Raw genomic sequence first — 461,373 nt, 5'->3', positions numbered from 1 at the left:
TTTCGGCGGTCAGAGCGACCTCAACAAAAATCAGTGGCTCATCTGGCATCGAAGGATGGAAGAACGCAAAACAACGACGGTCTGGCGGGTAGAGCCTTCGACGCAAATCGTCCAGATCGTTGATTTGGTGCACCGCTTCGTAGGCGACGATCTTATCCAGAACGCGGGCTGGGGTGTCCCAGCTGATTTGTTTGAGGACCAGAAAGCCCCGGTTGAACCAGCTGCGCAGTAAATGGACGAAATCTATATCCGTTCGCTTGAGTTCCGGTTTGGATTTGAGAAAGCGCAGCAGATCAACGCGCATGGCCACAAGTTCCTGCGTCGCACCAGACGGCTGGTTCAGCCGTCGCAACAACTCTTGCCGCCGTGGCTCTGAGACTTTACTAAGTCTTTGATAAAGATTGACACTTTGGTCACTGGCGTAGAGGCGGGCTGCTTCGGAAAGCTGAATTGCGTCCAACTCAAGTTGATCATTCAAATAGACAAAAAAGTCTAGTTTCTCCGCATCATTCAGGGTGTGGTAGCGCTCAAGGATCGTAGACGCGAGCGTGAAGCCTGATACTTCACCTTCGGCAGATAAAAGCGCCTCACATAGTTCGGCAATTGACCGTTTGTCATCCTTGCCGCGCCTTTTTTCGGGACGGTCCAGCAATTGGTTTAGTAGATCACCCAGAAACCAATTCCGCTGCATTTCAGGGCTCCATCCGACTGCTCAGGTACTCACCTGTTCGACGGTAGTGATCGATCAAATGCCGAGTTGCGCTGTCTGCATCGTGATTTAATGCGGCGTCCAGGATTTGCTGATGTTCGGCGGCGATGTCTCGCTTTTTGTAGCTCGACCCGCCGGCCGCCAGATAGCGGTATCGAATGTTCAGGTCATAAAGCTGCGAGCAATACCGCAGCAGCAAGGGCAGTTTCGAATTGTCCAACAAGGCCATGTGAAACGCCTTATGAGCGTCCTCAAAGTCGCGCGCTCCGTTCTGGCTGGCCTTTTTCATATGATGGTGACGCAAGACAAGCCGATCTTCCCAGGCCGCATCCGCATTGCTGATGGAAGCACGCAACGCGGTTTCTTCAAGGTTGCATCGAAGCAGAAGGATTTCCTCAAAGTTACACTTGCTGACTGGCGCTGCCCGAAATCCGCGCTGATCAATCCGTTCGACCAACATGTCTGAAGTCAAAAGGCTAAGCGCTTCACGAACCGGACTAGCGCCAGTGTCCAAAAGCCCACGAAGCTGTTCGATCTTGAGTTTTTGACCCGGAGGTAATTCTCCGGTCAGGATCATTTCGCGCAGCCTTCGATACGCTCCATGAGTGGCTGATGTCTCTTTGCCCTCAGTATCAAGCATGGCGTCCATATCCGACTGTTCCTATTTCGCGGCAAATACTCTTGAGTGCACTTAACTGAAGGCACTCGTTCCAGTCGATAGACCAACTGAAAGGTTCAGCGAGCCTTCGTTGATCAACCAGCGCCGAAGTACAAAGCTACGCGCCCCGCTTTTGTGCATAGGATCGTCTTCGGCCAGCTTCCGGGCGGTTTCAAGGCTGTCAGCGCGATAGATGATCAGCCCCATCCCCTGCATATGCTCGCCGGTTTCATCCGACATGGGGCCTGCAAAAGCCAGCTGCCCCAAACGTTCAAGCTGCGTCTGATAAGCCAAGTGATTTGGCAGTGACGCCTTTACGTCTTCGGGCGCTTTGGCTGGCGTGCTCAGCGCGACGTAAAGCTCCAAAGCAAGCGCACCGCGGCTTTTTGCTTCTGATTTGTAGTCTGCCCAAGCAACCATTTGCTGTCTCCAAAAATATCGATATTATTTGACATATGGCAAAATAGTCGGCAAAAATCAAGCGAGCTGACATGGATGGTGAAAATGAAATACCTGGTGGGAGAGACTTCGGAAGGCACAGCGGTTTTTGCTGTAAACGGCGAAAACGCAGTGAATCTAACGGCTTTGGACCCTGCCGTCGGTTCGGATTTGATGGGTTTGATAGCCAAGCCTGAACTGGCCGACTCACTTGCCAGCAAAATTGACGCCGCAAACACTGTGCCCGTGTCTTCCATCACTCCGGCATTGCCCGTTGCCGCTCCCGGAACGATCATTTGCATGGGGTTGAACTACACGGACCACATCAAGGAAGGCGGGTATGACATCCCGGAATATCCAACGCTGTTCATGCGCGGGAAGAACTCGATCATGGCGGCAGGGCAACCTATGGTGCGGCCTGCCTGTTCCGAGAAGCTCGACTACGAAGCCGAACTTATGTTGATCGTTGGAAAACGCGGCCGCCATGTCTCGGAGCAGGATGCACTGGATTATGTCTTTGGCTACACTGTATTCAACGATGGTTCGCTGCGGGACTATCAGCGCAAAACCGTTCAGTGGACGCCCGGCAAAAACTTTGATGACACGGGCGCGATTGGTCCTTTCACCGTGACGCCTGATGAGTTGCCCGAAGGGGCATCAGGTCTGAAGATTGAAAGCCGTGTGGGTGACGAAATCCTGCAAAGTTCGAACACGGCCAATATGATCTGGGGCGTTCGTCAGGTCATCGCGACGATCTCGGAATATACTACTCTGGAGCCGGGGGATCTTATTGCGCTGGGTACGCCGCCTGGCGTCGGACACGCCAAAAAGCCCAATCCCCGTTGGTTGAAGCCCGGCGAAACCGTTGAGGTCGAGATTGAAGGCATCGGAATTTGCACCAGCCCAATCATTGACGAAAAAGACGCCAAGTCCAAGGTGGCCGCAGCATGAGCGCACCAACCGGAGCAGAGCTGGAGGCACTTCGTGCCAAGGCGCAGCAAGATCACCGCGATCTGCGCGAGCGCATTCCACGCTTGTCGGATGACGCGATCGCCCTGATCCTGCGCGAATCCAGATCGCACTACGCGTGGACCAACAAGCCTGTTTCTGACGACCTACTTGAAGAGATCTACGACATCACGATCAACGGTGCGACCAGCATGAATACGTTGCCCGCGCGCTTCGTTTTCGTAAAAAGTCCCGAAGGGAAAGAGCTGCTTGCAAAGTCTTTAAAGCCCAAGAATTTGCCAAAGATGATGGATGCTCCGGTCACGGCGATCATTGCCTATGACATGGACTTCTGGAAGGAACTGCCCTTTCTTTTCCCGCACGAAGACCGTCGGCCATTGTTCGAAAACAAGCCCGACTACGTGGCAGACACGGCCTTTCGAAATGGCACGCTTCAGGGCGCCTACTTCATGATTGCGGCCCGGGCGGTCGGGTTGGACGTCGGCGCCATGTCAGGTTTTTCGAACAAGATCGTCGACGAGGAGTTCTTCGCGGGCACGACGCTCAAGTCCAATTTTCTTTGCAATCTGGGCTACGCGGACGAGACCGGATTGTTCCAGAAGCTTCCACGTTTTCCATTCGAAAAGGTTTGCTCTTATGCATGAGGAGGTGACGCTGTGGCTATGAAAGTGAAACCCGTCGTGACGTACCGCACGACAGCTCAATGCCCGACTCATGCGCGGACTGAAATACCAATTCGCGATCTTGATGTTGTTGTCGATGAACCCGTCGAACGCGGCGGGACAAATCTTGGTCCGTCTCCGACCGAAACCGCAATGGCAGCGCTGATCGCCTGTACGAATGTCATCGGGCACAAGAACGCATATCGGTTGGGAGTTGACCTCGGCACGGTGACAATCGACGCGAAATGCAGGCTGGATCGGCGCGGTGTCCTTATGGAGGAAGAGATCGATGTTCCGTTTCCGGAAATCGAACTCACCGTGAATTGTGAGACGCACGCCAGTCAGGAGGAGCTGACACGCGTGGGCGAGGAGACAGCTAAGTATTGCGCGATCGCAAAACTGTTTGAAGCGGCAGGCACGGACCTGACCGTCAACTGGGTCAAAACAAACAATTAAAGACAAAAGACCCGACTTTCTGGGAGGAGAGAAATGAAAAACTGGACCAAACGCAGCCTAGTGGGCGCTGCTCTGGCAGGCATCATGGCGATGCCCCTCGCGGCAGAAGAGACCATCTCTGCCGTCGTAATTGATGGCTATCCCGACCGCGCGTTGTGGGTCAAAGAGTTCACCAACTTCTTCATTCCAGAAGTGGACAAACGGTTGGGCGATTCCGGCAACTATAAGATGAACTGGCAAGAGAACTACGGCGGTTCAATCGTTAAGCCGAAAGGCGTTCTGGAAGGGATTCAGCTTGGCCTTGGCGACATTGGTATCGTCACAACCATCTTTCATTCTTCTAAGCTGCCCAGCCAGGGTATTTCGGGATCGACACCCTTCGTGGCATCGGACTCCCGTGCCGTGGCCAAGGCAGTTGATGAAATCGCGCGCGAATACCCAGCGATGCAGAACGAATTTGCTGCGCAGAACCAAGTTTACCTTGCCACGGGCGTTGTGCTCGACACCTATCAAATTTTCTGCACAGAACCTGTTTCGTCGGTCGCCGACCTTGAGGGCCGCAAAATCGCGGGAGCAGGCCTGAACCTGCGTTATCTTGAAGGGATCAAGGATGCCGCCGGTGTACGCGGGGGACTAACCGATTTCTACAACATGCTTCAAACCGGACTCGTCGATTGCGGCATGCTTTGGCCCGAAGCCGCAAAGACGTTTAAGATCGCGGAAGTAGCACCTTACATGCTCAAGGCTGATCTGGGAGCGGTGAATTCCAAGACCATCACCGTCAATGCCGACTACTGGGCTAGCCTCCCGGACGAAGTAAAAGACGTGTTGAAGGCCGTCGCCATCGACTACCGTGACCATGTCGCCGGCATCGCGATGGACCGCGCCGCTGCTTCGCGGGATGCGTATGTTGAAGCGGGTGGCACAATCGTTGAGGTTTCGGACGAAGACCGTGCCGCTTGGGCAAACGCCATGCCGAATGTCGCGCAGGAATGGGCCGCGACGCTCAACGATAATGGTGAGCAGGGCACAGAGATGCTGGCCGCTTACCTCGGCAAGCTTCAGGATGCCGGATTCACCGGCGTGCGTGACTGGACGGCTGAGTAACTGTCTGGCGATCCACGAAAGGGGCCTTTCATGCTGAAGACCGCAGTTGCTGGCCTGTCGCGGGTCGCCAATTCGCTCGCAATCGTCGCCAACGCCTTGGGTACGCTCGTCGTCCTTGCGTTGGTGGTCATTCTGAATGTTGACGTCATTGCGCGTGGTCTGTTTTCAGCTCCTCTGCGCGGGACCTACGAGATGGTACAATTCTCGGTCGTGATGATCGTTTTCCTGCAATTGGCCGACGTCGTCAGAGTGGATCGGCTGACGCGCTCAGACGGGTTCCTGAACCTGCTGCACCATCGCCGCCCGGGTCTGACAGCCAGCCTGAGGCGCATCATCAACGCCATATCTGCAATCTTTATGGCTTTGATTGCGTATGTAACCTTCCCAGAATTTCTTCATATGTGGGAGACACAGGACTACTTCGGAGTACCCGGTCTTTTCACATTGCCATGGTGGCCGGTCAAACTGGTCATCGCGTGCGGTACTGCGCTTGCCTGCGTGATCTTCCTGCTTAAGGTCGTCACGGCGCAGGACCGTCCGCAGCTTGTCCGCACCCCTGAACATGACGAGGCCGCAGAATGACGCCGATTGAGATTGGCCTGATCTCGGTCGTTGCCATCGTCTTTTTGATCTACGCAGGCGTCTACATTCCGATTGCTTTGGGCGTGGTCTCCTTCGTGTCGATCTGGCTGATGCGGGATAACTTCACGCTCGCGCTCAACCTGCTGAAGGTTGCGGTGGGCGACAGCGCGATGGAATACAGTTTCGCGACAATCCCGCTGTTTACCTTTATGGGGCTCATCGTTTCAAAAGCGGGACTAGGCAGGGACATTTACGAAGTCATGACCATGCGGTTCCGCAAGGTCAAAGGCGGTATCGGAATGGCGACCGTCGGAGCAAATGCTGTGTTTGCGGCCGTTACCGGGTCGTCCATTGCGTCCGCATCAGTGTTCACCAAGGTCTCGGTCCCGCAGATGATGGCGCAGGCATATAATCCACGTTTTGCGGTTGGGGTTGTGGCCGGGTCTTCGGTTTTGGGGATGATTATTCCACCCTCGGCGATGCTGATCATCTATTCCTTTGTCGCCGAGCAGTCCGTAGGGGACATGTTTCTGGCGGGAGTAATACCCGGTATCATGCTGGCAATAGCTTATGTAGGCGCGATCTGGTTGATGGGCCGTTTTACACCTGCATTTGTGGGCGGCCGGGTCGTCGAAGACACCGAATGGATGTCCGGGCGCGAGATCGCATCCAAGACCCTGCCCACATTGTTCATTATCACGGTAGTGCTCGGTGGCATTTACACAGGATGGCTAACCGCTGTCGAGGCGGGTGCCGCTGGGGCACTGGTTGCGCTCGTGATCGCAGTCGTACGCAAGTCCATGACACCAAGAGCGTTCTGGGACGCGTTGCTGGAAACCGGTCACATTACAGCGGCGATCTTGTTCCTGATTACGGCGGCTTCGATCTATAGTCGCATGCTGGGGCTGGCCGGGCTGCCCAATCAGTTGCAGGACCTGCTTGCAGGGAACTCGGCGTCCTTCTGGTCGATAATGTTGCTCTACGTTTTGTTGATGCTTTTTCTAGGGACTTTGCTGGATACTGCATCGATCATCCTGATCGTCGTCCCGTTGTTCTTGCCCATGGCCGAAGCCCTGGACATGTCGCTGATCTGGTTCGGGATCATCACCGTGGTCGGCGCCGAAATCGGACTTTTGACCCCGCCGCTAGGTATATCCTGTTTCGTCATCAAATCGACGATCAACGATGACCGAATATCGCTCAAGGATGTGTTCATGGGCGCACTTCCCTTTGCGTTCGTGATGCTGATCGTCCTGTTCATTTTGATCGAGTTCCCGATCCTCAGCCTTGCCCTGATTTAAGGAGGCCAAGATGCGCTCTGTCACCAAAGACAATATCACCGACGTGTTCATGGGATACCTGTCCAAGGACACCGATCCGCGGATGAGAGAAATCATGGGGTCTCTGGTCAAACACATCCATGATTTCGCGCGGGAAACCAACCTGACGCATGAAGAATGGCGCGCTGGGATTGCGTTTCTGGAGGGCTGCGCTGCGGTGGAAACTGAGGACAGGCATGAATTCGTGCTCGCCTCTGATGTGCTGGGCCTTTCGTCATTGGTGGACATGCTACATTCCAGTCCGGAAGCAACAAGTTCATCTGTACTTGGACCTTTTCACGTATCCGGCGCGCCCGCTCTGCCAGTCGGTGGGGATATGAAGCGCCACTACGGTGGACCTGTGCTGCTTGCTGAAGGCGTGATCCGGGATATCGATGGTAATCCGATTTCCGGTGCAGAGTTGGATATCTGGCAAACCGCACCGAATGGAATGTATGCAAGTCAGGACGAAGAACAGGATACCTATTCTTTTCACGGCCTGATGACTACCGGTGACGACGGTAAGTATGCATTCACGACCGTCAAGCCAGTTGAATACACAGTACCGTCAGACGGGCCTGTCGGGGACATCCTGCGCGCCTGCGGCCGCCATCCCTGGCGACCTTCGCACCTGCACTATATCGTCAAAGCTCCTGGTTATCGATCTTTGGTGACTGAGATTTTCCCCGACGACGATCCTTATTTGGATCAAGATACGGTCTTTGGTGTTCGGGATGATCTGGTGATGACCTATGTTGAAAGGCCAGTTTCGGAATTTCCGGATGGCATGGAGCTTTCTGGTAAGATCACTGAACCTTTCTTGCACGTGAAATTCGATGTGAAGCTTGCCAGATCCTGAACGATATTGAGGAGGCTTGAGGTGCTGAAACATATCTTCATTTTAGGTGCCGCGCTGTTTTGCAGTACCGCCATCGCAGAACAGCGCCCGATCTTTGACGCGCACATTCATTACAGCCACGATGCCGTCAAACTGGTTCCTCCTGAACAGGTGGCCAAAATCCTTCGGGATGCGGGCGTGCGGAAAGCACTAGTTTCCAGCTCGGATGACAATGGTACTCAGCTGTTGTTGGCCGCAGCACCAGATATCGTTGTTCCGGCACTGCGCCCTTACCGGCGTCGCGGTGAAATCAACACCTGGATGCACGATGAAACCGTAATCGACTATTTGGAAGAAAATCTGACCAAGAACGACTACGAAGCCATCGGCGAGTTTCACGCTTACGGAGACGACATTAAGACGCCGGTTATCCAGCGCATGATTGCACTGGCGAAAGAGCGGAACCTCATTCTACACCACCACGGCGATCGAGAGGCAGTTGACCTGATCTTCGAAACCTGGCCTGAAGCTCGGGTACTGTGGGCCCATTCTGGCTTTGACGACCCGGCGAGTGTTGTTGACGCGCTGGACACCTATCCCAGGCTTTGGGCCGATTTGGCATTTCGTTCGGACATGGTCTCACGAGGCAGTATCGACCCGAATTGGAAGGCTGCGTTCGAAGCCCATCCCGATCGGTTTATGGTCGGTACGGATACATTTGCGCCGGAACGTTGGTACTATGTCGGCCCCCACGCAGATTTTTCGCGTGAATGGTTGGATTTGCTGCCGGACCAGATTGCGGACAACATTGCCTATGCCAACGCCGAACGTTTGCTGGCATCACAATGATCCGCTGCGCTGTCTGGTGTATGATTTGGTCCAGCACGGCTTTTGCTTGTGACGTAACTGGGCAACGTATGAATTCGGAAGTTCAAAACGCACCCGAGGTTTATCTGTCCGTCGATGAGATTCCGTTGGCTCAACCGTTTTCCGTATTGGTTTCTATTTGTAGTGAAACTGCCGTGGGCCAAATGGGTGTGGATGCAATCATGCCCGCTCATCGACACGGTTTGAACTATACCCCCAAAGTTACCGCCTTGGGCGGCGGAGCGTTCCGTGTTGATGATATGCTGTTTCACATGCCGGGTTTGTGGGAGCTGCAGGTGAATGTCGACATCAATGGCCAATCAATTTTCTACTCGTCAGAAATTACGCTGAAATGAAGCTGTGGTTTACAGCTGCGCTAATCGCCTTGGCAGGTGCAGTGCGTGCAGAGGTATTGCTGTCTGCAGACGAAATTGAACAAACGCTTTCCTTTGGGCCTTGGCCGCCATCCTTCCATTCGGACCCAAGCAATAGGGTTTCGAACAATGCCAGAGCGATCGCGCTTGGAGAGGCCTTATTCAACGATCCGGTGTTGTCCGTCGACGGTGCATTTTCTTGTGCAAGTTGTCATGATCCTGAACAGGCATTTACAACGCCAGAGGCCCGGGCGCTCGGCCGTGTACTGTTAGATCGAAACACTCCATCGTTGCAGAACCTAGCCGGACTCCGCTGGTATGGGTGGGGTGGCAAAAGCGATAATCTTTGGGCAGCCAGCCTGCATCCGATCATCGAAGAACAAGAGATGGCCCACAATGCCGATAGCCTAAAAACCGCTATCTCAGAAAGTACCTACATTGATGAATTTGAAGTCTTGTTTGGCGACATTCAGGTTCAAGATTCAGAGCTTGTGCTGGTGAACATTGCCAAAACTCTATCCGCCTACTTGGAAACTTTGGCTACGGACCAGACACAGTTTGACGCATTCCGCGATGCATTGGAGAACCAAGATTTAGCAGCGGCTGTGAGCTACCCCGAAGCTGCGCAGCGAGGTCTTCAGCTGTTCATAGGGCGTGGAAACTGTGTGTTGTGCCACAATGGTCCGAGATTTTCCAACAACGAGTTCCACGACGCTGGTGTGCCATATTTTCTGAATGAAACCGAGGTCGACGAAGGGCGGTTCGGTGGGCTGAACTTTTTACTCTCAAGCCCCTACACACTGGACGGCAACTGGAATGATGATCCGAACAGGCAAGGTGCTTGGGCGGTTCGAAATGTACGAAGGAACCATTCAGATTTTGGAACCTTCCGCACGCCCAGCTTGCGGGGAGTGTCTGAAACCGCTCCGTACATGCATAACGGCAGCCTAAGTGATCTGAACGCAGTGATCCGGCATTACAGTAAGATTGATACGGAAAGACTGCACGCCGACGGTGAAGCCATTCTCTCGGAATTGAATTTGTCGGAGCAGGAGATTGCAGACTTGGTTGCATTTTTGGTGACGTTGTCGAAGGAGCTTTACTAGAGCGTCTTTGTTCACAGCTCGGGAATAGGCTATTTGGCTTGGTCAAATTCCGCGGGCTCACAAAAATAAATGCGGCGAGACTGGCTATACCGTCACCTTAAGTCGACAAGTCAATTTCATCGGACGAAGTTAAGGGTGGGAAGCCGCCATTCGCTGCGACTACGACTAAGTCTCCGGTCACTGAAAAAGCTGACTCTGTAGTAGTTGTAGGAGGCAGGGGCTCCCAAGGACGCCCCTCCGTTCCAGTCAATTTGCGCTACGGTTTCAGTTGGTCGCTGATTGCAGCAATACCTGCTTCGGCGCAGATATCGTCGAATTCCTTTCCATTTGCATCCTCGCCGGGAGACCCAGCAATTCCGATGCCACCGATGACGGCACCTTCGTAAATGATCGGGATGCCCCCGGAAAGTGTAATCAGACCGATTTCATTGAAGACAGCACCCAACGTGGGCTCATGCTCGTTTTCGGCCTCAATCACCGAAGTCGCTTCGCGTCGTGACGCAGCCGTGATTGCTTTTCGGCTACTGGTGTGGATGGTGTGCGGAAATGCGCCTTCGCGCATGAGTTGGACGCGGGGCTGAGCACGCTGATCCACAACTGTGACCGTTGTCGCAAATCCCATATCAGCGCAAGTTTGAGATGCGACGGTGGCGGCGGTTTGCGCCCACTCGAGAGGGATGCTCATTTCCACGTGCGGTTCGGCGTACGCGGAGCTGGCCAGTAAAGCGGAAGAAGCGCAAAACGCTTTGGTAAACATTTTCATTTTGGTTTCCTTTTTCAGGGAGGTAGGAGGAATTGCAGGTGCATCGCACAGGGGACTGGCCGTTGTTGACCAGTTTGCGATACGCGTCGTCTTCGTTGATAGGGTGAGCCCTTGTGGGCATTCGGACTTTAACCGTCCGGATCTTCATCGTCTGTTTCACCGGGGTCATTACTGGGGTCGTCATCGGTCCAGGTAGAAAGAATCTCACCACTCTCCGGATCGAGGTGGAATTCGATTTCGTCTCCGTCGTCGTTGATAACTTCGATATCGATCACAACTTTATCATTGGAGTGCTCCAACGCGATTTCTGCGATTGTGCCAGGTTGCTCTTCAAGCGCGATTGCAATCGCTTTGTTGAATGTCAGCGAAGACCTCAGAGATGGTTGGCCAGCCGCCAATTGTGCGCTGCTTGCCGTGCACAGCAGGGCAAACGTCATTGCGCTTGCCGTTAATACCGCTAAATTATTCACGCGTGGTTTCCCTTTTCATCTGCGAAGCGGTTCATTCCGCCTGCAACACTAATTAGGGAAGACGTGCTCTCCACGACTTTGCCTGCAGATGACAGATTGTTCAGGTTTGAGAATCTCCAACAGCTCTGCTTGGCCGCAGGAAAAAACGTTTGAAGGTATCACGTCAGGTCACTTCAACTAGCTTTGGCCTCTCTCTGTTCGGAGGCGACGCCCTTTTGGCATGTTTCGCTTGAACCCGTGGCCTACTCTCTGGAGGAACGTAGTCGTCGCGACACATGCGCAGCGATCTGCGCCTTCCAAACACCAAACCGGTCAACACCAGAGGGAGTTCCTCGACCGAAAGCGCAAGCCGTTTCAGCTTGGCGCCAATCCAGGATTTGTTGCTAAAAACCTTGGTAGTCCGGTGTCCCGTGTCTTGCTCACCAAAGCTGGCATTTGGATCGAAGACATCAAGCTGCACAGCCTGACAGGGTTCAATCTGAAATTGTCGCATCCAGTGTCTCGTCCACAGAAAGGCTTCCATCATGTGATAGCCATTTGCTTCTCGCAGCAACCTCTGAGCGGCCTTTGGTCCCAGAACATAGGCCGCCGCGCCGCGTTTGTTTTTGTAGATGCGATGCGCAGCGACCTTTAAGCCGGCGTTTCGCCAAACCGGAGTTCGACTGAGTTTGTGCTTTAAGACTGCAAACTCAAGATCATAAACACAGCTCCAACTATCACGACGTCTCTCGATATAGTCGAGAACGTCTTTGAAATTCTCAGAGAGCAATACATCGTCTTCAAGGACGCAAACCTGTTCAGCCTGCTCCGCAATGACCTCCCAAGCGCGCCAATGAGAGAAGGTGCACGCCACATCTTGTGCCCGGATCGCTCTGGTCCATTCGTTGGCTGCGTTCTGCAATACGCGCGTCGGCAGATCGTCGACAGAAACGGCATTGATAAATTCCAGATCCAAGCCCAACCGCTTTGCTTGAGCCTGTTGAAAGGCCCGCCGAGAGGCTTTGTTTGGCGTATTGATTACGAGTATTCGCATATTGGGTTTTCCCTGTGGATCTTAGCGGCGAACGTGCGATTGCCGTCAGACCTACCGCAGGATTGCAACAAGACGGCGAAAGGCGGGCAAAGTCTGTTCTTGGTACAAATGTCAGCCAACCGTGAACTGCCCCATCATCCCGCAATCCTCGTGTTCCAGAATGTGGCAGTGGTACATGTACGGGGCGTCGTTCGTTGCGGGATGGTCGAACCGGACCAGCACCTCGGACCATTCGTTTTCGACATGCACCATGTCCTTCCAACCCTGTGCGTAGGCGGTTGGTTCCGCGCCATTCTGCGACAGGATGCGGAATGAACATCCGTGAATGTGAAAGGGATGCAGCTGGTCGTCCGAGGCGATCCTCCAGATTTCTGTGTCTCCTTTGCGGACACGTTCATCAATGCGATCCATGTTCATGGGTTGGCCATTAATTCCCATTCCGCCGTCGCCACAAACGTTGCCCCAAAGGGTGGCAAGGGTCGCAAGTTCTTCGCTTCCACCCATATTCAGTTGAAAGGATCTGGTGATCGTTGCTGCGGTTCGATCTGCAGGGGAAAGGTTGGCCAGCCTGTCGGGTAACGACCCTGTAAACCCCGTTTCTGTGCGTCGGTTAAGAACCAAGGCAGGGAAGCTATTGCTGCCGCCGCCAAACAAGGAACCCATGAATGCCATGAGCCCTTCGGCCTCACCAAAACTCACCATCAGTGCATTGGTGTCAGTCGTTCTCGTGTCGATCAGAACTTCATAGCGTTCACCCGGCGACATCAGGATGCTGTCGGTTTGTACCGCCGATGCCAGAAAGCCGCCATCTGATGCGATCACGGTCAGCGGCCCGGTTTGCAAGGACAAGGTCAGAAATCGCGCGTTGCAAGCGTTCAGAATACGTAGGCGAACCAAACCCTGCGGAACTGACTGAGCGACTGGAGCGATTGCTCCGTTCACCACGAGGGTGTCGCCGGTGAAACCTTCTTCGAACACTTCGCCTGTCAGGACATAGTCCATCTGACCAGAGCCGTTGAACATCTTGTCCTGCAGAACCAGCGTAAAGTCATCAACGCCATAGGTATTGGGAATATCCGCAGACTGGCTGGCGTCATCCTCGATCAACAGAACTCCTGCCAAACCAGTGTAGGTCTGCCTCGCCGTTTTGCCGTGCATGTGCGAATGGAGCCAATTCATCGAGGCGTGCTGCACGATGGGCACATCCGGTGACCAGGTCTGTCCGGGTTCGATTTCCTGATGCGGGCCGCCATCGACTACGCCCGGTATGTGCAACCCGTGCCAATGCAAAGTCGTAACTTCGCCGATCCGGTTCGTGACCTCGAAGGGGAGCGTCTGCCCCTGTTTCACCCGCAGCACCGGCCCGAGGTAGGAGTGGTTGATACCGAACGTGGCGCTGCCAGTACCGGTGCCAAAGTCATGAGTACCAGACCGCAGGTCCAACTTGATCCGGCCGTCGATTCCGCCTGTCACATCGGTGATCGGGATGATCGGCAAAGGACGAGGCGCGGCCTGCCCCCAAGCTGTGCCCGACAAAGGAAGCAATGCGGCTGAGCTTGCCGCAGCTAAGAAATCGCGTCTGTTCAACTGTTTCTCCGTAGTGTGCCAACGGACCGTCTTGGCCCCAGAAGACGCGTGGAGGAACGAGGTAAGCCTGCCAGCGCCGCTGGTGACACAAACAGCATCTCGGCTGCCCGTAAGATGTCTGGAACATTACCGATTGGTAATGTTGGCAGGAGGCTTGATCCGAGTTGCGCGCAGAAGGGTGATAATGTCCCGCTTAAAGTCTGCGAAATGCAATTCTAACTTTCAGGCCCGGTTCGTTATCGCTCAGCTCAACATCGGCTTCGTGCAGGGCTGCAATGGCTCTTACCATTGAAAGGCCCAATCCGTGTCCGGAACTGCTGCGGCTTTTGTCGCCTCTGAAAAAGCGTCGGAAAACGCGCTCGTGGTCTTTGACTGGAATGCCGGGGCCATCATCTGCGATGATAAGTGTCGCATGTTCATCGCCTGCATCTACAGTGACATCTATCGTTGTACCTGCAGGGCAATGGCGCAGGGCGTTTTCGATCAAATTCGACGCCAGCTGCAGTAACAAGGCCCGATCCCCGAGCACCAACGCCGCCGAAGGTGAGCGTGTCAAGCGTAATACCTGGCTCTGGTTTTCTGCTGAAGGCTCAAACACTTCGAACACTGTCTCTGCCACAGTGTCGAGGTCCACCTTTTCAAACCTGGCTCGCTGATCTCCAGCTTCGACTTGCGCGATCCTTAGCAAGGCATTGAAGGTCGTGATGATGTCTTCTACCTCGGCCAAAGCCGACCCGGCTTCGGAAGGGTCGGGCTGTGACTGGCTTTCCAGCCGCTCAAGCCGTTGGCGTAACCGCTGCAATGGCGTGCGCAGATCGTGGGCGATGTCATTCGAAATCTGCTGTTGGGTCTCCAGTAAGGTTTCCAGCCGACCGAGCGTCGCATTGACGCTTTCTGAGACCCGGCTCAGATCGTCGCTGGCTCCGTTCGAGATCGGGATACGCGCTTGAAGGTCACCAGTTGAAACGCGGTCCAGCGTATTTGAGATATCAACGATGCGTTTTTCGGTTATCTTGCCAACCCAGACTCCTGCCAGCAATCCGGCGGCAATCGCGAGCACAGACCCGATGAACAGCGCGACTCCCAAAGCTTCGACCACCTCACTGCCCACATGATCGCCAGTCCCCTGAATGAACTCAAACGGGCCAATGCGGGTTTGGGTGAGCCAGTAACCGGTGACTTCGTCTTCGAGGTCTCCATCGATTTCGATGTCATCAACCGGGATGAACTGAACATCGTCACCTGTCACCGCAGCCAAGTCTATCTCCAATATGTTTCCAGAGACAGTTCGACCGTTCCCATCAAGCAGCAGGAAAATCCGTGAGTTTTCGAAGTTCACCGTTTGGAGTGCCTTGACGTGCTCGGTCAAACGGTCCGCCCCGTGGTCGGCATAAACGCCCATCAAGGTTTGGGCATCCGCACGCATCTGATCGAACGTGCGATCCCGAATTTCATAGATTGAAAGGCGATAGGCCCCGAAGAACATCAGCGCGACCAGCACCGAGTAAAGCAAAGCAAACTGCAGTGACAGTTTCGTGGATGTGCTGCGAAGACCAGACCAGGGAATTTTCATGTTAAGCATGCAGGCTATAGCCAAAGCCACGAACCGTATGGATCAGATCTTTGATGAACGGTTTGTCGATTTTCTGTCGCAGGCGGCTGATATGAGTCTCGACCACGTTGGTCTTTGGGTCGAAATGGAAATCCCACACCGCCTCCAGCAACATTGTGCGCGTTACAACTCGACCTTCGTTGCGCATCAGATGTACCAACAGCCGGTATTCGCGGGGTTGTACGGCGATTTCTTGACCCCCACGGGTGACCGTATGTGCAATCAGATTGACTTCGAGATCGGCGACTTTGAGCGTGGTTGGCTCTGATTGCATTGGCGGGCGTCGCGTCAGTGCCATCAGCCGGGCCGACAGTTCCGAGAACGCAAACGGTTTCACCAGATAGTCATCCGCACCGGCTTCCAACCCATCAATACGGTCATGCAGGCCGTTCATGGCACTGAGGAATATGATGGGTGTCTTTACATCAGCACTGCGAATGGATTTGACCAATGCCAAACCGTCGAGTTTGGGAAGCATTCGGTCAACAATCATCACATCAAAATCGCTGTCTAATGCCTGCAAGAAGGCCTGTTTGCCGTCAGACGCGACTTCGTAGGTGTGTCCCAGCGCATTCAAGCTGGAGCTGATGTATTCCGCCGTCTCGGCATCATCTTCGACAATAAGTACGCGCATTGCTTGGGCCTGCAGATTGGTTTTGACCACTCTATTGGATTCCCACCCCCGCCTGCTAGCACATTACCAAATTGTATAATTGCGCCCATGATCCGAGGATTTCGAGAACCTTAGTCGATACCTACACTCACAGGATGGACCCATGGTTACTATCGACCCCAGCTTTCAGGCGCGCAGTACTCAGCCTGCGCCCTTTCACACATTCAGGCTCACGGCGTCTCAACGAAACATTTTGTTCAGTTGTTTGGTCGGTTTTCTTATCCTTCGCGTTTTGCTGATTTTCTGGCTTCCGATCACGGACACGACTGAGGCCAGATACGCTGAGATCGCCCGCAAGATGTTGGAGACCGGGAACTGGATCATGCCTCAGTTTGATTACGGTGTGCCGTTCTGGGCAAAACCTCCGTTGCACACATGGGCTTCGGCAATTGGAATGAAGCTCTTTGGTGTTGGACACTTCGGCGCGCGATTTCCAATCCTTTTGTTGAGCATGGCTACGTTGGCTGTGACTTATTCATTGATGCGGTACCAGCGCGGGACCGATCAGGCCCTGATAGCAGTAACCGTCCTCACGTCATCGCTTTTGTTTTTCGGCGCGTCTGCCTTTGTGATGACGGATATGGCGCTTGTTTTGGGAACCACGCTCTGCATGGCGGGCTTTTTTGTCTGTGTCACTGCGCCCGACCGCGTTGGCTGGGGATATCTGTTTTTCTTCGGCCTGGCTTTTGGTCTGCTGGCGAAGGGGCCGGTTGCCGTTGTTCTGACTGGCATCCCGATCTTCCTGTGGCTGCTGATTGGAAACCGTTGGTCCATTCTGAAACGATTTCCATGGCGCATTGGTCTGTTACTGACGATTGTCCTATCTCTGCCATGGTATCTGGCGGCTGAGGCCGCGACGCCGGGATACCTGCGCTATTTCCTGATAGGAGAGCACATAGAACGCTTTCTGGTCTCCGGCTGGCAGGGTGATCTTTACGGCAACGGACATGCCGAACCCAAAGGGATGATTTGGATCTTCGCGTTGGGGGCGTTCTTGCCGTGGACCTTTTTCGCAGCTGCGCTTGTACTTCGGCCAAAACAAACGTCGCGACAGTTTCGAGAGGATGACAGCGGCTGGCACAGCTACCTTCTGCTTTGGTGTCTGTCACCGTTGATACTGTTCACATCTGCTGCCAACATCCTGCCCGCTTATACGCTACCGGCGTTACCGGCTGCAGCGTTGCTCTTGGTTTCGCTATGGACGATAGACAGGGCGCGGAAGGACGGGGCTATACGCCTCGCCTTTATGGGTGCGCTGGTCGGCAGCGGTGCTGTTTATCTATGCCTTTTGCTTGTTATTCTTGCAAATCCGGAGCGCGTGAAATTGCGATCAGAAAAAGACCTGATCGAACAGGCCGTTGCAATAGCACCCGATATGCAAGTGACCTATTGGGGCAGCCGCAGCTATTCCGCTGAGTTCTATTCCGCAGGAGCCGTGCACACGACCGAGGACCCGGTCGTTATTGAGCATATGCTGTCTAATGCACATCCGGATGCTTTGGCCGTGGAACCTCATGACTTACCAAAGATCAAGCATCTGATCGGAAGCCGGTTTCAAAACCTTGGCCGCATTGGTCGTCGGCATCTTTTTGTCGAGTTTCCCCAGGTGGGAGGGCGTACATGAAACAGGAACGTATTGCGGCGTCCTATCGCTTGGCCAAAGATTTCAATCTGTGGAAAGCACCAATACCGACACTTTCCATCGTTATCCCCGCACATAACGAAGAACGAAACATCGGCGAAGCAATTAGCAGGGTTCACGCCGAAGTCACATGCTTGGTCGATCTCTATGAGATCATCGTTGTCGATGACGGCAGCACAGATACCACTTTGTCACGCGCAAAGGCTTTGGTCGCAGATTACCCGCTACGTGTTTTGCGGCTTTCGCGAAACTTCGGCAAAGAGCAGGCAATCATGGCAGGCCTGAAGGTCAGCCGTGGAAAGGCTGTAGTGATCCTGGACGCCGATTTGCAAGAACCTTTGTCTTGTTTGAGTGACATGTTGAAAGCCTATGAAGACGGCTATGAGATGGTCTATACGAGCCGCGCACATCGCGCAGATGAACCCAGATCCAAACGGCTTTTTACACGGCTTTTTTACAAACTGTTGAACCTTGGCGCCGATGTAACCATCCCGCCGGACTCGCGAGATTTTCGGTTGATGGACCGACGAGTCGTAGATGCGCTTTGCGACCTACCCGAAAGCAATCGCTTCATGAAAGGACTGTATGGCTGGGTGGGCTTTCGCAGCAAGGAAATCAAGATCGAGCTTGAGCCCCGCATGCATGGTACGTCGAAGTTCCGATTGATCGAATTGATGAAACTCGCCCTTACAGGGCTCACGTCTTTCACAACTTGGCCGCTCAGAATGTGGACCCTCATCGGATTTTCCATTGCGGCACTGTCCATTGTCTATGGTGCTTGGATCGCAGCCCGTACCCTTGTGTTCGGTATTGATGTCCCGGGATGGTCCACACTTGCTGCCGCGATATTCCTTCTCGGAGGCGTGCAACTGGTTTCGGTAGGCATTCTTGGCGAATACGTTGCAAGAGTTTTCGGAGAAGTGAAAGGCCGCCCTGGTTTTATAGTTGCGGAAGATTTCGGCCCCAATCTGGACGGATCGCCATGATAGCTCAAGCCTGCCGGTTTGGAGCAGTTGGAGTTTTAGCTACACTGGTGCATATAGCGCTCGGTCTATTTCTGTTTCGCTGTGGCATCACACTTCATGTTGCAAATGCATTGGCTTTCTGCGGCGCCTTTTTGTTCGGCTTCACAGCGCATTACTTCTTCACCTTTGCGGACAAGTCTGCCCCAATCTTAGTAGCACTGTCGCGATATTTTATAGTCGCGGTGACGGGTTATGTGCTGAATGGCGGGATACTGATCACCGCAGAGTCGACAGGGAGAATTTCAGCTGAGCCCGCCCTCGTGTTGGCTGTTGTTCTTGCTGCATTATTGTCCTTCTTCCTAAGTCGAAATTGGGCATTCTGATTGGCGGAAAAACAGTTCCCTTTTCGATCGAGAAAAGGTTGAAGATTGATTTAGGCGGCTGCAGCAATATGAACACTGAGCCGACGTTGCGTTCGAATTAGAGCGCTGCCGGAGCATTGGGTAACCGGCAGTACAGCTTCACAATCAGGCACTGATGGCACCATTATTGGAGACAACTGGAAAAAAGAGGCTGGCTGAGGCAGTCTGAAGACCCACGCCTAAGCACGAGGTCTTGGAATGCCCCAGTACAATGACATGTTCGAACTATCGGTCGAGGACATTGATCTTATTGAAACCTCCTTGCGACGCGCATTGGCTTCACTATCTCATGAAGCAACCGGCGAGCTTGAGGGTGAAAGAATGGAGCGGGAAGAGTCACTACGCCGTATTCAGTCCCTGTTAGGCAGGCTTCATGACCAGAAGATTTTCTACCGGCCCAAAAGCGGTGTTTATGTGGGTGGATAAGGTTGCGCACTTCGCCGCCGCGCCTGACGATCTGTTTGTTCAATGAGAACCCGCCTTCGCAATGGAGTCTCGAATGCCGAGCCGGTGATGGCCGTTCGGCCGCCCCAAGTAGTTCGCTCGCGCAGAGCACGGTTAAGACACCTAGTGCGAAACTTGCCGGCGCAACCCACAGATGACAGCTATGACGGGCCGCACTGCAGCATCAAAATCCCCAGCTGGTTGGTGGCTTTGGGGCGAGTCCGCTTGCGGAATGCAAATAGTCGTTTCGGCAGGTTCGTTAATTTCCTCGCGTTCTCAAATTACTCGGTCATTTTTGTTTGACCTGAACATCTAAATGGCGGTTTAGAACTCTTGGGATGGACGGTTAAAACCTACTGTGATCCTATGCTGTCGCAGTTCATGGGCATTCAATGCGATCAGCTTCGTATATTGTAGGTATTTTGATAGCCATTGCCGCCAGCATTGGCCTTTATTTGGTTTCTTACCAGTACTTCGTTTCAGAGGAGCTTTCGAAAGCTCAGGGCCGGCTCTCTCTTTACCAAAGCTCGGTGAACAGCGAACTCGAGCGATTTTCCCACCTCACATATGTGCTGTCACAGGATTCCTTTGTAATTGGAACAGCCGAAGGGGACGGCACCGGAACTTTAAACCGACGCCTCGAGGATTTTGCGGCGCAGGCGGGGCTGGATGCGATCTACCTGATGGACGAAGACGGGATCACGATTTCCTCATCGAATTACCGCGACACTGGGAGCTTTGTTGGCCAGAACTACGCTTTCCGCCCGTATTTCCAAACTGCCATTTCTGGTAAACAAGGCCGCTTCTATGCCATCGGGGCAACGACTGGTCTGCCAGGCTACTTCATCGCCAACGCAGTGCTTGACGACGAGGGAGCTTCAACTGGCGTCATAGCGATTAAGATCGATTTCTCTAATCTTCAGGATAGTTGGAAAAACTCGGGTGAACAGGTTCTTTTGGCCAATGAAGACGGCGTCGTTTTGCTTTCTTCGAACTTGGATTGGCGATATCGCGCGTTGGCGCCATTGTCAAAACCTCAGCAAGAGCGGATTCGGGATGCTAGGCAGTTTCCGGGGCAAGACTTAGATGCGTTGGATTGGGTTGAGTTGCCGGGAGATCAGGCCAGAATTGCTGGAACGAAGCGCCTGCACCTTGCAGCAACGGATTTGCCCGATGGCTGGTCGCTTCACTATTTTGCAAGTGACGATCAGGCCGTAGCACGTAGTTGGCTTGTAACCGCAATCTTTGTCCTTTTAGCGGGGCTCGCATTTATCTTTTTCCAGATACAACGCGCGAGGCGCGTAAGCGCGGCCTTGGAGCGGTCCGAAGAAGAAGAAGCAAAGCTGCGGGAGGCAAATGAAAGGCTCGCTATCGAAATCGACGACCGCAAGACAGCCGAGCGGAGCCTCAAACGCACACAAAGCGAGTTGGAACGCGCAAGCCGATTGGCGGCTCTGGGGCAATTATCCGCGTCGGTCACGCATGAACTAGGCCAGCCGATCGCAGCGATGCGCAATCACCTGGTGGCAGAAGAGATCTCATCTTCCGGTGAGTCCAAGCTACCGCAAAAAATTGGAAGTCTGGTCGACAGGATGGAAGGGATCACGCGCCAATTGCGGTTCTTCGCGCGCTCAGAGAGCGAGGCGTTCGACGACGTAGACTTATGCACTTCGGTCAACGCCGCATTGGCTCTGGTTGCGCCAAACATCGAGCAGGGCAAGGTGAAAATCTCAGTTGATGCGCCGACCAGCCCGGTCTTTATCCGGGGCAGTGCACTGCGTATCGAACAGGTCATCACTAATCTTTTGCGCAATGCGATTGACGCGATGGACGAAGTGGATGCACCTGAAATTCATATCGCTGTCACAGCTTCTGATGATGAAGCAGTGTTGGAAATTCAGGACAACGGTCACGGGTTGGGTGAGGCAACGTTGGCTGAGTTGCAAGAGCCATTTGTAACCACAAGAGAGAGCGGGAAAGGCATGGGCTTGGGACTGGCCATTTCCACCAGCATTGTCAAAGATCACGATGGCACGATGACGGCCCGAAATCGTGATGGCGGCGGAACAGTTTTTCGTGTCACCTTCCCGATGGCCTCGATGACTGAAGAAATGAACGAATGACCCAGCAGCAACCTTTCAAAGTTCTGGTCGTTGATGATGACAAATCGATGCGACAATCGCTTGTCGAGTTGCTCGAAGCCGCCGGCTGGACTGTTAGCGCCCTGTCGCGCGCAACCCACGTGACGGAACATCTGGCCAACGCCTCGCCCGATGTCATTTTGTCTGATGTGCGTATGCCCGGCATGTCGGGACTTGAATTGCTGGCCAGCCTGGACAGGCATGTGGCGCCTCCGGTGGTATTGATTTCGGCACATGGTGACATCCCGATGGCGGTTCAAGCTATACAGGACGGGGCGTATGGGTTCATCGAAAAGCCATATGAGCCACGGCGATTGCTTACGGTGCTTAGGCACGCGGCTGAACAAAACCGAATGCGAAGAAGCAATGCCCGCCTCAAAGACCGGCTGTTCAAACTGTCAGGGCTGGATCGTATCCTGCTGGGGCAAACAGACGCTATTAAAGACTTGCGACAAGAAGTACTTGACCTTGCCGATACTTCGGTTGCGGTTTTGTTGCAGGGGGATACCGGCACCGGGAAAGAGCTGGTTGCCCACGCTTTACATGATTTGGGCCGCTCGCCGGAAGCACCGTTTCTTGCGCTGAACTGCGCCGCGTTGTCGGCCGATACGTTTGAAGCGGAAATGTTCGGCGTAGCAGGTGAATCCGACGGAAGGCTTGTAGCGGCATCGGGCGGGACCTTGTTTCTGGATGAAATCTGCTCGTGCCCAACAGCGGCGCAGGCAAAGCTGCTAAGGGTCATCGAAGATCAGCAGGTGCTGCCGGTGGGGGCTGTGTCGCCGGTGCCAGTAAGCTTCAGGGTCGTGTCAGCAACCAACGAAGATGTTGTACTGGCAGCCGAGGAAGGCCGCCTGCGTCAGGACCTTTTGTTTCGACTGAACACTGTTGTTCTATCTTTACCTCCGCTACGTCAAAGACGGGATGATCTGGTTCTGTTGGCAACGCATTTCTTGAACGAATACGCGCAGGTTTATGAGATTGACGCGCCAGAACTCGATCAGGATGATTTGGCCGCTCTGCTTGCACATGACTGGCCCGGCAATGTGCGTGAATTGCGCCATGTTTGCGAACGGCGCATTTTGGCGGCCCGACGCGGAGGAGGGTCGGTGGCGCAGGCTATCCAAAGCGATCAGCACTTCGACGAAGTGCCGGATACGCTGCGCGAAGCCGTTGCTGCTTTTGAACGCGAGCTCATCGGCAAAGCCATCAAGGCGCACAAAGGCCGCATGGATGCCGCCGCCGAAGCGCTTGGGATTGGCCGCCGGACGCTTAACGAAAAGATCGTCAAACTCGGTCTCGATAAAGAGGCGCTGTTGTAGGAGAAATCACTCTGCGGATATCCGCAGGGCCTCCGAAACTTCACGCGCATTTTCCTTCATAGGCAGGCTGCTGCGCATCATGAATACTCTGCCCAAACACATTGCGTGATCTGGGAGGAGCCATTATGCGCAAACATCTTAACCGGGCGGCGATTGCTGCCCTGTCACTGACCCTTGCATCCGAAGCACTGGCCGTCGAATGGAATGTTTCCCTGTGGGGCAAGCGTCGTGCCTTTACCGAACACGTCGAGAAACTTGCCGAACTGGTGAGCGAAAAGACGGGCGGCGAGTTCACACTCAACATCAGCTATGGCGGCCTGTCGAAGAACAAAGAAAACCTCGATGGGATTTCGATCGGTGCGTTTGAAATGGCCCAGTTCTGCGCGGGCTATCACCGCGACAAAAACCCCTCGATCACGGTTCTGGAACTGCCGTTTCTGGGTGTGACTTCGCTGGACCAAGAGATCGACCTGTCGATGGCTGTCTACCAACACCCGGCCGTTGTCGAGGATCTGGCCCGCTGGGATGCTACGCTCCTGATGCCGTCGCCGCTGCCGCAGTACAACCTTGTTGGCGTCGGTCAAGCACCTAAATCCCTAACCGATTTCAAAGGTCTGAGCGTTCGGGCGACTGGCGGCATCGGTAAAGCGATGGAGACTGTTGGGGCAGTTCCAACCTCGATGTCTGCATCCGAAGTGCGTCAGGCAATGGATAGCGGCATCGTCAAAGCGGTCAGCTTTGCGCCACACGCGCATATGTCCTTTGGCACCATTGAAAATGGCACGTGGTGGACGACGAACCTCAATCCCGGCACCGTCAACTGCCCTGTCGTGGTGAACACGCTGGCACTGGAAGATCTGTCTGACGAACACCGCGAAGCTCTGCTGGGGTCTGTGGATGAGGCACTGGATCACTACGTGAGCCACTACCAGACCAAAACGATGGAAGCGTGGGGCCCTGAGCTGGATCAACGCGGCATCGAACGGGTCACTTTCAGCGATGAAGAAATCGCAGCGTTCAAAGAAGCTGCTGCCGCCCCCGCGGCCGAGGCCTGGATTGCAGAAAACACCGAGCGTGGCCTGCCAGCACAAGACCTCTATGACCTTGTGACTGGCAAGATCGCAAACGGCAGCTAATCCACTCACAACCCGGCGCTGGCCAAGCTGGCGTCGGGTGCCTTTTTCCCTGACAGCGGAGTACAAAGATGGCCGGGTCATCCCAGGTGCTGTCCGACGACAGCCGTCTCAGCATTCTCGATCAACATCTCTACAAACTGGAAAGCTTTCTGGCCCTGATCAGCGGTCTTGCAGTTTTCTCGCTGATGGTCATGGCCGTAGTCTCCGTTGGTGGTCGGAATTTCGCCAATGCGCCACTTCCCGGTTACGTGGACTGGATCGAGCAGGCCATGCCGTTAATCGCCTTCATGGGGATTTCCTATGCGCAGCGTGATGGCGGTCATATCCGAATGGACATGGTTGTTGGAGCGCTTAGAGGCCGGACGCTCTATATCGTTGAGTTCGTCACAACTGCTGTCATTCTGGCGCTGATCGTCTTGCTGATCTGGGGGAGCTGGGCGCATTTCGCACGCAGCTTTGACTTTGGTGCGCCACTCTGGAGCCGCGACAGCTCCATCGACATAGGTATCCCGTTGTGGCCCGCAAAGCTGTTGGCCCCCGTCGCCTTTAGCGTGCTTTGTCTCAGGCTTGTTCTGCAGCTCTGGGCCTATGGTCGCGCGATCCGGCGCCCTGATCAGGCACCTATTGCCGTCCCACTAATAGCCGATGCAGCCACTCAAGCTGCAATGGAAGCCGAGCACGTCTCGGGCCACGACAACTGAGGTTAAGTCTGATGGAACCCATTGATATTGGTCTGATCGTCTCGGGCGGTATGCTTGTTCTTGTGGTGTTGGGGATGCGCGTGGCGTTTGCCGCCGCGACAGCAGGCATGGTTGGTCTAATCTGGATCTTCTGGGCCAAGTTTGGTTATGACCCGGCGCGGTTCGGCAAGGCTGTGACCGTGGCCGTCAAAACAGCGGGGCAGGTGCCGCACTCCAAGATTTCAAGCCAGGCATTGAGCCTTATCCCGACCTTCATCCTGATTGGTTACCTCGCCTATTACGCGGGCCTGACCAAGGCACTGTTCGAAGCCGCGAAGCGTTGGCTGGCATGGGTCCCGGGCGGGCTGGCGGTTTCGACCGTTTTCGCAACCGCTGGGTTTGCAGCGGTATCCGGGGCCTCGGTCGCCACATCCGCTGTGTTCGCCCGTATCGCCATCCCCGAGATGCTAAGGATCGGCTACGACAAGCGTTTTGCTGCAGGTGTCGTCGCTGCAGGCGGTACGCTAGCCTCGCTCATTCCGCCTTCGGCCATTCTGGTCATCTACGCGATTATTGTCGAGCAGGACGTGGGCAAACTGCTTTTGGCCGGGTTCATCCCGGGCATGTTCTCGGCGGTAATTTATGGCTTGCTGATCATTGGCATGGCCGTCGTGATCAAAGGATTTGGTCCCGCAGTCACCGGATTCACATGGAAAGAACGTTTCCTCTCGTTGCCGCCCGCATTGCCCATCGTGATTGTCGTCGTCACCATCATCTTCTTTGTCTACAACCCGTTCGGCGGAGATGCCTGGGGTACGCCAACCGAAGGCGGCGCAATTGGAGCCTTCGTGGTGTTCCTGATGGCACTGTATCAGGGTATGCGCTGGGCCGAACTCAAAGACGCGCTTTTGGAAACCGCCAAGCTAAGCGTCATGATTTTCACGATCATCTGGGGCGTTTTGGTTTACGTTCGTTTTCTTGGGTTCGCCGAACTGCCAAGCGCATTCTCCGACTGGATTACCTCGCTTGAGATGTCTCCGATGCTAATCCTGATCTGTATTCTTCTGGCGTACGCTGTACTGGGCATGTTCATGGATGCGATAGGTATGCTGCTCTTGACGCTGCCGGTAGTTTACCCTGCCGTCATGGCGTTGAACGGTGGTGAAGCCGTAAGCGCAGCCGATAGCACGTTCGGTATGTCTGGGCCTATGTGTGCCATTTGGTTTGGCATTTTGGTTGTCAAAATGGCTGAGTTTTGCCTGATCACCCCACCCATCGGGCTGAATTGCTTTGTCGTGGCCGGCGTTCGTGATGACCTAAGCGTTCAGGATGTTTTTAAAGGTGTAACGCCTTTCTTTCTGGCGGATGCTGCGACCATCGCGATGCTCGTTGCCTTCCCCGCTATCGTCCTATGGCTTCCTGGTCAGGTTTGAATCACATGGGATGATTTTGGAGTGCGGTATGCCGGTGCAGCTAAGGCCTGCATCAATCAACTGCACTGCAGATTACGTCACACTTGTTCGTCCGGTTTGGGCAGCCTTTGTTGGCGCCGATAGCTTGCCACAAGTCAGATAGTGCTGTGCACCCTAGGCCTGGAATGGGCCCAAGGCAGTCAATCGTTCGACTTTTCTGAAATACTCAAAAAAGTTCGCTGCCTATCAAAAAACGGGTGTAGCCTGACTTATGGAGTTAGGGGAGAAAGTTGATGCAAACAAAGGACCCGGCAAATTCGGTAAGATACGCTCAGCGTGTAATTGTCTCTAGTTCCACGTTGGGAGCCCTGGCATTTTTGCTACTGCCGGGCCAAGCACAAGCTCAAAGCTCGCAAGCCTGCGTAGAATTAGGTTCTCCCCGGATAGAGTATTCATCCGGATCTGAAAGCACTCGCGTTAATCAAACAATCTCAACGACGGAGCGCACGTGTCTGCCGATCCCAAACGGACCCATTACAGGACTTACAATTGGAAACTCCTCGATCACGTCCTCAGGTGAAATTGAGTTGTATGTTCCTGGCCAAAATACCGTTTCCAGCAATGCTTCAGTTTTAACTCTTCTGAATGTTGATGTCGCCGCAGGCAGCGGAGACTTTGTATCCCGGGAAGCGTTGGCAACAAACATCAACGGGAAGCTCAGAGTGAACCTCATTGGAACTTCGATTGGTTCCGGCAGATCAATGACGTTCGCTCCCTTCAACGGCGCGAATATCGACCCCACGGAAGTCTACTTCCAGTCCGACCGCCCGCTAACCTATGACAACCTTACCGTTATGGGAGCGACCGAAGTAGTTTTTGGGGCCTACTATATTCAGACTCGGGTTGCCGAGGCTTCTGATTTCACACTGACGAATAGTTCGATTTCTTCAACCAGTGACCTGGCGATAGCGGCAGGCACGACTGTTCGGCTTGATGCAGCAAGTAGTTTGAACACCGTAAACTTTGAGAGTTTTGGCACGTTGGCCGGCACGGGAACCGTGAACGCATTCAACTTCACAGTTAAGAACGGGGGGGTGCTTTCGCCGGGCTTTTCAATTGGTACACTTAATAACAGTGGCGGAATCGCCTTTGAAACTGGGTCAAGGCTCTTAAGTGAAGTCGATCCAACTGTCGGGCAGAAAGCTGACTTGGTGTCATCCAGCGGGCGGGTGACAGGGATTAACAACGCCACAATCCAAGTCGAAGCCGCTCGTCCCGGTCTGACTGCGCAAGACTATGCGGCCGGCAACAATTACACGGTTCTTCAAGCCTCGAGTATTGATGGGGACGCACCGACGCTCGTTGCAGGTGGATCTCTGCCGGCTTTGTCTAATCTGACGATAGCCAATACGCCCACCGCAGATAGTCAGGTCGACATTGCATTCACTGCACAACCGGTCTCAAGCTTACCGCAGAACCCGGCGGTTACCAGTTCGCCAAACGCCAGCAACCTCGCTGGAGCGGTTGCTAATACCACAAACACATCACCGGGGACGGGGCTCAATAGCGGTTCAACAATTGGTGCCGCTGTCAATACGCTCACCAATTCAGGTCTGGCTGGGTTTAATCGCGTGCATGCAGAACCCTATTCCTCCAACCTGACTATTGGGCTTGAGCAACTAGACCTGATAACAAACACGGTTCTGAGCCATGCTGACTGCCGCAAATATCAAGCAGTTGGTTTCAACAATCAAAACAGACCCGTTGCATCAGGTGGCATCGACACGGTCCGCAGCCCTAGTGGCGCAATCGACTGCTCTGATCGGCGCTGGTGGATCGACACGGCCTATGTGAGCGGGGACGTTGATGGAAGTAACGGCCTCGGGACATTCGACTATTCACTCGGCACTATTTTGGTTGGTGCTGATGTCTTCAGTTCGGAAAGAGGGGTCGTTGGCGTGTACGCAGGATTTGGGACGTCCTCCATGGATGAGCACGATCAAGTCGATCAGGACTTTTCGACAGACAGTTATCACGCGGGCGTCTATGGGCGTACAACAACCGGAACGTGGGAGTTCTCCGGGCTGATCGGTTACATGTTCGGTGAAACTGACGCCAAACGGAATAACCCGTCTGTAGATGGGTTTACGGGAGGCGAGGCAAAGTCGGATTTGGACCAAAAAGGCATTCACGCCGGTATCCAAGCACGGAGGCTGTTTAACCTGGACAGTGGCGCAAGAGTTTCCACGGTTTTCGGACTAAACTACGGGCGCATCCAACAAGGCTCTGGAACAGAATCCGGAGGCGGCGATTTCAACTATTCAATTGAAAAAGCGGATGCAGAGTCTTTGGTCGCTTCTATTGGCGTCGACTATCAACGGGACTTCTTGAGTGACAATGGCGTGCTGACCCCAATTGCCTTTGCTCGCTACGAGTACGACTTTTTTGCCAACAAGGATGGTGAGCATGAAGTCACTGTTACAAGCCCGATATTTGGGACATTTACACAAGTCGGGCAAAACCGAGGTGCCAACGGCTTCGTTCTCGGGCTGGGACTAGGGTATCAAATATCCGAGCAAGCCAGAATAACAGCAGGATACGGCTATTCGGTACGTTCAAATGGTCAAGAACATGGCTTGGGGGCAAACCTTAGTGTTCGTTTCTGATTGCGTGTCACAGTTGTTTCCCTTCTTGGATCATACACGTTGACCACAGTTGTTGGGGCATTCATCGATGAGCCCTGCTGACGGCAGCTTTGTCCGCGCTCCCGACCTTCGCCCTTAATCAACTCATGCAACTGCAGCGAATGGTGGTTCGGACAGGCCAAAGCTGACCTTCGCGGCACCTGGAAAGAGTGGTAGCCGTCGAGGTGACGCGGGCATCAAATGTCGAGATTTCGTGACATCCGCTAGACTGCGAGGCGGAGCGTCCTTTACAGCGCCGCCTCGCCGCGGTCATGGTTGTCGCTGCCGTAACCTGTGGCGACGAAATCTAGTGGGCAATGGTTAAGGCGCCACTATCCAGCGATGACATCCTGTCGCTGTACGCCCAACCCCTCAATCCCCAGCTCCATTGTGTCGCCTGGCTTCAAATAGTTCTGAGGTTCTTGCCCCATACCGACGCCAGGGGGTGTTCCTGTCGAAACCACATCTCCGGGTTGCAGCGACATAAACTGCGAAAGGTGCGAAATGACGGTTGCCACCCCAAAATGCATCGTTTTGGTTGACCCATCCTGGTATCGGCGCCCGTTTACCTCAAGATACATCGGCAGGTTTTGCGGGTCTGGCACCTCGTCTCGTGTCACCAGCCAGGGGCCGATTGGACCGAATGTGTCTGCGGACTTTCCTTTGACCCATTGGCCCGAGCGATGAAGCTGAAAGTCACGTTCTGATAGGTCGTTTACAACGCAGTACCCGGCGACGTGGTCCATGGCTTCGGCCTCAGAGACGTATTTGGCCTCTTTGCCGATGACGACACCCAGCTCCACCTCCCAGTCGGTTTTGACCGATCCACGCGGGATTTCGACCGTGTCATTGGGGCCGATGATAGCCGAGGTGGCCTTGAAGAAAATCACTGGCTCAGCCGGAAGTTCCATTCCGCTTTCCGCCGCGTGATCGGCATAGTTCAGACCAATGCAGATAAATTTGCCGACATTGCCAACGCATGGGCCGATGCGCGGATCTCCATCTACCACCGGCAGGCTGTCCACATCGATGGCACGCAACTTTTCAAGAACGGCGTCGCCAAGCGTGTCGCCGGATATGTCATCAACCACACCGGAAAGGTCGCGAACCGAGCCGTCGGATGCCAAGATACCGGGTTTTTCAGCGCCTTTGGGGCCATAACGTAGCAGCTTCATTGTAAAGTCCTTCCTGTTCAAATCGTCCAGCCGCCATCAATGGCAAAAGGCTGACCCGACGTGTATTTGCTGGCATCGCTGGCCAAATACAGAGCCAGTTCTGCGATCTCTTCCGCGGTGCCAATTCGGCCCATGGGCTGACGGGCAATGAAATCGGTCATTGCCTGATCGTAGTCTCCTGTGGCGCGCAGCCTCTCATGCAGACTGGGGCTGTCGACGGTGCCGGGACAAATCGCGTTGCACCGGATGCCTTGTGTTACGAAATCGGCGGCCACGGACTTGGTCAGGCCAATGACCGCTGCTTTTGATGCACAATAGGCAAATCGGTTGGGCACGCCTTTCATGGATGATGCGACCGACGACATGTTGATGATTGACCCACCGCCTGCTTCCAGCATTCCCGGAAGGGTCAGTTGGATCAGTCTGAACATGGCTTTGACGTTGAGGTCGAAGCTGAAATCCCAGTCCTTTTCGTTGCACTCAAGGATTGAGCCTCCTGCAACATAGCCCGCACAGTTAAACAGAACGTCCAGGCTCGGCAGGTCGGCCGCAGCGGCTGTCACAGCCTCATTGTCGGTTACGTCCAGCTTGAGTGGCTCGATACCTGCGACACCGCCTAATTCTGCAAGCGAAGCATCGTTGATGTCGCTGGCGATCACGCGCGCGCCTTCGGCCGCAAACAATTCAGCGGTTGCACGGCCGATGCCTTGCCCCGCAGCTGTGATCAGGGCGGTTTTGCCCGCAAGCCGGTTGGATGGTTCGAATGTCGTCATTGGTTGCCTCACAGTTTCTCGGGCAGAAGGTCGGTTGGGATGTCCTGATAGCAAACCGGCCGCAAGAAACGGCGGATCGACAATGTGCCCACGGAGGTCGCGCCAAAGTTGGTTGAGGCGGGGTAGGGGCCGCCGTGGACCATGCTGTCGCAGACTTCGACGCCGGTTGGGAAACTGTTGGCCAGCAGACGCCCCGCCTTTCTTTCCAGCAGCGGTAGCAGCGCCTGAGCATCGGGTTTGTCGGCTGCGTCCAGATGTAGTGTGCAGGTCAGTTGCCCCTCAATGGCGCGTGCGACCTGTTGCATCTGAGCGGTGTCTTTCACGCGCACGATGATGCCCAACGGTCCGAAAACCTCTTCCTGCAGCTTGTGATCGGCCAGCCAGTCATCGCCGGAAACTGCGAACAGGTACGGCGCGGCATCGCGCGTCTCGCAACTGGTGCCCATGATCTTGGAAACTCCTGTTCCGGCGGCGACGCGGGAAACGCCGTCGCGATAGGCCGCTGCAATTCCATCGGTCAGCATTGTCTGGTCAGCCACCGAAGACAGCCCAGTTTCAGCTGCGGACTGAAACGCTTCGGCATCGGGTCCGTCAATAATCACGGCGATGCCAGGATTGGTGCAGAACTGACCGGCGCCCATCGTCAGCGAAGCCGCCCAACCTGCGCCGATCTCAGTCCCGCGCGCGGTAGCGGCTTGCGGTAAGATAAACATGGGGTTGACCGAGCCCAGCTCACCAAAGAACGGAATGGGTTCATCCCGCTGCGCGCACAGGTCAAACAGGGCGCGGCCGCCCGCCAGGCTGCCGGTAAAGCCCACCGCCCGGATCAGCGGATGCTGCACCAGACGCGTGCCTACATCCCGTTTGCCGCCCTGAACCAGCGAAAACACTCCGGGGTGAACACCGGTCGCCTTAATGGCGGCGTCGATGGCTTGCGCAACGATTTCACCTGTTCCGGGATGGGCGGAATGACCTTTGACAACAACGGGGCATCCGGCGGCTAGTGCCGCCGCCGTGTCGCCCCCCGCGACTGAGAAGGCCAGCGGAAAGTTTGACGCGCCGAACACCGCAACAGGACCCAGCGGGCGCTGTATCATGCGCAGGTCGGGGCGGGGCAGGGGGGCGCGATCCGGCATAGCCGGGTCATGGCGCATGTCCAGATAATCACCCGCTTCGATGTGATCGGCAAAAAGGCGCAGCTGGCCAACGGTGCGACCGCGTTCCCCTTGCAGGCGCGCCTCGGGCAAGCCGGTTTCCTGAGTGCCGATCTCGGTGATGGCATTTCCACGCGCGTCGATCTCATCAGCGATCTTGCGCAGAAGCGCGGCGCGCTCGGTGCGCGAGGACCACCCGAAAGTGGCAAAGGCCGCCTCTGCCGCTTCTACGGCGGTGTCGACCAAAGCCGCCGTCCCAACAAAAAATTCATGGCTTGGTCCATGCGCAGGTTCTGACGCAAAAGTTGCATCTGCACCGACCCATTCGCCAGCGATCAGGTGTTTTCCAGTCAACATATTCGTTCTCACTTACAGTATGCCGCGATGGGCGAGGTTTCGCATCAGGTGTGACGCCCCGAAGGTCCATTCAGGGCATTCCGTCGAAAGGCACACTGTGTTTGTCAGTGCACCAAGTTGTGCATTGGCGATGGTGACAACGTCGCCAAGCTTGTGCGTGAATCCACCTCCTGGGGTATCGCGGTCCTGGGTTGGGGCGAACAGAGTGCCAAGAAACAGCATCAGCCCATCCGGATATTGGTGGTGGCGTCCGATTGTCTGCTTCACAAGATCGGCAGGATCACGACTGATCTGAGACATAGATGAGCTACCGTTCAGGATAAATCCATCTGGTCCGGTGACGGTCAGCGTCAGTTCAGCCTGACGTACAACGTCCAGTGTGAACCCATTATCGAACAACCGGATCATTGGCCCGATCGCGCAGGAGGCATTGTTGTCCTTGGCTTTGCTCAGCAACAAGGCTGAGCGCCCCTCGACATCGCGCAGGTTCACATCATTGCCCAGCGTTGCGCCCTTGATCTCTCCTTTTGAGGTCACAGCCAGAACAACTTCGGGCTCGGGGTTGTTCCAGGTCGATACGGGATGCAGCCCGATGTCCGCGCCAAACCCGACTGCCGAAAGGACCTGCGCCTTTGAAAACACCTCGGCGTCGGGGCCGATCCCGACTTCTAGATACTGGCTCCAGAGACCTTCCGCGATCAGTGCTTCTTTGACCTCTGCGGCCGCGTCCGATCCCGGTACGATGTTCGAGAGGCTGTCGCCGATCCGATCTCCGATGCGCGCCCGGATTGCGTCTGCTTTGGCAGGATCGCCCGCGGCTTGTTCCTCGATCACGCGCTCGACCATGGAGCCCGCAAATGTGACACCGCAGGCCTTAACCGCCTGCAGGTCGCATGGCGCGAGCCATTGGTGGTTTGCGTCCAAAGGGCCGATTTCTTCACCGTGGGCGGTGCGGACATAGTCTGCCGCGTCGTCGCGTTCCAGAATGTCCCGGACGGTTGGCGCGGTTTTCGACGTTATATCGACAACCTGCCCGTTGCGCAGGGTTACCACGCTGGGTCCGACCCCAGCACGCTCAACACGGCCGAGCCACAGCCCGTTAGGTTCCAACATAGGTATGGTCATTTCAGTCCCTGAGGTTATAGGCGCGGGCGGCATTCCCACCCATGATCGCCTGGCGTTCTGTACTGCCCAACTGGTTCAACAGCGTGTCGGTGGTTTCACACCAGCGCTCGTAACTGCTAGCCAAGGTGCAAACTGGCCAATCGCTGCCCCAAATCAGACGCGACGGGCCGAAGGTATTCAGTAGGTGATCCACGTAGGGGCGCAGGTCTTCGATCGTCCAGTCTGAGGCAGCCTCAGTCACAAGGCCGGACAGCTTGCACCATGCACTGGTATCTCGGGCCAATGTTGACATGTCTTCGGACCAGCCGTCCAAGATCGCGTCTTTGATCAACGGTTTCGATCCATGGTCGATGACCACACGCATATCGGGGTAGCATTCAAGAAGTTGCCCGAGCGGGCCCAAGTGTTGGGGTAACGTCAATGCATCGAATGTCAGGTCATGCCGTTGGACAGCCTCGAAAGCCGGTGACAGGGTATCGCCAAGCATCCACAAAGGATCAGCGATGTCCTGTATCATGGGGCGAAGACCGACCAGTGCCGGATGGGCGGCCAAAGCAGCAATCTGCGCGCCAATATCTTCGGCTTCAAAATCAACCCAGCCGACAACACCTTTGATAAACGCATTCTGGTCGGCCAGAGAGAGCATGTATTCGGTCTCAGCCACAGTAGGGGCCGCCTGGACAAGGACCGTGCCGTCAATCTCGGCAGCCTTAAGCAAGGGCATGAGATCGTCCGGGGTGAAATCCCGGTAGATCGCGCCCACATCGGGCGTCAGCCAGCCATAGTCGCCACGCGCCAAAGCCCAGAAGTGCTGATGCGCGTCGATTCTCATCCGATCACACCCTTTTTCAGGATGATGTTGCCGTAAAGCCTGCGTTCGCCCGTCTGAACGATGGCAAACGCGTTCGCTGCACGGTCGTAGAATGCAAACCGTTCCAAGCTCTGAACCTTGGTTGGGTTATCGGCGGTCGTGTCGATGATGCGCTGAAAATCCTCAACTGCGTCAGGAACCGCCTCCGGGTTGCCAACAACCTGCATAGTCAACGCCGGATCAGGCACGAAGGTGTCCAGCGGCATTACGGACAACACAGCTTGCAACGCTTCACTGGCCGAAGACCCATCCGCCCGGATGCAGTCCGGCCCGCTGCTGGAACCCGGGAAATTCGCGTCTGCAATAACAATTTCATCCCCGTGGCCCATGGCCCTGAGAGTATACAGAAGCTCCGGCGACAGGATCGGGTCGATGTTACGCAGCATTTGCAGCCTCGCTTGGCAGGGGCGCGTCCGGTCGGATCAGACCTTCGGATCGCAGATCCGACCACAGGCCCTGGGGAATGTCACGCTCCATCAAGGCCACATTGGACTGGACTTCTGCTGCGTTGACGGCTCCGGGAACAACCGTTTTGACGCAGGGATGACCCAGAACAAATTGCAGCGCTGCAGCGATCAACGGAGTGTTGTGTGCCGTGCAAACGGCCTCGATCTTACGGACCCGGTCCAGAATGTCTTCCGGCGCATCTGTATAGTTGTACTTGGCACCAGGAACTGCTCCGGTTGCGAGAATGCCTGAATTGTAAGGTCCTCCGAGAATAATTCCGACATCGCGCTGCTCACATAGCGGCAGGAAACTGTCGAGCGCTTCCTGCTCCAGCAGGGTATAGCGTCCGGCCAGCAGGAACCCATCGAAATCCCCCAGTCCAAGAAGCTTTTCGCAAACCTGCCATTCGTTTACGCCCGCGCCGATTGCGGCGATTTCGCCTGCATCGCGCAATTCCGTCAGCGCTTTGTATCCCCCGCCGTCAAAAAGCTCGCGCACCTTGGCGTCAGACATTTCCTGGCTGCCCTGGCTGAAGACACAGACGTCGTGCACCAAAAGAATGTCAGAGTTGGCCACACCGATCCTGTCGCGGCTGGCCTCATAAGACCGCATGACCCCGTCATAGGTATAGTCGAACACGATCCGTTTTTGCGGTACGTCGACGAAGGCTTCGGGTGTCACTTCATGCGGTTCGCAGTCCAGTAGTAGGCGCCCGATCTTGGTCGAAAGCTGAATGTTCTCACGACCGAACCGGCCAATTGCCTGTCCAAACCGATGCTCTGACCGGCCAAGCCCATATTGCGGCGCGGTGTCAAAAAATCGAATGCCTGCGTCATAGGCGGCCTGAAGTGCCGCCTGTGCGTCCTCGTCCGAGACTTTGCGATACAGGTTGCCCAACGGCGCGCCGCCAAAACCCATGCGGGTCAGGGGAACAGGCCGTGTGGTACGGTTGTTCAGTAATTCTGTCTTGGAAACGGTCATCCTGCCTCGCTATTCAGCTGTGGTGTGAGGTTGAACAGATGGGGCTTTTCCTGTTCCAGCTGTTCGATGCGCGGCATCAACTGCCCAAGGTGGGTGCGCATGGCGTCCTGCGCAGCCTGTTCGTCGCGATTGCTGATTGCCTCAAAAATGGCCCTATGCTCCGCCAGTGTCTCGGCTATCCGACCCGGGGTGGGAAGCAACAGCATGCGGGCGCGGCTAACCTGCAATGAAACGGTTTGGGCGACATCCGCAAGGCGGCGGAAGCCCGTGAATTCCATCAGCAGGCCGTGAAACTCTTCATCGGCCTGGTAAAAGCCAGGAATATCTTCATCTTCGATTAGCAGTTCCTGTAGGCGCATGTTGCGGCTCAACCGCTTGCGCTGATCGTCGGTCAGATCGCGCGCGACCTTGGCGACAGTTGCGAGCTCAAGCGCTTCGCGCAGGAAAACACCTTCGCGGATCTCGTCCATCGAAAAGTAAGACACTCGGGTACCGGATTGCGGCACTACATCCACCAATCCTTCAGAGGCCAGGCGCGCGATAGCGTCTGCGACGGGTGCGCGAGAAACGCCCAATCGTTCGCACACAGGAGCCTTCCGGAGATTTGCTCCGGGCGGGAAATCAAGCGACAGAATCGCTTGCTTTAAAGAGTGGTGTACCCGTTGTGTCAGCGGCCCTTCGATAGTCGTGATTTCGGGCAGCAGCGCGGCATCAATATCATGGTGTTTGCTCATGCTTAGCAATTTAACATTCTAACATGTTAGTTGACAAGTGGCGATTTTGAACTTAGCAACATTGGCCAAGCAAGCGGGGAAGTGATGCAAGCACATAGCGGCATAAATGTTTTGAAAGGCGCGGCGCGTGACGTCGTGAAGCTCAACCCGCAGGACAATATTGTCATTGCGCTGCGTGACTTGGAGGCAGGAGAGCAGCCCGCGTCTGTGCCTGTGGCGCTTGCCGCATCAGTGGCGAGAGGTCACAAGATTGCCGTGGAACCAATTCCCGTCGGTGAGAATGTCATCCGGTACGGCCAGATCATCGGGCAGGCCAAATGCGACATCGCACCGGGCGAACATATCCACGTGCACAACCTCGGTATGGGTGCGCATCAGCAAGACTATGCACATGCCAGCGCGAACGCGCCACTGCCAGCTCTGAACGAAGAGCGGACATTCGATGGCTACCACCGCACCGACGGCAAAGTGGGAACCCGAAACTACATCGGAATTCTGACCACCGTGAATTGTTCGGGGTCCGTGGCGCGTTTCATTGCTGAGGCGGCGGAAAAATCCGGGCTGCTGGACAGCTTTCCGAATGTGGACGGTGTGGTTCCGATTGTGCATGGCACCGGCTGCGGAATGTCCAGCAAGGATGAGGGTTATGCCACCCTGTTCCGCACCCTGTCCGGGTACGCACAACATCCGAATTTCGGGGGTATCCTGCTGATTGGTCTGGGGTGTGAGGTCATGCAGGTCGCAGACCTTGTTGGCGGTCGTCCAATCCGCGCTGACGGTGCCTTACGTTACATGACCATTCAGAACGAGGGCGGAACGCGGCGTACCATCGAACGCGGGCTGGAAGAACTGTGCGGCATCGCGGATTTGGCTAATCAGGCTGAACGCGCCCCCGCTCCGATCAGTGCCATTACGGTCGGCATGCAATGCGGCGGCTCGGATGGGTATTCGGGGATCACTGCCAACCCCGCGCTGGGTTTTGCTTCGGATCTGCTGGTGCGTCACGGAGGCACGACGATCCTTTCGGAAACCTCGGAAATCTACGGGGCAGAGCACTTGCTGACCCGGCGGGCCGAAACGGTCGAAGTTGGCGAAAAGCTGATCGAACGCATTCACTGGTGGGAGGATTACACCGCCCGCAATGGCGGTGAGATGGACAACAATCCCAGCCCCGGCAACAAGCGCGGTGGGTTGACTACCATTCTTGAAAAATCGCTTGGTGCCGTTGCCAAAGGAGGCACAGCCCCTCTACGCGATGTCTACAAATTCGGTGAGATGGTCGACAAGCACGGGTTCGTCTTCATGGACAGCCCGGGGTTCGATCCATGTTCTGTCACCGGGCAAGTGGCGTCGGGTTCAAACCTTGTCGTGTTCACTACCGGGCGAGGCTCGGTGTCAGGCTATCAGCCCACGCCCTGTATCAAGCTGGCCACAAATTCCGAGATGTATGCCCGCATGGCCGACGACATGGACCTGAACTGCGGTGACATCGTGACCGACGGGGTCAGCATCGAGGCAAAGGGCGAAGAGCTGTTCGAAATGCTCATCCGTGTTGCGTCGGGGCAAGAAACCAAAAGCGAGGAACTTGGATTTGGGGGCGTTGAATTCGTCCCCTGGCAAATCGGCGCGGTGATGTAATCGCGTCGGGCCCAAGGGAGAGGGGCACATGGGAGGGAAAATGAATAAATTGGTCGAAATGACGGGGATTGATAAGTTCTTCCCTGGTGTGCACGCGCTGAAATCCGTGCAGTTCGATCTTGAACCGGGCGAAGTTCACGCGCTGATGGGTGAGAACGGGGCCGGGAAAAGCACGTTGATGAAGATCCTGTCGGGTATCTATCAGCGCGATGGTGGAACGCTGAAGATTGAAGGGCGTGAAGTCAGCCCGACAACCCCCCGTGAAGCGCAGGATCTGGGCATCGGGATCATTCATCAGGAGTTGAGCCTGATGAACGATCTGACCGTGGCTCAGAACATTTTTATCGGGCGCGAACCGCGCAAGAGCTTTGGTCGATTGGACGAGGCGGCGCTGAATACGCAGACCGCCGAAATCTTTGCTGCGATGAACCTCAGCCTTGATCCCAAGGCGTTGGTTGGCAGCCTGACCATCGCAAAACAGCAAATGGTCGAGATCGCCAAGGCACTGTCGTTCCGATCCAAAGTGTTGATCATGGACGAGCCCACGGCGGCCCTGAATGACGCAGAGATTGCCGAGCTGTTCGTGATCATCCGCCGCCTCAAGGCCGAGGGCGTGGGTATCGTTTACATCAGCCACAAGATGGACGAGCTCAAGCAAATCTCAGATCGCGTGACAGTCATGCGCGATGGTGAATACGTCGGAACAGTAGGTGCGGCCGAAACTCCGATCAGCCAGATCATCGCCATGATGGTGGGCCGCGAGGTCAAGGAAGAACCGCTGGACGTGCCCGATCTGGGCGATGCTGAGATGTCTCTGCAAGTCACCGGGCTGAGCCGGAGCAATGAAATCCAAGACGTCAGCTTCTCGGTCCAAAAGGGCGAAATTCTGGGCTTCGCCGGTCTCATGGGTGCGGGGCGCACCGAAGTCGCGCGCGCCATCTTTGGAGCTGACACCAGGGATAGCGGAGAAATCCGGGTACATGGTCAGGTGGTGTCGATCAAATCACCCACCGACGCTGTCAAGGCAGGGATCGGATACCTGTCCGAAGACCGAAAGCATTTCGGCCTCGCCACCGGTATGAACGTACGCGACAATATTGCGCTTGCCTCGATGGATCTGTTCACGGGCGCAGGCGGTGTTCTGCATGATGGTGAAATCAGCGACACTGCGAAAAGCTACATCCAGCAATTGGGCATTAGAACGCCATCGGATGTGCAAGAGGTTCGCCTTCTGTCAGGCGGCAACCAGCAGAAGGTTGTCATCGCCAAATGGCTGCTACGTGACTGCGATATTCTGATTTTCGACGAGCCCACACGTGGCATCGACGTCGGCGCGAAATCCGAGATTTACAAACTGCTGGAAGACCTGGCGGGGCAGGGCAAGACGATCATCGTGATCTCGTCTGAACTGCCCGAGATCATGCGTCTTAGCCATCGCATCGCCGTGATGTGCGAAGGGCGACTGACCGGAATTCTGCCGGGCGGCAAAGACACCACACAAGAAGACATCATGCATCTGGCCACGCAACGCGCGGCTGCGATGCAGGTAACAGGGACAGTCCAATGACCACAGCAACCGACATCGAAAAGAAAAAGCCACTATCGGGCCTTGCGGACAGCGGCGCGTATCAAAAGCTTTTGGCCTTTGCCAGTTTGATCATTCTGCTGATCGGTTTTTCCATTGCTTCACCCAACTTCATGCAGACGTCGAATATGATCGCCATTCTTCAGGCGACATCAGTTAACGGCGTTCTGGCCGTCGCCGCGACGCTGGTTATCATTACGGGTGGCATTGATCTGTCGGTTGGGACATTGATGACCTTCTGCGCAGTGATCGCCGGTGTGGTGCTGACATATCTCGGGATGCCCTTGCTGCTGGGCGTTGCTGCAGCCATAGCCGCAGGGGCCTTCTGCGGACTTTGCTCAGGCACATTCGTTGCCAAAATGAAAATCCCACCCTTTATCGCCACGCTGGGGATGATGTTGATCCTCAAAGGTCTTTCGCTGGTTATCTCGGGAACGCGGCCAATCTACTTCAACGATACGCCGGGTTTCGACCTGATTTCGCGCGGGTCACTGATCGGAGAGGTTTTTCCGTCTCTGCCCATCCCCAATGGTGTTCTGATCCTGTTCCTTGTGGCTATCGCAGCCTCATACATTCTGGGGCGCACGGTTCTGGGCCGGTACACCTTTGCGCTTGGCTCCAATGAGGAAGCAGTGCGTCTGTCCGGCGTAAACACCGACATGTGGAAGATGCGCATTTACGCGCTCGCCGGCGCGATCTGCGGCATCGCCGGCATCTTGATCGCCTCGCGTCTGAATTCCGCGCAACCGGCATTGGGACTTGGATACGAACTGGAGGCGATCGCCGCCGTGGTGATCGGAGGTACTTCGCTGTCCGGCGGGCGCGGGACGATTCTGGGTACGCTCATTGGTGCCTTGATTATGGCCGTGCTGACCAACGGTTTGCGCGTGCTGTCCGTCGCGCAGGAGTGGCAGACCGTTGTGACAGGAGCAATCATCATCCTGGCCGTCTATGCCGATATGGCACGGCGCAAGAAATCGGGATGAACAAGCAACTAAATCAATAATCAAAACGACCAACTGGAGGAGAAAAACATGTTTTCACGTCGTTTCATTCTGGGGGCGCTGAGTGCAGCCACCCTGGCAGGACCCGCCTCGATGGCGGCAGCCGAAGAAGTTTACATCCCACTGGTTTCGAAAGGTTTCCAACACCAGTTCTGGCAGGCGGTGAAGTCGGGAGCGGAGCAAGCGGCTGACGAGTTTGATGTCACCATCACCTTCGAAGGCCCGGATAATGAGACCATGGTCGACCGCCAGATCGACATGCTGGCTGCCGCTCTGGCCAATAACCCCAAAGCCATTGGTTTTGCCGCTCTGGACAGTCAGGCAGCGATCCCGCTTTTGAAACAGGCCAATGAAAAGGGCATTCCCATCATCGCGTTCGACAGCGGCGTTGACAGTGACATTCCGCTTTCAACCGCGACAACGGATAACCTGGCGGCAGCCGGGCTCGCAGCCGACAAGATGGCAGAGAAAATTGGTGGAAAAGGCAAAGTCGCTGTTGTCGCGCATGATCAGACCAGCCGCACCGGTATTGATCGCCGCGATGGCTTCGTCAATCGCATGGCCGAGAAGTACCCGGATATCGAAGTTGTCACGGTTCAGTATGGCCAGGGTGACCACCTGAAATCGACCGAAGTCACCAAGGCGATCCTGACGGCGAACCCCGATCTGAATGGCATCTTCGGCACCAACGAAGGCTCGGCTATCGGTGTTGTGAATGGCGTTCAGGAGTTGGGTACCGAAGGCCTGGTAATCATCGGCTATGACAGCGGCAAAGCGCAGAAAGACGCAATCAAAAGCGGCCTGATGGCAGGTGCGATCACGCAAAACCCGGTGGGCATCGGCTATGAGACGGTGAAGGCAGCAGTCGCAGCTTTGAACGGGGAAGAGGTTCCAGGTCTGATCGACACCGGCTTCTACTATTACGACGCCTCGAACATTGACGATCCAAAGATCTCAGCCGTTCTGTACGACTAAGTAGAACCACTCACTTTGTCCGGCCTACCATTTGGGCAGGCCGGACAACTTCATCTGCAGATTGTCAGGTGAATTGATACCACGGCGCGCGGGGCGGGGGCATTCGGGTCGCAACGCCGGCGTGCAACTGAGCTGCCGTCGTTTTTAGTGCATCAATGACAAATTCGGGCCGATCTTCGCGTGAGGCAATTTCCGAACGAAAACACGCCCCGGCCGATGTCGGAAACACGGGTGTTGTGTGTGAGGCGACCACGAAAACTATGTAGTTTAAGGCATGGGTGCCAAGCTTGCTTCAATGAAAGCAGGGCGGCCATAGCAACCGATGCTGCTCAGTTTGCGCACGTCAGCTTCCACCTCGCGAGCGAGGTATCGTTTGTGATCGCGGCGGCAAGTCGCCGCCGCAATCGAGCGCTCAATCCAAATGCACGACGGCCTCGACCTCGAAGAGCATAGGGTCGATGGCGAGTTTTGATACAGGGACCAGCGTTTGCGCGGGCAATACATCGCCAAACATCCGCACTACATTTTCTGTCAGCACACCCAGCTTCGACATATCGTGGTCGACCACGAACACGGTTAACTTAACGACGTGCCGAGGGAGAGCGCCGAGCGCGTCGAGGACCACAGCCAGATTGGCATAGGCCTGTTCAACCTGATTACCGAACTCCGGTGATAGGTTGCCGGTTTGATCTTGTCCGCCCTGTCCTGAAACAAAGGCCAGCCGCCCTGCAGCAGGAGAGATTACTGCCGTGCTATAGCCGTTTGGCGTGGGATCATACAGATGTGGTGGATTAACGATGATCGGCAATATGCTGACGGGTGTATTCTGATCTCGGGACGTCATAGTCATTCTCCTTGCTGAGTGGTCCGAGATCGCCTTAGAACGCTATGGTGACAAAATTTGTCACTATAAGTGTTAAGGTGAATAAATGAACATCCGTCTCCGACATGATGCCATCGTGCGCACCCTTCGCCGTAACGGAACAGCAACGGTAGATGAACTGGCCTGTCAGGTCGGTGCATCCAGACGAACCGTATTGCGCGATATCGGTGCGTTGCGCGACCAGGGTTTTGTTATCCATTCCGAATGTGGGCGTGGCGGGGGCGTGCAACTTGATCCGCAATCCGTGCAGACCACCGCCCGTCTTTCGGTCGCAGAGGTGTTTGCTCTGCTCATCAGTGTCGCAGCAATGCGTGCGGCGCGCAGCCTTCCCTTCTCGGGCCTCGCCGACGCGGGACTTGCCAAGATCGAGAAGGCCCTTCCGTCCGACAAGGTGCGGGATCTGCGCAGGTTTCTTGACTGTCTGCATGTCGGACAACTTTCACCCAAACAGGACATCTCGGACATGGGAAGTATTGACGCTGCGCTTTTGCCTGCCTTCGAAACCGCGTTTCTGCAACGGCAAAACCTGCGCTTCGGCTACCGGGACGCAAAGGGCGCGGAAACGAGCCGCGAAGTGGAACCGCAAGCTATGCTTATTTTACCGCCGATCTGGTATCTCGTAGCCTGGGACCCCAGTCGTGAGGACTTCCGGCATTTTCGCATGGATCGGATCAACCGCCCCGAGATCGTCAAGGGAACATCGTTCCGGAGACGCCATGTTCCGTTCGAGGACGATGTCTGCCCCTACAACGAATTTCCGCGCTGAACACCAGGAACGCGTGAAGCCCGGGCGGCAGTGTTCCAGTATCTTAAATCATCAATAGCCCCAAAGTGGAGGAACGGGGTCCAAACACAATTCCTTTACCTTTTGCCGAGATACACTTTGGAACGTTTCGCGTCGACCTGCTTCTTCGTCAGCGCAACACGGATGATGCGCTGAAACCGAGGACAATCCAGGTGGTTTTCAGCAGTGCAGTTCATGACATGGCGAAGGCCGTCCCGTAAGGCCGCCAGTTCCTTGATCCTCACGTCAATTTCATCCGCCCTTGCTGCCAGAACCTTACGATCCAATTCGGGCCTGCCTTCTGACCCTATCGTCTCTTTGATTTCGCCGAGTGAAAACCCGGCGGTTTGCGCCAGAGAAATGAGGGATATTCGCGTCTTCACCTCGTCCTCATATAGACGTTTCAATCCCCGTCGACCCACCGACCGGATCAGGCCAACCTCTTCATAATAGCGGAGTTTTGATGGTGAAAATCCGCTTTCGCGAGAGAGTTCGGAAATGTCGAGCATGGTCTTGACGTCAAGTTGACTTGAAGTTGCATGTTGCCCCTCCACTGCAAAACATCAACAGAAATTAAGGTCGATATCTGCATGACAACAGAAATTTTCTACAGCGCGGTTCTCATCGGCGTCGGCGCAACAGCCTTCATGGATGTGATTGCCCTTTCTCAGAAGCTGATTTTCTCTCAACAGTCACTCAACTACGCGATGGTGGGCCGTTGGCTCGGCCATGTCGCGCGGGGGCAGATTGTTCACAGGCACATCATGGCCAGCGACCCTGTTCCGGCGGAGCGTTTGTTGGGCTGGAGTGCGCATTATCTGACGGGAGTCGTGTTTGCGCTGGGCTTTCTGGCCGTAGTCGGTCGGAGCTGGCTTGAAACACCGAGCCTGCTGCCTGCGATTGCATTTGGAGTATTTACAGTGCTCGCGCCCTTTCTGATCCTTCAACCGGGCATGGGAGCGGGGTTGGCGGCACGGTTGACGCCCGACCCACGAATTGCGCGGCTCAAGAGCGTCTTTGCACATCTTAGTTTTGGAACTGGGCTTTGGGTCGCGGCAAAGTGCTTATCCAAATTTTTCTAACAATTCTCCAAGACTACACTGAAAGCAATCTGCGACAGCAGCATTAGAACTCAACAGAAGGAAAGGGCCGCTGGATACCTGTGAAAGTGCGTGCGTTCCTGTCGCAAGCTGGGCCTGTACAGACAATCCGCGGCCATTTTTGATCGGCCGAGGAGCATGGTTTTTCAGACTGGAGCACAGACCCTTAAGGCATCGAGAATTGCGGCGTGCATATTTCGGCTTGTAACTGCGTCGCCAATTCGAGCCAAATAGAATTGACCGCTTCGATTGATGTCAACGAATGGAAACGTGCCGCCAATGAGCGCCTTGTGATCAACCTGCCCAAGGTTGCGTGAAACTGGTTTCAGGTCGTTATAGAGTTCGGCCATTGGGGACAGAGCATGTTCGACGACCACATGATCAACAAGGCGCTCAGTGACGTTACCGGTCAAGGCATGACGCAGCCTGGCGCGAATTCGGTTGCCTTCGCGGGCGAGAGAAGCGAGCTCCTGCAGGCAGGTGAAGGCAACTCCGTTGGCAGCCAGATCGCGCAATGCGACAGCAGAGGTTGTTGGGCCAAGGTCATGTAGAAGGGATCGGTCTGGAGTAACAAGATTAACGTTACAACCGGTGCCTGCCAGCGAGTCTGCCGTCACCGCCGCAGGGTGATCGCCGATATCGTCAAACAACAACACCTCACCTGACACACGCGCCTCACCAGACAACACTTCCCAACTGGAAATTGCCAGTTCACCGCCGGGAATGGTTAAGGTTTCGGGCCAGCCGCCTGTCGCTATGATTACCAAATCGGGGGCTTCGGACAACACGTCATCGGATTCGGCATAGGTGTTCAAGCGGATATCGACCCCAAGCACGACCACTTCGGAAATCAACCAATCACCAACGCCCCAAACCTGCCTGCGTGTCATCCCTTTGGCGGCCAGAACCAACTGCCCGCCCAGCCGATCCGAAGCCTCGAGCAGCACGACCTCGTGTCCACGCAAGGCGCAGACACGCGCGGCCTCCAACCCGCCGGGCCCACCGCCGACGACAACTACTTTCTTGCGAGTATCGCTACGGGTGATGACATGAGGCAAGGTCTGCTCTCGTCCCGTGGCGGCATTGTGTCCGCACACGGCAGGTTTGCCCTGATTGACCCGATCAACGCAGTAGCCCAAGCCGACACAGGGGCGGATGCGCTCTTCTTCCCCACGTGCGAGTTTTTCCACCAAATGCGGATCGGCCATCTGTGCGCGGGTCATGCCCACCAGATCAACATGGCCGCCAGAGACAGCGTGGCGGGCCGTGGCAATATCCGCAATACCACCAGCGTGCAGGATCGGCAGATCGACGGCATCACGGATGCGTCCGGCCACGGTGATATGCGGGGCTGCGGGCAGCCCCATTGGGCGCACCCAACCGGCCAAGCCCAGATCATCGTAGGGCGCGCCGGCGAGGATGTTTAGCAGGTCGACTTGGCCGGAGCGTTCCAGTATCCGGGCGGCGGCAATGCATTCTTCGGCGTTCAGCCCACCTTCGGTCAATTCATCGCCGGTCATGCGCATCGATAGGATGAACTCGGGGCCGACTTCGGTACGCACCGCGTCAAGCACTTGTAGGGTCAGGCGCATGCGGTTTTCTAACGCCCCTCCATAGTTATCTTCGCGCTGGTTGGTCAGAGGGGACAGGAATTGACCCAGAAGGTGCGAGTGAGACAGAAGCTCGATTCCGTCGAACCCGCCCATCTGACAGCGACGCGCAGCAGCTGCGAAATCGCCAATAACGCGGTCGATGTCTTCTTGTTCCATTGCTTTTGGAATTGCGCGGTGAGCGCGTTCGCGGACACGGGACGGAGCCAATACCGGTAGCCAATGCCCATCATCCCAGGCTGTGCGGCGCCCCATATGGGTGATCTGACACATGATGGCCGCACCATGTTCGTGAACGCCATCCGTCAGTTTCCAGAACCATGGAATGATACTGTCATCTCCGGCATAGAGCTGGCCAAACACCGATGGACTGTCAGGCGCAATATTGGTCGATCCGCCAACCATGGTCAGGGCCACCCCGCCTTTGGCCTTTTCCTCGTGATACAACCTGTAACGGTCTCTGGGATGCCCTTCTTCGACAAAGTTCGGTGCATGGGATGTGCTTACGATACGGTTGCGCAATGCCAGGTGTTTCAATTGAAACGGATCAAGAAGGTTTGCCACTTCGGTATTCCTTCGGCCAAAGCTGATGTTCAAAAGCCGCCCAGGGTCGCGCCCACTGGTCAGATGCCATGCCTGATGAGGTTTATTGTCGAAGGTATTTTACTTGGGAAGTAGCGAGTGTGAATTCACTGCTTCCGACATTGCTGTATGAAAAGACGACCCGAGCACGAGACACATATGTGGGAAACTCGTTGAGCACAGACGGAGGCCTGACAGGTACCGCTCGATACACCAAGGTCATTTAAGGTTCGCGCGCGTGTCGTCCTAGATTGGCGGCGCTGCGCGCTCTGTGACCAATTGTCTGGCAACGACCCTTTCACGATGGATCATATACAGCCCTGCACTAATGATGATGGCAATACCAATCAGGCTTAGCGTGTTCGGAAAGTCACCGAAGACAAGATAACCGAACAGGGCCGCTACCGGCAGCTCAAAGTACTGCAATGGGGCCAATGTGGCTGATGGTGCAAACGAAAGCGCATAGGTCATCATCATATGGCTTACGGTCGCAAAAAAACCGGCTCCCAGTAGCCACAACCATGCGATGTCTGACGGCCAAACGGGATCGAAAAGCTCAGAGCCAGTACCTTGTGCAACCACAAGGATTGGAACGCAAAACAGGCTGGCAATCAGGCCGGTGTGGAATTGCAGGGCCACAGGGTGCATCCGACGCGACAATCCCCGCGTCACAAGGATGTAGAAAGCAAAGGCAACGGCCGTGCCAAGAGGAATTATTGCAACCGCGCCGAAGGCCGCGAAACTGGGTTGGATGACGAACAATACCCCAATAAACCCCACAAGAGCCGCCCCGACACGGCGAGGACCAACATCTTCGCCAAGATAAAACTTGCCGACCAAAAGGACGATGAACGGGGCCACAAAAACGATGGCCAACGCATCGGCTAGTGGCATCACACGGATTGCCGAAATGAAGCAAAACGTCGCGAACAGCAAAAGCAAAGAGCGGAATATGAGAACCAGCAATTCACTTCGCGCCACTCGCAACGACAATCCCATTATCCAGATAAACGGCGCCATCAACGCGCATTGAACTATAAAGCGAGCAGCCGTTATCTGCCCAACAGGAACACTGGCTGATGCTAGTTTCGCAGCTACATCCAGCAAAGGAGCAGTCAGGCAAAATCCAAGCATCAGCGAAACGCCTGCAAGGATGCGATCGGTTGATTGAGGCGCGGAATCAGAGGAGGTCATCCCACCATGTAGAAATGTCGCCAAATGCGTGTCTATTCTCAATGCGACGCCAGGCAAAAGTCCAAAAATTCACCAGCTGGGCTTGTATAGAAATGTGTCTTCGCAGCGAAGAGCCGGGTCGGCGCGTCACGCAGCAGGCACAAACACCGGAATTTCTGTGCGCGTATCAAGGTTTTCTGCCGAGCGATGAAGGTTCCCGCGATAAACTAGCGGGCCGCAGATCTTAATGATGAATTCACACCGTCCATCCTAATTGATCGCTGCACCGTCCAATTTTGAAAAGCGAACCAGCTTTCAGTCCAAACAAAAGAGCTTGTTGAACGCTTCTGCTCCATTGCGCGAAAACGTTACGACGCGGGTCTTTTGATCTCGTTTCGCCCAGGATAGTTCCTCGAAACGGCTTAGAAATGCCCGTCCGAGGCTACCGGCCAGATGCGACCTGCGTTCGCTCCAGTCCAGACATTCCAGGCAGACTGGCGCTCGCGCTTTGCACAAAGCCTCAATGTCGATTTCGAAATCTCTGGCAAAGGTGGTGCCCGTTTTGGTGAGCTCCAGCTCTTCGCCATTCAAATTGAGATGTCCCTGCGCCATTAGACTGTCGAACATCTGTGTGCCCATATCTCCGGCCAGGTGATTGTAGCAAACACGCGCTTTACGCAACTCTGCGTCTTTGGGCCCTGTCCGCTTACGCAAATAGCCGGACCCCGCCGCAAGTCCCATCAGACCCTCCAGCACTTGCGCCACCTCGTCATTGGCGAGTTCGAAATACTTGTGCCGCCCTTGCTTACGGGGCCGCAGCAAACCGCCTCCATCGAGTTTGGACAAATGTGAACTGGCCGTCTGGATGGTCACTCCGGCTTCCTCTGCCAATTCGCTGACCGTGAGGGCTTTGCCACTCATAAGTGCAGTCAGCATGTTGGCCCGGGCGGGATCGCCAATCAAGGCGGCGATGTGGGCAATGTCGGGACCTTCTTTCATAGTTCGACCATAATCGAAGCATTCTTGTGAGGCAAATGTTTAGAACACGAGAAAGCACACGATAAGGAAACTGTCATGCTGACCTGTGTTATCCGTTACCATATTGACCCTACAAAGAAGGCACTATTCGAGGAATACTCTCGCAATTGGGGGCAGGCGATCCCGCGCTGCGGCGCCGATCTGATCGGCTATTACGCACCACACGAGGGGTCTTCGACCCTTGCCTACGGTATATATAACATTAAGAGCCTTGCCGGTTACGAGGAATACCGCGCCCGTCTGGCGGATGATCCGCTCGGACGCGAAAACTACGAATTCGCCCAAAAGGAGAAATTCCTGCTTCGCGAAGACCGGACCTTCCTGAAGCTTGTTTCGGCAGCTCATGGGATGGGAGAGCAACAATGATCGCGGTAATTTTCGAAGTTAAACCAGAGGACGCCAGTAAAGGTGACTACCTCAACATCGCGGCCGAGATGCGCCCGATGCTCGAAGAGATTGATGGCTTTATCTCGGTAGAGCGGTTTCAGAGCCTAACTGATCCGCACAAGATTCTGTCTTTGTCCTTCTTCGAGGATGAGGATGCAATCACACGCTGGCGCAACCTTGCCGCCCATAGAGGGGCGCAGACGAAAGGGCGCGACGGGGTCTTCGATGATTATCGCTTGCGTGTCGCCAGTGTGATCCGAGATTATGGTATGTTCGACCGGGCGCAGGCTCCTGCGGATAGCCAGACTGCGCACAGCAAGTGATTTTGGCGAATATCCTTACTTAACTGCCCCGTGAACTGCCCATGGGGAAGGGCGCGGGTAGATGTAGTCAAAACTTCGATCCGCACCGAAACAACCAGCCTGAAATTTCGATAGTAGTCACCGTGCAACAGTGCTGGAAAGGGCAGAGTATATGATTGTTATGGTATTCGAGTTCGACGTTGAAGCGGGTGAAAATGACGACTACACGCAAACATCCTCTGAACTTTGCAATCACCAGAAGGGCATAGGAGGCTTTATTTCAATCGAACGTTTTGAAAGCCCCAGCACGCCTGGAAGATATGAGGCCATTGGCTATTTCGAAGACGAAAATGCCGTGACCGAATGGCGGAACCTTGCCGAACATCGCCGTGCGCAGGCTCTTGGTCGTTCGCGTTATTTCACAAACTACCGCCTGTTAATGGCCGAGGTTGTCCGCGATTACACCCATGATTTGAGACGGAACTCTGCTTTTGACGACAGCAACAAAGCCCATTGCGGCACTGGAGCGGACTAAAATGTTCGATTTGGAAGTCGAAACGCCTAACCCACTGGGCTCTCTTTCAAAGATGGGTCGGGTTTAGGGCGATGCCAGTGGCAGGGTCGAACGGCGGGGAAGCTTGGATGGCCGCTATGGGCCGGATCTGTCACAGAACGCGTACCCATCGTTTTCATACAGCCGCACTAAAGCAGAACCCGATTAACGCCCATGAGACAGCACTAGTGTTTTTGCGGCTCCTTTCCAATTGATGATTTCTCAAGAAATTGCCCCTGTTTCAGAGGATTCTACGGCTCATCCAGATCCAACACTGCAGGGTCGATCATGCGTTTATCAGCGCTCATCTTGACAGAGTTTCGCATGGCTTTGCTTCGCAGTAGCAAGCGCCGGAAACTTGTCTCGTCGAGCATAAGCAGCGTCGACGGTGCCAACGCCCGCACGTTAACGCGACGGGGCCGTTTCAATAACATAGCCAATTGCCCGAACATTTCGCCACGGCCCAGCCGCGTGGTGTGCCTGCCGAGTTCCACTTCCACCGCCCCCGAGGCAATGAAGTATACACTCTGGGCGAGTTCGTCTTTGGAGATGATGGTATCACCCGAGTTGACATATCGGGCACGCAGCGCGCGGCTGAGTTTCCTGAGTGAAGACTTGTCGAGATCGGAAAATAGTGGGAACTGCCGGACCAAATCCCGTCCTTTAAGAGTAATGTCCAGTACTGGACGCCCTTCAGATAAAGCACGACGTGCTGCCACTTCCTGCATCAACACTGAATAGAGTTCTTCGCCCACCAGGCCGTCCTCGCGCATGACCGCGTATTCACGCTCTTCCAGTCGCAACGCCGTTCGTCGGATGAACCGCCGCTCCAACTTTTCGGCATAGCCAGGAAATTGCAGTCGCAGACCGTCCAGCGCTGTCTCAACCGCCTCGGATCTACGCGCTAACAAGTCATCAAGCAATTCCGCAACCCGGCGGCCGTGGATCCGGCGGATGCGGCCACGGACAAATCCGTCGAGGTCCTGCAGGATCAGGCGTTGCATGAGCAATCTTTCGAACCGATCCGTCGTAATACGCGTGAGTAGGAACGAAATGCGAAGCCGGTTGTGCAGAAACACGGCGATCCGAAAAGATCTGCCGTAATCGACCGACCGATTTGATGCGCGCTGATAACCGATCCGCCCACCGGTCCGCGCGCCTTCTATAAGCCGATCCGCGTCGGACAAAATCTTCTCACTCAGCACCGATGACATCGTGCGTTCCCGCATTCGGGCCAACACGGAATCCCGCTCTGCACCCGCCAGCGCAATAAGGCCAAGAGTGACCCGGTCACGATCAAGGATCTGCGCGCTGTCCTCGGCGGCCTTTACTGCCTCGTCCAGGCGTTCGCTAAACTGTTTGGCTTCGTTTCTGACAATATCGTGGGTCAGGTTATAGTTTTCTGCTGTGCGGGACACGTCCTCGCGTACGGATTGCAAGGCGACCGCGACCACCTGCCGCGAAAGGGCGGTATCAAGCGGAGAGAGCTTGTCGAGCCCCAGTTTTGTTATCACCGTGCGCAAGGTTGTTCCCTGAACAATCAGTGTAAACAACGTAAAGCCAGTCGCCAGAATGCCGACCAGACGCTTGGTCTCAAGTGGGATATGCGTGCTTTCGGTGACTGCCAGCGCAAGCGCCAGGGTTACGGCACCCCGCAGCCCACCCCACAGCATCGCGGTGCGATAGGGGCGCTCAACAACTGGCGACAGACCTATTGTCGTGAGCAATGGCAACAACCCGAACAGAAGCGCTGCCCGTGCAAATGTTGCGGCAAGAACCACTACAGCCAACAGGCCAAAATCAGACGGCCGCACCCCCTCTAACAATCTCGGGATCAGTAGTGCTGCAAGAATAAAGATCAGCGCTCCGGCCCAATGTGCCAGAAGGTCCCAAACTTCTTGAAGATTTGTCCAGGCGGCCGGTGACAGACGACCGGGGCCTGTGAGGTTGAGCGTAAGACCTGCAGCCACCACCGCGATGACACCCGAAGCCCCGACGCTTTGTTCTGCAACGATATAGGCGAGGTACGGCAGAGACACGGATATTGAAATCTGCGCCATTTCCCAGCGGCCTACGAAAACCATCAGCCAAACCGCCATGCGCGCCATGAGCCAACCGGTGAGAACTCCACCTGCGATTAACAGCGGAAATTGCCCCACGGCTTCACTTAGCAGTGGATTGGGTCTCCCGAGCATGACAAAGCTCATGAACAGTCCGAAAAGAGCAATCGCAGCAGCATCGTTAAGAAGGCTTTCGCCCTCGATTATTCGCGACAACCTGCGCGGTGCCGAGATCGACCGAAAAATACTGACAACCGCTGAGGGATCAGTTGTCGATACAATAGCACCAATCAACAGACAGGCGGCTAGCGGCAGCGTACTTACCCAACTAAGCGCATAGCCAATGGAAAGTGTCGCCACAATCACTGCCACAACGGCCATCATCAGGATGGGCATCCAGTCATCCAGCATCCTGCGCAGGTTCATGCCGAGGGTCGCTTGAAAAAGCAACGTTGGCAGGAAAACGTAGAGGAAGACGTCAGACCGGATCGGCAGATCTATGATCGCCTGCGCCCCTGGGTTCAGCGCATCCGTCAGATCAGTGTCGAGAAAGAAGGTCGCACCAAGCCCGATCACTATCCCCAGGACGGCGAGGATAACACTGTAAGGCAGGCGCAATCGTGCGGCTAGTGGTTCCGCCACGCCGATTACAACAAAAAGAGAAGTGATGATGGTCGTAATGACGACGATATCCATCAATACCTATTACCTGAGAAGTTGAACTAGTGGAATCTACTTTTAATTCCCGATCGACCACGTGGAACCATTGTGTGAACTTACACGCGTCCAGAATACGCGGTTGCAGTGAATGTCATAAATGACGGGCTGCAGTGCGACACCGGCGCGATAAGGGAATGGCTGGTTTGGCCCGTCCTTATCTTCGTGATCCGGATCTGCCGACAAGATGCCGCGCTTGCTGCAAGGTCAGGAGTGAGCCCGAAGCGGACCCTACGAGCGGTGCATCAGCGGGTTTGCAACTGCATGCTAATACTCATTCAACGCTTGATCGATAGTTGGTAACGATGACTTTAGACCAAATTCCACGGCATCATTGCGAATTGCTTGCAGAACGTCGCGGGTCTCCGCACTTCTATGGTCGGAATGCGATGCTGCAAGAGCACGCGCTCTAGCTACGTAAAATTCCGACCACGGCAGGTCTTCTTGCGCAAAAAAAGCCTCGAGAGATTCAGCATGTCGTTGGGCCTGCGCCCATTCTTTGCGTTGCAACATAACTTCAATAGCGTCGCGGTAGAAAAATGGTTGATTGTGCCCCACACAGCCGTTGGCGATTATTTCTTCCGCTTCCGATATCGCTTGGTCTTGCTCTGTTTTGTCCTGAGTGACGCGAGCCAAGTGACCAAGCATTCGTGGCCCACCGAAAGACATCCCCAGTTTTCTAGCTCCAGCTATTGCCTGATTGATCGATTCAAGCGCTTCCTGGTGCCGCCCGATTGCGTTCAAGTGGATGCTATTGAACGACAATGCCTCGTGGACGAGTCTGGCTGCTCCGAGATTTTCGCCTAAAGTCCTCACGTGCTCACATAGCGTAACCACCGATGACCAGTCGCTGAGTTCAACAGCTGCAAAGAGCGCTGCCGCAGCAGCGTTCATTTCAGCACGATCGTGTCCGACGCGGCGAGCTGCATCCATTGCCTTGTGAGATTGTTCGAGCACTTCATGGAGCTCGAGCATATAGACCTTTGTGTGACAGACCTGTGCCGCGTTCGCCACTTCGGTCCGCCCGAAACCATTGGCTCTACTTATTTCTACACAGCGTGACAGCATGTCATGAGATGTGCGCATGCGCCCGGCCATGTAGACTGCGTCACCCAAACCGCCGAGCCCTTTTGCTTCGCCCTCAGTCGAACCAATCTGTCTTGCGTATTCGATGCTTTGCCGATGCCCTGCTTCACATCCAGTGATATCGCCCTTCGGGAACAGCAAGTTTCCACGTAAATGATGCAGTCGCATCAAAGCTTCGGGCAAATCATTGGCTTCAGCAATGGGTTGTGCTTGGGCCACTAGGTCGAGTGCTTCGTCGGTGTGGTCGATTATGCGCATGCCTTCAGCAATGCAACGCATTTTTCCGTATTGTTCGAATGACGAGAAAGAGATTCCCGATATGCTTCAATCGACTTTTCAGGCTCACTCAGTTCCAGCAGCAATTCGCCCAGAAGGCAATACAAAGCAAAGGACATCTCTGTCTTGTCCGCAACGGCAAGGCCGCGCTCAGTCAGCCGCAGTGCACTTTCAAACCGTAGTGCTTTCTGTTGCGCTTCTGCGGCGTGAAGGTATGCCTGCGCCGCGTCCTTGTGCCCGGCGCAGTCCAGATGTTCGGCATGCAGTGGAAGATCTTTGTCTGCAAACCAGTCCGCGGCTGCGAGGTGGAATTCATTTCGACGTGCTCGAAGCAGCGAGCCATAGACACCATCTCTGACCAGCGCATGGGCAAACAGATATCCGTCACCCTGCTCGCGGATAAGTTGATGGTTTACCAATTTAGCACTGTCATACGAGTCATTGCTGATCAAGTGACGCAACGAAGCGAGCGTAAACCTTTGTCCCAGAACTGAAGCAGCTTGAATGGCCGATTTGTCAATCGCTGGTAGACGGTCAAGTCTTGCTTGTACAATGCTCTGAACTGATCCCGGAACTTGAACGTCGTTTGCCTCATGCGCGCTTCTGAGTAGCTGCTCTAGGAACAATGGATTTCCCGCTGCCCGCTCTACGCAAGAACGAGCAAATTTGTTGGCTATGTCGACAATGTTGGCAGCCATTCCCATGGCGTCAGCCTCGCTAAGAGGGCCCAGATCCAAGGCTATGAAGGGTGCGCCAGCTAGGGCGCCGCGCCAAGCCGGATCAATCGGGTCGCCTTCAATCCTGGAAGTAAGGACAATCATGACAGGCGCGTCAATTGAACCTAGTCCCAAATAGGCAATTTGTTTAAGGACAAGCTTGTCTGCCCAGTGGATATCTTCGAACACGATTAGTCTTGGAAGCTTCCTACTGAGCGCCCGGACAAGCGCAACAACAGTATCTACTTTACCGGTGTTACGCGTTAGATTGTCCATAGCGTCGTAAAGCGCCTGGTCCTCTGGCGATCGCGGCAGGTTCAGGAGGTCGTTGAGATGGATCGCATTTTCTGCGGTCACAAACCCGTTCGCAATCGCGCTCTTGGCTGCCGCACGCCGATCATCAAAATCAGCTTCTGTTGGTAATTCGAGCAGACTACAGACCAATGAACGGATCGGATCCTGTCCAATACCAACACCGAAATCAAGGATTAGGGCGCGATGACACGAATATCCGTTTTCAGCGGCCAAGCGGCAGTATTCATCTGTTAGACGGGTCTTTCCGATTCCGGGATCGCCGCGAATTTGGATCAACTGCCCTCTTTCGGCTTCCTTACAGACTTTCAGGGCACTTTTGAATTGCTGGATTTCAGCTACACGGCCAAGAAACGGACTTGCGCGCTCCGTGTTGGGAGAGACACCGCTGCCTCGCACTGAATGCACTCGCACAGGCTCCAAAAGGCCTTTGACGGAAACGTCCCCCACCTCTTTAGCGCCAATTTTCTCTTCTATGGACTGACGGACCAACTCTGATATCAGGATTTCCCCGGCGGAAGCCTCATCTGTAAGTCTGGCGGCTAAATTCACCGACTCTCCGATAACTGTATAGTGGCTGTCAGGACCAACGCCGCTTGCTACAACCTCGCCACAAGCAATACCAATGTGAGTTTCCAGCGGCCGACCAGCCTGTTCTGAGACACCTGGCATCGCATCTTGGATCGCTATTGCTGCGCGGACAGCCCTTTCAGCGTCATTCCCATGTGAAATCGGTGCTCCAAACACAGCCATAACGCTGTCGCCCACGTGCTTATCAACCGTTCCTCCGAAGCTATTGACTATGCCGTCGGCAACTTCAAAGTACGCAGACAAAAGGTTGTGAACCGCTTCGGAATCAATCGAAGAAGATAACTTTGTGAATCCACAGATATCAGCAAACAAAACAGTTACTTGTCTTCGCTCACCGGATCGTTGAGTGTCAGGCTTTGCCGCGGCATTCTCCTGCACATTCGCCACGTTTTCGTTTGCAGTTTCGTCGATTTTCGCAATCGCCTCTAGCAATTTCCGCCTGTGGCCGACGGCAGTCACTCCAATGTCTTTAAGGTCTTCTACTGTGATGTGCGCAAGAACGTGCCCATCGACAAAGTTCTCCGCAAAGGCATCGGCATATTCGCCGAGCCCGAGATCTTCGAGCCAGGTGCGTACATCAATTTCCATGCAGGCTCAGTTTATTGTTTCGGGAGCAAAATAGCATGAAATGTGTCAAACGGTCTATCGATGACCCCCAAAGAGATGCGCGACACAGCCTAATGGCCACCTAAGAACCGAGTTTGATGTTTTGTGGACCAGAGTTGAGCACCTCTTTTGAGGGTATTTAAACTGAGGGTCTTATTTCGAATCCAAGGGCGACTTAGTCCAGCGTAGTGTCCGTCCGAGCAGTCTCTAGTTTTGCTCATACAGTGGATCTCGGCAGTGCGGATTGTGGGCGTAGCAACTTCAAACCTTCTCGAATGACCGCAATGGGCCGTTTCGCTGCAGATTGGATCAATGACCGACTTGGGAAATACTCCACTTTCAGGGCTGGAACACCCTAGGGAACAGAAAATCTCTTCTTCCACTGAGCAACACGCAACTCATCGCGCTTCTCGTACTCTTTAATAGCTTCACCGATGTCTCGGTGCACTTGATCCTCTCGATCTTCTCCGAGATCGGTCATGCGCATGGTGAACCAAGCAGTCATTCCTCCGGGAGGCAAGGTGGCAAAGCGAGGGAAAGAAGGATCACTTTTGCCTGCCTGCCATTTTGCCGGCATGTAGGGATCAAGGACAAAACCCCGTGCCATTCCCACGACATCCGCATCCCCAGATTGGACTACAGCTTCAGCCTCCTCTTTGCGTTTGAAACCGCCGGTGACCATAAGTGGAGCCGAAATCAGTCGACGCGCAGCGCGTGCAAACTCGACAAAGTAGGGACCCGTCGTCGCGCGTTCCGAGCTAGAGGGTGCCCCGGGGAAATAGGTCCCGCCGCTAATATCCAGAAGGTCGACACCCTTGCCTTCAAGTCCGGCAACGACTTCGAGTGCGTCGCCTTCCGTTAGGCCACCGTCGAGTTGATCGGTTGCATTCAGCTTTATTGCTACCACAAAGTCTGATGGGACGGACGCACGAACGGCTTCAACCGTTTCTATGAGTAGCCGCATCCGCGCCTGTATTGAACCGCCATAAGCATCGGATCGACGATTGAATAGTGGCGACAGAAACTGGCTCAGGAGAAAGCCGTGTGCGGCATGAATTTGCACGCCGCCAAATCCCAATTCCGCCGCACGCAGCGCGGTGCGGGCAAAACTATCTGGGACGGCCCTTATCTCGGCGATCGACATGGCTTTGCTGCGGAAATCAGGAAAGTCGATGGCGCTTGGCCCTCGGGGTTGGCTGATCGGAAGATGAGCCATTGCCCCAGCATGCCCAAGCTGTAGCCACAATTGAGCTCCGTTTGTCGCCCCGCGCCGAGCAAGGTTGCGAAAGGCTGTTTCATCGGCTGCCTCATTCAGGACCAGATTGCCTGGTTTCTCGGGATACCTCGGATCACCCTGCACCTCGCCGATGATCGATGCGGCAAGCCCCCCTTCGGCCCAGCGTTCATAAAGCCGCATCTGCGAAGGAGTTGGATTTCCCTGGCCATCCCCCAACGAATCCGACATCGCCGATTTGATGATCCGGTTTTTCAATACACGCCCATTCGGCAAAGTGAGTGGTGAGAAAAGGGAGGCGCTCGAAGTTGTGTGCAAAGCAGTTTTCCTTGGAGTTTTTACCTCCACCTGAGATACTTTGGATCACTCTGCATGATAAGTTGGCTACTTGGATCATCTCTTGATAGATTTTGGAACAGATGACGCAAAAGACAGAAATAGAAATCCTTCTGGCCGTTGTTGATCACGGCAGTTTCTCAGCCGCCGCCAGAATGTTGGGATACACGCCGTCCGCTGTGGGGAAACGGGTGCATCAGTTGGAACAGCGGTTGAAGGTGCCGCTTCTTGTCCGCTCGACCCGGCGCATGGCCTTGACCGATGCAGGGCAAAGATATGTGGAAGAAGCGCGGGGTCTTCTGGCTCGCCTCACGGCGCTGGAAGAGGATATTGCCGATGATGGCGACAGGCTGCATGGCACAATCCGCGTGACAAGCGCTGCAGCTCTTGGCCGCCTGCATATCGTTCCCTTTACGATCGAATTCATGGAACGATATCCGGAGGTTGAGATCGAATTGTTGTTGACCGACAAATTGGTCGATTTGGTCGGAGAGGGTTTTGACCTTGCGATCCGCAGTGGTGTCTTACGCGATTCATCCCTGGTCTCGCGAAAACTAATGACCAATCGACGGGTGCCATGTGCCGCACCTGTCTACCTCGAACAGCATGGCACACCTCGGCAACCGGAAGAGCTTACCACGCACAAATGTCTGCGCCTGGGCCATGAGAGGCACCTTACGGATTGGGGGTTTGCCCGAGCACCACATGGGCATGCACGGCTGGGTCCCGGCTTCATTTGCAACAGTCTGGAAGCTCTCCATGCAGCGTGCCGCGCGGGGCGCGGCATTGCTTGGCTGCCAGAGTTTCTCATCTCCCAAGACTTGCAGAACGGTCATTTGGTGCCGGTGCTAACTGATTGCTCTGAACAAGACGCCGGCGGCGGGATCTACATTCTACGCCCGGAAACAACCTTTCTGCCGCGGCGGGTGCGGGTTCTGATCGATTTCCTCGTTGATCACTTCCCTGGCACTCGAACCAACTGAACCGAGGGAACCCGATTCAGCCGCCGTTGAAAACCGAAAGGGCCATTCGGCGGACGTAGCCGGGAAAAACCGTGTCGTAGTTTTTCCAACCCGAGTACTTGGGCATTTCGATCTCATCGGGGATCGTAAAGAGTAGTTCAACGGGTGCCGACGCATCTCTGCTTGCAAAGGCCTCCTGAAAACGGGCCTCTACCTTCGCTTGCAGCTCATTCAAAAACTCTGCGTTTTCTCTGAGAGCTTCGACGCTGTTACTGTTTGAATGCCCGTTGATTGCATAGGCCGGATCCCAATCTACCAGCGTGTTCAAAACAATGCCTGATCCGACGAAATTGGTATCTTCCTTGAACTCGTGCGGAAAAAGTTCCTGCCGCATGTACATGTCCACGGAAAACACGACATTGCTGTCGGCGACACGTGCAACCGTGGGCGCAACACCATCTGCCACAGAAAGGTTATGTAGCTCGACGATTTGACTGCCAAGATCTACATAATGGATGTCATCAAAGGACGTCGTGACAGTCGGCATGGGCATCAACGGCGACAGCTTTAGTATGTCGAGGCCGTTCTCCTGCATGATGATCTCGGCCCCGTCAAACACTTCGGTTCCGCCAATGCGGTCAAAATGCTCGTGGCTGAACGGAAAAGAAGTGGACGAAGAACGGGAAGCCGAGATATTTGACATGGTTCCCGCGTTCCTGCTGGGGTTGCAGTCACAACACTGACCCGAAACGCCGCTTGCCACGCGACCGGTATGTCCACGGTCAGGAGCGCTTAAGGCGTCGTGTCGCTATTCCGTTGTCAACGCGTTCTAAAGGGTCGTTGGTGTGCTGTATGGATAAGAACCGAAGCGCTACCTTGCAGCCCACGTTCGAGCAGCCGCAACGAATGTCTCCTCTTCGAAGGGGCGCACCGTAGCGATGGCACTCGTTGTCCAAGGGCAGTTCAGGGTCGAAACGAAGTAAAACGAAAACGTAGACTTGATGTGATGCCACCCCTTCGGGCGCATTGTCACCCTTTTACACAGGCTTCCGACAATATCGCGTAAGTGCGATCGATGATGTGTCGTACCTCTGGCAGAAATCGGTCTTCGTGGTGGGACACAAGCCACTGATCATGTTCCAGATCTTCTATCAGAGGCGATACTCGCTTTAGCATGCTCTGAGCGTTGCCGATGAACGTTGGTAAAACCACCCGAGCCATTCCCGCATGTGCAAGATCAAGAGCGTTCTGCGGAGCGGTCACTTCAATGGCATCGTCATCTTGCGAATTTTCGCTTACCCAATTTGCAGAAGGTGTTTTGGACACGACCCGCGCCCAGGTCGAAACACTCTCGTCTACTGCGTAGACAGCAAACCGAACGCGCCCGATTTTGCGGCCTGCCAGACCGATCTCTTCAGGCCGATGATTTCGAATGCCAATCGCCGCCTCCCGGTGCCCAATTTTCAGCACGTGTTCCGAGGAAATGAACCGCAGCCGTACCGGTGCTGATCCGTAGAGTTTTCCAACGGCGCCCATCAACACTTTGGTAACCCAGGTCCCAGCCGAAATCTTAACCAATGGTGGCGCAGTCGCGAGGCGGTTTTCAGTGATAGGTAAGACACGGGTCTCAATGCTTGCGACCTTTTCAAACAACAGTTGACCATCTTCAGTCAGGTCATAGCCTCGCGGTTTGCGCCGAAACAATTCCATCCCGAGACTGCGCTCAAGCTCGATCATACGCCGACCCAGCGTCGGTGCGCTTTTACCGGTCTGTTCTGCAGCCGGCCCAAGCCCACCTGTTCTGGCAACGGCAAGGAAAAGCCGCAGGTTATCCCAGTCAACGTCACGTTCATTCATGAAACGATGCTTACATTTTGTGTTGTTGATGAAAAGATTGAGATGGCGTTTTTCTAAGGGGGCACATAGGAGGCCCGTAGATGAAGTTTCTCAAAAATGAAATCTCGCCACTTGGAATGGGATGCTGGCCAATCGGCGGCAAAATGTACTGGGGCGAACAATCGCTGGGCTATACTCGTTCAGATGACGACGTTTCCATTCGGACGATCCATGCTGCCTTGGATGGTGGGATCAATCTGTTCGACACCGCTGCGGCTTACGGGGCAGGGCATTCAGAACGGCTGTTGGGTAAGGCGTTGAAGGGTCGACCCGATGCTTTGGTCGTTACAAAGATCGGTGTCGGGATTGATGAGGCAAGCAGGCAGATCTCATTCGAACCCTTCACTTCCGATCAAGTAGGTCCTGCCGTTGAAGGGTGCTTGTCTCGGCTGGGCCGGGATCGGATCGATCTTTTGCTGCTGCACGTGAACGACATGCCCATTGGCAATGCTGAAGCCTTGTTTGATGAACTGGACCGCTTGAGAGATTCCGGAAAACTGCGCGCCTTCGGCTGGAGTACCGACTATTCCAAAAGCGTGTCGGCCGTTTCAGCGCGTCATAACTTCAAGGCAGTCGAGTATGTGATGAACGTGTTTTTTGATGCGCCCCGAATGCAGAAAGTGGTGCAAGACAACGGGCTGTTGTCCCTTATCCGTTCACCACTCGCGATGGGTCTGCTTTCCGGTAAGTACGATCAGAACACTGTCATGGCATCGGATGACGTGCGTGCATCCGGCGAAGATTGGATGGAATACTTCAAGGAAGGAGGCGCAAATCCTGATTTCCTCCGGAAACTCGATGCGGTTCGCGATTTGCTGACCTCGGATGGGCGAACACTCGTACAGGGGGCTCTCGGGTGGATATGGGGCCAATCTGAAAACTACGTTCCGATCCCGGGTGCGCGTACAGTAGACCAAATCGAAGGTATTGCAGGAGCGCTGATCTTCGGTGCTTTACCGGCTGCAACAATGAACGAAATAGAAACCCTGTTGCCGCGCCTTCCTCATGAACCAGACCGCCCGCGATAACCTAAAGCGCCGGCCATCTAAAGTGGGCTGCAAGTGTGCACGAGGTAGTTTTCTTGGGCTGCGCCCGCAGCCCCCGAATGAGGTTTCGAGAGCCTAGCCTGCGTTGTTAGCTTCGGTCACTCCTCTCGTAACAATGCTTCATTTCGGTATTCTGTCGGGGTTTTACCCGTTTGCGTGCGAAAGGCTCGATTGAATGGCCCGAGCGAAGAGAAGCCAACGTCAAAGGCAATGCTAAGAACAGTGCGTTCGGCCATTTCTGGCTTCTCCAGCAATGCTTGCGCTTCCCGAACGCGGAATGCGTTGACGAAGCTGGTGAAATTTCGGTGCCCCATTCCCTGATTGATCGCAGACCTTAGCCGATGTTCTTGTGTACCTAGATTGGCCGCCATTCGTGCTACGGTCAGCCCTTCCTCCCTCCAAAGCCCTGCGGCCATCGCCGTATCAATGCGTTTGATCAATGCCACTTGCGCGGGTTTCAGGTTCATGTCGCGATGCGAAGTGCCGGGGTGTTCGATCCAGATATCGGGTGCAACTCGCACCGACCAGACAAGGAACGCACTTGCGGACACCAAAATTGCTGCGGCCTGCAGCAGGAATACCCAATAGGGAAGCACTCGATCCAAATGGGTGATTTCAATCACCGTGATGATTATGCCCAGGGTCAACAACCACACCAGAAACCAACGACGAAATCGGCGGCGATCGGCAATCAAATCTTCGACTTCTCCAGACAAAACGATATTCAGCATGTGCAAGAAAAAGATCAGCACGCATGCGCCACGAACCGCACCCAGCGGAAACTGCAGCTGGGTCAACCAGCTTGTCACAACGATCAAGGCCGCGACCACGATCTGCCATGGGTGAATGATCACGTCATCCTGAAACAACTCAATTGCGGCCCAATAGATCAGTGCCGGGATCACGCCTGAGATCATCACAAGAACAAACCGGAAAGGCCCCTCGCTCAGATCGATACTCGGAGAGGATACGACTACGTACGGGCCAAGGCTTAGGCACAGCAGCACAACAGCCAAGCTTTTTCTGGTCCGGGGCCCGTTCGTCAAAAAAATCAAAGCGCAGAGATAGAGCACGCCAACGGCGCTGCCACGCAGGAAAGTATCGATGATCGCCATGTCCAACATCACACCCATAAGCGAAGTTCGAATTGGTTTGGCGGTCAATGGCCAGGCCATGTCGAAACTGAAAAATCCTCGCCGAAAGCTCAAAATACCCATTGGTTTTTGAATTCAGAGAGCATCTGCACTCCATGCGCGTCAGGTCGTTGTGCACATCCTTTCCCTACTTGGAGAAGTTAATGACACATCTCACCACGCTCTTGTCCGTCTATACAAATGTCTTTGGCGGAGACTTCATGCGCTATGTTATCGGGGCAGGGGGGACATATATTTTGATCAATGTCCTTTTGGCACACCGGCTTACCGCACAAAAAATCCGCCCATCGGATCCACCCAGGGGCCAGATACGTCGTGAGATTCTGGCAAGTTTGCGGACTGTCCTGATCTTTACCGCCGCTGGGACTTCAATTGTGCTGGGTGCAAATGCCGGGGTCATCACGATATACCAACAGGTCGCGACATTTGGTTGGACCTATTTCGTGTTCAGCGTTGTGGCGCTGATCGTCCTTCATGATGCGTGGTTCTATTGGACACACCGCGCGCTGCACTGCCCACCGTTGTTCCGGCGGTTCCACCGGTTGCACCATAGATCACACCAACCCACACCCTTCACCTCTTACAGCTTTGATGTCGGTGAGGCTGTGGTAAACGCTCTCTACCTGCCTTTAGTGTTGATCATTCTCCCGACGCATCCATTGGCGCTGTTCGTCTTTGTGACCCATATGATGTTACGCAATGCAGTGGGTCACTGCGGGATCGAGATCTTTCCAGCCGACAAGAAAGGGCAACCAATTTTTGGATGGCTGACAAGCGTCACTCATCACGACCTGCATCACGCCCATGCCGGTTACAACCTCGGCCTGTATTTCTCTTGGTGGGATCGGCTGATGAAGACGGAGCATCCTAAATACCTCACCGAGTTTGCCCGCGTTGCGCCGCGCATCCCGACTGTCAGCCTGAAAGCAGTAATTCTGTTGGTGGCAATTGTTGGAGGTCTGACGGCCAGCCGAGGCGATGCCTACGAACTAAAGGGTCGCTACGCGTCGCCTGGCCTCGGCATCATAGTCGCGTTCGAGGATTGTGGCCCGAAGAGCGCAACCAAATGCGGGCGATTGATTTGGATGTGGGAGGGGCAGACACCCCATGCGAAAATCGGCGATTTGATCCTAACGGATCTGGAGTTCAATGGGTCTGCTTGGGAGGGAATGCTGCGAGACCCGGAATCCGGGCGAACCTATCGTGGTTCGATCAGGCAACCGAGCCAAGACCGGCTTTACCTCAAAGGCTGCGCCGGGATCATCTGTGCGAGCCAAACATGGCACTCTACAATCTACCTTCGAACCGTACTTTCTGAACACTGAGGTTATTCGACAGGAGTGAGATCCTAACAGTTGTGCGGTCAAACGCACCGCCACAACAATTGGTAGCCGAGGAAGTCGTGAGGATCGGTAAAGGACACGACCGAGACTTTGGAGGGCGTTTTGCGTATCCCAAATGGGTAATCTGACGGCTTCAGAAAGGTACATTCAAGGGATGGGCTTATAGAGCCTCCCGCCTCCGGCCCTCGTCGTTGGGTCTTCGCCTCGCCGTCTTCGCGCGCAATGCCCGCCAGATCCAACACGACGCCATGCTGATCGACCGCTCGCCAAAGCCATTACTTTCGACCTGAAATGTTCACCACGATTTCATCCAGATGCCAGACATCGCCTGGAAGTCTCTTCCGTAAAACAGGGTGACCCATGTAGGAGACTCCGGGAACCTGGAGAATGTTCTTCTCCAAATCCACTTCATTGATGCTAATCTCTGTCGTAGATGCCTCTAGTCAGTTTGTTTGCAAACCCACGTTGGCACAACGAGGCGAGCAGGGACGTCTAAACCCTTAGAACCAATTAGGAGGAATAGCATCAATCACAGTTTTGCACCGTTGTTCTCAGGCGGCTGGAACGGTTTCAGCGTACAGTGACCTTAATGCTCTGCAGCTCAGTTTCGGCTGATCGCAGCCATTCAGAAATCTGAGAAGGATGAATAGGGTCCAGGGATTTTACAATATACTCCCCTGTACAGCATTTGACTGTGATTGCTGAAGATCGCTAAGTGATACCTCACGGTATTCGTCGCGCATTGCTTCAACGATCTTAAGAACCTGCGCAAGTTGGATTGATCCATCTTTCAATACTCGAGCTCAGAATTCGTACTCAGTGCCATTCTCTGCCTGGGCTGCGTGGACTTAGGCGTCTTCGATGTCCCGAATAGCCGTTTCCAGAGGAACTTTTTGCTTTTTTGAAAGCGCATTTGCCAATACAAGCAGGTTCTGCACCGTGACTTATCCAACAGGCCGAACTTAGGCCCTCATGCACAAAATCGTCGTTACGGCAAAATATCGGAAACCGCGCTGAACCCCGTCAGATCAAAGCCGAATGAGATCGGGTCTCTGGCGGTGTTTTTGCTTTCTATCGTCAACTGATCACCGGCCCGCATCGCATTCATCCACTCGGAAGACACAGGTGAACGCGCAAAACAGCCCTGCGCTTCGCAAGTCAGGAACTCCAGACGCGCGACTTCGACGTTATCGACTTTTGCGATCACCCCTTCGGAAAACAGTAGACCAAATGGCAGGGTCAGCACTGTTTCGGTCTCATCTTTTCCCGAAGGCTTCACGAACGCAATAGACGTAAGCCTTTGATTGTTTTCGGTTAGAACAATACTCTGGGTCATTTCACAGACCAACTCGGTTCCATTGCCCGGATTTCCACAATTCACCGACCACGGAGGGGGGGCGTCCTCTTGTGCAGCCAGAGACTGCGCTAAACCCATCGAAACTCCCAATGCACCAAGCCAAACTTTCATACTGCCGTTCCTCATTGCTTAGAATTGTAGTCCGAGGCCCAGTCCGACCTGGAGAGCCTTGGTTGAGTCACCGAACATATGATCGAGACTCAGATTAATAAAGCTGCTGTCGTCCAGTGCGAACAGCCCCAGTCGCGCTGAGACCACCCCATGGGCGTCTCCAACAAAGCTGGTATTCGTAAACCCGCCATCGGCAGAACTGGCACCTGCGAACCCGGCGCTTACTGATACCTTGTCATTTGATGAGATGATGGCACCGGCCCGGAAACTTGCGCGCAGTTTTTGGGAAGCGCTGAGTATTTGTTCAGTCCCGATCTCAAGCGACGGCGTCAGCGAATAGATCATTTCACTATCGTCCTGCAGGACAATCCCCGAAAGGGTTGCGTCACCGTTGCTTTCCGTTGCCAGACGGGTTGCGTCAACAGCGATTTCGGGTCGCAGATAAGAGTTGCCACCGGCAAACCTGTGGTCATATGCAAAACTCAGCCGCAGGTTCTGGTGGTTCATCTTATGTTTGATCGAGCTGACGCCAACCGTATCCACCACGGTTCCGTTGGGCAGCACGCCGCTGATCCCGCCAGACCGAACTGTATCATAGTCCGACCATCCGGCTGAAAGCATGGCAGCGAACTCCCAAGGGCCGGTGTATTTGGTCAGCGACGCGCCCAGATTGAACCGGTCGCCGGTCGCATTGTACTGTGAACCGTTCCGCAAGCTGATCTGGTCGTGACCCACCGCGAAACCGGCATAGAGCTCGTCCCCAACAGGCAAACGGACGCCGGCAGACAGGTTGGTGTTGTTGATGTCCAACTCATCGTAGATACCGGTCTGGTCGCGGTCGTAGAAGGACCTTCCCCCGGAGAACCAGACGCAATTGCGGGGATCATCTCCTGCCTGATAATTGGTAAACCGCTCGCAATTGTGCAGTGCGTCTGCGAATACCCGCGTACCGTAGTAGGCATCAACCGCGTCCGCTGCGTAGTCGGCCACAGTGAAAGCGCCGATCGCTGCGATGACGTCCGCTTCGGACGTCATATTCCCGATCAGGGCGAACAGCTCGCCTTGTGCAGCAGAACCCTGTCCATTCAGAACATCATTGATGTAGTCACCAACGGCCGCTTCGTTCGCGTTCATATTGGCGGTCGAATAGTCAGGTTTGATCACCAGATCAATCGAACTGCCGTCTGAAGTCGAGCCGTTCAATCCGATTGAGTAATCCAACACTACGGTGTCCTGAATCGTCGTTCCTGCGTCCGCCGCCGTACCGCCGGGATTGACAATGACAAGGGGCAACGCCCGTTGAAGGGTATTGAGCTGCGGCGTCAATGTACCGCCCATCGTGGCATCACCACTGACATTAAGCAGATCACTGTTGCCACCAGATGCGCCGCTGGTCAGGAAATACACATCGAAGGTCGAGGATGCCGTCGCACCCAGGGCCAGACTTCCGGTCAGGTTCGTAGTCTGGCTGACATTCCCGGTAAAGACAAAGTCACCCGCCTGAACGTTTGGTGTCATGTCTGTATTCAGGCCCCAGTTCGCCCCTAAGACAAAGTCGCCATTCACCTGCATCAATCCGTCAGTGCCAAGATTGATCGTATCCAGCGCATAAAACGCACCTTCTTCCTCGACCGTCAGGACGTTGGTACCGGTTCCAAGATCCAGATTGCCAAGCGCTTTACCCGCCAACGAAATCTGCTCGTTCCCGTCACCGCCGTTGATTAGCTGGTTATTCCCGGCAAGCAGCATGGTGTCCTTGGACAAAGTCAGCGCGTTGTTCGCACCACCTTCCACGACGATTGATGCAACAGCGTTCGTCTGGCCAGTGCCGCCCATGACGACACCGTTGAACCCAAGCGTGATTGGACCGGCCCCGTCGCGTCCTTGAGATTGGGCCAGAACACCAATGCCGCCTTCGCTGACGGATAGGATATTGCCGTCCAGCGCCATATCAATCGCGCCGCCGGCACCGGCACCACCTGCGGACCCACGGAAGACTGAGTCCACCATGCCACCGCCGCCGCCTAGCGATTGTGCAACGACACCAATCGCGTTTTCGCCGGTGGTGACGATGTTGCCGGATTGTGTAAATCCGATGTCGCCACCATCGCCACCATTGTTGGATGATAGGTCCACGGCGATTTTGCTGGCTTCCATGTCTGTCGACACAAGGCCACCACCGCCACCGATGCTTTGAATGACGAACCCGTGTGATCCGTTGCCGCTGGTGGTCATGTCGCCAGTATTGGCAAAGTCGACGTCACCGCCATCACCGGTCGATCCATCCTGCGCACCAAGCGTCACATCGGCCTGTCCCAAACCCGCGATGACAACTTCACCACCGCCTGCGCCGATACTCTGGACGCTTTGACCAAATGAACGGTCGCCGCTGGTGAATACATCTCCGTCCAATGACAGCGCGATATCACCGCCATCATTGTTGAAGCTGGGGTCAGAGCCCAGGATCAGCGAAGCCGCTTTGTTTGCATCCGCTGTGCCGGTACTGTTCAGAACAAGTTTGCCGCCGCCGCCGCCGATGGATTGCGTCGTTCCTGCCGTCGAAAACGCGCCGTCGGTTCCCACATCGCCCGTCCTGCTGCCACTCACGTTTCCGCCGCTGGCATCATCCGTGTTGATCGCACCCAGGCGTCCGGTGATATCGATTCCGTCACCGTCCTGAACACCGATATTGTTCGCAGAAGTGCCGCCGCCACCGCCAACGCTTTGCAACATCAAACCAGTTGAGCGGTCGCTTGTCGTCGCGATGTTACCAATATGCGACTGCGTGATCTGGTTGCCTGCGGTATCCGAGACTTCGTCGCCACCCAGAGAGATATCGCTGATATAGACAGTCCCAGTGCCGTCGGCGCTGGCAGTTTCGGTTGTGAAATCAACCGAGGATTCCACATTGCCGCCGCCGCCATTCACTGATTGTGCAAAGATGGCCTCGCTCCCGGATCCATTCACAAGAATGTCGCCGGTCGAATTCACGGTAACGGTTCCCACCGACCCAGTGGTCCCTTCGCGTGCACCAAGCAATTGCGAGACCGTGTAATCCAGCGCTGAAACCAACGGAGACGATACCGAATATCCGGCGTTGCCGCCGCCGCCGCCGACAGATTGTGCGAAGATGCCGAATCCGTTGTCCGCATTCACGACAATCGCTCCGGTATGGTTCACCGTCACGTCTCCGCCATCTGAGCCATCCCCGCCCGATCCGCCAATAGCGATCTTCGAATAGGATTTTCCTGTCATGGTGTTCTTGAGGTCGTTGACATCCATCGCAACGGCCAGACCGCCATTGCCGCCGCCACCGCCAACGGATTGTGCCATGATGCCGTATGCACCCGTGCCATCAACTCGGATATTACCGCTGTTCGTAACAACCACGTTGCCTGCGACATTACCGCTGCCGCCCGAGCCACCGATGTTCAGCTGTGCCGTCGGAGAGCTGTTGTCCCCGGTTTTCAACCGCAGCGTCCCGGTCATCGAGCTGCCACCATTGCCGCCACCGCCACCGACGGACTGCGCGAAGATACCATGCGCACCATCACCGGTCGTCAAGATCGTCCCGGCATTCGTAACCGAGACGTCGCCACCAGTTCCGCCGGTGCCGCCCGATCCGCCCAGCCCGAATTGCAAGGCTCGCCGTGTGGACGCCTCAGCCCCGCCATAGCGCCCGTCGACCGAGATCGTGGAACCACCGTTGCCGCCGCCACCGCCAACGGATTGCGCAAAGATACCGTGGCTTTCCTTGCCAGTGGTAAGGATATTGGCATCCGCTTCATTGACGACAGTCACCGTGCTGCCAGAGCCGCCGGTACCACCCGAGCCACCGATCAGAATGGCGTTTGTGGTCGCCCCGTCCGAGGACCGTCCCAGAATGATGTTGCGCACCTGCTGCGCGTCACCGCCGCCACCGCCGACAGACTGCGCGTAAATGCCGATGGATTTGTCGCCCTCCGTTGCGATTATATTTCGGTTGGTGACCGAAACTGCTGCAGACATCGCGCCGGTGCCGCCATTGCCGCCAATGGAAATTGTCGCCGTGTTGCCGATCTCTTTGCGAAGGTTGATGATACGGTTTTCTACCAGACCACCCATGCCGCCGCCGCCGCCCACGGATTGCGCATAGATACCATGCGCCATCATGCCGGCAGTCGTGACTATGCCATCATTCACAACTGTTACCGTGTCCGAAGTCATACCGTCTCCGCCGGTGCCCCCGATATTGATCGAAGCTGCCGTCCCAACGGTTGATGGGCTGATGAAGGATTTGATCGTATCCAGATTACTCTGACCCGCCTGCACCATACCACCGGTGCCGCCTGCGCCGCCCACCGATTGCGCCAGCAGGCCGATCGAGCGCTCGCCCGACGTTGAAATTCGCGCAGAGCTCGTCACATCGACTTTGCCGCCAACGCCTCCGGTGCCTCCGGTGCCGCCGATGGAAAGTGATGCTGAAATCCCGCCACCGGCCGAGTTGCTGGCCTTGCCGCCGTTGCCGCCTCCGCCGCCAACGGATTGGGCGAACACTGCATGGGCGTCGTCACCCTGAGTGACCACGGTCCCGGCAATAACGGATGTTACATCACCTGCCGCTCCGCCAGTGCCGCCGGCCAAACCGACCGACACGCTGGCCTTGTTGCCTTTGCTGTCGCCGGTCTTTGGCGTACCGATGCTGGCTGAGATCGAGGACGAATTGCCGCCGCCGTTGCCAATGGATTGGGCAAAGAACCCGTAAGACCGGTCGCCTGCGGTGCTGACGATGCCGTCCGAGCTGGCATAAACATCACCGCCGCTGCCACCGGTACCTCCGGTCCGACCGATCTGGATATTGACGTTGCCGCCATCCACAGAAGTCGAGGCAGAGTTATACCCCGCGTTGCCGCCTCCGCCGCCAACGGATTGGGCGAACAGGCCATGTGAATCCGCGCCGAGCGTAGAGATATCGCCGGTGTTTCGCACATCGACTGCGCCGCCGATGCCGCCCTCACCGGTGCCGCCGCCTACAGCAAGACCAAAACCTTTGTTGGATTGGTTCGATGACAGTTCGTAGGCGAATGCCAGGTTCAGTGCTGCGTTTCCGCCGCCGCCGCCAATGGATTGGCCGAATACACCATGACTGCCGTCCTGTTTCGTGAGGATATCGCCGTAATTGTCAATATCGACTGTGCCGCCATCCCCTGCAGTTCCGGCATCACCACCGATGGCAACAACAGCCGACATGCCAGATTTGTTGCCAGAAGAATCCGCCGGATTCACCTTGCCTTCAAGCTCATCTAGCACGTTGTTGTAATTGGCAATTACCGAGTCATCTACGCCCGTGTTGGTCGGTGTTTTGCGGTCGGATGAATCGCCGGTGCCGCCGTTGCTCTGACTGCCGTTGGTCTTGCTGATGCCCACAACCGCGTTGATGCCGGCATCTCCGCCACCACCGCCAATGCTAGAGGCTTCGATGCCATGCGAACCAACACCGTCAGTTGTGATGGTCCCTGCCGCCAAAGCAGTGGTGCCCCGCGCCACAGTGACATCGCCTGCGTCTCCGCCACCGCCGCCAAAGCCGCCGATGCCCATGGCAATCGGTGAGCTGTCTTTGGTGCCAACGAACGTCGCATTGATCCCACCGGTTCCTCCGCCGCCGCCGATGCTTTGCGCAAAGACACCGCGCGCGTGATACCCGTTTGTCGAGATAGCGCCGGATTGCGTGACCTGGACATCACCGGCATCCGCGCCGGTTCCGCCGTGGCCGCCCAAACCACCCACGATGCTCAAATCGGTTTTGCCGTCTGAGTTGTTGGAGTCGCCATAGTTCAGTTGTCCGGTCACGTTGAGCGCGCCGTTGCCGCCGCCGCCAGCGATGGACTGGGCCAAAACGCCGTGTTTCCAGTTGCCCGCCACGGACACAGCACCGGTATGATCAACGGTCACATCACCGGAAACATTACCGTCGCCACCAAATCCGCCAACACCGAAGGTGACCGATGGGATCTTGCCATCCTTGCTTAGCGCAATGCCGCCCGAAACGTTCAGACCGCCATTGCCGCCACCGCCGCCGATGGACTGCGCCAACAAACCGGCCGAGCCATCAGTGTCAGGCTTTTCTTCGTTGAAGACGCCCATATCGATAAACAGGCGTTCGAGACCAAAGTCCGACACCATCTCTTCCGTATCGTCGACAATCGTGTCGCCGAGGAAATCGCGTAGCTTGTCTTCAAACGTGGTTGTATCGGGGACCGAGATGTCATCCGGGTTCGTTGTGACCGTGATGTCCGCTTGGGATGTAACCGTCACATCACCAGCCTTGCCACCGTCACCCGCAAATCCGCCAACACCAACAATCAGAGAGCTGTCGGACACGATCCCGCCCGACACATTCAGACCGCCATTGCCGCCTCCGCCGCCAACGGATTGCGCCAACAGGCCGGATTGTCCGGTGCCATGGGCCTTGATTGTGCTTCCGGCACCAATATTCACATCTACGTTTCCGGCATCACCGCCGCCACCGCCAAAGCCACCAACGCCAACGACGACCGCGTAAGACTTGCTGCTATCTGTTTGGCCGGCACCAGGCTTGCCGCTGATCGCGATACCGCCGGACACATTGGTGCCGCCATTACCGCCACCGCCACCCAGCGATTGCGCAATGATACCGCTGGCGCCCTTGCTTTGATCAACCTCAAATGTGCCATCGGATTGCTCGACCATCGGAACGGCCTGAATGTTCCCCGTGTAGTCCAGATCAACATCGCTGGCATCACCGCCCGATCCACCAAACCCGCCGACGCCAGCCGCGACCGAGAAAATAGTGTCCGACCCCGAGGGTTTTGTCAGCGCAAGAGAGCCAGAGATATTCACACCTCCAGTGCCGCCACCGCCGCCGAGGCTCTGTGCGAAAATGCCATGCGACCCGTCACCAGCGGTTACAACATCGCTTTCAACATCCAGTGTTACAGCTCCGGCATCACCGCCGCCGCCGCCAAAGCCGCCGAGGCCCAAAGCCACCGCCGCACCAGATTTACCAGTCAGGTTCACGGCACCCGAGACGTTGAGACCGCCGTTACCGCCGCCGCCACCAACGGATTGCGCCATGACACCGATACTGTCAGCACCGGATGTAACAACCGACGTCGTTCCGCTGCCATCCGTACGGGACCGCAATGTGCTGATCACTGCGCCAGCATTGCCGGCACCGCCACCGAACCCACCAACGCCCAGGCTGACGGATCCGCCATTTTCCTGGCTGATACCCAGTGAGGCTGAGATATTCGTTCCGCCATTGCCGCCACCGCCGCCAAGGTTTTGTGTCAGAATCCCGGTGCTGCGATCGCCGCTGGTCGAGACGCCGCCGGTGATGGTCGATTGCACAAGCGCACCGGCATCTGCACCGCCACCGCCAAAGCCGCCAACACCAATGGCCACGGCCGCGTTGGCCGACCGGGACAAGGACAGGGCGGATGAAATGCTGGTGCCACCATTGCCGCCGCCACCACCAAGGCTTTGCGTCAGAATGCCAACTGAGTCATCCCCTGTCGTTGTGACATCGCCTGTGACTTGCTGCGTGACATTGTCGGCTGCACCACCGTCGCCACCAAAACCACCAACACCGATCCCAAGACCGCCAGAGTAGTTGCTGGCGACCGAAATCGCGCCGGAAATATTCGTGGCACCGTTACCGCCGCCACCGCCGAGGCTCTGCGCGATGATCCCGGCCGAACGCGTTCCGGATGTGCTGACATTGCCCGAGAACGTATTGCTGACCGCACCGCTCGTGCCGCCGCTGCCGCCAAAGCCGCCAACCCCGATACCTGCCGCGCCGGATCCCGTACGCGCAATGCTGAGAGCACCTGAAATGTTGACGCCACCATTGCCACCGCCGCCGCCGACAGACTGAACCAGAACACCGGTAGAGTTGTCGCCGCCTGTGATTACGTCCCCGGTAACCGAGCCGGTGGCCGTACTTGCATTCCCGCCGTCACCGCCGGACCCACCGATGCCAACGCCAATTGCGCCGCCGCCCGTGCCCGAGATGTTCACGGCGGCCGAAACATTCAGCCCACCGTTGCCACCGCCGCCCGCAGCGGACTGAACCAAAACACCACCTGAGTTGTCACCTGCCGTGGTCACGTTACCCACGACCGTCCCGTTAGCCGTGTTCGCGTTGCCGCCGCTGCCGCCGCTTCCGCCTAGCCCGACCGAGGCACCACCGCTGCCGGTTCCGGCAACTGTGACAGTGGCGGACACGTTCATACCGCCATTGCCACCGCCGCCGCCAAGGCTTTGAACGATAAAGCCACTGGACTCATCCTCTTGGGTCGAGACGTTGCCGTTCAGTGTGGCCTCCGCCGTGCCACCGTCGCCGCCCGTTCCGGATGCGCCCCCCAGACCAACGGATGCGCCGCCCGATCCAGTGCCAGCGGCCGCAACCGCGACCGAGATATTCATTCCACCGTTACCGCCGCCGCCGCCGACGGACTGCGCCAGCAAACCGGTCGAGGTTTCGCCCAGCGTCACAAGGTTTCCGGTCACGTTTGCGGTTACCGCTGAGGCATCGCCTCCGCCGGTTCCCCGGCCACCTAGACCCACAGCAGCTGCGCCAGAACCGGTGCCCGCGCCACCGACGGATGCCGATACGTTGAAACCACCGTTGCCGCCGCCGCCGCCGATGGACTGAGCAACAACCGCGCTCGATTGCGCGCCTTCGGTTTGCACACTATTCGCGACGGTCAGTCCAACAACACCCCCGGTGCCACCGCTACCACCAGACCCGCCCAGACCGACACTGATCGCGCCTGACCCGGTGCCCGCACCAGCCAATGCAGGCGAAATGTTAAAGCCCCCATTGCCGCCGCCACCGCCAACGGACTGTGCCAGAATACCAACTGAAGCATCGCCTTTGGTCACAACGTTGGCTGTTGTGCTCGCGGTCACCAGGCTGCCGTCGCCTCCGCTGCCGCCTGAACCTCCTAGCCCAACCGAAACTGAACCCGCTCCGACGCCTGCACCTGACAGGGTCGGCGAGACGTTAAAGCCGCCGTTACCACCGCCACCGCCAAGGGATTGCGCCACAAAACCGCCAGAGGCAAAGCCGTCAGTCAGAATGGTGCCGTTTGACGTCAGTGTCACGTTTCCGCCATCACCGCCCGTATCACCCGATCCGCCCAATCCGACGCTGACCGCGCCACTACCCGTTCCTGCACCCGACAGAACCGGAGAAACATTGAATCCGCCATTGCCGCCGCCGCCGCCGATGGATTGCGCCACTACGCCCGAGGACTGATCACCAAGGGTTTCAACCGCATTGTTGGACGTCGCGATGACGGTGTTACCGTCTCCCCCGCCTGCGCCATCGCCACCAAGGCCAACCGAGACTCCGCCCCCGCCAACGCCAGATCCCTGGACCGAAGCGCTCACGTTGAATCCGCCGTTACCGCCGCCGCCACCGATAGATTGGGCCAGAAACGCCGTCGACGAGTCGCCCTGCGTCAGGATGGTCCCGCCTGAGGTCAGCGTAACCGCGCCGCCATCGCCGCCTCCGGCTCCGTTGCCGCCAAGCCCCACGCTAACTGCGCCGGATCCAACACCGGCGCCGGCGCCAGTGCCCGAGACGTTGAAGCCGCCATTGCCGCCGCCGCCGCCAATGGACTGAGCGACTACGCCGGACGACCTGTCCCCAGCCGTTTCGATTGCATCCGTGGTTGTCAGATTTACCGTGCCACCAGTTGCACCTGTGCCGCCGCTGCCGCCCAGCCCAACTGAGACGGCACCGCTGCCCACACCCGCGCCCGCGAGTGAGGCGCTGACATTAAAGCCTCCATTACCGCCGCCGCCGCCGACGGATTGCGCCAGAACCGCTGTTGAATCCGCACCGGCCGTGCTGACAGTTCCGCTAACCCGACCAGTCACGGAACGACCGATCCCACCGCCGGACGCGTCGCCGCCCAAGCCAACCGTAACCGCGCCGCCACCAGCGCCTGCACCGGCTACCCCGGCGGTTACGTTGAAACCGCCATTGCCGCCACCGCCGCCGATAGATTGGAATACGACACCGCTGGAATTGTCGGAAAGCGTGGTCACGTTGCCCACGACCTGTCCTTCAACAATGCCGCCATTGCCACCTGTTGCACCGCCGCCGCCAAGTCCGACACCAATCGCACCAGCGCCTGCACCGCCAGCGGCCACACCGGCCGTCACGTTAAAGCCGCCATTACCACCGCCACCGCCGATGGACTGGATCACAACACCTGTCGAGCGCAGACCTTCGGTGCGGACATCACCGTTGACAAGAACACCGGTCACGCTGCCGCCGATACCGCCGCTGCCGCCTTCGCCGCCAAGTCCGACACCAACGGTTCCTGCACCGGCACCGCCTGCGGCCAGACCCGCGGCAACACTGAAGCCGCCATTGCCACCACCGCCACCGATGGACTGAACTACAACAGCACCAGAGTCATCGCCCCGCGTTGTGACGTTTGCGTCAACCTGTGCGGTTACTGCGCCGCCGTCACCGCCACCGCCGGCTTTGCCGCCAAGGCCCACACTGACAGACCCAGCAGCCGCCCCGCCAATATCGGCGCTCGCGCCGACGCTGTAGCCGCCATTGCCGCCGCCGCCACCCACGGACTGTGCGACAACACCGCTGGAAAACGCTCCGCTGGTTTCGATGTTTGTCCCGCCTGCAATCAGGGTGACGTCGCCGCCGATTCCGGCACCGCCGCCATCTCCGCCAACACCCACGTTGATCCCAATTGCCGCCACGCCGCTTGCGCTGACACCGGCTGCGATGCTGCCACCGCCATTGCCGCCGCCACCGCCGACGGATTGCGCGATCAAAGCGCTCGAACTGGTTCCCGTCGTCGTGATGTCAGCCTTGGTATAGACCTGCACATCGCCGCCGTCGCCGCCACTGCCAGCCTCACCGCCGATACCAACAGAGACATTGCCGGAAAACAGCGCCGAGGCACCACCGGTTGCCGCCACAGCCAAGCCGCCATTACCACCACCGCCGCCAACGGATTGAAACAGCATACCGGTCGAGCGGTTGCCGGTTGTGACAACGGTGCCTTCAAACCCCGCAGCCGTCGGAGAACCACTGCCGTCAAACTGGCCGACCGTGACCGTGCCGCCTTTGCCACCCGTGCTACCATCGCCGCCGACACCAACTGCCAAAGAGCCCGAAACCGGGCCGCCAGACACTGCAACAGAAACCGCATATCCACCATTGCCGCCGCCGCCGCCAACGGATTGCAGCATGACGCCAATTGCATCGTCGCCGCCGGTCTGCACAGATGCAGACCCGCTGCCGCTGATTGACACATCGCCGCCGTCGCCGCCACTGCCGGCCGAGCCACCAACCGAGACCGAAGCCGCGCCAAACGCACCGACCGCTACTGAAACAGCGCCGCCGCCATTGCCGCCACCGCCGCCGACGGATTGTGCGAACACACCAGTGGAGCGATCGCCTGAGGTTTGAATTGCAGATGGCTGACTGTTGTCTGTGTTCGACAATGTGACGTTCACGTCGCCGCCTTTGCCTCCGGACCCGCCATCGCCGCCGATGGCAACGCCCACGAATGCGCCGACCGCTCCGGAAGAACCGCCATTGCCGCCACCACCGCCGATGGACTGGGCCAGAATGCCCATCGCATCGTCTCCGGTCGTGGTAATGATCCCGTCATTGACGATGGTCACAGTTGATCCAGCGCCACCGCCGCTGCCGTTTCCGCCAACGGATACCATTCCGGCGGACGAGCCACCGTCGCCGCCACCGCCGCCAATCGACTGAGCGATGATTCCGCGCGCGCCGTCGCCCCCGGTCTGGATTTGTCCGTAGTTACTGACGCTTACTGCAGCTCCTGTGCCTCCTCTTGACCCGGTGCCACCGATTGCGACCAACCCGTATGAGTTCGCACCCGTGCCACCACTGCCGCCAATAGATTGCGCCATGACCCCATCGGCACCTTTGCCTGAGGTGAGAATGCTGCCGCTGCCCTGAACCGTCACGCTAACGGCGCTGCCGCTGCCACCATTCGATCCGACCCCGCCCAGAGACAGCGAAACCAAGCCACCTCCTGTTCCGCCAGACCCACCGCCGCCGCCAATGGACTGCGCCACAATCCCGCGCGAAAAGTCGCCCTGTGTCTCAATGGCGCCAGCATGGGAAACCGTGACCGTCCCGCCGTTACCGCCGTTGTCGGCACCGCCGATCAAGGACACCAATAGGTTGCCGCTGGTCCCTGCGGACCCACCCGAACCCCCAATCGACTGTGCATAAATCCCGTTCGCATAGTCGCCGGTTGTCAGAATGCTGCCAGTTGATGTGGTATTGACTGTCACAGCTCCGCCGCTGCCGCCATAGCCGCCGTCACCTGAAGATCCTACCAGGCCCCACTGCGCGCCACCATTGCCACCATTGTTCGAAACGCTCAGTGCATAGATACCATCTGCGGAATCTCCGGACGTCGAAATCTCACCTCTCTGCGTGACGGTCACGTTGCCGCCATCCGCTGAATGCCCGCCAGTACCACCGCCGGGGGCGGCGAACCCGCTGCCGCCATTCCCAGCCTCGCCACTTCGACTGAATGCGAAAATGCCGTAATTGCCACTGCCCGAGGTTTGGATTGTGCTGCTGCTGGACTGTGTTGCGTTGACGGTGCCGCCCTTGCCGCCATCGCCGCCATCGCGTCCGTCCCAAAAGCTCAGATAGGAGTCACCACCGTTGCCGCCATCGCCGCCGACGCTGCCGACCTGCCACCCTATGTTGCTGGTGGCGTTGACATCACTGCTAAGGGTTTTTGTTTGCGTCGGTCCAGTTGCGCCATTACCGCCCGAGCTGGGCGGAACAACCAACGCACCGTCTCGGCCGTTGCTGCCGTCCCGACCGTAGACAACTTGGCTTACACCGTTTGGCCCTGAAACGTCCTCGGGTGGCGTTACAGCGCCGGGGGTGCCGGAACTATTGAAGTTGCTATTGTATTGAGACGTTGTCAGCTGTGTAGATAAACTTGCCGTTCCGGTTGCTTCTGAATTGCTGATCTGAGCGGTTGTTCCGGAAATGGAGACAATCTCAAAGGCAAGCGGCGGATTGTCGGAATTGTAGATTGTATCGCCTACATCTTTGACCAGAAAAACATAGCCATCCGCCGTCTCTACAAATGCTGTTGTACCGGCTGTAGGCGTTGAAGCCGGGTCAACTATCAGAGTGCTCACGGTGGTGTCCATACCTGTCACCGGGTTTGACACCGTGTCGCCTACTTTTGAATCCGCTGTGGGCGCTGCAGCCAAAGGCGTTGAAATCAATGCTAAAAAAGAGACCGCCAAAAACAAATTTGATTTCTTGGACACTCGTACACCCCATATTCGACATAGTCACGACACGTGGGGGTAAGCCGTGTTCGCGCAGAACGGCAGCCTACTAAACGGATTCCCCCATCTCAACTCGAAGTAAAATAGACACAAGAATAAGGAGATATTTGGATTTAAATTCGCCCTATTGGAGTTCCCCTTAACTTATTGCAAAAATGCAACGGATAACTCTCAAAATGACACTTATGGCATTGTTTAGAAATAGTTTTAAACAACTGCGTCTCTGCGCATGGACCATGCTCAACCCTTCGAAAACACCACACCTGACGGCTCGTTTCTGGACCCAATAATTAGATTGCTGGTTTCTCGTTAGCATGAAACAAGCCTGTGAAATTTGAGGGCGCATAGTGAGCGCTCTCGCCTTGCCGGACGAAGTAAGAACCGATCCCAAGACCATCATGATTGAATCTCGGGCCTTTGATGCGCGACGCACCCAAACAAAACTCATTTTTTGGACTGGAAAAATTGTGTTGTCATCATGGAGTGCCCGGCGGTTTCCTCGTCATCAGGCCCGTCCGCATCGAGTGTGCAGTTTGAATCGCTGGCAAAGGCGACACAGTATGAAATAGGAACATTCTGGACGCCAACCACGTTGTTCCGTCGTTCACGGCGAGTTTCTGGCTGTCAGAAACTGATCCCCTGGTTGATGCAAACTCATCGAAAACAATTGACATTAGGGCCGATCCGGTGCCGACAGACAAAGATGAGCCGGCCAAGACAATTGCCGAGTTCAATTAGTTCTCTTCGGAGGCAAAAGTCCCTGGCGCTACGCTACCCAACGTCCTGATCAAAGAACCGGGCCTATGGTCGCGATGACATTGTGCCAGATACGTCGACGCCGGGGCCAGTTGAGCACTTGCGACAAGACCACCGATGTTGATCGCGATACATAGTCCTGCTGCCGTTGGTAAATGGCCGCCGTGGTACCGCTGTCCTGAAGCAGAATGTTGTTTTCATAGTTCAAGTCAAAACTGCGCAGGTCGAGGTTCGACGATCCGATCAGACTGATCTTTCCGTCGATTGTCAGGGTTTTGGCATGCAGCAGGCCGCCATTGAACTCGTGGATCATACAGCCCGCTTCAAGCAGCTTGCGGTAATAACTTCGGCTGGCCGCAGCCACGATCCAGCTGTCATTTACCTTTGGAAAGATCAATTCAACGCGCACGCCTCGATACGCAGCGGCGCACAAAGCTTCCAACACCGTGGCGTCAGGCACGAAGTATGGCGTCGATAACGTCAGCTCGGCTTGCGCGCAGGCGATCAAAGTTGCAAACAGTTGCGGGGTTGCCCCATGACGTTCTGTGGGCCCGTCCCCAACCACCTGCGCAGGAAATCCACCATCCACCGGATCAAAGCTTAGTTTGAAAGCTCTCAGATCTTCGCCTGTTGCCTGCATCCAGTCGCTGGCGAATAGCAATTGGTTTTGGGCAACGACCGGTCCTTCGAGCCTGAGCATAATATCAACCCAAGGAGCATACTTTGCTTTTATCAGGAATTCGGGATCAGCAGAGTTCCGACTGCCGCAATAGGTGACCCGCCCGTCAATGACCGTAATCTTGCGGTGATTTCGCAGGTCAAGCCTGCTGGTGAAGATCGTATGGATTGGCCGATCAAGCGGCAAAGCTACGGCAAGGTGGACCCCTGCGTCTTTCATACGCTGCCAAAGGTCCGATTTAAGCAGCAACCGGGATCCTAGCCCGTCTGCCATAGCGCGGCACGTAACACCGCGCTGCGCCGCGCGGATCAAAGCTTCTGCGACCGCGGTGCCCGTATGGTCGGCAAGCCAGATGTAATAAAGTACATGGACATGATCGTTTGCCGCATCGATATCCGCGACAAGTCTTTCGCGTGTCTCGTTGGCGTCGGCCATAAGAATGGCCCGGTTTCCATCGACAGGATAAAACCCGTTGATCGAACTGGCATAGGAAAACCCGGAGTGAAAAATGGGATCGATCAATTGTGGAATAGCATCATCGTCCCCCATGTAATCCGATGCGTCACGGCGAATACTCCGAAAAATCTCTTTGTGGCTTTCGTCCGCGTGGCGACCCAGGTCAATTTCGCCAAATAAAAAGTAGATTGCGCTTCCGAAGCAGGGAACTATGACGATGACGATAAACCAAGCCAACCTGGCAGGCGGTGAAAAGTCGTCGCGCAGAAGAATGCGAATAGTGAAGGTCAAGGCGAGGCCAATATGCAGCAGAAGGACCCAGGTCATTTCGCGTGGTCCTTGTCGGGTCGGCCATCTGCGGCGGGAAGCCGGGCATCGGAAACCTGAATTTCTTGGTCGAATAGATTGACGCCTCCCTTCACGCCGAAATCCAGTGTTGTAACGTTGTAGGCGAGGGAAATGGATTCCGCATCGAACCTGTCGTGAATGCGGACCACCGCATCGTTCATCGCCATTAAGTAATCTGTCTCGCGAGTAAAGTTGATCCAGAACCGTACTTCGAAATTGAACGTCGAACTACCGATGCCGGTAAAGAAAAAATCGACCTTCTCGTCCTTCAGAAGACCTTCAACCTTTTGAATTTCGTTTAGCGTAACCTCTCGAACCTTGTGCAGATCATCACCGTATGAGACGCCTGATTTCAGGGTGACGCGCCGCTTTCCGTAGGTCGAGTAGTTTTTGAACGAGCCGGTATAGATCACCTGGTTCGGTATGAACACCAACTGACCGGACATCATCTTGATTTCGGTTGTGATTGGGCCGATGCGCTCGACCGTTCCGAAAGTTCCATCAATTTCGACCCAATCTCCGATCCGAAAAGGGGCCTGAGTATTCAAAAGCAAACCCGCAAAACTATTGGCGGTAAGGTCCTTGACGGCAAAGCCGATCACGATTCCGACAACCCCGGCGCTGGCAAGCAGTTTTGTTAATGCGTCTTCCAATCCCAGAGCATCAATCGAAAGAAACGTTCCAAACAACAAGACGCCAATAAAGACAATTGTAGATATCACCGAGGCGAGATGCTGACGTCGTTTGGGTAGTTTCCGAAAGGAATGCAGGATTATGCGACGGCATATTGCAGCCAAAGCAAAAAAGGCAGCAAAGCACAAAACCCCTAGGATTAAATTTGGGGTAAAGGCGATCAGCGCCTTTTCCCACTGCTCGACCGTTTTCGACACAAAGTCGGCTATGTTCATTAATTTATTTCCTTGTCCCGTGCATTTTAGCCTAACAGACAATTAGGCCCTTGAATAACCAAGGCGGTGTTTACCCTCTGTTTTGGCGATTGGCAGAATGTGTCGGGCGATACTAACTTGAATTGGGGAAAAACCGTTGTCGCGCTTGCACCTAGATTCTCTGAACTGGCTAGACACCCTGCCGGAACGGTCGCAAGAGCAATTGCGGCAGCGAGCTTAGACAAGATGGTATGAGGATAAAGAAACAATATTCGGCCTGAGGTGGATCCTGAACAGGTTTACATTCTTGAAAAGGGTTTAACCCGCATTTTGCGTAACACCGCATCTGGTGGTGAATTTACACTTGGTTTTGTCGAACCCGGAGCAGTCTTTGGGGAATTGCCAGTTCTCAACAACGCGTTTCGCGAAAGCTATGCCGTTGCAATCGGCTATTGTTGAGTTCTGAAACTACCAAGCCTTGTTCTTAGAACTTATGAGTACGTTGCCGGATTTCAGCCTGGACGTGTCACGCCAAGTTGGCAAACGATTGCAACGGATCGAAATCCGCGTCGAAGATTTGATTTTCCGGAGTGCGGAATCCAGAATAGCCCGCGTCATTGCCATGCTGGTTGATGACTTTGGATCAGGTGAACGTGGCCAAATCTCTGTCAAACTTAAGTTAACGCAAGCGGAAATCGCAACGCTCGCCGGGTGCTCTCGTCTAACTGCCGGCTTGGCTATCGCAATTTTTCGAAAACAGGGACTGCTGGCGCTGCGGGCAGGGCAAATCAAAGTGTTTGACGCCGATACTATGCGCCATTGCCGTGACAACGACGCATTCCTAAAAAGTAGGTATCACTGATCCCAATCGCGCCAATGGCACCTCGAAACTTTGTTTCGCGTTCAGCGATTGCACTACGGTCTCTGCCTATGTCGATATTCCGGATGCGGGCGGAGACAAGGTTGCATATGCGCTCGACATCCTGCTCGATCAAGCGGCGTCTTCCTTTGGGGGCTCTTTGGCACCGGTCATGAACGCCACGGCGTCGGACATCGTGTAGTCCTTGGGATCGATGGTGCAGAGCCTTTTACCCAGCCGATGCACGTGAATACGGTCGGCAACCTCGAACACATGTGGCATGTTGTGGCTTATAAGTATGATCGGAATGCCACGCGCCCGCACATCTTGAATCAACTCAAGCACCTTTCGACTTTCCTTGACCCCCAAGGCAGCCGTGGGTTCGTCCATGATGATGAACTTTGTGGCAAACGCGGCAGCGCGGGCAACGGCAACGCCTTGGCGCTGTCCGCCCGAGAGCGTCTCAACTGCCTGATTGATTGACTGGACAGTCATCAAGCCAAGCTCGGTCAGTTTTTCACGGGCGAACTTCTCCATAGCTGGCCTGTCGAGCTGGCGCAGGTACTTGCCCATGAAACCTTGTTTGCGGATCTCGCGGCCCATGAACATGTTGTCCGCAATCGAAAGGGCAGGGGACATGGCAAGCTGCTGATAGACGATCTCGATCCCCATATTCCGGGCGTCGATTGGAGAGGTGAAGTTGACTTTTTTGCCCTCGATCAGAATCTCGCCCTCATCCGGAATCGTAGCACCGCAGATCGCTTTGACTATTGAGGATTTGCCAGCGCCGTTATCTCCGATCACAGCAAGAATTTCCCCCTGTCTTAGTTCAAAGTCGGAATGGTCAATGGCGGTTACGTGGCCATAGCGTTTTACGATCCCGCGGCCTTGTACCACTGGTGTTGTATCCAACATTAGCCCGATACCTTTCTGATCCATTGGTCGACCGCGACCGCAGCGATGATGAGAAGTCCGATAAGAAGGAAGGTCCATTGCGCGTCTGCGCCGAGCAACCTGAGTCCAAGAGTGAAAACACCGACGATCAGTGCACCAAAGAGCGATCCGAGAATGGATCCACGCCCGCCGAACAACGAAATACCTCCGATCACAACCGCAGTGATGCTTTCGATATTGGCCAATTGGCCGGAAGTCGGTGAAACAGATCCGATGCGACCGATCAGGGCCCAACCGGCAAAGGCGCAAATCAGTCCAGACAACATATAGACGGACATGAGTGTCCGGTGAACGTTGACGCCGGACAGCTCTGCAGCTTCGGGGTCGTCTCCCACAGCATAGACATGCCTACCCCAGGCGGTGTGTTTGAGCGCATAGGCCAACACAAAGATCAGAATGAGCATGAACATGACACCAACGGTAAAGGTCGCTCCGCCGATGCTGAATTTGGTGCCAAAAAATTGAAGAAACGGCGCGTTGGCCTCGATATCCTGACTACGGATCGTCTCATTTGCGGAATACAGGAAGTTGGTCGCGAGAACGATCTGCCACATTCCAAGCGTGACAATGAACGGGGGCAGTTTTACCCGGCTGACAAGCCAGCCGTTGAGTGCGCCGATCAGTGTACCGACTGCAAGACCGCACATCACGGCTATTGGGACCGGTATTCCATACCGGAATGAGAATTGACCCATGATGACCGACGAAAAGACCATGATTGCGCCAACGCTCAGATCGATGCCAGCTGTTAGAATTACCAGGCTCTGCGCTGCAGCTACGATGCCGACGATCTGAACCTGTTGGAGGATCAGGGTCATTGCAAAAGGTGAGAAAAACTTTGAACCCAAAAGCAGACCAAAGATCAAAATCGCTCCGATAAGGACGATCAGTGGCACGAAGGACGGGTTTACATGGAGCAGGTGCTGCAAGTTTCCCAGCGCACCACGTCTGTTGTGCTCGAACTCTGCCACGGTCTCTGCTCGATTTGCAGCAGTTTCAAATTCCTGGGCATCTTGGTTTGCGTCAGACATATCTTCACCTTTTTCGCGACCAGATTCAGGGCCACGAGATCAGTTTACAGGAACTTTCGGTTCGTTTGCGAAAGGAATGGTGAGGCATCCATAAACGCCTCACCCGACAAGTCTGAATTTAGCCCCAGCAGAGCTCCAGGCCTTCTGCGACTGAAATCGACTCAACACCATCCACAGGTTGATCTGTGATGAGAGCGACACCTGTATCATAGAAGTCTTTTCCAGGTGTGTTTTCAGGTTTCACGCCTTCTTCGGCCCATTTTTTCACAGCTTCCACACCCAGCGATGCCATCAAAAGAGGGTATTGTTGGCTTGTGGCGCCGATCACTCCGGCTTCTACATTCTGAACGCCAGGGCAGCCGCCATCGACGGATACGATAAGGACATCATTTTCACGGCCGATTGATTTCAAGGCTTCGTAGGCACCAGCTGCAGCTGGCTCATTGATCGTGTGAACGACGTTGATCGCTGAATCCTTGGCCAGAAGGTTCTCCATAGCACGGCGTCCACCTTCTTCGTTGCCGTCAGTTACATCACTGCCGACCAGACGTGCATCAGTTTCGTCGCCGATTACATTGGGGTCGGCAAGCTCCACCCCGAAACCATCCAAAAAGCCTTGGTTGCGCAGAACATCCACTGTCGGCTGGCTGACGTTCAGGTCCAGCGTCGCGATTTTCGCTTCCGCTGCCGCATCGCCCATTTTGGCTTTCGCCCATTGGCCGATCAACAAGCCAGCCTTGTAGTTGTCTGTCGCAAAAGTCGCGTCCGCGGAATCGATCGGACTCAGCGGTGTGTCCAGCGCGATTACCAAAAGACCGGCGTCGCGTGCTTGCTGAACAGCGGGGACAATCGAACTTGTGTCAGAAGCGGTCAGAAGAATTCCCTTTGCTCCGTCGAGGATGCAAGTTTCGATGGCCTGAACCTGAGTTTCGTGGTCGCCATCAATTTTGCCGGCAAATGCCTTCAAAGTCATGCCAAGCTCTTCCGCTTTAGCAGTCGCGCCTTCTTTCATTTTTACAAAGAAGGGATTGGTGTCCGTTTTCGTGATCAGGCAGACAGTCTCACCGGCGGCCTGTGCAGAGGCCGCTGCCATCGTAAGCACGGTCGCGGATGCGGCAATCTTGAATAGATTTTTCATATTGTCCTCCCAAAAAATTGTTGTTGCCCCGCGCGGTGTACCAGCGGGGCCTGCCTTCATCCTCCAACGAAGGTCTTGTTTAGGAAACTGTGATTCTGGTCTCGCTGTCAATAAATAAATAAAGTTTATTTATTAATTTGGTTGAGCACCTTTTCATAAGAAAACAAGGTGGTTATGTTCAAGTTTATGGAAAAAGAGGCGTTGAAAACACTGACCGGTGGAGTGAGTCAAAGCGGGGTTCGCGATCATAACGAACGTCTGATATTGACGGTTTTACAACGGCATGGACCAACCGCAGGCGCCGACGTCGCCCGTCTGACAGGCCTCTCTCCTCAGACTGTTTCAATTATTCTGCGCAAACTGGAAAAGGATGAGATTCTCAAGCGCGGCACCCCTTTGCGCGGGAAGGTGGGAAAGCCGTCAATTCCCATGGAGTTGAACCCGGAAGGCATCCTATCGGTAGGGATGAAGATCGGGCGGCGCAGCGCCGATCTGCTTTTAATCGACTTTCAAGGCAAGCCGCGTCACCAACTTTCCACAACCTATGACTACCCATTGCCAGAGGTCATTTTTGGCTTTCTTGAAACAGGTTTGGAAACGCTTCTTTCCCGCGAGCCTCAAAAGCTTCGCGACCGCGTATGCGGTATCGGGATCGGTACTCCGTTCGAGCTTTGGAAATGGCACGACCTGTCCGGGATCGCGGCCAGGAAATTCAGTTCGTGGAAGAACGTGAATTTTTTCTCCGAAGTTGCCAGGTTCAGCGATCTGCCGGTGTTTGTTGTTAACGACGCAACGGCGGCGTGTCATGCCGAGCACCTCTATGGTCGTGGGGCTGAATATCGCGACTATTTCTACTTCTTCATCGGTTCAATGATTGGTGGAGGCGTTGCATTGAATGGCACCGTATTTGAGGGCAACCAAGGCAATGCGGGTGCCTTGGGCGCGATGCGCACAACTGGTCCATTGGGTGAAAGCCAGCAATTGATTGACACCGCCTCGCTGTTTTTGCTTGAGGACCGGTTGATCGAAGCAGGCGTCGATCCGGGTATTCTGTGGAATAAACCACAGGATTGGAGCAGTATTTCTCGATATGTCGAGCCGTGGATTGGTACTACAGCACAGGAACTGGCCAAGGCTGCCCTGTCTATTTGTGCGGTCATTGATTTTGAGGCCATCTTCATTGATGGAGCTTTTCCGCCGGACGTTCGGGAAGAACTGGTTTCAAGGGTTCGCCGTTATTTAGTCAACCAAGACAAACGCGGTTTGATCCCCCCTGTCGTTGAACCCGCTGCAGTTGGTGAGAACGCCCGCGGCATTGGGGCGGCAAGCAGCCCCATTTTCCGCCAGTTTCTGTTAAACACCAACGCAGGCCTTTCTGGGATGTAGCGAAAGCTTGGGGCGGATGCCGCCAAACTCTTTGCCAATCGCGTCCGTACCGAGAGAGCCTGCACTACCAATACCGCCATTGACAACGTCTTCGTAAAGGATCGGGTTTTCACCAGAGAGTGTGATCAGACCAATTTCGGTTGCATCGTAAACATTGGGTCAGATTGGCGAGGCAGCTTGTTCTCGCATTCTCAAAATTTGGGACAGGACCTGCAGAATAATTCCGCTAGACGTTGCATTCCAGATGGCTCATGCGGCGCTGAATGCAACTTCTTTCGCAGTTATTTTTGCACGCAGTTCACAAGGAACGGGAGGCAGCCGTTGATGCCTCCCGAGCGGTTCTTTTCTACTGTGACATTCCGCCTTCGGTCGAGATCTGCTCTTCGACGTGAGATTGGTTTGTTACGTCAGACCCCCTAGGAGGATATTCCTTGAATGTGGACAAGTGATTTTGGACGATTTTGGCGGCAGGGCCGAAAGCCCACATCTTGTTGCCCATCCACCTTGTATACATCCCGGACTCTTCCGCGGCTTTTTCGTACGGATCGCGGCGCAGGTTGAAGAGGAGCGGAGCGTTCAGCTCTTCTTTGGGGCCAGCCCAGCCTTCGGTTTGTATCGTGAAATGTGCTTTCCAGTCACCATGCCGTACAGCTTGCAGATCCGGACCTTCGTAGTAGATGATCTCGTCGCGGTTGCTGTCACCTTTGCCTGTTAGGAAAGACAACTGGTTGTAGCCATCCAGATGCACCTGATAGCCCTCATGACCTTCAAGCAATGCGCTGGGCAAATCCTCGGGCCCACCAGCAGCAGCGACCAGTGTGGGCATCCAATCAAGCCCTGCAATGATCCCGTTGCTCACGGTTCCGGCGGGGATCTCACCAGGCCAGCGAATGATCGCGGGGACGCGAAAACCACCTTCCCAGGTTGTTCCCTTTTCACCGTGGAACGGCGTTGTTCCCCCATCGGGCCACGTCATGGTTTCAGGACCGTTATCGGATGTGAAGACAACAATTGTATTGTCAGAGACACCCAGCTCTTCCAACCGGGCCATGACTTTTCCCACGTTGTCGTCAAGTTCCTTCATTACAACATCTTGCAGCCCGCGACCGTCGCCAAGCATAGCCTCGTATTCCGGGCTAAGGTGCGTCCAGACGTGCGCCCGTGCCGGCGCCATCCAGACAAAGAACGGCGTTTCGCTTTCAACTGCGCGGTCGATGAAATCCAGCGTATGTGCCGTAACTTCGTCATCCAGGGTCTTTTGCCGCTCGGGCGGAGCGGGGCCATCGTCGATGATGCGTTGCTTTCCGACCAAGCCCCAGCGCGGGTCTACGGTATCGTCCACTGTGTCGGTGGCGTAAGCGTGGATAATATTCCTTGGGCCAAAAGTGTTGTTGAATCTCTGATCGCTGGGCCAGTCCGGATCGGACGTGTATTCCATCGCATTCAGGTGATAGAGCCAGCCCCAATATTCGTCGAAACCCTTCACGGTCGGCAGAAACTTGTTCATGTCGCCCAGATGGTTTTTGCCGAATTGACCGGTTGTATAGCCAAGGGTCTTCAACATAATGGCCAAAGTCGGATCATCTTCGCTTAGACCCTTTTCTGGATCTCCGGGCAAGCCGACCGTATGCATCCCCGTACGAACCGGCAACTGACCCGTAATAAAGGCCGAACGCCCCGCTGTGCAGCTTGGTTGCGCATAATAGTCCGTCAGGCGCATGCCGTCGGCAGCCAATTGATCGAGGTTAGGGGTTTTGATGCTTTTGACACCCTGATGGTAACTGCCAAGGCTGGCCCACCCCACATCGTCGGCCATGATGACAAGGATATTGGGTTGGTCGGTTTCGGCCAAGACAGGTGTAGCACAGACCGAAGCTGTGGCTACCGTGGCTGAAACCGCAATGGATCGAAGGTTGAACATTTTTACCTCTGCGGAAATGAAGGACGACACCGACAATGCGGCGAAGTGGGTAATATTCAGGGATACCGATCGAAACTTTGTTGCGGCAACAGTGCTTTACTAAGATTTCACATTGTGAAAACTAAGGACTGAAACTTGGAATGATCTAGGCCGATTGATGAATGATAACGCCCTGACCGCCTTTCTGACATTGGCTGAAACAGGCAGTTTCCAAAATGCAGCCCGCGCGATGGGTGTGTCGAATGCCTCTTTGTCCCGCTACATCGGACAGGCTGAAGAACATACAGGGGTGGTATTGTTTCACCGAAGCCGCAACAGCAGTACGCTAACGCGGGCAGGTCAGGAGTTTCTGCCGATCGCCAGGGACTTGCAAGCAGACCAAAAGCGGTATGCGACCCGTGTGGCCAGCTTGCGTGAAAACGGTCCTGGCACATTGCGTATTGGGTGCGGGCCGCTAACGACAAGAGCGATGATCCTGCCCGTAATGCAATCCGTACGTGAACTTTTGCCTGATCTGCGTTTCAAAATTCTCGTAAGCGCGTATGCGCGTCCACTCGATTTGTTGCAGGCAGGGCAGTTTGATGTGTTTGTAGGAGATCTGACCTACACACCTGAAGCCGACAATGTCGAAATCATGGTGATGGAAAAACAAGAGATCCAGTTCGTCGCACATAGAGATCATGAAATTCACAAAAGAGGTCCGAGCAATATAGCCCGGGTTTTCGAATATCCATTTGCTTCGCCACACTTGCACAAACATTGGAAGGCAACGCTCATTAGGTCATTGGGTGGCGACACCGAGGCTGCCAACAGGGTCAATGCCCTGCCGGATGTCGAATGCGACGACTACAATTTCCTGACCGGATTGTTGGCGCAACCCGACTTCATCGTGGGAGGGATGCCGGATACTTTTGCGGAGCTGATAGACACCAAGAAAGTAAAACCACTTTCTATGAAGCAGAACTTAACTTGGAACATCTGCGCGGCGCGCAAGTCCCAGAACACTTCGGCTGCTCTTGAATTCTGTTGGAATGAACTTGCTAAGCATCGGGCTTGAACGGTGATGTAAGGCCTGAAAAACGCCCAACCGAAACCTTTTTTTGGGACACAGGGAGTCGCTTTGGTGACTAGGGTAGTTCTGCTGAAGTTCCGTTTTCCGCAGGTCGCAACATGCGGAAAACGTCCATTTGTAACGGACGCGGCGAGCGTGCAAGCAACAACATGCGGGCCGCGAAAAATAGATGAGCGTGCTTCCTTCACTCAAGTTTTGGCTTCGCTACCTCTTGCCCACCTGGTGGTTACCAATCCAGGCGCGCTGATCCCAGGTGGTGATTTCGCTTGTCATCCATCTCGTCACAGGTCCTTGGTCAGTCATGTTGGTTGTGAGGAAGTCGACGGTTTTCAGGATAGCATTCTGCGCAAACTTGTACTCAAGAACCTTTAACTCGCCGCGCAGGACCTCTTGTTCCACCGAAACGACCGGTAACTCGGCCCAGCAAAGACCATCCATAACCAATGACTTTCTGGTGGTCGGGGTACTAGCGATCCAGATGTCCGGGCTGAACATGCGTTCATCCGTGCTTGACGGCTCTGAGCTCTGTTCCACCACCTGGCGGTATTGGGTCAGATCTTCCCGCCCCACGGTTGCCAACTTGGCCAACGGATGGCTGACATGACATACTGGCACGACCCTTTGAAAGCCGACGCCCAGACATTTGAAGTTGTGTGTATCTTTAGGTGCCCCACACATAAAAGCAGCGTCTGCATCGCCTGCTTTAAATGCCTCCAGAATAGAAGCTCTCGAAAGCTGCTCCACCCTGAGTTCGAGGCCAGGGAACGCATCATCTATGCCTAAAAGCAATCTTCGAACCCGATCCACCAACAAGCCATCTTCGATAACAAAGGAGAATTTGGGTTCGACTGACCCGCTCAGGACTTCGGCTTGCCCTCGAAGCATGTCCATGCTGTTTAGCACCGACTTTGCGTGTTTCAGCACTGAATCACCGGCTTCTGTCAACACGGGACGATACCCATCTCTATGAAACAGGGACAGGTCCAAGTCGATTTCCAGATTTGAGATCGTCGCGCTGACGGCAGATTGTGCCTTGCCTAACTTTCGCGCGGCCGCCGAGAACGAACCACACTCAACTGCGGTTACAAAAGCGCGTAGTTGTTCGATTTCAGGCATTCGCAACTCCATCGGATTCTACTATGGAGTTTAACTTTCTATATCGGATTTGCCTCTTATTAAAGGTCGGCGGATCAACAGATAATTGTTTTGAGGACACACGATATGAAATCGCAATCACCACTGGGCTTGGTTTTGGCAATTTTATGCACGATTGCCGCCGGCGCAGCGACCTCGCAAACAACTGCTTGTGACACCGCTTTGGACATTGCCCTGCCAGCAATGTGTGAAGACGTAAGTGTCGGCCATCCAATTGAAGGGCTTGAGAACTTTCGTGAGCTGACTACCCCGGATGCGAGGGTTAAGCCCGGTGTGTTGTTTCGGTCCGACCAGTTGGATGAGTTGTCGGATGCCGCGATCGCAGCATTGAACGATCTCGGCATTGAGACGGTGGTCGATCTGCGGACCCCAGAAGAGTTGTATTCACATCCGAACGCGCAGATTCCTTCGGTGGATTTCACCGTTAATCTGCCCATAGGGTCAGACCCGGCCGATATCGCCAAGATCATGCCCATCGAGATTGCAGCGCAGATCCGTCCGATGTGGTTTGACGGCAAGTTCAACGAAATCGATCAGTTGCTTGCGGAACACGATGTCGATCTGCGCCAGATCAGGATCGACCGCTACAGGGACTTTGCGACCAAATTTGATCCGCAGGTGTCGCGGTTCCTGCATCTGCTCACTGATGCGAACAACTTTCCGCTGCTCTTTCATTGCGCCGGAGGAAAGGACCGAACGGGATATATGGCCGCAGTCACCATGTTGATTTTGGGCTATTCTGAAGAGGATGTATTGCGCGACTACCTCACCACTAATGCCTTTACCTATGACGAATTGGAACAGCTTGTTGGAAATGGCCCACACTCCTTGCGCCCGGCTTTTGGGGCGCATCCCGAGCAAATCGAGGCGTCGATACAGGCCGTCAAAGATGCGCACGGCTCTTTCGAAGCATACCGTCGCGATATTCTCGGTATCAGCGATGAAGAGGTCGAGGCGATCAGACAAAACCTGCTCGTTCAGAACTGAGAAACCCTTAAACCCCAGAAAAACCAAATTGAGGCCGCCGGTCCTCTGCCAGATCTGCAAGGACAAGGTCGGACGTGAGTTGTTTGGTCATTGTGCGCGTTGAGTCAGCCATGCAACGGGGCCTTCTGGGCTGGATTCGTTACTCTCGATTGCGGCAATGAATCCATTTGGCCAATGTGCCTTTGAGGCATACCTTGTGAAGGTAGTTCCCAAGTGAAGGTAAAGTTTCCATGAAGCCGCAGACGTTTGTTCTTGTTCACGGGCTTTGGCACGGCGGTTGGTGTTGGTCGCGTGTGGCCGAAATCCTGAGAAAACGGGGATATCGAGTGGAAACACCGACCAATACGGGGGTAGGGGAACGATCCCATTTGCTGACCAAGGATATCACGCTGGCAACATTCGTCGAGGATATCGTGCAACACGTGCATTTTGAGCAATTGCAGGATGTTGTTTTGGTTGGCCATAGCTTCGGAGGCGCGACCGTTACCGGCGTCGCTGACAGGATAGCAAACAAGATAGCAAAGCTGATCTACCTTGATGGTGCGATCCTTGAATCCGGTGAAACCTGGTTGGGTCTTTTGGCCCCTGAAATTGCGAAGGCGCGATCAGACATGGCGCAATCCAGCAGCGGTGGACTCACCCTGCCGCCTGCGAAACCAGGTGCTATGGGTGTGATCAAAGACGAAGACGTTGCGTTCATCAAAGACCGCCTAACGCCACATCCATTTGCCACGATGACAACCGCGTTGAGGCTTGACCGTCCTGCTGGCGATGGGATGGATGTTCACTACATCCAATGCGCTGATCCATCTTATCCACCCGCCAATCTTGCGCTCGTTCGGGCTCAGCAGAAAAACTGGCCAATTACGCAGATCGCAACCGGTCATGACGCAATGGTTCTTGCACCTTTGCTGGTGGCCGATGAGCTTGATCGGATTGCAAGTTCTGAAACGCAGCCTTCCTGTTCATAACTTGCCGTTCACCTGTCGGTGATGAAATTATTGCGCCCTGCCGAACTGAGTTAGGGCAGGGCGCTGTAGCAGGAAGTAAAATGTCAGGCCGCTCAATACCCTGCCGTGAAACAAGCCCGTTCGAACCGCGCGCTCTGTGCTTCGTCCAGCAATGCGACAGCGAAATCCTCCATCGATATTTCCGAGTTGCCCTCTTCGTCGACCAGAAGGGTGTCGGCGCCGATCCGGTAAGTTCCACGGCGTTCGCCTGGCTGCAACAACGCTGAAGGGCTGGCATAGGTCCAATTCGCGTCGTCATTGCTGCGGCACAGCTCGGCCTGCGCGAACGAGGCACGCGCGGTCGGAACAACGCTTTCGGGCAGAAAATCCGGATCGGAAAGAACTGTATGCGGGCTTCCGCCAGGCAGGCGCAGGCAGGCTGCGCCGCCTACTATGATGATCCGGATACCTGCCCGATAAGCGCCTTCCAAAATGTATTTTGTAAGGGAAACAACCTTGCCCTCGTGACCACTTGGGGACCGAAGAGAACTAATTGCAAGATCATGACCCGACATCGCGTCTGCAACGGCCAATGGGTCGCTGACGTTTACGATGTACCCTTGTACGTTGTTGGGCAGCTTGGCGAGCCGCTCTTGATTTCTTACAGCGGCAGAGACCTGATGACCGCGTGCGACGGCCTCGGAGACAATGCGCGATCCGGCTGCGCCTGTAGCGCCAAAGACGATAATTTTCATTGGATTACCTTTGAGTTGCAAGAATTGAGACGGGAGGAGGGGATGATCGGGAAGAGGTTTGCCCCAGCGAAACGGCAGTCAAAACAATTCCTGCTCCAGCGATCTGCCAAATTGTAAGACTTTGGCCTAATAGAACCCAACCGATCAGGACGGCGGACAATGGGCTGAGGAACCCAAGCGTCGAGACAGACGCCGGATTGATACGGGCAATACCGCGGAACCACAGGACGTACGTCAGAGCGGCCCCGATTATGCCCAGATAAGATACCCCGACGAGATTCCGTGCGCTCAGGACTGGCAATGGCGGCTCGAGCATAATTGCAAGCGGCAATAGCAACAGCCCTCCTGCTGTGAGTTGCCAGGCGGTAAATGTCAGCAGTTTGACCGGCGGTTGCCACTTCCGGGTCAATACCGTGCCAGCACCCATCGAAACTGCCCCGCCAATCCCGGCAGCCAGTCCAACGGGGTCCAGTGCTCCGCCACCGCCAAGCACCAGAAGGCCGACACCGGCAATACCCAACAACGCGGCAACGATTGCCGTGATCCCGATTTTGGAACCCAACAAAATCGACGCGAGAAAAACCACGAATAGCGGCTGCACTGCACCGACCGTTGCGGCGATGCCGCCGGGCAGCCGGTAGGCGGCCACAAACAGCAGAGACCAGAACAGGGTAAAGTTGAGCGCGCCGAGCACGAAAACACGGATCCACCAGACTCCATGCGGTAACTGGCGTGATAGGAACAGCAGCAACAGTCCGGCTGGTAAGGCCCGCAATGCGGCCATTGTGATCGGATAGCCTTCTGGCAGGAGCTCTGTCGTTACAAAATAGGTGCTGCCCCAGATTAGCGGTGCGATGGCTGTCAGCGCGACATCGAAACTGTGTTTCATGACGAATCCTCATTTATCTTGACGTCAAGATAATAGGATAAATCTTGACGTCAAGATAAAATCCGATTACCGATGAGACATGGATCATGTGGACCTTATCATCGCACAATGGAACAAGGCGCGACCGGACCTGGACGTCGGACCGATGGAAGCCATCGGCCGACTGGCACGCATTGCTGTGGACTTGCGAAGGGGGATGGAAAAGACTTGGAAGCTACACGGTCTAAACGCCGCCAGTTTCGACGTGCTTGCAACATTGCGGAGATCCGGAAAACCGGAAGGATTGTCCCCGGGCGAGCTGTTGGATCTGACGATGGTTACGTCCGGGACTATGACCAACCGGGTGGATCAACTGGTCAAAGCAGGCTTGGTGGAGCGGGTTGTAAACCCAGAAGATGGGCGGGGGTTTCTCATTCGTCTCACTAAAAGCGGATTTGCGAGAATTGATGCCGCGGTCAGCGATCACGTAAAGACGCAACACCAATTGATGAGCGGTTTGTCTGAGGTGCAACGGGACGAGCTCAACCTACTCCTCAGAACGCTTTCTGCCGCATTGGAATAAAAGCCGGTTTGCGACACAATCCAGATCCGTCCTGACCTTGGCAAATTGGTCGCGATGATCGTGCTGTGAAAACCAATTTTAGTGCCGGATTTGGCCTTCCGCTCTACTTAATTTCAACCAGCAAAGTGCTGCCGGATCGCAAATCACTGACGGCAGATTTCTCGGCGAAAGATGAACTGCCTAAGTGACATCCGGAGGGGTTTTCCGACCCAGCAAAAGCCCTCAATTTAGAGAAAGCTATTCCGTCCCTCGCTGAAATTGACTTCGCAGATGGATATCTGGTGATGGGAATGGAACTCTTTTGCTGAGGTTCTGCGGTACAAGAAGCACACCCATTAGCGCCCAGAGAAAGTAGAGGAATGGAATTGTGTACACCACATTCCCAGCAATCATGATGAAATAGAGGTATGTCAGCAGCAAAATGAACAAGTGACGCTCGCCTACGCGTTTGACGGCGCTAAAAACGCACAGATAAATGATCAACACACACCCGGCCCAAATGGGCATGAATAGTGCACCGCCCTCGACCATTACCGCCACCCAATCACTATGTGCAGTTGCATCCTCGTTGTAAAAGGCGCGCACTCCCGCCATGTTTCTGGCTTGCCCGATGCCGGATCCGGTTAGGAAATGGTTTTGCATCCAATCCGAAATCAGCAACTCCCAATGCCGATAGCGCCAAAGCAGTGAATCGGTTGCCTCGACAGTTGAGGAAAAGGACGGGACCCACCCCAAGTAACTGAAAAGAGTGCGGAAAGAATCTAGTGCGCGCAACACGATGCGTTCCGACATCGGAATCAACGGGCTGGCAAGTATCAAAACCGTTACAAAGAGGATCGCTCTGGGAACGATCTCACGCTTGGATGAAAGTACGTAATAAGCGCTTAGAATGGCCGCCAGAACCACGATGTTCTTCAAGGTCCCCGCCACGACCATTCCTGCGGCAATCAGCACCCCTGTTACCACAAGTTTTCGCCTACCGACCGAGTTGGGGATCAGTTGGACCCACAAAGCAACCCAACAAATCAATCCAAACCCAAGCAGATTTGACAGCACATTGGGTGTCAGCGCACCAGAGGCGCGGTCCTGTCCGTGGATATTTGCGGCGAGACCAAGATAAGACTGCCCAATTGCAATTGCTGCGTGTAACGCCGAGACAACTACAAAGCCGAACAAAAGGAAGGGCACATCGCGCTGTCCCATGGAATAGGCCATCACAAAAATGACGAACGAACCGGTAAACCGCAAAGCAGACTGAAAGGAGTCCTCAGAATGGTACTCTGTCAGCCCGCCTGTAAAGCTTGATATCCAGATCATCGCGATCCAAAGCGTCGCGGCAACGAAAGCCGTAAGGGACTTTGTGTTGAACCGAAGGCTACCTTCGAAGATCTTCACAAAGCTGACAACAAGGGCGGGCAACAGCAACAAAGCGCCCACTGCCAACGGCAGCAGTCCTGTTGAACCTGCAAAGGCAATGATACCTATCAATCCTGCCCTGTTGAGACTCATACTTAAACTGACTCCGATACGTTTCGATAAATCTTCAGAATACGCTCGGCCGCGTCCATTGGCCCATTGGCGTGCGCCAGATATTGTGCACGCCGCTGTGCCCGATCAGCTTTCGGGTTGCGCACGATGTCTGCGATATGCGCGCAAAAGGCATCAACGTCAAATGGATCCAAAACTATGCTATCCGACACACCCTGGGTCTGCATGGGCACGTCACCAACACGTGTTGATACCACTGGCAAGCCAACCGCTAGGGCCTCCTTCACGGCGTTGGGCGAGCCTTCATGCTCGGAGGTGATAACTAACGCGTCCGCAGCATTGAAAAAGTAGGGCACCCGATCTCTGGGCTCATTGCTTAGGTAAAGCGGTTCGCATTGGATGCCGTGCTCAGGCAGTTTGCTAACAATTTCTTCAAACCGGTCGAGGCGCTTTGCCGGTCTGTGGAGATTGTTGGCCGAGACGAAAAGAGGTCGGAAGGCAGACCCTTCGAGCCTTAGGACGTGGCGCGCTTGCCCCGCTTCGACGATCTGAAACTGCTCGGGATCAACGGCATTCGCAATCGTGACATCTTGCGGGCGGCGAATGTCGGTGAAGCTGTCGTTTTTGAAGATGTTCACTGCAGTGCATCTGGACAGCAAACGTTCAAGAGTTTTCGAAAGACCCGTGGGGATACGTAGGATGTTGGTTCCCCGCCCGTTCAGGAAAGAGGTAACGTGTTTGTCGCGGCCAATTCCTGCGGCGACTGCAATCAGCCCGGTCAATACATGGTGCGTGTGAATGATGTCATACTGCCCCTTGAGCGAACGCAGTTTCGAAACCGCTTTAAGGTAGGCAGACTTCCCGCTGGATCCATCGATGACTTCCACGTCAATATCTGCCCCAAAGCCGCGTAGCGCTTCGATCTGTTCGCGAATAAATATCCCTTTTATCGGGTTGTTTTCATTAGGCCAGGCATTGGTGACGTGCAAGATCTTCATGAAAGCCTCTTTGCAGTAGAGGAGTGGTTTTTCCGCGAGTGAACCGCTGCGTAATCGGTGGCAAACAATGTGTTACTGATCATTGCTCTCAATCGTCCTGCCAATCTCCGGAGTTTAAGCTGTTCTTCAATCTCCAAAACCAGATCACCGCGATCGTGATGGCGTAGTGCAATGCAAGCCCCCAGGCAAAAATCTGGACCGTTTCCAGAACGCCCAACCCGGCCAGCGCACCTCCGGCCAATAAGCCTGAACTGACCATGGCGCGCTGCAAATGGATCTTAAGAATGGCCGCTTGACCGCCTGCGAAATTTAGAATGACCATTGCGGGATAGGTGATGAACTGGAAAAATAAGTAGACCGAAAGCGCCGAGGAAAGTTGTCCGGCAAGGCGCCATTCTTCGCCGAACACAAAACCGAAAGTGGGCTCGGCAAAAAACCACAAAAACACGGCACAGGGCGCGCCAACGGCGGCAGCGCGCAGCAGGACATATTTTATTGCCTTAACCGCCTCTTCCGAGCCACGGCGATCATGCCGAATAGAAGCCAACTCGGCATAAAGCACCCGACTAAGGCTTTGCCCAATCAAGTTAACCGGTAGCGAAAGACTCATGATAGCCAAGGATAACTGCCCTGCGGCAGCGGGTGTGTAGAGCGCCGAAACAAAAAGCACCGGTGCCTGCACACCGTAAGATGCCAGCAATTGCGCAGGCGTTCGGTAGACTAGATATGACTGGTAGCGCTTCATGGTTTTCCTGAGCCGTATCGGCGAGCGAAGCGCAGCGCGTAGATTTCTTCCGGCGCCGGAAAGGCGCCCAATATACCAAAGTCCCGCACAATAGCCCAAAAGCTGACCCAAGATCAGCCCGGGACCACTTGCAGCTAAAAAACCCAACGAGATTTTTGTACCTTCGCCAACCCCTGCCTTGGCAATCTGTGAGGTGGCGATCGAGTGATAGTCCTTGCGACGCAATGCCAGGAGCGTCAGAAGTTCGGTACACACAACGGCAATCACTAGACTACCAGTTGCTATAGCCTCAAACCTCAACAATGGGTTTGAACTTCCGACGATCAGGAAAAATCCAAGCAGGCATAAACTGACGGTAACCATGGTCGAGATAAGCGAAACGGCCGCCAGTTCGAACGCGTGTTTCTCTGCTCGCGGAATGGGGATCGCTAAGTAATAGCCCAAGCCCGCTGCGGGCGCTGCCGTCAGGCCGATCGCCAGGCACAGCGCCAGGATCCCATAGTCCTCGGGCGCGTAGATCCGTGTCAAAATGGGGAGGCTGATCAGGCCGAGGACGCGCGCGCCCATCGCACCTGATGACATGCGGAGAATACCGCGACCAAGAGCGTTGACGTTCCCAATGCCCTGCCGCAGTGGCGGTTTTTTGCTGTTCATTGTTCCGATAAATGCAATTCCGATATCGGTTTGAAAGGCGGTGATGCGTCGGCCGAAACAGCGCTAGTCAATAATCTGGTTACTATGTCGAAGTTATTGCTGGCTGCTGTCAGTGTAGCTTTGCTTGCCAGTAGCTTGGAGCGATCAGCGAACGCTATTTCTGCGCTGACTTCCGGAGACACGACAATGGCCTCTTCAAGATCAATCTTGCGATAGAAGCGGGCTGTTTTGATATGTGAAGGTGTCGACAAGACAGGGACTCCCATTGCCGAAGCGCAAATGCCGACGTGCAATTTGGTGGTCATCACAAGACCACACTCCTTTATACTGTCCAAAAAAGTGTCGAGGTTATCTTTGAAAACAACCGTTTCGTATTCTGACCCGACAATATCTTTGATAATCGGGATGCTGGCGCGTGCTTTTTCATTGTCGCAATCGATAAAAATCCGGTACCGCCAGTCGTTGCGTTTTTTTAGCTCTTTCAGAGTCTTAATAAAGAGGTCCCGACATTCAGGATCGGCAACTGCGTCTCCCATATGCACACCGATCAGATTGTCGTCGGATGAAATATGCTCGCGTTGCTGGGCTTCTGCAGAAAGGTGAGAAAACGCCAAGTCATCGCAGGTGTTTGCGAGCGATGCCTGACAATAGTCCTTAAAATACTCCAGAGATTCTGTATCGCGCAGCAAAGCCAATGAAACGTTCTGAGTAGGAATGGCGCGTACCGCGCGGGCAATCATCCCGTTTCCTAAGGGTCCAAAGCCGACGCCCAAAAAAATAACATTCTTACTCTTTGCGGCAGCTTTTAGGGCGCGGCGGTGCCGTTTGAAGTAGTTTCTGATATGCCATTTAAATTGGCCTTTGGCAGGGGGACAGAAATAGCCACCTCCTGCAAAGACTGTCAGGTCAGGCGTCTCTCCTGGCGCCAAAGGACGTGTCTCATTTTCTGGGTCATAAACACTCTGCATTGCTTCGGGTAAGTTGGCCCGCAATACGTCACTGGAAGAAAATGAGTTTTTTATCAGGTTTAAAGTGATGCGCCACAGCAATACGTCGCCAAAATTTGGAGCAAAATAAGAAGCATGCAAAAGAATTTTTCTATGCCCGGTCAAGACGGTACCCCATAAAGAGCAGTTTGTTAGGGCCGGGATATAACGGCTTTCGTTCCCCTTGGACAGACGATTATCTTACAAAATTTCCGGTTTCGACGTTGGTTTAAACGCCCACAAATTTTCAGTTTGCACAAATCCGATTCAGGTCGTCACGACTTGCCTGTCGTATCATTGAAAAAGCAAAAAATGCTGTTTAAAACAGTTTCTTTTTTAGCCAGTTTCTTCGGTACCACCGAGTTAAGTTGGCCAAAGAATACTTTCTGCGTAGGTTTCGCAGTTGCAATGCCGTGCCATCATAAACCTTGAGCCCTGCTGTCATTTAGGTATCACGCTGACGATAAGGCCGATGTCGCTGTTTGAGGCAATCAAAAAGGGCAAGAGCTCCTGGCACTGCACCGCGATCCGGTTTTCGCTGCGGCACACGCCCTTAACGGATTCCAAGCAACTACAATTGAAGACGTCAATGACGTTCCGCGCTCGAATTTGCGCCCATTCTCAAATGAGTCGGGCACAACGCCAAGCGATTGCCGTCGGTTCGTCCGCTGCGAGATCGTTAAGAGCGTTCTATCCGCGTGCAACGCTCAGGTCAGCGATTTCAAACTTAAAGAACATCGCAGCTGCGCCGTTTCCGGTGCCGTTAACGGGCGATCGGTAATCCCATAGGAGTAGAGGCGCGCTCTACCCGGCAGCACCCTGTCGCCCGCGCCAATAGTCTGCGCGCCTTTGATTGTAATGCCAGTCTCATCTGCCCAAAACTCCGTGGCATCCGATTTTAAATCTGGAAAACTAGTAACGAACTTATCTTCAACCTGATCATCCAAGAGATACCAGAGCGTGCGCTCTCCAGTTTCAGTGATGTCATATCGATTGCGACGGTTCTGGTATGGCGTTGCTACGGCGCCCAATTCGAGTTGTGCCTGCCCAAGGAAGATGCCCTTCACTCCGTCACCCGTTACATCAACCCCCATATGTTCCCGGGGCTGAATCTGGAGGCTTTTGTCACCCGAACCGGTGCAGTTTAGTTGGGTTGAAACCCTGTACAATCCCCGACCGACGTCTTGTACAATTGGCGTACCCGAAAGAACCGCGCCCGTCGTCAAATCGACCTCAAAAGCACCGCGCGAGGCAGCAAAGCCACTCCCTCCGGTGAAATGAAGGATTGGATACTCAGCTGCAGCCGCAATAATAGAGAACGTACCTGTCTGAAATTCCTCGGCGGTCGTGGGTAGGTCAACAAATGTTAGACCATTTTGTCCTGCCCTTGCGGTCAGTTTAACCATCTCAAATTCTTTGGCTACTAAGGTACTGGCCGATAGAATTCCGGCATTCTCGTTCCACCCTTCGAAGGTCGGGGAATTGTCCAACAGGTTCCTGATCCCGCTCGCTGGGTGCCGCGCGAGTGTAGGTCGGTAGCCAGTGTTTAAGCTTTGCACGGCATGGTGCCCAGCGATTTCACGTACTGAAAGATCCGCGATAGTGACATCAGCTGGACCAGACCGCCGTTTGATGCTGAGATACTCCACAGTCGTTTGTAGAAGGATACTGTGCCGACCCACAGTGACTGGCAATGAAGGGTTTCCGGGCATTCCGCTGATAGTCAAACTACCGAAGCCGTATGCCGCCACGGTGTATTCGACGATGTACCACTTTCCGATCGTTAGAACGTTTGCCTGCGCAACGTTTGAGTAAGAGCCATCAAGTGAATAGATGCGCACCCCTTTATCAACCAGGGCAGTGGAACCGTTTGTTGCCCAATGCGTCCCGCTCTCGCTGAAATCTCCGTCTGTAACGACATTCGGCCCGCGTACTAGGCTATCCGACTTATCCAACATCAAACCGACCCGCTGACCCGGGCCTGTTACCGGTGCGATGCCCGCACCATCTTGAAACAGAGTGCGCAAATCGGAGGGGTCGAACCACACCAACGGGTTCACGCTACCAATCCCACGACGCGCACTGCGAACCGCCACGGATGGAATGGAGAAACCTATGTTAATCATTGTAACTGCCCATTTTAATTTCACTCATTGTTTGACGCCGCGTTTCGTTGATTGAAGCCCGTTGCGCCCGGCTAAGGCCTATTGCGCGGGACATATCTTCAGGTTTTCAACATATTGAGCATTGTAATTTCATTGCAGGAGTTTCCGCACTGCCATCAAACTTAGGGAGCAGCGTGATCAGAGATTTGGATCACACAGTTGCGCGCATTAGCTAGGTGTCGTGGCAGTTAGCCCTCGAAGTGCGGTTTCATTTCTTGGTTCCAGAGATGATTTCCGAACTTCGTTGCATTTCTGTTAGGCAATAGGTCTGTTTGGTTAGGAACAACGCAACATAGCTTGACAACAGATGCATTGCCGCCTGGGTCGAGATGAGCGAAACGCCGCGCGTGCCCTTTTTTCGCATAGGTGATGGTCGGCTTGGTTGCCAAGCTTCGCGAGGAAAAGACCGTGACCATCGACGTGACCCACCTGACGGCACACAGCACCGGGACCAGCATAGCAGCGAAAAAGGGGGACTCGACTGCTTGATTGGTAGACCCAGGGCGGCATGAACGCCAAACTGCATGTTGCCTGTGACAGCCAAGGCAAGCGCTAATGAATGCTTGCCAATGGCTTTTCAGCAGTTGCTCTCACTGAGATCGTCATCTGTTTGGTTAAGGTTTCCAACCTAAAAAACTGTGACACCGACCGAAATTATCGCGGATTTGAACTAACCTTGGTAGTTTCATGGAAGTCTAACTGAAAACAGATGGACGCCAATCTCACTTTTATGAACATAAATTTCGATCAACTAGTAAGGGATCGGTCTGGGGCTATGTTTTGAAAGGAGAATTAGGCATTCAATCTTAAATTGAGTTCCTCTATTTCAGCCATTGATATATTTTCTGGCGTATCTCATCTGCTCGAAAAAAGTTGTCTTTCTCATATGGTACAAATGAAAAAGTCTCCCATGTCCGGTTTTGAAATACCTTTGAAAGATCCTCGACGTCGAAACAGACCGGTGCATAGGAATTCTGGTGCAAAAACTGTGCGAGTTCGATTTGATGAGTATCTGCGCGTTCCAGATTTGGGACCGCGATGAAGGGAATTCGTTCCTCGAGCAAATAGTAAACCGTACCGGCACCGCAGTGCGTTATGAGAATGGCATCGCGATGACGGGACAAGAAATTTTTTTCTAGTGTGACCCAAGGATGATTGTGTGGCTGGTACGTCCCGGGACCAATTTGAGATAGAAACTCAAACTCCCCAAACTTATCGGACAGTGTGTCCACTTTTTCAATCAAGCTATCAAAAGCGGTGGTTCCAACGGTAGTAACAAACTTCATAGCCGCCCCGAATAGCCGGCAGTGGGGAATAGTTCTAAAAGAGATTTATTTTGTACATAGAATAGGTTAGCGATCCGGTACATACACCTGCCGGTGGCCGATCTGCTGGAAAATCGGCTCCAAGTCTCCAAGTAAATCACTTTGCGCCCTCTAAGTCTGAAAACCAATGCAGGAACCACTGCAATACCTGGACCCGTTGATACAAGAACACGACACTGAGAGGTGGCTGCTATATACAACAGTCGATTCAATGATCTGAAGGCTAAGGAAACGGATTGAAAGAACGATTTGGCTTCCTTTTCTCTCATTGGTTGTACCACGTGCTCAGCGGACGCGATGCCATTGGAAATACCAGAACGATCTACAATCGCAGTACAAAATGCGGCATCAAGCTCAAGCAACTTCACGAGGCGTGCCATTTGTTCCCTGTGCCCGCCTTCACCAAACACCAACAACACTTGATCGCCCTGACTATCTTCCTTTTTTTTTAGAAATCTTCTCACCGGCCTCAAATTCCTGACCTTTTCTCAATCTTAATCAGAACTTTTTCGTCATTAGTCAAAGTGAGGGATAGTGTCCATCGCATGCCGCAATGATCAGCCCCAATTCAGTGACCCAATTGGGGATTTTGCCTTTGGTGAAGTTGTTGTTTTTGAGGCTCAGCATGCCGCGTAGATCCCCGTTCAAACAACACCGTTTTCCCGGCGACATCGTATTTTACGCCATTCGTTGATAGCTGCGGTATCCGCTTTCTTACAGAGACGTTGTCGCTCTGCTGGCCGAACGTAATGTCATGGTTGATCGCTTGATGGCGCACCGAGGGATGTAGAATTTTAGTCCGGAACTGACCAAGCGAATCGACGTGCACCCGAAGCGTGCCACCGACGGTTGTCACGCGGATGCGCTTACTTCCAGATCTGCGGCATGTAGCAATACTTTCAGCGCCGTCAACGCGAAGCAAGTGATGGTGACCGAAGGCCTGCCGGACAACAAAACTATGTTTCTTGATGTTCCGGTTTGAATCGGTCCATTTTGGAAGACGATGCGGGCTGGTGTTCTAGTTGGCGTACTTTCCGGCCCGGAAACGCTCATCCCCTGGATAACCTTTCTTCCAGAGATGGTTCTTCACTAAACGGTCGATAACTTAGTCTGACGCAGGCAGTGCGGTGAAAACAGTCAAACAAGTTGGCTATACTGTTGTTGATCCTGAGTTTTGGTTTTTTGGTCAGGGGCAATCTTGCTAGGTGATCCGGAAACATATACTTCCTCAATAGCGCGATCGTCTCCCATCATCTGCAAAACAAACAATTCCTCTGCAAGACTTCCAACGCGGTCCATACGCAATGCCATGGCGGGGGTGCTGCGCGCATTCAGGACGACGATATCTGCCTCTGTTCCGGGTTTCAGGTTTCCAATTTTGTCTTCCATCCCAAGAACGCAGGCATTTCCGAGTGTTGCCCAGTGGAAGGCCTGCAGCGGATGTAGGGCAAGCCCTTGCAATTGCAGGATCTTATAACCCTCGTTGAGCGTCTGCAGCATCGAATAGCTGGTACCTGCACCCACATCCGTTGCAATTCCATTTGAGATACCGCGCGCGTTCAGACCCCCGTGGTCAAAAAGGCCGCTTCCAAGGAACAGGTTTGACGTCGGACAAAACACAGGATGCGCGCCAGTTTCTGCCAGAGCGTCGATCTCACGTGGTTCCAGATGAATGGAGTGTCCTAGCAGTGTCTTTTGACCCAGCAAACCATAAGACTGGTAGACATCCAGATAGTCGCGCGCCTGCGGGTAAAGCTGCTTGGTAAAGGCGATCTCATCCTTGTTTTCTGATAGATGAGTCTGGATGTGACAATCCGGATGCTCCTTCGCCAGCGCCTGAGTCATTGCCATCTGATCCGGCGTGGACGTGATTGCAAACCGAGGGGTGAGGACATAGCCGTTGCGACCCTTTCCATGCCAGTCGGCGATCAGGACTTTGGTGTCATCGTACCCGGTTTGCGGAGTGTCCTGTAGCCCTTCGGGTGCATTGCGGTCCATCAGGACCTTGCCACCGAGCATGCGCATGTTTCGTCTGGTTGCCTCGGTGAAAAAAGCATCCGCCGACGTCTTGTGCACGGAGCAATAGGCCACGGCGGTCGTGGTGCCGTGGGTGACCAGCTGATCGAAGAACGCCCGTGCCATATTCGCACTGTGCGCATCCGAGGCAAAACGGGTTTCTTCCGGGAAGGTGTAGTTGTTGAGCCAGTCCAAAAGCTGCGCGCCCCATGAAGCGATCACCTGTACTTGTGGGAAGTGGATATGCGTGTCGATGAAACCCGCCATCATCAGGTGGGGGCGATGGTCTGTCACCGGCGCGCCCCCGGCTTTCGCGCTGATCTCGGTAAAGGGACCCGTATCTTGGATGATCCCGTCCTGAATCAGCAGGGCACCGTCTTCGAGATACGTGTATGCGCCGGAATCTTCGCCATTCTGGGGTTCGCGATGAAAGGTCAGCAGACGACCGCGAAGCAATCTCTGTGTCATGGAAGGTCTCATATGTTGGGGAGTGAAAACTAGGGGGCGGCTTTGCGGCCGCCCCGCTATGGATCAGGCCTGTTGTGCAGGCGTGTCATCGTCGATCATATCGGGCTCATCCGGTACGATCACGCGATGCTCGAGGTCCTCTTTGGGAGCGAACACCGGGTAGATGTAAAGGAAAGCACCGATGATCAGATAGCCGATGGTGATCCCATCGAATTGAGGCATCTGCAGCGTGTAGGAGTGGATGATCCCAACCGAAGACATCAACGCGCCTGCAGCGGCAAACGCCCCTGCCATCCGGAAGCGGCCGTCAATCACGTCGGCCACGATTGCACCCCAGACCAGTCCTGTGATGATTGCACCCTGGCTCAGGGCAAGATGTCCCTCGTAGTGGGCACCTTCCATGAGCAGGGCTGCGGTCAGACCTTCATCGCCCAAGGAGGGCAGGCCTTCGACTCCGCTGCTGCGCAGTGCGTTCATCAGAGATCCCCACTTGACCATCAAGAAAGCCGAGATGTGGGGCAGGATCGCAAAGGATACGGCTGCCATATGCATTGGCTTAACGGCCCAGGCAGTATTGGTGATCAGGCTCACAGAAACAAAAACCAATACAGGTGCCGCAGCTGCAATCGGGATCAAGCCGGCGAGGAAGGACAGGAAGCCGAGGAAGGCAGCTGCTGCGATCACGAGGGCAACACCGACGATATATCCTGCATGGGCATCCAGCCGTTTATAAGCGGGGTGACCGATGTAAACGGTCGTCGGGAAAGGCGAGCCAAAGAGAGCACCCAGCATTGTGCCCGCGCCATCCGTCACCTGGCACAGTCCAACAGGGTAATGATCCCCGGCAGCTTCGGCCGATTCCACGTTGTTCATCGTTTCGATGAAGTTGTAGATCTGCACCGGGATCAGCACCAGAAACAGCTCGGGGTTGGCGAACAGGTACTGAACACCGACGATAAGGTCACCGAAATAAGGAATTGGCGGGTAAAAGCCGATGCCGCTGACGTCGATTTTGGATTCACCAAGAATAATGGCAATTACTGTACCAGCAGCGATGGCGACAAGACCGGCAGGGATGTTGCCCGGCAGGCGGAAACGACCGATCAGACCCCAAAGGATAAACAGCAGCGAGGTAAAGCCGATGATGGGGTTCTCGAACACTTCGGCCAGCGGGACCGAACCGATGAAGACCAAGGCGATGCCGCAAAGCGTACCCAGCATACCTGCGCGTGGCGTGATCCGCTTGAGGTATGGGCCAACAATGGCACCCAATGCCGCAACGATGCCGCCCATGAAGCCAGCTCCGATGCCGACTTGCCAGGCAAGCATGGGGTCATTGGTTGCCCAATAGATAGGACCGATCACCCCAAACAGGTAGACGAACATTACCGGCGTCGAGATGCCATAGGGCAGGGCGGTTACATCTTTGCCCTGTTTGTTAGCCGCGTATTTTGCGAGATACGTATAAACTGTGACCCCCGCTAGGATCGCAATCGCGGCTCCAGGGACGATGCGGCCGAAAACAATGTCCGCGGGCATTTGGAAAACGAACTGGCAGACCCCGGACAGGATCAGCAAGTTGACAAGGTTGTCAGTAAACAGCGCCCAAAAAGCGCTGAAATCGCTGCGGGTAAACAGCTTGTATTCGTAGGTCCTCCCGTCCATGACGGTCTCCTCCTCTGATGTAACCGGAATGGCCTGACGGACGTCAGGCCGATCTCCCTTTCCGGTCGTGATAGTGGCCCTGCAGGGGCGCCTGGTTTGCCCCGGTCGGGGCGGTCGCGGCAGTTTCAGAGGTCAATTCAGCCATCACTTCGGCCACCACAAAGGCGGCGATGACGCTGGGCCGCTTGTCGCGGCTACCGCTAGCCCCGATGGGGCATTTCAAATGTTCGATAGACTGTCCGTCACAATGTTTGTGCGCCCAGTTCCGGAGTTTTACCCGCTTGGTGGCGGACCCGATCATCCCCACATACGCGGCGTCTTGACGCTCCAATGCTGCTGATGTCAGCAGGAAATCCAGCCCGTGATCGTGCGTCAGAACAATAAAGGCACTGCGGGCAGGCGCGCCCCAAACATCGGATTCCGGGATCGCGCTGACCCGGGTTTCGACACTTGCCGTGCAGAGTTCGATCTCTTCGGGTCGGGTGTCGACAAGGATGCAGCGCACCGGCAGGTGCTGAAGCTGATTGGCCAAAGCGCGTCCGACGTGGCCCGCGCCCATGACATAGACATGGGGCAATGCCTCTTCGCGCTGGGCGGCCCGTTCAGTTGCGGCCCATTTGTCGGACGCGCGCATGCGGGTCAGTTTCAATTCGACCCGCCCACCGCAGCATTGTCCGATTTCCGGACCAAGCGGCACATCCAGATCCTGATGCAATACCCCATCGCGCAGCATGTCCCGCGCGGCGTTGATGGCCATGAACTCAAGCTGGCCACCGCCGATGGTTCCCCACAACGCCCCTGGTGCCACGAACATCTCGGTCCCTTCGTTGCGCGGCGACGACCCGCGCACGCGGGTCAGCGCAACGCGGATCACGCTGTGCTGTGTGGACAGAAATTTGCTCAGGGAACCGGGGACAGTCATGGCTCAGTGCCTTTCTTGCAGTCGCGCAACAGCCATCAGCACACGTTCGGGCGTGGCGGGCGCGTCAAGGCGCGGGCATTCGCGGTAATCGGCGACAGAGGCCACGGCCATCGAAAGCGCTTCAAAAACCGAAATGCCCAGCATGAACGGCGGTTCACCAACAGCCTTAGACCGTTTGATGGTGAGCTCGCGGTTTTCCGACCAATCGGCGAGATTCACATTGAAGATGCGCGGGCGGTCTGATGCGAGCGGGATTTTGTATGTCGACGGAGCATGGGTGCGCAGACGGCCAGCATCGTCCCACCAAAGCTCTTCGGTGGTCAGCCATCCCATGCCCTGAATAAAGGCGCCTTCTACCTGACCCTTGTCGAGGACAGGATTCAGCGAGCGCCCGACGTCGTGCAGCACATCTGTACGTTCGACGCGATACTCACCTGTCAGGGTGTCGATCGTCACTTCCGAGCACGACGCGCCATAGGCGTAGTAATAGAAAGGTCGCCCCTGACCCTTGGCCCGGTCCCAGTGGATTTTGGGGGTTTTGTAGAAGCCTGCAGCCGATAGTTGCACGCGCGCCAGATAGGCTTGCTTGATGAACGCATCGAAGGGCAGAACCTCTTGTCCGATGAACACCTGGTTAGCGTGAAAGGCCACTTCCTCTGGAGCAACGTTCCAGTTCTCGGCTGCGAACTTCACCAGACGCTCTTTGATCTGTTCCACCGCATTCAACGCGGCCATGCCGTTCAGATCGGTCCCGCTTGAGGCCGCAGTGGCCGAAGTGTTCGGAACTTTCTCGGTGGTTGTTTTGGTGATCTTGATCCGGCTGAAATCGACCTGGAAAGCCTCGGCCACGACCTGCGCAACCTTGGTGTTGAGGCCTTGCCCCATTTCGGTGCCGCCGTGGTTCAGGTGGATCGAGCCGTCGTTATAAACATGCACCAGCGCGCCAGCCTGATTGTACCAGGTCGCGGTAAAGGAAATGCCGAACTTGACGGGTGTCAGCGCGATGCCCTTTTTTAGGATCGGCGATGTCTTGTTGTATGCAATGATCTCCTGACGGCGCTGGCGATATTCTGAAGTCTCTTCCAGTTCTCCGATCAACCGGTCAAGGATGCTGTCTTCGACCTCTTGGTGGTACGGAGTTACGTTGCGGTCTTCGGTGCCGTAGAAATTTGCCTTGCGCACATCCAGCGGGTCTTTCCCCGTGGCATAGGCAATCTCTTCGATCATCCGCTCGGCCGCGATCACACCCTGCGGTCCGCCAAAACCGCGGAACGCCGTGTTGGAGACGGTGTTTGTCTTCATCGGATGGCTGTTCAGCCGCACGTTCGGATAGAAATAGGCGTTGTCCGCGTGGAATAGCGCCCGATCGGTCACTGGGCCCGACAAGTCTGCCGAGAAACCGCAGCGCGCCGCGAAGCTGCCTTCGACCGCCTGAATGCGGCCATCGTCGTCAAAGGCGACGTCATAATCGATTACGAAATCATGGCGTTTGCCGGTCGCAGTCATATCCTGATCCCGGTCGGGGCGGATTTTCACGGCGCGGTTCCACTTTTTGGCGGCCATGGCGGCGACCACGCAGAACAGGTTCATCTGGCTTTCTTTGCCGCCAAACCCACCGCCCATGCGGCGCACATTGACCACAACGGCATTGGACGGCACCCCAAGAACATGGGCCACCATGTGCTGAGCCTCGGACGGGTGCTGCGTCGAACAATGCACGATCACGTCATCGTCTTCGCCCGGTATCGCAAATGCGATATGTCCTTCGAGGTACATATGGTCCTGACCGCCAACACTCATCCGGCCTTTGATCCGGTTCGGAGCCGCCGCCTGAGCTGGCGCGACGTCGCCGCGTTCCAACTTGAGGGGCGCCGTGACATGTGGATATCCAGCTTCCTGCGCGGCAATCGGGTCCAGCGCATGAGGCAGGGTCTCATATTCGATTTTTGCCAGCTCCGCTGCGCGGCGTGCGATGTCGCGGGTTTCGGCAACTACGGCGAACAATGGCTGCCCATGAAATTGAATCGCGTCGGTTGGAAATACCGGCTCATCGTTCAGATGCGTCGGGCTGATATCATTAGCCCCCGGCACGTCATCTGCGGTCAGCACACCGACGACCCCCGGCGCGGCCAGGACTTCGGTGAAATCGATGCCCAAGAGCTTGGCATGAGCGACGTCAGAGACGCCGAGATAGGCATGCAGCGCACCTTCCGGTAATGCAATGTCGTCGGTGTAATCGGCTTGCCCGGTGACGTGCTTGATCGCACTGTCGTGTTTGACGTTGGTGTGGGCCGATCCAATGATGGAAACGTTATCTTTCATTTTCGCCGCTCCTGATTAGGCACAAGCCAGTTGAACTGGGGTGTCTGTCTGCGTGTCATGTTCGAGGAAGAACCGACGCAACAGGTTTTGGGCGGTCAGCATTCGGTAGTCAGACGAGGCACGCCAATCGGTCAGAGGAGAGAAGTCCTTTGCCAGCGCCTCGGCGGCCGCTTCAAAGGTTTCGTGCGTCCAAAGTTGACCGTTCAACGCTGCTTCGGCAGTAGTGGCGCGCTTAGGCGTGGTAGCCATGCCGCCGAATGCGATGCGCGCATTGGCGATTTTACCGTCTGCAACCGTCATGTGGAGACCAGCGGCCACGGAGGATATGTCCTCATCACGACGCTTTGAGATCTTATAGGCTGCATTCAGATCGTCGGGCCCGGGCAGCGGCACACGGATACTTTCGACAAACTCATCGTGTCGGCGGTCCTGTTTGCCGTAGTCGATGAAGAAGTCAGCCAGTGGCAGTGTCCGGCTTTCGGTGCCGCGCCGCAGCGTGATTTCCGCTCCAAGCGCAATAAGAACCGGTGGCGTGTCCCCGATAGGAGAGCCGTTGGCGATATTCCCGCCAACAGTTCCCATGTTCCGCACCTGCCACCCTGCGATGCGATCCCAGTAGGAGGACAGGTGTGGCAGGTGTTCAGACAGGAGTTCTTGGCAATCGGTGTAGCTGGCGCCAGCACCAATCAGGAGGAGCGAACCCTGTCTTTCGACTGTTTTCAGGTCTTCAAGATGACCGATGAATATCGCAGGTCCAATGTTGCGCAGGAATTTGGTGACCCAAAGGCCGACATCCGTGGCCCCGGCTACGATTGTGGCTTTGGGATAGGTTTTCAGACATTCGGCAAGATCATCAACACTGAACGGAATAATGCTTAGGCTGTCCACTGGACCGGAGACGACGCGTCGCCCGTCCTTAAGGCCCGCCAGACGCGCGGTCATGGTTTCACGTTCGGTGTTCAGGTGATCTGATGCAGGTGTTCCATAGCGGCTGACGGCCACTGCGGCGCGGATGATTGGTTCATACCCGGTGCAGCGGCACAGGTTGCCTTGCAGCGCGGTTTCAACCTGCGCCTCGGTCGGCTCAGGTGTTTGCATCCATAGTGCATAAAGCGCCATGACGAAGCCCGGAGTGCAGAACCCGCACTGGCTGCCGTGGTGATCAATCATCGCCTGCTGAACCGGGTGCAAACGACCATCAGGGCCGGCCAGGTGTTCGACTGTTACGACATGACACCCGTCGACAGAGGCAAGAAATCGGATGCAGGCATTCACCGGCATGTATACCAGACCGGCGTCACCAAGCCGTCCGACGAGTACGGTGCAAGCCCCGCAGTCACCTTCGGCGCAACCTTCCTTCGTACCTGTCAGGCGACGCTCCAGCCGCAGAAAATCCAGAAGTGTTTGATCTGCTGATACGTCTGGTACCGATACATCCTTACCATTGAGGATAAATTGGATGTCAGTGCGATGCGTCATGGAATTCTCCCTCTGCCCCTGCCTTCCGGTGGGTGGTCGAGGAAACCATAAAAGCAAAGATTGAGTCGGAAAATCGCCGCAAACGGCAAATACTTTCAACAGAACGTTGAAAAAGACTGCCCCATGACGCAGTCTCTCTTCATCGGGAGGATTGAATGTCTTACATCGAAAGCCTGCGGGTCTTTGTTAGAGTAATGGAGCTCGGTAGCATCACGTCCGGCGGGCGCGATCTGCGGTTGACGCCGGCCGTAGCCAGCAAGCGGTTGAAAGAGTTGGAAAACCATCTGGGCGTACGACTTTTCAACAGAACAACCCGTTCGATGACACCGACCGAAGTTGGAACCGTGTTTTATGATGAGGCCAAGGCCGTTCTGTTGGCGCTCGACCATGCCGAAGCGCGTGTCGCCAGCTTTTCGGACGCCCCGCGAGGCGCGATCCGCATCACCGCGCCGCTTGGGGTCGGGCGAAGAATCGTTGCACCGCTGGTTCCGGAATTCTCGGATCTCTATCCAGAAATCGAGATTCGCATGCGCTTGTCCGACCGAAAGGTGGATATCTTGGCCGACGGTCTGGATATCGCATTTTTTATTGGAGAGCCTGGTGATTCTACGATGAAACTGCGGAAGTTTGCGGATTGTGATCGTGTTCTGTGCGCTTCTCCCGAGTACTTATCCAAATTTGGTGTGCCCATCACACCCGATGACTTGTTGCACACACCGCACAACTGCCTCTTGTTGCGTTATCCAAGGTCGCCGGAATACTTTTGGACGCTTCGTACCGACATGGGGCCACGAAAGCTTGAGGTTCGCGGCAAGTATGATGCGGACGACGGTGATGTGCTGACGGATTGGGCCTTGGCCGGAAAGGGGGTCGTCAACAAGCCGCGCTTTGATGTGCGGGAGTATCTTGAGGATGGCCGGTTAGTCGAAGTCCTACCCGAGACGCCGCCGTTGGCAACGATTTTCGGGTGTCTGTATCCTCACAAAAAGCTTCAGGATCCGAAAGTACGTCTGTTTGTTGAGCATGTGGCGAAACACAGCAGAAGATTTTTCGCGTAACGCGTAGACACAAAAAAACTGGGCGAGAGAACCCAGTTATCTGTCAGATCTTTGATGAAAGGCGTCTATTGATCCCGAACTTCGCGCACCCACGCGATGATTTTCTGGCGCGCCTCGTCATCCATTTGAACCGCCGATGGCGGCGGCATTGCGTGGCTGATGCCGGCCTGCAAATAGATTTGGTCAGCCTGGCGGGCCACGTCACCCGGCGTTTCCAAGTAAACGTTCTTTGGTGCCCATTTCATTGTGCCGTAGACCGGCTCGCGTGCGTGGCACATTGAACAATTGCCCAGAACCGTGTCGTAGGCTTCGTCAAACCCCGCAGCTGACGCATATTTCTGCTCATATGGCGTCAGTTCGCGCGCTTCGGCATCTTCCCATGTTTCACCACTTCTGACCGAAGACAGCCAGGCGATGATGACCATCAGTAGGACCGTGACACCCCAAGTCCAGTGTGGGCCCTTCCCGGTTGCATGCATCGTGTTGAAATAGTGCCGGATAGTCACGCCTGTCAGAAAGATCAGGCTGGCGATGATCCACGAATACTCGGTGCCGAAGGCCAGCGGATAATGGTTCGACAGCATCAGGAAGACGACCGGCAAAGTCAGGTAGTTGTTATGTGTAGAGCGTACCTTGGCGATCTTCCCGTACTTGGCGTCCGGCGTTCGTCCGGCCTTGAGATCTTCGACTACGATCCGCTGGTTCGGCATGATCTGAAAGAAGACGTTGGCCGTCATGATTGTCGCGGTGAAGGCACCAAGATGCAAAAGCGCGGCACGGCCCGTGAAGACTTGGTTATAGCCCCAGGACATGATCACCAGGATCACGAACAAAAGCAGCATCAGTACGGTCGGATGATCGCTCAACTTCGATTTACACATCTGGTCATAAAGCAGCCAGCCGATGGTCAGCGATCCGCCAGAGATCAGGATCCCCTGCCACAGCGCCAGATCCACCTTGGTCGGATCCAGAAGGAACAGCTCACCACCTACCCAGTAGATGATCATGAGCAACGCCGCACCCGAAAGCCACGTCGTATAACTCTGCCATTTGTGCCAAGTCAGATGCTCGGGCATCCGTGCAGGGGCCACCAGATATTTGACGGTATGATAAAACCCGCCCCCATGTACTTCCCATTCTTCGCCGTACGCCCCATCTGGCAGGGCGGGGTTCGGCTTCAGCATGAGGTCAAGCGCGATAAAGTAGAATGACGCACCAATCCACGCCATCGCTGTGATCACATGCAGCCAGCGGACGGAAAAGGCGATCCACTCCCAAATTACGGCCAGGTCATACATGGCTTAGCTCCTAAGATTCTTTAGTTCCGAGTACTCTATGCGAGACTGATTTATTCTGGTATTGCCGGTAAAGACCAAGCAGTATCAAAAAATGCAAAAAAATGTCCTACCTTGATAACATCAGAACTTTTGTCCGGGTCTACGAATTGGGCAGTATGTCCGCCGCAGGCCGTGATCTACGGGTTTCACCGGCCGTAACCTCGGCACGAATATCGCAGCTGGAAGAGCATCTTGGCGTGCGCTTGTTTCAGCGCACGACCCGTAGCCTAACGCCGACTGAGCAGGGAAAGTCTTTTTATCGTGGGGCGGCAGAGATACTAGAGGCGGTCGAAAGTGCCGAAGCTCAGATCGTCAACATTACAGAGAACTTGAAAGGGTCACTGTACGTCGCAGCGCCATTGGGTGTTGGACGACGATTAATAGCGCCGCAAGTGCCAAAGTTTCTCGCTGAGTATCCTGAGGTCAATGTCAGGTTGAGGCTGACGGACCGGAAGGTTGATCTGACCACTGAAGGTCTGGATCTTGCGTTCTTTCTTGGTCAGCCAGAGGACAGCAATTTGCGTATTCGCAAGATTGCTGATGTTGAAAGAGTGCTTTGTGCTTCTCCGAAATACATCAAAAAGCATGGATTGCCTGAAAGCGGCGATGAAATTATCGCCGATCAGCATGAGTGTCTCAATTTGCGTTTTCCAGGTGCGACCGAATTTCAATGGCTTTTGCGAACCGATACGGGACCAAAACGATTTCGTGTCTCTGGTCGTTACGAGTCAGATGACGGTGATGTGCTGACGGATTGGGCGCTTGCCGGTCATGGTATTGCGTTGAAACCGATATTTGAGATTGCCCAGCATCTTAAGGCCGGAAATCTGGTCCCGGTCGCGGAAAAAACCCCGCCGGAACCGATTCAAATGGCGTGTCTCTTTACGCACCGCCGTATGCAGGACCCCAAAACGCGGCTTTTCATGGAGTTCATAATAGAGCGCATTGGATCTTCGATTGCCTCAACAAATACGTCCCGATAGGTCGCTCAGCTGCCGCGGTAGGTCGAGTACCCGAATGGCGAAAGAAGCAACGGCACGTGGTAATGCGAATGTTCGGACATGCCGAAACGGATCGGGACGACGTCGAGAAAACGCGGGCTCTCCGGCGGGGTGCCGGAGGCATCAAGGTATTCACCCGCATAGAAGATCAATTCGTATTCGCCTGTTGAAAACTCGGCCTCGGGCAGAATCTGTTCGTCGGTTCGGCCATCGTCGTTGGTGACAAGAGTTTTCAGCAACGTGCGGTTTGCGCCTTCGATGCGAAATAGCTCGATTTTTAGCCCTTCGGCGGGGCACCCCCGTGCCGTATCCAAAACATGGGTTGTAAGGTAACCGGTCATTTGCGCTACTCCTTAAGTTATACGATTACTAATCTGTTTTCTTCCCAAGGGGCAAAGGCAGTCTAATCGAAGCTGCTTTCTGAATTTTTTGAAAAACATCTCAGATTATCTGGGGTATTGATCAAAAGAAGAAAAAGGAAATTGATGTGACGCGCTATCCACGAGACATGACCGGCTACGGTGGGCAAGTTCCAAAAGCCAACTGGCCCAACGAAGCCAAGATCGCGGTTCAGATTGTGCTGAATTATGAGGAAGGCGGCGAGAACAATGTCTTGCACGGCGATGCCGCGTCTGAGGCGTTCTTGTCGGAGATCACCGGTGCTGCCCCATGGTCAGGGCAAAGGCACTGGAATATGGAGTCGATTTACGAATATGGCAGCCGCGCCGGATTCTGGCGCGTACATCAGCTTTTGCAGGATCTACCCGTCACCGTCTATGGCGTCGCCACCGCATTGGCCCGCGCACCGGCTCAGGTCGCGGCAATGAAGCATGCCGGTTGGGAGATCGCCAGCCATGGTCTGAAATGGATTGAACACAAGGACATGGACGCTGAAGAAGAGCGCGCCCAGATCCGAGAAGCAATTCGGCTGCACGCTGAGGTTACAGGCCAGCCGCCGCGTGGATGGTACACAGGCCGTTGTTCGATGAATACGGTCGATCTGGCCGCTGAAGAAGGTGACTTTGCCTATATAGCCGACAGCTATTCGGACGATCTGCCGTTTTGGGTTAAGGCAGCGGGTAAGGATCAACTGATTATGCCCTACACGATGGATTGCAACGATATGCGTTTTGCAATCCAAGCCGGATACACAAACGGCGAACAGTTCGAAAGCTATCTGAAAGACAGCTTTGATATGCTCTATGCCGAGGGCGAAGCCGGCGCGCCGAAAATGCTTTCAATTGGACTGCACTGCCGTTTGATTGGTCGCCCAGGCCGCGCCATGGCTTTGAAACGTGCGCTGGACTACTTCAAGAAACATGACGGTGTCTGGTTTGCCACGCGCGAGCAGATCGCTGATCACTGGGCAAAAGAGCACCCGCCGAAGCAACGAATGACCCCGTCTGAAATGGACCAGTCAACTTTTGTGTCTGAATTTGGCGGAATGTTTGAGCACAGCCCGTGGATTGCTGAAGGGGCATATAACCTAGAGCTGGGGCCGACCCATGACAATGCCGCCGGTGTCCACAACGCGCTGGCGCGGGTGTTCCGTACAGCCACCTCCGAGCAACGTCTTGGAGTTCTGACAGCGCACCCGGATCTGGCAGGAAAGCTTGCCTCTGCTGGTCGCCTGACAAAGGAAAGCACGGCGGAACAAGCTGGCGCCGGTCTGGATATGTTGACCGACGAAGAACGCGCGACGTTCACGGCATTGAATGAGGCCTACACAACCAAATTTGGTTTCCCTTTTATCATTGCCGTTAAGGACAATACGAAGGCGAGCATTCTGGACGCGTTCCATCGCCGAATTGACAGCGATCGCGAAGCTGAATTTGCCGAAGCTTGCCGGCAGGTTGAGCGGATTGCCGAACTGCGCCTGATTGAGAAGTTTTCAGAATGACGACCCCTCTGAAACTCCAACCATTGACGTCCGCGGCATTTGCACCGTTTGGCGATGTCATCGAAGTGGCAGGGCAAGCGGATAAATTCATCAACCAAGGCAAGTGCGCGCGGTATCACGATTGTGCGTCGCTGGATTTTCATGAAGGGCGCGCCGGAATCAGCGTGTTCCAGTCAGAGGCGTTCAGCCTGCCGATCAAACTAGAAATGGTTGAACGCCATCCAGATGGAAGCCAGGCGTTTTTGCCATTGTCGGACAAGCCCTTTGTTGTCGTTGTGGCCCCGGACGAAGATGGAACTCCGGGGCAGCCAATCGCATTCAAAACAGCGCCCGGTCAGGGCGTGAACTATCATCGCAACACTTGGCATGGCGTGTTGACCCCACTTCATGCGCCCGGACTTTTTGCGGTGGTCGACCGAATTGGAGCCGGGCCCAACCTCGAAGAGCATTGGTTCGAGGAGGCTTTTGCAATCACGGAATGAGGTGCGTTTCCGGAAGAGGAGCCGACAACGTATCTCAAGGGAGGAAAGACCAAATGTCAGATGCATCCATCGGAACGCCGGAACAACTCCGCGATCCGAACTACAATCCGCCGCTGGTAAAGGCGGTGCCACTGGGAATTCAGCATGTGCTGGCGATGTTCGTGTCCAACGTCACGCCGGCCATTATCGTATGTGGCGCAGCCGGATTCGGGTTCGGTTCAAACAGTCCCGATTTTCCGCAAATGATCTACATGATTCAGATGTCGATGTTCTTTGCAGGCGTCGCCACGCTGTTTCAATCCATTGGTGTGGGCCCCGTTGGTGCCCGGCTGCCTATCGTGCAGGGAACTTCGTTTGCCTTCATCCCGATCATGATTCCGCTCGTGGTGGGAAAAGGCGTCGATGCCATTGCTGTTTTGATGGGCGGAGTTGTCGTCGGTGGTTTATTCCATGCTTTCCTCGGGCTGTTCATAGGCCGTATTCGCTTTGCGCTTCCGCCGCTGGTTACAGGTCTTGTGGTGACAATGATCGGTTTGGCGTTGGTAAAAGTGGGCGTTCAGTACGCTGCCGGCGGAGTACCTGCGATAGGAACTGAGGAATACGGCTCTGGTCTGAACTGGTTCATGGCGGGAATTGTGATCGTCGTAACCCTTGGTCTGAAGTTCTTTGCGCGGGGGATGCTGTCGGTGTCGGCCGTTCTGATTGGCTTGTTGGTCGGCTACGCAGTGGCCTTTGCTTTGGGTCAGGTCAACCTGGGCAACGTTGGTCGAGCGGCCTCGTTCGCCTTGCCGAACCCGCTGCACTTCGGCATTGAATTCTCGGTCGCCGCCATCATCGGTTTCTGTGCGATGTCTTTTGTCTCTGCGGTTGAAACTGTCGGCGATGTGTCAGGTATCACCAAAGGCGGTGCCGGACGCGAGGCAACGGACAAGGAGATTGAAGGAGCGACCTATGCTGATGGTATCGGCACCGCGATCTCTGGCCTTTTTGGTGCTTTGCCAAATACGTCGTTCAGTCAGAATGTTGGATTGATTGCTATGACCGGGGTCATGAGCCGTATGGTCGTTACCATCGGAGCAATCTTTCTTATTGTTTGCGGGCTGGTTCCAAAAATTGGCGCAATCATTTCGTCGATCCCAATCGAGGTTCTCGGCGGCGGTGTCATCGTTATGTTTGGAATGGTGGTTGCAGCAGGTGTTTCGATGCTGTCGGACGTGAACTGGAACCGCCGCAACATGGTAATCTTTGCGATTTCCCTGAGCCTTGGGTTGGGATTACAGCTGGAACCAGGTGCTCTTCAGTATCTGCCCGGTACATTTAAGGTCCTGGCGACTTCGGGTATTCTACCTGCTGCAGTCATCGCCATTATCCTGAACTTGGTGCTTCCCGAAGAGCTTTCTGACGAAGCCACGGAAGAGGTTTCAGGCGGTATGGCAGGACATGGCCTCGGCTCCATTGGAAAAGACGATCACGTCTGATGAAACGTGGCCGGTCCCTCGCAGGGACCGCTGCAAAAAATTCAAAGCGGCGCGCTTTTGCGCGCCGCTTCTTTTTGTTACAGAACTTTTTCGCCGGGGTTTAATCTGCAGCCGTACGTGTCGGTTCGAAACAGGCTCGGTTGTCACTGTTCTCCGCTAAAAATCGACCTTGATTGCGATCCCTTTTTGAACGGCAAGATCAACGACAGATGCAGCGACTGCGAGATCCTGAAGACCTACCCCCGTACCGTCGAACAGGGTGATCTGATCGCCCGATGTCCGACCCGGGTTTGTGCCGTTGATGACCGCGCCAAGCTGGGCAACATCGCTTTCTTTGATCAGGCCCTGCGCAACAGCGTGCTGTGCCTCACCGATGGTAACAGATTGAGCGACTTCGTCGGTAAACACCGTCGCTTTGACCAACAGAGCTGCCTCCACCTCTTGCTTGCCTTTGGTATCCGTTCCCATACAGGCGACATGAGTTCCGGGGCCGACATGTTCTGCCATCAGCGATGGCGCGAATGCCGAGGTGATCGAGATGATCACGTCTGCCTCGGACATGCCATCAAGCTCGACGGCTTCAAATGGAACACCGGCTTCATTCGCCACTTTCTCGATATTCGGCAGCATCTCGGGGTGGTAATTCCAGCCTATGACCTTTTCAAACTTCCGTTGTTCCAGCGCCGCGCGCAGCTGAAAGGCTGCCTGGTGCCCTGCGCCGATCATACCGATGACCGTGGCGTCGGCACGAGCGAGGTGTTTGATCGATACCGAAGACGCGGCGGCGGTACGCAGGGCCGTTAGAAGGTTGCCGCCAACCATCGCCGAAGGCTTCCCCGTGTCGGGGTCGAAAAGAAACACCGTGGACTGGTGATTGATGAGTCCGCGTTTTTCCAGGTTGTTTGGCCAGTAGCCGCCCGCCTTCAGGCCAAGTGTCAGGCCGGCGCGGTCAAACCCACCTTTGAAACCATACAAAGCATCTTCATGCCCGATGGCTTCGCGCACGACGGGGAAGTTGTAGGCATCGCCAGACGCCATTGCAGCAAAGACCTTTTCAACGGCATCAAAGGCCGCTTGGCGGGTCATCAAGTCAGCGATCTCGCGCTCGGGAACGATCAGCATATTTTTCTCCACTCAGAATTCGTGCGCCCGCGTGCTTTTCCCGAAGGGAGGGAAGGCACACGGGCGACTATCAGGCTACATTCGAGCCAAATTTTCTTGCCTTGAATTTGCTCGGTTCAATAGGCGCGACCGCGGGCAGACACGGGCCAGACGGCTTCGACCTTGCCGTTGCGAACGCCGACATACCAATCGTGCACGTTTGCGGTCGGGTCGCAGTGCCCCGGCACCAGCTTGAGCTTGTCGTTAACCTTGAGTGCACCGTTCGGGTCCATGACAACGCCATGTTCGTCCGAGCACTTGATGTACTCGACATCGTCGCGGCCAAAGACAACCGGTAGTCCACTGTCGACGGACTGTGCTTTAAGACCTGCATCGACGATGGCTTTGTCCGCCTTGGCGTGGCTCATGACGCTGGTTAGAATGAAAAAAGCGTTTTCCCACTCGCCCTGATCAATCCGATTGCCGTCCTTGTCTAGAATACGGCCGTAATCAGCATCCATGAAAGCGTAAGACCCGCACTGCAGCTCGTTGTATACACCCGAGTTGGACTCGAAGTAGTAGGAACCAGTGCCGCCGCCCGAGACCAGTTCGCACTCAATGCCTTCTGCCTTGAGGCCCTCTACGGCGTCTTTCACCATCGCGATTGCGGTGTCGAGCTTCTCTTTGCGCGCCTCATAGGTGTCGAGGTGCTGCATTGCGCCCTGATAAGCTTGGATGCCTGCGAATTTCAGGTTTTCGGCAGCTTCAACCGCTTTGGCGATTTCGATCACTGCAGGCGTTGTAGTGACGCCGCACCGACCAGCACCGCAGTCGATTTCGATGAAGACCTCCAGCTGAGTTCCGTGATCGACGGCCGCTCCCGAAAGATCCGCGACGTTGTCCAGATCATCGACACAAACGATGATGCGGCTGCCCAGTTTTGGCAGGCTGGCAAGACGGTCGATTTTGGCCGGGTCGCGCACCTGGTTCGACACGAGAACGTCCTTGATGCCGCCGCGAACGAAAACTTCGGCCTCGGAAACCTTCTGACAGCAGACACCGACAGCACCGCCGAGTTTCTCCTGCAGTTTGGCCACGTCTACCGACTTGTGCATTTTCCCGTGCACGCGGTGACGCATGCCGTGGGCCTTGGCATAATCGCCCATCTTCTTGATGTTGCGCTCAAGCGCATCGAGATCCAGCACCAGGCTAGGGGTCTGGATATCTGCTTCATCCATTCCGGGCTTGGCCGGAATGTCATAGCCTACTTCGAAATTGTCGAGATTGGTCATATCTTTCATTTCCGTATTCCTATGTCGGGATTGATGTCACGCGTTCAGCCAGGGCAGCTTGTCCAGATCGACATTGCCCCCGGTTATGATCAGGCCGACACGCTTGCCTTTGAATGCGTCCGGGTTCTTCAGGATTGTGGCCAGCGGAACGGCCGAGGATGGTTCCATCACGATCCGCAGGTGTTTCCACGTCAGTTTCATCGCGTCGATGATCTCTTGCTCTGAGGCCGTGTAAATCTCGGATACGTGGTTCGACACAAAGTGCCACGTGAGGTCCTTCAGCGGCACCAGCAGCCCGTCGGCAATTGTCTTTGGTGCGTCATCCGCGATGATGTGCCCAGCCTTGAAGCTGCGATAGGCATCGTCAGCCTGTTCCGGTTCAGCCGCAATAATCGCGGTTTCCGGGGTAAGGTTGGATAGGGTCAGGCAGGTGCCTGACACCATTCCACCGCCACCGATGGGGGCAACCACCGCGTCCAGGCCATCGGTTTGTTCGATGAGCTCGCGCGAACATGTGCCTTGCCCCGCGATCACACGGGGATCGTTGTAGGGATGGACGAAATCGCCACCTGTGGCGGCCTGAACCTCGGCAAAGGTCGCTTCGCGCGACGAGGTGGAGGGCTCACATTCCGTGATCTTACCGCCATAGCGACGAACCGTATCTTTCTTTGCCTGTGGCGCAGTACGCGGCATGACCACGTTACAGGGAATGCCCCGTTTCATTGCAGCGTAGGACAGGCACGAGGCGTGGTTTCCCGAAGAATGTGTCGCGACGCCTTTCTTGGCCTGCTCGTCATCAAGGCCGAAGACCGCATTGGTCGCACCGCGTACCTTGAATGCGCCCGGTTCCTGAAAGTTCTCACATTTGAAGAACAGTTGCGCCCCGGTCAGCTCGTTCAAATAGTCCGAAGTTCGTATCGGTGTGCGGCGGATGAAAGGTTTGATCCGATCATGCGCCGCGAGCATGTCCTCATACGTTGGGATGTACATGTTGTAATCCTTCATCATGCGGCGTCCTTCTGAACCGCCGCTGGATGACCACGATAGTATTCTTGCGCCGCGGCCACGCCCGAACCCAGTTGAATGTTAAGGCCCAGATCGGCCATGCACATTTCAGCGGTGGCGATCCCGGACAGAGCCATAACGTCAGTCAGGCTGCCTAGGTGTCCGATGCGGAATACCTTGCCCGCAACCTCACCAAGGCCAACTCCGAACGCAACGCCGTATTTTTCGGCGGCATGGGTCACGATGTCCGTTGCGTTGAAGCCGTTCGGCGTGCGGATCGCGCTAACGGTATCAGAATACACCGACGGGTTGGCTGCACAAAGCTCCAGTCCCCAGGCGCCTACTGCCGCGCGAACACCTTCAGCAATACGGTTATGCCGGGCAAAAACGTTTTCCAGACCTTCACTCAGCAGCATATCACAGGCCTGATTGAGGCCGTTCATCAAGCCAACTGCAGGCGTGTAAGGATAGGCGTTATTGGCATAGCCCTTCGCCATGTCATGCACATCAAAGAAGGTGCGGGGAAGGGTGCCCGTTTTTGTTGCCTCCATTGCCTTCTGGCTGAAGCCGACAATGGCCAGACCCGCGGTTAGCATGAACCCTTTTTGCGAACCCGTAACGGCAACGTCGACACCCCATTCGTCAAAACGGAAGTCCATGGACGCGATTGATGAAACGCCATCAACGAACAGCATGGCCGGGTGACCGGCAGCATTCAGTGCCTTGCGTACGGCCGCAATATCCGATTTTACACCGGTTGCCGTTTCGTTGTGCGTGGCAAGAACAACCTTGATCTCATGGTTTGTGTCGGCGCTTAGAATCTCTTCGTAACGATCGGCCGGCAGCCCTTCGCCCCAAGGGGTTTCGACAATCTCGACATTTAACCCGTGACGTTGGCACATGTCGATCCAGCGGTGGCTGAACATGCCATTGCGCACGGCCAGAACCTTGTCGCCGGCGGAAAGGGTGTTGGTCAAAGCAGTTTCCCAGCCTCCGGTCCCAGTCGACGGGAAGATGAAGATTTCGGCGCTGTCGCTTTTCAGAATTTTTTGCACACCCGCGCGCGCGGGATGCAAGATCTGCCCGAACAGCGGCGAGCGGTGGTCAATCGTGGGCATATCGCAGGCCTTGCGCAGGCTTTCAGGGATATTGGTCGGGCCCGGGATGAAAACGGGATTTTGAAAGCTCATGGATGGTCTCCTTCCGTCGTTGACCACACAATAAACTCCTACCCATCAGTCCGATATATTTTTGAAAATGACTTTCAAAACACTCAAGTGAAGAATTAATTTATAGTTGTCAGTAGCTTATATTTTTCATATGATGAATACGTCTTTCACTAAAGATTGGAGGGTTTTTATGGATTCTCAAGAAAATACACTCAGAACCCGCCGAAAAGCCCGTGGGAGGCCACGGGGGTGGGACGATAAGACGGCGCAGAATACAATCAAATCCCTCGACCGAGCGATGGAAGTTTTTGAGTATCTGAGCGAAGCGCAGGGAAAGGCATTGACCGCGCTGTCCGATGAAATGGGGCAGTCACCAGCCACTGTTTATCGAATACTCGTGACGCTTGAAGGCAGGGGGCTCGTCGAATTTGATCACGAAGAGCAAGTCTGGCACATCGGTCCGCGCGCGTTCGTAATTGGTTCACGTTTCCTACGTCGCACCAGCCTTGTGGATCGGGCCAGACCAGTCATGCGGAAACTCATGGAGGCCACTGGCGAGACCGCCAATCTGGGGGTGGAGAAAGAGGGCTTTGTGCTATTTCTGAGTCAGGTGGAAACACATGCCAGCATACGGGCGTTCTTTCCGCCTGGCACGTTGTCGCAAATGCACGCATCAGGGATCGGTAAAGCACTACTGGCCTTTATGGATGACGACAGGTTGAACCGGCTGTTGACCAACTTGGAGCTGCAGGCTTTTACGGATAGATCGATTACCAATCCGGAAGCGTTGAAAAAGGATCTCGCGGCAGTAAGGGCGCAGGGCTTCTCAGTGGACAACGAAGAGAAGAATATGGGTATGCGATGTATTGCGGCGCCGGTCTTCGATATCAATCGGGAGGCGGTTGCAGGGATTTCAGTGTCTGGGCCGACAAGCCGCGTAAGCGAAAGTGAGATTGAAAGACTAAGCCGCCCCGTCATGGAGGCGGCTCAACAGTTAACGCTGGCGATTGGTGGAACGATTACTCCACAGCAGCCCTGACGCGTCTGTGCTGCGGGTAGACGGCAGGCCCCGGTCGCAGTGCCATATGCCGATTCACATCTTTGTAAAGCAGATAACGGAACTTGCCCGGGCCACCTGCATAGCAAGCCTGTGGGCAGAACGCGCGCAGCCACATATAGTCACCTGCCTCTACCTCAACCCAGTCATTGTTCAGACGGTAGACCGCCTTGCCTTCCAGAACATATAGACCGTGTTCCATGACATGAGTTTCAAGAAAGGGGATGACGGCGCCGGGCTCAAACGTCACCACGGTCACATGCATATCGTGGCGCAGATCGCTGGGGTCTACAAATCGCGTTGTCGCCCACTTGCCATCTGTGCCTGGCATTGTTGTTGGAGCGATGTCGTTTTCATTGAGAACAAGTACGTCGGGGGTATCAAGGCCCTCTACGGCTTCATAGGCCTTTCGGATCCAATGGAAACGCAGGATTTCGTCGCCTCGGTTTCGCAGGGTCCAGTCGCTCTCGGGGGGTAGGTAGGCGTAGCCCCCGGGCGTCAGTTCATAGGTTGTGCCTTCCGCGACAAGTGTCGCGGTGCCTTCAACGACAAACAAAACACCTTCGGCCTCGGGATCGACCTCAGGCCGGTCAGAGCCACCACCGGGTTGAACTTCCATGATGTATTGCGAAAAGGTTTCGGCAAACCCGCTGAGAGGACGCGAAATTACCCACAAACGTGTATCATCCCAAAACGGCAGAAAGCTGGTCACGATATCCCGCATCGTCCCCTTCGGGATCACGGCATAAGCGTCAGTAAAAACAGCGCGATCAGTCAACAGTTGTTCCTGACCGGGGTGTCCGCCGCTTGGTGCGAAATACTTGGTGCTCATGTATGCTCCTGAAGAAATACCATGCATTCGAAAATATGCGCCGGGCGGATTGTGTGGACCACCCGCAAAAATGCAGCAGCACTATTCGAAAAGATTTGAAAAATCCGCGTGGTCGAACGAATGGAACTACTCGGAGGTTCCAATCTGCAATCAGATGGTCGACGTCATCAGTGCGCTAGCCTTCCAAACGGATCGACTTGTATCGCCGAGAGAGCATGGAGCAATCGGGGTGTGAGGGTGGGGCGTCCAATTTATCTACTTTGCAGGTGCCTCAGTCGAAAATGCTTTGGCGGAAATTGGCGCCGGTGAGCAAGAACTTCTCGACTAGCATTGAATATTCAAGCCGGGCCGCGATCCTGCACCGAGCGAGCAAGGTCGCCGTAGACAGCCATGGTACCCTTCGGATTCCGATATTTCTTAGGATTCCAAATATGCAGGCAAGCGGAGCTTTGTGTCGGATTTAGTCTGCTCGCGCCTCAGGTTGGGCTGTTCATCAGTTCATTTTGATAACCGAAGAGTGCGGGCAACCCGCCTGTGTGCAGCAGAACGACCCTATCGCCCGGTTTGATTTTCCCGCCTTCAACCAAACTCAGCAAGCCAGCGAAAGTTTTTGCAGAATATACCGGGTCGAGGAAGACCCCTTCGGTGCGGGCCATTTTCTTCAAAGCAGAACGGGTTACTTCATTAACTTTGCCATACCCGGGCGGTAAGGCGTCATCAAATACTTCGATCTTTTCCTGTAGAAGCCCTGCATCGATATTAAGCAAGTCCGCAAGTTTCTGTAGCACGATTTTCATTCGAGTCTGCTGCTTCTCACGATCCCTGCGCACGCATATCCCAAACACTGAAGCAGCGCAGTCTTCCAACGCCAACCCGGTCAGCAAACCCCCGTGTGTTGCTCCGCTGCCTGATGGGACAACGACCGCGTCGAAATCGGGCATTTGCTGATACAGTTCTTGTCCGGCAACGACATAGCCCAAGGCGCCCAAGGGCGGATGGCCCAGCCCCAGATGAATAACATACGGTTTGTGACCTTCGGTTTTCAGTTCATCTGCGCGCGCATGAAGGGCCGCATCCGCTCCGGCTTCGTCCTCACCTTCGGGGTAACTCATATGTTCGGCCCCTAAGATCTGAGCCAGGAGTACATTGCCGGACGAGTAGTACTCTGCGCCCATTTCAGGGACACGTTCTTCCAACTGCAGGACGGATTGCATACCCAGTTTGGCTGCCGCTGAGGCCGCAGATCGAACGAAGTTGGATTGAACGGCGCCAGTGATCAGAATGGTATCGGCACCTTGTTGACACGCATCTCCGAGATAGAATTCAAGCTGCCGTGTTTTGTTGCCACCAAAGCTAAGCCCAGTCAGATCATCACGTTTTAACCAGAGGTCGATATCCAGTTCTGCCGACAAGTTGTCCAAACGCTCCAAAGGGGTTGGGCCCGACATAAGTTTGGCACGTGGAAATCTGTGCAAGTTGTTGTTTCGTGTCATCTTATAACCTTTAAGGTTAAGCCATTGAAAAAGCCCGATGGAACAGAACGCAGCAGGCAATTAAGGAAACCACGCGGATCACTGCGATGACGATCGGCTGTGGTAAGTAAGGGCCTGCTGCACGACCAATTACGCTGCCGATCAAAGTAATCGCAACGAACCCAATTAACTTCGGTTCATATGAGATTGCTTGGGCTTCGGACAAACTGTGCAACAAAAAAGCTATGCCGTATGCCACCAACGCTATCGGTTGAACCAGTTTCGCTACTTCCTTGGGGGAACGGCCTTTAGCAATCAGACCGAAAACCATAAGGGGGCCCGGTGTCGCCGCCCAAACCGTTGCAAGTCCGGACAGCCCAGTGACGACTGAAAACCCAGCGCCGCCAATTGAACTCCGCAATGGGAGCAGGGTCGTTATCAACCCGATCAGCAATAGGCAGGCCGTTAGCGCAAGAACAAAAGACTCGCTCAAAAGGGGATAAACGACGAGGCCAACGGCCACACCGACACAGCATCCGATGACCGCGGTGCGAATGAGCTGACGGTTGTTCCTGAGAATATGTCGGTCCGTCGCGACCACAGAAACAATAGTGTTCAGCAACAGCAAAACGGGAACTGCCGTCGCCGTGCCAAGCAAAATCATCATGGGCGGCCCCGCAATGATGCTGAAGCCGATCCCGACGCCGACTTGCAGCATTGCGCCAAGGCAGATGGCAATCATCAGGATGGACAGGTCAACGGGCACTCAAAACTCCTATGGACCAAGGTAATTTTGCACGGCCCAGATATCCTGAGTTTCCGACCGTGGTCCATTCCATTCTCCTTCACTGACGGTTCGGCGTCGTCAGCGCTGCCATGGCATCAATCCGGAATATGGCACTCGGGTCGTCACAGCGTGCGCCATTTGCGCCAATGTGGTCAGGTCAAATACAGGGAGCTTCAGTTCTTCCTGAAGACGCGATGCATAAGGCGGCAGGTCCGTGCATTCCAATACCAATGACCGAATGTTCGGAGTTTCTAAAACCAGACAACGAGCTGCATCCAAGACTTCGGCTTCGATTAGATCGGTATCCATTCGGGTCCGTGTGTTCCTTAAGATCACTTCTGCGAATTCTGAGGTGCCTTCCAATCCCTTCACTGCTACAGGGATACCTGCTGCGCCAACGCCGTCGAAATGCCGAGGCGTCAATGCGGAGGCATCCGCAGTAAGCACGCCCACCGGCGCGCTGGCCCCGGTCATGTGAAACGCTAGCGGCACTTGGATCAGGCTAGAGGCAAAGACGGGTACCGAAACCGCAGCGGCCAACTCTTTTTGAAACAAGGCCAAAAAACCGCAACTGCCGGTGATCGCTCGCACACCTTCGGCCTCAAGCCGCTTGGCGCCTTGGATGAACGGAGCCAGCAATTCGGGTGTAGGGTTGTTCAGCAATGTCGGGACAGTTACTCCGTCGATCATTTCGTACAGGACCGGGAATGGCAGGCTGGAAGGGTTCTTGATGTGACCCGGCGGTTTTGGGAAATAGCTTTCGAGGCACAGAACACCGATTGACGCCCCGCAAATGTTCTGACCACCATTGTAGATTGGCATTGTCATCGGATCCTTCTGATTTGAAACTTTAAAACCGGGCCAGAGAAAACGGGGCCAGATCGATGTTTGGGCTGCGACCAGACACAATATCGGCGACAAGTTCGCCGGTCTTTGGGGCCATCATCAACCCGTAGTGAGAATGCCCGAACGCGGTAAAGAGCCCTTCCCTACCGTCAACTGGTCCAATCGCCGGTAAACTGTCCGGAAAGGATGGCCGCCGCCCCATCCAAAATTGTGCCTCTCCGGTATCAAGGCCCGGCACCATAGCTTTGGCCTGTTTGGTCAGTATTGCTTTCTTGCGCCGATCAGCAGGAGCATCGACGCTGGCAAATTCGGCTGTGCCAGCGACCCTCAGGCCACCCTGCATTGAACTTGCGACGACTTTTGCATCTACATCCATGACCGAATTGTTCAATTGGGTCGAGGGGGTCGGGAATTCGACATGGTAGCCCCGCTCGGCCACAAGCGGCACAGGCAATCCTAGTGGTTTCAGCAGGTCGGCAGACCAAACGCCAGCCGCGAGGATAACGTTAGCGGCACGCAGCGTGCCTTGCGAGGTTGCCAACTGCCAACTGCCATCTTCGGCCGCAGACAGACTGGTGATTTCTGTTCTGACAATTTCAGCGCCCTGTGCGCGCGATTTTTCCGCCAGAACTGCCCCCACACGTCCCGGCGAAGTTACGCGTGCCTGTCCTTTTATCACGATTGCGGCTTTGAATTCTTCTGACAGCGCAGGTTCGAGAAGGCGCAACCCCGTACCATCGACAAGCTCCAGATCGCCTCCTTTTTCCTGACGGATCAGATATCCAAGCCCGTTCAGATCCGCCTGTTTCTGGTGACGAAAAGCGTGAATATAGTAGCTGTCGGTGATTAGGTTCTCGTGACCGGTGTCTTGAAGGTGGCAACGATACAAGTCGATGGAAGGGCGGCACAAGAGCTCCATCGAGTCCGAGATTTCGCGCACTGACCTTTCGCCGGAGTTTCCCAGAAACCGCAGCCCCCAAGTGATCATTTTAGGCCAATAGCCGGGCCTGACCGAAAGCGCGCTATTTGGATCCAGCAGCATCCGGGGCAGTGATTTCCATATACCTGGCATCGCTTGAGGAATTATTGACCACGGCGAGACGACACCTGCATTGCCAAACGATGTTTCCTGACCTGGTTCACCACGATCAATCAACCGAACCGGAATACCGCGTTCCTGTAACGACAAAGCGCAACAAATGCCGACGATCCCTGCGCCGATGATGGTCACTTTCTCTGTCATCGTTTCAGGCCGGTGAGTGACTGCGATTGCGGGCGATCAGTTGGGTGACAATGACCGGTGAGGCCATGGCCAGCGCGATCAGATCTGCCGTCAGACTAGGCGCAACAAAGATAATCCCCGCAATCGCCATCAGTATCCGCGACGCAATGTTCATGGGTTTCAGCCAATACCCCACAACTGCGGCCGATAGAGCAATGACACCGGCAATACAGCTTGTTGCGGTATAGGTGAATTCCCACAGGTTAAACCCGGTTGAGGACACAAACAGCAGAACTGGCGCGTAGACGAAGGCCATTGGGGCGATCACTTTACCTAGCCCAAGCGTAAAGGCCGACAATCCGGTTCGGAATGGGTTCGAGTTGGCAATGGCCGCCGCCGCATAAGCTGACGTACAAACCGGCGGCGTAATCTCGGACACCACGCCATAGTAGAGCACGAAAAGATGGCTGGCGATTGGTGGAACGCCCAGTTGCGCCAAGGCAGGCTGCGCTACCGATACCAGCATGATATACAGCGCTGTGGTTGGTATGCCAGCACCCATCAGAATGCAGACGACGGCGATGAAGACCAGTGAGATGAACAATTGCAGGTCTTCCATCGCAAATAGCTGGAAGCTGCCGAACGAGATCATGTTGTACAGATCCGACGCCAGATTGCCTGCGCCCTGCGTCACCATGAACCCGATGCGGAACCCGATACCGGTCGTGTTGATCACACCCACCACGATACCTACCGCAGCAGCCGCAGCACCCACGGCCAGCGAGTACTTTACGCCCAGTTCGACCGCCTGCAGCATCTCGGGCACTTCGATCCGTTTCTGGGGGTTCAGTGTAGCGATCACTGACAGGCCGCAAAGAATGGCCGTCATGGTCAGATCGAATCCGCCATCAGAGAACTTCCAAAGCACGAAAGCAAGGAACGCCGCCGCATAGATCAGTGTTGGCGGTTGCTTGATGCGCGACATGCCCGCGATCACCGCCAGCGATATGCCGCAGAAGGCCGACATGAAGGGTGTGTAGCCAGTGAACAAAACCACCAGCAATCCGATCAGAGGCACAATATTGGCCCAACCCTCTGCCCAGACAGCCTTGAGCTGCGGCAGTTGGTCTTTGGCCAGACCTTTCAGGTTCAGCTTGCGCGCCATTAAGTGCACCACAGCAAAAACGCCGACATAGTGCAGTATAGCCGGGAAGATCGCCGCGATTACGATGGTGGTATAGGGAACCTCGAGGAACTCGGCCATGATGAAGGCGGCCGCCCCCATGATCGGCGGAGTGATCTGCCCACCGGCCGACGACGCAGCCTCGACCCCGCCCGCAAAATGGCCGGGGTATCCAAGGCGCTTCATGTTGGGAATTGTCAGCGCGCCGGTCGAAACGGTGTTGGCCACCGAAGAACCCGAGATCGTGCCGAAGAAGGCCGAGGATACCACCGACACTTTTGCCGGACCGCCGGTATAACGGCCCGCCAAAATCGTGGCGTTATCGATGAAAAGCTGTCCTAATCCTGTGCGCTGCGCGATCACGCCGAACAACACGAAGTGGAAAACGATGGTGGAAACAACCCAAAGGGTGACGCCGTAGATGCCCTCCTGCGGGAAGTACATCGACGATACGAAAGTTTTGAAGTTCACGCCGGGATGCTGCAGCAATCCGGGGAAGTACGGCCCCAGCAGCGCATATGAGATGAAGACACAGATGATCAGCGGTAGCACCCAGCCCAGCGTGCGGCGCGCGATGTCCAGCACCAGAAGGATGATGATCACGCCCAAAACCACGTCATAGGTGTTGGGGTTACCCATGCGGAACGTCTGTTCCTCGATCCCCAGAAGCGGAATACCGCGCCAGGCGACGCCCACATACAGGGCCGCCACGATCCCCAGCGCCATAAAGACCAGATCGTAAAGAGGGATGTTGCCGATGCGGAACCGGCTGACCTTGAGTGCATAGAGGCTTTTGGCCCCGATAATCGGGATTGTCGCGTAGACCAGAATGAACAGCAGGGCCAAGTAGATGCCCATGTGCCAGTGATCAGCTGGAAGGCCGAACCCGGCGGTGAAGAATTCATAGAATGCAAAGATCAGGGCAACGACACGCAGAACCTTGCCGGTCGTCGGTGTAACCTGCCGGACGGCGGCACCTTCGTCGAATTGTTCTTCGATGGCAGCCAGTTCTTCGGCTGTCAGCTCGTGGTCATCAAGTTTCTGTGTCTCGGACATGATGGCCCCCCTGATTACGCGTATTTCGAGTACCCGGTGCCCCAGATGGGACACCGGACGTTTAAGCTGTGTAAGGCTGAATTACTGAAGAAGTCCGGCTTCTTTATAGAACTTCTCAGCGCCCGGATGCAGTGGAACACCCAGCGCCTCGACACCGTCCAGCGCTGTCTCAGCAGTGATCTGCTTGCCCTTAGCATGGCCGTTATCCAGCAGCTTGCGGGTGTTGTCGTTCCACAGGGCTTTGGTCAGCTCATAGACCAGTTCGTCAGACAAATCTGAGGATACAACCAGCATCGCGCTGACCGCGGGGGTTTTGGTCTCGGCGTCGATCCCTTCATAGACACCGCCCGGAATGGCCGAGGGGATATAGGCTGGAATGATCTCGTTGATCTTCGCCAGATCTTCGTCGCTGAACGAATGCAGGTTCATACCTTTGGTCGAGGACAGTTGTACCATCGCGGCCACCGGCCAGCCTGCGGCATAGAAATAGGCGTCAAGCTGACCGTCGGCCAGACGCTCTGCGCTTTGGCTGTTGTTCAGTTCGGCCTCATCCATGTTGTCGCGGTTCACACCCCAGGCGTCCAGCATTTGCAGAACCGCAACCTGTGTACCTGAACCCGCTTGCGCGATACCTACGCGCTTGCCTTCAAGGTCGCCCAGATTGCCAATTGTCTGGCCCGCTGGCAGCACCAGATGCAAGTCTTCGGGGAACAGATTAGCGACAATGCGCAGCTTTGGGTGGGGTTTGCCTTCGAACTTACCTTCACCCAGATACATTGAGCGGGTCACGTCGGCCGCGGCCAGACCGGCCTCAAGCTCTCCATTCTGAACGGCAGCATTGTTGAATACCGACGCAGTGGTGGATTGCGCAATCGCGATCAGGCCCGGAACCCCGCACTGGCCGCCTTCTTCGCAGGGGCGTGAGCCCGGAGGCGCGGAGATTCCATTTGCGATGGTTCCGCCGATGGGGAAGTAGGTGCCGCCAGCGCCACCGGTGCCAATACGGAAAAAAGTCGGGTTCTGCGCCAGCGCGGGTGCGGCCAACGCGCCCGCCAAGGCCAGACCAGCCAGGCATTTCACAAATTTCATTGTCATCTCCTTTGTTGGATCCTCGGATTTGGTTTGCCCAAACTTCGATCCTGCAAGCGTAGAGACAAATTACATAAATACAAATTTGTTATATTTCACAAAATTAAAGTTTTGCTTATGATCGGGATATGAACCTGACTCAGCTGACCGTATTTCGAGAGGTGATGGAAACCGGCTCCATCTCTCAAACCGCCAAAAAGCTAAACCGCACGCAGCCCGCGATTAGTCTTGCGTTGAAAAACCTTGAAAAGACTCTCGGCCTGACGTTGTTCGAACGTAAGGGACGACGATTGGTACCTGTCCCCGAGGCGCATTATCTCTTAGCCGAAACTACGGGTATTCTGGACCGCCTTGCTACAATCTCGCACACGATGGAAGGGCTGATCAAAGGGCACGCCGGAAGCCTGAATATTGCAACGATGCCTGGCCCATCCGCCTTTTTGTTCCCACGTTTCATCAGCCAATCAGTAGGTGAAAACCCCGATATTCGTATCACACTTTCCACACGCAGTTCACCGCAGATCATGGAGCTTGCGGGGACTCAGAACATCGACTTCGGCTTTGCGGACTTCGAGCATTCGACTGGTAAAGAACCCCAGTATTCTGCCGAGTTAATCCGGGCGGATTGTTTTTGTGCGGTTGATCGCGAAAATCCTCTTTCGTCTTGCGATAGCCTGGCTCTATCGGATCTTGACGGTACGCCAATGGGTGGTCTGCATCCTTCACACCCGTTCCAACGAAAAGTTCGTCAGGTGTTTGAAGAGGTTTCTGCCGAATACAATCAGACCGTAACCTGCCAATACTTTCTGCCTCTCATCCCATTTGTCAGTTCGGGGCAGTGTTGCAGCATCGTTGATCCTCTTACAGTCGCGACCGAACGCGAACTTAATCTATCCAACGGAAAGCTCGTGTTTTTGCCCTTCGATAAACCGCTAAGATATGAGTATGCCATCCTCGAACCGGATCACCGGCCACCGTCCCAATTGGCCATACAGATAAAAGCAGGCTGGAAAGCCGAAGTGATAGGGAAATTGGAAGCGGTGAAAGCAAACCCGCGGGCGATCTGTGTTGACGAAGCGGCGGCTGAACAGAATTAAAATACTTATCTTTCGACCCGAAGACTAACGGAAAAGAGGGGGGGGCCTTGACAACTTTACGGCAGGCCAACCAACGGGGGCTGTTGCGAAACCTTCAGGTTTTGGGGTTACCAAAAGTTCGGTAATTGCCCGGCAAGGCGTTTCCATACTTGTTCATTGTAATCTGACTGCGCCCCGGCCAATCGGACCATTCTGATTGTAAGTGCTTGTGCAGGCAGGGCGTCAACGCGAACAAGTCGCCCCTCGGCAAGCGAATTGGCAGCCAAAGAGTTAGGCAACCATGCGACGCCAATTCCATCCACGGCATATTGCAGCATCGCTAGCGTCAGCGCTGTCTCTGCTCGGGAGACGATTGTCGCCTTTTCAGGTAAGCGTGGCGCGACCAATCGGGAAAACACCTGCCCAAGGAAGACATCAGGCGGGTAGATGATCGCAGGAATGGCTTCGCCAGCCACTTCCCGGCGCATTTCAGGGACGCAAACCGGGATCAGAGTATCAGTGCCAAGCGTCTTGGCCTCGAACGCATTTTCAAGGTCGTGCGCTCTGCCGTCCGAGATCGTGTACATGATAGCGAAATCGACCTGTTTTGAGATCAGTTGCAACAGGCATTCGTCCTGATTTCCGGATCGCACCCGTACCGAGATATCGTTATTTGCGGTCAAAGCCCGGACAACTTTTGGTGAAACGGTTGTCGTGAGAGCATGTTGGCACACCAGGGACAGAGATTTGCTCGCGTGATCGCTCGCAGTTTTCATAGTATGCCGAAGTTTGTGCAGCCGCATGCTCAGTTCACGCAGCTCAGGTTCCAAAGCCTGAACACCCGGCATCAGAGATACGGGTTTGCGGCGACGATCAAACAGGGTCGCACCGATATTGTCTTCGATAAGCCGTATCCGACGGGTAAAGGCGGATTGGGTCAGTAACCGTTTGTCCGCAGCACGGGTCAGCGATCCGCTATCCAACACAGCCAGTATGTCATCGATCCATTCCAGACGCATAAGGGTCAGATACCTCAACTGTCAATAATATGCAATTTCTACAACATATGGCCCAAATTTCGAATTAGAAGCGCTGTATTTAAGGGGGTAAGTTGTCGGAAATCAATATTAGGAGCCATGATATGCATCTCGCCCGCTTCCCCCGCCTTCACCTCGCCCATCTTCCCACGCCGCTTGAACCGATGAAGCGGTTGTCAAAAGAACTGGGTGTGGAAATCTGGATTAAACGCGACGATTGCACCGGCATGTCAACCGGCGGCAACAAGACCCGCAAGCTGGAATTCCTGATGGCCGAGGCGGAAGCGCTGGGCGCCGATATGGTCATGACCCAAGGGGCCACTCAAACCAACCACGGTCGCCAAACTGCCGCTTTCGCTGCCAAGCTAGGTCTTGATTGCCATATCCTGCTGGAAGACCGCACCGGCTATCAGGACGGAAACTACAACACCAACGGTAACGTTCTGCTGGATCATCTGCACGGCGCGACAACCGAGAAGTTTCCCGGCGGTCACAACATGCCAGGCGAAATGGAGAAAGCCGCTGAGAAGAAGCGAGCCGAGGGCCGCAATGTCTATGTCATTCCTGGAGGCGGATCGAATCCGACCGGGGCGCTTGGCTATGTAAACGCGGCTTTTGAACTTTTGGGTCAAGCCAATGACAGTGGATTAAGAATAGATCGGCTGTTGCACGCAACCGGTTCGTCGGGGACGCAGGCCGGGTTGGTGACAGGAATGTGCGCTATGAACGCGCAGGTGCCGGTGCTGGGAATCGGAACAAGAGCACCTCAGCCAAAACAGGAACAAATGGTCTATGACCTCGCCTGTAAAACATCGGAAAAGCTGGGTTGCCCGGGGGTGGTAAAGCGTGAAGACGTGATAGCCAATACCGACTATGTGGGCGAAGGCTATGGTCTGCCGACGGAAAGCGGCATCGAAGCGATCCAGATGTTTGCTGAATTGGAGGGTATTCTTTTGGACCCCTGTTACTCAGCAAAAGGCGCAGCAGGTCTGATAGATCTGGCGCGTAAAGGGGAATTCAAAGACCAGCGGGTTGTATTCCTCCACACTGGCGGCGCGGCGGCGCTGGGTGGCTATGACTTTGCCTTCGACCACAAAAACCGATGGGTTAATATCTGAGCAATGACTTTGCGCCCAATCGGCATTCTTGGTGGGATGGGACCCGAGGCCACCATTCTCCTCCAGCGAAAGCTGTTAGAGGCGGTGCCGGTACGTGATGACCGCGATCACATCCCACTTTTGATTGATATGAATCCGCAGGTGCCATCGCGGATCGCTCATCTGATTGATGAGAGCGGAGAAGATCCGGGGCCAACGCTGGGCGCAATGGCCCGTCGCCTTCAAGGCGCCGGAGCCACGGCACTGGCAATGCCCTGCAATACGGCACATCACTATGCCAATGCGATCACTGATGCTGTGAACATTCCGTTGCTAAATATGATTGAGTTGGCGGCGGATCACGCAGCTAGCCTGCTGGGATCAGGTGGTTGTGTCGGCATGCTTGCCTCACCCGCAGTTCGCCGTACATGCCTGTTCGAAACGGCTCTGCAAGCGCGTGGGTTAACGGCTATCTGGCCTATGGATGATCACAAAGCGTTGGCAGCAATACGCAAGATTAAAGTCGGCGGTCCGAGTAACGCGGCGCGCGAAATACTGCGAGCAGCCTCGAAAGAGTTGGTAAACGCAGGAGCTGATCTTCAACTTGTCGCCTGCTCGGAGTTTTCTCTTATTGCCGATAGCGTCGCGGACAAGAGCAAGGCCGTCGATACGATAGGTCTGTTGGTTGGCGCGATCGTTGAGTTTTCTCAAACGGGCCGACTTGGCGGGGTGGAATAGGAAGCCGCGCCTTGCTGAGCAGTGGGTTGCCAGGGATTTTCGCTGCTACAAACGCTCCCAAAGCTGATGTGCGGTCTGGTCAAAGGCGGCTGGATTGGAAAACGCCGAGATCGTCATTGTGGCGCACCACGCGTCGTCACCGATCGGTACCAGCAATCCCTGATCCAGTTCCGACGAAATCGCCGTCTCGGGCATCCAGGCAAATCCGCTGCCAGTCATCAAACGCCGCTTGATCGTTTCGACAAGACTATCGACATAGATCGTCTCGCTGTTTAGGGATTTCCGATCAATGGTGTTTTCAACGACCATCCCCAGAAACGAAGATCGGTCATATGCCAGATACGGGATCGGCGGGCCATTCTGTCTGTTTAAATCCCACCCATTAGCGCGCGCCGGGTCAACAGCCGCAACAGGCACCAGACGGTCCTTTATTAGATCCTTCCGCTCAAATGCGGCCTCATCAATCATCGGCGAGACTGAATGATGATAATAACACAGCAGGATATCCACCGCTCCTTCGATCAGAAGATCACAACAGGTGCTCAAGGAATCAGACAGGACACGCGTCCGCAGATCTGGGATTTGTTTCTGCAGCTCTTCTATGCGTGCCGCCAAAAAATTAACCGCGATGGTGTGAAGCACCGAAAATCGGATGAACCGACTATCGCCTCGGTCTGCGTCCCGCAAGGATTGGCGGGATTCTGACAGTTGCGAAATTGCCGTTAGGGCAACGGGCAGGAATTGTTTGCCGGCTTCAGTCAGTTGCACGGGGTATGTGGCTCGATTGACCAGAGGCAACCCAACCCAGCTTTCTAACGCCTTGATCCTACGGCTGAATGCGGATTGCGTGATATTCCGCTCGTCGGACGCGCGAGTAAAGTTCAAGGTCCGGGCAAGACATTCAAAGTCTCGTAGCCAATTCAGATCCAATGTGTGCTCCAACAAGTCAACAGACGCGCCACGTCAGCATACCGAAAATTATGCAAAAAAAGAATAGTTTGATGAAATGTTTGAATTGGCTCTCAGAAAAGCAATTGATCTAGACTTTTAGGCAGGGTCTGGCGGTTGGTCCTCTTTTTAGCCTTCCGTCCGAAGTTGCAGCCAACGGCACGTTGGCACGACCCTATTGCGCAATAGGAAAGTCGAACGACGGAAAAACGACGCCGAAATACGGCGCATTTCAACAGAGGAGAAGACCATGAGAACCAACCTAAAAACGCTCGGCATGGCGGCTGCGGTCAGCATCTATGCGATGCCGGCATTTGCGGCCGAAGAGGTCAAAATCGGTGTGCCATCCTGGACCGGAGCGCAGGCCATCGCGCACGTGCTTGGCGCGGTCGTGGAAATGCGTATCGGTGGCAAAGTGGAATATGTGCCCGGCAACAACGCGACGATCTTTCAGGCGATGGATCAGGGTAAGGGCGATATCGACGTCCATCCCGATGTATGGCTGCCCAATCAGGAAAGTTTTACCAAGAAATACGTGGACGAAGCGGGCACGGTAACTTTGTCGTCGAACCCTTATGAGGGCAATCAGGGCTTCTGCGTCAGCAAGGATTTTGGTGAAGCCAACAACATCACCGACATCGCTGATCTTGGTCGCCCCGATGTTGCCGCACTGATGGACAGTGACGGCAATGGCAAAGGTGAGATGTGGATCGGTGCGCCTGGCTGGGCTTCAGCGAATGTGAACGAAGTCAAAACGCGCGACTATGGTCTGCTTGATTTTATCGAACCGGTACGTGCCGAGGAGAGCGTGAAAACTGCGCGGATCAAGGACAGCATCGCGAAAGGCGAAGGCTATGCCTTCTATTGCTACAAGCCACACGCGGTCTGGTTCATGTTTGACGTTCAGATGTTGAGCGAGCCGACTTTCGACCCGGAAAAATACGTGATGGTGCAGCCTTCGGACGATCCGGATTGGTACAATAAATCCAGTGTTGCCACCAAAGATGCTCTGAAGAATGTTCAGATTGCTTGGTCTAACACACTGCCAGATCGTTCCCCGGCGATTGCTGATTTCTTCGCAAATTTCGCCCTGACGGCGGATGATGTCAGCGGCTTTGCTTATGAAATCAGCGGCAAGGGCCGTGATCCGGCAGAGGTTGCACGCGAGTGGGTCGAGGCGAACCCTGATCGTGTCGACGCTTGGCTGGGCCTCTGATCAAGCTTCCAGAAACAGGGTGGCGGCATCTGTTGGCGCCGCCCAAAAGCAGATCTCTGGGGGACCTATGAGCGATACCGTTATTGAAATCTCGAATGTCTGGAAGATATTTGGGGGCAGGCCCGAGGTGGCGCTGCAGGCAATCCGTGACCGTGGATTGGACAAGGCCCAGGTTCTGGCCGAATACAACTGCGTTGTCGGCGTCGCTGATGTCAGCCTGTCGGTCAACCGGGGCGAGATTTTCTGCATCATGGGTTTGTCAGGCAGCGGGAAATCCACTCTGGTCCGCCATTTCAACAGGCTGTTGGAACCTACCGCCGGTAAGATCGAAATCGAGGGCACCGATGTAATGGCGCTGGGGCCGAAAGAGCTTCAGCAGTTTCGCAATAACAAGATTGGCATGGTGTTTCAGAACTTTGCGTTGATGCCGCATCGATCGGTATTGGACAATGTCGCAATGCCATTGGAAATCCGGCAGGTCAGCAAGAACGAACGCATGCGGCAAGCCGCTGCCATTCTCGACATCGTTGAACTGGGTGCCTGGGGATCAAAGTTCGCACATGAGCTGTCCGGTGGTATGCAGCAGCGCGTAGGCCTGGCTCGTGCACTGGCGGCCAACCCGGATGTGTTGTTGATGGACGAGCCGTTTTCGGCGCTGGACCCTTTGATCCGAAGGCAATTGCAGGATGAATTCATTCGCCTGAGCAAGATCCTGAAAAAGACCACGATCTTCATCACACACGATCTGGACGAGGCGGTTCGTATCGGCAATCGGATCGCGATCATGCGCGACGGTAAGGTGGTTCAGATCGGAACTGCTGAAGACATCGTCATGAACCCTGCTGATGACTATGTGGCCGACTTCGTTGCGGGTATATCGCGGCTCAAAGTTGTTCGCGCTCATGCGGTCATGCGGCCGATACCCGAACATGTTGCGGCGCATGGGCCGCTATCGGCAGATGCCCCCCGGGTGAATGAGGCCGAAAATTTAAGCACGCTGATCAATCTGGCGATCGACAACAGCAGCGCCATCCTGGTGGAGGACGGTGGCATTGATGTTGGTGTCATTACCCGTGCCGACCTGTTGCGCACCGTGATCGAAGGGACCGAAGTGTCATGAGTATCTCTGATGTGAACCCTCTGGAAGATACCGAAAGCGAAGCAGCCCTGGCCTATGCCGAAGAGCGGCGCGAAAATATCCGAACATTTGTGCGCACTAGTCCTGAATACTACATCCGAAACTTCGACAAGATTGGTGCATCGTCCCGCTTCACGCCGACCTTCAATTTGATGGCCGGGATATTTGGGCCGGTCTGGTTCGGGGCACGGGGTTTGTGGTCATGGGCACTGCCATTTCTGATCCTCGAAACAATCGCTTACGTGCAAATTGCACGGGGAATGTTTGGCGACCTTGCCGCCGAGGCGATGGAGCGCATCGCATCGATTGAAGGGACGCTCGAGCTGCGACGTCAGCAGTTGGCTGCAGCCATCGAAAGCAACTCGGACAAGATCGATGTCTATCAGCGAACAGTGGATTCGCTTGAAGAAAACATTGGCGGCATCCGGGCCGAAGCCGAGGCGATGGCCGCTGAAGGTCCTTACATCATTCTGACTGGTCTAATCATTCTGATCATCGCCAAGCTGATACAGTCGCAGGTGGCAAATTGGGCGCTAGAGGCGCGGTTTTCCGATTGGCTGTCGGATCGTTCTATCCGCTCGGCTATGCCGGTGTCACAGATCGTGTTCAGTGCGATATTCATGGCATTGATCGTTGCAGCAGCGATGATGCATTACAGTTTTCCGGGCCGCTTCTCGCTGCTAAGCCATTTCCCGACAGATCCCAATATTCGCCTGACCAGTATAAAATGGGTGGAAGATTTCATCGCCTGGTGCGTGCGTAATAGCGAGGCCTTCTTTGACGGGCTTACATTTGGCATCCGCACATTGCTGGATGCGCTAGAGGTCATACTGGTGCAGACGCCGTGGATCGTGATTGCAAGCCTTATTATTCTGTTGACCTGGCTGACCGCTGGCATCAGCACAGCGATCTATTCGGGTGCATTTCTGGCCTATATGGGCCTGCTGGGCTTCTGGGAAGGGGCCATGACTACGCTGGCATTGCTGGGCACAGCCGCGTGCCTTTCGATTGTTATCGGTATTCCGCTGGGTATGTTCGCCGCTCGACGCCCTCGGTTTTATGCCTTTATCCAACCGATCATGGATTTCATGCAAACCATGCCGGCTTTTGTCTTCATGGTCCCCGTGATCGCGTTTTTCGGCGTTGGTAAGCCCGCGGCGGTTGTTGTCACAATGATCTTTGGCGGTACGCCAGTGGTGCGCCTGACCGTACTCGGGTTGCGTGGCGTTCCCGAAAGCGTGCGAGAGGCTGCGATCAGCTTTGGCGCCAACAAATGGTATTTGCTCACCAAAGTTGATTTGCCGCTGGCAAGCCCCTCTATTCGGGCGGGTATCAACCAGACAATCATGTTGTCACTGGCAATGGTTGTCGTCGCGTCGCTGATTGGTGCCAAAGGTCTGGGCGAGGACGTTCTGGAAGCGTTGCAGTATGCGAATGTTGGGCAAGGTATCCTTGCAGGGTTCTCAATCCTGTTCTGTGCCATGATCCTGGATCGCATCGTGCAGGGCGGCCGGAAATGACACCCGTTGTATTTGTCCATGGGTTCCTGGGCGGCAGTCGGCAATGGCAGGGACAGGTTGAGGCTATGGCGGCTTACAAGGTCATCACACTGGACCTGCCAGGCTTTGGTGAAAACGCGAAGCTTGATGCATTCTGCAGCATCTCGGGCTTCGCTGATTGGGTGCTGAACGAGTTGAAGATGCGCGGCATCGAGAAGTTCCACCTTGTTGGACACTCCATGGGCGGAATGGTCGTGCAGGAAATGATTGCCAGAGCACCCGAGCGTGTTGACCGCTTAGTGCTATACGGAACCGGGTCGGTAGGCGTCTTGCCAGGGCGGTTTGAGACCATTGATACTTCAAAGACGCGCGCCCGTGAGGATGGACCACAAGCGACGGCGCGTCGGATTGCGGCAACCTGGTTTTTAGATCGCGAAAAGGCTGCGGCATATGAAGACTGCGCTGCGATTGCTGAGCAAAGCAGCCTGCAAACAATACTTACGGGTTTGGATGCTATGCATTGTTGGAGTGGCGTCGAACACCTGTCGGTTATTCCGACCAAGACGCTGGTTATCTGGGGGGATCGTGACCGGACCTACCCATGGAGCCAAACAGAAAAATTATGGCAGTCTATTCCAAACGCCAACCTTGCGGTGATCCCGGAATCTGCACATGCGACGCATCTGGAAAAAGCCGGGTTATTCAACAGAGTGTTGATCGATTTCTTTGCTGCCCGATGAATTGTTTTGTCAACGAAAGTACCTCAGTGGTTTTGGTTCCGTATGTGCCGGAATGCATCGTATCTAGGGTTCAGAGAGTGAACTGCGAATTCAATTAGGTTCTGGTTCCAATCTGCCCCGCAGTTCGATTTACAGGGCGAGATAGCCTATACCAGCAAACGCAACGAAACATCCAAGCCACTGTCGTGGTACCATCTTTTCGCGCAAAATAGCCCATGCCAACACAACTGTCAGCAACCCAAAGACTGACGCCGCTACCGAAGCAAACTGTGCATTGGGCAGGCCGCCCGCTGCAGTCACGCTAAGGATGGCGATAGCATCCAAAACACCCATCACACATAGAAGAGGCAGAGCCTGCGGACCGGGCCAAATCGACCTTTTGGACGCCAAAGCGATCAAACCCAGGGCAAGGATTGCAGTCAGCCGAATGACCAAAGAGACCGAGTATTCGTTGCTTTGCTCTGTTGCATATTGTCCTAGCGCGAAGGCAGCGGCGAAACCAATTGCTGCAAGCAGCGACAATACCACCGTCGGGCCAGCTGCAGGGTAAGCCGTTGCGTCGCGTTCAGATTTGGCTGCCACAACGGAAACTCCAACACCGATCGCTATCACGGCAAGCCAGTGCAGTGGGCTGATGGTGGCACCGCGCCAGATCGCCAGTGAAACGGACAGAACCGGATAGCTCGCGACAAGTGGCGCAACCAGACGAACCGGACCACGCTGAAATGCTGCGTACATGCTTATGCCAGCCATAAGGTAACACCCACCTGCGGCGACCGCGCTGATCATTACGGTGCCGGAAATGGGATCAAGGCCTCCCAGCGTTGCGACTAGACCAAATTGCAGCACCGCACCTGAAATCAGCACAATCATAAGTGACGCAATTACGCTGACAGACTGACTGACATAGCGCACCGCCAGATCATGAATTCCCCAGCAAAGTGCCGCCAACAGGCCTAGGGCCAGAGCATTCATAGCGTCATCACCATCACCGGATTAATCTGAATCCGCCTCTGAACATGTCTACGTCAATATGTCACTGTTGATAAACTTATTTTCCTGTTATGCAATATTGTCGATGCCAGAGTTACAGAAAGGCAGCACATGAAACCCGCGATTGAGCAAATTGGTGGTGAGGCCCAACTGCGTGCTCTGGTCGAGCGATTTTATGACCGAATGGAAACGGATCCGGCGGTGCATTCGTTGCACAGGCTTCATTTCCGAGGGCATGGGCTGAACCACACCAGACAAGCTCAGTTCGAGTTTCTCAGTGGGTTTCTGGGTGGTCGGGCCTACTACCGCGAACGTTTCGGCCATATGGACCTGCGTGAAATCCATGCCCATGTTCCAATCCGGGAGGCCGACGCAGAGCTTTGGCTGGACACCTTCGATGCAGCTTTGGCGGATTGCGAGTTGACAGGTCCGGTTGTTGATAGAATGCGCGCGACGCTCCGCAGGGCTGCGCTGATGCTGGTCAACGACGTTCCCGACTGGCGGTTAGAAGCGGATGCCGGGCATGCGTGACAAACCTCTCGCGACGGTCAAACAGGGTCGGCGTATTCGATCAGAGTTGGCGCAACGAAGCGTAGATTTTTGATGTCATTTTGAATTGATCGGCAGAGATTTCGTCACTGTCACGTTCCATGACCAACGCCGCACTAGCAGATCCAAGCCAATCAACTGCGCATCGGTGATTGCCTTCATCACTCATCCATGCGCTGATCGTACCCTGGACGATTTCGGGATGAAACTGAACGCCCCAGGCAAGATCTCCGACACGTATCGCCTGCACCGGGCAACCCGCAGACTGTGCCAGGACAGTTGTTCCAGAAGGTAATTTTTTAGCGCCGACGCCGTGCCACTGAAGTACGCGGAACTGCCGGGGTAGGGCGGCGAATAAGGGATCTTGTTTGGCGCTATTGGTCAGTTCGACAGGCAGTACTCCGATTTCCGGGACTTGCATGCGGGTGCAGGTGCCACCAAGCGCATCTATCAACAGTTGATGTCCAAGACATATTCCGAAATACGGTCGGTTGAGATCACGTACCCACGTCCTGATAGCTTGCTTTTCAGAAACTAGCCAACGGTAAGATTCAACTTCCCAAACATCCATAGGACCACCCATCACGAGCAAGAGGTCAAAATCCTCCAGCTGCGGAATAGGCTGTCCATTGTAAAGGTGTACGATCTGCATTTCGTCTTGGTGACTAACGATGTGATCGCAAAGCGCGCCGGGGCCCTCGCCTGGTGAATGTTGAAATATGAGCACGTTCATAATTTGCCTCTTGAGGCTTGAAAAAGGGCCGCAGCTTGTGCCGCGGCCCAGAGATGCAATACTGCACCCGGCTTAGATGTCCAATGTGTTGTCTTTTTCCCAACGTGAGAAATGCGACACGAAAGAGTTCCACTCCTGATGCTTCATCTTGAGGAACGCGGATGAAAACTCGGCACCCATCATTGCCTTCAGTTCTTTGTCCTTGTCGTATTCACGCAACGCATCAAGCATGTTCAAAGGCAGTTTCGGAGCACCACGAACCTTATGACCTTCGGCATACATATCGATATCCCAGCGTTTGCCTGGATCTGCCTTGGACCGGATGCCGGATAGCCCAGCCGCGATAATGACGGCCTGTAGCAGATACGGGTTGGTTGCCCCGTCCGGCAGGCGCAGTTCGAACCGTCCGGGGCCGGGGACGCGGACCATGTGGGTTCGGTTGTTGCCCGTCCACGTCACAGTGTTTGGTGCCCAAGTTGCACCCGACATTGTCCTCGGTGCGTTGATGCGCTTGTAGCTGTTCACTGTAGGATTGGTGATCGCGGCCAGTGCCGAGGCGTGTTTCATAATGCCGCCCAGGAAGTGTTTGCCGCGTTCTCCCAGACCAACCTCTCCGGTTGGGCCTTCGCCTTCGCCTGCAAACACGTTGGTTTTTGCATCCGCGCCCGGCGCATCCCAGACCGAGATATGAGCGTGACAACCATTTCCAGTTAGGCCTTCGACCGGTTTCGGCATGAAGGTCGCCCGAAGCCCGTGCTTTTCGGCCACCGATTTGGTCATGAATTTGAAGAAGGAATGCTTGTCCGCCGTGCGCAGAACGTCGTCAAATTCCCAATTCATCTCGAACTGGCCATTGGCGTCCTCGTGGTCGTTCTGATACGGCCCCCAACCCAGCTCCAGCATGTAATCACAGATCTCTCGCACCACATCATAGCGGCGCATTACGGCCTGTTGGTCATAACAGGGCTTTTCTGCTGTGTCGAATGGGTCGCTGATCTGCTCTCCATCCGGGGTCAGCAGAAAGAACTCGGCTTCGATACCGGTTTTGACATGCATGCCTTCGGCGGCGGCCTCGTCAATAAGGCGACGCAGCACATTGCGCGGGGCTTGCGCGACATCGCTTCCTTCCATCACGCAGTTACCAGCAACCCAAGCCACTTCGGGCTTCCACGGTAGCTGAATGACCGAGGATGGATCAGGCACCGCAAGCATGTCAGGATGCGCTGGTGTCATGTCCAGCCACGTGGCAAAGCCGGCGAATCCCGCGCCGTCCTCCTGCATATCCGCGATAGCTTGCGCGGGCACTAGTTTGGCCCGTTGTCCACCGAACAAGTCGGTGAATGATATCATGAAGTATTTGACGCCTTTTTCTTTTGCGAAAGCTGCGAGATCTGTCGTCACGATTGCTTTCCTTTCCCTGTTGATTTTTTGTTTTTCAAAGTAAAAATGCGGCCCCCATCAGGGAGCCGCGCAGCTTCGTTTCTAAAACCCTTCCTTACCCGGGTACCAACTGGTTCCTGCCAGTGGCACCCGCGCCATGGCGGCGGCCTCCATTGTCAGGGCACACAAATCTTCGGGCTCGAGGTTGTGCAGATGGTTGTGACCACAGGCGCGCGCGATCGTCTGCGCCTCAAGCGTCATAACCTTCAGATAGTTCCGCAGCCTGCGGCCCGCGTCGACCGGGTTCAGGCGTGCTGCCAAATCTGGGTCTTGCGTGGTGATGCCCGCCGGGTCCTGGCCTTCATGCCAATCATCATATGCGCCGGTGGTGGTGCCTAGCTTCTGATACTCGGCCTCCCACTTGGGATCGTTGTCGCCCAGAGCCACCAATGCGGCGGTGCCTATGGCGACCGCATCTGCACCCAGCGCCAGCGCCTTGGCAACATCGGCACCGGTGCGGATACCGCCCGAGATGACCAGTTGAACCTCGCGGTGCACGCCCAGATCTTGCAGTGCCTGAACGGCAGGGCGGATACACGACAGCGTCGGCAGCCCGACATGCTCGATGAACACGTCCTGCGTCGCGGCGGTGCCACCCTGCATGCCGTCCATCACCACAACATCAGCACCCGCCTTCACTGCCAAAGCAGTGTCGTAGTAGGGGCGTGTTGCACCGACCTTAACGTAGATCGGTACCTGCCAATCTGTGATTTCCCGCAACTCAAGGATCTTGATTTCAAGATCGTCCGGGCCGGTCCAGTCCGGATGACGACAGGCGGAACGCTGGTCGATCCCCTTGGGCAAGGTGCGCATCTCGGCCACCCGGTCGCTGATCTTCTGCCCCAGCAACATGCCGCCGCCGCCGGGCTTGGCACCCTGACCGACCACGATCTCGATCGCGTCCGCTTTGCGCAGGTCGTTGGGATTCATGCCGTAGCGCGATGGCAGGTACTGATAAACCAGCTTGCTGGAATGACCGCGTTCCTCAGGGGTCATGCCACCGTCTCCGGTGGTGGTCGATGTGCCCGCTGCAGATGCACCACGGCCCAGAGCTTCCTTTGCCGGGCCGGACAAGGCACCAAAGCTCATCCCTGCGATAGTGATCGGAATATCTAGCTCAATCGGCTTTTTGGCAAAACGCGTGCCCAGCGTTACCGAGGTATCGCAGCGCTCTCGATAGCCTTCCAGCGGATAGCGCGACACTGACGCGCCCAGAAACAGAAGGTCGTCAAAGTGCGGCACCTTCCGCTTCGCTCCACCACCACGAATGTCATAGATGCCGGTCGCTGCAGCGCGACGGATTTCTGCATTGATCGGGTTGGAAAACGTCGCCGACTGAATCGGCAGGGTGCGGGGGATCTGATCGTCCATATCTTTCATACCCTTCTTCCTCAATAAGCGGCGGAATTGTCGACGTCAAAGTTGTACAGCTGACGGGCAGAGCCGTAGCGTTTGAATTCTTCCGGCTTGGCATCGCTGCCTGCGCGAGCCAGCAAGTCCTTCAGGATGTCCAGATGCTCGGGCCGCATTTCCTTCTCGATGCAATCGGCGCCGAGGCTTTTAACCGCGCCACGTACGAACAGCCTTGCTTCGTAGAGTGAATCTCCCAGCGCATCACCTGCATCTCCGCAGACGACCAGGTTGCCGGCCTGTGCCATAAAGGCGGACATGTGGCCGATATTGCCATGTACGACAATGTCGATACCTTTCATCGAGATGCCGCAGCGTGAGCTAGCATTGCCCTTGATAACCAGTAAACCGCCGTGGCCCGTGGCCCCGGCATATTGGCTGGCATCGCCGTCTACTATTACTTGGCCGGACATCATGTTCTCGGCCACGCCCGGACCAACAGACCCCTCAACCTTGATGGTCGCCTGTTGATTCATCCCGGCGCAGTAATAGCCGGTCGAACCTTTGACCGTCACTTCAATGGGTGCGTCCAGGCCGACAGCAATCGCATGACTGCCTTTGGGGTTCACGATTTCCCAGTTTGTTTGATTGGTCTCGGCGGATTGCGCTTGCAGGGAAGAATTCAATCCGCGCAGCCCGTCTGCCTCTAGATCATAGGTCTGCATATCAGGCGGCCTTTTCGTGTGTTGTTGGGCTGTTGTTGTGGGACCAGAAATAAACAGTGGAGGGTTCAGGCTCCCACACCCTCGCGTCTTCGATGCCGGGCAGGTTCACCAACGCCCGGTATTCGCTGCCAAAGGCCACGTACTGATCGGTTTCGGCCATCACAGCTGGCTTGCAGGCAATCGGGTCGCGCACGACACCAAAGCCGTCTTTGGTGCCGACAACAAAGGTAAAGAAACCGTCAAGATCGTCGATGCTGGATTCCAGAGCTTCACCCAGAGTGGCTCCGTTCATCATTTTCCAAGTGAGGTATGCAGCACCAACTTCGGTGTCGTTCTCGGTCTGGATAACCACACCTTCTCGGCGCAGCTTTCGGCGCAACGAGTTGTGGTTGGACAGCGACCCGTTATGGACCAGGCATTGATCGGATCCAGTATTGAAAGGGTGCGCGCCCATAGTTGTCACGGCAGATTCTGTTGCCATGCGGGTGTGGCCAATGCCATGGGTCCCGCTCATGCCGCTCAGATTGAAGCGGTCCGCAACATCCTTGGGCAAACCAACTTCCTTATAGATTTCGAGGCTGTCACCTCGGCTCATGATCCGAACCGAGGAGCGGATTTCGGCCAGCGCGGCGCGCGCGGCTTCGAACTGCCCGGCGGGAACTTCCAAAACAGTATGTGTATCGTTGTCTGTCTGACCAACCATCGAACCTAGGCTTTTGCCCAGCTCATCGGCCAAGCCGACAAAGTCGGTATCGGGGGTGGGGGACTGAACCGTTATCTTGGTTTTCCCATCCGTCTCTGCCCCGTAGATCGCAATACCGGCACTGTCGGGGCCACGATCTGTCATCGTGATTAGCATGTCTGTCAGCATATTGCCCAGTTGGGGCGCAAGAGACTGGTCTTTGAGGAATAATCCAACAATTCCGCACATGGCTGGCAGATCTCCTTGTGTGTTTCGTTATGATTCGACGGTACCAACAAATTTGCAGGACATCAATAATCGTAGGAAAGTTTTTTTCCTAAGAGGCAATGGGCGAGACCTCTGGTTTCTCGCCCATAGCAGGTTCTTTTAGAAGCTGGGTCAGTATCGCTCTAACTGGGCTTTCACTTTTTCTTCGTCACCAGTGTGGCGTGCCTTTTCCAGGTGTTCGCCTTCGCGGACAAACTGGATGCGATGCCAGCCAATCCAGAAAACGACACCTATGATGACCATCAGCACTTCGTAGCCTTGGAAGGGGTAGATAGGTCCAACCTCGGCAAGATCGACAGCCCAATTTGTATATCCGTTTGTAGACATGTCTCTCTCCTTTACTTCGCAGCCGCGCCTGCTCGGGCAGCCAGTTCCTGTTTGTCAGCTTCGATGATCGCGGCTTTTGCGTCCTCGTAGGCGTGGTGCTCGGCATAATCGAGGCCTTGCAGTTCAACTTCTTCCGGGATGCGCAGCACGCCCATGGAAGACTGAATCTTGGCCAGAGCCCATCCAGGCAGGAAGCCCAGAACAAAGAACATGATGACCGCGCCGGTGATCTGTCCGATCGGGTTGATCGTTGCATAACCTTCGTAAGGCGAAGACGGGACACCCCATAGGACAAACCCAGAGATCACCAGACCAACGAACCCGGCGTAACCGTGCACTGCAACGGCACCTACCGCGTCATCCAGCTTGAACCGGCGTTCGACCCAATAGTGCAGCTTGTACACGATGACGACACCGATGGCGGCAATGATCATTGCCTGGATTGGGTGATACAGGTCGTTACCGGCCGAGGCGGTGATGATTCCGGCAAGCCCGCCCGAGAACGTCCAGAACGCATCACCTTTCGAGATCACATACGCTGCCATCAGACCGCCAGACAGCGACATGAGGAAGTTGAAGGTGATCGCCGACAGGGTCGTCGGAGCCAGATAGATGTTGGTTGCTGTCCAAGTTACGCCGGTGATTTGGCCGTCAATCGCCTCGGGCGAAATGGCAGGAACGTTGCAAGCGGCATAGAAGCCCCAGAACCCGGTATAGATCAGAAAAATTCCGATCGTCAGCAGCCATGGATTGTGCGGCGGGATGTCCCGCGGCGTGCCGTCCTTGGCAAATTTGCCGAGGCGCGGCCCCAGAACCATAATCACGCCAAGCGCGTAGCCCCCGGCAATGGCATGGATAACCCCAGAGGCGTAAGCATCATGATAGCCTAGGATTCGTACCATCCAACCGCCATAGTGCCAGCCCCATGCGGCATCGATGATCCACCAGACCGATCCGATCATGACTGCATGAACCCATAGGGCCGAGGATCTGATCCGTTCGATCACAGATCCCGAAACGATTGATGCGGCTGTCCATGAAAACAGTAGGAACGCTGCCCAAAAAACCCCTGTGATTCTGTCGCCGAGGTTTGTCGCCATCGTGTCGGCCCAGGGCAGGTTTGCAGCACCTGCTTCGGTGTCCAGCCCGCCCCAGAAGGGGAAGTTTGGGAAAGCCCAATAGATCCACCATCCAAAGAAGAAAAACGTTACCGTTACCAGCGGGATGATCATGATGTTTTTCATCAATGTGTGCATGTGGTTACGGGCGCGGCTTGCCCCGACTTCGTACATGCAAAAGCCCACATGGATGAGGAACATGAAAACGACCGTTACCCAGTAGTAGAACTCGGTAAAGACCGTCGTGAGTGCATTTAGATTGCCATCCACTTCGTAGTCTCCCTGTTGTTGCAGCAGCAAGCCTCTCTCCGGAAACTTTCCTGCTGGGAAATATTGTCTACTCAGAGGACAATCTCGCGGGTCACCTGTCAATAGATATGTGAGGCAAACATCTTTAGAGCGGGCGTCGCAAGCGCAATTTTAAGGGTCGGTTTTGACCGCAAAACATTATAGACAAAAGGTTTTTTTGAGATCCTTTCTCCATCTTTAGGGTTCATTTTTTAAAGGCAAATATTCCCATCAGGAAAAAATTCTGCACACAAGTGTTGATTTTCAATCGGACATCGGCCTCAATATGGGCAACAAAAAAGCAATCAACGGGAGAGTTGCACCATGGCCATTCTTTGGAGGACGTCCGCCCTTGCGCAGCGCCACGCCGAAATCGGCGGCGAACTTGAGGACTGGAACGGTATGGGAACCGCATGGTTCTATGACCATAGCCCGGAACGTGCCAAAGCCGACTACGAAGCCATCCGAACCAAAGCTGGCCTCATGGATGTATCCGGCCTCAAAAAGGTCCACGTCGTCGGTGAAGATGCTGCCTATGTCATTGACCGTGTCACCACGCGCAATGTGGAAAAGATCATGCCGGGCCGGTCGACCTATGCCTCGATCCTGAATGCCGAAGGCAAGTTCGTTGATGATTGCATCATTTATCGCTTATCGGTGAACACATGGCTTGTCGTGCATGGCACGGGGACAGGCATGGAGCAGCTGACATCGGTTGCGGCTGGAAAGAACTGCTCGGTCATTTTTGACGACGACATGCACGACATGTCGCTGCAGGGACCGGTGGCCGTTGATTTCCTGGCCAAGCACATTCCCGGAATTCGTGATCTGGCTTATTTTGGGATCATGCAAACCAAACTATACGGCTGCCCGGTTATGATTTCGCGGACCGGCTACACCGGTGAGCGTGGGTATGAGATTTTCTGTCAGGCCAAGCACGCCGTACACCTGTGGGACAACATTCTGGCCGAGGGCAAAGACATGGGCATCGTGCCGGTCCAGTTCTCGACGCTCGATCTGCTGCGCACCGAAAGCTATCTGCTGTTTTACCCCGGTGATAACTCGGAAACCTATCCGTTCGACGATGAAACATGCGGCGATACTCTTTGGGAACTGGGTTTGGAATTCACTGTGTCACCCGGGAAAACTGGCTTTATCGGAGCCGAGAACCACTATGCTTCGCAAGGCAAAGAACGGTTCAAGATCTACGGCGTCAAACTTGACGGCACGACCCCGGCAGATGAAGGCGCGGACCTGTTGCAAAACGGCGAAAAGGTCGGCGTTGTCACCTTCGGCATGTATTCCGAAATCAATGGGCACAATGTTGGTATCGCCCGTATGCCGGTCGCCTGTGCCTCACCCGGCACCCAGCTGACGGTCCGCAACGGTGATGGGACAGAAACAGCGGCGACTGCGGAAGAGATGCCGTTCTACGATCAGGACAAATCGATCAGAACCGCAAAGGGCTGAGTTTAAGGGGGCGCAACGGTCAAACCGAGGCGCCCTTTTCCTATTTGAGGGCACAATGTCAAAGTTCGAATTTCCCAAGTCAATCGCAAGCCGCCCGGTCTGGGGTACGCTAGAGGTTCGCTCAGGTGAACATCATCTCATAATCGCCGAGGCCGAAGGGGCCGAGGCGGTTCTTGGCATAGCGACACCCGATCTGATGGCTAAATCCCATCTGATCTTTCTTCCCAAAGGGTCGGATTTTTCTGAAAAACTACAAGCGCTGAACCCCGCTCAGTTCTACGAAGGTCCGTCCTATGAGGCCGCGCTGCCCCGTATTCGCCGTGTCCTGGAAGACGCGCATATGGGATTGCAGGTCTATTTGACTGGCACAGAGGGGATGATGGGCCAGGCCATGAACGAAGTGGTGGCCGTTGGACTTCCGCATACCGCAATTCAAACCGAACATCGCGGGTCGGTTGCGCGTCGGATGCAATGTGTGCATTGCAAGGGCATCACCGAAAACGTCGAAATTGATCCTTTTGTCTGCTCGCATTGCGGGCTGAACTTGTTTGTGCGCGACCACTATTCCCGCCGTCATGCCGCCTACCAGGGCGTCCGTGTCGATGCCGAGGATCATGGCAACGTGCCCGAGCCGAAAGGGATCTACGAATGAGCGGCGCCGAAAAAATCCAGGTCAAAGTGACTGAAATCACCTCGTTGAACGAACTGGTAACGCGATTCCGGTTTGAACGTGTTGACGGTGGACAATTGCCGACTTTTTCGGGCGGTGCGCATACCGTTGTCGAAATGCAGGACGGCGGTATCACCCGCTTGAATCCATATTCTCTGATGTCGGATCCGTTTGATCAGTCATCCTACACGATCTCAGTTCGCCGCGATGATAGTGGCAGGGGGGGATCGTTATTTATGCACCGTCAGGTCAAGCTCGGCGATGAAATGACTATCAGCTATCCGGTCAACCTGTTCTCGCTTGACCTTCGCGCCCGCAAACATCTGTTTCTGGCGGGTGGCATCGGGATTACTCCGTTTCTGGCCCAGATCAAACAGTTGGAATTGCTGCACGGTCATTGGGAATTGCACTATGCTTGCCGCAACCACGCACTGGCATCCTATGCGGATCAGCTTACAGACCGGCACCCGAATGAAACGCATCTGTATTACGACGATCAGAATCAGCAGATTGATCTGAAAAACCTGCTCAGCGGGCAACCTTTGGGCACGCATGTCTATGTCTGTGGCCCCAAGGGCATGATCGACTGGGTGCGCAATACCGCAGCCGCCGAAGGCTGGCCCGAGGATTGCGTGCATTACGAAGAGTTTCTGGCCCCGCAGCCCGGCAAACCTTTCGAAGTGCGTCTGGCCGCGTCGGACAAGGTCGTGCATGTGGGCGAGAATGAAAGCCTTCTCGAAGCCATCGAACGCGAAGGTGTGGATGCGCCGTATCTGTGCCGCGGAGGGGCTTGCGGTCAGTGTGAAACCGTTGTGCTGGATCACGCTGGAAACTTTGTTCACCGCGATCATTGGCTGACTGACGAAGAAAAGGCAGCAGGCAAGAAAATCATGCCCTGCGTATCGCGTTTCGAGGGCAAGTCCCTCGTGCTGGACCGCTGAGAGGAGGCCCATCATGACCATTCAATTCAACGACGAATCCTTCCGCGACGACTATACGTTTCACAACTCGGAATGGGCGATCAAACGCTTTCCGTTCCCGTTCCACGAAGACAGCTACATGTATTCCGTCAACATGGAACAACATCGGGGTGGTCCCGAGGGCTCGGTCTATGAAATGCGGTTCGATGTTGATGAGCATTATGTCTCGGAAATGAAAGATCGGGCCATAGTTCTGGATCAGGACCCTCTGCGCTGTCAGTCGTTGCCGCATATGACATTGGCGGGTTGGGACTTGCTGGAACTGATCATGGTCAGCAAATCCGAGGACTACCCGGACCTGTTCGAGCTGCACCGCAACGGCAATCAGTGGCGCTGGATCAATAAGCCGCTGGGGATTGATCACAGCTTTACCTTCATGGACGAAACCACGCTGCCTTACGGGCCGATGGAATACATTACCCGTCAGGCACAGGGCGATTTCGCCGTGCTGGATCAGCGTGACGAGATGCTGTGGATGGACGCCGGAATGGTGACGACCCAAGCCGACTGGAGTCTGGATTTCGACATCGGCATGAACTTTTTTGAATGGCACGCGCCAGTTCCAAAAGCGCATGAGATGGGGATCTTTCAGCGCGCGCTGAAATTCCTGCTGAACATCCAACAGGGCGCACCGGCACGACGTCTGAACTGGACTATGACGGTAAACCCGTTGCTGGATACCAGCCCCGAGAACTATCACAAGTGGGGTATTCAAAAGACCACGCTGACGCCGGAAAACATTGCCCACAAGCAACATCTACGGGTCGAGTTGCAAACCTTTTTCCGCTTGCCGCGATCTAACGCGCTGGTGTTTCCGATCCGCTGCTATCTGTGCAGTTTTCAGGATCTGATGACCGTTCCCAAATGGGGTCGACGGCTGCACAGGGTCATTCGGGATCTTCCTGAAGAGTTAGCCACCTATAAGGGGTTTATCGACAACCGCCCGATGATGCTGGAATATCTCAGCCAGTATGATGACGGGCTGCCGACTTCTCCTGGAGTCTGGCCGGATTTGGAAACGGAACCGCCTCTGAAAAAGTAAGCTGGCCGAAGGAAATTTTCTGGCTGAAATGACTGACCCGGACAAAACGCCTTGGCTTATTTCGAGCGATGATGTTGCATTGCATGACGCGCTTGCACTGCTTCGTGCGTCATTTCAGTATATGGATGGCAGGATAGACCCTCCGTCATCCATTCACCGTTTGTCCTTGGGTGCAATGCAGGCTCATTGTCAGGGCGATGGTGAAATCTGGGCTATCGGGCGGCCGCTTTATGCGTGCATGTTTCTAACACCCAAATCCAACAGCTTGTATCTGGGAAAGTTGGCCGTGAAAGAAGACATGCGGGGGCAGGGTATCTGCCGCGCGTTGGTTGATCATGCTGCATTCCGCGCGGCAGAGCTTGGTCTGCCAACTTTGGAGCTGGAAACGCGCGTGGAACTCTCTGAAAACCATCGTGTGTTTTCAAGGCTTGGATTTACGATCGTCGGTACAGGCAGTCACGAAGGCTACGAGAGACCAACGGATTTCTTGCTGCGAAAGCCAATCAGTTTGTCTGCGGATAACTAATCACCGAGATATAGCGCGCTGGTAGACTGACCAGCCGTTCCGGACCATGCGGTGCGTCGGCGTCAAAGAAAAGGGTATCCCCGGGCTTTAGTGGGTAAATCTGGTCGCCGTGGCGGTAATCCACCTCGCCTTCCAACATGTATATCGTTTCGATGCCTCCATGTTGGAAAGTTGGGAACACGTCGGACTCTGCAGTCAATGTGATCAGGTAAGGTTCGACAATCACACCTGATCCATTGGCACCGATATGTCCCAGTAGATTGTATTGGTGGTTGGCACGAGTTCCTTCGCGCTCCAGTTCAACGCCTTCACCTGCTTTTGTATGAACCGCCTCGCGACGTTCTTCAAATTGTCTGAAGAAGCTCGTCAAAGGAACCGAAAGCGCATCGGCAAGAGATTGCAGAGTCGTCAAGGAAGGGGACGTGTTTCCGTTTTCGATCTTTGACAGCATGCCAATCGACAATCCGGTCAGCTGGGCCAGTTCCGCGACTGTCACGTTTTGCTTTTTGCGAAATGCGCGAACTTCGCGGCCAATGGCAACTTCAAGAACTTTTTCTCTTCCACCCGAACGAACGGAATGTGGGTCCTGCGTCAGATTTACCGCCATTTCTTTGTCTTTTTTCTTCAATTTTATACTTTCAGTGTCTTGCTACACTTACCTTAACCGGTTCCGCAAGCAGGGGCGGCGCAGGCCCATTCCATTTCAGAAAATCGTAGTTCAATTTTTCCTGATAGTAAAATATTCATGCTGGCAGAGAAATGCCAGCGATAGGATTTACGCAGTTGGTGTTAACAGCCCGCGTTTTGGATGATGTGTTCTGTAGCTCCCTCAGGTCGGCATCATTGATGATCCCATTAAATCAAACATTGGAGATGGCGAGTGGATGATCGTGAACAGTTCGGGCGACATAGTGGCGATTTTGGAGGAATCCGCAAAGGGTCACGACGTTTACGGATGACTTGCATGACCTGTCGGTAAAACGGCTCGCGGCGCTGGATATTCCCAACTTTCCTTCAGATATAGACCCTGGAAAACTGGCCTATTTTGTAACGGCTACTGAAACATAGTTCGGCTACGTGCGCCGAATCTCTAGAACCGGCAATTCGGGTGAGCGTGTGTACGTGATCTTTGCCGATGACGATGTGATACCCGACATCTTCAGCAAACTCGTCGAAGTCGGTGTCATGCGTTAGTCTTTCTCCGCGCTAGATAAAGCTACAATCGAAGCAGGTTCCATGCTCTTCCTCATGTCCGACCCGGTTCGCTTTCCTTGGTCCTGGATGGTTGACGACCTTCCGCTGCAGGCATTGGACACCGCTGACCGGGGGCGCCTTGCAGCGCCCAATGTCAGATCGCCTCGGATGTGCTTTCGCTCGGAAGGTGCCGGTTCAGCAGGTGCAGGGCCACAAAGCTGATCACCGCACCAGACAGCAAATAGAGGCCGGCTGCCCAAAGGCCGAGCATCGCAGTCAGCCCTATAGCAACCAGTGGCGCAAAGGCCGCACCGATGATCCACGACAGGTTAGTTGCCATTGCAGAGCCCGAGTAGCGATAGCGTGCCGGGAAACGTTTCGGTACGATGGCGCTGGCCTGTCCATATGCCAGACCCAGAACCATAAATCCGAAGATCAGAAAAGCTGAAGGGTAGTGGGCCAGCAGACCGATCGTCAGGCTGAGTATAACAATCAGGACCGAGCTGAGCCGGATGACAAAGCGGCGGCTATAGCGATCCGCCAGCAAGCCCGAGACAAATACGGTCACGATCGCAAGGGCGCCGCCGATAAGCTGGACAGTCAACACCTCAGGGATTTCGTATCTTTCATAGATCGCAGCAAAGGCCAGCGGAAAAACGGTCATCATGTGAAACAGAGCATAGCTGGCTAACGGCAAGAACGCGCACAGCAGGATTGTGCGCCCCTCATTTCGAACCAGATCTCCAAGCGGCGCCGATTCAGTAACTTTCGGGTCAATGCCCAGATCGGAATTCAATAGCCGGACCCGCGCATAGAGTGAGACCACATTCACTGCCATCACCGCAAAGAACGCAAAGCGCCAGCCCCATTTGATGAATTCGTCTTCAGTCAGAAAGCCGGTCAGCACAAAAAAGATTGATGCCGCGACAACAAACCCGACGGGACCTCCCAATTGTGGAACCATAGCATATACACCCTTGCGATTGGCGGGTGCAGCATGTTGAAGCTGCAGGGTCAGGCCGTCCCATGAACCGCCCAGCCCAAGCCCCTGCAGGATGCGCAACGCAGCTAACAGGACCGGCGCCAGCCAGCCGATTTTTTCATATCCGGGCAACAATCCGATCGCCACGGTTGAGGTTCCGAGCAACCCAAGCGCCAGTGTCACCTTTCCGGTCCGGCCGATCTTATACTGCAAGGTGCGTGCGGCAAGGCTGGCTACCGGGCGCGCCAGAAAGGCCAGCGAAAAGATTGCAAAGGATGCCAGCGTGCCGAACAGCGGGTCGAGCATTGGGAAAAAAAGCTTTGGAAAAACCAGCGCCGATGCAATGGCATAGACGAAGAACCCAAAGAAATCCGTCACCCGCGCCATGACGACGGTAGTGATTATTTCATCAACCGTCGCGGCATAGCGCGATGTGCTGTCAACGCTTGTCATGATATACTCCTGCACTGAGTATTCAGAAAACCCATCCTTGCCGAAACGCCGAAAAAAGGTAATTCTGTAAGTCATTATTTGTCGCATTGCAGCACGAGACGGAAAACAGCACAAGGGGCCTTGCAAGCAGAGGTAGTTGAAATGTCTCGCCAGCTTGAAGATTTTTCAGTCCATTACCGATCCGAGAGGGCCCGAATATGAAGCGCGCTTTCCCCGTGGCGATTGTGTTGTCGTTGGTTGCACTTGCAGGATGCGACATGGTCGTGCTGGACCCGTCCGGCGATGTCGCGACGCAGCAGGCCGACCTGATTATTTACTCCACGGTCCTGATGCTGATTGTGATCGTTCCGGTGATCGCACTGACTGTGTTCATCGGTTGGAAGTATCGCGAGTCGAACAAAGAGGCGAGCTACGAGCCGGATTGGGATCATTCCACCAGCCTAGAGATCATCATCTGGTCGGTTCCGCTGGCGATCATCATTTGTCTGGCCGGGCTGACCTTTGTGGCTACGCACAGGCTTGACCCATATCAGCCGTTACGCCGGATATCTGACGTCGAAAAGATTGATCCCGCTGTCGAGCCAATGGTGATCCAGGTTTCAGCGATGGATTGGAAGTGGCTATTTATCTATCCCGAAGAAGGCATCGCAACAGTCAACGAGGTCGCCGCGGTAGTCGATCGCCCGATCAAGTTCGAGATCACCTCGACCACGGTTATGAACTCCTTTTTTGTGCCGGCGCTGGCAGGGCAGATTTATGCCATGTCCGGGATGCAGACTGAGTTGAATGCGGTGATCAACAAGCCGGGTGTCTATGACGGGTTCTCGGCCAACTACAGCGGCGAAGGCTTCTCGCAGATGCGGTTCAAGTTCCACGGGCACGATCAGGCGGGGTTCGATGCTTGGGTCGAACAGGTGCGCGCGCAGGGTTCTGAACTGGATCGCGAAACACTTGCCAGCCTGAACCAACCTAGCATTTCCCACCCGGTGACGTACTACAATTCGGTTGAAACCGGACTTTGGGACAAGATCGTTAACCTGTGTATCGAGGACGACTCGCTTTGTCTCAACGACATGATGATGGTTGATGCATTGGGCGGTGGCGGCCTTGAGGGTCTTTGGAACCGTGAGATGTTCCGCGGCATCTGCTCAGCCGATGACCCCGGTGCTTTGATGGCGATGATCCGGCCAGAGATGCGTATCCGCGAAGATGAAATTATTGCTGCGATGACGCTGGTTCCTCCGGCGCCCGCAAACTGACTTGAAACGAATAAGAACTGGAAAGATAACGCTATGTCGCTATCTCACGAAGCCGCTGACGGTATCGCCCATGTTTCGGGTGTGGACCCATTCTGGGGCAAACTGTCTTGGGGCGTGTTTCCCTTCTACGAACCGATCGTGCTGGTCACGTTTATCGTTGTCATGCTCGGCGGTTTGGCGGTTGTCGGCGCGCTGACTTACTACCGCCTCTGGGGGTATCTCTGGAAAGAATGGTTCACCAGCATCGACCATAAGAAGATCGGGATCATGTATATGGTTCTGGGTCTGATCATGCTCCTTCGGGGCTTTGCCGATGCGTTGCTGATGCGGGGCCATCAGGCCATCGCAGCAAGCGGCGGAGAAGGGTATCTGAACGCGCACCACTATGACCAGATCTTTACCGCTCATGGCGTGATCATGATCTTTTTCGTGGCGATGCCTTTTGTCACCGGCTTTATGAATTACGTAATGCCGCTGCAGATTGGTGCCCGCGATGTGGCATTTCCATTCCTGAATAACCTGAGTTTCTGGCTGACCGTCTCGGGCGCAATCCTGATCATGCTGTCATTGTTCGTGGGCGAGTTCTCGACGGCGGGCTGGTTGGCCTATGCGCCGTTTTCGGGGCTGGAATACAGCCCTAGCGTTGGCATGGATTACTACCTCTGGTCGCTCAATATCGCCGGGATCGGCACAACGTTGTCGGGGATCAACCTTGTTGTGACGATCGTGAAGATGCGGGCACCGGGCATGACCTGGATGCGGATGCCAGTGTTTGTCTGGACGTCGTTGTGCACCAATATCCTGATAGTCGTGACCTTCCCGGTGCTGACTGCCACATTGGCGCTGCTGACTGCCGACCGCTATTTGGGCACCCATTTCTTCACCAATGAACTGGGCGGCAATCCGATGATGTATGTGAATCTCATCTGGATTTGGGGTCACCCAGAGGTCTACATTCTGATCCTGCCGATCTTTGGAATATTCTCGGAAATCGTGCCGACCTTCACCGGCAAGCGGCTGTTTGGCTATACCTCGATGGTCTATGCGACCTGTGTGATCATGATCCTGAGCTATCTGGTCTGGCTGCACCACTTTTTCACCATGGGCGCAGGGGCCAATGTGAACGCCTTTTTCGGCATCACCACCATGATCATCTCGATCCCGACAGGGGCCAAGGTATTCAACTGGCTGTTCACCATGTACAAGGGTCGCATCCGGTTCGAGACACCAATGCTGTGGGTCATGGGCTTTATGCTGACCTTTGTGATCGGCGGTATGACCGGGGTACTGCTAGCGGTGCCGCCTGCCGATTACGTGCTGCATAATTCTCTGTTCCTGATTGCGCATTTCCACAATGTGATCATCGGTGGCGTGGTCTTTGGCATCTTTGCTGGCATCATCTACTGGTGGCCCAAGGCATTCGGTTTCAAGCTGGAGCCATTCTGGGGCAAGGTAAGTTTCTGGTGTTGGCTGATCGGGTTCTATCTGGCCTTCATGCCACTTTATGTGCTTGGCCTGATGGGCGTCACCCGCCGTCTGAGCCAGTTTGAAACCACCTTCTACTCGGTGTATTTTATCGTCGCTCTGATCGGTGCGCTGTTTGTAGCCGCCGGTATCGCGGCGTTTCTTGTCCAAATTTATGTCTCGATCCGCAACCGTGATGCGCTGCGTGATCTAACAGGCGATCCATGGGATGGCCGGACGCTGGAATGGTCGACGTCATCTCCGCCGCCCTACTACAATTTTGCTTTTACTCCACGGGTTCATGGGCTGGACGCCTTTACCCAGATGAAGCGTGAAGGTTTTGTTCGCCCGACCGAAGGTTTCGTACCGATTCACATGCCGCGCTATACCGCGACGGGTGTTGTCATGGCGGGTTTGATGACTGTCATGGGGTTCGCGCTGATTTGGCATATTTGGTGGCTGGCTGTCGTCAGTTTCGCTGCGACTTTGATCTATGGTATCGGGCACACCTACAACTATAATCGCGACTATTATGTTCCTGCCGACGAAGTGCGCGAGATCGAGGAACAGCGGACCCGGTTGCTGGCAGGAGCAGCGGAATAATGGCGCAGACAGACACCGAACAGCCGAATGAGTTCTTTGTCATAGAAGAGCCCCATCACGGGGACGATCACGAAGAGCATCACGAAACCGGAACCATGCTGGGGTTCTGGATCTACCTGATGAGCGATTGCCTGATCTTCGGCATCCTTTTCGCGACCTATGGGGTGCTGGGCCGCAACTATGCCGCCGGGCCAGCGCCTGCCGATCTGTTCGATATCCAGATGATCCTGGTTGCGACCTTTGCGCTGCTGTTTTCCTCGATCACCTACGGGTTTGCGGTCTTGCGGATGGAAATGGACGATCTGCGCGGCACCGTGTTTTGGCTGATCGTCACCGTGCTATTCGGGGCCGGGTTTCTGTATCTGGAACTGCTGGAGTTCACCCACTTGTGGCACATCGGCGCGACCCCGATGGCCAGTGCCTTCCTTTCGTCGTTCTTCTTTCTGGTCGGGACCCACGGGTTGCATGTGCTGGGCGGAAGCATCTGGTTGATTGTTCTTTTGACGCAGCTTGGATTGCATGGGCTGACGCCCGAGAACCGGCGACGGGTGATGTGTCTGAGCCTTTTCTGGCATTTCCTCGACCTGATTTGGATCGGCGTCTTTTCCTTGGTTTACCTAACGGGAGTGCTGCTATGAGCGATCACGCAAAAGGGGCTGGGGGCACTTTCAAATCCTACGTTATAGGGTTTGGTTTGTCTGTTGTGCTGACGTTGATCCCGTTCTGGATCGTATTGGGCGATGTGGTGGACAATACCGCCTGGGCGGTGGCGATCATCTTTGTCCTTGGTGCGACGCAGATGATGGTTCACATCCACTATTTCCTGCATGTGACGCTGAAGGTTGAGGCGGGGTGGCAGGTGATGTCGCTGGGGCTGACACTTCTGCTGCTGGTCATTGTGCTGGCTGGGTCAATCTGGGTCATGTTCAACCTTGAAGAAAACATGATGCCTGCCCATGAACAGATCGAGCGGGTGCGTAATCTGCCATGACCGATCAGGGCATCGCCCGGCGGCCGCGCTGGCTTTCGGTCCTGTTACTGGTGCTTTGTGCGGCGTTGATCGTAGTGTTTGTCCTACTGGGAAACTGGCAGATGCGACGTTTGGCGTGGAAACAGGATCTGATTGCGGCGGTCGAGACCCGCGCCTATGGCGTACCCGTCACACCGCCGGTTACGTTTGACCCGGAACAACATACCTATCTGCGGGTAGCGCTGCAGGGCAGCTATACTGACGACGCGCCTGTTCTGGTCAAAGCGGTGACCGAACTGGGTCCCGGTTACTGGGTGATGAGCCCGATGCAGGGATCGGCTGGTATCGTTTGGGTCAATCGCGGTTTCGTGCCGCCTGGCCAGAAGAATCCGGCACTGTGGAGCGCCGCGCCTGAAACGATCTCGGGCCTGTTGCGCCCGACCGAACCGGATGGGACCTTGCTGGAGCGCAATGATCCGGGTCTGGACCGTTGGGTATCGCGCGACACCGCGGCACTGTCCAACGCGCTGCAGCTTGGCCTTACGATGCCCTATTTCATCGATGCGGATCACACCGGTGCGCCCGAAGCCTGGCCCCGCGGGGGGCTGACGATTGTGCGGTTCCGGAACACGCATTTGGCGTATGCTTTGACCTGGTATGCGATGGCAGCGTTGTTTGCGATCGCGCTAGGTGGGATATTGTGGCAGGCCCACCGGGTGGGGCGTGGTAGATGACTGACGCCTGAGCGGCTCACCCGCAATCCGGCACGCGAAAAAAGTTGGCTGGGCTTTTCTAGAAATTCGCCTAATGTGCGGTGACGATTGCATCATCCGAACGCAGCGGCGCGCGATCTGGATCAGGCGTATCTTTTTCGCCCGGCGCTGAGACCGAGCAACCAATCCTCGACAATTAGCTGCTCTGGAAAAGCATTGTGAATAGGCCTTTTCAGCAAGTAGTACCCTGACTGAGTTCGCACTGATGCGCCTTGAACTGGTCTGACCAAAGCGCCGCTTTCAAGCAAAGGGTCAACCAGATGAGCCCAGCCCAATGCAATTCCCAAACCATCCACCGCAGCTTGAATTGACAAAGGATAGGTGTTGAAGGCCACAGCCTGCTCCATGGATGACGTCGATACACCATTGCCGCTGAACCATGCGCGCCATGTCATCCATTCTGCGTGGGCGCTGGTGACTTCAATAAGGTCTAGTTCCGGCAACGCGGACAGATCCGCCGCATTTGGATTGTTTTTAAGGTATTCGGGGCTGCAAACCGGAAAAACGGTTTCTCCGAACAAAAGCTTTGCCTCGTATCCCGGCCAGTCCCCATCCCCACGCAGAATTGTCAGGTTCATTGAATCCGACAGGCATTCTGCGTCACTATCCGAAGACACCAGAGAGATACGGATACGGCCATTGGATTTGTTGAACTTGCGAAGTTGTGGCATCAGCCAAAGAGACGCAACAGAATTGGTCGCAGAGATCGAAACCGTATTGGCCTGATGTTTGGCCAGCATGTCACGGCTGACGTCCCGCATCATGTCCAGTGATTTTTCAACGGTTGCCAGCAAGATCGCCCCTTGCTGGGTAAGGGAAACAGAGCGATGCCCTCGTACAAACAACGGCACGTCATAGTGCTGTTCCAGCAAACGTACTTTGCGGCTGATTGCGGTTTCTGAGATGTTCAGAACCTTGCTTGCTTGCGCAAAACTCTGTGCCTTGGCCGCGGCCTCAAACGCTAACAAGTAGTCCAACGGCGGCAGAACTTTCCCGGTGACTTGCGCTTTTTTTGGCATTTGGGGGCAATTTCCCGAGCTGGACGAGGTTACGATCAAAAAAAGTTGCACTCAGCTGTCGGCACTCGAACAGGCAACTGCCTGTTAAGATAGCAAAAAGTCAAATTAGCCTCAAGAAATTATGGCCAAGGCCCCTCAAATCTCTGTTCTGCGCCTTGGGCGATCTTGGGCAGAATGGTCGAAGTCGGGGCCGGAAGAGTCCCTAACTTAAAATGAACGTCACTCAGGGAGCAAACATGAAACTTTCAAACCTACTTTCTGCTGCAACCTTGGCAGCAGTAGCGGGAACAGGTGCGATTGCTGAAGACAGCAGCGACCCAATCGTGATCCCAATTCACAACTGGTCCAGTCAGATCGTAATGTCCAACGTCGTTGGACTGATTTTCGAAGAGATGGGCAACAACGTCGAATATGTCACCACCGACAGTCAGGCTGTTTATGAATCAGTTCGTCTCGGGGATGTCGCGCTGGAAATGGAGGTCTGGGAAGGTGCTTTTGGTGCGTCTTATCGGGCTGCGCTGGAAAAAGGTGGTCTGCATGACGCCGGCGATCACGACGCGGTCACGCGCGAGGATTGGTGGTATCCGATGTGGACCAAGGAATCCTGCCCCGGTCTGCCTGACTGGCAGGCACTGAACGATTGCGCACATCTTTTTGCCACGGCTGAAACCGGCGATAAAGGCCGCTATCTGGATGGACCGGTCGACTGGTTGAAGCATGGTAAGGAACGCGCCGAAGCGCTGGATCTGAACTTTACCGTCATCAACGCGGGTTCCGCAGCGGCTCTTTGGGCTGAAATTGGCGCAGCTGAGGCCGACAAGAAACCGGTGCTCGTGTTTAACTGGACGCCAAACTTCGCCGAAGCTGTGTGGCCCGGTGAGTTTGTTGAATTCCCGGCATGGGAAGACGGATGCGACACAGACCCGGCCAAGGGACCCAACCCGGAGGCGCTGTATGACTGTGGCAACCCTGCTAAGGGTTACCTGAAAAAGGCTGCGTGGGACGGGATGAAAGACAAATGGCCAGCCGCATATTGCACCCTGACCAAGATTTCTTTCACCAATCCTCAGATTGCCGAAATGGCCAAGCTGGTCGACACAGATGAGCTTGAGCCTGAAGAAGCGGCCGAGGAATGGCTGGACGCCAATCGCGACGTTGTTGATCCCTGGATCAGCGCCTGCAGCGCATAATCCGGTTACACAACCGAAACTGGCGCGGCCTTGTCTATCACATCGATGCAAGGCCGCGCTTAACAAGAAAGAAAGGCAGCCATGTCCGCCACCGCGCCCGTCATCTCAGCCAAAAATGTCTGGAAACTGTTTGGGCCCTCGCCAGAGAGCTATCTGAAATCCATGCCCGCGGGTCGCAGCTTTGATGAGATCCGGTCAGATGGGTACATCGCCGGGGTCAAGGATGTCTCGATCGAAGTGGACCGGGGTGAGATGCTGGTCATCATGGGGTTGTCGGGATCGGGTAAATCGACACTGGTGCGGTGCTTCTCACGCCTGCACGACATCACAGGTGGAACGATTGAGGTGGACGGTCAGGACATCATGAGCCTGAGCGAACGCGAGCTGATTGAACTGCGCCGCAACAAGATGGGTATGGTGTTCCAGTCCTTCGGATTGCTGCCGCATCGCACGGTTTTGGACAACGTGGCCTTCCCGCTGGAAATGCGCGGACAGGATCGCCACGACCGGCGCGAACGTGCGCTGGAAGTCATCAAACTGGTTGGCCTTGAAGGCCGCGAAGAATACTTCCCGCGCGAACTAAGTGGCGGCCAACAGCAACGGGTAGGTATCGCCCGATCCTTAGCTATCGAACCGGATATATGGTTCCTTGATGAACCATTCTCGGCGCTTGATCCGCTGATCCGCCGTGAAATGCAGGATGAATTCCTGCGTCTGCAAGAGATGTTGGGCAAAACCATCGTCTTCATCACGCATGACTTTGACGAGGCGCTGCGCCTAGCTGACCGGATTGCCATCATGCGCAACGGAGCGGTCGAGCAATGTGACACCCCGGACCAGATCGTAATGAACCCCGCCACCGAATACGTGGCCAAGTTTACCGAGGACATCGACAAAGCCCGCGTAGTTCACGCGAAAGGGCTGGCAAAACCCGTAAACGGTCATGCGCTGGAAGGCGCCCCGATCAATGGTGCCTCAACCATTCACGAACTGGCGCGCGTATTGGTCAACGACGACAGGATCCTTTTGCCGGTCGCGAATGACAAAGGCGTTGTAACAGGCGTTCTGGACCGCAACACCGCGTTGAACGTTCTGCTTGGAGCCGAATGATGGCGACGCTGTCCACCGAAATACCGGACACATCCGATAGGACGTCTGGACGGACCAAAGTCCTTACGGCACTGCTTGTCACGGCCTTTGCGCTGATCCTTGCCAAGGCCGTGGGCATTCTGCCTGAATGGCTGAACCGAATTCCAGAAGCCGCAATACCGCCAACTGCACAGATTCTGGATGCAATCTTCAACTTCATCCAAAACGACCTCGGCCTGATCTATGTCACTCGCTTCATTGCAGAAGGCCCGTTGGAGTTTTTGCTGGATACGTCTGCGAACCTGCTGGAGGGCAAGCGGCGCTGGCCCTATCTGGGCCCGATCCCATGGTCCGCAATCGCCGCTGTGGCAGCAGTTGTCGGCTACGCTGTAGGTGGCTGGAGGCTCGCCGCGTTGGGGGCTGGAACCTTCATCTGGACCGCGGCAATCGGGCAGTGGAAAATCGCCATGCAAACGATGTCCGTCATCGTAGTGGCGGCTCCTCTGGCATTTCTTCTGGGCTTGGTTCTGGGCATTGCCGCCTGGAAATACGGCTGGTTCGAACGGATGCTGAAGCCCATTCTTTCAGTGCTGCAAACCTTGCCTTTCTTCACGTACCTCTTGCCAGCGGTGATCTTCTTCAAGGTCGGACCAACAGCAGGGGCCGTCGCGACAATTACATTTGCCATCCCACCGATGATCCTGATGACCACTCTGGGCTTGAAGAAGGTCAGCCCCGAAGTGATTGAAGCCGGGCAGATGTCAGGCTGCACCCGTTGGCAGATGCTGCGCCACGTCTATGTTCCGGCTGCACGCACCGAGGTTCTGGTTGGCGTTAACCAAGTGATCATGCTGTGTCTGGCGATGGTGGTTTTGACCGCCTTTATCGGCATGCCCGGTCTTGGCGCCAAGCTGTTGGCAATGATGGGTAGCTTCAAACTCGGGCGGTCTTTTGAGATCGGTGTGACCATCGTGCTTCTGGCTGTAACCCTTGATCGGATGTCCAAGGCCTGGGTCGTCAAACAACCTGTTCATTTTGAACGTGGGACGCCGTGGTGGAAACGGCACCAAATCTCGCTGGTCGCTTTGGGTCTGTTCGTTGGGTTTACTTTGCTCGCGCAGATTTTCCCGATCCTGGCTGAAGTTGGCCGCAAGCAACATCTGAGCCAGGGCAAAGAAATCGACGTGGTGATCAAGTCCTTTCTGGCCATAGACGTAATCAAGGGAACAACCGAATGGTTGCGCTGGTTTCTGAACGTCAAGGTTCTGATCCCCTTCCGCAATACGCTGCTGGCTGTACCCACACCTGCCTTTATCCTGTTGGTAGTTTCCTTCGCTTATTGGGTTGGCGGGCGTAAACCTGGTATCTACGCTGCAATCTTCTTTACGATTGTCGCGTTCTCCGGCTGGTGGGATCGGTCGGTGATCACGCTGTACACAGTGATCTCGGCCGTCGCTCTGGCGACCCTGATCGGCATTCCGCTGGGTGTTGTCGCGGCTCGGTCACAACGTTGGTCCAAAAGCATCCTGTTGGCCTGCGACACCGCCCAAACTTTCCCAAGCTTCATCTATCTGATTCCGGCGATCATGCTGTTTGGCGTAAATGATGTGGCCGTTGTTTTCTCGATCCTGATCTTCGCAGCCGTGCCGCTGATCCGGTACACTATTATTGGCCTCAGCAGCGTGCCTCCGGAAATGACCGAGGCTGCTGATATGTCCGGCTCGACCCGGCGGCAAAAGCTTATGTCCGTGCAGTTTCCGCTGGCCCTGCCGACAATGGCGGTCGGGTTCAATCAGGCAATCATGTTCGCCTTTTTCATGGTCATCATCGCGGCCTTTATCGGCACACAGGATCTTGGACAGGAGCTGCAACGAACACTGGCGGGTACCGAACTTGGTAAGAACTTTGTTCTGGGCCTGAACGTCTCCCTAATGGCACTGACATTTGACATGGCAATCAGCAGTTGGGCCGAGAAACGAAAAAAGCGACTGGGGCTTGATTGAGATGACTAAGCGTCACAACACGCGCACCGTTGCCCGTTTCGACGACCCCGAATTTGTGCCGATGCGGATGGAAGGCCTGCCTGATGAACAGGTCTGGTGGAAGAATGTCAGCTTTGATAAGGAAACCGGGCAAGGAAGCTATCTGATGAAAATGGCTCCGGGTACCCGTTCAAATCCGCATATTCATCACGGGCCGGAAGAGTTCTTTGTGCTTGAAGGCGATCTGACTGATCACGATGGGTTTCGCTACCGCAGCGGGGATTTCGTCAGCCTGACAGCCGGGTCAAGCCACTATTCGCGAACCGACGCGGGATGCCTTTTGGTGGTCACGCATCGAGGTGCAACGGAATCCATTCAGGAAGGTGCATTATGAATGTGAAACCGGTATTCGAAGTTCCGTTCGAACGAAGCGGCGTTCTGGCCCCCGGCCTTCCGATCCTGCCGCACGGAACGGAACGTCACCCGGTCCCCGGAATGGGGTCGCGCGCTGTTCCGGTGTCCAAAGGGGATACAATCACGCTGCTGGATCGAGATGGAATGCAACCGGCCGAAATGGTCTTCTTTGCCCCTGACCGAAGTTCTGATGCAGCTATGCTGGGTGCGGTGGGCCATGGGCGTCCCGAGGGTTTGATAGCGACGCTGGCAAACGGGTCGCCTTCCGGCAAGAAAGTGCTGCGCGCCTTAGAAGTTGCCGGGTTCGATATTGGAAATGGCGATGCAATCCGGGCCTTTACGGACGGATCGCGCCCCGGTGACATGGTGCATTTCGTTGCTGAAAATGATGGTCTTCTGATCGTCGCCGCACCGGGTGAGGCAATGCGCCCAGAAGGCAACAACCCACCCACAGATATCATCCTGTACATTCAACGTTCGGCGCCCGGTCTGGAAAAACCCGATGTGCGTCCGCCTGATCCGCTGGCCGATCCGCTAAAGGATATCAATATCCAGCCGGGCAACGCGAAGTCTTACGAGGTCAAGGCCGGAGAGTTCATTCAGATCGTGGATGTCCGTGGCCGCGAGTGCTCGGATTTTCAGGCGTTCAGCCGCCGCGCACTGGATCAGGGGATCGAGCGCGAGATCGACCCGACCACAACACGCAGCCTGATGGGCAGCCTCTATCCGCAACCGGGCATATTCTCGAAATACTGGTCGGTAGATCAGGAACCTCTGGTCGAGATCGTGCAGGATACGTGCGGGCGTCACGACACCTTCGGTCTCGCCTGCACCGCGCGATATTACGAAGATCTTGGTTATCCGGGCCATGTGAATTGCTCGGACAATATAAACAAGGATCTGGACCAGTATGGCATCAAGCCGCGCGGTGGTTGGCCTGCGATCAATTTCTTTTTCAACACGATGCTGGATGAAACCAACGCTATTGGAATGGACGATCCGTGGTCGCGACCGGGCGATTTCGTCCTGCTGCGGGCGCTTACCGATTTGGTCTGCGTCAGTACCGGTTGTCCATGCGACATTGACCCAGCAAATGGCTGGAACCCAACTGATATTCAGGTGCGAACCTACAAGGCGACCGAGGATTTCAAACGATCCTACGGCTACAGAAAATCTGCGGAGGCGGATGTGGAAGAAACCAAGAAAACAGCATTTCACGACTGCTTTGCGCGGCATACCCGTGATTTTGTCGAATACAACGGCTATTGGCTGCCCAACACGATGACCAATCATGGCGCCATTGCTGAATACTGGGCCTGCCGGGACAAGGTTGCCGTCATGGATCTTAGCCCATTGCGAAAATACGAGGTCGTTGGACCTGACGCGGAAGAGTTGATGCAGCTCTGCGTGACCCGCAACATGAAGAAACTAAGCGTTGGTCAGGTCGTCTATACGGCCATGTGCTATGAACACGGCGGGATGATCGACGATGGCACAGTCTATCGGCTGGGTGAGACCAATTTCCGTTGGATTGGCGGCAATGACACCAGTGGCTTGTGGCTGCAGGAGCAAGCGCTCAAGCGAAACATGAACGTCTGGGTTCGCAATTCGACTGATCAATTGCACAACATTGCAGTACAGGGCCGACACAGCCGAGAAATCCTGTCAAAGATATTCTGGACGCCACCCCAGCAGCCCACGATCGAAGAACTGCCGTGGTTCCGGCTGACCGTTGCTCGGGTTGGTGGTGTTCAGGGGACGTCAGTGGTTATTTCCCGGACTGGTTACTCTGGCGAGTTGGGATATGAGATCTTCTGTCACCCCAATGACGCGGTCGAGATCTTTGATCGTGTCTGGGAGGTTGGTCAGGAGTATGGAGTTACTCCTCTTGGTCTTGCAGCGCTAGACATGTTGCGGATCGAAGGTGGTTTGATCTTTGCCGGGTCGGAATTCGATGACCAAACTGATCCTTTCGAGGCTGGTATCGGCTTTACAGTTCCGCTGAAATCAAAGACCGATGATTTCATCGGTCGCACAGCGATTGAAGAACGCAAGGCTCATCCACACCGCAAGCTGGTTGGTTTTGAGGTCGAGGGCGGAACAATTCCATCGCCGGGCGATTGTGTGCGTATCGGAAAGGCGCAGGTTGGTGAAATCACAAGTGCGATGAAATCGCCTGTTCTGGGCAAAGTTATCGCTTTGGGTCGGGTTGCGACTACGCACGCTATCGACGGCGGTGATATCGAAATCGGTCAGTTGGATGGGCAGCAAAAGCGGCTGAAAGCCAAAATCGTGCCGTTCCCTCATTTTGATCCGACAAAAGAGCGCGTGAAGGGCATCTACCATGAAACAAATGTCCCAGATGCAGCTGAGTGAAGTACTGACCATTTACTTGGGGACTACATCGGCAAATCGCGCCAAATGTCGAATACCTGTTCGAATAACCAACTGCGGGTGAACCGATGAATAGCGCGGCAGCGTTTATTGCTGGATCTTTAGTGGCGATGACCACGGCGCTTGCACCAACTATTGGTTTCACGGACGAATGCACCCGGGTTTCCATGCTTGAAGATTACCTAACTACAGGTGCCGAGTCCGAAGGCGCAAATTGCGAAACCTTTGTTGGCCTGAACAACTCCAAAGGCGTTTCCTGTTATTGGCAATTTCCCTTCCGGGACGTTGCCGCCTTAGCGGCCTTTGACGAGTTGTCGGGCGAAGTCACACATTGCAAAGGTGGTGACCAACTGCCCAGCGACACGCCTGTCAACCATCCGGATAGTTACATGTTGTTTGAACTAATCCATGCAGATGAAGTTTATCGAGTTGCTAAAAAAGACAAAAGTCAGCTGAACCGCACTTTGGTTTTTTTAAGCGCCGAATTCGGGTCCTGATTGCCTTGGTTATTTTCGCGTAAGGCAATGTAAAAAAGGGAAATTTTAGAATATGCAGCCAATGCCTGCTATTCACGGCGGGGTCCATGGCCATAGAGAACACTAGGCGAATACCTCAGACACTTCATCTTTGACTTCTTTTTTGGGCGCTAGCATCAGGGCAATACTTGTCAGCCCGGTCAAAGTGATCATGAAAGCGCCGCACAGAGATACTCCAACCTGAATTAAGATATGGCGTGCCTTAAAGGGCGCGACAACTATGTCGTTCCGTCCCGGCACGCTTAAAAATGCGAGGGTGGCGATCAAACCGGCAGTGGTCAAAAATAGAAGGTTGCCCAGATCAGAACTGATGTTCCCATCAAGTTGCTGCACCAAAAATGACACCGACAGGGCGACTGTGAATACAGTGATCGCGATGACAAACCTGGGCAAAAGGCGATGAGCTTTAAACACAAACCAATTCATAGGCGGGAATAATTTGGGAAACCTGACTAAACTAAGTCCTGCTCGTATCTTCGTCGTGTGACGTCAATAACAAAGCCAGGTGTCGTATCTTATCGCTTCGTTGAATCGCTTATCTCTTCTTCGAGAACATCGCGCCAGAACCAAAAGAGATCAGTTAACAACTTAAGATTGCGTGCCGACAGGCATTCTACTATCGATAAGCCCATGAGCCGTTGCCTGCGATTGATTTACTTAACCAGCTTTTTACTAGTGCCTCACATGACAGTTGCTCTAGAGGCTACCGAAAATCCCGTTGAGATCGGCGAAAGCGGCGAAGCCTATCTGAAAGCGATAAGAATAAGCAGTGTCGATTCAGACGTAGCTTACTATGACCCCTCAAGACCACCGCCACCGATGCAGACGACACAGGAACCTCGTCCGCCGTCTGAGACAAATAGATGGTCAACAAAAGGCGGTGTGAATTTTCCGACAATGCTGATTTCCGCCGCGATCCTCATGGCAATCGCCTTTGTTTTTGTCCGCTACGGTAGCGGCTTTGCCGTTACACTGGGGCGCGAAGGCGAGAATACGGAAAGCGAGCGTGGGGGACGGTCACCGCATGCCGCGACAACGACGCCGTCAAGTCCGGGCAACTTGAATTTGATCCTGCGCATCGGGGATCGACGCGAAGCTTTGATCCAGTTGGCGCAAGCCGCCCTGAGTGCAGCGATTAAGGCCAATGGCGTGCTGCTGCAGCGCAGCTGGACCGCGCGCGACGCATTACGTCATCTTCCAAAGGACCAAAATTACCTCAGTGCGCTGCGCAATCTTGTTCTGGCAAGCGAAAGGGTGCATTTCGGAGGGCGTGATGTAAGTGAGGAAGATTTCCAGGCCCATGTTGCCGAGATCCGCCCGCTGTTGACTGAGATGCCCGAATGACGCATTCGGCCACCGAAGAAACACAACGTGGCTTCAGGAGTGAGACCCTGATTATTTTGGGTTTCGTGGCGCTGCTGCTGTTTACTGTCTTTTACGTCATATCCCAACGCCAGCAGGTTCTGAGAAGTTCTCCGTCGGGGTTTGACGGGCTGCGGATCTGGCTAAATTCAAATGAGGTAAGCGCGCAGAGTTTTCTGGGTGGGTGGCAGGTCGATCAGGAAACCGTTGGCCTGCTGGTGCTGCCGCTATTCGACACTTCCTTGGACGAAGACCGAGTTCATCCGCGCACTAAAGAGGAACTGCTGTTACAGCAGGATGAATACGATCTGCGGCTCGACGCTGTATTGGAAAAGGCTGTCCGGGTACCGACACTTCTGATCCTGCCGAAATGGCGCAGCGGGATGCGGCTGACCGGCCGGGCACATCCGGTTTTGCTAAGCCGGCAGCAGCAGATTGAAACCGTGCTAAAACAGTTGACCGGACAGAGGGACGCACAGATCGAATACGCGCGCGCGCCTTTCACGGATTTCGATTATTTTGACGCCGAAGACGTCCGGCATTCCGCTCAAATCTATGCGGCACAACTATTCACCAACGCCGACTGTTCTCCGCTGATTGGCAACTCAGACGCTATGCTTCTGGCCGAGTGCCCGCTGGCGAGAGGTGGCAGCGACGCGCGAGTGCTGGTGCTGTCGGACCCGGATTTGCTGAACAATCATGGGCTGCGCATTGGCGACAATGCAGCTATCGCGCACAATCTCCTGAGTTCTCTTGCGGCAGAACGCAACGTGATGATCGACTACAGCCGTGAAGTCTGGCTATCGGACCCCGCGGAGAGCGTGCGCTATGAACGCAGCTGGACGGATCTGAAGCAGTTTTTTGGACCGCCATTCCTGATGCTGTGGCTGGGTGGGGTCCTGGCGTTGGCGCTGTTTATCTGGCGTTCATGGCAACGCTATGGCCCGGTGCAGGCCGAGGATGACGACGATACAAGCGCAAAGTCGCTGGCAGTGCGCGCGCGGGCGCGCCTAATGCGGCTGTCAGATCAAGACGGAGCTTTGACCGGCGAATACGCAAAGGCACGGCTGGCGGCCTCAGCATCAGCCTTGTTTGGCCCGGCGCTTGCCCATCACTATGCCGAACCAAAGGTCTTTTTGGATTATGTAGCACGGCACAATCCGGATCTCTCTCGTAAGCTGGAAACGGTGTTGAAGACCATCCGGAACCTTCCACATCGGATTCCTGCGGCAGAGGCAATGCGCCATGTGGATGAACTTGAAGCGCTTTTGGAGCAGATAACGAATGACACTTGAAACATTACACGCGCGTTCTGAAGCTTTGCGTGCGGAGATCGGAAAAACGGTGCTAGGGCAGGAAGATGTGGTCGAACTGCTTCTGATCTCGCTTTTTGCGCGTGGTCATGTGCTGCTGGAAGGGCCGCCGGGCACTGCCAAAACTCTGTTGGCTCGCAGTTTTGCCGCAGCACTGGACTTGGAATTCGGGCGTATCCAATTCACCCCCGATTTGATGCCCGGTGATGTACTGGGCACCTCGATCTTCAATTTTCAGACCAATGATTTCGTCCTCACGCGGGGTCCAGTCTTTACTCAGGTGCTCCTTGCGGATGAGATTAACCGCGCTCCTCCCAAAACCCAGGCGGCGCTGTTGCAGGCAATGAACGAACGCACGGTTACCATTGATGGTAGCGATCATTCTTTGGGCAGCGAGTTCATTGTCGTGGCCACCCAGAATCCCATCGAGCAACAAGGCACCTATCCATTACCCGAGGCGCAGTTGGATCGGTTTCTTTTTAAGCTTGAAATCGACTTCCCTCCCGAAGCGATCGAGATCGCGATCCTGCGCCAGCATGCCAATGCCCCGATCGAAAGCGGTATGGAAACCGATGTACTGTCAAAGACCTTAGATGCAGCTGCTCTCGCGGAAAGCCGGGCGCTGATCGACAGTATCATTCTAGATGACGATATTCTCGCCTACATTCTGCGGCTGGTTCGGGCAACACGGGAAAGCGCTGAAATTGCTTTTGGCGCTTCTACCCGTGCTGCTGATGCATTGGCGGCGGCGACGCGGGCACAGGCCGGATTAAACGGGCGGGATTTCGCAATACCGGATGATGTCAAACGGCTTTTCGTACCGGCACTGCGCCATCGAGTGGTGTTGGGTGCGTCGGCCGAGATTGAAGGCCGGAGCTCTGCTATGGTTCTTGACAACATCCTCAACCAGATCGAGGCCCCCCGCTGATACGTCCGTCCACAAGATTGCTCAGTGCTGCCTGCGCCGCTCTTGTTCTGTCGGTTCTGAGTGTCGCAATTTTTGGCGGGCTACGCGAACTGGCGTTGGCACCATGGGTGCTGTTGGCACTGTTAATATCAGCGGATCTGCTGATATCCTTTAGCCGTCGTAAGCAGTTGAATTTCGACATGCGGCCAGAAATCTTTGTCGGCGAATTGCAGGTGCTTAACTTGCATGTCCCTAACGCTCCGAAGGACCTGACGGCGCGGCTAAAATGGCCCAAAGGTTTGAGTGGTGCTGCCGAGGTCGAGTTCATGATCGGCCCGGATGGGACGGGATCAGCTGAGATTAACTGTCGTGGTGTACGGCGCGGTGTCTGGGCGTTTGAACATCTTTGGCTTCATTGGTCGTCACGCCTGAAGCTTTTTGATTTCGTGCCGCGATTGGAATTCACGCTAGAGGTCCGGGTGGTGCCCAATATTCGACTTATCCAGTCCGGCGAGATCGCCACGACTGTGCAGTCCACGCTTTATGGCGTGAAGGAAAACCGCGCCATCGGAGAAGGATCTGAATTTCACCAGCTTCGTGATTTCGTGCAAGGCATGGACGTAAAGTCAATCGACTGGAAACGTTCGGCCAAGCGGCGGGGGCTTGTGGCCAAAGAGTTAAGGGCCGAGCGCAATCACCACGTCATCGTAGCGCTGGATAACGGTTACCTGATGCGCGAAGAGATTGCCGGTTTACCCAAGATCGACCACGCGGTTACATCTGCTTTGGCCGTGGCTTGGGCGGCTGCAATCGGCGGCGATCTGGTAGGGTACTACGCCTATGACGTGCGCCCGCGATCCTTTGTGGCACCGCGAGCCGGGCGCCAGACCTTTGCACGCCTACGCAGTTGGACCAGCGAGCTGGACTATGTGGGCCATGAAACCAACCATACGCTGGCGCTGACTGAACTGAATGCCCGCACCCCAAAGCGCAGCCTGATCATTATTTTTACCGATTTCATCGACACGACCTCGGCAGAATTGCTGGTCGAGAACATCGCCATTCTGGCCAAGCGTCACTTGCTGATTTTCGTCACTATCCGTGATCCTGAGGTCGAAGCGTTGGTGGGGTCTGCACCCAAGGACTTGGATGGTGTTGCCACTCTGGTGGCGGCAAACCAGACCATCAGTGAACGTCGTCTGGTTCTGGAAAGATTGGCGAGGTTGGGGGTTACCGTGCTGGATGCGCGTCCGGATACGGTGACGGCCAAGTTGATCTCGACCTATCTGGAAATAAAAGCGCGGGAGTTGATCTGATGGCGGAAAGCGACCTCATCCGCTCGGCCCGGTTCCGGAAAGAGCGGGAAGCAGACTGGCAGCATTTAGAAACCTTGGTCGCCCAAGCTGAACGTGTGGGATTGCAGCGGATGGACTTCGCAGCCGCCCGCGATCTGGCCGCGCTTTACCGAAATGCGACCACATCGCTGGCGATTGCACGCGAAATCTCGTTGGACAAGGCGCTGCTGGACTATCTTGAGGCACTGACTGCGCGCGCGTATCTGTCGGTTTATGCCCCTCAGGAACGTCTCGGCGGGCTTGTGCGCAAGTTTTTTACAAGTGGGGCGCCGACTGCAGTGCGTCGGTCCTGGTTGTTCATCCTGATAGGTTTCTTGTGCATGGGGCTAGGGGTTTTAGCGGGGTATCAGCTGTTTCTGGAAAACCCGGCCTGGTATCATGTGTTCATGCCGCCGGAACTGGCCGGAGGTCGCGGACCCACATCGACCACTCAAGAACTGCGGCAAGTGATTTATGATCAGGATCCCAGCGCCACGGGACTTGGGGCCTTTGCCACGTTCCTTTTCTCGCACAACACGCGCATTGCGATCTTTGTGTTTGGGCTTGGGGTTTTCCTTTGTGTGCCGGCGGTCCTGTTGACCTTCTATAACGGGCTGTCGCTAGGGGCGTTTTACGCGTTGCACGTAGAGCGCGGACTGGGCAGCGATCTGGGCGGTTGGTTGTCTATCCACGGTGTGACCGAGCTGTCGGCGATCTGTATTGCCTGTGGCGGCGGCATTCAACTGGGCGCAGCTATCCTGTTTCCGGTGCAACGAAGCCGCCGCGCTGCTTTGCGCCATGCAGGGCGGGATGCGGTGAAGCTTGCGCTGGTGGCGGCTTTAATGCTGGTCGTCGCTGCCTTTGTCGAAGGGTTCGGCCGCCAGCTTATTCAGGACAAAAGCACCCGGTACGTGATTGGCTGGGGGTTGGGACTATGCTGGCTGGCTTGGTTCACCTTGGGCGGTAGGGCACGGAAATGAGGCTTTGGCGACGCAAACGTGAAACGGCGCCATCAGTGGGTGAGCTGATCCCACCTGAAGGCATACCTCTCTACCTAGAGGTAGCGGGGCTGGGGGTGCGGCTTGCTGCTCAGATCACGGATGTGGGCATCACGCTGATCGCCGCCGTCGCCGTGCTGGTTCTGCTTGTTTCTGTGGGGTATGGCGATCCGAGCACACTGATCGCCATAGGCAGTCTGCTCTTTTTCATAATCAGGGTGCCCTATTACGTCATAGCCGAGTTGGCCTGGAATGGGCAAACTTTGGGCAAGCGTCTGATGAAGATCAAGGTTGTTTCACATGATGGCAAGTCGCTGAGCACCCATGCCCTGGTGCTTAGGAACCTGATGAAGGAGGCCGAGATCTTCCTTCCTGCAACCCTGCTGCTGACACTCGATGACAAGTCTCCAGTTGCTACAGGGGTGGCTCTTGCCTGGATTCTGGGCGGGCTGCTTGTGCCGCTATTGAATCGTCACAGGCAGAGACTGGGCGACCTTATTGCGGGCACCCACGTGATCCATTTGCCGGTCCCAGTGTTGCTGACAGATTTGGCTCAGACGCCGGTCAAAGAGACGGCGTCAGCTAAAAGTTACACCTTTCTCGCTCATCAGCTTGATCACTATGGCGCATTCGAGTTGCAAGCCCTTGAAAAGCTTTTGCGGGCGCAGGAGAAGAACACCGTGCCGGTTCGGTCAAACAGCAACAGGGCCACCATAGAAAGCGTTGTCGAAAAGATCCGCCAAAAGATCAGTTACGCGAACAAAGTGCCCGAGGCGGAGCGGTTGAAGTTCCTAAGGGCTTTCTACAATGCGCAGCGTGAATACCTTGAAAAGCGCCAATTGTTCGGTGAGCGTCGCAAAGACAAACATTATGCGGCTGAAAACAACCGCCCGTGATTAAATCTGGCAACTGCCCTTTTTCTGACCAAAAATCGACTTGTAGTGGCCGTTTTCAAACTCAATTACGGGTGTCATAAGGATACTGCAGACAACTTTTAGACGATTTTCATGCAGTAGTAATACCACAAAAGAATAGTGAGGTTTCATAATGGCCAGCACGACAGAATATGGTGACAGAGAGTTTCTGGGCGTCGGAAGTATCGTGGGTGAGAGTTTTTCGATTCTCTTCAAGAATTTCATATCCGTCATCCTGTTGGCGCTGGTGCCAATGTTCTTGAGCTCACTTATTGCGGGCATGTTAGTAGGGGCGGATGTCGCCTTGGGTGTAGAAGAACCCGATTTCAGCACGTCTTCTAACGTGACGACCTGGGTGATGACGATTGTTCTACAAATTGTATTCTATGCCCTGACAACAGCCCTTCTGGTGCAACTGGCATATGATTCCAAACTCGGGCGTCCGCTTCAGTTGGCTCGCTATTTTTCGCCAGCGTTGCGCGCAGCTGTCCCTATCGCAATCCTGACGACGATCAGCAGTATTCTGGCCGGATTGGCATCGATCGCTCTGATCATTCCCGGTCTATGGGTTTACGCAGTCTTTTCGGTGGTTGCGCCAGCCGTGGTGATCGAGGGGGCCGGGTTTGGCGGGCTTGGTCGCAGCGCGGCACTGACCAAAGGATATCGCTGGCCAATCTTCGGCGCTTTGCTGCTGATTGGTATTTGCGCCGGGATCGTCAATTTCCTCGCGGGAATTGGTGCTGGTCTGTTGGCTGGAGTCGGAAGCTGGGCAATGATGGTCGGGTTTTCGGTTATCGCAGCGCTTTCTGCCGGTTTGACCGGTATCTCGATCGCTCTGATTTATGCCCGTCTGCGCGAGATCAAAGAAGGGGTGACCGTCGATCAGATTGCATCCGTGTTTGACTGACTTCCTAGTTATCAGGGACGTCGAAAAGGATGCGATCACATTTTTACGGCCGAAGGCACATACTTGCGCCTTCGGTCGCCCAAATCCAGAAAAGGCACAACCGCCTAATTGCGACCCCCAGCCCGCATTTCTGCCCTATTCAAACGCTCGCAGCGAACGTCTTCGATGCCGGTCGGGACGCAAAGATAAGTTCCCAGATTTAGGTTCAGCCCAGAACACCATCGCTTTTGTGCAAATCTATTTTTTGCGTCAATTTCTATTCTAGAATTGAATTCGTGCCGCTCACGGGCACCCTCAAGTTAGAACAAACTGCACATTGAATGTAATTTTTCCAAGGATATTGGGGTTGTGAAAGCGCGCACTGGAACCGTGCCCGAAGGATGTTCGATCAAACCATTAATAAAACTACTGTGCCTGTGAGCGTTGGAAAAGACACGCCTATACATTGGCGGCGACTCCCGGTAAGAGGCGGTCTTTAACCTTGGAAGATGCGTTGATTGCAATACCGCAAGGCTCGCATCCCCCGGCTGACACAAAGAACACCACCGTGAAACAGACCATCGCAGATGCGCTTGCCCGTAAGGGTTATGATACTTTGACACAAGTCCAGCAGGCCGTGACACAGCCCGGTCTGGAAGGACGCGATATGTTGGTGTCGGCGCAAACCGGATCAGGAAAGACAATTGGGTTCGGGTTGGCGATTGCACCACAGTTACTGGGCGAAGACGAGGCATTCGGGGCTTCTGGCGCGCCGTTGGCTTTGGTCGTTGCGCCGACGCGTGAGTTGGCCATGCAGGTCAAGCGCGAGCTGAGCTGGCTGTACTCGGATGCTGGTGCGTTTCTGGCCTCGTGTGTTGGTGGCATGGATATGCGTGACGAGCGCCGCGCCCTGGCGCGCGGGGCGCATATTGTTGTCGCAACGCCGGGGCGGCTGCGCGATCATATCATGCGCGGTTCCATTGATCTGACCGCGATCCGGGCCGTGGTGCTGGATGAAGCCGATGAAATGCTGGACCTTGGGTTTCGCGAGGATCTTGAGTTCATTTTGGACGAAACCCCCGCCGAGCGGCAAACGTTACTGTTCTCGGCCACCGTCCCGCGTGCCATTGCAAATCTGGCAACGCGCTATCAGCGCGACGCCGAACGCGTGAGTACGGTCAGTGAGAAAACACAACATGCCGATATCGAATACCGTGCGATGATGGTGGCGCCGCGGGACGGCGATAACGCTATTATCAACGTGTTGCGGTATTATGAGGCACCCAACGCAATTGTTTTCTGTAACACACGCGCGATGGTGTCGCGACTAACGACGCGCCTTTCCAACCGCGGGTTTTCGGTGGTGGCTCTGTCTGGTGAGTTGACGCAGAGCGAACGATCTAATGCGCTGCAGTCGATGCGCGACGGGCGGGCCAGGGTTTGTGTGGCGACAGATGTCGCCGCGCGGGGGATCGATTTGCCAAACTTGGATTTGGTCGTCCATGCCGAATTGCCCAATAGTCACGAGACGCTTTTGCACCGCTCGGGGCGCACAGGTCGAGCTGGACGAAAGGGCGTAAGTGCCTTGGTGGTAGAGCCATCATCGCGAAAAAAGGCCGAGCGCATTCTGAAATTCGCAAAACTCACCGCTGATTGGGGTGTTGCACCGTCGGCAGACGACGTGAACGAACGTGATCAGGCTCGGATGTTTGCATCGGATGACTGGCAGGTCGAGATCACCGAGAGCGAGCGGGCCGCGGTTCAGCATCTGGTTGGGGAATTTACCGCCGAACAAATCGCGGCAGCGTATCTTCGTCAGTACAAATTGCGCCATTCAGCGCCGGAAGAGTTAGCCCCGGTGACGGCAGACCGCCCGAAACCGCGCGCCGCTTTTGGTCCCAGCGTTTGGTTCTCTCTATCTGAAGGCCGCAACCAAAACGCGTCGCCGCGTCATCTGTTGCCGATGATCTGCAAGGCGGGTGACCTGACCAAAGACGATATTGGGGCGATCCGGATTGCCGATGACGTGTCTTACGTCGAGATCCGCGAAGCTAGCGTTGCTGGCTTTCTGGCGGCTGTTGGCGCAGATATGAAAATAGAAGGCTCGAAAGACGTTGTTCGTTTAGATGGTGCGCCTGACGTGCCCGCGTTTGAACGTCCAAGGTCCAACCGAGCGCCCAAGGGAAAACCACGTCCGCGCAAAGGGGACACCACCCCCGTAGATTGGAACGACGCGCCAGCGCCACGTAAACGGAAACCCAAGCCCGAAGATCGCAAACCGCATAAATCGGCGGAACACCGTTCCAAACCGAACCGATCGAAAGAACAGGGATTGGCACCGCGCAGGGACTCGTCTGCGTCCGGTTCAACGGGCGAGGTCGAAGCGAAATTCACCGCAACGAGCGCAAAGAAGAAATCCCACAAAGCGCCTGCAGGCAAAAGTAAAGACGCCAGCTTAAAGCCCGGCGGCAAAGCCACCAAAGGCCCGCCGCCGCCCAAGGGAAAACCCAGCAGCAAAAAAAATCGCGCGCGCGCTGCAGCGGCGAAATCGGGTAAAGGCGGAGACGCTCTGCCGAAACGCCGCAAGACCTAGCGCCTTTGGTGGTCCGGGTCGGCGTCAGCGGTCCAGCCCCGCTGACGCTCAGTCTTGATCGTCAACGATTTCGAGTATCCGGTTGCGCTGTATCTTGCCCGAAGGCCCCTTCGGCAGGTCCTGCAGAATGTGAACCTCGTCAGGGGATTTGAACCGACCCAGCTTGGTTTCACAAATCTCCAACAGAGTCAGTGATGTCAGCTCGGAACCATCCCGGATTTTGACAGCGGCCTCAACGGTTTCACCATAGCTGAGGCAGGGACGCGCGAAAGCTGCAGCTTCGACAACATCGGGATGGGAATACAGCGCCTCGTCAATCTCACGCGGGGCGATGTTTTCGCCGCCCTTTATGATCAGTTCTTTCAAGCGGCCGGTGACATAGACGTATCCATCCTCGTCCATACGCGCCAAATCACCGGTGCGTAGCCAACCATCGGTTGTGAAAGTGCCTGCGGTCGCATCGGCGTCTTTGAGGTATTCAAGCATCACATTTGGTCCGCGTATGACCAACTCACCTTCGGTTCCGTGCGGGACAGGCTGTTGGCTTGCGTCCAGAATTGCCGCGTCATTTCCGAATGCAACACCGGGCGAGCCGATCTTGCGCACGCCCGGTGGAAGCGGGTTCGACAGGATCTGTGCCGCGGTTTCCGTAAGCCCCATGGTTTCGACGATGGGAACCTCGAACCTCTCTTCAAATGCGCGTTGTACATCGGGTGCCAGCGCGGATGAGGCAGACCGCCCAAACCGCAACCTATGGCGGGTTTGGGCATCCGGGTTGGTGTCAGATTGCAGCAGATGAGAGATGATGGTCGGGACAACCGAAAACCATGTTGCCTGAGTTTTACCAAGATTGTCCCAGAACCGGCTGGTCGAAAACCGTTCGCACATGGCCAGGGAGCCGCCAGAGACGAGGGTTCCCATCACCGTCACGCAAAGCCCGTTGATGTGGTAGATCGGCAAGACGCAGAAACCGCGATCCGAATCTGTCAGTTCATGCGCGACAGCGGTGGTCCAGCCGCCCGCCAAAAGGCTGGAATGCGTATGAACGACACCTTTGGGCCGACCGGTTGTGCCCGAGGTGTACATAAGCAGGGCATGGTCTGCGGGCGCCAGATCATAAAGCTCGGTATCCGCGTTATCAGCTTCTTCGATCTGTAAAGGCGTAGTTACGGCGGAATCGGCTGTTCGGTTAAATAATTCCGCTTGATCCGGGTGCACGAATGCAAATCGCGCGCCGCTGTGTTCGAGGGCGTAGGCCACGGCACTGTCGCCCGCGACAAGATTGATCATAGTCGCCCGGAACCCACCGTAGAGAACGCCGAACAAAGCGATCAGCGCCTCGCGGCAATTGGGATAGACGAGTGCGACGCTTTCGCCTTTCTGCACGCCTAGGCGGGTCAACATGCTTGCCACGTTTCGGGCCGAGTTGCGCAGCTCCGCCCAGTTCAAATCCTGAGTGCCATCGGGAAAAACGAACCCGGTTCCGCCCTGATCGGCCCTTAGGTCCAGCCAGTCGCGGACCGTTCCCTTTGGCGGTTCCATCATTGGCCGGCCTCCCTCCAATACGCGCCGAATACATCTTCGAGCGCGGGTTCGCGGGGGGGTATTTCACGCACAATTTTGGTGGTTTGGACGAAGTGCCGCCAGTGCAGATTAGTATCAATGGAGTTTCCGCCCCAGCTGCCGCATCCCATCGAAAGAGAAAAGGGCATCCCATTATTGAAGCTACCACCGGTGGCAAAGGTATGCGCCTGATTGACGATCACCCGGCAGGTGGGTAGCTCGCGTCCCAGCTCAACGGCGCGCCCGTCGTCGCTGGTGTGGATACCGACCGAATGTCCGGCACCTTGATGGGCCAGAACGCGCCCTGCGGTGGCTTTCGCGGCGGCATAGTCCGAGGCCCGGTAAAGCGCCAGAACACGGCTCAGCTTCTCTCCGGACAGGGGGTGATCAGGGCCGATTCCGTCGGTTTCTACTGCCAGAAATTTCGTACCTTCGGGGACTTTTCCTTCCATCCCCAATGCCTCAAGCATCTTGTCGGCATCCTGCGCGATAGCTGATCGGTTGAGGTGCCCGTCCGGCCAAAGACGCGCTATGATGCCATCGGCATCGGATGCAGGCACCAGAGCGCCGCCTTCTGCTGCCATTGCCGCAACAAAATCGTCGTAGACGGCGTCCACAACCACAACTGCGTTCTCGGACGAGCAGGAGGTTGCATTGTCAAAGCACTTTGAGGCTGTGATCTTTGTAGCGGCGGCTGCCAGATCGGCAGTTTCGTCGACGATCACAGTGACATTGCCCGCGCCGACCGCGACAGCGGGTGTGCCGCAGGACTGGGCCCGGTGGACATTGTTTTGGCTGCCAGTGCAGATCACCCGATCCGAGGTTTCCATCAGCCGTTGGGTTTTGGCCTTTGATCCTGGCCTTGGAATCATCTGGACCAGATCCCGGTCCAGCCCCAGCTTGTCAAATTCGGCGTGAATGAAACGTAGCAATAGTTCACAGGACGCCACACCCTTGGGCGAGGGGGCGACGACGATCGCGTTTCCCCCTTTCAGGGCATTGATGATGTTGTTGGCCGGGGTCGCGGCTGGATTGGTCGAAGGGACCACTGCGCCGATGACACCGATTGCACGAGCGATTTCAGTGATGCCTGTTTCGGGGTCATCGCTGATGATGCCATGTGTCTTTGCCCTTGCTATGTCGCGCAATAGGCCCAGAGTCTTACGGTGGTTTTTGGTGATCTTGTCGGGGACATTGCCCAGCCCGGTGGTTTCAACCGCCAACTCCGCCAGCGCCTGATTGCGTGCGGGTTCCATGATCGCCCAACCCGCTGCCAGTGCTGCTTTGTCATATAGCGCCTGACTGCCTGCTGCCTCGTAAGCTGCCTGAGCCTTGCGAGCCTGCGCCACGATCCGGTCAACTTCGGCACTTTCGGGGGCTATGTCGTTTGGAGCGTTCATTTTTGTCCTCGATTGGTTGCCCGGGGCAGGCGCAGCCCGCCCCGGTGGAGTCATTCAGAGACCGGCAAGCAGTTCATTCAGCGTCTGTTGGCGCTGTGCCCACATCTCGATCACTTCCTCACGTGTCATGATGTGCATGGGCGAGCCGCCTGCCTCCATCTTCTTGGCAACGCGGGAATTGGCGAACATTTCGGGCACAGTTGCTGCCAGTTTCTCGATCACCTCAGGAGGTGTTCCCTTGGGCACCATCACACCCCGGAAGTTGACCGAGGAGTTGTCCACGTCCAGCCCCTGTTCCATCATCGTAGGAACATCCGGCAGAAACGCGTTGCGTTCCAGATCAGCGACGCCGAGAATTTTCACATTGCCCGCCTCTTGCGCACGGAACGCATCGGACAGGTTGTTGATACCGCCCATAACTTCACCGGCGATGACGGCCTTCATTGCTGCTGCTCCACCGCCTTTGGTCGGGATATAGGCCATCTTGGTTCCGGCGGCCTTGTCGATCTGCAGCGCGGCAATGTGGTGGCCCACAAACAGACCTGCGCCAGATACGGTCAGCTTGCCGGGGTTCTCTTTGGCAAAGGCCACGACATCGTCCATCGAGTTGAACTCGCTGTCGGCACCAACCACGAACACAGCCGGATCTGCACCCCAGTTTGCGATGGGTTCAAAGCTGTCCGCCGAATACTCGACACCACCCTTGATCGACTGAGCGATGAAGTGGGGCACGTTGTACGCGGCCAGTGTGTATCCGTCGGGGTCAGCTTGTGTGGCGAACCAGTTCCAACCGACGCGCCCGCCGGCACCAGGTTTGTTGATGATGGCAATCGGCATTCCCAGCGCATCCTCATTCCCGGCGGTCATGGTGACGATCCGCGCCTGAAAGTCGGTCGCCCCACCGGCGCCATAGCTGACCATCATCATCAGCGGTCGTTCGGGATATTCTTCGGCTATTGCCGCGCCAGTCAGGCCCGCCAGCGCCAGAGCTGCCCCTGCTATAAATCGTTTCATTTTGCGTTTCCTCCCTGATTAAGTTCACCCGCTTCCCATGCGGTCAGAACAGAATTTCTCTTGGTGTGTAGACGTTCAAAAGCATGGCAAAGAGCCCGTACATCACCGCAACAAAGACCACGGTAATGGTCCCGCGTTTGACCCAGGTTTTGACCTCGGAATGGGGGGCGGGGTCATAGATCGACAGCAGGATGAAAAATGCGATGGTCGTCGCGGTGTAGAACCCCAGCGTTTTTGCCGCCCAGAACACATAGATCAGCATGATGATCAGACCGGGCAGCATGTTCACGAACATTGTTCGCGTCACGCCATTGCCGACCTTGGATAGTCCCATGACCGCTTTGCCAAAGGTCCATCCGGCCAACACTACAAAGACTGTTGCAATAAGGCGCGGAAACAGGAAAGCCTCAGCGGGTTGCTGCGTGTAGCTGACCCATGTGACCCAAAGACCAACTGCGAAGACCAGGCCTGACCCGAATATATGTTGCGACCGGTTCATGCCTGCGCCTCCTCTTTAGTGGTGTAGCGCCGGCTGCGCAGCTCCATCCAGACCGAGTAGGCGATTGAGGCCAGTACTACCGCGATCAGGAACAAGTTCAATCCACCGGTCATGAAGTACGACGCCTTGCCCACGGTCGCGTCAGCGATCATTCCGCCCTGGATAAAGTTGGCTTCGGCGATGGGGCCAAGGATCAGGCCAAGCACCAGCGGCGCAGCCGAGAAGCCAAAGCGCTCTAGGAAGAACATGCCGATGCCGAGGCACGCCATGACATAGACATCGCCCATTGAACCTTGGACCGAATAAGCGCCGAAAACCGAAAGCGCCAGAACGATTGCGGCCATGACAGATTGAGGAACCTGTGCGACTCGCGCCGCAAGACCCGCAACGTAAAGGCCGAAGATACACATCAGCACCTGCCCGATCAGCATGGAGTTAATGAAGGTCCAGGCGACATCGGGGTGATTGTCGAAAAGGTCCGAACCCGGGAAAATTCCGTGGATCAGCAACCCGCCCAACAACACAGCCGCGGTTGGGCTGCCGGGTATGGATAGCGTCAGCAGGGGCACAAGCGATGGGCCAACCATTGCGTTGTTGGCAGATTCCGCGGCGATTACGCCCTCGGAATGCCCGGTGCCGAACTTATCCTTTTCCGATGAAAACTTCTTTGTTTGATCATAGGCGACAAGGCCAGCTATCTGTCCTCCGACGCCAGGGATCAGGCCGATGATCGAGCCCGTCAGCGTCCCGATACTCAGCGCACGGGTGCGACTGAACAGTTCCTTGAACGCCGCCATGATTGAATGGCGTTGGACTTCGATCACTTCGGCACCGGTGTTGTGGCGGCCTTTGGCGAACATGGTCAGGACCTGCGGGATTGCAAACAGACCAATCAACGCGGCAATGATGTTGATGCCGCCGCCCAATGCGGGGTGAAAGATAAAGCGTTGTGCACCCATGATGTCGTCGAACCCAATTGTGGCCAGCCACAACCCGATACAGCCGGACAACAACCCTTTGACCACTGAAGCGGAATCCAGCGTCCCGATCACCGTGACCCCCAGAATAGCCAGCCAGAACAGGTGCGAGGGGCCAAACGCTAACGCCCACTTTGCCAGAACCGGGGTCAGGAAAATCAGCAGAAGAACGCCGAAAATGCCGCCCACAGCCGAAGCTAGGAAGGACAGTTGCAACGCCCGCGCCCCCTGACCCTGTTTAGCCATCGTGTGGCCATCCAATGTGGTGGCGATATTCGCCGGTGCGCCAGGGATTTTTAGAAGGATAGCGCTGACGGCCCCACCGGCCACCGTCGAGGTATAAGCCGCCCCCAACAGGATCAGGCCCTGCGCGGCCTCAAGTTGGAAGGTGAACGGGATCAGCAGGGCCACCGCCATCGTTGGTGACAGGCCGGGGGTCGCGCCCAGAATTAGCCCTCCGATCGTGCCGCCCAAGAGCAGCAAAAACGATAGCGGCGTGAACACATCTCCAAAGTAGTAAATGAATTCCATTCAGGGCCTCCCAACCCGTATGTTCGCACTTTCACTTTTGTTGACAAATCAGGTTAGGGGATGAAAATAGTATTGCAAATGTTTTCATAAATTCAGTCGGGAATGACGAAATTATGGCTAATTTTCAAAAAGATAAGGTGGACATAGTGGCCGTCGCAAAGGCTGCAAAGGTGTCACCGTCGACGGTTTCCCGCACCTTCAATCATCCCGATCTGGTGAACCCGGCGACTCGCAAAAAGATCAACAAGGCAGTGCAGCGACTGGGCTATATCCGCAACCGCGCCGCCCAAACAATGCATGGAAAACGGTCAGGGACAATTGGACTTGTTGTGCCCACAATCAACCACGCGATTTTCTCTGAGGTTATTCAGGCTTTCTCGGATTCGATCGACAAGGCGGGGTTCAGTCTGTTGCTGGCATCGCACGGGTATGATCTGGATCGGGAATACGCGATGGTTCGCAAGTTTCTTGAACACCGCGTGGACGGCGTGGCGCTGGTTGGGTTGGAACATTCCGATGCCACCAACCGGTTGATCAAGCAGCAAAAGATACCAGCGTTGGCGATCTGGAACTACGCGCAGGACTCGCCCCTTCCTTGTGTGGGGGCGGACAACCATCTTGCCGGGCGCCTGGCAGCCGCGCATTTGTTGGAACTGGGGCACCGTGACATCGGATTGATCTTTCCGGAAACCCAGGGAAACGACCGCGCGCAGCACCGCCTTTCCGCCGTGCATGACGCGTTGGGCGAGCAGGGGGTTTCAGTGCCCGATGAACATGAAACTCAGGCGCCCTACAGTGTTTCTCAGGCCAAGCAAGCGGCGTTGGTGTTGTTGACGGCGCCAAAACGACCTACGGCATTGTTGTGTGGGAATGACGTCATTGCACAGGGCGCACTGTTTGCTGCCCAAAAGCTTGGTTTGCGCGTGCCAGAGGATTTGTCGATCATAGGTATCGGAGATTTCAAGGGGTCAGCGGATGTTGAGCCCGGCCTTACGACCATCCGCATTCCTGCGGAAACCATCGGAGCGTTGGCAGGTGAGAAATTCACCGACTTCATTACGTCGGATAATCCCCAACATTTCAGCATCCGCTGTGAATTGGAATGTGTCGCCAGACAAACAACGCGTTTGCTGGCGACCTCATAGGCTAATGCAGAATAGCTGCGCCGTTAGGCGATGATCGCCTCAATCTTATCCAATGTGGCCGCATTGACGGCAACGCCGTCGGTCTGTGCCTGACTCCGTTTGCTGCCGCGTCCATCCCCGGGCAGATGGGCGCCGTTCTGAGCACGGATCGCGCCAACCAACTCGCTGATCCCCGAAGCAAAAGCGTCACCAGAGGTCGCAGAGGGATCTATTGCGACGAAGAACTGCCCGGTTTTGGGTGGTCCGCCAGCGGTGCCGGAGAAGGGAGAGGCGTTAATGCCAAGGGTCGCCCCGGTCAAAGCCGCGGCCAGGACCTCGGTTAGCAGGGCAACACCGACACCTTTGTAACCGCCGGACGGCGCCATCGACCCCTTGAGGCCAACATTGGGGTCCGTGGTCGGATTGCCATCTGCGTCCAGAGCCCAGCCAACCGGGATCGGTTTGCCTTCGCGGGCGTGTTTCATGACTTCGCTTTTGGCAATCGTGCTGGCGCTTTGGTCGATCAGCAGAGCGGGTTGGCCGTCCGCACCCGGTGCCGCGATCGAGAAAGGGTTGGTTCCGACGACAGGTTTCGCACCTCCCGAGGGCGCGATCGAGGCCGGAGCATTTGTGAACCCCAACCCCACTAAGCCGGCCTGCGCCAACCGGTATGTGTGGTATCCAAGGACACCGCAGTTATAGCTGTTGCGGATAGACAATGCCGCGATTCCCTGTTCGCGCGCTGCTGGGATAAGGGCCTCAAAACCCATATCAATTGCGGAATGGGCAAAACCGGTTGCTGCGTCTACGTTTACTGCGCCGGGGCGCGGACGCGACAGTTCCGGTTGGGCCGCGCCGTCCACCTTCCCACATTGCACGTGCTCGCAATAGATCGGGATGTATGCCAGCCCGTGGCTTGCGACACCATCCGCTTCGGTTGCCGCGGTCGCAACGGCCAATGGCCGGGCGTTGGCTTCTGAGGTTCCTGCGGCGACAAGCGCACGGAAGGCGAGATCTTCGATCTGCTCCAGAGACAGGGTGCGGGTTTCAATCATAGGGGCCTCTTTAGTCGTTGTCGGATAAGCCCGCTCCGGCCCCGCGCAAGCGGGATTCCTCGGTGGCGGGGGCGTATGTACGATGGGCGAACCGGTTCAGCATGCCCCAATCAGTTGGATCAGGTTCCGCCCGTGTTCGATGGGGGACTGGTGCGGTCAGTTGGCCGCCGCTACGCACCGAAACCTGTTGTGGCCCATCCGAAAGTGGGACGTTCAGGGATAGGTCAAATCCGTCGGTTTCTACCTGTGCGCTGTCACAGTCAACACTCACGCAGGTCTGTAACACGCGCGCCGCATTTGCCGCGAATGGAAGCAGCAAGGCAGGCACAGCTACGTTCTTTATCTCAATCGGGGCTGAGTTCAGTTGGTGCGCACAATCTGACAGCAATGCGCCAGTCACCAAAGGGCAAAGCTCGCTATCACTCTGCCATTCTCCGCTCAGATCGGCCGGGGAGTGTTGTTTAAGTGAGCGCGTCAATTCCAGTTGCAACAATCGAGCCAGAGCACCGGTACCGTTTTGGCCCCGTGCGCATAGCCAGCGCGTCGCTTTCGCGGCTTCCTCGGCCAATCCCCAGCTATATCCTGCACCACGCGCCGCGCGCTTTGCGGTGGCTTCGATCTCATTTAGCGAGGCGTTCATGAAGATAGCTCCGGGTAAACCCACAAGTCTGCGGTGCTGGCATTCAGGTCTTCAGGGTAGGGCGCGCCAGCGTACATGCAGATACGGACCCAGCGGTCCGAGCGCGGATCAAAATGTGTGGCACCGAAAAACGACAGCTTGGCCCGGAGCATATCTATGGGCATAACGTCGGCGCTTATCGTGTTGTCGCGAAGCTCGCCATACGGTGCTACAACGCCAATCTGCGCACGCCGCACCGTGTGGCGGTGCTCGGGATGGCGCAAAAGGAACTCGGCTACGTGCTTGTCGTCTTGCCAACTCGCAAGGTCCGCGTAGGCCAGCGCGGCGTCTCTTGCCGGGGCGAGGGGCTGTTCATATTCGGCAATCGGTTCCTCGAAACGTTCACCAAGTCGCGGTTCCAGCTTTTCTTCGGACACGTACCAGGCGCGCGCGCAGTTCGCCTCGGCCGACCAGTCCATTTCCAGTGCCCAGCCAAAGCGATCGTGGATCGCGGCACGGAGTTGATCGACAGTCATGCCTCCATCAATAACCTGTGCCTGAGCATTCCCGTCAGCCATACAACCGGTCAAGCCATCCACCAGATCGCCATAGGGTTCCAGAATAAGCGACGCGAGAAGTTCCTGACCTTCTTCGCCAAGTGTGGTTTCTGACCAGCGGATGAGCCGATCCCACGGGCGGTCCTGCGTCAGATTATTTTGGTCCAGATAACCGGAAATGGCTGTTAGATCAGCATTCAGTGAGGCAATCTTTTCAATCTGGACCGGATGCTCGGATCGCCACCACGACATCGATAACTTGCTGCGGTCATAGATGTCCCGAAAGTGTCGGGCTTCGTCCTCTGACGCTGATTGCAGAGACCGAACACGAGCCAACGCCTCTTCGCGCGCCATGATCCAGTTGTTGAACAATACCGGGTGATTGACGATGAATGGAGCCATCCCCAATCCGGTTGAGTTTCCGATGCCCAGCCACTGCGCAATCTCGGGGTTCAGTTCCGCCGTCTGCATGCCGCCCTTGGCGAGGGCCATATGTTGCACCAGATCGCGGACAAATGTTCGCGTCAGGTAGACCGACAGCATTTCCGCTTGAAACGGTGCGTGCAGTTCTGGCCGGTTCGCTATCTTCTCGCGATCCGCGGCGCCGAACTTGCCCGATCCGTAAACGGCCGTCGTCCGCATCAGGTAGCCGACTTTATGGATTTGCTCCAAATCGGGTTGTTGTCCGGCAGCCAACCTGTCTACCACGTGTTTCCATAAACGCACGGACCGGTTGGCGCGAGACAGTGACAGCTCGCTTTCGCTTACGCGCCCTGCCTCTTGCAAAGGGACGTTTTCTGACAGGCGTTGGATGTCCTGTTCTGTTGGGATGCCATCGAATAATGCGAAAGTGGCATCCCACGCCTCGGCGATCACCCGGTCAGACCGTTGTTCGGGCGGCAGGTCATGGGCGAACGCAACCAGCGAATAGGCGTGATCCGGACCTTGCGCCGTGTAGACAGCGTGGCCGACGCCGTTTTCGTCGATCTCAAAAACAGGACGCGTAAAGACCCAGTTCTCATGCGCCATACGCCGGGTCAGTTGTCTCATGAAGCTGAGTCTGCACTGATGCAGCGAGCCCAGCCGCGACAGGCGCATAACCTGCGCAGGATCGCGTCGCGGGATATCAGTACTGACGTGGTTCATGCGGTTTTTGGTCCAAAGTTCAGATCGAAAAAGCGGTACCAGTTTCCGCCCATGATGCCCGAGACTTCTTCGGCGTTCATGCCAACGTTGCGCAGCCCGGTTTCGATATTGCCGAAGTCGCGATTATCCTCGAACCAGCTGGGCATCGGAGGAAAGCCGGGATTACTGGCTGAACCTTCGCCGTAGTCGATTTCCTTGGTCCAGCGACCAACGCGCATCCACTCGACAATGCTGTCGGGTTGATCCTGACACAGGTCGGTGCCGATCCCCAGATTTTGTGCGCCGTATTTGTCAGCCGTACGGGCAATCATTTCGCAAAAGCTCTCCAGCGTGCAGTCGGACTTGTCCTTCAGGTGATGAGGGTAGACCGAAAAGCCTAACATCCCACCGTTTTCGGTCACAGCCCGGATCACCGCATCGCGCTTGTTGCGCAGGGCAGGGGACCATTCGTGCGGGTTGGCGTGCGTAATGGCGATGGGACGTTCGGAGATCTCGGCCGCTTCTATAGTCGAACGATCCGCCGAATGACTCATGTCCACGACAAGCCCAACGCGGTTCATCTCTTTGATGACCTGTTTGCCCATGCGGGTGATGCCGGTGTCTTCAGCTTCATAGCAGCCGGTCGCCAGCAGGGATTGGTTGTTATAAGTTAGCTGCATGAACCGCGCGCCCAGATCGTGCAGAATTTCCACCAACCCAATATCGTCTTCTATGGGCGACGGGTTCTGGAAGCCAAAGAACACGGCCGTCCGCCCGGTTTCCCGAGCGATGTCGATGTCGCTGGCCCAACGGCCTTTCATGATCAGGTCTGGAAATTGCTCAAACCAGCGGTTCCACTTTTCAAAGTTCAGAACCGTTTCGCGAAAGTTCTCGTGATACGAGATGGTGACGTGGATCGCGTCCACGCCCCCTTCGCGCAGTTGGCGGAAGATTTTCTCCGACCAGTTGGCGTATTGCAGCCCGTCGATGCGCATCAGACCGGCGTTCCCGCGCTGATGTAAGCGGTTTTGACCGTGGTATAGAACTCAGCCGCTGCCTTGCCCTGTTCGCGTGGACCGTAAGAGCTATCACCGCGGCCGCCGAAGGGCACGTGATAGTCGGTGCCCGCCGTCGGAAGGTTCACGGTCACGACGCCGGTGCGTGCGTTGCGGCGGAAGTGGGTCGCGCGCGCGAGGCTTTGCGTCACGATCCCCGACGTCAGCCCGAAATTGGTGTCGTTAACCACGCTCAGCGCTTCTTCATAGCTGCCAACTTTGATGACGCTTGTCAGCGGGGCGAACATCTCTTCGCGGTTGATACGCATATCGTTGTTGGTGTTCAGGAACACGCCGGGGGACATGTAGAAACCGTCATGCGGCATCTCAAGTCGCTGACCACCGCAGGCCAGCTCGGCACCTTCGGATTTACCCAGATCGACATAAGCCAGATTTTCGTTCAGTTGCTGTTCACTGACGACCGGCCCCATCTGAACGCCGTCTTCCAGCGCGTGGCCGACTTTCATGGCCTGTGCACCCGCGACAAGTTTTTCGACAAATGCATCGTGCACACCAGCATGAACAACCAGACGTGAGGATGCGGTACATTTTTGACCTGTCCCGCCAAAAGCCCCGCCCAATGCCAGCGTTACGGCCAGATCCAGATCAGCGTCATCCATTACGGCCAGTGCGTTCTTGGATCCCATCTCCATCTGAACCTTGGTCAGGTTCTGAATGGCAGCTGATGCGATGCCCTTTCCGACCGGAACCGATCCGGTGAAGGATATTGCGTTGACCTTTGGGCTTTCTACCAGACGCTGCCCAATCGAACGGCCCGAGCCCATGACTAGGCTGAACAGACCTTTGGGGATGTCCTGCCGCTCGATGATTTCGGTCAATGCCACAGCAGAGGCGGGCGTGATATTCGCCGGTTTCCAAACAACTGCGTTGCCGTAGCAAAGCGCCGGAGCAATCTTCCATGACGCGGTCGCGGTCGGAAAATTCCACGGGCTGATGATGGCTACGACGCCTACGGCTTCGCGGCGCACGTCAATCTCGACGCCGGGACGTACGCTGTCGGCGTTCTCGCCGATCTGGCGCAGGCATTCGGCGGCGTAATAGGTGAAGAACTGACCAGCGCGATACACCTCGCCTTTGCCTTCGGCCAACGGCTTGCCCTCTTCGCGGGAAAGCAAGGTGCCCAGCTCTTCGGCGCGCGACATTAGTTCGTTGCCGATATTCATCAGGACGGCCTGCTTGCGCTCAGGCAGGTAGGCTTCCCATTCTGCTTGCGCAACGCGCGCCTGATCCAAAGTAGCCTCCAGTTGATCTGCGCTGGCCTGTGCGAACATGCCGACCAGATCGCTCAGGTCCGAAGGGTTGCGGTTATCAATCTCGGTTTCACCCGCCAGCCATTCGCCAGCGATCAGATTCAGTTTTGTCACGATGCGCCCCAGAGTCATAAAATTGGTCTGGCGCAGAATGGCTTTTTGAGTAGATATCAGTCAAACTCAAATAAATATAGCAAACTTCAAAAAAGGTGAAGCTTGGCGATCAAGATTGAGACCTTGCGGTGTTTTTGCACCGTCGCCCAAACCGGCAACCTGATCGAGGCAGCCGACAGACTGGGGCGGACCCAGTCGGCAGTCTCGATGACCCTCAAGCAGTTTGAGGATCATCTTGGCAAAAAGCTCTTTGAAGGAGAGCGTAAGAATCAACTGTCGCCACTGGGTTTGCAAGTTTTCGAAGTGGCCCTGAAACAAGTTCGCCAGTTCGACCAGGCTGTCTTGGATATCTTGGCTGCGGCAAGTGCAGAACACGGCCTGCTGCGGATAGCAGCAGTTCCATCAGTCGCGGCGTTGGTCTTCCCAAAGGTACTGGCCTACATGACGCAACGCTTTCCCGGGGTGAAAGTCGAACTGCGCGATGCAGATACACAGCAGGTTTTGGACGCGCTAATAGAAGGCAAGGCGGATATTGGTATCGCCTCAGGTCAGCACGCGCTAAACGGAGTTCGGTCGCTTCCGTTGTTCGAAGATCGGTTTGGGTTGGTTTGCGCCTCTGATCATCAGTTGATGAAACAGCCCATTACACCAACGATTGACGACGTTTTGGCGCTTCCATTTATCCGCAACGCGCTGTGTGATCTGATTCAATCACCCAAGTTCCGCGCCTCCGAAGCGCAGGCGGATGTTACTGTTCACAATACCCATTCCCTTATCACAATGGTCAAAACCGGAGATTGGGTGACGGTGTTGCCGCAATCGGTCGCCAATTTCATGCCCGAGGCGACAGCGTTTCGTGAAATTGCAGATCTGCCCGACCAGCGCCAGGTTTGTCTCTATGTTAATGAACACGCGCGGTTCAAGCATCTGACCGAAGAGGCCGTCGCTTACATTCTGGAACAGGGTGCTGCCTGACAGCCAGATAAAACTGCCCGGTTGATTTTCGACATAACCGAAACATTTTTATGATAATCTCGAAAACGAATGCCTGATGGACGCAACACTTGATGAGTGGCGCGTCTGCATGTTTGAATTTTTTTGCCGGGTCGGCGCATCGTGCAGCTGACCGAAAACTGGGGAAAGAACCGGCTTTTCGACTTTGTTTGCAAGGTGAAATACGGCCTTCGGGCACAGAACAATATCACCGCAGACGCCCAACATGGAGAAACAAATGAACAAACTAGCCACGTTACTGGGAGGCGCATCCGCTGTGATCGCCGGACCCGCCCTTGCTGCTGATATTGTGATCGGCGTGCCAAACTGGCCTTCGGTGAATGCGACGGCACATATTTTGAAAGTTGCGATCGAACAGAACCTGGGCCTTGAAGTTGAACTTCAAAATGGCACAAACCCGATTGTGTTCGAAGCGATGGACTCAGGCGCCATGCACGTTCATCCCGAAGTGTGGATGCCGAACCAGCAAAACCTGCATGACACTTACGTAAAAGATAAGGGGACCGTTACATTCAACGCGAATGGTGTCGAAGCCTTTCAGGGCATGTGCGTAGACAAGGCAACGGCCGAAGCACATGGCATCACGTCCATTGAGGACCTGACAAATCCCGACAATGCCGCGCTTTTCGACAGCAACGGTGACGGCCAGGGCGAACTTTGGATCGGCGCGCCGGGATGGGCGTCGACCAATGTCGAGAAAATTCGAGCCAAGTCCTATGGGTATGATCAGGTCTTTGAACTGACAGAGATTGACGAGACAGTGGCTTATGCCAACCTCGACAACGCGATCAAGGCTGGCGACCCGTGGGTCGGCTTCTGTTACACGCCGCACTACGTGTTTGCCCTGCATGACATGCAGATCCTTGAAGAACCGGCTTATGATGCGGCCAAATGGAACGTGTTGCAGCCCACGGATGACCCGGACTGGCTGGAAAAATCCGAGGCCGGCGTTGCTTGGGACCTAGCGTATCTGCACTTGCACTTCGCAAAGTCGCTTGAGGACGAATACCCCGAAGTTGCAACCATGCTGGCCAATATGAAACTGGATACCGATACGGTTTCGGCGATGACATATGCATTGGTAATCGAAGGCAAAGAACCTTTGGCCTATGCCGAAGAATGGGTCGGTGCGAACGAAGATGCTGTTCTGGGCTGGATGTCAAATTGATTGACGCCGACCGGAACTGAAACTCTGGCAGGCCGTCGGGACAGCCCCGGCGGCCTGTTTTGCACCAAAGGGACAAAAATGACCGAAACAGTCGTTAAACTGACGGATGTCTGGAAAATCTTTGGCGCCCGCGCCGAAGAAGCCATGGAAGCCGTCCGGAACGAAGGCATTGGAAAGCCTGAAGTTCTAGAGAGATTCAATTGTGTCGTTGGCGTGCAGGGCGCGTCATTCGAAGTGCCAAGGGGCGAGATTTTTTGCATCATGGGGCTGTCAGGCTCTGGCAAATCAACGTTGGTACGGCACGTCAATCGCTTGATTGAACCGACCGCCGGAAAGATCGAAATCCTGGGGCAGGATGTGTCCAAGATTTCCGAGGCCGAGCTGCGTCGCATCCGTGCGATGCAAATTGGGATGGTGTTTCAACATATGGCACTGATGCCGCACCGTTCGGTCCGCGATAATGTTGCCTACCCGCTGGAAATCCGCAAAGTGTCGAAATCGAAACGCTGGGCGGTTTCGGATCACGCCTTAGGGTTGGTAGACCTGACAGGCTACGAAGATCGTCTGCCCAAAGAATTGTCGGGCGGCATGCAGCAACGTGTTGGGATTGCCCGCGCGCTGGCCTCGGACCCCGAGATCCTGCTGATGGATGAGCCGTTTTCAGCCCTTGATCCGCTGATCCGCCTGCAATTGCAGGACCAGTTCAAGGCACTGGTGGCACAATTGAAAAAGACGACGTTGTTCATCACGCACGATCTGGACGAGGCCATTCGCATAGGTCACCGCATCGCGATCATGAAAGACGGTGTCATTGTGCAGATCGGTACGCCGGAAGACATCGTCATGAACCCTGCAGACGATTACGTGCGAGAGTTCGTGCAGGGCATTTCCAAGCTGAAACTGGTCAAGGCGCATTCAATCATGGAGCCGATCGAAAGTTACTCTGGCCCGACCGATGGTGCGCCGCGCGCGGATGAAGGGGCTGATCTGGATCAGTTGATCGACCTCGCCGTCAATACGGACTTGCCGGTCATCATCACCGATGCTGGCGCTGATGTAGGAGTGGTTACAAAACCGCGGCTACTGCGCGGAATTCAGGGGGGCAAAAATGACTGATGCAACCACAGAAGTAAAAGTCACGGCCGCCTCGGATATCGAAGTCGACCGCGAGGCGCTGGACCGCTCGATCCACGAGTTTACCGGGCCAAATGGCGACTACTACGTCAACGCGTTTCATAAAATCCATGATGCGACCAGCGGTATTCCCAATACCTTCAACATCTGGGCGGCTGTTCTGGGGCCATTCTGGTCTGCGTCCCGCGCGATCTGGGGAATGTTCTGGACGTTCCTGATCCTGGAAATCATAGCCTGGGTTCAGATTGGCCGCGGTGCCTGGGGCAACCCCGGCGCTGATTTGGCCGAACGGGCCGAGCGTCAGCAAGCTCGCGCGACCGAGCTATTGGAACGCGCGGCTGCGGCGACCGAAAAGGCAGATATAGACCGGTTCAACAAACTGGCGGCTAATATCCAGAAGGCGGCGGATTCCAGTTTTGAAAAAGCCGCTGCCGCTCAGTCCGAAGCCGTGGGCATCATGGTTACGGGCCTGTTGATGCTTCTGGTCTTTAAGCTTGTTCAAGGGTTTTACGCGGACCGCGTGTACGAAAAACAGTACTCGAACTGGCGGATTGATCCGCTCAGCACCGAAAGCGGTCGTTCGACCCGGAACACGGTTTTGGGCGCAGTTTTGGTGGCCGCAATTGGCCCGCTGATCGTGTACAAATTCACGGTAAACGCCTCACTTCCATTGTTGGACGCATTCCCCGAGCAGCAAGTTTCCGCAATGATATTGGGGGAAGGCAACGGAACGTTGTTCTCAAACCTGGCAAGCTGGATGGAGGCGCAGATTGATGCCGCCGCCGCAGCCGGAGGCGATGTGTTTGACGGCATCGTGGCTGGTGTGCGATCGGTTTTGGACGCACTGACCATAGCGCTTATCGGCTCACCGTGGCCGGTTGTGATGCTGGTGATCTGCGTGACCGCGTGGCGTGCGGCTGGGCCGAGGGTGGCCATCTTCACCGCATCCTCGTTGGCCTATATCGCGTTGCTTGGGTACTGGGACGTGGCAATGGAAACGGTGGCCCTTGTAGGTGCAGCCGTGTTGTTGTGTGTCGTGTTCGGCATTCCGCTGGGCATTTGGTTCGGCAAATCGAAGCGCGCCTATCGGGCAGCTGAGCCTGTTTTGGACCTGATGCAAACATTGCCTGCGTTTGTGTACCTGATCCCGATCATCGCCTTCTTTGGCACCGGCAATCCACCGGGCATTCTGGCAACGATCATCTTTGGGATGCCGCCGGTTATTCGATTGACCGCATTGGGAATGCGCGGGGTTCCGGACAGTATCAAAGAGGCCGCCGTGGCTTTTGGTGCCTCGAAATGGCAGCTACTCAAGGATGTCGAGATACCGCTGGCCCTGCCATCGATCATGACCGGCGTGAACCAGACCATCCTGATGTGCCTTTCGATGGTGGTGATTATCTCACTGATTGGAGGCGGTGGTCTGGGCAAGGAAATCCTCGAAGCATTGCAATACGCCGCCAAGGGTCCGGGCCTGCTGGGTGGGTTTGCCATCCTCTTCCTGGCCATGGTCATGGACCGCATCGTGCAAGGTGCCTTCCGCCGAGAAGACGAAAAACTCTGAACGCACACGCCCCCGGTTCCACCGGGGGCGTTTTTCTTTGACCGGAGGCGCATATGACCGACCGCTATGAACAGTCCATGATGGACAATCTGTATTGGTGGGGAGTGCCCACTTTGTTCCGATGCCCCAATCAGGGGCCGGATGGGCAGGACATCGCGTTGGTCGGGGTGCCACATTCAACCGGTAACGGCACAACCGAACGGGATCAGCATTTGGGTCCTCGTGCATTGCGGCATGTTTCGGCCGTACAGCGGCGCGTCCATTCGGTTTTTGAAATCGACCCGTGGAACAGTGCGCAAATTGCAGATGTTGGCGATGTTCCGTTTCCCCGCGCTAACGATAATGAAGACTGCATCGAACGTATCACGCGCTTTTATAAAGATATTGATGCGGCCGGTGCGCGCCCGGTGTCGATTGGCGGCGATCATTCCATCACCGGTGGCATCGTTCAGGCGCTGGGGGGTGGCAAACTGGCGGGAGGAGAGCCTGTCAGCTTCCTCCATCTGGATGCCCACACAGACGTATTCACAAAGGTTGATCATTTCTTGGGGGCCAAGAAATCAGCAGCCCATTGGGGCGCATATCTGGCCGATCAGGGACAGGTAGACCCCACGCGATCCATGCAGATCGGGTTGCGCGGCCACCCGCGCAGTCTGGACTGGCTGCAGCCGTCTTATGACTATGGCTACAACATCGTCACCATGCGCGAGTTCCGGCAGCGCGGGTTGGATGATGTCGTGGCCCAGACCAAAGAGGTGCTGGGAGACCGCCCGGTCTATATCACCTTCGATCTGGATTGCCTTGACCCGACCGTTGCGCCTGCGGTGTCCAACTTGGAGCCGGGCGAAAAGGGGTTCGATATTGACGAGGCCGTCGGCATTCTGCGCGCGGCGCGCGGTCTGAACATCGTGGGTGGGGATGTCGTTTGTATGATGCCAACAAAGGACAGTCCGAACAACATCACCGCGCTGACGGCAGCGGCGGTGATGTTTGAAATGATCTCGATGATTGCTGAAAACGTAAGCTAGCGCCTTGCGTCCACGGCCTGCGCCAATACGCACAGCAACTCGAACATCAGTGAAATGCCCAGCCACGCGGTGCCTCCGTCCGGATCGAACGGGGGTGCAACCTCGACCAGATCAGCGCCAATCAGGTTAACACCGGACATCTGACGAATGACCTGTTGCGCCTGAAAGCTGTTTGGCCCACCGATCTCGGGGGTTCCGGTGCCGGGCGCAAAGGTCGGGTCAACAAAGTCGATGTCATAGGTGCAATAGGTCGGTGCTTGCCCAACGATACCGCGCACCTCGGCCATCACATCCTTAATACCCCGGTCGAACAATTCCTCGATACGGATGATACGGATACCCTGTGCCTCACCCCACTCGACGTCCTCGGTATTGTAGGCGGTGCCCCGGATACCGACCTGCACAAACCGCTTAGGATCGACCAATCCTTCTTCGACGGCGCGCCGGAACGGAGTCCCGTGGGTGAACTTGTGGCCGCCAAAATAGCCGTCGAACAAGTCCGTGTGACTGTCGAACTGGATCAGGCCAACAGGACCTTCAGAGGCAAGCGCGCGCAGAACGGGCAGGGTGGTCAGGTGATCCCCACCTGCGGTCAGCGGAACAATGCCTTTTGAGTGCAGGTCCACATAGAACTCTGTGACCCGGTACAGAGTGTCGTGGATATCGACCGGATTGGGTGCCACGTCGCCAAGATCGGCGCAATTGACCATTGAGAACGGTGCGACGCCTGTGACCGGGTTCATTGCGCGGATCATTGTGGAAAAGTCCCGCAGTTGTCGCGGACCATGCCGCGCCCCGGGGCGATTAGTGGTGCCGCCATCCCATGGGATGCCGATCAGACCCACTTCGACGTCGGTTATGCGTTCGTGGTCCAGACTCAAGCTGGGAAGACGCATGAACGAAGGGATGCCGGCAAACCGGGCGAGTTCCATCGCCGATACCGGCTGAAAAAATGAATCAGTCATGGCGATATTCCTTGCGTGTTTCACGGCTGACCCTAGCGGCTGATTGCAGTGCTGGGAATGCCTTGTGGTTTTCAGATCAGAATGCGGAAACGTTTCCGGATTTCGGCATCCTGTTCGGCGCTCAGATAATCTGGGTGATGACTGGCCAGAACCTCTTTGGCGTGGTGCCGGGCGAATGACCACGCGTCTTTGGCACCGTCGTTTTGCCACGTGCGAGGTTCCTGCCGGTCCGCGAGTTCAGGGTAAAAGTAGTCGCGTTCCATGGCCGCATATGTCTGTTCGCTGCCCAGAAAGTGACCGTCGCCTAAAACCGAATGGCAGATGGCGTCGAAACCCAGGTTTTCTTTAGTTACCTCAATCCCGCGCAACGCGCGATAGGTGTGAGAGTGCATCTCGTTGTCCAGTATAAAGCCCTCGAAACTCGCGCCCAGTAGCGACGCGGTCATGCCCGAGCTTTCGTAGATCAGGTTTCCCCCGGCCAAGGCTGCCGCAAGGGATGTCATGCCTTTTTCAACGCCATATTGCGCGTCGATGGCCTTTGCGTCGGTCATAGATGCCGCCACGCCCGATGGCAGACCTAACCAGTTGGTAATCTGCGCCGAGGCCGCATTCAAAACGGCGGTTTCCCCACTGCCGCCTGCAAACGACCCGGTTCTGAGGTCCACAATGAAGGGCCAGTTGGAAAACACCATCGGAAAGCCGGGCTTGATCGCGTTGACCATGACAAGACTGGCCAGTGTCTCGGCCAGTGACTGCGCCAAAAAACCGGCCAAAGTAGCCGGAGCCGTGGCGCCCGCCTGCGCCGCCGTAATGCACGACATGGGGATGTTATGAGCGACGCATTCATAGACTACGTCGACTGCATCCTCGCCGTAGCGCAGTGGTGAAATCACCGGGCTAATATGCGCTTTCAGAAAAGGGCGTTTGGCGAATTCACCCGGTCCCCCGGCGACGATGTCCAGCATCTCGACAATGGGTCTGACATGTTCAGCTAAGGTAAATGACGTCGCCACCGGTTTGGTGGTGTTGCGTACCAGTGCGTAGGCGGTGTTGACGTCCAGATCATATACATCGGGCACATCCGTTGCCACGCAACACCGTGTGAACCAGCTGACATTGGCCAGCGTGTCCTGCAATCGGGTGAAATCGTGTAGGTCCGCCAGAGTAGAGGGGCGATAAAGCCCACTGTCGATGTCCAGCGTCTGAACAGCCGCGCCGCCGGTGCCGAAATAAACGCGGTCGCCACCAACCTCAATCGAGCGATTTTCGTCCCGGCCATGAAACACAAAACTCTTAGGTGCTTCATCGATCGCGCGTTGAACCATTTCACGCGGGAACAGCAGCCGGTTCTGTTGCCCGTCCTTGGCACCTGCTGCCTTGAGGTCGGCAGCAAGCCTTTGTGGCACGTTTCCCATGCCCAAGTCTTCCAATAGCCGCAATGCGGTGTCGAATATCTGTTCGATTTCAGGTTGGCTCAGGGGTTTGTAAGTCCCACCCCTCTGGCCGGGCGGGCAGGGGTCGACGACGGGTTTGGCTGCCCGTTGGGCATGTCGCGCTTTTCGGCCGCTGCGTTTAGATCCGTCCGATGACATCCGGTCCTATCCCCTTGTTTGCTTTCCTGCACCGTAAGGGGCGGAACATCCCGGCATCAAAGTCGAATTGCCGTTTTCAGAATCCGAAATCGCAGTTTCGATTTTCCTGCACCCGCATCTGCACGGTTGTGGCACCAGTCTGTTCTTCCGCAAGACTTGGAGAGAACTAAACGGAGCAGAACGAATGAAGTCGCGTACCAAAGTTGTTGTGATCGGTGGTGGAATCGCGGGGTGTTCCACCCTGTATCACCTGACGCAAGAGGGGTGGACCGATGTGGTTCTGGTCGAACGGAACGAACTAACCTCTGGCACGACATGGCATTCGGCCGCGCAGGTGACGAATTTTGGCATGAACCAGACAATGGTGGGGCTGAAATCTCATTCGATCCGTCTGTACAAAGAATTGGCCGACGATCCGGAATACCCGATCAATTATCACCATGGGGACGGTGGGATACGCCTGGCCAACACCGAAGGCCAGATGCAAGGTTACCACCACTTTGCATCCATGGCGCGTGGCATGGATGTGCATTTTGAGGTGATCGATGCCGACGAATGCGCCCGCCGCCACCCTCTGATTTCGACCGACAATCTGATTGGTGGGCTGTGGGATCCGCTGGATGGCGATATCGACCCGGCTCAACTGTGTCAGGCTTTGGCGCGACGGGCTCGGAAGGCCGGTGCCGAAGTCTATCGGAATACGCCAGTTACAGGGCTGGTGCAGCACGGCGATGACACTTGGACTGTGCAGACCGAACATGGCGATATCGACTGTGATATCGTGGTCAATGCCTGTGGTTATCGGGTCAACGAGGTAGGGGCAATGATGGGTGTCCATCATCCGGTGTCTTCGATGGAGCACCAGTATTTCCTGACCGAAGAAATTTCTGCAATCCGCGATGCGGGCCATCGGATGCCTCTGCTGCGCTGCCCGATCAGCGACTATTACTGCCGACAGGAAAAGAACGGCCTGTTGCTTGGGTTTTATGAGCAGGACTGCAAGACCTGGGGTATGGATGGGATTGATCCGAACTTTGTAAACGCGCTTTGTCCCGACGATCTGGATCGTGTGACAGACGTGTTGGAAGGCGCATTCGCGCGGATGCCAGCATTGATGGAGGCCGGCATTCACACGGTCGTAAACGGGCCGATTACCTACACAATCGACGGGGCGCCGCTGGTGGGGCCTATCCCCGGCAAACGCAACGCGTTTTGCATCATCGGCCTTCGTGCGGGGCTGGGCGAAGGTGGCGGGCATGGGTGGTTGCTCGCCCAGCAAATTGTGCATGGTGAGGCGTGTTACGATACCTGGTGCCTCGACCCTCGTCGGTTTACAGGTCACGCCAATGTGGAATTGACAGCGCTGAAGGCCATCGAAGACTATCAAAACGAATTCCGGTTCCACTTTCCGCATGAACATCGTCCCGCGGGTCGCCTCGCCAAGACAACGCCTTTGACACCGGTGCAGGCGTCTGAAGGGGCTGAATTCACCGTGGTCAATGGTTGGGAGAGGGTGGATTACATCAAACCTTCGCCTGATTTTACGCCGACCCATAGTTTCGGTTTTGACGAAACTTTCGACGTGGTCGCCGCTGAGGTTAGAAACGTGCAAACGGGCGTTGGATTGGCCGAGGTGAACGGGTTCAATAGGATCGAAATCACAGGTGCAGACCGACATGCCTTTCTGGACAGGGTGTTCTGCGGGCCTGTCACCCGGCGCGAGGCGCGGGTAGGGCTGGGGTACCTGCTGAACCATCACGGTATGGTCAAGGCCGAGGCTACGGTCGCCAATCTTCCAGCCAGCGACCGGGGGCTGGCGCGTGTTTGGTATGGCTCGGCCGCGGCAAGTGAATTTCATGACATGGATTGGCTTCGTCAGAACATGCAAGGCGATGAAGATGTTCATCTGCGCAGCCTTACAAATGATCAAACCATACTTGTCCTCGCAGGCCCCAAAGCGCGGCTCGTTTTGTCAGCCTGCGCACGCGGCGATTGGTCGGCCGAGGTTTTCCCATGGCTCAATGTCCGGGAGTGCTTTGTTGGCATCGCCCCGGCCACGGTCATGAATCTCAGCTTTTCCGGTGAGTTGGCCTATGAGATCCATGTCCCCAACGCGTCGCTCTACGCGGCCTATCTTGCGTTGCGGCAGGCAGGAGAGGCGCACGGGATGAGACTGTTTGGCGCGCGGGCCGTGGAAACGATGCGGATGGAGAAAAGTTTCCTTCATTGGAAAGCCGACCTGATCACCGAATTCGATCCTTTTGAAACCGGCTTGGACAGGTTCGTCCGCTTAAACAAGGGCGATTTTGTCGGACGCGCAGCGTTGCTGAAAAGGCAATCGGATGGTCCACGAAAAAAGCTTGTTTCGCTTCAGATACTCTCAAAGTCCGGCCCTGCAAACCCCGGAGCTTCGCTGATGCAAGGGGATCAGGTTGTGGGCACCATCACGTCCGGCGAATGGGGGCACCGCACCGGGTTGAACCTTGCTCATGCATTTGTCGACCCCGCCTTCTCGGGTATCGGCCACGAAATGGAGTTGGACAGTTGCGGTCAGCGTGTGCGCGCAACTGTCATTCCGGCGTGCCCATATGATCCGGAATTTGCCCGGATGAAGGCATAAGCTTCACCCCGAGGTCAATTTCAGCATTGCCGTGGGGGCAAATCTTTGCTTGGCTAGTTTCGGACAAATCGAAACAATGATAGCTGCCAATGTCAAAATCGCTAAGCCTGAGATGGCTGGAAGTTTTCCAATTGATCGCCAAATCCGGGTCGATCCAACAGGTTGCGTCCGAAACAGGTCTGTCAATCAGCACAGTCTCGAACCACTTGCGCAGTTTGGAGAATGCGCTTGGCATTGAGTTGGTCGACCATGGGCGCAGACCCATGGGACTGACGCCCGCAGGCGAGGTCTTTTCGAGGTATGTCCGTGACGGTTTGACCGTTCTGAAACGCGGCGAGGCCGAAATCCGAACGGGCAATTGGCAACACGCAACCGATCTGCGGTTGGCGTTGATTGATGATTTCGACAACCAGATTGCCCCTGATATGGTTCGTTTTCTGGCGCAAGCTCTGCCGCGCTGCAATTTTCGCCACTTTACGCGTCCCAGCCACGAAATCCTTGCCAAGCTGCAGGAACATAAACTGGATGTGGGGGTTGCCACGCGACCACCGGGACGAACCGAAGGGTTGATCGAATACCCATTGATGCGCGATCCGTTCCTTGTCGTGCTTCCCAACAACTTTGACGGTTCGCCTGAAGAGTTGTTTCACCCGGACGCGGATTTACCCTTGCTGCGGTACTCCCGAGACTACGTCATCGGGAAACAAATTGAGATTCAATTGGCGCGTAGCAAGTTCAGTTTGCCGAACAGGTTCGAACTGGAGTGCAATCAGTCCATTATCGGTTTGGTGGCCCAGGGCAGTGGTTGGGCGATCACGACGGCTGCCTGTTTTCACCGGACCCAGCGGTTCCATAACAGCGTCAAGGCAATGCCATTTCCCGGCCGAAATTTCGTGCGAACCGTGTCCCTGTTCACGACCGAAGTTTATCCCGTGACGACCTCGGAACTGATCCAGAAGGTTATGGTGAAACTAATCCGCCAACATTTCACGCGACCGATGTGCGCAAAGCATCCTTGGTTGAAGGACGATTTTCGCACGATGGAGGGCGAAGCGGCTTAGCCGGAGACGGGCTTGCCAAGCGACGGTCGATTTACAACTCTCGTCGCCAGTTGTTCTCCCTCCCCGGCGGTTTGGTTTTCGACCATCTCAATCAATTGCAGGGCTGCTTTGTGTCCCATTTCACGGTGGGGGACATGCACTGTGGTCAGAGCTGGGGAGACGATCCGGGCCAGTTCGATATCATCGAAGCCCGTGATCGAAACATCGCCGGGTACATCAAGCCCCATTTTTTGCGCCTGCCGCAAAGCACCAACGGCTAACACGTCATTACCACATAGGATTGCTGTCGGCGGCGTGGTGGCGTTCATCAGGTCGCTAAAGGCTTTGGCGCCGTTTTCGATTTCATACGACGTTTCGATAACGGTCAGATTGCTGGCCTCAAGTCCACGATCGGCGACTGCTTCCCGGATGCCCTGAACCCTGAGACGGGCGCGGTCATTTCCGTCAACGCGAGCTGATATCACGCCAATCCGAGTGTGCCCCAACCCAATAACGTGACTGGCGAGGTCGAACATCGCCGCGCGATTGTCAAAGCCGACCGAAGGCAGTTTGGAGTTCGGCAGATAAGACCAGGCGACCAAAGCGGGAATATTGCGCTGGTCCAGAAAGTCATAGATCTCGGGAGCTCGGTCATGCCCGATTAGCAGCAACCCGTCGGCCCCACGCGCAATCAAGGTCCGGATTTGTTCTTCTTCGATTTCCGGTTTGTAGGCAGAACTTGAAACCAAAAGCGTATAGCCGTGCTGGTGCAGTTCCTCCTGAAAGGCCTGAAGGCCCCGCGCAAAAATCGCGTTTTCCATGGTAGGAATGATCGCGCCGATGGTGAACGACCGCTTGGCGGCCATTACGCGGGCTGCAAAGTTTGGCGTGTACCCAAGCGCATCAACTGCGGATTGTACGCGTTCACGGGTCGCTTCGACCACCCGGTCCGGACTGTTGAGGCACCGCGACACAGTGGCCGTCGAAACACCTGCCATTTTTGCCACATCATCCAGTGTCGGCGCCGACCGGGGTTTCGCCATTTCCAAACTCGCAATTTGCTTTTGCTGATAACTCTAAACTCAACTGCGGTGAGAGGGAAGCGATTATGTAAGCGCTTGCATTTTGCATGTAAGCGCTTACAAATGACGTTGGGCCGAATCTGAAAAGGGAGTCCAAGAGATGTTTCTTGCTGCGTCCGCACTCGTGTTTGCCGTCTATTTTGCGAACGTGGCGTTGGGGGCTTTTGCAAACAGCGCCTTTCTTGGTGACGTCGGAGAGATGTTGGTTCTGTTCGCGGCGTCGATCCTGTTCGTTGTCGCAATTCTAAAAAAGGAAGCCGCTCGCGACGCAAAAAGCGATGGCTGATTTTTTGCTTGGGAGGGCACTAAATGAAAAACGATAGAAATGAACTGGCGTCCATCGAACGTCGTAGCTTCCTGAAGCTCAGCGCTAGTGGTTCATTCACTGCTGCGCTGGTTGCAGGTGCCGGTGGCGTCCTGTGGTCGTCGGAAGCTGTGGCGCAGACAGCCAAAGAAGAAAGCGAGCGTGAAAAGGCCGCCGATCATGTCATGACGGTCGCAACCGCATATGTATTGGGCGCTTCGCGCAGCTATCCGATTATGCAGCTTGACCTGAAAGAAAACATCCAGAACGCAACAAACGGGAAAGTGTACGTCAAGCTTGCGCCTGGTGGCCAACTGGGTGCCGGTGGTGCTTTGGTGCAGAAGGTGCAGGGCGGGACGATTCAGGCGGCGCAGCATTCGCTGTCCAACTTCGCACCGTTCGCGTCGACCGTTGACCTTATCAACATGCCGTATCTGTGCGGTTCGAACCAGCGGTTCACCAACCTTGTGCATTCCGACACATGGCAGAACGAAGTTCACCCGAAAGTCGAGGCAGCCGGGTTCAAGGCACTGTTTTATGTGGTGATCGACCCGCGTGTCGTTGCCGTACGTCAGGGCGGTAACGCCATCATCACCCCCGGTGACATGAGCGGCGTGAAGTTCCGCGTTCCCGGCTCGAAAATGCTGCAGCAATACTACCGTATGGTCGGTGCGAACCCGACGCCTGTTGCATGGGGCGAGACGCCCTCGGCAATTAAACAAGGTGTTGCGGATGCGCTCGATCCGTCGGTCGGTGCACTGTACGTCTTCGGCTTCAAAGACATCCTCAGCCATGTGACCTTTACGCAGGCTGTGCCAGACAGTCAGGTCTATTCGTGTAACCTTGAATGGTTCAATTCGATGCCGCCAGACGTTCAGGAAGGCATCATGTGGGGCTCGGAGATGACCAGCCACCAGAACCTCTCCAAAGTGCCGTCGGCCCGCGCCTATGCCATGGCCGAGCTTAATAAGGCCGGAGTGGAATTCCACTCGCTCAACGCAGATCAACTAGCCGAGTGGGAAAGTGTCGGCGGCTATCAAAACGCTGATTGGGATCCATTCAAGACAGAACTGGCCGGGTCGATGGACGCATTTGAGAAACTGGTCGAGGCGGCCGGGACGCAAGGCAAGTACTACGTCCACGACGCCTGATCTTATCCGGTGGGCGTCTTTTGGGCGCCCGCAATCACTCAACAGCAGTCAGGCCTGAAAGGGCCCGAAGCAGAAGGCCACGCCTGACTGTTCTGTCGCCGAGGGAACCGATGACCTTACTAAAAAACATAGATCGCAACGCCGAGCGCTGGCTGCTGCTGGTGTTCTACGTGATGCTGGTCATCACCATGGCCATTGAGGTCCTTCGACGCGAAATCTTCGCTTATTCTTCGATCTGGGGCGAAGAGATCGTTCGGTACTCGTTCATCTATCTGGCCTGGATCGGTGCTGCGGCGGCGGTCAAGGAGCGGGCCCATATCCGCATTGATGTGGTGATGCACTACCTCGGGCCGCGACCGAAGGCGTTGCTCTATATCTTTGGCGACCTTGTGATGTTCGTGGTCGCTGTGATTGCGCTTTACTGGTCGTACGAGGCGGTTCACGTCTCGGCAAAGTTCGGGTCAGTTACAGATGGCCTTCGGGTGTCGAAGGTCTGGTTCCTGATGGCTGTTCCGACCGGCTTTGCGCTGATGATTTGGCGCCTGATCCAATCGTTTTTACGCGATTTCAAATCCCTTCGCGACGGCACGCCCGTCTTCGAAGGCGACAAACTGTTTGACTGAGGGGAAACGGAATGCTCTGGAACTCTCTCAATCAAACGGTCGAGCTCGGCTGGGATTTTTACCTACCTGTCATCCTGTTCGTTGGCTTGATTGCCATGGCAGTTCCGGTCTGGGCCGCAATCGGTTCTGCCGCCATCGTCATGCTGATCATGTCCGGCGACCTTCCGCTGAGCCTTGTGGGCGAAAGCCTGTTTACCGGCATCGATGCTTTTGCCCTGACAGCTGTACCTTTGTTCATCCTGACCGGCGACGTGTTGGTCCGGACCGGCCTTTCGCGAAAGTTTCTTGATGTGGCCGAGGCGCTGACCTGCTTTACAAAAGGCGGGTTTGGCTCGGCTACCGTTCTTGTGTGCGGAATGTTCGCGGCCATTTCGGGTTCCGACGCCGCCGGTGCTGCTGCTGTGGGCCGTATGACCATCAATCGGTTGGTCGAAAGCGGCTATCCCCGTCCTTACGCCTGTGCGCTGGTTGCGGCTGGTGCCTGTACGGGCATCCTGATCCCGCCGTCCATTGCGTATATCATCATCGGCCTTGTGCTGGGTATATCCGCCTCGACCCTGTTTCTGGCAGCCCTGATACCCGGTCTTGCCATCCTGGTTTCAATCCTGATCACCAACCTCATAGTGAACCGCATTTATCACTATGAAGACGGCGGTATGATGACGTTGGGTGAGTGGCTGGCCAATCTGGGCAAGGCTCTGAAATCGGGGTGGTATGCATTTATCGTGCCAGGGATTATCTTCTATGGCATCTTCTCAGGTCGTCTGACCCCGACCGAGGCTGGCGCCACTGCAGTGGTCGTGACCATCATCATGGGTTTCATTCTGCGTACGCTGACCCTGGCTGACTTTCCGTCGATGCTGGTCAGTTCGGCTAAGGTGAACGGCGTTATCCTTCCGATCATTGCCTTTTCGGCTCCGCTGGCCGAGGCGTTGGCGATCATGGGCGTGCCTCAAGGGTTTGTCGCCTCAATCACTTCGCTGACCGAAGATCCATACGTGTTGATCCTGCTGATGATCGGCATTCTGATCGCTGCTGGCTGCGTTATGGAAACGACGCCCAATATCGTGATCCTTGCTCCAATCCTGAAACCGCTGGCCGACAATATCGGCATGAACGAAATCCAGTTCTGCATCATGATGATCACCGCACTGGGCGTCGGCTTCATTACGCCGCCCCTTGGCCTTAACCTGTTCGTCGTATCTGGCATTACAGGTGAGTCCATTCTGAAGATTGCGGCCCGTGCGGTACCGTTCGTATTAACAATGCTGATCGTGGTTCTTCTGATAGCCTACGTTCCTGCGGTTTCGACCACATTGCTTCCTGAAATCTACCAATAGGACCTGTTGAATATGCCTCGCGACTATCTGAAAAAGGCGACCCTGACGGCTCAATCTCATGCCTCCGAAGTGCATGACACCGTGAAGACTATCCTTGCCGACATTGAGGTTGGTGGGGACGCTAAAGCGCTGGAATACGCAGTTAAATTCGACAAGTTTGATGGAAACGTGTTGATGACCGCAGACGAGATCGAGGCCGCCTGCGCGCTTGTCCCCGAAAGGCTCAAGGCGGATATTCGGTTTGCTCACGACAACGTTCGTCGATTTGCCGAAACCCAGAAAGCTACGGTGTCTGATGTGCAGATGGAGATCGTGCCGGGATTTGTGGCGGGCCAGAAGGCAATTCCCGTGGACGCGGCGGGCTGCTACGTGCCCGGTGGGCGTTACAGCCATATCGCCAGCGCCATTATGACCGTGACCACAGCCAAGGTTGCCGGGTGCCGCCACATCACGGCCTGTTCACCGCCACGCCCGGGCGAGGGTGTCGCGCCTGCGATTGTCTATGCGGCACATATCTGCGGAGCGGACAGTATTCTGGCGATGGGTGGCGTTCAGGGCGTCGCCGCCATGACCTATGGCCTGTTCGGTCTGCCGCGCGCCAACATCCTTGTCGGCCCGGGCAACCAGTTCGTGGCCGAGGCCAAGCGAATTCTATACGGCAAAGTTGGCATCGACATGATTGCCGGGCCGACAGACAGTTTGATCCTTGCAGACAAAACATCGGACCCGCACGTGGTTGCGACGGACTTGGTCAGCCAGGCAGAACATGGATACAACTCGCCGGTCTGGCTGGTGACGGATGATCGCGATCTTGCACTAAAGGTCATGGAACTGGTTCCGACACTGATCGATGATTTGCCCGAACTGAACCGGGAGAACGCCTTTGCTGCGTGGCGCGATTATGCGGAAGTCATCGTCTGCTCGGACCGCGAGGAAATGGCGGCCTGTTCGGACGAATACGCGCCTGAACACCTGACCGTACAGGCAGAGGATCTGGATTGGTGGCTGGGTCGTCTGACCTGCTATGGCTCGTTGTTTTTGGGTGAAGAAACCACGGTGTCTTATGGTGACAAGGCGACGGGAACGAACCACGTCCTGCCGACTTCCGGGGCAGCAAGCTATACTGGTGGATTGAGTGTTCACAAGTACATGAAGATCGTCACTTGGCAACGGGCGACGCGGGAAGGTTCGAAATCCATCGCTGAAGCAACTGCCCGTATTTCCCGACTGGAGGGCATGGAAGGGCACGCGCGGGCAGCAGACGTGCGCCTTGCCAAGTATTTCCCTGACGAACAGTTTGACCTGACAGCTGATGGATGATCCGCGCACGCTGTTTGACCTGACGGGACGGGTGGCGTGCGTGACTGGCGCGAGCTCGGGCCTGGGCCGTCGTGTGGCGCTGGTTCTGGCCTCTGCGGGCGCGCATGTGGTTGGTGTCGCGCGTCGGCGTGAGGCTTTGGACAGTTTGCAGGCCGAAGGCGGTGATAGTGTGGCGACAGTCGTCGCGGACGTGGCGGATCGGTCGCGTGTTTCGACGCTTGCCAAAGAGATCGCAGCTGGTTTTGGGCCACCCGACATCATTGTGCATGCGGCTGGGATTAACATGCGTGAAGTAGCCGATGATGTCACCGGTGAGGGCTGGGACACGACCCTTGAGTTGAACCTGAGCGCTCCGTTCTTTCTGAGCCAGGCCTTGGTGCCCGCGATGAAGGAACGCGGATGGGGGCGGATCGTGAATTTCGCCTCGCTTCAGACGACGCGCGCTTTTCCCGGCGGTATCGCATATGGTGCTAGCAAAGCCGGGATCGGACAATTGACACGGGCTATGGCTGAGGCTTGGTCTTCTCACGGCATTACCGCAAACGCTATAGGGCCGGGGTTTTTTCCGACTGAGCTGACGCAGGCCGTGTTTGATGATGCCGACCGGGCAACTCGTAACGCGGCGCAAACCTGTATGAACCGGAACGGGCGGATGGAAGATATCGATGGTCCGATCCTGTTTTTGTGCTCAAAGGCGTCAGATTACGTGACCGGACAAGTTCTGATGGTCGACGGAGGATTTACGGCGAAATGAAAGCGCTTGTTTATCAAGGAGTTGAACATCTTGTTTACGAGGATGTCCCGGATGCCGCACCCGATATCGGAGAGCAACTGATCCGGGTCGAAGCCGTGGGGATATGTGGCTCGGATATGCACGCCTATCTCGGCCACGATGCGCGCCGTCCGGCACCGCTTGTTCTTGGCCACGAAGCCGCAGGAACAATCGTCGGCGGAGCCCGCGACGGAACGCGTGTGACGATAAACCCGCTGGTGACGTGTGGTGTCTGTCTGGCGTGTGAGGCAGGCCGTGAAAACCTGTGCCCTAATCGGCAGATCATCTCGATGCCACCGCGTGAAGGGGCCTTTGCCCAATATGTCGCCATGCCAGATGTAAATCTGGTTGAGGTACCGGACCACGTAACGTTTCAGCAAGCTGCTCTGGCTGAGCCACTTGCGGTTAGCTGGCATGCAGTTCGTTTGGGGCTAGAGGCGCTGCATCAGGGAATGGCGCGTGATGCACTGGTGATTGGCGGTGGCGCAATTGGTGTGGCCGCAGCTTTGGCTCTGGCGGCTGGTGACTTCGACGATGTTGTCATTGTTGAGCCGAATGACGTACGGCGCGCCTATTTGGAAAGTTTGGGCACTTTCAATGTCGTCGAGTCCACTGATGATTTGTTTTCACTGGTCGTCGATGCAGTGGGGTTTTCTGCAACTCGCGCCGCTGCGTCTCATCACGTGCAGCCGGGCGGCGTGATTGTGCATGTGGGGCTGGGCGAGGATGCGGGTGGTTTGGACATACGTCGTATGACCTTGCAGGAAATCACATTTATCGGCACCTATACATATACTGCCGAGGATTTTCGAAAAACCGCGCAGGCGATTTTCGACGGTCGTTTGGGTCTGTTGGACTGGGTCGAGGAAAGGGCCTTGTCTGATGCCGCCGACGCCTTTCGGGACTTGCGGAAGGGTGCGGTTGCAGCGCCCAAGATCATCCTCGCACCCTGGGACTAGACCAGGCAGAAACGGAGGTATTCATGTACAAAAAAATTCTCGTACCAATGGCGTTGGATCATGGGATTTCGCCGCACACCCTGGAAATCGCCAAAGCCTTGTCGGCAGAAGGGGCCGAGATTGTAGCCCTGCATGTCTACGAGATGCCTCAGGGTTCAGTTAGTGCCTATCTCGACAAGGATGTCGTTGCAGAAGGTTTTCGCGCGGCACGTAACTTGTTGCGGGAAAAAGTATCGGGGCTTGAAGGTGTTCAGGCTGAGATTGTCAAAGGTCACACCGCCCGAACGGTGATCGATTTTGCGACCCAAAACAAATTTGACTGCATCGTCATCGGTTCGCACCAACCAGGCGTCAGCGACTATTTTCTGGGATCGACCGCATCGCGCGTCGTCCGTCATGCGCCTTGCGCCGTGCATGTGCACCGCAGGCTTTAACCCGTAAATCGCGCCAAATGCGCCCTAAACAGGACGAACTATTAGGACATGAACATAGACAAAAAGATCACCGATGATCTGGTGGCCAACGACATTTCGTTTGTCACTACGGTCCCGTGCAAACAACTGGCCGGCGTCATTGACGAAATCGACGCACGTGAGGGTGTTTTTCACATCCCTTCGAACAAAGAAGATGAAGGTATGGGCCTGTGCGCTGGTGCCTGGATGGGCGGTAAGCGTCCTGCGATTATCATGCAGAACACGGCCATTGGCGTAACCATCAACACGTTAGCGACGTTGATCCAGTATTACCGGATGCCTTTGCCCATGCTGATCTCATACCGCGGAGAGCTGCGCGAACCCGTCGCCTGCCAGGTTGAAATGGCGGTCCATACCAAGGCGCTTTTGGCACAGATGAATATTCCGACCTACCACTTCCATCATCAATCGGATGTCGAGGAACTGGATGCGATCCTGAAATACACCTTTATGTGCAACAAGCCGGTTGCGATCCTGACCGACGCCAATTTCTGGGGAGGCTATGGCGACCAATGATCCGTTCTGAGATTCTTAAAGAAATCGCTCCGATCCTGCGAGATCAACTAGTTGTCTGCAATATCGGCATCCCCAGTCAAGAGCTGCACGCCATCGATGATCAACCCACCAATTTCTACATGCTGGGCACTATGGGGCTGGCTTCAAGCATTGGCCTGGGTCTGGCCTTGTCGCAGCCAAAGCCGGTCATCGTGATCGATGGCGACGGGTCTATCCTGACTAATCTCGGTACCCTGCCGACCATTGCCAACAACGTGGCCGACAACTACATCTTGCTGATTGTCGACAACGGATCTTATGGATCGACTGGGGATCAGCCGACTTACGCGGGCAAGAAGACATCGCTGGCTGCTGTGGCGCAAGCTTGCGGCTGCGATAATGTGGTCGAGTGTCAGGCCGAGGAAACTGGCGCCGCGTTACAGGCAGCGCTAGACAGCGGCAAAATGACCATTATTGTCAGCAAGTGCGAAAGCGGTAATGCCAAAATGCCAGTTATCACGATGGACCCGGTAGTGATCCGCGACCGCTTTATGAAGGCTGTTCAGGCGTCCTAACTCAAACTGTCAACGCACGTTTCGCTTACGCCGTCCCTTCGGGGCGGCGTTTTTCGTGGCCGGTCGCACTCCGTTTAATGCGGGTTCCTGAATGTGATGTGGCGCTACATAAAGTGCCTTTCAAACACATTTTAAGGAGTTTCATCGCAAGGGAGGAATTATGAAATTCAAAGTGTTTTCGCAACGCGCACTTATTGGCGCTGGCCTGTTGATGGTTGGCATAACATCGGCGCAGTCCCAGATCCGCGAGGAAAGTCAGGGCATGGTTTTGCTGCGCAGTTTGCCAACGCTGGATACAAGTTACAGTATCGCGACTGTCGAGCTGGATCCGGAATCTGACCAGTTTGGCGAGATCCTCAGCGAAGTCGAGCAACCCTATATTCAGCATCCTTTGCATCACCTCTACTACAGCCAAAATGGCCTGGAACAGGGAGGTCGGCTACAAATTCGTTGTGATGGAAGGGGGCCTGCGCATCGGCGAGGAGGTTTCTCCGCTGGTCTATCACGTGGGATTTTCGGAAAACGCGCGTGAGGTCGATATCCATTTGCCGCCGGATATCGGTGCCGAGGGCGATGTGGATCTGCACGTCAGTGTCGATGTTGCAAAGCTATTTGACGGGTCTTCGCAAATTGACATGCAAAGGCTCTTATCGGTCAAATTTAACCGCGAAGACGCTGCCATGCTGGCCGACAATTACGCGACCATGCTGGCCCCGATATATCCGTAAATTCGGATCAGCCAGAACGTGAAAGGCCCCAAAAGCCTCTCAGAACCGATAGGTCGCGCCGATCAGCGGGCCGGACTGTTCAAACGTGAAATCGTTACCGTCAATTTCGTGATCGAAGGAGATATAGCGATAACCGCCGCGGATCACCCATCTGTCGTTGATTTCATAATCCGCAGTTAGTAAGACCTGCCACGTTTCGCTGTCGCTGCTGAAGCCGCCGTAGTCAAAAAAGCCTGTGCCGGACCACCTGTCGTTGAATGCGACGCGGGCTCTGACCCCGATGACAGGGTCTGTCCAGCTTTCATCAACATTGACGGACAGGCCGGGCGTCGTTCCCGGAAGAACGGTGAAATCGGTCTGTGTGCGAAACCAACGGAAGCCGCCGACCAAGTCCACATAGGAAGTATCTGTAGTATAGGCGCGGTACCCTACATAGCCGCTGAAAAATTGCGTTGTGAGAGAGGTTTCAAGACCGGAACTAGCCGGACCGGGTGTGTCATTGCTGAAAGAGACGTCCACATAGTTGTAATCGGCCAAAAGTGACCATCGCCCGTTCGATGCACCAAAGACGCCCATGAAGGCCAGATCGAGATTTTCTAGCGCGTCAGAGAAACTGAGCGTTCCATCGACAGTGCCCCGAGCTGTTTCTTGCGTAACCTCAGTTTCAGGCATGAACAGGTATATTGTCGCCTCATAAGACCAATCGGACTGCTGTGCCACAGTGGCCGTCGTCATTGGCATCCACGATGCCACGGCCATTGCGCTGATTGTTATTACCCTCTTAAAGTCCATTTGATCCTCCGTTTGTTCCAATTCGGCAATCTGAATTGCTTGCTCATTTATTCAGCGGCTTCGCCGGACTGTTGCGCACGAGGCCCGACGCGGTTGATATCCGTTTCCGGAAAGAACTCGGACCAGACATGCCAGAAAACACCTGCTCGCAAGGTCTCGACGCGCTGCAACTTTCCCTGGTCGGACATCCCCCAGAAATCGCAACGTGTGATGGGTTGACTTCTGTCATTGTACCAAACGCCCAGGCTTTCGTACTTTGGGTCCAGACTAACAACTACGTCGCGGCCACCGACATTTGCGTTTATAATCCAATCGTTTTCGACTACGAAATCATCAGTCCAACAGGCGGCATCGTTGCCGATTGTAATCCCCCAGACGTAGGTCTTGTTCGGCAACCGGTCGTCCGATCGGTCCATGTTGTCCATGACGGGCGCATCTTCCTGATGCTGGCGCGCTATCCCCCATCCAAATGTGATCTCGGTCACCATGTCCAGCAATCGCAAGAATGGGTTCGACGAAGGCTTGTTCAAATAGACTTCGCCATCGGGAAACGCTTTTTGAAATCCGCGGAACGTCATACGGTAAGTGGGCCAGGGTTGCATCCTTGCCTCAGGTCGCAGGGGGCAGGCGGGTCCGTCCGCGTCGGTATTGCGATCCGCCTCGCGAAACCCATAGATCTGCTGGATCGGCTCCCCAGTTTCATTGTCTCGCAGGATCAGGTTATTGCCATGTTGGGCCAGCACCTCGAGGTCCAACCGATTGCCATCGATGCGGGGGGTATATCCTTGCCCAAGATTGGCCATTGCGCAAAACGTCATGATGATATCTTGGCCACCCAGCCCGTCTGAATTGCCGGCTAGATGGGGCCGCATGATTTGCGCATCGGGATGCGCACGGGCGTGGCCGTTGTTTTCAATGACAATGACTGGGGCTGTCGGGCCGATGTATTTTCGCGCCTCTGCAATTGGAAAGAAGGCTGCGTCATTGAGTTGGTTCCTCAGCCCCAAATGGACCCACACATAAGGAAAGCCATACAGAACCAAGACCAGTAGTGCCGCGATCAACCACAGCCAGAACAGGCCGCCCCCCAGAATGAAGTGCGCAAGTGTTGCGACAGCAAAACCGCCCAAACCAACAGCGATCAGGCGGTATTCGTGGCGGATAAACCGAACCATGTTCTTGCGCTTAACCTTAAGCACCATTTGCGAAATGTCGCCAAGATCGCGGAAATAGATGAATCCGATACCCAGCGAGACAACCAGACCCAGAGCGAAAATAATGTTTCCTGCCATGTGGATATTCCAATAGTTCGAAGTTCAAAGCGCCTCGGGGGTTAATCTCCCGAACAAAGGGCGCTTATTTCTGCGCCGCGCCGCGCTTTATCATGAAGGCCTCGACGGCCTGCTGCGTTTCCGGGCGCAAATTGTCGATCCCTTCATAGGGCACGCCATAAGCGGGTGCCGTGTCGGGGAATTTCTCTTTGCGGGCCATATGGCGGCCAAGGATGCGTGCGAATTCCTGCCCGCCCCAGGCGCCAACCTCTGTCGAGACCGAGTATTCTTCGCGCGTGTCCCTGTAGAGGTCAAAGAACTTTGCAAGAATTGCGCTTTCCCCAGGTCCCGGCAGTTTCAACTTCAGCTGGTCTTTCACGACCGCCTCGGGCTTGTTCACCGAATAGACGATGACGTGATCGCGACGGGCCTTGGATTCGTCTGCAAACAATAGAGCGGCAGACTGGTCCACTCCATCTACCAGTCTATCCCGCGGAATGTACTGATCTGCTCCGGCAAAGCGGGACAACGTAGTGTAGAGGTCCGACACATGGATGATGCTGTTGAGCAATCCGTCCGCCTCGATCATACCGGGCCAGCGGATAAAGGCATCGACACGGATGCCGCCTTCGGTCGTGTCGCCCTTGCCACCTGCGTAGATCAGCGGAGTAAACCCGGATTGTGGTGCGTATTTTGTGAAATGACCATTGTCGCCCATGACGACGACCACGGTGTTTTCCGACATTCCCAGTTCATCGAGCCTGCCAAACAGATCGCCCAGCCATTGGTCCAGTAACTGCATTTTGTCCACGTAGAGACCGCCATTCACGCTTTCCGGGCCGGACCGTCCGGCGCGTGTGTTGTCCAGCGGGATCATCGGCCAGTATTGCAGGAAGAATGGGGCGTCCCCTCCTGCGAGACGTTCCAGTTCTTCTAGGGTCTTGTCCTGAAACGCCTGGTTCATCTCGTCATATTTTTCTGCGTTCCAGCGTTCGCCTGGCTCCATCCGAATTTCGCGGACTGGTCCATCGGTTTCGCCCTCAATCACGGTCATCATCGCAGCGGCATCAGGACGGAACCACCCATCGAGTGTATACTTGTCATCAAAGTCCCGGATCGCTACCGAGACCTGCTCTTTGATCGCGTCGTCATTGAAAATAGTCAGTTGCCCCTGCTGATGGATGGCGTGCTGAGCATAGTCGAACCCCTGATTCATGGCCCAGCTTTCCGAGATATCCCCCATGTGCCACTTACCCACATGGCTGGTGGCGTAGCCGGCTTGCTTCAGTACTTCGGCTAAGGTTACCTCATCCCCCGGCAAGCCAAAGCCGGCGATATCCACGGTCGTGTCGCCCATGCCCATACGCACCGGCAACCTGCCGGTCATTTGGGCTACGCGGGTCGGAGTGCACGAAGGTTCGGTATACATCCGAACCATTCTCATGGCCTGATCCGAAAAATCGTTGATGTTAGGCGTTTCGTAACCCCGCACTGCGTTCAACTCGGGGATTCCCATATCTCCAAAGCCCATATCATCGATCAATACGCTGACAATGTTCGGTGGTTTGCCGTTGTTCGTTTCCCGGAATGACGCGAGGGCGTCGTCGACGGCCGCATCATCCTTGGCCCATTGCGGGCCATGCTGTGCTTGAAGGATGTAAAACTCTGCATCGTGTTGAATGGGACTTTCCTGCGCAACAGCCGACGAGACAACGAGGCTAGTCACTACCACAATAAAACAATGCAAATTCATTTCTGTCCCCCCTGGTATGTCTACCGTACAGCGCGGTTCGACTATAATATTGAAACATTAGTATATTTGACGATGAAAAGCTACGCGCCGAAATCCGGGTAGTGACTGCCAATTAACTTTTTGCATGCGTCTTTATCGAGCCCGACGTTCACAGCACGTTTCTACCTCTTTCGGACCTACTCCTTTAGGTTTTGAAAAAGCATGCGGAATGAAAGAGCCCGGTGGCGTATTTGAGCTGAGTGTTTCGGTTGTCAGACATTCGGCCCGAATACTGACCATCCTGTCGCACGAACCAGTTCCTGAAATGCAATGCTGGCCAGATGCGAGTTACCCTTTGCATCCAGCCCCGGGCTCCAGGCTGTGACAGCGGCGATACCCGGAACAATACACAGAATACCACCTCCGACACCGCTTTTGGCGGGCAGCCCAACGCGGAATGCAAACTCGCCTGAAGCGTCGTAAGAACCGCACATCATCATCAGAGCAGTCACTCGGCGTGCGCGTTGTGCGGACAACACGGTTGACCCATCGGCCGGGTTCTGACCCGCAGCGGCCAAATAGCGGCCAGCCACCGCCAACTGACGACACGACATGGCAATGCTGCATTGGCGGAAATACAGCGACAGAACCTCTTCGACCGGCGATTTGAGGTTGCCCTCGGCTTCCATGAAATGTGCAAGTGCCCGATTTCTGGACCCTGTCCGCATCTCTGATTCTGCAACGGCCTTATCCACTTGGATCGACTCATCCTCGGCAAGCGTTCGGCACAGATTCAGTACGTCGTTCACCGCCTCATCTGCGCTTCGATCTTCAAGCAGAACGTCGGCCACGACAATGGCGCCGGGGTTGATGAACGGGTTTCTCGGAATCCCACGCTCATGTTCAAGCTGGACGATGGAATTGAACGGATCGCCTGAAGGCTCTCGGCCTACGCGCTGCCAAAGGGTCGCGCCTACACGTTGAAGGGCTTCTGTCAGCGAAAAGACCTTTGAGATGCTTTGTATCGAAAACAGCGTGTCCGCGTTTCCGGCCGATACAGGCACGCCGTTAATGGGCGCGACGGCGATGCCGAATTGGTTCAGGTCAACCGTGGCAAGCTCGGGAATGTACTGGGCAACCTTCCCGCGGTCAGACATACCTGCGACGCGGTCTGCGATGTCATCCAGAATGACCTGAAGCTCTCCGGTTTCAATTACGCTGGGGTTCGGCATGCGCCTCCTCCGTCCAGACCGAGTGATCTACGCCTTTGTCAAATTCAGGGAATTTGCTTGCCACAAACCGAGGTTCAAGGTTCTGCTTGCGCTGTGCGAAATAGTCCACGGTCAGTTTGTATACGGTGCCCGATAGCAGCACTATGGCGACGAGATTGATGGTTGCCATTATGCCCATGGCCGCGTCCGCAAAATTGAACACGGTGCTGACCGCTTGAACGGCGCCCCAGACAACCATGGCAAGACAGCCCAGACGTAAGGTATAGATGGGCACTTTGCCTTCCAGCTTCAGAAACGTCATTGCGTTTTCCGCGTACGAGTAGTTGCCCAGTATTGAGGTGAACCCAAAAAACACGATTGCAATCGCGATGAAATGGCGGCCAATTTCACCCAGATGGATTGCTGCCGCATCTTGAGTTAGCCGCATTCCAGTGGTGCCGTCAGGTTCGATGGCACCAGAGAGCAGGATCAACAAGGCGGTCGCCGTGGCGACCAGTATCGTATCCACGAAACAGCCAAACGCCTGCACAAAACCTTGGCTCGAAGGGTGGTGTGGTTCCGGTGTGGCAACAGCTGCGATGTTTGGAGCCGAGCCCATGCCCGCCTCGTTTGAAAACAACCCGCGTTTGATGCCGTTGAGTGCTGCAGCCATCACACCACCTGTGACACCACCTGCTGCTTCCTGAAGACCAAAAGCTCCAGCAACGATGGACCACAGCATTGCAGGCACCTGCGGCAGGTTCATTATGACGACGATACAGGCCAGCAACAGGTACAGCCCCGCCATGAGAGGCACGACGATTTCGGCAAATCGCGCGATGGTTCTGATACCGCCGAAGATCACCACAGCAGCCGCCGCAGCCAGTGCCAGACCGGCAATCAATTTGTTCAACCCAAATGCACCTTCGAACGCCTCGGCGATCGAGTTGGATTGGACGGCGACAAAGACCAGGCCGAAACTGACGATAAGGCAGATCGAAAAGATCACACCAGCCCAAGGCGCATTCAGAGCGTTGGCCATGTAAAAAGCCGGACCGCCACGGAACCGACCGTTTGAGGACGTAACCTTGTAAAGCTGCGCCAGTGTGCTTTCGGAATAGGCCGTAGCCATTCCGACGAGGGCCACAATCCACATCCAGAAGATTGCGCCGGGGCCGCCCAAGGTCAAAGCCACCGCGACACCGGCTAGGTTCCCGGTACCAACACGCGATGCAAGACTTACGGTTAGCGCCTGAAAAGGTGTAATTCCGCGTTTGTCAGTGGATTTGGACGAGGTCAGAACGCGGATCATTTCGCCGAAATGCAGAAACTGCAGCGCACCCAGACGAATGGTGAAAAATACGCCGACACCAAGCAGCCCGTAGATCAGGACGTAGTTCCAAAGAATAGAGTTAATGCCGTTAACAATTGCTTCCATCGTCCGCCTCCCGAGAACTCAGACCGTTCGAAAAAGCAGCTAAAATACGATGCTTATATCCTCATCATGCACGAAGGGAGGGATGTTGAGTCAAGCTTCAAGCCTGAAAATTGGAGAAACGGCGTGACATATATGATTGATTTAGCGATGAGAATTCGGGCGGATGACCGGTTGTGGCGCGACCTTGGCCACATGTTGGATTGTTTTCCTGAAGATCAGGAACATGCGGCGAAAAGGCTGTCGGGACGCAATTCGCCGCCGACAGCTGTTGCATAAACCGCACTCGGATGTGGTGTGTATTGCCTATTCGGCAGCCATCTGCGCCGAAGGGGTCGACATCGAAATCACACGCTCGTCTTGGGTCATGTCTTCCTCGATCCCATCAAACAGTGGTGTGGAAAGATAGCGCTCACCCGTGTCTGGTAACATCACCAGCAGAACCGAACCCTGTGGCGCTTGTTCGGCGACTTTCATGGCAACGGCAAACGTTGAGCCTCCGGATATACCCGTGAAAATCCCTTCCTCTGATGCCAGCCGTCTGGACCATTCAATCCCCTCGGCACCAGGGACAGGGATCAATTCATCGTAGTAATCCTGATCGATCGCCTCTTGTAAAACCCATGGGATAAAATCTGGGGTCCAGCCCTGGATTGGGTGTGGTTCAAAATTCGGATGACTTTCAGTCGGCTGATGACCCTCATTGCGGGAGTTGACATAGCCGGACGACACAATCGCGGCGTTGGCAGGTTCTGTCAGGATGATTTTCGTGCTGGGGCGCTCTTTTCGCAGAACCCGTGCGACACCCGATATTGTTCCGCCAGTTCCATAACCGGTGACCCAATAGTCCAGCCGTTCACCATCGAAGTCTGCCATGATCTCGCGCGCGGTGGTGTTCTCGTGTATGTCGGCATTGGCCGACGTCTCGAATTGGCTCGCCAGAAACCATCCATTCTGTTCGGCCAGTTCCTTGGCTTTGACATACATGCCAAAGCCTTTTTGCGCCCGTGGGGTCAGCACGACCTTTGCCCCGAGAAAGCGCATCAGCTTACGACGCTCGACCGAGAAGCTGTCGGCCATTGTCACGACAAGCGGATAGCCTTTGGCCGCGCATACCATCGCAAGGCCGATCCCGGTGTTACCAGAAGTGGCCTCGACAACGGTTTGACCGGGTTTCAGTCGCCCGTCGCGTTCCGCCGCCTCGATAATGTTCAGCGCGAGACGATCCTTGACCGAACCCGCGGGATTGAAAGCCTCGAATTTCACATAGACCGTGACATGTGATGGGGCGATCCTGTTGATCCGGATACAGGGTGTGTCACCTACGGTTTCGAGAACACTATCATAAAGCCGATTGCGTCCTTCAGTTTGTCGAATTCCCATAACGATACCCCTCTTTTGGTTGGTAACATCTGAGCCAGTTTATAATATTTTCGCGACTTCGGCGCTTTAAACATTTGGCTTGGGAATGAGCGACGGAGTCACACGCTGGACCGTCAGTTCAGGATGCCTATAAGCTTCGGGATATGCCATGGGAACAAACGGGCCTGCGGGAATAACACCATTCCAGCTTCGGCCGAAGTACCCTTGTCGGCAGTGATCCAGTGAACTGCTGTTTGCCACCCCGGGCAGGTCATAGACACGACAAAGCCAGCGCCAGAGATGCGGGTAGTCAAGGATCTTGGCGCCGTTCAGCTTCATTCGCACGTAGTAAACTGGGTCGTGGCGGTAGAGTGTCGGGAAAAGGCGCAGATCGGCTTCTGTAAATCGCTCCCCGGTTAGAAAAGGTCTGCCATCGCTGGCTAAGCGATCTTCCAGCAGCGCCAATGTCTTGAAGTAAGTTCCGAAACTGGCGGCATAGACGTTTTGATCAGACGAGAACCCGGCCTTGTATGCCCCGTTGTTGATTGCGACGTAGATTTGCTCGTTCAGTTCGTCAATTTCAGCCCGGATCGCAGGATCATCCGGATATAGGTTGGGCCGGTTGGCTTCATTGCAGGAACTGCCCAGCAGCGCCGCATTGCCATTCAGCATTCGAATGATCTCGGCGCTTTCATTGTTGAGGATACGGTCGGCTATTTTGTCATACAGGATCGGAACTGAACGTTCTTTTGATCCTTCAGTCCGATAGATTTCGCGAACCAACCTGAAACCTTTTCCCGTTGCGGTTTCCAAGGTGCATTCAGGCAACGTCGCCCCCGTTGCCGAAGCAACAAGCTCGGGGGCGAACTGCCAGTTGTTCGGACCCTCTGGGTCGTCTTCTGTGGTGCGATTGGGAAAGGCCACATCCATCGAAATGCTATCCCGCAGTCCCAATACGTTGCGGGCAAGCGTCACCCGATGGCACCACGGGCAATTGAGGGCGACAAACAGGTGATATCGCCCAGGCTCGGCCGGAAACTCCGGGTCGCCGATCGCATGCCGAAAACCGCTGACGCCGCGCACGAACTCTCCTTGTGCGCGGCGTTCTGCGGCATTCGCCTGATCTTCCTGTTTGGATTGATCGGTCATGCTTGGCCTTAACCTCTTAGCCGGTGGTGAAGGATGATTGGGACGGCAAGGTCTTCCTCATCGCTCAGGTGCCGTTTCAGAAAGGCCTCGATGGCCTGTGACGTATCGTGCAGGGTTCCGACCTCGGATCGGGCCTGAGCCTCATCCAGCTGAATGAGTTTGATCACACGATTGGCCGTCCTTATGTATTGGTCAAGGACCAGATCGAGATCGGCATGGTCCTTCTCCAAAACCTCCAAACCGGCGTCAAAACGAGAATCCGCCTCAGAAAGTTCAGGGAAGTAGCTGTGATCTTCCCAACCGTGATGGCCGTGCAGGTTTGCGACAAGCGCGTTTCCATAATAGGACAGTCGCGCCGAATACTCTTCGGGGGACAGACCCTTTTCAAGATACTCCTCTGCATCGGTTCGCACTAGTCGGGCGAGGCGTCGAAACATCTGGTGAGCTGCAAGCCAATGACGGGTTTTCTCCGAGAAGCCGGGATGCGCTTCCCAGTTGTCGCGAGGATATTGGTCGAGCAAGATCTGCATCTCGCCCGGCATGTCGGCGGTTCGGATGTTGTATGTATCAAGCATGAGCTTACTCCTTTCCGCAAACATGTGTGGGCGGAAGGCGCATAACGTTAGGCTCAGGGGTGCACAGTTGGTGTCTGTTACCGCACATCAGTTGCTTTATGACGCGCCGGGTATTGGCTAGCGACCGGCGACCGATCGCACAATCTAAATGCCCGCCAATGGAGAAAACCATAGAGGGTTAGAGTTTTAGGTGTCCGTGCCAGTTAACACATCTGGAATCTGAATCGTGCCATCCAATTTTTTGCGTGCGAACGGACCCCCTGCAATCGATGATTGCCCCAGTGGGCGAGGATTTTTGACTGGACAGTTTTTGACAATCTTGCTTGGTTGCGCCGCGCTGCACTCAATTTCCAGGAGGTTTCAATGCCCCAAGCATCCGACATCAACCGTCGCATAGTTCTTGCTGAACGTCCAAATGGACAACCGGACAAAAACACGCTGCGGCTTGAAACCACAGATATTCCGACGCCGGGCGACGGAGAGATGCTGGTGCGCACGGTGTACCTGTCGCTGGACCCCTACATGCGGGGTCGGATGAATGACGCAAAATCCTATGCTGAGCCCGTTGCGATCGGCGGCGTTATGACAGCCCAGGTTGTGGGGCAGGTTGTGACGTCAAACCTCGAAGGGTACGAAGCCGGCGACTACGTCCTGAACATGAGCGGTTGGCAGGACTATGCAACCTCAAATGGTGAGCAAGTCGTAAATCTGGGCAAGACGCCGGATAATCCGTCCTGGGCATTGGGTATTCTGGGGATGCCCGGCTACACGGCGTATGCGGGGTTGCTGAAGATCGGCGAGCCAAAGCCGGGCGAAACCGTTGTCGTGGCGGCCGCAGCTGGCCCGGTTGGGGCAACCGTGGGTCAGATCGCCAAGCTGAAAGGGTGTCGTGTAGTCGGTATCGCGGGTGGCCCGGAAAAATGCGAACACGTGGTAAAGAACCTTGGGTTCGACGCATGTATAGACCACCGCGCGACTGATCTGGCAACGCAATTGCACGACGCTTGCCCTGATGGCATTGATGTCTATTTCGAGAATGTCGGCGGCAAAGTCTTGTATGCGGTCTTACCGCTTTTGAATCCGTTTGCGCGCGTTCCCGTCTGTGGCGTCGTTGCCTGGTACAATCTGCCGGGCTTGCCGGATGGACCGGATATGGGCCCGGTGATCATGGGTACCTTGTTGCGGATGAAGGTCAAAATGCAGGGCTTCATCATTTTCGACAATTTCGGCCCTGAGGTGTATGCCGAGTTTGTTCGGGACATGACAGGATGGCTGAAGGACGGCTCAATATCGTATAAAGAGCATGTGGTTGAAGGCCTTGAAAATGCTCCGGATGCATTCAACCAATTGCTGGCCGGGGACAATTTTGGCAAAATGGTTGTAAAGGTCGATTGACCCAGAGCGGAAGGCGGTGTTGATCCGGTCAGGATTGGTCCAAAGGCCTTGAGCCTTTTGGGGTAATTTGAGCCGGGTCAGTTTTTTCAGGTCATTCGGAATGGGACTTCGCGCCGACTATCGAGGTCTTTGTGTGCCGGGGCGTGGGTGCGAGAAGCCAGATGGTACATTGGGTTGCTTTCGCTGCACAATTTGGTGGCGGCTGCAATTTCCAGCATGCCAAGCGAAGTATCAATCGCCTCGGGTGGCGACGTTGCTCAGGTTCCATTCTTTGGACTGGACCAAACCATTCGCACCTGCTTCAGCTAAGAAATGGCAGCCAAAACCGGTCTTCCGTTGCCAGATTAATCCCGGCTCACTGTGTTTGAGTCCCGACTTGCGTGCTGCTCTAAAGATCGATCGCATGGCGTTGATTGTTAAGTTGATCCGCGACATCTGACGCGCTGAGCGTTAGTTGGTTTCCGCTTCGAGTGCCCGAATGCGGTCTGTGATTTCTTCAACATGCGCCGGATCGCTAAAAATGCTTGTCAGCATCGCTTCCAAATCTGCATTTGGCCACGAATTCTTCAGTTCAGCGTACTTTCGAGCAGCATCCTTGGTCCGGCCCAAGGCGTGCAATGCCGCTGTTTGATATGCGAAGGACGGGGCGCTGATAGGATCGCCATATTCGGCTGCCTTGGCGAAAGAGTTCAGAGACTTTCGATAATTTCCAAGGTGGAAGTTTGCTGCACCGTAGATGTTTCGGTTCGCAAAACGTTGATTGCTTGGGCCAGAGTCTATGGCTCTCTCGGCGACCTCGGCAGCTTCTTCAAAATGCCCCGAGAACAATGCAATGGATCCATGGATGTCCAAAACATGTGCATCGTCGGGCGCAAGAATAACGGCTCTGCTGGAGATCCTCATCGCTTCGTCGAACTCATTGTTCGCGAATTTTACCCACGCGGCAGCAGACTGCGCCCAGGGATCCGATGGGGCCAGACGAAGTGCATCTGCCGCCATTGTATTAGCGCGTTCAAGAATTGCATCTTTATCTTTGCCTGGCGGGGTTAATATTGCCAATGTGGCAAGGGCTTGCGCAGCTCCGGCGTAGCCGCCGAAATAGTCTGGTCCCAGTTCAATTGAACGGCGAAAGACTTCGACGACCAGCAATTGGCGTGGTCGGTCAAAGATCGGGAATATCATGTTTCTTGCCTGATCGGCCAAGTTCATTGCTTGCAAAGAAGAAGCTGACTGTTCGATGACCGCCTGACGTTGCAGCGACGCTAACGCCTGATCTTGCGGAAGGATTTCTTCTTGTTCTCCAAAATAATCCTTCAATGGACCAAATGCGAATGCAATGCCGATGCCCGTTCCCAGTATGAAAGACAGCGCTGCCCAGCCGACGGCACGACCGGAACGCGGTTTTTCTTCGGCCAGGGCAACTTCGACCCTTTCAAATCGCGGCCTGTAGCCGCCGGTATCCACGAAAATCCGCACCGGGTCCGAGCTTCCGACGGTGTCGTAATAGTGTTCAAGATTCTGTCGCAACCGCCGCGCATCCACGCGGACCACATTCTCGATATCGCCGGTTTCAGCAGGGTCGCGATCATATACATCCTGAGCGACTGTCTTACCCCGGATAAGATCACCGCGACCTTCGATTTCCTCCTTCACGATGTAACTCAGGAAGGCACAAAGGCGGTCCAAGTGAGAAAACAGCTCACTTTCGCAAACGGATCGTAGCGCCTTGGTTTTATCGATGTCACGGATATCTGGATCCATAAAAACCATTTACTTTGGCTGTCTTGCCATACGTATTCACACATTACTATGAACCCGAATTCCTTGTGAGTCACCCCTGTGTCACCGTGATTCCGTTACCAAAACGTAAAACCTTCGAAACACTGGCCTTGCATCGCAACCAATGCCGAAAGCACGTCGGCCGCAATTCCTTCGGCCCGGCAGTCGCGCTCGGCAAGCAAGGGAGTGCACGTTATGAATAAACACAAACGGTTATTGAAATACTCGGCATACTTGGTGGCTGGTATCACCTTTGGTATTTGGTTGGCCGCGCCGAATGGCGGCCTCAAGATCATTGGTGAAACCTTGGGCCCTTCGATGGCCTTGGCTCAGGAAGCGACACCCGAAGTGTCACCAGTCAAGGCGCGCGAGAGGGAGACGTACTACCCAAACAGTGAAGACCTGCAACCTGACGAAATGCGGGTCATTGCCTGCGGAACCGGGATGCCAACGACCCGAGCGGCGCAGGCAGCCGCGTGCTTCCTTGTCGAACTCGGGAATGGAGACAAGTTCCTTTTCGACATCGGATCGGGGTCCGCTGAACGCATTTCTTCTCTGCAAATCCCCTACAACTATCTCGACAAGGTTTTTATCGGGCACCTGCACACGGACCATTTCGGCGCTTTGCACGACCTGTTCATCGGTGGCGCGTTGATGGGGCGTAACGTTCCATTGCGGGTATGGGGTCCAAGCGGCGCTGTTCCGGAATTAGGAACAGCCTATGCGCTGGACCGCATGCAAGAGATGCTGTCCTGGGATCTCGCCGGTCGGGCCGGAAACATAGACTTTCGTGGCTACGTGATGGATGTGACCGAGTTTGACTACAAGCTTGAGAACGAGCCCATTTACGAAGAAAACGGCGTAGTCATTCGAACCTTTCCAGCGATCCATTCCATTGATGGTTCTGTAAGCTACGCATTGGAATGGAATGATCTGAAGTTTGTGTTTAGCTCGGACACGTATCCCAACAAGTGGTTCGTCGAATACGCCAAGGACGCCGATCTGGTGATCCATGAGTGTTTCATCGCTGTGCCGGAACTGGTCAGCAAAATGAAGTTCACACCGGAATCGGCATTACAGGTGGGTACTCAGGTTCACACTGCTCCTGAAGCCTTCGGCAAAGTCATGAGTGAGATCAAACCACGCATGGCGGTCGCCTATCATTTCTTCAATGACTTCGACACCGTCAACGGTGTTTATGAGCGTATACGGTCCACTTATGACGGCCCGCTCAGCTTGTCCGACGACTTCATGGTGTGGAATGTGACCAAGGACGACATTCGCGTACGGATGGCCGTTACCGAAGAGCGGACTTGGGCACCACCATTGGCAGCCCCGGCACAGCCGCCAAATGTGGATGACAAAACCGCAATGGCTGAAAAGCTTGGCGTAGAAACGCTGGACTTCAGTGACTTTGTCGCCGGTGGCGTTTGGGACGTCGAAGACGTTTTGCGACCGATCTACGAACAGGCCAGTGAAGCCTTGGGGCAGGACTTCCCGTACCCTGAGAAATCCGAACCCAAGTAGACACCCGCAACTCCACCGGCAGCGGTTAGTCTTGCTGTCCGGTCCCGAGCTCTGTGCTTCATGTTTACGGCATCCTCTTGGACCTTAATCCAGGAGCACAGAGCACGACATGCTTCGGAGGATAATCCAATGACTTGGCTTAAGCGTTTGGCCTTACTAGTAACGGCCACGGTTCTCCCTGTTACTTCGGCTGTTGCTGATTTGCTGCCTGCAAACAGTGCGGAGTCGGCGGCCAACTTTGCTGAAATCTCGGTCATGGACGATAGGGTGCGGGTCGCATTGGAAATCGACCTCTCGGATGTGCACGCGTTTTTGGCTGAAGCGCGTAAAGGCGAAGATCCGACAGCCAACCTTGCAGCGCGAACGGGCAAGGCATTCAAGGTTTCCGCTGACGGTGCTGCGCTTGTTCCCGAAACACACACCCTCGAAATCCGGCCCAGAAAAACACGCGTAACGGCGTTGAGACCCAGTTATGGCCGGGCCACTCAGGATACTCGGTCCTCTAAAGTGGTGTATGTTTCCTTGGATTACGTTTTTGACCAAAAACCCCACGAAATTACGTTTACGCCCCCGCTCAACCAAGGCGAAATACCATCCGCTTCAATCGGTGTGATCTTTGACCACCTAGGTGTGGCCGTGACTGACTATCGATACCTTTCTCGGCCCGAGGTGTTCTATCCGGATTGGGACGACCCTTGGTACAGCCGGTTTCAAAACCCAAACCTGACGCGCCACCACAAATCCGCCCTGATGTCATTTGTAGCCGTTGAACCGCGCGAAGTTCGCCATGAGGTGATTTTTCGCCTGCGCGATCTGGAAGCGTGGACGAGCCTTAATCTTGGCGAAGCGACGTCTTTGAACGGGGACGAGATGGCGCAGGTTTTTGAGCGCGCTATCGAACTGTTTGCTGACAGCAACCCAATGACCATTGATGGGAAACGCGTTCGTCCCGCATCGGCAAAAGTCGAACAACTATCTGTCGGCGTTGAAGGCTTGAAGGTTCTTGAAGACCTTGAACATACCGACCGGGCGACCGCGCTCATGGGGATAATCCTGTCCTATCCGCAAGAGAAACTGCCCGATGAGCTCGCACTGGAATGGGAGCTGTTTACTGAAGACGTAACCACTATCCCGATTCAAGTCACCGATCCGGCGGGCGCTGTGCCCGGACAGGTGACCAGAGAATTCCCTGACATCGCTTGGAAGAACTATATTCTCAAATGGAATGAGCCTGAGGTCACGCCGGTAACGGTCGCATCTTTGAGATCCCTTCAGGTTCCAATTCCGGCCCTTGCTTTCATTGCGCTGGCCATCGCTCTTGCAGGCGTGGCGTTGAAACATTGTGACGGTCACTGGAAAAGTTGGGCGGTTGCCAGCCTGTCGTTTTGCCTTGTTTCGGTGGCTTTGAGTTCGGTGAGGTACGAGTTTTCCGTCCCGAACAAGACGGTCTTCGATACCGCATCAGCAACCCAAATCACTGAGGCGTTGGTTTCAAACTTGGCGGTTGCCAGACTGGAAATAGACGACACGCGCTTAACAAACGCGCTGAAAACAATCGTTACGCCCGAACAGATTGCGGACATCAAAACCGAAGCGCGCCGGGGATTGTCAGCCACCCTGCCTTCAGGGGCCGTTGCCAAAATCGACGGGATTCAAAATCTGCTGGTCGAAACTGTTGAGCCGTTGTCAGAGGGCGGTGATCAAATCCTTGCCCGTTGGGACGCGGTCGTCAGCGGCGGTCACTGGGGGCACATGCATCAGCGGGTCATTTCTTATCGCGCGATGCTGGACGTCCAACACCATGACGGCGCGTGGTTGCTGTCGGGTTTAACTGTGCTCAGTGCCCGCATGAACGCTCAACCCGCATTCGCAGGAGGCAACTCATGAAACCTATTCTAATCCTGACAACATTGTTTGTTAGCTTGCTCAGCCAGCCAGCGCTTGCGCATTTTAAGTTGAACCAGAATGTACGGATGCATCATGTCTTGCATTCAGAGGATGGGCTGGATGTCTATCTGCGTATGCCCATGTCTTATGTGGTAGCTGAATTGGTCGGGCCTGATGGGCCTGAGAAGTTGCCTGCTCCGGCGCCTTACACCTACAATCGAATCGAAGACGGTGCGCTGATGCACTATGTTGATCAAAAGGCGTTAAGCGCTGATCCACACGGGTTGGCGGCATTGGCCGCCGGTGATTTCCTTCTGTCAATCGATGGACAGATGCAACCCTCATCTGTCCTTGCTATGCGCCTACATCCTTTGGGGATTGAACCGGGATTTGCGACGTTGGCAGAGGCACAAAATGCGCTGGCCAGCGGTGACGTGTTCGTCGCATCCAAGGAGACCTATGTCGGCGATGTGATGGTCGACCTGCACCTGCGGTATGCGATTGGACCAGTTGCAGCGTACAACCTTTCCCACACCGCCAATCCTGGCCTGACAGGACAGGAGGACACCGCGAACCTGATCCTGGACTACAGAGGAGATACAGTCCGAACATATCGCGCTACAGGGCTGATGCATGAGCCCGTCAATGTGTCAGGGTCCGCGGCCGCGGCTGCCTCGACCTTTTTTGTCGAGGGCATTCGCCACATATTGGAAGGTCCAGATCATGTGCTGTTTGTGCTTTGTATGGTCATTGGGGCGCTCAATTTGCACAGCCTTCTGGCACGGGTCACCGGCTTCACCCTTGGTCATACGGTCACCCTGATCCTCGGCTTCTTCGGCTTTGCACCGACCGGTGCATGGTTTATCCCGACGGTCGAATTGGCGATTGCCCTATCCATCATCTATGCCGCCGTGATGGCCCTCAGACCGCCGGAACGCGGGCATGGAGACCTAAAAGCATTTGCCATAACCTCAGGGATTGGATTGCTGCACGGGTTTGGTTTTTCTTTTATGTTGCATCAGATCTTGCGCGTCGATGCGCCGAATGTCTGGCACAGCCTGCTGGCCTTCAATCTCGGCGTGGAGGCTGGGCAAGTGATGATAGTGCTACTGGTCTGGCCTATTGTGCTGTTTCTGCGCAAACAGCCAGGCCGCATTTGGATCGGCTCGCGCGCTGCGGTCGCCGTATGTGCCAGCCTGATCGCGATGGTCTGGGTGGTCGAGCGGGCAGAGTTCTTTCTGTGATGAAATTTACCGCGCACGATAGAGAATTTCAGAAGGCCACGATCTTCGGAGCCACCGGCATATCGCGGATAGTCAGGACGAGGTGCTTAGCGAAGGTAACTTCAAGGGGAAAGACGATGACGCGGTTTGTATCCACCGCGGTCGACCCGCCGGCGTTAAAATAGAGATTGTTCAAATCGGCCGGCGCACGTTTGGCGAATTCGTGTACGAACCGCGCGGCAGTCGAGTCGGTGTTGTTGAAGGGCGAGAAATTGGAAAGGCTCAGAGCTTGCTCGGCCATCCCCTCTGTCCGACCTGAGTGCACCGCATGCCTCCCGGTCCACCGATTAAGCGTTCGCCTTTTTCGTTTACCACATGGATGCCGTTGGCGCTTACGATAAAAGTGCGGTTGTTTTTGCCCAACGCTTCCATCCCTTTCCAAGGGTGCAGGAAGTGATCGTTGTCCCATTGTTTGGCGTTAAAGTTTTCCATGATGGGTCATGCTTTCTGCGCTCATTACAATTGGGAATTCTTCGCGTACCTGAGCGTCCGAAGCGCCGAAATAGTTAGGGAAATGAGTGTTTAGAATAGAATTGGCTTTGTCACGGGCACGGTCCAGCAAATCTGTTTTGCCTTCGTTTTCCCATGTGTCTGTACGCTCCCGATCCATAAGCCGCGGGTAGACGAACTCGCTGTTCATATAGTTTAGCGTGTGGGGGTTGCCGAGGAAATGACCAGGGTCGATGGCGCACTGGTGGATCACATCCACAGCCATGGTTTCATCCGTGACCTCTATCCCGCGCAACGATCGCAGGATCATTCCGCCCGCTTCATCATCGATGACCATACTTTCAAAGCTGCATCCCATGAGGCTGCCGATCATACCCCCGAACTCGCACAGGCGATTGGCGCCGGCATGAGCGGCGAGCGTGAATGTCAGCGCCTTTTCCAACCCGTATTGTGCATCGGGTATTTTGGCGTCTGTCATACCTGCGCCAACGGACGTGGGAAGGCCATAGAAGTTGCCCATCTGAATGGCTGCCGCCCCGATGAGAGCCTGTTCGCCGCTGCCGCCGGTAAACGACCCGCTGCGCAAGTCTGTAATGAAGGGCCAGGCGGCAAAACAGACCGGACAGCCCGGCGTGATGAGGTTTACGATAGCGACACAGGCCAGCGTTTCGGCCACGGTTTGCACCAGCGTTCCCGCAAGCGTCGCGGGGGCTGTGGCCCCGGCTTGCGGAGGCACAGCCAGATCGACCGTCAGGCCAAGTTTGGCAGTATCAATCAGAATTTCCATGTTTTCCTTGCCAATCCGCAATGGCGAAACCATTGGGCAGCCGCCAAAAATGACGCTTGGCTTCTTCATGAAAGCGCCTTCACCACCCTGAGCCAAATCAAACATGCGGATGGCATGCGGGATATGGCTGCGGTCGCGAAAGGTCAGACAGGCAGGCTTTTGGCTGCCTGCGAGCATTGCATATATGGTGTTCATATCGTGGGCGAAATCATCGGTCACATCAGTGGCCAAAACTGTGTCGCCCAGCATATGGATGTTGTCTAAACGGTCCACCAGACGGGTGAAGTCATAGACATCGCGCAGGACCGAAGGGCGATAAGACTTCGTTTGTGAATCGAAGGTTGTGACAGCGGTGCCAGAATTGGCGAAGAAAACGCTTTCTGCCGAGCAATGCATGTCGTCTTTGCCTTCTCGCTCTCCGCGGGCATGGACGTAAAACTCCTTGGCGGCGCCAGCCAGGATGTCTTCCATCAGGGCACGGGGGAAGCACAGCCGATTGAGGTCATTCATCACCGCGCCTTTGGGAAGCACCAGATCAAGCAGTTCTGGAAAATGGTCGGTAACGCCGGTGTTTTCCAGAACGGTTAAGGCCGCTTGGTGAATGTTCTCCATATCTGTTTGAGTTAGCGGTTTGTAGCGTCCGCCACTTAGACCCCCACGTACGGCCTCATTGCCCGTGGTTGCCTCTTGCACCTTTATGCGTGCGGCGCGCCCGCCGCCACCGCGACGGCGTGATTTTGCCTCAGCCATGACCGGCCATCCTTTGTTCTGGTTCCGGGCTGATCATGGTGAAATAGAAATCGTAAAAATCCTGGATCGAGGTTTCCATTTCGCCCAAGGGGCCCGGTTTGAAGTATTGAGAGTTTACGCCCGACTGGTTGTGGCGAATGATGCGCTCGTCATCCAAAGATGTGACATGCCAAAGCCAGGTCAGGTCTTCCTTGTTGTAATCCTGGGCTTCTTCAGCTTCAGCCCGAACCAGCCAGACCACCTGAATGTCGGTTTCCTGTAGGCCCCGCGGAATGAAGCGGTAGCCGACCATGTGATCCGAATAGATCAGGAACCAATTCAACGGGCCGACATCAAAGTCAGTTGCGCCACCATCGAAACCTTTTAGGGTTCCAAGCAAAGGCGCAAGTGCTTCGCCCGTTTTGCTGCCAGTTTTATAGCCTTGATAGAGCGGGTAACGCCGATAGTACCCGCTCGTGAACGGGGTGGGCGCGGCCGCGCCGACAAGCGCCAATTCACCAGGTGTCAGGCCGACTTCCTCAGCCCTTGCTTTTAGCGGTTCGACCAATCCAGCCATGTCTTGCGGGGATTTCAGGCTATGAGAGCGAGAATACTCTTTGTGCGCTGGCCCGCAGTGATAGCACTCAAGATAATTCTCAACCGCCAGTTTCCAATTCGCGGGAACTGGAAAGGACGCCGTATGCGCCACTTTCAGATCGTTCAAGCCATAGGGTTCGACGAATGGTGAAAGCTGGCTGAGGACAGGATCAAGCGATGGCGTGTTTGCATCGGCACAGACAAAAATCAGGCCTTTGAAGACACTCACCTGAACGGGAAAGAGCCCGAATTTGGACGGGTCAAAGTGTTCCCCCATGTTGTGGCCTGCACGAAGTTTTCCCGATAGCTCATATGTCCAGGCGTGGTAGGGGCAAACAAGAACACGGGTGTTGCCGGACTGTTCGGTGCAAACGCGAGAACCCCGATGGCGACAGACATTCAAATGAGCGCGAACTTCGCCTTCGCGGTCGCGAACAACGATAATGCTCTCCGGGCCATAGTCGAACAGGAAGTAGTCACCGGGGTTTGGGATTTGGCTGACATGCCCGGCCCAAAGCCAGTTGCGGTTCCAGACTTGGGCAATGTCATAGTTATAGATGTCTTGCGAGGTATAAAAACCGCGCGGTAAGGCGTGGCCGTACTGGTGCGAGGCTATCAACGCATCCAACTCAAACGGTCGGCTGTTCATCACGTTTCCTCCAAATCGATTATCTCGCGGCGAAACCAGTCCTTGTCTGCTTCTGCCTTGGGGCGTTCAAAATCGCGAGCGGCGCGATGGCCCGCGAAAACTGCGTCGACGATCAGTCCAGGAGACGCGGCATCGCCAATAAGTTCGAGGGTCTTCAACCCGAGCCCACGCAAGCTGTTATAGAGCGCTGTTTCTCGATGGCGTTCGGTAACCAGAATTGTCGTGGCACAAGGAATATCTGTTTCGCGACCGGTAAAGGCACAACCGATGCGTGCCATGTCACCGTCAACCGCCGTCAGCACCTGATTGCAGCGAATGTCTATGCCTAGCTCGATCAGACGGGCCTGAATGCGAGGCTGCTCCAAAGTATTGACGGCGTAAGCTGAGACCAAACTCTCCGGCGTGATAAAGACCACCTGGTATCCTGCAGTCGCCAGCTTTTCGGCGATTACCCCTGCCAGATAAATGTGGTCATCATCATAGATCATCACCGGGCCATCCGGGGGCAAAAGGCCGTTCATGATGTCGTCAGGCGTCAGCACTTTGGCGGTTTGCTCGATCTGAGGCATATGGCGTTGCGTGCTACGGCCTATGCCGTCGGTGCGCCAATGGCTGCCGGTGGCCACAAAGACGTGTTCGACGCCAAGCTCTGCCACCTGATCGCCATCAAGTCTGCTGTCAGTGAACAACTGAACGTTGCCGCGCTGCTTTAGGTCATTCAGGCGATAGTCGACGACGCGTGACCAAGCTGCGAGGCCGGGAAGTTTGCTTTCCTTCGTAACCCGCCCGCCTAATTCGGCTGACGCCTCGGCCAAGGTCACCTGATATCCTCGCCTTGCCAACTGCGTAGCGCATTCAAGACCGGCAGGGCCACCGCCAATAACCAAAGTGTCCGCGTTGCTCTTCTTCGGCACGATGATTTCGGGGTGCCAACCGCGTCGCCATTCCTCGCCCATCGTCGGGTTTTGAGTGCAGCGGATCGGGATGCCCAAATTGTCGGATGAGACGCAGATATTGCAGCCGATGCATTCGCGGATTTCGTCAATGCGGCCCTCTTCAATCTTTTTGGGAATGAACGGGTCCGCGATGGAAGGTCTTGCGGCTCCGATGAGGTCGACAATTCCCTTTTTGACCATCGACAGCATCATGTCGGGGGACGTCAGGCGACCGACACCAACCACAGGTTTGCGGGTGATCTGTTTGACGTGGGACAAAAACGCGTTCTGATATCCGTCTTCTGGCTGAAAACGGGTCGTCGCACTGTCATTGGACCAGTCGGCTACATTCACATCCCACAGGTCCGGGAGGTCAGACAAAAGTTCGACCACGGCGCGGCCTTCTTCCGCGGCCTGCATGCCGCTGACGCCCATCATCTCGTCAATGGCAAAACGGAACGCCACGGCGCAGCTGTCGCCCACCGCTTCGTGAGTATCCTCCAGCAGTTCGCGTGTCAGTCGCACCCGGTTTTCAAGAGACCCGCCGTATTCATCACAACGCTGGTTCATATGCGGCAGCATAAAATGCTGTGCCAGTGTCATGTTGTGGCCGGCATAGATGTAAATGATGTCGAACCCGGCGTCTTTCGCGCGCAAGGCGGCGTCGCGGTGCCAGCGGCGGAATTCGCGAATATCGGACTTATCCATGGCCTGCGCCTGCTTGGGATGCGTCGTGTCGACGGACATCTCGGAAGGTGCAAGAACCGGCGCGCGGGTCAGCAGGTTTTGTGCATGATTGCCATTGTGAACCAGCTGAATGGCCGCCAACGACCCATGCGCATGTACCGCATCCGTCATCAGCCGCAACGCGGGTACATCGCGCCCGTCCCATAGCCGCCCCTCGGCAAAAGGAGACAGGTCTGAGGTCGGGTGAATCTCGGTCTCCTGATTGGAAACCACCGCCCACCCGCCTTCGGCTTTCATCCCACGAACGGCGGCGTCCGCCCGCGGTCGGACATGCCCCAGCCCCGTGCAATGCGGCACCTGATAAAAGCGGTTTCTGGCTGTGACTGGCCCAATCTGAACCGGTTCAAAAAGCAAAGCATATGGGTTCGCGTTCGACATGTTCACGCGTTTTCCTGTATTTGGGATCCGGAGCCATAAGGCCCCGGAAATGTGGTTGTGTTAGAAGCCGGCTTTGATCCGTTCAAATTCGGCCAGCATTTTCGCCTCAAGCTCGGGGTTAACTGCGTCAAAGAACAAACTGCCTTCGAAGAAGCTCTTTGGATCCGAGAATCCATACGCTTCGATGTTGGCCTGATCGGCAACTTCGAACGCTTTTGCGTTGGAATGTGGGTAGCCCCAGTTGTCGATGATGTACTGACCGCTGGCAGGGTCAGTGAGCGCGTTCAACAGATCATAGACCTGATCGACAGGAGTTGTGGAAGACTTCAGATGCACGTAACCGCACGCCCAGGTCGCGATGCCCTTGTCGACATCACGCATCATAGCGGCAGGCACTTCGTTCCAGATCAGGTTCAGCTCGGACTGGTTCCAGGCCCAGCCCAACTCGATCTCACCACTGGTCATGGCCTGATCAAACTGACCCGCATCGGACCAGTAAAAGCGCATGTTTGGGTGGATCGAACGCAGGAAGTCTGATGCTTCCTTGAATTGCTCGTCGCTCAGATTGGTGTAATCGTCAGCATTTCCAGTAGCCAGCGCTGCCAGGGCATATGCAGACGACGCGGCATCCGGGATGGCGATCTTGCCAGCATAGGCTGGGTCCGCCAACAATTGCAGCGAGATGTCATCGCCTGAGATTTTGTCGGTGCGATATATAAGCCCTGTGTTTCCCCACTCGAACGGCAACATATAAAGCTGACCGTCCAAAACAATTGCGTCGACTTCTTTGATCTCGGGCAACACATCGGCCCAATTGGTCAGTTTGCTTTCGTCCAGAGGTTGGATCAAATCGGCCGCGACCCATTTTCTGACCGCGTCGGAACAAGGATGCGCCAGATCAGCCGTGAACCCCGAACTTAGTTTCGTAAAGGCTTCTTCCTGACTTCCGAAATAGGAATAGCTTGGCGCCTCATTCCCGTACTTTTCCATGTAGCTGGCAAAGAACCCGGGATCTTCATATCCCGACCAGTCAAAAACCGTTAGATCAGCGCCACCTGCTATGGCACTTCCCGTGCTTATTGCCGTCGCGCATGCGAAGGCCGCAATTCCCTGAAGTCTCATATTATCCTCCCACTGTATTATTTTGTGTCTGTACCAAGATCGATCACGCTTGCCCCCTGAAGCCCAAGCCAGACCGCGTCTCCGCGTTGGAAATCGACCGTGTGAAAATAGTTGGGAACCGATACCGAGATTGGTTTCTCAGTTCCCGCCACCTGAATGTGGTAGTGAATGTTCTCGCCATAGAAGGCGACGTTGCTGACAGTGCCCTGAACCGTTGATGGGTAGTCTTTGGGCCTTTGAGCAGTGATCTCCAATTGTTCCGGGCGAATACCGATGTTCATGTCTTTAGCGCTGGTTACAACGTTGGGATTTCTCTCGATATCAATCCGCCCGAAGGCGGCTGCATCGATCGACAACATATCGCCGGATTCACCCAACAACTGGGCAGGCAGTATGTTCATTTCACCGATGAAACTGGCCACTTGCTGATCACAAGGACGGGCATAAAGCGTTGTCGGTGTGTCTACCTGCTTGAGCCGTCCGTCGAACATCACACCGATGCGGTCGGACATAGTCATCGCCTCAAATTGGTCGTGTGTGACCATCACGAAAGTGATCCCAAGCGATTGCTGCAGGTTACGCATTTCAAACTGCATCTGTTCGCGCAATTTCTTGTCGAGAGCGGACAAGGGCTCGTCCAGCAACAACACTTTAGGTCGCATGATCAGCGCACGGGCGAGCGCCACCCTTTGCCGCTGCCCACCCGACAATTCACTTGCGCCGCGATCCTGAAGACCTCCAAGCTCGACCATTTCTAGGGCTTCGGCTACGCGCTGGTCGATCTCTGCCTTGGGGGCCTTGCCCCGTAATCCATAGGCCACGTTGTTCCCGACGTTCAGGTGCGGGAAGATGGCGTAACTTTGAAAGACCATGTTTGTTGGGCGGTTGTTGGCCGGGACACCTTCCATATCCTGACCATCGATCAGCACAGTACCCTCGGTCGGTTCCTGGAAACCCGCGATCATCCGCAACACCGTGGTCTTGCCGCATCCCGAGGGGCCGAGGAGTGAGAAAAACTCACCCTCTTTGAGATCGAGATCGATCCCGCTGGCCGCCAGGAATGTGCCATAGCGCTTTTCGACGCCCCTGAGTTCTATGATGTTTCTGTCTGTCATCGGACCTCTGATGCGGATGAGCGGCGGCGGAAGTACTCGGCCAGCACCAAAAGCAGAACCGAGGTAAGCAGCAGGATAGAACCCAAGGCCAAAACGTTTGGAAGCTTGGCGGGGAAACGGATCTGGCTCCAGATATAGACCGGCAGGGTTGGCTGGTTGCCGGACAGGAAAAAGGCCAGGACGAATTCGTCAAAGCTGACTGTAAAAGTGACCAGCATGCTGGCTATGATACCGGGGGAAACGACCGGCAGTGTCACGCGGCGGAAGGTTTCGAACACGCCGACGCCCAGATCGTAAGATGCCTCTTCCAGCGACGCGTCAAAGTCATCAAAGGCAGACTTCAATATCGAAACGGAAAACGGCAAGGCGAGGAACGTATGGCCCAGAACAACGGTCAGCAGAGACGGCTTGAGACCGAGAAAAAGAAACAGAACCAGCATTGACGAAGCTACGATAATGCCGGGAATAACCAAAGGCAGCATCACCAGTCCTTCAGCTGCACGCTGACCCCGAAAACGATAGCGAACAAAGGCACGAGCAGCAAAAAGCCCCATAGCGGTAGATAGAATTGCGACGACCGTGCCGACGCCCAGCGAATTCCAAAGGGCCTGGATCAGCGTATCCTGCTCGCCCAGTTTCCGATACCAGTCCAGCGTCCAACCCTTGATCGGAAAGGCAACGATTGTACCGCTGTTGAACGAGAACAAGGGTAGGAAAAGGACCGGCAGGTACAGAAAAACCAAATACAAGAAAGCGTAGGCTGTCAGGGTCGAAGGACGTCTCATCTGATCCGCCTCCCAAGCCGGGTCGCGGTAATGACAAACACAATTGCGACGAAGCCAACCGACAGCATTGCGACCAGCGACAACGTAGCTCCGAGGGGCCAATTGTTGGCGGCACCAAACTGCACCTGAATAAGATTGGCGATCATCTTCCCGTCCGATCCGCCGACGAGTGCGGGGGTCACATAGTCACCGACTGTGGGGATAAAGATAATCAGGCAAGCAGCAATGATCCCCGGTATCGTCAGCGGCAGCGTCACCCGCATAAAGCGTTGCAAAGGACTGTTGCCGAGGTCAGTCGCGGCCTCCAACAGGCTTGGATCGATTTTCTGCAACGAGACATATATCGGCAGGATAGCAAAGGGTGCCCAGGCATGAGCAAGTGTCAGCACGACTGCGAATTCGTTGTAGAGCAGGAAGTCGAGTGGTTCGCTTATCAGACCAAGCGCCATAAGCGCGGAATTCATTACACCGTTGAACCCCAGAATGAGTTTCCAGGCAAACACGCGCAGCAGATAGCTGGACCAAAACGGAATGGTAATGAGCAGAAGCCAGATAGTCTTTTTCCGAGCTTTCATCGCGATGAAGTAAGCGATGGGATAGGCTAGTGCGACGGTGACTGCGGTAACGACACCGGCAATCCAGATTGACCTTAGCATCAGATGTCGAACCAGCGGATCAGCAAAAGCGTCGCGGTAGTTTCTCAGCGTCGGGGTCTTATCGAGCGTCACATAGGATTGGGTCCAGAAGGAATAAGCGATCAGAATCACCAATGGCGCCGCTACCAGAAAGCCTACGTAGGCTGTGGCTGGCGCGCTGAGGGTATAGCCCCGGGACGCTTCGCTACGAAAGATCACCCAACCTCCCTTCCTAAAAAATTAAGAGCCATTAATGGACGATCGTCCATTAGATGTTGCGCCAGAAAGGTCTTTCGTGTCAATCTTCCAGTGAGCTGTCGCTGTGAGATTCTCGTAAGCCAATGGAAAAATTGAAAAAGTGCAAAACTCCAATGAAAAAAAACGTGGTTCTAAGCGGGATCCGGAAGCCAACAGGCAACTGCTGATCAACGCGACTCTGGACACGATTGCCGATATCGGAGTGACTGACACCTCGGTCAGCCGTATCTGCGAACGCTCCGGTCTGTCGCGCGGAATGATTCATTTGCATTTTGGCGGAAAGGACAAATTACTGACCGCGGCGGCCAAGTATTTCAGTGCTCAGTATTATGCCGAGATGGACAGATTGGCCGACCTAGGCTCGGATGCATCGCCCGAAGACCGAGTGATGGCTGTGATCGAGGCGGATCTGTCTGAAGTGCTACTCAATCCGCGGAGTACAAAAATCTGGCATGCATTCCGAGGCATCGCGAGCGCACACCCAGGCGTTGCCCGTTACAGCAGCACTCAGGATCACAGGCTTGTCGAGACATTGCAGCTTGCGTTCTCGGAGATAGCCCATGAAAATGGGGGCGACGCAAACTTGGCAGACGATGCCACCAGCGGAACGTTGGCTTTGCTGGAAGGTATGTGGGTAATCTACCTTACCGATATGCAGGGATTTTCGCGAAGTCGTTCTGTCAACCTGATAAGAAGATTCCTATGCGGACTTTTCCCGGGTAGGTTCAAATTGTGAGCCTCGAAGACGCTCAGATCGAAAACTGGAACAACCTCTTCTTGCCACGCCGACCACTGGTATTCAAGAGTTCCCTGACCGGTGTCTCCGGCGGCTAGCAGCAACGTCTCGATGTCGCCCCATTACGCGACTACTGCGGCGTGCCTTATTTTCTGGGCATTTCTGTCGAGGCCGATCCGGAACAGAGTCTTTTCCAATCTCAAAACTTCGACAATAGTTCTCTTTTTTTCAATCTGTTCGTATTGAACCCCAACTTCGTGCAGGTGGGCCGGGCTCTTGTCGCCCAAATTCGAGGTGATCGATACCGCTTTCCTACCGGTCGACCTTGGCCACCGCTGCCGTGGTGCGGCCGGTCTGAGGAGGCATTCGCTGCCGCGTAACATCTAGGTCGTACAAGTCAAAAAACGCAGAAAGTTGACTTTGCAAAGTTCAACCTAAGTCGCAAATTCGATTATGATCAAGCAGTCAGTATGCGGCGCTAAAACCCTCATTTCGATGGATTCCTTTGCAGGCTGCCATCATATTTGTGACCCTAGGCATGTCCTAGGGTCACGGTTGGGTACACGAATATTATTCGGCTGGCATCGTTGATGTTTCTGGATCAATAGTTGATGCAACCCCGGCGGCCTCGCGGCGTCCATCGTTCCAGATCGCTTTGATCAACGCGATGCACATCAGCGCCATCACGATAGAGAAAGGTAATGCGCCGATTACCATAGCGGTTTGGATTGCCCCGGTTCCGCCTGAGATCAGTAGACCACCAACCACCAATGCCAACGCAGCACCCCAGAACATGATGTGCGGGCGAGCCTTGGGTCCTTCGTCACCAGCTGCGTTGATTGTGTTCACGATCAGTACAGCCGAGTCAGCAGAGGTTACAAGGAACGTCATCAGCAAGATTACGATAACAACCGCCATGGCCCAGGCAAGGAACTCTGCGATTGGTGCGAGCATATACGTGGTCATGGCAAAGATCTTGTCGCCATTGGCCGCATCAAGGATCACACCATTTGCACCGCCGTTCAATTCTAAATCAATCGCTGTTCCACCGGCCCAGGCGAACCAGACAAAGCACATCAGCGACGGCACGATCATCGCACCCAGCACGAACTCACGGATCGAGCGCCCGCGCGAGATGCGCGCCAGGAACAATCCGACGAAGGGTGCAAATGCGATCCACCAAGCCCAGTAAAACACCGGCCACCAGCCTTGCCATTGCGCCAACAGGAAGGATTCAGACCCCTCGACTCCGTCCGACGCATAGACGTTGAAGCTGAGCCAAGGCAGAGCGACCAGATAGTCCCAAATGCCAACAAAGAAGGCCTTAGCACCAAAGAATGTAGCACCAAACAGTATGAAGAATCCTAGTAAGAATATCGACAGCGCCATGTTGATGTTCGAAAGCCATTTGATGCCCTTGCCAACACCAGACAGCGCTGACAGCGTCGACGCCCCCATGATGACCAGCAGAGCTATGATGATCCCTAACGTGGTCGCCGAGCCATCCGAATGTGCCAGACCGCCAATTCCGATACGTGTCAGGCCCGCCACGAATTGCTCAACACCAAAACCAAGCGTCTGTGCCACACCGAGGATAGTTGCAACGACAGCGACGATATCGATGAGGTGGCCGAGGTTGCCCGACAGCGCTTTGCCAAAGAGGGGCGTCAGAGACGAGCGGATCGTTAGGGGAAGCCCGCGACGATAGCTGAAAAACGCCAGCGCAAGGCCGGCAATCGCATAGCACGCCCAAGCGCCCAGACCCCAATGCAGATATGACCAGACATAAGCCGTGCGCACGTTGTCCGCGTCAAGGGCTGTTGTCACACCCTGAATAACCGACGGGTTGTTCTTGAAATGCGCGACGGGTTCCGCAACGGCCCATGTCAGCATCCCAACACCGATACCGGCACCGAACATCATCGAGAACCACGAGAAGTTCGAGAACTCGGGCTTTTCGCCCTGAACACCCAGGTTCAGACGTCCGGCTGCCGGCCAGATGGCCAAACCGATACAGACAATAACAAACCCGGTGACAACCCAGATGTACCACGCGGCAAACTGGGCAAGGATGGCTGCATTCCAGTCGCCCAGGATTCTGCCGGCCTGAGTTGGCCACACGATGCACCAGACAACTAACAAACTGATGATGATTTTACTGACAACTGTCACGTTTACGCTGAACCCCCGATAAAAACCGTTGTTAGCGGTCTTAATCGGAAGTTCTGAAAGAGGTGGCTTTATCGCCATAATTAACTTCTCCCTGACTTTGATATTCTTCTGGAACTGTCTGCTGGTTTTAGCCCGACCGCCCATATTGCCGGGAAACCACTGAGCCCAGCGATGCACACAAGTTGCATCACCAATCTCACTGGGTCCGGGGATTCAAAAATTCGCTGAAATTCTCAGCTTTTAGCGCCAGCTTATGCATGTGAATTTCGTTAATCGCATGGCTGTCCGCTCTTATGGCCGCGGCCTTATATTGTTATCATTGGCTCCCGTGTTTCTCTCACAGGGCTGCACTCGCGCCCATTGGCATATTTTTTGGTATAATTTTCCTATCTTTTGCAGTAGCTGAGTAATTATGGATGACATTAACAGAGTTAATACCAACCTAAGCCGGAACCTTGTGGCGCTTTATGCGTTCGAGATGGTCGCAAAACATGGAAACTTTACAAGTGCCGGAGACGCCCTCGGGCTGACCCAGTCCTCCATCTCGCAACGGATAAAAGGTTTGGAGGTTGATCTGGGTGTCGTTCTCTTCAAAAGAGAACACCGGGGTGTTTCTCTGACCTACGAGGGTTTGAGGCTTTTGAATGTGGTCAGACCCGCAATGACGCAGATGAACTATGCGGTAAACTCTTTGCTGGAACGCAAAACTAAACCGAGTGTTCGAATCTCGGCTGACTTTGCGTTCTCAACATTCTGGCTGTTACCGCGTCTTGGTTATCTCCGAGAAGAGATCGGGGATGAAATTGAATTTCAGATTTTGGCCTCAAATGTGCCGCCCAGCCATGATGATACCGATTGCGACATTCGTATCCATGTTGCGCCCAAAGACCGGATCAAACCTGATGAAATACTAGTCTTGGAAGAGATTGTCGCCGCTGTTTGCAGTCCTCAGCTATTAGAGAAGATTGGGCCAATCCAAAATCCCGCGGACTTGCTGGATGTTCAACTTTTGAGTCTGTCAAAACCTGCAACCGCAGAGTGGCAAACCTGGCAAGGATGGTTTGATAGTTTGGGCGTAACGGGCGAAAGAAAGAAAAATTATATCAGTTTCAACAACTATGACATGGTCACCCAGGCTGCTTTGTCTGGTGAAGGTGTCGCGTTGGGCTGGATTGGATTGATTGACGATCTGCTTAGTAAGGGGTCACTGGTGACTGTTACGGACGATTTTGTCTTCAGCGATGCTGGTTATGTAATGTCACGAAGTCATACCAACTCGGGCAGGGGGCCCAGGCTTGTGTTCGACTGGATCGCGGATCAAGTTCTCGCAACATCTTCGAAATAGCGCGTCGTCGGATTGTTCGGTAAAATCTACCATTAAGTCAGATCAATTCGAAAAACTATTGCAATTCTGCACGCCTCGAACCGACATTGAAAACTCTTTTTTTTTGCGCTCTACGGAATTTCAAAGTCTGGTCGAGAATGTCGATTACGGGCTGCGATATGCCACAAACGCGCGACGCGGAGTACGGCAGTGCTGAGATCAATTTGGATAATGCTGTGCGAAAACATATCGGTAAGGCAATTCGATTGAATCATCTAAACCGATTTGGTTTCCAGCGGGAACAACCTGTCATATGCCAAAGTGAAAAAATAGGTATAGGCAACGACGAAAGACGTGACGACGATATCCGTCATTAGCGCTTCCAATAACCCAATGCCCAGCCACCAAGCGTAGATAGGAAGTGACGTTATTACCAACGAAACTTCAAACCCCAACGCATGCAGTATCCGCCCAACATGCGAGCGTTGACTGGCAACGCGCCCGGTACGGGCATCAATCCTGTCAAAAGCCCAGTTGTAGATAAGATTTAGAGCCATGGCCTTGACTGCGAGGACCACTCCAAGCGCGCCGATTTCAGCAACCGGTTTGTCAAAAAAAGCTGCGCCGACAGGCACTAAGAAAGCCATCAACAACAGTTCAAAACTGATTGTATAGCGAAGACGATCCTTGCCCGTTCTTAAGGTGACTTTGTCCGACATTTCCAACTCCATTGTTGGATTGTGTTCTATTGAGGTTTTCAGATAATTATAGTTAATTACTATCTAAATATCAGATAGGTTTATGATGCCGTCACCTGAGAGCTTGCAGGCCTTTGTACTGGCCGCAGAGCTTGGCTCCTTCTCTGCAGCCGCGCGGAAGATGAAGAAAGCCCAGTCTGCGGTATCAACCGCAATCGCTAACCTTGAAATTGATACTGATCTTCAGCTTTTTGACAGAAGCAGCAGGTCCCCGACGCTCACTCAGGCGGGCCAGTCGCTTTTACCATATGCCAGGGGCGTTTTGCTTGGAAACCAGGAATTTCACGCCAAGGCGACATCGATGTCGGAAGGGGTAGAGGACAAGGTAAGCATTGCAGTCGAGCTGGGGGTCAACCTGATACCGATTTTGGATGTGTTACGCGATTTTTCAAATGAGTTTCCCGACGTCTCGCTTGAAATCCTGACCACTGGCCCAAACGATACGGCGACATTGCTAAAAGAGGGGCGTGCAACACTCGGCCTCATGACCGAACAGGAAAGTTACCCGACCGGTTTTCAGTTTCGAGGGGTCGGATATTCAGCATTGGTTCCGGTCTGTGGTACATCTCATCCGCTGGCGAAACTGGATCGTGTCGCTCACCGAGACCTTAGGCAATATCGGCAATTGGTTCTCAGAAGCCGTTCACGTGAAATCCCCGGCCAGGTCGGCGAAATCAAGAGCGCATCGATTTGGTATGCGGAAAACCCCCAAATGATCCTTGAGCTGGTTTTGCGTGGATTGGGATGGGCTGAATTGCCATTGCCAGTTGTCAGAGAATTGCTGAGATCGAACAAGCTGGCTCGAATGGATTACACGTTTCAGCAAAGCGATGCACTGGAAGGGATTGACCTTGTCTGGACAGAGCAACACGTTCTGGGCAAAGCAGGTCAGTGGGTGCAGAGCCAACTCGTTAAAATTCCGCAAAACGTTTGGAAGGATTGAGCTAAAAGCAAGCCTCGCAATAGAACGGTCATTGAGGGCAAAGTTGCGCATCTGGGAAGCTGTGAGATTTGGTTCTGAAGGTCTGCTTCGGCCGTTCACTACTGGTGCGAATTAGACTGCCAGCTGAACTCACGCTACCCATCAATGGGCACTCAAGTTTCAATCTTACTCATCGCGGAAAAAAGCGCGCATCGTATGCTTTCAATGCCGTCCGGGCGGCGAAAATTTTCAAAATGTAGCTTGTCGTGTTCCATCACCTCTTTCATTGCACGCTCGATGAGGTGTTCGCCTGTATCGGTTAGTTGCACAATCTTACTGCGACCATCGCTTGGGTTGGGGGCCCGTGTAACCAAACTTCTGCGCTCAAGGTCTACCAAAATATTGGCTGCACCACCTGTAGTCAGGAGCGCAGATTTACAAAGGTCTGATGGCGTAAGCTGGCGGGGTTTCGGCTGCGCTCGAAGCGCGACCAGAACTTCGAAAGCTGCGTGAGTGAGATCGAAACTGGCCAAGGCTTCCTCCGTGCGCGCCCGGATCAGTTCATTCAAACGGATCACCGAGAAAATAATGTCGGTTTCCGGCGAGGCTGCTTCAGGCCAGTTGAGCTTGATCCGCTCGAGAAGTGATCGAATTGGAACCTGGTCGGCCATGAGCATCCCCTTATTACGCCCTCAAGCGTAATTTACCTTTACAGAAAGGTAAATGATCATTATACCTTTTCGGAAAGGTAAATTGGGGGCCGTGTGAAATGTGCAATTTAGCGAACGCTTTGATCGATAATCTGCCCAAAGCAGAACTGCATGTTCATATCGAAGGGACCTTGGAGCCCGAGATGATGCTGACGCTTGCCCGTCGAAATAAAGTAACGCTGCCCTATAAGACGGTCGAGGACGTGCGAAGAGCTTACGAGTTCGACTGCCTCCAAGATTTTCTGGATCTGTACTACCTCGGAATGTCCGTGCTTGTTACCGAGCAGGACTTCTTTGACCTGACTTGGGCTTACCTGACCCGCGTGCATGCAGACCGTCTGACTCATGTTGAACTGTTCTTTGACCCCCAGCCGCATATGGACAGAAACGTCGCCTTTGAAACTGTTGTCGAGGGGATCACACGCGCGCTTGAGGCAGGGGCAAAGGAGTTCGGTATTTCGTCCAAGCTGATCATGTGCATCGTGCGCCACCTACCCGAAGAGCATGCTTTCACCGCTTTGGAATGCGCGAAGAAGCATAAAGAGCACATCCACGGTTTCGGCATGGACAGCACAGAACGTGGCATCCCTCCTGCGACTTTTGAGCGTGTTTTCAAGGCGGCGCGGGAAGAGGGGTTTGTGCCCGTTGCCCATGTGGGCGAAGAAGGCACGTCGGAAAACGTCAAGGAAGCGCTCGACCTGCTCAGGATAGAGCGTGTGGATCATGGAAACCAAGCTCTGGATGATCCAGCGCTGGTGTCGCGCTTGGCTCGTCAGAAAACTCCGCTGACAATGTGCCCTATTTCCAACTGGCGGCTCAAAGTTATCCCGGATTTGACCAAGAGCCCGGTCAAAAAGGCGTTGGATGAAGGTCTTTTGGTAACAATCAACTCGGATGACCCGTCCTATTTCGGCGGCTATATCAATGACAATTATCGCGCCGTTCAGAAGAGCTTGAATCTCAGCGAAAAAGACGTCATCCAATTAGCCAAGAATTCCTTTGCTGCTTCGTTCTTGAGCGCCTCCGAAAAACAGGCGCAGTTGGACAGGATCGACCATCAGGTCGAAACGCTGCAAAGAACCATGAGCTCATCCGGTTCATCGTCCAGACAATAGGGCATCACTTCGTGTCCGGTTTGATGTCGAGCAGCCTGGTCCCGTTCAGACAATCCATGCCCCTTACCTTGACGCGCCCGTCCGTGATCGCTTCGATCTGGACGCGCGCCGCTGCAATCGGGTTGGGGCGGTGAGGAGAGCGCAGTGCAAAGACGCCACGCGGGATGCTATCGCTCCGGCCGCCCCGATGCTGAATAAGCAGGTTCCTATCAACGCCTTCCAGCCAGTAAAGCACGAGGATAGTTTGCCCGGTTTCCAGGCCTAAAAGCCCTTGTGCAAACCGAGAACCCAAAACGATATCGCATCGTGGGCCATCGGCCTGCACATTGTTCGGGCAATCGCCCAACGACTGAAACGGGGTTTCGATATGGCCGATGAACGTCAGATCGAATGTCATTGTCTGCCCGTTCACTTCGAAGGTCTGTTTGCCAGCATGGTGTAAGTCAGCAGTGTCACAAGGATGACGCCCCCGCCTGCAAAACTGACCAGTGGCGGGATTTCCCCGAAGACCCCATAGGCGAAAAGCGGGGCCAGAACCGCCTCGGCCATTAGGATCATGCCCACCTCGGGTGCGGTGATGTATCGGGTGGCCACTTGCGACAGGACCCTCCCGAACGGCGCAGTGAACAATCCCATCACGGCCATGACCGCCCAAGTGCTTGCGCTATAGGTCGACGGTGTCGCCAGGAACACCATCACGATGGCAAGAAATAAACCGCCCATGCCGACACTCGCCATGCGGCTCACAGCCTGAAATCGACGCAAAAGCACCATGTTCAGCGAGACAAAGCTGACCGCGATCAGCGCCAGTGCATCTCCAAGAAGGTTACCTGATCCGAACGAACCGGACACGACGATGGCAATGCCGACCATCACCGCTGCAATGGCGATCCAGGTGGCGCGTCGTGTCACCTCACCCAGAAAGACCCAACTGAATAACGCGGCCAAGGCGGGGGATGTGCTGAGGATTACGATGGCATTGGCGACCGAGGTGTTCTTGAGGCTGAAGATCAAAGTAGTCGCGCTTCCCAGCATCAGTAGGCCTGAAACGATGACGGGCCAACCACTTGCCCTAAGTGTTCCGATCAGCCGCTTGTCCTCGCGCAGTTGAATGAAGATCGACATGGATAGGGCAGTGAACAGGCCAAATAGAAAGGCCGTGTCAAAGCCACTCACGCCGGACAGGCGAATGAAGATCGCGTCGAAACTCATCAGCGTGGCCCCGGCCAGAGCGATCAGGACGCCTGTCATCTGGGCACTACCGAATGGTGAGCGGATTGACGTGTCGGTCATGTTGCGGCTCCTAAAATCATACTGGCGAGTATGCATAATGATTCTTGAGGTGGAGTCAATATTGTCATACTTATTGGTATGATTACTTGAAGGGCCAGCTCATGGGCAAAATGGAAGCTAAACGAGAGCAAAAGCGCCACGCCATCCTTGAGGCTGCGGAACAAGCGTTTTTGACTGACGGGTTTTCAGACGCCAACATGGACGCTATTGCCGCGCAGGCCGGTGTGACCAAGCAAACGGTGTATCGCTATTATCCGTCCAAGGCTGACCTGTTCCGTGAAACCTTGAAAGCGATGGGTGCAAGGCATGATGACAACGCAAGCGATCATCTCGACCTTCCCGACACCCAGGAGGCGCTGCGCCGCTTTGCCGTCAGTTTCATGCAGGCCCACCTGACCAAAGAACACCTGTGCACCTTCCGTTTGCTTGTCTCGGAGAGTGCCCGTGCCCCTGAGATGATTCAGGCTTTCTTCTCGGTCGGCCCCGCCGGAACCGAAGAGCGATTGCGGCGGTTCTTCACCGAGCGGCTTCAAATCCATGATCCTGCCCACATGATCCGCTTATGGACTGCCATGTTGTTCGCATTTCAGGATGAGGCCCTGTTGGACGTGCGCCATCCAACCAACGCGGAACTTGAGGATCATGCAGCAAGGGCAACACAAGTCTTCCTTTCTGGCATCACCACGCAATGATAAACCCGGAAGTAGAAGTGGGTTTTGTATCAGGTGCTGGAGGCCAGAATTATCCACATCTCGGAGTTCGCTAAGCTCGGCGATGAATGTCAGCTATGGATTGGTTCCTGACATCGGAAGCAGCGCGGCATCCTGTGGTATGAGGTCTGTGTCAACGTCGGGTTGTCGTTTTGGGTGGGCATGGCGGATCAGAGGATCAGTCATGGAAAATACCAAGTCTTCCTGCCATTTGCGCACTTCGGCCAGCCTGGAACAAGGGCCGCTTAGTAGGTCAGAAGCGGCCACTGAAACGTAAGCATGACTGTGCAATCCGGATACGGTTTGAACTGGCAGAGAACTATCGCGACCTCGCGCTGTTCAACATGACAATCGATAGCAAGTTGCGCGGTTGCGACTTCGTAAAGATGAAGGTCGTTGATGTTATTGGATCTAGTCTAACGAAGGACCGGGCTTCGGTCCTTCAGAGTAGTACGCAGAAACCTATGGGCTTTGAGATATCCGATGTGTCTGATCGGTGGATTTGCTATCCAAGCCCCAGAACCTGCCCGTTTTCATCAAAAAAGTGTAGTTTGTCGGTCGGGAAGCGCAGACCAATCGTCGCCCCAGGCTTTAGGTCCGTATCTCCATTTAGTCGGACCGTAACTTTTTCTTCGCCGCCACGATCAACGATTAGGAAAGTATCTGCGCCCAAATATTCGATTACCTCAATAGTTCCGTCGCTTTGACCATCACCAGCTGCGACCACCTCAATATGCTCAGGCCGTACGCCGAGTTTGGTTGCGTTTCCGGATAGATCGAACTCACCACCGCGACCGTGCTCAAGCTTGTAAGTGCCGCCTTCAGTCGTGCAGGGCAGGATATTCATCTTTGGACTGCCGATGAATTGGGCCACGAACAGGTTGGCAGGACGCTCATAAAGTTCACGTGGCGTACCGACTTGGGCGATTTTGCCGTACTCGAGAACAACAATGCGATCGGCGAGTGTCATTGCCTCAACCTGATCATGCGTAACATAGATCATCGTACGCTTGAGGCTTTGGTGAAGCTTGGCGATCTCATACCGCATCTCAACCCGAAGCGCTGCATCGAGGTTGGACAGCGGTTCGTCAAACAGAAACGCCGTGGGGTCGCGGACGATGGACCGGCCAATGGCCACCCGCTGCCGCTGACCGCCGGACAGGTCTTTTGGCCTGCGTTCCAGAAACGGTCCCAGCTTGAGAACTTCTGCGGCCCGGTTGACCTGTTCGGCTATCTCGGCCTTGGGAACACCCGCAACTTTCAGCGAGAACCCCATGTTCTCAGCAACCGTCAGGTGCGGGTACAGCGCATAGGACTGGAACACCATCGTCAGCCCGCGTTTCGAGGGCGGATGATCCGTGACATCGCTGTCATTGATCAACAGAGAGCCACGCGAGATATCTTCAAGCCCACCAATCATACGCAGCAAGGTAGACTTTCCGCAGCCGGACGGGCCGACGAAGACAGTGAACTCACCTTCATCAATCTTGAGGTCTACGCCCTTGATGACTTGCGCAGAGCCGAACCATTTTTCGACTGACTTTAGTTCGATGCTACCCATCAGGCCCTCCCTGCCCAGTGAAGCCAGACAGCGGCTGTCCACGTGAATGCCTGGCCACCCGCAGGGCTGCCGGTTTTTGGGTCGAAGTATTCTGCGAACCCATAACCGGATATCAATTCGGCAGTTTTCTGGCGCAGCTGTTCTGCCTGTTGTGCATGCCCCATATCCGCCAGGCCAAACCCGATCATCATGTTCATGAAGGCCCAGGTCGGACCTCGCCAGTATCGACGTGCGTCGAATTTCGGCATATCCGGATCATAGCTAGGAACGGGGTAAGGCACAGTTTCCAGAACTGATTTCAATCCCTTAAGCATCCGATCGGACTCCATGCCAGCGTACCAACACAAGTATGACGCGTTGGAAATACTGTCGGCCATCTCCCCGGTATGCGCGTCACGGGAGTCGAAGCTCCCAAGGTCCTCGTTCCAAAGCGAGCGCGCGCCGGATTCCAGCTTCTCAATATCCGCAATCAAGCCCTCAGCCTCCAGCCCGAGCTTTTCGCTGATCACCAGCAAATCCCGGGCGGCGCGTAATGTGGTGAAGGTCATCGTCGGGTCCGCAACGCGGAACGGGTTCAGGGACAATAGGGCTTGCTGGTCCCATCCCGCATCTCTGCCGATCTGAACCAGCTTGATGTATCGGTCGTAATCGAACTTTGTAGGCCGGTCGTCGCTGTTTACGTGGCTGGTGTCGCGGCGCTGGTATTCCCCAACATCCGACGCATCCATGCGCGCCATGGAGTTGTCCCAATCAGGGGCGTTGTCGCGACCTGCCTCCCACGGATGGGTCGTGCAAACGGCACCGAATTCATCAAGGCGCCATTTCATGATCCAACGATGCCACGCCAACAGTTTAGGGAATAGCTCCTTCACGCGAGTATCCCCAAACGCGGTATCCTGTTCCCAGATTTTACGTGCCATGGTCGCAGCAATGGGGGGTTGGATGATGCCCGAAGACGGGATCGGGCCATTGCATCCCCAAACATCGGGACCGGGGAAATACCCTTCATCCTGCTGGTGGAAAAGGATATGCGGAACCATGCCATCTGCCCATTGCCCGGTGAACAGCGTCTCGATCTCAGTCCAGGCGCGGTCGAGGTCGAACTGGGCAAAGCCAAGCGCGGCAATCGCGCTGTCCCAGTTCCACTGGTATGGGTACAGACCTTCGGTCGGGATGGTGTAGCCGCCGCGATCGTTGGCAATCAGGATATTGCGCGCCTCGCGGTCAGGGTTCGTATGTTGGTTCATCTGTGTCATCCTTTGACAGACCCCGCTGTGAGGCCCTTGGTCATGAAACGTTCAAGCCCCAGGAACAGCGCCATGATCGGAACGGTGGCGATCACGGCACCGGCCATCAGGTGCTGACGGGGAATTTCTGAGGAGTTCAGCATCGTGACCCCTCGGGTCAGAGTGAATTTCGACGGGTCATCCAGCAGCATGAAGGCCAGCAGGAATTCGTTCCAAGCGATCATGAAGACATAGAGCGAGACCGATGCCAGTGCCGGCAGGCTGAGGGGCAGGGTGATCTTCCAGATCACCGCCAGACGCGACAACCCGTCCATCAATCCGGCCTCCTCCACCTCGGTCGGCAAACCCCGGAAATATCCTTGCAGCATGTACAGTGCCACCGGGATAGTGGTGACCGGATAGATCATGACAATCCCGAGGATCGAGTTGCGCAGCCCGGTCAGTGAGAAGGCGATATAGATCGGGAGTGCCAGAACGATCATCGGCACCATGTAGATCAACAAGATCGAACGCGAGAACGCCTTTTGACCCTGAAACCGGAACCGCGCCACCGCGTAAGCTCCGGGCACGCTGAACAGAAGCGTGATGAATACCGTCAGGACCGAGACGTACAGCGAGGTCCATAGGTATGTACCGAAATTGAAATCGCGGAACAGTTCGGTGTAGCTGCGGAAAAGTTCGGTGCCCTGAGACAGGTCGACCGAGAAGTCTAACGGGTTCTGCAACAATGCCTGCTGAGATTTCAGGCTGGTCATGACCATCACGTAGAACGGGATCACGACGATTGCTGTGAAGAATATGTACCCGAACCCTGTGCAGAAGCGGATCACTGCCTCTTCGTATTCATGGCGCGTGAGCTCTCCAAATGGCGTTTCTTTCAGGATCGCCGCCAAGGAAAGGTGCATGACGACGGCCATGGCGATAACTGTGACCGCAACAGCCTGCAGGGATGTGTCCGAACCGATCAGAACCGGGCCAAACCCGGTCAACCCAGACAGGCCCAACAACGCTGATATGCCGAGGCGGGCCGGCGCACGCTGCGCGGGAAAGCGGACATACACCAGCCCGGCAATTGCGCCCCAGATCAGGCAGAGCAGGACTTGCGGGCGAAAAGCGGCCCCGGTTGAAAACGACATGGTGATGGCAACGGTGGTGGCGACCACTACAAGCCACAGCGCGCCCAGAACCGGCGCAGTAAGATACCCTTTGCGCATCACAGACCCTCCTCACGGCTGATGAAGCGGAAGAAGACAAAGCTGAAGGCGATCAGGCACACCAGGATCACTACGGCCACCGCTGCACCTGCACCGATGTTCGAGATCGCAAAAGCCTGTTCATAGACGTTGACGGTCAGCGTGCGGGTGCCCGCATTGCCGCCGGTCAGCAGGAAAATGTCGTCGAACTTGTTGAACGTCCAAATGAAGCGCAGCAGGAACAGTACTGACAGAATGCCCAACAATTGTGGGATGCTCAGCAGCCAGAACTTTTGGAACGGAGATGCCCCGTCCATATCGGCGGCCTCGTACATGCTGGAATCGATGGACTGCATCCGGGCCAGAATGAACAGGAAGGACAGTGGGAAGTAGCGCCAGATCTCGAACACTGTGACCATGATCAGCGCCAGCGGACGTTCACCGAAGAAGTTGATCGGCTCGCTACTCAGCCCCATCTGCACCAGCAAGGCGTTTGCCGAGCCCGAGAAAGGGTCGAAAAGCGTCACCCAGGTGAATGCGACGGCGATGACAGGGGCGACATAGGGGAACAGGTAGAGGCCACGAATGAACCCCTGACCCCTAAAGCTTTTGTTCAATAGCAAAGCAGCGAACAAGCCCATGACCAGGGCGCCAATCGTGCCGAAGACTGTGTAGAACAGCGTGACCCAGAGCACGCCCCAGAACTCCGAGCCGTCAAAGACACGGGCAAAATTTTCGAGGCTGAATTCAAAGTTGGTCAGAACGTTCGGGCCGCTGCCGGTGAGGCGCGGTTCGGATCCTTCAACAATTTCCTCGAATGCGCCAGGATCGCCGTCGACCGTGACCGGGATGCGGATACGCTCACGCTGGCCGCCGTCTAAGGTTCCGAAATTGCAGAACAAATCCTTCCCGTCCAGAACACAGGGGGCCGTGACTTCGCCCACAGCAACGCCGTCGGGCAGCACATCACTCAGGGTCACGCCTTCGACGGCGATTTCCTGGCTGGAGTTACGCAGGCGGTATTCGATCCGCAGATCGTCACCAGAGCCGCGCAGGCTTTCACGGACAACCGGAGCAGGCGGGCGCAGGTCGGACAGGGTAAACGGCTTGAAGCTGATCCAGATGATCGCCAGCAAGGGCAGGATCACCACAAGCGACACGCTGATCACGGTCGGAGCCAGCAGCGCCCAGGCCAGACGCGCCTCGCGTTTGGCAAGAGCCCCGGTTCCGGTCGGTGGGGTGGCCGAAGACATGGGATACCTCGAAGGGTTGCGAGCAGCGGCGCGAACGCCGCTGCAGGTGCTGGTTGATTACTGAACTTTGGCCAGCTCGTCGTTCATGGCTGCCACCGCCGCGGCCGCGTCAATCTCGTCATCAATGTACTGACGGACGATGCGGTTGATGGCCTGACTGTTGATCATTTTTGACGCCAGCGCCAACTGACCCTCAGCCACACCCCAGCGCTGTGCAACGTCCAGACCGCCCACGATTTCGTCGATCATCGCTTGGTCATAAAGCTCACCCAGGGGGGCCTTGCGGTCAACGCCTACAGGCAGCTCGGCCCATGCTTCAGAAAAGGCTGTCGGATTGTCGGCGTTGCCGCGACGAACAGGGAATTTTCCCTCAGGCGCAATTGCCAGAGTTTGTGTGTACCCGTCATCCATCGCGAATTTCACGAATTCTATCGCTGCATCAGTATCCGCATCGTTGGTAATACCGAAATACCGCACATCACCCCAGGCTGCGCCATCTGGGTTGGACGGGCCAGAGAAATTGGTGACGATTCCAGTCTTGCTCGCCAATTCGCTTGAAGTCGGATCGTCGCTAATTGTTGGCGGAGCGCTGTCACGTAATCCGGCCAGTTCATCCAGAATGAAGGGAGACCAAATGATCATCGCGGCCTTGCCGTCGAAATAGAGCTCTCGCGATTGCTTCCAGTACAGCTCACCTGGAGGCGACGCTTTTGAGATTGCTTTGTAGAAGTCCAGAACTTCAGTTGTCTTGGCCTCATCCAGTGGCTGGAAACCATCAGCGCCAACCGGCGAGACGCCATTGGCGAGGAACACATGCTCCAGCACCTGGCTCATAAAGTTCTCATCAACTTTGGTCGCCGCAACAAAGCCGTACATTTCCGGCGGGTTGTGCAGTTTTTCCAGCGCAGCCAATACGCTGTCAAATGAGTTGGGCGCATCCAGCCCGGCTTCGTCAAACAGGTCTTTGCGGTAGACAACCATTTGCGTCCAACCATCGACCGGTACTGAGGCTGTTTCACCATTAAAGGCCGCCATACCCAACGCGCCAGGCGCAAATGTGTCGGCACCCAGCTCTTCGATCACTTCTGTCGCAGCTTCGGTGTCAAGGATACCTGCTTCGGCCCAAGGCAGGGCGTATTGCAACGGATGATAGACCACATCTGGCAGGTCGCCTGCAGCGAAGGCTGCGGTCGCTCGTGTGCCCAGATCGGTCTCGGTGACCGGGATCACCTCAACGGTGGTGCCGGTTTCCGCTTTGAACTGGTCCGCCATTTCCTGTTGTTTGGCCAGCCGCTCTGGTTGCTCCTCAGTTGTCCAGAAACGAATTGTATCTGCCTGTGCTGACACGGCTGCCAAGGCCAGCGCCAGCGATGTGCCAAGCATCAGTCGAGATGCCTTTGGTGTAAGTTTCATGATCGGTCTCCTCCCCGATTTCCATTTTTGAATTGTGTAATTTTTCGTGCCAGCTCTTCAGGTGTCAGGCGCGGTGGTCCATCGGATTCCCGTTCCAAAAGAACGGCTTCGCCCAACTCACGCAGGCTTTCCGGTGCTTCTCCACGGGTTTGCCGTATGAGCATTTCAGCAAGGCGTTCGCCAGCCCGCTGTGAATCGACGCTGAATGTCGTAAGACCCGGGCTGACGTATTGGCTTTCGGGTATGCCGTCATAACCAAGGATCGAGACATCCTGACCGATTTGCAGGCCAAACTCGGCGCAAACAGTGTATGATCCCAATGCCGCCAGATCAGTCGCAAAAACGATCCCGGTCGGCGGATTCTGCAATTCCATCAAAGCTCGCGCCTGGATTGCTCCTTCATCACGGGTGCGCGCGCCCTCGCGGATCAGTTCAGGATCGATGGGCAGGCCAGCGGCCCTCAGACCTTCGAGATAGCCATCGCGTCGAAGGTGGCTGTAGTTGAATTTCGGATCGCTGCCGACAAAGCCGATGCGACGATGGCCAAAGCCGCTCAAACGGCTGACTGCGCTACGGATTGCCGTCTCACCTGAGATATCAAACCAAGATGTATCGCTGTAAGTGTCCGCCTGCCCGTATCCTGTTCGACCGTAGAGTATGAATGGAACATTCAACGCACTTAGATACTTGATACGAGGGTCGTCGACTTCCGTTCTGGGCAGAATAAACCCATCCGCTTTGCGCTCTTCCACAAGGCGCCCCAGAACGTTGAGCATATCCTCTTCGGACTTGGCCGTTGAGATAGTCATCGTCCAATCGAATGCGCTGGCACCTTCGCAAGCGCCTGCCAGAAAGTCCTGCAGAAACGGATTATGCCGGTCCGGTTCCCCGCTGTTAATGACCATCGCAATTGCACGCACTTTCCCTGTGCGGATCGCCTGCGCGTGGCTAAGCGGGCGATAGCCCATCTTCCTTGCAGTAGTTTCGACCCGTTTTCTGGTGGAGTCTGAGATGTCGGAATACCCGTTCAAAGCGCGCGACACGGTGCTCTTTGAAAGACCGAGGTGATCAGCCAACTCGTCCAGCTTCACCCTTCGGGAGGAGGGATCGCGACGGAGCGAAGATTCGCGCTTCAGTAGACTGGGATTCGGTCTCATTTCACTATTTGTTCGCTCCGAAACCGGTTTCGGCAATGAAAAAAATCGAAAAACTCATCAGATTACTCTTTTGACCGCACTAAATGTCCGGTGCTCCGATGCTCACCTGTTCTCTAACAGTTCGAGGAATTTTACTTGTTTGATTGGCAAAGGATGCCCGCTGAACGTTTTCGAGGCGACCGGTCAGGTCAGGGATTATACCGGTTCGATGAAGCTCGTGTGCGCAATGTCTGCTTTTCACTGACCGGCTTGCTTCATTCGCAATTGCAGCGAACTTCCGCTTTTTGGCCAGGTGCCGATGTCTAAGCCACTAGGCCGCATGTGCCGCGTTGGTTTTTGGAAGTTTTCAAATCAGCCAAATGGGCCGAGAGCCCACCATCAAATCCGCTGAAAGTTGCGTTCTCGCCTGACAAAAGTTGGCATTCTAACCGGACAAGTTGCGATTCATACCGTATGGTAAAATTTCTGGAGAAGGTGGCTGGGGTGGTAGGATTCGAACCTACGATACACGGTACCAAAAACCGCTGCCTTACCACTTGGCTACACCCCAACGGTGAGGCGCTGTCTACGATTGTTGATCGGCGGGTTCAAGACCTTTCCGACAAAAAAATGAGTGCGGTTTGAAAAAAATCGAAAGGGGCCAATTACAGATCTGAGAGCCGCTTGTTTTTGTAGGAGTGGTGTTCAATTCTGCTGTGATCGGGTCCTTTGATTTTGCCAAGAGGTTTGTGTCGCGATGGGGCGTACTTGGAACCTGTCCCTGTGGTAAGCGCGTTCTGAAACCCAATTGTTCGCAAAAGGTTAGGTGCGTGAAGGTCCCGTGTGGCGACCCGAGGTGGAAAAATTTGAAAGGAAGAGCATGAAGTTTTTACGTACGCCAGATACCCGGTTTGACGGCCTTTCAGACTACCCGTTTGCACCAAATTACACGCAAGTGGATGACACCGAAGGCGGACAATTACGGGTGCATTATGTGGATGAAGGACCGGTCGATGCCGATCCCGTATTGATGATGCATGGTGAACCTAGTTGGTCTTATCTTTACCGGCATATGGTTTCGGGATTCGCCGCACATGGTCATCGCGCTGTTGCGCCGGATCTGATTGGATTCGGACGCTCCGACAAGCCAACCGAACGAAGCGACTACACATATGAGCGGCACGTCGGCTGGATGGCTGAATGGCTGCGCAAGGCAAACCTTCGTAACATCACGTTGGTTTGTCAGGACTGGGGTGGGCTGATCGGGCTGCGTTTGTGGGCCGAGATGCCGGATCGGTTCGCGCGTATCGTCGTTGCCAACACTGCGCTGCCGACTGGCGATCAGCCAATGGGCGCTGCTTTCGAGAACTGGCGCAAGTTCAGTCAGGAGGTCCCGGTATTCCCAGCAGGTGGTATTCTGAAAGGGGGAACTGTTTCGCCCATGTCCGAAGACGTTATCGCAGCCTATGACGCCCCATTTCCAGATGAGAGTTACAAGGCCGGGGCACGGCAGTTTCCGATGCTGGTTCCGGCGACGCCTGACGATCCGTCCTCGGGTCCGAACCGGCAGGCGTGGGAAGTGATCCGGGGGCTACAGACGCCTGTTCTCACCGCATTCGGGGCCGATGATCAGGTCATGGCAGGGATTGATACTGTGTTCCAAAAGCTGTGCCCGGGAGCAGTGGGGCAGCCCCATGTGATCTTGCCGAATGCGGGCCATTTCTTGCAGGAAGACGTTGGTCCGGAACTGGTCAAACTGACCTGCGATTTTATCGCGCGTACATCCTGACCTGCAAAGGCTATTCTCGGATTTCGGCAGGGTCGACGCCCCAAAGGTTTGTTTTCTGCGCCCAGCCGCGATATCCGCCCGCAGAAATCTGGCACCAGTCCAGCGAACAACTTCCCAGGCGCGCGACAACGCCCGTTTCAAACTGTGCGCTGATCGGCGCATTTGCGTCGGGGCTTGTGTAAACGGTCAGCAATTCGGCGTCGACCAACACCGTTCGAACACCTGACAAAAGGGCATAATGTACCCATCCTCCTGCTCCGTCACGGTCCTGAACCCTGCGCCAGTTCCCGTATTCTGCGGTGATCTGCAGCGGCATACCGCGCCGTTTGAAAACCCAATCGATTCGGTGGGTCAGGGATGGGCCGCGGCGCACATTGCCTTCGGCGGCTTTCATCGAAACGAACCGTGGGAGGGGTAAATTTGTAACGGGGCCACGTTTATCCTGCGCGCTGGCAGCCAAGCCACCAAACACCGTTAGGAAAACAGCGAATGCCGCCGAAACAAGGCGTTTTACGGGTAGAAAACCACTCACTTACTGTCTGCTCTTGTGCCTGTTGATCTTGCTTCGAAAAAAGGTCGACTCAATGCCTATGGGGTTCTTGTGCCCCGCCTTATCCTGCGCCACGATGACATGGCGCGCGAAGGTTTGCAAAGCAGTGGGAGTGCAGAGGTGTCAAGAGAACGTCTGAGTGTTGTCGTTACGCGACGGTTGCCCGAGGCGGTTGAAACCCGGTTAAGCGAATTGTTCGATGTGCAGTTGCGCGACGGTGACAGTCCGATGACCCGCGAAGAATTGGTTGAGGCCGTGAAATCTGCTGATGTTCTGGTGCCAACCGTGACCGACACGATCGATGGTGGCTTGCTGGGGCAGGCGGGTGAAAACCTGCGCTTGATCGCGAACTATGGGGCGGGTGTCGACAATATCGACGTCGCCACCGCGCGACAGCGGGGTATTTTAGTGTCGAATACACCGGGCGTTCTGACCGACGACACGGCGGATATGACCATGGCGTTGATCCTTGCCGTGACTCGCCGAATTCCCGAGGGTTTGACCGTCATGCAGCAAGGCGATTGGGCAGGTTGGGCGCCTAATGCCTTGTTGGGTGGGCGTATCGGCGGGCGGCGCCTAGGTATTCTGGGCATGGGGCGTATCGGTCAGGCCGTGGCGCGCCGCGCCAGCGCTTTTGGTATGCAGGTGCATTATCATAACCGCCGCCGACTTCGTCCTGAAACGGAACAGGAAATGGAGGCTACGTATTGGGAAAGCCTCGACCAGATGGTTGCGCGGATGGATGTGATATCGATCCATTGCCCTTCCACACCGTCGACCTTCCACTTGATGAATGCGCGGCGACTAAAATTGCTGAAACCGACAGCCGTTATCGTCAATACGTCGCGGGGCGAGGTGATTGATGAAAACGCGCTAACCCGCCAGATACGCTCGGGTGATATTGCGGGGGCGGGGTTGGACGTCTACGAACACGGAACGGATGTGAACCCACGACTGCGGCAGTTGCCGAACGTGGTGCTACTGCCTCATATGGGGTCGGCCACGCTGGAGGGCCGGATCGAAATGGGCGAGAAAGTTATTATAAATATCAAGACTTTCGAGGACGGTCACCGCCCGCCGGATCAGGTGGTGCCGGCAATGCTTTGATGAGGCGTTTTCCGTGATTTGATGCGGGCAGTGCCAATTTACATACGCAAATTTTCAGGAGGACACTATGAAACGAAGTCTGATTTCGGGAGTGTTTGTGTCGGCGATGGCGCTGGCCGGGTCATCGGTTGCTCAGGAAACGGCAGATGCGGTTGCGCCAGAAGGTGCGTCCGAGGGGCAGGTGCAAGGCCTTACCGAGGAAGTGGTTGCTGCGCTTGAAGCCAAGATGGCAGGGCAGCCTGTCACATCCGAGAACTGGATGGTCGCAGCGGCAAATCCGTTAGCAGTCGAAGCAGGTGCGAAAGTTCTGCGTGCAGGCGGGTCGGCAGCTGATGCTATGGTTGCCGTTCAGGTTGTACTCGGATTGGTCGAACCGCAGTCGTCCGGGCTTGGTGGCGGTGCGTTTCTGGTCTGGTATGACGCTGCAACTGGCCAGTTGACGACACTGGACGGGCGCGAAACGGCTCCGTTGGAAGCAGATCACCGGCTATTTCACGATGAGAACGGTGAGCCGCTGAAGTTCTTTGATGCGGTTGTTGGTGGCTTGTCGGTAGGCACGCCCGGAACCCCGGCCTTGCTGGAGGAGGCGCACCGGCGTTGGGGCCGCAGCCCTTGGCCAAGCCTGTTTGCTGACGGTATCGCTTTGGCTGATGACGGTTTTCTGGTTTCTCCTCGCCTTGCTAGCCTGGTCGAGAAGGATGCCGAGCGACTATCGCGTTTTCCTGTTACCGCCGAGTATTTTCTACCTGACGGCAAACCACTCGCGCAGGGGCAACGCCTGACCAACCCGGATTATGCTGAAACACTGCGGATATTGGCCGAAGAAGGCTCGGCCGGATTTTATGGCGGTGAAATTGCAGCTGGGATCGTTAGCACTGTGCGCAATGCTGAAGGCAACCCGGGCGTTTTGTCGGGAATTGATCTGGCACTGTATCAGGTGATCGAGCGTGAACCGGTTTGCGCGTCCTATCGGACCTATGAGGTCTGCGGCATGGGCCCGCCATCTTCAGGTGCACTGACCGTCGGGCAGATATTGGGGATGCTGGACGGTTATGATCTGGCGGCAATGGGTCCCGAAGATGTAAACAGCTGGCGCATGATCGGGGATGCCTCACGTCTGGCTTTCGCAGATCGCGGCCGTTACATGGCCGATCATGACTTTGTTCCCATGCCAACGCAGGGCTTGGTTGATCCATCTTATCTGTCCGACCGCGGCGCGCTGTTAAGTGGCGAAGCGGCCCTGACAGAGGTGGCACCGGGCAATCCCGAATTTGATCATGCGTCAAATTGGGCCGACGATGTTTCGATCGAGTTGCCCTCGACGTCGCATATTTCGATCGTTGATCAATATGGCAACGTTCTGTCCATGACGACGACGATTGAGAACGGGTTTGGCTCTCGGCTGATGACAAACGGATTTTTGCTGAACAACGAACTTACAGACTTCTCGTTCAAAACACACAGTGACGGAGTGCCAATTGCCAACCGGCTGGAGCCAGGCAAACGTCCGCGTTCGTCCATGAGCCCGACAATTGTCATGCAAGACGGCGCGCCTGTTCTGGCTATCGGATCGCCGGGGGGCAGCCGTATCATCGGCTACGTTGCCAAGTCGATCATCGCCTGGGCGGATTGGGACATGGATGTGCAGCAAGCCCTTTCACTGCCACATCTCGTCAATCGCTTTGGCACTTATGATGTCGAAGTGGGAACCGCCGCCGAAGGGTTCTCGGACCCGCTAATCGAGTTGGGTTTTGAAGTGAACCCGCGCGACCTGACCTCGGGCCTGCACGCGATTGAGATCGGCGATGTACTGGTCGGCGGCGCCGATCCACGTCGTGAAGGAATTGCGTTGGGCGAATAGCCCAGCGGACCATAGGAGACTGACATGGTACAGGCAGTTGCTTTGCCGCGAAACGAAGTGGGGATCGAGGCAACTGTCGGCATCCTGAAACAAAAATTTGGTGACCGGTTGCAGACGGGGCAGGCTATTCGCGAACAGCATGGCCACACGACTACATGGATTGAAAACCAATTGCCGGATGCCGTGGTTTTTCCCCATTCCACGCAAGAGGTTTCCGAAATTGTAAAAACCTGCGCCACGCATAAGGTTCCAGTGATTGCATTCGGTACCGGCACGTCGCTCGAGGGCCATGTGAACGCGCCTGCTGGCGGTATTTCCGTGGACCTTACCCAGATGAACAAAGTCTTGGGTGTAAACCCGGGTGATCTGGATTGCGTTGTGCAGCCCGGTGTGACGCGCGAAGACTTGAATTCCCATCTGCGCGATCAGGGTCTGTTCTTCCCTATTGATCCCGGCGCGAATGCCTCGTTGGGCGGAATGGCGGCGACGCGGGCGTCGGGGACCAATGCAGTGCGCTATGGCACGATGAAGGACAATGTCCTTAGCCTTGAGGCGGTCATGCCTGATGGGCAGATCATCCGAACCGGGCACCGGGCGAAGAAGTCTTCGGCCGGGTATGACTTGACCCGACTGCTGATCGGGGCCGAAGGGACATTGGGTATCATAACCGAGCTCACCTTGCGCCTGCAGGGTATCCCGGAAGCGATCACCTCGGCCCGTTGTTCGTTCCCAACTGTGGACGCTGCCTGTCAGGCAGTCATGATGACGATCCAGTATGGCGTTCCAGTGGCTCGGATCGAGCTGCTGGATGAGATGTCGGTCAGGGCCGCCAACGCCTATTCTGGTCTGAGCCTGCCAGAAACGCCTCTGCTTCTATTAGAATTCCATGGGTCTGAAAGTGGTGCGATCGAGCAGGCCGAGACCTTTGGGCAGATCACGGAAGAGTTTGGTGGGACCGATTTCGCGGCAACGTCAACGACCGAGGAGCGCAACAAACTGTGGCAGGCGCGGCATGACATGTATTGGGCCTGCCTGCAGCTGCGTCCGGGCGCGCGCGGTATTTCCACTGATGTCTGTGTCCCGATTTCGCGTTTGGCGGAATGTGTCACAGCGACTCAGAACAAAGCGCAGGAAATGGGTTTGATGGCTCCGATGGTTGGACATGTTGGTGATGGTAATTTTCATAGTTTGCTGCTGATCGATATGCAAAACGAGGACGAGGTCAGCAAAGCTGACGAATTCGTCGGATGGCTGAATGATCTGGCGATCTCGATGGAGGGAACCTGCACCGGCGAACATGGAATCGGGCAGGGTAAACGTCCCTATTTGGTCAGGGAGCTTGGGCCGGGCGTTAAGTATATGGCTGCTATCAAAGCGGCACTGGACCCGGATAATATCATGAATCCCGGAAAGATTCTGCCAAACCCATAGGACCACGCATCCGCGGAATTTCCGCTTCCACGCCACAAGGGTGCCAAATTTTGCGGCTACCTTGGACTAAAGTGAGAAGTAAGAAATTTTGAGGTCAAAAATGGGCGCGCTAAGGTTCATTGGGTTTGCGTTAATTGTTGGTCTGGTTGTCGCGGGCCTTGACTATTTTCAGCAGGATAAAAAGTCGGGCGGTGGGCTTTCGGTCAGCGGATACATTGAAACCATCTCGGCGCGGTTTGATCAAAGCCAAAAAGAGCGTGAGATTAAACAAGCTGCGCGTGAGCGCCAAAAGCTCTGGGACGCTGGTGCAAAATCGTATCTGCCATCGCCACCGGATGGTTGGGTGCAATATGCCCTGACCGATGCCGAGACCAAGGCAGTCTCCAGAGTCCTTTCAGAGTTCGGGCCAACGCCTCTTGTCAGTTCAATCAGCGGCCCGGCCGAATTGCTAAGGCTCAACACTGCCGGAAAAGATGGTGTGCTTCGTAAATTGGATGAGACAGGCACCGTTTACGAAAAAGCAGGCGAACTGGTCTGGCTGGATATTACGCTCAAGCCGCAAGCGGCACGAAACACAATGGCTGGTCTAGCGCTGAGCGCGCAGGATGCGTTTTTGGATGGGATGAAGGCCGAACAAGGCTATGCCGTGATCGATGGTGTAGCCTTCATCGAAACAACGGGCAATTTTCTGGATGACACCAAAGAGTCTAACTATCGCGCTTTCACTGGCCGTATCGGCTTTGATCAAGAGGTAGTCATTCGCCTTCACGCAGATGCCAGTGATGAGACGATCCGGGAGTTTCTTGGTATGGTCGATTATGCTGGCCTAAACGCAATGCTACCGCATCCAGCCTTGGTTGTTGGCAACGGAATCGAAGTCCCTCTGCTCCGACAGCCCGAGATCGCAGAAGAAATGCACGGTCTTTATGAAACGATGCAATTGGCGCAGCTTAAGATGGGTCAGGAAAAGCTAAAAAATCTGGATGTAACCGCGGTGTTGGTGAACACGTTGAGCAGTTCGGGTTTTAGCTCTGAGGGCGTCATGGACATAACCAATGGCGAAGTTTTTGAAAATCAGGAACTATCGCAACTGTCTTACATTCGCACCCAAAACCTGCTGCTTGCATCCGCGCTGAGCGAGGCGGGAACCGAAGTGGCCAGCACAGGTGGTATCGGTGGGTTCCTAAAGGGGTTGATGAGCAAAGTGTCCCACACCAACGTTGACGTGGATGAATCCACGCCACAGGCCGCCCCTTCGCGCGAGGTCAAAGTCAGGAAGGGCAGCTCGGGTAAGTCAACTTGTGCAACTCTGGGCAGCAGCAAACGGTGTTCTGTCGGAGGCAACTGAAACCTTTGACAGCAAAAATTGACGATCTGCGCCACGCGCGGGTCGTTTTTTTTATATCACTGGTCGGATGAATGTCGCGCCGGGTCCCTCAAATGCGCCATATGGTGTCAACTGAATTCAAGGGGAGACGCCCGGTTATGAAAACCCAAGTCAAAGCACTGGTCGTTGGCGGCGGTGCCGTCGGCACCTCGATTGCATATCATCTGGCCAAGGCAGGCTGGGAAGATGTGATGTTGATTGAGCGGGACGAGCTGACATCTGGCTCGACCTGGCACGCAGCAGGCCTGTTGCCGCTGTTCAACATGTCCTACGCGACGACCCACATCCACAAGTACTCGGTCGACTTTTACAAGCAGCTCGAGGAAGAAACCGGCCTGAACGCGGGTTTCGCCGTCGTTGGCAACCTGCGGATGGCGCAGACGCAAGAGCGCATGGACGAATACATGCTCTACGCGTCCACCGCGGAAACCTGTGATGTTGCATATGAGTGGCTGACACCGGAGCAGATCAAAGAGCGCTGGCCGCTGATCGAAACTTCGGACCTGAAGGGTGCGATCTACCACACCGAGGACGGCTACATTAACCCTGCCGACGTGACGCAGGCGATGGCCAAAGGGGCCCGTCAGCGCGGTGTCGATATCGTGCGCAAGATGCAGGCCGATGCGTTCCATTGGAATGGCACCCATTGGGAAGTTACCTGCACCAAGATGGTCGAGAAGGGCGGCAACCTTGTCCCTTCAGATGAACAGGTGGTAATCACTGCCGAGCATGTCGTGACCGCATCGGGCAACCACGCACAGCGCACCGCCAAAATGCTGGGCATCAAAATGCCCGCGATCCCGGTAGAACACACCTTCATCGTCATGGACAAAGACCCTGAGCTGGTCAAATGGCGCGAAGCTGGCAACCCCGAACACCCTGTTGTCCGGGATGCCGACAATGAATCTTACGCGCGCGAGGAACGTGGCGGCTGGATTCTGGGTATCTACGAACACGGCGCTCCTGCGCAGTTCGAACATGGTGTGCCCGACAGCTTCCGCGCCGACCTGTTCCCACTGGATCTGGACCGGATTGCCGATCAGTACATGGCGATGGCCGAACGTGTGCCCTCCTGCGCCGAATCCGGCCTGAAGGATGATTTCAACGGCCCGATCTGCTACACCCCAGACGGTAACCCGCTGGTTGGCCCCGCACCCGGTCTGCGCAACATGTGGCTGGCCGAGGGCTTCAGCTTCGGTATCACCGCTGCGGGCGGCACCGGCTACTATCTGGCCCAAATGATGGTTGATGGCGAAGCCGAGATTGACATGGCGTCGCTGGACCCCAAACGTTACAGCAGTAACTGGATGACCACCGAGTTCGCGGCGCGCAAGAACGAAGAATGCTATGAGCACGTCTACATCCTGCACCACCCGGATGAAGAGCGTGAGGCGTGCCGTCCGCTGCGCACCGTACCGGCCTATGACCGTCAGAAAGCGCGTGGTGCCCAGTTTGGTTGGGTTAACGGCTGGGAGCGCCCGAACTACTTCGGTCCGCTGGATGCGCCCGAGAACTTCGACCATGACGCACGCTCGTTCCGCCGTGGTGGCTGGTGGCAATATGCCGTCGAAGAAGCCAAAGCAATCCGCGAAGGCGTTGGCCTGATCGACGCATCGGCCTTCACGAAACACGTCGTCAAAGGCCCCGGCGCCACCCAATTCCTCGATTGGTTCACCTGCAACAAGCTGCCCAAGGTCGGTCGCATCAATCTGACCTACGCGCTGACCTCGCACGGCACCACCCGCACCGAATACACCATCGTCCGCAACGGTGAGAACAACTATTACATCGTCTCCGCCGGTGCGTGGACCGAGTACGACGCCGACTATCTGCGCAAGGCGGCCGAGGACAAGATGGAGGAGTTCGGCTACATCGAAATCCAGGACGTGACCACCCAGTGGGGCGTCTTCGCCATCGCGGGACCCAAGTCGCGTGACGTTCTGAAAGAGGTCATCAAGGACGCCGATCCGGAAACCGCACTGTCCAACAAGCGCTTCCCGTGGCTGTCTGCCCGTCAGATCGAACTGGGTATGTGCCCGGTCAACGCAATCCGCGTGGCCTATACCGGTGAGCTGGGCTGGGAACTGCACCACCCGATCGAGATGCAGAACTATCTGTTCGACCTGCTGGAAACAGCCGGTGAGAAACATGGTATGAAGCTGGTCGGTGCCCGCGCCCAAAACTGGCTGCGTCAGGAAAAATCCTATCGCGCCTTCGGCACCGAACTGGGCCGCGACGCGACCCCGCTGGAAGCCGACCTACCGCGTTTTGTCGACCTGTCCAAGGACTTCTACGGCAAAGCCAAGCTGGAAGAGACCGGCGTGCGCGTGAAATGCTGCACCCTGCTGATCGACGGCCCGGGCGATGCCGATCCGTGGGGCCGTGAGGCACTGTACACACCGGAAGGTGAGCGTGTGGGTCGTTTGACCTCGGGTGGCTATTCGGTGGCCTTCGAGAAATCCATCGGCATGGGTTATGTGAAGCCTGAGTTGGCGGTCGAAGGCACTAAGCTGAGGGTCAAGATTCAGGACAAATTGTGGGATGCGGTCGTGACCTGCGATAGCCCCTACGATCCGAAAAACGAAACTATCCGCAAGGACGGTTGATCAAACGAAGGCCCTGGAAAAATCCGGGGCCTTCTTTGCTACACGGAAAGCTCGTCAAAGCATTCCAGAGCTTTGGCGGCATACATCATCGACGGGCCTCCGCCCATTTGAATGGCCATGGCCAGAACGTCGGACACTTCCTCGCGGCCAGCTCCGGCTTTGACCAAAGCTTCGGTATGCAGAGTGATACACGGCTCGCAGCGGGCGGCAATGGACATGCCCAAGGCGATCAGCTCTTTGGTTTTGTAGTCCAGCGTACCGCCTTCTTTGACGGATTTTCCAAGCGCACCGAATGCACGCGCCGTATTGGGGATTGCTGCGTTGAGGTTGCGCAGATTGTTGCGCGTATCCGAAAGCTTCTCTTGCCAGTTCATTTGTGTTGGTCCCTTACATATATGTAACGCTGAATATGTGTAAGAACCTAGGCGGGCCTTGATTTCGATCAGGTGGCTCTTTTTTCAGTGACAAATGCCAGATTGTTGGCGGGCATCTCTACGATTTCAATCAAAGCCAGATTGCATTGACGCAGCAGTTCCAGAATTTCAACATCGCCCTTGTAACCGATCTCAGGGTCTTGCCGAATAAGCGCAGAGTGAAAGTTCCGGTCGCCTTCGCTGGTCAAAATTCCAGCGCGCATGAACGGTCCGTAGAGAACAAGACGCCCGCTGGGATTCAGGGCTAGTGCGGCCTCGGTGATCATGATCTTTGCTTCGGTCCAGCTGATCAGATGCAGCAGGTTTATCAACACGATCAGGTCCTGTCCGCCGTGGCGAGAATGCCAACCAGGCGCTGTCGCATTCAGCTCAATCGCAGGGGATACGTTCTCGATATCTTCTGCGTATGCGTTGATCGAGGCGCGCCGGTCCGGTTCAATCTCGCTGGGCTGCCAGTGAACGCCGGGCATCTTTTCGGCAAATGCCGCAACATGCTGACCCGTACCGCTGGCCAATTCCAAAGCTTTACCCGTCTTCGGCGCGAACTGTTCCAACAATTCACAAAGGGCAGCGGCATTCCGGCTGGCTGCTGGTGCTACCATCTTTCCCCCATCGGCCTCGGTCGCTACGCTGGCGTTCGAAGGGAGCTTGCGTTGGGTCATTTACGGAGCCTTTCCGGTCTGAGCGCCGAAACGCTAATTGCATCCAGATCTGAACGCGCCCCTACCACTAAATCTGCCAACAGTTGCGACGCGGCTGGAGCCGTTTGAAAACCGTACCCGCCCTGCGCTGCCGACCAGATAAACGTCGGATCGGCAGGGTCAGGGCCCAGAACCAGCGTACCATCCGGCGCAAAACTACGGAGGCCTGCCCAGTTGGCTTCGACCCTTGTGACGGGCTCGGTCACGTGCTCTTCGTATCGCGCCAGACCTTCGGCCAGAACCATATCGTCCGCATAGGCATCATGAGGGAAAGTTGGGTCTGCTTCGCAAGGTGAAACGATTAGCTTTCCGGCATCCGGTTTGGCATACCAACCTTCGTTGACGCCCAACATCAGTGGCCAACCAGTCACGTCATGAGCTGCAGGGGCGGGGATGCGGGCCATTGATCGGCGGCGAGGTTCTATGCCGATCGGTGGGATGCCGGCCAAGGTTGCAATCTCATCCACCCACGCTCCTGCCGCGTTTATGACAGCCCTAGCCTCAAAAGCTTGCCCGGCTTCGACAACCCAGTGCCCAGATTTGGTGATGTTTCTAACTTTTTGGCGGGGCAGCACCAGGCCGCCGTTGGCCCGGATCACACGCGCAAAATCTTGCATCATCCGGTCGGTATCGATGTCACAGGCCACGCTACTGGACGCCGCAAACCCAACGGTTCGTGGATTTAGTATTGGAACTCGCGAGATGGCATCTTCGACCGAGATTTCTGAAAGAACAAGATCGGCTTGATCTTGAAGAAACTCATCTCGTTGATCATGCCCGGCGATCATCAACAACCCGCGTGGTGACAGGTAGCCATTCGATCGTAGATAAGCCTCGCTCGCTGCATTCAGGGCCATTACGGATTGTGGTCCGTAGCCCTTTTCGAACAATGCTGCCGATCGGCCGGATGTGTGATATCCCAGCGCGTCTTCGGCTTCGAGGACGACGACATGTCCATGTTCGGACAGTCGCGCGCCTGCGCTTAAGCCGGCGATACCCCCACCGATGATCAGGAAATCGATCATGTTTGATACTCCGCTGGGGGCATACCCCTAAGTGCATGGAAATTTGATCCGCTATCGTTCATGCGCAGAGCTTCGCATGCGTAACACTATTGGAAAAGAGGCGTAATTTCCGCAATGTAAACTTGAACCATAGAGATTGGCCTGTCTTTAGTGCGGCCAACATCGGAATCGGAGAAAAACGTGACACCGGCAGAGCTTCACCCAATGGCCACGGGGCATATCCCCTCTTACGTCACGCAGGCGGATGGCAGTGACTTTTTGCTAACCTTCATGTTTATTTTTACCGTTCTGGTGATCGTGCTGATTGGCGTTGGCTATTTCACCCTGCATTCGATCCCTGAAAAAATCGCGCATGAATCAAACCATCCTCAGTTTCAGCTCGTCGGGATCCTGGCGCTGTTGGCGCTATTTACCCATAACGGCTTGTTCTGGGTGGCGGCCATACTGGTGGCTGGCTTCCAGTTCCCGGATGTAGCGGCTCCCCTGCGGGCAATTGCGGACGCGATCCGATCGCTGGGTAATAAAAGCACTGATGACCCCGCCGCCGCAGCCCCTTCGCAGACCACCGCACAGCAGGAGCAGTAAAAAATGCTTGAGACACTGATGTGCGCGCTTGTCACCGTACTGCCCGATTACCTGTTTCGTCGCTACGTACAGGGCAAACGCATAGGTCATGAAATCACGCTGTTCACCATGTGGTATGAACTGCGCTGGGGCCTGACCACCTGCGCCATTCTAGCGCTGACAGTGATCACCACGCTGTTTTACTTCCACCCTGCCAGCAAGACGGCGGCGTCCTATTTCCGTACGGTGACGATCCTGCCACAGCTTGGCGGGCGTGTGTCCGAGGTTTACGTCACCAACAACCAAATGGTTGTTGCGGGGCAGCCAATTTTCCGGATCGAGGATTTTACCCAGACGGCACAGGTAGAGGCCGCACATGCGCAGATTGCGCAAGTTCAAGCCTCACTGAAAGTAGCCGAAACCGATCTGGCCGAAGCCGAGGCAGGTATCGCTGGTGCGCGTGCTGCATTGGATCAGTCACTTGAGGATCTGGAACGTAACACCACCTTGCGCGACGAAGGTTCAAGCGCAGTGCGGTTGGCCGAAATCGATCGTCTGGAAAACCTTGTTGCCGAGCGTGAGGCGCAGCTGACCGCGTCGCAATCCCGCCGTGCCGCAGTCGTGCAACAGATCGAGGAACTGATCCCCGCCCAGCTAGCCAGTGCTAATGCACAACTTGATGCGGCGCTAACCGAGTTGGACAAAACAGTAGTCATCGCTGGTGTGACCGGTCGCGTTGAGCAATTTGGCCTTCAGGTGGGCGACTATGTTAGTCCTTTGCTGCGACCTGCTGGTATTCTGGTTCCGTCAAACTCGGGCCATGACCGGTTTCAGGCTGCGTTCAATCAGATGGCCGCTCAGGTCATCAAACCGGGCATGATCGGAGAGCTGGGTTGCATGACTAAGCCCTTCACTGTCATTCCGATGGTTGTGGTCGAGGTGCAGGATGTCATCCCGTCGGGCCAGATACGCCCCACGGATGAGCTGCGCGATGTCCAGGCCAACAAGGTGCCCGGCTCGATTTTGGTCTATATGGAGCCGCTGTACAAAAACATGGCCGATGACATACCGCCCGGCAGCAACTGTCTGGCCAATGTCTACACCGATAACCATGAACGGCTTGAGCATGAAGATCTGGGCTTCTGGCATGCCGCCGCCTTGCATGTGATCGACACAATAGGTGTTGTTCATGCTGCTGGCTTGCGCTTGCGTCTGATCCTGATGCCGGTGAATACGTTGGTTTTGACAGGACATTGATCCATTCAAGCGCTTCGATTTCAGACCCGGCCTGCGTGAGATCTAAACCGCTGGGCGGTCGGGTTTGTTGTCTGACGCGAGGGATGTGTAAGCAAACGCGAGAACGCAGGCAGCGAACGCCGCAACGAAACAGAAAACCAGAGTGAACGAGCCTGTTATGGCAAATACCGAACTGCCCAGGGCCATCCCGACGGTACCGCCCAGCAGCTGAAATGTCATCGAGATGCCGCTGGCTTGTCCGTGCAGAGCTTGCGGTACCGTTGACATGATGGCCCGCCTTGGGGGGACAAACAGAAACGGCACGCAACAACCCCAAAGGAAGTAGCCGATATAGATCAGCGCGGCGATGTCTAAATGCATTCCCAGTGCGACAACAAGTATGGCGATCGTACCCAGCGCTGTACCGGTCAGAGAAGGGCCGCGTGAGCCAAATTTGTCAGCAAGTTTCCCCGCCATTGGGGCAATGAAAATCTGCGGAAAAGCGATCGGCAACAGGGCGACCCCAGCAGTCAGCGGTGAAAACCCGAGCTTTGATTGAAAGTAGGACGCGCCGAACACGAACAAAGTAATCTTGCCGAATTGTGCGGTGAACAGGATCATGTTTGAAGCAGCAAACCCGGGGCCAGCAAAAAGGGAGATGGCAATCAGAGGCGATGTTGCCCTATGTTCGACGAGGATAAATAACATCAAAAACATAAAACCCGCTGACAGGGCCATAAGAACTTCGGGCCGTGCCCAGCCTCTGTCCGGGCCCTCCATGACGCCAAACACAATAGCCGCCAACCCCGTCACTAGTAGAATTAGGCCTTTCAGGTCGAACTCGCGTTCCCGTTGGTGTGGCGGGTCCCGCCAGAAAGCCCATGCGACCAGAGCGACCACAAGCACGATTGGGGGGTTGACCCAGAAGATCCAGCGCCAAGACAGATATTCGGTCAGAACGCCTCCAACCAGTGGACCCATTGACAGGAATACTGTCCCGATCCCGCCATATAAACCTAGTGCCAGCCCGCGTTCGTTTTCGTCAAAAGACTGGATCAGAACCACCAGCGACAGCGGGAAAATCAGTGCTGCACCGATGCCTTGTGCGGCGCGCGCTGTTAGCAGTTCAAATCCGCTTTCGGCAAACCCTCCCAGCGCAGAGGATAAGCCGAAAATCAATAAACCCGCACTGAGCAAAACACGAATGCCCAGCACATCGCCCAATCGCCCTGCTGCGCCGGCAAAACAGGCCAACACCAGCAGATAGATATTCACCACCCAATGTGCTTCCAACAGAGACAGGCCAAGCTCATCGCGAATGGTTGGAAGCGCGACGCTGACGACCGTTTCGTCCAGCAAAATAACACCCAAGATGGCACCCATCGCGCCGAGTATCCACCAGCGGCTGTGGTCTTGCGCTTTGATCTCCATGGGATTTTTACGTTTCGTGTTGAGACAGGTAAAGCATTAACCCCATCAGGTCCGTCGTGCCGGGACTCGTCAAGACAGTATTTAGTTAAGGTTAGGCGAGGTGCTTGTATAGAAACGAAAAAGGGCCAGCCTAACAGCCAGCCCTTCAGCGTTTTCGTGTAAAGGTTTACTGCGGAATTTCGCCTTCCAAACCTTCAATGTAGAAGTTCATGCCTGCCAGTGTACCGTCATCGGCGGTTTCGCCTTCAGCCAACCAGTCGCTGCCGTCCTGCTTTTTGATCGGGCCGGTAAAGGGGTGATACTCACCCGCAGCCATGGCGGCCTTCAGCGCCAGCGCTTCTTCTTTGACATCGGCCGGAACGGCATCGGAGATCTCGCCGATTGCAACCATGCCTTCGCGGATGCCGTCCCATGTGTTGGCGGTTTCCCATGTGCCGTCCATGACGGCCTGAGTACGTGCGATGTAGTAGGGGGCCCAATCATCGATGATCGATGACACGCGTGGGAACGGAGCGTATTCGCTCATGTCCGAGGCCTGACCAAAGGTGACCACGTTGCCCGCTTCTTGCGCAGCTGCCTGCGGCGCTGTCGAGTCGGTGTGCTGCAGGATCACGTCCGCGCCCTGTTCGATCAGAACCGAAGCCGCGTCAGCCTCTTTCGCCGGATCAAACCAAGTGTAGGCCCAGATGATCTTGAACTCGACATCCGGGTTTACCTTTTTGGCGTGGAGGTAGGCCGAGTTGATGCCACGGATCACTTCGGGGATCGGATAGGAACCGATGTAGCCGATGATGTTCGACTTGGTCATTTTACCGGCGATATGGCCCTGAACTGCGCGACCTTCGTAGAAACGGGCCGAATAGACCGAGACGTTGTCGGCAGTCTTGTAACCGGTCGCATGCTCGAACTTAACGTCCGGGAACTTCTTAGCCACGTTAATGGTCGGGTCCATGTAGCCAAACGAGGTGGTAAAGATCAGGTCAGCGCCTTCCAGCGCCATCTGCGTCATTACACGCTCGGCGTCCGGGCCTTCGGGCACGGATTCGACGAACACGGTCTCGACCTTGTCGCCAAAGTGATCTTCCACGGCCAGGCGGCCCTTGTTGTGCTCATAGGTCCAGCCACCGTCGCCGACCGGGCCGACGTAAACGAAGCCGACCTTGGTCTTGTCTTCGGCCATGGCGCCTGTCGCCAGGCCCAGCGCCATGGCGGCACTTGCCAGAAGTGATGTAAATTTCATGTGGTTACTCCCCAAGTTGGTTCAATTGGCCCCGTCTAGTGCGAGGCGTGGAATGTCCGGCCCAGTGAGGCAGGTGCGCTGCTCTTGTCGGCCGAAAGGATCACAAGCACAAGGATCGTGATGATGTAGGGCGACATTGCCAGATACTCGACTGGAATAGCAACGCCCGCTGCCTGCAAATTAAGCTGCAACACTGTGATTCCGCCAAACAAATAAGCACCTAACAAGGCGCGCCATGGTTTCCATGATGCAAACACCACCAGCGCAAGGGCGATCCAGCCAACGCCAGCGGTCATGCCCTCGGTCCACTGCGGGACGCGGATCAGGCTGATATAGGCCCCACCAAGGCCCGCGCAGGCACCACCAAACAAGATCGCCAGGATACGGATCTTAATGACCTTGTAGCCAAGGGCATGCGCTGCGTCGTGGTTTTCACCAACCGCCCGCAGGATCAGACCAACGCGGGTGTATTTCAGCGTGGCCCAGACTACAGCCGTTAGTGCGATACCGACATAGAGGATCGGGTCGTGTTGGAATAGGATGGGGCCGATCACCGGGATATCGCTGATCACCGGGATATGGATGTCTCCCATACTGGGCGGTTTGACGCCCACGTAGCCTTGCCCAAGCAGGGCACTAAAACCAAGACCGAACAGGGTCAGGGCTAGACCACTGGCCACCTGGTTTGCCAGCGCGATTTGCGTAAGCAGGACGAATAGCAAGGACAGCACCGCGCCACCAATGGCCGCCGCGATGAAGCCTAGCCAAGGCGATCCTGTTTCGACCGAGATTGCAAAGCCGCTGATCGCACCGACAATCATCATACCTTCGACGCCGAGGTTCAGAACGCCAGCCTTTTCGACGACCAGCTCTCCGATCGCGGCCAGCAGAAGGGGGGTTGCGGCGACCATCAGCGAGGCCACCAGAAGTACGGGGTTGATTTCACCTAGATCCATGGGTCACGCCACCTCGTTACGGGCCGCACGGATGCGGTAGTTGGTCAAAAGATCAAAGGCCAGCAGGAAGAACAGAAGCATGCCCTGAAAGACTTGGATGGCTGCGGCAGGCAGACCCAGCTGGGACTGCGCAATTTCACCGCCGATGTAAGTCAGCGCCATCAGGCCACCAGCCAGCAGTATGCCCACCGGATGCAGGCGACCAAGAAAGGCTACGATGATCGCGGTAAAGCCATAGCCAACGTTAAAGTCGATGCTGACAACGCCGGAGGGGCCAGAGACCTCGAACATTCCCGCCAGACCGGCCAACGCACCGGACAGACCCAGACAGAACAGGATCAGTCGCGCCGGGTTCACACCCGCGAACTTCGCGGCCCGAGGCGCTTCACCCGTCAGACGAATGTGGAAACCCAGCATGTGACGGTTCAGCAGGATATAGGCAAATATCACAGCGATCAGCGCTGTTACGACACCCCAATGCATCCCAGACCCTGCGATCAGCTCGGCGTTATACGCGCTTTCGTAAGATTGCAGGTTTCGCGAACCGGGAAAGCCGAACCCTTCGGGGTTTTTCAGCAGACCCAATGAGACAGACGCCAGCATCTGCTCGGCCACATAAACCAACATCAGCGAGACAAGGATCTCGTTTGTGCCGAAACGCACTTTTAGAAACGCCGGGATGGACGCCCACAACCAGCCGCCAAATGCGCCAGCGATCACCATGATGGGGAAAATGTAGAACGCGTCCAGAGGGTAAAAGGCCAGGCCAGCTCCGGCGCCAAAGATGGCGCCCATGATGTATTGTCCTTCGGCCCCAATGTTCCAGATACCGGCGCGGAACCCCAAAGACAGGCCAATCGCGATCAGAACCAGCGGCGCGCCTTTTACCAACAACTGCGGGCGATAGTAGAACGCGAACTCGCCAAACAGCGGTTCCCAGAAAATCGTTCCAATGGCCTCGATCGGGTTCTTGCCCAATATGGCGAACAGGACGCCGCCGAAAACCATGGTTGCCAGCACGGCCACCAAAGGGGTCGCGTAGGACCAAGCTTTGGACGGCTGCGGCCGTTTCTCCAACACAATCACTTGCTCATCCCCCCAGCATTTTCATTTTTTTGTATGTATTTTCGCGGAAGGCGGACTGACGCATTAAACATGAGCCACCTCCATTCCGTGCGCGCCACCCATCATCAGGCCGATCTCGTCCACTGTCAGTCCTGTGGTTGTTCGCGGGGCGCTTAGCCGGCCTTCATTGAGCGCCGCAAAGCTGTCCGAGATCTCCATCAATTCATCCAGATCCTGAGATATGCAGATGACTGCGGTACCTTTGGCCGCCAGATCCAGAATGGCCTGACGGATCGAGGCTGCGGCTGCGGCGTCCACTCCCCATGTCGGTTGATTCACAACCAATACGTCAGGGTTTTGCAGGACCTCACGTCCAATGACGAATTTCTGCAGGTTACCCCCTGACAGAGATCGTGCGGCGTTTTCCGGCCCGGGCGTGCGAACGTCAAAAGCACGGATAATTTTTTCAGCAAAGCTTTTGGTTTCTGTCCATTTGAGGAAGCCATTGTTCTCAAGCCCTTCTCGAACCGATCCGGTCAGCAAGGCGTTTTCGGTCAGGCTCATGTCGGGGGCGGCCGCGTGGCCCAAACGTTCCTCTGGCGCGGTCAGAACGCCCAGCTTGCGGCGCGCCGTCGGTCCCAGTTTGCCGATCGGCTGATCATTGAATTTGATCGCGTCCGGCGCAGTGACTATTTCGCCAGACAGCACCCCCAGCAATTCGTCCTGCCCGTTGCCGGCGACGCCGCCGATGCCCAGAACCTCGCCCTTACGGACGGTCAAATGAACGTTCTTCAGCGCAGTTCCGAATTCGGATGGTGACGGCACGGATAATCCGCTGACATCCAGCGCAACTTCACCAAATTCACGGCCGGACCGCTCGGGTGTTTGCAAGGTCGAACCCACCATCATCTCGGCCATGTCGCGGGCCGAAGTCTCAGACGGAACGCATTCGCCGACATTCTTGCCCAAGCGCAGGATCGTGGCGTGGTCGCAGAGTGTACGGATTTCTTCCAGCTTGTGCGAGATGTACAGGATCGAGGTACCCTCGGACCGCAATTTATTTAGCGTTTCAAATAGGATATCCACCTCTTGCGGCGTCAGAACCGATGTCGGTTCATCCATGATCAGCAGCTTTGGGTCCTGCAGCAGACAACGGATGATTTCGACCCGTTGGCGTTCGCCGGCAGACAAGTCGCCGACGGTGCGATAGGGATCCAGCGGCAGGCCGTAGGTTTCCGACACTTCACGGATACGCGACGCCAGATCGCTCATGGCTGGTGGATTTTCCATACCAAGCGCGATGTTTTCGGCAACGTTCAGCGCGTCGAACAGCGAGAAATGTTGGAAAACCATCGCGATCCCGTCAGCCCGCGCAGCACGGGGCTCTGGTGGGGCAAATGCCTGCCCACGCAGCAGCATGGTGCCGCTGTCTGGCTTAACCAGACCGTAGATCATTTTCACCAGGGTCGATTTGCCGGCGCCATTTTCACCTAGCAGAGCGTGAACCTCACCCTCGCCGATGTCAAAGGATACCTGATCATTGGCCACGACGCCGGGATAGGCTTTGGTCAGCCCTTGTAAGCTTAGAAGTGGAGTGGTCACGCGCTCAGGTCCTTCTTTATTTCAGTTTGCCGGGCAGGGCGCAAAATCTCTGCCGCGACACCAACTGCGATCATCTGCGGGTGTTTGCCCAAGGTTGGATCTCCGATTGGGCAGGTGATCCGACTTATCCGCTCGGGCGCATGTCCCAAAGCGGCCAACCGGGACCGGAACCGCGCCCATTTCGTAGCCGAGCCAATCAAGCCCGCAAAGCGGAAATCGTGCAAAAGCAGCCTGTTGCACAGTTCCAGATCCAGATTGTGTGAATAAGTAAGCACAAGATGTTCGGCATCGCGCGGCGCGTGGCGAACAAGCTCGGTTGGTTTGGTCGCCGGTAAAACGGTCACGCTGTCTGGCACGTTATCCGGAAAACGATCAATTCCTGTATCAACCCATGTGATTGAGAGATCGGGCAAGGGTGACAGAACGTCAACCAAAGCCCGGCCAACGTGACCGGCACCCCAAATCCACAGATTGCGCGTCGGTTTGTGAACCGGCTCGACCATCCAACCGTCAACCAGCTGCGGTTCGGGCGCAACACCCTGACCCCGCGCCTGCGACAACAAGCGCTTGACCGTCAGAGGCATATCACCACCCGACGCCGAGCGTGCAATGACTGCATCATCCAGCCGGTTGACGGCTTCCAGGTCATAGATTTCACTAAGTAAAGTTACCGCGCCGCCGCAACACTGGCCCATATCCGGGCCGAGCGCATGGTGGGTTTGGCGCGCAGGTGCAATCTGAGATCGGGCTGCTTCCGCCGCCTGATACTCCAGAGTGCCTCCGCCGATGGTTCCGTTTTGCCCGTCCTCCCAAACAAGCATCGCGGCCCCGACTTCGCGCGGGGATGATCCCTTGATTCCGGCAATAACCACCCGGATCACACGCCCATGGGTTTTGACCGCCTCCCTCAAAGCCTCTAGGTCAAATCCCATCAGGTTCCTCCTCTTACCCTTTGGACGCCGCGCCAGACCTCTTCGGCCGTGGCGGGGGCGTCCAATGCTGGATAACTGTCTCCGCAGGCGGCCACCGCATTTGACAGGGCAAGCCATGCGGATATGCCCAGCATGAACGGCGGCTCGCCTACAGCCTTGGAACGATAAATCGTATCTTCCCGGTTTTCGCCGCTCCACAGAGCTACGTTGAAAACGTCGGGTCGATCCGAGCAGGCGGGGATCTTGTAGGTCGACGGCGCATGTGTACGCAGGTTGCCCTTGCCATCCCAGACCAATTCTTCGGTGGTTAGCCAGCCCGCACCTTGCACGTATGCACCTTCGACCTGCCCGATATCCAATGCAGGGTTCAGTGACGCGCCTGCGTCATGGAGAATATCGGTGCGCAGAATGCGGTTTTCGCCGGTCAGTGTGTCGATCGCCACCTCGGTGATCGACGCACCATAGGCAAAGTAGAAAAACGGACGGCCCCGACCTTTGATCCGATCCCATTCGATCTTCGGAGTCTTGTAAAACCCTGTCGCTGACAGACTGATCCGACCCTGATAGGCCAGTGCGGCGGCTTCGGCGAACGTATAGCGTTCTTCTCCGACCGAGACATGACCGTTCGAGAACGTCACAGTCGATGGGTCAGCCTGATGCCGCTCCGCCAAGTAGTCTGCCATGCGGTCACGGATTGTGTCACAGGCTGCCTTGACGGCCATTCCGTTCAGGTCACTGCCCGAGGACGCCGCCGTAGCGGATGTGTTTGGCACTTTGGCCGTATCTGTCGCGGTGATCTTCACTAACTCCAGTGGAATGCCAAAGCGAGAGGCTGCGACCTGTGCAACCTTTTGGAACAGGCCCTGACCCATCTCAGTCCCGCCGTGGTTCAGGTGAACCGAGCCGTCCTGATACACATGCACCAGCGCACCGGCCTGGTTTAGGTGAGTCAGCGTGAACGAAATACCGAACTTGACCGGAGAAAAGGCGATGCCCTTCTTGATCACGCTGTTTTCGTCGTTCCATTTCTGGATGGCAGCCTTGCGCGCAGCATAGTCACTGGATTGCAGCAGTTTGGCGGTCATGCCGTGCAGTTCGAAATCACTGACCTCCATCCCATACGGTGTGGTGTTGCCGCCAGCGGGCAGGGGGCGGACAGGGGCATTGCCCATCTCAACTGCACCGCGACTGGTCAGATCTTCATGTGGATCAGGATGACCCAGCGGTTTTTCCTCGAGCGTCTGGTCAGCCGTCGCATGCGCAGGTTCATAATAATTCCGGCGGCGCAGCTCGACCGGGTCTAACCCGAGTTCGTAGGCGGCGTGATCCATCACGCGTTCGATCCCAACCATCCCCTGCGGTCCGCCAAACCCGCGATACGCGGTGGCGGATTGGGTGTTGGTCTTTAGCCGGTGGCTCTCGATCCGAGCATTCGGCAACAGATACGCGTTGTCCGAATGCAGCATCGCACGGTCGGCAACAGGCAACGAAAGGTCCTGTGCCCAGCCGCAGATCGCGTGATGCAAGAAGGAGACGCCTTGGATGTGGCCGTTTTCGTCGAAACCAGCCTTGTAAGAGATGCGGAACGCATGACGTTTGCCGGTGATGATCATGTCATCGTCGCGGTCGTAGCGCATCTTGCAGGCCTTGCCGGTCGCACGTGATGCGACGGCACAGGACACGGCCAGAGCGTTGCCCTGACTTTCCTTGCCGCCGAAACCACCGCCCATCCGGCGGGTCTCGACTCGGATCGCATGCATGGGAACACCCAAGGCATCGGCCACTTTGTGCTGTATTTCAGTCGGATGTTGGGTTGAGGAATGAACCAGCATGTCCGCGCCTTCGTTGGGCACGGCCAGTGCGGCCTGACCTTCCAGATAGAAATGCTCCTGCCCACCCAGCTCAAATCCGCCTTCGATTACATGCGCTGACGCAGCAATGGCCGCATCCGCGTCACCTTTAGCGTAGATACGCGGGCCGTCCTCGAACCGGCTGTCGGCGGCCAACGCCTCTTCCACGGTCAGGATCGGCGTTTCCTCGGCGTAGTCGATCTGGCCCAAGCGAGCAGCCTTGCGCGCGGCCAGATGGCTATTGGCGATCACAAGGAAAACCGGTTGGCCGATATAGTGGATCGTGCCATCCGACAACAGCGGCTCGTCATGGATCGAGGGGGAGACGTCATTGGCAAAGGGCAGATCGTCTGCTGTCATCACCATGACGACCCCATCCGCAGCCTTTACTGCTGACAGATCCATAGACGTGATCTTTCCCTTGGCAATCGGGCTGAGACCAAAGGCCAAATGCAACGTTCCTTTGGGTGTTGGAATGTCATCCACATACCGGGCCGTCCCAGAAACATGCAGCGGCGCTGCGTCATGGGGGAGAGGTTTGGTCACGCTCATGCCTTCACCTCCAGCACGTTCGTGATTTCGCCGTGGTCATCAAGGAAATATCTCTCAAGCATCGCCTTAGCGGTTTCCAACCGATAGCTGGCCGAGGCTCGCATGTCCGACATAGGCGTAAAGTCGTCCGCAAAAGCGGGTAGGGCCGCTCTTACGGTTTCGAGCGACCAAGGTTTGCCAATCAATCCGGCTTCGACATTAGTGGCGCGCTTGGGAATGCCGGACATGCCGCCGAAAGCAATGCGCGCGTCTGCAACTGTGCCGTTCGAGACCGCAATGTTGAAACACCCGCAGACGGCCGAGATATCCTGATCGAACCGCTTGCTGAGTTTATATGCTTTCAGGCGATCTTCCTGACGCGGAAAGCTGACCGCTTCAACAAATTCGCCCGGTGCGCGGTCCTGTTTGCCATAGTCGATGAAGAATTCGTCCAGGGGCATTGATCGGCGCTCGTCACCTTTGCGCAGATGCAGCGTTGCGCCCAGTGCGATCAGAGCAGGTGGGTTATCTCCTATGGGCGAACCGTTAGCGATATTGCCACCGACTGTCGCCGCATGGCGCACCTGAACGCTGGCGTAACGGCGGATCATTTCAGAATAGGACGGGTGTAGGTCAGCCAGTGTTTCGCCCATGCGGTTCATATCGACCATTGCGCCAAATCTGACTTCATGGTTCGTGACCGTGATCTCTTTCAGATCTTCGCAGCGGTTCAGAAAGATTACAGGGTCCAGATCGCGCAACTGTTTGGTCACCCATAGTCCCACATCGGTCGCGCCGGCGACCAGAGTGGCGTTCGGGTGTTCAGCATAGACTTTGGCCAGTTCGTCGGATGAGCCGGGCAGCATCGGCGAGGATGCCTGTGTCGCGACAGGCTTGTCCTTTACCCAAACCGGCACCGGTTGCTCTTCAACCGCCGCAGCAGCCCGAATGATTGGTGCGTAGCCGGTGCACCGGCACAGGTTCCCGGCAAGCTGCGTGTCATGATCCGTCGCTCCGTTCGCGTGGCTCGCGACCATCGACATTACGAAACCGGGTGTGCAGAAGCCGCATTGTGAACCATGCAGATCCACCATCGCCTGTTGGACCGGATGCGCCTCGCCATTGGGGCCACTTGCGCCCTCGACTGTGCGCACTGCTTTGCCGTGCAGCTGCGGCAGGAACAGGATGCACGAATTCAGCGCCTTGTGCCCCCTCTCATCGGTCACCATGACTGTGCAAGCCCCGCAATCGCCTTCGTTGCAGCCTTCCTTGGTGCCGGTCAGGTCGCGATCCTCTCGCAACCAGTCCAGCAGGGTCGCTGTCGGATCGACATCCGCCAGTTCCACTGTCTCTCCATTCAGAAGAAACGTGATATTCATTCGAGAAACCCGTCGCCTTACCCGGTTGCGCCCATGGGTGCCCTCCTTCGATGCGACGTAGAAAGAGCGGCGGGCGTATAGCTTGCCGTCAGATGTTAGAAAGTGCATGGGTTGTCTGGCAAGAAAAACTGCTTATTTGATACACCATTGAGTGGTGGTGCTGCGTGATTGTTATATTCGTTTAATGATCATATGTTTGAAACTAAAGCGCTTTTTTCGCTTGTTTGCTGCCGAACTCCGAAGCACCTTCTGGAATCTCCGAATAATCAATGCCCATCTTTTTGGCATTTGAATGCCAAGGTTCCTGCTTTTGCCCCGCGCCCAGCTGCGATAGCGTGGCGGTTATGAGCAGTACTTCTCGATTCATTCACCTCCGAGTTCACACCGAATATTCCCTGCTGGAAGGCGCCGTGCGGCTGAAAAAGCTGCCCGGTCTGTGTGAGAAGATGGAGATGCCGGCCGTCGCGGTGACGGATACCAACAGCATGTTCTCGGCTTTGGAGTTTTCGGTCACCGCCAGCGGGGCCGGAGTTCAACCAATCATGGGTTGTCAGGTTGATCTGACTTACGTGCAGGCGCAACCAGGCGAAAAGCCCAAAATGCCGGCGCCGTTGGTTTTGCTGGCGCAGTCCGAAGTCGGATACGAGAACCTGATGAAGCTCAGCTCTTGCCTTTATGTAGACAAGGGCGGGCAGTTGCCACAGGTGACATTGGAGGAGCTTGCGGAGCGATCAGGCGGATTGATTTGCCTGTCCGGAGGCCCAGACGGTCCGGTTGGGATGCTGTTGCAGCAGGGCCAACGCCCCGCAGCCGAAGCCTTGGTGGATCGATTGGCATCTATGTTCCCCGATCGCCTTTATATCGAGCTTCAGCGCCATCCCGGAGAAGGCGGCCAACCAGAGGCCGAGCGTCTGACTGAGCGCGGCCACGTCGAAATGGCCTATGCCAAAAACCTGCCACTTGTGGCCACCAACGACGTTTATTTCCCGACCACGGATATGTATGAGGCGCATGACGCGCTGATCTGTATTTCCGAAGGTGCCTACGTTGACCAGCAGGAAGGCCGCCGCCGTCTGACTGCTCAGCACTATTTCAAATCGCAGCAGGAAATGGCGACCTTGTTCGCCGATCTGCCCGAAGCTATTGAGAACACTGTGGAGATCGCGCAGCGTTGCGCTTTCATGGCCTACCGCCGCGACCCAATCCTGCCGAAATTCGCCGATGATGAGGTCGCCGAGCTACGCCGGATTGCGAACGAAGGATTGCAAAAACGTCTGGCGGTGATCCCACACGCGGTGACACCTGAAGAATACCAGGAACGTCTGGATTTCGAGCTCGATATCATCGAGGGCATGGGGTTCCCGGGCTATTTCCTGATCGTTGCTGATTTTATTCAATGGTCCAAGGATCAAGATATCCCGGTTGGACCGGGCCGGGGGTCTGGTGCGGGCTCTTTGGTGGCCTATGCCCTGACAATCACCGACCTTGACCCACTGCGTTATTCCCTGCTGTTCGAGCGTTTCCTGAACCCCGAGCGGGTTTCGATGCCCGATTTCGATATCGACTTTTGCATGGATCGCCGTGAAGAGGTGATCCGCTACGTGCAGCAGAAATACGGCCGCGACAAGGTGGGGCAGATCATCACTTTTGGTGCGTTGCTGTCGAAAGCCGCCGTGCGCGATATCGGACGAGTTCTGCAGATGCCTTACGGGCAAGTGGACCGGTTGTCCAAAATGATCCCCGTCGAGGGGGTCAAACCTGTCTCCATCGAAAAGGCGCTGAAAGACGAACCCCGACTACGGGAAGAGGCGCGCAACGAAGAAGTCGTAGACCGTCTGCTCACCTACGGTCAACAGGTCGAAGGGTTGCTTCGGAACGCCTCGACCCACGCGGCAGGCGTGGTGATTGGGGATCGCCCCTTAGACGCTCTGGTACCGCTGTATCAGGACCCGAGATCCGATATGCCTGCGACCCAGTTCAACATGAAGTGGGTCGAACAGGCCGGGCTGGTGAAGTTCGATTTTCTGGGTCTGAAAACCCTGACCGTGATCCAGAACGCGATGGATCTGATCTTCAAATCTGATCGCCCGTTGCATGTCGCTGCTGATGGTACGGAACTTTACGAACCCGCTGAAGGGGCGGAGAACCAAATCAACGCTATCCCTCTGGATGATGAGGCGACGTACAAACTTTATTCCGCGGCCAAGACTGTGGCCGTGTTCCAGGTTGAATCCTCGGGCATGATGGATGCGCTCAAGCGCATGAAGCCGACCTGTATCGAGGATATTGTCGCCCTTGTGGCGCTCTATCGTCCCGGTCCGATGGAGAACATCCCGACCTATTGCGAGGTGAAGAATGGGCTGCGCAAGATTGAATCCGTACACCCTTTGATTGACCATATCCTTGAGGAAACCCAAGGCATTATCGTCTATCAGGAACAGGTGATGCAGATCGCGCAGGTCATGGCGGGGTATTCCTTAGGCGGTGCTGACCTACTGCGCCGCGCGATGGGTAAGAAGATCAAAGAGGCAATGGATGCCGAGCGCCCGAAATTCGAAAAGGGCGCGGGCGAGAATGGGGTGGATGCCAAGAAGGCCAGCGAAGTCTTCGACTTGCTTGAAAAATTCGCCAACTACGGCTTCAACAAATCCCACGCTGCCGCCTATGCAGTTGTCAGTTACCAGACAGGCTGGCTGAAGGCGAACCACCCCGTCGAGTTCATGGCCGGTGTCATGAACTGCGATATCCACCTGACCGACAAGCTGGCTGTATACTTCGAAGAAGTGCGCAAAGGGCTGGAATTGCCGTATATTCCGCCGTGCGTAAACCGCTCGCTGTCGACTTTCGATGTGGTCGACGGGCATCTCGTATATGCATTGGGTGCACTAAAGAACGTAGGCGTCGAGGCGATGAATCTTGTGGTCGCCGGACGCGAGGGCAAGCCGTTTGTAAACCTGTTTGACTTCGCTCGTCGGGTCGATCTGAAGAAGGTCGGTAAGCGCCCGCTCGAGATGATGGCGCGGGCAGGGGCCTTTGATCAGCTCGATAAGAACCGCCGCCGTGTTTTCGAAAGCCTCGAGCAACTGGTGCAGTATTCGGCGGCGATCCATGACCAGAAGAACTCGAACCAGGTGTCGCTATTTGGCGAGGCGGGGGACGACCTGCCTGAACCGCGCCTATCACCTTCGCCAGATTGGCTACCGGCCGAGCGTCTGAGCGAAGAGTTCAAGGCCATCGGTTTCTACCTTTCGGGCCACCCGCTGGACGACTATATGCCCGCGCTGAAGCGCAAGCAGGTTCTGACGTTGGACGAGGTGACCGAAAAGGCGCGTTCTGGTCCGTTGATTGCGAAGATGGCCGGTGTTGTCGCGGGGCGGCAGGAGCGCAAGTCCGCGCGCGGAAACCGGTTTGCGTTTGCTCAGTTGTCGGATCCGACGGGGGCATACGAAGTAACGCTGTTTTCTGAAACGCTCGAAAAGTCACGAGAGTATCTGGAAACCGGGGCGCAGGTGGTTCTGACCGCCGAGGCGACGATGGAGGCTGACCAACTCAAACTGCTCGGCCGCTCGGTCGGCCCCGCGGATTCTTTGGTGGCAGAAGCAGGGGCAACGGGGCTGCGTATCTTTGTTGACGAAGTGCAGGCAGTTCCTACCGTCGCAAAGGTTCTTGAAGATGCCGCAGTCGCTGCCAAAGGGGCAGCGCGTGGACCGATCCAACTGTTACTGCTGGACCCAAGCCTGCCGGGTGATGTCGAAATGGAGCTGGGTGTTGAGTTTCCGATCAACCCACAGATCAAGGGCGCGATAAAATCACTGGAAGGTATTTTGTCCGTCGAAGAGATATGACCCTCTTTGTTGCCAGACAGTTAGCACGCCGTTAGGCTGACGTAACAGAGATGTCTCTAGGTCATACTGCGGGAGGATGTTGATATGACAATTGCAGGTCTCAATTTCAGAAGAGTTTTGTTTGGAACGGTGGCATCGCTGGCCATGGTTTCAGCGTCAGTCGCGATGGCAGACGACAAGAAGAAAAAGAAAACCATCGAAGGCGCGCTGATCGGCGCGGGCGTAGGTGCGATTGTCGGTGACGGAAAAGGCGCGGCGATTGGTGGCGTGGCCGGAGCCATTATTGGACATAACTGGAAGTGATTGTGATGCAGTTTAACAAACTTGGAATGTCAGTTTGCGCCGCAATTCTAGCGGCTCCGTGCGTGGTATCTGCCGATGAGGCTGCTGAGCAGATGGTGCAGGACGCATTGCCTGTGATGCACTACACCTGCGCCTCAATTGCTGAAGAGGCGGATGGTGACGAAGAATTTGTTGTGACTGTAGTCGCAAAAATGACGGCGCTATCTCTTCATAATCGCCAGATCAATATCGAAGAACATGCGGCCACAGATGAGGAAAAAGCCCAGTTGCGTGAAGCATTCATAGCAGCGCTGTCGGAAGGTTGCGCCTCGGATAAGGATGCCCTTTTGGGTGGGGTGGTCGACACCGCGGTGAAAAAGTCGCTGGGGCTCTAAGATATCAATAGTGCGGCGGGCGTTCGTCGCCGAATACAACACCGCCTGAACCTTCCTGCGCCCGTTCACCTTCGCGCCGCATCAACATCTCGACCCGGCGGGTCAGCAGGTCGATCTCGTCCTGCTGGCGGGTAACAACTGCGTTCAGCTCTTCAAGCGTGCGGGTCAGATGGGCGATCTGTTCTTCCAGATGCTGCATTGAATTCTCCTGTCTTGGGCCGGTCATAGCGACCGGGATGGTCCATGGCCAGAGAAAGCGCGCCTTGCCCCGATGCGGGGCATGGGATAGACCGCGCGCGGAACAAGGAAACTCCCAAGGACGCCCCACATGGCCAAGCCCAAGAAACAGCCCCGCCCCAAGGCAATTACGCCAAAAGGGTTCCGCGACTATTTCGGCCAGGAAGTCACGCAGCGCACCGAGATGCTGCGGGCTATTGCGGATGTCTATCATCGCTACGGGTTTGACGCCCTAGAAAGCAGTGCGGTTGAGACTGTCGAGGCGCTTGGCAAGTTCCTGCCGGACGTAGACCGCCCAAACGAAGGCGTGTTCGCGTGGCAGGAGGTCGATGAAAACGACAAAGGCGACTGGATGGCCCTGCGCTATGACCTGACAGCGCCATTGGCCCGCGTCTATGCGCAGCACCGCAATGATCTGCCGACGCCCTATCGCCGCTATGCGATGGGGCCGGTATGGCGGAACGAAAAGCCCGGACCGGGTCGCTATCGTCAGTTTTATCAGTGTGATGCGGATACGGTGGGCACGGCCTCGATGGCCGCGGATGCCGAAATCTGCGCGATGCTGTCTGACACCTTGGAAACTGTTGGTATTCCACGCGGCGACTATCTGGTGCGGGTCAACAACCGCAAAGTCCTGAACGGGGTACTCGAGGCGATGGGCCTTGGTGATGACCTGGCTGCACGCGACAACGTTCTGCGTACCATCGATAAGTTCGACAAGGTGGGCGAACAGGGTGTGCGCGAGCTGCTGACCAAAGGCCGTCTGGATGCGTCAGGTGCGTTTATCGACGGTGTGGGCCTCAGCGATGATCAGGCCGAGCCAGTTATCGCTTTCCTGACTTCAAAGGCTGCGGATACGGCCGGTACATTGGCCAACCTGCGCGCCGCTGTTGGAGATAGTAAGATCGGTGCGGACGGAATTGCCGAGTTGGAGCAGATCGGCACCTTGTTGGATGCTGGTGGTTACGGCGCGGACCGGATCGAAATTGACCCTTCGGTTGTGCGCGGTTTGGGCTACTACACTGGCCCCGTCTACGAGGCCGAACTTACCTTCGAAATTTTTGACGAGAAAGGCCGAAAACGGCAATTCGGATCGGTTTCGGGCGGTGGACGGTATGACGATCTCGTCAAGCGGTTTACCGGACAGGAAGTGCCAGCAACCGGCATCTCTATCGGTGTCGACCGTCTGTTGGCCGCCCTGCGCGAAAAGGGCAGGATCGCCGCGCAGGCGACCGGCCCGGTTGTCGTCACAGTCATGGATCGCGACCGGATGGCCGACTATCAGGCGATGGTGGCCGAACTGCGCAACGCAGGCATCCGCGCCGAGGTCTATCTGGGCAACCCGAAGAACTTTGGCAATCAGCTAAAATATGCGGACAAGCGAAACTCTCCGATTGCAGTGATCGAAGGTGGTGACGAAAAGGCCAACGGGATTGTTCAGATCAAGGACCTGATCCTGGGCGCAAAGATTGCTGAAAGCGCCACGCTGGAGGAATGGAAAGAACGTCCCAGCCAATTCGAAGTGCCGCGTGGTGATCTGGTCGCCAAGGTGCGTGAAATTCTGGACAGTCAGGACTGAACCATGGCCAACCGTTCTCAGATACAGGCCCGTGCCGCGATGATGCGCGTCCGGTTCGAGGCCGCCGGAGCGCAGGTCGTGGATACGCCTCTGCTGCAACCGGCGGAAACGCTATTGGACCTTTATGGTGAGGATATTCGCGCCCGCGCCTATGTGACCTCGGACGCGTTGCGCGGTGAGCAGATGCTGCGCCCCGACTTCACCCTGCCTGTCGTGCAAATGCACATGACCGAAGGCGCCGAGCCGGCACGATATACCTATTCCGGTGAGGTCTTTCGTCGACAGGAACACGACCCGGATCGCTCGAACGAGTACATTCAAGTCGGGTATGAGGTGTTCGACCGCAACGATCCTGCCGGGGCGGATGCCGAGGTGTTCTCGCTGTTTGCCCTGCAGTTGCGTGGGCTGCCCCTTCGGGCGGCGACCGGGGATATTGGCATTCTGACTGCGGCCGTTCAGGGTCTGCGCACAACAGATCGGCGCAAGGCCGCGCTGATGCGCCATCTATGGCGCCCACGACGGTTCCGCGTCCTGCTGGATCGCTTCGCCGGGCGAAAGCCCGAGCCGGAACACCGCACAACGTTGTTGGATGCGGCTGACCCGATGAGCTTTGACGCTCCGATGATCGGCAAACGGCGCGCTGCCGAGATCGAGGCGCGCATCGAAGCCCTGCGCGAAGATCGCGAGACGCCGCCGATTTCCGATAATGAACTGGCAGGGCTGGAGTCTCTGCTGGCGGTTCGGGAAACCATGCCCTTCGCGCTGGAACAATTGCGCGATGTGGCGGTTGACTTGCCGCAGATCACACCTGCGCTGAACCGACTTGAGGCAAGGATCGCAGCCCTTCAGGCGCGCGGCGTTGATGTCGAGGACTTGGATTTTGAGGCTGCCTATGGGCGAACTTCGATGGAGTACTATGACGGGTTTGTCTTCGGGTTTTATGCCGAAGGTCGCCCCGGCTTACCGCCGATCGCCACAGGCGGGCGTTATGATGCGCTGACGCGACAGCTGGGCAACGGGGCCGAGATTCCGGCTGTAGGCGGTGTGTTGCGCCCGGACCTTATGCTGGAAATCGAGGAGGCCGCGCAATGAGCCTGAAACTGGGCGTGCCTTCAAAAGGCCGATTGATGGACAAGACCTTTTCGTGGTTCGAAAAGCGCGGCATTATCCTGTCGCGCAGCGGATCAGACCGGGAATACGCGGGCAAGGTAGAAGGGATCGATGGCGTCTCTCTGATCCTGTTGTCAGCGGGCGAAATCCCGCGCGAACTGGCTGCGGGCCGCATTCATCTTGGGGTCACCGGAACGGACCTGGTGCATGAGAAATTGCCGCGCTGGGAACAGCAGATTGAAGAGATATCTCAACTTGGTTTTGGCAAGGCGGATCTGATCATTGCCACACCGGCCTGTTGGGTCGATGTCGAAACCCTGGACGATCTGGACGCGGCGGCGGCGGCGTTTCGAAAAACGCACGGCCACCGATTGCGGATTGCGACCAAGTATCACCGTCTTGTGCGCGAGTTCCTGACTGATGCTGGTGTGGCCGACTATACACTGGTTGACAGTCAGGGTGCGACCGAAGGCACTGTGATGAACGAAACCGCCGAGGCGATTGCTGACATTACGTCGACGGGTGAGACCTTGCGGGCCAATCACCTGAAAATCCTGTCGGACGGCTTGATCTTGCAATCGCAGGCCACGCTATGGCGCAGTCGTGTTGCCGACTATGACGCGAGTGAAAAAAACGTTCTGTCCGAGCTTTTGAACCGCCTGAGCTGATCAAAGTACGCCAATTTCAGCCAATGCCCGATTTAGGTCGTCAGGCAGGGCGTCGTCTTGCGCGCGATTTTTTGGCAGATCGGCGGGTGTGTCTTCGGGTTTAAGGTACCGCCAACCCTGGAACGGTCGCTTCAGAGCATTCTGGGTACGGTGGACCTCGGGGTCCAGCACAATAGCGCAGCGGCGGATACCGTCTTCGCCGCGCACTTCGTCCATCCGAACGATGCGTTGACGGCATTGGATGACACCCTTGATGACCCAATAGATTGATCCACCGTTCAGAATCTCAGCCTCGCGTTTGGGCCACATCCGGGTGACGTGACGCGGCAGGCCGTCTTCGTAAAGCGGCTTGCGGCTGTCCTGCCATGCCATCAGAGTGTCGACGCTTTCCGACCCGACCGAAAGTTTTATGAGGTTTACGTACTTATCCACAGCTTTCCCACAGAGTCGTCCCACGACCGTCTATACATTGTAGCTCAAGAAAGGCTGTCATCAAGGTGTTGTGGTGAAGGTGTGATCTGGGATAGTCTGGATACCTCTTTCAGAACAGGGAATCACCAATGAGCCGCTTTGCCGCCCCCATCGCCGAGCAGATCTGGGACATGAAGTACCGTTTTAAACAGGCCGATGGCACACCCATTGACCAGACGGTTGAGGACAGCTGGCGGCGTATCGCTCGCGATCTTGCGCAGGTCGAAAATGACCCCGCGCATTGGGAACAGAAGTTCTTTAACGCGCTGGAAGATTTTCAATACCTGCCCGCGGGCCGCATCACCGCGGGCGCGGGCACTGCGCGGCGTGTGACGCTGTTTAACTGCTTTGTGATGGGTACCGTGCCCGACAGCATGGGCGGGATCTTTGACATGCTGAAAGAGGCCGCGCTTACTATGCAGCAGGGTGGAGGGATCGGCTATGATTTCTCGACCATTCGCCCGCGCGGAGCGGATGTGCATGGGGTCGCGGCGGATGCATCTGGGCCTCTGAGCTTCATGGACGTTTGGGATGCTATGTGCCGGACGATCATGTCAGCGGGGTCTCGTCGTGGTGCGATGATGGCGACCATGCGCTGCGACCACCCTGATATTGAACAGTTCATCACCGCCAAATCCGATCCTGCCCGCCTGCGCATGTTCAACATGTCCGTTCTGGTGACCGATCCCTTTATGGAGGCAGTCAAGGCCGATGGCCCGTGGGAATTGGTGTTCGGCGACAAGGTTTACCACACGGTTCAGGCGCGCGATCTGTGGAACAAGATCATGCAGGCGACGTACGACTATGCTGAGCCAGGCGTGATCTTTATCGACCGGATCAACAAAGCCAACAACCTTAGCTATGCCGAAACCATCGCGGCGACGAACCCATGTGGCGAACAGCCATTGCCGCCCTACGGTGCGTGTCTGTTGGGGTCGATCAACCTGGCCCGCCTTGTGGCCGAACCGTTCGAGGATGCGGCCCATCTGGACGAGGCTGCCCTGCAAGAACTGGTCGCCACGGCCGTTCGTATGATGGACAACGTCGTTGACGCATCGAAATTCCCGCTGCCGGAACAGGCCGCAGAGGCGCAGGCCAAGCGTCGCATTGGGCTGGGTGTGACTGGTCTGGCGGATGCTCTGCTGATGCTTGGTCTGCGTTATGGATCGGACGAGGCGGCCCGTCAGACAGAGCGATGGTTGAAATCGATTGCCCGCGCCGCGTATCTGGCGTCGGTCGACCTGGCGAAGGAAAAGGGGGCGTTCCCCTTGTTCGACGCCGAGAAGTATCTGGCCAGTGGCACAATGCAGCAGATGGACGACGACGTTCGCGATGCCATTCGCGAGCACGGCATCCGCAACGCTTTGCTCACGTCGATTGCGCCTACCGGGACCATTTCGCTCTATGCGGGGAACGTGTCCTCAGGGATCGAGCCTGTCTTTGCCTACGCTTATACTCGTAAAGTTCTGCAAAAGGATGGCTCTCGTACCGAAGAAGAGGTCGTGGATTACGCCGTGCAGATGTGGCGTGACAAGTTTGGCGACAAAGAGTTGCCAGATTATTTCGTCAATGCACAGACGCTTTCCCCGTCCGATCACGTCAAGATGCAGGCGGCGGCGCAGAAATGGATCGACAGCTCGATTTCGAAGACGATCAACTGTCCCGAGGATATCAGCTTTGACGCCTTCAAGGATGTCTACATGCAGGCCTGGGATCAGGGGTGCAAAGGATGTACGACATATCGCCCGAACGACGTGACCGGGTCGGTCCTGACCGTTTCGGAAAGCGAAGACAAAGCACCGGGTGAAAGCGCGGATGCACCCCATGCGGTTGATGGCGGTGAAGTCGTGTATATGTCCGAACCGTTGGATCGTCCGCAATCTTTGGAAGGTTCGACCTACAAGTTGAAATGGCCCGATAGCGAACACGCGATCTATTTGACGATCAACGATATTGTTATTGGTGGCCGTCGTCGTCCGTTCGAAGTGTTCATCAACTCTAAGAACATGGAGCATTATGCCTGGACGCTGGCGCTGACTCGCATGATCTCGGCCGTGTTCCGCAGGGGTGGGGACGTATCGTTTGTGGTCGAAGAACTGAAAGCTGTGTTTGACCCACGCGGTGGCGCTTGGGTTCAGGGCAAGTATATTCCGTCGATCCTTGCCGCTATTGGTGGTGTGATCGAGCAGCACATGATCAATATCGGCTTTCTTGAGGGCGAAGGAATGGGCCTCAAATCCGATCCTCAAGCGCAGGTTGTCAACATGGACGCGCCGCGTGGCAAAGCATGCCCATCATGCGGGCAGTTCGACATGGTGATGATTGAGGGCTGCATGACCTGCCGCAGTTGCGGTCACTCCAAATGTGGCTGAGGCTCTCGCGGTTGGGTGGTGTAGACTGCCTGTGAAAGCTCACATCAGATTGCAATTTGACCAGTTTAAATTGCAATTCTGACCACCAAAACACTGCCACTGCTGAGAAACCGGCAGTGGCAATGATCATTTCCGAAATCCGATTTGATCAACTCTGTCGGTTCCGCAACACCGTTAGACGTCGTCCGATAAATGCACTCCAAAGTATCTTTATTCGCAACCTGCTGAATTTTGGTTATGCCAATCCATGTTGAAAATACAGTTTCGCCCTGACTAGTCGAAATTTCTGGAATAGTTTGCGAAGGCAACTCAGAAGTTTTTGTTTATGAAATCGCAAACTATTCTTTCTAAAGTAATCACCGATGATCCATTTTCGTCGACTTGATTCAGGCCTATTAATGCTTGGCTAGCTGCCTCGCCTTTGATTGGTAACGCCTCGTGTATAAGTTGCGACTATCGCGGGAAGTGAACGGGAACTTAACTGCCTTACGCTATGAGCCAATTGCCTATGCGCAAGCGGCGCTAGATAACGCTCACGTCAAAATTCCGAAGGTTTTAGAGGATATCCTATCGCCGTTTCCCGATCTTGTTGATGACCTCGTTGCGCATTAACCCGCCATGTTGAATCGGATTACTCTGCATGGTTATCCGGGTGAGACGTTGACGGGTTTGGCGGTCGGGCATTTTGGTGCATTCGGGAAGCGGGATTGGCATGTTCCAGCTTTTCTATTTCGTTTCCATATCTAAGAGTATCAACACTATGAACTTATCAACGAGCGCCTTCTCACGTTTCAAGAAGCGCGACATAACAACTAGAGCCTATGCTGGCCTTAAGAAAACCTGGCTACTTCCAGAATGCACTTTGCACCTCGGCCGCCCGTTCGCCAACTGGAGTTTGTACTTCAAGTTTCGTACCTGCGCCCCAGTGACCGGTATCGACCATGCCAATAGCAACGTTGGTTTCAAAATCCGGTGACCAGGCAGCGGACGTTACTTGACCGACCCGCTTTCCCTCTTTGAACAGTGGCCAAGCTGAACGAGCAGGGGGCACGGGATCACCAGGGATTGAAATCGCGCGGATTTGTCGGGTTGGGCCAACTTCCGTCTCGCGCGCAAGTGCCTGCATGCCTATGTGGTCACTGTCCACGCCCGGTTTGCAGAATTTGCCCAAACCACACTCCAGTGGTGAGTTTTCTATTGTCATGTCGTTGCCATAGCTCAACAGCCCGCCTTCGATCCTTTCGATCAGGTTTGGACATCCCGGGCGAACATTCAGATCAGCTCCGGCTTCGAAAAGGGCGTTCCACAGTGGCATGCCGTAGGCACCATTCTCGAGATAGATCTCATAGCCGCCCTGCTTTGAGTAGCCAGAGCGTGCTACCACAAAATTAGTGTCCTGAAACGCCAACCGCTTGTAACGGAAAAAGCGGATATCCAGAACCTCTTTGCCAAAGACACGCGCCATCAGGTCATCGGATTTTGGTCCCTGAACAGCCAATGGCGAGACGTCAGGCTCGAACACCCGCACATCCATACCAGCACCAACGGCCAAACCTTTAATCCACAACAGCAGATCGCTATCGGCGATTGAGATCCACCAGCGATCTTCACTATGTTTAATCGCCACCGGATCGTTCAGCATACCGCCGTTTTCGTCGACAATTGGTACGTAATAGCACTGATCGTCCTGCATTTTCTCCAGATTGCGTGGGGTCAACCGCCGCATCAGACGACTTGCATCCGGGCCGTTTAGTTCGATCTGGCGTTCGCAAGATACATCCCAGACCTGCACATGCGATTTGAGATGACGGTAGTCGGCCTCGACGCTCTCGAATACCGTAGGCAGCAGCATCCGGTTGTAGACGGTGTAGGCGGTAACGCCCTTGTCTTCGACGCCTTCGGAAAAAGGTGTCTGGCGCAGGCGACGGGATTGAGACAGCAGGCGCATTTCAAAGGTCCATTGATTTGGCGCGATCCCGAAGCTGGAACTTCTGAATCTTACCGGTGGAGGTTTTGGGAAGAGTTTCGAAGACGACCGCTTTGGGGGCCTTGAACCCGGCCAGATGCTCGCGGCAGAAGGCTATGATCTCGTCAGATGTTGCATCGGCACTTTCGCGCAATTCGACAAACGCGCAGGGGACTTCGCCCCATTTTTCGTGCGGCATCGCAACTACGGCAGCGGCCTGTACGGCCTCATGGCGGTAGAGTACGGCTTCGACCTCGACCGAAGAGATGTTTTCTCCACCGGAAATGATCACGTCTTTCAGGCGGTCACGTATCTGGATGTAGCCGTTTTCATGTAAGACAGCGCCGTCGCCGGACCAGAACCAACCGTCCTCAAAAGCTTTCGATGTGGCTTCGGCGTCCTTGTAGTATCCCGCCATCACCGTGTTTCCCCGAACGGCGATTTCGCCCTGTGTAACACCATCGCGCGGTACAGATGCGTCACTGCTACGGTCGATCACCGTGACCTCTTCGACCATCGGAAAGGCAATGCCTTGCTGTGCTTGCAATTCAGCTTGCTCTGCTGGGCTAAGTTGGTCCCAGTCATCCTGCCAAAGACACTGTGAGATATGGCCGTAGGTCTCTGTCAGGCCGTAGACCTGCATGACATCCAGCCCCATCGAGCGGGTTTTTTCCAGTACCGAAGGCGGCGGCGGGGCACCTGCCGTCAAAACGCGGATCGCGGGATCGAAGGGGGCCGCGTCACTCTCGGCTTCGGCCAGCATTTGCAACACGATGGGCGCCGCGCCGAAATGTGTTACGCCATGGGCACGGATCGCGCCTAGAATAAGGTCTGCCGCTGGATAACGGGTAAAGACTACCGTTGCGCCAAGCATGGCCATCAGCCACGGGTGCCCCCAGCCGTTGCAGTGGAACATCGGCACCACTGACAAATAAACAGGGTAAGGCGGCATCTGCCAAGCCGTCCCTGTGCCGAGCGCCATCAGATAGGCCCCGCGATGGTGATAAACAACGCCTTTCGGGCGACCGGACGTACCGGACGTGTAGTTCAACGCAATGGCATCCCATTCATCATCGGGCAGTTCTATTGGTAACGGTGTGGCTTCAGTCAACGCGTCGTAGGTTTGACCACCAAGGCTCTCACCCTTAACCGCAGGATCGACGATCTCGACCACTGGCAAGGATCGACCGAGCAGATCAAAAGCTTTGGACAGAAGCGGTACAAGCTCCTGATCCACGATCACCAATTTTGTGTCCGCGTGATCCAGAATGTAGGCGATAGTTTCCGGTTCCAGCCGTGTGTTCAGCGTGTTTAGAACTCCCCCCGTCAGTGGTAGGGCAAAGTGCAACTCAAAGAGTTCCGGAACATTCGGGCTCAGCACCGAAACAGTGTCGCCTTTCCGCACGCCAAGTTCGACCAGCCCACCGGCCACAGCGCGAATGCGGGTTGCAGTTTCGGCCCATGTTCTTTGAATGTCGCCATAGATCACCGCCGTTCGCGCGCCGTGCAGGTTTTCAGCACGGCGCAGGAAGGATATCGGCGACAACGGCACATGGTTAGCCCGCGTCTTTTTAAGAGCTTCGAAATGGTGACGCATCCCGGTACCGCCTGAATCAGCTGTTGGGCCGCACGCGGGCGGCTGTTTTGTTGGCGAAGGCTTCTAGCCGCGCACGGGCCGCAGGTTGGGTATTGACCACTCCGCCCACCACAGCCTCTGCATAGGCCGCATCCATGCCCGACATGTTGTTCAAGTGGCTGATCGCAGAGCAGATGGCAAAGTTGGTCAGCGGCAGGTTCTGTGCAATTTGTTCTGCCAACTCCATCGCCTTGGCCATGCTGCCGCCATCTTCGGTGATGTATTGTGCCAATCCCAGATCGACGGCCTCTTGCCCCTGATAGACGCGGCCCGTCAGGATCATGTCGATCATGCGGTACTTGCCGATCATGTCTGACACCCGGATGGTGGCTCCGCCACCAGTGAAAATTCCGCGCTGACCTTCGGGTAGAGCGAAATAGGTTCCCGGGTCGATCACCCGGATATGCGCCGCGCTGGCGAGTTCCAGTCCACCGCCGACAACGGCACCTTTGAGTGCAGCAATGATCGGCACACCGCCATACTCCATCTTATTGAATGCCTCATGCCAGCGCAGGCAGACATGCATGAAGTCATCCGGGCTACGGTCGGCTTTCCAATGCTCGACGAGATCAAGTCCCGCGCAGAAATGGTCGCCTTCACCCGCGAGAACTATGGCTCTGACCCCAGCCATACGTGCGCCGCTGAAAAAGCGGATCAGTTCCTCGATTGTGGCCACATCCAACGCGTTGCGCTTAGAAGGGCGGCTCAAAGTCACGACATACAGACCGTTTTCACGCTCGGAAATAGCCAGGTTTTCGTATGTGTCGGGGTTCACGACGTCATTCATAGGTCAGGTCCTCTCAAGGAGTTATTCGGGGAATGCCGCGTCAAGCAGGCTGCGCGAGCCGTTCATGATGCGGGTGTGTTCCGTTGTGCACTCGGGCAAGACGTGTTGGGCAAAGAAGAGCGCAGTCGCGATTTTCTGGGTCATGAATTGTGCATCCTGCCCGGCGTCCAGCGCGGATTGCGCAGCCACGGCACCCTTCGCCAGTTTCCATCCCGCCGCCAACGTGCCTGCCAGCATCAGGAAGGGAACAGAGCCAGCAAAGGTTGCGTCGATATCCTTTCGGCTGTTTTCCAACATCCAATCCAATGCGGTCTCAAACGCACGGCGCGCTTGTTTCAGGCTTGTCCCAATAGCTTGCGCGGTTGCATCGCCCTCAGCCAGCTCCATTTCAGTTGCTTTTATCCGAGCTGCGAAATGGCGTGCGGTTTCACCGCCGTCGCGCATCACCTTGCGCCCCAGAAGGTCGTTGGCCTGAATAGCTGTGGTGCCTTCATAAATCGGCAAAATACGTGCGTCGCGGTAATGCTGCGCGGCACCGGTTTCTTCGATAAAGCCCATGCCGCCGTGAATCTGCACGCCCAGCGACGCGACCTCGACCGCGCGTTCCGAACAGAAACCCTTAACCAGCGGAACCATAAATTCGGACAGAGCAGCCATCTCGGGACTTTCTTGATGGTGTGCGATGTCCAGCAACCCTGCAGTCGCGGCGGCCATGGCCCGTCCGCCTTCGGTCAGGCTACGCATCCGCATGAGCATACGGCGCACATCCGGGTGTTCGATTATGGCGACAGCGTCTTTTGACTGACCATTCACCGGGCGGCTTTGCACCCGCTCGCGTGCATAGGCCAGAGCACGTTGGTAGGCCCGCTCAGAGGTTGCAATGCCCTGCACCCCAACGGAAAATCGTGCGGCGTTCATCATGATGAACATGTATTCCAGCCCGCGATTTTCCTCGCCGATCAGGAACCCTGTGGCATCTTTGTATTCCAGCACTGCCGTCGGGCTGGCGCGAACACCCAGCTTATGTTCGATGCTCACGCAGTTGACGGTATTTTCAGTTCCTACCGTCCCATCCGTTTCCACAAGCTTCTGCGGAACGATGAACAGGCTCAACCCTTTGGGTCCGGCAGGTGCGTTGGGTGTACGCGCCAATACCAAATGGATGATGTTCTCGGTCAGATCATGAGCGCCATACGTGATGAATATCTTCGTTCCTGAGACGCCATAATCGCCATCTGCACGTGGCACCGCCTTGGTCGCCACGCGCCCCAGATCGCTGCCCGCCTGTGGTTCCGTCAGGTTCATCGTGCCGGACCAGCGTCCAGCAATCAGCGGTTCAAGGTACATGGCTTTCTGATCATCCGAACCCGTCAGCAATAGCGCCTCAATGGCCCCATCAGTCAGGAGTGGGCAGAGGCCAAAGCTCATATCAGCGGCATTCAGCATTTCCACCGCTGCTGCGCCGACAGTTCGCGGCAACCCCATGCCACCGTATTCCACTGGGTGGGTCAGGGCCTGCCAACCCATCTCGACGAACTGTGCATAGGCCTGCGCGTCGCCCTCAGGCATAGTCACGCGCCCGTTGTCAAACCGGGCCCCCAAAGTGTCGCCAATATGAGATAGAGGCGCGATCTGCTCACTGCAGAACCGGGCATAGCCTTCGAGAACAGCACCAATATCCTCCAAGTCGTAGTCCGAATATGCGGCCAGCGACGACACCGTCTCCCAGTGGGACAAGTGCTCGACACAAAACATCAAATCCTGAACGGGCGGCTGATAGAACATTCCAGGCTCCCTGGCGGTCATTATGGTTTCGCGTCATCTATCTGCCCCAAGGATTGTCGATAAGCTCATTTCTTGACAAAATAGTATCCGATTACGCCAAGCAGAGATTCTTATGACCAGCAATGACCCCATCTCTCTGACGACGGTTTCAGCGGCATTTATTCAGGATTGGCTAGATGCACTTGGGTCTCGTTGCACTGTGGAAGAGTTGGATTCGCTGCTTGAACGCTCGGGCCTTCAAACCAGTCCGATGGCACCAACTCAACGTGTCACACTCAATGAAATAGCCCGGCTGTATCAACTTGCCGCGCCTGAGACTGGGGACGAAATGATGGGTCTCTGGAGCAGACCGATCCGGCCACGCGCATTGCAGCATCTTGTGACGGTTCAACGCGGAGCGAGCAGCCTGACCTCGGCTCTCTATCGCTTCTCGACGTTCTGGAACCTGCTTCTGGATGACTTCTATTTTGACTTGCGGAACAAACCGAACGAGGTGGAGTTGGCATTGGTGCCCTACTTGGGCGAGACTCAACCGCAGCGTTTCGGCCACATGCTGATCCTGAAGTTGGCGCATGGGCTGCTATCCTGGCTCAGCGGATCTGAAACGCCGGTGCAAACGGTTTGCTTTGCCTTTGCCCGCCCGGAATTTGCAGCAGATTACTCGGTTGTCTTCCCATGCCCCGTCGAGTTCGACGCCCAACAAACCTGTATTCGCTTGGACCCACGCCAGTTCACCCGTTTGATAAGCCGCAGTCCTGCCGAGGCATCCGCGTTTCTTGAGCGCGCGCCGTTGGATTGGATTTTTACTGGTTCACGCGCCCATACAAATAGCCTTCGCGTCCGAGCATTTCTTTATGGAGCGACATGGCAGACTTGCCAGCTTCCGGATGCAGCCCGGGCTTTAAAAATGACGCCTCGGACCCTGAACAGGCGCTTGAAAGACGAAGGAACATCCTTTCAGGACATCAAAGACGCTCTACGCCGTGATATCGCGATCCGAGCACTGCAGCAAAGCACGGACAGTATAGATCAAATCGCGTTTGACACTGGCTTCTCGGCCCCGGCGAATTTCCATAGGGCTTTCCGAAAATGGACGAACCGGACGCCGGGATCATACCGGATGTGAGTTCGAGTTTCGTGGCAAACAGCGTTCTGTACAAGGCTACCTGCGAAAGTCACCGCAGACTGATACTTTAAATTCTGCGTCGCAGTTTCTCCAGCTCGTTGCCCAAAGCAGACTTCTGCAGCCAGCTTTCAAGACCCATGATACGATACGAAGCTGTTCTTCTCTACGACGCGTTATTCCTCTGCTTTGTAGTGCTTTAGAAACATCGTGACGCAGTCGTCCAATACATCTTTGGGCGTCGGGTTCTCTCCGAGGAAGAACTCCGGCCAGAAGAAGAAGTTTTTTACGAGGGCCAGAAGCTGGTTGGTAGCAAAAACCGGATCAGTTTTACGGATTACACCCGCGTCCATGGCTTCGCTGATCAGCCTCGTTATTGGGTAATCATGTGTCGCGGTTTCACTGAAGAATTGCCGGGACCGATCAAGGTCACGGATCAATTCTGAGATGACCATCCGATTTAAACCGATGGCCGTCTCGTCCGTTATAATCGCGATGTACCGCCACAGAGCGTCCTTCAGTTGTTCAACGAAGTCACGATCCGGGTCGTAGGGCACCGGCGCCATTATCCGGTTCTGCTCTACCATGATCTGTGAGATCGCCTCAAAAAGGGCTTCCTTGCTCTCGAAGTGATTGTAGAGCGTGCGACTCGATACGTTCGCTTTTTTGGCAATGGAGGTGGTCTTGGCCCCCAGAAACCCCTGTTCTTTGAACTCATCGATGGCTGCGTCAATGATATCTTTTCGTTTTTTTTCAGTACGTTTCACGATTTCAGTCTCAAAAAGTAAAAAGATGTGTTTACAAAATACTGCCCATCACCATAAGTAAACACAACGATTTACTTTAGCAAGGCGTAAAGCTGCCGGACCCCGAAAGGACCAAGACTATGACAACCCAAAAGTTCACCGTGGGCAAAAACGAAGTCACCTTCAAATCCTTTGGCGTGGATTTGGCGGGCGATCTCTACCTGCCCGAAGGCTTTGATGAGACCAAGACCTACAAAGCTATCGTGGGGGCCAGCCCGTTCCCGCAGGTCAAAGATCAAATCCCGGCCACTTACGGGCCGGAAATGGCCGCACGGGGCTTCATCTACCTTGGTTTTGACTACCTCGGCATGGGCTCTTCCCCCGCGCTCCCCGGGGAGCACAAGCAGTCCCGCTATATGTTCCGGCTAATCGAAAACACTTGGGACGCCGTGTCTTATCTTGGCACGCTGCCGTTCGTTGACGAGATTTACGGTCTTGGTGTTTGCCAAGGCGGCTCGATCATCGCATCCGCCGCCGTGACAGATCATCGGATCAAGAAGATCGCCATGGTGTCCGGCATGATGGCCGCTGATGGCTTCCAATGGACCGACCGTGATGTGGTTAACCAACAAATCGCAGCTTCGAACGCCTCAAAGCAGAAGATCTACGAAACAGGCGAACCAGACTATGTCGCTCCATTCGGTTTGAATGATGAACAGTCCCGGGAAGACTTTGTCGGATCAGGCGTCAATCCGATGGCCGGAGAATCCTATGACTACTACGGGCGCGATGGGGTCAAAGGCCCGGTTGCGGTTCCGACCTACACCAACATGCATGTCGGAGATCAGGGCATGCAGTCTCTGATTTCCATTGGAGAAGCTTACGCCGACAAGATCGTGCAGCCATCCCTGACAATTTACAGCAGCACGGCCTTTACCGCGCCATGCTCCACCCAGTTTGTCGCGAAGTTGACCAACGAACATGAGGAGTTGGCTTTCGATGAGTTCAGCCATGTGGACTTTTACTACAAGCCGGAGGCAGTGAAAGCGTCGACCGACGCAGTTGCCGAGTTCTTTGGCAGATAAACTGATTAGGCAGAGGTTATTCCGTGACCTCTGCCATTATGATTGATCGAATTCCGGATCGCTTGACAGTATCCGTATGCGCTTTGTCGTCACCGCATGTGCTTGTCGAAGAATTCGACCATGGTTTCAGGATGTTCCCCCAAGAAATTGTAGCCATTGAAGCGCCGCGTATCGCCGTCCTCGATCCAGTGTAGTTTCTTGGTTTCGCCCGGGATCAGATCATAAGTGGTCTGAACGTCTTCGGGGATCGTCCAGACATCATCTTTGTTCTGCACAATGTACGTCGGCATGGTGACGTTTTTAGCGTGAAGATGAGGGGTCATTTTACCCAGAGGCACGCCTCTGATTTTCTCAATCTCTTCGCCCAGAATATCGTGGAATGCGCCCAGCCCCATCGCGTCCAAAGACACCATCGACATGACATTGATGGACGCTGGCTGCGCGCAAACAAACGCCTTCACGTCTTCAAAGTACTCCGGGTTCTTGGTCATCGCGTGCATTGCGGCATTGCCACCGGCACAGGGATTGAACAGGCCGATTTTCATGTCTTTCAACTGACCCTGAGATTTGACGTAGTCGAAAGCCGCCAGAACATCTTTGTACTCATCGGAAAAGCCCTGACCCCAGGCATTGTCCGCTACACCGTCACTGTCACCGTGATTGCGGAGATCGTAGGCAAGGACGTTGTAGCCCGCGTCGTGCAAGGCTTTGTGGACCCTGCCAAACTTCACCTCGACATTCTGGAAGTCACTCCAGGGCTTCAGGTGACCGGGAAAGCCGTAGCGGTTCAGCGTCGCCGGGTGGTTGCAGATGATGAGCTTGTCGGAGCCTGCTGCCGGGATGAACCAGGCTGCTAGTTCGACACTATCCTCCGTGTGGAAGGTGACATCTTCGAACTCAAGCCCATAGTCCTTTGGAGTTTCCAGAATGGGAGCACGCTCACCATCTATTGATACAAGGCCGCGCGCCACGGCCTTGAGGGTCGCCAATTGCTCTTCGGTTGGTTGACCGCTCATATCGGTTCTCCTGATTTTAACAAGTTTCACGGTTCGGGGCCGGAGGGCCGGTCCCGTTCGAAAGGGGGCGGTGCGATCTGTGATTGAGGTGGCTCAGATTTGGATTGGCACCTTGTCCGGGCGTTTCGGTAGTGTGGAGCGCCACTTGGCTGGCGTCTGATGTTCCCACTTTTGAAAAGCACGATAGAACGAGCCCTGATCTTCGTAGCCAAGCAAGTATGCAATCTCGCTGATGTCGAAATCCGGCTCAGCCAGATACTCACGTGCCAATTGATGCCGGGTGTCCGACAGAAGTGATTTGAAGCTGTGGCCTTCGTTCTTGAGGTGTCGCTGCAAAGAGCGTTCATTGACGGCCATTTCGCTGGCGATACTACGCAGCTCTGGACGACCAGCCGTCAGCGCGCGGCGCAGGTGCCAGCGCACCTGATCGGTCAGTGATGTGGTGTTCTCGGCCTTAAGCGCGGCGTCGAGCATCGCCAGAAGTTCGCTATTGTAACTGGTGAAGGGGATATCCAGATCGGCTTTGTCAAAGATCAGACGGGCGTGTGGCGCATTCCACGTGATCGGGCAATCGAACCAAGTCTCAAGCCCTTCGCTTGGTCTACGCCGCAGCTCGACCAGCTTGGGTTTGATCATATGCCCGGTTCCAGCCCGCACCATGTTCACAAGGAATGTGAAGGTGGCTTCCGTCAACACATCAGGCTCCGTCCGCTTGGCATAGGTCTAAGCCGTCGTCACAACACAGCCTTCGTCTCCGATAGCCACGTGGAACTCTTCGGGTGCGCAAAGTGCTTTGAAGCGTGCAACACGATGTAGGGCTTCCCCAATGTTTTTGGCATGGAATGCGACCAGAAAGGAGGGAGGCAGCGTCGGCCCATGCATGGTTTGTGTTATAGCCAACCCAATATCGTCGCCCCCGAGTTTCTGCAGCGCTTCCCACAACGCAAAGAGCTGCTTCGTGCTCATGCGCGACTCTGACGCGAACGCTCTCGGAGGAAGCTTGGTCTCGTGCAGCAGCGCCGCGCGACTGATCGAGAGGGTTCCAAGAGCGTCCCAAAAGGCATCTGGAGTCTTTACCCGGTTAGGCGTTGGCATCAGTGTGTTCCCTTTTATCCAACCACAACATAGTCCCAGACGCTGAAGAATTTCATAGCACCACCCGCCACATAATTTGCAGAACGCGCCATCGGTCGATGCTGCAATCCGTTTCATCATTGGTCATTAACCGGGAAGATTCAGTCAGCGCCTTTGATGTCGTGCTTGCCGCCGAAGTCTCGGATCACTGTTCTTTGGTGCTTGGGCTAAAAGGAAGCACCAATGCGACCCGCCACCAGCCAAATGAACTGGTCACAGAGAATGGCAACTCCGAGCCCAAATGGTATTTTGCTGCACTTTGAACATATGACGGCTCTGAAGAGGCGTGGCCTCATGACTTGCGAAAGCTGATAGGCCGGTCCTTATCCAAGTCCGATACGACATTGGCGGCCAAGGCATGCAGAGTTTCGACGTCGCGAATGAACTTCAGCCCTTGGCGGGTGAATACGTGTTCCCCGGGTTCCATATCTTTCCGGAGTTTGACGTGCATCTCTTTGGCCAGCAACGGGTTTGTCAGAGCATGGGTCAGAGCGTCATGCGCGACCATGGTGAACATCAGGGCGCCCATAATTCCGCCAGGTATGTGTCGCTCGGCGACGAGGCCGACATAGAACTCAAGGTCGTCGATCTTGTCGTCATAGAGATCCCTCAAGGCCGCGGCGACAACCTTTTCGCCTGTCACTTCTTCGAAGCTTTTTACCCGATGAAGTCCGAACCGTTCCCGGTAATCATTGTACCCCGCAAGGTCGGCCGCGCGCATTAGCTTAAGTGTGCCGCGTTTAACAAGGCGAAGTGCTTGAGGCGTATTGCCCAAAGTCATCTTTCCAGCTGGCGTTTCGACAAAGTGGTTAAGTGCAGACTTTAAACCTTTGTCAGTCAGCCATGCGTTGTTGTGCCGGAAACTCGCGAAATTCCGGGCAGGTTTATCTTGATCATCCAGAAACGGAAAGACATCCGGTATCAACGAGTGCCAACGATAAAGCAGATTGAACTCGAAATGAATCCGGTTGGTACGGTACCAATCTTGGCCCTTGTCAAATCTTGGGGGTACCTTGAAGGGTAGATCCAAAGGTGAAATGTGCCGAACATAGTCACTGATCACAATCTGTAGCAGAAGAACGATCATGACATTGCGGGCTTTTTCGAAAACCTCGTCATCATCAAAGGTGGGGTTTCCCTCGGCGATTTTGCGCGCGACCAGATTATGGTGTCGCAGAAAGAGTATGTTGAAGAGTGAATTCCCAAGCGTCGAGTTTCCGTGCTCTAATCCGCAGGCAAACAACGAGTTATACCCTTCAGGATTGTTGATCGCGCTTGCAAATATCGTTCTCAGCAGTTTCTCGTCCTCGTAAAGATCGACAAACTTTGGATCAAATTTCAGAGGCGTTCGAGGCCTTGTGTCTTTTTGATCCTTCGGGACGGCAGGTGCGTCCTCCAGCAGCTTGGCCGGAAACTCCTCACCGTTGATCCATTGCGATTTCAGGGTGCCTTTGTGCAAACTTGCATCGTAACCACTGTCAGTAGGCAAAAACCGCAGGATCTTTGTTTGCTCAGCATTCATTCCATAGATCTGGCAGAGGTCGATCTCGTGATTTGAGTCGTTTTCACGCTCTCTGTGGTGGTCCGGCCGATAACGCGCCTGCCCATTCTGCTGAACTTCAAGTCGGCCCCTCCGCAAGGTCCCATCGGGTGTGACCTGCGTGTTTCCCGAACTGTCATATCGGAGTTTATGTGAGGTACGCAAAAAGCTGTCTGTAAACCACTGCGCAAAAGATGCGAACAGCAGGTTGGAGCGTACATCGTCAATCTGTGCGCCTGTGGGTACGGGTCGAAGGAAAAGGTGCTCAAGTTCGTCAAGGCTTGGGCGGGTACGCTCGGATCCCATTTGTGGCGGGAGGTGTCGACCTGTCCAATTGCGGGCCACCATACCCGTCCAATGAGGGTATGGTTTTCGCATTGAAAACGCATGCGGGCGCGGTGGAGTAACGTTTCCGAACACGCCAATTGTGAAGCGCGAGAATAAGTTGCGAACCCAGACCGGGCGCAACAGTCGTTTCCAAAGGCCAGGTGCAAACCTCTTAACTAGCCCCGCCAGGATGGATAAGAGCGGCGAAACCACAATGCTTACGATAACCCAGGGAACTTTAATAATAGCTTTCAGCGCATCCCAAATACTGCGCAGGACATCCAGGGGATAGCTGCGATTGCTATGTAAGTACGCTTTAATGCCGTAGGTAAAATCATTCATCGAAATACCTCCTGCCTGTTCCTGTTTCGGTTGGTCGCGAATGGGCCGGGGGAAACTCTGGAAGAGTAAATCCGGGTTGGGCGCAGATCCGTTGGAGCGACGGGTTGAAGTCTAGGGTGGCCGGCGGAACGGGCAAAATGCCTGAGGGTCGTTCTGCGCGTTGAATGTATGACGCAAACGCGTTTCCCGGTGATGGGCGTGCACTTGCTTACGGGCGCGGAACAACTGCCCCACTGGCTCCATGTCTGGAAGCGTATTCCATGCGTTGAAGCGCAGAGCCGGAACCTGCGTTACGTGCCTAGGGTACCAGCGATCGCGTCCGGCAAAATACCAGGGATCCGAGCGATTAGAGGCAGGTTGCAGCGTCAATGTGCCGACGGTCTGGAATTCCGATATATCCTCATCCCAGACCAAATCTGTAAATTCGGTCGCCATGACTGCCTTGCATGGATTTCCTTGCCCTGTGGCTGACGTTGGAATTGCCCCAAATCGCGCAACCTGGATACACAGATCGAAAATCGCAGGTTCGCCCGCAACTTTCCACTCGTTGAACCACGCGCCTTGATCCTTTGCCGGTGAGCCCGATCCCGATGAGCGTGTCGACGCCTGGCTTTCCTGACGGGTGCGCAATGCGTATTTTATAAGGACATTGCCCAGCCTGTACGGTCCAGCTGAGTAGTAGTCTTTTTCCGCCCAATTTTTCCGAGACTGTTGTGCGGTATAAAGCCGATCCAGTGCGGAAGACATGATGGCGCGCTGGCAAACAAAGACATCGCCATTCGATTTTTGCAGCAGTGAAAACGCCGACTTGACCGGTCTGCTCGCAAATCCGGCTAAATAACGCAACTGACGTGCATCCCGAAAAAAGAAACCTTGCCCGTCTTGATCTCTGCTTTCTGTATCCCCTTGGCGGATACCTTCAGAGAAAAGTAAATCCAGTTCAGGCGCTGTGTGGTCCAGCGTGTAGACATTCGGTACGTCAAAACCGGTTTTGATCTTGAGCGACAGCCGGCTGACCTTGATTAGTTCTTTGTCTCTCAGAAAGTTGGGCCGGGCAATGACCTCGTAAGTGCCATTGCTCTGGAACAATCCGACCTGGCATTCCTCGGGCAGGCTCTGCACGCCGGTAATGTCTAAGGTGCCTTCGACCAGCCCTTTCGTATATCCCCAGTGTTTGTCTTCGTGATCAGGGTCATTGCCGCTGCCTTTTGCATAGGCAAGACAGTCCTGGGAAAACGCAGTCATGACGTCGTTAAAAAGTTCGCCCTCATCCGAGTCTCTGAATTCCGTGACGGGGACAAATGCGTCGTCCGCTCCGTCCGGGACTTTTGCAGCATCCGAATAATCCCGTTCGTGGCGTGATTTGGGCGCCCAGACCAGCCCCAGAAACCTGCCAACTGCAATAAGGGTGCTTACCAACCGTTCGATTAGCTGCTCTGACCCGGATTTTTTTTGACTGACCTTGGTCTTCTGGTCCTCCACAATGAAAATCCCCCCTTCTAGTATTCTCCCATTTCTCAAATTTTCATAACATGTTACGTGTTGCACGCAGCCTGTCATCCCCAGATATGGGGATGCTGGCCCATGCACCCGCCAGCTAAATCACTTGAGGAAAATTGCACATCAAGCGCACCAATTGCGTACGGTTTGCCGTGCCGGTCTTTCCCAGAACCGTCTTGACCTGCGCATTGATAGTTTCGACCGAGCGGTCCCGCTGTTCGGCGATGGCTGGATTGGTCAGTCCGCTGCACACAAGTTCCAACACCTGCGCCTCGGCGCCCGTAAGCTGAAACGCGTTCTTGGCGCTTTTCACGTCAACCTGGATAGGAAGAGACGTGTCTCTGCTAATGAGAACGGCAAGGTGATTGTGCGTTGTTCCCTCTTCCAAAAGATCGGTGGGCGGCAGCAGTTCGAGACACAACGCGCCAGCCTTGCCCCGAGTGTTGACAAGAATGGCTTCCTTTCGCGGCCGCGCGCCAAATGCTCCATGATTTCGAAAATCCTGCAGAAGGTCGTCAAAGCGGCCCCGGTCGGCTTGATCATGCAAAACCAGCCTAGCGTCTCTGGACAGCCAAAATGCATCAAACTCATTCAGTTGTCGGTTGAATTCCTCGTTCTTTGCGACCACGCGTGAACCGGCATCGAGAATACAAATCCCAACGTTCAAGCGGTCGAAGGCCTTAAGAAATACGGCGTGCTCGGATTTGTACGCGTTCAGGGCGTTCGACAGTTCCATCGACTTCGCTAAATGCGGCAGGACGGCTGCCAATTCTGCCACCTCCTCGGGGGCAAGGTGGCCGCGTTCTTCACTCGTCTGTAAAGAAAATCGAGAGCGAAAAGGATTGTCGCGATCTAGAAGAGCCCCATAGCGATGGCGGATCCCATGGCTTAGCATTTCCTTTACATGGGGCGCTGCGAGATACTCGTCTTCGACGGGGTAGAGGTCCTGCTCGCTGACAAGATCAACCCGATCTGGCGCCAAGTGGCCATATTGTAGCGACATTTGTTCGAATTCCAGCTGGTCGGAAAACTCAGATTTCTGATGTCGCTTAATGTAGTCCTCAAGAGCTTCGCGCCGATAATAACTGGAGAACATGACGGGTCTAAGTATGCGCGAAACACCATGACCGCTCCATTCCCAGATAATTACCCCATTTGCATTATAGCGCTCGGTGAGACGATTCAGTACTTCTGCCCAGGCAGCGGGCTCATGGGCGGAAGAGTAAGCCTGAAGAATAATCTCGGCAACGGCTGGATCCTTCATATGACAAGTTGCCTGATGTTAACAAAAAACCGTATAATTCAAACAGCATCATACTTGTCATTTCGGAACAATCAAACTTTCTCGGCGCCGGGCAGACGACCACAGCGGATTTCGTTGCAAACGTTTCGTAGCTGACTCAAAAAGGCTGAGCCGATGAATGACGATTGGTGAGGCGCATTGGGGTTGAACTTCAACCGCGTCATCTCCGCCCCATGCCGCGCGCCGATGATAAGCTCGACGATCGGGAAAATGTCAGAAGTTTTGATAATCGGCAGGCTCCAAGCCAGCATAGAGCAAAACCCTTTTGCCGGGTACTCGCGCTGTTTTGGCGGATTAGAAGTTTGGTATTCTTCGTTCCCGTGTGTTCGAGCGCAGCTCAGGACATAGTATTGCAAGCGTATCGGGGCCGGCACTCTGTCGGGCAGGGCCGCTTGATCCTTGGGCGCGGCGACGCTGTAAATCCGTGTAAACTGCCAGGCATAGGCACCGGCCAACGGGACTAAGACAAGGAACAAGAGGATCACGAAGCAAGCAATCTTTTGGGTTCCGGTTTGCGCGGGTTCGAATATCAGTCCAACGCTGTGGTCGTAAATTTTCTTAATCAGACTGCAAGCTGTTCCGATAGCTGGCAAAATTCTGCCTCAACCACGTATCGGTCGAACTGTGCGACTTCAGGAACCAGGCTCCTAGACCTACCCCAAACGTACCTGCACATTCTAGGAAGAACCAAATCAATGGGATGCTGCCAACAACAAATGTAATACAAAACAAGGCTATAAGCGATACGATGAACGTCACCACCCAGAATAGGAAGCCCAAGATAAGGTCGGTCGGGATATTGCTGAGTGCAGACAGCAATCTGTTCCCTTCGAGTTTTTTCATCGGTCATGTCACTGTTCCACATTCACCGGAACTATGACGGTACGGCGTTAACATCTTGAGAAACTTCAAGATCGGTGGGCTCAGGGGCTTTCAGCCCCGCTAGGACGAAACGTGTCGGCCGCTGCGGGTAGCATCAGGTAACAGTCCATCTTCGGTATTGAATTTCTCCAGGCCATACCGGGTGATCCAATTGGATCGCTCATTGAACAAGCTAGATGACCGGGTAGGCGCCCCAAAATAGAAACAATTTGCCAGCACAAAGGAACGGAGCCAATAATTTAAAAACGAATAGAATTTCCTACCCGGTCAAAGCTACGATGCCACAACGTAAGCGGTGTGAAATCACCCAGACTGGTTAAAATTGCAGATATCTTTGCTGACGGTTCTACTACAGAGTTTTGACATTGACGCAGGTTGGGTCAGCGCATGGGTTTCGTCGCGAAGATTTTGCTGAGTGCAGTTATCGCGCTGCAACTGCGTGCAATTCTGCGAATTGCCGAAACGGACGGGTTGCGAGTCATAACTGACCTTTCCGGATCATCTGCGACACTTCGCTGTCAGTAAAATTCGCCGAAGCCGAAGCCGAAGCAAAAAAGACTTGGAGCTGTGCTTCCGGCGGGCTTCTCTTTTTCACAAAGGTTACAGTCGTGGATGTCCGAAAACGCATCCAAGGAAATATGCTGATTTTCCCCACCCGAAACATGGATGTGTTCAACTATTTATATATTTTTCAGTTTGTTACGAAATCAAAGCCGGTGCAGCCAATGAATGAAGGCGTCTACGGATTCCGCATGTTTCGCACGCCGGGGTCTGGCCAGAAAATAACCGTACGACTCGAGTTCGACATCAGACAGGCGAACAAGTGTTCCTTCTTCCAGCTCGCGCATAACTAAGGCGTCGTTCAATGCGATACCCTGACCATCAATGACAGCTTGCACCCTGACATTAGGGTCGGGAATAATCAGTGTGTCCTTGCGTGTTTGATCTGGCAGACCGGCTGATGCAAGCCACTCGGACCAGGCGGTGCTACCGTCGTGATCACGTAACAGAGTGAATTCTGAAAAGGCGCGCTTCAGGCCGATCCTTTGAACTTTTTCAGCCGCTTTGGGATTTCCGACAGGCCAGCTTGGCATTGGCATGAAGGGTTCAATCTCAACATCATCCCAGGCCCCGTTTCCCCAGCGAATTGCAAGATCGACCCCCTGGCGCTCCAGATCGGTCAATTGCGTCATGGGTTGGATGCGAAGCTGGATGTCCGGGTGTTCCTGCATGAACTCCATAAGCCGAGGGGACAACCAGCGAGAGGCGAAATAGCTCGACATCCCAACAGTGAGTTGATTTGTATTGACGCCTTTGAAGGTCGCCAGTTCCGCCTCGATATTCCGAAAGAGAGGACGCGCGAGCGTCATAAGCCTGCTGCCTTCTTCAGTCAGAACGGCTCCGCGTGGTGATCTTTCGAACAGGTTCACCCCCAAGTCAGCTTCCAGAACTTTTATCTGGTAGCTGATCGCGCCTTTGGTCATGTTCAAAATTTCGGCCGCATCGGAAAAGCTGCGATGTTGGCCGACCTCAACAAATAGGCGCAGCGTATCGTAATGCCTGAACGTGATTAGCATGCCAGGTATGTTTAAAAATTTTGAACGACACGTAAAGATAATTTCGATTGCCGTAGCAGCCCAGAAGAACAAAATCCGCTCGGGGACTTTGACAGGAGGCATCCGGTTTGGAAAACGTAGACGTGTCGGTGCAGCCCAATTTGCGGAGGGCGGTTAGACGGGGTCGATCGTCGCGCCAATCGAATGCTCAAGTCGTTGTTTCGCCCCGTGTACGAAGAATCCCGGTCTTTGAACTGCTGAACGACAATGCGCTCTTGGCGATCGAGGCGCAGGCCGATTGGATACTGGAAAACATCGGCGTCGAATTTCGAGGCGACACTGCAGCACTTGATCTGCTGGCAGCAGCAGGTGCCTCGGTGGAAGGCGAGCGGATCAAGTTTGTCCCGGGATTGGCACGGCAGCTATGTGCAACCGCTCCCGCGGAGTTTAAGCTTCATGCCCGCGATCCAGCCAACACTGTGACCCTTGGTGGAGACAACATTGTCCTGATGCCGGGTTACGGTTCGCCTTTTGTAAGCGATCTGGAGAATGGTCGGCGCTATGCAACGCTGGCTGACTTTCAAAACTTTGTCAAAATGACTTACTCTACGCCTTGGTTGCATCACTCTGGCGGTACGATTTGCGAGCCGACAGACGTTCCGGTCAACAAGCGACACCTTGATATGGTGTTTGCGCATCTGACCTTGTCGACCAAGCCCTTCATGGGCGGCGTGACTTCGCCCAAGCGTGCGCAGGACAGCATCGACATGGCCCGCATCGTCTTTGGCACGGATTTCATGGAAGAAAATGTGGTGATGCAGGGCAATATCAATGTCAATTCGCCCCTGATCTATGATGATACGATGACTGGTGCACTGCGGGTCTATGCGGCGTCCAATCAGTGCGTCTGTATTTCGCCCGCTATATTTGCGGGCGCGATGGGGCCGCTTTCTCCAGCTGCAGTTGCTGCCCAAACGCTTGCCGAAGGCATGGTCGGCATTGCGTTGGCGCAATTGGTTCGTCCGGGCTGCCCGGTCGTCTTTGGCAGTTTTCATTCTACGATGAACCTCAAATCCGGGGCGCTGACATTCGGATCGCCCGAGGCCAATCTTGCAACGATGGCTGTGTCGCAACTTGGACGTCGTCTGGGTGTTCCGGTTCGGTCCGGAGGAGGGCAGATTTCCGGCTCAAACGCGCCGGACGGTCAGGCCATGCAGGACAGTACCGCTGCAATGTGGGCCACTTTGCTTTCGGGAACGCACCAGGTTTGGCATTCGGCAGGTTGGCTCGAGGGCGGGCTGGTGATGTCTTACGAGAAATTCATCATGGACCTGGACCATTGCGGGGCGATGATGACGTTGTTGCAGGGCTTCACAACGGATGAAGAAGCCTTTGGTCGCGACGCGTATCTTGAGACGGGGCCGGGTGAAAATTTCCTGTCTACCCAGCACACCCTGCGGCATTACGCGACCGCGAATTTCCAACCCGACATTCCCGAGGCCGGTCCTTTTGAGACCTGGAGCGAGAATGGCAGCATGACGGCGGATCAACGCGCGACAGCGCGGTGGAAGCAAATGCTGACTGATTACACGCCACCGCCGATGGACGAATCCGTATGCACGGCGCTGAAGGAATTCGTTGCCACGCGCAAGGCATCGGCAGCCGACGAATGGTACTAGAAAGGATTGACCATGACAGAAGAACTGAGCCGCACATCCGCGCTTGCCTCTCGCCACACAGCTTTGGGTTCCGGGCTTGAGGATTGGAACGGCATGGGCACGGCCTGGACATACAATACCGATCCCAATGATGAACACGATGCAGTTCGTGAGGCCGCAGGCATGTTTGACATGTCGCCGCTTAAGAAGGTGTTCGTGCGCGGCCCGGACGCAGCTTCGGTTCTGGACCATCTGACCACGCGTGACACGAGCCGTATCGCTCCGGGGTCGGCGGCTTATCTTTGTGTTCTGACGGATAAGGGCGGCATTGCCGATGATGCGATCATTTCGAACAACGGTGGCGATGAATGGATGATCGTCCATGGGTCCGGCGACACGATGGCGTTGCTTGAGGCATCGGCCGAAGGACGGGACGTACAGCTGGAATTCACTGACGACCTGCATGACCTGTCGGTTCAGGGCCCCAAATCCATGGATACCTTGAACGCCAATTGCGACATTGACCTGACTGACCTTGGGTATTTTCAGCACGCTCCTGCGAGACTATTCGGCCACGCTTGCCGCTTGTCGCGCACTGGATATTCGGGCGAACGCGGGTATGAGATCTTTGCTGACGCATCGGCGATAGGCGATATCTGGGACAAGCTTGCAGATGCCGGCGTCATGCCCTGTTCGTTCACTGCGCTTGACAAGGTTCGGATCGAAGCCGGTCTGTTGTTTTATGGCTATGACATGACCGAAGACAACACACCGTCTGAGGTTGGTCTTGAGTTCACAATCAGCAAAAACAAAGGCGGTTTCCGCGGAAAAGAGGCGGCGCTGGCGGCAATAGGCAATGAAGCCGTTAACAACGTCTGCCTGGATATCGATCATTCCGACATGGTCGCAGGCGGTGAAACACTGGCGCTGGGTGGTAAAGAGGTGGGCGTCGTAAACAGCCCATGTTTTTCACACCGGATGAACAAATCGCTGGCGCTGGCGCATATCAACCCTGGGATCGCTGCCGGAACTGTTTTGAACTTAAGCGGCGATGGGTTTGAAACAACGGCAACCGTTGTCGAAAGCCCAATCTACGATCCAAAGAAACTCAGAACACATGCATAACAACCAGCGGCCCGATCTTTGGGCCGCTGATGTGTATCAGGCTCCCGATAATCCTTCCATAAACATCGGGCCGCCTGTCCAGCGGGGAAATCCGAACGCGTTGATCATAACTACGTCGATATCTTCGGCCCGTTGGGCGATGCCCTCGTTCAAAATTGCATGACCTTCCGTTTGCATGCGGCCAAGGATGCGGGACATGATCTGATCAGGGCTGAAGGAAATTCGGGTGATCCCCTTTCGACTGGACTCGGACAGGATAAGTGCTTGGACCTCAGGATCAGGTTTTCGGGATTTGCCGTCATAGATGTACCATCCGCGCCCCGATTTTTGTCCGAACCGGCCCATCTCACACAGTTTGTCGGCGATATCGACATAGCGTTCGTCCGATTTCCTTTCCGCTGCCTGACGCTTGCGCATGGCCCACGCGATATCAAGCCCGGCCAGATCCTGCATCTGGTAGATGCCCATGGGCATCCCGAACGCAAGCATGGCCTCGTCAATTTCCCAAGGCAGTGCACCGTCTTCCAGCATGTATTCGCATTCGCGGCGATACGCCGACATGATACGGTTCGCGATAAAGCCATCGCAAACACCTGCCAGAACGCAGATTTTGCCCAATTGCCTGCCAAAGGCCACACAGCTGGCCAGAACTTCGTCGGACACGGTATCGGGTACCACGATCTCCAACAACTTCATGATATGTGCCGGTGAAAAGAAATGCAGCCCGATTGCTCGTGAGGAATGTTTTAATGTCTGTGACAACGCATTGACGTCCAGATAAGACGTGTTTGACGCTATGATCGCGTCAGGGCGCACAACCGCCTCGATTTTTGAGAAGACTTCTGCCTTAACCTCGAAATTCTCAAAGACGGCCTCGATGACCAGATCAGCATGGGCAAAAGCAGCGTAGTTTGCAGAAACCGTAAAGCTATCGAGCATTTTGTCATGTTTCTGCTGCGAGACCAATCCTCGGGATAAGCTGCCCGCAAGGATATCTGCAGTGCGTTTGAACCCCGCCTGCGCGGCGTCATCGTCACGTTCAACCAAAACCACTGATACCCCCCGCAGCAAGCATGCCGCGGCGATGCCTGCCCCCATAGTCCCACCGCCGACGACCCCGACGGTTTGAATTTGCGCGAGTTTCTGACCTTTCAGGCGTTCCAGAGATATTGTTCCGCGTTCTGCAAAAAATATGTGACGAAGTGCGGCGGATTGAGGGTCATCTTTGAGTTTAAGAAAGGTCTCTCTTTCTTGTTGCAGCGCCTCTTCGACGGTCAGGTTGAACCCTTTGCTAATGGCCTGTGCCGCCGCCACCGGTGATTTCTGTCCCTTTGCTCGTGCGGTAACTTTGGCTACCTTTTCGTCAAATGCAGCCTGATCAACGGGGAGGTTAACTGCTTTGTCCAGCGTTGAGGGACGGACCGGATGACTCGCCAGGTTATCGATAAAGGACAGTGCAAAAGGCGTAAGTGCACCTTCTGTTAGCGCGTCGATCAACCCGGCATGCAATGCGGCCTTTGCCGATATGGGCTTGCCACCAGCGACCATGTCCAGCGCAAGTTCCGCGGAAACAAGACGGGGCAATTGCACTGTTCCGCCAGCGCCGGGGATCAGACCCAGATTGACTTCGGGAAGGCCCAGCTGCGCGCCTGCGTTAGCCACGCGGTATCGACAGGCCATTGCCAGTTCCAAGCCGCCACCGAGCACCGATCCGTGAAGAACCGCCACCCATGGTGTTTGAGCCGTTTCAATCAAGCGCAAAACATCCGGCAGGTGCGGTTCTACCGGGGGTTTTCCGAATTCCCGTATATCGGCACCAGCTACAAATGTCCGTCCCGCGCAGGTCAGCAGAACCGCTTGAACGGTAGGGTCTCGTTCCGTTTCCTGTACGACATCCAGCAAGCCCTGCCGAACTGCGTGTGAAGCGGCGTTCACCGGCGGGTTATCTATTGTCACGATGGCTATATTGTTCTGGCGTTTCAGAGTCAGTGGCATGGACAAACCCATTTTCAGTTTAACGGTATCTTCCTCAATGCAGGCGCATATCGGAAGGGCTGTTTCATTGGTTTTCGAGTTGTTACTGGAACGCTTGCAGCCCTGACGGGCCACGGCCCGGTATCAGCGTGTGCGCATCATGCGTTCCCTCATATGTGTTCACCGCCTCTAGGTTCATCACATGCTGTATGATCCGGTATTCGTCGTTCACGCCGTTACCACAGTGCATATCACGTGCTTCGCGCGCGATGTTCAAAGCCTTGCCGCAATTGTTGCGTTTCATCAGGCTGATCAACTTGGCCGAGTTTTCATGACTGTCCATCAAACGACCCAGTTGGAGCGAGCCTAAAAGGCCCAGCGAGAATTCAGTCTGCATACCTGCCGGTTGTTCTTCGACCTCAACCAGATTGCAATTTACGCCACCCCCGTTGATGAATTCCTTGTTTCGGCCGGTGTTGGCCATGAGTCTGTCGGCATCAATCATTGTCAGATCACCGTTTGCAAACCAGCCATCTGCGTCAAATGCGCGTTCAGTTTCATCCGGCCGATTGAGGTAATCGCCAAACACTGATGTCCCCCGGACTTGCAATGCGCTTTCCTGGTCTGGTCTCAGAACGGTCACGTCATCGAATTCCGAGAGAAGATCCATTTCCCATCTGTGATCTGCATTTCTTGTGATGACAGCAAAGCGTTGTGCAGGAAGCTGTGGTCGATATGCGGCACACCTTTCCCCCCTGTTGACCGGTGATCACACCGTTTTGGTGTGGCGTCCGGGCGCTGCTTTGCGTTGCTGTTCAAGCATCTTTTGACGGTTCTTCTCAGCCTCGCGGAAAACCTGCATGGCGCCGCTTTCGTATTGTTTCGCCCATGTTTTTTTGTTCAGAGCACCGTACCAAGCAGCAGCCTGATGGGCGAAAAATGGGTTCCACATATGCGGTCGGCCAATCGCGACCAGATCCGCGCGGCGGGTGTGCAGGATGGTATTAACCTGTGCGCCTTCGGTGATTGCACCCACGGCCATAGTGGCAATCTTGGGCACGTTGCGCACCGTTTCAGCCAGATGAGCCTGGAACATACGGCCGTAGACGGGTTCTTGATCCGGGATGGTCTGGCCGGCGGAAACGTCGATTAGATCACAGCCCGCATCGCGGAACGCTACTGAAATGCCAATCAGGTCCGTTTCGGTCAGCCCGCCTTCTTTCCAGTCCGTGCCTGACACCCGCACTGCCATGGGCCGTTCGGACGGCCACACGTCGCGCATGGCCTCAAACACTTCCAACGGGTAACGCATACGATTTTCCAGACTGCCGCCATAATCGTCAGACCGGATGTTGGTGAGCGGAGACAGAAACGATCCCAGCAAATAGCCATGCGCACAGTGGAGCTCGATCATGTCAAACCCGGCACGTGCCGCTCGCTCGGCGCCTTTTACGAAATCGGCCTTTATCCGATCCATCCCGGCTCGGTCCAATTCTGCCGGTATTTGGCTTAGCCCATCGAACCACGGGATCGAAGACGCGGATACCAACGGCCAATTCGCTGCCTCGTCCTTTAGCGGCTTGTCCATCTCCTCCCAGCCTAGCTGGGTTGATCCCTTGCGACCGGCATGCCCGATTTGCAAGGTGACTTTCGCGGCTGAGGTCGCGTGGATCATGTCCACGATGCCTTTCCACGCGGTTTCCTGTTCGTCGTTCCATATGCCTGGGCAACCTTGGGTAATGCGGGCATCCGCCGACGGGCAGGTCATTTCGGTGTAGATCATCCCCATACCGCCATGTGCATGACCGACATAGTGCACTTTGTGCCAGTCATTGGGCACACCGTCATCATCGCAGCTATATTGCGCCATCGGTGACATAACCACGCGGTTCTCAAGCTCCATCTCGCGCAGCTTGAATTTAGAGAACATCGGGGTAGGGCGGGATTTGGTCAGATCCTCGCCGGTTTCGCGCAGATGGCGGGCATACCATTCGTCGTCAGCTTTGCGGACAAATTCGGGGTCTCGTACAATCAGATTGTCATAGGTGATGGATTTGGCGCGGCACATCACCACCATCGCGAACTGATATGGCTCCATATCCCAGGATCGGCTCATATGTTCGAACCAGGCCAAAGATACATCGGCGTTGTGCTGTATGATTTGGCAGGGCGTGCGGCGCGCGTCGTCATACGCTTGGAACGCCTTTTGCACATCGTCCTCCGCGTGCTCCAGGAGCGCGTCGGATAAAGCAATAGCGCATTCCATTGCCAGTTTGGTGCCTGATCCGATCGAAAAATGGGCGCTGGCCTTGGCGTCACCGAGAATGACGATGTTATCAACAAACCAGTTTTCGCAGAACACGCGCGGGAAGTTGCGCCAGTTTGAGCGGTTCAGAAGCAGGCCGTGCCCGTTCAGCTCCTCTGCAAAGATTGCTTCCAACTTGGCCCTTGAACCTTCTTCGTCAAATTCTTCGAAGCCGTGGCCTTGCCATGTGGCTTCGTCCATTTCGAACACCCAGGTCGAATGTTCTTTTTCGTACTGATAGCAATGGGCGACCATGTGGCCATGTTCAGTCTCGCGGAAGAAATAGTTGAATTCCCCCATCGGGCGGGTCGATCCCATCCAGCAGAACCGGTTACTGCGCCATTTTGTTGTTGGTTGAAACCCGTCTTTGTTGGCCTCGCGAAGTGCTGAATTTACCCCATCGCCCGCGACGATTACGTCGGAATCGGCAAATTGGGTACGGATGTTCGCTGCGTCAACCTCAATGCCGAAGGTCATCTTCACGCCCAACTCGGCGCAGCGTTCTTGCAGGATGGTCAACAGGGTTTGGCGCGAGGTTCCACAGAACCCGTTCCCGGCGCAGCGCATTTCCTCTCCTTTGAAATGAACGGCAACGTCATCCCAATAGGCGAATTTATCACGGATCCTTTCGAAAACAGGCTGGTCCCGGCTTAGAAATTCATCCAGCGTCTCATCAGAGAACACAACACCGAACCCGAACGTGTCGTCAGCCTGATTGCGCTCATAAACCTCAATATCCCAGTCAGGACGCGCCTTTTTTGTCAGAAGTGCGGTGTACAAGCCGCCTGGGCCACCCCCGATAATGCTGATTTTCATCTCAACTCCCTGGATATCGATCTCGGATTCGACATTATGTGTAATAACACATAATATGCATTTGTTTAAGCTTAAAGCAAATGTCATAATAGGCTTATGAAGAAATTTCACGAACCCCGGACGAGGCCCGTTCATGAAGATTCAAGACGTTGATCCGCCAGAGTTTCATCTGACGGTCCTAAACCGTCAGATTAGGGACATGATGAATGGCGTGCTGCGCAGGCACGGCCTGAAACTGGTTGAATGGCGTATGTTGCAGTGCCTCGCAGATGAGGGGTCACTGTCTGTCTGTGATTTGTCATCACTGGTTGTAGTCGAGCGAACCGCAACCGGACGCCTTGTCGATCGTCTTGCCGAAAAAGGCCTTGTTCAAAAAAAGCAGATGCCCAACGACCGCCGCTTTTCGGTCGTGACCCTGCGACCTAAGGGGCGCGAGTGGTTGGCAAAATGCAGTGAGGACGTAGACCACGCTCGCACGCAATTGTTTGCGGGCCTTGGTCAGGACGATATTCAGCAGTTTTTGGAGGTATTGCAGATACTGCAGCGAAACGCGGGGCTGGCAGCCATCCCGCGCCGAGCCAAGTCATAGCCGACGCGAGGCGCGCCGCCACCGCCGCTATTCGCCCTGCCAAAATCCGGCAAGGGCAAAACATGGAGTGGCGCCTCGTTCGAGATGTGGGAAAGGAATTCTGAAAATGGGCGGCTTCCGGGCCGAACTGCTGGGTTTCCTGAACGGTCAATACTGCACGTTGCTCTGCACTCCCCACCTGAAGCCCAGACAAATTGGGGGCGATATCCCCCCAACCATGGCGTTTGGTTAATAGGTTCGCTCAAGCTCGGGTTTTTGAGAAGCGGAAATACTTCATGCGGACGCTTGCCCATAAAACAGTTCCGAGCGCATGTCATAAAGATCGTGGAAGAAGCGCAGCTCAAGCGCCTTTTTCAGAAAGGCAACCCCGCTGGAACCGCCGGTGCCCTTTTGCATCCCGATTACACGCTCGACGGCAGTCGCGTGATCAAAACGCCAGCGCTGAAACAGGGATTCCACGTCCATCAGTTTTTCAGCCAAGGCGTACAGATCCCAATACTTTCCGGTGTTCTGATAGACTTCGACCCAGATTTTGACGATGCGCGGATCCCCTGAATAGGGTTGCGAATAGTCGCGCTCCAGCAGTTCCTGCGGAACGTCAAAGCCGACTCGGGCAAGCAGCGCCAGCACCTCATCGTAGAGCGACGGCTTGACCAAAGCGTCGTTTAACATCTCCATGACTTCGGGGTCATGCTCGTGCACTTTCAATGTCGATGTATCCTTGTTACCCAGGATGAACTCGATCTGCCGATACCCGTAACTCTGGAAGCCGGACGAATTGCCAAGTGCCGCGCGGAATTTCATGTAGTCCGCAGGCGTCATCGTCAGAAGTGTCTCCCATGCGACGATAAGTTGACGCTGAATGGCCTTGATGCGATCGATGTTCTTCATGGCTTCGCCGAAGTTATCTTCGCGAATAAAGCGACGCACTTCGCAGAGCTGATGGTGCATCAATTTTAGCCACAATTCGCTGACCTGGTGAATGATGATGAACAGCATTTCATCCGGTTCAGCAGGGTCCTGGAAGGTTTCTTGTAGATTCAGCAGGGATTTCAGCTGGAGAAAGTCGCCATAGCTGTTACGGTGTTTGGCCGCGAAATCGGTGACAAGGGTGTCCTCGATCCCCCTTTTCAGAAATTTCTCATCTTTCTTCTCGCTCATGGCGATGGCTCCTCAGGGGTTGGCTTGTTCTGCGCGTTTTCCGGAAACAGGGACTGAATCGACTGATAGGCGTCGGATGTCAGGTTTATATGTTCGGTCATCAGGTCGCGGGCTTTGCGTTCTTCCCGATCCAGAGTCGCCTCCATCAACGGTGTATGAACGGCGATCCCCATGACTTTCGAAAGTTTTTCGTTAACGACATCTCTGACTTCTGGCTGTTCCGCCGCAACTTGCTTCGCACGTACCAGGATGTAGCGATGATAGCGCGTGCGCTGCGTTTCGATCTGCTCCAACAGAGTATTCATCCAATGGGAGCCGCTGGCTGAAATCAGTGCTTCATGAAAACTTTGGTGCCGCGCCGCCCATTTTTCCGTCGCCTCGGATGTTGCGTCCAAACCGGGTGGTCTGTGCTTGGCCAATTGGTAATGACTGGCAACGATTCTCCCCTCCCAATCTTCATCCCCATCGCGGATCGAAGACACTAGCATTTCGGTTTCAAGTAACAGGCGGGTTCTGTCGAGGTCCCTGAGTTCGTCCAGCGTAATCGGAGCCACGCGGAAGCCGTGATTGAAGGAATTAACAACCAGTTGCTCAGCGCTTAATCGGTTCAATGCCTCGCGCAGCGGTGTCGTCCCAAAGCCGAATTCACTTTGCAAAGCCGCAGCCTTGAGGCTTTGGCCGTCCGAAAGCTCACCCCGCAGAATCATCTGACGGAGCTGACCATATACTTCTTCGGCAGCAGATTTTCGCATGTTGCGTTATACACAAATTAGTACATTTTATATAATATGGACATAGAAACCTTATTGTGTAAAGCGTCATGGGGAAGATTTGAGCGCCAGACCCAAGGGAAAGATGATGCTGACAAGAGATGACTGCGCCGCGCTGGACTCACAGGATGCACTGGCTGCGTGTCGGGACGAATTTCAGTTGCCGGACGGGGTGATCTATCTCGACGGGAACTCCTTAGGGGCATTGCCCAAGCGCAGTGTCGACGTTCTGAGTCGAACAGTCGAAGACGAATGGGGTAACGGGTTGATCCGTAGCTGGGGGGCGGCTGACTGGTTCACACTGCCCGAGCGCCTTGGCGATCGTGTTGGTCGGTTGATCGGTGCCGCGCCTGGCCAGACCATCGTGTGTGATGGTACCTCGATCAATATCTACAAAGCCTTGCGTGCAGCCATGGCGTTGCGCCCGGATCGTAAGGTCATCGTGTCGGAAAAAGGCAGCTTTCCCACCGATCTTTATGTTTGCGAAGGAGCCATGACTTCGCAAGAGGGGGCGTCGCGCCGCTTGCTGGGTGTCGATTCCGACAGTCTTGAGGATCTGATTGATGAACAGGTTTCCGTCGTCCTGTTGTCCAACGTCGATTACCGGACAGGTAAATTGCTGGATATGGAGAAGATTACCAAGCTGGCTCATGATGCGGGTGCGTTGATCATCTGGGATCTATGCCATTCTGCCGGCGTCGTTCCGATGGAACTGGATGCGATCAAGGCCGATTTCGCGGTTGGTTGCACCTATAAATACCTCAATGGCGGCCCCGGATCGCCGGCTTATATCTATGTCGCTGAACGTCATCATGACGCCGCGCATCAGCCGCTTTCCGGTTGGTGGGGTCATGCGGACCCGTTTGCGTTCAACCACGAGTTTGTACCGACCAAAGGCATTAAACGTTTTCTCGTCGGAACCCAGAGTGCGCTGGCGCTGCGAGGTGTAGACGCCGCGTTGGAATTCTTCGACCGGGTTGATTTGAGGGCGATCCGCGGCAAGAGCCAATCTCTGTGCGACACATTCATAGAGCTTGTCGAACAGCATCCGGTTCTGCGCGGGCTAGAGGTGGTATCGCCGCGCGACCCTGATGAGCGGGGCAGTCAGGTTTCGCTCTATTTCGAAAACGGTTACCCGGTTGTCAAAGCGATGATTGAGCAGGGCGTGATTGGAGATTTCCGCGAACCGGGCATCATGCGCTTTGGGCTGGCTCCGTATTACCTGCGCTATGTTGACCTGTTTGACGCCGTCGAGGTGATGGCGGACTGCTTTGAGCGCAAGGTCTGGACTGAGAAGAAATACAGCGAACGCGAAACTGTTACCTAAATCCAAAACTGGGCGGGTGCAGGGCATGCCAACGACAGCTGCGCTTTGCATCCAAAAGCTTTCTACTTAAAATATTTTCTCTTGAAATGGTTTTGTGGGTCCTTGTAGGATTGAGTCAACATCGGAGGGCCCATTGAGTATCGATCAAAAACACGTTGTGGTCAGCGGCGGCGGCAGCGGGGTTGGCGCTGAAATTGCGGCCCTGTTTGCAAGCCAAGGCGCTAACGTATCGATACTTGGTCGCCGTGCCGAGCAGTTGAACGAAGTCGCCGCACGGATCGACGGGCTTGCGGGCGTTTGTGACGTAACGGATCGCGCTTCGGTTGATCAAGCACTGCAAGAGTGTATTGATCATCATGGGCCAGTAGAGATCGCGATTGCCAACGCAGGCACGGCGCCTAGCATGCCGTTTTCAAAGATGACGACCGAGGATTTTGAAAGCACGATTTCAGTCAATCTGACAGGCGTGTTCAACCTGTGGCAAGCCAGTCTGGGCAGTATGAAAGAAGCAGGATGGGGACGTCTGATAGCCATATCCTCGACCGCCGGCCTTAAAGGATATCCCTATGTCTCGGGGTATGTCGCCGCTAAACACGGGGTCGTGGGGCTGACCCGCGCCTTGGCCCTGGAACTGGCTCAGAGCGATATTACCGTCAACGCGATCTGTCCCGGCTTCACAGATACCCCGCTACTGGAGCGGTCGATAAAGACCATCATGGACAAGACTGGCCTGAGTGCAGAGGACGCTACAAAGTCGCTTTATAAGACAAATCCGCAACGCCGGTTCGTCCAAACCGACGAGGTCGCCGGGACCGCGTTGTGGCTCTGCTCGGATGCGGCGCGCTCGGTCAACGGGCATTCGCTGACCCTGTCGGGGGGCGAAATCTAGGATCGAGTTGGGCCAAGGAACCGAGCCCCAAGGAAGGAAGCGCAATGAACGCCGACACCACGCACTTCAAATGCAAAATAGAAAACGGAATCGCGATAGTCGCCTTGGATCGTCCGGACCGTAAGAACCCGCTGACCTTCGAAAGCTATGCCGAACTGCGCGATTGGTTCCGCGATCTGCATTACGACGACGAAGTAAAGGCGGTTGTATTTGCGTCGAACGGCGGCAATTTCAGCTCGGGTGGAGATGTGCATGACATCATCGGTCCACTGAACCGAATGAACATGAAAGAACTGCTTCGCTTTACCCGCATGACGGGCGATCTGGTGAAGGCCATGATTAACTGCGGCAAGCCGATCATCGCTGCTATAGACGGCGTTTGCGTCGGCGCCGGCGCCATCATAGCGATGGCATCGGACCTTCGGATTGCGACACCAGAAGCCAAGGTTGCCTTCCTGTTTACCCGTGTCGGGCTTGCAGGTTGCGATATGGGGGCCTGCGCCATTCTTCCCCGGATCATCGGTCAGGGCAGGGCGGCCGAATTGCTTTATACCGGGCGATCCATGTCCGCAGATGAGGGAGCCGCCTGGGGGTTTCACAACCGGATTGTGGACGCCGATCAGCTGGAAGGCGCGGCGTTGAAGCTGGCAGGCCAGATCGCGGCGGGTCCGAATTTCGGGCACATGATCACCAAGACCATGCTGGCGCAGGAATGGTCGATGTCGATTGAGCAGGCGATCGAGGCCGAAGCGCAGGCGCAGGCCATCTGCATGCAGACCGGAGATTTTGAACGCGCCTATAATGCGTTTGTCGCTAAAGAACGTCCGGTGTTCGAGGGAGACTGATCCATTGGACCGCGTATTTTTTCGATCTCTGGGCACTTCGGGCGGGAGCAATTTGAAATTGAGGATAGGCGGGCGTCGAAATGGCTGATCGAAGTTTTTTGCAGTGGCCGTTCTTGGACGATCGGCATCGGGATCTAGCAACCTCCCTTGAACGCTGGTGTGCGGACAATCTTAACGTAGTTCATGCTGAAATAGATGTTGCTTGTCGCAAGTTGGTCGCGGATCTGGGTGCAGCGGGATGGTTGGAGCATACGGGTGGTGAGCTGGATGTCCGGACGCTTTCGCTGATCCGGGAAACACTGGCCCGCCATGATGGCTTGGCGGACTTTTCCTTTGCGATGCAGGGGTTGGGAACCGGGGCGATCTCGTTATTTGGAACCGACGCGCAAAAGGGAGAGTGGCTGCCGCTGACACGAACCGGAAAGGCGATTGCCGCTTTTGCGCTGACCGAGCCGCAATCGGGATCAGACGTGGCCAATTCGACGATGACCGCCACGCTGGACGGTGATGATTATGTGTTGAACGGCGAAAAGACCTGGATCTCAAACGGGGGTATCGCGGACGTCTATACGCTGTTCGCCCGAACCGGAGAAGCGCCGGGGGCACGAGGATTGAGCGCATTTGTTGTACCCGCTGGGCTACCCGGGTTCGAAGTTGTCGAACGTCTGCAGGTTATTGCGCCGCATCCGTTGGCGACCTTACGATTTACGGATGTACGGATCCCCAAAACAGCCCTTCTCGGAGCGGCCGGTCAGGGGTTCAAAGTGGCGATGGCAACGCTGGATGTGTTTCGAACAACAGTGGCCGCCGCTGCACTGGGTTTCGCCCGCCGGGCGTTGGATGAAGCTTTGTACCGGGTCCACGCGCGCCAGGTGCAGGGTGCGCCGCTTTTCGAATTACAGATGGTGCAAGGTCATATCGCGGACATGGCAATGGATGTGGATGCGGCTGCCCTGCTTGTTTATCGGGCCGCCTGGGCCAAGGATAGCGGGGCCGCGCGGGTTACGCGAGAAGCGGCGATGGCAAAACTGTTTTCAACCGATCAGGCGCAACAAGTTATCGACAAGGCCGTGCAATTACACGGCGGCGATGGTGTCAAATACGGGCAGAAAGTCGAGGAATTGTATCGAGATATCCGTGCGTTGCGTATCTATGAGGGTGCTTCGGATGTTCAGCGTGTTGTGATCGCGCGCCAAACCATGGCCGCGTTTCAAGGAGGGAACTGAGAATGCTTGGACCGACCGCGCATACCGATACCTTTACCCGCAACAATCTACCTCCTGCAGACATGTGGCCCGAATTCAATCTTGAAGGGTTCGAATATCCGGAACGCCTCAATGTGGGGGTGCAATTGACCGATGCAATGGTTGAAAAGGGTTTTGGCGATCACACGGCGCTAATCGGAAATGGCAGACGGCGCACCTACAAAGAGCTTTCCGACTGGACCAACCGCCTGGCGCATGTGCTGGTCGACGACCTGGGTGTGAAACCCGGTAACAGGGTGCTGATCCGATCCGCCAACAATCCGGCGCTGGTAGCCTGCTGGCTGGCCGCAACAAAGGCGGGTGCAGTTGTGGTGAACTCAATGCCCATGTTGCGGGCCGCTGAGTTGAAGGCGATTGTAGACAAAGCCGAGATCACCCATGCACTGTGCGACATGCGGCTTATGGATGAGTTGGAGACTTGTGCAAAGGATTCTCGCTTTCTCAAATCCGTGATCGGGTTTGATGGCACGTCAAATCATGATGCCGAACTGGACCGGCTTGCGCTGGAAAAACCGGTGCGTTTCGACGCAGTCGAGACTGGGCGTGACGACGTGGCGCTACTGGGTTTTACGTCAGGTACAACCGGCGACCCCAAAGCCACGATGCATTTTCATCGTGATCTGCTGATCATAGCGGACGGATACGCCAACGAGGTTCTGGGCGTGACCGAAAGGGATGTGTTCATTGGTTCGCCGCCGCTGGCTTTTACATTCGGTTTGGGCGGACTTGCGATTTTTCCGTTGCGTTTTGGCGCGGCGGCCACACTGCTGGAACAAGCCAGCCCGCCGAATATGGTTGAAATCATCGAGCAGTACAAAGCAACCGTCTGTTTCACAGCGCCAACTGCTTATCGTTTCATGTTGCAGGCGATGGAAGAGGGCGCTGATTTGTCTTCTCTGCGGGCGGCTGTCTCTGCTGGCGAAACTCTGCCAGCACCGGTCTATGACGCCTGGATCGAAAAGACCGGCAAGCCGATGCTGGATGGTATTGGTGCGACCGAGATGCTGCACATCTTTATATCAAACCGATTTGACGATCACCGCCCCGCTTGTACTGGTAAACCGGTAACCGGCTACGAGGTGCGCATTCTGGACGACGATGGCAACGATATGCCCGCTGGCGAGGTCGGAAGACTGGCGGTGCGCGGTCCGACCGGTTGTCGTTATCTGGCTGACGACCGACAAGCAATTTACGTGCAAAACGGCTGGAACGTGACTGGCGACAGCTTTGTGATGGACGAGGAAGGGTATCTACACTTTGCCGCCCGCAGCGACGATATGATTGTATCGTCTGGCTATAATATTGCCGGGCCCGAGGTCGAAGCCGCGCTGCTTTCACATTCGGCAGTGTCGGAATGTGGGGTGATCGCCGCCCCGGACGAGGCGCGCGGACAAATTGTACAGGCGCATGTAGTGCTGGCTGATGGCTATGACGCCAGCGATGAAACGATCAAGCTCCTGCAGGATCATGTCAAAGCAAGTATCGCTCCATACAAATATCCGCGAAGCATCAAGTTTTTGGATGCTCTCCCTAAAACGCAGACCGGAAAGATCCAAAGATTCCGCCTCAAACCCTGAGGTGGCAATCATCGCGTCCAAGAACCACGTAAGGGCATTTTGCCCCCCTGGTACAGTCACCATGGGCTGGCAGGATTGGCCTCAGGCGCGTTCCAGAATAATGGCCGTCCCTTGACCGACACCAATGCACATTGTGCACAGGGCATAACGTTTTCCGCTACGCCGCAACTGATGCGACGCTGATAGAACCAGCCGCGCACCGGTCATACCCAGTGGATGGCCCATTGCTATGGCACCGCCATTTGCGTTGACGTGTTCAGCATCATCAGCAATGCCCAGTTCTCGCAGACAGGCCAGCCCCTGACTGGCAAACGCCTCATTCAATTCGATGATATCCATATCTTCGATAGTCAGCCCTGTCCGCGCCAAAAGCTTGCGAACTGCCGGAACGGGGCCAATGCCCATAACACGCGGTTCAACCCCGGCTGAGGCGCTACCGACCACGCGGGCCATCGGCGTCAACCCATGGGTTTCGATGGCTTTTTCAGATGCCAGCAGCAGGGCCGCGGCCCCGTCATTCACACCCGAAGCATTGCCTGCCGTCACGCTCTTATCTGTTCCGTTAATCCCGCGAAGCATAGCCAGTTTTTCCAGTTGTGTGCTGGGCCGGGGATGTTCGTCTGTGTCAAACACAATCGGTTCGCCGCGACGCTGCGGGATCGAAATAGGCGCGAGTTCATCTGCAAACAGACCAGCCGCATGCGCCGCCTGCCAGCGTTGTTGCGAGAGCAGCGCAAAGGCGTCCTGATCTGCGCGACTTATGCCCCAGTCTTCGGCGACATTGTCTGCGGTTTCCGGCATGCTGTCGATCCCGAAGGCTGCCTTCATCGCAGGATTCACAAAGCGCCAGCCAATCGTCGTATCGTGAATTTCAGCAGCACGGCTATAAGCGGTATCACTTTTCGGCATCACAAACGGCGCCCGGGTCATGCTTTCCACTCCACCGGCGATGACGAGGTCATATTCTGCCGCCTTGATTCCGCGCGCAGAAACAGACACCGCATCCATACCCGAAGCGCAAAGCCGGTTTACCGTGAAGCCCGCCACCTCGACCGGTAGGCCGGCCAACAGCCCGGCCATCCGGGCGACGTTGCGGTTATCTTCACCTGATTGATTGGCACAACCCAGCACGATCTCATCCAGCACGGACCAGTCGACGGACGAATTGCGCCCGACAAGAGATCGAATGACGTGTGCGGCCATGTCGTCGGGCCGGATCTGGGACAAAGAGCCCCCGTAACGTCCGATTGGAGTCCGAACTGCGTCGCAGATGAATGCTTCCATGGTTACCCCAGTTCAGACATTTGGCGCGATATAAGCTGTGGCCTCGATTTCAAGCAATGCCTCGTCTTCGACCAGATCCTTTATCATGATCATCGACATAGCAGGGAAATGCTTGCCCATTATTTTTCGGTAGGCTTGACCCACCTCCCGCTGATTGGCGAGGTATTCAGCTTTGTCTTTAACAAACCATGTCAGACGGCCGATATCTTCGACTTCGCCCCCGGCCGCGCGGACAATGGCGACGATGTTGGACAGGGTTTGTTCCATCTGGCCGATAAAATCCTTGGCGACAAATTCCTGTTGAGCGTTCCAGCCGATCTGACCGCCGACATGCAAGGTGCCGTCTGCCATTAACATGCCATTCGCATATCCAAGAGCCGGAGCCCAGCCTTCGGGTTGAATGGTTTGCGGTTTCATTCTTGTGGTCCCATTAGTTGTTCCAGTTTTTTCCTTACCGATTTGGGCCAAGGCGTCGATTTCGTGTTTGCATCAATACAGACCATCGTGTTGACGACTGTGAACCTCAACTGATTGTCGCACCATCCCTCGGTACGCAGTTGTAGGCTGGATTTCCCCAGCCGTTCGACAGAGACACACATGTCCAAAACGTCGCCATGTCGACTGACAGCGGAGAAAGTCGCCTCAAGCGCCACCGTTGGCCCCGCGTGGGTTTGGTGCATGTGCTCGAATGGCCATCCAATCTGATCGCTGAACAATGCTTCTATCGCATCGTTCACCATCTCGAAGTAACGCGGATAGAAAACTATCCCAGCCGGGTCGCAATGCCGGAACAGGATTTTTTGAGTCACTGAAAAAGGCGCACATGGCCCAGGCAATGGCCGCCTCCACGAAATTGTCACACTGGTTCATGGTATTCTATGTGTGCAGTCTGTAGTGTTCAAGCTTAGAAATTTTGAACTTAAAGTAAATTGTTACAGCGCCGCCGTTCTTGCATGCAAATTTGGGTGATTTGGCTGGAGAACTGCAACTTAGTGACTATGCCCCACTTAAGTAGTCCGCCGTTACGTATAAGGAAATCGGAGAATTCGCGATAGGAAACAAGCGACAAAAGCCGGACGAGATTGTCACGAAGCTGCGGCAGATTGAGGTGCTTGTTGAGTAAGGAATGACGCGGTTCTATGCAATCCGCGAGGTTAGCATGGTCGCGCACTCGTCTCGGTATCGCTCACAGTTTTGAATTGGCTGGAACGTTCTTCCAACGCCTGATTGAAACTCAGAAGGCGGGTTTCTAGGGCTGTGGCTTCTTCTGGCGTCACATCCTGCAAAAGTTCGTCAATCCAGGACTTGTGTGCCACCGCCTGCCGTTGGAATTCTATTTGGCCTTTTCCTGTAAGGCAGACCCGAAAGGCTCGCCTGTCGCCAGGTACGGCCGTGCGTTCAGCCAGACCCTCCACAGCCAGCCTGTCAATTATTCCAGTTACATTCCCATTGGACACGCGCAATAACCCTGAAAGTTCGCTCATCTTAAGGCCATCAGGATAGCGGGAAAGGGCGACCATCACATCAAAACGCGGCAAAGTCGTATCAAAATCCCGTTTCAAATTCTGCCGCAGCTGGGCCTCGATCATCCGTGAAGTTTTCAGAAACCGGAGCCAAAGGCGCAGATTTTCTTTTCCATCGCCAACGCTTGCCTGTTCTAGTTCCGGGTCCAAGAGTATTCCCCTAAGTTTGGCACAAGTTTTTGATATTTCGCGCTCTGATCTGCAGCTTAGCCGCAATCAAGTGACGCGAGAATTTGCCCCAATTCAGATACCCATAACTCTAAATATTTTTACTTAAATATTCAATGTCGATATTAAAGTGTTTTGGCCGCGAAGAGGCCATTCAGGCACTTGCTGTACCTGAGACTCCTGAAACCATGAATTTCTAGCTGAACTATCAGCAACCAGCCCTTCGTTTATTACGCAGAGAACGGCCGGAAAGAGCCCAACTTGTGTATTTGATTTCATAGCTGTTCGCGCCCGCAGTTCAGATTTTTCCGCGCGGGCATCATCTTGAACACGGCAACTGCTGTGCAAGACTGCGGTTGCGCAGTCATTTGCGGATGCCGGAAAGCGATTTCAGTCGACACCTCGGGCGGAAAGTATCCAGTCGCGGACAATCTTAGCCTCTGGCGTCAGCGGTCGGGATTTGGACCAGACCAGATAAAACCCCTTTCCGGTTCTCCACGTCCATTCTGGTCTCGCGGCCAGCATACCTTGCTGAATCAGCGGTTCGACAATGTGATGCCAACCGAAGGCAAATCCTTCACCCGCCATTGCCGCTTGCAGGACTAGAGCGTAGTCGTTTAGGCGCAAACCACTACGGGGCGTGACTTCGGTGATGCCGAATTCGCGAAACCATTGATCCCACGAAGGACGCTCGCGAATGGGTTCTTCCAAATGAATGAGGCGTTGGTTCAGCAGGCCCGGTACGCTCCGGAGGGTCACTGCCGCAGCCATGACGAGGGGTGATGCGACGGGGTATATCACTTCGTCCGATATCAACTGCGCCTCGCAGTCCGGCCAATTGCCATCTCCGAGCCGTACCGCAAGGCTTATGGTTTCAACGGCCAGGTCCGGTTCTCGGTCACTGGATTGCAGACGCAGATCAATATCAGCGTGATTTTTCTGAAAAGACGCGATGCGGGGCATAAGCCAGTAATTGTTGAACGCCGAAGAGGCGCTGAGCGTGACGTGATCGTTGCTGGCAAACTGCCGGATCGACGCTGCGGAATGTGACAGCATCTCGAAGGCGCGGGTGACATCGGCAAACAGACGGGTTCCAGCGTTTGTCAAAGATATCCGACGATGGCTACGCCGGAATAATACAGCACCAAGCGAAGTCTCCAACTGCTTGATTGAAGCACTGACCGCTGGTTGCTGCACGTTGAGCTCCTGCGCCGCTCGCGTGAACGATTGCAGGCGGGCGGCGGCCTCAAATACGACCAGATGGCGGGGTGAGCCCAGTTGTTTCCAGAGTTTTTGCATAATCTGTGTTTATGCTAAACATACAATTTTTCAAGCGTCACAACGCTGCAGTCCTAAAGGTAATATCATGCGAAACATTGGAGTGACTCATAATGGCTCGGCGCGCACGTCAATCCCGATCCCGCGGTTCTGAGACCGGTTCGGTTCCGGCTTTCCCCTATATTCAGCGTCATCTGGCTTATTTTGACCCTCTGAACGAAGAGGATATGGCCCGTCTCGAAGCGCAGGTTGACTGGATATTCGAAGATGTCGGGATCGCCTTTCGCGACGACCCCGAAGCGTTGGCGCTTTGGCAAAAGGAAGGTGCTCGGATCGATGGTGACATTGTTCGCGCCGATGCGTCGTGGATTCGTAGTTTGTGTTCGAAAGCGCCTAAAAGCTTCACTCAGGTTGCGCGCAACCCCGAGCGATCGGTTGTCATTGGTGACGGCAATCAGGTCTTTGCGCCGGTTTATGGTGCGCCTTTCGTTCGCGACCTGGAAGGAGGCCGTCGGTATGGAGATCTGGAGTCCTTCGAGAAGCTGGTTAAGCTAACTTATATGCACCCGAACCTGCATCACGGCGGGTTCGTGACCTGCGAACCCTGCGACGTGCCGGTCAGCAAGCGCCATTTGGACATGATGTTCACGCACATGACCATGAGCGACAAGCCGCATCTGGGTGCGATCACCGAGATGAGCCGTGCGCAAGACAGCGTCGACATGGCTGAGATCGTCTTTGGCGCAGACTTCATGGAAGAAAACTGCGTGATCATGGGCAACGTGAACACGAACTCGCCGCTACTGGTTGACCGGGTGGTGACAGAGTCGGCGCGGGTTTACTCGTCACGTGGTCAGGGTCTGATCGTGGTGCCGTTTATCTTGTCCGGCGCAATGGGTCCGGTCAGCACAGCCGCCAGCGTTGCTCAGGCGATGGCCGAAGCGATGATGGTATGCGCTTATGTGCAATTGTTACGCCCTGGCGCGCCCTTTGTGCTGGGTAACTTCCTGTCTTCAATGTCGTTGAAATCCGGTGCGCCAACTTTTGGCATGCCCGAGCCGGTGATCTCGAACTACACCATCGGCCAGTTGGCCCGCCGCGCGGGTCTGCCGTTGCGCTGTGGTGGCTCGCTGACGGCGTCCAAGATCGAAGACGCGCAGGCGGCTTATGAATCAGCAGACTCGATGCACTCGACCATGTTGGCCGGTGCCAACTTTGTTCTGCATTCGGCCGGATGGCTGGAAGGTGGCCTGTGTACCGGTTTTGAGAAGCTAATCATGGATGCAGATCGTCTGGGCAGTTATCAGAAGGTACTGAGTCAGGGTCTTGATACCAGCGACGAAGCCTTCGCTCGGGACGCGTATGGCGAGGTCGGGCCCGGCGGGCACTTCCTCGGCTGCGGTCACACGATGCGCAACTATCAGACCGCATTCTATGAACCTAAGCTCAGCGACAGCGAGAATGTGGAAAGCTGGGAGGAAGGCGGCGCCAAGGACATGCGCCGCCGCGCCTATGAGCGCTGGAACCAGATGCTCAACGAATACCAACCGCCCGCGATGGACGAGGCCAAGAAAGAAGAACTGACCGCCTATGTGGCGCGCCGCAAAGAGGAAATCCCGGATGCCTGGTATTAAGATTACCGGTGTTCGGGCGACCCCGGTCAATATCCCGTTGGAAAAACCGATGTGGTGGACCGGCGGGCATTATCCGGGCACGTCGAAAACCATCATCGAGGTTGAGACGGATCAGGGCCTCGTCGGTTTGGGTGAGGCTCCGTCGGTTGGTGTGGTAGAGGCAATTCGCGCCATGGGCGAACGTCTGATTGGCACGGACCCGCTGGATATAGCGGTCTGCGAAAGCTTATGCGTGCCGCCCTGGCAGATCGTGCAGAACACCGATGACAATTCGGTGGTGAAAGCCTTTGGCGCAATTGAAATTGCTCTTTGGGACCTGCGCGGCAAGGTGGCGGATGAGCCTCTCTATCGCTTGCTGGGCGGTGCGGTGCGCAAAAATATCCCCTTCACCGAGTATTTCGGGTACCGCGAAGGCGGCGAGATGAGCCCGGAGGCTGTCGTCGACTACTGCATCCGCATGCGCGAGGAACATGGCAGTACCATGTTCGAGGGCAAGTTGATCCTCGGTAACCCCGAGCTTGAGATCGACACGGTCAAGGCCCTGCGTCACGGTCTGGGCCGTGAGGCGATGATCCGTCTGGACAGTAACATGCAGTGGAGCCTGCCCACCGCCATGCGCGTCTTCCGCGAGATCGAGCCCTACAACATTCGCAACTACGAAGACCCGGTTGCCACTTTTGAGGAGATGGCGGAGCTGCGCCGTTACTTCACCATTCCGATCTCGACTCATGTGCCGGAAATCCGCAAGGCGGTAGCTTTGGGTGCACCCAATTACATCGTCACCAATTTCGCCGTGCTGGGTGGGATTTCCCGCGCTGTGAGGTTCATTGGCGCGTGTGAGGCGATGGGCATCGGCTTCTGGTGCTATTCTGGTGATGCCGGGATCGCCACTGCCGGATATCTGCACATGTCTGCGGCGATGCCGTGGATATCCGAACCCTCGCAATCGCTGTTCCGCTGGCAGATCGGCGACGTGATCGAAGGCGGGCCTTTCCGCCAGAAAAACAACGTGATTTCCGTGCCCGAGGGTCCCGGCCTTGGGGTTTCTCTGGATCGCTATGCCCTTGCCCATTGGCACAACCATCTGGTCGAGAACGGACCGCTTGACCACTTCCATGACCCCGCAATTCCCGGTCGTTTCCGCCGGTTGCCCCTCAACTGAGAGAGACTCAAAATGCCTGAGATTCAAAAAGACGAAACCACGTCTGGCAAAAAGCTTCCGTCCCACGCCAAGGTCGTTGTCATCGGCGGCGGCGTTGTGGGCTGTTCGATCCTATTCCACCTGGCCAAGTTCGGCTGGAAAGACGTTGTCCTGCTGGAACGCGATGAACTGACATCTGGTTCAAGTTGGCACGCAGCCGGTCAGATCCACACCATTAGCTCGGACCCCAACATCTCGCGTCTGCAGAGCTATACCATCGACCTCTATAAAGAAATCGAGGAAACCTCGGGCCATTCGGTCGGCATGCACATCACCGGTGGTTTCTACGCGGCTTCGACCAAGGAATGGTACGACTACCTCAAGCGGGAGCGCTCGAAAGCGCGTTACATGGGCCTGCATCAGGAATTCATCAGCCCGCAGGAACTGGCCGAGCGTCACCCGCTGATTGATCCCAAACACTACCACGCCGCCCTCTGGGACGAACAGGACGGTGATGTAGATCCGTCGGGCGCGACTTACGCTTTCGCGAAATCCGCCCGTCACCACGGCGCGCAATACTTCACCCATTGCGGTGTTACTTCGATGAGCCAGCGCCCCGATGGCAGTTGGGATCTGACCACCCCCAAAGGCGTTATCAACGCCGCGCAGGTTGTGAATTGCGGCGGCCTCTGGGCGCGCGAAGTGGGCCACATGTCGGGCATCCACCTGCCCGTACAGCCGATGGAGCACCACTACCTGATCACCGACGCGATCCCGATGATCAAAGAGCGAATGGAAAGCATGGGTGAAGCCGGTCGTCTGCCGGCGGGCATCGACTATGAGGCCAACATCTATTTCCGACAGGAACGCCATGGCATGCTGCTAGGCACCTACGAGCCGAAATCGACTCCATGGAAGGTCGACGGTACGCCATGGGATTTCGGGCACGAGCTGCTGCAACCCGACCTGGACCGCATCGCCGACCGTCTGGAAATGTCGTTCGAGCGTATCCCGGCCATTGGAGAATCCGGCATCAAGGACACCATTAATGGCCCGTTCACCTTTGGGCCCGATGGCAACCCGATGATTGGCCCTGTTCCGGGCATGAAGAACTACTGGGTCGCCGTGGGCGTCATGGCAGGCTTCTGTCAGGGCGGCGGTGTTGGCCTGACCATGGCCGAGTGGATGATCGACGGCGAACCTTCGATTGACGTCTGGGCGATGGACGTGGCGCGGTTTGGCGAGTTTGCAACGCCGGACTGGGGCACCATCAAGTCCTCGGAAAACTACGAGCGCCGCTTCGTGATGACCTTCCCGAACGAAACGCTGCCCAAGGGCCGGATGCAGAAAACCACCGCGCTCTATGATCGTCTGATCGACAAGGGTGCCGTGATGGGTCAGGGCTTTGGTCTGGAAAACGCGCTGTGGTTTGCTGACAACGCCGAGGACGCGCATGAAACCCCGACCTTCGAGCGCAACCGCAGTCACGACTATGTTGCGCGTGAAGTAAAAGCGGTACAAGAGGCCGTGGGCGGTATCGAGATCGCAAACTTCGCCAAGCATGAGTTCAAGGGCGCCAGCGCGCGTGACTACCTGAACCGCACTCTGGCCGGTTACGTCCCGAAACCGGGCCGTCTGGCGCTAACCCCGATGCTGACCGAAAAAGGCCGTCTCTATGGAGACCTGACCGTCGCATGTCTAGCCGATGAGCACTTCATGCTGTTCGGTTCGGGCGCGATGCAGGATGCGCATAGCCGCTGGTTCCAAAAGGACCTGCCGGCGGATGTGAGCTATGCCAATGTCTCGGATGACTGGCACGGGATTGCACTGTCCGGCCCCAAATCGCGCGAGCTGCTGGCGCGCATCACCCGCGACGACGTTAGCGCCGATGCCCTGAAGTTCCGCGATCTACGTCAAACCTTCGTGGGCGGTGTGCCGGTGATCCTAAACCGTATCTCGTTCTCGGGTGAGCTGGGCTTTGAGATCTACTGCAAGCCGATGTACCTACTGCGTCTGGCCGAGGCGATCGAAGAGGCTGGTGCCGATCTGGGCTATCGCTGGTACGGTGCACGCGCGCTGATGTCCTTGCGTCTAGAAAAGGGCTGGGGCGTCTGGACCACCGATTTCCGTCCCGACTTCAACGCGGTCGAAGCCGGCATGGATGTATTCATCAACTGGAAGAAGGACTTTGTCGGCAAGGGCGTGACTCTGAAGTTCAAGGAACATGGAGTTGCCCGCAAGCTGGTCACCCTGACCATCGACGTGGACGGCATCGATGTTTCGAACGATGAGGCGATCCTGAAAGACGGTGAAGCGGTCGGTTATGTCTCGTCCGGCGGCTACGGCCACCGCGTCGGCAAGTCTATGGCGATGGGCTATGTCGCCTCGGGCAGCGCGGCACCGGGAAGCAAGCTACAGGTGGAAATCCTGGGCGAGTTCTATGATGCCGAAGTGCTGGGCGGTCCGCTGTACGATGCCAATGGTTCGAATATGAGGGCGTGAGAAAGGAAAACCAAAAATGGGTCGACCCGAGATCAATTTTGTACAGTCAAGCATCAGGTCAGTTGAACTCAACAGGTTCCTCTTTCTGATTATACCGGGCCTCTCGGCACTGGAATTGGGATCAGGGATTGACTCATTCGCGGCGGCCAACGTGGCCTCTGGCTGTTGTGTGTTCGAGGGCTATGTTACAAAGCTCTAGCTATTGCCGCGCTTGGCATTAGCCCGTGGATGGTTTTCGGTCCCGACTAGTCAAAGACCAACTCATAATCTCCGTTAAGGGCGCGCAATTTCCGCGACGGCACGAGTCTGCACAGTCTCGCTACCTGTTCGTTGCCATTGGGAAAATGCTGCTCGTCGCACCAAAGTTTGCTTCTGCGAAGCTGCAGTGGTGCGGCCTTCAAGCATAGCTACGGTGGCTCTAGGTTGATCGCGATGTCGCGAGTTTGCCCAGATCCCAGAAAATGTCGCTGCACCGAAGACTTGGGCAATGCCCATTTTCGGGCTGCAGTTACCTGTTCGATGCTGTGCTAGGAACGGAAATTAAGTGACCTGCAATTCTGTATAGAGCTAGTTTCGACATGTCCGCACCATGTTTACATCTACCAGGTTCAAACCCAAGGTTCCGACGGCAGGGGCCTCAAGTAGGTTTAAGGCCTCAGCAGAAGGTCATCATTTTTCGCTTTAGTCGACGTTTTCTGCCACCGCGAACCGACGGAACGCATATTGCATCGCGACCAACGCCAAAAGCCCGAACAAGGTCAATGTTATCCAACTGGCCAACCCCAATAGAACCCAAGAGGGTCTTATCGTTGTGAATGTGAATAGCCCGACGGCAGCCGAAGCCGCCGCAGCGGCAAAAATGGCAATCGACTTCGCAATGAACTCGACAAGTGATCGACCAAGAAATTCGAAGTCTGCTCGTCCCATCGGGAGGAGTTTTGTCGGAAACAAAAGATGTATCGTGTTCTCAACGGTATAGAGAAGCACAGTCAACGGGAACACAAAAGCAGCAAGGACTAGTGCATCGGATAAGTCGACTCCGTCTTGAAAGACGGCGATGCTGACGATCATCGTCACGGCAACGACACAGGCCAGAACCACCTGTGTCACAAGCTGACCTGCGCAGATGCGCCATGGTGTGATGGGCAGGGTCTTGTAAACTTCCATCCGGCTCAGGTCGCCGCGAAAGTCGCAAACCAGTGTTCGAGGCAGGATGAACACAAAAAAGATGTAGAAAAACAACACGGCCCGCGAGTCTGTGACCGATATACCGGCCGCGGAAAGGATTGGCCCGACACAGGCAGCCACACCAATAAACACGGCGACGACCCTGAATGAACTGCGGGCAACGTTGAGAGCCTGACGCCAGGCAATCGGCCCCAAACCAACTACAATAGGCGCACGACGGATCGAAGGTATTTCGGTCCGTTCAGTAGCCCAGAACGATCCGCCTTGCTTTATGCGCTCCCATCGGTCGCTCTGTCGGGCGTTTTCCTTTAAGGCACGATCGGTCGTGCGCGCGTCGAGCTTGATTGCAAGATGCAACAGCGCAGCGTTTATGAGGATCGCGATTGAGGCCCAAACGAATAGGTGCGGAAAAAGCGATGGCGCTACGAAAAGTTCGGAAAACACGATATAGGGTGACAGGATAATGGTACCGACCCACGAGTGGCGAAATTCGAATAGAAGGTCGAATAGGCTGCGCTCGGGCGTCATCCAAGCGTAGGCCACGGTGACGGTCGCAGCGGCGGAAAGCAGCGCAATTGCGGGCCAACGAAACCGTGCAAGCGTGCTGCCTTCCAATGCTTGCCCAGCCATGCCGATGACGGCGCTGTTCAACTGCACGAAGACGAGAGTCAGGAGCGAGGCGATGAACGCAGTCAGGGCGGAGCCCGTTTGCGCCTGCGCAAAGATGGTGATGAGTGCACTACTTAAGGTGGCACCAGCAACGTAGGCGCCGAATTTGTAGATGATCAGGTCGCGCCGACGGAACGGCCCGGTAAAAAGAAAATTGATCTCTGTAGGCGAAAAATGAAACGTAGGGCCAGTGGACAACACGACCGTCAGCAGGGACATCGCAAGCATACCGAGCGGCATGTAAGTGCTGATCTGCGCGCTTAAAGCTTGGCGATCTGAGGCGGCGTCAGCCAAGAACCCCGTTTCCAGAGAGGAGCCGTTTGCCACCAGCAGCAGCCAAATGATCCCGCAAAAAGCAACGGAAAAGAGCAGACCGCGCAAAGTTGTCAATTGGATCAGACGCAGACGAATGCCGCCACGCAGGCGCATCAAAAGAAGACGAAAAAGCGCGGAATCCATATTTTAAACTTCAGCCACTTCTTTGTCTTGGGTGATGCTGAAATACGCCTCTTCTAGGGCCGAGTTACTGTCGGTCTCGCCGACCTCGCTCAGCACGTCGCTCATCGTGCCAAACCTGCGGCACTCACCAAGGTTCAACACCATAATATGCGTGCACAAGTTCTCGAACAGGCTCAAAAGATGCGAGCTGATGATGATGGCGGCACCAGAATGCGCACGTTCGCGGATCGCCTGCTGGATGCCTCGGATCCCCTGCGGATCGAGCCCCGTCAGGGGCTCATCGAACAGGATCACCTTGGGATCGTGCAAAAAGGCACAGGCGATCGCCACCTTCTGGCGCATGCCGCGAGACAAGTTATGGACGAGCGTATCGCGCTTATGAGTAAGCTCGAAGGACTCAAGAAGCGCTTCGGCGGTTTCCTCAAAATCTACAAGTTGGTAAGCCGCTGCAGTGAAGGCCAGGTGCTCCCAGACCGTCATGGTGTCAAAAAGCCGCGGATCATCAGGAATATAGCCGATATTCCGTTTGGCTTCGATTGGCTCCCGTACAATGTCATGGCCCGCAACAAAGAGGCGCCCCGAGGTCGGCGGGACAATCCCACACAAGGCACGCAGGGTCGTCGTTTTGCCTGCACCGTTCGAACCGACCAGCCCTAGGATTTGGCCGGGTTCAACCGAAAAGCTAAGGTCTTTCACGGCCGTGAAGCCTTTGTATTGTTTGCTGAAGTTCGTGACTCTGATCATGTGCTCGTTGCTCGAGATTCTCTGGTTTTCCGCCAGCCAAGCCGGCTGACATAGGCTCCAACACCACTCACTTCATCGAAATTTTGGACTAATTCATGTCAATTCTAAGTCCAAAACTGATTTTCAAGTCGTTTACTATGCCGATAGCTGAATGAAACATTGGAAATACGCAGTTGGCGCACTGGGATGTGCTAAAGGTTGCGTCGATTTGCTGTAGCAAAAGAAGTGGTGAGTTCTGACTGCTGACTTTCCAAAGCTGACATTCCGTTGTCAGACCTGAATGTCTGCAAAGTCCGCAGAACGTGAATTTGACTATCCATTGGTTTCGCATTCGCGGCGAATGGCAGGAATGCGGACCTGCAACTGTAGCATCAATAAGCCAAGCTGAGTGTCTGCAGTGGGCCGATGAAAAGATGTGTTGGGTTCAGCCGTTGAACCGAATTGGAGCATCGCCTTCTGACCAAATTGTGTACTTGTTCATCACCAGAAAAAATTCTTCACTGCCCAGGAATTGGTCCAGCCAAGCCACTAAATTCGGCCACTTTTGTGCGTCAAACCAGGTCCGGTCTATATGTGCAAACTGACGAACAAATGGCAGAAGCGCCAGATCGGCTAGGGTAGGGCGATCTCCGAAAAGCCAGGCCCGCCCAGTTAACCGCTCGTTGAGGTCGAACAAGTAGCTAGACGCTTTCCTGCGTTCTTCGTTGACGTCTAAATCTGGATGCCGCGTGGCGTATTTTGTGTGATCTAATGCAGACTTGAATGGTCCGTCATTTGCCGTAATGAGGTCCCAACCTTCCTGAGGCATGTCCAATAGCCGTTGCGGATCATTTTGTTGGAGCGCCCAGATCATGATTTCCAGGCTTTCATCTATGACTTTGTCAGGAAGTCGAAGCGCGGGCACTGTGCCGGATGGCGATGTTTTTAAGAAGGCCTCTGGTTTGTCCCGCAAGAGAATTTCGCGCAGTTCAACTGTAACTTGTGAGCTCGCCAAAGCGAGTCGGGCCCTTATCGCGTATGGGCAGCGACGGAACGTCCATAAGATCGGGTAATCAGCCATACGAGGATCTATCTCCAATCTACCAGAGAGGTCAAACTTCCCATCGTATGCCAGCTGGTATTCCTGCTGGTACTCCACGCGCGGGTATTGAACATCAGTTGCGTTTAGCTTTTGCGTCAAGGACCGGCATCAAGGTTAGGTATTTGGAATGGCAAGAGGGCGACCTCGAGGATCAACGCAATGATTATGATGCAACGTCTGTCCTACGTGACACGTTGAACCATCTCAATATTACCGACATCCAAGCGGTACTGAACGCAAAATACAGTCACGTCTGGCTCTTCTTCTTGTCATTTTGCAATAGTGACAAGTGTTTCTTGGCATCAGATTTCTGAGAAAGGAGAATAGTCGCATAACCGAATGTGCGAGAACTGCTGAGAATCTGAGGGTTGGCGGTAAGTAAGGGTCGTCTGGAGTTCAGCAACGGACTTTCTTCCCGAAGTCAGATGAGGGAGAATTTGGAGTCGCACCTCATGCGACATTGCTTTGAGAATGCTTGTGATCGCTACGGCGTTACTTTCGATCTTTTCGTTCAAGACTTCCTCCACTAGTTACCTGGGCTTTCTCTGCGCAAACAGCATCTAATCTCATGGATTCAAGTGGGAGAGGCATTTCCAACCCTGCCAGAGAACGTTTATGGCGGAGAAACTTTATACACTAATTCTCGATGGATACCTCTGTAGGGAGGGCACGACAATGCGATGCGCCACCGCTGCGCTCACGGCAGATTTCCTTGATGGCATTTAGATAAACTGTGCAGGCATTCCGCTACATGCAAAATTAAGCTGAAAAATTGGGCGAACTGGCGGCCTGATGAAGAGTTTAGTGGCCGTGGAATTGCGATCAATGAATCTTGGGCTCACTTCAGACCCTATGAACCAACATCTGACTGTCGTTGTAGTCGAACAGAACAAAGAGCGTGCTTTTGCGATTGTGGATGCTCTCAAAGAGGCCGGAGAAGTACACGTCTCCGTAATCGGCAGTGTCTCCGGGTTGGCACGTAAAATTGCTACGCACAGCCCAGACCTTGTCCTGATCGATATCGACAACCCCTCACGCGATATGCTGGAAGAGTTGACCGTTGCCTCCGGTCCGATGGAACGACCAGTGGCTATGTTCGTCTCGGGTGCTGCGGGCGGATTAGCGAAAGCCGCCGTTGAGGCCGGGGTATCAGCCTATGTAGTCGATGGCCTGCAAGCCGATCGCATCAAACCTGTGATCGATACCGCCATAGCCCGGTTTCAGGTACTTCGCCAGATGCGGACCGAACTGGCCGAGACCCGCCGTGCTTTGGAAGAACGCAAGGTGATTGACCGCGCCAAAGGGTTGTTGATGAAAGCCAGGGGTGTGTCGGAAGACGAGGCCTATGCCCTGATGCGCAAAACCGCGATGAATCAGAACCGCCGGGTTGCAGATGTGGCCGAAGCCTTGGTCACGGCTTCGGGGTTGTTGTCATGAGAACTGTAACCTTGCCTGTCGCCTATATGCCTTTGGTTGACGCGGCCCCGTTGATTGTCGCGCGCGAGATGGGGTTTGACCATGCCGAAGGCGTGTCGCTGGACCTGCGACCAGCCCCGTCGTGGTCTTCATTGCGCGATATGCTGGCCTTTGGGCATGTGGACGCGGCGCACCTGTTGTCACCTGTACCCGTTGCGATGGCCTTGGGTTTGGGCGGTATTGCGACGCCGCTGTCCGCCTTGTCTGTCCTATCCCTGAACGGCAACATCATAGGTGTTGGAACTCAATTGGCAGGACGCCTGACCGACCAGGGCTATGGCTTCGATTTTACTGATGCAGCTGCAGCTGGGGCTGCGTTGGCAAAGGCTGCCGGCGACGTTTTGGTGTTCGGAGTGCCTTTTCCATTTTCGATGCATGTCGAACTGCTGCGTTATTGGGTTGCGGGAACCGAACTGGCTTCGAAGCAAGTCGAAATCCGCACTGTCCCGCCCCCTCTGATGGCGCAGGCGCTTGCAGGTGGTGAGATCGATGCCTTCTGCGTGGGCGAGCCTTGGGGCTCATTCGCCGTGGATGACAATGTTGGCGCGTTGCTGTTGCCCGGTAAGGCGATCTGGACCTGCGCACCTGAAAAGGTGTTGGCGGTTAGAAACGACTGGGCCGAAACCGAGCCGCATTTGCTGCGCAGCCTCTTGCGGGCCGTTTGGCGCGCGGGACGTTGGCTCTCAAACACGGACAGCCGAACAACTGCGTCCGAGATGCTATCGCGCAAAAATTACCTCAATGTCTCACCCGAACTAATCGACCGTTCATTAATGGGCGAATTCACAATCTCGGCGCGCGGCGAGCAACGCCATGTGGATGGGTTTGTCGAGTTCTTTGATGGCGCTGCCACCTTCCCATGGCGCAGCCAAGCCAAGTGGATCGCGCATCAGCTAGCACAACGGAACGGGATCGATGTCAGCACAGCCGAACGTCAGGCCGCCCGTGTCTTTCGCAGCGACCTCTATCGGCGCGAGCTATTCGGGCTGGGTGTCGAAACCCCCGGAGCGTCAGAGAAGCTGGAAGGGGCGCTTCCTGAGTCGACCACCGTAGCCTCGACAAACGGAAGCTTGATTCTGGCGCCGAACGTCTTCTTCGACCGTCGCATTTTCGAGCCAACGGGGTAAGAGTGCTCAAAATTTTTGCAGCGCAGCATCAAATCGCGCTGCATCGCAGAAAAATCACACTTTGACGCTCAAAATTGGGTGACGGCCCGGATCAAGGGTGACTTAATCGGGACATCGGAAGGCAACGACGCCCACCGACGGAATTCGCCCACAATCCAGGGCACCTTACAAGAGCAAAGCCGCTCGACCATCCGCCACCTCCTCCCGGCGGACTGTGTCGGCGGCTTTTTTGTTTGCCCAAGAGGTTGGGCTGAACCGAAAGGGATCGAGATGAATAAGCTTCTTTTAGGCCTCGTCGCAACGACGGCGCTTGTGTCTCCGGCACTGGCCGAATTGGAACTGGAAAAAGACGAACTGACTTTTGGCTTTATCAAACTTACCGATATGGCGCCGCTGGCTGTCGCTTACGAGAATGGGTACTTTCTGGACGAAGGCCTGTTCGTGACGCTGGAAGCACAAGCCAATTGGAAAGTCCTATTGGATGGCGTAATCGACGGGCAGCTTGACGGCGCACACATGCTGGCCGGACAGCCTTTGGCCGCGACTATCGGATACGGAACCGAGGCGCATATCGTAACGCCCTTCTCGATGGACCTGAACGGCAACGGTATCACCGTGTCCAACGAAATCTGGGAAGAAATGAAGCCGAACATCCCGGTGATGGAGGATGGTCGTCCCCAACACCCTATCAGCGCCGAGGCGCTTGCTCCGGTCGTTGAGAAATACAGATCCGAAGGCAAGCCTTTTAACATGGGCATGGTCTTCCCAGTCTCGACCCACAATTACGAACTGCGCTATTGGCTGGCCGCGGGTGGGCTGCATCCGGGGTACTACAGCCCGGACAACGTAACCGGTCAGATCGGTGCGGATGTGTTTCTGTCGGTGACACCTCCACCACAGATGCCAGCCACATTGGAGGCCGGTACAATCTATGGCTACTGCGTGGGTGAGCCGTGGAATCAGCAAGCGGTGTTCAAGGGCATCGGCGTTCCGGTTATTACCGATTACGAGCTGTGGAAGAACAACCCCGAGAAGGTGTTTGGCATCACCGCCGAGTTCGCAGAGGAATATCCGAACACCACGCTGGCAGTGACCAAAGCTCTGATCCGTGCCGCGCAGTGGCTGGATGAAAACGACAACGCCAACCGTCCAGAAGCCGTCGAAATCCTCAGCCGAGCGGAATACGTAGGCGCGGATTATGACGTCATCGCCAACTCGATGACCGGCACGTTCGAATACGAGAAAGGCGACAAGCGCGAAGTTCCTGATTTCAATGTGTTCTTCCGCTACAATGCGACCTACCCGTTCTACTCAGACGCCATCTGGTATTTGACCCAGATGCGCCGCTGGGGGCAGATTCCTGAGTCGAAGCCTGACAGCTGGTATGACGAGGTCGCCAAGTCGGTCTACAAGCCCGAGATCTACCTGGAAGCCGCGCGGCTGCTGGTCGAAGAAGGGCTGGCGAATGAGGTCGACTTCCCTTGGGAAAGCGATGGCTACAAGGCTCCGACACCGGCCGAGGATATCATCGACGGCATCGCCTATGACGGCCGCACACCCAATGCCTATCTCGAAAGCCTGTCCATCGGTCTGAAAGACGGTCAGACGATCGTCGGCTCGGACGTGCAAGGCTAACTCCCGAGCCGCGCCCGGCCCTCGCCGGGCGCAGACCCCAAAGTGCCCGCCAGCGCAAGGACACATCAAATGACAACGGTCGATCCCGAATTCAACGCAGACGCCGCCCGAGAGGAACGTCGCGCCCGCCTTTTCACCCGCATCAACGCAGCCGACAAATGGTTTCAGGTGTTGGGCCTCAGCTGGGCCACGCCCGTCCTGAAGGCCGCTGCCGGAGACAACCCACGCGCTCAGATGGCCGAGATTTGGCGGTTGTTGATCGTTCCCCTGCTGTCGATCTGCGCCTTCTTGTTACTGTGGGGAACTTTGGCCCCCAAGGTGCAGACTTCTCTCGGCGCGGTTCCAGGACCGGCGCAGGTTTGGGAGGAAATGGTCAGCCTGAACGAGGATGCCAAGGCCAAAGCAGCAAAACGCGCGAAGTTCGAGGCTATGGTCGAGAAACGCAATCAGAAATTCATTGACGCCGGCCAGCCGGAGAAAGTTAAAGAGGTCGCCTTCACAGGTGCTCCGACCTACTACCAGCAAATCTGGACTTCGATCAAAACAGTGTTCTTTGGGTTTTTGATCGCCACTGTCATCGCGGTCCCACTTGGTATCGCGGCGGGCCTGTCCCCGACCGCAAATGCTGCGCTGAACCCGCTGATCCAGATCTTCAAACCGGTGTCACCTCTGGCCTGGTTGCCGATTGTCACCATGATCGTCTCGGCTGTTTACGTCACCAACGACGGCTGGTTCGCCAAATCCTTCCTGATCTCGGCCATCACAGTCACCCTGTGTTCGTTGTGGCCAACGTTGATCAACACATCGTTGGGTGTGGCATCCATCGACAAGGACTTGGTGAATGTTTCCAAGGTGTTGAAAATGAATACCTATACGAAGATCACCAAGCTGGTGCTGCCCTCGGCCCTGCCACTGATCTTCACCGGCCTGCGCTTGTCGCTGGGCGTCGGCTGGATGGTTCTGATCGCGGCGGAAATGCTGGCGCAGAACCCTGGTCTGGGGAAGTTTGTCTGGGATGAATTCCAGAACGGCTCGTCCAGTTCACTCGCCAAGATCATGGTCGCGGTTTTCACCATCGGGATCATCGGCTTCCTGTTGGACCGGGTGATGTACGCGCTGCAATCCCTATTCACTTTCACGAACAACCGGTGAGCGCGATGAGCATCCTAAGTTTCAAAAACGCCTCAAAGTCCTTCGGCGAAGGCACCGCGCGCACAGATGTGCTGAAAGGCATCGATCTGGACGTGCAAGAGGGCGAGTTTCTGGTGATCCTCGGTTTCTCGGGCACCGGTAAGACGACCCTGATCAACCTTTTGGCAGGACTTGATAGTCCGACCAGCGGCGACGTCACGTTCAAAGGTGCCTCAATCAAGGGTCCCGGCCCGGAACGGGGCGTGATCTTCCAGAACTATTCGCTGATGCCTTGGCTGACGGTCAGCGGTAACGTCGGGCTGGCGGTTGATACGGTCTTCCCGGATCTCAGCAAGACCGAGAAGGCCGAGAAGGTCGCACATTATGTGCAGATGGTGGGTCTGAGCCACGCCGCAATGCGCCGCCCAGCCGAACTGTCGGGCGGGATGCGGCAACGGGTCAACGTGGCGCGCGCCTTGTCGATGAACCCGGAAGTGCTGCTGTTGGACGAACCTCTGTCAGCGCTCGACGCGCTTACCCGCGCCAACCTGGCCGATGAGATCGAACATATTTGGGAAGCCGACAAGAAGACCTGCGTGCTGATCACCAATGACGTGGACGAGGCAATCATTCTGGCCGACCGGATCATTGCACTGAACCCCGATGGCACGCTGGGGCAAGAGTTCCGCGTGACCATCCCGCGCCCACGTGACCGAGGGGCTATGAACAACAGCGAGACCTTCAAGCACCTGCGCGCAGAAGTTACCAAGTATCTGATGGATGTGGGGATTGAAGCCAAGGTGGAAGGCTCGCGCATCCTACCTGATGTGACACCAATCCACGGCGTCCCGACGGCGGTCGCGGACGCCCAGAAGGGCTTGATCGAGAACCGGTTTCTCGATTTCTCACAACTGCACAAGGTCTACCCAACGCCCAAAGGCCCGCTGACGGTGGTCGAAGATTTCGACCTGAAGATCGACAAGGGTGAGTTCATCTCTCTGATCGGCCATTCCGGTTGCGGCAAGTCCACAGTTCTGACCATGGCCGCAGGTCTTAATGACATCTCCAAGGGCGCGATCAAGCTAGATGGCCGTCACGTCGAAGGCGCCGACCCGGAACGCGCTGTGGTGTTCCAATCGCCCAACCTTTTCCCCTGGCTGTCCGCCAAGGAAAACGTCGCGATTGGGGTCGACAAGGTCTATCCCAAGGCCAGCTTGGCCGAGCGACAGGATGTGGTCGAATACTATCTGGAGCGCGTCGGACTGGCCGATGCGATGGACAAATCCGCCTCCGACCTCTCGAACGGGATGAAGCAGCGTGTCGGTATCGCCCGCGCCTTTGCTCTGTCGCCCAAACTATTGCTGTTGGATGAGCCTTTCGGGATGCTCGACAGCCTCACACGCTGGGAATTGCAGGAAGTCCTGATGGAGGTCTGGTCCCGCACCAAGGTTACCGCGATCTGTGTGACCCATGATGTGGACGAGGCGATCCTGCTGGCTGACCGCGTAGTGATGATGACCAACGGCCCGCAGGCGACCATCGGTAAAATCACGAAGGTCGACTTGCCGCGTCCTCGGACACGAAAGGCTCTGCTGGAGCATCCGGACTACTACGCTTACCGGCAAGAAGTTCTCGATTTCCTTGAAGAATACGAACACGGCGCCAAGCCGAAAACACCCGCCCCGAAGGCGATTGCAGCGGAGTGAAACCATGAAACAAAGACTCGTTGTTATAGGCGCAGGCATGGCCTCGGGTCGGGTGCTGGAACACCTGACCGACGCTGCACCGGATGCGTTCGACATCACCCTGTTCAACGCTGAGCCGCGCGGGAACTACAACCGCATCATGCTCAGCCCGGTTCTGTCGGGTGAGAAGACCTATGAAGAGATCGTCACTCATGACGACACCTGGTATGCCGAGCGGGGAATCTCCTGCCGCTTTGGCGAGAAGGTGGCCAAGATCGACCGTGAGATGAAGGTTGTCGAGGGCGAGAACGGACATGTTCCATACGACAAGCTGGTCGTCGCGACCGGGTCGAACCCGTTCATCATTCCTCTGCCTGGCCATGATCTAGATGGTGTGATTGCATACCGCGATCTGGAAGATACCCAGCAGATGATGGACATGTGCCCGGACAACAAAGTCGTCGTGATTGGCGGAGGTTTGCTGGGTCTTGAAGCCGCCGCAGGCATGGCCGCGCATGGTGTTCAAGTTACCGTGGTGCACATCATGGGCCACCTGATGGAGCGTCAATTGGACGAAGCGGCAGGCTATCTGCTGAAGAAATCGCTGGAAGACAAAGGCATCAGGATTTGCCTACAAGCGAATTCCAAGGAAATCCTCGGGGAAGACGGCAAGGTCCGTGCTCTGTTGCTGGATGACGGGACCGAGCTGCCCTGTGATCTGCTCGTCATGGCCGTCGGCATCCGCCCCAACACGGCTCTGGCACAAGAGGCCGGTTTGGCCACCGGGCGCGGCATTCATGTGGATGACCAAATGCTGACGTCGGACCCGGATGTCTACGCCGTGGGCGAATGCGTCGAACATGACGGAGAGGTATTCGGCCTAGTTGCACCGCTCTACGATCAGGCGAAGGTGACGGCGCAGTCGTTGCTGGAGGAAGACGCTGCATTCGCGCAGAAAACCCTCTCGACCAAGCTGAAAGTTACCGGCTGCGATCTGTTCAGTGCGGGTGATTTCGCGGATGGGCCGGGGCGCGAGGATATCGTGTTCCGCGACCCTTCGCGCGGCGTCTACAAACGCCTTGTGATCGAAGAGGATCGTCTGGTTGGGGCCGTTATGTATGGCGACACGGCGGATGGCAGTTGGTTCTTTGGTTTGATCAAGGACGGCACCAGTATCGAAGAGATGCGCGAGACGTTGATCTTCGGACCCGCCTATCAGGGGGGCGACACCGCGGACCCTCTCTCAGCCGTTGCAGCATTGCCGCCTGAGGCGGAGATTTGCGGCTGCAACGGCGTATGCAAAGGCGAGATTGTCGAGGCGATCAACGCAGGTGCCGACGATCTGGGCGCGGTTCGTTCGGGCACCAAGGCCAGTGCGTCCTGCGGCACCTGTACTGGACTAGTGGAACAGGTGTTGCAGGTGACGCTAGGCGACAACTTCCAGATGCCAACCGCGCAACCGATTTGCGGTTGTACGGATCTGACCCACGAAGACGTACGCCGCCTGATCAAGGGACAGGAGCTGAAAAGCCAGGCGGCTGTTTGGCAGGAACTCGGCTGGTCCACGCCTAACGGCTGCCATGTCTGCCGTCCGGCGATCAACTATTACCTGCTGGCGGATTGGCCACTGGACTATCAGGACGATCCGCAAAGTCGGTTCGTCAACGAACGTAAACACGCCAACATCCAGAAAGACGGCACCTTCAGCGTTGTGCCGCGCATGTGGGGCGGCATCACCACCCCCGAAGAACTGCGCGCCATCGCAGATGCGGCAGACAAGTATGACGTACCAACTGTGAAGGTCACGGGTGGGCAGCGCATCGACCTGTTGGGTGTAAAGGGCGAGGACCTGCCCGCCATCTGGTCGGATCTGAACCAGGCCGGTCTGGTCTCGGGTCATGCCTATTCCAAGGGCCTGCGTACGGTCAAAACCTGTGTGGGTACCGATCATTGCCGGTTTGGCACGCAGGACAGCACCGGCCTCGGTATCAAGCTCGAGAAAATCCTGTGGGGGTCGTGGACGCCGCACAAGCTGAAGCTGGCGGTGTCCGGTTGCCCGCGCAACTGTGCAGAAGCGACGTGCAAGGATATCGGAGTGGTTTGCGTGGATTCAGGCTATCAGATCAGCATTGGCGGGGCGGCCGGTATGGATGTGAAGGAAACCGAACTACTGTGTCAGGTGCCCACCGAAGAGGAAGCAACAGAGGTTGTGATGGCCGTCACCCAAGCCTATCGCGAAGGTGGCAAGTATCTGGACCGCCTCTACAAATGGCTGGGTAAGGTCGGCATGGATTGGGTCAAGGCTCAGGTCGTGGACGACCTTAAAAACCGTGCCGTGTTGGTCGCCCGGTTTGAACTTTCGCAGAGCATCTTCCGCAAAGACCCATGGGCCGAACATGTGCAGGACAAGGCGCAGACCTACGCGCCGATCGCAGATTTCACACTGGAGGCCGCGGAATGAGCTGGATCGACATCGGACATATAGACGAGGTGCCGCTGCGCGGGGCGCGTCTTGTGAAAACCCATATCGGTTGCATTGCCGTTTTTCGAACGGCTGAGGCCGAGGTGTATGCGGCCACCAATAGTTGTCCGCACAAAGGTGGCCCTTTGTCCGAGGGCATCGTCCATGGCCAGTCAGTAACTTGCCCTTTGCACAACTGGGTGTTCGACCTGAACACGGGCGAGGCGCAGGGTACCGATGATGGCCGGATCACCACCTATCCGGTGCGTCTTGAAGACGGTCGTATCCTCCTGGACGACAGCGCAGTGACGCGGCGGAGTGCGGCCTGATGGACGGGACCGGTCTGCCCGAAATCCGCTCGACCTGTGCCTATTGCGGCGTTGGCTGCGGCCTGCTGCTGCGCCCTGACGGAGCCGGAGGGTTGGCGGTTCGCGGCGACCCGGAGCATCCGGCGAATTACGGGCGATTGTGCTCGAAAGGGTTGGCATTGGGCGAAACCGTGGGGCTAGACCACCGGTTGCTGGCCCCGCGAGCGTTCGGCCAGGACACCAGCTGGGATAACGCACTGCAACTGGTTGCCGATCGCTTTTCGTCCACGATCAAAGAATTCGGCCCGGACAGCGTAGCTTTTTACGTCTCAGGCCAATTACTGACCGAGGACTACTATGTTGCTAACAAGTTGATGAAAGGCTTCATCGGCTCAGCCAATATCGACACCAATTCGCGGTTGTGTATGGCGTCAACTGTGGCCGGGCATAAACGCGCTTTCGGGACCGATACGGTGCCTGGAACTTATGAGGACCTGGATCAGGCTGACTTAGTTGTGCTGGTTGGTTCAAACCTTGCCTGGTGCCATCCCGTTCTCTACCAGCGGGTCCTAGCTGCACGCCAGGCGCGTGGCACGAAGATCGTGGTTGTTGACCCACGCCGCACAGCAAGCTGTGATCAGGCGGACCTGCATCTGGCTCTGCACCCAGGCAGCGACGTGGCGCTGTTCAACCGATTGCTGAGCAGAATTCACCAAACCGGGCATGTGTCCGCCGAATTTCTGAACCGCAGCGTTGGGTTCTTTGAAGCCCTTGAATTGGCACAGCTTGATGATCCTGATGAGACGGGGCTCAGCCCCACTGAGATTGAGGCGTTTTGCGATCTATGGATCGGTACCGAGCGGGTCGTTACGATCTTTAGTCAGGGTGTGAACCAGTCTTCCAGCGGAACCGATAAAGTCAACGCGATTTTGAATTGTCATCTGGCTACTGGACGGATTGGCCGCGAAGGGATGGGGCCGTTCTCTGTCACAGGTCAGCCTAACGCCATGGGCGGTCGAGAGGTGGGTGGTCTGGCCAATATGCTTGCGTGTCATCTGGACATCGAAAACGAAGACCATCGTCAGGCGGTTCAACAATTTTGGAATTCACCCAAGATCCCTCAGAGGCAAGGACTGAAAGCCGTCGATCTGTTCCGTTCCATTGAAGACGGAAAGATCAAGGCGCTCTGGATCATCCACACCAACCCTGCGGCGACAATGCCAGAGGCAGACAGAGTGAGCGCTGCGATCGAAAGCTGTCCTTTTACAGTTGTCAGTGATCTGACGGCGCAGACAGATACCGCGCGTATCGCAGACGTCTTGCTGCCAGCAGCGGGGTGGGCAGAAAAATCGGGAACTGTAACCAACTCAGATCGTACAATCAGCAGACAACGTGCCGTCTTGGCACCTCCGGGGCAATCGCGTCCGGATTGGGATATCTTGGCCGAAGTGGGCCGTCGAATGGGGTGGGAAGAGGCATTTAGCTACGAGTCTCCAGCGCAGATTTTTAGAGAATACGCGAGCATGACTTCACTTGCGGCGTCTTTTGGCAGAGACTTCAACATTGCCAATTTTGCCAATGTCGGTGACGAAGACTATGAAGCGTTGAGCCCTACACGGTGGCCGACTACATCTCGCGCTACAGACGGGCGGTTCTTTGGCGATGGACAGTTTTTTCATCCTGATGGCAAGGCGCGTTTTGTTCCAGTTTCCAACAAACCACCCAAGCTAACAACCTGCGCAAAATACCCGTTTCTTTTAAACACCGGGCGTAATCGCGATCAGTGGCATACTATGACACGGTCAGGCTTGTCGCCTCGTTTATCTGCCCATCTTTCCGAACCTTATGTAGACGTTAACCCAAAGGACGTTGATAAGTTGGGCCTTAGCGCCGCAGATTTGGTCCAACTCGAAAGTTCAGCTGGAAGCGGCATCTTTCGACTTCGCATCACAAAGGCCGTTGCGCCAGGTCAAGTGTTTGCGCCAATCCACTGGACGGGTGAAACGGCCCCTTCAGCCCGTGTGGATGCGCTTGTTCCAAGTGTGACTGATCCGGTCTCCGGACAGCCTGAGAGTAAGGCGACGGCTGTTTCTGTACGACGTCTGAATGCCTCCTGGTACGGTTTCGCCGTTTCCGTGGATGCGGCCTCACCCACAGCAGAATACTGGGCAATGAGTAAAACGGACAAAGGTTACAGGATGGAGTTAGCAGGGAAGCAAGACATCGACGATTGGGAACACAAAACCCGAGAGTGGTTTGGGCTACCCGATGCTGTGGTGACTTCAATAGCAGATCCCAAACGCGGGTCGCACAGGATTGCACTGTCAGACGGGCAGCGCCTTTTGGCAGCGCTCTTCGTGTCCCGCCAACCGATCACACTAATGCGAGACTATTTGGCAACTTTGCCTGAGGTCTCGCTCCATCAGATTCTGTCTGGCCGATCATCTGCTGCTTCTGAAGACTGTGGACCAATCGTCTGTTCATGTTTCGGGGTCGGACTAAAAACCATTATCGGCGCCATTCGCGACCAACGATTGATCGATGTGGGCGAAATCGGAGATGCCCTTCAAGCTGGAACGAACTGCGGTTCATGCCGGCCAGAGTTGGCTGACTTGGTCACCGAGTATACGAATTTGAACCGCAAAAAACCGAAGAATTGCCTGCATGAACAATAAGGTTAGACTCGGGGTTTTCGAACAGGGCTGCGGCCCGCTTTGTTTGACGTAGGCTTGACGCGCATAAGCCGCCGAAACCTTCAAAAAGCGCAAAATCATAAGGTGTTGAATTCAATGGGAGGCGAGTCTCAATAGTTCAGTCCCAATATTTACGTGATCCGACAAGCGCTGTCGGGTCACCTCATTTCCGAGACTGAGGTTGTAATAAAATCAGATGCTTAGAAATTATAACTATTGAAACTCTGGGGATCGTGAATTCTTAGCTGATGACCCAACCCCTCGATACGGGCAGTTTGGTCGTAGAATCTGTTCTTGTTTCATTTTTTGGTTGGGTTGCAGTTCAAGGCTAGCTGAGCGGAGCCTTTGCGTAGCTCATTCCGTCAAACTGACGTTGTATTCGTAGAACGTCGCGTCACTGATCCGATGGTTTGCCTCGCTCAACGCTCACGAAGACCCCGGAGCCATTTCGTTGCGTAGGGAGACATTAGTTGAGTGTTTTCGGAAGGATGGACAGTCGAGCACAAATGTTTGATACCTAAAATCGGCCCAGTCCTTGCGGACACCTCGCGCCCCGATGACTTTTTTCTACATCACCAGACACAACTATCTCCGGTCATTGAAATGCAGGAAAAAAGCCCGGGGGCGGTCCGGGAAAATTCATGGTCCATACGCGGAAACAGGGTTTTAGTCCTAAACAGCCTATTAGATGGCGAGAAATTTGCCGTTCTATTCCTCGGGATTCACGTCGCCGGTTGGTATGCTGTTAATTCTGAACAGTGTTTCAAGGTATTGAGATTGCCGTCTTTCCCCGAAGCGCCCGTTGAACATCTGGGCAATCGTGCCGTCGGTGAACATGGAATACAGCGCCAGCGTGAAATCCTCGGGGAAGCCGCTGTTTTCGTTCGAAAGAACCAAGGCATAGGGTTCATAGGTCCCCCGGGAAGATCGCGTTTCATCTGCGGGGCAGTCATTGTCCGTGTTGTCACGATAGGCGTCGATCGCCGCCCGAACCAGATCGACATCTCCGAAATATCTGTAAATCTCGCCGTTGCAGAAGGCCTCGGTGGCCAAGGTATGAGACTTAAAAGCCTTTGTGCATATACCGACGGACGAAGGCGCTAGTTCGGCGGCTTTGACAACTGATGGTCCGATGGTCGACCCGTCGAGGTATCCCCAAATTTCGAACTCAGGCTCTACTGGGTCCGGCTCCGGCCAAATTTGCGGAGGCCAAACTTTGCGCTTCATATCTTCTGTAGAGTCTGGCAACGCCAGGTCTGTTGTCATGGCACTCAAGATAGCATCGCAGGCAGTTTTCCAGTTTATACTTGGTTTTTTGCCAAACAACGACTTATCGGGTCGGCGAAGCCATTCCAAGCCAGTGGGGTTTTTGCGCTTGTCACAAAAGACAGGGTCCAACTCCGGAAACTGAACGCATCGACGTTCCAGTTCTTTCGCAAGCTTTTCCCGATAAACCCTTCTGGGATACCCCAGCTGAAAATACGACCCGTTTGCCAGATAAAGGATGGGGGAAAAAACAAACCGGTGCAGGCCTTCATCTGTTTGGTCGACATCTATTTCCGTGAAAGTCTGCATCCGTTTCAGGTTTACAGTGGTTGGGTCGCATAACAGATCCACTGTCCCAATTTCGGCGGTGCAAGAATCGTAATTCTCGTCCTCATTTGTGCAATAACTGCCTTTGGACAAAAGGTCCGATCGTTGCCCGGCCGAGATTGGCACGGTGTCGAACGGACGATCAGAACGCACGAGCGCCTCGACACAAATATCCCAGAAAAACCCACGGTATTTTTGGCTCTTTTTGTCTCTCCAGATAAAGGGCGGCACATCGGTGCGCGCGCCCATGATGACGTTTCGATCCTCGTTTACAACGGTCTCAGGCTGGGTATCTTGTCCAGCTGCAAGCGCGGGCATGCAGATCAGGCTCAGCAGGGCGACCTGGGCAATGGCTTTCATTTCTCAGCCCCCACAACGTCAGAAGACATGCCGTCTGCGGTCTCCTTCGGGGCACGATAGAACGCGCGTCGGGTAAGAACCTCGGACAGGCAGAACATCACCAAAGCCGCCAGAATAACGGTATAAAGTGTCGCCCAGATCATCAGTCCGGCGTCAATATGGTCGAAGGGTCGCGGATAATCCTGAGAAGCTGCAAGAAACGACAGATAGCGCATGACAGGGGTTATGATCAGCATCATTAACACACCTATCGCGACCCAGATCAGACTGTCCTTAAACGACAACTCACGCCAGGTTTTGTCATTCGATTTCAGCCGGTCGCTAGAGGGATGCCCCTTGCGCTGTCTTTGCTCGCACCGCCCGGCATCCGTCCACAATCGCTGCCTTGCATCCAAAAGCACGATCACAAGAACCGCCAGACATGCCGCCCGGAAGGAAATCGGGCCCATGTATTCAAACCGCCAGCGGATCGAGGTCATGAATTCTTCGAATGTCATGCGCCAGGCTTCTGCTTCGGTGGTTCGGGTTTCCGTTAGCCATATCTGCACCGCGATGTTCAATGCTGTAGAAACCAAGAAGGCAATCAAAAACAGGCTCAAAGCCTGCGGTAGCCATCGCGTCCAGTGGTTGGGATAACGCATGTTTTCCCACTTTCTCTGGCCGTCCTCAGCGACCGAAGTCATGCGGACCCAACGAATTGTGATCGCAACGATTGTAGCGATGCAGTAGGTGTTGAATGCGTTGACCGAATACAGCCTTATCCTCAGATAGGTGTCGCTGTTGAGCAAGCCCCAAGTCAGGTTGAATTCCGCCCGCCCCGGCCACAGCACGGCCCAAGCGATCGTCCAGATCAGTACGATTGCCAGCGTCCAGAACAGCGCCAGGTTGTTGCCGCGACGCTGCATCAGTGGTTCGGTCTTGTTTTTGTAAAGGACGTCTACGAATTGCCGCAACCTTGCCCGCGCGCGGCGCTGGCTTTCGGTTGGAGCAGGGCGCTGATCATAGGGTTGAATAACATCCTGTTCGTCGTAAAGGGCAATCAACACGCAGAAGTCGCTGGCCAACTCATCAGCGGCGGTGGCCATCGCATCCCAGTCTTCATAAGTAAGATCGGGGTTGTTCGCAGCACTGAACAATTCGTTCTTGCGGCGGCGCAGTTCATTTTCGATTTCCTCGAAACGGTTTTTATCACCAGCCCCCGTGATCCGCAGCTTTTCATCCAGAAACCAGGCCGACGCCACAAGGATGACTTCGACATTCAGAATGAAGTCATCCAAATTGCCTAAAAAGGGCTTGGCCTTGACGTGCAGATCCATGACCCGTTTGCGCTCGGGTTCCGAAATCAGATATTCGCTGGAAAAGTCCTTCTCGCCATCCGTGAAGAAGCGTAGAACCTTGGCGTTCGACCGCAATGCGTCTGAGGTATCGATGACCCAGGTTGGAATTCCTGCAACGCGGTGCGCAAACATGCGCAGCCACTCATCCACGCGAACCAGCGACTTAATGGATGGCGCCAGCCCAACCATTATCAGGGCCAGCCCCATGGACACTTCGGGCGCTATATTGATGCCTGAATTGGTGTCTGCAGGCTCGGAACTCACAGCGGGTTTAAGGCTTTCTATCCAGAATTCGACCGCTGATGTTCCCATCGGCGCAAAACCTGTCGTCGGTTCGGATGAAGCGTCTGACAAAGGGGCGGTGCTTGTCGACGCCTCGGTCGGCAACGTGCTGGCTCCAATCTCAGGCAACAGGCTTTGACCGCCAATAAGTGGCAACAGAACCTCGGCATAGGCGCACAGGATCAGATAGAGGATGATTAGCGAAAGCGTGTAGATGAAATAGGCGTATGTAACCTGCCGACGCGCGCGCAATTTATCCGGCGTCAGGAACAAGACCAGCCGATCCAGACGCTTGCCGGTTTCATAGGAAATCCGGTTAAAACGTTCATGGGAGAACGCGATAATTATGCCGACGCCAAAAATCAGCGCGACAATGTCGTGCATACCGCCCGTAGACATGATGTCACATCACTATCTTATCGGCACGTTTCGCGCGAAGGATCACACCCCACCTGAGAATGCAGCGAAGAAGGGGAGGCTGCAAACATCGAAGCGAACAAAACGATTAATACCAAAGTTGATTTCACAGCAGAAACTCCGTCAAATCGGAAAATTAAATGTCGCGCATTTTAATGAATAATACTGATTCTTTCAACTTTTGACCGTGTGCCGGGAATTGAAACCGTTGTGCGGTCAGTTTGTTTAACCTCGATCGAGTTTTTTTGTAATGTTTTCCAATGGCTAATAACCATGTTTTTTTGAGGCAATTCTTAGTCCCAATGGAAAACTAGTGAAATGTTTGGACCGGCTACGGTCATTGGATGTAAGCTTTCAACGGCTGCAAATCTCGCGACCCGGTCATTACGCTTATCCAAATGCTGCGCTTTCAAAAAAGACCAGCTACTTAGATTTTTGCATTTTTGAAACTCCAGAATCTGTGGTCTCTAACCGACCAAAAGAGGCAGTCCTTCATTTTGTTGGCGAGCAGAGAACGACCGCAATTGGTCCTAACCTGACCTCCACCATTTTTTGAAACTTCGCTTGGGCAACATGTCGCGACGCGCGAGATTCGGACGTTCAGCGTTAGACTGTCAATGACTGGTGGGTGGACGAAGTTGTCATTCGGTCCACCGCGAAACATGCGAGCATTCCAGATAGTTTGCTAGTAGCTGCGGTGGATACCCGATGACATCCGCGGGATTCTCACGTGGGTGCCACCTACCAATCTCAAGATCGTCCAACCTAATTGAATGACATCAATTTCTTTAACTTCGCCCGCATTCAACAATTAGATGGCTTGGGATTTAGAAACTGTTGGCGGAGGTGGGTTGCTGTAAGCTATGAACAACACCATTACAGCGACAAAAAGAACTTTCGTCATTATGATTTGTCCGTTGCAAGCGCACCGTTGTTTGTCAATTCTGGCTCAACCAGCGATTATTCGAGGTAGATTTCGATTTTAGCTAGGAGCCCACTGCTGCCATTGATTTATCTTTAGTCTTTCGCTCGTGAAGCAGATTGCCAAGCGCGTAAACCGGACATTGGGCGTACTGACGACTAAAGGAGCGCGTGCGCAATTAAGCTGCCGCTTGGAAAATCGCGCCGCTTCCCCATCTACTAGTACCCGTCTGGGTCGTTAGGGGTGTGCAGCAATGTGCTTTCAAACGCGTCGAGATCATCAGTCATTTGCAGCCAAGGCAACTTGCTTTGCTTGTTGACGTGAAAAGTTGGTTTGAAATCTTCCGGATTTTCGAGCGACGCAGCGTAGAGGTGCATACCGCCCGGATAGTGATCGGCTTCAAATCCAATGGGTGACCCGCAGGTCCCGCAAAAGTGCCTGAAAACGCCTTTGGAACTTTCATAGGTGCGAGGTTTATCAGCGGTCCACTCAAAGGTCTCTATTGGCACACCGAACCACGCAACTACCGGCGCGGCACAATTCCGGCGGCAATCATCGCAGTGGCAATAGCATGCCCATGTTTGATCACCCCGGTAGATCCAGCTTGTCTTCTTACACAGACAATACCCACGTGTCGCCATTCGATTTTCCTCCAAACTTCTGGAAACATAGGATGCAGGCGAATTTTGAGATGGATATTTTGGGACGTTTCATCAGCAGAAAACGTCGCAACTCAGCTTCGGTTTGGCTTTCTCTACGATGCGCCCTGAGTCGCCGAAGAGCCCTAAGCCGTCGTCTATCTAGCTTCTTTCCTGTGCATTTGCGGTGCGTCGCGAGCCTCGCAAACCGGATATTCAGAACTAGATTGCGTAGGGCCGATGTGCGGTCAAAGTGGATATTACCAGAATTTTGACTCGTGGCTTTGTCGCTTGCTTTATCGGACAGCGGCTACTCCAACTTCGCCGCCGTCCGATTGAAGAAAACCCGGTTACGCGGAAAGCTGGGAGTACGCGGTGACCAATATTGCGATGATCACTAGTTCAGCGACCAAAGGTGGCACAACTGCTTTATCAAACCCGTCCGCCAAAAATCCGACAATACGCCCGGCAGCTACAACCGTCATCAAGATCGCAACAGCCACATAGCCCATTGTCTGCCCGGTGGTCAGAGCGATCACTAGCAAAGCCACTGAGGCCAGAAACAGCCCGCCAATCACCGAACGGATTGTGCTTAGCCCGGCTGTGCCAACCGGTTCGATGGCAAAATTAGCAACCATGCGCCGAGGTGCAAACATCGACATGATGCCGAGACCAGACAGCATGAGGGTTGCGAGGATAACTAGGATGTTCAGTGTGGTTTCCATTTCACTACTCCTTTGATCTAGGCGAATTGGCGCAATGCCTGGTTTGCGTTGTCCTGAGTGGTGATGTCCGACACAGTCCCATCGATGCTCGCCTGATCCACGACCGGCCCGGTGGGATAACCGGTTTGGCTGGCATAGAAATGGCCGGTTTTGAACTCCGGGTTCAGTAACCCGTCCAGATACCGTTTCGCCCCGGTCTCAACGCTGTGCATCATCCCGAACAAAGGCATCAGAACGCCACCTAGATATTTGAAGACAATGCGTTTCATAAGCGGCAGGTCATCAAAGCCAGCCGTTCCGGCTGTGCCGCCCGGGCTCATGGTAACAAAGCGAACATGAGGGTGCTGGCGCGCCATCGCTCCCATCCAAAGGGTCGCGGTGAGCTTGGCATAGCCGTAGGTCTGCATCGGATCACCGTCGGGGCCAAATTTGCTGCCATCGGCGATTGATTTGAACTCGTCCACCGTCCCATCAGACAGGCCTGGGCGATTCATACCCATTTTGGGAATACCACGAGCCGCCTCGGACCCGGCATAGAGAATTGTAGACGTCACTAACTGGCGTTCTAACAATGCGTCGACCAGCACCACGTGGCCCAGAACATTCGTTGCGAAGATATTGGTCACGCCATCACTGGTGAGGCTGTTTGGTTGCCTCCCACCCGTGCCGCCTGCATTCAGGATTACCGCGTCGATCGGGGTGGAAAGTTTGGCTACGGCGGTGCGAACCGAAGCCGGGTCGGTCACGTCCATCAGCACTACTTCAAAGATCTTGCGTCCGGTCTCACGTTCCAGCGCTGACTTTGCGGCTTCCGCTTTAATTGGGTTACGGCAAGCCAGATAGACTTTGGATATACCGTTCTGAAGCGCAAGCTGCCGGGCTGCCTCGCGACCCAGTCCGGCATTTGCGCCGGTGATCAATACAGATTGTATTTGGTTCATCGGTTGTGGTCCTTGGGTTTGCGTTTGATTAGCCAAAGGTACTCCGACCGAAATTTGATCTGTAGATAGGTATTTCTGGACACCCTGCTTCAAAAATGAAACACAAGATGCATGTCGATCAAGGAAAGCCACTCTCTCAACTGGGATGACCTGAAGTATTTTCTTGCTGTTGCACGAACTGGGACATTGCGGGGTGGTGCCGATAGCATTCAGGTGAACCATACGACCCTGACCCGGAGGCTATCGGTTATGGAGGAACGCGTCGGAAGCCGCCTCTTTGATCGCTCAAAGCAAGGTTTGGCGCTGACCCAGCTTGGAGAAGACCTTATGCCTCACGCCGAACGTGTTGAGGCGGAAATGACAACTGCGTCTCGAATGATTGTCGGTCGTGATGCTCAACCTTCGGGCACAGTTTACATCACACTGCCCCATGGTCTGGCGATGACATCGTTGATGGAAGATTTTGCCACCTTCGCTGATCTCTACCCAGACATCATCCTGAACATGAATTTCACAAATGACGTTCGTGATTTGACACGACGGGAAGCGGACGTATCGCTCCGAGTTGCAAGTGAGGTGACGGACGATGTCGTGGGCCGGAAGCTCGTGCAGATGTCGCAGGCTGCCTATTGCACACGAGACTATGCTGAGCGGGTCACTGATAACGGTGGCGAGGGGCTGCACCTAATTGGTTGGCATGAGCCAGAAGAGGCGACCACAGCGGACTGGGTTAAGAACAGCTACTACCCCAAAGCAACGCTTAAACATCGTGTATCTGAACTTGTCCCACTGATCACGCTGACCGCGTCCGGGCTTGGCATGGCTTACCTTGCGTGCAATCTGGGAGACCGGCACCCGAACCTGATCCGAGCTCCGTTCCAGAAACCCATGCCCTACAGAAGCATCTGGTTACTGCTACACCGTGACTTGAAAAACACGGCCAGGGTCAGACTATTTGTGGATTTCTTGGCCGCGAGCGTCCAATCAAGGCGGAACGAATTCTGGGTCGCCGGAACAGAACTGCCTCAATAGAAGACATTCGCTGCAATTCGGTTCAGTCGCTGCTGGTTGTGCAAAATTGGCCGAAGTTAGGAACACATCCTAAACAACTCAATTTAGGTTCTTCTGACAAGACGTAGTAATCTAAGGTGGTACCCCACAAAGCTAAAACGATAGTTTTCGCAACTGTGAATTCGTAACGCGGTTCCATTTGGAAGGCCCACTATCACGTAGAACCCTATTCCCGATCCGGCGCGCAGTTTCAGCTTGTCTCCGTCTTCAACGCCAAAAACCTCGTATTGCGCGAGAGATGCTGCCGTCGCGGATTGCGTTACGACAATAGCGCCTAGGAAAAATGTCACTAAGTTTATGAAGATAACACAGCGCAAAACGTTTACTTGGCTGTTTCCGCAACTGCAATCTTAGCCACTCTGATCATCAGGCGTAACTTCCTGACCAAAGTATGCGTGCGTCTAAACCGACTATTTAACAGAAGTCTCTAAAGTAAGCCGAGATTAGGGTTGGGCTCGATACCTGTCTTGCGGACCAATCTGTCGTTCAACCGCCGACTAGTGCCAGCGGTTGAAGATTTGTACGCAGTGCCTAAGCGGTAAGCTGTGCGGCGGCCGACTTTCGTGGGTAGGGATCTCCTTGTTTATATGATCCCGCCGCGGTGAACAGAACATCGGTAGATGAGTTCAAACCGGTCTCGGCAGAGTCTTGCAACACGCCGATAATGAAGCCGATGCTCACCACTTGCATGGCCGTTGCATTGTCGATGCCAAACAAGCTGGCGGCCATTGGGATCAGCAACAGTGATCCTCCTGCTACGCCCGAAGCCCCGGTGGCAGCAATCGAGGCAATGATGCTCAGGAACACTGCCGAGACGAAATCAACCTGAATACCCATTGTATGGACGGCTGCCAGCGTCATGACAGTGATGGTTATCGCAGCGCCGGCCATGTTGATCGTAGCACCGATTGGAATTGTGACCGAGTAAGTCTCTTCATCCAAATCCATACGTCGGCAAAGTTCCATGTTCACAGGAATATTGGCCGCGGAACTGCGCATGAAGAAAGCGGTAATACCCGACTCTTTAAGGCATGTGAAAACCAGCGGATATGGGTTCTTGCGGATGCGCAGGAACACGATCAGCGGGTTCACAACCAGCGCCATGAAAATCATGCAGCCAAGCAGCAACGCCAGAAGTTGGCCATAGCTTGCAAGTGTTTCAAAGCCGGTCTCAGCAATCGTCGAAGCCACGATGCCGAAGATGCCAATAGGCGCCACCCGGATAATTGCTGCAACGATCTTGGTAATCGCGCCGTCCAGATCCGACATCAGGGTCTTGGTTGAGTCACTTGCGTGACGGAAAACAAGTCCCAGACCTACGGCCCAAGCTAGAATGCCGATGTAGTTGGCGGTTGCCAGAGCATTCACTGGATTATCCACGATTTTCAGCAAGATATTCTTGACCACCTCGGCAAGACCGTCGGGTGCATCCAAAAGCTCGGGTGTGCCGGTCAGATGCAAAGTTACCGGAAACATGTAGCTTGCTGCAACCGCAACCAGTGCAGCTGCGAAGGTTCCCATTATGTACAAAAGCACCACGGGGCCCATACGCGCCTCGCTGCCCTTTTTGTGGTTGGTGATCGCGGCGCAAACCAGGATCAGCACCAGAACGGGTGCAACGGCTTTTAAGGCGTCGATGAAGAAATCGCCAAGCAGGCCAACGGCTGACCCAGCAGCGGGCCAAACGATGGATAGCAGAACACCGGCGACCAGGCCGATGGTGATTTGGGTAACCAGGCTACCACGCAGAATAAAATTCATGGGGACCATCCTGTTTGAGTAGGGGCCATACGAGCGAAGTTCACGCCCGCGGAGGCACGGTTGAAGTTTGAAGGCTGGTGGCTATTTGGAGGTCTTAGCGCAAAATTAAACGCCTCTGAGCGGCCGAGGTCTTTGTTACGCTTTTCTGAAGTAGTTGTTTTTGCGATCAAAAGTGAATGATTTGCTGATGCATTACAAAGGCTTACCTAGCGTCAAGTTGCTCACATAATTCAATCAAATATAAATGTTTATTAATGAGTTTCCGAAATTGCTTGTACTCCAAATCGGCTTCTAACTTGCGCTTACGGTCAAATGGTGAGCCTGTAACTGGATTGGCAATGATGGTGTGATTAAGTCTCTTTTGGAACCGCGCAAACCCTTCGTTGACTGCCATAAGTCTTAGCAAAGAAAGCGCGCCGAAAACGTCCGCTTTGGGCTCGGAGCGGTCATTAACCGCGCTTGGTGTAAGCGACCGCAATGCGGACGAATGCCGCCATTCGTTGCAGAATGGCGACCATTACCAGTCAAAGATAATTCATCTGTTTAGTCACCCAGAATAGAATTTCGGCAAGAACCCCGATTGCGCCTGCTTTTTCAGTCATTACCAATGCTGTTCCAGATGTACCAAAAGGTAGAACTTCAAAATCGGAACCGTCAGTTAACTCGATCAACACCGGGAAACTAGAAATACCGGCTAGCTCTCGTATTGAAGGAAGGCCTGAACGCAGATCCAGTGTGCCCTCGGCAGATCCGACCGGCATAGCAACAATGATGCCGGAGAGCTCCGCGCCAGGCTGCGTACGCAACGCCAACCTGATTTCGTCTCCGATATTCACATTTTGACGACTAGATTGCGGGAGGGAGGCCACAATGGCGAAATCCAATGGGTCAATAAAGGTTATCGCACCTTGGAAAGTGGTGGCGCGGTTTCCAGGCCTTAGTGTGACAGCAGAAACGACGCCATTTCCTGGTGAGTGAACCTCAGTCTCTTCAAGGCTCCATTTGGCTTGTTCCAACGCCATTTCAGCTTCGACAATTGCGGCGTCTCGACCATCAATAGTAGCAGAAATTCGACGCTCTAGTCCCTTCTTGCGCGCTTCAGCTGCTCGGATATTGGCGGTCAGTTGATCAATCGTTGCGACAGCTTCTTGAAGTTGAAAAGTTGTCGATGCGCCTCGTTCTTCTAATTGAATGATATCATCACGCCTCTGCTGCCCGAAGAGAAGCTGGGCATTCAAAGACTCGATTTCTGCCTCGGCTGCGGCGAGGTCAGTCACTAATTGGTCTGCCGAAGACTTAGCCGTTTCTAGAGAAGCCTCAAGGCGTGATACTTCAGAGGCAAATACATCAGGGTCAATTTTGAAGAGTAAATCGCCTTCGCTAACCGATTGATTGGCCTCAACAGCTACCTCGACAACTGTTCCCGATACGTTAGGTGCAATATTTGTCTCAATCCCTTGAACCGAGACTGGACCAGTGGGTGTCGTGTGATTGAGAGCTCCTATTACGACAAGAGCAATCACTGCTGCGCCAGCGTAGATAACCGTTTTCCAGAACCCGTTCCACGGGAGCCATTTAAGTTTAGAAAACACCAACCAAATCAAGCCGAAGTAAAGACTTAAGACGATGAGCATCAGTTAACCTCCGAAACAACGCCAGTTCGCTATCGCATTTACAAACGCCAAAGAACTCGAATTATAAGGCATAGACGTCTCGAAACATATTATTTCCGTTCAAGCGGCCTTCTGTGAAGCCGCCTCGTACAAGTAATTCTGAAAGTCCATTTCCAGCTCAGCCCACTTATTCCAGGAAACAGTTTTAGTGACCGCGATGCAAACAAGGTGGGCGTTTATTTTCGGTGCGATTTGTAATTTCGCCGCCTCGTGAAGCTAAGCCCATCCAATAGGTTCGGTGCCATAAGTTGGGGAACGGTCCACTCACATACCGTCCCCCGCCGAACTGGATGAAATTGTCCAGCACGGTTGACTTATAGCAAAGATACTTGATCGAATCTGGCTCTCAGACCGTCTCCATAAGCGAATCCGAAAGCACATCCTCGGAGAGCGCCCCCGGTGCACCTATTGCGACAAGCCTTGTTTCGGGTTTGCGGTCACCCCAAGCGCCATCACGTGCGATGTCCATACGTTTTCCAACGACCTGAACGAGAATGCGATGATCTGGATCCTCCTCACTAAAAACAAAACCCTTGAGGCGATACACATCGCCCGGAAGCTTTCGAATTGCGCTCCGGAGAGAAGATAAGCTGATCGGGCGTTCAGCTTTCATCATGGTTGTTGAGAAGCTGTCTGAGTGGTCAGAGGCGTGGCAACCACAATCCGGTCCATGTTCGTGATGATCGGGTATTTCTGTTTCGAGCTGTTCGGCGGCAAAGCGACCGACTGAAAGAAGTATATCCAGTGGGACGTCCGCATTGACAGCTTCGACCAAACGATAGCGACGGAAACGAGACCCGAGCCAATCGTGCACCCTTTGAACAGCAGCCCTGTCGACAAGATCGACCTTGTTCAAAATAACCATATCTGAAAACGCGATTTGACGGAGCTTCAGTTCCATTTGTTCTGGCGCAGCAAATAGCTGATCCGCATCGACCAGACACATAAGGCTGTCCAAGCGGATCATGTCCCGAAACTTCTGATCGGTAAATGTCATCGCAATTGACGACGGATCCGACACTCCACTTGCTTCAAGGACGATGTATTCCGGTTTCTCGGGCCGAGCGAGAACGGCTTCCACCGTTTCGATCAAGTCATCTCGTATCGAGCAGCAAACGCACCCATTCGCGAGGCTCATAACGTCATCTTCGAGGCCGACCACCAAGTCTGCATCGACGTTTATGGATCCAAAGTCATTTACAAGAACCGCAACCCGCAACCCGTGATTGCCTGTTAGGATCCGGTTCAAAAGTGTGGTCTTACCAGCTCCAAGAAAGCCGGTAAGGATCGTTACGGGGATCGCAGAAGTCGAACCAAATTCAATCATTGTTCGATCTCCTCTCAGTCTTCATCACGTGAGCCGATTACATCCGAAACTTTGATGGTAAAGTCCTGCGGCCAGTCCCCGCCGGGTGCTCGGAAAACGTCAGTTGGGTAGTATTCGCGTGGATCGATCTCCATATCTCGATACTTCTGGTCTTGCTGATCTGCTCGAGTGAGCCTCGGATTCGGCAATGTGATTTCATCCGGAAGCTCAATACGCCCGGCCTCTGCTGCCGCAGCCAGTTCGCGGAATGGTGGGACAGTGCCGGATTTTCCGGGCAGTGCAGCTTTCCTGTACCAGATTGCATCCTTGGTCACGTTAACAACGGCTACATCGAGACCCCATTGGAAAAGACCGTCGTAGTGGGCGCGAATACCAGCCAGCATTTCTGCATCGATGTCTTCGTCCTGGGTATAGTGTGTCACCATTCCCAAACGCGGCCTTGTATCAGCAAAGAGCTTACCCACGGCATAGTGGGAGGTGTGATGCGTATCGATAGTGTAGTTAAAGAGATCCTGTGGGATACCGTATTTGTAGGTCATCAACTGACCAATATCCTGTCCCGACATTTCGGTTACAAAGACATCAACGCCTTCGCCGTATTTCCGTGAAAGCTCGTCTGGTCGACCATCGCCTGTCCATACAAAGCTCAGTCCATTCCAATCCAGCCGATAGCCAACCGCACCGTCCTTGGCATGGCTTCGAGGCCAAGACCGAACAGTCACGCCATCTTCGTCATAAACGATGCCGCCTTCCTGACGGAAATCAAACTCGTTGACTTCGATCTCGTAGCCGTCCCCAATCGGGAAAACATCAAAGGCCTCCAGGTGCCATTTGAGCATCTGTTGCATGCCTTTGACCATTCCAGCTGTCCCAAGTTCGGGTGTCCGACCAGAGGGACCATGGATGCGTAGTGGCGTGTAACCACCCGACCAAGCACGGAACGGATAAATATAAGGAATGTCGGCGTAGTGGTCGACATGCAAATGAGAGATGAAGATGTCGTTGATCAGTTGCCCTGGCACTTGCATAGCAATGATGTTGCGGACACAACCAGATCCAAAATCGAAGAAGAACCGTTTTCCATTTCCCAACTCCACCATGATGCAAGTACCCGCCTGATCTTCGCGCGGCGGATATGGTGTTGAGCCACAGAATGAGATTCGCATCTCGTCTGGCCCCAATTCCTCACTCAGTGGAAAATAGTTCGCGTTTGAACCAGTCATGTATTTCGTAGGACGGAAGTACTCCGGCAAAGATATGCCGCCTGCGGGTCGACCACCATATGGGTTCTTGAGTGTTTCTCCTAGTGGGCCGTCTCCTTCGTGGGCCTCGGCACTTCCTGCTGCAAACCCAGCCGCTCCTGTTGCAGCCGCTCCGGTGGCCAAGCCCTTAAGAACACTCCGCCGCGACGGGTCTTCAATTTGATCTGACGCCTGAACCTGTTTGTCTTCCTGGTCTTTTCTATTGTCTTCCTTGGTCATGGATTGGTCCTCAGTTAAAAGTATCTCACAGGTTGCGCTTCAACATCCGGCGAAGCTCGTTGATGAGTTCAGATTTGATATGGGCCCACTCGGCGCGCTCTGAGGCCGTGATCGATGCGTCTTTCGAAAACGCAGATGCTTTCTTCAGGTCTTCTATGACCTCGCCGAATAGCGCATCCGTTTCGATGTGCCTCGACAGCACATCGGAAAGTTCTGGAATTTCTTCAATCAGGTCCACTGTCACTGGAAAAATCCCGACACCCACTATCTATTCTCAAATCAAGATGAGTGCGGTTGACCGCAAAGGCCAAGTGAGTCACCGTGAGTTGGGGGTGAGTTGAAATTGAACAAATCCAACGAATTGCCAATAAATCAACATGTTGGACAACCTTCTCCGGAGCTCATCCGGGAAGCCCTGAGTCGAATTGTATCAAGTGAAGGGTTTCAAGCTTCACCCCGACTCACGCAATTTCTCACCTATATAGTCGAGGAATCTCTATCGGGTCGAAGCACTCAGATTCGAGGCAAAGCTATCGCTGTTGAGGTCTATGGGCGGCGCATAGATGGTACTGGTAGTCAAAACTTGGTTCGCGTTGAGGCAAGGCGACTGCGTCGTCTTTTGCATCAGTTCTACGAAGATCACTGGGACGGCAGTGGAGTTCGCATTTTTGTTGACCCCGGCGGATACAAGCCGCGGTTTTCATACGAACCTACAAGTGAAGACCGCCTATCAAGTGAACTGCAGAGCGACACTCCAGTTGGCCGTTGGAGTTCGCGGCAACTTCTGCCTGCCGGACTGGGTGTTCTCGTATTAATCGCTGTGCTTGGCATCTGGATAAGCCAGGATAACAGAGAGGTTGTGCCAACAACTAGATCCATCGAACAAGCAGAACGTGTGGCGCTTGGTGAACAATCGTTGACAAGACTTCAGGCGGCTAACCTTGCGGATCAAGCCCGCGGCATGTTTTTCCCCGTTTTTGATGTCAAGCGTCAGCAAATAGCGCTGGGAATGTTCCAGCACGCTAGGGAACTCGACCCGGCTCTGTCCGACGGCTATGCCGGATCAGCGCAGGTCTTGGCGATCTTGGCGGTGTTGACGCCGGATGAAGCACAAAGGGATGATCTCTTCAATCAAGCCTCAGGAATGTCTGGAAAAGCGCTTGAATTGTCCCCGGCTGATGCGTGGGCAAACGGTGCAAATGGTTGGGTACTTGCCGTCAAAAACCAGCCAAACGAGGCGTTGAAATACGCTAGAATATCCGTCGAACTGGCGCCGACGGATGGCCATATTCTCGACCTTGCAGGTATCACTGCCATCTTGGCGGATGCCCCGGAACTTGCTGCCGAGGTTAGCAACCCCGAGAGACCTAAATCAGGATCTGGTAGGTTCGGTGCGAGAAATATCTGGGGCGTGTCGCAACTTATGCTCGGGAACTACGAAAATGTTGTTGAAGCCTTTCAGGGAGCGCCAGCTGCCGGGGCGCCAGTCAGTGCTCCTTCGCTCTTATTCCAAGCTGTCGCGTACGATCAGTTGGGAAGTTCAGAAGAAGCACGACGGCTCGTTGCTGAAATGCGAAGGACATGGCCGGAGTTTCCGTCCGAGTTTCTCGCCGACAGGATTTTCCACAACGACGAAAATACACGGAATATGATACTGGAGACACTGAGTAGGTATCGACCCGGGTAAAGTCCTCGTTAGCACCTCCAACCAGAGTTACAGTTGCTTGCGTAGTCGATTTTCAGCGCGTTCCTAATTGATGCCACGGAAGTGTTATCTGTTTCCAAATGATGGATGCGCTTTGGGCTCGGATCGGCCATTCACCGCGCCCGGTGTAAGCGCCTGCTATGCGGACTTTCTGGCAATGAAGTACGGATTGTCAACGGCTGCTCTGTGCGGTGTGTGGCGATGGTGAAAGGTGGAGACCGCTGATTGTAAATCCATTTTAGGGCAGCGCACGTATCTTAAATAAGAGCCATTAGGAGATATCGTGCAAGTTGTTTGGTTCAAACGCGATTTGAGGGTGGAAGATCATCTGCCCTTGTTGCACGCATCGCGTGTTGGGCCAGTTCTGCCGCTCTATGTGGTTGAACCCGAGCTTTGGCAGCAGCCTGACGCCTCTGCGCGACAGTGGCGCTTTGTTGCAGAGACTCTCACTGACTTGCGCGCAAACCTTGGAAGACTTGGCCAACCTCTCGTAGTACGCTTGGGGGAGATTACGTCGATCCTGTCTGAGTTAAAGAAGCTTAACCTGATAGAGTGCCTTTGGTCGCACGAAGAAACAGGGAATGATTGGACTTTTCGTCGGGACCTTCGGGTTGCCGCATGGTGTAAGAAGCATGGTGTGCGACAGTTCGAAGTTCAAAATCATGGCGTGTTTCGCAGGCTCAAATCGCGCGATGGATGGGCGGGACGTTGGGATAGATTCATGCATCAGCCAATCTCGCCCCCTGTTGCGCTGGAACCGATCGAAGTAGAACCCGGATCCATTCCAACTGAGCATGACCTCGGCTTGCAGGATGATTTGTGCGTGGCCCGACAAGTTGGTGGGCGGCGTGTAGGTTTAGAACGGCTAAACAGCTTTCTGACCCACCGCGGCGAACGCTATCAACGCGAAATGTCGAGTCCTTTAGAAGGGGCCATCGCGTGTTCGCGGCTCTCGCCCTATCTTGCTTGGGGCGCGCTTTCGATGCGCGAGGTGACGCAAGCGACAAAGAAGCAACAGCGGGCGTTGCCACCGCACGCAAAGGACTGGCACAAGTCCCTTCGATCTTTCTCTGGCCGATTGCATTGGCATTGCCACTTTATACAAAAGCTCGAGGATGAGCCGCGCATTGAGTTTGAGAATTTGCACCGGCTCAACGACGGGTTGCGGCCCCAAAAGCCAGACGCCGAGTTGTTGACCGCATGGTCCAACGGCGAAACAGGCTATCCCTTTTTGGATGCTTGCATGCGATCATTGCACGCAACGGGGTGGCTTAACTTTCGGATGCGCGCAATGGTCATGGCCACAGCGAGTTATCATCTATGGCTCGATTGGCGGGCACCGGGTTTGCATTTGGCGCGCATGTTCACCGACTATGAACCGGGCATTCATTGGAACCAGGTACAGATGCAATCGGGAACCACCGGGATCAATTCTGTGCGTATCTATAATCCCGTCAAACAGGGCTATGATCAGGATCCTGAGGGCGTGTTCATTCGTACGTGGTTGCCGGAATTAGCGCATATCCCAGATCAGCATATCCACGAGCCCTGGACAGCAAGCAACGCGCAACAGATCATAGGAACCATCTATCCAAGGCGCGTCTTTGACCATCTCACAGCCGCGAAAACTGCCCGTGAACGTGTCTGGAGTATCCGGCGAAGCGCAGAGTTTCGCATTGAAGCACAAGCGATTTCTGCGAAACACGCAAGCCGAAAGCACAAACGGGTCTCGCGCAAAAGTTCGCGTGGCGCGGAAAGCCAAACGCAGCTCAGTCTACCTTTTGGGGATCCGTCATGAAAATACGGAAGAAAGCCGACTTGCCGCAGAAAATCTGTCCTGTCTGTCAGCGCCCTTTCACTTGGCGCAAGAAATGGGAAAAGGATTGGGATGAGGTGAAGTACTGCTCGAAAAAATGCAGGTCGGCCGCATGACTGAGATTTTTCCGGAGCTATCGGAAGCGGCCGAACCGATCGCTTTCAAACCCAGACGCGCCGATGGTCTAAAAAGGCTGCAGCAGTTCGCTGCACGCACCGGGCGGCATTATGTCCGGACACGCAACTATGACTTTGGCGCCGAACGACGCAGCAACGTCTCGGGCCTATCGCCTTGGCTAAGGCACCGCTTGATCACCGAGCAAGAGGTGCTTGAACGGGTTCTGGCCGCACACAGCGCCAGCGCATCAGAGAAGTTCGTCCAAGAAGTTTTCTGGCGCACCTATTTCAAGGGTTGGCTGGAACAAAGGCCAAGCGTCTGGACGCAATACCAACGCGACCTCATCACCACGATTCAATCGCTCGAAAGTGATCCAGAGTTAGAGAGCCAGTTCAGAAGCGCGGTGACAGGCAATACTGGTATTGACTGTTTTGACCATTGGGCACGTGAACTGGTGACAAATGGCTATTTGCACAACCATGCACGCATGTGGTTCGCCTCAATTTGGATTTTCACGTTGCGCTTGCCGTGGCAGCTTGGTGCAGATTTTTTTCTGCGGCATCTAATGGATGGCGATCCCGCGTCGAACACGCTGAGCTGGCGCTGGGTTGGCGGTTTACACACCAAGGGCAGGATTTATCTGGCAAGACCGGACAACATCGCCAAATATACTGAAGGTCGGTTTCACCCCAAGGGTCTGACAACCTCCGCCGCGCCGCTGACAGAGCCGATAGAGCACCCGCACGTTCCTCTTTCATTGTCTCACATACGGTCGGATCCTCCTTATCTTCTGCTCTTGACCGAGGAGGACCTATCTGGCGCTGCCCTTATGTCGTCTTCGCCCGCTCACGTGATCGGTCTTATGGCCACCCGTGGTCGTTCCCCAAATCCGATAGGAAACATCGCACGGGATTTTGCAGCAGGCGCAATGAACGATGCTCTGGAACCCTTCGCGCAGATTGCGGAAACAGCCGAGGACTGGTCTGTCCCGCTGATCAAGGCGGCAAAGACTGCTGGTGTTTCGACCATTGCAACAGCTTATGCGCCTGTCGGCCCTGTGCGATCCCGATTGGATCGCGCAGAACCTGTATTGAAAGGCGTCGGTATCACTATGCACCGGGTTGTTCGACAATATGATGCTGTTGCTTGGCCCCAGGCCAAAGCCGGATTTTTCGGTCTGAGAAAAAAGATCCCCTCAATTTTGAGCCAGATGAATCTGGCCGACTAACCAAATCACGCGAACCCCACATGTCTTCAGCCACCATTATTCTTCCAAACCAGCTTTTTGCCCAACACCCAGGTCTGGTCACTCGGCCCGATCATGTTGTGCTCTTTGAAGACCCGCTTTTCTTTGGTGATGCGATTTATCCAGCCACAATGCACAAGCAAAAGCTCTGGCTGCACCGGGCTTCTATGGCGCGGTATCGCGACGATCTGGTTGCGCAGGGGTTCAAAGCCACGATCTGCAAATACGCGCCGAGGGCAGGGGCGTGCATGCGGTTGTTCGAGGACCTGCATCAGCGCGGCGTCAGTCGAGTCCTCATGGCAGAACCGGTTGATTATATATGCGAAAAACGGCTGCATACGGCGGCGAAGAGCACCAACATCACGCTTGATCTTAAGCCTTCGCCTGGCTTTTTGAATACGCGGGCGGACAATCTTGCATGGTCGGCGGATCACAAACGTTGGTTCATGGCCGAGTTCTACAAAAGGCAGCGCCGCCGTTTGTCCATCTTAATGGATGGTGATCAACCACTTGGTGGCCAATGGAGCTTTGACGAAGACAACCGAAAGAAGGTACCCAAAGGACAACTGGCCAGTTTGCCTTGGATCGACTGGCCCGCCCATGATGCGGTTGACGAAACCGCAAAGGCGCAAGTTCTGGCCGAGTTTCCGCACGCTTTGGGCGACCTGGACACGCTTTACTATCCGACATCACATAAAGCTGCGGCTGATTGGCTGGCACAGTTTCTGGAACGGCGTTTTGATCGCTTCGGCGACTACGAGGATGCCATTGTCGAAGGCGAAAATTGGCTTTGGCATGCCGTCCTTACGCCGGCTCTGAATATTGGGCTTTTGACGCCACAGCAAGTTTTGGACGGTGCTCTGGCGCACGCTGATCGAAAGGGCATTCCGCTAAACTCAGTCGAAGGGTTCATCCGACAGATCGTTGGCTGGCGCGAATTCATGCGCGCAACCTATGAAGACCTTGGCGTTCCGATGCGTACGACGAACCACTGGGGCCATACGCGCCCCATGCCTGACGCATTCTACCAAGGCACCACGGGAATTGATCCGCTGGATGATACGATCCAAAGAGTGCTTAAAACCGGATATTGTCACCACATTGAGCGGCTCATGGTTCTGGGTGGTTTTATGTTTTTGTGCGAGATCGATCCAGACGCTGTCTATCGCTGGTTTATGGAAATGTTCGTCGACAGTTACGATTGGGTGATGGTTCCCAACGCTTATGCAATGAGCCAGCACGCCGATGGCGGGCTGATTACAACAAAACCCTATTTTTCTGGATCAAATTACGTTCGCAAAATGAGCCATTGGGGCAAAGGGCCCTGGGCAGATGTATGGGATGGTCTTTATTGGCGTTTTATCTTGAAGCATGCCGATAGACTTTCCAGTAATCCGCGATGGGCCATGATGTGCCGTACAGCGCATCGTATGTCGCCAGAAGTCAAGCACAGGCATGTCGCGACGGCCGAAGACTTTTTGCAACGGTTGACGTGAACTCGGGATCTTTGGAGCCATTGGACCACGGTTGATGGCTCACCCAGAGCGCACCTTCAGGACTGGTTGAGCAAGCACCATGTCTGATCTGATTTAGTCGGGCTAAGTTATTGGAAAATTTCAGCTATCCACGCTTTGTAAGACGACATAGACATAGAAATAGATTTTGAGCGCTGCGTTCGTCGCTCAGGGCGAAAAAACATATTTCCGCGGCAATCGTGAATCTCGCGTCAACTTTTACTGGTTTCGGGTTCTGAGGGGAATTTGAAACAGATTACAGGACTATGGGGAGCTCAAGCGTAATGCTAGCTCCTCTTTCGACTTGGTTGATTTCGACAATTCCTCCGTGGCGCTGCGCCACTGCAGAGACGATTGATAACCCCAATCCGCTGCCCTCGGAATACTCCAACTGAGAAAACCGATTGAATGCGACTTCGCTTTGGTCTGGCGAAAGGCCAGCTCCGTCATCCGCCACGGTTAGGTTGACGAATTTATTATCACTCCGCAGCACAACTGAGATTTGGCTCAACTCTGGGCCACCGTGTTTGACTGCGTTGTCCAGCAGGTTCTTTAAAGCCTCAATCAGAAAGACCCGATCGCCGGATACAGTGACTGCCGTCTCAGGCATTGCGACATCAAACTCGATACCCTTTGCGAGGATGTGAACTCCCATCTCAGCGCAGGCCTCTTCCACGACCGAACGAAAGTCAATTTTATCCATTTGGTCTTGGTGCGTCGGCTGCCTGAGCCTCTCAAGTGACAACAGCTGTTCGGCCACTGTTGCTGAGTTTTTAGCCGCCGCAACAAGTTCTGAGATACGTTTTTCTCGGTCGTCATCCGTTTTCGCATCCTGCAGCGCTTCGGCCATTGACTGCACGGCCGCCGCTGGATTTCGCAGTTGATGTGCAGCTTCGGAAATAAACACTTGATGGGCGTTGATACTGTTTTCCACCTGTCCAAACAGCCGGTTCAGGGTTCTGACAACACCTTGAACTTCGATTGGGACAGGGCGCTTGATCTCACTGAGGTCATCCGGTGAACGCAGGTCAATTGCGTCCTGCAAATCCAACAAGGGCCTAAGGCCGCGCGCGACACCGAACCACACAACAATGGCGAGGGTGGCCAGCAGAATTCCCATTAGAATTCCTGCGCGGATTGACAATTCATTCGCGAAAGCGTTGCGATCCGCCATACGTTGCCAGACTGTAACCGTCGCATCTCCGATTAGATTTTCAATAGTCACGCGTTCTGTCATCTTAAGAACGCGCACTGGCTCTTGGCGGTAGAGTGCTTCGAAAAACTGGGGCTTGTACACCTCTTGATCAGACGGGTTGGCGGCGGCAGGGGGGTAGGCATAGCCTGTCACATAGATGCCGCCGGGGCCCGTTACGTGGTAAAAAATCTCTCCGCCTGATGCGTCACGGATCATGCTGCGTGTCGTTGGTGACAGCGCATCACCTCCCGAAATCGCAACATCTCGCGATATTGCGAGACCTGCAGATAACAGGCTGTCGTCGAACAATTCCTGAGCCGTATTTTGCGCAATCATAAAGCGCCAAAGACCAAGCAGAGCGGCAATTAACACCAAGGGGGTTAGGATAAGAATGAAAAGTCTTAACCTGAGCGAGCCGTGATTGATCACTTCTGCACCTCAAGCAGATACCCCAGACCACGGGCTGTCTTTATTCTAATACCCAGATCTTGAAGACGTTTTCTCAGCCGCGACACATGAGGCTCGACGGCGGAGGTCTCGACGTCGGCACCCACGCCGTAGACGTAATCCGTTAGTTGGCTTTTGGGAACAATTCTGCCCCTGCGTTCCAACAGGCACTCAAGCACCGCGATTTCCCGCCGCGGAATATCCATAACCTTGCCCTGTACACTTACCTGACGGGCAGCGCGGTCGAATTCCAGGGCGCCGATGCTCTCTTTTGCTCCGTAGTCGAGTTCCTTGCGTCGAGAAAGCGCCCGGATACGTGCTTCCAACTCGTCCATTTCGAATGGCTTAACCAGGTAATCATCGGCGCCCATATCCAACCCCGAAACCCGGTCGCTTGTTTCGGCACGTGCCGTAAGCAAGATCACAGGTACGCCGTCACCACGGTTGCGAATAGATTTCAGGATCTCCAGTCCCGACTGTCCAGGCAAATTGATGTCCAGAACAACTAAGTCTGCGCCCTCTTGCGCAAGATACAAGTCAGCCTCATCGCCATCCAAAAGCACTTCTGCTGCATGACCCCGGTCACGTAGGCGATAGGCAATAGCTTTGGCGAGGGTCTCGTTGTCTTCGACGATGACGATCCGCATCGGGTCTCCTGCAAGTTTCGCGCAAGGTTGGCCCTCCATGATTGCCAGATGGGAGGGGGAATCAACCCCACAGTTCTATTTACGATCACGGTAGCGCGGAGTGCGTTGACGTGGTTGTCTGGTCAACAGGGAGGAACCAATGACCATTTCCAACTTCACCCGTCGCGCCGTCGTGGGGCTGATCGCCGCCGCCGGTATCGCCGCACCTGCCGCAGCCGAGGTTGATTTCTCGGGTAAGACTGTGGAATGGGTCATCCCGTTCTCGGAAACGGGCGGGTCTGCCAAATGGGCCAACTTCTTTGCGCCGCTTCTGTCCGAGGCGCTGCCAGGTCAACCGACCGTAGTGGTGAAATTTATGCCGGGCGCTGGTTCGACCAAGGGCGCAAACTGGTTCCAGGAGCAGAGCCATGACGACGGTACGCTGCTGTTTGGCACCTCCGGTTCAACTCAATTCCCATATCTGCTGAGCGATCCCCGCGTGCGCTATGAATACAACGACTGGATTCCAGTTATGGCGTCGGGAACCGGTGGTGTTGCCTATCTGAACGCCGAAGATGGAGCAAAGTTTGATGGCTCCGCGAACGCTCTGAAAGACACCAACTTCATTTATGGTTCGCAGGGCGCGACACGCCTCGACCTTGTGCCGCTGCTGGCCTGGCAAATGCTGGGTATGAACGTCGAGCCTGTCTTTGGTATCAAAGGCCGCGGCGATGGTCGTCTGATGTTCGAGCGCGGCGAAGCCAACATCGATTATCAGACCTCGTCCGGCTATCTGGGTGGATCGGCGCCGCTGGTTGAATCCGGTCAGGCTGTGCCGATGATGACCTGGGGTGCTCTGGATGCAGATGGCAACATCGTTCGCGACCCGACCTTCCCGGATATCCCGACTTTCAAAGAAGTGTGCGAGGCCACCGATGGCTGTGAAACCACCGGTGAGGCATGGGATGCGTGGAAAGCGTTCTTTGTAGCCGGGTTCCCCGTTCAGAAGCTGGCCTTCCTGCCGGGTGATACACCTCAGGAAGTGGTCGACGCATACACAGCTGCGTTCCAGGCTGTGACGGAGCGCGGCGACTTTGCCGATATCTCCTCGAAGCGCGTGGGCAAATACCCAGTGTTCGTAGGTGACGGCTCTAAAGCGGCACTGCAAACCGCGACAAACGTGGACGACAACGCCAAAGCCTACGTTCTGAACTGGCTCAAAGAAGCCTATGGTGTCGAGCTGAACTAAGCCCAAACACCACCGCGCGTGCCCCAATGTCGGGCGCGCGCTTTTCCAAACACAAGACAATTTATGAAAGGCGGCCGCTATGGAGGTTTTCGCCACAGCTGTTCCTGCGCTCAGTGACGCGTGGGGTCTGATCCTGCAACCTATCGTTCTGGGGTACCTTGTTCTTGGTGTCGTTATGGGACTGGCCGTAGGTGTTTTCCCGGGGCTTGGCGGTATTGCTGGTCTGTCCCTGTTGCTGCCTTTCATGTTCGGCATGGACCCGATCCTTGGATTGGCGTTGATGATCGGAATGGTTGCCGTTGTTCCGACCTCTGATACCTTCGCATCAGTTCTTATGGGCATCCCCGGTAGCTCTGCCTCGCAGGCTACGGTGCTGGACGGCTTCCCGATGGCGAAAAAGGGCGAGGCCGCGCGGGCATTGTCAGCGGCCTTTGCTTCATCGCTGTTTGGCGGTTTGGTCGGCGCAACTTTTCTGACCATGTTCATCTTGGTCGCGCGGCCCATCGTTCTGGCATTCGGTCTGCCCGAGATGCTGATGATCACCATTCTTGGTTTGTCGATGGTCGCCATTCTCGCCGGACGTATCCCGTTGAAGGGTGTCGCCGCCGCAGGGCTGGGCCTGATGGTTGGCACGATTGGCGAGGCGGATGCAGGCGGCTCACTTCGTATGGCCACTTATGACATTCCTTACCTGACCGACGGTCTGAAATTGGTCATCGTTGGCTTGGGTATCTTTGCGGTGCCGGAAATCGTCTCGCTGCTGCGTCAAGATCGATCCATTGCCAAGGGCGCTTCGCTAGGAGCTGGTTGGTTTGATGGGGTCAAAGACTGGGCTGCGAACATCTGGTTGTCGGTCCGCTGTTCGATCATTGGCGTGGTTGTCGGTGTTATTCCTGGCCTTGGTGGCTCGGTTGTCGACTGGATCGCTTATGGCCATTCGGTTCAATCGACCAAAGACAAAAGTAACTTCGGCAAAGGCGAAGTGCGTGGCGTTATCGGGCCTGAAAGCTCGAACAACGCCAAGGAGGGCGGGGGGCTTGTCCCAACGCTGCTGTTTGGTATCCCCGGCTCGGGTTCGATGGCGATCTTTATCGGCGCTGTTGCACTGTTGGGATCCGGCGATATCGAGGTCGGTCCTAGCATGCTCAAAGACAATCTCGACATTACCTATTCGATTGTCTGGTTGCTGGCTCTCGCCAATGTGGTGGGCACCATCTTATGCATCGCAGCCTCGGGTGGGATCGCCAAGCTGACGACAATTCGTTTCACCTATCTGGCGCCGTTTCTGTTCATGCTGATCAGCTTCGCGGCATTCCAGTCCGGCCAAAACTTCGAAGACCTGCTGGCCCTGTTCGTCATCGGTCTGATCGGCATTTTCCTGCGCCGTTTCGACTGGTCGCGCCCGGCCTTTCTTATTGGGTTCGTGCTGTCGAACCCGGTTGAGAAATTCACCAACCAGGCGTTCCAGATTGCCTCTTTCCGCTTCCGCAAGAGCTTTGGCGAAGGCATGGAGTATGTCTTCAGCCCGATCGTTATCATACTGATCGTGGTCACCGTGGTTTCGGTCATTCTAGGCATTCGTCAAGCCAAGATGATCATGGCCGAAGGTGAGGTCAAATCCGGCAGCAAGCGCGCGCCGCTGATCTTCCTGTTGGTGATCATGGCCTATCTGATCGTGGCTTTGGTCAATGCCAACATGATCCCTGACTACAACATGACCGACAAGATCATCCCGCTGGTGATCGGCAGCGTGTCGCTGTTCTGCTGCGTCATTCTGTTGATCCAGATGATGCGGCGACCCGAGGGGGATGCAATCTTTGCCGACAAGGAAATTGCCGGCGAGGATGCAAGCGCGCCACATGGACTTTGGTCAACGCTCGCGTGGTTCGCAAGTCTGATCGCGGCCACCTGGGTTGTGGGGTTCATCCTCGCCCTGATCGGATTCCTGATCGCATTCTTCCGCATTCGCGCCGGGTCCAGCTGGCAGATGACGCTGCTCCTGACGGCCTGCGGCATCGGTTTCATGTGCTTCATGGCTGGTGCCCTGAACCGGGATTTCCCGCCGGGTCTGCTGCAAGACATGGTGAACCTGCCATGGCCACTCAAGTAGGCGCTTCACGGTTGCCCGGCCGGCCAATCAGGCGGTCCGGGCAGCGCTGAATTCAGGAATTTCAACGGTTTGTAAAGGAGGGTTCGCAATGACCCAGACAGCAATCCCATATGTTTTCATGCGCGGCGGCACTTCCCGAGGGCCTTATTTTCGACGCTCCGATCTGCCTGAAGATAGGGACAAGCTGGCTGATGTGCTGGTTGCTGCCCTCGGGGCCGGACAAGCGCTCAACATCGACGGGATCGGAGGTGGTAACGCAGTGACGACCAAAGTGGCGATGCTTTCCGTCAGCGAGGACGACTGGGCAGATATCGACTATTTCTTCGCGCAGGTTTCTGTTGATGAGAGGCTGGTCGATTTTAAACCCACTTGCGGAAACATCCTCTCAGGAGTTGGTCCAGCTGCGATCGAAATGGGATTGCTTCAGCCCAACGGCGATGAGACCGAAATCCGCATTCGCGCTGTAAATACGGGTGCCCGTGTCGTTGCAAAAGTACAGACCCCAAGCGGTGAGTTGGTCTACGAGGGCGATGCGGAAATTGCGGGCGTTCCCGGTCACTCTGCACCGGTGCAGCTGAGTTTCATGGGCGTTGTTGGCTCGGCAACAGGTGCATTTCTACCCACAGGAAAGTTGCGCGATACAGTGCAGGGGATCGAGCTGACGTGCATGGATGTCGCCATGCCGATGGCCATAGCCCGGGCAGCGGATTTTGGGCTGACAGGATATGAAAGCGCCGAAGAGCTGGATGCCAACCGTGCTTTCTTTGATCGAATGGAAGCCGTGCGGATCGAAGCCGGAAAACTGATGGGTATGGGGGACGTATCAAAATCGGTTACTCCCAAATTCGGCCTGATGGCACCCGCCAGAGAGGGTGGAACCCTTGCAGTTCGGTATTTCATGCCGTGGAAAACTCACCCAACTATGGCCGTCACGGGTGCGCAATGCATGGCATCTTGCGCCTTGACGCCCGGAACCATGGCAGACGGGTTGCTTGATCGCCCGGATTCAAGCCCGGCTGAAGTTGTATTGGAGCACGCCTCGGGCAAGATCGACGTTCTGGTGGACTTCTCGAACGACGGGGAGTTCAACGTAATTTCCGCCGGTCTGGTAAGGACTGCGCGTAAATTGGCGGACGGGCATGTTTATGTGCCGGAATCTGAGTGGAACGGCAGTTGAAATGACAATTCTCATTGGGTATACTATGGTATACATCATGAGGATATCACGATGGACGACTATTCCGAATGCCTTGATATCGCGCGTCAGGAACTCAGGCTGGCGCAGTCGGTTCTGCGGAGGGACATCGCGGACTACCCGACACCGATTGCCGGGTGTGATGAGCAATTCAACCATTTGCTGGATCAACGAGAACGGGTTCGCAATGCGCTTGAAGCACTCGACACACGTCATTTTGTGCCGACGCCAAGAAAACTGAGCACCGAGTAGGGTATAGAAAGTCGATGAAAGTACACATTCTGGATGACTGGTTTGACACACTGCAGGGCCTGCCCTGTTTTGAAAAGCTATCTGGCCATAACGTGAAGGTCTGGACAGATCATGTCGATGATACCGGCGAATTGGCTGAACGCTTGCAGGAGGCTGAGGCGCTGGTGTTGTTTCGCGAACGCACCAAGGTCACCCGCGATTTGGTTGTAAAACTCCCAAACCTGAAGTTGATCAGTCAGCGCAGTGTATATCCACACGTCGATGTGCAGGCATGCTCGGACAACGGAGTGCTGTTGTGTTCGAACATGCATGGCGGGACGCCCTCATATGCCGCAGCCGAACTGACATGGGCGCTGATCATGGCGGGGATGCGCGATTTGCCTGCGCAGATGGCCTCGGTCAAAACCGGACATTGGCAGGCCGGAGTTGGCAAGACCCTGAGGGGGAGGAAACTGGGGCTGTATGGATATGGCCGTATCGCCCGCGCTGTTGCTGACTACGCCGAGGCGTTCGGGATGAATGTGGTCTGGTGGTCCTCGGACGATGGCCGGGCACGCGCGCAGGCCGACGGCGTGCAGATTGCCACAAGCCGTGAAGCGTTCTTTGCCAACAGCGATGTTATCTCGGTCCACGTCCGCCTGAAGCCCAACACGCACGGTATCATCACAGCGTCGGATTTCGCGCAGATGCAACCTGGAGCACTGTTCGTGAATACATCACGTGCAGGCCTTATCGCAAAGGGTGTATTGCTTGAGGGGCTAAATGCCGGTCGCCCGGGCAAGGCCGCAATTGATGTCTTCGATACTGAGCCGCTCACCGACCCGAATGACCCTTTGCTATCGCACCCAAACCTGATTGCGACACCACATATAGGTTTTGTGACCGAGGACGAATTTGACCTGCAATTCTCAGACATTTTCGATCAGGTGAACGCTTATGCTGCAGGCGCTCCCATCCACATGATTAACCCCGAGGTTTTGACCAGCGCAGGATAAGGTTGGCTGCTATGGGCGCGCCGATGATCACCAGCACAATCCTTGTCAGGTGGTGCGTAATCACAAAGCCCAGATCCGCGCCCGAAACGATAGCCAGCACTGTCATCTCGGCCTGTCCGCCGGGGGCAAAGGCCAAGAAAGCCTCGACCGGCTGGCCGAGCCCCAACGTGGTGACAACGGCGGTGAAAGCGGCGGCTAAGATGGCAAGGACGATGACATAGGCGAAGCCCGCTGCAACCACCCGGCGGAGTTCGACCCAAGTGACGCCTACGAATTTCACGCCTATCCCGCACCCGATAAAGAACTGCGCTGCAAGGATAGCCTCGCGAGGCGGTCGAGTATGAATGAAATCACCCAGTGACAGAGCCGCTGTCAGGATCATTGGGCCGAGGATGGATGCACCGAACAGGCCGATCCGCTCACCGCCTTTCCAGCCGATAAGGGCCGCCAGTACCATCAGCGCCAGTTCATGCATTGGGAGATCACGCGCAGGCTCTCCGATCGGGTTGGTGAGTTGGGCATCGTAGAACACTGTCAGAAACAGGGGGGCCAGCGTTACGATGATCAGCACGCGCGTACCGTGGATCAGGGAAAGTGTACGCGGGTTGGCGCCAGCTTCGGTTCCAAAGATGATCATGTCCTGTAATCCGCCGGGCATAGCCGCATAAAACGCGGTCGTGGAGTCAAAACCCCAGATCTTGCGAAAGAAAGGCACTCCGACCAGTGCGATCAGCAGGATGAAGAATGGGACCAGCGCGATAGATGCGGCCATCTTCGGCAATTCGACAAAAAGGGCAGGGGTAATCGAAGCCCCAACTGCAACGCCGAGTATGGTGCGCGCTGCAACCGAGACCTGACCAAAACCTTCCATAGGGGCATGCGCCAGGGCAGCGATCAGACATGCGCTCATTGGGCCGAACAGAAAGGGCAGCGGCAGATTCAACGCCCAGAATACTCCGGTGCCCAGCAGTGCAAGGGCCAGCGTCACGGCCCTCTTTGTCAGGAGAGGAGGTGTTTTGTCTTGGGTGGGCAAGGCGCGGCTTCCGGCAATATTGACTCGCTATGTATCCAAATGTATACAACTGGACGCAAGAAGACAAGTGAGCGTTCGATGACCATTCAAGACGACCCCTTACAGCCTGGCCCACAAGGCAATTCAGCGTATCAACGCCTGCTGGACGAGATTCGGGATGGCACACTTCTGCCTGGCGAACGTCTGCGCGAGATTGAGCTGTCGGAGCGACTTGGCGTCAGCCGCACCCCTGTGCGCGAGGCTATCCGTCAGTTAGAGGCCGACGGGCTAGTCACTCATGTGCCCCGGCAGGGCGCAACCGTACGTTGTCTCGATTACGCCGAAGTAATGGAACTCTATGAGATGCGCGCGGTGCTCGAGGGAACTGCAGCCCGTTTAGCAGCGCGTGCTGCATCGGATGTCGAGCTAGACGAGCTGAGCGTTTTGAATGATCGCTTGGCCGAGGCTGGTACCGGTTCGGAAGCGGCCCGGATAAACCGGATTTTCCACGCCACACTTTTGGACGCAGCAAAGAACCGGTTTCTTGCCAAGTCTATGTTGTCTTTGCAAAAAGCGCTGTTGATCCTTGGGCCATCGCAATTGCTGGACGGTGATCGGGCCGAGACAGCAGTGGCAGAGCATAAGCGGGTCATGGCTGCCTTAAAGGCCCGTGATGGCGCAGCGGCTGAAACAGAAATGCGCGCGCATATTCAGGCTGCACAACGGATGCGTATTCGGGCGTTGCAAGAACGCGACCGGACAACCGACAAAAATCAATAGGTAGACAGGATATGGCCACCCAAATGGAAGCTTATGATATCGCTGTGATCGGCGGCGGGAATGCTGCCCTCTGCGCGGCGATGACTGCTGCCGAGGCAGGCGCCCGTGTTCTGATCCTCGAGACGGCACCAAAACCCTATCGTGGTGGAAACTCCCGCCATACACGCAATTTTCGTTGTATGCATGGCGCACCTCTCGGCCCGCTGATCGAAGAATACAGTGAAGATGAGTATCTTGAGGATCTGCTCAAGGTCACTGGCGGCAAAACCGACGAACATCTTGCTCGTCTCGCGATTCGAACCTCCGAGGAATGCCTGCCGTGGATGGAAGAACACGGCGTGCGGTTCCAACCTTCTCTGTCCGGGACACTGTCACTGGCGCGGACCAATGCGTTTTTTATGGGGGGCGGGAAGTCTCTGGTGAACGCCTATTACCGAACTGCGGCGGGTCTGGGTGTCGATGTTCTGTACGAAGCGGCTGTCACGCATCTGGAGTTGAACGGTGATCGGATCGAGTGGGTCGATTACAGCTTTGAGGGCCAATCTCATCGCATCACACCCAAAGCCGTCATCGTTGCCTCAGGTGGGTTTCAGGCCGACACCGATTGGCTGACCCGTGCATGGGGAGAACCGGCAAAGAATTTCTTGATCCGGGGTACACCCTATAACCGTGGCGTGGTTCTGTCCGATCTGTTGGATCAAGGTGTGGACAGCGTCGGCGATCCGACGCAGTGCCACGCCGTCGCCATTGACGGGCGTGCGCCGAAGTTCGATGGCGGTATCGTCACCCGCCTGGACTGTGTGCCGTTTTCAATCGTCGTGAACAAGAATGCCGAGCGGTTTTATGACGAGGGCGAAGATGTTTGGCCCAAGCGCTATGCGATCTGGGGACGTCTGGTGGCGGCCCAACCGGATCAAGTTGGCTATGTTATCATCGATGCTAAGTCTCTGAATCTGTTTATGCCGTCGGTCTTTCCACCGCTGAAGGCGGACACCCTGGAAGAACTGGCTGCAATGATGGATCTGCCCGCCGAAAAGCTTAAGGCGACCGTTGCTGAATTCAACGAAGCATGCGGCGATACCAGTGGATTTCATCCGACTGAGTTGGATGGGGTCACGACCTCGGGTCTGACACCGCCCAAGACGAACTGGGCGCGTCCGATCATGGAGCCTCCGTTTTATGGCTACTCGCTGCGCACCGGTGTGACCTTCACCTATCTGGGCCTGAAGGTCGACGACACGGCGCAATGTTCGACCGCCAACGGAAAGATCAAAAACCTTTGGGCCGCCGGCGAGACTATGGCCGGGTCGATCCTGGGGCAGGGGTATCTGGCCGGTTTCGGCATGACCATCGGAACCGTTTTTGGACGCATCGCAGGACGTGAGGCCGCCGCTTATGCAAACTGAACTTATCCAAGAAGCCCGCCGTCAGGCCGAGATTTGTAACGCTTGCCGCTATTGCGAGGGCTATTGTTCGGTCTTCCCGTCGCTGCACGCGGAACGCGCGTTCTCGGATGGAGACATCACGCAACTGGCCAACCTGTGCCACAACTGCCGGGGGTGTTACTACGCTTGTCAGTATACGGCGCCGCACGAGTTTGACCTAAACCTGCCGAAAGCTCTGGCTGAAGTGCGGCGGGACAGTTGGGAGAGCTTTGCTTGGCCGCAGCCTTTGGCGCGGCGGTTCCATACGCATGGTGGCGCAATCGCGCTGGCCCTGGTCATCGGTTTTGCCCTGCTGTTCTGGGCAATTCGCGTTATCGGTTCCAGCGGAGGAGAGGGGTTCTATGCCGTCCTGTCCCACAATGCGATGGTCGCAATCTTTGCGCCCGCATTCTTGTTGCCACTCTTTAGCGTGGCTATCAGCCTGAGGCGCTATTGGGTGGAGGTCGGTGGCAAACCCATCCAAATGTCTGATCTGACTGCTGCGTTCAAACGCGCTGGCAAGATGCAAGACTTGGCCGCGGGCCACGGCGAGGGTTGCAATTTCGAAGACGAAGACCGTTTCAGTCAGGCCCGACGCCACATTCACCACGCCATCATGTACGGCTTCCTGCTGTGCTTTGCGTCGACCTCGGTGGCGACGGTTATGCACTACGGGTTCGGGTTGCACGCGCCCTACGGGTTCTGGTCTCTGCCAAAACTCTTCGGGGTTTCCGGTGGTGTTTTGCTGACATTAGGTTGTGCAGCCATGGTTCTGCTCAAGCAAAAGTCGGATCGCGAGCTCGGCGACCCGTCTGCATGGGGCGGCGAAATCGGCTTCGTCCTATTGCTCGGCTTTGTCGGGTTGAGCGGACTGGTCCTTTACGCCCTCGGTTCAACGACTCTGATGCCTGTACTGCTTGTCATCCACCTTGGATCAGTTCTGACCTTTTTCCTGTTAATACCTTTTACGAAGATGGCTCATGGCTTCTATCGGCTCGCGGCTTTGATTAGAGACGCGCAGCGGAAGAGAGAATTGTCAGTTGTTTGCTAGCGAACATCCAACGCTAAGGGGGTAAAAGAAGTCGCAATTGAAGCGCATTTTCATGCCATTGCAGGCTTCGTTCCAGCGCCCCGGGTGGCGGTCAACGTCCGGAACGTGTCGTTTGCTGTGATTGACAACATCGGCACGAAAGGCAGCTTTGCTCGCCGTAGCAGGCATTTATTGAATTCTGCCGAATTACCACTTCGAGCCCGATGTAGCTTTGAGCTTCCAGGCCGCTAACAAGAAGGTCAAAGGCTTTTAGCTTGCAAGCATTTCTTCGACGCACGCATTAAATCGGTGTAACGCGCCTTCGAACCGTCCGAATAGATGGCTTGGATTGCCGCGTGAGGCAAAGCCGGATTGGATTTCTTCGCCCAATTGGAAATCCTCCATCAATGCTGTCACTGTGATTTTTTGGTTCTTGTCCCAATGTGCTTGCATCTCCTCCGTATCTGGCAAGGCCCTTGGAACCAGCGTTGCCATACGGACATGGGTCAAGTCATGGGTAATGGGTTCGAAATGGAACCACATAACATGGTCCTGTTGCACCAAAAGCTGAGAGTTTGACATCAAGGTGAACACCATATTGGCATCCCGTCGTATTTCCCAATTGTCTTCGGGCGTATCGCGCATATCCGGCATTGAAATCCGAGGCAAAATTGCGCGCATATGCGGACCGAACATCTGGTAGGTCAGTAGATTGTCGGGGAAATAGGGGCCTATCGTGTTCTTGTGGGCGACCCGGAAGTGATAAGCTTCCATGCCGCCTTCCATCAACAACTTCCAGTTTGCTTTAATGTCAATCTCTTCGATGGCGGCGATGCGGTGCTGATCCAACCCGATCCAATCCAGCTCTGCACCGATCCCCGCAAGCCAGCCATCAATATCCGGCATTTCAGCGAGATCTGGATCTGCAACGATCCAGATAAATCCATTTTTCTCAGCGCAGGGCAATCGACGCAGGCCGCGCTCAGCGCGTGGAAGGTTGGGAAAACCCTGCGCTTCTTGCGGCACCGCACGCAATTCGCCTTCGTTGGTCCAACTCCAGGCGTGGTAGGGGCAAGTAAAGACGCGCTTGCAGCCCTTTGCCTCTCGTTCCAATTTAGCGCCGCGGTGACGGCAAACGTTAAGGAAAGCACGAACATTCCCATTTTCATCGCGTGTCAGCAAAACAGGTAAGTCTAAAAAACGTTTGGTCAGAAAAGCACGAGGCACTTCAAGCTCCGAGCTTTGCGCGACGATGACAGGGCGTCGCCTGAAGATCAAAGCCCGCTCACGCTCGAACCGTTCCGGGCTGGAGTAGCGTGAAATCGGGGAGTGCGCGATCGTATCATCCAGGAAAGCCGACTTCTGATCCGCCAGTCCGATGATCTCTTTTATTTGTTCGATTTCTGTTTGTCTGTCCATCGCGCTGCCCTTCACTTACCGGTCGGTAAGTTACTTACCACTTGGTAAGCACAAGTTCATCTGATACGTAGCGTCACGAAAGGAGAGCGTTCCATGAACAGGCAAAACGATCCGAGGGTAGGCTATTTGACGGTCGCCTCGAAACAGTTTGCAACCCACGGCTATCATGGCGTAAGCCTTGCCGCTTTGGCCGGCGAAGCAGGTGTGTCAAAACAGGCCTTGCTACATTTCTTTGGAACGAAGCAAAAGCTGTACTCCGAGGTTCTATCCGGCCTCGCTAGCAGGCAATTTGCTGAAATCGAAGCGGCGAAACAGCCCGACCCAGTGATGCACCTAAAGACCTATCTCGATCGATTTCTGGCGTCCAACTTGTCGCTGCCCGATGACGCGCGTCTGACTGTTCGAGCGTTATTGGACGTTCACGCGAATGCCAAAGTTTGGCCTATGAAGGCTTATCTGGACAGGTTGATTGAGATCGCCAGCCATACCCCGGCTGGGCAGGAAGCAAGTGAAATCGAATTGCGCGCCCGGGTATTTCAACTGATCGGTGCGGTGCAGTATTTTGCCATATCAATGACCGCGATTGGGGGGATGTACGGAAAAACGAACGCCAGCGAATTGACTGCTCGTTTTTCCAAGCAAATCTCAGACACGGTAGACAGCTTGTTCGGGCCATCAAGCTGACGAGTGCAGAACGGAAGTGACCGTTCAGGGCTTGTCACTTTGCTTCGTGGGCTGACCGCAGGTGGGACAGTGATCAACTTGTGACATCGTTTCGGCATGAACGCGGTTTCGGATATGATCAGCGGCGCGGCGCGACAGGCCCAACTGCTTGCGAACTGCATCGATGTCTGCCTCGTCCGCCTCGCAGATATCGCCATCCTCTAACGCTTTACGAAACTCGCGCTCAAGGCTGGCTCGTCGGCGGTGCAACTGGTCGTTGAGACCGCTGGCGATGATCCCTGCAGGCAATGCAGCCATACCGATGCCAATCACCGTGATCGCAGCGCCGAAGATCTTACCGGCAACCGTCACGGGGGTCACGTCGCCATAGCCAACGGTCGTCAGCGTCGCCATCGCCCACCACATCGCTGCTGGGATCGAGCCGAATGCCTCTGGTTGCGCTTCGTGCTCTGCCAGCCAAGCACCGCTGGCGGCAAAGATCAGCATCACCATCAGGATGAAGAAGCCTGCAAAAAAGGCGCCGGCTTCTTCTTCGAACACGGCTAGCAACATGCCCAGTGCGGGCGAATACCGCGTGAGTTTGAGTAGCCGCAACATACGGAAGGTTCGCAGCAGACGGAGGTCAACCGGGAAAAACAGGTAAAGCAGCGCTGGCAATATCGCCAGTAGGTCGATGATAGCAATCGGGGAAACGGCCCAGGAAGCACGGGTTCTGTAATTTGGGTTTTCCGTCGCAACCCAGAGTCTGCCTGCGTACTCGATAACGAATACGAACAGAGACAGACTCTCAAAAACATTAAGCGCAAACCCCCAGCGGTCATAGATAGAGTCGACCGTCTCAAGGATGACGGCGGCGACGTTCAGCGTTATCAGGGCGATCAGCGCCAGTTCCAGCAACCAGGGGCCGGTGGCAGCCCGGTTCGGGCGTTCAAGCCACCAATAAACTCGTCTTCTAAGACCGCTCGAACCCGTCACTGCTTCACTCATGTCGAAACTTCGTCCATGCGCGCATCAAGGGTATCGCGATTTGCGATAGCAAGGCTGTCCCCCAGATCAGATTGCCAACCAATGAGGGGACATGTGGGACTATATAGAAACAGGCGATTGCCAAAACGATCCCAAACACCCGGACATCCCAGCGCCCGAAATTCGACGCCAAACGGTGTTCGATGACGTTCTGAAGCACCCAAAGCATGGCGATGTAGCCGGCAAGACCGAAACAGCCAATGGCGGCATACTCGGTTGGGTATGGCTCCCAAAACCCAACTTTGACCTCAGCCGCAAGAGCTACGCCGACCATGACGCCGCACAACATCAAGATCAGGTGCGCAAGCCACCAGGTGACCAAAGTTGACACCTTCTTGTCCTTTGGTTTGGCATTACCGACAAAGTCGAAATAGATCCAACACATGACGAACATCGAAACGCCGCCGATGACGAAGTTGACCAGCACGTCGGGCGAAACTTTGTAGATACCTTTTTCAGAAAGGGTAACGACAAGTTTAAAGAACCCTTCGCCTAAAACGATCAGTGTCAAAAGCGCAAACCGCTCGGCCATGTGGCCAAGGCGCGGGACGAACCGCTCAAAGCGCAGAACAGTGACGCCGGGGATCATGTACATCGCCTGCGTGGCAACCATCGCGGCCGCAAACACCCAATACGCAAGCGGTGCGGGAAGAAACGCCGTGATGGCAAAGATCACCGCAAAGGCCGAGAAGTTGCGGATCTGCGCCGCTGACATCGACTCGCCTGAGGAATTGGCACGCCTGGCGCGATAGTACAGCGCGGCGATCATGGCTCTGTTCGCGGCAAATCCTAACGAAAAGAAGACCCAACCTTTACCGTCGATGGCCGGGATCGCCGCGGCCATGAACATAACCGTACAGATCATCACCGACATGATGAGGCGGTGCCAGAAATCAGTACTGACGTAAATCGAATTGAATATGCTGAGTTCACCCCATGCGTACCAAAGCGTGATGAAGACGCCGGCGAACACAAGAAACCCGTGCAGATCAAGGTGATGTGACAGATAGTTGCCCAGCAGGAATATCGTCACGACATGGATCAGGTCATAGAACAGCTCGGCCCAGTGGACATGGTCATGCGCGTGGTCGAGGTCTTGATGATGTTGCGGCTTTCGCCACATGGGGTGGTCATGCAGTGCCATAAATTGGAAACTCTTGAAAGTTGACAGACTGTAGTGGCCGACATGCGGCCACCTTGATTGAGTTGCTATTTAAAGACGAAGGTTGTCGTGGAGACCATGAGCTTGCAACCCCCGTAGCGGTTGTCAAGCGAGGGCATGCCGGAAGACACCCAGCTAATCTCGCGGCAATCATGCAACTCGGGCCGGTACTCACCGGCGTCACGCGGCCCTGTTATCTTGCAGATGTAACAGAATGCGGGCGTAGTTTTCTTCGCCTTGCGCGCCGGTTACAAGGTGACGTTGGTTGAACACCATTGCGGGCACGCCCTGAATACCTTGGCCGATCCAGAACTGTTCTTTTTGGCGAACACTGTCGGCCTGTTTTCCGCTTTGGAACATGGCAAGCGCATTGGCGCGGTTCAGCCCGATGCCTGCGGCCGCGTCGGCGAGAACCTGCATGTCCGAGACGTCCGCGCGGCGGGTAAAGAAGGCCTCAAAAAGTGCCTGCTTCATCTCGTGGCCTTTTCCTAGCTCCGTTGCCCAGTCAATCAACTGATGCGCTCGGAAGGTGTTATACATCCGCATGTCATCGGCGTAATTGAACGTAAACCCCAGTGCTGCGCCCATCTCGGTGAGGCGGGCGCGCGCCTTGATCGATCCCTCTAAAGTGGTCCCGTATTTTGCCGCCAGGTGTTCGCGCAGGTTCTCGCCACCCTCGGCCATCTGCGGGTTCAACTCGAATGGATGCCAATGGATATCTAGTGCGATCTGGGCGTCGCGCGCAGCCTTAGCCAGCTGGCGGTAGCCGATCACACACCACGGGCAGACAACATCCGATACGATATCTACGCGGATGGTGGGAGCGTCATGCACGGTTCAGTTTCCTTTCACATCGCTGGAAAATCGCGCGGCGTTTTCTTTGGCAAAGGCGTGGGAATCTGCGTTGGCATCCCAGAATTGGGGGTTGGCCTTTGGGATGGTCAACGCCCGCTGCACGGCCGGCCGGGCATCAATGCGATCGAACCAAGCATTCAGATGCGGTAGGTCCGACACATCTACTTTTGCCCAGACGTATGAACGCGCCCAGGGGTACAGCATCATGTCGGCAATGGTGTATTCGTCGGCAGCGATCCAATCACGCCCGTCCAGACGCGAGTTCATCACCTCCATTAAGCGGCGGCTTTCGTCCACGTAGCGACGGATTGAGAACGGCTCTTCGTGGCCATTGGGCGCAGCAATGTGCTGGAAATACATCGCCTGTCCCATCATCGGTCCCACGTGCCCAACCTGAAACAGCATCCATTGCATTACTTCGGACCGTTTGACCGGGTCGGATGGCAGGAACTGTCCGTATTTCTCGGCCAAGTGCCATAAGATCGCACCGGATTCGAAAATCGCGCGGCCTTCCAAGCGGTCCTCAATCATTGGGATCTTTCCGTTCGGATTCAGCGCTAAATAGTCCGGCGCCTTCTGTTCCTGTTTGGAAAAGTTGATATGGGTCAGGTCGTAGGGGAGGCCTGCCTCTTCCAGAAAAATGACCGGTTTGTAGCCGTTCATCGTGCCTGCGGTATACAGGTGAATATCAGGCTGGGACATGTTCGACCTCGACAAAAGTGGCTTTCAGATGCGCGTCAAATCGAGCGAAATCGGCGTCGATTTCGGGGTTCTTCATAACATCGAAGGCAGCGAATGTCGGTAGGGCTTGCATGCTGAAGAACTTGGCGTTCAGATGTATCGGGCGCAGCAGATCGTCAACGCTTGCTCCGGCAAAGAACGGCTCGGCGTGGTTGTCGAATGCTTCTTTCGGCGCATTGAAGGTCACCGACAGCATGTATGTCTTGCCGTGCAGTGATCCACCCATGCCGTAATTGGCCTTTGGTGCGTCGGCGGTGCGACCGTCGCCTGCGCATAGGCGGCCATCCATCCCGGCTGTGTAGACCTCATCCATATATTTCTTGAAAATCCATGGGACGCCCATCCAGTTTACCGGGAACTGCATAATGACCGTATCGGCCCAAACATGCGCTTCAACCTCTGAATTTGCGTCATAGGCATCAGCAACGGTGGTCATGCGTATCTCGTGGCCCATTGCGGCCAACGTGTCGCGTGCGCGTTCGGCCAGGCTGGCGTTCAATTGTCCGGGGGCGAACTCATAAGGCTGAGTGCCGTTCACGATCAGGATTTTGCTCATGTCCATATCCTATATGTGCACTGTGTGAACCCCTTGACGTATGAGGGGGTTGGGAGCATTTGAGTGTTGAGGTAAAGAAAATCAACCAGTATACTTTTGGTAACCGTAAGCATGAAGAAAAGGATAACGATGCGGGCGCGGGTGGACGAAGATGTTAAAGGGCGCCGAATTGTGACAGAGGCCTGTCAGGAACCATGCCCAATTGAACGGGGCATGCGGATCATCGGCGGCAAATGGACCGGGTCCATACTATGGCACCTGAAGGATGGTCCGGTGCGCTTCAACGATCTTGCTCGGATGCTCGGCGGGGCCAGCAAAAAGATAATTGCCGAGCGGCTGCGCCAGCTAGAGGATCAAGGGCTGGTGAACCGACACGTGATGGATACTGCACCGGTTTCCGTGCAGTATTCTATAACTGACCTTGGCCGCACCGCACTTGGGTTTCTCGACGAACTGCGAAAGTGGAGCGAGGAGTTGCCTAACGGCTTAAAGCGATGACTCTCGTCCGTATTCAAAGATCTCAAAGCCAGAGCTTTTCTGACCGCGTACCGAACGTGGTTTTCAACAATCTGCGGATTAAGTGATAAGGTTACTTGGAACGGTAGTCCGAGAGTTTACTGTCCCGAAGAAAGTAATGCGAACAAATTTCTGTAGGTCGCTCAGTGCCATTTGAACCGGCAGGTGACGCAACAGCTGTCACGCAGACCACGAGTTTTGTTGAACTAGGTTCTGGCATCCACAGCGAACAGCTACTTTGGCGTCCACACCGCGGCAGCGGCTTTGCCAAGTAAGCGGCAGCAAAGGGCAGTCGACATGTATTGTGATTTCTTCTTTGTCCGCAGACTAAGAGTTCGACCACCGCCGAATATTGCGCTCGCGGCGAAAGTCCGGATTGATGAAGCTGCATTTCGGCGTGGCCTGACAAAATGAACGTCTCTTATGGGCCGTGTGCTAGGGCAGGGTATTCTGTCCGATCAACCAAGTCCTAGCAAGACACACAGCGCCTGTTTCCAGGTTTAGAAGAGGCTCATTGGCTTTCTGTTTAACGTAGACTAAAAGCGCCTGAACCGTTGAAGCATTCAAAGAATGCAAAAATCTAAAGGTGTTTAGTTCAATGTGGGGCGGGTCTCCATCATTCAGTCCCATTGTTTGCGAACTCCAACAGCGCATGTCGGATCACCTAAATGATGACACTGCGGTTCCAACAAAATCAGCTACTTAGAGTTTTCAGTTTTTTAGACTCCTGAAAACGTGATTTTCTAACCAAACAAAAAAATGCAGTCCTTCATTTAACGCGCAGAGAACGACTGCAATGAGCCCATTCCGACAGAGTTGCCGCGGGATGACGAGCGTCGGGTTTGGTGCCGCTGCCCAGAAACACGCATAGGCCGCTTTCGGAACATACTTGGCAAAGGAGGTCTATCCCGACCGTATACTCCGATGTTCAAAAGTGTTTTTTCTGCGATCAGTCCTGTAGCCACCGTCTTACTTTTGATGCCTTGAAATAATGTGTCTGCGACAATTCAAGCAAGACACGATTAACCAGAAACGGCACGCGACACTTGTCCAGAGGCTCGATTTTTGCGTGGCGCAGAGACGGGCATTCTGAACCAGTCGTGATGGAGCACATTTCTTTTTCTGAACCTTGACAAGAACGCGGTTTCGAATAATTTTAACGGCTAAAATATTTAATCGGGTGGCGTTGAATGTATCTAGGTTTGGATTTGGGAACGTCAGGTCTCCGCGGGATTCTGGTAGATGACACAGGACACGTTGTCGGTGATGCCGAAGTCAGCATTTCCACCTCGACGCCTAGGCCTGGCTGGTCTGAGCAGGATCCTTTGGATTGGACCAACGCTTGCGAAGAGGTTGTTGGAAAGCTCCGCATTGGCAACCAGCAAGCATTCTCAAAATTGCGAGGTATTGGCCTGAGCGGACACATGCACGGCGCTACACTACTGGATTCTGATGGCGAAATATTGAGGCCCTGTATTCTTTGGAACGATACTCGGTCAGCCGCCGAAGCGCGGACACTAGATCAAACACCAGAGATGCGCGCAATATCGGGAAACATCGTATTCCCGGGGTTTACGGCGCCGAAACTCGAATGGTTGGGTGCGAATGAGCCGGATGTGTTCTCAAAGGTGGGCAAGGTACTGCTGCCGAAAGACTATTTGCGGTTTTGGCTGACTGGCGAATATGTTTCAGACATGTCTGACAGCGCAGGAACATCGTGGCTGAATGTTGACACACGGCAGTGGTCAGAAAAGGCGCTAACGGTAGGTCACATGCGTGTCGAGCAGATGCCGCGCTTGGTCGAAGGAAGTGATCCGGGTGGAGAGTTGAAGGTCCGTTTGAGGCAGGAGTGGGGGCTTTCGAATCCGGTTGTGGTGGCTGGAGGTGCTGGCGACAATGCTGCCGCTGCCTGCGGGATCGGGAGCATCAACGACGGCACCGGTTTTGTCTCGCTAGGAACGTCTGGCGTGTTGCTTGTAGCGCGGGAAGCCTATGCTCCTGATCCGGAAACAGCCGTGCACTGTTTTTGTCATGCGGTTCCTGATCGGTGGATACAAATGGGTGTCATGCTTTCAGCAACGAACAGCATGAACTGGCTTTCGCGAAATCTAGGCGAACCCGTGGATAAGTTGGCTGCAGCAATGCCGGAACAACTGAAAGGGCCTTCTTCGATCACCTTTCTGCCTTATCTGTCAGGAGAACGGACGCCGCATAACAATAGCCATATTCGAGGCGCGTTTTTGGGCGTGGACATCTCGTCGGAACCCGCTGAGTTGACCCAGTCCGTAATGGAGGGTGTTTCTTTTGGAATGAGAGATTGCCTGGAAGCACTGAGGAGCACCGGAACCCAGCCAAATAGACTTATGGCAGTAGGGGGAGGTGCACGATCTCGGTTCTGGCTGGAAACCTTGGCTACTGTTTTGCAAGTTCCACTGGATTTGCCAAAAGGCAGCGAATTCGGTGCCGCTTTGGGCGCTGCGCGCCTCGCGATATGTGCTGCCAACGACGCTGAACCGGCGCAAGTCATGACGCCGCCGGAAATTCAGGAACGCATTGAACCACGCGGCGATCTGATTGACGCCTACGAAAACGAATACCGGAGATACAAGCAATTCTATCAGGCGCTTGCGCCGCTGGCAGTAAGATGAATCCAGAAACGGGTATAGCCTCCGGGATCGAAACTGCTATTCTCACCGATGGGAATATGCGTGTTTCGGTCCTAAACTATGGGGCAATCACGCAGGGTTGGTGGTACAAGGATGTCCCGCTCATCCTTGGGTTCGAGGACCCAAATGAGTATCTCACCGATACGCGTTACCTGGGCGCAATTGTTGGGCGCGTTGCCAACCGGATCCGCGGCGCGACGTTTGAATTGGATGGTGCCAGTTTTGAACTGAACGCCAATGAGGGCAAAAACACCCTGCATGGCGGCGACGATGGGCTGTCTAAAAAGTTTTGGGAACTCGAGCAGATTGCACAGAACGAGGTTTTGCTGAGCTACGTTTCTCACGACGGAGAGGGAGGCTTTCCGGGGAATATCAGGTTCGAAGTCAGGATCTGCTTACAGGGCTTACGCTTGGTCTATTCAATAACTGCACAGCCTGAACGGCCGACGCCGATAAGCATTACACAGCACAACTACTACACTTTGGGTGCTGCAGAAGGGGTAGACGAGCATAAGCTAAAACTCGCTTCAAATTGGTATCTGGAAATCGACGATCAGGGTATTCCGTCGGGCAGAGTACTTGCGACCAACGAAAACGGGTTGGATTTTTCAACGCCCAATACGATTGGAAGTGTGCCTGATGGGATTGATCACTATTTCTGCTTTGCTCATGATCGCGGCCCAAAGGCTCCGGTGGCGGACCTCACTTCACCCTCTGGCCTTGCGTTGACAGTCTACTCTGACCAGCCCGGAGCACAGGTTTATTCGGGCTATGAGCTGACGAAACCGCGTCGCGCTTCGCGTGGCGTGTGTATCGAGCCATCGGGTTATCCCAATGCACCGAATATCTCGTCGTTTCCCTCAATCATCTATACTCCGGAGAATCCGTATCGGCAGGAACTTATTCTAGAAGTTTCTGAGGAATGACATGAGAGCAGTTTCGCTATTCTTGATTATTGGCTCAACAATCTCAGCGGTGGGTGGTGCGCTTGCCCAATCGCTTGGTTCTCTGCCGGAGTTCCTCGAACCCAACTTTGCAAGTGCTGAGCTGGGGCGTTTGCTGTTCTATGACCCGATCTTGTCTGGCAACAAGAATATCAGCTGCGCGACCTGTCATCATCCCAAGCTTGGCACGTCCGACGGGGTTTCCCTTGGTATAGGGGAAGGGGGAATTGGGTTGGGTCCAGAGCGGACATTGGACCCAGAGAATACTCCGGAACAACGTATTCCTCGAAACTCACCAGGGCTTTGGAACCTCGGAGCCACTGAGTTTACGACGTTTTTCCATGATGGGCGACTAGAGGCAGACCCAACGCAACCTGATGGCATCAGAACCCCGCTGGGTACTCATATGCGGTCTGGGTTCAATTCAGCGCTAGCCGCACAGGCCATGTTCCCGGTTTTGTCGCCAGACGAAATGGCGGGTCACTATTCTGAGAATGACGTGAGCAAAGCGGTTCGCCTCGGATTTCTGACACAGCAAGGCGGTGCGTGGGATCTGATTGCAGAACGTGTTGCGGCCATTCCAGAGTACGAGCAGAGGTTTGACGACTTAGCGCCGGATGATGGAGTTACCTTCACGGCAATTGCCAACGTAATCGCGGACTTTATCGCATTCGAGTGGCGTGCGGATAACAGCCTCTTCGATCGCGCGATGCGAGGTGAGGCTGAATTGCCAGAAGAGGCCGAAATTGGCATGGGCCTGTTCTATGGAAAGGCGGGCTGCAGCAACTGCCATTCGGGCTGGTTTCAGACGGATCACAAGTTTCATTCGATCGCAATGCCGCAGATCGGCCCGGGAAAGGCGGCGCGATTTGAAAACCATGTCAGGGACGACGGGCGTCTTCGCGTGACCGGTGATCCCGACGACGCGTTTGCTTTCCGCACGCCATCTTTGCGTAACGTGACACTGACAGCTCCTTACGGACACAACGGAGCTTTTGCCGAACTTGAGGACATCGTACGGCATCATCTGGACGCGGTTTCGTCGTTGGAAAACTACTCAATCGAGTTGGCCGCATTGCCGGACTTCCCGGGCCCCAAAGATCAAACGGCAATGTCGGACAATCAGCACGTGGAGGCGATTGCCCAAAGCAACGGCTTGTCGAAAATAAGCCTGACGGATCAGGAAATTGACGCTCTTCTCAGATTTCTGGCAAGCCTTGAAGACCCGGCAGAGCGGCTAGGTGTGCCCGACCAAGTTCCAAGCGGGCTACCGGTCGACAAGTAATCAGCGGTAAAAACGAATGATTTGGTTGGGCTGATAGTCCAACCACTCGCCTTTCGCTCCATCCGGCCAGATCATGCGAACCTGCACCTGGTCCTCACTCCCAAGCCCAAAATGCTGAAACCCAGCGATACCACCAGCGTGACCGCCGCCGATTGTTAGCTCGCGGGTCTGAACACCCAGCGAGGTTTTGACTTCAATAAATCCACCAATTGCTGCGTGATTGGATTGATCCTGAGTGACATCAATCAATAGCCAGTTGCCACCCTGAGAAGAGTTCTGGCTGACTTCGAGCTCAGAACCTCGGTTGACGACAACCAGATCCAGCTTCCCATCGTTGTTCAGGTCGGCAAGCGCTGCGCCACGAGACTTAGCCATCGAGGCAGCACCGGCATCTGCTGCAGCTTCAATAAACTGACCGTCGGAGTTCTGTAGTAGTAGGTTATTGGGGTCGTTCAGAGCCGCATCGGGCATCTGTTCTACGTTTCCCTTGGCCACAAATATATCGTCCCGGCCGTCGTTGTTGACGTCGCCAAACTGTGCGTGCCACCCGGTGGATGGCCTTCCGTCTCCACCGATATGCGGTCTATGAGCGGTCGTCCCCTTTTCGTAAGTTGCATCGCGCCAGGTCGGGCCGTTTGTCACTGGGTCAAAAATCTGGAGTTTCTGGTCACCCATCGAAGTCAGATAAACTTCGGGAAATCCATCTCCTGTAAGGTCGCGAGAGGCGATCCCCATTCCCCAGATCGAAAATGGAAGCCAACCTTCGTCTTCCGAGTATTGCCGAGGCTCAGACTCCATCGCCCATAACTGCTCGTGACCGCCGCGAACATAGTAGTGACGGTCGTTGCTGACGCGAAGATCAGCGCGGCCAGTTCGGGCCCAGTCCGAAAACAAAATAGAAAGTGAGCAGTAGCCGGGCTCAAGATGCAGCGGCTCACGATACGAGTCGCCTTCTGGACGGTACAAAAGGGTTGGGCCGCAGGATTCAAAGGGACCTTCGGGATCAAACCGATCAACATAGGTGCCAAACGCCAGGGTCGGTAAAGTTTGCCCGCTTTCCCATGTTGCTGAGAAACCTGTGGTCCAGTGGTCCTCGGACTGAAACCCGAGTTCAGTGAAAGGGCTGAATTGGCAGTCGGTATTGCCCCGAAGAAGCAGGTCTGGGCCAACACGCAAAATCGCCAAATCCACTACGCCGTCGCTATCAACATCGAGAGGGTAGGCGCCGGTCACACCGGCCAGTGAAAGATCTTCAGGCGTCTTTGCCTGAAATGCTATCTGTTCCTTCGAGGTATTGATGAACAGTTGAGACCGGTTGGAACCGCCAGCCAAAAAGAGTTCTGGCAGCGAGTCCCCATTGCAATCGAAAACGGCCATACCGCCGCCGACAAAATGCTCCCACCCGCCATCATAGACATGTTTTGGTACATCCACATTTGTAAACTGGGCAATAACAGTGTCCGCATTCGCAACTGTGGCCAAAGTCGCAAATATCGCAAACTCAAGACGCATTCGCCGTCAACTCCTTGACCTTGAGAATTGAGATTTGTTCAATTCCATAGGCTGCCGCCCCCTTGGCCCACATCAAGTCACCCCAGTGATGAACTTTGATCTGGGGCAAAGGTGCATCGACATTCACAACGCCGTTTTGAATGCGGGTCATAACTTCGTTGGAACACAAATGCTCAAAGCTCATTTGTGCCCCCGAGACGATAATGCACTCTGGGTCATACAAGTTGATCAGGTTGGAAATCCCGAGGCCAAACATCTGACCTGCGCGGGCAAGCACAGATGAAGCTCTGTCGTCACCTGAGTTGGCGCGGTCATGTATGTCGGAAACGGTTTCCATGTCGTTGGTATGACCGGTGACTGTCATCTCGCGGATCAAAGCATAGTCGCCCACATAGGCTTCTAGACATCCGCGTTGACCGCATTGGCAAAGGGCTCCGTCAAGTTGCACTTTGGTGTGCCCAAACTCAGCGCCGCAACCTCGTTCTCCACGGTATAGTTTGCCGTCCAATACGATACCCAGGCCAACACCGTGTTCGATCGTAACGACGAGGAAATTCTTTAGGCCCTTGCCCAAGCCAAAAAGCTGTTCGGCCTTGGCGACAAGATTGGCGTCGTTGTCAACGAATGCGGGGCAGGGGAGCTCATTTGAAAGCAAGTGGCTAAAATCAATATTTCTCTCAGTAATCGAGGATGACCAGTGGACAAAATTCTTGTTTGCATCGACCAGTCCAGCGACCCCGATAGAAACACCTGCCAAATGAGCGACAGAACGATCGACCTGTTTGCAGGTTTCTTCAAGAGCTTCGCGGATCGCCGATACAAATTCTTTCGGCGACATTCTGGCTTTATCCAGAGCATATTTATGAGATGCGACTTCGTTACCTTCAAAGTCGACCAAGATAACCGAGATTACTTGCCGAGCCACCTTGAGGCCGGCCACAAGGTGCATCTGGCCGTCCAATTGCAGCAATACTCTGGGTCTGCCTCTCTTCCCCGACTTTGACTGTGCCTGGCTTTCAGTCTCTTTGACCAGCCCGGCCGAGATGAGATCAGCCGTGGCGGCGGTGACAGTCGCAGGGCTGGTTTGCAAGGCGGATGCAATATCGATCCGCGAAACGGATCCCTTTGCTCTGATGTGCTCCAATACCCGCAGGCGGGTCGTATTTCTTTGTTCCAAAGAAACCGGAGAGGCTTTGCTTTTCAGCATTTTGTCCTCGCGAATCTTGCTGTTGGCCCAATCTATTTGAATTTGAGTGCCTCTTGTAGAGTAAATATTTTACCGACTGAAATAAATATGGTATTCAAATCTGTGAGAGCCGCGAATCGAAAAGCGATGGCTCGGCAAATGGGAGGAAATCATGAAAAGAATTCTCAGCTTTTCGGCTGTGGCCACTTTGTTGGCTTCGACCGCATTCGCAGAGCCAGTGGTCGGCGTAAGCTGGTCGAACTTTCAGGAAGAGCGTTGGAAAACAGACGAAGCGGCCATCAAATCGGCGCTTGAAGCAGGGGGTGCTGAGTACATTTCGGCGGACGCGCAATCGTCTTCCGCAAAGCAGCTATCGGACATTGAAAGCCTGATCGCCCAGGGCGTGGACGCACTTATTATTCTGGCCCAGGACGCACAGGCAATCGGACCGGCTGTTCAGGCTGCGGCTGACGAAGGTATTCCGGTCATTGCTTATGATCGCCTGATTGAAGATGACCGTGCGTTCTATCTGACCTTCGACAATGTGGAAGTCGGCAGAATGCAGGCTCGGGCTGTCTTTGAGGCCATGCCCAAGGGCAACTACGTGATGATCAAAGGCTCTCCTACTGATCCGAACGCAGATTTCCTGCGCGGTGGTCAGCAAGAGATCATCGGAGCAGCCGTCGATAGCGGTGACATTGTAATCGTTGGTGAGGCATACACGGATGGCTGGCTCCCCGCAAACGCGCAGCGGAACATGGAACAAATCCTGACCGCGAACGAGAACAACGTGGATGCAGTCGTTGCGTCGAATGACGGTACTGCAGGCGGTGTTGTTGCCGCGCTGACCGCACAGGGCATGGAAGGCATTCCGGTTTCCGGTCAGGACGGCGATCACGCAGCATTGAACCGTGTCGCACTGGGAACGCAGACGGTTTCGGTTTGGAAGGATGCTCGCGAACTTGGAAAGGCCGCTGGCGAAATTGCTGTTGCTTTGAGCGGTGGGACAAGCCCTGCTGAGGTCGAAGGTGCTGTGAGCTGGACATCACCGGGTGGGACCGAGATGAATTCGGTTTTCCTAGCGCCTGTTCCAATCACTAAGGACAACCTGTCCGTGGTTGTAGATGCCGGATGGATCCCGCTGGAAGATCTTTGCCAAGGCGTTGAAAACGGACCTGCCCCTTGTAACTAAACCACTCAGCCCTGGGCCTCTTAGTCTGGGCCTGGGGCAAATGCTGAATATGAAAGATCGGAAATGACCGAAACTTCGTCTCAGCCGATACCTGAAAAAGCGAAAACCAGCCTGTTCCAGCAATTGGAACTGGATATGCGGCTTTTGGGAATGATCGGCGCGTTTGTCATCCTGTGTATCGGGTTCAACATCTTCACGGACGGACGGTTCTTGACGCCTCGGAACCTGTTCAATCTCTCCATCCAGACGGTTTCAGTGGCCATTATGGCGTGCGGAATGGTGTTCATTATCGTCACTCGCCATATCGACTTGTCGGTAGGAGCGCTGCTGGCAACAACCTCGGCCGTGATGGCAATGACGCAAACCGAGCTTTTACCGCAAATACTTGGGATGGGTTTGAACAATCCGGCAACCTGGGCGATCACCATTGTAGTCGGGCTGTTTGTCGGCACGCTGATTGGTGCGTTTCATGGCTGGATGGTCGGTTATCTGACGATACCAGCGTTCATCGTTACGCTTGGTGGATTTCTGGTTTGGCGAAACGTGGCGTGGTATTTGACCAGCGGCCAGACGATTGGTCCTCTGGATAGCACATTTCTGATGTTTGGCGGGACCAACGGAACATTGGGAACGACAACAAGCTGGCTGTTCGGCTTGTTTGCTACCGCAATCGCGATCTGGGCTTTGTGGAGTGGCCGGCGTGCAAAAGCGTCACATGGTTTCCCGGTAAAACCTGTTTGGGCCGAGGCCACTCTGGCCGGGATAATCGCAATTGCTATCCTTGGGTACGTTTACATCGTAAACAGTTACGCCATTCCGACGCGCCGGCTGCAACGTATGTTCGAAGCGCGCGGTGAGACAATGCCAGAAGGGCTAGTCGTCGGATACGGCATACCTATTTCTGTACTCATCCTGATCATCGTGGCTGTCACGCTGACAATTGTGGCGCGAAAAACACGGTTTGGCCGATACATCTTTGCCACCGGCGGCAACCCGGATGCAGCAGAGCTTTCGGGTATCAATACTCGGCTGCTGACCGTGAAGATTTTTGCACTAATGGGTTTCCTGTGCGCCGTGTCCGCGGTCGTCGCCTCGGCCCGCTTGGCAAATCACTCTAACGACATTGGTACGCTCGACGAACTTCGGGTCATAGCCGCTGCAGTGATCGGAGGAACCGCATTGTCGGGCGGTATCGGTACCATCTATGGCGCTATCCTTGGCGCATTGATCATGCAGGCCCTGCAATCGGGCATGGCAATGGTTGGCGTTGATGCGCCGTTTCAGAACATCGTCGTCGGCAGCGTTCTCGTGCTGGCCGTCTATATCGACATCGTCTACCGCAAGCGACTGGGGGCTAAGTGATGCAAGCTCAGGACACGCAAAAAGCACCTCCCAACTCCGGACGCGGTTCGGGCGCGCCGCCATTGGTCGAGATGCGCGATATTTCGATTTCCTTCGGCGGGATCAAGGCCGTCGACCATGTGTCGGTCGATCTCTATCCGGGTGAAGTCGTTGGCCTGCTTGGCCATAATGGGGCCGGGAAGTCCACTCTGATCAAGGTTCTGTCCGGCGCCTATCAGATGGATCACGGTGAGATTCTGATTGATGGCAAGCCAGTCGAGATTGGCAATCCCCGTGACGCCCGGGCGAATAACATCGAAACGATATATCAAACGCTCGCCTTGGCCGACAATCTGGACGCGACATCGAACCTGTTCCTGGGGCGCGAGATGACGACGCCTTTTGGTTTGGTCAACGACGCAGCGATGGAGGCCGAGTGCCGAAAGATCATGGCTCAGCTCAACCCGAACTTTCAGAAGTTCAATGACCCGGTTTCCGCCTTGTCGGGCGGGCAAAGACAATCAGTGGCTATCGCTCGGGCTGTCTACTTCAACGCACGTATTCTGATCATGGATGAGCCGACAGCAGCGCTTGGGCCGCATGAAACTCAGATGGTGGCGGATCTGATCCACCAGCTAAAGGCGCAGGGCATCGGGATATTTCTGATCGATCACGACGTGCATGCCGTCATGGAACTGTGCGACCGCGCCTCGGTCATGAAGAACGGAAAACTGGTTGGGACGGTCGATATCGCAGATGTCACTGATGACGATCTTTTGTCGATGATCATTCTCGGCAAGCAGCCAGCACAAAAAGCAGAGTAGGGGGCAGAAATGCCAAGTGGATTTTTTGAAGGGATCGAGAAGGTCCAGTTTGAAGGCGTGGACAGCAAGAACCCGTTGGCCTTTCGTCACTACGACCCGGACGAGATCGTTATGGGCAAGCGTATGGAAGACCATCTGCGATTTGCAGTGGCATGGTGGCATTCCTTCGCGTGGGAGGGTGGGGATCCGTTTGGCGGTCCGACATTTGATCGTCCGTGGCATCCACAGGATGAGATGGATCGTGCCCGCCTGAAAGCGGATATTGCGTTCGAATTGTTCGAGATTCTGGGCCAGCCCTTCTTTTGCTGGCACGACGCTGACATCCGGCCCGAACAGGGCAATTTTGCTGATAACTTAAGAACTCTGGAAGAAATCACTGATTACATCGGCGAAAAGATGCAGGTGTCTGGAACCAAGTTGCTTTGGGGTACGGCTAATATGTTCAGCCATCGTCGCTGGATGTCTGGCGCCAGTACTAATCCTGATCCCGACGTTTTTGCATTCGCGGCAGCGACAGTAAAATCCTGCATGGATGCAACTCACAAACTAGGCGGCGAAAACTATGTTTTGTGGGGTGGTCGTGAGGGCTACGAAACTCTTCTGAACACGGACTTGAAAACCGAATTGGATCACATGGGCCGTTTCCTGAACATGGTCGTAGAGTACAAACACAAGATCGGGTTCAAGGGCGCCATTCTTGTGGAGCCGAAACCTCAGGAGCCTTCCAAGCACCAATACGACTATGACGCAGCTACTTGCATCGGTTTTCTCAGGAAGTATGGGTTGGAGAACGAAGTGAAACTAAATCTCGAGCAGGGCCACGCGATCCTTGCCGGGCATAGCTTTGAGCATGAAATTGCGGTTGCGGCTGCTGAAGGGATGCTGGGTTCGATTGATATGAACCGCAACGACTACCAATCCGGATGGGATACAGACCAGTTCCCGAACAATACACCGGAAGTTGCCCTAGCTTACTATTACATCCTGAAAGCTGGTGGTTTTATCACCGGCGGCACAAATTTCGACGCCAAAATTCGCCGTCAATCGATTGACGCTGTCGATCTGGTGGCGGCTCATATTGGTGGAATGGATATATGCGCCCGCGGTTTGAAAGCAGCGGCCGCTATGATTGAAGATGGGGGGTTGGAGGACTCACTGACGGAACGGTATTCAGGTTGGAATACACCAGATGCAGCGTCCATGTTGGGCAACAGCCTGGAAGAAATTTCCGCCCGAGTTTTACGTGATGGGATAAATCCCGATCCGAAATCAGGCCGACAGGAAATACTTGAGAATTACGTGAACAGCTTTGTGTAACCGCATTGGTGGGACACCTCTGGGCGCGATTGACGAAAAATTCCCAGAACCAGGCATTTGGCATTGTTTGTTTATTGTCTGGTTTGTCCGCAAAGTAGACGTTTAAGCAAGTTGCAACGAATGACTGCATTGAGCCCGTTTCGGTCATTAGAAGAGCCGATGCAAAACGGTAAATTCAAGTGCCTGAGTTTGGCGCGTTTTCGCGAATCTTGAATATGTGCCATTCTCAGTTCTGGGCGATACCAGACAAAACTTGATTTAGATCTGGCGCCCGCGGCCTGGGAGGAGCCAGCTATGAACCTGAGACCTGACCCGACTTTTCACGCAACTCCGAAACTTGCCATGGAGGCACCGGCGGAAACGCTTGCCTTTACATTGATGCTCAGTCCGGACGGCTCACAGCCGGATGGCCTGGCCGTTGTGGATGTTGACCCGAAATCGAAGACCTACAGTCAGATCGTCCATCAGCTTATCATGCCCAACAAGGGTGACGAGTTTCACCACTTTGGCTGGAACGCGTGCTCTTCTGCGCTTTCGCCCCTGACCGGGCATGCCTTTCTGGAACGCAGGTACCTGATCGTACCGGGTATCCGGTCCTCGCGCATCTACGTGATCGACGTTAAGGAACCCCTGAAGGCGAAGATTCACAAAATCATCGAACCCGAAGAGGTGTTCGCCAAAACTGGTTATTCCCGCCCGCACACTATCCACTGCGGTCCCGAAGGGATTTATGTTTCGACACTCGGGGGCGGCGGTGCCGATGGCACGGATGGCCCTCCGGGCATTTTCATCATGGACTGCGAAACGTTTGATATCCTTGGCCGCTACGAGATGGACCGAGGTGAACAGGACAAGCATTATGATTTCTGGTGGAACCTTCCGCGCGACTACATGGTGAGTTCCGAATGGGGGCTGCCGCCACAGTTTGAAAACGGGATCGTGGCCGAGGATCTGCTGTCCAACAAATACGGTCACAAGATCCATTTTTGGAACCTGCGCGAACGCCGCAACGTCCAAACCATTGATCTGGGAGAGAACCACCAGATGGCTTTGGAGATCCGACCTGCTCATGATCCGGCAAAGGATTATGGTTTTTGCGGTGTTGTCGTGGATACAACAAACCTGCAGGGCGCAATTTTTACGTGGTGGCAGAAGGATGACGGAACTTTCGAGGCTAAAAAGACGATCACGATTGATCCGCGACCTGAGAAGGCCGAGAACCTTCCGCCTCTGTTGCAGGGATTTGAGGCCGTACCCCCATTGGTCACCGACATCGACCTGAGCCTGGACGACAAGTACCTCTACGTCGCCTGTTGGGGTCAGGGTGAAATGCACCAGTATGATGTCTCTGACCCGATGAACCCCAAGCTGACCGGCAAGGTCGAGCTTGGTGGGATTGCGCGCGGCGCGAAACACCCGAACGGCAAGGATTTTGTTTACGGCCCCCAGATGGTTGAGATCAGCCGGGACGGCAAACGGGTCTACTGGACTAACTCGCTCTATTCAACGTGGGACGATCAGTTCTACCCGGACCATGAGGGCGGGCAAATGGTCATGGCCAATGTCGGGGAAAACGGTGGTCTGGAACTGGACAAGGATTTCTATGTCGAGTTCCCCAAAGGCTATCGCAGCCACCAGATCCGCCTCGAAGGCGGAGACTGCTCAACAGATAGCTTCTGTTACCCGTCTGTCTGAAGCGTGGACGGATTAGACACGGCAACAGCCCTGTGGTGGGCTGTTGTCGCCTCGGGCATCTATCACGGGGTCAATCCGGGTATGGGTTGGCCCCTGGCAGTGTCTGCGGCGCTGATGGACAAAAACCGCAACAGCCTGTTCCGGGCGTTGATCGCGCTGGCGGCCGGGCATCTCGTGGCGATGGGCGCCATTCTGTTTCCCTTTACTGCGCTGCTGTTTCTAGCCGAATGGCAGCGTGAGATTCAAATCTTCGCGGCCTGTCTCGTGATCGGATTGGGCGTCTATCTGTTGCTCAACCGGCGTCACCCGCGGATCCTTGCGCGAGTACCTCCGTCGCGGCTGGCGCTCTGGTCATTTTTGGCAGCGATGGCGCACGGAGCAGGGCTGATGTTGGTTCCTATATATTTGGGCATCTGTCGCACGATCGCTACGGACCCAGGACACGCAGCGGCGGCTGATCTGATGACCGGAAACGCCAAAATCGCTGTTGGTGTTGCCTTGGCCCACACGCTGGCCATGACAATCTCAGGCGGGTTGCTTGCCTTCGGAGTGTATCACTGGCTGGGCCTGAGATTCCTCTCGAAAGGGTGGTTCAATCTGGACGTAATATGGGCGCTGAGTCTGATCCTTGTGGGGTCGATTTCGCTGCTGTTTGTTCATTCTGCTGGCTAACAGCAATGCCAGGCCGAAAAGGCCGCGGAGCCGTAGTTTGGTTTAAACAGCAGCAAACGGTTGCTTTGTCCGCATAGAGGTCATTCGCGATCTTTTTGGCAAACCTCCGCATCGAGCCCACTTTGACCGACGCTGCTCGATGCCCCAATGACACCAATGCGCAGGAACCAGACTTTGCAGAGTCCGGCTTGCGGCCCAAGGCAGAACATGAACGTTGCTTCGAAAATCGACGGTTTAGAAACACACCAACCCGCAAGGATAAGTAGTCTCAATCGTTATTCTGCCACAAGCGCGACAATTGCTTCTCGAGGCTGGGAAGGTTGGTTGTTTGCCTCGAACGGTTTGCCGAGCTTTCTACGATACACCAACGCGAACACGGGCGGGGTGAAATAGAAAGATACGACAGTCGACAACAGTACGCCTCCGGCGATGGCCACGGCGAATGGTGGCCAAAATGCTCCTCCACCTATGATTAGGGGCAGGAAACCGCCGAAGGTTGTGACCGTTGTCGAGATGATATGCCGACTTGAACCAGTCACAACGCGCGCCATGGCCGCTCGGTCACCTTGGCTTGCGTCAACGTCTTGTTGCAACCCGGTCAGAATTATGATCGCCGCGTTGATCGAAACCCCGATCGAGCCGATGACTCCGATGATCGCTGTTATTCCAAACGGGAATTGCATAACGGCCAGCGACAGCATTGAAAGGCCTGCAGACAACACGCACACGACCAAGGTCACAAGGGTCAGCCGGAACGAGTTAAAGGTCAGAACGATGGTCGCGATGGAGAGTGTGACAATCAAACCAACAGAGGCAAGAAGATTACCCACGGTGTTGGATCGGGCATCACTGTCGCCGCCTAAGGACATCGAATAGCCTTGTGGCAACAGAAACCCGGACGCATCAAGCGCCTCTAGTACGTCCTGCAAAGCCTCTTCGGGTAAAACACCAGGTACGATAAACGCTTGGATCGTGTTTTCGCGTACGCCATCCGTTCGGGTTATTACGCTTTCCGCAGGTTCGATTACCGGTCTGGCTAGTTCCGACAAAGGTACAGTGGGGAAAACTCCGGACGCGGATATGGCGGCAGCGTCCGGCAGCAGAATAGGCATACTTACAATGGCGCTTAGATCTGATCGCACCTCGTCACCTAAGCGAACGCGCACTGGCAACTGTTCGGTCCCTTCGATCAGCGATCCACCGGTGATGCCAACAAGCGCCGTGTCCAGCTGACCAGCAATGTCTGATACGTCCAGCCCCAGCAGACGGGCTTTGACCTCATCAATCTCGAACCGGATTTGAGGGTTGCCGCCGTTCACACTAGCGCGCGCCTGGGTCACCAAATCGAGATTGGCCATGACTGAACGCACCTCGTCGCCCAGATTGCGCAATACCGTGATGTCCTGCCCCTGAATTTTAACTTCAACCGGTGCGGCGACCGGAGGGCCCTGAACAAGATTGCGAACGATGATCTGCGCGTCAGGAAAGTCGATATCCAGACGGCTCTGCAACGCTCCGACAAGGCGGGCCGCGTCGTCAGCCGTGTCGGTCGTGATCATGGCTTGTGCAAAACCGGGCTCGCGTGAACGGTTGCCAACGATGTTGTAATAAAATGCCGGGCCGGACTCTCCCACAGTCCAGTAGACACTCTTAACACCGTCATCGGCCAGTAGCATTTCGTCAATCTGGCGCGCGGTTGTTTCAGTGGTGGAAATTGATGTCCCACCCGGCATGTCGACCTCGATATAGAACTGGTTTCGGTCGACGCCGGGGAAGAATTGCGCGGTCAGCGTCGGAAAGGCCGCAAAGCCAAGCACGGGCAAGACCAATGCCAAGGCGATGGATCGCACCGGATTGGCAACGGACAATCGAATTGAGGCCTCGAACATTCGGGCAAGCGGCGGGATGCTGATACCGCAGCTCAGCATTCCTGCGTCGGGGCGATCGGACAGTAACCATCCCGCAATCGCCGGAGTCACCGTCAACGCCACAACCAGGGACCAGACAAGCATAAGTACCACAGCGATCGCGATGGCACCCACAAAGTCGCCGGCGGGTCCCGGCAGCAAGATCATCGGTGTGAAGGCAAGCGCCGTTGTGACAGTCGATGCCAACAATGGTGCGGCCAACCGGCGAACAGCGTCTCGCACGGCTGCAAGTCGCTCCATGCCATCCTGCAGACGACGTCGAATTTCATCGGTCATGACGATGGCGGCGTCAACGAGCAGACCGAGGGCAACAATCAGGCCCGTTACGGACATCTGATGAATTGGCAATCCAATCATGTTCATAGTCGCCAGAGTTGCCAATGAAACAACCGGCAATACTAAAGCCACAATCGCGGCCGCCCGAACCCCCAAGGTGACAAACAAGACTGCCACGACCAGAGCCACGCCAATGGCCATATTGATCCCAACCTCTGACAAACGATCCGTCGTGTACTGGCTTTGATCAAACAGCAGTATTTCCTGCATGCCCAAAGGTACCGATGCGGCGCCGGCCTCAAGCTCCTCCCGAAGAAAGCCTGTCCAGCGGTCGATCTGTACGCCGTCCTGCGCCAGAACTCCTATCAAAACCGAGGGCTTTCCGTTGGCGAACGCGATTGAGGACTGCGGTTCGCGCGCGCCCCGGTCTACGCTGGCAATATCTCTGAGCTGCACCACGGCGCCGTCTGCGTTTTCTCGCAGGACGATGCTCCTAACGCGATCCAACGTCTCAATTTCTCCGCTGACGCCTATGGTTAGGTCGACATCGGATTGCAGCCGCCCAGACTTAACCTTGCCATCTGCTTCGGCGATCCGCTGAGAAATCTCGGCAGCGCCAAGCCCAAGCGCAGCGGCCTTGTCCATATCGACACTTACGAGCACCTCTTCTTCCGGCTGACCGAAATAGTCGACGGCTCGAGTCGCAGGTATCGCGCGCAATCTGTCACCCAATGCTTCGGCATGACGAGACAGCAAAGTTAGCGGGAAGTCGGGATCCTCTGCTGCAACCGCGATAACAGCGGAATAGGCAGCAATACCTTCGGCATCAAACTCCGGCGGCAAAACTCCTTCCGGAAAGTTCTGGCGCGCATCTTCCACGGCATCCCGAGCCTCGGCCCAAACCTGCTCAATGGTGGCTTGGTCTAGCGTTTCCAGCAATTCTACCGAAACGACCGACACGCCCGAGCGGGATACAGAACTGATCTCATCCACCTCGGCGATTTTCCGCAGCTCTTCCTCGATTTCTGCGGTCACCAGCGCTTCAACCCGTTCTGGGTCTGCACCCGGGAACTGTGTCGTTACAGTCGCGAAGAGGTTGGTGATCGTGGGGTCTTCCTGTCGCCCAAGCGATAGGAACGAAGACAGGCCTGCAGATACAAGCACCAAAATGATGAGGGCAACCAACCGAGGGTGGCGAAAGGTAAGGGTTTCCATCAGATCGCTCCGTTACTCGCCAGTGTTGAAGGCGACGCGCTGACCAACGCTGACCCGCTGCGGCCCTTGATCGATCAGGACGGTGCCTTCCGGAAACGCGCCACGCACAAAGACGCGATCGTCTTCGGCATGCAGCACTTCGACAGTCGCTAAGCGCACAGTCTTTTGCGCGTCGGCAACGAGAAGTGTCCATTGCCCGCGCGTTCCTTCCTTCAGTGATGTTGTGGGCACCCAGGTTCCCGCACTTTGGATGGGATCGAGTACATGCACACGCGCGGTTTGCCCAAAGGCAACGTGCGGTGCGTTCTTCAGATCGAACAGCGCGGTGCGGGTTCGGGTCACGGGGTCAATATCGGGCCGCAAAGTTGCAAGGTCTGCCCGATAGCTCTGACCTGCAATTTTGATCTCAACATCAGTCAACAGCGCCGGATCAACATCGAGAGGGATACCAATCCGAACCTGCGGCGACACGACCTCGACCATACCCAGAACCAGCTCACCCGAGCGCAGAGTTTCACCGCCGTCCACGTGTCGCGCGGTTATTTGACCGGCAAACGGGGCCTCAATACTGGATTTCTCGATCCGAACGGTTACGTCACGCAAGGCCGCATCCAACTCGCCAATTCGGGATGATAATTCATCCTGCTGAGAAACGGCCTCGTCCAAGCGCGCTTGACTGGTAAAGCCTTCTTCAATGAGTTTCGCGTTTCGCTCAACCGTCTTTCTTGCAAATGCAAGCTGGGCAGCGATGGCATTGCGTGATGCTTTCAGACGGTCGCGTTCTACCTCCAGCAGCGCGATGTCCAGGGTCGCAAGAAGTTGACCCTTGGCAACCTCGTCACCCTCATTCACCAGAATTTGATCCAGCGTCCCGTTCAGCTCGAAAGAGATATCTGCTGAACGCTGAGGTTCGACCTGCCCGATGAACAAACGGTCGACTGTGTACGCGCTCTCGGACGTGATCGGCGTCACGGACACCGGGGTCACAGCGGCGGCATCCGGTGCGGGTACAGCGTCCGCTCTACGGGTTAACTCGGATGCGCCAAAGTAAACGGCGGCCGCTGCAACGGCTATAAAACTGACGGTCACTCCCAGACGCACAGTGCCGCCCAGCACACGTGCAAATAGGTTCGGTTTAGTCGCTTCAGTAGAAGAATTTGCAGGATTCGGCATTTGGGGACCTCATCAAGTTAGCGTCTCTAACATATGTTAGAAGTTCTCACTTTGACAAGAGATACGTGATCTGGCACATGTTGGATCATGAGCAGCACCGAAAAAAATCATCCGACAAGCAGACAAACGGCTGGTCTTTCCGTCAGCAAGAAAGCCTACCATCACGGCGATCTCCGCGCTGCACTGATCGAAGCAACCCGACAGTTGGTTGAAGAAAAAGGTCCGGACAGTTTTTCTGTATCCGAGGCGTGCAGACGCGCGGGCGTATCAACCGCGGCACCTTACAAGCACTTCAAAGACAAGACAGAAATGTTGGTCGCTACTGTCCTTGAAGGAATGGATCGGCATCGAGACAAAATGCTTGCCGCACTGGAAGGCGTTCCTGAAGGATCTCCCGAACGCATAACTGCCATAGGGATGGAGTATATTGCCTTCGCGTTAAATGAGCCCGGGATCTTCAGACTGAAATTTGGCGGCTTCACAGACCGCATCGCGGATCCCCGGCTGGAGGATGGCGGCCAGCAAAGTTTCGGGATTCTTTTGACTGAAGTAGCAAAGTGTCTCGGTGAACCGGGAATCACAGACGAAGTTCGCCGCCGTGGTTTTTTGTTGTGGAGTTTCGTGCACGGGCTGTCCTTCATTTTGCATGACAAAGGGCTTGCTGAGAAAGGCGAAGAGTTCGACCTTCATACCCTTCTTGAGGACGTTTCGGAAAGAATGCTGAGTTGAGCGTTCTCACTCCAATTTGTACTCAACCAAGCACTGATAGCAGACAATCTAAGCCGCTATCACGCCTACGCTTAATCGATTGCCCTGGTTCACACAGAAGACATTTTTGGAGATGCGCCGCGAATGTCCGCTAACCAGAATCGCAAGGTCTCGTCGTGAATGTCGGCTTCGGATTGAGCTAGTATTTCAAAGCGGGGCGTACGGCAAAAGCTTTGTTCCAAAGACCCCGTTTCGCAATTTGGAGTTCTGCACGTTCGTTAGCTAGGAACGTCCGCTGGCGCTAAGATCGTCATTCCTACTCGATCCGCTACTGCCATGATCGCCGGAATGTCTGGCGGCCCATCTGGCGCCGGAATATCGGCCGTACCGTCAGGCATTGCTTCACCGGCTTCAGTAAAGAAAGTGTCATGCATCGCGCCAGGGGCGTTCACGCAGAGTAACCGGCCAGGCCGTTCCCCGATACACGTAAAGGCGTGCACTGCGCCGTCCGGAACTTTGACGAAATCACCACCTTTAACGGTGACTGTCTCTCCATTCAAAAAGAACTCGAATTCACCATCAAGCACATAGAAGCTCTCATCTTCGCCAGCATGATGATTGGGGGGCGCACCGGCACCCGGCGCCGTTTTTATCTCAACGATTGTGCAACGATCTCCGGTCTCACTAGGAAAGGCGTGAAAGGTCAAAAGGTTCCCAAGAAGATGATAAACTCGCGGGCGAGGTTCAGTCATTGCTGCGACTCCCTTTACTTGAAACATACTACTCTTATGATACATATATCTACTTATGAGACAAGTGTATCACAAAAGGCTTGAGCTTGGCACCTCGAACAAATCAAATCAACCGAACGCGAGAAGCGCTTCTTTCGGCTGCACGTGAACTGATGTCAGAAGGCAAGGAAGTCACGCTGGCAAAAGTCGCTGAACGCGCCAAAATCAGCCGTGCGACGGTCTATCGCTACTTTTCTGACCCAAGTGTCTTAGCTTTGGACGCGACGCTCGATCTTGAAGTTACTCCAACGTCAGAACTTCTCGAGGGGCTGGATGACGTTAGGAGCCGTGTACATGTCGTCGCGCGCTACTATCTGGATTTTTCTCGGGTTCATGAGGCGCACTTCCGGCAGTTTCTGGCTGAATCACTCAAGGCATCGCTTGAGGATGGAACCGTAAAAATGCGCGGCGCAAGAAGAGTGGCGGCTTTTTCGGAAGCACTTGCACCAGTTCACCCATTGATGGAGCCGAAGGAAATAGACGACCTGGCGAAGCGGTTGTCCATGACGACCGGCATGGAGCAACTTATTATACTTGAAGATATTTTGCGCGTGAGCGAAACGGCTGGCTACCAACTTCAGGAAGGCTTGGTCGATGCTCTGTTGGATCGGTACTTGCCAACAAACTGAAGCAGAGTTTAGATGCCGGCTTTATCCTTAAACTGCTGGCAAATAGACACCAGTTTAACGTCCGTAAAGGGCTGACTACGGTCCATATTTTGAACTTTCAAATGTCCGGTTAGAGCCCATAGCGACCAATGTGGCGATTGGTATCGGCGTCTGCTGCGCGCAGTAACACGGTTTTTTGAAAGCTGGGAAATAGCCCAAAGCGGTTCCAAATTAAGATAAGAAATTTGGCGTTCAGCTGTCGTTATTTTGCTCTTCAATCGAAGGTAAAACTAGTAACTAGTGGGCGCCTGCAGTCATGCGGTTTTCACCAAGTGTTACTACACTAAAAGATCACGAATATTGGCATCTAACTGCGCAGTGAAGCCCTTGTCACTGCCGGGGTTAGCGGCGCAATGGCCCCAAGGCGAATGATAGGGGCGGAGGATGGCATTAGGCATCAGGCCGGCCTCAATTTCATTGTCTTCTGGTGGAAAATAGAGGTCCTGCGCGCAAGGCATCAGGATGGCGCGAGCTTTGATGGCACCCAGTGCCAGTTTGAAATTCCCATTGTAATGCGGCCCGACAGAAATATCGCCAGCTTGCCAAGTTGCAAGCTTGGCCAACAGGTCGTTGGCATCCCAGCCCTGAACATGATCGCGCTCCCAATCCCGCAATAACTCCTCGATGGTTTGAAAGCCAAGCTGCCGATAAAGCCCCTCGCGATAAAACGTCTGAGAGAAGGCCCATCCCGCGTAAACTCGACCAAAGGCCTTCAGCCCCGCTTCAGGTGGGCTATCATAATTTCCGCCATTCCAATTTTGATCCGCGCAAAGGGCTGCCTTGACCCCTTCGAGGAAGACGAAATTATGCGGTGAAGTTCTGGCCGACGCGCAGAATGGAAGGATTGCCCGCACCATATCCGGGTATTGCGCCGCCCACTGGTAAGATTGACAGCCCGCCATTGACCAACCAGCGACTAGGGCGATTTTCTCGATCCCCAGGTGATCATGGATCAACCGGTGCTGGGCAGTGATATTGTCCCACATCTGCACCAGCGGAAAACGCGGGCCGTCCTGCGGCGCAGACGCATTCGATGGAGACGACGAACGACCATTGCCGAACAGGTTCGGGCTGACGATAAAGTGCCGCGCTGGATCAATCGCGCGACCCGGGCCAAAGAACCCCTCGTTACGGGAATTTGTGCCTGTGTAAAACGTGGGCAGAACGATGACGTTGTCACGGGCGGCCGACATTGTGCCGTAGGTCTGATAGGCAAGCTTGGCATCCTTCAATACCTCACCAGACAAAAGCGGAAAGTCGCCCAGCTCGTAAATCTCAAAATCCGGCACCACCTGTTCCTTTCCTGGCTTAGTAAAGCCGCAGATATTCCTGCACTTCCCAATCGGTGACCGATTGGTGATACCGCTCCCACTCGTCGTTTTTGTATTCGAGATAAGATTTACGCATCACCGGGCCCATTACATGTTCCGCCATGGCATCGCCACGCAAGGCCTCGATCGCGTTAAACAGGGTTCGCGGCAAACGGCGGATTCCGAGCTCGGCAAGTTCAGCTTCGGTCTTTGAATAAAGATCAAAATCCGTTGGTTCGCCCGGGTCGATCTTATCTTTGATTCCCTTCACACTACAGCTCAGGTGCATTGCCATTGCCAGATAGACGTTCATGGTCATGTCGCAAGCACGGTTTTCGATGCAGTGGCGGCTCTGTGGCAGGCGGAACTGGGCCGAGCGATTGTTGAAGCCATAAGTAATATTGGTCGGGGCCCAGGTGACGGTGCCGCCTTCAAAACCTCCAACGCGCGGCACCAACCCGTTATAGGAATTCACTGTCGGACAGGTGATCGCCGTGATTGCTTCGGCATGCTGCATCAGCCCGCCAACGGCCCAGCGGCTTTCGTCGCTCCAGTTGCCATCGGGTGTCTCAAAAATGTTTTCGCCGGGGCGACTTTCATGCTGCATCGACATGTTGATATGCGCCCCGGACCGCCAGTCCCCCACAGTTGGCTTTGGCATGAAGGTCACAAACAGCCCATGCTGCTTGGCCACCTCTTTCAACGTGATGCGCAGAAAAGCCAACCGGTCGGACATTTCCAGCAGGTTGGTGTAGTGGAAATCAAGCTCAAACTGGGAGTACGCCCCCTCGGCCACCACGTCATGCAGGTTCCAGCCTAATCCTTCGATGATGTCGATCAGGGTTTTTAGGAATGGCATCGAGTCTATGGAATACTCAACATCATAGCCAAATGCCTGACGACGCGGACGAAGTCCATCTGCAGGGTCATCGTCAAATGCCTTTACCGGCTGCCCGGCGTCGTCATATTTCATCACGATAAACTCGGGTTCCACCCCGGCGTAACCAGTGTACCCTTCCAGCGCGGCCTCGTGCATGGCGCGTTTCAGGGCCTGACGCGGACAAACGTTGTAAGGAGCGTCTTCCCAGTAGAGATCCGAGAAGATGATCGCCATCGATGTGTCCCACGGACAGACGTAGACGGCATCGAGATCCGGAACCACCACCTGATCGCTGTCGGCGGGGCTTAGCTCGGGCACGTACGAAATCGAATGCACCGCGAATTGTGGCCCTTTCCCAAGGCATAGCGGTTCAAAATCACTCATCGGTACGGGTTTTGTTTTTGGAATACCGTGCAGGTCAATCCAGGCGGCCATCACATATTTGACGCCAGCCTCTTCCAGACGCTGCCGTACTTCTGCGATACGCGGGCGGTTACGTTCGACAGCGTCGTGGAACGTTTCGTAGTAGATGCGGGTGCTGGCATTATCCTTGGGCATTCGGCGTCCTCCCATCGAATGGCATACAGATTTGGTTCACCGAGGGTGACCCCTCAGCGTTAGTGCTGGTTTCGATTGTTCTGTCGCTCAGCGATTAAGATGTTCAGCCGGGGACAAAATCGTCAGGGTCGATACCCGGAACCTGCGTGATCCCGGCAAGCTGTTTCCAGTTGTGAGGGTAGGCGGCATAGAAGATCACGCATTTGCCGTCCGACTCGTAGGAAATGTGGTTGTCCTTTGGGACAAACAGCACGTCACCACGATTGCAAACATAGCTTTTGCCATCGCAAACCAGTCGGAATGTGCCCTCAAGGCAATAAATGATCTCGTCGCAGGTCAGATCCCACGGCACCTTGATGTTGTTCAAGACGTTGATGCCACCGCACATGGACTTGCTGAATTCGCTGGTCACCATCGGTTTGATGTAAGTGTCGCTGTCCCCCATCGAGTCGTAGCGATTTTGAACCAGATCGAATTTGAAAAGTTGAGGTGTATCACCCATTTGGTCAGCCTTCCTGTGCCAGGTGTTTCAGAATGGATTCGTTCAATTCGACCTTGTAACCGTCGGGGTCCTCGCAAAAGGCGATGACCCTTGTGCCGTTTTTCATTGGCCCCGGTGGGCGGGTGATGTTTACCCCCGCCGCAGCCAGCTGTTCACACGCGGCATAAACATCTGGCGTTTCGATGCAGATGTGACCCCAGCCGTCGCCTTTGTCATAGGGCGTGCCCTGATCCCAATTGGCGGTCAGCTCCAGCGTAGGAAACTCGGCCTCAGGCCCATAACCGATAAAGGTATTGGTGAATTTGCCTTCGGGGTAGTCCGTGCGCCGCTGCACTTCCATACCCAGAATTCCGCAATAGAAGTCCAGTGACTTCTCCATATCTGTGACCCGCATCATCGTATGGGCCAGGCGAAACCCTTTGGATATGGACTTGTTCATCGTTATTGTTCCTTCTTGCTTAGGCACCAGCTACGTCGCGTTCGATCAGATCCTGGAAGGCGCGCACGCTGTCCTCCCAAGCGGGCGACAACAGGCCTCCATCCTCGGCGACTGGGGATTTGCGGCCCTCAAACATGCGTTCAACCATCTCGTGATCTTCCTTGTGGACATCCCACCACAGGTTTCTTAGGCCTTGTATTTCCTCGGCGCTCAGCTCCTGACCTTCTGTCGTGTAAAGTGCACGGTACTGGCGCATTTTCCCGGGGCCTATGGGCACGTTCAGATAGACGCCCAGTTGGTCCGGGAAATAGCGGCCCAGAATGAAATTGGGGTACAGTGTCAGATAACGAGAGCTGACACCCAGACTGCCGGATGTTCCCAACTCTTCGTTCAGGTCCACGGCGCTGCCGATGCAAGTGCCATCGGTGATGGTATAGTGGTTCTCCAACGGCTGATCAGTGGTTGAGGCATGGACAAACTGAACGTGGTAGGGCTCGATAAAGTTCTCCATGATCAGCTTCCAGTTGGTGCCAATCTCACCAAAGTCGAGCAGGCCAATTGGTTCCACTCTGGTGAAATCCATCCCCTCCAGCCGGCTGATCAAAGGGGCGGCATAGTCTTCGAAATCAGGCGCGTTCCCGTCCAGATTGACGAAGATCCAGTCATGCCAGACATGGGTGCGTACGGGCTTGAGGCGATGATTTTTCATGTCAAAGCCATCGAATTCCTGCTTGCCGGTTCCGGCAAAATGAGGTGCAGCCCGCAGACGGCCATCCAGGTCATAAGCCCAAGCGTGATAGGGGCAGCGGATTAGCTTGCCGACGTTCTTAGGCTTGTCGACCAATGTCATGCACCGGTGCAGGCAAACGTTGTGAAAAACCTGGATATCGCCATCACGACCGCGCACCGCCAGCAGTGGCAAGTTTGCGCATGTGACCGGATGAGCGTCGCCGGGGTTTGCCATCTGATGGGCAAACCCGATGAATACCCAGTTCTTGGCCAGGACAGTCTGGCATTCCCGTTGCCAGAACTCTTCGCTGCGATACGCCCCGGCGGTCAGCCCGTGCTGAGGCCCTCCAATGGCCTGGGCTCTATCCTCGGCAATTGTCATTTGTCCTCCCTTAGACACTGCCACCCGCACCCGTCAGTCCAACGACAGGCGCATGGTTTTTCCGTTTCTCGCGGTCTTCCTACTTGCCGGTTCTGTCCCGCCGCACTTGGACCTGAGGCTCCAACTGCGAATATCGCATTTCCCGTCCGGCGAATTTTCGTTATTCGCGATTACCTGGAATTTTTAGACAAGAATCAGAAATAATCTGGCCAAAAAACGGCATAGCAGTACGAATTTCGAATAATGAGATCGCGTGGATTGCGGGAGTCGCAATTCCAACGGAATATTATAGAAAATTTGGCAATCGGCTCGCCTCACCGCCCTTGGAATCTGCGGTGCAGAGGGCACAAGGATGTCGTTTTCTGCACTTCCAGCCACAGAATTCACAGGGGAGAATTGCGGATTTCGATGTCCTCACCTAGTCTCGGCTACGAATGCAGCAATCGAGCATCGGGTATATGGCAGTCAAAAAGCAATCAAGCGTGCGCGCCACCGCACAGAGCATTAGGTCCCCAAAGGATGACTTGAACCAACAGATCATCCGGCTATTGCAGCAAGATGGCAGGATGGCCTTTTCTGAGATTGCGCAGCAGTTGAACGTGTCCGAAGGAACCATCCGCAACAGGGTGAGCGGTCTGCGAGACAATAACATGTTGCGGATCGTCGCGATGTCGGATCCTGTGGCCACGGAGTACACAACCGACGCAATGATCGGGTTGAACGTGGCTGTTGGCGTGACCCCACGCCAGGTGGCGGAGCGGCTTGAAAAGAACCCTCGGGTTGTTTTTATTCTGTGGGTCGCGGGCCGATATGACCTGATTATCGAACTCGTCAGCGACGACGATGACGCACTAAGGGAATTTCTTGAACATGAAATCCACGCGAGTGACGATATTGCAAAGGCCGACGTTATGCCGGGGTTGAAGAACTTTAAGAACCAATTCCTGCTAAAGCAGGATCTGAAGGAGTGATCAGGTAGCAGTCGATCAATGTTGCAAAAAATAGCTTTAAACTGCGTTTCCTTCTGCGAATTGATGCTTTGCGTTGGCGAGCAGTCATTCAGCTTAGGCGTGCGAACAGCGGCTTTGTCCGCGTTGCGGTTTTTCCAATCAAGCCTAGCGTGTGACCGGTTAGGACCGAGCGCTGGGGCAGGGTATTCTGCTGATTAGTCAAGCCCAAGTAAGACACACTGTGCCGACTTCCAGGTTGCGAAGAGGCTCATTAGCTTTCTGTTGCACGTCGACTTCTTGCGCCTTGGGAACACTCGAAAAGCGCTGTCGGATCACCTTAATGGTGAGACTGCAGTTACAACAATATCAGCTAGTTAGAGGTTTGAATTTTTGAGTCTCTAGAATTCGAGATTTTCTAACCAAACAATTTAAAAGCGGTCGTTTGTTTAACGCGCAGAGAGTGACTGCAATGAGCCTAAAACCCACAAGATGGTGCATGCTGCTCGAATAACTGTGAAGCGCAGAAAGCGGACTTTGCAAAGTTCGCCCTGTGCCACGTACCAGTTTTTCTACATCTCGCTGCAGGTCCGCGGTCGCGGCCAACATTGCTACCGTTCCTTGCAGGAGAAGTGCCGAAGTCGTTCAAATTCACATTCTTCACAAATGAGTTGTACTTCGATTGCCTGAATCCAGGGGCTGGTCTCGGCTATTCACGTTTGTGTCTTTCCTGAAATTAGAATCCGGCAAGCCAAGCCGCCGAGGCTAGAGGATGTACCCAGTGTTAGCTTGCTGCCGTAGGCGTTCAACAAATCAACTGTTATGGCCAAACCCAAACCAGTGCCTCTAACAGAAGTGTCCAGCCGCCCTCCGGAATGCAGTACCCCTTCACGTGCATCTTCCGGAATTCCAGGTCCGTCATCCTCAATGCAAATCTCAATACCGCCCTCAACACGTTTGGCAGCTATGTGAGTTCTTGTCCGACACCATTTCAGAGCGTTGTCGAGGAGGTTTCCAATCACCTCTTCGATGTCTTGAGCGTCCATTCGGACTTGAAGCCCGCTCTCGCATTCTCTCGTTAAAGATTTTCCTTCACGCTCTGCCGTGACCGAGAACAATCTGGATAGCCTATATACCGAATGAGTAAGATCAGTTCGAGAGTATGTAAGTTCAGCGGTATTTGACGCACGCATGCGTGCAAGGGAACGCTTGAGCTGAGCATCAATCCTGTTCAACGCGTCGTCGGCAGGTTGGGTATCCACTCCGTTGTCCGACAAAGCCGTCAGTTCGTTTCGCAGTATAGCAGTCGGAGTTTTTAGCGCATGCGCCAAATCAGCCGCTTGCCGTCGGGAGCCAGATACAATCTCGCGGTTCCTGTGCAGCAATTGATTAAGGTCGTCGACAAGCGGCGAGACCTCTTCAGGATAGTCTTCCGGCCTAAGATCGTCTCCCTTGTCCCAGCGATGCGTCACATCTGCGCGCAGCTTCCTGAGGGGGCCAACAATTGCAGACATTAACACCAACGAACCAGCAACTCCGATCAAGCCAACCAATCCAAAAACCGGCAGCAAGTTGTCCTGAGCAGCCCGGCGCTCGCTGATCAGCTCTCCTCTACTTTCAGCGACTATCACGCCCCATTCCGTTCCGTCTTCGAACGTGATTTTCTGAAACACACTGCGTACGGACTCATTATTCGGGCCAGCGGTGTTCCAGACGACCGCCTCTCCACGTAAATCAGCAGGTTCGGAAATCGTTTCGTCAAAGAGCGACGCGGAAGTAAATATGGCTCCGCTGCCATCTGTCACTTGCCAATACCTGCCGGAGTAGGGCGTTCCGTAGGCCGGGTCGAACATGACATCACGCAGAGCTTCAGGGGCGTCTGTTGTTGCGCTCAAGCCCACAATAAGTTGTGTGTGCCTGTCGCGCAGCGTTTCATCAAACTGCTCCAGGACACGGGTGTTGATGTAGGAAAACACAACGAGCGTTCCGACCCCTACAGAAAGGGCGCCAGTCGCGAGGCCACCAAGCAACGCGCGTTGGCGAAGCGACAACATCAGGCGGTATCGATCATATAGCCGCGCCCTCTGACAGTTGTTATAAGTTCAGAGCCTAGTTTTTTGCGCAGCCGGGTTATGAAAACAGCAATGGTGTTGGAATCCCGATCGCCGTCGTATTCGTAAATGTGTTCTGACAATTCGGTACGCGAAACCATGCGTCCCATGTTGTGAGCAAGGTAGGTAAGAACGGCGATCTCTTGTGCGGTCAGATCCACAGGAATTCCACCAACACTGACGCGCCCGTTTCGTGTGTCGAGCGAGACATCCCCCATTTCGATCAAGGGGTTCAACTGACCGCTTTGTCTGCGCAGAATTGCACGCACACGTGCTGCCAACTCGGGCATGTGAAACGGCTTGGTCATGTAATCGTCCGCGCCGGCATCCAGGCCATCCACGCGCTCGCTCCACCCATCGCGAGCCGTCAAGATCAATACAGGTGTCTTTACGCCTGCACTACGCCATTCACGCAGGACTGAAATACCGTCGCGTTGTGGCAACCCGATGTCGAGGATGATCATGTCGTAAGGTTCGGTCGCGCCCAAGTGCAGGGCGTCTGTTCCATTGTTGGCCACATCTACGACACGACCTTCTGCACTTAGAAGTTTCTTGATCTGCTCGCATAGCTGCGGCTCATCTTCGGCCAGAAGTACTCTCATATTCAAAAACTACAGTCACAACGGTTTTGGTTTAAGCACTATTTTTAACGATCGCCTTTGCCGTTCCCGCCAGAATTCCCGCCGCCGTTGCCATTGCCGCCGCCGTTGCCGCCAGCGTTGCCGTTGCCATTGCTGCCGCCGTTGCCACCAGCGTTACCGTTGCCATTGCCGCCGCCGTTGCCACCAGCGTTACCGTTGCCATTGCCGCCGCCGTTGCCACCAGCGTTACCGTTGCTGTTGCCGCCACCGTTACCACCAGCGTTGCCGCCACCGTTAACATTGCCGTTGTTTCCACGGCTCGCAGGAGTATTGCGACTGTTGCTAACGTTGGCAGGTGTCGAACGCGCTGCCTTCGATATTTGTCGACCAACACTGGATCGATTGGAAACGACCGTACCGGTCTGGGCATTCACAATTACACTGACAATTTTTCCATCGGGCTTTTTGACAAGAATGCGATAGTAAATTTGATCAGCCTGAAACGCGCGGGCATCAACCGGGGTGCCACCAAAGGCTTTCTCGACGCCTTTGATAACCCGATTCAATCGGATGGTGCCCCCGGTCAGCGTCGCCTTGCGCAGTTCACCTTGCTTGAGCTCGCGTGTCTGGGCAGTCGCTTCCTCAATCGGCAAAGCAACCAGCAAACTTGCAACAACCAAGATCACCTTCGCACGCATGAATGTCCTCGTAATTCGCAGCTAGAGACTACGTCTTTCGACATGAACCGATGATGAACAAGCAGTTAGCCCTGCGTTCAAGCACCCTCAAGTTAAATGGAAACGAACTTTGAAGATTCGTACGTGAATCGAGACTTTAGAACACAGAGAGCCGATTTAAAGAATTAACGTCCGCTGATTTCCCCTGAGGAGGCTGTTATGAAAACCACCAGTTTGGGACTGTTAAAAGCATCAACCTTGGCAATCGCATTGCTGGGATCAACTGCCATCGTGGCCACCATCGCCGCGCCGAATGTAGCCATTGCAAAGGAAGGCAAAGGCAATGGCGGAGGAAATGGCAACGGTGGAGGAAACGACGGCGGAAACGGCAAGGGCGCCGACAATGGAAACGCCGGAGGAAAAGGCGGCGACAAAGGTAACTCAGCTAAAGGAGACCGTAGCGACCATAGTTCCGCCAGTAACAAAGGCGGAAAGAAAGGTGCAGACAAAAGCCGGGGCGGGCGAAATGCCGGTGAAACTTCTGCCGGCAAGTCAAAATCAAAGGCCTCACGCTCTGCTTCGGGCAACAGCGGTCGTTTTTCCTTAAGGGACATCTTTAGCGGAAAAGGTAAATCGAGAACGTTTACCACATCCAAGAAAGGTGGGACCACTTCTGGAGGTAAGCAAAAACAGAGAACGTACCAGAAAACGTCGAAAACCGTGATTGTGGAAGAATCCATTCGTCCTGCAGTCCGCACCAAGGGGAACACGATAGCTTCGCTGCTGGGTGCTCACCCGTCGGAACTGGGCGCATTGAACGCGGCGAACGCTAGCGAGACTGCACTGGCAAACGCAGCCCCCAATTCTCGCGTCGGTCGAATAGCAAATTACCGCGATACCGTGTTGGAAGGCGAGCCGCTTCGCGAGGAGCTTGCGGAGCAGTTGGAAGAACTCGCCGGATTGGAGCCACCGGAACGGCCCGTATCTGAGATCGAAGATGACTTAGAGGTTGCCCTCAACGACGTCCAGGAAAATCAGGAGCTTGTGGATGAGCTTGAACAAGCACTAGAAGACGCCGGTGGAACGGATCCTGAAATCGAAGAACAGCTCGAAGAAGCACGTGCAGATTTGGACAGTTCGGTCGAAGAAGCACAGGACCTGAACGACGAACGACAGGCTGCCGTTGAATACGAAGAAGCAACCGAGGAAGTACAGGAGCTTGTTGAGCTGGTTGACGAACAGGAGCTGGCTGAGCGGGAAGCTCTGGAAGCCGCAGCCAACAAACCCGTCACCGACGCAGTTGAAGAAGAGGTAAAAGCGTTGCTGGGTCTGTAACGAAAGATCCAGCCTCTTCTCGTCAATCAACTCGAAGTGCTGACCACTCACGGAAGCACTCAGCGCCGGGCCAGCCAAATGCTTCCCAAGACTGAGAAGCGGCTGGCCCGCAGTTCATTGAGTTCGCCAAAGGTTGCGTCATTTTCCCTGGGGCGCACAAAAAGAAACCCCGCCCCAAACCGGAGCGGGATTCAGTTATCAATTCCAATATTTTGGACGAATATCGGGAATTGTTTGAGAGTCTGCTGAACTGTCTTCAGACGTTGTTATGTGCCTCAATAAGCCGCTTGTTTTTAACGATTTCTGTCAGTGCATTTTCTATAGGAGGGAAGCGACCGCTGCTCGACCTTGTCGTGGTTGACAAACGTTCTTCGGCAACTTTACCGGAGGTTTGCATCACAGTCGTTGGGCTGGATTCTTCAGTCACAAAGGCAGACTTAATCATGCGTTTCCCCTTGTCAGCGATCAAACGGTTTACCACTCGTTCGATCCAACGTGAGCACTATGCCTCAGTGTGATTGAACACTTTGAGAACACATTGTTCACGTTCGGTTAATGTTGTTCGCGAAATAAAGACAAAGGATTAAGCGGGCGACGAGGTGGACGAAGAGCACCCTAGCCTGGCATTTTGGTTGGATCGTGCGATCATAATCTCATCACATGGTCTAAGGTTGTAAACAATTTATCGAACAGGAAAGCGACTCTTCGCTGATGCACTCGCCAAGTCCCATTCAAGGCCATATCTAGCCTATAAAGATAGAGAAGGTGCTCGTTATGAAAGAACTTATTGGAATTTTGGCGCTGGCATTGGCCGCTCAAGGTGCGTCACCTGCAAACGCAAATCCCAGTTTGTGGAGCCATAACACAGGGCAAGCTGGTGGAGTTGGCGCTACCGAGCCAATCCAAGTGAAATCCAAATCCGGACATTGTCCCCCAGGCTTGGCAAAAAAAGCAGTCCCGTGCGTACCGCCTGGACAGGCCAAAAAATACCGTCGTGGGGACTACATTTATAATGGGTATACCCGAATCGATGATCCCGGCCGGTGGGGATTACGGCGCAATGGATATTACGTACGAGCCGGAAACTACGTTTACGAAGTAAACCGCGAAACGCATCAAGTGTTGAACCTGATAGGGGCAATCGCCGATGTCCTGAATTAAGTTCATTCATAGTTTCTCGCACCAAATTCAGTTTGCGGTCATTCGGTCGAATTGTCAGATTCGAAGCGATGGGCTCGCGCAAGACCTCAGTTATGGAGAAGAATTCCTCTAAACTGCGTCTATGGTTAGCCTGCACGAGGCTTTGGTGAAGCTTTTCGTCACGGAGCTGTTTCTTGGTTTCTTAAGCAACTCGGGATTAGCAATGCTCAGCTGGGAACGTCCGGTTTGGGCCAAGACCGTTCATAAACAACCACTTAACCTACGGCAACTTTGTCTGCAGAGTAGACATTCCTACTAGCGCGGCGAATGACTACTTCGAGCCCAATGTTGATTGTTTTTGGTAGTGTTGCGATCAGTTAGCCCGTCAGTCAATTGAGCGATCACCATCCTTATCTGCGGTAGAGAAATCCTTGTCCATTTGTGCCCTGAACTCACGTTCGGACACCGAACCGTCGCCATCGCCGTCTGCATCCAACGCGATTAATTCCCCTTCATCAATGGCTACGCCTTCCGCCTATGCTGGAGCGGCCACGGCAAGGATAGCTGTTAGCAAGAGAAACTGATTTTTCACAAGCTTTACCGCATTTAGCACGCAAAACGTGAGCCTTGGACAGCACCTACTGTGGCGCCACCTGCGGTTAAAGTATCCCTACACAAACCGTCTCCGAATTGATTGCCGATTGCCCCACCGATGAGCGCTCCGCCTATCGTCCCGGATGCGCAAGCAATCTCGTACTGGCATTGAGCTTGCTTCTGTGGCGTCGACGCAGACCCAAAGGTTTGCAACACCATAGCCCCAAGCCAAGCGATTGTTAGCAAGCGCAGAGGTTTATCGTCGCTACGATCGCTTACTGAGGGACATGACTCGGTGGATCTACCATGATCATGCCATCAAGCAGTGATCCGACCTCGTAGCCCAAGAGATCTACATCCATTCTCATTGGGTCGCCGAACGCCCATGCACCAACTTGCCATTGCATCCGCATATGACCAACGTATTTCACGAGGTGGTCCAGGCCCGAGATGTTTTCGGCGAACAGCACTTGGCGAGAGTCGAATTTCTCAGGCATCACCCGTTGCAGGTATTGCAGAACGACGCCTGTGTTCCCGACGAAGTTGGGTCCGTGCGTGATAATATAGGTCTGGTCCCAATCAGCGGCGTCAATGCCTGCGCGTGCCGCAGTCACCGCATTGTGCAGCGCATTCAATTCAACCTGGGCTGCGCGCGTCATGTTCTTGGACCAATAGGGGCGGATGTCGTTGATGGCATCAGCGACCATTTGAGGGGTCAGGGTTTCTTTTGAGAGCGCTTCGGTCACAAAAGCGTTTGCCTTTTCCAGCATGGCAACCTGGTCGGCGAGTTCTTCCGGCGAAAGACCTATGCCATCGATTGCTGTCAGGAACGACTCAATCTCAGTCTGAATTTTCGAAAAGTCGCTCATCCAGCGGATCTTTCCTGCGTCACCCTCGGGCCAGGGCGTAACGGAACCGATGATACCCAGCAACACATGCGCGACGGACTTGAACTGGTCATAGGCTGGTCCAACACGCGGGTACACCTTTTGTCCGTGCTCGGTTACCACCGTCACGTCCCGTGCGATGATCATAATCGGACGCGTTTCATCGGTAAGGGCCTCCCGTCCACGATAGTAGATATCGAGCATCGCCTTATCGAATGTGTCCGACGCTTTGAGAGCGTTTGGGTCGGCTTCTTGCGCATCGAGCGTCGTACCGGCAAGAACCATACTAGTCGCTGCTATCAGGACGTTTTGAAGGATTGTTCTGTTTTTGGACATTTGAGGTACCGCTGGCATTAGAATGCGGGCCTATACTAGCCGCAATACTTCTTGGGCGGAATAGCGCAAGGAGTCCGTTTGATAGGTGAGCGGCGCTTGTTGGAAACCTCACATTGAAGCTGGCAAACTTGAATTGGGACCCTTGCCAAAGAATGTCAGTTTCGTCCGCAGAGCAGTCGTTCGTGATAATTCTACGAACGTCTGCACCGAGCTCAAAACTAACAATGCTGAACAAAACATCAATGTCAGCTTTCATTGTATTAGTACCTAGGATAGGTTCTCAGTGTGAAGTTCGCTCGAACCATAACTGCAACACTTCTTGTTGTTTTGTTGGGCCTGATGACAGGGCTCGGCGACCGCGCGCACGTGATGCTAGAGAATTGCAATGGTGGGCATTGCGAAAGCCACGTGCATACGTCCGTAGTCGGTCACCATGTTAACCACGCCTCAGTTTCGCCAAGTGGAAGTGCACCACATGAGCCAGACGGCACCACGCACGAAGGATGTAATCCATTCCTTTGCAATGTCGCTGCGCTCACGGCGCAGGATTTCCAAGCGACACCTGACCAGCGCGTGATTGTAGCGGCGTGGCAAGCCTCAAACCTCTCGACGCTCAATGAACCGGACAACCCGGACAGACCACCTAACGCTTAAAACAGATTTCCGACGCTGTTCACGGTAGTGAACACGTTCCAGTGTGCTGCGATTTAACTGCGGCACCGCTCTGTTACACAAGGTTAGGACCAGTACATGAACCGAAAATATCTCCTGATCGGCACTTGCGCAGTGGTAGCCATCGCTGCCTATATCACCCTACGTGCCTCCCCAGTTGAGGACCCAGCGCAGTCGGCGCCTACCAAGGGCAATGCAATGGTGATCATTCAGATGCCGACGATCGAAGGAAACGCGGCCATCGGGCAGCGCATATTCGAAAACGCGTGCGCCGCATGCCACGGCAGCAACGCGGTAGGCGTTGAAGGCGTAGGGCCGCCGCTGATCCATGTTATTTACGAACCCAGCCATCATGCAGACGAGTCCTTTCAACGCGCTGTGGCAATGGGCGTCAGAAGTCACCACTGGCAGTTTGGCGACATGCCTCCGGTTGAAGGCTTGACCCGCGGTGACGTGGCTATGGTCGTCGACTACATCCGCGAAATCCAGCGCACCAATGGAATAAACTGAGGAACCTCCCAATGAAGAAGCTCACCACATTTGCATTGATTTCCATGCTTGCCACAAACGCTTTTGCCCATTCGAGCGTGGACACGACCACACCGGAAAACGGCGCGACAGTTGCCGAAGTGCCCTCTGAGATCAGTTTCAATTTTGCGGATGATATTCGCCTGACAAAAGTCGACATGATCCATCAGGAGGCTCATACCGTCACACTCGATCTTGGAGACCAGACAAGTTTTCGGCGGGCCTTCGCGCTCCCGCTTCAAAGCATGGGTGAAGGGACCTATCGCATTGAATGGCGGGGCTTGGGTGCAGACGGACACGCCATGCAGGGCGAGTTCACTTTCACAGTAGACTGAGCATGCCCGATATCTGGGGAATAGGCGCGATTTTGTCCAAGCTGGTGCTGTATATTGGCATTAGTGGTGCGACTGGTCTTTTGTTAATTCGGGCTACTTTTGCCGACTTGGTGTCGCCTCTGGGCGATATGATGCGTGGTCAGATTGCTCTTTTGGCGGGGCTTGCGCTTGCGGGCTCTGTCCTCGGGTTCATGCTGCGCGGTGCCGCCCTGACGGGCGGAGCTGATGGTATGACCGATCCAGAAATGCTCGGCCTGTTGTGGCAGACCCCGGTTGGAGACGTGCTGGTCTATCGGGTTGTTGGGACGGTTTTGATAATCGTCGGGATATTTATGCCTCTAGTCGGCCAATGGATCGCGCTTGCCGGCGGAATGATCGCGCTGTGGTCATTCGCCCAAATCGGGCATGTGCCCGAGTTGGAGGTAACCGGCGTCCGTGTGCTATTGCTCTTGCACCTTCTGGGTGTTGCGTTTTGGATTGGCATACTTGGACCGTTGCGCGACCTGTCGCAACGGCCAGAATATCTGAACAACGCGGCCATGTTGGGGCATCAGTTTGGTCAGGCGGCTTCGGTAATTGTCCCTGCGTTGACTTTGGCGGGACTGCTGATGGCTTGGATGTTGCTTGGCGATATGTGGGCGTTAATGACAACGGGCTACGGGCAAACCCTGCTAATCAAACTCGCGCTCGTGGGCGCGGTACTGATGTTAGCCGTCGCAAACAAACTGCGCTTCGTTCCGGCTATGCAATCCGGGGACAATAAAGCCGCCCGCCATTTGGTGCGCTCCATTGAAATCGAAGCTGTAATCATTCTGGTGGTCCTTGCGGCAACCGCGACGCTCACCAGCGTCTTGACCCTACCAAATTGAGGTATCCCATGATCAAGCGGGACTTTTTGATCGTCATATTTTTCGGCTTCGCAACGGGTGCAAGCGCCGATCACGAAATGGACGACCGGGATTTGAGCAATGGGCAGAATCTTTACGCCGAAGAATGCGCGTCCTGTCATGGCGTCAATCTCGAAGGACAGCCAGATTGGCAGACACCTGACGACAACGGTGTTCTTCCTGCGCCGCCTCATGACGAGACCGGGCATACGTGGCACCACGACAATCAGCTTTTGTTCGAATACACCCGACTGGGAGGCGAGGCGTCGTTAGCCGCTCGTGGCGTCGACGGCTTTGCAAGTGGCATGCCCGGATTTGGAGATGCCCTCACCGATGACGATATTTGGGACATTCTCGCCTATATCCGTTCTACTTGGCCTGAACGTGTTCAGGAAATTCAAGCGGGCCGCAATCCGCCGCATCAGTGACGCAATGTCGTGGAAATTGCCATAGGGTTTGGATAACGAAAGCTCACTTTCGTCCGCGTTGCGGTCTTTCCGGCAATTGGTTTGGATGTCTTTTGCCAAAACTATTGGTTTACGTGAAGGAAGAAGGCGGCTCCGTAGTCATTTTCAATGACGTCGCTGCTTTGGCGGAGCTGCACTACGGCTCCTCTGCCGAGCCTCATCACGGTTTGAACAAAGGGCTTACCGCAACACTTCGCACGGCAATTGAGTAGGCGCTGTTTGGAAAACGCAATAGAAACCCGTTGCCGATTGGCCATCTTTTCGTCGTCCGCTTTGGGCTCGAACCAAACCTTCGATGTGGCTGACGCAAACGGCCACTTTGGGCCGAGTGCTGGGGCAGGGCATTCTGCCGATCAACTAAACTCAAGTAAAACATACTGCGCGGGTTTCCAGGTTGCGAAGAGGCCCACTGGCGCTCCGATTGACGTAGACTTGAAGCGCTTGAACTGTCGAAACATTCGAAAAGCGCAAAATCTCAATTTATTGAATTCATTGGGAGACGAGTCTCAGTAATTCGGTCCCATTATTTTCGTACTCCGACAAGCGCAACGGCAGTAGTTCATTTTCCGTGTAAGATATGTTATGTTAAATATATTGTTTTTATCCAACAACAGAAAGCCAAAAACTTAGGCCCATGGAACCCTGTAAATTTCCGTGCCTATTCTCAGGAGACTCCAAACCAATCTCTCTTCGATGCATGTGGTGCTACACCGAAGAGAGCGTGTGATGAGGTCCAGACCGAGCTGTATTCACCGCACAACCGCGACCTGTAAGTTACCTGACGCGGTGTTGGATAGACTATCGATTGCAACCCATTCAAACCAATATGAAATCATAGTGGATCACGGATTTGTCAACGCGCATCCAAGAAAATTAGTAGCGCCAGAGTGACATTGTTCCTCACCGGTTTGCCACTGGTGGTCAATGTCCAAGTCGGACAGAAACCTCTCACGTTGAATGCCGATACCGCAATCTGACGGCAGGCTCATAGTCAAACAAATGCCCGGGATCGGTCCGGATCATGCACTAGGCTAACTGACATTCTTGCCGCCTGAAACATCTGTTCGGAAGCTGCCTGAGACAAATGTCGGGCCACGTAAGCTAACGATCACCAGTGTCCTGCCCTTACTCTTGCACATGGCGAAACCAGGCAAATGGTGACTCAGGATGGAGGAGAAAGACACTGGGGCGTGTGATCTATTTCGCATTGTATCGGACAGAAGTGGAAAGACTAAAAAAGGTCAGGACCAACCCCGCGCTGTCTACATCGCGGAGTACTTTAAAGCCGAGAATGGGGCCGGTATCGCGACAGAGTGCAGCCGGTCTTGTATTCGCCAGCTTTTCAATCGCAAACGGAAGCCGTCACGTCCTTCACAAAGTTGTCCAGTTCGGCCCCGGCATTCGCACATAATGACGAGGCCGTGAACTGTGGGGGCCGTGATGGTTCACAATTGCGCGGATGGCGCTTGCTGTACGCAACTTCCCCCATCCAAGCCTGCCTGGAGTCAGCATTTCGGGCCGGTGCAACGGTTTGCCTCAAATTTTTTGAATGGCTGCAATGTTGAATTGGATTTTTCGCGCATAGAATAAATGAGCGACAATGGCCAGTGTTGTGCAAAAGCAGTGCGCGCCGACAATCGCTACGGCGTACCGAAGCCTCTATTCCCCGCCCCTATCCATCAGAAAATCCGATGGATTGTACATGGAACCGGCCTAAAGGGTGTCTCCGGATGTGCAACGCTGGCAAGAAAAAAGTCAAATGAACAACCGCGGTCTCGATCTCTGGCATAGCCACCGCGAGCATGGTGAAAAGAGCAAAGCCCACAAGGGAAGTCACCGGCATCACCAAGACAAGTTGACACATAATCCGCCGCGCGATCATTCTCACAAGGTAGATGTCAGGTACGACAAAAAAAAGTTTAACAAGAGATGGTGCCGCGCAGCAGCACAAGTGGGTTGGTTTGAGGAGAAGACATGCCGGTAATAGGACCGCCGCTGGCTGCATCTGCGGATTTAACTGATCTGTTTCGCCGTGGCTTGGCAGCAGATCCCAAGGCGATTGCGCTATATGCATTGGACGGGTCTTGGACCTGGCAGGAGCTGGATGCCGCCTGCACGCAGCTAGCGCTGAGGTATCTGAGCCTGGGACTCGCACCGGGGGACCGGGTGGCGTCTATCATGCCAAACTCGGTGGTTCTGGTGATCCATTATTTAGCCTGCATGCGGGCCGGATTGGTGGCTATGCCACTAAACTATCGCTATACGGCCTCGGATATCGACTATGCGCTGGGATTGGCGACCCCAGCGGCGCTTTTGGTGCATGGCGAGCGAGCCAAAGATGTCGCTGCAGTTCCAAATGCGACACGATTGCCTGTGAGATTGATCTCGTATGCAGCTGAAATTGATGGAGCGCTCGCCTTAGAGGATCTGCTGGACGGAGAGAATAATGGGACGCTGCCAACAGTTGTTGCCGAAGCGCCGGCATTCATCTTTTTTACCTCCGGAACCACGGGCAAGCCGAAAGGGGTGACGCATAGTCATGCCAGCATGGGAAATATGGTGGCGAGCAATGCGCAAGGACTGGGTCTGGGCCCCGCGGATGTTGTACTACCGGCTTCTTGGATTTCACATACTGCCGGGTTGCGGCTGACGTTTGCAGGGCTTTGGGCCGGTGCCAGGACGAATGTTGTGCGGCGCTTTTCCCCGGATGAGCTCCTGGGACTGCTGCGGCAGACGCGGCCGACGGTTGCTCAAATCCTACCCGCGCCTTTGGCCTCATTGGTCACAGGGCATGGGGCGGTTCGTGATGACTTTCGCTCGTTAAAGACGTTGATGGCAGGTGGAGACAAGCCCTCGCGGAAGTTGGTCGATGCATTCGGGGCTGTTGCGGGTGTGCCAATTGGCGCGTTTTACGGGATGACGGAAATGGGCACATCGCATTCCAACACCCATGGAGGGACAGAAAAACTCGGCGCCGTTGGGTTGAACAATCCGGGCTATGTCTCGGTGCTTCGCGACGAAGCCGGTGAGGAAGCGCCTATAGGGATAGACGGGCGGCACTGGGTAAAGAGCCCCACGATGATGACGGAGTATTGGAAGAACCCCGAGGCGACGACGGCGGCGTTTCGGGATGGCTGGTTCGATACCGGCGATTTGATGCGCCGGGATGAAGATGGTTATTTCTGGTTCCGAGGGCGACAGAAACAGATCATCGTTCATGACGGCTCGAACATCAGCCCGGCTGAGGTGGAAGATGCGCTGACAGCGCACCCAGCCGTTACGGCAGCTGTGGTGGTTGGGGTGCGAGATGAAATGCATGGCGAGGATGTTTGGGCGTTTGTGAGCTTGGATAAAGGGATAGCCCCGGTACGTGCTGCAGAAATTATCGAATTTGCGCGAGAGCGGATAGGATACAAAGCACCGGATGTGGTCCGTATTATCGAAACCCTGCCGCTGACTATGGGGGGAAAGCTAGATCGGATGGCGTTGAAGCGGTTGGCCGCGGAAGAGAGTGGTGCCGCGCACGTGCTATGACGTGTTTTGTTGCCATCTTCGAAGTCCGCCCGGTCGATGATTAACCGAAGTTATGCATTGCGGACTGGTCGGCCAGACTCTCCGCTGCAACTTTTAAATGAATACAACTTAAAATTGCCCTGAACTGAACCACTGAGGCCTGTGACGGATCAGCTGGGATTGCAGGACCACGCGCGTTAGGGCACGATGATTTTCCTATTTGGAAGGATGTTCATGCCCACGGCGAAGCCTACCAACCCTTGGCTCATTTTGCTGGGCCTTGCGCTTGGTGTCAGCGTATCCAATGCCTTTGGCCGCTTTGCATACGGTTTAATTTTGCCATCAATGAAAAGTAGCCTCGGTTGGAGTCTTACTCAATCTGGTTGGCTAAACACTGCCAATTCGATTGGGTACATAGTGGGTTCGATTCTAACATTTTTATTGATCCGGCATTTCTCAACGTCGCGGCTGTTTGCAAGCGGTACTATCGCCACTGCTGTTTGCCTTCTGGCGACTGGATTTGATGAGAACCTCGTGTTTCAAACTGCTTGCCGTACATTGGTGGGATTGTTCGGCGCACTTTCATTTGTGTCGGGCGGCGTCCTGGCGGCGTCGCTGTTTCAGAATAGCGCTCGAAAGAACGCGCTGGCAATCGCCTTGTACTTTGGTGGTGGCGGTGGACTTGGTATCGCACTATGTGGCGCAACTCTTCCAACCTTTTTGGACGTATTCGGGGCCCAATCATGGGACTGGGCGTGGATCGGGATCGGCATAGCAGCTCTGACGATTTGCCCGTTCTCGGTTTGGGCGTCATCAAGATTGAGCGAAACCGAGCACGACACTGCACTGCCTTCAATCCCACCGGTTCGCAGAATGCTTGGCCAACTTGGCGGGTATGCGCTGTTTGGAATGGGTTATATTGTCTACGTAACCTTCATCGCTGTCTGGATGAAGGAGCAGCATTCCAGCGTCCTGTTGACAACGGCAACGTGGATGATCCTTGGGTTCAGTATTATGGCGTCGCCATTTGTTTGGCGTGGAGTCTTGGCCCGCTTTGCATCGGGAACACCAATGGCTCTTATCCTAACTGGTGTCGCATTTGGTTCAGCCCTGCCCATTCTTGTTTCGAATGGATATGGTTTGATTTTGTCTGCGCTGGTATTCGGATTGTCGGTCTTTATGCCGCCTACCGCCGTAACCAGCTTTGTGCGCCAAAATGTGGATCAACAGGATTGGGGCGCAACCATCAGTTTTTTCACAGTGGTCTTTGCTGTCTCACAGGCACTGGGACCTATCGGGGCTGGTATCATCGGGGATTTAACCGGAGAGATAGGAGACAGCCTTGTCGTGGCGTCTGCGGTCTTGCTGGTCGGTGCCCTTTGTGCTGCGGTACAAAAGCCGCTCAAACGTGAGGCAGCGTAACCAACATAGTCTGGTCCACGCTCAGAAACCGCGTTTTGTCCCCTAAAATAGGCTCGGTGACTTCTGGGCGGTACAAAGGGAAGCCTTCCGGCCACTCCAACGCCGGTCTGGTTCAGGCAATTTCCTCATAATGCGGGACCCAGAATTTCGCATCTATCGCTGCTTTAAGGTCATTCTCTTTGGAATTAGGCGCAACCCCATCCAACTGTGCCTGTTGACCAACGGCAAAGGCGATCGCCTTGCTGACTTGGCGAATGTCTTCCACATCGGGCAGCAAGCTAGCGCTGCGATCGGACTTTGCAGGCGACAATGTGGCCAGAGCCTCGGCGGCGGCCATGAACATTCCGTCAGTGACCCGGCGCGCACCGGCGGCCAACACACCCAACCCCATTCCAGGGAAAATATAGGAATTATTGCACTGTGCGACGTGGTGCGTCTTACCGTTATAAACTACGGGATCAAACGGGCTGCCGGTAGCGACCATTGCGCGGCCATCTGACCAGTGAACAATATCCGCGGGCACGGCTTCAATTCTGGATGTTGGGTTCGAAAGTGGCAACACAACCGGGTGTTTTGTGTTAGCCGCCATCACACGAATGATCTCCTCTGAGAACAAGCCGGCCTGACCGCTGACACCAACCAAAATGTTGGGTTTGGCATGAGTTATCACATCCAGCAGTGAGATTTCATCTTCGGACCAGCTTTCTACTTTGGTAAGGGGTTGGACAATTTGCTTTTGGAACGGCAGAAGGTCTGTCATCGCATCGGTCAACAAGCCGTTCCGGTCCACCATGTAGATACGCCCGCGCGCCTCGGTCTCAGATAATCCTTGGCGGATCATGAGTCGGACCAGTTGCTCGGCAATGCCCACTCCCGCTGACCCGGCCCCGAGGAACGCAATGGTGGCGTCCTTTAACGGAATATCCGTTACGTCGGAGGCGGCTAGCAAAGTACCGGCTGTAACCGCAGCGGTTCCCTGAATGTCATCATTGAAGGTACACAACTGATCGCGATAGCGCGCAAGAAGCGGTGCCGCGTGTTGTTGTGCAAAGTCCTCGAATTGAAGCAGTACATCTGGCCATTTGCGCTTAACTGCCTGCACAAATTGATCCACGAAATCGAAGTAGTCATCCCCGCTTACACGTTCATGCCTCCAGCCGATATAAAGGGGATCTTTCTGCCGTTCCTGATTGTTGGTGCCGACATCCAATACCACCGGGAGCGTTACAGAAGGGTCGATTCCCCCAGCAGCAGTATAAAGCGAGAGCTTACCGATCGGGATTCCCATGCCACCAGCACCCTGATCGCCCAATCCCAAAATTCGCTCTCCATCGGTGACAACAATCGCTTCAACGGAGGGCAAGACGACATTTTCAAGTATGTCGTCTATCCGGTCACGCTCGGGGTACGAGATTATTAATCCGCGTGGGTGGTCGTAGATCTCACTGAACTTTTTGCAGGCGTCACCCACAACAGGCGTGTAAATTATCGGCATCATCTCAGACAGGTGTCGTGCCAAAAGTGCGTAAAACAGAACCTCGTTGTCATCTTGCAGACCACGAAGATAAATGTGCTTGTCCAGCGGCGTCTCCTCGCGTTCAAAGGCCGCATAGACACGGTCTATCTGGGATTCGAGTGTTTCGATGTGTGGCGGAAGAAGGCCCAACAACCCGAGCTGTTCTCGTTCGTGCATTGAAAAGGCGGTGCCTTTGTTCAGGAGAGGGTTAGTCAAGTATTGTAAGTTTACAGGACTGGTATCGACCATAAGCTGTCCTTCCGGATTGGCACGCACAGGTTGCACGCATCTGTCCGGTAAGGTCAGCATTATACGGCGAAAGTTGCAACGCGATTGCGGATCATGTGCGCGCCTTCGATACCTGAAAGAGGTGCGGGCTTAAAAGACTCCAAGCCGGGCATCGGGCGCGGTCGGCTTTTGATGAACCTGTGATCTTGTTCCACAAAGCCAAATAAGTATCTCCGCCCGACTGTTATGATCGGGATCGCGCAACGAAATCCTTTGAGCATCCCGTTTGTTGCTTTGATACCAGATGTGTTGCGCCGCTTTTGTCGACAACTATTTTACAGTAGACCCTTGAGTTCCAACATACGGGCGAAGAAATTTGTCGCGGCCAGTTTGATTCGATGTGTTGAAAGCATGAAATCGAGGCTCTTACAGAGTTTTCCGACCGCTCGTCAGACACAAACCCCTGATATATATATAAGTTAATACAGATATCGCCGTTCGCCGGAACCAGTCGCATGGGTCTTTGCAGCGACGTGATGCGTCAACGATTGCGGCAGGGTATCGCGTCACTCAGCGGTTTAGCGTGGCGAGATCAGTCTTTCGGATACTGTGCACATTGGAAAGACATCATGAGCCGGCCTTCGCCCTGATACGACCGAGACGTCATCCACTAGTTAACTCCGAAAGCGTATATGGCAGAAAGTTTGAACGGTACCCGCAAAGCTCCATTTTTAAGACCTCCGGTCTCTTGGTGCCTCTAAACGGCCAACAGGCGCTGCATGATCACCGCCAGCACCAGGCAAACATGCTGTCATCGGCAACTGGCATCTCGACCGAGGCCGCTAATGGCGAAGAGCTTTCAAAAAATTCAACGGCGCGGGGTTTTGCCAGCAGATCCGTGAAAGAGCTGGACCCGAACACGGTTGGTTCTTTGAGGTCCAAAAAATCCCCGTAGAGGTGGGTGTCACTCAGCCGCAGCACGTAAGCAGATCCATCGAAACCGGTTGCCGAAATGGAAAAGGCCCCTGCCCCGTCCGCTGCTACGGAATATGCGATCTGCGCCTCGGTTCCCGGCGGCAGCGTCAAGCTGTTCAAGACCTCCGAAACCTCGCCCGCCTGATCAATCAGACCCGACCCGTTCTGATCGTCCAACCGGAACAAACGCAAGGTATTGCCTATCTGCGGCTGCCAGTTGAGCGCAAATACGGCCCCATCCGCCACAGTCAGGCAGCCCACATTCATCTTAGAAGACAACGCCTTATCAGCCAAAATGAATGGCACAACTTCCCCGGACGAGACGGTTCTGTTTCCGCCAAAGCCGATTGCCAAGGGCACCATACCGAAGTTCGTGCCGGCCAGATCCAGCCATTGGCATATCTCCACGTGTTCACGTGCAGTTGCCTGGCGCCGCCGCTCGGTTTCGGGAACGCAATAGTTGAAGATGTTCATTTCACCCAACTAATCAGAAATTCTTATCGTAAAATCAGAAATTACCAACGCAAAACTTATCAAATACCCTGCTCATCAATTGACAGTTCCGCGATTCCGTCGCATCTAGAATTTGAATCAGCCACTGGAACCAGAGTTCCGGAAGCGTTTGAGAAATCACAGTGAATTCAGAATTTTACCCGGGTTTCCGGAGCATGTTCCGCGCGTGTTCCCCGCCCGAACAGAAAGCAAACGGGACCGGGAATGACGAAGAAGAAGCATATCGGTAAGAGCTCAAACGCAGCTGGCGGCTGGGGTGCCCTGAAAAGCGTTGGCCGTCAGCTTATGGGCAGCGGAAAGCCTTTGTCGGGCGCAAAAACCATGCTGAAGGCAAACCAGCCGGACGGTTTCGACTGCCCCGGCTGCGCTTGGGGCGATCCTGAGCATGGGTCGTCGTTCGAGTTCTGCGAAAATGGCGTCAAGGCTGTCGCTTGGGAGGCCACCAAAGCCCGTGTCACGCCCGAGTTTTTCGCGCAACATACTGTCACGGAACTGCGCGGCTGGACGGATTACGATCTGGAACATCAGGGTCGTTTGACTCATCCAGTGCGCTACAACCCCAAAACCGATAAATATGAAAAGGTCGACTGGGACACCGCCTTTGCCGAGATCGGCGCGTCGCTAAACGCGCTGGGCGATCCCAATCGGGCCGAGTTCTACACGTCGGGCCGGGCCAGCAACGAGGCGGCATTTCTGTATCAGATGTTCGTGCGCCTTTATGGTACAAACAATTTCCCGGATTGCTCGAATATGTGCCACGAGGCCAGCGGCGTGGCGCTCAACGAATCGATCGGTATCGGCAAAGGCACGGTTCTGCTTGAGGATTTTGAAAAGGCGGATGCGATCTTTGTGGTTGGCCAAAACCCCGGCACCAATCACCCGCGTATGCTGGCCGATCTGCGCAAGGCCACACAACGGGGTGCGCGGGTTGTGGTATTCAATACGCTCAAGGAAAAAGGCCTACACCGCTTTGCCGACCCGCAGAATAAGCTCGAGATGATCCGCGGTGGGTCCGAAGCGACCTCGACTGATTACTACCGCCCGCGTCTGGGCGGCGACATGGCTATCTTTCGCGGCATGGCCAAGGTCTTGCTCGCGGCAGATGACGCGGCAAAGGCTCAAGGGAAAACGCCGGTTCTGGATCATGCATTCATTGCCGAACATGCGCACGGTTTCGACGCCTATCGCGCGGTGGTCAATCAGACCTCGTGGACCCAGGTCGAGGAACAATCCGGCCTGACCCGGACCCAGATCGAAGAGGCGGCGGCAATCTATATGGCCGCAGACAGGGTCATCACCACATGGGCGATGGGAGTAACACAGCACAAACATTCCGTTCCGATGATCCGAGAGATCACCAATGTCATGTTGATGCGCGGCAATATTGGACGACCCGGCGCAGGGTTGTGCCCTGTACGCGGTCATTCCAACGTGCAGGGCGACCGAACAGTTGGCATCAACGAAAAGGCCCCTGCCCCACTGCTGGACGCGATGGAACGTGAGCTGGGTGTGCCTATGCCCCGCGACCCCGGCCACAATGTTCTGCATGCTATTGGCGCGATGCTCAATGGACAGGCCAAAGCGTTTATCGGGCTGGGCGGTAACTTTGCCCGTGCAACACCCGACAGCAAGCTGATCGCGCAGGCGCTTGGTGAGCTGGACCTGACGGTGAATGTAGCCACCAAGCTGAACCACGGCCATCTGCTGCCGGGTAAAAAGTCCTTCATCCTGCCCTGTCTGGGCCGCACCGAGATCGACCGAAACTCGGCAGGTGTGCGTCAGATTGTGACCGTCGAGGACTCGATGTCGATGGTGCATGGCTCGGGCGGGATTAATCTCCCAGCCTCGAAAGAGCTGAAATCCGAGGTTCGCATCGTCGCGGGCATCGCCAAGGCAACAGTCGGCAGCGACGTGGTCGACTGGGATGCTCTGGCTGAAGACAATGACAAAATCCGCGACCTGATCGCCCGGGTTCTGCCCGCGTTTGCCAACTATAACGAAGCGGTGCGGAAACCACGCGGGTTCCACCTGTACAACAGCGCCGCTGTGCGGGATTGGAAGACCCCGACTGGCCGCGCCAATTTCTCCGCCACCGATCTGCCAGATCAGACCGAGTGGCAGCGCGCCCAAAGCGACGATCAGACCTTTGTGCTACAGACCTTCCGCTCGCATGACCAGTACAACACCACCGTTTACGGCATGGATGACCGCTACCGCGGTGTTTACGGAGAGCGTCAGGTCGTATTCATGCACCCCAAAGATGTCGCACAACTCGGTGCAGCAGCAGGCGACCGGGTGAATGTGGTCGGATGCCATGATGATGGTATTGAGCGGATTGCGCAGAGCTTCCGACTGGTGCCCTATGACATTCCCCGCGGTTGCGTCGCGGGCTACTACCCCGAACTGAATGTGCTGGTTCCATATCAGTCCTTTGGCGACAAAAGTTTCACTCCCGCCTCCAAGTCTGTGGTGGTCCGGTTCGAATTGCAGGAGCAGTGAAGATGGACAACATGCTGAAGCAAACCATCACTGGCCTGCTGGAACGGAACCCGGATCATCTAAGTCCTCTTGCAGCGGGGGTTCTTGCGGCAGCCCATCATGGTCTTTCACAGGACAGCCGCAGCTTTGCGGCTATGCTGGGGGTTGCGCATGCACTGGTGCTGCGGGAATGTGTGGCGTTGGCCGAAGACCTTCGGCTGATCGACCTTGTTGACCGCCATGACCGGTCTCAGCGCGTGTTCTTTTCGCTGACGGAAAAAGGTCACAACATTCTTGCCAGAGTGCATTCGACATGACCGCGCCATTCCGGGAAAGCCTTGACGTTCATTTTCCCGAGTCACGGATGGTCACGGCCACTCGTTACCCTTACCAGGCGTCTCAGATCACGGAACTGGCGCAAGAGGTCCCAGTAGCGGTCGTGTTCAACGGAACGACGGCAGCAGTGATGATGGCCTCACCTGTAGATATCCATGACTTTGCTCTGGGATTTGCCATGACCGAAGGCTTCATCGCGGGCCAAGTTGACATCGCGGATTATGAACAGGTTGCGCACAAGGCAGGGATTGAGGCGCGGTTCTGGTTGAAAGAGGCCGCGTTGGAACACGTCTCGGCCCGGCGACGCGCGATGATGGGGCCGGTGGGATGCGGGCTGTGCGGCATCGACAGCCTGGAACAGGTGACGCGACCCCTACCCTGTGTCGTGGATAGATCGCTGCGGATCGAGGCAGACGAAGTGACCCTCGCGCCCGAGTTTCTGCGTGATCATCAGCTCTTGCATGACCAGACGCGGTCGGCCCATGCCGCCGGTTTTCTGATGCCGGGTAAGGGAATTGTCATGGCCCGCGAAGATGTCGGCCGCCATAACGCACTGGACAAGCTGATGGGTGCTTTGATCCAGGCCGGCATCAACCCTGTCTATGGGGCGGTGGTTATGACCTCACGTGTGTCGCTTGAGCTGGTCCAGAAAACAGCTGCTATGGGTTGCCCGATGCTAATTGCGGTATCCTCGCCAACGGCCATTGCAGTTGAACTTGCAGATCAGGCCAGCATTACACTGGTGGCGAATGCAAAACGGTCAGAATGTTGCGTTTTTACGCATGAGTATCGCATATCGACCAAGCGCTGACCGTTGTTTGTGTACATTGTTGCAAGCGGCGCGCACCGGAGCAGAACAACACAGCTCTAGCGCGCGCAGGGCATAGCCCGCAGAAGGTTGATCAACGGAGTCAGGATCAAAAAACAAACGCCATGTCTTTGAATGGCAAAGCTCCGCCGTATTAGGTCAGGTGCACACAACTTTTTAACTAATTTCTCTGGGTTGAGCTACCTTAGGTTGTGCCACGGCGAGTCGCATACCGACCCGCCATTCATTCATCAAATCAAAAAGCGAGGTTCATATGGTTACCACTTTGGCCGCGGGTGATATTGCGTTTACAGGGTTCAATTCAGACAATCCCGATGAGTTCACGTTTGTTGCTTTGACCGACATCGAAGCCGGAACCGAGATCAAATTCACTGATAATGGCTGGTTCGCTGCCGGTGGTTTCCGAAGCAACGAGGGCGTATTCGTCTGGACCGCCCCGGCAAACATCGCTGCGGGTGCGGTGATAAACCCCGCATTTACCGGGCCGAACTTCTCGGCTAGCGGTGACCAGATCCACGCGTATCAGGGTGACGACGAAACACCCAGTTTTGTCGCGTCGGTTCATTTCAATGGGGACGGGTTTGAGTCGGACGCAACATCGTCGAATACATCTGCGCTGCCCTCGGGACTGACCGTCGGAACCAGCGCAATTGCCCTCACCGAAATCGACAACGGCGTTTATAAAGGCCCGCTTACCGGTACAAAGGCCGAGCTACAGGCAGCCATCAACGATCCCGCCAACTGGACAACCAGCAATACCAGGATTGACGATGTCGAACCAGCGGGGTTCACAGTCTCAGATACTGCCCCCTTGCCATCGGTCATCATAAACGATCTGGATCTTGCCGCCGATGAAGGTGGCATGGCGGATACATATGAAGTCACGTTGTCCGTAGCGCCCGATCAGCCGGTCACAATCACCATAGCCGCAGGGGCTGATCTTGATGCTGTGCCAACCGAACTGGTGTTTGACGCGTCAAACTTCGACCAGCCTCAACAAGTCGCGGTCGCCGCTGTTGACGACGATCTGCCCGAAGCGGCCGAGGTTGTCGACATTCAGCATACGGTAACCTCGAGCGATCCAGCCTTCGACGGCATTCTGGCCCCTGTTGTCGAGGTGTCCATCTCAGCCAGCGACATCGAAATTGTGTCGATCTATGAAATCCAGGGCGCAGGCCATGTGTCTGAATTTGTTCTGGCAGATGGACAAACGGTTGCCGAATTCTTCGACGATTTGCCAGCTGGAACTTCGAACATTCTGGGCGATATGGTTTCAACCAGCGGCATTGTCACCGCTGTAGATTCCAACGGGTTCTATCTGCAAGATCCGGATGGCGATGGGAACGATGCGACGTCGGATGCGATTTTCGTGTTCACCGGATCAAGCCCGACCGTCACCGTGGGTGACGCCATTTCCGTGGGCGGTACCGTTGCCGAATTCTTTCCCGGCGGAACAGGCAGCGGCAATTTACCGACCACGCAACTGACCAACGTTTTTGACATTGAAGTGCAATCATCGGGAAATGATTTGCCCGAGGCGGTTTTGATTGGCAATGACCCGGGTGATCGATCTGTTCCCAATCAAAGCATCGACGACGATGCGTTTGCCTCATTCGATCCAAACCAGGACGGTATCGATTTCTTCGAAAGTCTGGAGGGGATGCGTGTGACCGCCACCGATCTGCAAGCCGTCAGCGGAACCAGCCGGTTTGGCGAAATATTTGCAGTGGCCGATCAGGGCAGTGGCGCAACCGGTCTTTCTGAGCGTGGAACACTCAATATCTCACCAGATGACTTCAATCCGGAAAAAATCCAGATCGACGAAGACAGCGGCATTTTCGACTTTGATTATCCGACCGTGAATGCCGGTGATCATCTTGGCGACGTCACAGGTGTGGTTGGCTATAGTTTCGGAAACTTCGAAATCCTACCAACTGAGGACTTTACACCGAATATCCGATCAGCCGGGTTGGAGCGGGAAACGACGACGCTGGCCGGTTCCACCAACGAATTGACTATTGCCACATACAACGTACTTAACCTCGATCCGAATGACGGTGACGGCGATCAGGACGTTGCCGACGGCCGGTTTGCGGCCATTGCCGAGCAGATAGCCAACAACCTCAACAGCCCTGACATCATTGGTCTGCAAGAGGTGCAGGACAACTCGGGCTCGGACAATGACGGAACCGTCTCGGCATCCGAAACCCTGGCGGAACTGGCGGCAGCAATCCTGGCAGCGGGTGGTCCGGCTTATGAGGTGATTGACAACACCTTTATTGGGGATGGCACATCCGGCGGACAGCCCGGCGGCAATATCCGCACGGCCTTTCTATACAACCCTGATCGTGTCTCGTTAGTGGAAGGATCCGTGCAGACCATAGGAGGGCAAGGTGAAGGCGAAGCCTTTGAAGGGGCACGTCTGCCTCTGGTCGCTGATTTCGTATTCAACGGTGAAACCGTCACGGTGGTCAACAATCACTTTTCGTCCAAAGGTGGTTCTGCGCCTATTCTGGGAACCGAACAGGACTTTGCCGCTCGCCAAGAAGACGTTGATGTGAACGGCAGTCTGGATGAGCGCCAAGCCCAGAGCCAGGCCGTTCAGGATTTCGTCAACGGGCTGGGTGATGGTGCCAATGCTGTTGTGTTGGGTGACTTCAACGAGTTTGAATTTGTCTCACCCGTAGCTGACCTTGAGGCCAATACCGACCTCGTCAACCTAACAAACGATATTCCGGAAGACGAACGTTATAGCTTTGAGTTTCAGGGCAACAGCCAGTCGTTGGACCATATTCTCGTGTCCGAGGATCTGCATTCCGGGGCATTGGTTGATATCGTCCACGTCAATTCGGAGTTCGCCGCAACCAGCGGGCGCGCCTCGGATCACGATCCCATGGTGGCAAGTCTGTTCATACCTCAGACCCAGAATTTGGCGGTTGAGTTCGAAGCGGGCCGCTGGTTCACAACCAAAGCCTTTGAAAGCATCGATGGCGAAGTTGTAGATGTCGACAAGCTTGGTCCGGTTCGGAACAGCCTGACGTTTTCGGATGTGGGTATCAAGGTGGATGCGATCGATCCTACCAATTTGGAACTGGTTACGATCAAGCATGGCGCGATTGGCGTGTTCTCATTCGACGACGCGTTGTTCCACCGAGATGCCGCATTGGTCGACGGGGATGAAAGCCTCAGAATTGCGTTGGAGGACACGGACCTGGAAGCTGTGGAGTTCATCTTTAGCTTTGGCGACAGTCAAGGCACCGGTGAAGTCGAAGTTGCCTTCTATGATGATGGGGTCCTTGTCGGCACCATGGTGGCGGATGCAGACGACGGGGATTTCTCGGGATCGCTGGGGCGCACGACCTTCGATGAAGTCGAGCTGTCAGCAATAAATGACACCATGTTTTCAGTAGACGAGTTTTCGTTCGAAGTGATCGACCAGAACATGATTGCATAAAGTAAGGCCACACGGGATCACCACAGTGCTTCCGTGTGGCTTTCGAAAAGCAGATTTAATTGCATCACGAGCACCGGTGGCTTTGCCCATAGTATTTTAGCAAACGTGACCAAATGAATATGACGCGATGCAAAACACATTCGCGCAAGTCTGGTTTGGCTGCCAGTCACTCATGCCTCGCACGGCATTAACCAAGCGAGACCAACTGCAGTTCAGCACAAGTGTCAGGTATATTATGGCTGAAAGGTTCCCTTATTGTGTTCGGATGCACCGTCCCGAGAGTTGTCAATTCTAGCCACCGTGGATTTTCGCCGACAGCGAAGGTCTAAATTGCAAGCTCAGTACGCAGAATCTTGTTCGCGGATCGCAGGTCCGGTGTTGGGATGTACCGGCTGCTTCACCCAGCTGGTTATCACCCGATGCTCTTGGTTCCAAAATACCACTTGATCTGTGCGACATTTGCAAACGATCGCGCCGTGCTAACGAGTTAGGCCACCAACATGACGTCGGTCGGGTCCCGTTGAGTTTCAACCATCTGACATTCACCCAGTTTCTTAAAAAATCCACCCAATTGGGTAGGAACTACAATGGTATACTTTGGTATATCGACCTAAAAAGATAGTTAAAAACCCACCCAAATAGACATGCTAAAGCAGTAGTAAACTACGTTGCGTCAAGAGGCAGGTCCGCGTTTCCTTGTCACCAATGCAACATAACGGGCATTGGTGACCAGTCCACATCCGAGGACGTTAACAGATGACATTTCAGACTTCCCCTCTTCTTGATACCCCCGAAACCCTAGCAGCAGGTACGGGATTGGTCAGCAATACTCAGTCCACCCCGGACCCTTCGAACTATGCCGAGGGGCTGCGTCTGGAATTGCGGTCGTTGTGGCGAAACATTCTGCTGAAACGGGCACCACATGTGGCGACATGGGCCGAGACCTTGCCGCTGCAATCCATCCCCACCGGACCCGAAGCGATACCACATCTGCAAGCTCTTTCGATCTGGTTCCAACTATTGCGCATCATCGATGAAAACGCTGAAGTTCGCGACCGCCGTCTGACAGAGACCCAAAGCGGGGCCGAGGCGGTAGAAGGCGGATTTGCAGAGGTGTTGTCGGACCTTTCCCTGACGAATACCCAAACGAAAAAGCTGACTGACAGCTTGAGCGTTGGTCCCACACTGACCGCGCATCCGACCGAGGCCAAGCGGGTCACTGTTCTGGAAATTCACCGACGGATTTACCGCAACCTTGTCAGTCTGGAAACGCAGCGCTGGACCCCGACCGAACGTGCCGAATTGCTGAATAGTCTGGAAGGTGAGATTGATCTGTTGTGGTTGACAGGCGAGCTTCGCCTGTCACGCCCAAGCCTGCACGACGAAATCGAATGGGGATTGCAATTCTTCCGTGATGCTATCTTTGATGCCGTCCCGCAAGTCATGGATCGGTTCGATCAGGCTTGCCTGCAAGTGTTAGGTCAGAGCCTTAGTGAAACTCCCGATATCCGCTTTCACAGCTGGATCGGAGGTGATCGGGACGGCAATCCGAATGTCACAACCGAGATGACCGCGTTTGCACTGAGACGAGGACGTGAAACGGTTCTAGGTCTCTATCGTCAGGCACTTGATCAAGCTGCAAGCAGGTTAAGTATCAGTGCACTCATACTGCCGCTACCCGAGCCCGACAGGGCGCGTTTACAAGAAATAGTCGATCGGTCTCCGGACGATGATCGCAATCGAAACGAACCGTTCCGGCAAGCTCTCAATGCAATCCGCCATCGACTAACAGTTGGCGGCTATGATCACATCTCGCAATTCGTAAGCGATCTTGACGCGCTTGATGCTGCATTATGCGCGGTCAATGCCGATATACTGGCGCGAAGGCACATTCGACCTCTGCGTCGGGCCGCGTCGGTTTTCGGATTCCGAACGGCAACCTTGGATATCCGACAAAACTCGACCGTTACAACCGATGTGCTGGCCGAAATCTGGTCGCAATCCGGGCAGGCTCCCGAATATGGCACGCCTGAATGGTCTGGTCGTTTGCGGGCCGAATTGGCAGATCAGAACCTGCCCTATCAAAACCGCGACGCGTTAAGTGATCAGGCGCAGGAACTGCTCGCTCTTTTGGCGTTGATGTATAGCATCCGTACCGGACCAGATCCCAAAGCGATCGGACCATTCATCCTGTCCATGACCCGTTCTGCCGACGATATTCTCGGCGTCTATCTTCTGGCCAGATATGGCGGGTTCGGGTCTGAAACTCTGGATATTTCAGTGGTCCCACTGTTCGAGACGATAGCCGATCTGCGAAATGCTCCGGCGATCCTGTTGGACGTTCTGGATGTTCCGCTTGCCCGCCGCAGCCTTAAGTCAGACGGTAAGGTGATCGAGGTGATGCTTGGGTATTCGGACAGCGGCAAGGATGGCGGCTATTTCTGTTCAACTTGGGAGTTGGAGCGCGCGCAACGCAGGGTAGTCTCAGCGTTGGCCTCTCAGGGTTTCAAGGCAACTTTTTTCCACGGGCGAGGCGGTTCCGTCAGCCGCGGCGGAGCACCCACCGGACGCGCCATCGCCGCGCAACCCAGCGGAACAATTGCCGGACGCTTGCGCGTAACCGAACAGGGCGAGGTTGTTTCGACAAAATATGCCAACCGCGGCACAGCTGCTGCGCACCTTGAATTGCTGCTCTCAAGCACGCTGCGACATACCGCCAACCCCAGCGAAATCACGACCCGGCCCGAATTTGACGACGCGTTGGATGCCTTGTCAGAACTGTCACAGACAGCTTATGTCTCGCTTCTGCAGATGCCGGGTTTTCTTGACTATTTCCAACAGGCCAGCCCAGTTGAGGAACTTGCTCGCCTGAAAATCGGATCCCGCCCTGCACGCCGCTTTGGTGCCGCCAGTCTGGATGACCTCCGTGCCATTCCATGGGTCTTTGCCTGGTCACAGAACCGGCACCTGATCACAGGCTGGTACGGATTCGGGGCCGCAATGGCAAGCTTCCGCAAATTTCGCGGCGCGCGCGGCGACGAAGTTCTGCAGGACATGTTTCAGCATTCCCGCCTATTCCGTCTTGCTGTCGATGAAATAGAGAAGTCGCTCTATCAGGCGGATATGGGTATCGCCACGCAGTACAGCGAGTTGGTCCATGATGAAGAGACCCGTCAACGCATCTTACGTGCAATCAATTCTGAATACGATATTGCCTGTGGCGCTGTGCAGTTTCTGACCGGCGGTCAAACCATCGGTCAACGGTTCCCTCGCCTTCGCGAACGCTTCGAACGCAAGCAGGTTGAACTAGCCCGCATTCACACGCTGCAAGTTCGACTGCTGCAACAGTTGCGAAACGAACCGTACGCAGGATCTGTTCCTGTTCCCCTGTTGCAATCCATGAATGCCATTTCCGCTGGTCTTGGCTGGACCGGATAATCCTGTAGCACTGACCGGGCCGGCGGTTATGAAAAATCAGAGGACACGGCCGGAGGCGTCCATTGCAGCGTGCAACTTGGTGTTCATGCCACCCTTGGCGTGTCCAAACAGTCGTCCGCCCCCTTTTTCAGCCGCGGGCGTGAGGCTGCGCGATGTGCCTTTAGCTAGATTGCGTCGATCATGAACGCCTTGTGTTCAGAATGCTCGCCGACCAGCCCTTCCATGATCCGGGTAAACATCCCCTTGTCGCACCAACGTTGCAAACGGTCTTAGGGAGTCTTGGAAAGGCGGTACTCCCTTGCAGCGCCCGACCATCTCAATCAATTGCGATTGATGAAGGTAGTGCCGTTCAACACTTTCCCGTCGCCCAAACGTGGCTTGCCATGACTTATCGGAAAGTACGGAAAAATAACCTTGCCTGGATCCAAAAAACATTTGCGCGTATTGACCTACTTCTCTTGCATCTTTCGGACCATCGAAAGTTTGGCCTTCTGTGGAAATAGGGGCAAAACCCAGTTCAATATAAAGTTCAGCCGACCTTCATTTATCACGGTCAACTTGCCTTCAAGCATTGCGTCATAGCCAATCTTGGCGGTTTCGGTTGCCGACCTTCCTTTTTGATCGACTAGACCAGTTCCGCCCAAATCCGCAGTATCGGCAAAGCCCGTCTCAACATAGCCGGGTTCCAACGCTGTCACCGTCACTCGGTCGTCCTTCATTTCTTCCGCAAGTGCTTGACTAAAGCTGGAAACGAAGGCCTTTGTGGCAAAATACGTGGCTTGTAACGGCCCAGGCATGTGCGCAGCAGTTGACGAGACGTTGAGGATCTTGCCGCCACCCCGTGCCACCATGTCTCTGCCAAACATGTGGCAGAGAGCTACGAGCGCATCAACATTGAGATCGATCATCGCCTGATCGTCCTCCAGTTTGCGCTCAATGAACTTCCCGTGCCCACCAAAGCCTGCGTTGTTGATCAGGACATCGACCTGAATGCCGATCTTGTTCACTGTATCATAAAGCTCCGCCGCCCCGCCCTTGGCGCCGAGATCTAGCGGAACCAAAGTGACGGCCACCTGGTGTTGGGTCTCCAATTCGATTTTGAGCGTTGTCAATTCCTCCTCACGCCGAGCCGTAATTACCACATCGCCACCCTTGCTAGCATGCAAACGTGCAAATTCTCTACCGATGCCAGAGGACGCGCCGGTGATCAGGGCTGTATTGGGCATGGGAGATCTCCTTAACTATGGCTTCGACGTTCGCAGCAATGTTGCGGCTCTTCATATTGCATTTTTACTGTGTGAGCACGGCTGCGTTGGGCTGCAACCAATCACTGGCGGGAAAAACTGCGAACGTAAAGACTAAGCCCAAACCAGAAGTTTCACCATAGGTCGAGACCGTCTTTGGCTTCCAATTCGCCCGCATCGGACATGCGCTCAACTCTCTCGATTTTGTAAATCCAGTTTTCGCAAATAGGATGTGCCCAGTTCATTAAACAACTTGAATTGGAACATTGGCATGACGACTGAGCACTGGACCGTCGGATCGTATTTGGCAAAAAGACTGCAAGAGGCTGGAATAAAAAACTATTTTGTCGTTCCCGGTGACTATAACTTGGTGCTGCTGGATGAGTTGCTGAGCAATAAAGATCTGCAAATGATCAGTTGCTGCAACGAGCTAAACGCCGGTTATGCGGCAGACGGGTATGCACGTGCCGCGGGAGGTCCGTCCGCGGTCGTCGTAACCTATTCAGTCGGCGGTTTGAGCCTGTTGAATGCAGTGGCAGGTGCTTATGCCGAGGACCTCCCTTTGATCGCGATTTCAGGTGGGCCGAACACAAATTCTGAGGCCGAATGGGAATACTTGCATCATACACTTGGAGAGGTTGATTATGACTACCAGCGCGAGATGTTTGCTCGTGTTACTGCTGAGGCCGTCACAATCCATCATCCTTCGCTTGCCCCTGTCGCAATCGATAGGGCGATAGACACTGCAATGCTTCGGCGCAAACCGGTTTATATTGAAATCGCCTCGAACATCGCTGGTGCGGCTACGTCCGCGCCTGTACCCCGCAGTTTTGCAAGACAGCCAAACAGCGATCCAAACACACTGTCGGCCGCGGTAGCCAAAGTATCAGAGTTCCTGAATTCGGCAGAGCGGCCCGTGATTGTCGCAGGAAGCAAAGTGCGGGCTGGTCAGGCAGAGCGGTCGTTGCGCAATCTCGCCGCCGCCTGTGATTACGCACAGGCATCGATGCCAAATGCCAAGAGTTTCCTGACTGAATCAAACCCGAATTTCATGGGAATATACTGGGGACCTGTAAGCACCCCGGGCTGCGGGGAAATTGTTGACGCCGCAGATGGGCTGTTGTTTGTCGGACCTGTTTTCACCGATTACACCACTACAGGTCACCAACTTGGTTTTGATCCTGGCAAAGCGGTCAAGGTGCATCCGACGTCCATTCAGTTTGGCGAAACTCACTTCAGCAATGTCCGAATGGATGAGTTTCTGGATGCATTGGCTGACAAGCTGACACCCAACAATGGTGCCATGGCGGCTTTCGAACGTGTCAAAACCCAGCAAAGCTTACCAAAACCCAATGCACCTGACACACCAGTGACCGTTCGCCAACTCTTTGCACGTGTTCAAAAGATGCTGGATGAGGACAGCACGCTGCTCGTTGAGACAGGGGATTCCTGGTTCAATGGAATGGAGATCGACCTTCCCGAGGGCACGCGGTTTGAGATACAAATGCAATATGGATCCATTGGTTGGTCCGTTGGCGCATCGTTGGGATATGCTTTAGGTAACAAAGAACGTCGGTTGATCTCGTGCATCGGAGACGGTTCGTTCCAACTTACCGCCCAAGAGATCTCGACCATGATCCGGTACGACGCGAAGCCGATTATCTTCCTGATCAACAATGGCGGCTACACAATCGAAGTTGAGATCCACGACGGCCCCTACAACACAATCAAGAATTGGGACTACGCTGGCTTGATCGACGTGTTCAGCGCCGGGGAGGGCAAAGCTTGGGGATGTAAGGTAGCAACTGAAGGTGAGTTGGACAATGCTATCAACACGGCCTTGGACCATGACGGACTTTGCCTGATCGAAGTTCTGATCGACCGGGACGATTGCAACGTCAATCTTTTGCGATGGGGTAATCAGGTCGCGCGAAACAATGGTCGGCCCAATCGATGCAGATAGGGGATTCCCTATGGAAACGGCTGCATTATCAATTGATTAAATTGTTAACTGCCATCTTTTAGCAGACCGAGGGAACTGACATGTTGAACGGTGCAATGCTCGTGTGGTTTCTGTTAACGGGTGCCAGCGTGGGGTTTGTCGTCTGGGATTCGATCAGCAACGGTGTGACAAGTTGGGTTCAGCGCGCGGCGTGGATTCTTGTAACGCTGTACACTGGTCCGATTGGCTTGTTTTTCTACCTTCTTGCGTGCCGTCGCCCTTTCCCAGGAGGTCACGATCAATATACCCGCGCCACTTGGAAACAAGGTATCAACAGCGAGATGCATTGCGTCGCTGGTGATGCCACGGGCATCATTGTTGCTGCAACGCTGGTTCATTTTCTTCACGTTTCAAATGGATGGGATATCGTGATCGAATACGTCTTCGGTTTCGTGTCCGGTTTGTTCATCTTCCAGGCGTTAATGATGATGCCAATGTTCGGAAGCTACGGACAAGCCGTTCGAAAGACGTTTTTTGCGGAAACGGTTTCGATGAACATGGTTATGACAGGAATGATCCCGACAATGGTCCTGCTCGCGGCCGCTTGGCCGGG

The 461,373-nt window shown here is 55.1% G+C and carries 388 protein-coding genes, 1 tRNA gene and 4 pseudogenes (2 of these 393 running past the window's edge); 188 read left to right on the top strand and 205 right to left on the bottom strand.

What is annotated here, in order from left to right; translation table 11 throughout:
* The 3 genes in view from GOW92_RS11155 to GOW92_RS11145 are tightly spaced (at most 51 nt apart) and all read right to left on the bottom strand, a layout consistent with a single transcriptional unit that may run on beyond the window.
* On the bottom strand, positions 1–691 hold the 5' portion of the coding sequence (locus tag GOW92_RS11155; protein ID WP_170560656.1) for a malonyl-CoA decarboxylase. The gene continues 608 nt to the left of window position 1, outside the view; only the first 691 of its 1,299 coding nucleotides appear in the window; its start codon is at positions 689–691; its stop codon lies off the left edge, out of view.
* A 1-nt stretch (position 692) separates the two neighbouring features.
* Complete coding sequence (locus tag GOW92_RS11150) at positions 693–1,349, bottom strand: GntR family transcriptional regulator (RefSeq protein ID WP_254452979.1); 657 nt, start codon at positions 1,347–1,349, stop codon at positions 693–695.
* A 51-nt stretch (positions 1,350–1,400) separates the two neighbouring features.
* Complete coding sequence (locus GOW92_RS11145; protein ID WP_170560654.1) at positions 1,401–1,787, bottom strand: YciI family protein; 387 nt, start codon at positions 1,785–1,787, stop codon at positions 1,401–1,403.
* 84 nt (positions 1,788–1,871) lie between these two features.
* Between GOW92_RS11145 and GOW92_RS11140 the strand changes: the two genes are divergently transcribed.
* The 10 genes from GOW92_RS11140 to GOW92_RS11095 all read left to right on the top strand — a co-directional run bounded on the left by GOW92_RS11140 (position 1,872) and on the right by GOW92_RS11095 (position 10,085).
* Positions 1,872–2,756 (top strand): fumarylacetoacetate hydrolase family protein, encoded by an 885-nt coding sequence (locus GOW92_RS11140; RefSeq protein WP_170560653.1) that lies wholly within the window; start codon positions 1,872–1,874, stop codon positions 2,754–2,756.
* Positions 2,753–3,418 carry a malonic semialdehyde reductase gene (locus GOW92_RS11135; protein WP_170560652.1) on the top strand — a complete coding sequence of 222 codons (666 nt, stop codon included), beginning with the start codon at positions 2,753–2,755 and terminating at the stop codon, positions 3,416–3,418. The genes GOW92_RS11140 and GOW92_RS11135 overlap by 4 nt, the downstream gene beginning before the upstream one ends.
* Positions 3,419–3,436: 18 nt before the next feature.
* On the top strand, positions 3,437–3,892 hold the full coding sequence (locus tag GOW92_RS11130) for an OsmC family protein (protein WP_170560651.1): 456 nt from the start codon (positions 3,437–3,439) through the stop codon (positions 3,890–3,892).
* Between the two features lie 33 nt (positions 3,893–3,925).
* Positions 3,926–4,999 carry a C4-dicarboxylate TRAP transporter substrate-binding protein gene (locus tag GOW92_RS11125; RefSeq protein ID WP_117870054.1) on the top strand — a complete coding sequence of 358 codons (1,074 nt, stop codon included), beginning with the start codon at positions 3,926–3,928 and terminating at the stop codon, positions 4,997–4,999.
* Positions 5,000–5,029: 30 nt separating this feature from the next.
* On the top strand, positions 5,030–5,581 hold the full coding sequence (locus GOW92_RS11120) for a TRAP transporter small permease subunit (protein WP_170560650.1): 552 nt from the start codon (positions 5,030–5,032) through the stop codon (positions 5,579–5,581).
* Positions 5,578–6,882, top strand: coding sequence for a TRAP transporter large permease (locus GOW92_RS11115; protein ID WP_010437378.1), 1,305 nt, complete (start codon positions 5,578–5,580; stop codon positions 6,880–6,882). The genes GOW92_RS11120 and GOW92_RS11115 overlap by 4 nt, the downstream gene beginning before the upstream one ends.
* 10 nt (positions 6,883–6,892) lie before the next feature.
* Complete coding sequence (locus GOW92_RS11110; RefSeq protein ID WP_170560649.1) at positions 6,893–7,759, top strand: dioxygenase; 867 nt, start codon at positions 6,893–6,895, stop codon at positions 7,757–7,759.
* A 21-nt stretch (positions 7,760–7,780) separates the two neighbouring features.
* Positions 7,781–8,587, top strand: coding sequence for an amidohydrolase family protein (locus GOW92_RS11105; protein WP_170560648.1), 807 nt, complete (start codon positions 7,781–7,783; stop codon positions 8,585–8,587).
* A gap of 68 nt (positions 8,588–8,655) precedes the next feature.
* Complete coding sequence (locus GOW92_RS11100; RefSeq protein WP_170560647.1) at positions 8,656–8,961, top strand: hypothetical protein; 306 nt, start codon at positions 8,656–8,658, stop codon at positions 8,959–8,961.
* A gap of 41 nt (positions 8,962–9,002) precedes the next feature.
* Positions 9,003–10,085, top strand: coding sequence for a cytochrome-c peroxidase (locus GOW92_RS11095; protein ID WP_170560646.1), 1,083 nt, complete (start codon positions 9,003–9,005; stop codon positions 10,083–10,085).
* 256 nt (positions 10,086–10,341) lie between these two features.
* Here GOW92_RS11095 and GOW92_RS11090 read toward each other — a convergent pair whose 3' ends face one another.
* The 6 genes from GOW92_RS11090 to GOW92_RS11065 form a co-directional block, all read right to left on the bottom strand.
* Positions 10,342–10,770: a GlcG/HbpS family heme-binding protein gene (locus tag GOW92_RS11090; RefSeq protein WP_170560645.1), complete on the bottom strand. Its 429-nt coding sequence runs from the start codon at positions 10,768–10,770 to the stop codon at positions 10,342–10,344.
* A 206-nt stretch (positions 10,771–10,976) separates the two neighbouring features.
* Positions 10,977–11,285 carry a PepSY domain-containing protein gene (locus GOW92_RS11085; protein ID WP_170560644.1) on the bottom strand — a complete coding sequence of 103 codons (309 nt, stop codon included), beginning with the start codon at positions 11,283–11,285 and terminating at the stop codon, positions 10,977–10,979.
* Positions 11,286–11,481: 196 nt separating this feature from the next.
* Positions 11,482–12,351, bottom strand: a complete 870-nt coding sequence (locus GOW92_RS11080; protein ID WP_170560643.1) for a glycosyltransferase family 25 protein — start codon at positions 12,349–12,351, stop codon at positions 11,482–11,484.
* 111 nt (positions 12,352–12,462) lie between these two features.
* Positions 12,463–13,938, bottom strand: coding sequence for a multicopper oxidase domain-containing protein (locus GOW92_RS11075; RefSeq protein ID WP_170560642.1), 1,476 nt, complete (start codon positions 13,936–13,938; stop codon positions 12,463–12,465).
* Positions 13,939–14,131: 193 nt separating this feature from the next.
* Positions 14,132–15,511 (bottom strand): sensor histidine kinase, encoded by a 1,380-nt coding sequence (locus GOW92_RS11070; RefSeq protein ID WP_170560641.1) that lies wholly within the window; start codon positions 15,509–15,511, stop codon positions 14,132–14,134.
* 1 nt (position 15,512) lies between these two features.
* Entirely contained in the window at positions 15,513–16,184 is a 672-nt protein-coding gene (locus GOW92_RS11065) for a response regulator transcription factor (RefSeq protein WP_170560640.1), read from the bottom strand.
* Between the two features lie 142 nt (positions 16,185–16,326).
* Between GOW92_RS11065 and GOW92_RS11060 the strand changes: the two genes are divergently transcribed.
* From GOW92_RS11060 to GOW92_RS11015, 10 genes are all read left to right on the top strand, one after another.
* Entirely contained in the window at positions 16,327–17,847 is a 1,521-nt protein-coding gene (locus tag GOW92_RS11060; RefSeq protein ID WP_170560639.1) for an ArnT family glycosyltransferase, read from the top strand.
* Positions 17,844–18,851, top strand: coding sequence for a glycosyltransferase family 2 protein (locus GOW92_RS11055; RefSeq protein ID WP_170560638.1), 1,008 nt, complete (start codon positions 17,844–17,846; stop codon positions 18,849–18,851). Before GOW92_RS11060 ends, GOW92_RS11055 begins: the two co-directional genes overlap by 4 nt.
* Positions 18,848–19,213: a GtrA family protein gene (locus GOW92_RS11050; protein ID WP_170560637.1), complete on the top strand. Its 366-nt coding sequence runs from the start codon at positions 18,848–18,850 to the stop codon at positions 19,211–19,213. The genes GOW92_RS11055 and GOW92_RS11050 overlap by 4 nt, the downstream gene beginning before the upstream one ends.
* A gap of 237 nt (positions 19,214–19,450) precedes the next feature.
* Positions 19,451–19,678, top strand: coding sequence for a hypothetical protein (locus GOW92_RS11045; RefSeq protein ID WP_170560636.1), 228 nt, complete (start codon positions 19,451–19,453; stop codon positions 19,676–19,678).
* Between the two features lie 410 nt (positions 19,679–20,088).
* Positions 20,089–21,819: a sensor histidine kinase gene (locus tag GOW92_RS11040; protein ID WP_170560635.1), complete on the top strand. Its 1,731-nt coding sequence runs from the start codon at positions 20,089–20,091 to the stop codon at positions 21,817–21,819.
* Complete coding sequence (locus GOW92_RS11035; protein WP_170560634.1) at positions 21,816–23,156, top strand: sigma-54-dependent transcriptional regulator; 1,341 nt, start codon at positions 21,816–21,818, stop codon at positions 23,154–23,156. The genes GOW92_RS11040 and GOW92_RS11035 overlap by 4 nt, the downstream gene beginning before the upstream one ends.
* A gap of 125 nt (positions 23,157–23,281) precedes the next feature.
* Entirely contained in the window at positions 23,282–24,292 is a 1,011-nt protein-coding gene (gene dctP, locus GOW92_RS11030) for a TRAP transporter substrate-binding protein DctP (RefSeq protein ID WP_170560633.1), read from the top strand.
* 68 nt (positions 24,293–24,360) lie between these two features.
* Positions 24,361–24,993, top strand: a complete 633-nt coding sequence (locus tag GOW92_RS11025) for a TRAP transporter small permease subunit (RefSeq protein ID WP_170560632.1) — start codon at positions 24,361–24,363, stop codon at positions 24,991–24,993.
* An 11-nt stretch (positions 24,994–25,004) separates the two neighbouring features.
* The gene (locus GOW92_RS11020; protein ID WP_170560631.1) at positions 25,005–26,405 is read left to right on the top strand and encodes a TRAP transporter large permease; all 1,401 of its coding nucleotides are present in this window, start codon (positions 25,005–25,007) and stop codon (positions 26,403–26,405) included.
* A gap of 566 nt (positions 26,406–26,971) precedes the next feature.
* On the top strand, positions 26,972–29,050 hold the full coding sequence (locus tag GOW92_RS11015; RefSeq protein ID WP_254452978.1) for an autotransporter family protein: 2,079 nt from the start codon (positions 26,972–26,974) through the stop codon (positions 29,048–29,050).
* Positions 29,051–29,400: 350 nt separating this feature from the next.
* On the opposite strand, the gene GOW92_RS11010 is transcribed toward GOW92_RS11015, so the two are convergent.
* The 8 genes from GOW92_RS11010 to GOW92_RS10975 are packed head-to-tail and all read right to left on the bottom strand — an operon-like array spanning position 29,401 to position 36,685.
* The gene (locus tag GOW92_RS11010; RefSeq protein ID WP_170560630.1) at positions 29,401–30,243 is read right to left on the bottom strand and encodes a fumarylacetoacetate hydrolase family protein; all 843 of its coding nucleotides are present in this window, start codon (positions 30,241–30,243) and stop codon (positions 29,401–29,403) included.
* 17 nt (positions 30,244–30,260) lie between these two features.
* Positions 30,261–31,016, bottom strand: coding sequence for an SDR family oxidoreductase (locus GOW92_RS11005; RefSeq protein ID WP_170560629.1), 756 nt, complete (start codon positions 31,014–31,016; stop codon positions 30,261–30,263).
* 8 nt (positions 31,017–31,024) lie between these two features.
* Positions 31,025–32,527: an aldehyde dehydrogenase (NADP(+)) gene (locus GOW92_RS11000; protein ID WP_170560628.1), complete on the bottom strand. Its 1,503-nt coding sequence runs from the start codon at positions 32,525–32,527 to the stop codon at positions 31,025–31,027.
* A 12-nt stretch (positions 32,528–32,539) separates the two neighbouring features.
* Positions 32,540–33,640 (bottom strand): fumarylacetoacetate hydrolase family protein, encoded by a 1,101-nt coding sequence (locus GOW92_RS10995; RefSeq protein ID WP_438826314.1) that lies wholly within the window; start codon positions 33,638–33,640, stop codon positions 32,540–32,542.
* Between the two features lie 13 nt (positions 33,641–33,653).
* Positions 33,654–34,484 carry an amidohydrolase family protein gene (locus GOW92_RS10990; RefSeq protein ID WP_170560626.1) on the bottom strand — a complete coding sequence of 277 codons (831 nt, stop codon included), beginning with the start codon at positions 34,482–34,484 and terminating at the stop codon, positions 33,654–33,656.
* Positions 34,481–34,909 (bottom strand): RbsD/FucU family protein, encoded by a 429-nt coding sequence (locus tag GOW92_RS10985; RefSeq protein ID WP_170560625.1) that lies wholly within the window; start codon positions 34,907–34,909, stop codon positions 34,481–34,483. The genes GOW92_RS10990 and GOW92_RS10985 overlap by 4 nt, the downstream gene beginning before the upstream one ends.
* Complete coding sequence (locus GOW92_RS10980) at positions 34,899–35,951, bottom strand: aldo/keto reductase (RefSeq protein ID WP_170560624.1); 1,053 nt, start codon at positions 35,949–35,951, stop codon at positions 34,899–34,901. The genes GOW92_RS10985 and GOW92_RS10980 overlap by 11 nt, the downstream gene beginning before the upstream one ends.
* A complete protein-coding gene (locus GOW92_RS10975) occupies positions 35,948–36,685 on the bottom strand; it encodes a GntR family transcriptional regulator (protein ID WP_170560623.1) in 738 nt (245 codons plus the stop codon). Before GOW92_RS10975 ends, GOW92_RS10980 begins: the two co-directional genes overlap by 4 nt.
* Before the next feature lie 84 nt (positions 36,686–36,769).
* Between GOW92_RS10975 and GOW92_RS10970 the strand changes: the two genes are divergently transcribed.
* From GOW92_RS10970 to GOW92_RS10955, 4 genes are read left to right on the top strand one after another with little or no spacing between them, the layout of a single operon-like run.
* Positions 36,770–38,323 carry a UxaA family hydrolase gene (locus GOW92_RS10970; protein ID WP_170560622.1) on the top strand — a complete coding sequence of 518 codons (1,554 nt, stop codon included), beginning with the start codon at positions 36,770–36,772 and terminating at the stop codon, positions 38,321–38,323.
* Between the two features lie 40 nt (positions 38,324–38,363).
* Positions 38,364–39,890, top strand: a complete 1,527-nt coding sequence (locus GOW92_RS10965) for a sugar ABC transporter ATP-binding protein (RefSeq protein WP_170560621.1) — start codon at positions 38,364–38,366, stop codon at positions 39,888–39,890.
* The gene (locus tag GOW92_RS10960; RefSeq protein ID WP_170560620.1) at positions 39,887–40,894 is read left to right on the top strand and encodes an ABC transporter permease; all 1,008 of its coding nucleotides are present in this window, start codon (positions 39,887–39,889) and stop codon (positions 40,892–40,894) included. The genes GOW92_RS10965 and GOW92_RS10960 overlap by 4 nt, the downstream gene beginning before the upstream one ends.
* A 48-nt stretch (positions 40,895–40,942) precedes the next feature.
* Entirely contained in the window at positions 40,943–41,887 is a 945-nt protein-coding gene (locus GOW92_RS10955; RefSeq protein ID WP_170560619.1) for an ABC transporter substrate-binding protein, read from the top strand.
* A gap of 412 nt (positions 41,888–42,299) precedes the next feature.
* Here the strand turns inward: GOW92_RS10955 and GOW92_RS10950 are convergent, their stop codons facing one another.
* A complete protein-coding gene (locus GOW92_RS10950; RefSeq protein WP_170560618.1) occupies positions 42,300–42,731 on the bottom strand; it encodes a RidA family protein in 432 nt (143 codons plus the stop codon).
* Positions 42,732–42,816: 85 nt separating this feature from the next.
* Between GOW92_RS10950 and GOW92_RS10945 the strand changes: the two genes are divergently transcribed.
* Entirely contained in the window at positions 42,817–43,536 is a 720-nt protein-coding gene (locus tag GOW92_RS10945; protein ID WP_170560617.1) for a helix-turn-helix transcriptional regulator, read from the top strand.
* A gap of 95 nt (positions 43,537–43,631) precedes the next feature.
* Here GOW92_RS10945 and GOW92_RS10940 read toward each other — a convergent pair whose 3' ends face one another.
* Entirely contained in the window at positions 43,632–44,063 is a 432-nt protein-coding gene (locus tag GOW92_RS10940; RefSeq protein ID WP_170560616.1) for a helix-turn-helix domain-containing protein, read from the bottom strand.
* Between the two features lie 81 nt (positions 44,064–44,144).
* Here GOW92_RS10940 and GOW92_RS10935 point away from each other — a divergent pair, with 81 nt between their 5' ends.
* Positions 44,145–44,636, top strand: a complete 492-nt coding sequence (locus GOW92_RS10935) for a DUF2938 domain-containing protein (protein WP_170560615.1) — start codon at positions 44,145–44,147, stop codon at positions 44,634–44,636.
* A 164-nt stretch (positions 44,637–44,800) separates the two neighbouring features.
* Here the strand turns inward: GOW92_RS10935 and GOW92_RS10930 are convergent, their stop codons facing one another.
* The 3 genes from GOW92_RS10930 to GOW92_RS10920 form a co-directional block, all read right to left on the bottom strand.
* Positions 44,801–46,828 carry an FAD-dependent oxidoreductase gene (locus tag GOW92_RS10930; RefSeq protein ID WP_170560614.1) on the bottom strand — a complete coding sequence of 676 codons (2,028 nt, stop codon included), beginning with the start codon at positions 46,826–46,828 and terminating at the stop codon, positions 44,801–44,803.
* Positions 46,829–47,092: 264 nt separating this feature from the next.
* On the bottom strand, positions 47,093–48,040 hold the full coding sequence (locus tag GOW92_RS10925) for a DMT family transporter (RefSeq protein WP_254452977.1): 948 nt from the start codon (positions 48,038–48,040) through the stop codon (positions 47,093–47,095).
* 294 nt (positions 48,041–48,334) lie between these two features.
* Entirely contained in the window at positions 48,335–49,018 is a 684-nt protein-coding gene (locus tag GOW92_RS10920; protein ID WP_170560613.1) for an ArsR/SmtB family transcription factor, read from the bottom strand.
* A 75-nt stretch (positions 49,019–49,093) separates the two neighbouring features.
* Here GOW92_RS10920 and GOW92_RS10915 point away from each other — a divergent pair, with 75 nt between their 5' ends.
* The 3 genes from GOW92_RS10915 to GOW92_RS10905 all read left to right on the top strand — a co-directional run bounded on the left by GOW92_RS10915 (position 49,094) and on the right by GOW92_RS10905 (position 50,281).
* The gene (locus GOW92_RS10915; protein ID WP_170560612.1) at positions 49,094–49,423 is read left to right on the top strand and encodes an NIPSNAP family protein; all 330 of its coding nucleotides are present in this window, start codon (positions 49,094–49,096) and stop codon (positions 49,421–49,423) included.
* On the top strand, positions 49,420–49,767 hold the full coding sequence (locus GOW92_RS10910; protein WP_170560611.1) for an antibiotic biosynthesis monooxygenase family protein: 348 nt from the start codon (positions 49,420–49,422) through the stop codon (positions 49,765–49,767). The genes GOW92_RS10915 and GOW92_RS10910 overlap by 4 nt, the downstream gene beginning before the upstream one ends.
* A 151-nt stretch (positions 49,768–49,918) precedes the next feature.
* The gene (locus GOW92_RS10905; RefSeq protein WP_170560610.1) at positions 49,919–50,281 is read left to right on the top strand and encodes an antibiotic biosynthesis monooxygenase family protein; all 363 of its coding nucleotides are present in this window, start codon (positions 49,919–49,921) and stop codon (positions 50,279–50,281) included.
* Positions 50,282–50,550: 269 nt separating this feature from the next.
* Here the strand turns inward: GOW92_RS10905 and GOW92_RS10900 are convergent, their stop codons facing one another.
* The 4 genes from GOW92_RS10900 to GOW92_RS10885 form a co-directional block, all read right to left on the bottom strand.
* Positions 50,551–53,055, bottom strand: a complete 2,505-nt coding sequence (locus tag GOW92_RS10900; protein ID WP_170560609.1) for a cation:proton antiporter — start codon at positions 53,053–53,055, stop codon at positions 50,551–50,553.
* 288 nt (positions 53,056–53,343) lie between these two features.
* Complete coding sequence (locus GOW92_RS10895; RefSeq protein ID WP_170560608.1) at positions 53,344–54,420, bottom strand: hypothetical protein; 1,077 nt, start codon at positions 54,418–54,420, stop codon at positions 53,344–53,346.
* Positions 54,411–56,645: an adenylate/guanylate cyclase domain-containing protein gene (locus GOW92_RS10890; protein ID WP_170560607.1), complete on the bottom strand. Its 2,235-nt coding sequence runs from the start codon at positions 56,643–56,645 to the stop codon at positions 54,411–54,413. Before GOW92_RS10890 ends, GOW92_RS10895 begins: the two co-directional genes overlap by 10 nt.
* A gap of 373 nt (positions 56,646–57,018) precedes the next feature.
* Complete coding sequence (locus GOW92_RS10885) at positions 57,019–58,245, bottom strand: NADH:flavin oxidoreductase/NADH oxidase family protein (protein WP_368040274.1); 1,227 nt, start codon at positions 58,243–58,245, stop codon at positions 57,019–57,021.
* Between the two features lie 71 nt (positions 58,246–58,316).
* Here GOW92_RS10885 and GOW92_RS10880 point away from each other — a divergent pair, with 71 nt between their 5' ends.
* On the top strand, positions 58,317–59,216 hold the full coding sequence (locus GOW92_RS10880) for a LysR family transcriptional regulator (RefSeq protein ID WP_170560605.1): 900 nt from the start codon (positions 58,317–58,319) through the stop codon (positions 59,214–59,216).
* A gap of 16 nt (positions 59,217–59,232) precedes the next feature.
* Here the strand turns inward: GOW92_RS10880 and GOW92_RS10875 are convergent, their stop codons facing one another.
* Complete coding sequence (locus tag GOW92_RS10875) at positions 59,233–59,898, bottom strand: hypothetical protein (protein WP_170560604.1); 666 nt, start codon at positions 59,896–59,898, stop codon at positions 59,233–59,235.
* A gap of 326 nt (positions 59,899–60,224) precedes the next feature.
* The gene (locus tag GOW92_RS10870) at positions 60,225–61,052 is read right to left on the bottom strand and encodes a LysR family transcriptional regulator (RefSeq protein WP_170560603.1); all 828 of its coding nucleotides are present in this window, start codon (positions 61,050–61,052) and stop codon (positions 60,225–60,227) included.
* Between the two features lie 80 nt (positions 61,053–61,132).
* Between GOW92_RS10870 and GOW92_RS10865 the strand changes: the two genes are divergently transcribed.
* Positions 61,133–62,119 carry an aldo/keto reductase gene (locus GOW92_RS10865; RefSeq protein ID WP_170560602.1) on the top strand — a complete coding sequence of 329 codons (987 nt, stop codon included), beginning with the start codon at positions 61,133–61,135 and terminating at the stop codon, positions 62,117–62,119.
* Positions 62,120–62,235: 116 nt separating this feature from the next.
* On the opposite strand, the gene GOW92_RS10860 is transcribed toward GOW92_RS10865, so the two are convergent.
* Positions 62,236–63,312, bottom strand: a complete 1,077-nt coding sequence (locus GOW92_RS10860; protein ID WP_170560601.1) for a helix-turn-helix domain-containing protein — start codon at positions 63,310–63,312, stop codon at positions 62,236–62,238.
* 122 nt (positions 63,313–63,434) lie between these two features.
* On the opposite strand from GOW92_RS10860, the gene GOW92_RS10855 reads away from it, so the two are divergent.
* Complete coding sequence (locus GOW92_RS10855; protein ID WP_170560600.1) at positions 63,435–64,616, top strand: sterol desaturase family protein; 1,182 nt, start codon at positions 63,435–63,437, stop codon at positions 64,614–64,616.
* Positions 64,617–65,622: 1,006 nt separating this feature from the next.
* On the opposite strand, the gene GOW92_RS10850 is transcribed toward GOW92_RS10855, so the two are convergent.
* From GOW92_RS10850 to GOW92_RS10835, 4 genes are all read right to left on the bottom strand, one after another.
* Positions 65,623–66,102 carry an invasion associated locus B family protein gene (locus GOW92_RS10850; RefSeq protein ID WP_170560599.1) on the bottom strand — a complete coding sequence of 160 codons (480 nt, stop codon included), beginning with the start codon at positions 66,100–66,102 and terminating at the stop codon, positions 65,623–65,625.
* Positions 66,103–66,120: 18 nt separating this feature from the next.
* A complete protein-coding gene (locus tag GOW92_RS10845) occupies positions 66,121–79,311 on the bottom strand; it encodes an autotransporter outer membrane beta-barrel domain-containing protein (protein WP_170560598.1) in 13,191 nt (4,396 codons plus the stop codon).
* Between the two features lie 943 nt (positions 79,312–80,254).
* Entirely contained in the window at positions 80,255–81,685 is a 1,431-nt protein-coding gene (gene cls / locus GOW92_RS10840; RefSeq protein WP_170560597.1) for a cardiolipin synthase, read from the bottom strand.
* A complete protein-coding gene (locus GOW92_RS10835; RefSeq protein ID WP_170560596.1) occupies positions 81,682–82,614 on the bottom strand; it encodes a mechanosensitive ion channel family protein in 933 nt (310 codons plus the stop codon). The genes cls and GOW92_RS10835 overlap by 4 nt, the downstream gene beginning before the upstream one ends.
* A gap of 261 nt (positions 82,615–82,875) precedes the next feature.
* Between GOW92_RS10835 and GOW92_RS25330 the strand changes: the two genes are divergently transcribed.
* Both GOW92_RS25330 and GOW92_RS10825 read left to right on the top strand, forming a co-directional pair.
* Positions 82,876–83,052 (top strand): cyclic nucleotide-binding domain-containing protein, encoded by a 177-nt coding sequence (locus GOW92_RS25330; RefSeq protein WP_170560595.1) that lies wholly within the window; start codon positions 82,876–82,878, stop codon positions 83,050–83,052.
* A 34-nt stretch (positions 83,053–83,086) separates the two neighbouring features.
* The gene (locus GOW92_RS10825; RefSeq protein WP_170560594.1) at positions 83,087–83,455 is read left to right on the top strand and encodes a Crp/Fnr family transcriptional regulator; all 369 of its coding nucleotides are present in this window, start codon (positions 83,087–83,089) and stop codon (positions 83,453–83,455) included.
* A gap of 129 nt (positions 83,456–83,584) precedes the next feature.
* Here GOW92_RS10825 and GOW92_RS10820 read toward each other — a convergent pair whose 3' ends face one another.
* The 3 genes from GOW92_RS10820 to GOW92_RS10810 form a co-directional block, all read right to left on the bottom strand.
* Entirely contained in the window at positions 83,585–84,391 is an 807-nt protein-coding gene (locus GOW92_RS10820) for an ATP-binding cassette domain-containing protein (RefSeq protein ID WP_170560593.1), read from the bottom strand.
* Positions 84,367–85,437: an ABC transporter permease gene (locus GOW92_RS10815; RefSeq protein WP_170560592.1), complete on the bottom strand. Its 1,071-nt coding sequence runs from the start codon at positions 85,435–85,437 to the stop codon at positions 84,367–84,369. Before GOW92_RS10815 ends, GOW92_RS10820 begins: the two co-directional genes overlap by 25 nt.
* Before the next feature lie 118 nt (positions 85,438–85,555).
* On the bottom strand, positions 85,556–86,530 hold the full coding sequence (locus GOW92_RS10810; RefSeq protein WP_254453007.1) for a sugar ABC transporter substrate-binding protein: 975 nt from the start codon (positions 86,528–86,530) through the stop codon (positions 85,556–85,558).
* 231 nt (positions 86,531–86,761) lie between these two features.
* On the opposite strand from GOW92_RS10810, the gene GOW92_RS10805 reads away from it, so the two are divergent.
* Positions 86,762–87,961 (top strand): ROK family transcriptional regulator, encoded by a 1,200-nt coding sequence (locus GOW92_RS10805; protein ID WP_170560783.1) that lies wholly within the window; start codon positions 86,762–86,764, stop codon positions 87,959–87,961.
* A 346-nt stretch (positions 87,962–88,307) separates the two neighbouring features.
* On the opposite strand, the gene GOW92_RS10800 is transcribed toward GOW92_RS10805, so the two are convergent.
* The gene (locus GOW92_RS10800) at positions 88,308–89,882 is read right to left on the bottom strand and encodes an arylsulfatase (RefSeq protein ID WP_170560590.1); all 1,575 of its coding nucleotides are present in this window, start codon (positions 89,880–89,882) and stop codon (positions 88,308–88,310) included.
* A 157-nt stretch (positions 89,883–90,039) separates the two neighbouring features.
* Between GOW92_RS10800 and GOW92_RS10795 the strand changes: the two genes are divergently transcribed.
* Positions 90,040–90,939 carry a LysR family transcriptional regulator gene (locus GOW92_RS10795; RefSeq protein ID WP_302477287.1) on the top strand — a complete coding sequence of 300 codons (900 nt, stop codon included), beginning with the start codon at positions 90,040–90,042 and terminating at the stop codon, positions 90,937–90,939.
* Positions 90,940–91,158: 219 nt separating this feature from the next.
* Here the strand turns inward: GOW92_RS10795 and GOW92_RS10790 are convergent, their stop codons facing one another.
* Positions 91,159–92,070: a LysR family transcriptional regulator gene (locus GOW92_RS10790; RefSeq protein ID WP_170560588.1), complete on the bottom strand. Its 912-nt coding sequence runs from the start codon at positions 92,068–92,070 to the stop codon at positions 91,159–91,161.
* A 105-nt stretch (positions 92,071–92,175) separates the two neighbouring features.
* Here GOW92_RS10790 and GOW92_RS10785 point away from each other — a divergent pair, with 105 nt between their 5' ends.
* Together GOW92_RS10785 and GOW92_RS10780 are read left to right on the top strand one after the other, a co-directional pair.
* Positions 92,176–93,096, top strand: a complete 921-nt coding sequence (locus GOW92_RS10785) for a tyrosine-protein phosphatase (protein WP_170560587.1) — start codon at positions 92,176–92,178, stop codon at positions 93,094–93,096.
* A gap of 230 nt (positions 93,097–93,326) precedes the next feature.
* The gene (locus tag GOW92_RS10780; RefSeq protein WP_170560586.1) at positions 93,327–94,067 is read left to right on the top strand and encodes an alpha/beta hydrolase; all 741 of its coding nucleotides are present in this window, start codon (positions 93,327–93,329) and stop codon (positions 94,065–94,067) included.
* A 92-nt stretch (positions 94,068–94,159) separates the two neighbouring features.
* Here GOW92_RS10780 and GOW92_RS10775 read toward each other — a convergent pair whose 3' ends face one another.
* Together GOW92_RS10775 and GOW92_RS10770 are read right to left on the bottom strand one after the other, a co-directional pair.
* Positions 94,160–94,801, bottom strand: coding sequence for an NAD(P)-dependent oxidoreductase (locus GOW92_RS10775; protein ID WP_170560585.1), 642 nt, complete (start codon positions 94,799–94,801; stop codon positions 94,160–94,162).
* A gap of 4 nt (positions 94,802–94,805) precedes the next feature.
* A complete protein-coding gene (locus GOW92_RS10770; RefSeq protein WP_170560584.1) occupies positions 94,806–95,690 on the bottom strand; it encodes an EamA family transporter in 885 nt (294 codons plus the stop codon).
* Positions 95,691–95,769: 79 nt separating this feature from the next.
* Between GOW92_RS10770 and GOW92_RS10765 the strand changes: the two genes are divergently transcribed.
* Together GOW92_RS10765 and GOW92_RS25165 are read left to right on the top strand one after the other, a co-directional pair.
* Entirely contained in the window at positions 95,770–96,252 is a 483-nt protein-coding gene (locus GOW92_RS10765) for a MarR family winged helix-turn-helix transcriptional regulator (protein ID WP_170560583.1), read from the top strand.
* Between the two features lie 65 nt (positions 96,253–96,317).
* Positions 96,318–96,440: a hypothetical protein gene (locus GOW92_RS25165; RefSeq protein WP_302477286.1), complete on the top strand. Its 123-nt coding sequence runs from the start codon at positions 96,318–96,320 to the stop codon at positions 96,438–96,440.
* Between the two features lie 49 nt (positions 96,441–96,489).
* Here the strand turns inward: GOW92_RS25165 and GOW92_RS10760 are convergent, their stop codons facing one another.
* The 13 genes from GOW92_RS10760 to xdhA (GOW92_RS10705) all read right to left on the bottom strand — a co-directional run bounded on the left by GOW92_RS10760 (position 96,490) and on the right by xdhA (GOW92_RS10705) (position 113,485).
* Positions 96,490–97,761, bottom strand: coding sequence for an O-antigen ligase family protein (locus tag GOW92_RS10760; protein ID WP_170560582.1), 1,272 nt, complete (start codon positions 97,759–97,761; stop codon positions 96,490–96,492).
* Between the two features lie 2 nt (positions 97,762–97,763).
* Complete coding sequence (locus tag GOW92_RS10755) at positions 97,764–98,738, bottom strand: glycosyltransferase (protein ID WP_170560581.1); 975 nt, start codon at positions 98,736–98,738, stop codon at positions 97,764–97,766.
* 88 nt (positions 98,739–98,826) lie between these two features.
* Positions 98,827–100,137 (bottom strand): lipopolysaccharide biosynthesis protein, encoded by a 1,311-nt coding sequence (locus GOW92_RS10750; protein WP_170560580.1) that lies wholly within the window; start codon positions 100,135–100,137, stop codon positions 98,827–98,829.
* Complete coding sequence (locus tag GOW92_RS10745; protein ID WP_170560579.1) at positions 100,134–101,249, bottom strand: polysaccharide pyruvyl transferase family protein; 1,116 nt, start codon at positions 101,247–101,249, stop codon at positions 100,134–100,136. Before GOW92_RS10745 ends, GOW92_RS10750 begins: the two co-directional genes overlap by 4 nt.
* A gap of 581 nt (positions 101,250–101,830) precedes the next feature.
* Positions 101,831–103,273 carry a phage head spike fiber domain-containing protein gene (locus GOW92_RS10740; RefSeq protein ID WP_170560578.1) on the bottom strand — a complete coding sequence of 481 codons (1,443 nt, stop codon included), beginning with the start codon at positions 103,271–103,273 and terminating at the stop codon, positions 101,831–101,833.
* 836 nt (positions 103,274–104,109) lie between these two features.
* Positions 104,110–104,574: a PssE/Cps14G family polysaccharide biosynthesis glycosyltransferase gene (pssE, locus tag GOW92_RS10735; RefSeq protein WP_170560577.1), complete on the bottom strand. Its 465-nt coding sequence runs from the start codon at positions 104,572–104,574 to the stop codon at positions 104,110–104,112.
* On the bottom strand, positions 104,571–105,077 hold the full coding sequence (gene pssD, locus GOW92_RS10730) for a PssD/Cps14F family polysaccharide biosynthesis glycosyltransferase (RefSeq protein WP_170560576.1): 507 nt from the start codon (positions 105,075–105,077) through the stop codon (positions 104,571–104,573). Before pssD ends, pssE begins: the two co-directional genes overlap by 4 nt.
* 104 nt (positions 105,078–105,181) lie before the next feature.
* Positions 105,182–105,469 (bottom strand): hypothetical protein, encoded by a 288-nt coding sequence (locus tag GOW92_RS24775; protein ID WP_217356543.1) that lies wholly within the window; start codon positions 105,467–105,469, stop codon positions 105,182–105,184.
* Positions 105,470–105,750: 281 nt separating this feature from the next.
* A complete protein-coding gene (gene guaD / locus GOW92_RS10725) occupies positions 105,751–107,097 on the bottom strand; it encodes a guanine deaminase (protein WP_170560575.1) in 1,347 nt (448 codons plus the stop codon).
* A 63-nt stretch (positions 107,098–107,160) separates the two neighbouring features.
* Positions 107,161–108,762, bottom strand: a complete 1,602-nt coding sequence (locus tag GOW92_RS10720; RefSeq protein WP_170560574.1) for a xanthine/uracil/vitamin C permease — start codon at positions 108,760–108,762, stop codon at positions 107,161–107,163.
* A 43-nt stretch (positions 108,763–108,805) separates the two neighbouring features.
* Positions 108,806–109,684 carry a xanthine dehydrogenase accessory protein XdhC gene (gene xdhC / locus GOW92_RS10715; protein WP_170560573.1) on the bottom strand — a complete coding sequence of 293 codons (879 nt, stop codon included), beginning with the start codon at positions 109,682–109,684 and terminating at the stop codon, positions 108,806–108,808.
* A gap of 3 nt (positions 109,685–109,687) precedes the next feature.
* Positions 109,688–112,006 carry a xanthine dehydrogenase molybdopterin binding subunit gene (gene xdhB, locus GOW92_RS10710; RefSeq protein WP_170560572.1) on the bottom strand — a complete coding sequence of 773 codons (2,319 nt, stop codon included), beginning with the start codon at positions 112,004–112,006 and terminating at the stop codon, positions 109,688–109,690.
* Positions 112,007–112,021: 15 nt separating this feature from the next.
* A complete protein-coding gene (gene xdhA, locus GOW92_RS10705; protein WP_170560571.1) occupies positions 112,022–113,485 on the bottom strand; it encodes a xanthine dehydrogenase small subunit in 1,464 nt (487 codons plus the stop codon).
* Between the two features lie 155 nt (positions 113,486–113,640).
* Between xdhA (GOW92_RS10705) and GOW92_RS10700 the strand changes: the two genes are divergently transcribed.
* Positions 113,641–114,543, top strand: a complete 903-nt coding sequence (locus GOW92_RS10700) for a LysR family transcriptional regulator (protein WP_170560570.1) — start codon at positions 113,641–113,643, stop codon at positions 114,541–114,543.
* Between the two features lie 65 nt (positions 114,544–114,608).
* Here GOW92_RS10700 and GOW92_RS10695 read toward each other — a convergent pair whose 3' ends face one another.
* The gene (locus GOW92_RS10695) at positions 114,609–115,841 is read right to left on the bottom strand and encodes a urate hydroxylase PuuD (RefSeq protein ID WP_170560569.1); all 1,233 of its coding nucleotides are present in this window, start codon (positions 115,839–115,841) and stop codon (positions 114,609–114,611) included.
* Between the two features lie 101 nt (positions 115,842–115,942).
* On the opposite strand from GOW92_RS10695, the gene GOW92_RS10690 reads away from it, so the two are divergent.
* Entirely contained in the window at positions 115,943–116,863 is a 921-nt protein-coding gene (locus GOW92_RS10690; RefSeq protein WP_170560568.1) for a LysR family transcriptional regulator, read from the top strand.
* Between the two features lie 5 nt (positions 116,864–116,868).
* Here GOW92_RS10690 and uraH read toward each other — a convergent pair whose 3' ends face one another.
* On the bottom strand, positions 116,869–117,222 hold the full coding sequence (gene uraH, locus GOW92_RS10685; protein WP_170560567.1) for a hydroxyisourate hydrolase: 354 nt from the start codon (positions 117,220–117,222) through the stop codon (positions 116,869–116,871).
* Between the two features lie 146 nt (positions 117,223–117,368).
* Here uraH and puuE point away from each other — a divergent pair, with 146 nt between their 5' ends.
* The 3 genes from puuE to GOW92_RS10670 are packed head-to-tail and all read left to right on the top strand — an operon-like array spanning position 117,369 to position 120,741.
* Complete coding sequence (gene puuE / locus GOW92_RS10680) at positions 117,369–118,781, top strand: allantoinase PuuE (protein WP_368040273.1); 1,413 nt, start codon at positions 117,369–117,371, stop codon at positions 118,779–118,781.
* The gene (locus GOW92_RS10675) at positions 118,778–119,263 is read left to right on the top strand and encodes an ureidoglycolate lyase (protein WP_170560566.1); all 486 of its coding nucleotides are present in this window, start codon (positions 118,778–118,780) and stop codon (positions 119,261–119,263) included. Before puuE ends, GOW92_RS10675 begins: the two co-directional genes overlap by 4 nt.
* Positions 119,264–119,316: 53 nt before the next feature.
* A complete protein-coding gene (locus GOW92_RS10670; protein WP_170560565.1) occupies positions 119,317–120,741 on the top strand; it encodes a uracil-xanthine permease family protein in 1,425 nt (474 codons plus the stop codon).
* A 156-nt stretch (positions 120,742–120,897) separates the two neighbouring features.
* Here GOW92_RS10670 and bhcD read toward each other — a convergent pair whose 3' ends face one another.
* The 4 genes from bhcD to bhcA all read right to left on the bottom strand — a co-directional run bounded on the left by bhcD (position 120,898) and on the right by bhcA (position 125,329).
* A complete protein-coding gene (gene bhcD, locus GOW92_RS10665) occupies positions 120,898–121,863 on the bottom strand; it encodes an iminosuccinate reductase BhcD (protein ID WP_170560564.1) in 966 nt (321 codons plus the stop codon).
* 116 nt (positions 121,864–121,979) lie between these two features.
* Complete coding sequence (bhcC, locus tag GOW92_RS10660) at positions 121,980–123,143, bottom strand: 3-hydroxy-D-aspartate aldolase BhcC (RefSeq protein WP_170560563.1); 1,164 nt, start codon at positions 123,141–123,143, stop codon at positions 121,980–121,982.
* Positions 123,144–123,170: 27 nt separating this feature from the next.
* Positions 123,171–124,139: a beta-hydroxyaspartate dehydratase BhcB gene (gene bhcB / locus GOW92_RS10655; RefSeq protein ID WP_170560562.1), complete on the bottom strand. Its 969-nt coding sequence runs from the start codon at positions 124,137–124,139 to the stop codon at positions 123,171–123,173.
* Positions 124,139–125,329, bottom strand: a complete 1,191-nt coding sequence (gene bhcA / locus GOW92_RS10650) for an L-aspartate--glyoxylate aminotransferase BhcA (protein WP_170560561.1) — start codon at positions 125,327–125,329, stop codon at positions 124,139–124,141. Before bhcA ends, bhcB begins: the two co-directional genes overlap by 1 nt.
* Before the next feature lie 169 nt (positions 125,330–125,498).
* Between bhcA and bhcR the strand changes: the two genes are divergently transcribed.
* Positions 125,499–126,347: an HTH-type transcriptional regulator BhcR gene (gene bhcR / locus GOW92_RS10645; protein ID WP_170560560.1), complete on the top strand. Its 849-nt coding sequence runs from the start codon at positions 125,499–125,501 to the stop codon at positions 126,345–126,347.
* Here bhcR and GOW92_RS10640 read toward each other — a convergent pair.
* The 7 genes from GOW92_RS10640 to GOW92_RS10610 form a co-directional block, all read right to left on the bottom strand.
* Entirely contained in the window at positions 126,328–127,197 is an 870-nt protein-coding gene (locus GOW92_RS10640; RefSeq protein ID WP_170560559.1) for a bifunctional allantoicase/(S)-ureidoglycine aminohydrolase, read from the bottom strand. The genes bhcR and GOW92_RS10640 overlap by 20 nt on opposite strands.
* 476 nt (positions 127,198–127,673) lie before the next feature.
* The gene (locus GOW92_RS10635; RefSeq protein ID WP_254452975.1) at positions 127,674–128,645 is read right to left on the bottom strand and encodes a D-cysteine desulfhydrase family protein; all 972 of its coding nucleotides are present in this window, start codon (positions 128,643–128,645) and stop codon (positions 127,674–127,676) included.
* A 61-nt stretch (positions 128,646–128,706) separates the two neighbouring features.
* Positions 128,707–129,435 carry a TSUP family transporter gene (locus tag GOW92_RS10630; RefSeq protein ID WP_170560557.1) on the bottom strand — a complete coding sequence of 243 codons (729 nt, stop codon included), beginning with the start codon at positions 129,433–129,435 and terminating at the stop codon, positions 128,707–128,709.
* 99 nt (positions 129,436–129,534) lie between these two features.
* A complete protein-coding gene (locus GOW92_RS10625; protein WP_254452974.1) occupies positions 129,535–130,284 on the bottom strand; it encodes an aspartate/glutamate racemase family protein in 750 nt (249 codons plus the stop codon).
* A gap of 22 nt (positions 130,285–130,306) precedes the next feature.
* Positions 130,307–131,545 (bottom strand): NAD(P)/FAD-dependent oxidoreductase, encoded by a 1,239-nt coding sequence (locus GOW92_RS10620; protein WP_170560556.1) that lies wholly within the window; start codon positions 131,543–131,545, stop codon positions 130,307–130,309.
* A 4-nt stretch (positions 131,546–131,549) separates the two neighbouring features.
* Positions 131,550–133,763 (bottom strand): TRAP transporter permease, encoded by a 2,214-nt coding sequence (locus GOW92_RS10615; RefSeq protein WP_170560555.1) that lies wholly within the window; start codon positions 133,761–133,763, stop codon positions 131,550–131,552.
* Between the two features lie 81 nt (positions 133,764–133,844).
* The gene (locus GOW92_RS10610; RefSeq protein ID WP_170560554.1) at positions 133,845–134,852 is read right to left on the bottom strand and encodes a TAXI family TRAP transporter solute-binding subunit; all 1,008 of its coding nucleotides are present in this window, start codon (positions 134,850–134,852) and stop codon (positions 133,845–133,847) included.
* Between the two features lie 128 nt (positions 134,853–134,980).
* On the opposite strand from GOW92_RS10610, the gene GOW92_RS10605 reads away from it, so the two are divergent.
* Positions 134,981–135,949, top strand: coding sequence for a LysR family transcriptional regulator (locus GOW92_RS10605; RefSeq protein WP_170560553.1), 969 nt, complete (start codon positions 134,981–134,983; stop codon positions 135,947–135,949).
* A 107-nt stretch (positions 135,950–136,056) separates the two neighbouring features.
* On the opposite strand, the gene GOW92_RS10600 is transcribed toward GOW92_RS10605, so the two are convergent.
* Entirely contained in the window at positions 136,057–136,965 is a 909-nt protein-coding gene (locus GOW92_RS10600) for a LysR family transcriptional regulator (protein ID WP_254452973.1), read from the bottom strand.
* Positions 136,966–137,069: 104 nt separating this feature from the next.
* Here GOW92_RS10600 and GOW92_RS10595 point away from each other — a divergent pair, with 104 nt between their 5' ends.
* On the top strand, positions 137,070–138,083 hold the full coding sequence (locus GOW92_RS10595) for a D-cysteine desulfhydrase (protein ID WP_170560552.1): 1,014 nt from the start codon (positions 137,070–137,072) through the stop codon (positions 138,081–138,083).
* A gap of 3 nt (positions 138,084–138,086) precedes the next feature.
* Positions 138,087–138,800: an aspartate/glutamate racemase family protein gene (locus GOW92_RS10590; protein ID WP_170560551.1), complete on the top strand. Its 714-nt coding sequence runs from the start codon at positions 138,087–138,089 to the stop codon at positions 138,798–138,800.
* 45 nt (positions 138,801–138,845) lie between these two features.
* Here the strand turns inward: GOW92_RS10590 and GOW92_RS10585 are convergent, their stop codons facing one another.
* Complete coding sequence (locus tag GOW92_RS10585) at positions 138,846–139,730, bottom strand: LysR family transcriptional regulator (RefSeq protein WP_170560550.1); 885 nt, start codon at positions 139,728–139,730, stop codon at positions 138,846–138,848.
* Between the two features lie 268 nt (positions 139,731–139,998).
* On the opposite strand from GOW92_RS10585, the gene GOW92_RS10580 reads away from it, so the two are divergent.
* From GOW92_RS10580 to GOW92_RS10565, 4 genes are all read left to right on the top strand, one after another.
* The gene (locus tag GOW92_RS10580) at positions 139,999–140,964 is read left to right on the top strand and encodes an ABC transporter substrate-binding protein (RefSeq protein WP_170560549.1); all 966 of its coding nucleotides are present in this window, start codon (positions 139,999–140,001) and stop codon (positions 140,962–140,964) included.
* A gap of 67 nt (positions 140,965–141,031) precedes the next feature.
* Positions 141,032–142,084, top strand: coding sequence for a quaternary amine ABC transporter ATP-binding protein (locus GOW92_RS10575; RefSeq protein ID WP_170560548.1), 1,053 nt, complete (start codon positions 141,032–141,034; stop codon positions 142,082–142,084).
* A complete protein-coding gene (locus GOW92_RS10570; protein ID WP_170560547.1) occupies positions 142,081–143,622 on the top strand; it encodes an ABC transporter permease in 1,542 nt (513 codons plus the stop codon). The genes GOW92_RS10575 and GOW92_RS10570 overlap by 4 nt, the downstream gene beginning before the upstream one ends.
* The gene (locus tag GOW92_RS10565; protein ID WP_170560546.1) at positions 143,619–144,341 is read left to right on the top strand and encodes an alpha/beta fold hydrolase; all 723 of its coding nucleotides are present in this window, start codon (positions 143,619–143,621) and stop codon (positions 144,339–144,341) included. Before GOW92_RS10570 ends, GOW92_RS10565 begins: the two co-directional genes overlap by 4 nt.
* A 129-nt stretch (positions 144,342–144,470) precedes the next feature.
* Here GOW92_RS10565 and GOW92_RS10560 read toward each other — a convergent pair whose 3' ends face one another.
* Positions 144,471–145,316, bottom strand: a complete 846-nt coding sequence (locus GOW92_RS10560) for a DMT family transporter (protein ID WP_170560545.1) — start codon at positions 145,314–145,316, stop codon at positions 144,471–144,473.
* Positions 145,317–145,445: 129 nt separating this feature from the next.
* Here GOW92_RS10560 and GOW92_RS10555 point away from each other — a divergent pair, with 129 nt between their 5' ends.
* Complete coding sequence (locus tag GOW92_RS10555) at positions 145,446–145,865, top strand: group II truncated hemoglobin (protein WP_170560544.1); 420 nt, start codon at positions 145,446–145,448, stop codon at positions 145,863–145,865.
* Positions 145,866–145,905: 40 nt separating this feature from the next.
* Here GOW92_RS10555 and GOW92_RS10550 read toward each other — a convergent pair whose 3' ends face one another.
* The 7 genes from GOW92_RS10550 to GOW92_RS10520 form a co-directional block, all read right to left on the bottom strand.
* Positions 145,906–146,616 carry a type 1 glutamine amidotransferase gene (locus GOW92_RS10550; RefSeq protein WP_170560543.1) on the bottom strand — a complete coding sequence of 237 codons (711 nt, stop codon included), beginning with the start codon at positions 146,614–146,616 and terminating at the stop codon, positions 145,906–145,908.
* A 72-nt stretch (positions 146,617–146,688) separates the two neighbouring features.
* Entirely contained in the window at positions 146,689–148,017 is a 1,329-nt protein-coding gene (gene glnT / locus GOW92_RS10545; RefSeq protein ID WP_170560542.1) for a type III glutamate--ammonia ligase, read from the bottom strand.
* Between the two features lie 81 nt (positions 148,018–148,098).
* Positions 148,099–149,427 (bottom strand): FMN-binding glutamate synthase family protein, encoded by a 1,329-nt coding sequence (locus tag GOW92_RS10540; RefSeq protein ID WP_170560779.1) that lies wholly within the window; start codon positions 149,425–149,427, stop codon positions 148,099–148,101.
* Positions 149,428–149,447: 20 nt separating this feature from the next.
* Complete coding sequence (locus GOW92_RS10535) at positions 149,448–150,131, bottom strand: protein GlxC (protein WP_170560541.1); 684 nt, start codon at positions 150,129–150,131, stop codon at positions 149,448–149,450.
* Between the two features lies 1 nt (position 150,132).
* Entirely contained in the window at positions 150,133–151,062 is a 930-nt protein-coding gene (locus tag GOW92_RS10530) for a class II glutamine amidotransferase (protein ID WP_170560540.1), read from the bottom strand.
* A 150-nt stretch (positions 151,063–151,212) separates the two neighbouring features.
* Entirely contained in the window at positions 151,213–151,428 is a 216-nt protein-coding gene (locus GOW92_RS10525; RefSeq protein ID WP_170560539.1) for a hypothetical protein, read from the bottom strand.
* Between the two features lie 11 nt (positions 151,429–151,439).
* Positions 151,440–152,816 carry an ammonium transporter gene (locus GOW92_RS10520; protein WP_170411158.1) on the bottom strand — a complete coding sequence of 459 codons (1,377 nt, stop codon included), beginning with the start codon at positions 152,814–152,816 and terminating at the stop codon, positions 151,440–151,442.
* A gap of 342 nt (positions 152,817–153,158) precedes the next feature.
* Between GOW92_RS10520 and GOW92_RS10515 the strand changes: the two genes are divergently transcribed.
* From GOW92_RS10515 to GOW92_RS10495, 5 genes are read left to right on the top strand one after another with little or no spacing between them, the layout of a single operon-like run.
* On the top strand, positions 153,159–154,304 hold the full coding sequence (locus GOW92_RS10515) for an aminomethyltransferase family protein (RefSeq protein WP_170560538.1): 1,146 nt from the start codon (positions 153,159–153,161) through the stop codon (positions 154,302–154,304).
* Between the two features lie 55 nt (positions 154,305–154,359).
* Positions 154,360–154,956: a dimethylamine monooxygenase subunit DmmA family protein gene (locus GOW92_RS10510; protein ID WP_170560537.1), complete on the top strand. Its 597-nt coding sequence runs from the start codon at positions 154,360–154,362 to the stop codon at positions 154,954–154,956.
* Positions 154,953–155,915 carry a PDR/VanB family oxidoreductase gene (locus GOW92_RS10505; protein ID WP_170560536.1) on the top strand — a complete coding sequence of 321 codons (963 nt, stop codon included), beginning with the start codon at positions 154,953–154,955 and terminating at the stop codon, positions 155,913–155,915. The genes GOW92_RS10510 and GOW92_RS10505 overlap by 4 nt, the downstream gene beginning before the upstream one ends.
* A 13-nt stretch (positions 155,916–155,928) precedes the next feature.
* Positions 155,929–156,996 carry a heme-dependent oxidative N-demethylase family protein gene (locus GOW92_RS10500; RefSeq protein ID WP_170560535.1) on the top strand — a complete coding sequence of 356 codons (1,068 nt, stop codon included), beginning with the start codon at positions 155,929–155,931 and terminating at the stop codon, positions 156,994–156,996.
* A 28-nt stretch (positions 156,997–157,024) separates the two neighbouring features.
* Complete coding sequence (locus tag GOW92_RS10495; protein WP_170560534.1) at positions 157,025–157,522, top strand: GNAT family N-acetyltransferase; 498 nt, start codon at positions 157,025–157,027, stop codon at positions 157,520–157,522.
* Here the strand turns inward: GOW92_RS10495 and GOW92_RS10490 are convergent.
* Both GOW92_RS10490 and GOW92_RS10485 read right to left on the bottom strand, forming a co-directional pair.
* Positions 157,500–158,129: a helix-turn-helix domain-containing protein gene (locus tag GOW92_RS10490; protein WP_170560533.1), complete on the bottom strand. Its 630-nt coding sequence runs from the start codon at positions 158,127–158,129 to the stop codon at positions 157,500–157,502. The genes GOW92_RS10495 and GOW92_RS10490 overlap by 23 nt on opposite strands.
* A 741-nt stretch (positions 158,130–158,870) precedes the next feature.
* Entirely contained in the window at positions 158,871–160,151 is a 1,281-nt protein-coding gene (locus GOW92_RS10485; protein WP_170560532.1) for an MFS transporter, read from the bottom strand.
* A 197-nt stretch (positions 160,152–160,348) separates the two neighbouring features.
* Here GOW92_RS10485 and cyoA point away from each other — a divergent pair, with 197 nt between their 5' ends.
* The 5 genes from cyoA to GOW92_RS10460 are packed head-to-tail and all read left to right on the top strand — an operon-like array spanning position 160,349 to position 165,181.
* Complete coding sequence (gene cyoA / locus GOW92_RS10480; protein ID WP_170560531.1) at positions 160,349–161,410, top strand: ubiquinol oxidase subunit II; 1,062 nt, start codon at positions 160,349–160,351, stop codon at positions 161,408–161,410.
* A 33-nt stretch (positions 161,411–161,443) separates the two neighbouring features.
* Positions 161,444–163,477 (top strand): cytochrome o ubiquinol oxidase subunit I, encoded by a 2,034-nt coding sequence (cyoB, locus tag GOW92_RS10475; protein WP_170560530.1) that lies wholly within the window; start codon positions 161,444–161,446, stop codon positions 163,475–163,477.
* Complete coding sequence (cyoC, locus tag GOW92_RS10470) at positions 163,477–164,115, top strand: cytochrome o ubiquinol oxidase subunit III (protein WP_170560529.1); 639 nt, start codon at positions 163,477–163,479, stop codon at positions 164,113–164,115. The genes cyoB and cyoC overlap by 1 nt, the downstream gene beginning before the upstream one ends.
* A complete protein-coding gene (gene cyoD, locus GOW92_RS10465) occupies positions 164,112–164,468 on the top strand; it encodes a cytochrome o ubiquinol oxidase subunit IV (RefSeq protein ID WP_170560528.1) in 357 nt (118 codons plus the stop codon). Before cyoC ends, cyoD begins: the two co-directional genes overlap by 4 nt.
* A complete protein-coding gene (locus GOW92_RS10460) occupies positions 164,465–165,181 on the top strand; it encodes an SURF1 family protein (protein WP_170560527.1) in 717 nt (238 codons plus the stop codon). Before cyoD ends, GOW92_RS10460 begins: the two co-directional genes overlap by 4 nt.
* Positions 165,182–165,303: 122 nt before the next feature.
* Here GOW92_RS10460 and GOW92_RS10455 read toward each other — a convergent pair whose 3' ends face one another.
* Complete coding sequence (locus GOW92_RS10455) at positions 165,304–166,239, bottom strand: LysR substrate-binding domain-containing protein (RefSeq protein WP_170560526.1); 936 nt, start codon at positions 166,237–166,239, stop codon at positions 165,304–165,306.
* A 236-nt stretch (positions 166,240–166,475) separates the two neighbouring features.
* Here GOW92_RS10455 and GOW92_RS10450 point away from each other — a divergent pair, with 236 nt between their 5' ends.
* From GOW92_RS10450 to GOW92_RS10425, 6 genes are all read left to right on the top strand, one after another.
* Positions 166,476–167,429 (top strand): ABC transporter substrate-binding protein, encoded by a 954-nt coding sequence (locus tag GOW92_RS10450; RefSeq protein WP_170560525.1) that lies wholly within the window; start codon positions 166,476–166,478, stop codon positions 167,427–167,429.
* A gap of 81 nt (positions 167,430–167,510) precedes the next feature.
* Positions 167,511–168,539 carry a quaternary amine ABC transporter ATP-binding protein gene (locus tag GOW92_RS10445; protein WP_170560524.1) on the top strand — a complete coding sequence of 343 codons (1,029 nt, stop codon included), beginning with the start codon at positions 167,511–167,513 and terminating at the stop codon, positions 168,537–168,539.
* Positions 168,539–170,521 carry an ABC transporter permease gene (locus tag GOW92_RS10440; RefSeq protein WP_170560523.1) on the top strand — a complete coding sequence of 661 codons (1,983 nt, stop codon included), beginning with the start codon at positions 168,539–168,541 and terminating at the stop codon, positions 170,519–170,521. Before GOW92_RS10445 ends, GOW92_RS10440 begins: the two co-directional genes overlap by 1 nt.
* A 1-nt stretch (position 170,522) precedes the next feature.
* Positions 170,523–170,894, top strand: a complete 372-nt coding sequence (locus GOW92_RS10435; RefSeq protein WP_170560522.1) for a cupin domain-containing protein — start codon at positions 170,523–170,525, stop codon at positions 170,892–170,894.
* Positions 170,891–173,290, top strand: a complete 2,400-nt coding sequence (locus tag GOW92_RS10430) for a DUF1989 domain-containing protein (RefSeq protein WP_170560521.1) — start codon at positions 170,891–170,893, stop codon at positions 173,288–173,290. Before GOW92_RS10435 ends, GOW92_RS10430 begins: the two co-directional genes overlap by 4 nt.
* 86 nt (positions 173,291–173,376) lie before the next feature.
* Entirely contained in the window at positions 173,377–173,805 is a 429-nt protein-coding gene (locus GOW92_RS10425; RefSeq protein ID WP_170560520.1) for a hypothetical protein, read from the top strand.
* A 102-nt stretch (positions 173,806–173,907) separates the two neighbouring features.
* On the opposite strand, the gene GOW92_RS10420 is transcribed toward GOW92_RS10425, so the two are convergent.
* A complete protein-coding gene (locus GOW92_RS10420) occupies positions 173,908–174,270 on the bottom strand; it encodes a hypothetical protein (protein WP_170560519.1) in 363 nt (120 codons plus the stop codon).
* 258 nt (positions 174,271–174,528) lie between these two features.
* Here GOW92_RS10420 and GOW92_RS10415 point away from each other — a divergent pair, with 258 nt between their 5' ends.
* The 8 genes from GOW92_RS10415 to GOW92_RS10380 all read left to right on the top strand — a co-directional run bounded on the left by GOW92_RS10415 (position 174,529) and on the right by GOW92_RS10380 (position 184,151).
* Positions 174,529–175,188, top strand: a complete 660-nt coding sequence (locus GOW92_RS10415) for a DUF4129 domain-containing protein (protein WP_254452972.1) — start codon at positions 174,529–174,531, stop codon at positions 175,186–175,188.
* Positions 175,185–176,501: a hypothetical protein gene (locus GOW92_RS10410; RefSeq protein WP_170560517.1), complete on the top strand. Its 1,317-nt coding sequence runs from the start codon at positions 175,185–175,187 to the stop codon at positions 176,499–176,501. Before GOW92_RS10415 ends, GOW92_RS10410 begins: the two co-directional genes overlap by 4 nt.
* Positions 176,491–177,447 (top strand): AAA family ATPase, encoded by a 957-nt coding sequence (locus GOW92_RS10405; protein ID WP_170560516.1) that lies wholly within the window; start codon positions 176,491–176,493, stop codon positions 177,445–177,447. The genes GOW92_RS10410 and GOW92_RS10405 overlap by 11 nt, the downstream gene beginning before the upstream one ends.
* Positions 177,448–177,464: 17 nt before the next feature.
* The gene (locus tag GOW92_RS10400) at positions 177,465–178,742 is read left to right on the top strand and encodes a DUF58 domain-containing protein (RefSeq protein WP_170560515.1); all 1,278 of its coding nucleotides are present in this window, start codon (positions 177,465–177,467) and stop codon (positions 178,740–178,742) included.
* Complete coding sequence (locus tag GOW92_RS10395) at positions 178,742–179,740, top strand: stage II sporulation protein M (protein WP_170560514.1); 999 nt, start codon at positions 178,742–178,744, stop codon at positions 179,738–179,740. The genes GOW92_RS10400 and GOW92_RS10395 overlap by 1 nt, the downstream gene beginning before the upstream one ends.
* Positions 179,737–180,654, top strand: a complete 918-nt coding sequence (locus GOW92_RS10390; RefSeq protein WP_170560513.1) for an RDD family protein — start codon at positions 179,737–179,739, stop codon at positions 180,652–180,654. Before GOW92_RS10395 ends, GOW92_RS10390 begins: the two co-directional genes overlap by 4 nt.
* Positions 180,655–180,805: 151 nt before the next feature.
* The gene (locus GOW92_RS10385; RefSeq protein ID WP_170560511.1) at positions 180,806–181,579 is read left to right on the top strand and encodes a hypothetical protein; all 774 of its coding nucleotides are present in this window, start codon (positions 180,806–180,808) and stop codon (positions 181,577–181,579) included.
* 547 nt (positions 181,580–182,126) lie between these two features.
* Positions 182,127–184,151, top strand: a complete 2,025-nt coding sequence (locus GOW92_RS10380; RefSeq protein WP_170560509.1) for a DEAD/DEAH box helicase — start codon at positions 182,127–182,129, stop codon at positions 184,149–184,151.
* Between the two features lie 48 nt (positions 184,152–184,199).
* Here GOW92_RS10380 and GOW92_RS10375 read toward each other — a convergent pair whose 3' ends face one another.
* The 5 genes from GOW92_RS10375 to GOW92_RS10355 are packed head-to-tail and all read right to left on the bottom strand — an operon-like array spanning position 184,200 to position 190,135.
* Complete coding sequence (locus GOW92_RS10375) at positions 184,200–185,696, bottom strand: AMP-binding protein (protein WP_170560507.1); 1,497 nt, start codon at positions 185,694–185,696, stop codon at positions 184,200–184,202.
* Positions 185,693–187,114: an acylating sulfoacetaldehyde dehydrogenase gene (gene sauS, locus GOW92_RS10370; protein ID WP_170560506.1), complete on the bottom strand. Its 1,422-nt coding sequence runs from the start codon at positions 187,112–187,114 to the stop codon at positions 185,693–185,695. The genes GOW92_RS10375 and sauS overlap by 4 nt, the downstream gene beginning before the upstream one ends.
* Positions 187,115–187,168: 54 nt before the next feature.
* Positions 187,169–188,128 carry a tripartite tricarboxylate transporter substrate binding protein gene (locus GOW92_RS10365; RefSeq protein WP_170560505.1) on the bottom strand — a complete coding sequence of 320 codons (960 nt, stop codon included), beginning with the start codon at positions 188,126–188,128 and terminating at the stop codon, positions 187,169–187,171.
* Positions 188,129–188,171: 43 nt separating this feature from the next.
* On the bottom strand, positions 188,172–188,627 hold the full coding sequence (locus GOW92_RS10360; protein ID WP_170560504.1) for a tripartite tricarboxylate transporter TctB family protein: 456 nt from the start codon (positions 188,625–188,627) through the stop codon (positions 188,172–188,174).
* Entirely contained in the window at positions 188,624–190,135 is a 1,512-nt protein-coding gene (locus GOW92_RS10355; protein ID WP_170560503.1) for a tripartite tricarboxylate transporter permease, read from the bottom strand. The genes GOW92_RS10360 and GOW92_RS10355 overlap by 4 nt, the downstream gene beginning before the upstream one ends.
* A gap of 113 nt (positions 190,136–190,248) precedes the next feature.
* Here GOW92_RS10355 and GOW92_RS10350 point away from each other — a divergent pair, with 113 nt between their 5' ends.
* On the top strand, positions 190,249–191,280 hold the full coding sequence (locus GOW92_RS10350) for a LacI family DNA-binding transcriptional regulator (protein ID WP_170560502.1): 1,032 nt from the start codon (positions 190,249–190,251) through the stop codon (positions 191,278–191,280).
* A 23-nt stretch (positions 191,281–191,303) separates the two neighbouring features.
* Here the strand turns inward: GOW92_RS10350 and GOW92_RS10345 are convergent, their stop codons facing one another.
* From GOW92_RS10345 to GOW92_RS10325, 5 genes are read right to left on the bottom strand one after another with little or no spacing between them, the layout of a single operon-like run.
* Complete coding sequence (locus GOW92_RS10345) at positions 191,304–192,314, bottom strand: Ldh family oxidoreductase (protein ID WP_170560501.1); 1,011 nt, start codon at positions 192,312–192,314, stop codon at positions 191,304–191,306.
* Positions 192,315–192,324: 10 nt separating this feature from the next.
* Positions 192,325–192,954: a DUF3726 domain-containing protein gene (locus GOW92_RS10340; protein WP_170560499.1), complete on the bottom strand. Its 630-nt coding sequence runs from the start codon at positions 192,952–192,954 to the stop codon at positions 192,325–192,327.
* Positions 192,951–194,636, bottom strand: a complete 1,686-nt coding sequence (locus GOW92_RS10335) for a hypothetical protein (protein ID WP_170560497.1) — start codon at positions 194,634–194,636, stop codon at positions 192,951–192,953. Before GOW92_RS10335 ends, GOW92_RS10340 begins: the two co-directional genes overlap by 4 nt.
* Positions 194,633–195,610 carry a membrane dipeptidase gene (locus GOW92_RS10330; protein ID WP_170560495.1) on the bottom strand — a complete coding sequence of 326 codons (978 nt, stop codon included), beginning with the start codon at positions 195,608–195,610 and terminating at the stop codon, positions 194,633–194,635. The genes GOW92_RS10335 and GOW92_RS10330 overlap by 4 nt, the downstream gene beginning before the upstream one ends.
* Positions 195,610–197,073: an aldehyde dehydrogenase family protein gene (locus tag GOW92_RS10325; RefSeq protein WP_174822476.1), complete on the bottom strand. Its 1,464-nt coding sequence runs from the start codon at positions 197,071–197,073 to the stop codon at positions 195,610–195,612. Before GOW92_RS10325 ends, GOW92_RS10330 begins: the two co-directional genes overlap by 1 nt.
* Positions 197,074–197,157: 84 nt before the next feature.
* Between GOW92_RS10325 and GOW92_RS10320 the strand changes: the two genes are divergently transcribed.
* The 5 genes from GOW92_RS10320 to GOW92_RS10300 all read left to right on the top strand — a co-directional run bounded on the left by GOW92_RS10320 (position 197,158) and on the right by GOW92_RS10300 (position 202,963).
* The gene (locus GOW92_RS10320; RefSeq protein ID WP_170560491.1) at positions 197,158–198,030 is read left to right on the top strand and encodes a LysR family transcriptional regulator; all 873 of its coding nucleotides are present in this window, start codon (positions 197,158–197,160) and stop codon (positions 198,028–198,030) included.
* Between the two features lie 256 nt (positions 198,031–198,286).
* On the top strand, positions 198,287–199,237 hold the full coding sequence (locus tag GOW92_RS10315) for an ABC transporter substrate-binding protein (RefSeq protein WP_217356542.1): 951 nt from the start codon (positions 198,287–198,289) through the stop codon (positions 199,235–199,237).
* 78 nt (positions 199,238–199,315) lie between these two features.
* Entirely contained in the window at positions 199,316–200,353 is a 1,038-nt protein-coding gene (locus GOW92_RS10310) for a quaternary amine ABC transporter ATP-binding protein (RefSeq protein WP_170560487.1), read from the top strand.
* On the top strand, positions 200,346–201,935 hold the full coding sequence (locus GOW92_RS10305; RefSeq protein WP_170560485.1) for an ABC transporter permease: 1,590 nt from the start codon (positions 200,346–200,348) through the stop codon (positions 201,933–201,935). The genes GOW92_RS10310 and GOW92_RS10305 overlap by 8 nt, the downstream gene beginning before the upstream one ends.
* A gap of 53 nt (positions 201,936–201,988) precedes the next feature.
* Positions 201,989–202,963 carry an arginase family protein gene (locus GOW92_RS10300; RefSeq protein WP_170560484.1) on the top strand — a complete coding sequence of 325 codons (975 nt, stop codon included), beginning with the start codon at positions 201,989–201,991 and terminating at the stop codon, positions 202,961–202,963.
* Here the strand turns inward: GOW92_RS10300 and GOW92_RS10295 are convergent.
* Complete coding sequence (locus tag GOW92_RS10295) at positions 202,960–203,928, bottom strand: agmatinase (protein WP_170560482.1); 969 nt, start codon at positions 203,926–203,928, stop codon at positions 202,960–202,962. The genes GOW92_RS10300 and GOW92_RS10295 overlap by 4 nt on opposite strands.
* A 71-nt stretch (positions 203,929–203,999) precedes the next feature.
* The gene (locus GOW92_RS10290) at positions 204,000–205,520 is read right to left on the bottom strand and encodes a trimethylamine methyltransferase family protein (RefSeq protein ID WP_170560479.1); all 1,521 of its coding nucleotides are present in this window, start codon (positions 205,518–205,520) and stop codon (positions 204,000–204,002) included.
* 184 nt (positions 205,521–205,704) lie between these two features.
* Between GOW92_RS10290 and GOW92_RS10285 the strand changes: the two genes are divergently transcribed.
* Positions 205,705–208,140: a GcvT family protein gene (locus tag GOW92_RS10285; protein ID WP_170560477.1), complete on the top strand. Its 2,436-nt coding sequence runs from the start codon at positions 205,705–205,707 to the stop codon at positions 208,138–208,140.
* Between the two features lie 89 nt (positions 208,141–208,229).
* The gene (locus GOW92_RS10280; RefSeq protein ID WP_170560475.1) at positions 208,230–209,201 is read left to right on the top strand and encodes a LysR family transcriptional regulator; all 972 of its coding nucleotides are present in this window, start codon (positions 208,230–208,232) and stop codon (positions 209,199–209,201) included.
* On the opposite strand, the gene GOW92_RS10275 is transcribed toward GOW92_RS10280, so the two are convergent.
* Entirely contained in the window at positions 209,198–210,223 is a 1,026-nt protein-coding gene (locus GOW92_RS10275) for a LacI family DNA-binding transcriptional regulator (RefSeq protein ID WP_170560473.1), read from the bottom strand. The genes GOW92_RS10280 and GOW92_RS10275 overlap by 4 nt on opposite strands.
* Before the next feature lie 139 nt (positions 210,224–210,362).
* On the opposite strand from GOW92_RS10275, the gene GOW92_RS10270 reads away from it, so the two are divergent.
* The 10 genes from GOW92_RS10270 to comE all read left to right on the top strand — a co-directional run bounded on the left by GOW92_RS10270 (position 210,363) and on the right by comE (position 218,274).
* A complete protein-coding gene (locus GOW92_RS10270) occupies positions 210,363–210,548 on the top strand; it encodes a hypothetical protein (RefSeq protein ID WP_058275418.1) in 186 nt (61 codons plus the stop codon).
* A 23-nt stretch (positions 210,549–210,571) separates the two neighbouring features.
* Positions 210,572–211,717, top strand: coding sequence for a TRAP transporter substrate-binding protein (locus GOW92_RS10265; RefSeq protein WP_170560471.1), 1,146 nt, complete (start codon positions 210,572–210,574; stop codon positions 211,715–211,717).
* Positions 211,718–211,827: 110 nt separating this feature from the next.
* On the top strand, positions 211,828–212,340 hold the full coding sequence (locus GOW92_RS10260; RefSeq protein ID WP_170560469.1) for a TRAP transporter small permease: 513 nt from the start codon (positions 211,828–211,830) through the stop codon (positions 212,338–212,340).
* A gap of 11 nt (positions 212,341–212,351) precedes the next feature.
* Positions 212,352–213,680: a TRAP transporter large permease gene (locus GOW92_RS10255; RefSeq protein ID WP_170560467.1), complete on the top strand. Its 1,329-nt coding sequence runs from the start codon at positions 212,352–212,354 to the stop codon at positions 213,678–213,680.
* A 12-nt stretch (positions 213,681–213,692) separates the two neighbouring features.
* Complete coding sequence (gene hisD, locus GOW92_RS10250) at positions 213,693–215,000, top strand: histidinol dehydrogenase (RefSeq protein ID WP_170560465.1); 1,308 nt, start codon at positions 213,693–213,695, stop codon at positions 214,998–215,000.
* The gene (locus GOW92_RS10245; RefSeq protein ID WP_170560462.1) at positions 214,993–215,754 is read left to right on the top strand and encodes an SDR family NAD(P)-dependent oxidoreductase; all 762 of its coding nucleotides are present in this window, start codon (positions 214,993–214,995) and stop codon (positions 215,752–215,754) included. The genes hisD and GOW92_RS10245 overlap by 8 nt, the downstream gene beginning before the upstream one ends.
* On the top strand, positions 215,751–216,731 hold the full coding sequence (locus tag GOW92_RS10240; protein ID WP_170560460.1) for a zinc-dependent alcohol dehydrogenase: 981 nt from the start codon (positions 215,751–215,753) through the stop codon (positions 216,729–216,731). Before GOW92_RS10245 ends, GOW92_RS10240 begins: the two co-directional genes overlap by 4 nt.
* A 23-nt stretch (positions 216,732–216,754) precedes the next feature.
* Positions 216,755–217,165: a universal stress protein gene (locus GOW92_RS10235; RefSeq protein ID WP_170560458.1), complete on the top strand. Its 411-nt coding sequence runs from the start codon at positions 216,755–216,757 to the stop codon at positions 217,163–217,165.
* Positions 217,166–217,213: 48 nt separating this feature from the next.
* A complete protein-coding gene (locus GOW92_RS10230; RefSeq protein WP_170560456.1) occupies positions 217,214–217,720 on the top strand; it encodes a sulfopyruvate decarboxylase subunit alpha in 507 nt (168 codons plus the stop codon).
* A complete protein-coding gene (gene comE / locus GOW92_RS10225; protein ID WP_170560454.1) occupies positions 217,717–218,274 on the top strand; it encodes a sulfopyruvate decarboxylase subunit beta in 558 nt (185 codons plus the stop codon). The genes GOW92_RS10230 and comE overlap by 4 nt, the downstream gene beginning before the upstream one ends.
* Before the next feature lie 25 nt (positions 218,275–218,299).
* On the opposite strand, the gene GOW92_RS10220 is transcribed toward comE, so the two are convergent.
* On the bottom strand, positions 218,300–218,662 hold the full coding sequence (locus GOW92_RS10220; protein ID WP_170560452.1) for a hypothetical protein: 363 nt from the start codon (positions 218,660–218,662) through the stop codon (positions 218,300–218,302).
* Positions 218,663–218,690: 28 nt separating this feature from the next.
* Here GOW92_RS10220 and GOW92_RS10215 point away from each other — a divergent pair, with 28 nt between their 5' ends.
* The gene (locus tag GOW92_RS10215; RefSeq protein ID WP_170560450.1) at positions 218,691–219,002 is read left to right on the top strand and encodes an MbnP family protein; all 312 of its coding nucleotides are present in this window, start codon (positions 218,691–218,693) and stop codon (positions 219,000–219,002) included.
* Between the two features lie 39 nt (positions 219,003–219,041).
* On the opposite strand, the gene GOW92_RS10210 is transcribed toward GOW92_RS10215, so the two are convergent.
* The 5 genes from GOW92_RS10210 to GOW92_RS10190 all read right to left on the bottom strand — a co-directional run bounded on the left by GOW92_RS10210 (position 219,042) and on the right by GOW92_RS10190 (position 225,446).
* Complete coding sequence (locus GOW92_RS10210; RefSeq protein ID WP_170560448.1) at positions 219,042–219,794, bottom strand: outer membrane protein; 753 nt, start codon at positions 219,792–219,794, stop codon at positions 219,042–219,044.
* Between the two features lie 47 nt (positions 219,795–219,841).
* A complete protein-coding gene (locus GOW92_RS10205) occupies positions 219,842–221,086 on the bottom strand; it encodes a DUF3179 domain-containing (seleno)protein (RefSeq protein WP_170560446.1) in 1,245 nt (414 codons plus the stop codon).
* Positions 221,087–221,150: 64 nt separating this feature from the next.
* Positions 221,151–222,791, bottom strand: coding sequence for a sulfatase-like hydrolase/transferase (locus GOW92_RS10200; protein ID WP_368040272.1), 1,641 nt, complete (start codon positions 222,789–222,791; stop codon positions 221,151–221,153).
* Between the two features lie 278 nt (positions 222,792–223,069).
* Entirely contained in the window at positions 223,070–224,029 is a 960-nt protein-coding gene (locus GOW92_RS10195; RefSeq protein ID WP_170560442.1) for a glutaminase, read from the bottom strand.
* On the bottom strand, positions 224,007–225,446 hold the full coding sequence (locus GOW92_RS10190) for an alanine/glycine:cation symporter family protein (protein WP_170560440.1): 1,440 nt from the start codon (positions 225,444–225,446) through the stop codon (positions 224,007–224,009). Before GOW92_RS10190 ends, GOW92_RS10195 begins: the two co-directional genes overlap by 23 nt.
* Before the next feature lie 123 nt (positions 225,447–225,569).
* Between GOW92_RS10190 and GOW92_RS10185 the strand changes: the two genes are divergently transcribed.
* Positions 225,570–225,722 carry a hypothetical protein gene (locus GOW92_RS10185; RefSeq protein ID WP_170560438.1) on the top strand — a complete coding sequence of 51 codons (153 nt, stop codon included), beginning with the start codon at positions 225,570–225,572 and terminating at the stop codon, positions 225,720–225,722.
* A gap of 27 nt (positions 225,723–225,749) precedes the next feature.
* Here GOW92_RS10185 and cysK read toward each other — a convergent pair whose 3' ends face one another.
* From cysK to GOW92_RS10170, 3 genes are all read right to left on the bottom strand, one after another.
* The gene (gene cysK, locus GOW92_RS10180) at positions 225,750–226,826 is read right to left on the bottom strand and encodes a cysteine synthase A (RefSeq protein ID WP_170560436.1); all 1,077 of its coding nucleotides are present in this window, start codon (positions 226,824–226,826) and stop codon (positions 225,750–225,752) included.
* A 66-nt stretch (positions 226,827–226,892) separates the two neighbouring features.
* On the bottom strand, positions 226,893–227,954 hold the full coding sequence (locus GOW92_RS10175) for a glutathione S-transferase C-terminal domain-containing protein (RefSeq protein WP_170560434.1): 1,062 nt from the start codon (positions 227,952–227,954) through the stop codon (positions 226,893–226,895).
* Positions 227,955–227,962: 8 nt separating this feature from the next.
* Positions 227,963–228,529: a hemerythrin domain-containing protein gene (locus tag GOW92_RS10170; protein ID WP_170560432.1), complete on the bottom strand. Its 567-nt coding sequence runs from the start codon at positions 228,527–228,529 to the stop codon at positions 227,963–227,965.
* 363 nt (positions 228,530–228,892) lie between these two features.
* Here GOW92_RS10170 and GOW92_RS10165 point away from each other — a divergent pair, with 363 nt between their 5' ends.
* The gene (locus GOW92_RS10165) at positions 228,893–229,924 is read left to right on the top strand and encodes an NADP-dependent oxidoreductase (RefSeq protein WP_170560430.1); all 1,032 of its coding nucleotides are present in this window, start codon (positions 228,893–228,895) and stop codon (positions 229,922–229,924) included.
* A 231-nt stretch (positions 229,925–230,155) separates the two neighbouring features.
* Here GOW92_RS10165 and GOW92_RS10160 read toward each other — a convergent pair whose 3' ends face one another.
* Together GOW92_RS10160 and GOW92_RS10155 are read right to left on the bottom strand one after the other, a co-directional pair.
* Entirely contained in the window at positions 230,156–230,359 is a 204-nt protein-coding gene (locus GOW92_RS10160) for a hypothetical protein (protein WP_170560428.1), read from the bottom strand.
* Between the two features lie 15 nt (positions 230,360–230,374).
* Entirely contained in the window at positions 230,375–231,694 is a 1,320-nt protein-coding gene (locus tag GOW92_RS10155) for a tetratricopeptide repeat protein (protein WP_170560426.1), read from the bottom strand.
* A 204-nt stretch (positions 231,695–231,898) separates the two neighbouring features.
* Here GOW92_RS10155 and gntH (GOW92_RS10150) point away from each other — a divergent pair, with 204 nt between their 5' ends.
* The 3 genes from gntH (GOW92_RS10150) to GOW92_RS10140 all read left to right on the top strand — a co-directional run bounded on the left by gntH (GOW92_RS10150) (position 231,899) and on the right by GOW92_RS10140 (position 236,361).
* Positions 231,899–233,230: a guanitoxin biosynthesis MBL fold metallo-hydrolase GntH gene (gene gntH / locus GOW92_RS10150; RefSeq protein ID WP_170560424.1), complete on the top strand. Its 1,332-nt coding sequence runs from the start codon at positions 231,899–231,901 to the stop codon at positions 233,228–233,230.
* A 129-nt stretch (positions 233,231–233,359) separates the two neighbouring features.
* Positions 233,360–235,117, top strand: coding sequence for a hypothetical protein (locus GOW92_RS10145; RefSeq protein WP_170560422.1), 1,758 nt, complete (start codon positions 233,360–233,362; stop codon positions 235,115–235,117).
* A complete protein-coding gene (locus GOW92_RS10140; RefSeq protein ID WP_170560420.1) occupies positions 235,114–236,361 on the top strand; it encodes a HupE/UreJ family protein in 1,248 nt (415 codons plus the stop codon). The genes GOW92_RS10145 and GOW92_RS10140 overlap by 4 nt, the downstream gene beginning before the upstream one ends.
* A gap of 28 nt (positions 236,362–236,389) precedes the next feature.
* On the opposite strand, the gene GOW92_RS10135 is transcribed toward GOW92_RS10140, so the two are convergent.
* The 9 genes from GOW92_RS10135 to GOW92_RS10095 are packed head-to-tail and all read right to left on the bottom strand — an operon-like array spanning position 236,390 to position 245,548.
* A complete protein-coding gene (locus tag GOW92_RS10135; protein ID WP_170560418.1) occupies positions 236,390–236,641 on the bottom strand; it encodes a hypothetical protein in 252 nt (83 codons plus the stop codon).
* A complete protein-coding gene (locus GOW92_RS10130; protein ID WP_170560416.1) occupies positions 236,623–236,832 on the bottom strand; it encodes a hypothetical protein in 210 nt (69 codons plus the stop codon). The genes GOW92_RS10135 and GOW92_RS10130 overlap by 19 nt, the downstream gene beginning before the upstream one ends.
* Positions 236,819–238,387, bottom strand: a complete 1,569-nt coding sequence (locus GOW92_RS10125; protein WP_170560414.1) for a trimethylamine methyltransferase family protein — start codon at positions 238,385–238,387, stop codon at positions 236,819–236,821. Before GOW92_RS10125 ends, GOW92_RS10130 begins: the two co-directional genes overlap by 14 nt.
* A complete protein-coding gene (locus tag GOW92_RS10120; RefSeq protein WP_170560412.1) occupies positions 238,380–239,612 on the bottom strand; it encodes an aromatic ring-hydroxylating oxygenase subunit alpha in 1,233 nt (410 codons plus the stop codon). Before GOW92_RS10120 ends, GOW92_RS10125 begins: the two co-directional genes overlap by 8 nt.
* Complete coding sequence (locus GOW92_RS10115) at positions 239,612–241,672, bottom strand: FAD-dependent oxidoreductase (RefSeq protein ID WP_170560410.1); 2,061 nt, start codon at positions 241,670–241,672, stop codon at positions 239,612–239,614. The genes GOW92_RS10120 and GOW92_RS10115 overlap by 1 nt, the downstream gene beginning before the upstream one ends.
* A 60-nt stretch (positions 241,673–241,732) precedes the next feature.
* On the bottom strand, positions 241,733–242,794 hold the full coding sequence (locus GOW92_RS10110) for an ABC transporter substrate-binding protein (RefSeq protein ID WP_170560409.1): 1,062 nt from the start codon (positions 242,792–242,794) through the stop codon (positions 241,733–241,735).
* A 17-nt stretch (positions 242,795–242,811) separates the two neighbouring features.
* Entirely contained in the window at positions 242,812–243,909 is a 1,098-nt protein-coding gene (locus GOW92_RS10105) for an ABC transporter ATP-binding protein (RefSeq protein WP_170560407.1), read from the bottom strand.
* Positions 243,906–244,694, bottom strand: coding sequence for an ABC transporter permease (locus tag GOW92_RS10100; protein WP_170560404.1), 789 nt, complete (start codon positions 244,692–244,694; stop codon positions 243,906–243,908). The genes GOW92_RS10105 and GOW92_RS10100 overlap by 4 nt, the downstream gene beginning before the upstream one ends.
* Complete coding sequence (locus GOW92_RS10095) at positions 244,691–245,548, bottom strand: ABC transporter permease (RefSeq protein WP_170560401.1); 858 nt, start codon at positions 245,546–245,548, stop codon at positions 244,691–244,693. The genes GOW92_RS10100 and GOW92_RS10095 overlap by 4 nt, the downstream gene beginning before the upstream one ends.
* 139 nt (positions 245,549–245,687) lie before the next feature.
* On the opposite strand from GOW92_RS10095, the gene GOW92_RS10090 reads away from it, so the two are divergent.
* Positions 245,688–246,323 (top strand): TetR family transcriptional regulator C-terminal domain-containing protein, encoded by a 636-nt coding sequence (locus GOW92_RS10090; RefSeq protein ID WP_170560400.1) that lies wholly within the window; start codon positions 245,688–245,690, stop codon positions 246,321–246,323.
* A gap of 570 nt (positions 246,324–246,893) precedes the next feature.
* Here GOW92_RS10090 and GOW92_RS10085 read toward each other — a convergent pair.
* A complete protein-coding gene (locus GOW92_RS10085) occupies positions 246,894–248,573 on the bottom strand; it encodes a BCCT family transporter (RefSeq protein ID WP_170560398.1) in 1,680 nt (559 codons plus the stop codon).
* A 334-nt stretch (positions 248,574–248,907) separates the two neighbouring features.
* Between GOW92_RS10085 and GOW92_RS10080 the strand changes: the two genes are divergently transcribed.
* Positions 248,908–249,840 (top strand): LysR family transcriptional regulator, encoded by a 933-nt coding sequence (locus GOW92_RS10080; RefSeq protein WP_170560396.1) that lies wholly within the window; start codon positions 248,908–248,910, stop codon positions 249,838–249,840.
* A 254-nt stretch (positions 249,841–250,094) separates the two neighbouring features.
* Here GOW92_RS10080 and GOW92_RS10075 read toward each other — a convergent pair whose 3' ends face one another.
* Complete coding sequence (locus tag GOW92_RS10075) at positions 250,095–250,538, bottom strand: PACE efflux transporter (protein ID WP_170560394.1); 444 nt, start codon at positions 250,536–250,538, stop codon at positions 250,095–250,097.
* Between the two features lie 82 nt (positions 250,539–250,620).
* Between GOW92_RS10075 and GOW92_RS25325 the strand changes: the two are divergent.
* Positions 250,621–250,800 (top strand): annotated as a pseudogene (locus GOW92_RS25325) (helix-turn-helix domain-containing protein); the annotation flags it as partial.
* A 78-nt stretch (positions 250,801–250,878) separates the two neighbouring features.
* Positions 250,879–251,520, top strand: a complete 642-nt coding sequence (locus GOW92_RS10070; protein ID WP_254452971.1) for a substrate-binding domain-containing protein — start codon at positions 250,879–250,881, stop codon at positions 251,518–251,520.
* A 152-nt stretch (positions 251,521–251,672) separates the two neighbouring features.
* On the opposite strand, the gene GOW92_RS10065 is transcribed toward GOW92_RS10070, so the two are convergent.
* Positions 251,673–252,170, bottom strand: a complete 498-nt coding sequence (locus tag GOW92_RS10065; protein ID WP_170560390.1) for a MarR family winged helix-turn-helix transcriptional regulator — start codon at positions 252,168–252,170, stop codon at positions 251,673–251,675.
* 119 nt (positions 252,171–252,289) lie between these two features.
* Here GOW92_RS10065 and GOW92_RS10060 point away from each other — a divergent pair, with 119 nt between their 5' ends.
* The gene (locus tag GOW92_RS10060) at positions 252,290–253,324 is read left to right on the top strand and encodes an adenosine deaminase (RefSeq protein ID WP_217356540.1); all 1,035 of its coding nucleotides are present in this window, start codon (positions 252,290–252,292) and stop codon (positions 253,322–253,324) included.
* A gap of 4 nt (positions 253,325–253,328) precedes the next feature.
* On the opposite strand, the gene GOW92_RS10055 is transcribed toward GOW92_RS10060, so the two are convergent.
* Positions 253,329–253,721 (bottom strand): SAM-dependent methyltransferase, encoded by a 393-nt coding sequence (locus GOW92_RS10055; protein ID WP_170560386.1) that lies wholly within the window; start codon positions 253,719–253,721, stop codon positions 253,329–253,331.
* Positions 253,722–253,732: 11 nt separating this feature from the next.
* The gene (locus GOW92_RS10050; RefSeq protein WP_170560384.1) at positions 253,733–254,617 is read right to left on the bottom strand and encodes a DMT family transporter; all 885 of its coding nucleotides are present in this window, start codon (positions 254,615–254,617) and stop codon (positions 253,733–253,735) included.
* Positions 254,618–254,718: 101 nt separating this feature from the next.
* On the opposite strand from GOW92_RS10050, the gene GOW92_RS10045 reads away from it, so the two are divergent.
* Positions 254,719–255,309, top strand: a complete 591-nt coding sequence (locus GOW92_RS10045; protein ID WP_170560382.1) for a TetR/AcrR family transcriptional regulator — start codon at positions 254,719–254,721, stop codon at positions 255,307–255,309.
* 523 nt (positions 255,310–255,832) lie between these two features.
* Here the strand turns inward: GOW92_RS10045 and GOW92_RS10040 are convergent.
* The 7 genes from GOW92_RS10040 to GOW92_RS10010 all read right to left on the bottom strand — a co-directional run bounded on the left by GOW92_RS10040 (position 255,833) and on the right by GOW92_RS10010 (position 263,701).
* Positions 255,833–256,888, bottom strand: a complete 1,056-nt coding sequence (locus GOW92_RS10040; protein WP_170560380.1) for an ABC transporter ATP-binding protein — start codon at positions 256,886–256,888, stop codon at positions 255,833–255,835.
* On the bottom strand, positions 256,888–258,135 hold the full coding sequence (locus tag GOW92_RS10035; RefSeq protein WP_368040271.1) for an MGH1-like glycoside hydrolase domain-containing protein: 1,248 nt from the start codon (positions 258,133–258,135) through the stop codon (positions 256,888–256,890). Before GOW92_RS10035 ends, GOW92_RS10040 begins: the two co-directional genes overlap by 1 nt.
* A 5-nt stretch (positions 258,136–258,140) precedes the next feature.
* The gene (locus tag GOW92_RS10030) at positions 258,141–259,349 is read right to left on the bottom strand and encodes a carbohydrate ABC transporter permease (protein WP_170560376.1); all 1,209 of its coding nucleotides are present in this window, start codon (positions 259,347–259,349) and stop codon (positions 258,141–258,143) included.
* Complete coding sequence (locus GOW92_RS10025) at positions 259,349–260,581, bottom strand: carbohydrate ABC transporter permease (RefSeq protein ID WP_170560374.1); 1,233 nt, start codon at positions 260,579–260,581, stop codon at positions 259,349–259,351. The genes GOW92_RS10030 and GOW92_RS10025 overlap by 1 nt, the downstream gene beginning before the upstream one ends.
* A 57-nt stretch (positions 260,582–260,638) precedes the next feature.
* On the bottom strand, positions 260,639–261,994 hold the full coding sequence (locus tag GOW92_RS10020) for an ABC transporter substrate-binding protein (RefSeq protein ID WP_170560372.1): 1,356 nt from the start codon (positions 261,992–261,994) through the stop codon (positions 260,639–260,641).
* Positions 261,991–263,070 carry a LacI family DNA-binding transcriptional regulator gene (locus tag GOW92_RS10015; RefSeq protein WP_254452970.1) on the bottom strand — a complete coding sequence of 360 codons (1,080 nt, stop codon included), beginning with the start codon at positions 263,068–263,070 and terminating at the stop codon, positions 261,991–261,993. Before GOW92_RS10015 ends, GOW92_RS10020 begins: the two co-directional genes overlap by 4 nt.
* Before the next feature lie 556 nt (positions 263,071–263,626).
* Positions 263,627–263,701, bottom strand: a tRNA-Gln gene (locus tag GOW92_RS10010).
* Positions 263,702–264,010: 309 nt separating this feature from the next.
* Here GOW92_RS10010 and GOW92_RS10005 point away from each other — a divergent pair.
* The gene (locus GOW92_RS10005; RefSeq protein ID WP_170560368.1) at positions 264,011–264,919 is read left to right on the top strand and encodes a haloalkane dehalogenase; all 909 of its coding nucleotides are present in this window, start codon (positions 264,011–264,013) and stop codon (positions 264,917–264,919) included.
* 10 nt (positions 264,920–264,929) lie between these two features.
* Here the strand turns inward: GOW92_RS10005 and GOW92_RS10000 are convergent, their stop codons facing one another.
* A complete protein-coding gene (locus tag GOW92_RS10000; protein ID WP_438826311.1) occupies positions 264,930–265,451 on the bottom strand; it encodes an SH3 domain-containing protein in 522 nt (173 codons plus the stop codon).
* Between the two features lie 138 nt (positions 265,452–265,589).
* Here GOW92_RS10000 and GOW92_RS09995 point away from each other — a divergent pair, with 138 nt between their 5' ends.
* From GOW92_RS09995 to GOW92_RS09975, 5 genes are all read left to right on the top strand, one after another.
* Positions 265,590–266,576, top strand: coding sequence for a 2-hydroxyacid dehydrogenase (locus tag GOW92_RS09995; RefSeq protein WP_170560777.1), 987 nt, complete (start codon positions 265,590–265,592; stop codon positions 266,574–266,576).
* Positions 266,577–266,643: 67 nt separating this feature from the next.
* Positions 266,644–268,437: a gamma-glutamyltransferase gene (gene ggt, locus GOW92_RS09990; protein ID WP_170560366.1), complete on the top strand. Its 1,794-nt coding sequence runs from the start codon at positions 266,644–266,646 to the stop codon at positions 268,435–268,437.
* A gap of 24 nt (positions 268,438–268,461) precedes the next feature.
* A complete protein-coding gene (locus GOW92_RS09985; protein ID WP_170560364.1) occupies positions 268,462–269,868 on the top strand; it encodes an FAD-binding oxidoreductase in 1,407 nt (468 codons plus the stop codon).
* Positions 269,869–269,968: 100 nt separating this feature from the next.
* Positions 269,969–271,216 carry a hypothetical protein gene (locus GOW92_RS09980; protein WP_170560361.1) on the top strand — a complete coding sequence of 416 codons (1,248 nt, stop codon included), beginning with the start codon at positions 269,969–269,971 and terminating at the stop codon, positions 271,214–271,216.
* A 137-nt stretch (positions 271,217–271,353) separates the two neighbouring features.
* Positions 271,354–273,861, top strand: coding sequence for a GcvT family protein (locus tag GOW92_RS09975; protein ID WP_170560360.1), 2,508 nt, complete (start codon positions 271,354–271,356; stop codon positions 273,859–273,861).
* A 38-nt stretch (positions 273,862–273,899) separates the two neighbouring features.
* Here the strand turns inward: GOW92_RS09975 and GOW92_RS09970 are convergent, their stop codons facing one another.
* The 3 genes from GOW92_RS09970 to GOW92_RS09960 form a co-directional block, all read right to left on the bottom strand.
* A complete protein-coding gene (locus GOW92_RS09970) occupies positions 273,900–274,235 on the bottom strand; it encodes a carboxymuconolactone decarboxylase family protein (RefSeq protein WP_170560358.1) in 336 nt (111 codons plus the stop codon).
* 68 nt (positions 274,236–274,303) lie between these two features.
* Entirely contained in the window at positions 274,304–274,957 is a 654-nt protein-coding gene (locus GOW92_RS09965) for a DUF938 domain-containing protein (RefSeq protein ID WP_170560356.1), read from the bottom strand.
* Positions 274,954–276,021 (bottom strand): NAD(P)/FAD-dependent oxidoreductase, encoded by a 1,068-nt coding sequence (locus GOW92_RS09960; protein ID WP_170560354.1) that lies wholly within the window; start codon positions 276,019–276,021, stop codon positions 274,954–274,956. Before GOW92_RS09960 ends, GOW92_RS09965 begins: the two co-directional genes overlap by 4 nt.
* 204 nt (positions 276,022–276,225) lie before the next feature.
* On the opposite strand from GOW92_RS09960, the gene GOW92_RS09955 reads away from it, so the two are divergent.
* Positions 276,226–276,606, top strand: coding sequence for a hypothetical protein (locus tag GOW92_RS09955; protein ID WP_170560352.1), 381 nt, complete (start codon positions 276,226–276,228; stop codon positions 276,604–276,606).
* Between the two features lie 3 nt (positions 276,607–276,609).
* The gene (locus tag GOW92_RS09950) at positions 276,610–277,842 is read left to right on the top strand and encodes an HlyD family secretion protein (RefSeq protein ID WP_170560350.1); all 1,233 of its coding nucleotides are present in this window, start codon (positions 276,610–276,612) and stop codon (positions 277,840–277,842) included.
* A gap of 42 nt (positions 277,843–277,884) precedes the next feature.
* Here GOW92_RS09950 and GOW92_RS09945 read toward each other — a convergent pair whose 3' ends face one another.
* The 9 genes from GOW92_RS09945 to GOW92_RS09905 all read right to left on the bottom strand — a co-directional run bounded on the left by GOW92_RS09945 (position 277,885) and on the right by GOW92_RS09905 (position 289,174).
* Entirely contained in the window at positions 277,885–279,252 is a 1,368-nt protein-coding gene (locus GOW92_RS09945; RefSeq protein ID WP_170560348.1) for an MFS transporter, read from the bottom strand.
* Between the two features lie 166 nt (positions 279,253–279,418).
* Positions 279,419–280,492, bottom strand: coding sequence for a BMP family ABC transporter substrate-binding protein (locus tag GOW92_RS09940; RefSeq protein WP_170560346.1), 1,074 nt, complete (start codon positions 280,490–280,492; stop codon positions 279,419–279,421).
* Between the two features lie 35 nt (positions 280,493–280,527).
* A complete protein-coding gene (locus tag GOW92_RS09935) occupies positions 280,528–281,448 on the bottom strand; it encodes an ABC transporter permease (protein WP_170560344.1) in 921 nt (306 codons plus the stop codon).
* A gap of 3 nt (positions 281,449–281,451) precedes the next feature.
* The gene (locus GOW92_RS09930) at positions 281,452–282,534 is read right to left on the bottom strand and encodes an ABC transporter permease (protein ID WP_170560342.1); all 1,083 of its coding nucleotides are present in this window, start codon (positions 282,532–282,534) and stop codon (positions 281,452–281,454) included.
* A 63-nt stretch (positions 282,535–282,597) separates the two neighbouring features.
* A complete protein-coding gene (locus GOW92_RS09925) occupies positions 282,598–284,115 on the bottom strand; it encodes an ABC transporter ATP-binding protein (protein ID WP_170560340.1) in 1,518 nt (505 codons plus the stop codon).
* Positions 284,112–285,047: a xanthine dehydrogenase accessory protein XdhC gene (gene xdhC / locus GOW92_RS09920; RefSeq protein ID WP_170560338.1), complete on the bottom strand. Its 936-nt coding sequence runs from the start codon at positions 285,045–285,047 to the stop codon at positions 284,112–284,114. The genes GOW92_RS09925 and xdhC (GOW92_RS09920) overlap by 4 nt, the downstream gene beginning before the upstream one ends.
* Positions 285,047–287,449 (bottom strand): xanthine dehydrogenase molybdopterin binding subunit, encoded by a 2,403-nt coding sequence (xdhB, locus tag GOW92_RS09915; RefSeq protein WP_170560336.1) that lies wholly within the window; start codon positions 287,447–287,449, stop codon positions 285,047–285,049. The genes xdhC (GOW92_RS09920) and xdhB (GOW92_RS09915) overlap by 1 nt, the downstream gene beginning before the upstream one ends.
* The gene (gene xdhA / locus GOW92_RS09910) at positions 287,446–288,807 is read right to left on the bottom strand and encodes a xanthine dehydrogenase small subunit (protein WP_170560334.1); all 1,362 of its coding nucleotides are present in this window, start codon (positions 288,805–288,807) and stop codon (positions 287,446–287,448) included. Before xdhA (GOW92_RS09910) ends, xdhB (GOW92_RS09915) begins: the two co-directional genes overlap by 4 nt.
* Before the next feature lie 202 nt (positions 288,808–289,009).
* A complete protein-coding gene (locus GOW92_RS09905) occupies positions 289,010–289,174 on the bottom strand; it encodes a hypothetical protein (protein ID WP_170560332.1) in 165 nt (54 codons plus the stop codon).
* Here GOW92_RS09905 and dnaE point away from each other — a divergent pair.
* From dnaE to GOW92_RS09890, 3 genes are all read left to right on the top strand, one after another.
* The gene (dnaE, locus tag GOW92_RS09900) at positions 289,152–292,652 is read left to right on the top strand and encodes a DNA polymerase III subunit alpha (protein ID WP_170560330.1); all 3,501 of its coding nucleotides are present in this window, start codon (positions 289,152–289,154) and stop codon (positions 292,650–292,652) included. The genes GOW92_RS09905 and dnaE overlap by 23 nt on opposite strands.
* Before the next feature lie 84 nt (positions 292,653–292,736).
* Positions 292,737–292,955 carry a YMGG-like glycine zipper-containing protein gene (locus GOW92_RS09895; RefSeq protein WP_170560328.1) on the top strand — a complete coding sequence of 73 codons (219 nt, stop codon included), beginning with the start codon at positions 292,737–292,739 and terminating at the stop codon, positions 292,953–292,955.
* A 5-nt stretch (positions 292,956–292,960) separates the two neighbouring features.
* Positions 292,961–293,329, top strand: coding sequence for a YmgD family protein (locus GOW92_RS09890; RefSeq protein ID WP_170560326.1), 369 nt, complete (start codon positions 292,961–292,963; stop codon positions 293,327–293,329).
* Between the two features lie 4 nt (positions 293,330–293,333).
* Here GOW92_RS09890 and GOW92_RS09885 read toward each other — a convergent pair whose 3' ends face one another.
* Positions 293,334–293,528, bottom strand: a complete 195-nt coding sequence (locus tag GOW92_RS09885) for a SlyX family protein (protein ID WP_170560324.1) — start codon at positions 293,526–293,528, stop codon at positions 293,334–293,336.
* A gap of 129 nt (positions 293,529–293,657) precedes the next feature.
* Here GOW92_RS09885 and hisS point away from each other — a divergent pair, with 129 nt between their 5' ends.
* The 3 genes from hisS to hisG are packed head-to-tail and all read left to right on the top strand — an operon-like array spanning position 293,658 to position 296,923.
* A complete protein-coding gene (gene hisS, locus GOW92_RS09880; RefSeq protein ID WP_170560322.1) occupies positions 293,658–295,145 on the top strand; it encodes a histidine--tRNA ligase in 1,488 nt (495 codons plus the stop codon).
* Between the two features lie 3 nt (positions 295,146–295,148).
* Positions 295,149–296,237 (top strand): ATP phosphoribosyltransferase regulatory subunit, encoded by a 1,089-nt coding sequence (locus GOW92_RS09875; protein WP_170560320.1) that lies wholly within the window; start codon positions 295,149–295,151, stop codon positions 296,235–296,237.
* Positions 296,234–296,923 (top strand): ATP phosphoribosyltransferase, encoded by a 690-nt coding sequence (gene hisG / locus GOW92_RS09870; protein WP_170560318.1) that lies wholly within the window; start codon positions 296,234–296,236, stop codon positions 296,921–296,923. Before GOW92_RS09875 ends, hisG begins: the two co-directional genes overlap by 4 nt.
* Here hisG and GOW92_RS09865 read toward each other — a convergent pair whose 3' ends face one another.
* Positions 296,924–297,355: a DUF1489 family protein gene (locus tag GOW92_RS09865; RefSeq protein ID WP_170560316.1), complete on the bottom strand. Its 432-nt coding sequence runs from the start codon at positions 297,353–297,355 to the stop codon at positions 296,924–296,926.
* Positions 297,356–297,483: 128 nt separating this feature from the next.
* On the opposite strand from GOW92_RS09865, the gene GOW92_RS09860 reads away from it, so the two are divergent.
* Positions 297,484–299,766 (top strand): adenosylcobalamin-dependent ribonucleoside-diphosphate reductase, encoded by a 2,283-nt coding sequence (locus GOW92_RS09860; RefSeq protein ID WP_170560314.1) that lies wholly within the window; start codon positions 297,484–297,486, stop codon positions 299,764–299,766.
* Positions 299,767–300,610: 844 nt separating this feature from the next.
* Here GOW92_RS09860 and GOW92_RS09855 read toward each other — a convergent pair.
* The 4 genes from GOW92_RS09855 to GOW92_RS09840 are packed head-to-tail and all read right to left on the bottom strand — an operon-like array spanning position 300,611 to position 305,940.
* Entirely contained in the window at positions 300,611–301,714 is a 1,104-nt protein-coding gene (locus tag GOW92_RS09855) for a dimethylsulfoniopropionate demethylase (RefSeq protein ID WP_170560312.1), read from the bottom strand.
* Position 301,715: 1 nt separating this feature from the next.
* Positions 301,716–303,329: an AMP-binding protein gene (locus GOW92_RS09850; RefSeq protein ID WP_170560310.1), complete on the bottom strand. Its 1,614-nt coding sequence runs from the start codon at positions 303,327–303,329 to the stop codon at positions 301,716–301,718.
* 16 nt (positions 303,330–303,345) lie between these two features.
* Positions 303,346–304,155 carry a methylthioacryloyl-CoA hydratase gene (gene dmdD, locus GOW92_RS09845; RefSeq protein ID WP_170560308.1) on the bottom strand — a complete coding sequence of 270 codons (810 nt, stop codon included), beginning with the start codon at positions 304,153–304,155 and terminating at the stop codon, positions 303,346–303,348.
* 21 nt (positions 304,156–304,176) lie between these two features.
* A complete protein-coding gene (locus GOW92_RS09840) occupies positions 304,177–305,940 on the bottom strand; it encodes an acyl-CoA dehydrogenase (RefSeq protein WP_170560307.1) in 1,764 nt (587 codons plus the stop codon).
* 112 nt (positions 305,941–306,052) lie between these two features.
* On the opposite strand from GOW92_RS09840, the gene GOW92_RS09835 reads away from it, so the two are divergent.
* Complete coding sequence (locus GOW92_RS09835; RefSeq protein ID WP_170560305.1) at positions 306,053–307,066, top strand: AraC family transcriptional regulator; 1,014 nt, start codon at positions 306,053–306,055, stop codon at positions 307,064–307,066.
* Positions 307,067–307,239: 173 nt separating this feature from the next.
* Here the strand turns inward: GOW92_RS09835 and GOW92_RS09830 are convergent, their stop codons facing one another.
* Entirely contained in the window at positions 307,240–307,830 is a 591-nt protein-coding gene (locus GOW92_RS09830; RefSeq protein ID WP_170560303.1) for a TetR/AcrR family transcriptional regulator, read from the bottom strand.
* 119 nt (positions 307,831–307,949) lie between these two features.
* On the opposite strand from GOW92_RS09830, the gene GOW92_RS09825 reads away from it, so the two are divergent.
* On the top strand, positions 307,950–308,894 hold the full coding sequence (locus GOW92_RS09825) for an alpha/beta hydrolase (RefSeq protein WP_170560301.1): 945 nt from the start codon (positions 307,950–307,952) through the stop codon (positions 308,892–308,894).
* Between the two features lie 89 nt (positions 308,895–308,983).
* Here GOW92_RS09825 and GOW92_RS09820 read toward each other — a convergent pair whose 3' ends face one another.
* The 3 genes and pseudogenes from GOW92_RS09820 to GOW92_RS09810 form a co-directional block, all read right to left on the bottom strand.
* Positions 308,984–309,910: an alpha/beta hydrolase family protein gene (locus tag GOW92_RS09820; protein ID WP_170560299.1), complete on the bottom strand. Its 927-nt coding sequence runs from the start codon at positions 309,908–309,910 to the stop codon at positions 308,984–308,986.
* A 93-nt stretch (positions 309,911–310,003) separates the two neighbouring features.
* Entirely contained in the window at positions 310,004–310,267 is a 264-nt protein-coding gene (locus GOW92_RS24925; protein ID WP_254452999.1) for a helix-turn-helix transcriptional regulator, read from the bottom strand.
* A gap of 159 nt (positions 310,268–310,426) precedes the next feature.
* Positions 310,427–311,005: pseudogene (locus tag GOW92_RS09810) on the bottom strand (AraC family transcriptional regulator ligand-binding domain-containing protein); the annotation flags it as partial.
* A gap of 98 nt (positions 311,006–311,103) precedes the next feature.
* Here GOW92_RS09810 and GOW92_RS09805 point away from each other — a divergent pair.
* Positions 311,104–311,307 (top strand): hypothetical protein, encoded by a 204-nt coding sequence (locus tag GOW92_RS09805; protein ID WP_170560293.1) that lies wholly within the window; start codon positions 311,104–311,106, stop codon positions 311,305–311,307.
* Positions 311,308–311,336: 29 nt separating this feature from the next.
* On the opposite strand, the gene GOW92_RS09800 is transcribed toward GOW92_RS09805, so the two are convergent.
* The 5 genes from GOW92_RS09800 to GOW92_RS09780 all read right to left on the bottom strand — a co-directional run bounded on the left by GOW92_RS09800 (position 311,337) and on the right by GOW92_RS09780 (position 318,515).
* Positions 311,337–313,253 carry a peroxidase family protein gene (locus GOW92_RS09800; protein WP_170560291.1) on the bottom strand — a complete coding sequence of 639 codons (1,917 nt, stop codon included), beginning with the start codon at positions 313,251–313,253 and terminating at the stop codon, positions 311,337–311,339.
* A 111-nt stretch (positions 313,254–313,364) separates the two neighbouring features.
* Positions 313,365–314,735 (bottom strand): hypothetical protein, encoded by a 1,371-nt coding sequence (locus GOW92_RS09795; protein ID WP_170560289.1) that lies wholly within the window; start codon positions 314,733–314,735, stop codon positions 313,365–313,367.
* 115 nt (positions 314,736–314,850) lie between these two features.
* A complete protein-coding gene (locus GOW92_RS09790; protein WP_170560288.1) occupies positions 314,851–316,017 on the bottom strand; it encodes a helix-turn-helix transcriptional regulator in 1,167 nt (388 codons plus the stop codon).
* Between the two features lie 71 nt (positions 316,018–316,088).
* The gene (locus tag GOW92_RS09785) at positions 316,089–316,541 is read right to left on the bottom strand and encodes a hypothetical protein (RefSeq protein ID WP_170560286.1); all 453 of its coding nucleotides are present in this window, start codon (positions 316,539–316,541) and stop codon (positions 316,089–316,091) included.
* Between the two features lie 1,104 nt (positions 316,542–317,645).
* Positions 317,646–318,515: a LysR substrate-binding domain-containing protein gene (locus GOW92_RS09780; RefSeq protein ID WP_170560284.1), complete on the bottom strand. Its 870-nt coding sequence runs from the start codon at positions 318,513–318,515 to the stop codon at positions 317,646–317,648.
* Between the two features lie 107 nt (positions 318,516–318,622).
* On the opposite strand from GOW92_RS09780, the gene GOW92_RS09775 reads away from it, so the two are divergent.
* Positions 318,623–320,173, top strand: coding sequence for a trimethylamine methyltransferase family protein (locus tag GOW92_RS09775; RefSeq protein ID WP_174822475.1), 1,551 nt, complete (start codon positions 318,623–318,625; stop codon positions 320,171–320,173).
* A 12-nt stretch (positions 320,174–320,185) separates the two neighbouring features.
* Positions 320,186–321,277: an aminomethyltransferase family protein gene (locus GOW92_RS09770; RefSeq protein ID WP_170560282.1), complete on the top strand. Its 1,092-nt coding sequence runs from the start codon at positions 320,186–320,188 to the stop codon at positions 321,275–321,277.
* A 36-nt stretch (positions 321,278–321,313) separates the two neighbouring features.
* Here GOW92_RS09770 and GOW92_RS09765 read toward each other — a convergent pair whose 3' ends face one another.
* The 3 genes and pseudogenes from GOW92_RS09765 to GOW92_RS09755 all read right to left on the bottom strand — a co-directional run bounded on the left by GOW92_RS09765 (position 321,314) and on the right by GOW92_RS09755 (position 326,372).
* Positions 321,314–323,272, bottom strand: coding sequence for an FAD-dependent oxidoreductase (locus tag GOW92_RS09765; RefSeq protein ID WP_170560280.1), 1,959 nt, complete (start codon positions 323,270–323,272; stop codon positions 321,314–321,316).
* Between the two features lie 82 nt (positions 323,273–323,354).
* Positions 323,355–323,666, bottom strand: a pseudogene (locus GOW92_RS09760) (acyl-CoA dehydrogenase family protein); the annotation flags it as partial.
* Positions 323,667–324,020: 354 nt separating this feature from the next.
* Complete coding sequence (locus GOW92_RS09755; RefSeq protein WP_170560278.1) at positions 324,021–326,372, bottom strand: FAD-dependent monooxygenase; 2,352 nt, start codon at positions 326,370–326,372, stop codon at positions 324,021–324,023.
* Positions 326,373–326,505: 133 nt separating this feature from the next.
* Between GOW92_RS09755 and GOW92_RS09750 the strand changes: the two genes are divergently transcribed.
* The gene (locus GOW92_RS09750; RefSeq protein ID WP_170560276.1) at positions 326,506–326,961 is read left to right on the top strand and encodes a MarR family winged helix-turn-helix transcriptional regulator; all 456 of its coding nucleotides are present in this window, start codon (positions 326,506–326,508) and stop codon (positions 326,959–326,961) included.
* Positions 326,962–327,234: 273 nt separating this feature from the next.
* On the opposite strand, the gene GOW92_RS09745 is transcribed toward GOW92_RS09750, so the two are convergent.
* A complete protein-coding gene (locus GOW92_RS09745; RefSeq protein ID WP_170560274.1) occupies positions 327,235–328,122 on the bottom strand; it encodes a tryptophan 2,3-dioxygenase in 888 nt (295 codons plus the stop codon).
* Entirely contained in the window at positions 328,119–328,874 is a 756-nt protein-coding gene (locus tag GOW92_RS09740; protein ID WP_170560272.1) for a GntR family transcriptional regulator, read from the bottom strand. Before GOW92_RS09740 ends, GOW92_RS09745 begins: the two co-directional genes overlap by 4 nt.
* 103 nt (positions 328,875–328,977) lie before the next feature.
* On the opposite strand from GOW92_RS09740, the gene kynU reads away from it, so the two are divergent.
* The 5 genes from kynU (at position 328,978) to GOW92_RS09715 (ending at position 334,795) form a co-directional block, all read left to right on the top strand.
* Positions 328,978–330,219, top strand: a complete 1,242-nt coding sequence (kynU, locus tag GOW92_RS09735; RefSeq protein WP_170560270.1) for a kynureninase — start codon at positions 328,978–328,980, stop codon at positions 330,217–330,219.
* A gap of 133 nt (positions 330,220–330,352) precedes the next feature.
* Entirely contained in the window at positions 330,353–331,108 is a 756-nt protein-coding gene (locus tag GOW92_RS09730; protein ID WP_170560268.1) for an SDR family NAD(P)-dependent oxidoreductase, read from the top strand.
* 44 nt (positions 331,109–331,152) lie between these two features.
* Complete coding sequence (locus tag GOW92_RS09725; RefSeq protein WP_170560266.1) at positions 331,153–331,953, top strand: enoyl-CoA hydratase family protein; 801 nt, start codon at positions 331,153–331,155, stop codon at positions 331,951–331,953.
* 80 nt (positions 331,954–332,033) lie between these two features.
* The gene (locus tag GOW92_RS09720) at positions 332,034–333,179 is read left to right on the top strand and encodes an acyl-CoA dehydrogenase family protein (RefSeq protein WP_170560263.1); all 1,146 of its coding nucleotides are present in this window, start codon (positions 332,034–332,036) and stop codon (positions 333,177–333,179) included.
* 2 nt (positions 333,180–333,181) lie between these two features.
* A complete protein-coding gene (locus GOW92_RS09715) occupies positions 333,182–334,795 on the top strand; it encodes an AMP-binding protein (RefSeq protein WP_170560261.1) in 1,614 nt (537 codons plus the stop codon).
* An 81-nt stretch (positions 334,796–334,876) separates the two neighbouring features.
* On the opposite strand, the gene pcaF is transcribed toward GOW92_RS09715, so the two are convergent.
* The 5 genes from pcaF to GOW92_RS09690 all read right to left on the bottom strand — a co-directional run bounded on the left by pcaF (position 334,877) and on the right by GOW92_RS09690 (position 339,069).
* Entirely contained in the window at positions 334,877–336,079 is a 1,203-nt protein-coding gene (pcaF, locus tag GOW92_RS09710; RefSeq protein ID WP_170560259.1) for a 3-oxoadipyl-CoA thiolase, read from the bottom strand.
* A gap of 12 nt (positions 336,080–336,091) precedes the next feature.
* Positions 336,092–336,496, bottom strand: coding sequence for a RidA family protein (locus GOW92_RS09705; RefSeq protein WP_170560257.1), 405 nt, complete (start codon positions 336,494–336,496; stop codon positions 336,092–336,094).
* Complete coding sequence (locus GOW92_RS09700; RefSeq protein WP_368040269.1) at positions 336,493–336,888, bottom strand: acyl-CoA thioesterase; 396 nt, start codon at positions 336,886–336,888, stop codon at positions 336,493–336,495. Before GOW92_RS09700 ends, GOW92_RS09705 begins: the two co-directional genes overlap by 4 nt.
* 345 nt (positions 336,889–337,233) lie before the next feature.
* Positions 337,234–337,752 (bottom strand): MarR family winged helix-turn-helix transcriptional regulator, encoded by a 519-nt coding sequence (locus tag GOW92_RS09695; protein ID WP_254452968.1) that lies wholly within the window; start codon positions 337,750–337,752, stop codon positions 337,234–337,236.
* 408 nt (positions 337,753–338,160) lie between these two features.
* Positions 338,161–339,069: a LysR substrate-binding domain-containing protein gene (locus GOW92_RS09690; RefSeq protein WP_170560255.1), complete on the bottom strand. Its 909-nt coding sequence runs from the start codon at positions 339,067–339,069 to the stop codon at positions 338,161–338,163.
* A 92-nt stretch (positions 339,070–339,161) separates the two neighbouring features.
* Between GOW92_RS09690 and GOW92_RS09685 the strand changes: the two genes are divergently transcribed.
* From GOW92_RS09685 to GOW92_RS09675, 3 genes are read left to right on the top strand one after another with little or no spacing between them, the layout of a single operon-like run.
* A complete protein-coding gene (locus tag GOW92_RS09685) occupies positions 339,162–340,682 on the top strand; it encodes a trimethylamine methyltransferase family protein (RefSeq protein WP_170560253.1) in 1,521 nt (506 codons plus the stop codon).
* Entirely contained in the window at positions 340,669–341,844 is a 1,176-nt protein-coding gene (locus GOW92_RS09680; protein ID WP_174822474.1) for a mandelate racemase/muconate lactonizing enzyme family protein, read from the top strand. The genes GOW92_RS09685 and GOW92_RS09680 overlap by 14 nt, the downstream gene beginning before the upstream one ends.
* A 12-nt stretch (positions 341,845–341,856) precedes the next feature.
* Positions 341,857–344,325 carry a GcvT family protein gene (locus tag GOW92_RS09675; protein ID WP_170560251.1) on the top strand — a complete coding sequence of 823 codons (2,469 nt, stop codon included), beginning with the start codon at positions 341,857–341,859 and terminating at the stop codon, positions 344,323–344,325.
* 681 nt (positions 344,326–345,006) lie between these two features.
* Here GOW92_RS09675 and GOW92_RS09670 read toward each other — a convergent pair.
* The 3 genes from GOW92_RS09670 to GOW92_RS09660 form a co-directional block, all read right to left on the bottom strand.
* Positions 345,007–346,641 (bottom strand): putative ABC exporter domain-containing protein, encoded by a 1,635-nt coding sequence (locus tag GOW92_RS09670; protein WP_170560249.1) that lies wholly within the window; start codon positions 346,639–346,641, stop codon positions 345,007–345,009.
* Positions 346,642–346,644: 3 nt separating this feature from the next.
* Positions 346,645–347,385, bottom strand: a complete 741-nt coding sequence (locus GOW92_RS09665; RefSeq protein ID WP_170560247.1) for an ABC transporter ATP-binding protein — start codon at positions 347,383–347,385, stop codon at positions 346,645–346,647.
* Positions 347,386–347,809: 424 nt separating this feature from the next.
* Positions 347,810–348,445 (bottom strand): glutathione S-transferase, encoded by a 636-nt coding sequence (locus GOW92_RS09660; protein ID WP_170560245.1) that lies wholly within the window; start codon positions 348,443–348,445, stop codon positions 347,810–347,812.
* Positions 348,446–349,318: 873 nt separating this feature from the next.
* Between GOW92_RS09660 and GOW92_RS09655 the strand changes: the two genes are divergently transcribed.
* From GOW92_RS09655 to GOW92_RS09620, 8 genes are all read left to right on the top strand, one after another.
* On the top strand, positions 349,319–349,903 hold the full coding sequence (locus GOW92_RS09655) for an ANTAR domain-containing response regulator (RefSeq protein ID WP_170560243.1): 585 nt from the start codon (positions 349,319–349,321) through the stop codon (positions 349,901–349,903).
* Complete coding sequence (locus GOW92_RS09650; protein ID WP_170560241.1) at positions 349,900–351,069, top strand: ABC transporter substrate-binding protein; 1,170 nt, start codon at positions 349,900–349,902, stop codon at positions 351,067–351,069. The genes GOW92_RS09655 and GOW92_RS09650 overlap by 4 nt, the downstream gene beginning before the upstream one ends.
* Positions 351,070–351,339: 270 nt before the next feature.
* Positions 351,340–352,704 (top strand): CmpA/NrtA family ABC transporter substrate-binding protein, encoded by a 1,365-nt coding sequence (locus GOW92_RS09645; RefSeq protein WP_170560239.1) that lies wholly within the window; start codon positions 351,340–351,342, stop codon positions 352,702–352,704.
* A 69-nt stretch (positions 352,705–352,773) separates the two neighbouring features.
* Positions 352,774–353,856, top strand: coding sequence for an ABC transporter permease (locus GOW92_RS09640; RefSeq protein ID WP_170560237.1), 1,083 nt, complete (start codon positions 352,774–352,776; stop codon positions 353,854–353,856).
* A 5-nt stretch (positions 353,857–353,861) separates the two neighbouring features.
* Complete coding sequence (locus GOW92_RS09635; RefSeq protein ID WP_170560235.1) at positions 353,862–355,541, top strand: ABC transporter ATP-binding protein; 1,680 nt, start codon at positions 353,862–353,864, stop codon at positions 355,539–355,541.
* Between the two features lie 4 nt (positions 355,542–355,545).
* A complete protein-coding gene (nirB, locus tag GOW92_RS09630) occupies positions 355,546–357,981 on the top strand; it encodes a nitrite reductase large subunit NirB (protein WP_170560232.1) in 2,436 nt (811 codons plus the stop codon).
* A complete protein-coding gene (gene nirD / locus GOW92_RS09625) occupies positions 357,978–358,310 on the top strand; it encodes a nitrite reductase small subunit NirD (RefSeq protein WP_170560230.1) in 333 nt (110 codons plus the stop codon). The genes nirB and nirD overlap by 4 nt, the downstream gene beginning before the upstream one ends.
* Positions 358,310–360,964, top strand: coding sequence for a nitrate reductase (locus GOW92_RS09620; protein WP_170560228.1), 2,655 nt, complete (start codon positions 358,310–358,312; stop codon positions 360,962–360,964). Before nirD ends, GOW92_RS09620 begins: the two co-directional genes overlap by 1 nt.
* 726 nt (positions 360,965–361,690) lie before the next feature.
* On the opposite strand, the gene GOW92_RS09615 is transcribed toward GOW92_RS09620, so the two are convergent.
* From GOW92_RS09615 to GOW92_RS09595, 5 genes are all read right to left on the bottom strand, one after another.
* Positions 361,691–362,935 (bottom strand): hypothetical protein, encoded by a 1,245-nt coding sequence (locus GOW92_RS09615; RefSeq protein ID WP_170560226.1) that lies wholly within the window; start codon positions 362,933–362,935, stop codon positions 361,691–361,693.
* Positions 362,932–364,953 (bottom strand): hypothetical protein, encoded by a 2,022-nt coding sequence (locus GOW92_RS09610; protein WP_170560224.1) that lies wholly within the window; start codon positions 364,951–364,953, stop codon positions 362,932–362,934. The genes GOW92_RS09615 and GOW92_RS09610 overlap by 4 nt, the downstream gene beginning before the upstream one ends.
* 1,158 nt (positions 364,954–366,111) lie before the next feature.
* On the bottom strand, positions 366,112–366,534 hold the full coding sequence (locus GOW92_RS09605; RefSeq protein ID WP_174822473.1) for a GFA family protein: 423 nt from the start codon (positions 366,532–366,534) through the stop codon (positions 366,112–366,114).
* A gap of 347 nt (positions 366,535–366,881) precedes the next feature.
* Positions 366,882–367,256, bottom strand: coding sequence for a DUF4345 family protein (locus tag GOW92_RS09600; protein ID WP_170560222.1), 375 nt, complete (start codon positions 367,254–367,256; stop codon positions 366,882–366,884).
* A 17-nt stretch (positions 367,257–367,273) separates the two neighbouring features.
* Positions 367,274–368,197 (bottom strand): SDR family NAD(P)-dependent oxidoreductase, encoded by a 924-nt coding sequence (locus tag GOW92_RS09595; RefSeq protein ID WP_170560219.1) that lies wholly within the window; start codon positions 368,195–368,197, stop codon positions 367,274–367,276.
* A gap of 111 nt (positions 368,198–368,308) precedes the next feature.
* Between GOW92_RS09595 and GOW92_RS09590 the strand changes: the two genes are divergently transcribed.
* Positions 368,309–369,229: a LysR family transcriptional regulator gene (locus GOW92_RS09590; protein ID WP_170560217.1), complete on the top strand. Its 921-nt coding sequence runs from the start codon at positions 368,309–368,311 to the stop codon at positions 369,227–369,229.
* Between the two features lie 570 nt (positions 369,230–369,799).
* On the opposite strand, the gene sstT is transcribed toward GOW92_RS09590, so the two are convergent.
* The 5 genes from sstT to GOW92_RS09565 all read right to left on the bottom strand — a co-directional run bounded on the left by sstT (position 369,800) and on the right by GOW92_RS09565 (position 375,748).
* Complete coding sequence (gene sstT, locus GOW92_RS09585; RefSeq protein ID WP_217356539.1) at positions 369,800–371,029, bottom strand: serine/threonine transporter SstT; 1,230 nt, start codon at positions 371,027–371,029, stop codon at positions 369,800–369,802.
* A gap of 524 nt (positions 371,030–371,553) precedes the next feature.
* A complete protein-coding gene (locus tag GOW92_RS09580) occupies positions 371,554–372,663 on the bottom strand; it encodes an HlyD family secretion protein (RefSeq protein ID WP_170560213.1) in 1,110 nt (369 codons plus the stop codon).
* A 385-nt stretch (positions 372,664–373,048) separates the two neighbouring features.
* Positions 373,049–374,029, bottom strand: coding sequence for a CobW family GTP-binding protein (locus tag GOW92_RS09575; RefSeq protein WP_170560211.1), 981 nt, complete (start codon positions 374,027–374,029; stop codon positions 373,049–373,051).
* Positions 374,030–374,043: 14 nt separating this feature from the next.
* On the bottom strand, positions 374,044–375,510 hold the full coding sequence (gntH, locus tag GOW92_RS09570) for a guanitoxin biosynthesis MBL fold metallo-hydrolase GntH (protein WP_217356538.1): 1,467 nt from the start codon (positions 375,508–375,510) through the stop codon (positions 374,044–374,046).
* 25 nt (positions 375,511–375,535) lie between these two features.
* A complete protein-coding gene (locus GOW92_RS09565) occupies positions 375,536–375,748 on the bottom strand; it encodes a hypothetical protein (RefSeq protein WP_170560209.1) in 213 nt (70 codons plus the stop codon).
* 105 nt (positions 375,749–375,853) lie between these two features.
* On the opposite strand from GOW92_RS09565, the gene GOW92_RS09560 reads away from it, so the two are divergent.
* The 5 genes from GOW92_RS09560 to GOW92_RS09540 all read left to right on the top strand — a co-directional run bounded on the left by GOW92_RS09560 (position 375,854) and on the right by GOW92_RS09540 (position 381,890).
* The gene (locus GOW92_RS09560) at positions 375,854–377,197 is read left to right on the top strand and encodes a hypothetical protein (protein WP_170560207.1); all 1,344 of its coding nucleotides are present in this window, start codon (positions 375,854–375,856) and stop codon (positions 377,195–377,197) included.
* Positions 377,198–377,498: 301 nt separating this feature from the next.
* Positions 377,499–379,013, top strand: a complete 1,515-nt coding sequence (locus GOW92_RS25320) for an FAD-binding domain-containing protein (RefSeq protein WP_170560205.1) — start codon at positions 377,499–377,501, stop codon at positions 379,011–379,013.
* Entirely contained in the window at positions 379,010–379,147 is a 138-nt protein-coding gene (locus GOW92_RS09550) for a DUF2256 domain-containing protein (RefSeq protein ID WP_170560203.1), read from the top strand. The genes GOW92_RS25320 and GOW92_RS09550 overlap by 4 nt, the downstream gene beginning before the upstream one ends.
* On the top strand, positions 379,144–380,376 hold the full coding sequence (locus GOW92_RS09545; RefSeq protein ID WP_170560201.1) for an FAD-binding domain-containing protein: 1,233 nt from the start codon (positions 379,144–379,146) through the stop codon (positions 380,374–380,376). Before GOW92_RS09550 ends, GOW92_RS09545 begins: the two co-directional genes overlap by 4 nt.
* A 20-nt stretch (positions 380,377–380,396) precedes the next feature.
* Positions 380,397–381,890, top strand: coding sequence for a cryptochrome/photolyase family protein (locus GOW92_RS09540; RefSeq protein ID WP_170560199.1), 1,494 nt, complete (start codon positions 380,397–380,399; stop codon positions 381,888–381,890).
* A gap of 274 nt (positions 381,891–382,164) precedes the next feature.
* Here GOW92_RS09540 and GOW92_RS09535 read toward each other — a convergent pair whose 3' ends face one another.
* Entirely contained in the window at positions 382,165–383,475 is a 1,311-nt protein-coding gene (locus GOW92_RS09535) for a sensor histidine kinase (protein WP_368040279.1), read from the bottom strand.
* 53 nt (positions 383,476–383,528) lie between these two features.
* The gene (locus GOW92_RS09530) at positions 383,529–384,197 is read right to left on the bottom strand and encodes a response regulator transcription factor (protein WP_170560197.1); all 669 of its coding nucleotides are present in this window, start codon (positions 384,195–384,197) and stop codon (positions 383,529–383,531) included.
* A 139-nt stretch (positions 384,198–384,336) separates the two neighbouring features.
* Between GOW92_RS09530 and GOW92_RS09525 the strand changes: the two genes are divergently transcribed.
* The 5 genes from GOW92_RS09525 (at position 384,337) to GOW92_RS09505 (ending at position 389,977) form a co-directional block, all read left to right on the top strand.
* Positions 384,337–385,425: a tricarboxylate transporter gene (locus tag GOW92_RS09525; protein WP_170560195.1), complete on the top strand. Its 1,089-nt coding sequence runs from the start codon at positions 384,337–384,339 to the stop codon at positions 385,423–385,425.
* A gap of 79 nt (positions 385,426–385,504) precedes the next feature.
* Positions 385,505–387,535, top strand: coding sequence for a tripartite tricarboxylate transporter permease (locus GOW92_RS09520; protein WP_170560193.1), 2,031 nt, complete (start codon positions 385,505–385,507; stop codon positions 387,533–387,535).
* An 88-nt stretch (positions 387,536–387,623) separates the two neighbouring features.
* Complete coding sequence (locus GOW92_RS09515; protein ID WP_170560191.1) at positions 387,624–388,712, top strand: 4-oxalomesaconate tautomerase; 1,089 nt, start codon at positions 387,624–387,626, stop codon at positions 388,710–388,712.
* Positions 388,713–388,763: 51 nt separating this feature from the next.
* A complete protein-coding gene (locus GOW92_RS09510; protein WP_170560189.1) occupies positions 388,764–388,982 on the top strand; it encodes a hypothetical protein in 219 nt (72 codons plus the stop codon).
* 14 nt (positions 388,983–388,996) lie between these two features.
* Positions 388,997–389,977, top strand: coding sequence for a D-2-hydroxyacid dehydrogenase family protein (locus GOW92_RS09505; protein ID WP_170560187.1), 981 nt, complete (start codon positions 388,997–388,999; stop codon positions 389,975–389,977).
* On the opposite strand, the gene GOW92_RS09500 is transcribed toward GOW92_RS09505, so the two are convergent.
* Positions 389,946–390,965 (bottom strand): AbrB family transcriptional regulator, encoded by a 1,020-nt coding sequence (locus GOW92_RS09500; RefSeq protein WP_368040268.1) that lies wholly within the window; start codon positions 390,963–390,965, stop codon positions 389,946–389,948. The genes GOW92_RS09505 and GOW92_RS09500 overlap by 32 nt on opposite strands.
* A gap of 123 nt (positions 390,966–391,088) precedes the next feature.
* Here GOW92_RS09500 and GOW92_RS09495 point away from each other — a divergent pair, with 123 nt between their 5' ends.
* The 3 genes from GOW92_RS09495 to tcuB are packed head-to-tail and all read left to right on the top strand — an operon-like array spanning position 391,089 to position 394,244.
* Positions 391,089–391,769: a GntR family transcriptional regulator gene (locus GOW92_RS09495; RefSeq protein ID WP_170560183.1), complete on the top strand. Its 681-nt coding sequence runs from the start codon at positions 391,089–391,091 to the stop codon at positions 391,767–391,769.
* An 11-nt stretch (positions 391,770–391,780) separates the two neighbouring features.
* Positions 391,781–393,175: an FAD-dependent tricarballylate dehydrogenase TcuA gene (tcuA, locus tag GOW92_RS09490; protein ID WP_254452967.1), complete on the top strand. Its 1,395-nt coding sequence runs from the start codon at positions 391,781–391,783 to the stop codon at positions 393,173–393,175.
* A complete protein-coding gene (tcuB, locus tag GOW92_RS09485) occupies positions 393,165–394,244 on the top strand; it encodes a tricarballylate utilization 4Fe-4S protein TcuB (protein ID WP_170560181.1) in 1,080 nt (359 codons plus the stop codon). The genes tcuA and tcuB overlap by 11 nt, the downstream gene beginning before the upstream one ends.
* Positions 394,245–394,493: 249 nt before the next feature.
* Here tcuB and GOW92_RS09480 read toward each other — a convergent pair whose 3' ends face one another.
* Positions 394,494–395,642, bottom strand: coding sequence for an aromatic ring-hydroxylating oxygenase subunit alpha (locus GOW92_RS09480; protein ID WP_170560179.1), 1,149 nt, complete (start codon positions 395,640–395,642; stop codon positions 394,494–394,496).
* A gap of 93 nt (positions 395,643–395,735) precedes the next feature.
* On the opposite strand from GOW92_RS09480, the gene GOW92_RS09475 reads away from it, so the two are divergent.
* Complete coding sequence (locus GOW92_RS09475; RefSeq protein WP_170560177.1) at positions 395,736–396,326, top strand: TetR/AcrR family transcriptional regulator; 591 nt, start codon at positions 395,736–395,738, stop codon at positions 396,324–396,326.
* Between the two features lie 24 nt (positions 396,327–396,350).
* On the opposite strand, the gene GOW92_RS09470 is transcribed toward GOW92_RS09475, so the two are convergent.
* The 5 genes from GOW92_RS09470 to GOW92_RS09450 form a co-directional block, all read right to left on the bottom strand.
* A complete protein-coding gene (locus GOW92_RS09470; RefSeq protein ID WP_174822471.1) occupies positions 396,351–397,313 on the bottom strand; it encodes an ion transporter in 963 nt (320 codons plus the stop codon).
* Entirely contained in the window at positions 397,306–398,496 is a 1,191-nt protein-coding gene (locus tag GOW92_RS09465) for a low temperature requirement protein A (protein ID WP_170560175.1), read from the bottom strand. Before GOW92_RS09465 ends, GOW92_RS09470 begins: the two co-directional genes overlap by 8 nt.
* Positions 398,497–398,694: 198 nt before the next feature.
* Positions 398,695–399,348, bottom strand: coding sequence for a DsbA family oxidoreductase (locus GOW92_RS09460; RefSeq protein WP_170560173.1), 654 nt, complete (start codon positions 399,346–399,348; stop codon positions 398,695–398,697).
* Between the two features lie 3 nt (positions 399,349–399,351).
* Entirely contained in the window at positions 399,352–400,071 is a 720-nt protein-coding gene (locus GOW92_RS09455; RefSeq protein ID WP_170560171.1) for a glutathione S-transferase family protein, read from the bottom strand.
* Positions 400,058–400,666: an NAD(P)H-dependent oxidoreductase gene (locus tag GOW92_RS09450; protein ID WP_170560169.1), complete on the bottom strand. Its 609-nt coding sequence runs from the start codon at positions 400,664–400,666 to the stop codon at positions 400,058–400,060. The genes GOW92_RS09455 and GOW92_RS09450 overlap by 14 nt, the downstream gene beginning before the upstream one ends.
* 111 nt (positions 400,667–400,777) lie before the next feature.
* Between GOW92_RS09450 and GOW92_RS09445 the strand changes: the two genes are divergently transcribed.
* The 4 genes from GOW92_RS09445 (at position 400,778) to GOW92_RS09430 (ending at position 406,077) form a co-directional block, all read left to right on the top strand.
* Entirely contained in the window at positions 400,778–401,164 is a 387-nt protein-coding gene (locus GOW92_RS09445) for a winged helix-turn-helix transcriptional regulator (protein WP_254452966.1), read from the top strand.
* A gap of 1,208 nt (positions 401,165–402,372) precedes the next feature.
* Entirely contained in the window at positions 402,373–403,830 is a 1,458-nt protein-coding gene (xylB, locus tag GOW92_RS09440; protein ID WP_170560167.1) for a xylulokinase, read from the top strand.
* A complete protein-coding gene (locus tag GOW92_RS09435; RefSeq protein WP_170560165.1) occupies positions 403,827–404,774 on the top strand; it encodes an aldose epimerase family protein in 948 nt (315 codons plus the stop codon). Before xylB ends, GOW92_RS09435 begins: the two co-directional genes overlap by 4 nt.
* A gap of 1 nt (position 404,775) precedes the next feature.
* Complete coding sequence (locus tag GOW92_RS09430; RefSeq protein ID WP_170560163.1) at positions 404,776–406,077, top strand: cytochrome-c peroxidase; 1,302 nt, start codon at positions 404,776–404,778, stop codon at positions 406,075–406,077.
* Here the strand turns inward: GOW92_RS09430 and GOW92_RS09425 are convergent, their stop codons facing one another.
* Entirely contained in the window at positions 406,078–407,589 is a 1,512-nt protein-coding gene (locus tag GOW92_RS09425; RefSeq protein ID WP_170560161.1) for a CRTAC1 family protein, read from the bottom strand.
* Positions 407,579–408,796: an ROK family transcriptional regulator gene (locus tag GOW92_RS09420; RefSeq protein WP_170560159.1), complete on the bottom strand. Its 1,218-nt coding sequence runs from the start codon at positions 408,794–408,796 to the stop codon at positions 407,579–407,581. The genes GOW92_RS09425 and GOW92_RS09420 overlap by 11 nt, the downstream gene beginning before the upstream one ends.
* A 151-nt stretch (positions 408,797–408,947) precedes the next feature.
* Here GOW92_RS09420 and xylF point away from each other — a divergent pair, with 151 nt between their 5' ends.
* The 6 genes from xylF to GOW92_RS09390 all read left to right on the top strand — a co-directional run bounded on the left by xylF (position 408,948) and on the right by GOW92_RS09390 (position 415,816).
* Positions 408,948–409,967: a D-xylose ABC transporter substrate-binding protein gene (gene xylF, locus GOW92_RS09415; protein ID WP_170560157.1), complete on the top strand. Its 1,020-nt coding sequence runs from the start codon at positions 408,948–408,950 to the stop codon at positions 409,965–409,967.
* Between the two features lie 63 nt (positions 409,968–410,030).
* A complete protein-coding gene (locus GOW92_RS09410) occupies positions 410,031–411,329 on the top strand; it encodes a sugar ABC transporter permease (RefSeq protein WP_170379763.1) in 1,299 nt (432 codons plus the stop codon).
* Complete coding sequence (locus GOW92_RS09405) at positions 411,329–412,132, top strand: ATP-binding cassette domain-containing protein (protein WP_170560155.1); 804 nt, start codon at positions 411,329–411,331, stop codon at positions 412,130–412,132. Before GOW92_RS09410 ends, GOW92_RS09405 begins: the two co-directional genes overlap by 1 nt.
* 9 nt (positions 412,133–412,141) lie before the next feature.
* Entirely contained in the window at positions 412,142–413,449 is a 1,308-nt protein-coding gene (gene xylA, locus GOW92_RS09400; RefSeq protein ID WP_170560153.1) for a xylose isomerase, read from the top strand.
* A 294-nt stretch (positions 413,450–413,743) separates the two neighbouring features.
* Positions 413,744–415,144: a selenium-binding protein SBP56-related protein gene (locus GOW92_RS09395; RefSeq protein WP_170560151.1), complete on the top strand. Its 1,401-nt coding sequence runs from the start codon at positions 413,744–413,746 to the stop codon at positions 415,142–415,144.
* 3 nt (positions 415,145–415,147) lie between these two features.
* Complete coding sequence (locus GOW92_RS09390; RefSeq protein WP_170560149.1) at positions 415,148–415,816, top strand: hypothetical protein; 669 nt, start codon at positions 415,148–415,150, stop codon at positions 415,814–415,816.
* Positions 415,817–416,091: 275 nt separating this feature from the next.
* Here GOW92_RS09390 and GOW92_RS09385 read toward each other — a convergent pair whose 3' ends face one another.
* Together GOW92_RS09385 and GOW92_RS09380 are read right to left on the bottom strand one after the other, a co-directional pair.
* Entirely contained in the window at positions 416,092–419,235 is a 3,144-nt protein-coding gene (locus GOW92_RS09385) for an efflux RND transporter permease subunit (protein ID WP_170560147.1), read from the bottom strand.
* Between the two features lie 12 nt (positions 419,236–419,247).
* A complete protein-coding gene (locus tag GOW92_RS09380) occupies positions 419,248–420,408 on the bottom strand; it encodes an efflux RND transporter periplasmic adaptor subunit (RefSeq protein ID WP_170560145.1) in 1,161 nt (386 codons plus the stop codon).
* Between the two features lie 87 nt (positions 420,409–420,495).
* Here GOW92_RS09380 and GOW92_RS09375 point away from each other — a divergent pair, with 87 nt between their 5' ends.
* Positions 420,496–421,137 carry a TetR/AcrR family transcriptional regulator gene (locus tag GOW92_RS09375; RefSeq protein WP_170560144.1) on the top strand — a complete coding sequence of 214 codons (642 nt, stop codon included), beginning with the start codon at positions 420,496–420,498 and terminating at the stop codon, positions 421,135–421,137.
* 257 nt (positions 421,138–421,394) lie between these two features.
* Here the strand turns inward: GOW92_RS09375 and GOW92_RS09370 are convergent, their stop codons facing one another.
* The gene (locus GOW92_RS09370) at positions 421,395–421,868 is read right to left on the bottom strand and encodes a cupin domain-containing protein (RefSeq protein ID WP_170560142.1); all 474 of its coding nucleotides are present in this window, start codon (positions 421,866–421,868) and stop codon (positions 421,395–421,397) included.
* 80 nt (positions 421,869–421,948) lie between these two features.
* On the opposite strand from GOW92_RS09370, the gene GOW92_RS09365 reads away from it, so the two are divergent.
* Positions 421,949–422,536 (top strand): TetR/AcrR family transcriptional regulator, encoded by a 588-nt coding sequence (locus GOW92_RS09365; protein ID WP_170560140.1) that lies wholly within the window; start codon positions 421,949–421,951, stop codon positions 422,534–422,536.
* Positions 422,537–422,853: 317 nt separating this feature from the next.
* On the opposite strand, the gene GOW92_RS09360 is transcribed toward GOW92_RS09365, so the two are convergent.
* The 5 genes from GOW92_RS09360 to GOW92_RS09340 all read right to left on the bottom strand — a co-directional run bounded on the left by GOW92_RS09360 (position 422,854) and on the right by GOW92_RS09340 (position 427,375).
* A complete protein-coding gene (locus GOW92_RS09360; RefSeq protein WP_170560138.1) occupies positions 422,854–423,864 on the bottom strand; it encodes an alpha/beta fold hydrolase in 1,011 nt (336 codons plus the stop codon).
* A 19-nt stretch (positions 423,865–423,883) separates the two neighbouring features.
* On the bottom strand, positions 423,884–425,323 hold the full coding sequence (locus tag GOW92_RS09355) for a glutamine synthetase family protein (RefSeq protein WP_170560136.1): 1,440 nt from the start codon (positions 425,321–425,323) through the stop codon (positions 423,884–423,886).
* Positions 425,324–425,426: 103 nt separating this feature from the next.
* A complete protein-coding gene (locus GOW92_RS09350) occupies positions 425,427–425,825 on the bottom strand; it encodes a cupin domain-containing protein (RefSeq protein ID WP_108859955.1) in 399 nt (132 codons plus the stop codon).
* 4 nt (positions 425,826–425,829) lie between these two features.
* On the bottom strand, positions 425,830–426,264 hold the full coding sequence (gene gloA, locus GOW92_RS09345; protein ID WP_085823161.1) for a lactoylglutathione lyase: 435 nt from the start codon (positions 426,262–426,264) through the stop codon (positions 425,830–425,832).
* 19 nt (positions 426,265–426,283) lie between these two features.
* Positions 426,284–427,375, bottom strand: a complete 1,092-nt coding sequence (locus GOW92_RS09340; RefSeq protein ID WP_170560134.1) for an aromatic ring-hydroxylating oxygenase subunit alpha — start codon at positions 427,373–427,375, stop codon at positions 426,284–426,286.
* A gap of 458 nt (positions 427,376–427,833) precedes the next feature.
* Between GOW92_RS09340 and GOW92_RS09335 the strand changes: the two genes are divergently transcribed.
* The gene (locus GOW92_RS09335; protein WP_254452965.1) at positions 427,834–428,346 is read left to right on the top strand and encodes an Lrp/AsnC family transcriptional regulator; all 513 of its coding nucleotides are present in this window, start codon (positions 427,834–427,836) and stop codon (positions 428,344–428,346) included.
* 689 nt (positions 428,347–429,035) lie between these two features.
* Here the strand turns inward: GOW92_RS09335 and GOW92_RS09330 are convergent.
* The 4 genes from GOW92_RS09330 to GOW92_RS09315 all read right to left on the bottom strand — a co-directional run bounded on the left by GOW92_RS09330 (position 429,036) and on the right by GOW92_RS09315 (position 432,431).
* Positions 429,036–430,376 carry a sensor histidine kinase gene (locus GOW92_RS09330; RefSeq protein ID WP_170560132.1) on the bottom strand — a complete coding sequence of 447 codons (1,341 nt, stop codon included), beginning with the start codon at positions 430,374–430,376 and terminating at the stop codon, positions 429,036–429,038.
* A complete protein-coding gene (locus tag GOW92_RS09325) occupies positions 430,376–431,035 on the bottom strand; it encodes a response regulator transcription factor (RefSeq protein WP_170560130.1) in 660 nt (219 codons plus the stop codon). Before GOW92_RS09325 ends, GOW92_RS09330 begins: the two co-directional genes overlap by 1 nt.
* 44 nt (positions 431,036–431,079) lie before the next feature.
* Positions 431,080–431,712 (bottom strand): PepSY domain-containing protein, encoded by a 633-nt coding sequence (locus tag GOW92_RS24770; protein WP_217356536.1) that lies wholly within the window; start codon positions 431,710–431,712, stop codon positions 431,080–431,082.
* A gap of 164 nt (positions 431,713–431,876) precedes the next feature.
* Positions 431,877–432,431 (bottom strand): hypothetical protein, encoded by a 555-nt coding sequence (locus tag GOW92_RS09315; protein WP_170560128.1) that lies wholly within the window; start codon positions 432,429–432,431, stop codon positions 431,877–431,879.
* On the opposite strand from GOW92_RS09315, the gene GOW92_RS09310 reads away from it, so the two are divergent.
* Entirely contained in the window at positions 432,418–433,026 is a 609-nt protein-coding gene (locus GOW92_RS09310) for a hypothetical protein (protein ID WP_170560126.1), read from the top strand. The two genes, GOW92_RS09315 and GOW92_RS09310, sit on opposite strands and share 14 nt — an antisense overlap.
* A gap of 256 nt (positions 433,027–433,282) precedes the next feature.
* Here the strand turns inward: GOW92_RS09310 and GOW92_RS09305 are convergent, their stop codons facing one another.
* A complete protein-coding gene (locus GOW92_RS09305) occupies positions 433,283–433,471 on the bottom strand; it encodes a hypothetical protein (protein ID WP_170560124.1) in 189 nt (62 codons plus the stop codon).
* Positions 433,472–433,800: 329 nt separating this feature from the next.
* Between GOW92_RS09305 and GOW92_RS24915 the strand changes: the two genes are divergently transcribed.
* Positions 433,801–434,187, top strand: a complete 387-nt coding sequence (locus GOW92_RS24915) for a hypothetical protein (RefSeq protein WP_254452964.1) — start codon at positions 433,801–433,803, stop codon at positions 434,185–434,187.
* A gap of 848 nt (positions 434,188–435,035) precedes the next feature.
* Here GOW92_RS24915 and GOW92_RS09295 read toward each other — a convergent pair.
* Positions 435,036–435,983, bottom strand: a complete 948-nt coding sequence (locus tag GOW92_RS09295) for a hypothetical protein (protein ID WP_170560122.1) — start codon at positions 435,981–435,983, stop codon at positions 435,036–435,038.
* A gap of 750 nt (positions 435,984–436,733) precedes the next feature.
* On the opposite strand from GOW92_RS09295, the gene GOW92_RS09290 reads away from it, so the two are divergent.
* The 6 genes from GOW92_RS09290 to GOW92_RS09265 all read left to right on the top strand — a co-directional run bounded on the left by GOW92_RS09290 (position 436,734) and on the right by GOW92_RS09265 (position 443,807).
* Positions 436,734–437,165: a c-type cytochrome gene (locus GOW92_RS09290; RefSeq protein WP_170560120.1), complete on the top strand. Its 432-nt coding sequence runs from the start codon at positions 436,734–436,736 to the stop codon at positions 437,163–437,165.
* 11 nt (positions 437,166–437,176) lie between these two features.
* On the top strand, positions 437,177–437,518 hold the full coding sequence (locus GOW92_RS09285; RefSeq protein WP_170560118.1) for a copper resistance CopC family protein: 342 nt from the start codon (positions 437,177–437,179) through the stop codon (positions 437,516–437,518).
* A 2-nt stretch (positions 437,519–437,520) separates the two neighbouring features.
* Complete coding sequence (locus tag GOW92_RS09280) at positions 437,521–438,387, top strand: copper resistance D family protein (protein ID WP_170560116.1); 867 nt, start codon at positions 437,521–437,523, stop codon at positions 438,385–438,387.
* A gap of 8 nt (positions 438,388–438,395) precedes the next feature.
* Positions 438,396–438,833, top strand: coding sequence for a c-type cytochrome (locus tag GOW92_RS09275; RefSeq protein ID WP_170560114.1), 438 nt, complete (start codon positions 438,396–438,398; stop codon positions 438,831–438,833).
* A 2,013-nt stretch (positions 438,834–440,846) separates the two neighbouring features.
* Positions 440,847–442,406, top strand: a complete 1,560-nt coding sequence (locus tag GOW92_RS09270) for a class I adenylate-forming enzyme family protein (protein ID WP_170560112.1) — start codon at positions 440,847–440,849, stop codon at positions 442,404–442,406.
* 186 nt (positions 442,407–442,592) lie between these two features.
* The gene (locus GOW92_RS09265; protein WP_170560110.1) at positions 442,593–443,807 is read left to right on the top strand and encodes a YbfB/YjiJ family MFS transporter; all 1,215 of its coding nucleotides are present in this window, start codon (positions 442,593–442,595) and stop codon (positions 443,805–443,807) included.
* 112 nt (positions 443,808–443,919) lie between these two features.
* Here GOW92_RS09265 and GOW92_RS09260 read toward each other — a convergent pair whose 3' ends face one another.
* Positions 443,920–445,572, bottom strand: a complete 1,653-nt coding sequence (locus tag GOW92_RS09260) for an NAD-dependent malic enzyme (RefSeq protein WP_217356535.1) — start codon at positions 445,570–445,572, stop codon at positions 443,920–443,922.
* 762 nt (positions 445,573–446,334) lie between these two features.
* Positions 446,335–447,000 carry a hypothetical protein gene (locus tag GOW92_RS09255; protein ID WP_170560106.1) on the bottom strand — a complete coding sequence of 222 codons (666 nt, stop codon included), beginning with the start codon at positions 446,998–447,000 and terminating at the stop codon, positions 446,335–446,337.
* Positions 447,001–447,243: 243 nt separating this feature from the next.
* On the opposite strand from GOW92_RS09255, the gene GOW92_RS09250 reads away from it, so the two are divergent.
* From GOW92_RS09250 to GOW92_RS09230, 5 genes are all read left to right on the top strand, one after another.
* Positions 447,244–449,538, top strand: coding sequence for an FdhF/YdeP family oxidoreductase (locus GOW92_RS09250; protein ID WP_170560104.1), 2,295 nt, complete (start codon positions 447,244–447,246; stop codon positions 449,536–449,538).
* A gap of 2 nt (positions 449,539–449,540) precedes the next feature.
* On the top strand, positions 449,541–449,834 hold the full coding sequence (locus GOW92_RS09245) for a hypothetical protein (protein ID WP_170560102.1): 294 nt from the start codon (positions 449,541–449,543) through the stop codon (positions 449,832–449,834).
* Positions 449,831–450,664, top strand: coding sequence for a formate dehydrogenase accessory sulfurtransferase FdhD (fdhD, locus tag GOW92_RS09240; protein ID WP_254452962.1), 834 nt, complete (start codon positions 449,831–449,833; stop codon positions 450,662–450,664). The genes GOW92_RS09245 and fdhD overlap by 4 nt, the downstream gene beginning before the upstream one ends.
* Before the next feature lie 271 nt (positions 450,665–450,935).
* A complete protein-coding gene (locus GOW92_RS09235) occupies positions 450,936–454,136 on the top strand; it encodes an endonuclease/exonuclease/phosphatase family protein (protein WP_170560100.1) in 3,201 nt (1,066 codons plus the stop codon).
* Positions 454,137–454,892: 756 nt separating this feature from the next.
* Positions 454,893–457,574, top strand: a complete 2,682-nt coding sequence (locus tag GOW92_RS09230) for a phosphoenolpyruvate carboxylase (RefSeq protein WP_170560098.1) — start codon at positions 454,893–454,895, stop codon at positions 457,572–457,574.
* A 39-nt stretch (positions 457,575–457,613) separates the two neighbouring features.
* On the opposite strand, the pseudogene GOW92_RS24910 reads toward GOW92_RS09230, so the two are convergent.
* Both GOW92_RS24910 and GOW92_RS09225 read right to left on the bottom strand, forming a co-directional pair.
* Positions 457,614–458,002 (bottom strand): annotated as a pseudogene (locus GOW92_RS24910) (IS5/IS1182 family transposase); the annotation flags it as partial.
* 21 nt (positions 458,003–458,023) lie between these two features.
* Positions 458,024–458,800, bottom strand: coding sequence for an SDR family NAD(P)-dependent oxidoreductase (locus GOW92_RS09225; RefSeq protein WP_170560096.1), 777 nt, complete (start codon positions 458,798–458,800; stop codon positions 458,024–458,026).
* A 289-nt stretch (positions 458,801–459,089) separates the two neighbouring features.
* Between GOW92_RS09225 and GOW92_RS09220 the strand changes: the two genes are divergently transcribed.
* Both GOW92_RS09220 and GOW92_RS09215 read left to right on the top strand, forming a co-directional pair.
* Positions 459,090–460,781: a thiamine pyrophosphate-binding protein gene (locus GOW92_RS09220; protein WP_170560094.1), complete on the top strand. Its 1,692-nt coding sequence runs from the start codon at positions 459,090–459,092 to the stop codon at positions 460,779–460,781.
* Between the two features lie 80 nt (positions 460,782–460,861).
* Positions 460,862–461,373 carry the 5' portion of a DUF4396 domain-containing protein gene (locus GOW92_RS09215; RefSeq protein ID WP_170560092.1) on the top strand. It continues 343 nt past the right edge of the window, so 512 of the gene's 855 nt are visible here — the first part of the coding sequence; the start codon lies at positions 460,862–460,864; its stop codon lies off the right edge, out of view.

This window comes from Ruegeria atlantica (assembly GCF_013032505.1).
In the GTDB taxonomy this organism is placed as follows: domain Bacteria; phylum Pseudomonadota; class Alphaproteobacteria; order Rhodobacterales; family Rhodobacteraceae; genus Ruegeria; species Ruegeria atlantica_F.
Note: the sequence above shows the minus strand (reverse complement) of the source record. Positions and strands in the feature narration are given on the sequence as shown.

Excerpts from the sequence above, each read along its gene's own strand:
- GOW92_RS11150 (WP_254452979.1), bottom strand. The coding sequence starts at position 1,349 with ATGCTTGATACTGAGGGCAAAGAGACATCAGCCACTCATGGAGCGTAT.
- GOW92_RS11145 (WP_170560654.1), bottom strand. The coding sequence starts at position 1,787 with ATGGTTGCTTGGGCAGACTACAAATCAGAAGCAAAAAGCCGCGGTGCG.
- GOW92_RS11140 (WP_170560653.1), top strand. The coding sequence starts at position 1,872 with ATGAAATACCTGGTGGGAGAGACTTCGGAAGGCACAGCGGTTTTTGCT.
- GOW92_RS11135 (WP_170560652.1), top strand. The coding sequence starts at position 2,753 with ATGAGCGCACCAACCGGAGCAGAGCTGGAGGCACTTCGTGCCAAGGCG.
- GOW92_RS11130 (WP_170560651.1), top strand. The coding sequence starts at position 3,437 with ATGAAAGTGAAACCCGTCGTGACGTACCGCACGACAGCTCAATGCCCG.
- GOW92_RS11125 (WP_117870054.1), top strand. The coding sequence starts at position 3,926 with ATGAAAAACTGGACCAAACGCAGCCTAGTGGGCGCTGCTCTGGCAGGC.
- GOW92_RS11120 (WP_170560650.1), top strand. The coding sequence starts at position 5,030 with ATGCTGAAGACCGCAGTTGCTGGCCTGTCGCGGGTCGCCAATTCGCTC.
- GOW92_RS11115 (WP_010437378.1), top strand. The coding sequence starts at position 5,578 with ATGACGCCGATTGAGATTGGCCTGATCTCGGTCGTTGCCATCGTCTTT.
- GOW92_RS11110 (WP_170560649.1), top strand. The coding sequence starts at position 6,893 with ATGCGCTCTGTCACCAAAGACAATATCACCGACGTGTTCATGGGATAC.
- GOW92_RS11100 (WP_170560647.1), top strand. The coding sequence starts at position 8,656 with ATGAATTCGGAAGTTCAAAACGCACCCGAGGTTTATCTGTCCGTCGAT.
- GOW92_RS11090 (WP_170560645.1), bottom strand. The coding sequence starts at position 10,770 with ATGAGCATCCCTCTCGAGTGGGCGCAAACCGCCGCCACCGTCGCATCT.
- GOW92_RS11085 (WP_170560644.1), bottom strand. The coding sequence starts at position 11,285 with ATGACGTTTGCCCTGCTGTGCACGGCAAGCAGCGCACAATTGGCGGCT.
- GOW92_RS11080 (WP_170560643.1), bottom strand. The coding sequence starts at position 12,351 with ATGCGAATACTCGTAATCAATACGCCAAACAAAGCCTCTCGGCGGGCC.
- GOW92_RS11070 (WP_170560641.1), bottom strand. The coding sequence starts at position 15,511 with ATGAAAATTCCCTGGTCTGGTCTTCGCAGCACATCCACGAAACTGTCA.
- GOW92_RS11065 (WP_170560640.1), bottom strand. The coding sequence starts at position 16,184 with ATGCGCGTACTTATTGTCGAAGATGATGCCGAGACGGCGGAATACATC.
- GOW92_RS11060 (WP_170560639.1), top strand. The coding sequence starts at position 16,327 with ATGGTTACTATCGACCCCAGCTTTCAGGCGCGCAGTACTCAGCCTGCG.
- GOW92_RS11055 (WP_170560638.1), top strand. The coding sequence starts at position 17,844 with ATGAAACAGGAACGTATTGCGGCGTCCTATCGCTTGGCCAAAGATTTC.
- GOW92_RS11050 (WP_170560637.1), top strand. The coding sequence starts at position 18,848 with ATGATAGCTCAAGCCTGCCGGTTTGGAGCAGTTGGAGTTTTAGCTACA.
- GOW92_RS11045 (WP_170560636.1), top strand. The coding sequence starts at position 19,451 with ATGCCCCAGTACAATGACATGTTCGAACTATCGGTCGAGGACATTGAT.
- GOW92_RS11040 (WP_170560635.1), top strand. The coding sequence starts at position 20,089 with ATGCGATCAGCTTCGTATATTGTAGGTATTTTGATAGCCATTGCCGCC.
- GOW92_RS11035 (WP_170560634.1), top strand. The coding sequence starts at position 21,816 with ATGACCCAGCAGCAACCTTTCAAAGTTCTGGTCGTTGATGATGACAAA.
- dctP (WP_170560633.1), top strand. The coding sequence starts at position 23,282 with ATGCGCAAACATCTTAACCGGGCGGCGATTGCTGCCCTGTCACTGACC.
- GOW92_RS11025 (WP_170560632.1), top strand. The coding sequence starts at position 24,361 with ATGGCCGGGTCATCCCAGGTGCTGTCCGACGACAGCCGTCTCAGCATT.
- GOW92_RS11020 (WP_170560631.1), top strand. The coding sequence starts at position 25,005 with ATGGAACCCATTGATATTGGTCTGATCGTCTCGGGCGGTATGCTTGTT.
- GOW92_RS11010 (WP_170560630.1), bottom strand. The coding sequence starts at position 30,243 with ATGAAGCTGCTACGTTATGGCCCCAAAGGCGCTGAAAAACCCGGTATC.
- GOW92_RS11005 (WP_170560629.1), bottom strand. The coding sequence starts at position 31,016 with ATGACGACATTCGAACCATCCAACCGGCTTGCGGGCAAAACCGCCCTG.
- GOW92_RS11000 (WP_170560628.1), bottom strand. The coding sequence starts at position 32,527 with ATGTTGACTGGAAAACACCTGATCGCTGGCGAATGGGTCGGTGCAGAT.
- GOW92_RS10995 (WP_438826314.1), bottom strand. The coding sequence starts at position 33,640 with ATGTTGGAACCTAACGGGCTGTGGCTCGGCCGTGTTGAGCGTGCTGGG.
- GOW92_RS10990 (WP_170560626.1), bottom strand. The coding sequence starts at position 34,484 with ATGAGAATCGACGCGCATCAGCACTTCTGGGCTTTGGCGCGTGGCGAC.
- GOW92_RS10985 (WP_170560625.1), bottom strand. The coding sequence starts at position 34,909 with ATGCTGCGTAACATCGACCCGATCCTGTCGCCGGAGCTTCTGTATACT.
- GOW92_RS10980 (WP_170560624.1), bottom strand. The coding sequence starts at position 35,951 with ATGACCGTTTCCAAGACAGAATTACTGAACAACCGTACCACACGGCCT.
- GOW92_RS10975 (WP_170560623.1), bottom strand. The coding sequence starts at position 36,685 with ATGAGCAAACACCATGATATTGATGCCGCGCTGCTGCCCGAAATCACG.
- GOW92_RS10970 (WP_170560622.1), top strand. The coding sequence starts at position 36,770 with ATGCAAGCACATAGCGGCATAAATGTTTTGAAAGGCGCGGCGCGTGAC.
- GOW92_RS10965 (WP_170560621.1), top strand. The coding sequence starts at position 38,364 with ATGAATAAATTGGTCGAAATGACGGGGATTGATAAGTTCTTCCCTGGT.
- GOW92_RS10960 (WP_170560620.1), top strand. The coding sequence starts at position 39,887 with ATGACCACAGCAACCGACATCGAAAAGAAAAAGCCACTATCGGGCCTT.
- GOW92_RS10955 (WP_170560619.1), top strand. The coding sequence starts at position 40,943 with ATGTTTTCACGTCGTTTCATTCTGGGGGCGCTGAGTGCAGCCACCCTG.
- GOW92_RS10950 (WP_170560618.1), bottom strand. The coding sequence starts at position 42,731 with ATGACGTCCCGAGATCAGAATACACCCGTCAGCATATTGCCGATCATC.
- GOW92_RS10945 (WP_170560617.1), top strand. The coding sequence starts at position 42,817 with ATGAACATCCGTCTCCGACATGATGCCATCGTGCGCACCCTTCGCCGT.
- GOW92_RS10940 (WP_170560616.1), bottom strand. The coding sequence starts at position 44,063 with ATGCTCGACATTTCCGAACTCTCTCGCGAAAGCGGATTTTCACCATCA.
- GOW92_RS10935 (WP_170560615.1), top strand. The coding sequence starts at position 44,145 with ATGACAACAGAAATTTTCTACAGCGCGGTTCTCATCGGCGTCGGCGCA.
- GOW92_RS10925 (WP_254452977.1), bottom strand. The coding sequence starts at position 48,040 with ATGACCTCCTCTGATTCCGCGCCTCAATCAACCGATCGCATCCTTGCA.
- GOW92_RS10920 (WP_170560613.1), bottom strand. The coding sequence starts at position 49,018 with ATGAAAGAAGGTCCCGACATTGCCCACATCGCCGCCTTGATTGGCGAT.
- GOW92_RS10915 (WP_170560612.1), top strand. The coding sequence starts at position 49,094 with ATGCTGACCTGTGTTATCCGTTACCATATTGACCCTACAAAGAAGGCA.
- GOW92_RS10910 (WP_170560611.1), top strand. The coding sequence starts at position 49,420 with ATGATCGCGGTAATTTTCGAAGTTAAACCAGAGGACGCCAGTAAAGGT.
- GOW92_RS10905 (WP_170560610.1), top strand. The coding sequence starts at position 49,919 with ATGATTGTTATGGTATTCGAGTTCGACGTTGAAGCGGGTGAAAATGAC.
- GOW92_RS10900 (WP_170560609.1), bottom strand. The coding sequence starts at position 53,055 with ATGGATATCGTCGTCATTACGACCATCATCACTTCTCTTTTTGTTGTA.
- GOW92_RS10895 (WP_170560608.1), bottom strand. The coding sequence starts at position 54,420 with ATGCGCATAATCGACCACACCGACGAAGCACTCGACCTAGTGGCCCAA.
- GOW92_RS10890 (WP_170560607.1), bottom strand. The coding sequence starts at position 56,645 with ATGGAAATTGATGTACGCACCTGGCTCGAAGATCTCGGGCTCGGCGAA.
- GOW92_RS10880 (WP_170560605.1), top strand. The coding sequence starts at position 58,317 with ATGACGCAAAAGACAGAAATAGAAATCCTTCTGGCCGTTGTTGATCAC.
- GOW92_RS10875 (WP_170560604.1), bottom strand. The coding sequence starts at position 59,898 with ATGTCAAATATCTCGGCTTCCCGTTCTTCGTCCACTTCTTTTCCGTTC.
- GOW92_RS10870 (WP_170560603.1), bottom strand. The coding sequence starts at position 61,052 with ATGAATGAACGTGACGTTGACTGGGATAACCTGCGGCTTTTCCTTGCC.
- GOW92_RS10865 (WP_170560602.1), top strand. The coding sequence starts at position 61,133 with ATGAAGTTTCTCAAAAATGAAATCTCGCCACTTGGAATGGGATGCTGG.
- GOW92_RS10860 (WP_170560601.1), bottom strand. The coding sequence starts at position 63,312 with ATGGCCTGGCCATTGACCGCCAAACCAATTCGAACTTCGCTTATGGGT.
- GOW92_RS10855 (WP_170560600.1), top strand. The coding sequence starts at position 63,435 with ATGACACATCTCACCACGCTCTTGTCCGTCTATACAAATGTCTTTGGC.
- GOW92_RS10850 (WP_170560599.1), bottom strand. The coding sequence starts at position 66,102 with ATGAAAGTTTGGCTTGGTGCATTGGGAGTTTCGATGGGTTTAGCGCAG.
- cls (WP_170560597.1), bottom strand. The coding sequence starts at position 81,685 with ATGACCTGGGTCCTTCTGCTGCATATTGGCCTCGCCTTGACCTTCACT.
- GOW92_RS10835 (WP_170560596.1), bottom strand. The coding sequence starts at position 82,614 with ATGAACATAGCCGACTTTGTGTCGAAAACGGTCGAGCAGTGGGAAAAG.
- GOW92_RS10825 (WP_170560594.1), top strand. The coding sequence starts at position 83,087 with ATGAGTACGTTGCCGGATTTCAGCCTGGACGTGTCACGCCAAGTTGGC.
- GOW92_RS10820 (WP_170560593.1), bottom strand. The coding sequence starts at position 84,391 with ATGGATCAGAAAGGTATCGGGCTAATGTTGGATACAACACCAGTGGTA.
- GOW92_RS10815 (WP_170560592.1), bottom strand. The coding sequence starts at position 85,437 with ATGTCTGACGCAAACCAAGATGCCCAGGAATTTGAAACTGCTGCAAAT.
- GOW92_RS10810 (WP_254453007.1), bottom strand. The coding sequence starts at position 86,530 with ATGGCAGCGGCCTCTGCACAGGCCGCCGGTGAGACTGTCTGCCTGATC.
- GOW92_RS10805 (WP_170560783.1), top strand. The coding sequence starts at position 86,762 with ATGGAAAAAGAGGCGTTGAAAACACTGACCGGTGGAGTGAGTCAAAGC.
- GOW92_RS10800 (WP_170560590.1), bottom strand. The coding sequence starts at position 89,882 with ATGTTCAACCTTCGATCCATTGCGGTTTCAGCCACGGTAGCCACAGCT.
- GOW92_RS10795 (WP_302477287.1), top strand. The coding sequence starts at position 90,040 with ATGAATGATAACGCCCTGACCGCCTTTCTGACATTGGCTGAAACAGGC.
- GOW92_RS10790 (WP_170560588.1), bottom strand. The coding sequence starts at position 92,070 with ATGCCTGAAATCGAACAACTACGCGCTTTTGTAACCGCAGTTGAGTGT.
- GOW92_RS10785 (WP_170560587.1), top strand. The coding sequence starts at position 92,176 with ATGAAATCGCAATCACCACTGGGCTTGGTTTTGGCAATTTTATGCACG.
- GOW92_RS10780 (WP_170560586.1), top strand. The coding sequence starts at position 93,327 with ATGAAGCCGCAGACGTTTGTTCTTGTTCACGGGCTTTGGCACGGCGGT.
- GOW92_RS10775 (WP_170560585.1), bottom strand. The coding sequence starts at position 94,801 with ATGAAAATTATCGTCTTTGGCGCTACAGGCGCAGCCGGATCGCGCATT.
- GOW92_RS10770 (WP_170560584.1), bottom strand. The coding sequence starts at position 95,690 with ATGAAACACAGTTTCGATGTCGCGCTGACAGCCATCGCACCGCTAATC.
- GOW92_RS10765 (WP_170560583.1), top strand. The coding sequence starts at position 95,770 with ATGGATCATGTGGACCTTATCATCGCACAATGGAACAAGGCGCGACCG.
- GOW92_RS10760 (WP_170560582.1), bottom strand. The coding sequence starts at position 97,761 with ATGAGTCTCAACAGGGCAGGATTGATAGGTATCATTGCCTTTGCAGGT.
- GOW92_RS10755 (WP_170560581.1), bottom strand. The coding sequence starts at position 98,738 with ATGAAGATCTTGCACGTCACCAATGCCTGGCCTAATGAAAACAACCCG.
- GOW92_RS10750 (WP_170560580.1), bottom strand. The coding sequence starts at position 100,137 with ATGAACAGCAAAAAACCGCCACTGCGGCAGGGCATTGGGAACGTCAAC.
- pssE (WP_170560577.1), bottom strand. The coding sequence starts at position 104,574 with ATGAAGTTTGTTACTACCGTTGGAACCACCGCTTTTGATAGCTTGATT.
- guaD (WP_170560575.1), bottom strand. The coding sequence starts at position 107,097 with ATGACACAGAGATTGCTTCGCGGTCGTCTGCTGACCTTTCATCGCGAA.
- GOW92_RS10720 (WP_170560574.1), bottom strand. The coding sequence starts at position 108,762 with ATGGACGGGAGGACCTACGAATACAAGCTGTTTACCCGCAGCGATTTC.
- xdhC (WP_170560573.1), bottom strand. The coding sequence starts at position 109,684 with ATGACTGTCCCCGGTTCCCTGAGCAAATTTCTGTCCACACAGCACAGC.
- xdhB (WP_170560572.1), bottom strand. The coding sequence starts at position 112,006 with ATGAAAGATAACGTTTCCATCATTGGATCGGCCCACACCAACGTCAAA.
- xdhA (WP_170560571.1), bottom strand. The coding sequence starts at position 113,485 with ATGACGCATCGCACTGACATCCAATTTATCCTCAATGGTAAGGATGTA.
- GOW92_RS10700 (WP_170560570.1), top strand. The coding sequence starts at position 113,641 with ATGTCTTACATCGAAAGCCTGCGGGTCTTTGTTAGAGTAATGGAGCTC.
- GOW92_RS10695 (WP_170560569.1), bottom strand. The coding sequence starts at position 115,841 with ATGTATGACCTGGCCGTAATTTGGGAGTGGATCGCCTTTTCCGTCCGC.
- GOW92_RS10690 (WP_170560568.1), top strand. The coding sequence starts at position 115,943 with ATGTCCTACCTTGATAACATCAGAACTTTTGTCCGGGTCTACGAATTG.
- uraH (WP_170560567.1), bottom strand. The coding sequence starts at position 117,222 with ATGACCGGTTACCTTACAACCCATGTTTTGGATACGGCACGGGGGTGC.
- GOW92_RS10675 (WP_170560566.1), top strand. The coding sequence starts at position 118,778 with ATGACGACCCCTCTGAAACTCCAACCATTGACGTCCGCGGCATTTGCA.
- GOW92_RS10670 (WP_170560565.1), top strand. The coding sequence starts at position 119,317 with ATGTCAGATGCATCCATCGGAACGCCGGAACAACTCCGCGATCCGAAC.
- bhcD (WP_170560564.1), bottom strand. The coding sequence starts at position 121,863 with ATGCTGATCGTTCCCGAGCGCGAGATCGCTGACTTGATGACCCGCCAA.
- bhcC (WP_170560563.1), bottom strand. The coding sequence starts at position 123,143 with ATGAAAGATATGACCAATCTCGACAATTTCGAAGTAGGCTATGACATT.
- bhcB (WP_170560562.1), bottom strand. The coding sequence starts at position 124,139 with ATGAAGGATTACAACATGTACATCCCAACGTATGAGGACATGCTCGCG.
- bhcA (WP_170560561.1), bottom strand. The coding sequence starts at position 125,329 with ATGAGCTTTCAAAATCCCGTTTTCATCCCGGGCCCGACCAATATCCCT.
- bhcR (WP_170560560.1), top strand. The coding sequence starts at position 125,499 with ATGGATTCTCAAGAAAATACACTCAGAACCCGCCGAAAAGCCCGTGGG.
- GOW92_RS10640 (WP_170560559.1), bottom strand. The coding sequence starts at position 127,197 with ATGAGCACCAAGTATTTCGCACCAAGCGGCGGACACCCCGGTCAGGAA.
- GOW92_RS10635 (WP_254452975.1), bottom strand. The coding sequence starts at position 128,645 with ATGTCGGGCCCAACCCCTTTGGAGCGTTTGGACAACTTGTCGGCAGAA.
- GOW92_RS10625 (WP_254452974.1), bottom strand. The coding sequence starts at position 130,284 with ATGACAATGCCAATCTACAATGGTGGTCAGAACATTTGCGGGGCGTCA.
- GOW92_RS10620 (WP_170560556.1), bottom strand. The coding sequence starts at position 131,545 with ATGACAGAGAAAGTGACCATCATCGGCGCAGGGATCGTCGGCATTTGT.
- GOW92_RS10615 (WP_170560555.1), bottom strand. The coding sequence starts at position 133,763 with ATGTCCGAGACACAGAAACTTGATGACCACGAGCTGACAGCCGAAGAA.
- GOW92_RS10610 (WP_170560554.1), bottom strand. The coding sequence starts at position 134,852 with ATGAAATTTGTGAAATGCCTGGCTGGTCTGGCCTTGGCGGGCGCGTTG.
- GOW92_RS10605 (WP_170560553.1), top strand. The coding sequence starts at position 134,981 with ATGAACCTGACTCAGCTGACCGTATTTCGAGAGGTGATGGAAACCGGC.
- GOW92_RS10595 (WP_170560552.1), top strand. The coding sequence starts at position 137,070 with ATGCATCTCGCCCGCTTCCCCCGCCTTCACCTCGCCCATCTTCCCACG.
- GOW92_RS10590 (WP_170560551.1), top strand. The coding sequence starts at position 138,087 with ATGACTTTGCGCCCAATCGGCATTCTTGGTGGGATGGGACCCGAGGCC.
- GOW92_RS10580 (WP_170560549.1), top strand. The coding sequence starts at position 139,999 with ATGAGAACCAACCTAAAAACGCTCGGCATGGCGGCTGCGGTCAGCATC.
- GOW92_RS10575 (WP_170560548.1), top strand. The coding sequence starts at position 141,032 with ATGAGCGATACCGTTATTGAAATCTCGAATGTCTGGAAGATATTTGGG.
- GOW92_RS10570 (WP_170560547.1), top strand. The coding sequence starts at position 142,081 with ATGAGTATCTCTGATGTGAACCCTCTGGAAGATACCGAAAGCGAAGCA.
- GOW92_RS10565 (WP_170560546.1), top strand. The coding sequence starts at position 143,619 with ATGACACCCGTTGTATTTGTCCATGGGTTCCTGGGCGGCAGTCGGCAA.
- GOW92_RS10560 (WP_170560545.1), bottom strand. The coding sequence starts at position 145,316 with ATGAATGCTCTGGCCCTAGGCCTGTTGGCGGCACTTTGCTGGGGAATT.
- GOW92_RS10555 (WP_170560544.1), top strand. The coding sequence starts at position 145,446 with ATGAAACCCGCGATTGAGCAAATTGGTGGTGAGGCCCAACTGCGTGCT.
- GOW92_RS10550 (WP_170560543.1), bottom strand. The coding sequence starts at position 146,616 with ATGAACGTGCTCATATTTCAACATTCACCAGGCGAGGGCCCCGGCGCG.
- GOW92_RS10540 (WP_170560779.1), bottom strand. The coding sequence starts at position 149,427 with ATGGACGATCAGATCCCCCGCACCCTGCCGATTCAGTCGGCGACGTTT.
- GOW92_RS10535 (WP_170560541.1), bottom strand. The coding sequence starts at position 150,131 with ATGCAGACCTATGATCTAGAGGCAGACGGGCTGCGCGGATTGAATTCT.
- GOW92_RS10530 (WP_170560540.1), bottom strand. The coding sequence starts at position 151,062 with ATGTGCGGAATTGTTGGATTATTCCTCAAAGACCAGTCTCTTGCGCCC.
- GOW92_RS10525 (WP_170560539.1), bottom strand. The coding sequence starts at position 151,428 with ATGTCTACAAACGGATATACAAATTGGGCTGTCGATCTTGCCGAGGTT.
- GOW92_RS10515 (WP_170560538.1), top strand. The coding sequence starts at position 153,159 with ATGGCCATTCTTTGGAGGACGTCCGCCCTTGCGCAGCGCCACGCCGAA.
- GOW92_RS10510 (WP_170560537.1), top strand. The coding sequence starts at position 154,360 with ATGTCAAAGTTCGAATTTCCCAAGTCAATCGCAAGCCGCCCGGTCTGG.
- GOW92_RS10505 (WP_170560536.1), top strand. The coding sequence starts at position 154,953 with ATGAGCGGCGCCGAAAAAATCCAGGTCAAAGTGACTGAAATCACCTCG.
- GOW92_RS10500 (WP_170560535.1), top strand. The coding sequence starts at position 155,929 with ATGACCATTCAATTCAACGACGAATCCTTCCGCGACGACTATACGTTT.
- GOW92_RS10495 (WP_170560534.1), top strand. The coding sequence starts at position 157,025 with ATGACTGACCCGGACAAAACGCCTTGGCTTATTTCGAGCGATGATGTT.
- GOW92_RS10490 (WP_170560533.1), bottom strand. The coding sequence starts at position 158,129 with ATGGCGGTAAATCTGACGCAGGACCCACATTCCGTTCGTTCGGGTGGA.
- GOW92_RS10485 (WP_170560532.1), bottom strand. The coding sequence starts at position 160,151 with ATGACAAGCGTTGACAGCACATCGCGCTATGCCGCGACGGTTGATGAA.
- cyoA (WP_170560531.1), top strand. The coding sequence starts at position 160,349 with ATGAAGCGCGCTTTCCCCGTGGCGATTGTGTTGTCGTTGGTTGCACTT.
- cyoB (WP_170560530.1), top strand. The coding sequence starts at position 161,444 with ATGTCGCTATCTCACGAAGCCGCTGACGGTATCGCCCATGTTTCGGGT.
- cyoC (WP_170560529.1), top strand. The coding sequence starts at position 163,477 with ATGGCGCAGACAGACACCGAACAGCCGAATGAGTTCTTTGTCATAGAA.
- cyoD (WP_170560528.1), top strand. The coding sequence starts at position 164,112 with ATGAGCGATCACGCAAAAGGGGCTGGGGGCACTTTCAAATCCTACGTT.
- GOW92_RS10460 (WP_170560527.1), top strand. The coding sequence starts at position 164,465 with ATGACCGATCAGGGCATCGCCCGGCGGCCGCGCTGGCTTTCGGTCCTG.
- GOW92_RS10455 (WP_170560526.1), bottom strand. The coding sequence starts at position 166,239 with ATGCCAAAAAAAGCGCAAGTCACCGGGAAAGTTCTGCCGCCGTTGGAC.
- GOW92_RS10450 (WP_170560525.1), top strand. The coding sequence starts at position 166,476 with ATGAAACTTTCAAACCTACTTTCTGCTGCAACCTTGGCAGCAGTAGCG.
- GOW92_RS10445 (WP_170560524.1), top strand. The coding sequence starts at position 167,511 with ATGTCCGCCACCGCGCCCGTCATCTCAGCCAAAAATGTCTGGAAACTG.
- GOW92_RS10440 (WP_170560523.1), top strand. The coding sequence starts at position 168,539 with ATGGCGACGCTGTCCACCGAAATACCGGACACATCCGATAGGACGTCT.
- GOW92_RS10435 (WP_170560522.1), top strand. The coding sequence starts at position 170,523 with ATGACTAAGCGTCACAACACGCGCACCGTTGCCCGTTTCGACGACCCC.
- GOW92_RS10430 (WP_170560521.1), top strand. The coding sequence starts at position 170,891 with ATGAATGTGAAACCGGTATTCGAAGTTCCGTTCGAACGAAGCGGCGTT.
- GOW92_RS10425 (WP_170560520.1), top strand. The coding sequence starts at position 173,377 with ATGAATAGCGCGGCAGCGTTTATTGCTGGATCTTTAGTGGCGATGACC.
- GOW92_RS10420 (WP_170560519.1), bottom strand. The coding sequence starts at position 174,270 with ATGAATTGGTTTGTGTTTAAAGCTCATCGCCTTTTGCCCAGGTTTGTC.
- GOW92_RS10415 (WP_254452972.1), top strand. The coding sequence starts at position 174,529 with ATGACAGTTGCTCTAGAGGCTACCGAAAATCCCGTTGAGATCGGCGAA.
- GOW92_RS10410 (WP_170560517.1), top strand. The coding sequence starts at position 175,185 with ATGACGCATTCGGCCACCGAAGAAACACAACGTGGCTTCAGGAGTGAG.
- GOW92_RS10405 (WP_170560516.1), top strand. The coding sequence starts at position 176,491 with ATGACACTTGAAACATTACACGCGCGTTCTGAAGCTTTGCGTGCGGAG.
- GOW92_RS10395 (WP_170560514.1), top strand. The coding sequence starts at position 178,742 with ATGGCGGAAAGCGACCTCATCCGCTCGGCCCGGTTCCGGAAAGAGCGG.
- GOW92_RS10390 (WP_170560513.1), top strand. The coding sequence starts at position 179,737 with ATGAGGCTTTGGCGACGCAAACGTGAAACGGCGCCATCAGTGGGTGAG.
- GOW92_RS10385 (WP_170560511.1), top strand. The coding sequence starts at position 180,806 with ATGGCCAGCACGACAGAATATGGTGACAGAGAGTTTCTGGGCGTCGGA.
- GOW92_RS10375 (WP_170560507.1), bottom strand. The coding sequence starts at position 185,696 with ATGATGGAACCGCCAAAGGGAACGGTCCGCGACTGGCTGGACCTAAGG.
- sauS (WP_170560506.1), bottom strand. The coding sequence starts at position 187,114 with ATGAACGCTCCAAACGACATAGCCCCCGAAAGTGCCGAAGTTGACCGG.
- GOW92_RS10365 (WP_170560505.1), bottom strand. The coding sequence starts at position 188,128 with ATGAAACGATTTATAGCAGGGGCAGCTCTGGCGCTGGCGGGCCTGACT.
- GOW92_RS10360 (WP_170560504.1), bottom strand. The coding sequence starts at position 188,627 with ATGAACCGGTCGCAACATATATTCGGGTCAGGCCTGGTCTTCGCAGTT.
- GOW92_RS10355 (WP_170560503.1), bottom strand. The coding sequence starts at position 190,135 with ATGGAATTCATTTACTACTTTGGAGATGTGTTCACGCCGCTATCGTTT.
- GOW92_RS10350 (WP_170560502.1), top strand. The coding sequence starts at position 190,249 with ATGGCTAATTTTCAAAAAGATAAGGTGGACATAGTGGCCGTCGCAAAG.
- GOW92_RS10345 (WP_170560501.1), bottom strand. The coding sequence starts at position 192,314 with ATGATTGAAACCCGCACCCTGTCTCTGGAGCAGATCGAAGATCTCGCC.
- GOW92_RS10340 (WP_170560499.1), bottom strand. The coding sequence starts at position 192,954 with ATGAACGCCTCGCTAAATGAGATCGAAGCCACCGCAAAGCGCGCGGCG.
- GOW92_RS10335 (WP_170560497.1), bottom strand. The coding sequence starts at position 194,636 with ATGAACCACGTCAGTACTGATATCCCGCGACGCGATCCTGCGCAGGTT.
- GOW92_RS10330 (WP_170560495.1), bottom strand. The coding sequence starts at position 195,610 with ATGCGCATCGACGGGCTGCAATACGCCAACTGGTCGGAGAAAATCTTC.
- GOW92_RS10325 (WP_174822476.1), bottom strand. The coding sequence starts at position 197,073 with ATGACTCTGGGGCGCATCGTGACAAAACTGAATCTGATCGCTGGCGAA.
- GOW92_RS10315 (WP_217356542.1), top strand. The coding sequence starts at position 198,287 with ATGAACAAACTAGCCACGTTACTGGGAGGCGCATCCGCTGTGATCGCC.
- GOW92_RS10310 (WP_170560487.1), top strand. The coding sequence starts at position 199,316 with ATGACCGAAACAGTCGTTAAACTGACGGATGTCTGGAAAATCTTTGGC.
- GOW92_RS10305 (WP_170560485.1), top strand. The coding sequence starts at position 200,346 with ATGACTGATGCAACCACAGAAGTAAAAGTCACGGCCGCCTCGGATATC.
- GOW92_RS10300 (WP_170560484.1), top strand. The coding sequence starts at position 201,989 with ATGACCGACCGCTATGAACAGTCCATGATGGACAATCTGTATTGGTGG.
- GOW92_RS10295 (WP_170560482.1), bottom strand. The coding sequence starts at position 203,928 with ATGACTGATTCATTTTTTCAGCCGGTATCGGCGATGGAACTCGCCCGG.
- GOW92_RS10290 (WP_170560479.1), bottom strand. The coding sequence starts at position 205,520 with ATGTCATCGGACGGATCTAAACGCAGCGGCCGAAAAGCGCGACATGCC.
- GOW92_RS10285 (WP_170560477.1), top strand. The coding sequence starts at position 205,705 with ATGAAGTCGCGTACCAAAGTTGTTGTGATCGGTGGTGGAATCGCGGGG.
- GOW92_RS10280 (WP_170560475.1), top strand. The coding sequence starts at position 208,230 with ATGTCAAAATCGCTAAGCCTGAGATGGCTGGAAGTTTTCCAATTGATC.
- GOW92_RS10275 (WP_170560473.1), bottom strand. The coding sequence starts at position 210,223 with ATGGCGAAACCCCGGTCGGCGCCGACACTGGATGATGTGGCAAAAATG.
- GOW92_RS10270 (WP_058275418.1), top strand. The coding sequence starts at position 210,363 with ATGTTTCTTGCTGCGTCCGCACTCGTGTTTGCCGTCTATTTTGCGAAC.
- GOW92_RS10265 (WP_170560471.1), top strand. The coding sequence starts at position 210,572 with ATGAAAAACGATAGAAATGAACTGGCGTCCATCGAACGTCGTAGCTTC.
- GOW92_RS10260 (WP_170560469.1), top strand. The coding sequence starts at position 211,828 with ATGACCTTACTAAAAAACATAGATCGCAACGCCGAGCGCTGGCTGCTG.
- GOW92_RS10255 (WP_170560467.1), top strand. The coding sequence starts at position 212,352 with ATGCTCTGGAACTCTCTCAATCAAACGGTCGAGCTCGGCTGGGATTTT.
- hisD (WP_170560465.1), top strand. The coding sequence starts at position 213,693 with ATGCCTCGCGACTATCTGAAAAAGGCGACCCTGACGGCTCAATCTCAT.
- GOW92_RS10245 (WP_170560462.1), top strand. The coding sequence starts at position 214,993 with ATGGATGATCCGCGCACGCTGTTTGACCTGACGGGACGGGTGGCGTGC.
- GOW92_RS10240 (WP_170560460.1), top strand. The coding sequence starts at position 215,751 with ATGAAAGCGCTTGTTTATCAAGGAGTTGAACATCTTGTTTACGAGGAT.
- GOW92_RS10235 (WP_170560458.1), top strand. The coding sequence starts at position 216,755 with ATGTACAAAAAAATTCTCGTACCAATGGCGTTGGATCATGGGATTTCG.
- GOW92_RS10230 (WP_170560456.1), top strand. The coding sequence starts at position 217,214 with ATGAACATAGACAAAAAGATCACCGATGATCTGGTGGCCAACGACATT.
- comE (WP_170560454.1), top strand. The coding sequence starts at position 217,717 with ATGATCCGTTCTGAGATTCTTAAAGAAATCGCTCCGATCCTGCGAGAT.
- GOW92_RS10220 (WP_170560452.1), bottom strand. The coding sequence starts at position 218,662 with ATGCTGAATATAGGGTTGCTCGACTTCGCTGAGGATCTCGCCAAACTG.
- GOW92_RS10215 (WP_170560450.1), top strand. The coding sequence starts at position 218,691 with ATGGCCTGGAACAGGGAGGTCGGCTACAAATTCGTTGTGATGGAAGGG.
- GOW92_RS10210 (WP_170560448.1), bottom strand. The coding sequence starts at position 219,794 with ATGGACTTTAAGAGGGTAATAACAATCAGCGCAATGGCCGTGGCATCG.
- GOW92_RS10205 (WP_170560446.1), bottom strand. The coding sequence starts at position 221,086 with ATGGCAGGAAACATTATTTTCGCTCTGGGTCTGGTTGTCTCGCTGGGT.
- GOW92_RS10195 (WP_170560442.1), bottom strand. The coding sequence starts at position 224,029 with ATGCCGAACCCCAGCGTAATTGAAACCGGAGAGCTTCAGGTCATTCTG.
- GOW92_RS10190 (WP_170560440.1), bottom strand. The coding sequence starts at position 225,446 with ATGGAAGCAATTGTTAACGGCATTAACTCTATTCTTTGGAACTACGTC.
- cysK (WP_170560436.1), bottom strand. The coding sequence starts at position 226,826 with ATGGGAATTCGACAAACTGAAGGACGCAATCGGCTTTATGATAGTGTT.
- GOW92_RS10175 (WP_170560434.1), bottom strand. The coding sequence starts at position 227,954 with ATGACCGATCAATCCAAACAGGAAGATCAGGCGAATGCCGCAGAACGC.
- GOW92_RS10170 (WP_170560432.1), bottom strand. The coding sequence starts at position 228,529 with ATGCTTGATACATACAACATCCGAACCGCCGACATGCCGGGCGAGATG.
- GOW92_RS10165 (WP_170560430.1), top strand. The coding sequence starts at position 228,893 with ATGCCCCAAGCATCCGACATCAACCGTCGCATAGTTCTTGCTGAACGT.
- GOW92_RS10160 (WP_170560428.1), bottom strand. The coding sequence starts at position 230,359 with ATGTCGCGGATCAACTTAACAATCAACGCCATGCGATCGATCTTTAGA.
- GOW92_RS10155 (WP_170560426.1), bottom strand. The coding sequence starts at position 231,694 with ATGGTTTTTATGGATCCAGATATCCGTGACATCGATAAAACCAAGGCG.
- gntH (WP_170560424.1), top strand. The coding sequence starts at position 231,899 with ATGAATAAACACAAACGGTTATTGAAATACTCGGCATACTTGGTGGCT.
- GOW92_RS10145 (WP_170560422.1), top strand. The coding sequence starts at position 233,360 with ATGACTTGGCTTAAGCGTTTGGCCTTACTAGTAACGGCCACGGTTCTC.
- GOW92_RS10140 (WP_170560420.1), top strand. The coding sequence starts at position 235,114 with ATGAAACCTATTCTAATCCTGACAACATTGTTTGTTAGCTTGCTCAGC.
- GOW92_RS10135 (WP_170560418.1), bottom strand. The coding sequence starts at position 236,641 with ATGGCCGAGCAAGCTCTGAGCCTTTCCAATTTCTCGCCCTTCAACAAC.
- GOW92_RS10130 (WP_170560416.1), bottom strand. The coding sequence starts at position 236,832 with ATGGAAAACTTTAACGCCAAACAATGGGACAACGATCACTTCCTGCAC.
- GOW92_RS10125 (WP_170560414.1), bottom strand. The coding sequence starts at position 238,387 with ATGGCTGAGGCAAAATCACGCCGTCGCGGTGGCGGCGGGCGCGCCGCA.
- GOW92_RS10120 (WP_170560412.1), bottom strand. The coding sequence starts at position 239,612 with ATGAACAGCCGACCGTTTGAGTTGGATGCGTTGATAGCCTCGCACCAG.
- GOW92_RS10115 (WP_170560410.1), bottom strand. The coding sequence starts at position 241,672 with ATGTCGAACGCGAACCCATATGCTTTGCTTTTTGAACCGGTTCAGATT.
- GOW92_RS10110 (WP_170560409.1), bottom strand. The coding sequence starts at position 242,794 with ATGAGACTTCAGGGAATTGCGGCCTTCGCATGCGCGACGGCAATAAGC.
- GOW92_RS10105 (WP_170560407.1), bottom strand. The coding sequence starts at position 243,909 with ATGACAGACAGAAACATCATAGAACTCAGGGGCGTCGAAAAGCGCTAT.
- GOW92_RS10100 (WP_170560404.1), bottom strand. The coding sequence starts at position 244,694 with ATGAGACGTCCTTCGACCCTGACAGCCTACGCTTTCTTGTATTTGGTT.
- GOW92_RS10085 (WP_170560398.1), bottom strand. The coding sequence starts at position 248,573 with ATGGCGATAAAGCCACCTCTTTCAGAACTTCCGATTAAGACCGCTAAC.
- GOW92_RS10080 (WP_170560396.1), top strand. The coding sequence starts at position 248,908 with ATGGATGACATTAACAGAGTTAATACCAACCTAAGCCGGAACCTTGTG.
- GOW92_RS10075 (WP_170560394.1), bottom strand. The coding sequence starts at position 250,538 with ATGTCGGACAAAGTCACCTTAAGAACGGGCAAGGATCGTCTTCGCTAT.
- GOW92_RS10070 (WP_254452971.1), top strand. The coding sequence starts at position 250,879 with ATGTCGGAAGGGGTAGAGGACAAGGTAAGCATTGCAGTCGAGCTGGGG.
- GOW92_RS10065 (WP_170560390.1), bottom strand. The coding sequence starts at position 252,170 with ATGGCCGACCAGGTTCCAATTCGATCACTTCTCGAGCGGATCAAGCTC.
- GOW92_RS10055 (WP_170560386.1), bottom strand. The coding sequence starts at position 253,721 with ATGACATTCGATCTGACGTTCATCGGCCATATCGAAACCCCGTTTCAG.
- GOW92_RS10050 (WP_170560384.1), bottom strand. The coding sequence starts at position 254,617 with ATGACCGACACGTCAATCCGCTCACCATTCGGTAGTGCCCAGATGACA.
- GOW92_RS10045 (WP_170560382.1), top strand. The coding sequence starts at position 254,719 with ATGGGCAAAATGGAAGCTAAACGAGAGCAAAAGCGCCACGCCATCCTT.
- GOW92_RS10040 (WP_170560380.1), bottom strand. The coding sequence starts at position 256,888 with ATGGGTAGCATCGAACTAAAGTCAGTCGAAAAATGGTTCGGCTCTGCG.
- GOW92_RS10035 (WP_368040271.1), bottom strand. The coding sequence starts at position 258,135 with ATGAACCAACATACGAACCCTGACCGCGAGGCGCGCAATATCCTGATT.
- GOW92_RS10030 (WP_170560376.1), bottom strand. The coding sequence starts at position 259,349 with ATGCGCAAAGGGTATCTTACTGCGCCGGTTCTGGGCGCGCTGTGGCTT.
- GOW92_RS10025 (WP_170560374.1), bottom strand. The coding sequence starts at position 260,581 with ATGTCTTCGGCCACCCCACCGACCGGAACCGGGGCTCTTGCCAAACGC.
- GOW92_RS10020 (WP_170560372.1), bottom strand. The coding sequence starts at position 261,994 with ATGAAACTTACACCAAAGGCATCTCGACTGATGCTTGGCACATCGCTG.
- GOW92_RS10005 (WP_170560368.1), top strand. The coding sequence starts at position 264,011 with ATGAAGTTTTTACGTACGCCAGATACCCGGTTTGACGGCCTTTCAGAC.
- ggt (WP_170560366.1), top strand. The coding sequence starts at position 266,644 with ATGAAACGAAGTCTGATTTCGGGAGTGTTTGTGTCGGCGATGGCGCTG.
- GOW92_RS09985 (WP_170560364.1), top strand. The coding sequence starts at position 268,462 with ATGGTACAGGCAGTTGCTTTGCCGCGAAACGAAGTGGGGATCGAGGCA.
- GOW92_RS09980 (WP_170560361.1), top strand. The coding sequence starts at position 269,969 with ATGGGCGCGCTAAGGTTCATTGGGTTTGCGTTAATTGTTGGTCTGGTT.
- GOW92_RS09975 (WP_170560360.1), top strand. The coding sequence starts at position 271,354 with ATGAAAACCCAAGTCAAAGCACTGGTCGTTGGCGGCGGTGCCGTCGGC.
- GOW92_RS09970 (WP_170560358.1), bottom strand. The coding sequence starts at position 274,235 with ATGAACTGGCAAGAGAAGCTTTCGGATACGCGCAACAATCTGCGCAAC.
- GOW92_RS09965 (WP_170560356.1), bottom strand. The coding sequence starts at position 274,957 with ATGACCCAACGCAAGCTCCCTTCGAACGCCAGCGTAGCGACCGAGGCC.
- GOW92_RS09960 (WP_170560354.1), bottom strand. The coding sequence starts at position 276,021 with ATGATCGATTTCCTGATCATCGGTGGGGGTATCGCCGGCTTAAGCGCA.
- GOW92_RS09955 (WP_170560352.1), top strand. The coding sequence starts at position 276,226 with ATGGCCACGGGGCATATCCCCTCTTACGTCACGCAGGCGGATGGCAGT.
- GOW92_RS09950 (WP_170560350.1), top strand. The coding sequence starts at position 276,610 with ATGCTTGAGACACTGATGTGCGCGCTTGTCACCGTACTGCCCGATTAC.
- GOW92_RS09945 (WP_170560348.1), bottom strand. The coding sequence starts at position 279,252 with ATGGAGATCAAAGCGCAAGACCACAGCCGCTGGTGGATACTCGGCGCG.
- GOW92_RS09940 (WP_170560346.1), bottom strand. The coding sequence starts at position 280,492 with ATGAAATTTACATCACTTCTGGCAAGTGCCGCCATGGCGCTGGGCCTG.
- GOW92_RS09935 (WP_170560344.1), bottom strand. The coding sequence starts at position 281,448 with ATGGATCTAGGTGAAATCAACCCCGTACTTCTGGTGGCCTCGCTGATG.
- xdhC (WP_170560338.1), bottom strand. The coding sequence starts at position 285,047 with ATGGGATTTGACCTAGAGGCTTTGAGGGAGGCGGTCAAAACCCATGGG.
- xdhB (WP_170560336.1), bottom strand. The coding sequence starts at position 287,449 with ATGAGCGTGACCAAACCTCTCCCCCATGACGCAGCGCCGCTGCATGTT.
- xdhA (WP_170560334.1), bottom strand. The coding sequence starts at position 288,807 with ATGAATATCACGTTTCTTCTGAATGGAGAGACAGTGGAACTGGCGGAT.
- dnaE (WP_170560330.1), top strand. The coding sequence starts at position 289,152 with ATGAGCAGTACTTCTCGATTCATTCACCTCCGAGTTCACACCGAATAT.
- GOW92_RS09905 (WP_170560332.1), bottom strand. The coding sequence starts at position 289,174 with ATGAATCGAGAAGTACTGCTCATAACCGCCACGCTATCGCAGCTGGGC.
- GOW92_RS09895 (WP_170560328.1), top strand. The coding sequence starts at position 292,737 with ATGACAATTGCAGGTCTCAATTTCAGAAGAGTTTTGTTTGGAACGGTG.
- GOW92_RS09890 (WP_170560326.1), top strand. The coding sequence starts at position 292,961 with ATGCAGTTTAACAAACTTGGAATGTCAGTTTGCGCCGCAATTCTAGCG.
- GOW92_RS09885 (WP_170560324.1), bottom strand. The coding sequence starts at position 293,528 with ATGCAGCATCTGGAAGAACAGATCGCCCATCTGACCCGCACGCTTGAA.
- hisS (WP_170560322.1), top strand. The coding sequence starts at position 293,658 with ATGGCCAAGCCCAAGAAACAGCCCCGCCCCAAGGCAATTACGCCAAAA.
- GOW92_RS09875 (WP_170560320.1), top strand. The coding sequence starts at position 295,149 with ATGGCCAACCGTTCTCAGATACAGGCCCGTGCCGCGATGATGCGCGTC.
- hisG (WP_170560318.1), top strand. The coding sequence starts at position 296,234 with ATGAGCCTGAAACTGGGCGTGCCTTCAAAAGGCCGATTGATGGACAAG.
- GOW92_RS09860 (WP_170560314.1), top strand. The coding sequence starts at position 297,484 with ATGAGCCGCTTTGCCGCCCCCATCGCCGAGCAGATCTGGGACATGAAG.
- GOW92_RS09855 (WP_170560312.1), bottom strand. The coding sequence starts at position 301,714 with ATGCGCCTGCTGTCTCAATCCCGTCGCCTGCGCCAGACACCTTTTTCC.
- GOW92_RS09850 (WP_170560310.1), bottom strand. The coding sequence starts at position 303,329 with ATGCGTCACCATTTCGAAGCTCTTAAAAAGACGCGGGCTAACCATGTG.
- dmdD (WP_170560308.1), bottom strand. The coding sequence starts at position 304,155 with ATGAATGACGTCGTGAACCCCGACACATACGAAAACCTGGCTATTTCC.
- GOW92_RS09840 (WP_170560307.1), bottom strand. The coding sequence starts at position 305,940 with ATGTTCTATCAGCCGCCCGTTCAGGATTTGATGTTTTGTGTCGAGCAC.
- GOW92_RS09835 (WP_170560305.1), top strand. The coding sequence starts at position 306,053 with ATGACCAGCAATGACCCCATCTCTCTGACGACGGTTTCAGCGGCATTT.
- GOW92_RS09825 (WP_170560301.1), top strand. The coding sequence starts at position 307,950 with ATGACAACCCAAAAGTTCACCGTGGGCAAAAACGAAGTCACCTTCAAA.
- GOW92_RS09820 (WP_170560299.1), bottom strand. The coding sequence starts at position 309,910 with ATGAGCGGTCAACCAACCGAAGAGCAATTGGCGACCCTCAAGGCCGTG.
- GOW92_RS24925 (WP_254452999.1), bottom strand. The coding sequence starts at position 310,267 with ATGGCCGTCAATGAACGCTCTTTGCAGCGACACCTCAAGAACGAAGGC.
- GOW92_RS09805 (WP_170560293.1), top strand. The coding sequence starts at position 311,104 with ATGCTGCAATCCGTTTCATCATTGGTCATTAACCGGGAAGATTCAGTC.
- GOW92_RS09800 (WP_170560291.1), bottom strand. The coding sequence starts at position 313,253 with ATGAATGATTTTACCTACGGCATTAAAGCGTACTTACATAGCAATCGC.
- GOW92_RS09790 (WP_170560288.1), bottom strand. The coding sequence starts at position 316,017 with ATGAAGGATCCAGCCGTTGCCGAGATTATTCTTCAGGCTTACTCTTCC.
- GOW92_RS09780 (WP_170560284.1), bottom strand. The coding sequence starts at position 318,515 with ATGCTAATCACGTTCAGGCATTACGATACGCTGCGCCTATTTGTTGAG.
- GOW92_RS09770 (WP_170560282.1), top strand. The coding sequence starts at position 320,186 with ATGACAGAAGAACTGAGCCGCACATCCGCGCTTGCCTCTCGCCACACA.
- GOW92_RS09765 (WP_170560280.1), bottom strand. The coding sequence starts at position 323,272 with ATGCCACTGACTCTGAAACGCCAGAACAATATAGCCATCGTGACAATA.
- GOW92_RS09755 (WP_170560278.1), bottom strand. The coding sequence starts at position 326,372 with ATGAAAATCAGCATTATCGGGGGTGGCCCAGGCGGCTTGTACACCGCA.
- GOW92_RS09750 (WP_170560276.1), top strand. The coding sequence starts at position 326,506 with ATGAAGATTCAAGACGTTGATCCGCCAGAGTTTCATCTGACGGTCCTA.
- GOW92_RS09745 (WP_170560274.1), bottom strand. The coding sequence starts at position 328,122 with ATGAGCGAGAAGAAAGATGAGAAATTTCTGAAAAGGGGGATCGAGGAC.
- GOW92_RS09740 (WP_170560272.1), bottom strand. The coding sequence starts at position 328,874 with ATGCGAAAATCTGCTGCCGAAGAAGTATATGGTCAGCTCCGTCAGATG.
- kynU (WP_170560270.1), top strand. The coding sequence starts at position 328,978 with ATGATGCTGACAAGAGATGACTGCGCCGCGCTGGACTCACAGGATGCA.
- GOW92_RS09725 (WP_170560266.1), top strand. The coding sequence starts at position 331,153 with ATGAACGCCGACACCACGCACTTCAAATGCAAAATAGAAAACGGAATC.
- GOW92_RS09720 (WP_170560263.1), top strand. The coding sequence starts at position 332,034 with ATGGCTGATCGAAGTTTTTTGCAGTGGCCGTTCTTGGACGATCGGCAT.
- GOW92_RS09715 (WP_170560261.1), top strand. The coding sequence starts at position 333,182 with ATGCTTGGACCGACCGCGCATACCGATACCTTTACCCGCAACAATCTA.
- pcaF (WP_170560259.1), bottom strand. The coding sequence starts at position 336,079 with ATGGAAGCATTCATCTGCGACGCAGTTCGGACTCCAATCGGACGTTAC.
- GOW92_RS09705 (WP_170560257.1), bottom strand. The coding sequence starts at position 336,496 with ATGAAACCGCAAACCATTCAACCCGAAGGCTGGGCTCCGGCTCTTGGA.
- GOW92_RS09690 (WP_170560255.1), bottom strand. The coding sequence starts at position 339,069 with ATGCAAAAACTCTGGAAACAACTGGGCTCACCCCGCCATCTGGTCGTA.
- GOW92_RS09685 (WP_170560253.1), top strand. The coding sequence starts at position 339,162 with ATGGCTCGGCGCGCACGTCAATCCCGATCCCGCGGTTCTGAGACCGGT.
- GOW92_RS09680 (WP_174822474.1), top strand. The coding sequence starts at position 340,669 with ATGCCTGGTATTAAGATTACCGGTGTTCGGGCGACCCCGGTCAATATC.
- GOW92_RS09675 (WP_170560251.1), top strand. The coding sequence starts at position 341,857 with ATGCCTGAGATTCAAAAAGACGAAACCACGTCTGGCAAAAAGCTTCCG.
- GOW92_RS09670 (WP_170560249.1), bottom strand. The coding sequence starts at position 346,641 with ATGGATTCCGCGCTTTTTCGTCTTCTTTTGATGCGCCTGCGTGGCGGC.
- GOW92_RS09665 (WP_170560247.1), bottom strand. The coding sequence starts at position 347,385 with ATGATCAGAGTCACGAACTTCAGCAAACAATACAAAGGCTTCACGGCC.
- GOW92_RS09660 (WP_170560245.1), bottom strand. The coding sequence starts at position 348,445 with ATGGCTGATTACCCGATCTTATGGACGTTCCGTCGCTGCCCATACGCG.
- GOW92_RS09655 (WP_170560243.1), top strand. The coding sequence starts at position 349,319 with ATGAACCAACATCTGACTGTCGTTGTAGTCGAACAGAACAAAGAGCGT.
- GOW92_RS09650 (WP_170560241.1), top strand. The coding sequence starts at position 349,900 with ATGAGAACTGTAACCTTGCCTGTCGCCTATATGCCTTTGGTTGACGCG.
- GOW92_RS09645 (WP_170560239.1), top strand. The coding sequence starts at position 351,340 with ATGAATAAGCTTCTTTTAGGCCTCGTCGCAACGACGGCGCTTGTGTCT.
- GOW92_RS09640 (WP_170560237.1), top strand. The coding sequence starts at position 352,774 with ATGACAACGGTCGATCCCGAATTCAACGCAGACGCCGCCCGAGAGGAA.
- GOW92_RS09635 (WP_170560235.1), top strand. The coding sequence starts at position 353,862 with ATGAGCATCCTAAGTTTCAAAAACGCCTCAAAGTCCTTCGGCGAAGGC.
- nirB (WP_170560232.1), top strand. The coding sequence starts at position 355,546 with ATGAAACAAAGACTCGTTGTTATAGGCGCAGGCATGGCCTCGGGTCGG.
- nirD (WP_170560230.1), top strand. The coding sequence starts at position 357,978 with ATGAGCTGGATCGACATCGGACATATAGACGAGGTGCCGCTGCGCGGG.
- GOW92_RS09620 (WP_170560228.1), top strand. The coding sequence starts at position 358,310 with ATGGACGGGACCGGTCTGCCCGAAATCCGCTCGACCTGTGCCTATTGC.
- GOW92_RS09615 (WP_170560226.1), bottom strand. The coding sequence starts at position 362,935 with ATGAAAGCCATTGCCCAGGTCGCCCTGCTGAGCCTGATCTGCATGCCC.
- GOW92_RS09610 (WP_170560224.1), bottom strand. The coding sequence starts at position 364,953 with ATGTCTACGGGCGGTATGCACGACATTGTCGCGCTGATTTTTGGCGTC.
- GOW92_RS09605 (WP_174822473.1), bottom strand. The coding sequence starts at position 366,534 with ATGGCGACACGTGGGTATTGTCTGTGTAAGAAGACAAGCTGGATCTAC.
- GOW92_RS09600 (WP_170560222.1), bottom strand. The coding sequence starts at position 367,256 with ATGGAAACCACACTGAACATCCTAGTTATCCTCGCAACCCTCATGCTG.
- GOW92_RS09595 (WP_170560219.1), bottom strand. The coding sequence starts at position 368,197 with ATGAACCAAATACAATCTGTATTGATCACCGGCGCAAATGCCGGACTG.
- GOW92_RS09590 (WP_170560217.1), top strand. The coding sequence starts at position 368,309 with ATGTCGATCAAGGAAAGCCACTCTCTCAACTGGGATGACCTGAAGTAT.
- sstT (WP_217356539.1), bottom strand. The coding sequence starts at position 371,029 with ATGAATTTTATTCTGCGTGGTAGCCTGGTTACCCAAATCACCATCGGC.
- GOW92_RS09580 (WP_170560213.1), bottom strand. The coding sequence starts at position 372,663 with ATGCTCATCGTCTTAAGTCTTTACTTCGGCTTGATTTGGTTGGTGTTT.
- GOW92_RS09575 (WP_170560211.1), bottom strand. The coding sequence starts at position 374,029 with ATGATTGAATTTGGTTCGACTTCTGCGATCCCCGTAACGATCCTTACC.
- gntH (WP_217356538.1), bottom strand. The coding sequence starts at position 375,510 with ATGACCAAGGAAGACAATAGAAAAGACCAGGAAGACAAACAGGTTCAG.
- GOW92_RS09550 (WP_170560203.1), top strand. The coding sequence starts at position 379,010 with ATGAAAATACGGAAGAAAGCCGACTTGCCGCAGAAAATCTGTCCTGTC.
- GOW92_RS09545 (WP_170560201.1), top strand. The coding sequence starts at position 379,144 with ATGACTGAGATTTTTCCGGAGCTATCGGAAGCGGCCGAACCGATCGCT.
- GOW92_RS09540 (WP_170560199.1), top strand. The coding sequence starts at position 380,397 with ATGTCTTCAGCCACCATTATTCTTCCAAACCAGCTTTTTGCCCAACAC.
- GOW92_RS09530 (WP_170560197.1), bottom strand. The coding sequence starts at position 384,197 with ATGCGGATCGTCATCGTCGAAGACAACGAGACCCTCGCCAAAGCTATT.
- GOW92_RS09525 (WP_170560195.1), top strand. The coding sequence starts at position 384,337 with ATGACCATTTCCAACTTCACCCGTCGCGCCGTCGTGGGGCTGATCGCC.
- GOW92_RS09520 (WP_170560193.1), top strand. The coding sequence starts at position 385,505 with ATGGAGGTTTTCGCCACAGCTGTTCCTGCGCTCAGTGACGCGTGGGGT.
- GOW92_RS09515 (WP_170560191.1), top strand. The coding sequence starts at position 387,624 with ATGACCCAGACAGCAATCCCATATGTTTTCATGCGCGGCGGCACTTCC.
- GOW92_RS09510 (WP_170560189.1), top strand. The coding sequence starts at position 388,764 with ATGGACGACTATTCCGAATGCCTTGATATCGCGCGTCAGGAACTCAGG.
- GOW92_RS09505 (WP_170560187.1), top strand. The coding sequence starts at position 388,997 with ATGAAAGTACACATTCTGGATGACTGGTTTGACACACTGCAGGGCCTG.
- GOW92_RS09495 (WP_170560183.1), top strand. The coding sequence starts at position 391,089 with ATGACCATTCAAGACGACCCCTTACAGCCTGGCCCACAAGGCAATTCA.
- tcuA (WP_254452967.1), top strand. The coding sequence starts at position 391,781 with ATGGCCACCCAAATGGAAGCTTATGATATCGCTGTGATCGGCGGCGGG.
- tcuB (WP_170560181.1), top strand. The coding sequence starts at position 393,165 with ATGCAAACTGAACTTATCCAAGAAGCCCGCCGTCAGGCCGAGATTTGT.
- GOW92_RS09480 (WP_170560179.1), bottom strand. The coding sequence starts at position 395,642 with ATGGACAGACAAACAGAAATCGAACAAATAAAAGAGATCATCGGACTG.
- GOW92_RS09475 (WP_170560177.1), top strand. The coding sequence starts at position 395,736 with ATGAACAGGCAAAACGATCCGAGGGTAGGCTATTTGACGGTCGCCTCG.
- GOW92_RS09470 (WP_174822471.1), bottom strand. The coding sequence starts at position 397,313 with ATGAGTGAAGCAGTGACGGGTTCGAGCGGTCTTAGAAGACGAGTTTAT.
- GOW92_RS09465 (WP_170560175.1), bottom strand. The coding sequence starts at position 398,496 with ATGGCACTGCATGACCACCCCATGTGGCGAAAGCCGCAACATCATCAA.
- GOW92_RS09455 (WP_170560171.1), bottom strand. The coding sequence starts at position 400,071 with ATGTCCCAGCCTGATATTCACCTGTATACCGCAGGCACGATGAACGGC.
- GOW92_RS09450 (WP_170560169.1), bottom strand. The coding sequence starts at position 400,666 with ATGAGCAAAATCCTGATCGTGAACGGCACTCAGCCTTATGAGTTCGCC.
- GOW92_RS09445 (WP_254452966.1), top strand. The coding sequence starts at position 400,778 with ATGAAGAAAAGGATAACGATGCGGGCGCGGGTGGACGAAGATGTTAAA.
- xylB (WP_170560167.1), top strand. The coding sequence starts at position 402,373 with ATGTATCTAGGTTTGGATTTGGGAACGTCAGGTCTCCGCGGGATTCTG.
- GOW92_RS09435 (WP_170560165.1), top strand. The coding sequence starts at position 403,827 with ATGAATCCAGAAACGGGTATAGCCTCCGGGATCGAAACTGCTATTCTC.
- GOW92_RS09430 (WP_170560163.1), top strand. The coding sequence starts at position 404,776 with ATGAGAGCAGTTTCGCTATTCTTGATTATTGGCTCAACAATCTCAGCG.
- GOW92_RS09425 (WP_170560161.1), bottom strand. The coding sequence starts at position 407,589 with ATGCGTCTTGAGTTTGCGATATTTGCGACTTTGGCCACAGTTGCGAAT.
- GOW92_RS09420 (WP_170560159.1), bottom strand. The coding sequence starts at position 408,796 with ATGCTGAAAAGCAAAGCCTCTCCGGTTTCTTTGGAACAAAGAAATACG.
- xylF (WP_170560157.1), top strand. The coding sequence starts at position 408,948 with ATGAAAAGAATTCTCAGCTTTTCGGCTGTGGCCACTTTGTTGGCTTCG.
- GOW92_RS09410 (WP_170379763.1), top strand. The coding sequence starts at position 410,031 with ATGACCGAAACTTCGTCTCAGCCGATACCTGAAAAAGCGAAAACCAGC.
- GOW92_RS09405 (WP_170560155.1), top strand. The coding sequence starts at position 411,329 with ATGCAAGCTCAGGACACGCAAAAAGCACCTCCCAACTCCGGACGCGGT.
- xylA (WP_170560153.1), top strand. The coding sequence starts at position 412,142 with ATGCCAAGTGGATTTTTTGAAGGGATCGAGAAGGTCCAGTTTGAAGGC.
- GOW92_RS09395 (WP_170560151.1), top strand. The coding sequence starts at position 413,744 with ATGAACCTGAGACCTGACCCGACTTTTCACGCAACTCCGAAACTTGCC.
- GOW92_RS09385 (WP_170560147.1), bottom strand. The coding sequence starts at position 419,235 with ATGGAAACCCTTACCTTTCGCCACCCTCGGTTGGTTGCCCTCATCATT.
- GOW92_RS09380 (WP_170560145.1), bottom strand. The coding sequence starts at position 420,408 with ATGCCGAATCCTGCAAATTCTTCTACTGAAGCGACTAAACCGAACCTA.
- GOW92_RS09375 (WP_170560144.1), top strand. The coding sequence starts at position 420,496 with ATGAGCAGCACCGAAAAAAATCATCCGACAAGCAGACAAACGGCTGGT.
- GOW92_RS09370 (WP_170560142.1), bottom strand. The coding sequence starts at position 421,868 with ATGACTGAACCTCGCCCGCGAGTTTATCATCTTCTTGGGAACCTTTTG.
- GOW92_RS09355 (WP_170560136.1), bottom strand. The coding sequence starts at position 425,323 with ATGCCCAAGGATAATGCCAGCACCCGCATCTACTACGAAACGTTCCAC.
- GOW92_RS09350 (WP_108859955.1), bottom strand. The coding sequence starts at position 425,825 with ATGGGTGATACACCTCAACTTTTCAAATTCGATCTGGTTCAAAATCGC.
- gloA (WP_085823161.1), bottom strand. The coding sequence starts at position 426,264 with ATGAACAAGTCCATATCCAAAGGGTTTCGCCTGGCCCATACGATGATG.
- GOW92_RS09340 (WP_170560134.1), bottom strand. The coding sequence starts at position 427,375 with ATGACAATTGCCGAGGATAGAGCCCAGGCCATTGGAGGGCCTCAGCAC.
- GOW92_RS09335 (WP_254452965.1), top strand. The coding sequence starts at position 427,834 with ATGGCAGTCAAAAAGCAATCAAGCGTGCGCGCCACCGCACAGAGCATT.
- GOW92_RS09330 (WP_170560132.1), bottom strand. The coding sequence starts at position 430,376 with ATGTTGTCGCTTCGCCAACGCGCGTTGCTTGGTGGCCTCGCGACTGGC.
- GOW92_RS09325 (WP_170560130.1), bottom strand. The coding sequence starts at position 431,035 with ATGAGAGTACTTCTGGCCGAAGATGAGCCGCAGCTATGCGAGCAGATC.
- GOW92_RS24770 (WP_217356536.1), bottom strand. The coding sequence starts at position 431,712 with ATGCGTGCGAAGGTGATCTTGGTTGTTGCAAGTTTGCTGGTTGCTTTG.
- GOW92_RS09315 (WP_170560128.1), bottom strand. The coding sequence starts at position 432,431 with ATGGATTCTTCCACAATCACGGTTTTCGACGTTTTCTGGTACGTTCTC.
- GOW92_RS09305 (WP_170560124.1), bottom strand. The coding sequence starts at position 433,471 with ATGATTAAGTCTGCCTTTGTGACTGAAGAATCCAGCCCAACGACTGTG.
- GOW92_RS24915 (WP_254452964.1), top strand. The coding sequence starts at position 433,801 with ATGAAAGAACTTATTGGAATTTTGGCGCTGGCATTGGCCGCTCAAGGT.
- GOW92_RS09295 (WP_170560122.1), bottom strand. The coding sequence starts at position 435,983 with ATGTCCAAAAACAGAACAATCCTTCAAAACGTCCTGATAGCAGCGACT.
- GOW92_RS09290 (WP_170560120.1), top strand. The coding sequence starts at position 436,734 with ATGAACCGAAAATATCTCCTGATCGGCACTTGCGCAGTGGTAGCCATC.
- GOW92_RS09285 (WP_170560118.1), top strand. The coding sequence starts at position 437,177 with ATGAAGAAGCTCACCACATTTGCATTGATTTCCATGCTTGCCACAAAC.
- GOW92_RS09280 (WP_170560116.1), top strand. The coding sequence starts at position 437,521 with ATGCCCGATATCTGGGGAATAGGCGCGATTTTGTCCAAGCTGGTGCTG.
- GOW92_RS09275 (WP_170560114.1), top strand. The coding sequence starts at position 438,396 with ATGATCAAGCGGGACTTTTTGATCGTCATATTTTTCGGCTTCGCAACG.
- GOW92_RS09270 (WP_170560112.1), top strand. The coding sequence starts at position 440,847 with ATGCCGGTAATAGGACCGCCGCTGGCTGCATCTGCGGATTTAACTGAT.
- GOW92_RS09265 (WP_170560110.1), top strand. The coding sequence starts at position 442,593 with ATGATTTTCCTATTTGGAAGGATGTTCATGCCCACGGCGAAGCCTACC.
- GOW92_RS09260 (WP_217356535.1), bottom strand. The coding sequence starts at position 445,572 with ATGGTCGATACCAGTCCTGTAAACTTACAATACTTGACTAACCCTCTC.
- GOW92_RS09255 (WP_170560106.1), bottom strand. The coding sequence starts at position 447,000 with ATGAACATCTTCAACTATTGCGTTCCCGAAACCGAGCGGCGGCGCCAG.
- GOW92_RS09250 (WP_170560104.1), top strand. The coding sequence starts at position 447,244 with ATGACGAAGAAGAAGCATATCGGTAAGAGCTCAAACGCAGCTGGCGGC.
- GOW92_RS09245 (WP_170560102.1), top strand. The coding sequence starts at position 449,541 with ATGGACAACATGCTGAAGCAAACCATCACTGGCCTGCTGGAACGGAAC.
- fdhD (WP_254452962.1), top strand. The coding sequence starts at position 449,831 with ATGACCGCGCCATTCCGGGAAAGCCTTGACGTTCATTTTCCCGAGTCA.
- GOW92_RS09235 (WP_170560100.1), top strand. The coding sequence starts at position 450,936 with ATGGTTACCACTTTGGCCGCGGGTGATATTGCGTTTACAGGGTTCAAT.
- GOW92_RS09230 (WP_170560098.1), top strand. The coding sequence starts at position 454,893 with ATGACATTTCAGACTTCCCCTCTTCTTGATACCCCCGAAACCCTAGCA.
- GOW92_RS09225 (WP_170560096.1), bottom strand. The coding sequence starts at position 458,800 with ATGCCCAATACAGCCCTGATCACCGGCGCGTCCTCTGGCATCGGTAGA.
- GOW92_RS09220 (WP_170560094.1), top strand. The coding sequence starts at position 459,090 with ATGACGACTGAGCACTGGACCGTCGGATCGTATTTGGCAAAAAGACTG.